The 461,373-nt window shown below is 33.3% G+C and carries 410 protein-coding genes (2 of these 410 only partly in view); 219 read left to right on the forward strand and 191 right to left on the reverse strand.

Annotation, left to right across the window (positions count from 1 at the left end; genetic code table 11):
- Positions 1-525: the 3' portion of a serine O-acetyltransferase EpsC gene (gene epsC, locus OLM51_RS15315; RefSeq protein ID WP_264551468.1), read on the forward strand. The gene continues 267 nt to the left of window position 1, outside the view; 525 of the gene's 792 nt are visible here — the last part of the coding sequence; the start codon falls outside the window, past its left edge; its stop codon occupies positions 523-525.
- A 1-nt stretch (position 526) separates the two neighbouring features.
- Complete coding sequence (gene cysM / locus OLM51_RS15320) at positions 527-1,414, forward strand: cysteine synthase CysM (protein WP_264551469.1); 888 nt, start codon at positions 527-529, stop codon at positions 1,412-1,414.
- Between the two features lie 96 nt (positions 1,415-1,510).
- Here cysM and OLM51_RS15325 read toward each other — a convergent pair whose 3' ends face one another.
- The gene (locus tag OLM51_RS15325) at positions 1,511-2,560 is read right to left on the reverse strand and encodes a sensor histidine kinase (RefSeq protein WP_264551470.1); all 1,050 of its coding nucleotides are present in this window, start codon (positions 2,558-2,560) and stop codon (positions 1,511-1,513) included.
- A 161-nt stretch (positions 2,561-2,721) separates the two neighbouring features.
- On the opposite strand from OLM51_RS15325, the gene rlmD reads away from it, so the two are divergent.
- From rlmD to OLM51_RS15340, 3 genes are read left to right on the forward strand one after another with little or no spacing between them, the layout of a single operon-like run.
- Positions 2,722-4,134: a 23S rRNA (uracil(1939)-C(5))-methyltransferase RlmD gene (gene rlmD, locus OLM51_RS15330; protein ID WP_264551471.1), complete on the forward strand. Its 1,413-nt coding sequence runs from the start codon at positions 2,722-2,724 to the stop codon at positions 4,132-4,134.
- 9 nt (positions 4,135-4,143) lie between these two features.
- Positions 4,144-4,701 carry a DUF6452 family protein gene (locus OLM51_RS15335; protein ID WP_264551472.1) on the forward strand — a complete coding sequence of 186 codons (558 nt, stop codon included), beginning with the start codon at positions 4,144-4,146 and terminating at the stop codon, positions 4,699-4,701.
- Positions 4,673-5,473 (forward strand): DUF6048 family protein, encoded by an 801-nt coding sequence (locus OLM51_RS15340; RefSeq protein WP_264551473.1) that lies wholly within the window; start codon positions 4,673-4,675, stop codon positions 5,471-5,473. Before OLM51_RS15335 ends, OLM51_RS15340 begins: the two co-directional genes overlap by 29 nt.
- A gap of 73 nt (positions 5,474-5,546) precedes the next feature.
- On the opposite strand, the gene OLM51_RS15345 is transcribed toward OLM51_RS15340, so the two are convergent.
- The 3 genes from OLM51_RS15345 to OLM51_RS15355 all read right to left on the reverse strand — a co-directional run bounded on the left by OLM51_RS15345 (position 5,547) and on the right by OLM51_RS15355 (position 7,804).
- Positions 5,547-6,239 (reverse strand): aspartate/glutamate racemase family protein, encoded by a 693-nt coding sequence (locus OLM51_RS15345; RefSeq protein ID WP_264551474.1) that lies wholly within the window; start codon positions 6,237-6,239, stop codon positions 5,547-5,549.
- Between the two features lie 16 nt (positions 6,240-6,255).
- Positions 6,256-6,492 carry a hypothetical protein gene (locus OLM51_RS15350; RefSeq protein WP_264551475.1) on the reverse strand — a complete coding sequence of 79 codons (237 nt, stop codon included), beginning with the start codon at positions 6,490-6,492 and terminating at the stop codon, positions 6,256-6,258.
- A gap of 154 nt (positions 6,493-6,646) precedes the next feature.
- Entirely contained in the window at positions 6,647-7,804 is a 1,158-nt protein-coding gene (locus OLM51_RS15355; protein WP_264551476.1) for a THUMP domain-containing class I SAM-dependent RNA methyltransferase, read from the reverse strand.
- Positions 7,805-7,938: 134 nt separating this feature from the next.
- Here OLM51_RS15355 and OLM51_RS15360 point away from each other — a divergent pair, with 134 nt between their 5' ends.
- A complete protein-coding gene (locus tag OLM51_RS15360) occupies positions 7,939-8,703 on the forward strand; it encodes a class I SAM-dependent methyltransferase (RefSeq protein WP_264551477.1) in 765 nt (254 codons plus the stop codon).
- Between the two features lie 90 nt (positions 8,704-8,793).
- Positions 8,794-9,462: a ZIP family metal transporter gene (locus OLM51_RS15365; RefSeq protein WP_264551478.1), complete on the forward strand. Its 669-nt coding sequence runs from the start codon at positions 8,794-8,796 to the stop codon at positions 9,460-9,462.
- A 409-nt stretch (positions 9,463-9,871) separates the two neighbouring features.
- Here the strand turns inward: OLM51_RS15365 and OLM51_RS15370 are convergent, their stop codons facing one another.
- Both OLM51_RS15370 and OLM51_RS15375 read right to left on the reverse strand, forming a co-directional pair.
- Positions 9,872-12,256, reverse strand: a complete 2,385-nt coding sequence (locus tag OLM51_RS15370) for an outer membrane beta-barrel family protein (RefSeq protein WP_264551479.1) — start codon at positions 12,254-12,256, stop codon at positions 9,872-9,874.
- Between the two features lie 155 nt (positions 12,257-12,411).
- Positions 12,412-13,557, reverse strand: a complete 1,146-nt coding sequence (locus OLM51_RS15375; protein WP_264551480.1) for a helix-turn-helix domain-containing protein — start codon at positions 13,555-13,557, stop codon at positions 12,412-12,414.
- 184 nt (positions 13,558-13,741) lie between these two features.
- On the opposite strand from OLM51_RS15375, the gene murQ reads away from it, so the two are divergent.
- The 7 genes from murQ (at position 13,742) to OLM51_RS15410 (ending at position 19,299) form a co-directional block, all read left to right on the forward strand.
- Positions 13,742-14,554 carry an N-acetylmuramic acid 6-phosphate etherase gene (gene murQ / locus OLM51_RS15380; protein WP_264551481.1) on the forward strand — a complete coding sequence of 271 codons (813 nt, stop codon included), beginning with the start codon at positions 13,742-13,744 and terminating at the stop codon, positions 14,552-14,554.
- 76 nt (positions 14,555-14,630) lie between these two features.
- Entirely contained in the window at positions 14,631-14,852 is a 222-nt protein-coding gene (locus OLM51_RS15385) for a DUF6095 family protein (RefSeq protein WP_264551482.1), read from the forward strand.
- Between the two features lie 84 nt (positions 14,853-14,936).
- Positions 14,937-15,509, forward strand: coding sequence for a pentapeptide repeat-containing protein (locus OLM51_RS15390; protein ID WP_264551483.1), 573 nt, complete (start codon positions 14,937-14,939; stop codon positions 15,507-15,509).
- Between the two features lie 109 nt (positions 15,510-15,618).
- Positions 15,619-16,194, forward strand: a complete 576-nt coding sequence (locus tag OLM51_RS15395; protein ID WP_264551484.1) for a DUF1572 domain-containing protein — start codon at positions 15,619-15,621, stop codon at positions 16,192-16,194.
- Positions 16,195-16,287: 93 nt separating this feature from the next.
- Entirely contained in the window at positions 16,288-16,659 is a 372-nt protein-coding gene (locus OLM51_RS15400) for a DNA topoisomerase IV (RefSeq protein WP_264551485.1), read from the forward strand.
- A gap of 88 nt (positions 16,660-16,747) precedes the next feature.
- Complete coding sequence (locus OLM51_RS15405; protein WP_264551486.1) at positions 16,748-18,667, forward strand: DUF294 nucleotidyltransferase-like domain-containing protein; 1,920 nt, start codon at positions 16,748-16,750, stop codon at positions 18,665-18,667.
- Between the two features lie 2 nt (positions 18,668-18,669).
- On the forward strand, positions 18,670-19,299 hold the full coding sequence (locus OLM51_RS15410) for a PolC-type DNA polymerase III (protein ID WP_264551487.1): 630 nt from the start codon (positions 18,670-18,672) through the stop codon (positions 19,297-19,299).
- A 40-nt stretch (positions 19,300-19,339) separates the two neighbouring features.
- On the opposite strand, the gene OLM51_RS15415 is transcribed toward OLM51_RS15410, so the two are convergent.
- From OLM51_RS15415 to OLM51_RS15560, 30 genes are all read right to left on the reverse strand, one after another.
- Positions 19,340-21,175 carry a type VI secretion system baseplate subunit TssF gene (locus OLM51_RS15415; protein WP_264551488.1) on the reverse strand — a complete coding sequence of 612 codons (1,836 nt, stop codon included), beginning with the start codon at positions 21,173-21,175 and terminating at the stop codon, positions 19,340-19,342.
- Between the two features lie 224 nt (positions 21,176-21,399).
- Positions 21,400-21,741: a hypothetical protein gene (locus OLM51_RS15420; RefSeq protein ID WP_264551489.1), complete on the reverse strand. Its 342-nt coding sequence runs from the start codon at positions 21,739-21,741 to the stop codon at positions 21,400-21,402.
- A 205-nt stretch (positions 21,742-21,946) separates the two neighbouring features.
- The gene (locus OLM51_RS15425; RefSeq protein ID WP_264551490.1) at positions 21,947-22,357 is read right to left on the reverse strand and encodes a hypothetical protein; all 411 of its coding nucleotides are present in this window, start codon (positions 22,355-22,357) and stop codon (positions 21,947-21,949) included.
- A 326-nt stretch (positions 22,358-22,683) separates the two neighbouring features.
- Complete coding sequence (locus OLM51_RS15430) at positions 22,684-22,971, reverse strand: hypothetical protein (protein ID WP_264551491.1); 288 nt, start codon at positions 22,969-22,971, stop codon at positions 22,684-22,686.
- Positions 22,972-23,067: 96 nt separating this feature from the next.
- Complete coding sequence (locus tag OLM51_RS15435; RefSeq protein ID WP_264551492.1) at positions 23,068-24,618, reverse strand: hypothetical protein; 1,551 nt, start codon at positions 24,616-24,618, stop codon at positions 23,068-23,070.
- Positions 24,619-24,709: 91 nt separating this feature from the next.
- Positions 24,710-25,486 (reverse strand): hypothetical protein, encoded by a 777-nt coding sequence (locus tag OLM51_RS15440; protein WP_264551493.1) that lies wholly within the window; start codon positions 25,484-25,486, stop codon positions 24,710-24,712.
- A 445-nt stretch (positions 25,487-25,931) separates the two neighbouring features.
- Positions 25,932-26,363 (reverse strand): hypothetical protein, encoded by a 432-nt coding sequence (locus OLM51_RS15445; RefSeq protein ID WP_264551494.1) that lies wholly within the window; start codon positions 26,361-26,363, stop codon positions 25,932-25,934.
- Positions 26,363-27,790, reverse strand: coding sequence for a hypothetical protein (locus OLM51_RS15450; protein ID WP_264551495.1), 1,428 nt, complete (start codon positions 27,788-27,790; stop codon positions 26,363-26,365). The genes OLM51_RS15445 and OLM51_RS15450 overlap by 1 nt, the downstream gene beginning before the upstream one ends.
- Positions 27,791-27,796: 6 nt before the next feature.
- Positions 27,797-29,605, reverse strand: coding sequence for a type VI secretion system Vgr family protein (locus tag OLM51_RS15455; protein ID WP_264551496.1), 1,809 nt, complete (start codon positions 29,603-29,605; stop codon positions 27,797-27,799).
- Positions 29,606-29,643: 38 nt separating this feature from the next.
- On the reverse strand, positions 29,644-30,039 hold the full coding sequence (tssD, locus tag OLM51_RS15460) for a type VI secretion system tube protein TssD (RefSeq protein WP_264551497.1): 396 nt from the start codon (positions 30,037-30,039) through the stop codon (positions 29,644-29,646).
- Between the two features lie 156 nt (positions 30,040-30,195).
- Positions 30,196-30,582, reverse strand: coding sequence for a type VI secretion system tube protein TssD (tssD, locus tag OLM51_RS15465; protein ID WP_264551498.1), 387 nt, complete (start codon positions 30,580-30,582; stop codon positions 30,196-30,198).
- Positions 30,583-30,762: 180 nt separating this feature from the next.
- Positions 30,763-31,194 (reverse strand): GPW/gp25 family protein, encoded by a 432-nt coding sequence (locus tag OLM51_RS15470; protein ID WP_264551499.1) that lies wholly within the window; start codon positions 31,192-31,194, stop codon positions 30,763-30,765.
- 13 nt (positions 31,195-31,207) lie between these two features.
- Complete coding sequence (locus tag OLM51_RS15475; RefSeq protein ID WP_264551500.1) at positions 31,208-31,921, reverse strand: hypothetical protein; 714 nt, start codon at positions 31,919-31,921, stop codon at positions 31,208-31,210.
- 63 nt (positions 31,922-31,984) lie between these two features.
- The gene (locus tag OLM51_RS15480; RefSeq protein ID WP_264551501.1) at positions 31,985-32,512 is read right to left on the reverse strand and encodes a hypothetical protein; all 528 of its coding nucleotides are present in this window, start codon (positions 32,510-32,512) and stop codon (positions 31,985-31,987) included.
- A gap of 103 nt (positions 32,513-32,615) precedes the next feature.
- Positions 32,616-33,986, reverse strand: coding sequence for a DUF5458 family protein (locus OLM51_RS15485; RefSeq protein ID WP_264551502.1), 1,371 nt, complete (start codon positions 33,984-33,986; stop codon positions 32,616-32,618).
- Positions 33,987-34,007: 21 nt separating this feature from the next.
- Positions 34,008-34,457, reverse strand: a complete 450-nt coding sequence (locus tag OLM51_RS15490) for a hypothetical protein (protein WP_264551503.1) — start codon at positions 34,455-34,457, stop codon at positions 34,008-34,010.
- Positions 34,458-34,510: 53 nt separating this feature from the next.
- Positions 34,511-35,023 (reverse strand): type VI secretion system transmembrane protein TssO, encoded by a 513-nt coding sequence (locus OLM51_RS15495; protein ID WP_264551504.1) that lies wholly within the window; start codon positions 35,021-35,023, stop codon positions 34,511-34,513.
- A 24-nt stretch (positions 35,024-35,047) separates the two neighbouring features.
- The gene (locus OLM51_RS15500; protein WP_264551505.1) at positions 35,048-36,217 is read right to left on the reverse strand and encodes a hypothetical protein; all 1,170 of its coding nucleotides are present in this window, start codon (positions 36,215-36,217) and stop codon (positions 35,048-35,050) included.
- Positions 36,218-36,665: 448 nt separating this feature from the next.
- A complete protein-coding gene (locus tag OLM51_RS15505; protein WP_264551506.1) occupies positions 36,666-37,637 on the reverse strand; it encodes a hypothetical protein in 972 nt (323 codons plus the stop codon).
- A gap of 116 nt (positions 37,638-37,753) precedes the next feature.
- The gene (locus tag OLM51_RS15510) at positions 37,754-38,893 is read right to left on the reverse strand and encodes a hypothetical protein (RefSeq protein WP_264551507.1); all 1,140 of its coding nucleotides are present in this window, start codon (positions 38,891-38,893) and stop codon (positions 37,754-37,756) included.
- 350 nt (positions 38,894-39,243) lie between these two features.
- Entirely contained in the window at positions 39,244-40,329 is a 1,086-nt protein-coding gene (locus OLM51_RS15515) for an SH3 domain-containing protein (protein WP_264551508.1), read from the reverse strand.
- A 16-nt stretch (positions 40,330-40,345) separates the two neighbouring features.
- Positions 40,346-40,930 (reverse strand): hypothetical protein, encoded by a 585-nt coding sequence (locus tag OLM51_RS15520; RefSeq protein WP_264551509.1) that lies wholly within the window; start codon positions 40,928-40,930, stop codon positions 40,346-40,348.
- A gap of 113 nt (positions 40,931-41,043) precedes the next feature.
- Complete coding sequence (locus tag OLM51_RS15525; RefSeq protein WP_264551510.1) at positions 41,044-41,700, reverse strand: hypothetical protein; 657 nt, start codon at positions 41,698-41,700, stop codon at positions 41,044-41,046.
- Between the two features lie 12 nt (positions 41,701-41,712).
- Entirely contained in the window at positions 41,713-42,453 is a 741-nt protein-coding gene (locus OLM51_RS15530) for a hypothetical protein (protein WP_264551511.1), read from the reverse strand.
- A gap of 5 nt (positions 42,454-42,458) precedes the next feature.
- Entirely contained in the window at positions 42,459-45,176 is a 2,718-nt protein-coding gene (locus OLM51_RS15535; protein WP_264551512.1) for a hypothetical protein, read from the reverse strand.
- Positions 45,177-45,187: 11 nt separating this feature from the next.
- Complete coding sequence (locus OLM51_RS15540; RefSeq protein ID WP_264551513.1) at positions 45,188-45,682, reverse strand: DUF4280 domain-containing protein; 495 nt, start codon at positions 45,680-45,682, stop codon at positions 45,188-45,190.
- A gap of 51 nt (positions 45,683-45,733) precedes the next feature.
- The gene (locus OLM51_RS15545; protein ID WP_264551514.1) at positions 45,734-46,807 is read right to left on the reverse strand and encodes a LysM peptidoglycan-binding domain-containing protein; all 1,074 of its coding nucleotides are present in this window, start codon (positions 46,805-46,807) and stop codon (positions 45,734-45,736) included.
- 18 nt (positions 46,808-46,825) lie between these two features.
- A complete protein-coding gene (locus OLM51_RS15550) occupies positions 46,826-47,815 on the reverse strand; it encodes a TssN family type VI secretion system protein (RefSeq protein WP_264551515.1) in 990 nt (329 codons plus the stop codon).
- A gap of 2 nt (positions 47,816-47,817) precedes the next feature.
- Entirely contained in the window at positions 47,818-48,762 is a 945-nt protein-coding gene (locus OLM51_RS15555) for a type VI secretion system baseplate subunit TssG (RefSeq protein ID WP_264551516.1), read from the reverse strand.
- The gene (locus OLM51_RS15560; RefSeq protein ID WP_264551517.1) at positions 48,746-49,387 is read right to left on the reverse strand and encodes a C40 family peptidase; all 642 of its coding nucleotides are present in this window, start codon (positions 49,385-49,387) and stop codon (positions 48,746-48,748) included. The genes OLM51_RS15555 and OLM51_RS15560 overlap by 17 nt, the downstream gene beginning before the upstream one ends.
- Positions 49,388-49,725: 338 nt before the next feature.
- Here OLM51_RS15560 and OLM51_RS15565 point away from each other — a divergent pair, with 338 nt between their 5' ends.
- Positions 49,726-50,778 carry a PKD domain-containing protein gene (locus tag OLM51_RS15565; protein WP_264551518.1) on the forward strand — a complete coding sequence of 351 codons (1,053 nt, stop codon included), beginning with the start codon at positions 49,726-49,728 and terminating at the stop codon, positions 50,776-50,778.
- A gap of 7 nt (positions 50,779-50,785) precedes the next feature.
- Positions 50,786-53,251, forward strand: a complete 2,466-nt coding sequence (locus OLM51_RS15570; RefSeq protein ID WP_264551519.1) for an AAA family ATPase — start codon at positions 50,786-50,788, stop codon at positions 53,249-53,251.
- 61 nt (positions 53,252-53,312) lie between these two features.
- Here OLM51_RS15570 and OLM51_RS15575 read toward each other — a convergent pair whose 3' ends face one another.
- From OLM51_RS15575 to ychF, 12 genes are all read right to left on the reverse strand, one after another.
- Positions 53,313-56,033 (reverse strand): DNA gyrase/topoisomerase IV subunit A, encoded by a 2,721-nt coding sequence (locus tag OLM51_RS15575; RefSeq protein ID WP_264551520.1) that lies wholly within the window; start codon positions 56,031-56,033, stop codon positions 53,313-53,315.
- 22 nt (positions 56,034-56,055) lie between these two features.
- Positions 56,056-56,424 (reverse strand): DUF1016 domain-containing protein, encoded by a 369-nt coding sequence (locus OLM51_RS15580; RefSeq protein ID WP_264551521.1) that lies wholly within the window; start codon positions 56,422-56,424, stop codon positions 56,056-56,058.
- A gap of 30 nt (positions 56,425-56,454) precedes the next feature.
- Positions 56,455-57,123, reverse strand: coding sequence for a DUF1016 N-terminal domain-containing protein (locus OLM51_RS15585; RefSeq protein ID WP_264551522.1), 669 nt, complete (start codon positions 57,121-57,123; stop codon positions 56,455-56,457).
- Positions 57,124-57,150: 27 nt separating this feature from the next.
- Positions 57,151-57,750 (reverse strand): hypothetical protein, encoded by a 600-nt coding sequence (locus tag OLM51_RS15590; RefSeq protein WP_264551523.1) that lies wholly within the window; start codon positions 57,748-57,750, stop codon positions 57,151-57,153.
- A 20-nt stretch (positions 57,751-57,770) separates the two neighbouring features.
- On the reverse strand, positions 57,771-59,639 hold the full coding sequence (locus OLM51_RS15595; protein ID WP_264551524.1) for a DNA topoisomerase IV subunit B: 1,869 nt from the start codon (positions 59,637-59,639) through the stop codon (positions 57,771-57,773).
- 162 nt (positions 59,640-59,801) lie between these two features.
- On the reverse strand, positions 59,802-60,977 hold the full coding sequence (pncB, locus tag OLM51_RS15600; protein ID WP_264551525.1) for a nicotinate phosphoribosyltransferase: 1,176 nt from the start codon (positions 60,975-60,977) through the stop codon (positions 59,802-59,804).
- Positions 60,978-61,062: 85 nt separating this feature from the next.
- Positions 61,063-61,992, reverse strand: a complete 930-nt coding sequence (locus OLM51_RS15605) for a transglutaminase domain-containing protein (RefSeq protein ID WP_264551526.1) — start codon at positions 61,990-61,992, stop codon at positions 61,063-61,065.
- Positions 61,993-62,047: 55 nt separating this feature from the next.
- Entirely contained in the window at positions 62,048-62,572 is a 525-nt protein-coding gene (locus OLM51_RS15610; protein WP_264551527.1) for an NADPH-dependent FMN reductase, read from the reverse strand.
- A gap of 115 nt (positions 62,573-62,687) precedes the next feature.
- Positions 62,688-63,605 (reverse strand): YihY/virulence factor BrkB family protein, encoded by a 918-nt coding sequence (locus tag OLM51_RS15615; protein ID WP_264551528.1) that lies wholly within the window; start codon positions 63,603-63,605, stop codon positions 62,688-62,690.
- Positions 63,606-63,697: 92 nt separating this feature from the next.
- On the reverse strand, positions 63,698-64,372 hold the full coding sequence (locus OLM51_RS15620) for a hypothetical protein (RefSeq protein ID WP_264551529.1): 675 nt from the start codon (positions 64,370-64,372) through the stop codon (positions 63,698-63,700).
- Between the two features lie 6 nt (positions 64,373-64,378).
- Positions 64,379-65,056, reverse strand: a complete 678-nt coding sequence (locus OLM51_RS15625) for a TIGR02117 family protein (RefSeq protein WP_264551530.1) — start codon at positions 65,054-65,056, stop codon at positions 64,379-64,381.
- A gap of 229 nt (positions 65,057-65,285) precedes the next feature.
- Positions 65,286-66,380 (reverse strand): redox-regulated ATPase YchF, encoded by a 1,095-nt coding sequence (gene ychF / locus OLM51_RS15630; RefSeq protein WP_089052424.1) that lies wholly within the window; start codon positions 66,378-66,380, stop codon positions 65,286-65,288.
- 294 nt (positions 66,381-66,674) lie between these two features.
- Between ychF and OLM51_RS15635 the strand changes: the two genes are divergently transcribed.
- The gene (locus tag OLM51_RS15635; protein ID WP_264551531.1) at positions 66,675-69,308 is read left to right on the forward strand and encodes a TonB-dependent receptor; all 2,634 of its coding nucleotides are present in this window, start codon (positions 66,675-66,677) and stop codon (positions 69,306-69,308) included.
- 213 nt (positions 69,309-69,521) lie between these two features.
- Here OLM51_RS15635 and OLM51_RS15640 read toward each other — a convergent pair whose 3' ends face one another.
- Both OLM51_RS15640 and OLM51_RS15645 read right to left on the reverse strand, forming a co-directional pair.
- Complete coding sequence (locus OLM51_RS15640) at positions 69,522-70,685, reverse strand: hypothetical protein (RefSeq protein WP_264551532.1); 1,164 nt, start codon at positions 70,683-70,685, stop codon at positions 69,522-69,524.
- 151 nt (positions 70,686-70,836) lie between these two features.
- Complete coding sequence (locus OLM51_RS15645) at positions 70,837-71,187, reverse strand: 4Fe-4S dicluster domain-containing protein (RefSeq protein ID WP_133524920.1); 351 nt, start codon at positions 71,185-71,187, stop codon at positions 70,837-70,839.
- Between the two features lie 193 nt (positions 71,188-71,380).
- Here OLM51_RS15645 and OLM51_RS15650 point away from each other — a divergent pair, with 193 nt between their 5' ends.
- From OLM51_RS15650 to OLM51_RS15680, 7 genes are all read left to right on the forward strand, one after another.
- Positions 71,381-72,445 carry an acyl-CoA reductase gene (locus OLM51_RS15650; RefSeq protein ID WP_264551533.1) on the forward strand — a complete coding sequence of 355 codons (1,065 nt, stop codon included), beginning with the start codon at positions 71,381-71,383 and terminating at the stop codon, positions 72,443-72,445.
- A 93-nt stretch (positions 72,446-72,538) separates the two neighbouring features.
- The gene (gene serC, locus OLM51_RS15655) at positions 72,539-73,609 is read left to right on the forward strand and encodes a 3-phosphoserine/phosphohydroxythreonine transaminase (protein WP_264551534.1); all 1,071 of its coding nucleotides are present in this window, start codon (positions 72,539-72,541) and stop codon (positions 73,607-73,609) included.
- 169 nt (positions 73,610-73,778) lie between these two features.
- On the forward strand, positions 73,779-74,729 hold the full coding sequence (locus OLM51_RS15660) for a D-2-hydroxyacid dehydrogenase (RefSeq protein ID WP_264551535.1): 951 nt from the start codon (positions 73,779-73,781) through the stop codon (positions 74,727-74,729).
- 94 nt (positions 74,730-74,823) lie between these two features.
- Entirely contained in the window at positions 74,824-75,177 is a 354-nt protein-coding gene (locus OLM51_RS15665) for a hypothetical protein (protein ID WP_264551536.1), read from the forward strand.
- Positions 75,178-75,354: 177 nt separating this feature from the next.
- On the forward strand, positions 75,355-75,915 hold the full coding sequence (locus OLM51_RS15670) for a hypothetical protein (RefSeq protein ID WP_264551537.1): 561 nt from the start codon (positions 75,355-75,357) through the stop codon (positions 75,913-75,915).
- Between the two features lie 198 nt (positions 75,916-76,113).
- A complete protein-coding gene (locus tag OLM51_RS15675; RefSeq protein WP_264551538.1) occupies positions 76,114-76,545 on the forward strand; it encodes a DUF6146 family protein in 432 nt (143 codons plus the stop codon).
- A gap of 32 nt (positions 76,546-76,577) precedes the next feature.
- Entirely contained in the window at positions 76,578-76,880 is a 303-nt protein-coding gene (locus tag OLM51_RS15680) for a DUF6787 family protein (RefSeq protein WP_264551539.1), read from the forward strand.
- Here the strand turns inward: OLM51_RS15680 and OLM51_RS15685 are convergent.
- Together OLM51_RS15685 and OLM51_RS15690 are read right to left on the reverse strand one after the other, a co-directional pair.
- Positions 76,877-77,176, reverse strand: coding sequence for a hypothetical protein (locus tag OLM51_RS15685; protein WP_264551540.1), 300 nt, complete (start codon positions 77,174-77,176; stop codon positions 76,877-76,879). The genes OLM51_RS15680 and OLM51_RS15685 overlap by 4 nt on opposite strands.
- An 84-nt stretch (positions 77,177-77,260) precedes the next feature.
- Positions 77,261-77,989 (reverse strand): phosphodiester glycosidase family protein, encoded by a 729-nt coding sequence (locus OLM51_RS15690; RefSeq protein WP_264551541.1) that lies wholly within the window; start codon positions 77,987-77,989, stop codon positions 77,261-77,263.
- Positions 77,990-78,107: 118 nt separating this feature from the next.
- On the opposite strand from OLM51_RS15690, the gene OLM51_RS15695 reads away from it, so the two are divergent.
- Positions 78,108-78,806, forward strand: coding sequence for an ABC transporter ATP-binding protein (locus OLM51_RS15695; RefSeq protein ID WP_264551542.1), 699 nt, complete (start codon positions 78,108-78,110; stop codon positions 78,804-78,806).
- Positions 78,787-79,551, forward strand: a complete 765-nt coding sequence (locus OLM51_RS15700; RefSeq protein ID WP_264551543.1) for a TIGR02757 family protein — start codon at positions 78,787-78,789, stop codon at positions 79,549-79,551. The genes OLM51_RS15695 and OLM51_RS15700 overlap by 20 nt, the downstream gene beginning before the upstream one ends.
- 16 nt (positions 79,552-79,567) lie before the next feature.
- Here the strand turns inward: OLM51_RS15700 and OLM51_RS15705 are convergent, their stop codons facing one another.
- Positions 79,568-80,185 (reverse strand): hypothetical protein, encoded by a 618-nt coding sequence (locus OLM51_RS15705; RefSeq protein WP_264551544.1) that lies wholly within the window; start codon positions 80,183-80,185, stop codon positions 79,568-79,570.
- A 227-nt stretch (positions 80,186-80,412) separates the two neighbouring features.
- Here OLM51_RS15705 and OLM51_RS15710 point away from each other — a divergent pair, with 227 nt between their 5' ends.
- A complete protein-coding gene (locus OLM51_RS15710) occupies positions 80,413-81,765 on the forward strand; it encodes a DEAD/DEAH box helicase (RefSeq protein ID WP_264551545.1) in 1,353 nt (450 codons plus the stop codon).
- A 71-nt stretch (positions 81,766-81,836) separates the two neighbouring features.
- Here the strand turns inward: OLM51_RS15710 and OLM51_RS15715 are convergent, their stop codons facing one another.
- Positions 81,837-82,322 (reverse strand): hypothetical protein, encoded by a 486-nt coding sequence (locus OLM51_RS15715; protein ID WP_264551546.1) that lies wholly within the window; start codon positions 82,320-82,322, stop codon positions 81,837-81,839.
- Positions 82,323-82,324: 2 nt separating this feature from the next.
- The gene (locus OLM51_RS15720; RefSeq protein ID WP_264551547.1) at positions 82,325-83,437 is read right to left on the reverse strand and encodes a lactonase family protein; all 1,113 of its coding nucleotides are present in this window, start codon (positions 83,435-83,437) and stop codon (positions 82,325-82,327) included.
- A 304-nt stretch (positions 83,438-83,741) separates the two neighbouring features.
- On the opposite strand from OLM51_RS15720, the gene OLM51_RS15725 reads away from it, so the two are divergent.
- The 7 genes from OLM51_RS15725 to OLM51_RS15755 all read left to right on the forward strand — a co-directional run bounded on the left by OLM51_RS15725 (position 83,742) and on the right by OLM51_RS15755 (position 89,550).
- Complete coding sequence (locus OLM51_RS15725) at positions 83,742-85,670, forward strand: vWA domain-containing protein (RefSeq protein ID WP_264551548.1); 1,929 nt, start codon at positions 83,742-83,744, stop codon at positions 85,668-85,670.
- Positions 85,671-85,737: 67 nt separating this feature from the next.
- The gene (locus OLM51_RS15730; protein ID WP_264551549.1) at positions 85,738-86,988 is read left to right on the forward strand and encodes a dihydroorotase; all 1,251 of its coding nucleotides are present in this window, start codon (positions 85,738-85,740) and stop codon (positions 86,986-86,988) included.
- 4 nt (positions 86,989-86,992) lie between these two features.
- Positions 86,993-87,319, forward strand: a complete 327-nt coding sequence (locus tag OLM51_RS15735) for a hypothetical protein (RefSeq protein ID WP_264551550.1) — start codon at positions 86,993-86,995, stop codon at positions 87,317-87,319.
- Positions 87,320-87,452: 133 nt separating this feature from the next.
- A complete protein-coding gene (locus OLM51_RS15740) occupies positions 87,453-88,097 on the forward strand; it encodes an alpha/beta hydrolase (RefSeq protein ID WP_264551551.1) in 645 nt (214 codons plus the stop codon).
- A 158-nt stretch (positions 88,098-88,255) separates the two neighbouring features.
- The gene (locus OLM51_RS15745; RefSeq protein WP_264551552.1) at positions 88,256-88,594 is read left to right on the forward strand and encodes a type II toxin-antitoxin system RelE/ParE family toxin; all 339 of its coding nucleotides are present in this window, start codon (positions 88,256-88,258) and stop codon (positions 88,592-88,594) included.
- A gap of 15 nt (positions 88,595-88,609) precedes the next feature.
- Positions 88,610-88,924, forward strand: coding sequence for a helix-turn-helix domain-containing protein (locus OLM51_RS15750; protein ID WP_264551553.1), 315 nt, complete (start codon positions 88,610-88,612; stop codon positions 88,922-88,924).
- Between the two features lie 56 nt (positions 88,925-88,980).
- A complete protein-coding gene (locus OLM51_RS15755) occupies positions 88,981-89,550 on the forward strand; it encodes a cysteine hydrolase family protein (protein ID WP_264551554.1) in 570 nt (189 codons plus the stop codon).
- Positions 89,551-89,697: 147 nt separating this feature from the next.
- Here OLM51_RS15755 and OLM51_RS15760 read toward each other — a convergent pair whose 3' ends face one another.
- Genes OLM51_RS15760 through OLM51_RS15770 form a run of 3 tightly spaced genes read right to left on the reverse strand, consistent with a single transcriptional unit; the run spans position 89,698 to position 91,449 of the window.
- The gene (locus tag OLM51_RS15760) at positions 89,698-90,120 is read right to left on the reverse strand and encodes a hypothetical protein (RefSeq protein ID WP_264551555.1); all 423 of its coding nucleotides are present in this window, start codon (positions 90,118-90,120) and stop codon (positions 89,698-89,700) included.
- A 48-nt stretch (positions 90,121-90,168) separates the two neighbouring features.
- A complete protein-coding gene (locus OLM51_RS15765; RefSeq protein ID WP_213255478.1) occupies positions 90,169-90,672 on the reverse strand; it encodes a hypothetical protein in 504 nt (167 codons plus the stop codon).
- Between the two features lie 12 nt (positions 90,673-90,684).
- On the reverse strand, positions 90,685-91,449 hold the full coding sequence (locus OLM51_RS15770) for an MBL fold metallo-hydrolase (RefSeq protein WP_264551556.1): 765 nt from the start codon (positions 91,447-91,449) through the stop codon (positions 90,685-90,687).
- 90 nt (positions 91,450-91,539) lie between these two features.
- On the opposite strand from OLM51_RS15770, the gene OLM51_RS15775 reads away from it, so the two are divergent.
- Positions 91,540-93,000 (forward strand): TonB-dependent receptor, encoded by a 1,461-nt coding sequence (locus tag OLM51_RS15775; protein ID WP_264551557.1) that lies wholly within the window; start codon positions 91,540-91,542, stop codon positions 92,998-93,000.
- Between the two features lie 269 nt (positions 93,001-93,269).
- Here OLM51_RS15775 and bcp read toward each other — a convergent pair whose 3' ends face one another.
- Positions 93,270-93,722, reverse strand: a complete 453-nt coding sequence (gene bcp, locus OLM51_RS15780; protein WP_264551558.1) for a thioredoxin-dependent thiol peroxidase — start codon at positions 93,720-93,722, stop codon at positions 93,270-93,272.
- Between the two features lie 319 nt (positions 93,723-94,041).
- On the opposite strand from bcp, the gene OLM51_RS15785 reads away from it, so the two are divergent.
- On the forward strand, positions 94,042-94,722 hold the full coding sequence (locus tag OLM51_RS15785; protein WP_264551559.1) for an endonuclease III domain-containing protein: 681 nt from the start codon (positions 94,042-94,044) through the stop codon (positions 94,720-94,722).
- A 46-nt stretch (positions 94,723-94,768) separates the two neighbouring features.
- Here OLM51_RS15785 and OLM51_RS15790 read toward each other — a convergent pair whose 3' ends face one another.
- The 9 genes from OLM51_RS15790 to OLM51_RS15830 all read right to left on the reverse strand — a co-directional run bounded on the left by OLM51_RS15790 (position 94,769) and on the right by OLM51_RS15830 (position 109,097).
- Positions 94,769-95,830, reverse strand: a complete 1,062-nt coding sequence (locus OLM51_RS15790) for a tetratricopeptide repeat protein (protein ID WP_264551560.1) — start codon at positions 95,828-95,830, stop codon at positions 94,769-94,771.
- 500 nt (positions 95,831-96,330) lie between these two features.
- The gene (locus tag OLM51_RS15795; protein WP_264551561.1) at positions 96,331-96,474 is read right to left on the reverse strand and encodes a hypothetical protein; all 144 of its coding nucleotides are present in this window, start codon (positions 96,472-96,474) and stop codon (positions 96,331-96,333) included.
- A 50-nt stretch (positions 96,475-96,524) separates the two neighbouring features.
- Positions 96,525-97,109 (reverse strand): RNA polymerase sigma factor, encoded by a 585-nt coding sequence (locus OLM51_RS15800; protein ID WP_264551562.1) that lies wholly within the window; start codon positions 97,107-97,109, stop codon positions 96,525-96,527.
- Between the two features lie 295 nt (positions 97,110-97,404).
- Positions 97,405-98,163, reverse strand: coding sequence for a glycoside hydrolase family 16 protein (locus tag OLM51_RS15805; RefSeq protein WP_264551563.1), 759 nt, complete (start codon positions 98,161-98,163; stop codon positions 97,405-97,407).
- Positions 98,164-98,247: 84 nt separating this feature from the next.
- Positions 98,248-99,903, reverse strand: a complete 1,656-nt coding sequence (locus tag OLM51_RS15810; RefSeq protein WP_264551564.1) for a glycoside hydrolase family 16 protein — start codon at positions 99,901-99,903, stop codon at positions 98,248-98,250.
- An 11-nt stretch (positions 99,904-99,914) separates the two neighbouring features.
- The gene (locus OLM51_RS15815; protein WP_264551565.1) at positions 99,915-101,465 is read right to left on the reverse strand and encodes a hypothetical protein; all 1,551 of its coding nucleotides are present in this window, start codon (positions 101,463-101,465) and stop codon (positions 99,915-99,917) included.
- Positions 101,466-101,477: 12 nt separating this feature from the next.
- On the reverse strand, positions 101,478-102,977 hold the full coding sequence (locus OLM51_RS15820) for a RagB/SusD family nutrient uptake outer membrane protein (RefSeq protein WP_264551566.1): 1,500 nt from the start codon (positions 102,975-102,977) through the stop codon (positions 101,478-101,480).
- Between the two features lie 11 nt (positions 102,978-102,988).
- A complete protein-coding gene (locus tag OLM51_RS15825; RefSeq protein ID WP_264551567.1) occupies positions 102,989-106,054 on the reverse strand; it encodes a SusC/RagA family TonB-linked outer membrane protein in 3,066 nt (1,021 codons plus the stop codon).
- 241 nt (positions 106,055-106,295) lie between these two features.
- Entirely contained in the window at positions 106,296-109,097 is a 2,802-nt protein-coding gene (locus OLM51_RS15830) for a triple tyrosine motif-containing protein (RefSeq protein WP_319799958.1), read from the reverse strand.
- A gap of 499 nt (positions 109,098-109,596) precedes the next feature.
- Here OLM51_RS15830 and uvrA point away from each other — a divergent pair, with 499 nt between their 5' ends.
- Complete coding sequence (gene uvrA, locus OLM51_RS15835) at positions 109,597-112,392, forward strand: excinuclease ABC subunit UvrA (protein ID WP_264551568.1); 2,796 nt, start codon at positions 109,597-109,599, stop codon at positions 112,390-112,392.
- A 110-nt stretch (positions 112,393-112,502) separates the two neighbouring features.
- On the opposite strand, the gene OLM51_RS15840 is transcribed toward uvrA, so the two are convergent.
- The 8 genes from OLM51_RS15840 to OLM51_RS15875 all read right to left on the reverse strand — a co-directional run bounded on the left by OLM51_RS15840 (position 112,503) and on the right by OLM51_RS15875 (position 121,105).
- A complete protein-coding gene (locus tag OLM51_RS15840) occupies positions 112,503-112,802 on the reverse strand; it encodes a hypothetical protein (RefSeq protein ID WP_264551569.1) in 300 nt (99 codons plus the stop codon).
- Between the two features lie 243 nt (positions 112,803-113,045).
- A complete protein-coding gene (locus OLM51_RS15845; protein WP_264551570.1) occupies positions 113,046-114,689 on the reverse strand; it encodes a mechanosensitive ion channel family protein in 1,644 nt (547 codons plus the stop codon).
- A gap of 96 nt (positions 114,690-114,785) precedes the next feature.
- Complete coding sequence (locus OLM51_RS15850) at positions 114,786-116,255, reverse strand: lipopolysaccharide biosynthesis protein (RefSeq protein WP_264551571.1); 1,470 nt, start codon at positions 116,253-116,255, stop codon at positions 114,786-114,788.
- A gap of 43 nt (positions 116,256-116,298) precedes the next feature.
- Positions 116,299-117,585: a glycosyltransferase family 4 protein gene (locus tag OLM51_RS15855; protein ID WP_264551572.1), complete on the reverse strand. Its 1,287-nt coding sequence runs from the start codon at positions 117,583-117,585 to the stop codon at positions 116,299-116,301.
- Between the two features lie 40 nt (positions 117,586-117,625).
- Positions 117,626-118,099, reverse strand: coding sequence for a nucleotidyltransferase (locus OLM51_RS15860; RefSeq protein ID WP_264551573.1), 474 nt, complete (start codon positions 118,097-118,099; stop codon positions 117,626-117,628).
- Complete coding sequence (locus tag OLM51_RS15865; RefSeq protein ID WP_264551574.1) at positions 118,096-118,263, reverse strand: hypothetical protein; 168 nt, start codon at positions 118,261-118,263, stop codon at positions 118,096-118,098. Before OLM51_RS15865 ends, OLM51_RS15860 begins: the two co-directional genes overlap by 4 nt.
- A 72-nt stretch (positions 118,264-118,335) precedes the next feature.
- A complete protein-coding gene (locus OLM51_RS15870) occupies positions 118,336-120,768 on the reverse strand; it encodes a YfhO family protein (protein WP_264551575.1) in 2,433 nt (810 codons plus the stop codon).
- A 52-nt stretch (positions 120,769-120,820) separates the two neighbouring features.
- A complete protein-coding gene (locus OLM51_RS15875; protein ID WP_264551576.1) occupies positions 120,821-121,105 on the reverse strand; it encodes a DUF4834 family protein in 285 nt (94 codons plus the stop codon).
- Positions 121,106-121,229: 124 nt separating this feature from the next.
- On the opposite strand from OLM51_RS15875, the gene OLM51_RS15880 reads away from it, so the two are divergent.
- Positions 121,230-122,198: a transporter gene (locus OLM51_RS15880; RefSeq protein WP_264551577.1), complete on the forward strand. Its 969-nt coding sequence runs from the start codon at positions 121,230-121,232 to the stop codon at positions 122,196-122,198.
- A 48-nt stretch (positions 122,199-122,246) separates the two neighbouring features.
- A complete protein-coding gene (locus tag OLM51_RS15885) occupies positions 122,247-123,365 on the forward strand; it encodes a GNAT family N-acetyltransferase (protein ID WP_264551578.1) in 1,119 nt (372 codons plus the stop codon).
- 93 nt (positions 123,366-123,458) lie between these two features.
- Here OLM51_RS15885 and OLM51_RS15890 read toward each other — a convergent pair whose 3' ends face one another.
- Both OLM51_RS15890 and OLM51_RS15895 read right to left on the reverse strand, forming a co-directional pair.
- Positions 123,459-123,941, reverse strand: coding sequence for a hypothetical protein (locus OLM51_RS15890; RefSeq protein ID WP_264551579.1), 483 nt, complete (start codon positions 123,939-123,941; stop codon positions 123,459-123,461).
- A 116-nt stretch (positions 123,942-124,057) separates the two neighbouring features.
- Entirely contained in the window at positions 124,058-125,317 is a 1,260-nt protein-coding gene (locus tag OLM51_RS15895) for an aminotransferase class I/II-fold pyridoxal phosphate-dependent enzyme (protein WP_264551580.1), read from the reverse strand.
- Between the two features lie 256 nt (positions 125,318-125,573).
- Here OLM51_RS15895 and nirK point away from each other — a divergent pair, with 256 nt between their 5' ends.
- From nirK to OLM51_RS15910, 3 genes are read left to right on the forward strand one after another with little or no spacing between them, the layout of a single operon-like run.
- Positions 125,574-127,019 (forward strand): copper-containing nitrite reductase, encoded by a 1,446-nt coding sequence (nirK, locus tag OLM51_RS15900; RefSeq protein WP_264551581.1) that lies wholly within the window; start codon positions 125,574-125,576, stop codon positions 127,017-127,019.
- Between the two features lie 16 nt (positions 127,020-127,035).
- Positions 127,036-127,818: a formylglycine-generating enzyme family protein gene (locus tag OLM51_RS15905; protein ID WP_413614524.1), complete on the forward strand. Its 783-nt coding sequence runs from the start codon at positions 127,036-127,038 to the stop codon at positions 127,816-127,818.
- Positions 127,819-127,834: 16 nt separating this feature from the next.
- Positions 127,835-128,431: an SCO family protein gene (locus tag OLM51_RS15910; protein WP_264551582.1), complete on the forward strand. Its 597-nt coding sequence runs from the start codon at positions 127,835-127,837 to the stop codon at positions 128,429-128,431.
- Positions 128,432-128,605: 174 nt separating this feature from the next.
- On the opposite strand, the gene OLM51_RS15915 is transcribed toward OLM51_RS15910, so the two are convergent.
- The 5 genes from OLM51_RS15915 to OLM51_RS15935 all read right to left on the reverse strand — a co-directional run bounded on the left by OLM51_RS15915 (position 128,606) and on the right by OLM51_RS15935 (position 134,110).
- The gene (locus tag OLM51_RS15915) at positions 128,606-129,835 is read right to left on the reverse strand and encodes a hypothetical protein (RefSeq protein ID WP_264551583.1); all 1,230 of its coding nucleotides are present in this window, start codon (positions 129,833-129,835) and stop codon (positions 128,606-128,608) included.
- A 169-nt stretch (positions 129,836-130,004) separates the two neighbouring features.
- Positions 130,005-130,736, reverse strand: a complete 732-nt coding sequence (ric, locus tag OLM51_RS15920) for an iron-sulfur cluster repair di-iron protein (RefSeq protein ID WP_264551584.1) — start codon at positions 130,734-130,736, stop codon at positions 130,005-130,007.
- A gap of 18 nt (positions 130,737-130,754) precedes the next feature.
- Positions 130,755-132,989, reverse strand: coding sequence for a nitric-oxide reductase large subunit (locus OLM51_RS15925; protein ID WP_264551585.1), 2,235 nt, complete (start codon positions 132,987-132,989; stop codon positions 130,755-130,757).
- Positions 132,990-133,088: 99 nt separating this feature from the next.
- Positions 133,089-133,616 (reverse strand): azurin, encoded by a 528-nt coding sequence (gene azu / locus OLM51_RS15930; protein WP_264551586.1) that lies wholly within the window; start codon positions 133,614-133,616, stop codon positions 133,089-133,091.
- Positions 133,617-133,663: 47 nt separating this feature from the next.
- Positions 133,664-134,110, reverse strand: coding sequence for an RrF2 family transcriptional regulator (locus OLM51_RS15935; protein ID WP_264551587.1), 447 nt, complete (start codon positions 134,108-134,110; stop codon positions 133,664-133,666).
- Positions 134,111-134,309: 199 nt separating this feature from the next.
- On the opposite strand from OLM51_RS15935, the gene OLM51_RS15940 reads away from it, so the two are divergent.
- Positions 134,310-135,089: an NYN domain-containing protein gene (locus OLM51_RS15940; protein ID WP_264551588.1), complete on the forward strand. Its 780-nt coding sequence runs from the start codon at positions 134,310-134,312 to the stop codon at positions 135,087-135,089.
- 34 nt (positions 135,090-135,123) lie between these two features.
- Positions 135,124-136,635 (forward strand): FMN-binding glutamate synthase family protein, encoded by a 1,512-nt coding sequence (locus OLM51_RS15945; protein ID WP_264551589.1) that lies wholly within the window; start codon positions 135,124-135,126, stop codon positions 136,633-136,635.
- Between the two features lie 65 nt (positions 136,636-136,700).
- On the opposite strand, the gene OLM51_RS15950 is transcribed toward OLM51_RS15945, so the two are convergent.
- Positions 136,701-137,108: a hypothetical protein gene (locus OLM51_RS15950; RefSeq protein WP_264551590.1), complete on the reverse strand. Its 408-nt coding sequence runs from the start codon at positions 137,106-137,108 to the stop codon at positions 136,701-136,703.
- A gap of 448 nt (positions 137,109-137,556) precedes the next feature.
- On the opposite strand from OLM51_RS15950, the gene OLM51_RS15955 reads away from it, so the two are divergent.
- The 5 genes from OLM51_RS15955 (at position 137,557) to OLM51_RS15975 (ending at position 143,164) form a co-directional block, all read left to right on the forward strand.
- Positions 137,557-137,952: a DUF2809 domain-containing protein gene (locus OLM51_RS15955; RefSeq protein WP_264551591.1), complete on the forward strand. Its 396-nt coding sequence runs from the start codon at positions 137,557-137,559 to the stop codon at positions 137,950-137,952.
- The gene (locus OLM51_RS15960) at positions 137,927-138,505 is read left to right on the forward strand and encodes a non-canonical purine NTP diphosphatase (protein ID WP_264551592.1); all 579 of its coding nucleotides are present in this window, start codon (positions 137,927-137,929) and stop codon (positions 138,503-138,505) included. Before OLM51_RS15955 ends, OLM51_RS15960 begins: the two co-directional genes overlap by 26 nt.
- A 204-nt stretch (positions 138,506-138,709) precedes the next feature.
- Complete coding sequence (locus OLM51_RS15965) at positions 138,710-140,623, forward strand: DEAD/DEAH box helicase (protein ID WP_264551593.1); 1,914 nt, start codon at positions 138,710-138,712, stop codon at positions 140,621-140,623.
- 250 nt (positions 140,624-140,873) lie between these two features.
- Positions 140,874-141,647 (forward strand): carboxypeptidase-like regulatory domain-containing protein, encoded by a 774-nt coding sequence (locus OLM51_RS15970; RefSeq protein WP_264551594.1) that lies wholly within the window; start codon positions 140,874-140,876, stop codon positions 141,645-141,647.
- A gap of 197 nt (positions 141,648-141,844) precedes the next feature.
- Positions 141,845-143,164, forward strand: coding sequence for a TIGR00341 family protein (locus tag OLM51_RS15975; protein ID WP_264551595.1), 1,320 nt, complete (start codon positions 141,845-141,847; stop codon positions 143,162-143,164).
- A 261-nt stretch (positions 143,165-143,425) separates the two neighbouring features.
- Here OLM51_RS15975 and OLM51_RS15980 read toward each other — a convergent pair whose 3' ends face one another.
- Positions 143,426-144,886, reverse strand: coding sequence for an aminoacyl-histidine dipeptidase (locus OLM51_RS15980; RefSeq protein WP_264551596.1), 1,461 nt, complete (start codon positions 144,884-144,886; stop codon positions 143,426-143,428).
- Positions 144,887-145,093: 207 nt separating this feature from the next.
- On the opposite strand from OLM51_RS15980, the gene OLM51_RS15985 reads away from it, so the two are divergent.
- From OLM51_RS15985 to OLM51_RS15995, 3 genes are all read left to right on the forward strand, one after another.
- Positions 145,094-146,155, forward strand: coding sequence for a DUF3810 domain-containing protein (locus OLM51_RS15985; RefSeq protein WP_264551597.1), 1,062 nt, complete (start codon positions 145,094-145,096; stop codon positions 146,153-146,155).
- Positions 146,156-146,322: 167 nt separating this feature from the next.
- Positions 146,323-146,817, forward strand: a complete 495-nt coding sequence (locus tag OLM51_RS15990; RefSeq protein ID WP_068843197.1) for an RNA polymerase sigma factor — start codon at positions 146,323-146,325, stop codon at positions 146,815-146,817.
- An 8-nt stretch (positions 146,818-146,825) separates the two neighbouring features.
- Complete coding sequence (locus OLM51_RS15995; protein ID WP_264551598.1) at positions 146,826-147,458, forward strand: hypothetical protein; 633 nt, start codon at positions 146,826-146,828, stop codon at positions 147,456-147,458.
- 74 nt (positions 147,459-147,532) lie between these two features.
- Here OLM51_RS15995 and OLM51_RS16000 read toward each other — a convergent pair whose 3' ends face one another.
- Positions 147,533-148,363: a lysophospholipid acyltransferase family protein gene (locus OLM51_RS16000; protein WP_264551599.1), complete on the reverse strand. Its 831-nt coding sequence runs from the start codon at positions 148,361-148,363 to the stop codon at positions 147,533-147,535.
- Positions 148,364-148,487: 124 nt separating this feature from the next.
- Positions 148,488-149,138: an NUDIX hydrolase gene (locus OLM51_RS16005; RefSeq protein ID WP_264551600.1), complete on the reverse strand. Its 651-nt coding sequence runs from the start codon at positions 149,136-149,138 to the stop codon at positions 148,488-148,490.
- A 93-nt stretch (positions 149,139-149,231) separates the two neighbouring features.
- Between OLM51_RS16005 and OLM51_RS16010 the strand changes: the two genes are divergently transcribed.
- Positions 149,232-149,666, forward strand: coding sequence for a DUF4268 domain-containing protein (locus tag OLM51_RS16010; protein WP_264551601.1), 435 nt, complete (start codon positions 149,232-149,234; stop codon positions 149,664-149,666).
- Between the two features lie 48 nt (positions 149,667-149,714).
- Here OLM51_RS16010 and OLM51_RS16015 read toward each other — a convergent pair whose 3' ends face one another.
- The 5 genes from OLM51_RS16015 to mnmA are packed head-to-tail and all read right to left on the reverse strand — an operon-like array spanning position 149,715 to position 154,418.
- A complete protein-coding gene (locus OLM51_RS16015) occupies positions 149,715-150,176 on the reverse strand; it encodes a DUF6896 domain-containing protein (RefSeq protein ID WP_264551602.1) in 462 nt (153 codons plus the stop codon).
- A 15-nt stretch (positions 150,177-150,191) separates the two neighbouring features.
- Positions 150,192-150,602: a hypothetical protein gene (locus OLM51_RS16020; RefSeq protein WP_264551603.1), complete on the reverse strand. Its 411-nt coding sequence runs from the start codon at positions 150,600-150,602 to the stop codon at positions 150,192-150,194.
- A 20-nt stretch (positions 150,603-150,622) separates the two neighbouring features.
- Entirely contained in the window at positions 150,623-151,567 is a 945-nt protein-coding gene (locus OLM51_RS16025; protein WP_264551604.1) for an NAD(P)H-dependent flavin oxidoreductase, read from the reverse strand.
- Positions 151,568-151,579: 12 nt separating this feature from the next.
- Positions 151,580-153,187 (reverse strand): S8 family serine peptidase, encoded by a 1,608-nt coding sequence (locus OLM51_RS16030; protein ID WP_264551605.1) that lies wholly within the window; start codon positions 153,185-153,187, stop codon positions 151,580-151,582.
- 43 nt (positions 153,188-153,230) lie between these two features.
- A complete protein-coding gene (mnmA, locus tag OLM51_RS16035; RefSeq protein WP_264551606.1) occupies positions 153,231-154,418 on the reverse strand; it encodes a tRNA 2-thiouridine(34) synthase MnmA in 1,188 nt (395 codons plus the stop codon).
- A 141-nt stretch (positions 154,419-154,559) separates the two neighbouring features.
- Here mnmA and OLM51_RS16040 point away from each other — a divergent pair, with 141 nt between their 5' ends.
- The gene (locus tag OLM51_RS16040; RefSeq protein ID WP_264551607.1) at positions 154,560-156,437 is read left to right on the forward strand and encodes a PEP/pyruvate-binding domain-containing protein; all 1,878 of its coding nucleotides are present in this window, start codon (positions 154,560-154,562) and stop codon (positions 156,435-156,437) included.
- Here OLM51_RS16040 and OLM51_RS16045 read toward each other — a convergent pair whose 3' ends face one another.
- The 10 genes from OLM51_RS16045 to OLM51_RS16090 all read right to left on the reverse strand — a co-directional run bounded on the left by OLM51_RS16045 (position 156,438) and on the right by OLM51_RS16090 (position 168,535).
- Positions 156,438-156,995, reverse strand: coding sequence for a DUF4956 domain-containing protein (locus tag OLM51_RS16045; RefSeq protein WP_264551608.1), 558 nt, complete (start codon positions 156,993-156,995; stop codon positions 156,438-156,440). It lies immediately after the preceding gene.
- Positions 156,996-157,162: 167 nt separating this feature from the next.
- Positions 157,163-157,879 carry a toxin-antitoxin system YwqK family antitoxin gene (locus OLM51_RS16050; protein ID WP_264554299.1) on the reverse strand — a complete coding sequence of 239 codons (717 nt, stop codon included), beginning with the start codon at positions 157,877-157,879 and terminating at the stop codon, positions 157,163-157,165.
- Between the two features lie 92 nt (positions 157,880-157,971).
- Complete coding sequence (gene yidC, locus OLM51_RS16055) at positions 157,972-159,888, reverse strand: membrane protein insertase YidC (RefSeq protein ID WP_264551609.1); 1,917 nt, start codon at positions 159,886-159,888, stop codon at positions 157,972-157,974.
- 82 nt (positions 159,889-159,970) lie between these two features.
- Entirely contained in the window at positions 159,971-161,584 is a 1,614-nt protein-coding gene (locus OLM51_RS16060; protein ID WP_264551610.1) for a CTP synthase, read from the reverse strand.
- A 194-nt stretch (positions 161,585-161,778) separates the two neighbouring features.
- Positions 161,779-162,105, reverse strand: coding sequence for a hypothetical protein (locus tag OLM51_RS16065; protein ID WP_264551611.1), 327 nt, complete (start codon positions 162,103-162,105; stop codon positions 161,779-161,781).
- Positions 162,106-162,595: 490 nt separating this feature from the next.
- Positions 162,596-162,829, reverse strand: coding sequence for a DUF3820 family protein (locus OLM51_RS16070; protein ID WP_264551612.1), 234 nt, complete (start codon positions 162,827-162,829; stop codon positions 162,596-162,598).
- A 222-nt stretch (positions 162,830-163,051) separates the two neighbouring features.
- Positions 163,052-164,980 carry a glucosamine-6-phosphate deaminase gene (gene nagB / locus OLM51_RS16075; RefSeq protein WP_264551613.1) on the reverse strand — a complete coding sequence of 643 codons (1,929 nt, stop codon included), beginning with the start codon at positions 164,978-164,980 and terminating at the stop codon, positions 163,052-163,054.
- Between the two features lie 30 nt (positions 164,981-165,010).
- Positions 165,011-166,384 (reverse strand): sugar MFS transporter, encoded by a 1,374-nt coding sequence (locus OLM51_RS16080; protein WP_264551614.1) that lies wholly within the window; start codon positions 166,382-166,384, stop codon positions 165,011-165,013.
- Between the two features lie 173 nt (positions 166,385-166,557).
- Positions 166,558-167,433: a sugar phosphate nucleotidyltransferase gene (locus OLM51_RS16085; protein WP_264551615.1), complete on the reverse strand. Its 876-nt coding sequence runs from the start codon at positions 167,431-167,433 to the stop codon at positions 166,558-166,560.
- Positions 167,434-167,443: 10 nt separating this feature from the next.
- Positions 167,444-168,535 (reverse strand): mevalonate kinase, encoded by a 1,092-nt coding sequence (locus tag OLM51_RS16090; protein ID WP_413614525.1) that lies wholly within the window; start codon positions 168,533-168,535, stop codon positions 167,444-167,446.
- 233 nt (positions 168,536-168,768) lie between these two features.
- On the opposite strand from OLM51_RS16090, the gene OLM51_RS16095 reads away from it, so the two are divergent.
- The gene (locus tag OLM51_RS16095) at positions 168,769-169,809 is read left to right on the forward strand and encodes a LacI family DNA-binding transcriptional regulator (protein WP_264551617.1); all 1,041 of its coding nucleotides are present in this window, start codon (positions 168,769-168,771) and stop codon (positions 169,807-169,809) included.
- Positions 169,810-170,109: 300 nt separating this feature from the next.
- Here the strand turns inward: OLM51_RS16095 and OLM51_RS16100 are convergent, their stop codons facing one another.
- On the reverse strand, positions 170,110-170,748 hold the full coding sequence (locus OLM51_RS16100) for a sugar-binding protein (protein ID WP_264551618.1): 639 nt from the start codon (positions 170,746-170,748) through the stop codon (positions 170,110-170,112).
- A 538-nt stretch (positions 170,749-171,286) separates the two neighbouring features.
- On the opposite strand from OLM51_RS16100, the gene OLM51_RS16105 reads away from it, so the two are divergent.
- From OLM51_RS16105 to OLM51_RS16165, 13 genes are all read left to right on the forward strand, one after another.
- Positions 171,287-171,433, forward strand: a complete 147-nt coding sequence (locus OLM51_RS16105; protein WP_264551619.1) for a hypothetical protein — start codon at positions 171,287-171,289, stop codon at positions 171,431-171,433.
- Between the two features lie 25 nt (positions 171,434-171,458).
- Positions 171,459-174,557: a SusC/RagA family TonB-linked outer membrane protein gene (locus tag OLM51_RS16110; RefSeq protein WP_264551620.1), complete on the forward strand. Its 3,099-nt coding sequence runs from the start codon at positions 171,459-171,461 to the stop codon at positions 174,555-174,557.
- 30 nt (positions 174,558-174,587) lie between these two features.
- Positions 174,588-176,099: a RagB/SusD family nutrient uptake outer membrane protein gene (locus tag OLM51_RS16115; protein WP_264551621.1), complete on the forward strand. Its 1,512-nt coding sequence runs from the start codon at positions 174,588-174,590 to the stop codon at positions 176,097-176,099.
- A 97-nt stretch (positions 176,100-176,196) separates the two neighbouring features.
- Complete coding sequence (locus OLM51_RS16120) at positions 176,197-177,606, forward strand: aryl-sulfate sulfotransferase (RefSeq protein WP_264551622.1); 1,410 nt, start codon at positions 176,197-176,199, stop codon at positions 177,604-177,606.
- A 109-nt stretch (positions 177,607-177,715) separates the two neighbouring features.
- Positions 177,716-178,711 (forward strand): c-type cytochrome, encoded by a 996-nt coding sequence (locus tag OLM51_RS16125; RefSeq protein ID WP_264551623.1) that lies wholly within the window; start codon positions 177,716-177,718, stop codon positions 178,709-178,711.
- A 40-nt stretch (positions 178,712-178,751) separates the two neighbouring features.
- Positions 178,752-181,757: a glycoside hydrolase domain-containing protein gene (locus OLM51_RS16130; RefSeq protein WP_264551624.1), complete on the forward strand. Its 3,006-nt coding sequence runs from the start codon at positions 178,752-178,754 to the stop codon at positions 181,755-181,757.
- 145 nt (positions 181,758-181,902) lie between these two features.
- A complete protein-coding gene (locus OLM51_RS16135; RefSeq protein WP_264551625.1) occupies positions 181,903-184,998 on the forward strand; it encodes a DUF5107 domain-containing protein in 3,096 nt (1,031 codons plus the stop codon).
- 71 nt (positions 184,999-185,069) lie between these two features.
- Complete coding sequence (locus tag OLM51_RS16140; protein ID WP_264551626.1) at positions 185,070-187,250, forward strand: M1 family metallopeptidase; 2,181 nt, start codon at positions 185,070-185,072, stop codon at positions 187,248-187,250.
- Positions 187,251-187,729: 479 nt separating this feature from the next.
- A complete protein-coding gene (locus OLM51_RS16145) occupies positions 187,730-189,028 on the forward strand; it encodes a DUF3472 domain-containing protein (RefSeq protein WP_264551627.1) in 1,299 nt (432 codons plus the stop codon).
- Between the two features lie 154 nt (positions 189,029-189,182).
- Positions 189,183-190,421: a purple acid phosphatase family protein gene (locus tag OLM51_RS16150; RefSeq protein ID WP_264551628.1), complete on the forward strand. Its 1,239-nt coding sequence runs from the start codon at positions 189,183-189,185 to the stop codon at positions 190,419-190,421.
- 450 nt (positions 190,422-190,871) lie between these two features.
- A complete protein-coding gene (locus tag OLM51_RS16155) occupies positions 190,872-193,952 on the forward strand; it encodes a SusC/RagA family TonB-linked outer membrane protein (protein WP_264551629.1) in 3,081 nt (1,026 codons plus the stop codon).
- 9 nt (positions 193,953-193,961) lie between these two features.
- Entirely contained in the window at positions 193,962-195,659 is a 1,698-nt protein-coding gene (locus OLM51_RS16160) for a RagB/SusD family nutrient uptake outer membrane protein (protein ID WP_264551630.1), read from the forward strand.
- Positions 195,660-196,052: 393 nt separating this feature from the next.
- Positions 196,053-197,390 (forward strand): Gfo/Idh/MocA family protein, encoded by a 1,338-nt coding sequence (locus OLM51_RS16165; RefSeq protein ID WP_264554300.1) that lies wholly within the window; start codon positions 196,053-196,055, stop codon positions 197,388-197,390.
- A gap of 318 nt (positions 197,391-197,708) precedes the next feature.
- Here OLM51_RS16165 and OLM51_RS16170 read toward each other — a convergent pair whose 3' ends face one another.
- From OLM51_RS16170 to guaA, 4 genes are all read right to left on the reverse strand, one after another.
- Positions 197,709-198,110: an OsmC family protein gene (locus tag OLM51_RS16170; protein WP_264551631.1), complete on the reverse strand. Its 402-nt coding sequence runs from the start codon at positions 198,108-198,110 to the stop codon at positions 197,709-197,711.
- The gene (locus OLM51_RS16175) at positions 198,110-200,209 is read right to left on the reverse strand and encodes a LysM peptidoglycan-binding domain-containing protein (RefSeq protein WP_264551632.1); all 2,100 of its coding nucleotides are present in this window, start codon (positions 200,207-200,209) and stop codon (positions 198,110-198,112) included. Before OLM51_RS16175 ends, OLM51_RS16170 begins: the two co-directional genes overlap by 1 nt.
- 96 nt (positions 200,210-200,305) lie before the next feature.
- Positions 200,306-202,222, reverse strand: a complete 1,917-nt coding sequence (locus OLM51_RS16180) for a LysM peptidoglycan-binding domain-containing protein (protein ID WP_264551633.1) — start codon at positions 202,220-202,222, stop codon at positions 200,306-200,308.
- A gap of 61 nt (positions 202,223-202,283) precedes the next feature.
- Complete coding sequence (gene guaA / locus OLM51_RS16185) at positions 202,284-203,813, reverse strand: glutamine-hydrolyzing GMP synthase (protein WP_264551634.1); 1,530 nt, start codon at positions 203,811-203,813, stop codon at positions 202,284-202,286.
- Positions 203,814-204,034: 221 nt separating this feature from the next.
- On the opposite strand from guaA, the gene OLM51_RS16190 reads away from it, so the two are divergent.
- Complete coding sequence (locus OLM51_RS16190; protein ID WP_264551635.1) at positions 204,035-204,562, forward strand: hypothetical protein; 528 nt, start codon at positions 204,035-204,037, stop codon at positions 204,560-204,562.
- A gap of 98 nt (positions 204,563-204,660) precedes the next feature.
- On the opposite strand, the gene OLM51_RS16195 is transcribed toward OLM51_RS16190, so the two are convergent.
- On the reverse strand, positions 204,661-205,374 hold the full coding sequence (locus OLM51_RS16195; RefSeq protein WP_264551636.1) for a hypothetical protein: 714 nt from the start codon (positions 205,372-205,374) through the stop codon (positions 204,661-204,663).
- Positions 205,375-205,680: 306 nt separating this feature from the next.
- Here OLM51_RS16195 and OLM51_RS16200 point away from each other — a divergent pair, with 306 nt between their 5' ends.
- The 15 genes from OLM51_RS16200 to OLM51_RS16270 all read left to right on the forward strand — a co-directional run bounded on the left by OLM51_RS16200 (position 205,681) and on the right by OLM51_RS16270 (position 218,907).
- The gene (locus tag OLM51_RS16200) at positions 205,681-206,598 is read left to right on the forward strand and encodes a J domain-containing protein (RefSeq protein ID WP_264551637.1); all 918 of its coding nucleotides are present in this window, start codon (positions 205,681-205,683) and stop codon (positions 206,596-206,598) included.
- Positions 206,591-206,896 (forward strand): chaperone modulator CbpM, encoded by a 306-nt coding sequence (locus tag OLM51_RS16205; protein ID WP_264551638.1) that lies wholly within the window; start codon positions 206,591-206,593, stop codon positions 206,894-206,896. Before OLM51_RS16200 ends, OLM51_RS16205 begins: the two co-directional genes overlap by 8 nt.
- A gap of 155 nt (positions 206,897-207,051) precedes the next feature.
- A complete protein-coding gene (locus tag OLM51_RS16210) occupies positions 207,052-207,435 on the forward strand; it encodes a RidA family protein (RefSeq protein ID WP_264551639.1) in 384 nt (127 codons plus the stop codon).
- Between the two features lie 152 nt (positions 207,436-207,587).
- The gene (locus OLM51_RS16215) at positions 207,588-208,844 is read left to right on the forward strand and encodes a voltage-gated chloride channel family protein (protein WP_264551640.1); all 1,257 of its coding nucleotides are present in this window, start codon (positions 207,588-207,590) and stop codon (positions 208,842-208,844) included.
- A gap of 115 nt (positions 208,845-208,959) precedes the next feature.
- Positions 208,960-209,964 carry a DHH family phosphoesterase gene (locus OLM51_RS16220; protein ID WP_264551641.1) on the forward strand — a complete coding sequence of 335 codons (1,005 nt, stop codon included), beginning with the start codon at positions 208,960-208,962 and terminating at the stop codon, positions 209,962-209,964.
- A 6-nt stretch (positions 209,965-209,970) separates the two neighbouring features.
- A complete protein-coding gene (gldI, locus tag OLM51_RS16225; protein WP_264551642.1) occupies positions 209,971-210,660 on the forward strand; it encodes a gliding motility-associated peptidyl-prolyl isomerase GldI in 690 nt (229 codons plus the stop codon).
- Between the two features lie 15 nt (positions 210,661-210,675).
- On the forward strand, positions 210,676-211,752 hold the full coding sequence (locus OLM51_RS16230) for a peptidylprolyl isomerase (RefSeq protein ID WP_264551643.1): 1,077 nt from the start codon (positions 210,676-210,678) through the stop codon (positions 211,750-211,752).
- A 33-nt stretch (positions 211,753-211,785) separates the two neighbouring features.
- On the forward strand, positions 211,786-212,919 hold the full coding sequence (locus OLM51_RS16235; RefSeq protein ID WP_264551644.1) for a peptidylprolyl isomerase: 1,134 nt from the start codon (positions 211,786-211,788) through the stop codon (positions 212,917-212,919).
- Between the two features lie 225 nt (positions 212,920-213,144).
- Positions 213,145-214,044 (forward strand): EamA family transporter, encoded by a 900-nt coding sequence (locus tag OLM51_RS16240; protein WP_264551645.1) that lies wholly within the window; start codon positions 213,145-213,147, stop codon positions 214,042-214,044.
- 87 nt (positions 214,045-214,131) lie between these two features.
- Complete coding sequence (locus OLM51_RS16245; protein ID WP_264551646.1) at positions 214,132-214,488, forward strand: DoxX family protein; 357 nt, start codon at positions 214,132-214,134, stop codon at positions 214,486-214,488.
- Positions 214,489-214,521: 33 nt separating this feature from the next.
- Positions 214,522-215,229, forward strand: a complete 708-nt coding sequence (gene aqpZ / locus OLM51_RS16250; RefSeq protein WP_264551647.1) for an aquaporin Z — start codon at positions 214,522-214,524, stop codon at positions 215,227-215,229.
- A 50-nt stretch (positions 215,230-215,279) separates the two neighbouring features.
- Positions 215,280-215,522, forward strand: coding sequence for a GlsB/YeaQ/YmgE family stress response membrane protein (locus OLM51_RS16255; RefSeq protein WP_264551648.1), 243 nt, complete (start codon positions 215,280-215,282; stop codon positions 215,520-215,522).
- Between the two features lie 200 nt (positions 215,523-215,722).
- On the forward strand, positions 215,723-216,550 hold the full coding sequence (locus OLM51_RS16260) for a sterol desaturase family protein (protein WP_264551649.1): 828 nt from the start codon (positions 215,723-215,725) through the stop codon (positions 216,548-216,550).
- A gap of 120 nt (positions 216,551-216,670) precedes the next feature.
- Complete coding sequence (locus OLM51_RS16265; protein ID WP_213259456.1) at positions 216,671-216,949, forward strand: DUF2805 domain-containing protein; 279 nt, start codon at positions 216,671-216,673, stop codon at positions 216,947-216,949.
- Positions 216,950-217,047: 98 nt separating this feature from the next.
- Complete coding sequence (locus tag OLM51_RS16270; RefSeq protein WP_264551650.1) at positions 217,048-218,907, forward strand: peptidase M61; 1,860 nt, start codon at positions 217,048-217,050, stop codon at positions 218,905-218,907.
- 106 nt (positions 218,908-219,013) lie between these two features.
- Here OLM51_RS16270 and OLM51_RS16275 read toward each other — a convergent pair whose 3' ends face one another.
- Positions 219,014-219,457: a hypothetical protein gene (locus OLM51_RS16275; protein WP_264551651.1), complete on the reverse strand. Its 444-nt coding sequence runs from the start codon at positions 219,455-219,457 to the stop codon at positions 219,014-219,016.
- A 216-nt stretch (positions 219,458-219,673) separates the two neighbouring features.
- On the reverse strand, positions 219,674-222,013 hold the full coding sequence (locus OLM51_RS16280) for a GH92 family glycosyl hydrolase (protein ID WP_413614526.1): 2,340 nt from the start codon (positions 222,011-222,013) through the stop codon (positions 219,674-219,676).
- 121 nt (positions 222,014-222,134) lie between these two features.
- On the opposite strand from OLM51_RS16280, the gene OLM51_RS16285 reads away from it, so the two are divergent.
- Positions 222,135-222,758, forward strand: coding sequence for a M949_RS01915 family surface polysaccharide biosynthesis protein (locus OLM51_RS16285; RefSeq protein ID WP_264551652.1), 624 nt, complete (start codon positions 222,135-222,137; stop codon positions 222,756-222,758).
- A gap of 247 nt (positions 222,759-223,005) precedes the next feature.
- Here the strand turns inward: OLM51_RS16285 and OLM51_RS16290 are convergent, their stop codons facing one another.
- The 11 genes from OLM51_RS16290 to OLM51_RS16340 all read right to left on the reverse strand — a co-directional run bounded on the left by OLM51_RS16290 (position 223,006) and on the right by OLM51_RS16340 (position 234,022).
- A complete protein-coding gene (locus OLM51_RS16290; RefSeq protein WP_264551653.1) occupies positions 223,006-223,611 on the reverse strand; it encodes a GNAT family N-acetyltransferase in 606 nt (201 codons plus the stop codon).
- Between the two features lie 3 nt (positions 223,612-223,614).
- Entirely contained in the window at positions 223,615-224,193 is a 579-nt protein-coding gene (locus OLM51_RS16295) for a hypothetical protein (protein WP_264551654.1), read from the reverse strand.
- A gap of 30 nt (positions 224,194-224,223) precedes the next feature.
- Positions 224,224-224,580, reverse strand: a complete 357-nt coding sequence (locus tag OLM51_RS16300; RefSeq protein ID WP_264551655.1) for a hypothetical protein — start codon at positions 224,578-224,580, stop codon at positions 224,224-224,226.
- Positions 224,581-224,679: 99 nt separating this feature from the next.
- A complete protein-coding gene (locus OLM51_RS16305; RefSeq protein ID WP_264551656.1) occupies positions 224,680-225,858 on the reverse strand; it encodes an AIR synthase related protein in 1,179 nt (392 codons plus the stop codon).
- Between the two features lie 155 nt (positions 225,859-226,013).
- On the reverse strand, positions 226,014-227,492 hold the full coding sequence (locus OLM51_RS16310; RefSeq protein WP_264551657.1) for a carboxypeptidase regulatory-like domain-containing protein: 1,479 nt from the start codon (positions 227,490-227,492) through the stop codon (positions 226,014-226,016).
- A gap of 71 nt (positions 227,493-227,563) precedes the next feature.
- Entirely contained in the window at positions 227,564-228,937 is a 1,374-nt protein-coding gene (locus tag OLM51_RS16315; protein WP_264551658.1) for a CsgG/HfaB family protein, read from the reverse strand.
- 58 nt (positions 228,938-228,995) lie between these two features.
- Positions 228,996-229,463 (reverse strand): curli assembly protein CsgF, encoded by a 468-nt coding sequence (locus OLM51_RS16320; protein WP_264551659.1) that lies wholly within the window; start codon positions 229,461-229,463, stop codon positions 228,996-228,998.
- 66 nt (positions 229,464-229,529) lie between these two features.
- Entirely contained in the window at positions 229,530-230,264 is a 735-nt protein-coding gene (locus OLM51_RS16325; protein WP_264551660.1) for a CsgE family curli-type amyloid fiber assembly protein, read from the reverse strand.
- Between the two features lie 4 nt (positions 230,265-230,268).
- Positions 230,269-230,748: a hypothetical protein gene (locus OLM51_RS16330; protein WP_264551661.1), complete on the reverse strand. Its 480-nt coding sequence runs from the start codon at positions 230,746-230,748 to the stop codon at positions 230,269-230,271.
- A gap of 66 nt (positions 230,749-230,814) precedes the next feature.
- Positions 230,815-231,438, reverse strand: a complete 624-nt coding sequence (locus tag OLM51_RS16335; RefSeq protein ID WP_264551662.1) for a hypothetical protein — start codon at positions 231,436-231,438, stop codon at positions 230,815-230,817.
- A gap of 394 nt (positions 231,439-231,832) precedes the next feature.
- Positions 231,833-234,022, reverse strand: a complete 2,190-nt coding sequence (locus OLM51_RS16340) for a glutamine synthetase III (RefSeq protein WP_264551663.1) — start codon at positions 234,020-234,022, stop codon at positions 231,833-231,835.
- Positions 234,023-234,450: 428 nt separating this feature from the next.
- Here OLM51_RS16340 and OLM51_RS16345 point away from each other — a divergent pair, with 428 nt between their 5' ends.
- From OLM51_RS16345 to OLM51_RS16355, 3 genes are all read left to right on the forward strand, one after another.
- On the forward strand, positions 234,451-235,467 hold the full coding sequence (locus tag OLM51_RS16345) for a glutamine synthetase beta-grasp domain-containing protein (RefSeq protein WP_264551664.1): 1,017 nt from the start codon (positions 234,451-234,453) through the stop codon (positions 235,465-235,467).
- 261 nt (positions 235,468-235,728) lie between these two features.
- On the forward strand, positions 235,729-236,703 hold the full coding sequence (locus OLM51_RS16350; RefSeq protein WP_264551665.1) for a TerC family protein: 975 nt from the start codon (positions 235,729-235,731) through the stop codon (positions 236,701-236,703).
- Positions 236,704-236,869: 166 nt separating this feature from the next.
- Positions 236,870-237,850, forward strand: a complete 981-nt coding sequence (locus OLM51_RS16355; RefSeq protein WP_264551666.1) for a hypothetical protein — start codon at positions 236,870-236,872, stop codon at positions 237,848-237,850.
- Positions 237,851-237,906: 56 nt separating this feature from the next.
- Here the strand turns inward: OLM51_RS16355 and OLM51_RS16360 are convergent, their stop codons facing one another.
- The 3 genes from OLM51_RS16360 to OLM51_RS16370 all read right to left on the reverse strand — a co-directional run bounded on the left by OLM51_RS16360 (position 237,907) and on the right by OLM51_RS16370 (position 241,086).
- Positions 237,907-238,446, reverse strand: coding sequence for a hypothetical protein (locus tag OLM51_RS16360; RefSeq protein ID WP_264551667.1), 540 nt, complete (start codon positions 238,444-238,446; stop codon positions 237,907-237,909).
- Positions 238,447-238,530: 84 nt separating this feature from the next.
- Positions 238,531-239,400 (reverse strand): alpha/beta hydrolase, encoded by an 870-nt coding sequence (locus OLM51_RS16365; protein ID WP_264551668.1) that lies wholly within the window; start codon positions 239,398-239,400, stop codon positions 238,531-238,533.
- 813 nt (positions 239,401-240,213) lie between these two features.
- Entirely contained in the window at positions 240,214-241,086 is an 873-nt protein-coding gene (locus tag OLM51_RS16370; protein ID WP_264551669.1) for an AraC family transcriptional regulator, read from the reverse strand.
- A 447-nt stretch (positions 241,087-241,533) separates the two neighbouring features.
- Between OLM51_RS16370 and OLM51_RS16375 the strand changes: the two genes are divergently transcribed.
- The 4 genes from OLM51_RS16375 to OLM51_RS16390 all read left to right on the forward strand — a co-directional run bounded on the left by OLM51_RS16375 (position 241,534) and on the right by OLM51_RS16390 (position 244,231).
- Positions 241,534-241,899 carry a DUF3244 domain-containing protein gene (locus OLM51_RS16375; RefSeq protein WP_264551670.1) on the forward strand — a complete coding sequence of 122 codons (366 nt, stop codon included), beginning with the start codon at positions 241,534-241,536 and terminating at the stop codon, positions 241,897-241,899.
- A 416-nt stretch (positions 241,900-242,315) separates the two neighbouring features.
- Complete coding sequence (locus OLM51_RS16380) at positions 242,316-242,720, forward strand: secretion protein (RefSeq protein WP_264551671.1); 405 nt, start codon at positions 242,316-242,318, stop codon at positions 242,718-242,720.
- Positions 242,721-243,072: 352 nt separating this feature from the next.
- Positions 243,073-243,483 carry a T9SS type A sorting domain-containing protein gene (locus OLM51_RS16385; RefSeq protein WP_264551672.1) on the forward strand — a complete coding sequence of 137 codons (411 nt, stop codon included), beginning with the start codon at positions 243,073-243,075 and terminating at the stop codon, positions 243,481-243,483.
- A 370-nt stretch (positions 243,484-243,853) separates the two neighbouring features.
- Positions 243,854-244,231 carry a secretion protein gene (locus OLM51_RS16390; protein WP_264551673.1) on the forward strand — a complete coding sequence of 126 codons (378 nt, stop codon included), beginning with the start codon at positions 243,854-243,856 and terminating at the stop codon, positions 244,229-244,231.
- A gap of 63 nt (positions 244,232-244,294) precedes the next feature.
- On the opposite strand, the gene OLM51_RS16395 is transcribed toward OLM51_RS16390, so the two are convergent.
- Entirely contained in the window at positions 244,295-244,741 is a 447-nt protein-coding gene (locus OLM51_RS16395; protein ID WP_264551674.1) for a hypothetical protein, read from the reverse strand.
- A gap of 332 nt (positions 244,742-245,073) precedes the next feature.
- Here OLM51_RS16395 and OLM51_RS16400 point away from each other — a divergent pair, with 332 nt between their 5' ends.
- Both OLM51_RS16400 and OLM51_RS16405 read left to right on the forward strand, forming a co-directional pair.
- On the forward strand, positions 245,074-245,460 hold the full coding sequence (locus OLM51_RS16400; protein WP_264551675.1) for a flagellar motor protein MotB: 387 nt from the start codon (positions 245,074-245,076) through the stop codon (positions 245,458-245,460).
- A 159-nt stretch (positions 245,461-245,619) separates the two neighbouring features.
- On the forward strand, positions 245,620-246,111 hold the full coding sequence (locus tag OLM51_RS16405; protein ID WP_264551676.1) for a GNAT family N-acetyltransferase: 492 nt from the start codon (positions 245,620-245,622) through the stop codon (positions 246,109-246,111).
- Positions 246,112-246,584: 473 nt separating this feature from the next.
- Here OLM51_RS16405 and OLM51_RS16410 read toward each other — a convergent pair whose 3' ends face one another.
- The 3 genes from OLM51_RS16410 to OLM51_RS16420 form a co-directional block, all read right to left on the reverse strand.
- Positions 246,585-247,421 (reverse strand): polyprenyl synthetase family protein, encoded by an 837-nt coding sequence (locus OLM51_RS16410; protein WP_319799959.1) that lies wholly within the window; start codon positions 247,419-247,421, stop codon positions 246,585-246,587.
- 356 nt (positions 247,422-247,777) lie between these two features.
- Positions 247,778-249,352, reverse strand: coding sequence for a T9SS type A sorting domain-containing protein (locus tag OLM51_RS16415; protein WP_264551677.1), 1,575 nt, complete (start codon positions 249,350-249,352; stop codon positions 247,778-247,780).
- Positions 249,353-249,457: 105 nt separating this feature from the next.
- Positions 249,458-249,865, reverse strand: coding sequence for a helix-turn-helix domain-containing protein (locus tag OLM51_RS16420; RefSeq protein WP_264551678.1), 408 nt, complete (start codon positions 249,863-249,865; stop codon positions 249,458-249,460).
- A gap of 192 nt (positions 249,866-250,057) precedes the next feature.
- Here OLM51_RS16420 and OLM51_RS16425 point away from each other — a divergent pair, with 192 nt between their 5' ends.
- Positions 250,058-250,372 (forward strand): hypothetical protein, encoded by a 315-nt coding sequence (locus OLM51_RS16425; RefSeq protein WP_264551679.1) that lies wholly within the window; start codon positions 250,058-250,060, stop codon positions 250,370-250,372.
- A 790-nt stretch (positions 250,373-251,162) separates the two neighbouring features.
- Here the strand turns inward: OLM51_RS16425 and OLM51_RS16430 are convergent.
- Positions 251,163-254,603: a methylmalonyl-CoA mutase family protein gene (locus tag OLM51_RS16430; RefSeq protein WP_264551680.1), complete on the reverse strand. Its 3,441-nt coding sequence runs from the start codon at positions 254,601-254,603 to the stop codon at positions 251,163-251,165.
- A gap of 298 nt (positions 254,604-254,901) precedes the next feature.
- On the opposite strand from OLM51_RS16430, the gene OLM51_RS16435 reads away from it, so the two are divergent.
- The 8 genes from OLM51_RS16435 to purU all read left to right on the forward strand — a co-directional run bounded on the left by OLM51_RS16435 (position 254,902) and on the right by purU (position 261,219).
- Positions 254,902-256,467 carry a L,D-transpeptidase family protein gene (locus tag OLM51_RS16435; protein WP_264551681.1) on the forward strand — a complete coding sequence of 522 codons (1,566 nt, stop codon included), beginning with the start codon at positions 254,902-254,904 and terminating at the stop codon, positions 256,465-256,467.
- Between the two features lie 187 nt (positions 256,468-256,654).
- Positions 256,655-257,023, forward strand: coding sequence for a hypothetical protein (locus OLM51_RS16440; RefSeq protein WP_264551682.1), 369 nt, complete (start codon positions 256,655-256,657; stop codon positions 257,021-257,023).
- Between the two features lie 110 nt (positions 257,024-257,133).
- Positions 257,134-258,000 (forward strand): hypothetical protein, encoded by an 867-nt coding sequence (locus OLM51_RS16445; protein WP_264551683.1) that lies wholly within the window; start codon positions 257,134-257,136, stop codon positions 257,998-258,000.
- Positions 258,001-258,137: 137 nt separating this feature from the next.
- Positions 258,138-258,560, forward strand: coding sequence for a cytochrome c oxidase assembly factor 1 family protein (locus OLM51_RS16450; protein WP_264551684.1), 423 nt, complete (start codon positions 258,138-258,140; stop codon positions 258,558-258,560).
- A 32-nt stretch (positions 258,561-258,592) separates the two neighbouring features.
- Positions 258,593-259,156, forward strand: coding sequence for a hypothetical protein (locus tag OLM51_RS16455; protein WP_264551685.1), 564 nt, complete (start codon positions 258,593-258,595; stop codon positions 259,154-259,156).
- A 52-nt stretch (positions 259,157-259,208) separates the two neighbouring features.
- Positions 259,209-259,415, forward strand: coding sequence for a hypothetical protein (locus tag OLM51_RS16460; RefSeq protein WP_264551686.1), 207 nt, complete (start codon positions 259,209-259,211; stop codon positions 259,413-259,415).
- Between the two features lie 128 nt (positions 259,416-259,543).
- Entirely contained in the window at positions 259,544-260,263 is a 720-nt protein-coding gene (locus tag OLM51_RS16465; RefSeq protein ID WP_264551687.1) for a DUF4197 domain-containing protein, read from the forward strand.
- 101 nt (positions 260,264-260,364) lie between these two features.
- The gene (purU, locus tag OLM51_RS16470) at positions 260,365-261,219 is read left to right on the forward strand and encodes a formyltetrahydrofolate deformylase (protein WP_264551688.1); all 855 of its coding nucleotides are present in this window, start codon (positions 260,365-260,367) and stop codon (positions 261,217-261,219) included.
- A gap of 319 nt (positions 261,220-261,538) precedes the next feature.
- Here purU and katG read toward each other — a convergent pair whose 3' ends face one another.
- From katG to pyrF, 3 genes are all read right to left on the reverse strand, one after another.
- Positions 261,539-263,746 carry a catalase/peroxidase HPI gene (gene katG / locus OLM51_RS16475; protein WP_264551689.1) on the reverse strand — a complete coding sequence of 736 codons (2,208 nt, stop codon included), beginning with the start codon at positions 263,744-263,746 and terminating at the stop codon, positions 261,539-261,541.
- A 1,135-nt stretch (positions 263,747-264,881) separates the two neighbouring features.
- Complete coding sequence (locus tag OLM51_RS16480; RefSeq protein WP_264551690.1) at positions 264,882-265,682, reverse strand: ABC transporter substrate-binding protein; 801 nt, start codon at positions 265,680-265,682, stop codon at positions 264,882-264,884.
- 198 nt (positions 265,683-265,880) lie between these two features.
- On the reverse strand, positions 265,881-266,708 hold the full coding sequence (gene pyrF / locus OLM51_RS16485; protein WP_264551691.1) for an orotidine-5'-phosphate decarboxylase: 828 nt from the start codon (positions 266,706-266,708) through the stop codon (positions 265,881-265,883).
- A 256-nt stretch (positions 266,709-266,964) separates the two neighbouring features.
- On the opposite strand from pyrF, the gene OLM51_RS16490 reads away from it, so the two are divergent.
- From OLM51_RS16490 to OLM51_RS16535, 10 genes are all read left to right on the forward strand, one after another.
- Entirely contained in the window at positions 266,965-267,438 is a 474-nt protein-coding gene (locus tag OLM51_RS16490) for a Dps family protein (RefSeq protein WP_264551692.1), read from the forward strand.
- 444 nt (positions 267,439-267,882) lie between these two features.
- Positions 267,883-268,434, forward strand: a complete 552-nt coding sequence (locus tag OLM51_RS16495; RefSeq protein WP_264551693.1) for a helix-turn-helix domain-containing protein — start codon at positions 267,883-267,885, stop codon at positions 268,432-268,434.
- 20 nt (positions 268,435-268,454) lie between these two features.
- Positions 268,455-268,904 (forward strand): response regulator, encoded by a 450-nt coding sequence (locus tag OLM51_RS16500; RefSeq protein WP_264551694.1) that lies wholly within the window; start codon positions 268,455-268,457, stop codon positions 268,902-268,904.
- A 14-nt stretch (positions 268,905-268,918) separates the two neighbouring features.
- The gene (locus OLM51_RS16505; protein ID WP_264551695.1) at positions 268,919-270,703 is read left to right on the forward strand and encodes a CHASE3 domain-containing protein; all 1,785 of its coding nucleotides are present in this window, start codon (positions 268,919-268,921) and stop codon (positions 270,701-270,703) included.
- Positions 270,704-270,902: 199 nt separating this feature from the next.
- Complete coding sequence (locus OLM51_RS16510; protein WP_264551696.1) at positions 270,903-271,484, forward strand: DUF4142 domain-containing protein; 582 nt, start codon at positions 270,903-270,905, stop codon at positions 271,482-271,484.
- A 36-nt stretch (positions 271,485-271,520) separates the two neighbouring features.
- Positions 271,521-272,165 carry a porin family protein gene (locus OLM51_RS16515; RefSeq protein ID WP_264551697.1) on the forward strand — a complete coding sequence of 215 codons (645 nt, stop codon included), beginning with the start codon at positions 271,521-271,523 and terminating at the stop codon, positions 272,163-272,165.
- Between the two features lie 35 nt (positions 272,166-272,200).
- A complete protein-coding gene (locus tag OLM51_RS16520; protein WP_264551698.1) occupies positions 272,201-272,353 on the forward strand; it encodes a lmo0937 family membrane protein in 153 nt (50 codons plus the stop codon).
- A gap of 51 nt (positions 272,354-272,404) precedes the next feature.
- Positions 272,405-272,689, forward strand: coding sequence for a YtxH domain-containing protein (locus tag OLM51_RS16525; protein ID WP_264551699.1), 285 nt, complete (start codon positions 272,405-272,407; stop codon positions 272,687-272,689).
- 38 nt (positions 272,690-272,727) lie between these two features.
- Positions 272,728-273,087, forward strand: a complete 360-nt coding sequence (locus OLM51_RS16530) for a hypothetical protein (protein WP_264551700.1) — start codon at positions 272,728-272,730, stop codon at positions 273,085-273,087.
- 34 nt (positions 273,088-273,121) lie between these two features.
- Complete coding sequence (locus OLM51_RS16535; protein ID WP_264551701.1) at positions 273,122-273,487, forward strand: hypothetical protein; 366 nt, start codon at positions 273,122-273,124, stop codon at positions 273,485-273,487.
- Positions 273,488-273,915: 428 nt separating this feature from the next.
- Here OLM51_RS16535 and prfA read toward each other — a convergent pair whose 3' ends face one another.
- Positions 273,916-274,992 (reverse strand): peptide chain release factor 1, encoded by a 1,077-nt coding sequence (gene prfA, locus OLM51_RS16540; protein ID WP_264551702.1) that lies wholly within the window; start codon positions 274,990-274,992, stop codon positions 273,916-273,918.
- A gap of 435 nt (positions 274,993-275,427) precedes the next feature.
- Here prfA and OLM51_RS16545 point away from each other — a divergent pair, with 435 nt between their 5' ends.
- From OLM51_RS16545 to OLM51_RS16575, 7 genes are all read left to right on the forward strand, one after another.
- Positions 275,428-276,087 (forward strand): DUF4145 domain-containing protein, encoded by a 660-nt coding sequence (locus OLM51_RS16545; protein ID WP_264551703.1) that lies wholly within the window; start codon positions 275,428-275,430, stop codon positions 276,085-276,087.
- Between the two features lie 58 nt (positions 276,088-276,145).
- Positions 276,146-276,712: a DUF4145 domain-containing protein gene (locus tag OLM51_RS16550; RefSeq protein ID WP_264551704.1), complete on the forward strand. Its 567-nt coding sequence runs from the start codon at positions 276,146-276,148 to the stop codon at positions 276,710-276,712.
- Between the two features lie 10 nt (positions 276,713-276,722).
- Entirely contained in the window at positions 276,723-277,736 is a 1,014-nt protein-coding gene (locus tag OLM51_RS16555) for a CBASS cGAMP-activated phospholipase (RefSeq protein ID WP_264551705.1), read from the forward strand.
- A gap of 175 nt (positions 277,737-277,911) precedes the next feature.
- Entirely contained in the window at positions 277,912-278,571 is a 660-nt protein-coding gene (locus OLM51_RS16560) for a hypothetical protein (RefSeq protein WP_264551706.1), read from the forward strand.
- 92 nt (positions 278,572-278,663) lie between these two features.
- A complete protein-coding gene (locus OLM51_RS16565; protein ID WP_264551707.1) occupies positions 278,664-279,167 on the forward strand; it encodes a hypothetical protein in 504 nt (167 codons plus the stop codon).
- A 200-nt stretch (positions 279,168-279,367) separates the two neighbouring features.
- Positions 279,368-279,838 (forward strand): hypothetical protein, encoded by a 471-nt coding sequence (locus OLM51_RS16570; protein WP_264551708.1) that lies wholly within the window; start codon positions 279,368-279,370, stop codon positions 279,836-279,838.
- 198 nt (positions 279,839-280,036) lie between these two features.
- Complete coding sequence (locus OLM51_RS16575; RefSeq protein WP_264551709.1) at positions 280,037-280,837, forward strand: hypothetical protein; 801 nt, start codon at positions 280,037-280,039, stop codon at positions 280,835-280,837.
- 736 nt (positions 280,838-281,573) lie between these two features.
- Here the strand turns inward: OLM51_RS16575 and OLM51_RS16580 are convergent.
- Positions 281,574-281,909 (reverse strand): hypothetical protein, encoded by a 336-nt coding sequence (locus tag OLM51_RS16580; protein WP_264551710.1) that lies wholly within the window; start codon positions 281,907-281,909, stop codon positions 281,574-281,576.
- Positions 281,910-282,021: 112 nt separating this feature from the next.
- Here OLM51_RS16580 and OLM51_RS16585 point away from each other — a divergent pair, with 112 nt between their 5' ends.
- The 7 genes from OLM51_RS16585 (at position 282,022) to OLM51_RS16615 (ending at position 285,390) form a co-directional block, all read left to right on the forward strand.
- On the forward strand, positions 282,022-282,258 hold the full coding sequence (locus OLM51_RS16585) for a helix-turn-helix domain-containing protein (protein ID WP_111283324.1): 237 nt from the start codon (positions 282,022-282,024) through the stop codon (positions 282,256-282,258).
- Positions 282,258-282,587, forward strand: coding sequence for a hypothetical protein (locus tag OLM51_RS16590; protein ID WP_264551711.1), 330 nt, complete (start codon positions 282,258-282,260; stop codon positions 282,585-282,587). The genes OLM51_RS16585 and OLM51_RS16590 overlap by 1 nt, the downstream gene beginning before the upstream one ends.
- A 109-nt stretch (positions 282,588-282,696) precedes the next feature.
- A complete protein-coding gene (locus OLM51_RS16595) occupies positions 282,697-283,077 on the forward strand; it encodes a hypothetical protein (RefSeq protein WP_264551712.1) in 381 nt (126 codons plus the stop codon).
- 324 nt (positions 283,078-283,401) lie between these two features.
- Positions 283,402-284,226 (forward strand): DoxX family membrane protein, encoded by an 825-nt coding sequence (locus OLM51_RS16600; protein ID WP_264551713.1) that lies wholly within the window; start codon positions 283,402-283,404, stop codon positions 284,224-284,226.
- 37 nt (positions 284,227-284,263) lie between these two features.
- A complete protein-coding gene (locus tag OLM51_RS16605) occupies positions 284,264-284,608 on the forward strand; it encodes a hypothetical protein (RefSeq protein WP_264551714.1) in 345 nt (114 codons plus the stop codon).
- A 30-nt stretch (positions 284,609-284,638) separates the two neighbouring features.
- The gene (locus tag OLM51_RS16610) at positions 284,639-285,133 is read left to right on the forward strand and encodes an SRPBCC family protein (protein WP_264551715.1); all 495 of its coding nucleotides are present in this window, start codon (positions 284,639-284,641) and stop codon (positions 285,131-285,133) included.
- 17 nt (positions 285,134-285,150) lie between these two features.
- Positions 285,151-285,390 (forward strand): hypothetical protein, encoded by a 240-nt coding sequence (locus OLM51_RS16615; RefSeq protein ID WP_264551716.1) that lies wholly within the window; start codon positions 285,151-285,153, stop codon positions 285,388-285,390.
- 134 nt (positions 285,391-285,524) lie between these two features.
- Here OLM51_RS16615 and OLM51_RS16620 read toward each other — a convergent pair whose 3' ends face one another.
- Positions 285,525-286,316: a DUF5995 family protein gene (locus tag OLM51_RS16620; protein ID WP_264551717.1), complete on the reverse strand. Its 792-nt coding sequence runs from the start codon at positions 286,314-286,316 to the stop codon at positions 285,525-285,527.
- A 224-nt stretch (positions 286,317-286,540) separates the two neighbouring features.
- Here OLM51_RS16620 and OLM51_RS16625 point away from each other — a divergent pair, with 224 nt between their 5' ends.
- Together OLM51_RS16625 and OLM51_RS16630 are read left to right on the forward strand one after the other, a co-directional pair.
- A complete protein-coding gene (locus OLM51_RS16625; RefSeq protein WP_264551718.1) occupies positions 286,541-288,847 on the forward strand; it encodes a type IA DNA topoisomerase in 2,307 nt (768 codons plus the stop codon).
- A gap of 273 nt (positions 288,848-289,120) precedes the next feature.
- Positions 289,121-289,597: a DUF6265 family protein gene (locus OLM51_RS16630; protein ID WP_264551719.1), complete on the forward strand. Its 477-nt coding sequence runs from the start codon at positions 289,121-289,123 to the stop codon at positions 289,595-289,597.
- Positions 289,598-290,135: 538 nt separating this feature from the next.
- Here the strand turns inward: OLM51_RS16630 and OLM51_RS16635 are convergent.
- The gene (locus OLM51_RS16635; RefSeq protein WP_264551720.1) at positions 290,136-291,296 is read right to left on the reverse strand and encodes an MFS transporter; all 1,161 of its coding nucleotides are present in this window, start codon (positions 291,294-291,296) and stop codon (positions 290,136-290,138) included.
- 274 nt (positions 291,297-291,570) lie between these two features.
- Here OLM51_RS16635 and OLM51_RS16640 point away from each other — a divergent pair, with 274 nt between their 5' ends.
- The 4 genes from OLM51_RS16640 to OLM51_RS16655 all read left to right on the forward strand — a co-directional run bounded on the left by OLM51_RS16640 (position 291,571) and on the right by OLM51_RS16655 (position 297,156).
- Entirely contained in the window at positions 291,571-292,296 is a 726-nt protein-coding gene (locus tag OLM51_RS16640; protein WP_264551721.1) for a DUF4198 domain-containing protein, read from the forward strand.
- Between the two features lie 264 nt (positions 292,297-292,560).
- Entirely contained in the window at positions 292,561-294,855 is a 2,295-nt protein-coding gene (locus tag OLM51_RS16645; RefSeq protein WP_264551722.1) for a TonB-dependent siderophore receptor, read from the forward strand.
- Positions 294,856-295,050: 195 nt separating this feature from the next.
- Positions 295,051-296,364 (forward strand): APC family permease, encoded by a 1,314-nt coding sequence (locus OLM51_RS16650; protein WP_264551723.1) that lies wholly within the window; start codon positions 295,051-295,053, stop codon positions 296,362-296,364.
- Between the two features lie 348 nt (positions 296,365-296,712).
- Positions 296,713-297,156, forward strand: coding sequence for a GyrI-like domain-containing protein (locus OLM51_RS16655; RefSeq protein ID WP_264551724.1), 444 nt, complete (start codon positions 296,713-296,715; stop codon positions 297,154-297,156).
- Between the two features lie 62 nt (positions 297,157-297,218).
- Here the strand turns inward: OLM51_RS16655 and OLM51_RS16660 are convergent, their stop codons facing one another.
- Positions 297,219-299,855: a valine--tRNA ligase gene (locus OLM51_RS16660; RefSeq protein WP_264551725.1), complete on the reverse strand. Its 2,637-nt coding sequence runs from the start codon at positions 299,853-299,855 to the stop codon at positions 297,219-297,221.
- A gap of 276 nt (positions 299,856-300,131) precedes the next feature.
- Between OLM51_RS16660 and OLM51_RS16665 the strand changes: the two genes are divergently transcribed.
- On the forward strand, positions 300,132-300,512 hold the full coding sequence (locus OLM51_RS16665) for a DUF1573 domain-containing protein (RefSeq protein ID WP_264551726.1): 381 nt from the start codon (positions 300,132-300,134) through the stop codon (positions 300,510-300,512).
- Between the two features lie 93 nt (positions 300,513-300,605).
- Here the strand turns inward: OLM51_RS16665 and OLM51_RS16670 are convergent, their stop codons facing one another.
- The 5 genes from OLM51_RS16670 to OLM51_RS16690 all read right to left on the reverse strand — a co-directional run bounded on the left by OLM51_RS16670 (position 300,606) and on the right by OLM51_RS16690 (position 308,358).
- Positions 300,606-301,091: a hypothetical protein gene (locus tag OLM51_RS16670; protein WP_264551727.1), complete on the reverse strand. Its 486-nt coding sequence runs from the start codon at positions 301,089-301,091 to the stop codon at positions 300,606-300,608.
- Positions 301,092-301,177: 86 nt separating this feature from the next.
- Complete coding sequence (locus tag OLM51_RS16675) at positions 301,178-303,307, reverse strand: OmpA family protein (protein ID WP_264551728.1); 2,130 nt, start codon at positions 303,305-303,307, stop codon at positions 301,178-301,180.
- A 10-nt stretch (positions 303,308-303,317) separates the two neighbouring features.
- A complete protein-coding gene (locus OLM51_RS16680; RefSeq protein WP_264551729.1) occupies positions 303,318-304,247 on the reverse strand; it encodes a type IX secretion system membrane protein PorP/SprF in 930 nt (309 codons plus the stop codon).
- Positions 304,248-304,279: 32 nt separating this feature from the next.
- Positions 304,280-306,895: a gliding motility-associated C-terminal domain-containing protein gene (locus OLM51_RS16685; protein WP_264551730.1), complete on the reverse strand. Its 2,616-nt coding sequence runs from the start codon at positions 306,893-306,895 to the stop codon at positions 304,280-304,282.
- 143 nt (positions 306,896-307,038) lie between these two features.
- Positions 307,039-308,358 (reverse strand): PDZ domain-containing protein, encoded by a 1,320-nt coding sequence (locus OLM51_RS16690; protein ID WP_264551731.1) that lies wholly within the window; start codon positions 308,356-308,358, stop codon positions 307,039-307,041.
- A gap of 123 nt (positions 308,359-308,481) precedes the next feature.
- On the opposite strand from OLM51_RS16690, the gene OLM51_RS16695 reads away from it, so the two are divergent.
- The 9 genes from OLM51_RS16695 (at position 308,482) to lgt (ending at position 316,615) form a co-directional block, all read left to right on the forward strand.
- Positions 308,482-309,678 carry a pyridoxal phosphate-dependent aminotransferase gene (locus OLM51_RS16695; RefSeq protein ID WP_264551732.1) on the forward strand — a complete coding sequence of 399 codons (1,197 nt, stop codon included), beginning with the start codon at positions 308,482-308,484 and terminating at the stop codon, positions 309,676-309,678.
- Between the two features lie 230 nt (positions 309,679-309,908).
- Positions 309,909-310,592 carry a hypothetical protein gene (locus OLM51_RS16700; protein WP_264551733.1) on the forward strand — a complete coding sequence of 228 codons (684 nt, stop codon included), beginning with the start codon at positions 309,909-309,911 and terminating at the stop codon, positions 310,590-310,592.
- 19 nt (positions 310,593-310,611) lie between these two features.
- Positions 310,612-312,024 (forward strand): hypothetical protein, encoded by a 1,413-nt coding sequence (locus OLM51_RS16705; RefSeq protein WP_264551734.1) that lies wholly within the window; start codon positions 310,612-310,614, stop codon positions 312,022-312,024.
- Between the two features lie 18 nt (positions 312,025-312,042).
- On the forward strand, positions 312,043-312,465 hold the full coding sequence (locus OLM51_RS16710) for a hypothetical protein (protein WP_264551735.1): 423 nt from the start codon (positions 312,043-312,045) through the stop codon (positions 312,463-312,465).
- Between the two features lie 203 nt (positions 312,466-312,668).
- Positions 312,669-313,340: a GTP cyclohydrolase I FolE gene (folE, locus tag OLM51_RS16715; protein WP_264551736.1), complete on the forward strand. Its 672-nt coding sequence runs from the start codon at positions 312,669-312,671 to the stop codon at positions 313,338-313,340.
- Between the two features lie 95 nt (positions 313,341-313,435).
- Positions 313,436-313,801, forward strand: a complete 366-nt coding sequence (locus OLM51_RS16720) for a four helix bundle protein (RefSeq protein ID WP_264551737.1) — start codon at positions 313,436-313,438, stop codon at positions 313,799-313,801.
- A 72-nt stretch (positions 313,802-313,873) separates the two neighbouring features.
- Positions 313,874-315,352, forward strand: a complete 1,479-nt coding sequence (cysS, locus tag OLM51_RS16725; RefSeq protein WP_264551738.1) for a cysteine--tRNA ligase — start codon at positions 313,874-313,876, stop codon at positions 315,350-315,352.
- Between the two features lie 20 nt (positions 315,353-315,372).
- Positions 315,373-315,612, forward strand: a complete 240-nt coding sequence (gene yidD, locus OLM51_RS16730) for a membrane protein insertion efficiency factor YidD (protein WP_264551739.1) — start codon at positions 315,373-315,375, stop codon at positions 315,610-315,612.
- Positions 315,613-315,679: 67 nt separating this feature from the next.
- The gene (lgt, locus tag OLM51_RS16735) at positions 315,680-316,615 is read left to right on the forward strand and encodes a prolipoprotein diacylglyceryl transferase (protein ID WP_264551740.1); all 936 of its coding nucleotides are present in this window, start codon (positions 315,680-315,682) and stop codon (positions 316,613-316,615) included.
- 50 nt (positions 316,616-316,665) lie between these two features.
- On the opposite strand, the gene OLM51_RS16740 is transcribed toward lgt, so the two are convergent.
- The 12 genes from OLM51_RS16740 to OLM51_RS16795 all read right to left on the reverse strand — a co-directional run bounded on the left by OLM51_RS16740 (position 316,666) and on the right by OLM51_RS16795 (position 338,324).
- The gene (locus tag OLM51_RS16740; protein WP_264551741.1) at positions 316,666-317,280 is read right to left on the reverse strand and encodes an acyloxyacyl hydrolase; all 615 of its coding nucleotides are present in this window, start codon (positions 317,278-317,280) and stop codon (positions 316,666-316,668) included.
- Positions 317,281-317,357: 77 nt separating this feature from the next.
- Positions 317,358-320,330, reverse strand: coding sequence for a protein translocase subunit SecDF (gene secDF, locus OLM51_RS16745; protein WP_264551742.1), 2,973 nt, complete (start codon positions 320,328-320,330; stop codon positions 317,358-317,360).
- A gap of 227 nt (positions 320,331-320,557) precedes the next feature.
- Positions 320,558-321,493, reverse strand: a complete 936-nt coding sequence (gene mdh, locus OLM51_RS16750) for a malate dehydrogenase (protein WP_264551743.1) — start codon at positions 321,491-321,493, stop codon at positions 320,558-320,560.
- Positions 321,494-321,602: 109 nt separating this feature from the next.
- Positions 321,603-323,543: a DNA topoisomerase (ATP-hydrolyzing) subunit B gene (gyrB, locus tag OLM51_RS16755; protein ID WP_264551744.1), complete on the reverse strand. Its 1,941-nt coding sequence runs from the start codon at positions 323,541-323,543 to the stop codon at positions 321,603-321,605.
- Between the two features lie 355 nt (positions 323,544-323,898).
- A complete protein-coding gene (locus OLM51_RS16760; RefSeq protein ID WP_264551745.1) occupies positions 323,899-326,637 on the reverse strand; it encodes a M16 family metallopeptidase in 2,739 nt (912 codons plus the stop codon).
- 225 nt (positions 326,638-326,862) lie between these two features.
- Entirely contained in the window at positions 326,863-328,479 is a 1,617-nt protein-coding gene (asnB, locus tag OLM51_RS16765) for an asparagine synthase B (RefSeq protein WP_264551746.1), read from the reverse strand.
- Between the two features lie 311 nt (positions 328,480-328,790).
- On the reverse strand, positions 328,791-330,467 hold the full coding sequence (asnB, locus tag OLM51_RS16770) for an asparagine synthase B (protein WP_264551747.1): 1,677 nt from the start codon (positions 330,465-330,467) through the stop codon (positions 328,791-328,793).
- Positions 330,468-331,198: 731 nt separating this feature from the next.
- Positions 331,199-331,648, reverse strand: coding sequence for a hypothetical protein (locus OLM51_RS16775; protein ID WP_264551748.1), 450 nt, complete (start codon positions 331,646-331,648; stop codon positions 331,199-331,201).
- A gap of 64 nt (positions 331,649-331,712) precedes the next feature.
- Positions 331,713-332,243, reverse strand: a complete 531-nt coding sequence (locus OLM51_RS16780) for a GNAT family N-acetyltransferase (RefSeq protein WP_264551749.1) — start codon at positions 332,241-332,243, stop codon at positions 331,713-331,715.
- 135 nt (positions 332,244-332,378) lie between these two features.
- On the reverse strand, positions 332,379-334,130 hold the full coding sequence (locus OLM51_RS16785) for a TonB-dependent receptor (RefSeq protein ID WP_264551750.1): 1,752 nt from the start codon (positions 334,128-334,130) through the stop codon (positions 332,379-332,381).
- A gap of 184 nt (positions 334,131-334,314) precedes the next feature.
- Entirely contained in the window at positions 334,315-335,178 is an 864-nt protein-coding gene (locus OLM51_RS16790) for a PhzF family phenazine biosynthesis protein (protein ID WP_264551751.1), read from the reverse strand.
- 128 nt (positions 335,179-335,306) lie between these two features.
- Positions 335,307-338,324 (reverse strand): tetratricopeptide repeat protein, encoded by a 3,018-nt coding sequence (locus OLM51_RS16795; RefSeq protein ID WP_264551752.1) that lies wholly within the window; start codon positions 338,322-338,324, stop codon positions 335,307-335,309.
- Between the two features lie 343 nt (positions 338,325-338,667).
- Between OLM51_RS16795 and OLM51_RS16800 the strand changes: the two genes are divergently transcribed.
- Both OLM51_RS16800 and OLM51_RS16805 read left to right on the forward strand, forming a co-directional pair.
- Complete coding sequence (locus OLM51_RS16800) at positions 338,668-339,351, forward strand: cell division ATP-binding protein FtsE (RefSeq protein WP_264551753.1); 684 nt, start codon at positions 338,668-338,670, stop codon at positions 339,349-339,351.
- Positions 339,351-340,241: a glycosyltransferase family 2 protein gene (locus OLM51_RS16805; protein ID WP_264551754.1), complete on the forward strand. Its 891-nt coding sequence runs from the start codon at positions 339,351-339,353 to the stop codon at positions 340,239-340,241. The genes OLM51_RS16800 and OLM51_RS16805 overlap by 1 nt, the downstream gene beginning before the upstream one ends.
- Positions 340,242-340,279: 38 nt before the next feature.
- Here OLM51_RS16805 and OLM51_RS16810 read toward each other — a convergent pair whose 3' ends face one another.
- From OLM51_RS16810 to OLM51_RS16820, 3 genes are read right to left on the reverse strand one after another with little or no spacing between them, the layout of a single operon-like run.
- A complete protein-coding gene (locus OLM51_RS16810) occupies positions 340,280-341,371 on the reverse strand; it encodes a glycosyltransferase family 4 protein (protein ID WP_264551755.1) in 1,092 nt (363 codons plus the stop codon).
- Positions 341,368-341,772 (reverse strand): sugar 3,4-ketoisomerase, encoded by a 405-nt coding sequence (locus OLM51_RS16815; RefSeq protein ID WP_264551756.1) that lies wholly within the window; start codon positions 341,770-341,772, stop codon positions 341,368-341,370. Before OLM51_RS16815 ends, OLM51_RS16810 begins: the two co-directional genes overlap by 4 nt.
- A gap of 4 nt (positions 341,773-341,776) precedes the next feature.
- On the reverse strand, positions 341,777-342,874 hold the full coding sequence (locus OLM51_RS16820) for a glycosyltransferase (RefSeq protein WP_264551757.1): 1,098 nt from the start codon (positions 342,872-342,874) through the stop codon (positions 341,777-341,779).
- Between the two features lie 309 nt (positions 342,875-343,183).
- On the opposite strand from OLM51_RS16820, the gene OLM51_RS16825 reads away from it, so the two are divergent.
- A complete protein-coding gene (locus OLM51_RS16825) occupies positions 343,184-344,083 on the forward strand; it encodes a glycosyltransferase (RefSeq protein WP_264551758.1) in 900 nt (299 codons plus the stop codon).
- Between the two features lie 42 nt (positions 344,084-344,125).
- Here the strand turns inward: OLM51_RS16825 and OLM51_RS16830 are convergent, their stop codons facing one another.
- The 7 genes from OLM51_RS16830 to OLM51_RS16860 all read right to left on the reverse strand — a co-directional run bounded on the left by OLM51_RS16830 (position 344,126) and on the right by OLM51_RS16860 (position 350,869).
- The gene (locus OLM51_RS16830; RefSeq protein ID WP_264551759.1) at positions 344,126-344,872 is read right to left on the reverse strand and encodes an acyltransferase; all 747 of its coding nucleotides are present in this window, start codon (positions 344,870-344,872) and stop codon (positions 344,126-344,128) included.
- Positions 344,859-346,358, reverse strand: coding sequence for an oligosaccharide flippase family protein (locus tag OLM51_RS16835; RefSeq protein WP_264551760.1), 1,500 nt, complete (start codon positions 346,356-346,358; stop codon positions 344,859-344,861). Before OLM51_RS16835 ends, OLM51_RS16830 begins: the two co-directional genes overlap by 14 nt.
- A 3-nt stretch (positions 346,359-346,361) precedes the next feature.
- Positions 346,362-347,519, reverse strand: coding sequence for a DegT/DnrJ/EryC1/StrS family aminotransferase (locus OLM51_RS16840; RefSeq protein ID WP_264551761.1), 1,158 nt, complete (start codon positions 347,517-347,519; stop codon positions 346,362-346,364).
- On the reverse strand, positions 347,516-348,466 hold the full coding sequence (locus tag OLM51_RS16845) for a GNAT family N-acetyltransferase (protein WP_264551762.1): 951 nt from the start codon (positions 348,464-348,466) through the stop codon (positions 347,516-347,518). The genes OLM51_RS16840 and OLM51_RS16845 overlap by 4 nt, the downstream gene beginning before the upstream one ends.
- 10 nt (positions 348,467-348,476) lie before the next feature.
- Positions 348,477-349,079: a trimeric intracellular cation channel family protein gene (locus OLM51_RS16850; protein WP_264551763.1), complete on the reverse strand. Its 603-nt coding sequence runs from the start codon at positions 349,077-349,079 to the stop codon at positions 348,477-348,479.
- Positions 349,080-349,146: 67 nt separating this feature from the next.
- Positions 349,147-350,010 (reverse strand): hypothetical protein, encoded by an 864-nt coding sequence (locus OLM51_RS16855; protein WP_264551764.1) that lies wholly within the window; start codon positions 350,008-350,010, stop codon positions 349,147-349,149.
- A 115-nt stretch (positions 350,011-350,125) separates the two neighbouring features.
- A complete protein-coding gene (locus OLM51_RS16860; RefSeq protein ID WP_264551765.1) occupies positions 350,126-350,869 on the reverse strand; it encodes an RDD family protein in 744 nt (247 codons plus the stop codon).
- 20 nt (positions 350,870-350,889) lie between these two features.
- Between OLM51_RS16860 and OLM51_RS16865 the strand changes: the two genes are divergently transcribed.
- From OLM51_RS16865 to OLM51_RS16950, 18 genes are all read left to right on the forward strand, one after another.
- The gene (locus OLM51_RS16865; RefSeq protein ID WP_264551766.1) at positions 350,890-351,855 is read left to right on the forward strand and encodes a stage II sporulation protein M; all 966 of its coding nucleotides are present in this window, start codon (positions 350,890-350,892) and stop codon (positions 351,853-351,855) included.
- A 27-nt stretch (positions 351,856-351,882) separates the two neighbouring features.
- A complete protein-coding gene (locus OLM51_RS16870; RefSeq protein WP_264551767.1) occupies positions 351,883-352,656 on the forward strand; it encodes a DUF4129 domain-containing protein in 774 nt (257 codons plus the stop codon).
- A complete protein-coding gene (locus OLM51_RS16875; protein ID WP_264551768.1) occupies positions 352,649-353,854 on the forward strand; it encodes a DUF4350 domain-containing protein in 1,206 nt (401 codons plus the stop codon). The genes OLM51_RS16870 and OLM51_RS16875 overlap by 8 nt, the downstream gene beginning before the upstream one ends.
- Positions 353,855-353,931: 77 nt before the next feature.
- A complete protein-coding gene (locus OLM51_RS16880; protein WP_264551769.1) occupies positions 353,932-354,945 on the forward strand; it encodes an AAA family ATPase in 1,014 nt (337 codons plus the stop codon).
- A gap of 156 nt (positions 354,946-355,101) precedes the next feature.
- Complete coding sequence (locus OLM51_RS16885; RefSeq protein ID WP_264551770.1) at positions 355,102-356,433, forward strand: DUF58 domain-containing protein; 1,332 nt, start codon at positions 355,102-355,104, stop codon at positions 356,431-356,433.
- A 56-nt stretch (positions 356,434-356,489) separates the two neighbouring features.
- Positions 356,490-357,854: a S41 family peptidase gene (locus OLM51_RS16890; protein ID WP_264551771.1), complete on the forward strand. Its 1,365-nt coding sequence runs from the start codon at positions 356,490-356,492 to the stop codon at positions 357,852-357,854.
- 75 nt (positions 357,855-357,929) lie between these two features.
- Positions 357,930-359,015 (forward strand): phosphoglyceromutase, encoded by a 1,086-nt coding sequence (locus tag OLM51_RS16895; protein WP_264551772.1) that lies wholly within the window; start codon positions 357,930-357,932, stop codon positions 359,013-359,015.
- Positions 359,016-359,376: 361 nt separating this feature from the next.
- Positions 359,377-360,168, forward strand: coding sequence for a TrmH family RNA methyltransferase (locus OLM51_RS16900; RefSeq protein ID WP_264551773.1), 792 nt, complete (start codon positions 359,377-359,379; stop codon positions 360,166-360,168).
- Positions 360,169-360,184: 16 nt separating this feature from the next.
- Entirely contained in the window at positions 360,185-361,720 is a 1,536-nt protein-coding gene (locus OLM51_RS16905) for a serine hydrolase (RefSeq protein WP_264551774.1), read from the forward strand.
- Positions 361,721-361,979: 259 nt separating this feature from the next.
- The gene (locus OLM51_RS16910) at positions 361,980-364,199 is read left to right on the forward strand and encodes a RelA/SpoT family protein (protein WP_264551775.1); all 2,220 of its coding nucleotides are present in this window, start codon (positions 361,980-361,982) and stop codon (positions 364,197-364,199) included.
- Positions 364,200-364,279: 80 nt separating this feature from the next.
- Positions 364,280-364,822 carry a hypothetical protein gene (locus OLM51_RS16915; RefSeq protein WP_264551776.1) on the forward strand — a complete coding sequence of 181 codons (543 nt, stop codon included), beginning with the start codon at positions 364,280-364,282 and terminating at the stop codon, positions 364,820-364,822.
- Positions 364,823-365,006: 184 nt separating this feature from the next.
- Positions 365,007-365,465, forward strand: a complete 459-nt coding sequence (locus tag OLM51_RS16920; protein WP_026981862.1) for a Fur family transcriptional regulator — start codon at positions 365,007-365,009, stop codon at positions 365,463-365,465.
- Positions 365,466-365,556: 91 nt separating this feature from the next.
- Positions 365,557-366,828 (forward strand): adenylosuccinate synthase, encoded by a 1,272-nt coding sequence (locus OLM51_RS16925; RefSeq protein WP_213259332.1) that lies wholly within the window; start codon positions 365,557-365,559, stop codon positions 366,826-366,828.
- A 52-nt stretch (positions 366,829-366,880) separates the two neighbouring features.
- Complete coding sequence (locus tag OLM51_RS16930; RefSeq protein WP_264551777.1) at positions 366,881-367,465, forward strand: NUDIX domain-containing protein; 585 nt, start codon at positions 366,881-366,883, stop codon at positions 367,463-367,465.
- Between the two features lie 55 nt (positions 367,466-367,520).
- A complete protein-coding gene (locus OLM51_RS16935) occupies positions 367,521-368,315 on the forward strand; it encodes a hypothetical protein (protein WP_264551778.1) in 795 nt (264 codons plus the stop codon).
- Between the two features lie 152 nt (positions 368,316-368,467).
- On the forward strand, positions 368,468-369,352 hold the full coding sequence (locus OLM51_RS16940) for a L,D-transpeptidase (protein ID WP_264551779.1): 885 nt from the start codon (positions 368,468-368,470) through the stop codon (positions 369,350-369,352).
- Between the two features lie 264 nt (positions 369,353-369,616).
- Positions 369,617-370,207 carry a TetR/AcrR family transcriptional regulator gene (locus OLM51_RS16945; protein WP_264551780.1) on the forward strand — a complete coding sequence of 197 codons (591 nt, stop codon included), beginning with the start codon at positions 369,617-369,619 and terminating at the stop codon, positions 370,205-370,207.
- Positions 370,208-370,272: 65 nt separating this feature from the next.
- Entirely contained in the window at positions 370,273-371,415 is a 1,143-nt protein-coding gene (locus OLM51_RS16950) for an FAD-dependent oxidoreductase (protein WP_264551781.1), read from the forward strand.
- A 453-nt stretch (positions 371,416-371,868) separates the two neighbouring features.
- Here OLM51_RS16950 and guaB read toward each other — a convergent pair whose 3' ends face one another.
- The 4 genes from guaB to OLM51_RS16970 all read right to left on the reverse strand — a co-directional run bounded on the left by guaB (position 371,869) and on the right by OLM51_RS16970 (position 376,476).
- Positions 371,869-373,341 carry an IMP dehydrogenase gene (gene guaB, locus OLM51_RS16955; protein WP_264551782.1) on the reverse strand — a complete coding sequence of 491 codons (1,473 nt, stop codon included), beginning with the start codon at positions 373,339-373,341 and terminating at the stop codon, positions 371,869-371,871.
- 242 nt (positions 373,342-373,583) lie between these two features.
- Positions 373,584-374,987: a DUF5723 family protein gene (locus OLM51_RS16960; protein ID WP_264551783.1), complete on the reverse strand. Its 1,404-nt coding sequence runs from the start codon at positions 374,985-374,987 to the stop codon at positions 373,584-373,586.
- On the reverse strand, positions 374,984-375,532 hold the full coding sequence (locus tag OLM51_RS16965; protein ID WP_264551784.1) for a hypothetical protein: 549 nt from the start codon (positions 375,530-375,532) through the stop codon (positions 374,984-374,986). Before OLM51_RS16965 ends, OLM51_RS16960 begins: the two co-directional genes overlap by 4 nt.
- Positions 375,533-375,609: 77 nt before the next feature.
- A complete protein-coding gene (locus OLM51_RS16970) occupies positions 375,610-376,476 on the reverse strand; it encodes a hydroxymethylglutaryl-CoA lyase (protein WP_264551785.1) in 867 nt (288 codons plus the stop codon).
- Between the two features lie 310 nt (positions 376,477-376,786).
- Between OLM51_RS16970 and OLM51_RS16975 the strand changes: the two genes are divergently transcribed.
- Positions 376,787-377,401, forward strand: coding sequence for a SatD family protein (locus tag OLM51_RS16975; RefSeq protein ID WP_264551786.1), 615 nt, complete (start codon positions 376,787-376,789; stop codon positions 377,399-377,401).
- A complete protein-coding gene (locus OLM51_RS16980) occupies positions 377,398-378,114 on the forward strand; it encodes a DUF3307 domain-containing protein (RefSeq protein WP_264551787.1) in 717 nt (238 codons plus the stop codon). Before OLM51_RS16975 ends, OLM51_RS16980 begins: the two co-directional genes overlap by 4 nt.
- Here the strand turns inward: OLM51_RS16980 and OLM51_RS16985 are convergent.
- Entirely contained in the window at positions 378,100-379,134 is a 1,035-nt protein-coding gene (locus OLM51_RS16985) for a quinone-dependent dihydroorotate dehydrogenase (protein ID WP_264551788.1), read from the reverse strand. The genes OLM51_RS16980 and OLM51_RS16985 overlap by 15 nt on opposite strands.
- A 362-nt stretch (positions 379,135-379,496) precedes the next feature.
- On the opposite strand from OLM51_RS16985, the gene OLM51_RS16990 reads away from it, so the two are divergent.
- The 6 genes from OLM51_RS16990 (at position 379,497) to OLM51_RS17015 (ending at position 387,719) form a co-directional block, all read left to right on the forward strand.
- Positions 379,497-381,938: an arylsulfatase gene (locus OLM51_RS16990; protein ID WP_264551789.1), complete on the forward strand. Its 2,442-nt coding sequence runs from the start codon at positions 379,497-379,499 to the stop codon at positions 381,936-381,938.
- 222 nt (positions 381,939-382,160) lie between these two features.
- Positions 382,161-383,399, forward strand: coding sequence for an OprO/OprP family phosphate-selective porin (locus OLM51_RS16995; protein ID WP_264551790.1), 1,239 nt, complete (start codon positions 382,161-382,163; stop codon positions 383,397-383,399).
- 87 nt (positions 383,400-383,486) lie between these two features.
- Entirely contained in the window at positions 383,487-384,491 is a 1,005-nt protein-coding gene (locus tag OLM51_RS17000) for a DUF3300 domain-containing protein (RefSeq protein WP_264551791.1), read from the forward strand.
- Positions 384,492-384,595: 104 nt separating this feature from the next.
- Positions 384,596-385,735, forward strand: a complete 1,140-nt coding sequence (locus tag OLM51_RS17005) for a formylglycine-generating enzyme family protein (RefSeq protein ID WP_264551792.1) — start codon at positions 384,596-384,598, stop codon at positions 385,733-385,735.
- A 118-nt stretch (positions 385,736-385,853) separates the two neighbouring features.
- Positions 385,854-387,131, forward strand: a complete 1,278-nt coding sequence (pepT, locus tag OLM51_RS17010) for a peptidase T (RefSeq protein ID WP_264551793.1) — start codon at positions 385,854-385,856, stop codon at positions 387,129-387,131.
- Positions 387,132-387,158: 27 nt separating this feature from the next.
- Positions 387,159-387,719, forward strand: coding sequence for a YdeI/OmpD-associated family protein (locus OLM51_RS17015; protein ID WP_413614539.1), 561 nt, complete (start codon positions 387,159-387,161; stop codon positions 387,717-387,719).
- Between the two features lie 72 nt (positions 387,720-387,791).
- Here OLM51_RS17015 and OLM51_RS17020 read toward each other — a convergent pair whose 3' ends face one another.
- The 4 genes from OLM51_RS17020 to OLM51_RS17035 form a co-directional block, all read right to left on the reverse strand.
- Positions 387,792-387,950, reverse strand: coding sequence for a hypothetical protein (locus tag OLM51_RS17020; RefSeq protein WP_264551795.1), 159 nt, complete (start codon positions 387,948-387,950; stop codon positions 387,792-387,794).
- Positions 387,951-388,102: 152 nt separating this feature from the next.
- On the reverse strand, positions 388,103-388,378 hold the full coding sequence (yajC, locus tag OLM51_RS17025) for a preprotein translocase subunit YajC (RefSeq protein ID WP_264551796.1): 276 nt from the start codon (positions 388,376-388,378) through the stop codon (positions 388,103-388,105).
- Positions 388,379-388,429: 51 nt separating this feature from the next.
- Complete coding sequence (nusB, locus tag OLM51_RS17030) at positions 388,430-389,341, reverse strand: transcription antitermination factor NusB (RefSeq protein ID WP_264551797.1); 912 nt, start codon at positions 389,339-389,341, stop codon at positions 388,430-388,432.
- Between the two features lie 195 nt (positions 389,342-389,536).
- Positions 389,537-390,643: an amino acid dehydrogenase gene (locus OLM51_RS17035; protein WP_319799960.1), complete on the reverse strand. Its 1,107-nt coding sequence runs from the start codon at positions 390,641-390,643 to the stop codon at positions 389,537-389,539.
- A gap of 203 nt (positions 390,644-390,846) precedes the next feature.
- On the opposite strand from OLM51_RS17035, the gene OLM51_RS17040 reads away from it, so the two are divergent.
- The 3 genes from OLM51_RS17040 (at position 390,847) to OLM51_RS17050 (ending at position 393,730) form a co-directional block, all read left to right on the forward strand.
- Positions 390,847-392,625 (forward strand): ABC transporter ATP-binding protein, encoded by a 1,779-nt coding sequence (locus OLM51_RS17040; RefSeq protein ID WP_264551798.1) that lies wholly within the window; start codon positions 390,847-390,849, stop codon positions 392,623-392,625.
- 69 nt (positions 392,626-392,694) lie between these two features.
- Positions 392,695-393,063 carry a PUR family DNA/RNA-binding protein gene (locus tag OLM51_RS17045; protein ID WP_213259522.1) on the forward strand — a complete coding sequence of 123 codons (369 nt, stop codon included), beginning with the start codon at positions 392,695-392,697 and terminating at the stop codon, positions 393,061-393,063.
- A 124-nt stretch (positions 393,064-393,187) separates the two neighbouring features.
- Positions 393,188-393,730: an RBBP9/YdeN family alpha/beta hydrolase gene (locus OLM51_RS17050; protein ID WP_264551799.1), complete on the forward strand. Its 543-nt coding sequence runs from the start codon at positions 393,188-393,190 to the stop codon at positions 393,728-393,730.
- A gap of 84 nt (positions 393,731-393,814) precedes the next feature.
- Here OLM51_RS17050 and OLM51_RS17055 read toward each other — a convergent pair whose 3' ends face one another.
- Positions 393,815-394,150: a tRNA-binding protein gene (locus OLM51_RS17055; protein ID WP_264551800.1), complete on the reverse strand. Its 336-nt coding sequence runs from the start codon at positions 394,148-394,150 to the stop codon at positions 393,815-393,817.
- Positions 394,151-394,284: 134 nt separating this feature from the next.
- Between OLM51_RS17055 and OLM51_RS17060 the strand changes: the two genes are divergently transcribed.
- From OLM51_RS17060 to OLM51_RS17070, 3 genes are all read left to right on the forward strand, one after another.
- The gene (locus OLM51_RS17060) at positions 394,285-395,178 is read left to right on the forward strand and encodes an alpha/beta fold hydrolase (protein WP_264551801.1); all 894 of its coding nucleotides are present in this window, start codon (positions 394,285-394,287) and stop codon (positions 395,176-395,178) included.
- Positions 395,179-395,413: 235 nt separating this feature from the next.
- On the forward strand, positions 395,414-395,968 hold the full coding sequence (locus OLM51_RS17065) for a thioredoxin family protein (protein ID WP_264551802.1): 555 nt from the start codon (positions 395,414-395,416) through the stop codon (positions 395,966-395,968).
- A gap of 396 nt (positions 395,969-396,364) precedes the next feature.
- Positions 396,365-396,760, forward strand: a complete 396-nt coding sequence (locus OLM51_RS17070; RefSeq protein ID WP_264551803.1) for a GreA/GreB family elongation factor — start codon at positions 396,365-396,367, stop codon at positions 396,758-396,760.
- A gap of 114 nt (positions 396,761-396,874) precedes the next feature.
- Here the strand turns inward: OLM51_RS17070 and OLM51_RS17075 are convergent, their stop codons facing one another.
- The 9 genes from OLM51_RS17075 to OLM51_RS17115 form a co-directional block, all read right to left on the reverse strand.
- Positions 396,875-397,192: a cytochrome c gene (locus OLM51_RS17075; protein WP_264551804.1), complete on the reverse strand. Its 318-nt coding sequence runs from the start codon at positions 397,190-397,192 to the stop codon at positions 396,875-396,877.
- Positions 397,193-397,291: 99 nt separating this feature from the next.
- The gene (locus OLM51_RS17080; RefSeq protein ID WP_264551805.1) at positions 397,292-398,224 is read right to left on the reverse strand and encodes a peptidylprolyl isomerase; all 933 of its coding nucleotides are present in this window, start codon (positions 398,222-398,224) and stop codon (positions 397,292-397,294) included.
- A 67-nt stretch (positions 398,225-398,291) separates the two neighbouring features.
- Positions 398,292-399,434, reverse strand: coding sequence for an MFS transporter (locus tag OLM51_RS17085; protein ID WP_264551806.1), 1,143 nt, complete (start codon positions 399,432-399,434; stop codon positions 398,292-398,294).
- A gap of 180 nt (positions 399,435-399,614) precedes the next feature.
- The gene (locus OLM51_RS17090; protein ID WP_264551807.1) at positions 399,615-399,956 is read right to left on the reverse strand and encodes a cupin domain-containing protein; all 342 of its coding nucleotides are present in this window, start codon (positions 399,954-399,956) and stop codon (positions 399,615-399,617) included.
- 60 nt (positions 399,957-400,016) lie between these two features.
- Positions 400,017-400,610 carry a DUF7010 family protein gene (locus OLM51_RS17095; protein WP_264551808.1) on the reverse strand — a complete coding sequence of 198 codons (594 nt, stop codon included), beginning with the start codon at positions 400,608-400,610 and terminating at the stop codon, positions 400,017-400,019.
- Positions 400,611-400,626: 16 nt separating this feature from the next.
- Positions 400,627-401,526 (reverse strand): Zn-dependent protease, encoded by a 900-nt coding sequence (locus OLM51_RS17100; protein WP_264551809.1) that lies wholly within the window; start codon positions 401,524-401,526, stop codon positions 400,627-400,629.
- Between the two features lie 14 nt (positions 401,527-401,540).
- Complete coding sequence (locus tag OLM51_RS17105) at positions 401,541-402,413, reverse strand: sugar phosphate isomerase/epimerase family protein (protein ID WP_264551810.1); 873 nt, start codon at positions 402,411-402,413, stop codon at positions 401,541-401,543.
- Between the two features lie 30 nt (positions 402,414-402,443).
- On the reverse strand, positions 402,444-402,980 hold the full coding sequence (locus tag OLM51_RS17110) for an NADPH-dependent FMN reductase (RefSeq protein WP_264551811.1): 537 nt from the start codon (positions 402,978-402,980) through the stop codon (positions 402,444-402,446).
- A 95-nt stretch (positions 402,981-403,075) separates the two neighbouring features.
- Positions 403,076-403,438 carry a hypothetical protein gene (locus OLM51_RS17115; protein WP_264551812.1) on the reverse strand — a complete coding sequence of 121 codons (363 nt, stop codon included), beginning with the start codon at positions 403,436-403,438 and terminating at the stop codon, positions 403,076-403,078.
- Between the two features lie 273 nt (positions 403,439-403,711).
- Here OLM51_RS17115 and trmD point away from each other — a divergent pair, with 273 nt between their 5' ends.
- The 4 genes from trmD to rplS all read left to right on the forward strand — a co-directional run bounded on the left by trmD (position 403,712) and on the right by rplS (position 407,092).
- Positions 403,712-404,392, forward strand: a complete 681-nt coding sequence (trmD, locus tag OLM51_RS17120) for a tRNA (guanosine(37)-N1)-methyltransferase TrmD (protein WP_264551813.1) — start codon at positions 403,712-403,714, stop codon at positions 404,390-404,392.
- 78 nt (positions 404,393-404,470) lie between these two features.
- On the forward strand, positions 404,471-405,310 hold the full coding sequence (locus OLM51_RS17125) for an AraC family transcriptional regulator (RefSeq protein WP_264551814.1): 840 nt from the start codon (positions 404,471-404,473) through the stop codon (positions 405,308-405,310).
- Between the two features lie 71 nt (positions 405,311-405,381).
- Entirely contained in the window at positions 405,382-406,536 is a 1,155-nt protein-coding gene (locus OLM51_RS17130; RefSeq protein ID WP_413614527.1) for an agmatine deiminase family protein, read from the forward strand.
- Positions 406,537-406,741: 205 nt separating this feature from the next.
- Positions 406,742-407,092, forward strand: a complete 351-nt coding sequence (rplS, locus tag OLM51_RS17135; protein WP_026981821.1) for a 50S ribosomal protein L19 — start codon at positions 406,742-406,744, stop codon at positions 407,090-407,092.
- 416 nt (positions 407,093-407,508) lie between these two features.
- Here rplS and OLM51_RS17140 read toward each other — a convergent pair whose 3' ends face one another.
- Positions 407,509-407,919, reverse strand: coding sequence for a helix-turn-helix domain-containing protein (locus OLM51_RS17140; protein WP_264551815.1), 411 nt, complete (start codon positions 407,917-407,919; stop codon positions 407,509-407,511).
- A 403-nt stretch (positions 407,920-408,322) separates the two neighbouring features.
- Between OLM51_RS17140 and OLM51_RS17145 the strand changes: the two genes are divergently transcribed.
- The 14 genes from OLM51_RS17145 to OLM51_RS17210 all read left to right on the forward strand — a co-directional run bounded on the left by OLM51_RS17145 (position 408,323) and on the right by OLM51_RS17210 (position 426,784).
- Positions 408,323-410,542, forward strand: a complete 2,220-nt coding sequence (locus OLM51_RS17145) for an NADP-dependent isocitrate dehydrogenase (RefSeq protein WP_264551816.1) — start codon at positions 408,323-408,325, stop codon at positions 410,540-410,542.
- 133 nt (positions 410,543-410,675) lie between these two features.
- Positions 410,676-413,057 carry a TonB-dependent receptor gene (locus OLM51_RS17150; protein WP_264551817.1) on the forward strand — a complete coding sequence of 794 codons (2,382 nt, stop codon included), beginning with the start codon at positions 410,676-410,678 and terminating at the stop codon, positions 413,055-413,057.
- A gap of 34 nt (positions 413,058-413,091) precedes the next feature.
- Positions 413,092-413,913, forward strand: a complete 822-nt coding sequence (locus OLM51_RS17155; protein ID WP_264551818.1) for a DUF4249 domain-containing protein — start codon at positions 413,092-413,094, stop codon at positions 413,911-413,913.
- A gap of 187 nt (positions 413,914-414,100) precedes the next feature.
- Complete coding sequence (locus OLM51_RS17160; protein ID WP_264551819.1) at positions 414,101-416,518, forward strand: TonB-dependent receptor; 2,418 nt, start codon at positions 414,101-414,103, stop codon at positions 416,516-416,518.
- 38 nt (positions 416,519-416,556) lie between these two features.
- On the forward strand, positions 416,557-417,378 hold the full coding sequence (locus OLM51_RS17165) for a DUF4249 domain-containing protein (protein WP_264551820.1): 822 nt from the start codon (positions 416,557-416,559) through the stop codon (positions 417,376-417,378).
- 10 nt (positions 417,379-417,388) lie between these two features.
- Positions 417,389-417,871: a GyrI-like domain-containing protein gene (locus OLM51_RS17170; protein ID WP_264551821.1), complete on the forward strand. Its 483-nt coding sequence runs from the start codon at positions 417,389-417,391 to the stop codon at positions 417,869-417,871.
- Between the two features lies 1 nt (position 417,872).
- Positions 417,873-418,319: a DinB family protein gene (locus tag OLM51_RS17175; protein ID WP_264554304.1), complete on the forward strand. Its 447-nt coding sequence runs from the start codon at positions 417,873-417,875 to the stop codon at positions 418,317-418,319.
- Positions 418,320-418,401: 82 nt separating this feature from the next.
- Positions 418,402-419,064 (forward strand): thiamine diphosphokinase, encoded by a 663-nt coding sequence (locus OLM51_RS17180; RefSeq protein WP_264551822.1) that lies wholly within the window; start codon positions 418,402-418,404, stop codon positions 419,062-419,064.
- A 63-nt stretch (positions 419,065-419,127) separates the two neighbouring features.
- Positions 419,128-420,084, forward strand: coding sequence for a leucine-rich repeat domain-containing protein (locus tag OLM51_RS17185; protein ID WP_264551823.1), 957 nt, complete (start codon positions 419,128-419,130; stop codon positions 420,082-420,084).
- An 85-nt stretch (positions 420,085-420,169) separates the two neighbouring features.
- On the forward strand, positions 420,170-421,120 hold the full coding sequence (gene rlmF, locus OLM51_RS17190) for a 23S rRNA (adenine(1618)-N(6))-methyltransferase RlmF (RefSeq protein WP_264551824.1): 951 nt from the start codon (positions 420,170-420,172) through the stop codon (positions 421,118-421,120).
- An 80-nt stretch (positions 421,121-421,200) separates the two neighbouring features.
- The gene (locus tag OLM51_RS17195) at positions 421,201-421,431 is read left to right on the forward strand and encodes a uroporphyrinogen decarboxylase (protein ID WP_264551825.1); all 231 of its coding nucleotides are present in this window, start codon (positions 421,201-421,203) and stop codon (positions 421,429-421,431) included.
- Between the two features lie 84 nt (positions 421,432-421,515).
- Positions 421,516-422,457 (forward strand): alpha/beta fold hydrolase, encoded by a 942-nt coding sequence (locus OLM51_RS17200; RefSeq protein WP_264551826.1) that lies wholly within the window; start codon positions 421,516-421,518, stop codon positions 422,455-422,457.
- 47 nt (positions 422,458-422,504) lie between these two features.
- Positions 422,505-424,496 (forward strand): excinuclease ABC subunit UvrB, encoded by a 1,992-nt coding sequence (gene uvrB, locus OLM51_RS17205; protein WP_264551827.1) that lies wholly within the window; start codon positions 422,505-422,507, stop codon positions 424,494-424,496.
- Between the two features lie 104 nt (positions 424,497-424,600).
- Entirely contained in the window at positions 424,601-426,784 is a 2,184-nt protein-coding gene (locus tag OLM51_RS17210; protein WP_264551828.1) for a prolyl oligopeptidase family serine peptidase, read from the forward strand.
- A 14-nt stretch (positions 426,785-426,798) separates the two neighbouring features.
- On the opposite strand, the gene OLM51_RS17215 is transcribed toward OLM51_RS17210, so the two are convergent.
- Positions 426,799-427,200, reverse strand: a complete 402-nt coding sequence (locus OLM51_RS17215) for a TerB family tellurite resistance protein (protein ID WP_264551829.1) — start codon at positions 427,198-427,200, stop codon at positions 426,799-426,801.
- Between the two features lie 58 nt (positions 427,201-427,258).
- On the opposite strand from OLM51_RS17215, the gene OLM51_RS17220 reads away from it, so the two are divergent.
- From OLM51_RS17220 to OLM51_RS17230, 3 genes are read left to right on the forward strand one after another with little or no spacing between them, the layout of a single operon-like run.
- Complete coding sequence (locus OLM51_RS17220; RefSeq protein ID WP_264551830.1) at positions 427,259-428,059, forward strand: alpha/beta hydrolase; 801 nt, start codon at positions 427,259-427,261, stop codon at positions 428,057-428,059.
- A gap of 24 nt (positions 428,060-428,083) precedes the next feature.
- A complete protein-coding gene (locus tag OLM51_RS17225) occupies positions 428,084-429,094 on the forward strand; it encodes a dipeptide epimerase (protein ID WP_264551831.1) in 1,011 nt (336 codons plus the stop codon).
- Position 429,095: 1 nt separating this feature from the next.
- Entirely contained in the window at positions 429,096-430,118 is a 1,023-nt protein-coding gene (locus OLM51_RS17230; RefSeq protein ID WP_264551832.1) for an aminotransferase class I/II-fold pyridoxal phosphate-dependent enzyme, read from the forward strand.
- Positions 430,119-430,208: 90 nt separating this feature from the next.
- Here OLM51_RS17230 and OLM51_RS17235 read toward each other — a convergent pair whose 3' ends face one another.
- Positions 430,209-431,654, reverse strand: a complete 1,446-nt coding sequence (locus OLM51_RS17235; RefSeq protein WP_264551833.1) for a SusD/RagB family nutrient-binding outer membrane lipoprotein — start codon at positions 431,652-431,654, stop codon at positions 430,209-430,211.
- Positions 431,655-431,664: 10 nt separating this feature from the next.
- Complete coding sequence (locus tag OLM51_RS17240) at positions 431,665-434,847, reverse strand: SusC/RagA family TonB-linked outer membrane protein (protein ID WP_264551834.1); 3,183 nt, start codon at positions 434,845-434,847, stop codon at positions 431,665-431,667.
- 290 nt (positions 434,848-435,137) lie between these two features.
- Between OLM51_RS17240 and OLM51_RS17245 the strand changes: the two genes are divergently transcribed.
- Positions 435,138-435,602: a DUF1456 family protein gene (locus tag OLM51_RS17245; protein WP_264551835.1), complete on the forward strand. Its 465-nt coding sequence runs from the start codon at positions 435,138-435,140 to the stop codon at positions 435,600-435,602.
- A 128-nt stretch (positions 435,603-435,730) separates the two neighbouring features.
- Here OLM51_RS17245 and OLM51_RS17250 read toward each other — a convergent pair whose 3' ends face one another.
- Both OLM51_RS17250 and OLM51_RS17255 read right to left on the reverse strand, forming a co-directional pair.
- Positions 435,731-436,438: a LytR/AlgR family response regulator transcription factor gene (locus tag OLM51_RS17250; RefSeq protein ID WP_264551836.1), complete on the reverse strand. Its 708-nt coding sequence runs from the start codon at positions 436,436-436,438 to the stop codon at positions 435,731-435,733.
- Positions 436,439-436,441: 3 nt separating this feature from the next.
- Positions 436,442-437,482 carry a sensor histidine kinase gene (locus OLM51_RS17255; RefSeq protein ID WP_264551837.1) on the reverse strand — a complete coding sequence of 347 codons (1,041 nt, stop codon included), beginning with the start codon at positions 437,480-437,482 and terminating at the stop codon, positions 436,442-436,444.
- A gap of 221 nt (positions 437,483-437,703) precedes the next feature.
- On the opposite strand from OLM51_RS17255, the gene OLM51_RS17260 reads away from it, so the two are divergent.
- Both OLM51_RS17260 and OLM51_RS17265 read left to right on the forward strand, forming a co-directional pair.
- A complete protein-coding gene (locus OLM51_RS17260) occupies positions 437,704-438,501 on the forward strand; it encodes a DUF5694 domain-containing protein (protein ID WP_264551838.1) in 798 nt (265 codons plus the stop codon).
- A gap of 86 nt (positions 438,502-438,587) precedes the next feature.
- A complete protein-coding gene (locus tag OLM51_RS17265) occupies positions 438,588-439,385 on the forward strand; it encodes a DUF5694 domain-containing protein (RefSeq protein ID WP_264551839.1) in 798 nt (265 codons plus the stop codon).
- A gap of 380 nt (positions 439,386-439,765) precedes the next feature.
- On the opposite strand, the gene sucC is transcribed toward OLM51_RS17265, so the two are convergent.
- Entirely contained in the window at positions 439,766-440,959 is a 1,194-nt protein-coding gene (gene sucC, locus OLM51_RS17270; protein ID WP_264551840.1) for an ADP-forming succinate--CoA ligase subunit beta, read from the reverse strand.
- A gap of 415 nt (positions 440,960-441,374) precedes the next feature.
- Here sucC and gltB point away from each other — a divergent pair, with 415 nt between their 5' ends.
- The 6 genes from gltB to OLM51_RS17300 all read left to right on the forward strand — a co-directional run bounded on the left by gltB (position 441,375) and on the right by OLM51_RS17300 (position 452,780).
- Complete coding sequence (gene gltB / locus OLM51_RS17275) at positions 441,375-445,892, forward strand: glutamate synthase large subunit (RefSeq protein ID WP_264551841.1); 4,518 nt, start codon at positions 441,375-441,377, stop codon at positions 445,890-445,892.
- Between the two features lie 150 nt (positions 445,893-446,042).
- Positions 446,043-447,497 carry a glutamate synthase subunit beta gene (locus OLM51_RS17280; protein WP_264551842.1) on the forward strand — a complete coding sequence of 485 codons (1,455 nt, stop codon included), beginning with the start codon at positions 446,043-446,045 and terminating at the stop codon, positions 447,495-447,497.
- A 692-nt stretch (positions 447,498-448,189) separates the two neighbouring features.
- The gene (lysA, locus tag OLM51_RS17285) at positions 448,190-449,413 is read left to right on the forward strand and encodes a diaminopimelate decarboxylase (RefSeq protein ID WP_089054623.1); all 1,224 of its coding nucleotides are present in this window, start codon (positions 448,190-448,192) and stop codon (positions 449,411-449,413) included.
- 293 nt (positions 449,414-449,706) lie between these two features.
- Positions 449,707-450,729 (forward strand): aldo/keto reductase, encoded by a 1,023-nt coding sequence (locus OLM51_RS17290; RefSeq protein WP_264551843.1) that lies wholly within the window; start codon positions 449,707-449,709, stop codon positions 450,727-450,729.
- A 500-nt stretch (positions 450,730-451,229) separates the two neighbouring features.
- Positions 451,230-451,634 carry a helix-turn-helix domain-containing protein gene (locus OLM51_RS17295; RefSeq protein ID WP_264551844.1) on the forward strand — a complete coding sequence of 135 codons (405 nt, stop codon included), beginning with the start codon at positions 451,230-451,232 and terminating at the stop codon, positions 451,632-451,634.
- A gap of 243 nt (positions 451,635-451,877) precedes the next feature.
- The gene (locus tag OLM51_RS17300; RefSeq protein ID WP_264551845.1) at positions 451,878-452,780 is read left to right on the forward strand and encodes a helix-turn-helix domain-containing protein; all 903 of its coding nucleotides are present in this window, start codon (positions 451,878-451,880) and stop codon (positions 452,778-452,780) included.
- A 220-nt stretch (positions 452,781-453,000) separates the two neighbouring features.
- On the opposite strand, the gene OLM51_RS17305 is transcribed toward OLM51_RS17300, so the two are convergent.
- Positions 453,001-454,209 carry an MFS transporter gene (locus OLM51_RS17305; RefSeq protein WP_264551846.1) on the reverse strand — a complete coding sequence of 403 codons (1,209 nt, stop codon included), beginning with the start codon at positions 454,207-454,209 and terminating at the stop codon, positions 453,001-453,003.
- A 100-nt stretch (positions 454,210-454,309) separates the two neighbouring features.
- On the opposite strand from OLM51_RS17305, the gene OLM51_RS17310 reads away from it, so the two are divergent.
- The 11 genes from OLM51_RS17310 to OLM51_RS17360 all read left to right on the forward strand — a co-directional run.
- A complete protein-coding gene (locus OLM51_RS17310; RefSeq protein WP_264551847.1) occupies positions 454,310-455,128 on the forward strand; it encodes an AraC family transcriptional regulator in 819 nt (272 codons plus the stop codon).
- Between the two features lie 117 nt (positions 455,129-455,245).
- Entirely contained in the window at positions 455,246-455,725 is a 480-nt protein-coding gene (locus OLM51_RS17315) for a hypothetical protein (RefSeq protein WP_264551848.1), read from the forward strand.
- Positions 455,726-455,813: 88 nt separating this feature from the next.
- A complete protein-coding gene (locus tag OLM51_RS17320) occupies positions 455,814-456,182 on the forward strand; it encodes a hypothetical protein (protein ID WP_264551849.1) in 369 nt (122 codons plus the stop codon).
- Positions 456,183-456,303: 121 nt separating this feature from the next.
- Complete coding sequence (locus tag OLM51_RS17325; RefSeq protein ID WP_264551850.1) at positions 456,304-457,134, forward strand: hypothetical protein; 831 nt, start codon at positions 456,304-456,306, stop codon at positions 457,132-457,134.
- Between the two features lie 146 nt (positions 457,135-457,280).
- Positions 457,281-458,357 (forward strand): hypothetical protein, encoded by a 1,077-nt coding sequence (locus tag OLM51_RS17330; RefSeq protein ID WP_264551851.1) that lies wholly within the window; start codon positions 457,281-457,283, stop codon positions 458,355-458,357.
- Positions 458,358-458,553: 196 nt separating this feature from the next.
- Entirely contained in the window at positions 458,554-459,003 is a 450-nt protein-coding gene (locus OLM51_RS17335) for a hypothetical protein (protein WP_264551852.1), read from the forward strand.
- A gap of 61 nt (positions 459,004-459,064) precedes the next feature.
- Positions 459,065-459,427 (forward strand): hypothetical protein, encoded by a 363-nt coding sequence (locus tag OLM51_RS17340; RefSeq protein ID WP_264551853.1) that lies wholly within the window; start codon positions 459,065-459,067, stop codon positions 459,425-459,427.
- 55 nt (positions 459,428-459,482) lie between these two features.
- Positions 459,483-459,968, forward strand: a complete 486-nt coding sequence (locus OLM51_RS17345; protein WP_264551854.1) for a hypothetical protein — start codon at positions 459,483-459,485, stop codon at positions 459,966-459,968.
- A 76-nt stretch (positions 459,969-460,044) separates the two neighbouring features.
- Positions 460,045-460,602, forward strand: a complete 558-nt coding sequence (locus tag OLM51_RS17350) for a hypothetical protein (protein ID WP_264551855.1) — start codon at positions 460,045-460,047, stop codon at positions 460,600-460,602.
- Positions 460,603-460,641: 39 nt separating this feature from the next.
- On the forward strand, positions 460,642-461,109 hold the full coding sequence (locus OLM51_RS17355) for a DUF1572 domain-containing protein (RefSeq protein ID WP_264551856.1): 468 nt from the start codon (positions 460,642-460,644) through the stop codon (positions 461,107-461,109).
- A 66-nt stretch (positions 461,110-461,175) separates the two neighbouring features.
- Positions 461,176-461,373, forward strand: partial view of a hypothetical protein gene (locus tag OLM51_RS17360; protein WP_264551857.1) — the 5' portion only. 786 nt of this gene lie beyond the right edge of the window; the window shows 198 of its 984 coding nt (coding positions 1-198); it begins with the start codon at positions 461,176-461,178; its stop codon lies off the right edge, out of view.

Raw genomic sequence — 461,373 nt, forward strand, 5'->3', positions numbered from 1 at the left:
AATCAGGACGCCGAATATATTCTGGAGAATGATCCGGCATCAAACAGCATTGATGAAGTTTATCTGGGATATCCGGGATTTTACGCCATTGCTATTTACAGATTAAGCCATGAATTGTATCAATTGGATTTACTGTTATTTTCAAGATTAATGAGCGAATATGCACACAGAATTACAGGAACCGATATTCATGCCGGAGCCAAAATTGCTTCACCATTTTTTATCGATCACGCGACCGGAATTGTGATTGGAGAAACTACTGTAATCGAAAAGCATGTCAAAATTTATCAGGGAGTTACCCTGGGCGCATTGAGCGTGAGTAAAGACATGAAAAACGCAAAACGTCATCCTACTGTAGAAAAAAATGTTTGTATTTATGCCAATGCAACTATTTTAGGAGGCGAAACTACTATTGGAAAAAACAGTATTGTTGGAGGAAATGCCTGGATTACCAAATCTATTCCTGCCGATTCTATCGTTTTAAATACCACTACAACTGAAGTTAAAATAAAAGAAAAAAAATAAAATGGGTCCACAGAAATTGTTAAACCTAATTGGAAATACTCCATTAATGGAAACGGTCAATTTGGTTAAAAATAAAAATGTAAAGCTTTTACTAAAACTTGAAGGAAATAATCCGGGCGGAAGTGTAAAAGACAGAGCAGCATATAATATGATTGCTTCTGCACTGGAAAGAGGCGAAATTAAAAAAGGCGATAAATTAATCGAAGCTACGAGTGGTAACACCGGAATTGCCCTGGCAATGATTGCCCAATTGTTTCAGATCGAGATCGAACTGGTATTACCGGAAGATTCTACAAAAGAAAGAACACAAACCATGCGCGCATATGGCGCTACAGTGATTTTAACACCTGCTAGCGAAGGAATTATTGGTTCAAGGGACTATGCCGATAAAAAAGTGGCAGAAGGCGGTTATTTGATGCTAAATCAGTTTGCAAATGATGACAACTGGAAAGCGCATTACAAAACAACCGGTCCGGAAATCTGGAATGATACAGACGGAACTGTAACGCATTTCGTTTCGGCAATGGGAACTACCGGAACCATTATTGGAACTTCTACTTATTTAAAAGAAAAAAATCCTGCCATTCAAATCGTTGGTGCACAGCCAAGCGATGGCTCTCAGATACCGGGAATCCGTAAATGGCCTCAGGAATATTTACCAAAAATATTTGATGCTTCAAAAGTAGACACCGTTATTGATGTCAGCGAAGAAGAAGCACGTGCAATGACCAAAAGATTAGCACTTGAAGAAGGTGTTTTTGCAGGAATGAGCAGCGGTGGCTCTGTAGCTGTTGCATTAAAAATCGCTGAACAGTTAGAATCAGGAGTGGTTGTAGCCGTTATTTGTGATCGTGGAGACCGTTATTTATCTTCGGATTTATTTGATTAAAAAAGATACTAAGACTCTAAGGTTCTTAGGTACTAAGATTGTAAATTTAAAAAACTCAGTACCTCAGAACCTTAGTTCCTTGGAACCTAAAAAAAGCTATAGTTCAAATTCAATTGTAAACTCAGCGCCTTTATTCTTGCCTTGGCTGGTTGCACTAAGAGTACCTTTATTTTTTTCGATTATTTTTTTGCACAAATACAATCCAATTCCGGTAGATAACTCATTTGCCGTTCCTAATCGGCTCATTTTGGTGAATTTTTTAAACAATTCCTCTATTTGATCTTTATCAAAACCAATTCCTTTATCGGTAACTTTAACTATTAAACCCGAATTATCTTTATAGATTCGAACTTCAATTTCACTATCAAAATAAGAGAATTTAATTGCATTGCTTATTAAATTTACTAAAACCTGAATAAACAAGCCTTCATCAATTTTAAGTTTAGCTTCGTCTGTTTCTAAACTCAAATTCATGGTAATATTTTTATCAATCAGTCTCTGTTCTACCTGTTCGTTAATAAACGGAAGAATATCCGCAAAAACAATCGTTTTTGCTTCCTGATTAACCTTAACAACCTGATCTTGCTCTTTTAATAATTTTATAAAATTCTCGATGTATCGGAATTGAAGATTAGTCGACTCACAAATAAGCTCGGCCAAATGACTTACAGAAGCAGAAGGGTTTTCGCTTAAAATCAATTTTGCTAAACCTTGCGGATTTCCGGCAAAGTTTTTTAAATCGTGTGAAAGCATGTAAATCAAATCCTGTTTTTCGTTTATAAAGCTTTCAGATTCATAAATAGATTCCTGAATATTGCTCATCAATAAACCCGCTTCATCCTCGTAATCTGTTGGCAAAATTGATAATTTTCTTTTATTTCTGTAATCATCCAGTGCTTTTGAAGCTATAGAAATGGGTTTTATCAATCGATTTAATACCAAAAGTGTTACCGCAGTCGCCAATACGGTCATTATTAAAGAGAAAATCAAAATAGAGGTAGACGAAACAATATGATCTGAATAAAGTACGAAAAATAAGATTCCAATTAAAGGGATATGAATTCCGATAAAGGCAACAAACAAAAATTTGAAGGCATAACTTCTTTTAAGAAAACTTATCTGAGAGAGATTATGATACAACTTCATAGACAAACAACAATACTTATAGGTTAAAAATGGGACATTTGGGGTTGAATGTCAAAAACAAAGTTAGCTTTTAAACTGGATTAAACTAGCAAATTCAATATTTTGATAAAATATTTTAAAAATTAAATTTATAAAAGTTTACAAACCCTTATTTTTGCCCTATGGGAAGAAAAAATACAGACAAAGTTGTCTTTCATCAGATTCAGGTTCTTGACGCTGGAGCAAAAGGAGTATCAGTAGCGAAAGCTCCTGACGGAAAAGTAATCTTTATTCCGAATGTGGTACCGGGTGATGTAGTGGACGTACAAACTTTCAAAAAAAGAAAAGCCTATTATGAAGGCAAAGCCGTAAAATTTCATGAATTATCAGAACATCGCATCGAACCAATCTGCGAGCATTTTGGAGTTTGTGGAGGTTGCAAATGGCAAAATATGAAATACAGTCAACAGCTGTATTATAAGCAAAACGAAGTAAAAAATCATTTACAGCGTATAGGAAAAGTTGAACTTCCTGAATTTGAAACTATTTTAGGTTCAGAAAAACAATTTTTCTATAGAAATAAAATGGAATTTTCGTTTTCAAACAGTCGTTGGTTAACTGAAAAAGAAATTGGAAGTACTGAAGATTTAGGAAACAGAAATGCATTAGGATTTCATATCCCGAAAATGTGGGACAAAATTCTTGACATTCAAAAATGTCATCTGCAGGAAGATCCTTCAAATGCAATCAGAAACGAAATCAGAGCGTTTGCCAATGAGCATAACTTAGCTTTCTTTAATCCTAGAGAACATTCTGGTTTATTGCGTACCGTTATGATTCGTACTGTTTCTACCGGAGAGATTATGGTTTTAATTCAGTTTTTTGAAGAGGATAAAGAAAATCGCGAATTACTTTTAGATCATTTATACGAGAAGTTTCCACAAATTACCTCATTACAATATGTAGTAAACGGAAAGCCTAATGATACTATCTACGATCAAAATGTAATATTGTATAAAGGAAGAGATTATATTCTGGAAGAAATGGAAGGTTTGAAATTTAGCATCAATGCTAAATCTTTTTACCAAACCAACTCAGATCAGGCTTATGAACTTTACAAAATAACCCGCGATTTTGCCGGACTTACCGGTAACGAAACGGTTTATGATTTATATACAGGAACAGGAACAATTGCACAGTTTGTTTCTAAAAAAGCTAAAAAAGTAATTGGCGTAGAAAGCGTACCGGAAGCAATTTTGGATGCAAAAGCAAATGCTGAACGCAATAATATTACCAATTGCGAGTTTTTTGTTGGGGATATGAAAGTTGTTTTTAACGAAGCTTTTATTGCACAACACGGAAAACCGGACGTAATTATTACAGATCCGCCAAGAGACGGGATGCATGCTGCAGTAATTGATCAAATCCTTAAAATTGCTCCACAAAAAGTAGTTTATGTAAGTTGTAATTCGGCAACACAAGCACGTGATTTAGCTTTAATGGATGAAAAATACAAAGTTACCCGTGTTCGTCCGGTTGATATGTTCCCGCAAACACATCACGTTGAAAATGTTGTACTTTTAGAATTAAGATAATATTTATAAATGAAAAAAATAATTTCTCTTTTATTGGTTTTCGTTTTTGGCTTGTCTAGCTGTGAAAAAGATGATATTTGCGATCCAAGTACACCAACCACACCTCGATTAGTTATTGCATTTTATGATGCTAATAATCCGTCAGCGCTTAAAAATGTTACCAATTTGAAAGTAATTGGAAAAGATCAGCCCGAAGGAATTATTTTTAATCAAAGTGGAACTGAAATAACAAAGTATCTGGCAAACGGTAATACGATATCTATTCCTTTAAGAACAAATGAAGATTTCAGTACGTTTACTTTTATTTTAGATTCTCAAAACGAGAACCCTGCAGCCAAAAACACTGATGAAGTAAGATTTAATTACACTCGTCAGAATGTATATGTTTCCAGAGCATGTGGATTTAAAACGATTTTCGCACTTAATCCACCTTCAGACGGCCCACCTCTTTCTACTCCTTTTATTCAGTTTGATACCGATTCAAACGGATTATGGATGAAGCAAATTTTTGTAAAAAAATATAACATTGAAACTGAAAATGAAACACACCTTGAAGTATATTTCTAGTATTTGCTTATTGTTTTCAATGTTTTTGGGTTCTGCTCAGGAAACCTCTACTACAGCAACAAAAGAAATTGTTCCGGTAAAACCGAAAACTGAAACGGCTAAACCAGAAATTCAGCAAGCAAAGCCCGACAGCATAAAAACTGATCGTTACGGTCTGCGTGTTGGAGTCGATTTATATAAACTGACCCGTGGATTATATGATAAAGATTATAAGGGAATTGAGATTGTTGGAGACTGGCGTTTAACAAAAAAGTACTATTTGGCTGCCGAACTTGGTTTTGAAGATAAAACTACAGACGACGACAGATTAAATTCTACCGCAACCGGAACTTACATTAAAGGAGGTTTTGATTATAATTTATATCAAAACTGGCTTGACATGGAAAACTTAATTACACTTGGATTAAGAGGAGGTTTTAGTACATTTAGTCAGCAATTAAACAGTTACAAAATTTACAATCCAAACCCATATTGGGGAGAGCAGCCACCTATTGCTGACGGACACAAATATAATGGTCTTACTGCAGGATGGATTGAAGTTGCAATGGGTTTAAAAGCAAAAGTCTTTAATAATGTATTTGTTGGTTTTGGCGTACAGCTAAAAATGCTTGTTGCCAACTCAAAACCAGATGGCTTTGATAATCTTTACATTCCCGGATTTAACAGAACATATGACGGAAGTTTTGGAATAGGTTTCAATTATACTGTTTCTTACTTTATTCCTATTTACAAGAAGAAAACAGTTATTCCGGTAACACCAGCTAAAAAGTAATATTTCTTAAAAAATAAAAAAGCCATAAATTCAAAAATTTAATGAATTTGTGGCTTTTTTATTTTCTTCTAATTTATGACAATTGAAACTCAATTGCAGCATTGGCATGAATCATTGTAGTATCAAAAATAGGAACCGGTACATCATTTTCTTTAATGATTAACGGAATTTCTGTACAACCCAAAATAATTCCTTCAGCACCGTCTTTAATCAGTTGATTCGAAATTTCAAGATACCTTTTTTTGCTTTCAGCAGTTACAATTCCTCTGCCTAATTCTTCAAAAACAGTATAATGAATAAAGTCTTTATCTTCCTGTTTTTCCGGAATTATAACTTCTATTCCTTTTGCAATAAGCTTATCCTTAAAAAAATCAAGTTCCATTGTAAACTTGGTTCCCAAAAGAGCCACTTTTTTAAGCTTTTGTTTCTGAATTTCAACTGCAGTTACACTTGCAATATGAATAATAGGCAAATCAATTGCTTCCTGTAATCTGTCTGCAATTAAATGCATTGTGTTGGCACATAAAATAATCGCTTCTGCCCCGCCCGATTTTAAGAACTGACAGCCTTTAAAAAGCATTTCAAAAGTAGCATCCCAGTCGTTGGCATCGTTATTTCTTTTAATATCAGCATAATTAAACGAATAAACCAAACATTCTGAGAAGTTAAGCCCTCCCATTTTTTTATTTATTCCTTCATTTATAAGTTTGTAATAATCTGCTGTTGAAACCCAGCTAATACCGCCAATAAGCCCAATTTTCTTCATATTACTGATTTTAAAATTATCCGATTTCTCTAATTCCTTTTATAAATATCCATTTCATAAAAAGCTTTTCTCCATCTTTTGTTTTCACTGCCTGAAATTTAGGTGCAATTAAAGTCGCCACAATAAATGCAGTCATCGGAATCCAAAGACCCGTTAATTGTGTATAACTCGCAACTAAATAACGACCCAAAATAAACAGAATCGCAAAACATCCTAGTTGATATAAAAAAGCTCTTATTTGTAGTTTTGTCATTTTTTTAAAAGTTGCTAAGGTTCTGAGATGCTAAGCTGCTAAGTTTTTTTTCCTGACAACTTAAAACACTCAAAACCTTATTATTATTTTTAATTATAAAATCTTTTTTTTTTTGCTAAATCTTAGTCCCTTAGAACCTTAGCAACTAAGAACCTTAAGACTGAAATTTCGTTCTCTTACTTCCTTCGTACATTTCATATTTAACCAGACGAGCTTCAAGGCTTCCGTTAAAAAGTTTAATTTTTCTTGAAGGTTTAAGTCCGACAAACTTTAGAGCCTCCAGATTTGCCGTAATAAACCACGCATTTGTTCCCGGATAATTTTTCTTTAAAGTATCGCCTATATTTTTATAGAATTCCTCCATATGAATATCTAAACGTTCATCATAAGGTGGATTAAAAGTAATGTGTAGTTTTCCTTCTACTTCTTTTTCAGTATCAAAAAAGTTATCTTCAGAAACCGTTACGTAATCTTCCAGATTCGCATTTCTAATATTGTCTTTGGCTTTGCTTACCGCACTAGGCGCTTTATCAAAACCTTTTATAGTATAATGAAACTCTTTAGTTTTTTTCATCAGACTGTTTACAATCTGATCAAATAAATCATTATCCCAGTCTTTCCACTTTTCAAAAGCAAATTCTTTTCTATTGATGTTTGCTGGAATATTGCAGGCAATCATCGCAGCTTCGGCAAGAAAAGTTCCCGAACCACACATTGGATCCAAAAAGTGACTTTGTCCTTCCCATCCTGACAATAATAAAATTCCTGCTGCTAAAACTTCGTTGATTGGTGCAATATTAGTTGCCGTTCTGTAACCACGCTGATGCAATGAATTTCCGGAAGTATCTAAAGCTACCGAAACCTGATCTTTGTCAATATGCACGTTGATTCGTAAATCCGGATATTGTTTATCAATACTTGGTCTTTGTCCTGTTCTTTCTCTAAACTGATCTACAATGGCATCTTTACATTTTTGAGAAACAAATTCTGAGTGATTGAAATACGTCGAATGCACTGTCGCATCAATTACAAACGTTTGATTGGCATTTAGTAATTTTGACCAGTTAACGCCCGAAATTCCTTTATATAATGCCTGCTCATTATTGGCTCTAAATGAATAAATAGGTTTTAAAACTTTAAGCGCTGTACGCAACGATAAATTGGCTTTATACATAAAACCTTTATCGCCCTTAAAGCTTACCATTCTTACTCCTTTTTCGACATCCTGAGCACCAAGGGCACGCAATTCATTCTCTAATATTTCTTCAAAGCCAAAAAAACATTTGGCAATCATTCTAAAATTTTCTTCCATCTTTATTTTTGTATTAAAAACAACTCCAATCGCAGATGTATACTAACGTTTATCCAGGTATCGTCGCGAAATAGTTATTTTTCGGCAAAAATACACTAAATTTGCGGTACTTTGAATTAATTGAAATAGAATAAATGTCTGAAGCACAAAACTCATCAACACCAAATCAGGACCGAAATACAGAAAACTGGTTTACTTCATGGTTTGATACTCCGTATTATCACATTCTTTATAAAGATAGAAATTATCGTGAAGCTCAGATTTTTATGGATAATCTAACGCATTATCTTAACCTGCCCGAAAAAGCAAAAGTACTTGACCTTGCCTGCGGAAAAGGACGCCATTCTATTTATCTTAATCAATTAGGTTTTGATGTTCTGGGCGCAGATTTATCTGAAAACAGCATTGCCGAAGCCAGCAAAAACAGCAACGAAACCCTGCATTTTAAAGTACACGACATGCGCGAACCTTTTGAAGAAAAGTTCGATGCAATCTTTAATTTATTTACCAGTTTTGGCTATTTCGAAAGCGATGACGACAATTTAACGACTTTAAAAGCTATTAAAGAAAGTTTATCTGAATACGGATTTGCTGTAATTGATTTTATGAATGTAAATCAGGTCATTGAAACTTTGGTTCCTGAAGAAGTAAAAACCGTTGAGGGAATCGATTTTCACATCAAAAGATACGTAGAAGACGGGCATATTTTCAAAGAAATTGATTTTGAAGATCAGGGCAGAAAATATCATTTTACCGAAAAAGTAAAAGCTTTAACTTTGAAAGACTTTCAGGATCTAATGGATGAAGCCGGTATTTATCTGCTGGATATTTTTGGAGATTACAAACTCAAAAAATTTCATAAAACCGAAAGCGAAAGATTAATCATGATTTTTAAATAAATTGGTAAATCGTTTAATTGTTGAACCGTTTAATCGCTAAACAAAAAAACAATTAACCGATTAAACAAATCAACGATTAAACAATAAAAAATGAACTATTTACTACCTTTATTTTCTGTACTTTTAGGATATAGTGTGGCTTTGTTTATTAAACCCAATAACAAAACCAATTTAAAATTATTACTGGCATTTAGCGGTTCATTTTTGTTATCATTAACCGTAATGCATCTTTTACCGGAAGTTTACGAATCACATAACCACAATATTGGTGTATTTATAATGGTCGGGATTTTATTCCAGATCGTGCTTGAGTTTTTCTCCAAAGGAGCAGAACACGGACACGTACACGGACATGCAAAAATGTCTCAAATTCCTTGGCTCTTATTTATTAGTTTGTGCATTCATGCCTTTTTAGAAGGTTTCCCTGTAAGTCATCATCATGGTCTGGCGATCGGAATTGCAATTCATCATTTGCCAATTGCTGTCATTTTAACGACATTTTTCATCAATGCCGATTTAAATAAAAAAGCTATATTTCTCTTTATGCTGGTTTTCGCAATCATGACGCCACTAGGCACAATTGCATCAGAATATCTTGTTTTTCTAAATGAGTATTACACCGAAATAACAGCCATTGTAATTGGAATTTTATTCCACATTTCCTCTACTATTATATTTGAAAGTAGCGAAGGACATAAATTCAACGTTGCCAAAGTTTCTATGATCGTACTCGGAATTTTATTGGCATTCTTTTTATAATACTTTAATTAGATAATGTGCCAATTGGCCAATGAGATAATTTTTAAAATACTTTGCGCTTAAATTGGATGCAATTTATCCAGAGTAGATCGACAAAAAACAGCTTCAAAATAACAAACTGGACAGGTTTTAAAAACCTGTCCGGTTAATCATAACTAAGTAACAACTTTTTCCGATTTTAATTTAAATTAGATGATGTGCCAATTGGCCAATGAGATAATTTTTAAAATACTTTGCGCTTAAATTGGATGCAATTTATCCAGAGTAGATCGAAAAAAAATAACTTCAAAATAACAAACCGGACAGGTTTTAAAAACCTGTCCGGTTCATCATAACGTAAGTAACAACTTTTTCCGATTTCAATTTAAATTATCCCATTATCTAATTGACACATTATCTAATTATCTAATTAAAAACCCGCTCTCTTTTTCTCATCCTGATTTCCAAACGCTCTTTCTTTTATATTGATTTTTTTGTTTCCGAAATTGTAAACCACAGATAAACGTACAAATCTATTGCTTTCATTATTACTATAAACCTGCTTCACACCATTCACAACCGAAGTAAAACCTTTTAAATAAGAAGTATTAAAAATATCGTTTGCCAAAAATGCGATTTGCATTGTTTTATTAAACAAATCCTGTTTAAAACCAATATCAAAACTTGAAGCATATCCTACTTTATACAAACCACTTTCATAAGGCGTAGAATACGAAAAATCAATCTGAAGTTTTGTGATTTTTCCTAAAACAAAAGTGTTATTTGTCGAAAAATCAATCTCTAAACTATTTGATGGAGTTGCGTTTATATCTTTTATGAATTCGGTTTTTGATCCTAAAAAATATAGCGAATTTTCACTTGACCACCAATCTGCAAAACTTGCCGAATATGTTTCTCCAAGACTATAATTTAAACTTTTAAAATAATTTTCACGTGTGACAATCTGTGTATTGGTTTCCGGATCTGAGGTAAATAAAACACCATAACCGTTTGTAATTGCATTTACAGAAACACTCGTTCTTAAAATTTCTTTATATGAATGCGAAAATTCAAAATTATCACTAAATGAAGGCTGTAAAAACGGATTCCCTTCTGAATAACTATTACTGCTTATATAAATTCGAAACGGATTCAGTAAATCAAAACGCGGTCTGTTGATTCTTTTTCCGTAATTTAAACTAAAAGTATTATTGTCGTTTTTCTTGTAAGATGCAAAAACTGTTGGAAACAACTTCAAATAATCATTAACCGTTTCCTGATTTAAAGTTTCAGAAAAACCACTTGTCTGTGTATTTTCTAATCTTAATCCAACTTGAAGATTCCATTTTTCATTGATTTTTTTATCTCCATTAATATAAAATGCCTGATTATTTTCGGTGTATTCAAATCGGTTTGATTGCAAAGAATCTAATTCCGGAGTTCCTGTAATCGTGTTGTAGTAAAGTACGTCACTTATACTGTTTGTGAAACTTACTTTTGCACCATATGATAAATTCAGCGCTTGAAGCGGATGCTCCATATCAGCCTTAAAACTCCAATTATCAATATTCTGATTCGAAATATTCCTCCCTGATTGATTCACATCTACAAAACTCCCGTCTGCCAAATAATCATTTGCAATAAACACACGATCAAACTTTGAATCGTAATTGAAGTAATCAACATCAAATGATAATTTTCTGTTTAAAGGATCAAGTTTTGTAATCAAATGTGCATTATAAATCTGATTGCCCGATTCTCTGTCTGCATAACTATCGTTAAGTGTATAATTTTCTAATTGATTTTGCGAATTGTATCTGTCAATTCTAATATCTGACTTAAAATCGGGATTTTTTCTATCATTTACAAATTGAAAACCAATTGTTGTCTTTTCTGAAAAATCATAATCTAAGGATACTTTTCCTGACACATTTTCATCTTTAAGTTTTGTTGAAGCAGTTAAGTTTGAAAGCCCTTCTACAAAATATACATTAGAAACTTCATCTATACTTTTATATCCTGTTTTTCCGTTGACACTTGCAGAAAAACGGAACTTATTTTTATTGTAAAAGAAATTATCTCTTAAAGTAAAAATTCCATATTTATTTTGATCGTACGACACTGTAGCAGTATTTTTCCAAGAATCACGAGCGCCTTTTTTCATGATAATATTTATTAATCCGCCAGTTCCTTCAGCTTCATATTTTGCTGGAGGATTACTAATAATTTCAATATTTTTAATATCTCCTGCTGATATTGATTTCAAAAAATTATTCAATTCTTCGCCCGTTAACTCAATCATCCTTCCATCTATCATTACTCTCGATGTTCCCTTTCCTAAAATATTGATGGCATTATTTTGTACCACAACACCCGGGGCGGTATTTATGGCGCTCAAAGCATCGCCAGCAACATTTGTCACATTATTTTCCAGATTATAAACCAAACGATCTGTCTTTTGCTCGATTGTTTTCTTTTTAGATTCAATAACAACTTCTACTAAATGTGTTTCACTTTCTTTCAAAATAATAATTCCCAAATCAGTATCTTTTTCTATTGAGATTTCTTTTTCGAAATCAGTAAATCCCAAAAGACTTATCCCAATTTTATAATTTCCTTTTTTAAGATTAATTTCAAAAGTACCGTCTTGCTTGCTTGTTGCTCCGTCAATTATTTTTCCTTCTGAATTTGAGATTGAAACATCTGCCCATTCTAATATCTCTTTTTCACTTGTTATTTTTCCTTTTAATTGAAAGGATTGTGCTAAACAAAATAATGGCAATACTAAAAAGATAAGGAGGTTTACTTTTTTCATGATTTCTAATTTTAAAACTTGTTTCGATTAATTTGAAGCAAAGTTGCCTTAGAAAATCCATCTGTGCGACCGACAAAAAAAGTCGAACCAATTTCTGTTGAGGAAATCGGTTCGACTTTATTGAGTTTAAAGTACGACTTTTTACAAACCTTTAACTATGAAGCATTTCGATAAGCTGTAGGCGTTAAATTAGTATACTTTTTAAAAGAAGTATTAAACGAAGATTTCGAATTAAAACCAACTTCGTACAAAATTTCCAGAACGGTAAGATCACTTTTTGACTGATCTTTTAAAATATGCATGGCTTTTTGAATTCGATATTCATTCACAAAATCAAAAAAATGCTGATCCATTTTATGATTAATCAAGACTGATAAATCCCGAACCGGAATATCAATTTGATTGGCCAATTCCTGAATCGTAAGCGACGGATCCAAAAAAGGTTCTTTCTGTACCATATAATTTTTTAATACTGAAATTTGAGAAAGAACAGCTTCATCCTGATCATTTACTGTTTCGGCAATATCATTATTTTCTTTTGGAAGAAAGTCTTTCGCTAAAGTCAATCTGGAATTAATTCCTCTAAAAAGTTCCGGATGATTTAATGCTTTCATTACAAACCAGCATATTACGCTTAAAGCCATAATTACCATTAAAACATTTCCCCAAAGATAAGTATCTCTGGAAGCAGTATAACGCAACAAATTCTTTGAAGCTGTAATAGAATGCATTACCACAAAAACACAATTCATTTGAAAAAGCCATTTATAGGTAGAAGTACTGGGATTAGTGTAATTTTCAAGATAGATTTTCTTGTACTTTCTTAAAATCAAAAATATACTGACAATATAAAACCAATATTGACATTCGATTAAAATCTGAAAAAAATACACTTCAGTCATTTTACTGAAGTTTTCTAAAAATTGTTGTTTCTCAATACCTGATTTTAAATAAAATCTAGGCATTAAAACTAAATTCATTACTACAAAAGGGATTGTATATCGTAAATGTTTCCATTTTAGTTGAAAATCAGAATAGCAAACTGCTAAAACATACAGATAAATCAAAGGCATTTCTAACAAACAAAATGTACTTCTCAAAATCTCCAAATCTATGTATTCATCTGGAAATGAAAGATCAAGAAGTCCGCTAAAATCAATTGCTGAAAAAATTATAAAACAAGCAAATAATCGATTAGCTAATTTATTCTCGGTTTTTACGGTAAGTAAAAAAAGTGCCAGCAATAACGAAATAAAAACAGCAATCCGAGCAACACCATCTAAAAAAACTAATTTATCCATTGATCTTTTTAATATTTTAACAAATATAATATTTTAGTTGATTTTTTTTTAAGGTTTTAAAAGATGTCAGAGCAAATGTAAATCAGGAATAAAACATTTAAAATCTTTAGCGCTTTGCTTACTAATTTTTCCAGATTTGAACCAAAAAAAGTTTAATTTTGAACCATAATTATTTTGGAAAAAAATGACCTTTACAAAAACAACAGAACAATCTTCAAAGTACGAACATTTAGAGCAAATGTCAGTTCATGAATTGCTTACTAATATTAATGAGGAAGACATAACTGTGCCGCATGCTGTTAAAAAAGCAATACCACAAATTGAAACTTTAGTAGCACAAATTGTTGCAAGTTTAAAATTAGGCGGACGTCTTTTTTATATTGGAGCAGGAACATCAGGACGTTTAGGCGTTGTCGACGCTTCTGAATGCCCTCCTACTTTTGGAGTTCCTTTTGATTTGGTAAACGGAATTATTGCCGGTGGCGACACCGCAATTCGTCGTGCGGTTGAAAATGCCGAAGACAATGCAACGCAAGCCTGGATTGATCTGCAAATGCATAACATTGCCCAAAATGATGTTGTAATTGGTATTGCTGCCTCAGGAACCACTCCTTATGTTATTGGAGGTCTGGAAACCTGTAATCAAAATAATATTGTTACGGGATGTATTACAAACAATGCCGGAAGTCCGCTTGCTTTAACAGCTAAATTTCCGATTGAAGTAGTTGTTGGCCCGGAGTTTATTACCGGAAGCTCCAGAATGAAAGCCGGAACTGCCCAAAAGCTGGTTCTTAATATGCTCTCGACTGCAGCCATGATCCAACTTGGAAAAGTAAAAGGAAACAAAATGGTCGATATGCAGTTAAGCAATGTAAAACTGGTTGATCGTGGTGTAAAAATGGTTATGGAGCAAATTCAGGTTTCATATGAAGAAGCCTCTGAACTATTAAAAAAATACGGCAGCGTTAGAAATGCTGTTGACAATTATAAAAAATAAAAAGGTTATCTACGCTCGCTTTCTCATTTCGAAATAAAATCTGAAACAAAAGAAACCTGAAACTTGAAACAAAAAAATGGCAACAAATAAACAACTACTAGGAAAAGGAATTAAGTATTTAACCGGTGCTCTGCCTTTAATGTTTCTTGGCCCCTCTTTGATTTATAATGCTTTTATGAATCAGCATACCAATTGGCATTACTTGGTTTTAGGAATCGGAATTGTGGCGTGTTTGAGTTCTATGGTTTTGATTTTTATTGGATTGAAGATTATCATGAAAGGTATATTTAATGACTAATTTATGCGCTTAAACAAACCTAACTAGTTTTAAAAACCTGTTATTAGGTTTAGAAATTTTAATCTCTTTATCCAAAAAACATTCATGGAAGAAATAATTCACATTCAGAAAACATTCGAGAAGGTTATTTACATCGATAAAAAAATAAACAATCGGGAGTTTGAGGATTGTGTTTTTAAAAACTGTGATTTCTCGAATAGTAATTTTGGCTACAATACTTTTTTAGACTGCGAATTTATTGACTGCAATCTTTCCATGACAAGTCTGGCTGGAACGAGTTTAAAAAATGTAACTTTTAGAAACTGCAAACTTCTGGGAATTGCCTTCAACGAGTGTGATGATTTTTTATTTCAGGTTCATTTTGAAGAATGCACTTTGGATTATGCCATTTTCTCTAATAAAAAAATGTCTAAAACAAAATTCATCAATTCATCTATAAGAGAAGTAACTTTTATTGGAACTAATTTAACGGGGTCTGCTTTTGACAATTGCAATCTTGAAGGAGCTATTTTTAATGAAACACAACTCGCAAGTGTCAATTTTAGAACGGCTTATAATTATAAAATTGATCCCGAATTTAATCCGATGCGAAAAGCCCAATTTTCAAACGATGGAATTGTGGGACTTTTAGACAAATATGATATTAAAATTGTATAAAAATATGCCACAAATTACACGAATTTCCACAAATTAAAATTTTACTTATTTTGTGTTGAAATTTAAAATTGGCGAAAATTCGTGTAATTCGTGGCAAAAAAAAATAGTCATGGATGCAAATGAATCTTACTTGGAAAGCGTAAAAAAGCAATTTTTATATTATAAAATGCTGGGCGAAAAAGCGATTGAGCAATTAGAACCTCAACAGCTTTTTGTTGCTGTAAATGAAGATACCAATAGCATTGCCACAATTGTAAAACACATTTCCGGAAACATGCTCTCGCGCTGGACTGATTTTTTAACTTCAGATGGGGAAAAAGAATGGCGAAACCGTGATGGCGAGTTTGAAAATGATTTACAATCAAAAGAAGAAGTTCTGGAACTCTGGAACAAAGGCTGGAATTGTTTTGAAAATGCCTTAGGAAATCTGCAACCAGAACAGCTTTCAGACATTATTTATATACGCAATGAAGGTCATACCGTTATTGAGGCAATAAATCGTCAATTGGCTCATTATCCTTATCATATTGGGCAGATTGTTTTTTATGCCAAACAATTAAAAAATAGTTCCTGGGAAAGTTTATCCATTCCGAAGAATAAATCCGGAAATTACAACGCTGAAAAATTTGCCAAAGAAAAAGAAATCAAGAACTTTACCGATGATGAATTAAAAAGATTGAAATGATAAAAGCCATAAGCTTTAAGCTATATGCAATAAGCAAAACTGCTTATTACCCAAAGCTTAAAGCCTATTGCTTAAAGCTTAAAGCATAAAAAAATGAAAAAAATACTATTCCTATTTCCAGTACTGGCTTTGGTTTCTTGTTATAATGCCGAACATAATTGCAAAGATTTTAAAAACGGAAAATTCAAATTTGAATTTGAGGTAAACGGTGTTAAAAAAACAACTTTCTTTGAGCGTAAAGACAGTATAGAAATTGAAACTTTTGAAGGAAAAACAGATACCTCAACAATACGATGGGTGAGCGACTGTGAATACATTCTTCAAAAAAAACATCCAAAAAACATGGCTGAGGAAAAAGCAATCAGCATGAAAATTTTAACCACTGCAAAAGATTCTTATACATTTGAATTTGGAATGGTAGGTTCTGAAGAAAAACAGCGTGGTAAGGTTTTCAAAACGGAGTAAAAATAAATTCTGCCACAAAGGCGCAAAGCCGCAAAGTTTTATTTCTTAGTGTCTTTGCGCCTTTGTAGCAAAAAGAGAATCTAACCTCATGAAAAATACCATTTCGCAAAGAGTTGCCGACTTTTTAAAGAACTATCCGCCTTTTAGTTTTTTACATCAAAAGGATTTAGAGAAACTGTCTGAGCAAATTTCTATAGTTTACAAAGAAAAAGATGCTGTAATTTTTGCCGAAAATGACAAAACTCATGATTCTTTTTATGTGGTTCATAAAGGTGCCGTTGCTTTAAAAAAAAGCACAAAAAATACGGTTTTGGATATGTGCGACGAGGGAGATATTTTTGGTCTTCGTCCGCTTTTGGCGCAGGAAAATTATATTATGGAAGCTGTGGCGCATGAAGAAAGCATTTTGTACGCCATTCCAATTGCAGTTTTTAAACCTTACGCCCTTGAGAATAGAACTGTTGGTAATTTCCTGATCGAAAGTTATGCTTCAAACACCCGAAATCCATATTCAGATGTTCACAAAGGCAAATTATATGGCGATGATCTGCTAAATGAAAATCTTCATTCCGGCAATCACTCATTTGATTTAGCACCTATAAAATATTCAAAGAAAATTGTGACCTGCAGCCCGTCAACGACTGTGAAGGATATTGCAAAACTTATGAATAAAAAGAAAGTTGGTGCGATTTTGATTGTAGATGAAATGCTGCCAATTGGTATTCTAACAGACAAAGATCTTCGAAATAAAATTGTAACAGGAGATTATCCTATCACAACTACAGCCGAAACGATAATGACAAAACCGGTTATTACGTATCCCAAAAAAATGACGGTAACAGAAGCTCAAATGGCCATGATGAAAAGTAATATCAGCCATTTGTGTCTGACTAAAGACGGAACTGTAAATACGAAAGCAGTCGGGATTTTATCTAAACATGATGTTATGGTAGCGCTTGGGAATAATCCTGCGGTTTTGATAAAAGCTTTGGAGCGTACTAAAAAAATCAAGGAAATAAAGCCTATACGAAATCGAATTACGCAATTGCTTCAAGGTTATCTGGATCAGAACATTCCGATGACTTTAATTACCAAAATCATTACAGAACTTAACGAAGCATGTACAAAACGGGTTATCGAGATTTGTATTGAAAAAATGAGCAGTCCGCCACCGGTAAAATTTGCCTGGCTGGCACTTGGAAGTCAGGGTCGAGGCGAACAAATGCTTCATACTGATCAGGATAACGCGCTTGTTTATGAGAATGTTTCGGATGTTTTTAAAGATGAAACCCGAATCTATTTCTTAAAATTTGCCGAACTGGTTAATAAAGGTCTTTTTGAAATTGGCTATGAATACTGTCCTGCCGAAATGATGGCTTCTAACCCAAAGTGGGGTATGAGTCTTGAAGAATGGAAAAATAAGGTACATCACTGGATTACCAATCCAGGCAAAAATGAGGTTTTATTATCGTTTATCTTCTTTGATTATAGTTCCACTTATGGCGATACCGAAATTGTGAACCAATTATCTGATTATATTTTTGAAACTATAAAAGCAAATCCAATTTTTTATATGCATTTGGTGAGCGGTGCATTACAAAGCCCCTCTCCTACAGGTTTCTTTAGACAATTTCTGGTTGAACAAGACGGAGCCAACAAAGATCATTTTGATATTAAACGAAGAGCTCTTATGCCTTTGACAGATGCTGCCCGTGTCCTGATTTTATCACATTCGGTGAAATCAATTAGTAATACGGCAGAGCGTTTTGAAAAATTAGCCGAATTAGAACCTAACAATAGCGAACTGTATTTATCGTGTTCCTACTCGTTTAAAGCTTTATTAAAATTCAGAACCAAACAAGGGCTTTTGCATCATGATTCAGGACAATTTATCGCTTTGGAATCTTTATCAAAAATGGAAAAGATTAAACTGAAACGTACTTTTAAAACGATTAAAGAGCTTCAGGAACTTATTTCAGTTCGGTTTAATATTTCAAATTTAGTATAACGATGAGTTTATTTAATTTTTGGAAAAAAGAAAAAAATCTCTTTGACGAAAGTATTACAATCGAAGAGACCCGTTTTGTAGTTTTAGATACCGAAACAACAGGTTTTGATTACGATAATGACCGTATTTTATGCATTGGCGCATTGGTTCTTCAAAATGGAGTTATTTCGATTCAAAACAGCTTTGAAGTTTATTTAGAACAGGATCATTATGATAAATCGACCGCACAAATTCATGGAATACTAAGAGCGTTTGTTGTTCAGCGCCCAACTGAATTAGAAGCTTTACAGCAATTTCTCGATTTTTTAGGTGATGCTGTTATCATTGCGCATCACACCATTTTTGATGTGACGATGCTTAATAAAGCGCTGGAAAGAAATGGTCTTCCGCAACTAGTTAACAAAACATTGGACACTGCCTATTTGTATAAAAAAACACTAATCAAATCGCATTTGTTTGAGCGAAAAGATCATTATACCTTAGATGACCTGGCAGACAAATTTGACATTTCCAAAAAAGATCGTCATACTGCTCTTGGTGATGCTTATATAACGGCTATTGCGTTTCTTAAAATTGTAAAAAGATTAAAAGAGAAAAAAGCCATTAATCTAAATCAGCTTTTTAGTTTATAAAATAAAATGCCGGAAAAAGTATCTTTCCGGCATTTTTTATTTAGTCAACAAATATTCGATATGGAAACACATTTGAAGATCTGTTTTTTAACTGCTTCATAAAACTATCACATAAATAATCCCATTCAGCATCTGACAAGTGTTCTCTTTCTTCGGGATTTGTTTTGATATAAATATCAACTGTGCGGCTAAAACCTGCTTTTACTGACATCTCTTTTCGCGTTCCTTTTTCGATTCTTATATCTGTAACACAGCTTTTAAAATGATTAAAACCAAATGCCTTTATATCTGCAAAAGTCACAATTCGGCCCCTGGTTAATAAAGCATTACGATAAGCCAGAATACGATCTTTATTGTTTTGCTTGTTCATTCCGCCCACTGTATTGGTCACTAAGACCGCTCCTTTGCTTACAAAAATCAGGTCATCTTTTGTTTCCAAAACGGTTCCAGCTTTTATATCATTACCTTCTTCTGCACAAGTCGACCAGTAGTGTATCGAAAAAGATTTTCCGACAGACTCATCAATCTTTGGTTTAATCATTAAATAAGGATCGTTATTTTTAGAAAAACTACTTTCCTTGGCTTGTTGTTCTACCGAAGCCAAAAGCTGATTGATTTCAACCAAAGAACTATTCATAAAATCTTTCCCTAATCCGGCAAAAGAGGAACTTTCGTCTTTTAATAAATCCAGTACATTCTGAAGTAATTCTGATGCGCTTCTGGAATCGAATCTGGAAACTCCTCCCGTTCGTAAAACCGCATTTCCTTCTTCTAAAACACCATCTTTAAATTCCTTAATTTCATACTTATTATTAAAACCGTCTACCACTGTATCTACATCCAGATACAAATTATTATCGGTTTCAAGTGCTACATAAGACAAAAAATTACCCAGTGTTTTATTTATCGTATGTCTCTTTTTATTGATTACAGGAAAACAATTTGTTGTAAAGGAAACATTATCTAATATTTGAGGAATTAATGATTCCGGAAAAACCATTTTTACCCAGATAATTGGATTATCATTGTTTTTTGTTACCCCTTCAAAACATTTATATTCCGGATTATACTCTTCAATCTTCTTTTGCTTTAATGTCCCTTTCAGGGTATAAAAATTATCAAAATAAAATTCATTTACCTCTCGCATTATCTCACTCAAATGCGTGTAATTGCGATTGATGATACTTTCAATATCAATATTATTTACCGGAACATTGTAACCTTCTTCTACCGCAATTTGCGCATCATCCTGAAAGCATTTCATTTGCTTTAAATAGTAATGAAACATTTCTTTCTGATGGGTGTTTTTAATATCGATATACAACATTAAATCTTCTATCTCGAGATCTTTAGGGTTTTTAACTTCGATTCCTAAGAATACGACTCCCGAAGGCAACGAATGCTTATAATCACGAACTGCGTCTTTATAAAAAAGATTCGAAATTTCAAATAAATTACGCTCATAAGCCACATACTTTACCTCAGCAGTAGATAATTTTACTTCTAATGTTGGCGAAAGTGCAATCTCTTTTGTTATAGGTGCCAAAGGATTGTAAATGTTATGAATTCTTCGGCTTACTGACATTTGATTTTGCAGTGAAACCTTCAAATTGTTATCAATTGGCGGTGCATGTAAAATCGCTCTTGCCGGCTTTGCTCCGGCAGTAACCTCAGGAAACATAATTTCTAAAACTCTCTCGACCACGCGCGTTTTAGAATCTTCCAGTTCATGTGCTACTTTCTCTAATTCGTAAGACAAGGCATTAAGCATCATTGACACCACAGGATCAAACGATGTTTCCATCTCAACATCTGAAAAGCCCCACGATCTAGCCGCTCTTTTTAAAACCCTGTCTTTTATTCGATCTTGTCTCATTGTCTTATTTTAATCTCTTTTTTTAGTTAACTTACAATTTTAATAAGCAGCTTTTCTGTAATATTTATTACTTAGTTTTCTTTATAGTCCCTATGTATCTTAAAAATAATTCTGTTTAAACCTCCATACATAAGATTTCTTATTCAATTAATTTTTCTTCCTATCTTTTCTTAAATGTGCATGTTCATATCACCATTTTCAAAATCATTATAAACATTAGCTGTTTATTTTTTTACAGATTCAATTCTTCCTGTTTCGGAATCAATTTTTGCTAAATATTCTAAATGAGGGTTTTCAACCCCTCTTTTATCAAAAATAGTCGCATAACCAATATGATACGATTTTCCCTGAATATAGACCACTTTATTATAATGCTTAAAAAATTCGCTATTAATTTTTAATTTCATTAATTTTTCGAAATTGTCATCATAAAGCTTATTAGCCATATCGAGTTTTATTGAAAATTTTGCTTCAATGTCTTTAAAACTTGAATCATTGCGATAATGCTTTTTATTATTACAACCTATTAACAAAAACAATCCAATTAAAATTATTGTTTTTTTCATATCCATTACTACTTGTTCTCAAATTCTTTTTTTCCTATACAAAAAACTTAAAATTCATTTAATTTTTGAAACGTCTTTTACGACGAACGTTTGTATAACAATATTTTTTTCTTAACGGGATGATATGTCTCATACTTAAAGTAATTCCAACATAGCTAACTTTTTTAATTCTATTTTGACCTGGGAGGAAAAATTATTTTTATGATTATTCTTTTTCATTTCCTTCTATTTTCCTGCTTATAAAATTTTGATGTTGTTTTATTGAATACAATGAAAACACTGAAATTGTTACCCCAAAATATAATACAGCTAAAAGAAATACTATAACAATTTTTGATTTATCCAAAATTTTATATTTTACTCCCAAAAAAAGTTGCAAAAAAAATGCAAATGGAAATACGATTATTAAGAAAAAAAAGAATCCATATAAAAGAGTTATTAAAAATGCAGAAATACCTTCCAAATTTAGAGGAAAATCTACATTATTAAAGTACTTATGACTACTTTCATAAAAACCGTAAACTATTGCTAAAAAAATAAAAAATAAAAAAACAAGAATCTCTATTTTAATTATTCGAACGAGATTTACTTTCAAGAAAAGATTAAATTTATTCATAATTAATTTTGCTTAGCCGAAATATATCCAAAGTATATATCGCAAGACAAATTCTATTTTCTAATTCCATAAAATAAAAGACTATAAAAATCCAGAGCAACGCATAATAGAAAACTAACCTCTTATTATATATTCATACTATTTTTAATCTCTACAATTGTATTTTTATTTATTTCTTCAATACTTTTTTTATAAACTTATCTAGTTCTTTCGACTCATAAAATTCAAAACAGTTACAAAAAAATCTCACAACTTTACTTCATCTGTCTGTATAACAATTGTTTTAAGATTCGAAAAAGGCAAAACAAGCTCTATACTTATCTAAATTATTTATATTTATTAATCCACATTATTACATAAATGACAAGTAAAAATATAATTGTAATAATAGCCAGCAAAATAGGAACTAACCATATACTCAACTTAATATCTGCTTTATAATATAAAAAATAAGCAGAAATTAACACCCCTATATTACAAAGAGCCAAAATATTCAATTCAATAAAATCAGCTGGGAATTGCCCGCTTCCATACTTATGAATATAATACAAATGCCCAAAGCTTATTAATTGAATTACTGTTATTATTATTGGAAAAATCATTAATCTATTCATTTTTTAATCTATTTATAGTATAATAAAAGTACACTTTTTACATTTAGGTCCACTCTGATTTTTGCATACATCCTACTTTTTTACTTTTAGGAACTATTACTTTTTTACTTCCTTTTTATATGCATCTAATGTACCTCCAGCTTTTACTTCTCCTCGATTTGGAGCTAAAACATATATCGTATTACGCAAATACTCTTCTAAAAGAGGAAGAAAAACTTCTGGTTTAAGGTTAGTATAGCTTTTTGATTGCTTATAAGCACTTAATATCCATGTTGAAGCTACTAATGCATCCTGAACACCTTTTGCCTGGTCATCTTTATCCGGTGTACCATGTTTGTCAGCATCTTGATCTTCATATCCTTGAAACTGAATTATTCTATTATTACTATCTCTTTGAACATGAGATAATGAATATGAATCCTGAATCATATGGAGTATTTTACCTATATGAAACAATCCATCATCTCCCTTATCAAAAAATCCATCGCTTACTTTTGTCTCTAATCCTTTTTTAAACCAGGCTTTAGCTTGTATAACAATTAAATCTACAATTTGTTGATTTGTGTGATTTCCTGTTGGAGCCATAGAATGCCAATATTGTTTTGTACCATGATGAGACTCATATGCTTTTGTTCCTTTTGTATGCTCATTGTCCCAGGTTTTATAATAACATGTTTCTATTGAATTTTCATCTTCACAAGGAACATCTGGCCATGCACAACCTTCATCTAATCTAGAATCATAAGGTATCCCTGCTGCGATCGCTGCTCTTTTAGTAATTGATTCATGGATAGCTCCTGCTCCACGTATTTTAAAAAATTCAACTTCTATTTTTTTGCCTGATTTTAACGTTACTACCCCATGATCATCTTCTTTTGATGCTACAAATAATAACTCTTTTGCTTTTTCTTCAATATTTGGTTTTGCATATAATACCTTAGGTGAAAACTCTCTTATACTTCCGTCTTCAGATTGAATTTTTACTTTTGCAAACTCAAAATCTTTTAACATTAATTGATTAAATTTAATGAAATCAGCAGTAAATAATACCCCTTCATCCTTTGGATCATCACCTCCAATATTATCATACGTATTTCTTAATAAATCATCAATATAATGGCCAGTTTCTTCCATTATAACTCTGAATAACAGCCATGCTTTATAAGGATCTTTTTCAGAATCTAGTATTAGTTTTTGATTCAGACTAATAACTCCATCGTGGTAATATCCTCCTTGAGAAATTGATAATGTATCATTAATTTCAAATTTAGGACGGATCAATGTATTACTCATTAAATCTTTCATTAACTTTTTCGCTGCAGTATGTTTGATATCTTGTCCAAAAATTAGTCTGATACCTGCAATAAAAGGCTTAGAGCTCTTAAATGTTAAAATATTTGATACATCAAGATAAGGAACTTTTAAATCCTGATTATTATGCATATAAAGTTCAGAAGATATACTTACAACCTTTTCTTTAGTTTTTAGAGGTGGAGCATCTTTAGGCTCTCCATAAACAATCCCGGCATCACTTGTTAAACTAACCGATTTACCGGAATTAAATACAATATTACCTTCAGAATACATATTATAATCTCCTACAGTAGTTTTTGTTATAGTACCTCCAACTATTCTTACTCTACTCATTTTTATTCAGTCTAAATGGTTCAGTTAATAAATTTGGTCCACCGTTATAAGTTTAACGATTCAGACAACATTTTTTAGCTCACATACATATTTATGGCCTGGTTTCTTCTGCATATGTTCTGCTGATTATTTTACCAGAGTTAGCATCTATATTTAATTCAATAAGACCAAAAGGATAAATATCTTTAACAACATTCCAGCTTTTTTCATCCTCCGACAGTTTTAAAAAAACATTTTCAACATCAGGTCTGCTATCTGGATCAAGAATAAAATACTTTTTTAAAGCTTTACTGACAATATCCGGAGTAACCTCATCCTCTTTTTTATTTAGTTGAAATATCTCTATAAAGTGTTTACGTTCCTCTTTAGTAAAACTTACAAAAAGTGGCTCTCTTTTTAGTATTTCAAGCAAATTAGAAGGCTTGACTCTGATTTTATCATATTTTACCGATTCATCAACAGTTTTAATTAACTGACCTGTTTCATCATAATATTTTGATATTCCAAATTTTATCTGGTCACTATTTATTGACTGTCCTAAAAAAACTTCCCTTTCTTGTTTCAAAATACCGTTTTCGTAATATTCTTTATCAATGTAGGAAAGCGCAGGAACAGGAGGGATGGTTTTCTTTGCATAATATTTTTGCTTGTCTAATCCCTTTCCCCAGGAATAGTCAATAACCGTTCCGTCTGGCAAAGTATCTTTTGTTGAAGGCAATTTTTTTTCTTCCCCTAATTTCAAAACTTTTGGATAATTCTTAAACCTTTCAATATCAAATCTATCTGTTGTCTTAATCTTTTCTTTCAGCTGGCAGGAAACTAATAAACCTAAAAAAAGAAACAGCAGGTATTTTTTATTTGTTGCCATATAGTTTTCTTTTATACGTTGCTGTATCTCCTTCAATCTTATATTTAACGGGCTGATTAACTAAAGTGACACTACTTAATTGTGGTGATCTCCTATTTTATATCTATAAAATCCTTTTTTAATCCCTATAATGAGCTGAAAGGTGGCGTATATATTTCTTAATATAGTAAACATATCAGCCCTTAATTGATTAAGTACCTCCTTTTTGTTTTTTTGTTACTTTTTCATTACTTCTAAATATTCCACCAATATTTTTTCTGAAGAAAATTCATACTCCTCTTTATGTTTAGCATTTTTTGCTTCATCAAAAGTTTTATAAAATAATCCCTGCTGGCGCTAGTGTTCCGCTCGTGCGCTTGAGACTTAATTTATTCAGTTACATAAACTTTGTGTTCACGAGCGGGACGCTCGCGCCAGCAGGGGCTAATTTTAAAAGTATAATTTTCTATTTAACAGGAAACGAATAATTATAATGCCTTGATTTTAAACTATCTACTGCTTCTTTACTATAATATGAAAAAACTTCAATATTGAGACTATCGATACATTCTTTGCTTTTCAATTTTTTATTAATTGTTTTATTAATTGAATTTATATATATATCTAATATTTTTTTTGACTGCGTTATTGAATCTTCTGATATACGAATAGTCATCTCTTGCTTTGCCTTGCATTTTTCAAAGTCAATTTCTGGAATTTCATAAAATATCACTTCAATTTTATCATTTTCTAAATCTTTTTTTAATTCTTTCAGCTCTTCAGCAACTTCTTTAGTCTTCATTCGTTGTGAGCCAACAGAAATAACTAAGCCATATACAAAATAAATTGCGACACTTACTGTTATTACAGAAATTATAATTATAAGTATTTTTCTCATTATTTTATTTCAATTAAGGGAGGACAATTCGTAATAATATAATCATCATTAACTCTATAAAACTTGGTTCCATTTGATGTTTTTGATTGGTCTTTACCAGAATAGAACTTACCTTTATGCTCACCTATTATATCAAAAGTTTGAACTTCTTTCAAATCAGCAACTTTTTTAAATACGTTACTTCCATTAGTCCAGCCATGCACACCAGTCCAGCCAGCATCCTGATAATGAACAATTCCCATTTTCTTAACTCCTTTTACTTTATATTCATTTACAACCCAATCTACAACAGCGTAATAACTCCCCCAACGTTTAAATTTTGGCAGTTTAACAGCGGCGCCTACAGGATTATAAACGGAACTAAAAAACATATACAATAACTGGTAACTCGGTATTACAGGATTAATCTCAAATTCATCTCCTTCATCAGGAGATAATAAAATATGTTCCCCTACTTTACATCCATTTTTGTTAAGATAATCCGCAATTCCAGAAGCATAAGCTCCTCCTTCACTATGAGACACCAAATAAACTGCTTCATTCCCTAACCCTTGTGTAATTTCTTTGAAATTATCTTCCGCGAATTTTTCGCCATTCTTGAATCTATCTTGCCCACTTTGATCAAATGCATGATCTGAAGATCCATCATAATACAATATATATCCTTTCTCTTCTAATGTTGAAGTCTTAATAGAAATATTATTGACATTAAATTTTGATTCGATATTGAGATAATCTCTCATTTTATTTTCAATACCATTTACCCAATAAGGTTTTTTAGGCTCGATTGGTCCAAAATTGGTCCCAAACGGGGTTCTTTTTGCTGTTTTCCAATGTCCATTAACAAAAATAATTTTAGGCATCCCTTTGAGTTTTAAATACTCTTTTGGGTGCAAAGGAAAATCTTTATTCTCTTTTTTATAACTGCACGCAAAAAATAACTCTAAAGAACCATCAGCTTCATTTTTTAATTGTGAATCAATGTTTTTTAAATGAATCGTGACTATTATTTTATTACTTGTTACTTTTTGGTGTAAAACTTCTTTCCCGCCTCGATTCAATTCAATTTTATCATTTTCTCCATCTTCTTCCAAGGGCTTTACTCGTCTATCATCATCATATAAAGTCATAGAAACAATATCACCATCGGGTATATTTTTTGTCTCCAGATGAAATTTTACAATATCCCCTAATAAAGCTTCAGCAATTAACTCATTATTTTCATTTGTCCACCAACCTTTTATAAAGAATAATGATATTAACTTTTTTTTAGGGGCTTCTTTCGGATCTCCGTACTTAATTCCTGTGTCACTTGTTTCAGTTACTGCCTGACCAGAATTAAATACAATATTACCGTCAGAATACATATTATGATCACCTCCGGTAGTTTTTGTTATTGTACCTCCAACTAATCTTATCCTACTCATAATATTTTAGTGTGATTTAGATTTTTCGGCACTGTTAACCTGTATTTCTTTTTTAGAGTGTTTATTTATTCCTCCTTCACTACTTGTATCAATTCCTTTAACAGCGATTTCCTGTCTCTCTTTTGTTGTATGCGATTCCAGATTTCCTTCAATATTTTCCATGAAGTTTCCTGTAACATTCAGCATACTATCACCTCCGACAGTAACATTATGCATCATTCCAATTGTGGTCGATTTATCAACTCCTGCACTCTCACTAATATTCATTCCTGCACTTGAACTAATGTTTTGAGAGGCATTCATAATAATATCTGTTGCTGTCATCGTTATGACTTTTGGTGCTGTAATATTGATGTTTCCGCCAACTGTATCTAAATGTATTTCATTACCAATTTTATCTGTAATAATAATACTTTCATCTTCAGTGAATTTAATAATGTGACCGCTTCGGGTATGAATGGCTTTTATATTATTCTGGCTGTCTGCATAATTGCTTTTATCCTGCCCATTATACTGTGCTCCAATTACGTACGGACTCTGAATGTTGTTTCCTTCAAAACCAATGAATACTTCTTCGCCTATTTCGGGAATAAAATAAAATCCTTTTCCTGCTCCTGAATGTGGCTGAATCAGACGTATCCACTCGCTTACAATATTACTGTTACTTCCGTAAAGCTGTACTTTTACACGTCCAATTCCATCAGGATCATTATTATCTACTACGTGCGCCGGTTGGTTTTCGGCGTTTGCAAATACGTGAACATTGGTATAATGAGGTGCGCTAACATCTGCAGGGATTGCTTTAAATTCGCAGGAATAATTTCCATGTACCTGAGAATGATGTATTACTTCGATCGCGATTAGCTCGTGTTCTACTGTTTGGTTTACTATTGTAAAAACTTGACCAAGTCCAATTGGGAAATAGGAAATCCCGCTATAATAAACACTATTGGCATCATTCCCGGAAGTTTGAAGCTTAATCATCTCTTCAATATCTTCCTGATTTTGAGCATTTACAGTATAAGCACCATTGGACAACTCTGCATTTGCAACTGTTCCCTGATTGTAACCTACAATAGATGAAAAACTATCTTTGCTTCCTGTAGAAGTTTTTGCTGCTGCATTTTGAACATTGGCATTGCTATTATAATCATACCCCACTAAAGAAATTTTATGAGAGACCATATTAGCCTGTATTTTAAAACTATGAAGTGAAGCTCCGTTAATTAGTTTTGTCTGGCTGTTTTTTGTCTGTCCAAACTGCATGCGCATTCCGTCAAAATAAAACCATTGTCCATAACGGGTTGCTACTCTTTTTAGAAACTGAAAACTGGTTTCATTGTATTGCACAAGATTACTAAATTCCTTAAGATAAGTTGATTTAATAGAATCTCTCTGATAAAATTCTCCAGGGCCTTCGGCAAAAATCCCCAGTACGATATCATCCATACTACGGTCTTTAAAGGCTCTTGCTTTTTTCATATCATCAATCACAATACTGTGACTTACACCAGATACGTGCAAACCAACCGGGCTTCCGTGAAGATCAACAGAGGAAAGTTCTGTTATAATCCCTTTGCTCATAAGTCGGATTCCGGTAAGACTTTTAAAGGTAAAAATCACTTCATCTCCAAGATAACTTCTTAAAGCTTTAGCCTGATCAGCGGGTTTAATTACTGCTTTACCCGTATATTGCCATGTGAATGAAAAATGATGATGATCGGCCATTTTTTGAGATAGCTTTAAATCATAATAAACAATGTTTTGGGTAAAACTCCCTATAGTTATATGTACTTGTTCTGAAAAATGTGCCATAATAATACGTTCGTGTTTTTAATTAGCTTTTAAACAATTTAATCTAAAGCAATCCAATTATTTGAGAATTTAGCATCGCCAAAAGTCAATTCTTTTGCTACTAATTCCATCGTAATTTTCATGGGTACCTCGGTAGTACTTGTAAATTGCTCATCGTAACCAACACAAAAAGCTTTAGTAAACGAAAGTTCTTTCATTTTACTCAAAGCGTCTCTTCTGTAAAAAACAATTTTCCCGTCTTTAGTCAGATCTCCGTTTAGCATCCAGGCCAAAAAATGACTGTTCTGACTTGCTTCGATAATCAACTTTATAATACCGCCTTTGGCATTACCAGTAGGTTTACTTGTTGTGTCGATTTCCTGTTTAAAACCAATATTAAATTCAAGAACATTATATTCTTCGCCGTCTATATGTAATTTAGATAAAAAACTCATTTTGTAGATTTATTAGATGATTAAAATTAAGGGAGTATTTGAAAATCAAATTCCTTCGATAGGAAAGATTCCGTTATTTCGATAGAAATAAAAAAAGGAAGTCCAATAATTGGACTTCCTTTAATAACTTAATTAAGATTGATAAAGTCCAAAGGATTATACCCAAGCATTATCAAATTCTCCTCCACCCATCGAAATTTTACGAGCAGAAATCATAAAAGTTTCTGTTAACGGATTATCACTGTTGTGATCAAAGTTTTCTTTGTACTTAACCATGTAAGCTTCCGTAAACTTTAGCTCTTTTAAAGTAGCATTTGAGTCACGTTTGATGAATTTAACCGAACCGTCTTTTCTTTCGAAATTGTTCGTCATCCATTCAAACAACTCAGTACTTCCAGTTGATTCAACTTCAATCATGATTCTTCCTCCACGTGTTACCGTAGATGGACGCCCTGAAGCATCTGTCTCCTGAGCCAAATCATAACTTACGTTTAATACTTTGTAATCTTTTCCTGCTACTGATAATGATGTTAAAAACGACATAATGAAAAATTTTTAGTTATTAATTTATTTATTTATACTGTAAATATATAAATAAATTCTTATTATAAAATATATTTTAATCAAATTTTATTTACAATGTGCAAATTATTCAATATCAACAAATTAACTCTTTGATTTTAACACTTTAGCGAGTTTTTTAAGTAATATTTTACAAAAAACCTATTTATATGACAATGGCCCAACGAAAAAATATCCTCTAAAATCAAAATCCCGGTTAGTACTTTTAATTGTAGCTTCAATTATTATATCTACCTTTTTTTTAGCCCGGCTCACATCATCAACAAAATACATTGTTTCAGATAATTCAACTTTTAGTTCCCTTACTTTTATTCGCTTCTCATGAAGTTTCAACGATTGCTTCATGGTTTTCGAAATGATTTCTTTAAGTGTATTTTCATTCATTAACAAATCAAAATCGATCTCCCAGATTTTAGAACCAAACGTTTCATCAAACTTGCATTCTCCAAAAGTGGTTGTGGCCAGCAAAATAATCTGTTGTGCAATAGAATGCTCTATAGACGTTTTTTCTAACTCTTTTTTCTGAATCACACTGCTAAAATCTATTGGCAGTTTGTAAAACGCTCCTTTCATATTTCTTTATTTATTAGATATAAATTAACTTGTCAATATGACCTTTTTTATCTGTTTTCATTTCTTTTGAAACCTGCTTACGCTTAATAAGCTGCAGTTTTACAGAAGGTGTTAGTTTTAGAAACTTTTCTCTATATAATATATCACCAATAAATCGCTGTCCTTTTTGCTCATCCACGATTACAAAATAGCTGGTTCCTTTTTCTACTTTTAACGTATTGATATCACCGGCAAAAATTTGAATACTCTGTCCGTCTTTTTGAAAAGTATAAGTTAGTTCCTCACTAGTTAATTTCCTGTATCGCGAAATATCATATGTTTCTATTTCTTCTTTTAAAGGTTCAAAAGGGATATTCTCAAAAAGAAAGTTTTTAGGAGCTAAAAATTTCAATCCAAAAAAGCTCCACAATCCTTTTTTCGTTGTTTGTTGTTTGTAGAAAAAAGTATCACGGGTAACTTTATATATTTCTTTCTCGTTTGTTTTATCATCTGTTACAATCATTTGATATGCCGGCACTTCTATTTCAGCTGGTAATTCAGCACCTTTAAAATGCGTCCTTAAAAATACCGATCCAACTTCCTGCTCAGAGATTGTAATGGTAATATTGTACTTTTTTAAGGCCGAATCTGTTCTGACAATTACTTTGCCTTCGCCGCTTCCTGCATAAAAGACAGAACCGTCGTTATCTGTAAGTCCTAATGAAAGGTTTAATTCGGGAAATGGCATATTTTGATTTTTTACTAAATTATACTTTGAGTATTTTTAGTTTCGTTAAACTAAAAACTTATCCTATTTTTTCTTCCTTACTTTATATGATTTTAAACAATGGAGGTAAAATCGTATATTTCGGTTATCAGCCTCAGTCGGACTAAATTCGTAGTCTTTTTTGAGCGTGAAAAATTTTATGGTATTGATCGTATGAGACATTAGTTTTTTGATGTCTTTTCTCGAAAGTTCCAGAGCGGCAGTTCCATCACAATTTACCTTAAAGGTATTTTTCAGGATATACATTTCTCCATTTTTAAAATAGAGTTCCAGCGGCTGGTCCTGTTTTACACAAACATTATCAGTAAAAATTTTAAAATATAGGTAGATACTGCTTTTTCGTTTTCCGAGCTGAAACACAGCATACTCATAATCTTCATTATAAACACGCAGTAAAATTGGTGTCGCACTTGCAAATAACTTTCCCGAAAGCAATAAATCATTTTGCGTAATAGGGCAACTTAAAGTATCAATTTGATTTACTTCTTGCGCTTTAATCGAATTTGAAATTGAAAACAAACCGACTAAAAGTAAAATTTTAAGTACGTTCATGAATTTGAATTATTTGGTTTGATCATTCAAAAGATCAATGTTTGGTTAAAAAAGGGAAACACATCTTTTACCATGTGTTCCCTTTTTTGATTTTATTCTACAATTATTTTTGCTCGTAATCTGTATCCCATTCTGTTCCGTCATCTCCTTTGTGTCCATCCATTTTAATAAGGAAGTTTTTAGCCGGGAAATAAGGCTTCATATGAATGTCCATATAAATTCTGTCTTTTTGAATTGGATCCTGCTCAAATCTGCGGATTTCAAAATTCTCAATTAATTTATCTGGTCCAGTGATGCCATCCAGGAAAGCAACAATCTGATTCATAATCTCTTTACGCGTTTTTGCTGTAAAGTTTTCGAAAGCACGACGATTAAGGAAATCCATTAATACTTTGGTCACATAATCAAAAACACGAACTACTGAATAGGTCTGTAATCCTAAATTGTCTCCGCTAAACAATGTTTTTGCAGAGAAAGCCATTACTTTTCCGTATTCATTAACCATAGGAACCAATCCTAAGTTTTCAAGATTTGCAATTTCGCTTTTCTTAAGATCAAATTTCACACCATCAACCTCATTGATTCCACCAAACTTTTTACCGGCAGTAACCTGAGACATTAACGTTTTGTATATTTTTCCTGCAAGTGCTGCAGACGGAGCGATATGTAAATCTTCGTTTTCTCCAATCTGATCAAATCTTCCACGACCTACTAACCAGTTACAAGTCATGATTACATTTGAACGATAAACATCTCCTCCTGTTAAAGAAGCTGCATCAAACATTTCCATTACATCATCCGGTTCGTCTAAGTGTTCGAAATCTGTAACTAACATTACTTTGTTCTCATGCGCAATTTTTGCCCATTTCTCGATTACTTTATTTGATCCTAAATATCCTGGAATAACCAAAATACCATAGTTGTTTTTAAGATCTAAACGATCATAATTATCTACTAATTCTGAATGAATTGCATCTATAAAGCGTGTATTATCAAGATCTTTTAATTGCTCTAAATCAGCATTTACGATCGTAATGTTTTTAACTTTATCTGTTTCTGTGTTTTTAAAGAATAAAGCAATTGTTCTGTAAGCTGCTTCGATCTCTCTTGTATCTTCAACAGCTTTTGCAAGATTCTTTTTTAATAATGCTTCAGACTCTTTGCATTTATCTTCACTTTGTGCAACCATGTCGGTTATTGCCTCATTGCTGCTCAAAACAGAAGCCCAAAGTTCTAAAGTTTTTAAAAGTGTTTCTCTTTCTTTTGCTTTGTTTACTTCTCCAAGGAAAATTTTTCTTCTTGCTTTTCTGTCCGGATTAAGGTTTTGTGCACCTTCGATTGACATTTCTAATAAATCAAACCCACCGTATTTAGCCAGTTTTTCAACATTTTTCTCAATCGATGTTCCTTTTACTTTGCGCTCTAATACAGCTGTATCAAGGTCATTACTTTTATATGCTTCTTTATTTGACATCTTTAAAAATTTTTAAGATTTTTATTTATTTTCTTTTAATTCTGTAATTAATGCTCCCAGACTTTCTAACAAAGCTTGTTTTGCCTCGCCATCTTCTAAAGCTGCTTTTAAAATCTTATTTGATTTTAACTGACGTATAATTTTCTGATACTGATCTTTTTCTGTTTCAAGATCTGATAAAAAATTACTTTGAGTCGTAATTCCTTTTACACCAAAATCGCCTAAATTTTTAAAGTTTAAAGCTTCAACTTTTGTAGCACCATCTGCTGTTTCAAAGTTTACTTTTACTTCTGGTTTAAAATGCTCGAATGCTTTTTCGATACTTGTAATTCCTTCTACTAATTCAGGTTTTACAGGTGCATCAACTGTTAATTTTTGAGCAACTAGTGTTCTGTTTTGAGGGATTGCAGTGATTGCCTCATCTGCATCTATTTTTACTTCATTACCTCCAATTCCATAATTTGATAACATAATTCTAAATTTTTAAATGATTAGTTTATTGATTTCTATACTCTTATTTCTTCTTATTGATTTTGATAAATCTGACGGCAGACATCTAAATCTCTGCTTACTTTTTCTAATTCTTCTTTATAGGTTTTGGCCGATTGGTTTAAACTGTCTATTAAATGTGAATTATGAGTAAGACTTCTAATTTGCTTTTTGTAATCAATGATATTCTTGTATGCCAGAATAACATTATTGTACAGCTTTTTGTTTTCAGTAGTATCTTTTGGTACTTTTTGATAGATATTGGCAATCATGACATTTGCCAGACGCTGCTGAAAATCATTGTCTACTTTTGGTGAATTAATAGAATCAATAGTCATTCTGATACTATCAATTTTAACCGAAAAGTTGGTTTGATAATCATATTCCCTTTTCATCATTTCATTTTCTGCTTTCAGCATTTTATTTTCTGCCACCGGCATATAGAAATTAAAAGAAACTGCAATTAACATTACTGTAAAGGTTAGAATAAAGGCAACTAAAAAGGCAATAAAAGCTTTCTGACGCTCTTGTTTGTTTAATACTTCCATAATTTATTATTACTATTTTATTTTTTAATCTTTAATAAAGAAACCGTGTCGTTTCGGGTTATGAACAATATCTTTTTTATCTGTTTCGGCAACAAACAACTCAATATTTTCTTTCTTCTTACCAATGTAATCCAGTTTGCTCAGTGTCTCAAACAACTTCTCTATTCTGGTAAGTGTACTCATGGTAAGTGAAGCTGTTTTATCGATATGTACGTGATCATAACCTGCATTGATAAGTGTTGTAAACATAATTTCAAGATCTCCTTGCGAGATATCACACCATTCTGCAAAATAATTCAGCATCTCTTCTTTTCCGGCTCCGGATTTTGAATCGATAAAATTCTTCATCACTCTGGCAAATGAAACTACGGTACTCAACATTGAAGCCGGATGCTCATGTACTGAGAACCATCTAAACTGTGTTAAACAACCTCCTAAGAAATATCCTGTATTATCTGCCAGCTGCATTACGGTTTGCGCCAGAATTCCGCTTTGTTGTGCACGGTTAATTTTTTGAGAAATCTGTACAACATAAATTTCAATCTGACCAAACGAACGCGCAATTTGTGCCTGCATGTCTACTAACTTTGGATGACAGGCCACCGTTACGGATGGCGGAATATAATCTTCATCAAGAATTGTGGTATCTCCGATGATAACTTTACCAATAGCAAGATAAAAACCACCATATCCAATTCCGGAACGGAATTCTTCGGCTTTAATTAAATGAAGCTTGTATTCAGGCTGTGTGTACGGATATCTTGGCGGCACTTCGTCCGGATCTGGCTCACCAAAAGGAATTCTCTTTTTTGAATTAACCGATATACAAGCCAGTAAAACCAATTGTTCGCCATCTTTTATTTCATAAGTATCTTCCGGGTATGGAACCTGAAGGTCTAATGTATCGGTATTGCTTTTACTGATCTCGATTCGCGATCCGTTTGGTGTAATGGCGTGACATTCTTCTACACGCACACGAAGCAGTTTGTGATTATCTATCCCTAAAGTGATTTTTGTGGCCTCTTTGTTCTGGTTTCCAGAATCCAGTAGTCCATAACTTATAGGCGTGGTATGAATGCCTATTGCATCGTTTACCAACTCAGAAACGTTATCCTGAATAGATAAAAAATGGTTCTTGTTTATCTTCATCCCATCAATCCAGTTTACGGGAAAATGACTTAATTTTTCTATCATAATGCTTTATTTTATATTTTGAAATGAGAATCTTTCGTTTCTCTCTTTTTAGTATTGATTCGTTTTTTGGTTAATTCAGTTATATGCTTTTGTCAATTATAACAAGCTTTTTCGGGTTAAATAGCAACAATTGCGCGCACTGAGCCTAATTTGAAACTTTCCTCTTATTTATATTTTAGTTTTAAACAAAATGTTTTTCAGCTATCACTTAATTTTCATGTTTGATATTTAGAACCAAGTATTTAAAAATATATCCATGTCCAATTAAGTTATTAAAGCTAATTTCAGCAACTGTCGCGAGTATCTCACTCGTGAACATAATCCTAATTATACCATTACTTAAAAAAAATATAAATATTTGATAATTCTCTACAAATTAACCTTAACTACATGCACACGAACGAGACGCTCGCGGGGTGTATTTGAATTTGAAAGCTTAATAAATATTCTACATAAAGTTTTCTTTTTGATTTGAGTCTTTATAACTCTCTAATTCTTTTTTAAACTGTTTGATTTGTAAAGAATCTAAAATTCTATGCTTATCAAAAAAAGTTGCTCTTCTTTCAATTTCTCTATTGTAATAGCTGCAAAAATCTTTGTTGTTGGTATTTCCAAAACTATCAAAATATATGCACATATCTCTTAAAAATTCTTCTGTCTTCTCTTTAACATCTGGATCAATATTTAAGCTAGAACTCAAAATAGAACAATAACTTGGAGATAATGAAACATTTTCGTCTTCATCTAATTTTTCATTTAGAATTAGTGATTTGTGAATATCTTTTAAATTTTTTTTAGATATTATTAATTCCTCGTCGACTTCTTCGGCTTTTACAAATTCAATAATTTTATTATATATATTTCCTGTAAATTCAACTCCAATTTGTTTAATAACTTCTCCTTTCGCTAGAAAAGGAATCTCGACGCTTGAAAATTTTTCAAGTTCTTTCATTGGCTTATTGTAATCAATTTCATTATTCAAGTTTGTAGTCAATAAAACTATACACTTACCTGTTTCTCCAACCTCTGATTTATATTTTTTGCATTCAAACTTGCCATTACTAAAAATACCCTGTACAGGTAGTAAATTTGTAATCTGAATATTCGTTAGTGATGCTGTAGTAACAAACACGTTTTTTTGATTAAATATTCTTCCCTGCAAATCATAAGTTTTGCCTTCAAATTGATAGCAGAAATCTAAGTTATCACAATCCAAAAAATTTGAATTTTGATCGTATTGTAAGCTAAAAACTGGCGAATCAATTTTATCATTAAAAAATAAGGATCTTATTTCTGTAGTTTGCCCTACTTGATAAACTAAATGTTGGTTAGATTTAAAACTTTTTAATTGCGCTTGTAACTTGACATTTATTGTCAACAGCAAGGCAATTATTTTCCATTTTATACTTATTGTCTGCATACTATTTTGTCCTTGAAAAGTTTTTTTTTCTAAAATTTAGAATATTTTATGATTTGCATAAAAAGTTTTATGCGAAAACAGGAATATTACTATTGTTTAATCGAAAGACTTGTTTTCTATTTTTTTTCTTCAATAAAAATTGAATTTGCATATGCATTTTTTGTTCCATCTGTTAGGTTTTTAGGAATGCCATTTATCCATAATTTTGCTACAGTTCTATCTACATCATTTATCTCATATCCTACAATGTAAATATTATTTTTATGCACAAAAACTGAATTAGCATAGGTGTTTTTTTTACCATTTGTTATATATTCAGCTTTACCATTTATCCATAATTTTACCGTCTCAACCCCATTGATGATTTCACTGCCAACAATATATGTTTTATTTTCGTATACATATATTGCCTTTGCAAACGAGCTGTTTGAACCATTTGAAAGGTTTTGTGCTTTTCCGTTTATCCATAATTTTGCAATATATTTATTGTTTTCTTTTTCATATTCATATCCTACTACATAAACAATATCTTTCTCTACACATAAAGAGAGTGCATAAGAACCATTTATTTCATCGGTAAGATTTTGTGGCTTCCCATTTTTCCAAATTTTTGCCCCATATTTATTAGTCATTATTTTTTCATCCCCACAAATGTAGACATCGCCTTTGTCAACAAAAATTGAATAAGCGTCTACCCACTTTTCTCCATTAATTACGTCTTTGGGAATCCCATTTTTCCAAACTTTTATAATATAATTAGTTTTATTAAACTGAGCACCCAAAATATAAATATTATTATTCTCTACAAACAAAGATCTGGCATGAGCAAATGTTTTTCCATCTGTTAACTTTTGTATTTTACCGTTTTTCCAAAGAGCTGCAATATTTTCTTTGTCAGATGCAACATATCCGACAACATAAACATCTTTGTTGTTTACAATCACAGAGTTTGCGTCTGAATATCGCTCGCTACTTTCTAAGTTAATGTCTTTTCCATTTTTCCACAATTTTGCAACGTGCCTCATCCCTACTTCATCAGCCATTTCTTCGATCGAATGTTCAAATTTACTGTCATTATATTCATATCCTGTCACATATATATTGACATCCTTTAAACTTCTATTTTCTTCAACAATAGATTTATTTGTTTTGCAATCCGTAAATAAGGCTATAATAGAAATGGTAATAATTATTTGATTTAGATATTTTATACAGCTAGACTTCATATTTTTAATATTAATTGATGTAAATTTCATTTATCAGTAGTGTCATCTTGAATTTTTCTTCTATCTAAATTTACTTGTTCTTTATTTTTATAAACTGATAGCGTAGAGTTACAATTTGTTACTATTCCAATTATCAAGATCATCTTGTTTTTATCATTGTTTTCTTTTCGCTTTTACTTTGTTCAATTTTCCTTAAGGAAGGAAATTGTTTACACAATGATATAATCAAACAAACTTTACATACTGTAAATATTATATATTTTTTCATTTAATCCCTCAGCTAACAAAAGCATGACACTTTTGCTAGCCGGGGCTTTTCTTTTCAATATGTCAAGGAGCTTAATCTATTATTTTTTTTAATTCAAAGTTTCGAACTTATTTTAATTAGATACAATTCTACTCTTATGAACATACCCCTTTTTACCTTCATTAGTAAGTATTAAATACCAATCTCCATCAGTATTATCCAAAACATTAATTTTCTCTCCGGTTTTTATTTTTTGTAGTACCTCAGATGCCGAGTTTTTTTCCTTTCTTAGGTTAGTATAACCATCAACATCTTTTATTTTATTCAAATCATAACTTTTATTCAGCAATACCGATATTTCTTTAATTTTTGAATGAGTAGGGTCATAGTATTCATCTAAATCTATTTTCCCATGTAATGACTCTACATATTTATTTTTTTGTTTTGCAGTCTCTAAATCTTTAAGTGAAACTATATATAATGAATTGTCAATTATTATTTTAACGGCATTATAATCCTCTTGAGAAATAGCCAACTTCATCAAAGCAAAAATTTTACTAGATTCTATTTTATATTTTTTAATAAAATAAGCCAACCAACTGCTATTAATATATTTTTCATTATTTGTAAATACCTCATTGTTTATAAGTAAATTCAAATGATCAATGTCAAAATCTTGAGATGTTGGCTGTTGATTTTCAAATAAATCTAATTTTTGTTTGAATTCTTTTATATTAGGTTTATCGTCTTTTAAATCATTAGGAGTAAAATCAATGTTACTCCCTTCATTAAATAATTCTGAAAATAATTCTTCTTTAGTTTTTATATTATTTTTTTTAGACTTACTCTTTTTTCTCCATTCTTCTATTGCTATCCTATCACCCGATAGTATGTCATCAATATATATTTTATTGCAGTCTCTCTTATTTATATAAAAAATATTATATGTCTCCCAATGCAATTTTCCATTATATCCAGTTTTTATTTGATAGTAATCTTCACCTTTTATTTTTTCATCATCAATCATATAGGAAACTCCTTTTTTATGTTGAGAAAGGGAATCAATGAATTTTTGATATTCTTTAACTTCAGTCAATTCGGAAATAATTTTAACCGCTACATCTTTGTTAATACAAATAGTTTTCTCTTTTTGCTGTCCATTACAACTACTCAAAAATATTATACTTACTACTACATATATGTATCTAAGAAATTTCATTATTATTTTAGTTTATTTAAAAGTTCAATATCATTTTTATTAAAGGAATTCCCTTTTTTAAAAAAACTAAATAATCATCATAAACAATTACTAACGACTTATCAATTACTAATAATTCATCCCAAGGGATTTCACAAGCCTTTTCAGGATATAATGATTGATAAACTGTAATCTCATTTCCAAGCTTTAAACCATTCTCTAAGAATATTGATTCATATAATTTAGCAGTTTTACTACTTTCATAATATTTTATTGGCGTCTTATTACTTTTATAATATTCAAATGAACATAAACTCTCAATTTTTACACTTTTATCATCAATTTCAATTTTTAAATTTTTAAATTTATTTATTACTGCCTCTTTTGTTTCTTTTTGAGTTTCAGAAATTGAATTTTCAGAGATTTTGTAAAAAGTCCAGGCATTAGTATTTATATCATTGCTATTAGAAACTTCTTCTTTATTATCCTCAACCGTTTTGTTGGAAGAATCTTTTGTGAGTTCAATACTTGGATAATCAACTAAATCTTTATCTGCATTTACATTCTTCTTGCAGTTAGCAAACAATAAAGTCAAAATTGCAAAACTTAATATTTTTTTCATTATTCTTTCTATTTTTAAATTCCCTCGACTAACAAAAGCACGAAACTTTTGCTAGTCGGGGCTTTTCTTTTCAATATGTCAAGGAGCTTATTTTAACTAATTGTATCAAATATCTAATAATATAACTTGTATTTTCCCATTTGTACATCTTGTAGTTCATCTAGATAATACAAAGAATCTGTTTCAATTTTTCCATTCTCCATAATCTTGTTTCTTTCGTACAAAATATAATTAACGGATTTATCAACAGAGCTAGAAAAATATTTTATTTGCCAAACTTTTCTATTTTTTAAATCAAGATAAGATAAACATGTATAATTACTGGGTTCATTTTCTAGATGGCTAACATTTCTATAAAACTCAATTGAATCTATTTTTTTATCATTTATAAATGAATACAATACAATTCTATATTTTGTTTTATCAATAATTGATTGTTTTTCCAATTTAAGTTTTGCATTTCCATTAGAAAAAATTTGAGGAATTTTATTATTTCTGAAATCTAAATAATTATTTAGATAAACATCATTTTGTTTCTTTAATGTTAAATATCCTGTATTATCCGTCAAATTATTAAAGTAATTTTTCACCGCCAAAGTTGAATCTCCTAAAAAAACATTTTCCCCAGATATATAAAATCTCCGCAAATTTTGATTTACTCCTACTTTCTTGGTCTTACTTTTTGTTTCTTTTACAGAAACAGTATTTTTATTCTCCTCTTTGCAGGAAGAAAAAATAATAATTATAAAAAAAACAATTACATTTTTCATATTGATAAATATTTAATAACAAAAATCAAACATGACAAGCTTACAAGAATCATTTTTCCATTTAATCCATTTTGTAACATCTTTGTACTCCTCTACGTAGTCACAACTAGTTTTGGAAACAGATTTAATCTGCATCGAATCATTCTTAATTTTCAAAACTTTATAATAATACATCTGCTCATCTTTTGTGCAATTATCTATTTTGGGAGTAAGATGAATAAATCCAGCCTTTATATACTCTTCCCATGAGCTATACTTATACTTATTATTTTTCTTCTCCATCAATTTTCTTTCACCGTTTATATAGATAATTAAAAAGTCCTTATCGTTTTCAGGTTGTTCCGCATCGAAACTAAATATTCTATGTTCAATATCTGGAATTACTTCTCGTGCAATAACTTTTTTAGTAATTTTTATTTCATAAGGTTCCAACTCATTATTACTTAATAATATACTACCAAATACACTTTTATCTTCATTAAGAATATCAACATTCTTATTTAGTGATAACTGAACTACACCAGTACCTCTCAACGTATTCTCAGTATAAAAACTAATTCCATTATATTCAGTAATAAGAGTCTCTATTGGATCTGATGAACAATCATCATTTAACTCAACAGGTTCTTCGATTACCGTATCTTTAGCAACAATACTCTCATTTTTTATTGTGGTTGTTATCTTTTCTTCTTTATGCTTTGTACATGCGGAAAGTAAAATAAAACATATCAGAATTATATAAATACTTTTCATAATCGTTATTCTTTTGTCTCTTTAAAATTTGGATTATATCCTTCTCTTCTAATGTGTAAATGGTGGTGGTGGTCAGCTAAATGAGTTGAATTTTTAAGTATAAAATTTTGATTTTTAATTTTGATGTTAAAACTATAGAACTGAGAATAACCAAATTTTATAAGAGCATCAATAAATTTTTCTTGCCTCTCCACATCCAAAGAATTAGGATCTGTATTAATATATAGATTATTACCTGTCTTATCTTTTCTTAAATATCTAAAGTCAAAAGAGACTCCATTTACATGGGTTACACTTGGTGCTCCAGTCCCATCTAAAGAAGTAGAGCCATTAAAATTAAAATCTGAATAACCACATTCAGCTAAAGCGCCCAGCATAGATGCAAAAGCACGTGGATTTAAATATTCCCTGTCTGTGTTATCACCAACATCAATTAATACATCACCTTCACTATGATATATTGGTAAATTTACTTTTACTAATTCAACTTGTCCATTACCTTTTTGATAATATCGTGTTTTTCCTCCTGCAGTCCTTTTCTCCCAACCTTTTCCTCCGTCTACTTTTGAACCAACAATCCAATTTTTAGCAGTTACAAAATCTACAATACATATTTCATGTTCTTTATCCTTTTTATCATGATAAACATATTTGTATTTCTTTTCAAAACCAGATTCAATTTGTTTTGGAGTATTTCGCTCTATTTTACCACTAGAATATATATTATATGTAATAACATCTTTTGCCATTATTGGTTTAGAGTCATCCTTGTGATAAAGATTATATTTAAAGAAAGCCGTTTTGAGTGTATTATACATACTTTTTCTCTTTTCCCATCCATTAGGCATATTTCCTTTATCTTTATTTCTCCCATTAAGTAAAACAGATATCAATTCTAAATATTTATCACCAAAAACAGCTAAATCGTTAAGTGATTTTCCTGCCGTTTCTCTTCCCCATCTTTTCACTGCTCCAGAATTTCTATCTGGAGGCATTTTTTTATTAATACTCCATATCCATGCACCACTATCAATACAATAATTTGCATTATTAGCAACTATTTCCGGTTTTTTAACAATATCTGAATTTCCTATATAATCTGCATAATCTTTATAAGGTCCAGCTCCATTGTATAATTTTTCTCCGTCTTTTTTAACACCTGTAAGTTGTAATAGTCCTCGACCTTTATATATACTTTTACTAGAATCATGTTGACCTTCCATTTCTTCAGACAAAGCAAAAGTTCCTGTTTCTTCACAGACTTGAGCAAGAAAATGTATTTTTTGAATACATGAATAGATACTATATTTTTTAAATGCATTATTTAATGAGTTTGTCAAGGTAGAAAAAGATTTATCGCTAATATTGCAATCTATATGTTTTTTACCTAAAGTAGCTCCTTCCCAGATAGTTTCTGATCCTTTTAAAAGTTTAACTAACTTTTTAACGTCATTTTCTTCAAAATCTTTACCACAATAACATTCTCCTTTACCTTTAGCACTACTTACGCTACCTTCCCCAACCTTCGCAGTCTTATTAGTAACTTCTACAGGATCTTGTTTAAACACTTTTGCATCAACCTCAACTGTTGTACTTTTCTTGGTCAAACTGGTCTGTAACACTTCTACAACTGCAATCAATTCCTGTTCAGCACCTTCGCCAATGTCTCCCCCCAGGCTTCTTGGTATTTTATCCAGAAATACGTCTATAGCCATTATGTTACCGGTAATCTTAAATTTTCGATCAATCAGTACATCGTGACTAACATAATCTTTATCATACAACTTAAGATTAATTTCTCTCCCGATCAATCCAACAGAATCTATCCAGACTTTGATTTGTTTCTCCTTATAAACTCCTGAAATTGCTTTACCCGCGGCATCTGTAATATGCACATTGGTCAGGGCTGCTTTAGCTTTTGCAGAAGACGGCGGAGTAGTTGTTTTTGGTTTAACCGGTTCCGGCACAGCAGCTTTTGGTTTAACTGGCTGTTGTACAGGAACTTTTTTCTTCAAAGGCGCTACCGGAGCTTCCAGATCATTTACATCAACATTTTTACTGGCTAATTTATCTTTATTAAAATCTGTTGTAACGTAATATTCATGTATTTTCCCCTCCTCTTTACTCTTGTTTGCTATTTTAGCAAAACTTGGTCTTAGTAAAAAATCGACGTCTGCTTTACCATTTTTTACAATTGCTGGTAAAGTTTGTATTATATTTTTTTCATTTGCTTTATCATGTCCTCCGCCATTTACATCGTCTTCCCAAAGGGTAACATACACTTTGTGTTTTTCCATATGAAGACAGTGAACTCTTGCTTTTAGAGTCTGGCCGTATGAAAGGGGTTTAGCTGGTTTTTGCGCATTTTTATCCAGTAATTCTATACTTTCAATTTTTGGTTTTTCGGCAGGATGTGTTTTTATGTTAAGACGTGCAACTTCATCTCCTCTTCTTACCAGCATACGAATCCCTTTGCGTTCTAAACTTTTTTGCTGAAAGGTATAGGAGACTCTTTTTCCCGTTTTATCGTTTTCTTTTGTTTTACGCCATCTACCATTTTCTAGTATGTATATTTCCCATTTCACCGGTAGTTCAAAAGGGCTATTGGTTGCAGAAGCAGTATTTTGAAATGGTAATGCACTCGGTAAAAAACTATTTACCGAGTAGAATTCTTCCTTACCAACAATAGGTTCAGGATTTCCAATTATTTTAAAATCTGACATACTACTTTATTTTATTTACAAATAGAATCACTCTCTTCTAAACTTTCCTTAAACTCAGTTGTATTCACCAACGGATTAATTTGGTTATTTACCTGTGGTTTGGCTCTCTTGGCATTTTGCTTTCCCGCTTCTGCTTTTTGTCCGTGCTTTTCAACTTCTATGCAATCCGGGCCTCCTACAGGACAAGTTGCCTTACTGTCTTCTAATAATATTTTGCCTTTGTTTGATAATGTAACTTTATCATACATGGCACTCCATTTTGTAATTGTGGCTTTACAAGGCAAATAATCTCCACTTCCGTTTGGCTGCATTTTGCATTTTCCAAAAGTATTTTTCTCCAGAGTCTGTCCGATGTCTTTATCACTGGCAATAAGTTTTTTCTCTGCATCTTTATCATTAGCATAATGCTTTTGCTGCGATTTTACTTTTAATATATCTGTTTTCGGTTCTACACTAAACTTACATTTTAGTGTGGCTCCCTGAACTACTATATGTTTCTCACTCATTGCCTTACCCTTTATGAATATTACATTCTCTTTACTACTCTGTTTTTATCTTTAAATTTGAGTTTCCTCTTTTTTAAAAGACTCAATTTGTATAATCACTTTTATTATTTCATCATACTCGATATTGCATTCTAAGTTTATCTTTTCGATACAATAGCTATGTTCATCAAGCAAATACAAAGCTTTAAATTTTCCTTTCCAGGGTTCAAATCCAAAACTGGCCTCACTTCCGGAATCTACATAGTCTCCTTGCTGCTCTACTCTTACCAGATTTGATTCATCTAAAACCGGATCAATTTTCTGTTCTACTTCAAACTTAGATTCCTCATCTTTCTCTAATGGAAAAAAAACTTCATTTTGAAATGTATACCTCGATGTATAACCTACATGAATTCCGTTAAAAAAGGTTCTTAAAAAATAATCCGAAGCAAGTGATTTTAATAATGTTTCGGCACTTTCTAAAGCATACTCTGTATGTTCAATATAGTTGTCTGTGACTTCTCCTTCATAATAATCTAAAATTGCATTCTTTGTATCCTTCCAACGCCTTTCGATCTCATCATAATTGTAGATATCGACCCATTTACCAGATTCATCAACTACAATTTTTAACGGATATATAACTTCTGCCGTTTTTGCTGCCAGTTCATCCATAACGGTATCTGGTATAGCATTATTGATATAAATAACTCCTCTGTTTATCTCAAACAAATGAAAATTATTTTTATCAGAGGCTAGCCATTTTACGCTCACTTCCGTTTCGAGTGTATCTACTTCATCACCAACTACAGTAGTATATTGAACTTTGTACTCTTTATTAATCTTTTCTGCAATAAAAGGCAACTTATAGATACTTGCCAAACTTACTTTTTGCAGTTTCTTTTCTATTTCCTCTTTTGGCGCATCAATAGGTTTTTCCGGAGCCAGAATCAAAAATTCCAGATAACCTTTAAAATCAGCTTCAATCAGATCAGGAATTTCACAATACATATTATGATACCATCTAAGTTCATCAGCCTCAATGCCAAGATCTCTTGCTACACTAGCAAGTGTATCTCCTTTCTTGATTTTATAGGTACGGAATTTATCGTACGATGACTTTTCAGATTTATCTATATAATACATTGTATATCCTAAAAAAAATTAAACCACTAACTCTTTCTCTTTCACTTTTTCCTTCTCTTTATTCTCAGTCTTAGGCTCGTACATGAAACCGGGATCTTTCTGATCTCCTTTTTTATTTACTTTGATTTCTGCTACTTTTTGTCTTTTACAAATAATAACCGAATTCTCTGTGATACCATTCATACCCAAAGTATATTTTGCATCTACATATTTTGCAGTTTCATACCATTTTGGCTGTAAAAAGAAAACCCAATTGCAATTTCCGCCATTGTCTGTCAAATCTATTTTGCTATCAGCATTATGCTCATTATATCCTGAAACGGTATGATAAAACAATGCTCCAAAATCGATTCTCACCGGACCTTTAGATCTAATTGAGGTATATTTTGTGTCGCTTTCTTTTTTCTGAATTAATAATGTTATCAATAATAAATCCTTCATTTGAACGTTTTCAATCTCAGGAAAAGGGTCTTTTCTTTCCGGTATTCTCCAGGTAACATATTCCTTAGGCGGAATCTGCATCATATAATTAAAAACCGCATAAACTCCTGTTGGCACGATAAATACCAGAAAATGAGAACACATTAAAAAAGTTAAAGCAATACCGTTTAATGCCGTATAAATAATTACAAATAATACACTTGAATAAAGTGTTATTAAGAAAGAAAACAATAATTCTATCCCAACAGTAGCTTTTAGATTAAACTCATTAAAATACCATCGATACAGGTAAACATTCAGGATTCCAAAGAGCAGTGATGCAATTTGATAAAATAGAAATTCGTCTGATAACTCTGTAAATAATTTATTGTATCCCAAAAATGCAACGAGTGCATATATCAATACAAAGGAGAAAATATAGATGTAAAATTTTCTCTTATACTGTACTGCAAATTCTTTTACTTTATCGCTAAAAACCATGGTCAGTATAAAACTAACCGCAACAATTACGACTAAAAATACAATAAGCCTAACATCAACAAGGGCTAATAAATGCTTTTTTACCATTACTAAATTCGTGTTGTATACCCTAACACAGGTTGTTTACTAAAATTAAACTCTTCCGTTTCTTTATTTATCAATAAAACTGTCTTTACTTCTACTTCCATCGGAAAAAAATGTTCACAAAAACAATCTATAAATATTTCGATCTCTCCGTTTTTAAGATATTGCTGATACGGTTTATTGGAGATTGGCCCTATTTCTATGGTTAAATTCATAGAATAATCCATATAATCTTTCCCCGTAATAAAATCAACTCCTAATCTGTTTTCACCTAACTTAATTTGCTCTCCTTCGTCACTATACTCTTTTGAACTTGTTGTTTTATAGGTCACCTTTTCCTCTATAATACTTGAAAGGCATTGACAGGCAAGCTCAATATCTCCAACAATCTGGTATGCATAAGGCAAAAGCTGAATAAATTTTGACACTAAAATTTCCGGATAAATAGGCAATAATCCCCAGAAATCATAGAAAAAATCCAATGGCTTACTTCCGTTCAGCTTATATAAAAAGTTTCTTTCAACGCTTTCTATCTTTGTTCGATAATGAAAAATCTCGTTTTCAAAAGGAGTAAAAAAAACACGGGCTTCTGCTTCCTGCTTTTTCTGGTGTTTATGCTCCTTTATCATCTGATTTACAGATTTATCGGTGTTATTCTCTGTCAGACTATGAACAAAGCCCTCAGGAAGAGCATCGTAAATACTGTCTCTTGACAACCTTATATTCAGATATTCCTGCTTATCATAATTATCATCCTGAATCCCTGCTCCTAAAATATCTGTTCGATATGCACGTGAGAACTGACCATGGTTCGAAATCGAAATTTCGTCCTGCACAACCAGCTTACTCTCCAGAAGCTCATTACTCACAACTTCGGCTCTGATGTCGTATGGAATATTTTCTATTTCATACGCCAGTACTTCAAGACTTTTTTTACTTTTTCTTTCCATCTTCGTTGATTCGTCCTGCGCCTATATATCGTAACTGAAAATATTCATCATTGAAATTATAAATTGCCAACCCTTTATCTGTACAAGCCAGAATTCGGTCATTATGCAGATATAAGCCAACATCTGATATCGGATGATCCTTATCGTATCTAAAAAAAACAAGATCTCCTTCTGCCAGAAAGCTTCGTCCGGTAAAAATCTGGATAGATTTTGACTTCCACATTCCTGCCGGATCTTTTGGAAGTGTGACTTTATAAACATCACTATATAGAGACTGCAAAAAATAAGAGCAGTCAATTCCTTTTTTAGAAAAGCTTTTCTCTTTGTATGGCGTATTAAGCCATGGATCTATATAGGAGTATAATTTGTAGTTGGTAATTTTATTTGGCATAACAGCCAGAATAATGGAGTATTTTTCTTTTAGAGCCAGTACTTCGTCACTTAAATTCTCAGAATTATCATTGACTACTGTTTTGTTTTTTAAACCTGTCTCTTTCATTTTCGATTGCTTTTTTAGTACTTCTAAAGAATAATCGTATTTAAAAGGAATTTGAGAAATATATTTTTGGGCATAGCATTGCGTAAACAAATGCATCATCAAAATCATTAAAACAATCTGCCTCATAAAAATATTATTTATTATTTTTTTTAATTATTAAAAATTTCAGCATTACTCACCAGCTTCATTTTTAAATCTAAGCAACATTAAAAAACGAATTTGCAATTCATTTTTATTATTTTAAGTTGAGAATTTTCTCATTTTTAAGCGTAACTCATTCATTATGAATTTACTTACGTTTTTGGATCTTATATGTACAAACCTAATAAAATATTTTGTAAGAATACAAATATTTTTTGTAAAATTTATATTATAAATAGCAAGGTTGTTAAAATAATTAAAACTACATTTGTTTCGTTTTTTGCTAAAATTATCTTACATATAAAAATGTTAAAAATTTAAAAATGAATCAAAAGAATATCGATATCAGGGTTGTGTTTTTTTTCTCAGTCCTTTTATTAATTGGAATAATCGTATTTATTGTGCAGTTTTTCAACCATGTAGACTGCGACGACGCTAAATTTTACATCTTTTCAGAGCATTCGCAATCTGAGGAATCCATTGAATTTTATGACAAAACACCAAACGCAAAATCATGGAATTGGGACTTTGGAGACATGTCAGAAAACGATGTCAGAAAACACACTTTTCATATCTATAAAAAACCGGGCAAATACTTTGTTACTTTAACCATAAATGGCAATTGCTCGCACACAAAAGAGATCACAATAAAAGATAAATATGCCGCCGATAAAGCAGGTACTCCGCGCATCATTGTCCCCAAAACTATAACCGTTGGACAGCCGGCTTATTTTAAATCAATATCTGAAGATGCAAAAACCTGGGAGTGGGCATTTGGAGAAAATAAGGGTATAGATGAGACCTCTTCTAATCCGGTTTATAACTTTATAACACCCGGGGAAAAAACAATTACACTGGTCATAAATGGCGATTTTAGCCGTGTTGCCAAAAAAGTTATTTATGTTCATCCAAGAGTTATAAAAAAGACCAATCCGCTGGATGTAAACTCTTATGAGTTTGAGAAAAAAGCAGAAGCTTTTGCACTTCCGCGCGGTTCATTAAAAAAAGATCCACTGGAAGAAATGCTGCAATACGTTCCTGTTGCACCAAAAACAAAGACAACAAAAGACAGTGTAGCTGCAATTACAAAAGCACCTAAAATGTCTGAGGATCAATTTGAAATCCTGTTCCAAAAAGTAGCAGAAGGCAATAAAGTAAAAGATGATTTTTCAGATTTTCTATGCGATGATCTGGATATTCCAGTTGTAAAAAATGACAAAGATTTGATTACTTTTTCGCAATTATGTGCTTCTGTAAAAGGAAAAAAAATAAAAATTGAATCTATTCGTCTAAACAAAGACAAACAAACCAATTGCATTAAAGGACTAAATATCAATTACAAAGTAAAAAAATACCTTATATGGTCTAAAGACTAAATTTTGTATGGAAGAAGAAAAAAACGTTTTCAGCACTGAACTGTTAAGTGCTCTTGAAATTGCCAAAAAAATTGCTAAAGCCAATTTAAACAAATATTATTCCGCTGCTCATTTACTAAAAGCCATTTTAAACAGGGATTTATCGCTTTTAAAACGCCTTGAGGCAATGGGAAAAGATGTTTACTATCTTGATGAATGGGCAGAAGTTCGAATAGAAGAAGAACCTAAAAGCACCCAAATTATTGATGCTGAACCTAGTGATATTATTGACGAAGTTATAAAAGAAGCTGAATCAGTACGAATTGCACTAAACGAAGATGAAATAAGTCTTTATGCTATTATAGTCGCTATTAGTTCTCCTGGCGTTGGTTTTAATTTTGACCAAATGAAGTCCTATCCTATTTCCAGAAATGAATTACTGGAAGATCAGGTTGTAATTCCTCTGAATGACAATAACGCTAAACAAGAGGTCAAAAAAGGCTTTCTGAGTAAATATTGTATTCATAAAAATCTTGAAAAGAATAAAAAAAGAATACTTGCAGTTGGTCGCGAAGCCGAATTAAATACGATTAAAGAGATTCTTTGCCGGTTTTCTAAACCAAATGTATTACTGATTGGTGATCGTGGTATTGGAAAATCAATCCTGATAGATACTCTCGTGCAAAACGTAATAACCAATCAGGTTCCGGATGCCTTAAACAAAGTGCAGCTTTTTGAGCTGGATTTATCCACATTAATTGCAGGCGCATCTTATAAAGGTGAAATCGAAGACCGTTTAAAAAACTGTATTCAGGAACTCAAACAATATCCAAAAGCAATTCTGATTATTGAAGAAATTCACACCTTATTAGACAAAAATGGCGGAGATTCGGGAGTATCAAATGTGCTTAAAGGTGAACTTGCAAAAGGTTTAAATATAATTGCAACTTCAACAATTGATGAGTTTTCTAAAAGAATTGAAAAGGAACAAGGTCTTTCGGGGATGTTTGAAATTGTAAAACTGGAAGAATCAAACGATGAGACTTTATTCCGAATGATTCGTGAATCGATAAAATCTTATCAGGAACACCATAAAATACAAATTGATGATGAAACGATCTCTGAATCTATCAGACTTTCCAGAAGATATTTAAAAGAAAAAAGTCTTCCGGAATCAGCGATAAACCTGATTGATCATACGATGTCAGTTTTAAAAACATCAGGAGAAACTTTCTTAAAAGAAAAGCAAGCTATTATTGACAAACTTACTCTTTTGAAAAAGAATGATGCAAACCTGACCGAAGAGCAACTAATTAAAGAATGCAACTGGTTCCTTACTGATCTAATAAACAAAACAACCTTTTTAATAATTGCTAATGAAGAAGATGAGAATAACCATTTTGAAACTTCTGAATCAATTATCAGACATATTGAGGGTTTAATTGTTACACTTGAAGAAAAGGCTTTAGATAAACGTTTACATATTGAACCAATTGATTTATCCCTTATTATAGCTAAAAAAACAGGTATTCCAGTCGGAAAATTAAAAGAGGAAGAAAAGCAAAAACTTAATACAATTGACGAAGTTCTTAACCGAAGAGTTATTGGCCAGGATCATTGTATTGCGACTGTTGCCGGATCTATTCTGGAATCAAGATCAGGATTAAGTAAAGCGGGACAGCCTATTGCATCTTTCTTTTTTCTCGGACCAACAGGAACAGGAAAAACGGAATTAGCCAAAAGCTTAGCTGAATTTCTTTTTCAGGACGAAAATGCAATCATACGATTTGACATGTCTGAGTTTAAAGAGGAGCATTCGGCTGCATTACTTTATGGAGCTCCTCCGGGATACGTGGGTTATGAAGAAGGTGGATTATTGGTGAATAAAATCAGGCAGAAACCCTACTCTATTGTATTATTTGACGAAATCGAAAAAGCACATCCTTCTGTTTTTGACGTTTTTCTCCAAATTATGGATGAAGGAAAGCTACACGACCGTTTAGGAAAAGAAGGTGATTTCTCTAACGCCATTATACTTTTTACCTCAAATATTGGTGCAGATCATATTGTTGATACCTTTAATAGTGGCCTTATTCCAACTTCTGGTTCATTGATGGAGATTATGGGTAACTATTTCCGACCTGAATTTTTAGGCCGTTTAACCGAAATTGTACCTTTTGCACCAATCAGTAAAGAAAATGCACTTAAAATATTCGAAATCCACCTTAAAAAAGAGTTCATGGATTTATTGAAAAATATTAACATTAAAGTTGAAATTCCAATGGAAGCGAAACTTCATCTGGCTGAAAATGGCTATAATGCAAAATATGGTGCAAGACCCATTAAAAGTATTATCAGAAGTCATTTAAGAAGACCTTTGGCTAAGAAAATAATTGCCGGTGAAGTTAAAGATGGTGATACAATTAAGGTTATTATTGAAAACAATGAAGTAAAATGGATTACTCAGGAAATAACTTCAATTGTTGAAAATTAATTTCAAACAATTTTATGTAAAAAAAAAACGCTAAGATCGCTCTTAGCGTTTTTCATTTATTTTAGTCTAGAACCAAACCTATCTGACCATCGTCGTCTAATTCTGTTTCAACAGGATCATCATCGGATATCTCTGGTCTTTCCGGAACTTCTTCAACTGGCTCTTCATACGGAAGCGGTTCTAACAAATTAACTTGTTTTAGTTTATCTGCCGTTAATTGATTTCCTAAAGCTTTAAAACCTTTTACAGCTATAAAATCCTCAACATCTATATGCAGATCTTCTTTTTGAACTCCTTTTACTTTTGCAAAAACCAACTGTGCCAACGGACGATAATCTGTTGATACAATCTCTAATTGTGAGTTTGGATGGTCTGTAATAAAACTTTCTTCTTTTCCTTCATTTTCAACAAGGAAACGTTTTAAGAAATAGCGCTCTTTTTCTCCATCATAATAAATGGCCGAAATTGGTTTCTTAGGTTTCCATTTTTCCAAAACGATCATATCTTCTTCAAAGTGAGTCGATAATTCCGGAATTATGACTTTTAATTTGCCTGTCTGGCTTATTACTAAGATTTTATCACTTGGTTTAAATTCACCTAATAATTCACCTCTCGCATCAACATTTAAACGTTTTACAGTATCATCAAACCAAACTTTTCTCGGCAGTAAAGTAGAAATTCCTTTTTCCTTTAATTCGATTTTCTTGATCGGATATTTCGTTACTAAATTTCCTTTTGATCCACGTCCTTTAATGGCCAGTTTAGCAAAATCAATATCAAATTTCAGTTTTTTAATTGTTCCTATCTGACGCAATAATATGGTTACTACCTCTGCTTCTCCATTTGGATTATGAGAAAAATAAACCACCTGTGAACCGTTTGTTCCGTTTGTCAAATCATAAGCTTTGTCACGAGTTACTCCGGTAACATTAAAACGTTTAATATACGAAGGACCTGATTTTCCATCACGATACATCATGTTGTAAATCGTACGTTTATCGCTCTTATCGAATACTGCAACGTGTATAATATCTTTTCCAATAAACGTTTTGGCATCAACTTTTGTGATCATCAATGTTCCGTCTCGTAAGAACACAATAACATCATCAATATCAGAACAGTCGCCTACGTATTCGTCTTTCTTTAAACTCGTTCCAACGAAGCCTTCATCACGGTTGACATATAGTTTTGTGTTACGTAAAACTACTTTTGTCGCTTCAACGTTATCAAAAACACGAAGTTCAGTCTGGCGCTCACGGCCTTTTCCGTATTTCTCTTTTAATTTGGTGAAATAAGCAATGGCAAAATCTGTTAAATGTTCCAGATTATGCTCTACCTCTTTCATTTCTTCTTCTAACCTCGAAATCAATTCATCCGCTTTATCAGAGTCAAAACGCGTAATACGAATCATCGGAATCTGAGTCAATCGCTGTAAATCTTCGTCTGTAATTTCTCTAACAAATGATTTTTTGAAAGGCTCAAATCGGTCGTATAAATATTTGTAAAGTGATTCTCTGTCTCCGTATAATTTGAAGTCAATATACATTTCTTCACGAATGAAGATCTTTTCTAAAGTAGAGAAATGCCACTTATTTTTTAATTCTTCAAGCTGAATTTCTAATTCCTGACGAAGTAAATCAACGGTTCTGTGGGTTGATATTTTCAACATTTCAGAAACCCCTATAAACAACGGTTTATTATCTTCGATAACGCAACCTAAAGGTGCCACAGATGTTTCGCAGGCTGTAAAAGCAAATAATGCATCGATTGTTTTATCTGGAGAAACACCTGGAAAAAGATGAATTAAAATTTCAACATCGGCAGCAGTATTGTCTTCAATTTTTTTGATTTTGATTTTGCCTTTATCATTGGCTTTCAAAATACTATCAATTAAACTCGAAGTATTGGTCGAAAACGGAATCTGCGTAATCACCAATGTATTTTTGTCTAATTGCGAAATTTTAGCACGCACACGCACACGTCCACCACGAAGTCCGTCATTATAATTTGACACATCGGCAATACCTTGTGTCATGAAATCAGGATATAATGTAAATGCTTTTCCTTTTAAAATTTTAATCGAAGCATCAATTAGCTCATTAAAGTTATGAGGAAGAACTTTCGTCGAAAGCCCAACCGCAATACCTTCCGCTCCCTGCGCTAAAAGTAATGGGAATTTTACCGGAAGATTGTTTGGTTCTGCACGACGACCATCATACGAAACACCCCAATCGGTAATTTTTGGAGAATATAAAACCTCCAAAGCAAATTTGGATAAACGTGCTTCAATATAACGCGAAGCTGCTGCTCCGTCACCCGTTAAAATATTACCCCAGTTTCCCTGGCAGTCAATCAATAAATCTTTTTGACCAATTTGTACCATCGCATCACCAATACTCGCATCTCCGTGTGGGTGATACTGCATGGTGTGACCAACAACATTGGCAACTTTGTTATAACGACCATCATCCAGCTCTTTTAAAGAGTGCATAATACGACGCTGAACAGGTTTGAATCCGTCCTCGATAGCAGGAACTGCACGCTCCAGAATTACATACGAAGCATAATCCAAAAACCAGTCTTTGTACATTCCCGTTACTTTGGTAATAACGTCTTCTCCTTCTTCTTCCTGATTTTCGTAAAAATGCGCTCCTTCGAAATTCTTCGCGTCTACGCTTATAATATCATCATCATCTCCATCCTGATTATCATCCATCAGGTTTTCATCTTGATTATTCTCGTCGTCGTTTGGAATTATGTTATCGTCTTCTTCGTCTTTCATTTAATTATATCTAATTATAATTCTATTTGTTTTCGAGTAGTTCTTTTAAAGCTTCAACACTTGGTAGAACGGTCTTATATTTACTGGCAAATATTTGCTCATTGTTTTCTGGTAAAGTATATTTTACTACAGCTTCACTTTTAGTCTGGCAAAGTACAATTCCGATAGTTTTATTTTCATCTTCCAATCGCATTTCTCTATCGTAATAATTGACATACATTTGCATCTGACCTAAATCCTGATGTTTTAAATCACCAATTTTCAAATCGATAAGAACAAAACATCTTAATATTCTATTATAAAAAACCAAATCAATTCTAAAATGTTTATCATCAAAAGTAATTCTTTCCTGTCTTGCAACAAAAGTAAAACCATGACCTAATTCTAACAAAAAATGTTCTAGTTTACTAATGATTTCTTCTTATAACTGCGATTCAGAATATTGGTGTAATTCTGGCAGTCCTAAAAATTCAAGTATATAAGGATCTTTGATAATATCTTTTGGCTTCTCGATAATCTGACCTTGCTCTGAAAGTTTTAAAATTCCTTCTTTATCTCTGCTTAAAGCCAATCTTGTGTAAAGTGCCGTATCGTATTGACGTTTTAATTCACGAACACTCCAATTGTGTTTTTCAGATTCGATTTTATAAAAACGTCTTTCCTTTTCATCTTCAATTCGCATTAAAAAGACATAATGGGTAAATGTCAATTTAAAAAATGAAGCCAAAGTTTGATAATCTACTTTATTAAATTCCGCAGTCACTGACTGCGTTTTTTTAATTTGTAAAATCCGAGTCAGTGACTCGGAAATTGAGAAAGTCAAATAAAACTTTCTCATATTACTTAAATTATCAACTGAAAAACCTTTACCAAACTCTTTTGTCAACTGTTGAGAAAGACTTTGTAAGAGTTGTTTACCATATTCAGCTCTGTCTTTTCCATTTTGTTCTTCTTCAACAATAATCCTTCCTATTTCAAAATAGGTAATTGTCATTGTTGAATTTACGGTACGTAAAACCTGTTGTCGGGCATTTTGCAATAACTCGGCAACTTGCTGAAAAATAACTTTATTTTGAAGACCGTCTGACATTTACTATTCTAAAATATTAGAACTTTATTAAATTTTTATTTTTTTAGTTGTTTTCAAACTATCCAAAAACAATCTTTCTTTTTCTTCCTTTTCTTCTGTATCAACAAAATATTTGATACCTGCTTTTTTAAAAAAATCTTTTACATCATCTTTACAATAATCCCAATTTTCCTTAATATTATTAGAAGATTCAGAAGTTCCGCATTCAAAGCAAAGCTCAATATGTCCTATAATTCTATTTCTATTATTGTAAAAGAGAATTAAATTTCTTGGCATATAACAACTTGAATAAGGAGCAACATCACCTTCAACTTTACAATGATTTTTAATCAATTCAAATATTTTTTTTATTTGAGTTTCTTTCAATAATGCAACCTTTTCATTGATCATTGAACTATCAAAATCAATCTTATTGTTTCGAATAATTTCTTCCCTATGTCTTAATGTATCCCAAGCTAATCTATCTGGATAAGAAAATAATTCAACCTTTTTAATCGCTTCCAATTTAAATTCAAAAGCATCAGAATAATCTAATTCTTTTTCGTCTTTAATTTCATCTTCAAAACCTTTATTTTTATTACATGAAATTAAGCTTGAAATAATTATTAAAACTAAAAGTTTCTTCATCAAATTAAAATTAAAAAATTCTAAGCTTCCTCAAGCTCATCAATCTCAACCTTCAAATTCTTGATAATAAACTCTTGTCTGTCCGGTGTATTTTTACCCATGTAGAAAGACAACAACTGCTCAATCGAAGTATGTTTGTCCATCATAACCGGATCAAGGCGGATGGTGTCTCCAATAAAGTTTTTAAACTCGTCTGGCGAAATCTCTCCCAAACCTTTAAATCGGGTAATCTCTGGTTTTGGCTTTAGTTTCTCGATCGCGTCTTTCCTTTCTTCTTCAGAATAACAGTAAATCGTTTCTTTCTTGTTTCGAACCCTGAAAAGGGGAGTTTGCAAAATGTACAAATGCCCTTCTTTGATTAATTCGGGAAAAAACTGCAAAAAGAAAGTAATTAAAAGCAAACGAATGTGCATTCCGTCGACATCGGCATCTGTTGCGATCACGATGTTGTTGTAACGCAATTTTTCTAGTCCGTCTTCGATATCCAATGCTGCTTGCAGTAAATTGAATTCTTCGTTTTCATACACAATTTTTTTCGTCATTCCGTATGAATTCAAAGGCTTACCACGTAAACTGAAAACCGCTTGAGTATTCACGTCACGCGACTTTGTAATCGACCCGGAAGCCGAATCTCCCTCGGTAATAAAAAGCGTACTTTCTAAGTTTCTTGGGTTTTTGGTATCTGGAAGATGCGCTCGGCAATCTCTTAATTTTTTATTATGAAGATTCGCTTTTTTAGCACGATCTGTTGCCAGTTTTCTAATTCCTGATAATTCCTTACGCTCACGTTCAGCCTGCAAAATTTTACGCAATAAAGCTTCCGCAGTTGTTGGATTTTTATGCAGGTAATTATCTAACTTGGTTTTGATAAAATCGTTAACGAAAGTACGAACAGAAACTGCTGGTGTTCCGTCATCGGAACCCATATCTGTAGAACCTAATTTTGTTTTGGTCTGAGACTCAAAAACCGGCTCCATTACTTTAATACTAATCGCACTCACAATCGATTTACGAACATCTGATGCTTCGAAATTCTTATTATAAAACTCACGAATCGTTTTTACAACAGCTTCACGATAGGCTGCTAAGTGCGTTCCTCCCTGTGTTGTGTTCTGACCGTTGACAAAAGAGTGATATTCTTCACTATATTGCGTTTTACTGTGCGTAAGCGCAACCTCGATATCATGCTCTTTTAAGTGGATAATTGGGTATTCTAAATCATCTTCGCTAATTGTTTCTTCTAATAAATCACGAAGTCCGTTTTCTGAATAATATTTTTCTCCATTGAAAATAATAGTCAAACCATTGTTTAAGTAACAATAGTTTTTAACCATTTTAATTACATATTCTAAACGGAATTTATAGTTTTTGAAAATCGTTTCGTCCGGTGTAAAGGTTACTTTTGTTCCTTTACGCTTTGTAGTATCAACTATATCCTCTTCTGAAACTAAATTTCCTGCAGAAAACTCCGCTGCTTTTTGTTTATCATCACGAACAGATTCTACTCTGAAATAATTGGAAAGTGCATTAACTGCTTTTGTTCCGACACCATTCAAACCAACTGATTTCTGGAAAGCTTTAGAATCGTACTTTCCACCTGTATTCATTTTTGAAACTACATCGACTACTTTCCCTAACGGAATTCCACGTCCGTAATCACGAACAGAAACCGTTTTATCCTTGATAGTCACTTCAATAGTTTTTCCGGAGCCCATTACGAACTCGTCAATACAGTTATCTAAAACCTCTTTTAATAGAATGTAAATACCATCATCCGGCGAAGAACCGTCCCCTAATTTTCCGATATACATTCCCGGACGCATACGGATATGTTCTTTCCAATCGAGTGATCGGATATTATCTTCGGTATATTGATTTTGCTCTAGCATAAGGTGAATTGGATTTTTGGCTAATGTACCATTTATCGGCAAAAAATGAAAGCGTATTTTTTCTTTTGTTATGAATAATAACAACTTTTAAATCTATTTAAATTGATTTTAAAAAATACAACCCTTAAAAATATAAAAAACAAGTGATGAAACAAAAAAATCCTATTTGATTCCGAGCACTTCTTTTGCCAGGGCAATCATTTCGGGAGTTCCCGTATTTTTGTTTTTTTCGTCAGAAAGTTTTACAACCCCTTCCCAATGTCTGTTTTCAAGTTTAACTTCGGTTAGTTTTATAACCATATTCATGGATGGCAAACCTACATCATTGGTAAAATTGGTTCCTATACCAAACGACATCTTGATTTTGTCTTTACAAAAATCTGTTATACTTTTTACTTTATCATAATTTAGAGAATCTGAGAAAACAATAACTTTTGATCGCGGATCAATTCCCATTTTAGTATAATGTGAAATAACTTTTTGTGCAAATTCAATTGGATCTCCACTATCATGACGAATTCCATCAAAAAGTTTAGAATATTTTTTATCAAATTGGCTAAAGAAAATTTCAGTAGTATAAGTATCTGTCAAGGCAATTCCTAAATCACCTCCATAAACTTGTGTCCAGTGCTCAAGACTCATAAAATTAGCCATCTTAAAACCGTATTGCGCCGCATGAAACATAAACCATTCATGTGCATGAGTTCCTAAAGGACGAATATTATTAACCATTGCAAAATGTACATTACTGGTTCCTATAAAACTTTCTGAACCAAACTTCCGAAGCGTATCATTTACCAAAACATGCACATCATAAGAGTGACGACGTCGTGTACCAAATTCTAAAATCGAAACTCCAAGCTTGTTATAATTATCAATTTTGTTCTTGGTAAGCTCTTCTACGGCTTCGTCATTTAGACGAATTAAATGATTGGATTTATAAAAAAGCTCCGAAATCAATGCCATCAAAGGTACTTCCCATAAAATAGTACGATACCAATAACCTTCTACAGTAACTTTTATATCCGATCCTTCCTGGCTAATTTGAACTTCAGAAGGATCATAAATATAACCATGCAAAAAGTCGAAATACGTAGGATCTAAATAAGGGCAATAATGAGATAAATACAGTTTTTCTTCTTTAGTCAATCGCAAATCAGCCATTGCGTCAACCGATTTTCGAAGTAAATCTGCAAATCCAGGCGGAAAAACATGTTTTCCCCTATTTATAAAACCATAACGAACTCTTGCCTTTGGGAAAAGTTTTATTACAGTATGCTGCATTGTAAATTTATAGAAATCATTATCTAAAATAGACTTCAAAAAAGTGGTTTCCATAGCAATTAAATTCAGATCATTCCTTGCTAAGATACGGCAATTTGGCAAAACAGGAAAATTCTATCCGAAGACATTTTTGATTAATTTATTTCGAAACAATTTTAAAAGAAACTACACTATTTGTATTAACAAAAATAGTAATATACTCCCCCAGATTACCATCATTAAGAATCTGAAATTCTAAACCATCGCGTTTCTCTTTTGAATTCTGAATAATAACTGGCTTATTCTTTTTATTCAAATAAAAAATCTGATCTGATTTTGAAATGTTTTTAATTTCAAAAGTTATTTTATCTCCTTTTTTTGACCTGATTGTTCCAGTATTAGGAGTTTTTATTTTATAATCTTCTTCTATGGTTTTATTGTAAATCAAAGGTCCATTGAGATAATCCTCTTTACTTAATTGTTCACCAAGAAAGGTTCCTGAATCAGGAAAATGTTTAGCAAAAAAATAATCTGGGTTCGTATCAAAATAAATGGATGTAAAATCATTGACCATTTTCCCTTTATTACTGTCATAATATCCCTGTCCCCAGGTTACATCTATCAGGCACCATTTCTTATCAATCAAAACCATATTCCAGGCGTGATTCGAAGATGTTATTTTTCTTCCAATGTCTGCTAATCTGGTTTTAGAATCTCCACGAATTACTTCTGCTTTTAACCCTACCAGAGAAGCCAAATGCTGATATAATGCAGTAAAACCCTCACAAACAGCTTTCTGAGATTTAAATGCTTTTTGAAGCATTTTATCATTTAATTCTTTTATTTTTCGTTGTTTTTCAGCTTCAGTAGAATAACTAAAGCCCTGCACTTTTGGCGGATTCAAAAAGGCATTAAAATCATACTTCATATTAAAAGCCATCCAGCTGTAAATCGCTCGTGCTTTGTCATAATCCGAATTAAAATCTTTTTCAATTTGCTCTGCTAGTTTTTCGGTTGTAGCAAAGCTTTTTGGATATTTTGCAACGATTTTATCAACTTCACTAATTTTCTGTGCAAATGTATTGTTCAAAAAAATACTGTTGATCAAAAGAAATATAAAGGCAATCTTTTTTAATGGCATTGATTTAGAAACTTGATTGGATAATGTTTTTCAGTTCTTTATCTAACTCCATATTTGAAATTTTATTTTCCTCCAAATCAAAATTACTATTGAATGACGGAAGCGAGAATGATCCTTTTATTTCAGCACCATAACGTGGGAAAAGATTCTGTGCAATTCCCAAAACCGAAGCTCCTCCTCTTCCACCAGGTGAAGTTGCTAATAGTAACATTGGTTTATGCTGAAAAATATCTTTTTCGATACGAGAACTCCAGTCAAAAACATTTTTGAAAGCAACAGAATAATTCCCATTATTTTCAGCCATTGAAACCACTAAAATATCAGCTTCTTTCAATTTGCTTAAGAATGCATGTGCCATTTTATGCTGCCCAACTTCTTTTTCAAGATCAACACTAAATAACGGCATTGCGTAATCATTCAAATCTAAAACTTCAACATTGGCATTTTCAAACAAACTTGCAGCATAAGTCGCCAAATGCTTATTGATTGACTGTGTACTGTTACTTCCTCCAAAAGCTATAATTTTCATATCGTGGTATTTTATATTTTTGAAACCATATAAGTTATATAAGTAAGTTTAACTTCTTAAATTGAAGACAAAGAATTTTAAATGAATTTATATAACTTACATGGTTTATTTATTTTTAAGTGCTTTCAATTTCAAAAATTTCTTTTTGTATTTCTACCGAGTAGTCATTTGGAGAAATACTCCCACCGAAAGCTTTCGCGTAAACTTTTGTAAATTCAGCTCCAAAGTACAAAATAATAGCCGAATAATACACCCAGACTAATATTATAATTACTGAACCTGCTGCGCCATAAACACTTGCAATAGTTGAATTTCCTAAATAAAGCCCAATAGCAAATTTACCTATCATAAACAAAATTGCCGTGCAGGAAGCACCAATAAAAGCATCCTTCCATTTGATAACTCCGTCTGGTAAAGTTCGGAATATAATTGCAAAAAGCAATGTTATACTGGCTAAAACAATAACTAAATTTATGATATAAAAAAGATAAACAGTTGTGTCTGGTAAATAGAGTTTTAAACGTGCATTTAAAACATCGAGCGTCGCATTTAGCATTAAACTTACCAACATCAAAAACCCAACGGTAACTATCATTGAAAATGACATAATTCTGTTTTGAATGAACTTTTTTAAGCCTTTATTTGGCTTTGCGCGTAATCCCCAAATATAATTGATAGAACTCTGAATTTCTGCAAAAACTCCCGAAGCACCAATTAACAACATAACAACACCAAAAACTGTAACAAAAACATTGCTATCTGATAATTGAACATTTTTGATTGCCTCCTGAATCTGTACTGCTGCATTGTTTCCTACTAGTCTGTTGATTTGTCCATATAACTGACCTGTAACTGCCTCTTCCCCAAAAAAGACACCACAAATAGTAATGATAATAATCAATAAAGGAGGCAACGCAAAAATGGTATAATAAGACAACGCCGCACTTAATTTTATGGCATTATCATCATTGAATTCTAAAAATGTTGTTTTTAGCAAATACCATGATTTTGAAAAGATATTTTGATTTTTCATTTACTGATTTTTTGATATTCTCTCAAATTTAAGCAATTATGAAAAATTCTAAATTCTTGCTTTCTACCAGAATCTTATATCTTTCCCATGTCTTATTTCGATACTTTTTGATATTTTTGATCGTAACCGAGATTTTTAATTTTCAGAATGCTTTTAAATTCACTTCTTGCAGATTTAATTAAATACGAAGTTGAGTCCAGCATTTTTCCTTTTACTTTAGTGACAGAATCAAGCTTTTTTAAATCTTCGTTTTCATAAAGAGTCTTAAACTTAATTATATTTTTTTCAATTGAAAGAAACTGAACTGTCCAGAAAATTGAATCTTTTCGGCTTAAGACTAATTGTCCATCAATGCGTTTCGCTTTTTGATTGAGTGAAAATCTGAACAATGTATCAATCAACTTTTGAGACAATTCGATTGAATCTCCTTTTACATTTATATCGTATTTATCTTTTGTATCTTTAGTAACTAATTTTCCACCTACTATATCATACTCAGCTTTTAAGGAATCCATTTTTAGTTTATGAACTTTAAATTTAAAAAACTGCTCTTTTAAAATTCTGTCTTCTTCAATTCTAATAAAAGACGAATCATTATTTACATACAATCCTCTGAACTTATTAGGAATACGGTCCAACTCAGAATCATTATCAGGCTGTGGATTCTCAAAATAGAAAGCTAGACAACCTTCACAAGCAGGCATATCAGCTTTTTTGCATGAACTTATGAGAATCAATAAAACAAATATCAAAAGTGTGTTTTTCATTTTCTCTTATTTATAATGACAAAAAATCCCTTTATCATAAACAGTCCATAAACTTGCTTTTTGATTTGCCGCTTTTAAGGCACTATTGGCCCAGGTATTGCAGGTATAAAAAAGGCTATAACTTCCTTTTGCTTCGTAAAACGCATCTTTTTTTCCGTAACTGTGACCTTCAATCCATTGTGGTTGGGCTGGGTCGCTGAAACTACCCGAAATATAAATCACCAGTTTTTGATAGTTTTCTTTTGAAACTAATATACGCTTGCAATCCTCACCCTCTTTTAATTGTTTAAAAAATGTAGTGTGCATGGCTGATGAACTAACTCCAAAAGCAGCTTTAAGAGCCGTACTTGCCTTTAAATCTGACCATTCCGGTGTGTCAAGATAAAATCCTTTATCTCCCCAGCCAAAAGCAACGTAATTCATTAAGGAATCTTTAGATTGTGTCTGACTGAACTGAATCTCATTTCGCCAGTCTTTGATTTCATTTTTTATTGGAACAACTACATCTGTATGAACACCGTTTGACAGAATGTAAATTGGAATTCCGTTTTGTTCTTCAACCTGAGCCACATCTGAGTTGACTGTAATTTTAGAAATCAGATAAACTGATACTACATACAAAAGAAGAAAACTGAAGATTCCGAAAAGCGCCCAGCCTAGAAATCTGAAAGATTTTTTTAACATTTTTAATTGGTTTATTAGATTAGTAATTGGTTAATTTTTCTATAACCAATTTTTGAGCCAAAATTTTTATTTTCTAAAAATGGTACATGGGTTTTTCGGATTCCCTTTCGCGAAAGCGCAGATTTAAACGGATTCTATTCTCATTTAAAAACATAAAAAAAACTGCTGAATCTCTCCAGCAGTTTTTTAGTCTATTCTCTATGTTCTTTACTCTTTCTTCTAAAAAAGACTAAACGTTAAAACGGAAGTGCATTACATCACCATCTTTTACAACATATTCTTTTCCTTCAACTTTAAATTTTCCAGCTTCTTTTGCTTTTGCTTCAGAACCATATTGAACGTAATCTTCATATGAAATAACCTCTGCACGGATGAATCCTTTTTCGAAATCTGTATGGATAACTCCGGCAGCTTGTGGCGCAGTTGCTCCAATATTAATTGTCCAGGCACGAACTTCTTTTACACCAGCAGTAAAATAAGTTTGTTGCTTAAGCAATTTGTAAGCTGCACGAATTAAAACTGATGCACCCGGCTCTGTTAATCCCATATCTTCAAGGAAAACCTGACGCTCTTCGTAGCTTTCTAACTCTGTAATATCTGCCTCTGCTCCTACTGAAAGAATAATCACTTCAGCTTCTTCATCTTTTACTAATTCACGAACCTGATCTACATATTTGTTTCCGTTTACAGCTGAACTTTCGTCAACATTACAAACATATAAAACTGGTTTTGCTGTAATTAATTGGAAAGCTTCCATTAAAACTTCTTCATCATTATTTTGAGGAATGATAGTTCTTGCCGATTTTGCCTGTAAAAGAGCTTCTCTAATTCTGTTTAACAAAGCTTCTTCTGTCTGAGCTTCTTTATTTCCTGTTTTTGCAGCACGTTTTACTTTTTCTAAACGTTTTTCGATTGTTTCTAAATCTTTTAACTGCAATTCGATATCGATCGTTTCTTTATCACGAATTGGATTTACATTTCCGTCAACGTGCACAATATTATCATTGTCAAAACAGCGTAATACGTGAATGATTGCGTTACACTCTCTAATATTCCCTAAAAACTGGTTTCCAAGACCTTCACCTTTACTTGCTCCTTTTACCAAACCTGCAATATCTACGATATCTACAGTTGCCATTTGTACGCGCTCTGGTTTTACCAATTCTTCCAATTTATTGATTCTTGGATCCGGAACGTTTACAACACCAATATTAGGTTCGATTGTACAAAACGGAAAGTTGGCACTTTGCGCTTTTGCATTAGATAAACAATTAAATAATGTTGATTTTCCAACATTTGGTAATCCTACAATTCCTGCTTTCATCTGTTGTTTCTATTTATTTTAGCCGACCTTGTTTATTTAGGTCTAAACATTAAACATTGTAGTTTAATGAATTATGATTTACGTGTTTCTTTTCATTTTCTGCCAAAATAATATTTTTTGGCCTTAAAATTTTGCAAATATAAGATTTAATAGCTCGTAAGCGAAGTAAAAATGTGCATTAAAATAATTTTAAAGCATAAGTTGAAAATTTTTAAACATTATATTAAATTTTTGTTAAAAAATATTACTTTTATAAAACTAATCAACAAAAAACAAACCAAAAAACCAATAACCATGAAAAAGCTTGCTTTATTTTTATTTCTGCTGAATTCAGCATTTCTTTTTGCACAAAAAGAAGTTTCGGGTGTCGTCAAAGACAAGACCGGCGCACCACTTCCTGGTGTGAATATTGTCGAAAAAGGGACTTCAAATGGCGTATCTACCGATTTTGAAGGTAGCTTTAGAATAAAAGTAAAAGAAGGTGCGACTTTGGTTTTTAGCTATGTAGGATTTTCGACCATTGAAAAAACAGCTTCTGGCGACAAACTAGATGTTGTTCTGGGCGAAAGTGATGGCCAGATTCTGAATGATGTTGTGGTTGTAGGTTCCAGAAGCGCAAAGAGAACCGTTGTAAACTCAGCAGTTCCAATCGATGTTATTAATGTAAAAGATGTTACAACACAAAGTGGTAAAATTGAAATTAATCAGTTACTACAATACGTTGCTCCTTCTTTTAACGCCAACAAACAATCGGGTTCTGATGGTGCTGACCACGTTGATCCGGCTTCTTTAAGAGGTATGGGACCTGACCAGACTTTGGTTTTGATTAACGGGAAAAGAAGACATCAATCGTCTTTAATCAATTTGTTTGGTACTCGCGGACGTGGAAATACGGGAACAGATTTGAATGCTATTCCGGCGGCTTCTATTAAAAGAATCGAAATTCTGCGTGATGGTGCTGCAGCACAATACGGTTCTGATGCGATTGCGGGAGTTATTAATATTGTGACTAATGACAATGTAAATGAACTTACAGGTTCTGTGACTTACGGATTTTCTAATACGCATGCAAAAGGTGACTTTCTTCCAGGGACTCCAAATACCAAAGGCTACAGATTAGACCAAAACGGAAATGGAAATTCATACGGAAAAAATCAGGATTTTGATGGAGGTTCTGTAAAAGTGGCTGCCAATTACGGTATTGCTTTAGGAACTAAAGGTGGTTATGCCAACTTTACAGGAGAATTTATAAGCAAAAACAAAACATTAAGACCTGCTTATGACTTTAGAAAAGGTTTTGGTGATGCCGAAATGCAGGGCGTTAATTTATTTGCCAATTTTGCTGTTCCAATTGCTGATAAAACAGAATTTTATGCTTTTGGAGGCAGTAATTTTAGAGATACAGATGCTTATGCTTTTACAAGAAATGATGGTGAAAGAGTTGTAGAATCAGTTTATCCGGGTGGTTATACACCAAGAATCACATCAAAAATCAATGACAACTCGGTTGCTGCGGGAATTAGAACAGAATCCGGAGGTGGCTGGAAATTTGATTTGAGTAATACTTTTGGAATGAACAAATTTCAATACGATATAAAAGGTACAATCAATGCTTCTCTTGAAGAAAAATCTCCTCATGAGTTTGATGCCGGAGGCCATAGCTTACTTCAAAACACTACCAATTTTGATATTTCTAAAAACTACGATAGTATCCTTGAAGGTTTTAATATCGCTTTTGGAACAGAATTTAGAGTGGAACAATTTAAAATTTTCGCAGGAGAAGAAGGCTCTTATGCTACTTACGATGTTAATGGAAAGGCTATAACAGATCCAACAACACAAAGCCCTCCGATTGACCCAATTTCGGGCGAACCAAGACCTGGAGGATCACAAGGTTTTCCTGGATACAGCCCGTTAAATACAGTAAACAAAAACAGAACAAACTTTTCTCTTTATACTGATGCGGAGTTAGATGTAACAAAAGCGTTAATGGTGAGCGGTGCCGTTCGTTTTGAAAATTACAGCGATTTTGGAAGTACTTTTAATGGAAAATTAGCCTCAAGGTTAAAAATTACAGATCATATTAATGCCAGAGGGTCTATTAGTACAGGTTTCCGTGCACCATCATTGGCTCAAATTTATTACAACCTGCACTTTACAAATTTTAATGCACAAGGAGCTCAGGAAGTTTTACTGGCACCAAACGATAGCCCGGTTACACAAGCATTTGGCATTCAAAAACTAAACGAAGAGAAAGCGGTAAACGGTTCTTTGGGATTAACTGCAAATTATGGCGATTTTACAGCAACGATTGATGGTTACTATATTAAAGTTAAAGACCGTATCGTATTAACAGGATATTTTGATGCAAGCAGTTTAAACCTTGGTGTTGATTCGGCTCAGTTTTTTGCTAACGGAGTTGACACGAGTACTCACGGTTTAGATTTAGTTTTCTCCTGGAAAAAAGCATTTGACTTCGGAAATTTTGGTGCAACACTGGTTGGTAACATTAATGACATGAAAATCGACAAAGTAAAGAGCGGCGATTTAGATGAGGCAACTTTTTTCGGAAAACGCGAAAAAGCCTTTTTATTAGCATCTGCTCCAGACAGTAAATTTGGTTTAAACCTTACTTATTCAAAAAGTAAATTTGACGCAGGTTTAGCTTTTACACGCTTCAGCAAAGTAGTTTTGGTTGATTATGCAGATGAAGATGATGTTTACAACCCTAGACTAGTAACCGATCTAACTTTAGGCTATCAATTTACTAAAAGCCTGAAATTAAGCATAGGAAGTAACAACTTATTCAATGTATATCCTTCTAAACAAGACGAACAAGGAAACACAGAGGCTGGTGGTTACTGGGATGCTGTACAAATGGGTTTCAGCGGAGCTTACTACTATGCAAGACTTGGATTTAATTTCTAATATTTCCATATCCATAATAAAAAGAAACATAAGAAACTTTGCTGTTAGAGCTTCGACTCCGCTCAGCCTGACAATATTATTTATAGTTTATGCAAAACACAAAATCCTGAACGAATAGTTCAGGATTTTTTTATATAAATAAAAACAAAACACAATTAACAGTTTACTCTTTACTCTTCACTCTTCACTCTTCACTCTTCACTCTTCACTTCCTCACATTTTAAACTCCAAAGAACTCACAATTGCCTTTTCCTCTTCAGTTGCAGTAAATCCAGATATATCCCAATAATTGGTCAGGATTTTATTCTTTTTATTAAAAAGTGATTTCTCTTTAAAAACATCACTTTCATTATAAGTAAAATTTTGTCTGTTGAAATTAGTCGTTGTAAAACTATTGCGAACCTGAATTTTCTTTATTTCATCCTTTAAAATAAGATTATAAGCTATTTCTTCATTTGAATTCAGTAAATAATAATTTTCTCCCTCTATCCTGAAACTCAGCTTAACGTATGATCTTGTTATGTTCTTGGCATTTATCGCAGTATTTTCAACAATTTTATCCAGATCCTTTGGTGCAATATCTACTGTCAATTCTACAATTAATTTCTTTATTGGATCGTAAACAATCTCAAAATTATCTATTGCGTCTTTTGCACTTTCAAGAGGTGTTACAGACATGATATAATAATTTTTATTGTTTGGATGTCCTTTTATTGTAAAGAGATAATCTTTCTTGGCTTTTACATTTAAAATGGGGTCAAAACACTTTAAATTTGAATAATTCTCCATGATATTATTCAGATTATATCCTTTTAAATCCGAACTGACATCTTTTTCTAATAAACCATAAGACCTGTTTTGTTCAACCAATATAGTAGTTCTTGATTTTTTCTGATTCACAGCAAACTGAAAATTCACCAGCCCGTCATTATAATAAGAGTATTTATTATCTAGCATAAAAAACTCTCGTACAAATACTTTTAACCGATAAGATGTTGCCAGTTTTTTTCTGGAATTGAAAACAATTTTCTGAAGTGTTTTTTGTGGGGATTCTTTAGAAACTACAATTTCATCTAACTTATTATTACCTGCAAGGTAAACAACAAATTTTTGATCTCCGTCTAAAGATGTCCAGCGAAACATCTGCGTTTCATAATCCGTTTTAGAAACCTCGACATTAGAACCACCTAAAAGCATAAAAGTAACTTTTCCCTCTTTATTACTTAATAAAATCTGCTTCGTTTTCATTATTACAACCGTAGCATTTTCTATTGGTAATTGCGTTTCTATATCTCTTACAATTATAGAATACTCCGTTTTCTGAGCAAAAACAATACTACTTGATAATACGAAAAATAAAAGTATCAGTCTCCTCATAGGCTATTTTATTAAATATTCTCATCAAATTAACAAAATAAATCATTATGTACCAGTGCAATATAAAAAAAATATACTTTAATAAGCAAAAAAAAATCCTAAGTTCAACACTCAGGATTTTTTAATATCTAAAATTTAAATCTTAGAAATATTATTCGCCATGCAAGAATGCTTGTCTGTTCAACAAGGTTTCTTCATCTTCTACATGGTTATCATCTGGTACACAACAATCAACAGGACATACAGCAGCACATTGAGGTTCATCATGAAAACCTTTACACTCTGTACATTTTCCCGGAACAATGTAATAGATCTCATCAGAAATTGGAGTTTGAGCGTCTTCAGCATCAACTTCAGTTCCGTCAGGTAAAATTACTTTTCCAGAAAGACTTGTTCCGTCTTTATATCTCCAATCATCTGCTCCTTCATATATTGCTGTATTTGGGCATTCTGGTTCGCAGGCCCCACAATTAATGCATTCGTCAGTTATAATAATTGCCATCTTTTTTAGTCTTAAAGTTTAAAAGTCATAAAGTCATAAAGTCATAAAGTCTGTCATAAAGTTTGAAAGTATTAAAGTAAAAGTATTAAAGTCTTTTCAACTTTGGACTTTCGACTTTGGACTTTTGTCTTTCGACTTATTTATCCTTATTTTTGTGCAAAATTACAATCAAAACAATTCATAAACAAACATTATGACATTAGAAACAAAAAAAAGTGTTTTTGTTGAATTAGGGAAATTTTTAAGTCAATTTTCTGAAGAAGGATCCGTTAAAAAATCTAACGTATTAAATAACGAAATCTTCTTTGATAAATTTGAAGAACTTATTCATTTATCACAATCTCATAATGGCTGGTATACACCAGAACAGGTTTATTTTGCCATAGCATCATGGGCCGAAGCTTTAACGGAAGAGAACCTTACAAAATGGATTTCTGAATATACTTTTGATAACGCTTCAGCAGAAAAAACTGTTGCTTTAATTTTGGCCGGTAATATTCCGCTTGTTGGTTTCCATGATTTTTTAGCTGTTTTGATCAGTGGCAATAAAGCCTTAATCAAGACTTCGTCAAATGATCAGCATTTGTTGCCTTTTCTGGCGAAGTATTTAATTGCTGCTGATGAGAGCCTAAAAGATAAAATCACTTTTGTCGAAGGTAAATTAGAAAACTTTGATACTGTAATTGCTACCGGAAGCAATAATACGGCACGTTACTTTGAATATTATTTTAAAGACAAACCTTCCATCATTAGAAAAAATAGAAATTCTGTTGCAGTTTTAAGCGGTAAAGAATCAAAAGAAGATTTAGAAGCTTTAGGAGAAGACATTTTCCGTTACTTTGGATTAGGATGCCGAAATGTTTCTAAACTTTTTGTTCCAAAAGGTTATTCATTTGATGCTTTTTTTGAAGCAATGTTTAAATATCAGGATGTTATTCATTACGAAAAATATGCTAACAATTATGATTACAACAAAGCAGTATTTTTAATGAGCAACTTCAAATTACTAGATAATGGTTTCCTAACGATAAAAGAAGATCCGAGTTACGCATCTCCTATTTCGAGTGTTTTTTATGAATTTTACGAAAACATCGATGATTTACAAACTCGTCTTGAAGCTGATTCTGAGCAAATTCAATGCATTGTAAGCAATGACTTAATCAAAAACAGCATATCATTCGGACAAACTCAAAATCCTCGCTTGTGGGATTATGCAGATAACGTTGATACTATAACGTTTTTGTTAACAACAAATTAAAAATATGTTCAATTATTTCGAATAATTTATCGCTTTTTCGGCTCCTATTGTCGAAATTTGCGTCTTTAAAATTTTCGACTATTAACAAAAACCATGAAAAAACACAACTACAGCGCAGGACCAAGTATTTTACCTCAGGAAGTTTTTGAGAAGGCATCAAAAGCAATTTTAAATTTTAATGATTCAGGATTATCTATCCTTGAAATTTCGCACCGAAGTAAAGATTTCGTTGCCGTTATGGATGAAGCTCGCTCCCTTGCTTTAGAATTATTAGGACTTCAGGGAAAAGGATACCAAGCCTTATTTTTACAAGGTGGTGCAAGTACAGCATTCTTAATGGCTCCTTACAACCTAATGAAAGAAAACGGAAAAGCAGCATACTTAGATTCAGGAACGTGGGCAGCCGCAGCAATCAAAGAAGCTAAACTTTTTGGTGAAACTGTAATCGTAGGATCTTCGAAAGAAGAAAATTATAACCATATTCCAAAAGGATACGAAATACCAAGTGATGCTGATTATTTTCACTGTACTAGTAACAATACCATTTTTGGAACTCAAATGAACGAATTCCCGGCAACTAACATTCCAGTTGTTTGCGATATGAGTTCTGATATCTTTTCACGCGAATTAGATTACTCTAAATTTGATTTAATCTATGCCGGAGCTCAAAAAAACATGGGACCAGCAGGAACAACTCTTGTTGTGGTTAAAGAAGAAATTTTGGAGAAAAACGGAAGAACAATCCCTAGTATGTTAGATTATGCTAAACATATCAAGGCAGAAAGTATGTACAACACTCCTCCTGTTTTTGCTGTTTATGTATCTTTATTGACTTTACAATGGATTAAAGAAAAAGGCGGAATTGCTGCTGTTGAAAAATTAAACAATGCTAAAGCAGCATTACTTTATGCTGAAATCGACAGAAATCCATTATTTAAAGGTGCTGCAGCTGTAGAAGATCGTTCTAAAATGAATGTTACTTTCTTATTAAACAACCCGGATCATGCAGAAACTTTTGACGCTTTATGGAAAGCTGCAAATATCTCAGGATTACCAGGACACCGTTCTGTGGGCGGATACAGAGCTTCTATTTATAACGCTATGCCTATCGAGAGTGTTCAGGTATTAGTGGATGTAATGAAGGCACTTGAATCTAAAGTTTAATCATTTTTTTTGGTTAATCGTTAATTTGTTTAACTGTTTAATCGTAAAAGATTTCCTTTAGAAAATACCCAAAAAGAAAAACTATAATAGTTGGTTCATCGATAAAACAATTAAACGTATAAACGATTAAACAGTTAGACCGATTAACCAAATAAACAAAATATACACAATGAAAGTATTAGCAAATGACGGAATTTCTAAAAGTGGAATTCTTGCCTTAGAAAAAGGCGGATTTGAAGTTATAACTACAAAAGTAGCTCAGGAACAAGTAGCTAATTTTGTTAACGAAAATAACATAAGCGTAGTTTTAGTTCGTAGTGCAACTAAAGTTCGTAAAGACATTATCGACGCTTGTCCTGGTATTAAAATCATTGGTCGTGGTGGTGTTGGTATGGATAATATCGATGTTGATTATGCTAAAAGCAAAGGAATTCATGTAATCAATACTCCGGCTTCATCTTCAGAATCTGTTGCAGAATTAGTATTTGGACACTTATTTTCTGGTGTTCGTTTCTTACATGATTCAAACAGAAATATGCCTCTTGAAGGAGATTCAAACTTTGATGGTCTGAAAAAAGCGTATGCAAACGGAACAGAATTAAGAGGTAAAACTCTTGGAATTGTTGGTATCGGACGTATTGGACAAGCTACTGCAAAAATGGCGCTTGGTTTAGGTATGAAAGTTATTGCTGCTGATAGTTTTATTCCACAAGTAGATGTAAAAGTGGAGTTTTTTGACGGTCAGTCTATCACAACAACAATTGTTTCTCAGTCATTAGAATCATTGTTTAAAGAAGCTGATTTTATTACATTACACGTTCCTGCTCAGGATGGTTACATCATTGGAGAAAAAGAACTTGCTATCATGAAAGATGGTGTTGGAATCGTAAACTGCGCTCGTGGCGGTGTTATCGATGAAGTTGCTTTAGTAAAAGCTTTAGACTCAGGAAAAGTTGCTTTTGCTGGTTTAGATGTTTTCGAGAGCGAGCCAAAACCAGAAATGGCCATCTTAATGCACTCTAAAATTTCATTAACTCCACACATTGGAGCGGCGACTGGAGAAGCGCAAGACAGAATTGGAACAGAATTAGCTTCACAAATTATTACTTTGTTGAGCTAAGAAAAATAGATTAAATTTAATTAAAGGGATTTACTACGTACCTGTAGTAAATCCCTTTCTTTTTTTATATTTTCGCGAATACTTAAAGTATACTATGAATACAGACAAAAAAAGCTCTAAATACAAATGGATCATTCCTCTGATTCTATTGACAATTGCAATTCCTTTGTTCTGTACTTCGATCTTTGCTAATCTATTTTCTCTTATTATAGAAAAAGAATATTTTATCCCTGATCAATCTTCTATTTTTACTTTTAGTGAAACGGTTGGCAATGAGGGCTCAAGTGATGTGTGGAGATATGGAGAAGATTACAGTAACTATTATTTCAATTTGAGCACATTTGATAATGCTGTTTTGTTTTTTCCTAAAAAGAACATTCATAATTGTCCCGGATTTAATCCTGAAGATGTTACAACCTGGTGCAAAGTAAAAATGCCAAAATACTAAAACCTTAACATTGGCTTTAATTTAAGGTCATATAAATAAGGTTTTAGATAATTTCTTGAATTTGTCGAGCCGAGTAATTAAAAAATAGATTAACTTTATGGGTGTTTATTATAATTTTTGTAGTAAATACCTTTCCTTTTTCATTAATTTTGTTGTATAATTTAAAACTCTAAAATCATGTTTGAACAATTAACTCAATTAGTACAGCAATACGGAGGTGATGCTGTTGTAAACAACACTGCTATACCAAATGAACACAATGAAGCGGTTATCAACGAAACAAGTTCTTCGATATTTTCAGGATTGCAAAAAATCGCTTCAGAAGGCGGCGCAGAACAATTAGCAGGTTTGTTTAACGGATCCTCACCAATAGACAGTTCAAATCCTGTTGTACAACAAATTACACAACAACTAAGTGGAAGCCTGGGCGAGAAATTTGGTTTAAGTGGCGCTGCATCATCAGGTGTTGCTGCAAGCATGATTCCGCAAGTTTTAAATTCTTTAGTAAACAAAGCAAAAGATCCAAACGATGGTAGTTTTCAAATCTCTGATATCATTAGTTCAATAGCAGGAAACAGCGGACAAGCTTCAAACATAATGGACACGATCTCTAAATACGGAATGCAATTTGGCTTAGACCAAAATAATGACGGTAAAGTAGATCTTTCAGATGCTGCCGCCCTGACAAAAAGCGGTGGAATAGGTGGTTTACTTGGTAAATTGTTTGGAAAATCTTAAAAGCTCCTAAGCTTCTGAGGTACTGAGAGGCTAAGATATTATTTTAAAAAGCTGTTTGATTACAAACAGCTTTTTCATTTTTAAACCAAATCTTAGCAACTTAGAAGCTTAGTCCCTCAGAACCTTTTCCAACAAACTGTTAAATAGAAAACCCCTTTGCTTAATTATTCGTAAATTTATAATATAAAAGTAAATTTTATGAAAAAGTGTATTTCCATATTAGTCCTTTTACTTACGATAATTGCATGTTCTACAGCTTCAAAAAATGTTGCCAGTACAGATACTGTAAAAAAAACAGCAAATGATACCGTTAGAATCGCCAATGATTCTTTAGAATATGAAGTAATAATAATTGATAATGGCTTTAGCAATTGGCTGCAAACGAGAGCTTATCCCAGAAATTATCATTCTCTTTCGTATTTAGAAAACAAAAACCGTTTCTACGTAACAGAATGGAATATTCGTGTATCACAGCCACAACGTTACAATCCAAACTTATACGAAATGTCTATAGATTACAGACCAGAGATTCATTATGGATACGAAGTAAATTATCTTATTTACAATTATATGATTTATTTTCAAAATACTTACAAACAAAAGCTTTGGGGTTATGTTCCGTCCAGATAATGTTACTATATTTGTAATCATTACAAATAGCAATGAATAGATTAAAGAAACGTTGGGGAATTACCTCAAATTTACAAGCCATTATTATACTTATCGTTTTTGCCATCACCGGATCGGCATCTGCGTGGTTGTCTAAACCTTTTTGTGTTTGGATTGGTATTACCAAAGAAGATTTTGGTGGCTGGTTTACTTTAATTCGCTTAATAATAATCTTCCCTATTTATCAGGTTTTACTGGTTGCAATTGGTGCCATTTTTGGACAATTTCGCTTCTTTTGGAATTTCGAAAAGAAAATGCTGAAAAATATGGGGCTAGGTTTTTTATTTAAAGATTAAATTTTTCCTTCTTCTTCTTTTTGAAAATAATATGTGTAAATCCACGTGAGCGTAAATGACGGAATTACATCTGTAAAAGGAATAATTTCTTCTAAGAAAGTCAAAACACTGGCTACTTTACCCACCCTTCCCTTATACATTCTTGTCATTATAAAAGCGGCAATTGGAGCCCAGATAACATCTGAAAATTCACCAATCAATGGAATACTGAACGAAATCATACCTATTCCGTCCAAAAGTAAGCCTATCAATAATTTTGACATTCTATTATCTTCTACAACCTTTAAGTCCTGCATTTTAAGTCGTTTTTGAGTTAATTAAAATTAAAAATAATTCATGAGAAGTATTTTATTTCAATCTTAAATTTAATTTCAAAATTTCTATTTTAATTTGTTTTTTCTTGTTACTGCAAATAACGCACCAAAATCTCCATCTGTCTGAATCCAATTTTGAGACGGAAGATACGCACGCGATACAAACCCATCAAGATAGAGTGCATTTTTACATCCTAAACTTTTAAAATAATTAGCAAAATCATAGAAATTAACATCTTTCTTAGACAACACAAAAACCACCTCACCATTGGGCAAAATACCTACTCCATTCCTAATATTTAGATTTTTTGAGCCTTCTTTAAAACTTGAATGAATTTCATCATCAATCACCAACATTGGTCCGGATTGTGTAGCAAATATTATTTCTTTATTATTTCTAAACTTTTCTGTGATGCAAATTGCTGCTGCTTTTTTAGTCGTAATAAAAAATACACCATTAGGTTTTAAATAAAAATTTCCTTCTGCATTTGCAGTATCTAAAGAAACTAATTGTTTCTGATTTTCAATATATAGCCCCTGAGGAGAATGATCTGCTTTGTACATTCCAGCATTCATCGCAAAATCTAATGTAAGATTCTTTTTTGCAGTCCAAAGTTTGAGATTCTCTATACTGCCAAAACGCTTACCTTTTTCGTCTTTCCAAAATAATTGCAAATTCTGCCTTTTAACATCGACCTTATAAGTCAGAAATAGATCTTCCGAATATTCTTTGGTACTTACCAAAACTATAGAAAGCCCCGCTATGAATATGAATAGAAATAATTTTAATTTCATTTTTCAATATTGTTTCATTACAAGGTAAAGATAAACGCAAATTACTTCATAAAATTCTGTTACAACCCATTTTTATATCGCTAGATTCTTTGTTTCTTTGTAGAAATGGTTTCTAAAAATGATACACGCAAAAAATATACATAAATTCTACGATCAGCTTGAAGTTTTAAAAGGAGTTGATTTACATATTAAAAAAGGAGAAATAGTTTCTATTGTGGGTGCATCGGGAGCCGGAAAAACCACTTTGTTACATATTTTAGGCACATTGGATAAACCTTCAAAATTAAACTCAGAGACATCTTTGACTATTAATGGCGAAAATATCTTAGGTTTAAACGATAAAGCTTTATCAAAATTCAGAAACCTGAATTTAGGATTTATTTTTCAGTTTCATCAGCTTTTACCTGAGTTTACAGCTCTTGAGAATGTTTGTATTCCTGCTTATATTGCCGGTAAAAAACCAGCCGAAACAGAAGCTGAAGCTAAAAAACTATTAACTTTCCTGGGATTATCTCATCGCATAGATCACAAACCAAACGAACTTTCTGGTGGAGAACAACAGCGTGTTGCCGTGGCCCGCGCCCTAATCAATAAACCTGATGTAATTTTTGCAGATGAACCTTCAGGAAACTTAGACACTCACTCTGCAGAAAACCTGCATCAGTTATTTTTTCAGCTTAGAGATGAGTTTGGACAAACATTTGTCATTGTAACCCACAACGAAGAATTGGCCAATATGGCTGACCGAAAATTAGTTATGGTTGATGGTTTAATTAGTAATTTAGAAACGGTTATACATGACTCAAATAGAACTTAAAGAATTTCTGGACGAAAAAGTCATTCAATATAACAATCAGGATTTTATAGAAAGTGATCCGGTACAAATTCCGCATTTATTTTCGCAGAAAGAAGATATCGAAATTGCCGGCTTTTTAAGCGCTACGATTGCCTGGGGAAATCGCAAAATGATCATCAAAAATTCACATCAAATGATGGAATTGATGGGTAATACACCGTATGATTTTGTGATGTCACACTCTGAAGATGATTTGGCTCATCTTGAAACTTTTGTTCACAGAACATTCAACGGAAAAGATCTTGGCGGATTTATAAAAGGTTTACAGCACATTTACAAAAACCATAACGGACTAGAAGCTGTGTTTGCCAAAAATCAGGAAAAAGACAGTCTGCAGAAAAGCATCAGCGAATTCAAAAAAATATTTTTCGAAATTGATCATTTACCACGAACTCAAAAACATATTTCAGATCCTTTAAATAACTCTGCTGCCAAAAGAATCAACATGTATTTGCGATGGATGGTTCGTCAGGACACCAAAGGAGTCGATTTAGGAATCTGGAAAAGTATTTCACCTTCGGCATTATCTTGTCCTCTGGATGTTCATTCCGGGAATGTAGCACGCAAACTTGGCATTCTTTCGCGAAAGCAAAATGACGCTAAAGCTTTATTGGAATTAGACACCAAATTAAGAGAAATGAACGCTCAGGATCCTGTAAAATACGATTTTGCACTTTTTGGATTAGGAGTTTTTGAAGGGTTTTAAATTTTTAAACAGCTAATTATTTCAATTGTTCCAGATGCAAATAGTCCCACTCGGAAAAAATATTTTTCCCTGAATCAGCTTCCCATCCCTCTGATCTATAAAATTCATTTATTAAATCGTAATCAATTAATAGAAATTCTTCTCCCAATTTTGAGTTTTTAAGCAATTCTATGCTTGAACCAGAAACACCAAAATTGTCTGCCACGTAGTTGGATTTTATAGTTCGCAAATTGTTTTCAATAACAACTTCATCACGGTACTCTTCAATATAAGACAATTCCAATTGCCCATTTTTAAATTTAGCTAATCGACCTTCATCACTAGTAGATTGGTAGTAGGTTAACAAAATCTCAGTATTCAGATTTTTAGAAATCTGTTTTAAAATTTCATCAAAAAAGTATAAACCAAACTGAAAATCAAACTCAATTTCGACCCAGTCTTTGCTTAGATTTTTGGATACTACTATGGTTAGATTGTCACCATCAAAAGAATTTTCTTCGTGCGGTACATTATAAAACCATGGTTTTCTGGTATCAAACCATATTTCTCTGCCAATAGGCAAATATTTCTTTAACTCTGTTACTACAATTTGAATATCATTACATTTAATATTGGTCTGCGAATATGTTGACATCTTACTTTAATCTGTTAGCAGTTTTTTTTCTTACTTTTTTCAAAAATATTAAAAATTTTAGCCATATAATTTTTATACATCAGATACTTTTAAACATAATTAAACACGAATAAAACACTTTTTAAAACTGAAAATCAAACAATTATACAAACAAAACTTTAGATGATTCGAAAAATCTTGCGCTCTAACCATGAATTTACCGTACATTTGCACAAAATTTAATGCAAATGAGCACTTTCGAAAAATTCAATCTTCCAAAATCTTTACAAAAAGCAGTCGACGAATTAGGTTTTGTTACTCCTACTCCTATTCAGGAAAAATCCTTTTCAGTGATTATGTCTGGACGAGATATGATGGGAATTGCGCAAACCGGTACCGGAAAAACATTTGCTTACCTACTGCCTCTTTTAAAATTATACAAATTTACAAATACCAATACGCCAAAAATTGTAGTACTTGTTCCAACCCGTGAATTGGTAGTTCAGGTTGTTGAAGAAGTAGAAAAACTAACAAAATTCATGTCGGTTAAAACACTTGGTATTTATGGTGGCGTAAACATCAATACACAAAAAAAAGCTGTTTATGAAGGCGTTGATATTTTAGTTGGAACTCCGGGACGAACAATGGATTTGGCACTTGATGCCGTAGTTCGTTTTGATGATACTCAGAAACTAGTTATTGATGAGTTTGATGAAATGCTTAATCTTGGTTTCCGCACACAATTGACCGCTCTTTTGGCAATGATGAAAACCAAACGTCAAAATATTTTATTCTCAGCAACAATGACAGATGAAGTTGATGCTGTATTGAATGACTTTTTTGATTTCCCGGAAGAAGTTACACTTGCCGCTTCTGGAACTCCGCTAGAAAAAATCACACAGATCACGTATAATGTTCCGAACTTTAATACTAAAGTAAATCTTCTGAAACATTTATTACAAACCGACGAAAGCATGAGTCGTGTTTTGGTTTTTGTTAATAATAAAAAGATTTCTGATATGCTGTATACCAGAATCGAAGAAGATTTTGAAGGTCAGTTTGGAGTAATTCACTCTAACAAATCTCAGAATTACCGTTTGAGCACGATGGCAGAATTTCAGGAAGGAAATCTTCGCGGATTAATCACAACTGATATTATGGCGAGAGGTTTGGATATTTCTGATATTACACACGTTATCAACTTCGAACTTCCGGAAGAACCTGAATTGTATATGCACAGAATTGGTCGTACCGGTCGTGCTGATGCTACAGGAACGGCAATTAGTTTTGTTACGCCAAGAGAAGAGGAATTTAAAATTGAAACGGAACTTTTAATGAATCAGGAACTTGAAATTACTGATTTCCCTGAAGAAGTTGAAGTTTCATTAAAACTAATTGAACCTGAAAAAGACAGACAGCCAATTAAGTTCTTGATGAAAAAAGTAAAACTTGAAGGTGATGGTGCATTTCATGAAAAATCTAAAAAGAACAAGAAAGTCAACTTAGGAGGCCCTTCTAAAACAAAAAAGAAAACTCATGGTTCTGTCAATCGAAATATGCTAAAAACGAGAGACAAGAAGAGAAAAGATAAGGATAAGTAAAAAAATTAAATTACAAAACTTAAAAATTCCAAATTCCAAAATGTTACTGCATTTGGAATTTGGATTTTTTTTTATAATCTATGAATCAAAACGCCTATAATTATTAATGTCAAAATACTTGACCATAAATTGATTCTTTTATATTTATATATATTTAAATATTGTTTGACCGTATTTTTATTTAAAAAGACTATTATAGAAATTATAATCAGAACTACTATTACAATGCCTATCGCTTTACTGATACTAATATGATCATACACCCAATAATTATACATTTCATTACTTAACAAATAGTATAACGACAAAAAAAGAAATGTTTGAGAAAAAATCCATCCTGAAAAATTTTTAAACAAAAGGCCAAATCCTCCAATTAGCAATAAAAAATATCGAAAAGCATCAAACATAAAAACTCTTCTCGTTGCAAATAAATAGTCTAGCTCCCAAAAACTTTTCCAGTGTGCTATTAAAACATATAAATCGCTAAAAATAAAAAAAGAAGCTATTACTATTAAAAATACCCCTACGATTTTAACAATCACATTTGATTTATCCATAATTAAATTTTCGTAAATACCAACCCAACCGGCGAACACAATTCAATTCGTTTTCCAGTATCCGTAAGCTTTCCGGAAGTTTTGTCTCTTTTAAAAATAACGATATCATTAGTATATTGATGCCCTACTAGAAGGTAATTTCCTGTTGGATCAATTACAAAATCTCTTGGGCCTTTTCCTAAAGTACTTTGTTGTTCTACCAATTCTAAACTTCCGTTTTTCAAAATTTTATAAACCGAAATTGCATTGGCGTCTACACGGTCAGTTAAATATAAAAATTGTCCGTCAGGCGAAATTTTTATTGCTGCAGCACCAGTTCCACCAGTAAATCCTTTTGGAAGAATGCTTGTTTCTCCAACTATTTTTAGATTTCCAGTTTTATCATAACTTAAAGTTGTCAACGAGCCATCCAGTTCCTGAACTAAGTAAACAAATTTACCATCTTTACTAAAAGTCAGATGTCTTGGACCGCTTCCTGGTTTAACATCCACACTTCCTTTTAAAGTCAGGATTTCATTTTTAGAACTCGGATTGTATTTATAAATAAAGACTTTATCAAGACCTAAATCATTTGACAAAACAAACTTTTTATCCGGAGAAAAAACAACCATATGTACATGTGCTTTTTCCTGACGCGCCGCATTAGGCCCTTTTCCTTCATGCTGAATCAATTGTTGCACTTCAGAAATACTTCCGTCAGTCTTCTTTTTATAAACCACTATATTTCCACCGGAATAATTGGCAACGATAACATTTTTAACATCATTAATTAAATGACAAGGATCTGCTCCCAAAGCATCATTTTTATTCAAAAAAGTAAGCTTTCCGCTTGCAGAATCGTATCCAAAAGCACTTACAGTACTTTGTGAGCCGTTTTCATTTACAGCATAAATAAATTTATTATCCCCGGAAACCGACAAATAGCTTGGACTTATTACATTTTCAGAAGAGTTTTTCATTTTAAATTCTCCCGTTGACGCATCAAATTCATAAACATAAATTCCATTGCTTTGACAGGTATTAGTATAGGTACCAACTAATAAATTAAATTTAGTTTGAGATTGTAAATTTGTGATTGCAAAAGCTGCAAAAAGCAGCATATATAATCTTTTCATAGTTTCTTTTAATTTTTTTACAACTGCTAAAATACGTATTAATATCTTTTTGAAAGCCCATCTTTATTACAAAAGAAATCACAAAAGTTATATTTTTCATACTTTTTTTAACTCTGCAACTTATATAAGCTCATTTAAAGTTTTTCTATTCGTATTTCTTCACAGGCATTAACTTAGTTTACTTTCTTATAAAGATTTACTTATAATCTCTTACCTGAACTTATATGGTTTAAATAATTTAATTTGTATTTTTGACCAATATCTTCGCGAAAAATAAAACGTAGTGAAGTAAATCGAAGCCAGAATGCATTTTAAACATCCCGAAATTCTATACTTTCTGTTTTTGTTGATTGTTCCAATTTTGGTTCATTTATTTCAATTACGACGTTTTAAAACTTCCTACTTTACTAATGTTCGCTTCTTAAAAGAACTTGCTGTTCAGACTCGTAAAAGTTCTAAAATCAAAAAACGTTTACTACTGGCAACCCGACTATTATTGCTGATCTGTGCAATTTTAGCATTTGCACAACCTTTTTTTGAAGCAAAAGACAGTAAAAATGCATCCAACGAAATGTATATCATACTGGACAATTCATTTAGTATGCAGGCAAAAGGCAAAAAAGGGGAATTATTAAAACGTGCCGTTCAGGAATTACTGGAAAACACTCCCGAAAATGCCCAGTTTTCATTATTAACAAACACAGAAAATTACTGGAACACCGATATTAAATCTTCTAAAAGTTCCCTTCAAAACCTAAAATACAGCGCAACTCCATTTGAGCTTTCATCCATTTTAGCAAAAGTAAAAGCACACAAATCTGCTCATAAAAAAGACATTGTAATTATAACAGACGTGGTTGGTCTGACTGAAAAAGATATCAAAAATATTGATGGAGAAGAAAAACCCTATTTTATAATTCCTGAAGCCGAACAAAAAAATAATGTTTCAATTGATAGTGTTTATATCAATCAGACTTTAGAGAATTTTTATGAAATAAGTGTTAGTTTATCAGCTTATGGAGAAGATTTCAAACCAGTTTCGACTGCTTTATACAATCAGAATAAATTAATTGCCAAAACGATTATTAATTTTGATGCAAAGAAAAAGAAAATCAACTTTACGATTCCAAAAGAAGCTTTTCATGGCTATGTTTCTATTGAAGACAATGGTTTAACTTATGACAATAAATTATTTTTCAGCATTTCTAAAGCAAAAAAAACAAACGTAATCAGTATTGGAGAACCCGAGAAAAGCAATTTCTTATCCAGAATCTATACTTCGGCAGAGTTTAATTACAATAATTATTCTATCGGTTCTTTAGATTATAACAGTCTGGAAAAACAAAACACAATAATTCTAAATGAATTAGTTGAGATTCCTCAGGCATTGCAAACTACTCTGAAAGCTTTTGTCTCAAAAGGCGGAAATCTGGTAGTAATTCCTTCTGAGAAAACTGTTGTTACTAACTTAAATACCTTTTTAGGAAATCTTGGGAAGATCCAGTTCAATAATCTAAAAACAGAAAGTAAACTCATCACTAAAATCAACTTTGATCATCCTTTATTCTCAGGCGTTTTTGAAAATAAAATAACCAATTTTCAATACCCAAAAACCAATTCTTCTTTTGATATATCAAGTCCTTATCCGGCCGTTTTGTCTTATGAAGATCAAAGCGCTTTTGTAACTGCCGTTCAGAGTCAGGTTTCGGGAATTGTTGTATTTTCTGCTCCGATAAATGCTGTAAATTCAAACTTTCAGCAATCCCCATTAATCGTTCCTTTATTTTATAAAATAGCACAGAACAATCAAAAAACAGGAGTAAACGCTTTAACAATTGGCAATAATCAGCCTTATTTTGTTGATGCTTTATTAACAAAAGATGCAATTTTGGAAGTAAGAGGAAATGAAGATTCGTTCATTCCGATTCAGCAGGTACTAAACAATAAGGTAAAACTAACATTCAATGATTTCCCTGAAACTGCAGGCAATTACAGTATTTTTGACAAAAAAGAATGGATAGAAAATTTAAGCTTTAATTACAAAAGAACCGAAAGCGATTTAAGTCAGGTAAATACTAATGTAGTTTCTGATTTTAAAACTGCCGATACCATTTCGACTATTTTTAACACCTTACAAACTGAGCGAACAGACAGTCAGATTTGGAAATGGTTTGTTATCTTTGCACTGTTATTTTTAGCATTAGAAATGGCAATTATAAAATTTGTGAAATAATTTTAACGATAATCTAAAGCGTTTTACTTTTTACAAAAATCATTTTACGACAAAAAAATCTCTACATATGAAAATAATCATCAAAAGCGCCAAAATTATCGACTCCAAAAGTCCGTTTCATAACCAGACCGTTGATCTTTTAATTGCAGATGGTTTAATAGAAAAAATAGGCGTTTCGCTACCAAACGATGATGCAGAAATTGTAAGATTTGATAATCTTCATATTTCTCAGGGCTGGTTTGACAGTAGTGTTTCTCTAGGAGAACCAGGTTACGAAGACCGGGAAACCATTGCAAATGGACTAAACGTTGCGGCAAAAAGCGGTTTTACCGCAATTGCTCTTCAGCCAAACTCCTTCCCTGTTATAGACAATCAGGCTCAGGTAAATTTTGTAAAAAACAAAGCAAATGGTTTTGCTACAGAAATTTCCCCAATTGGAGCATTGACAAAAGCCAGCGAAGGAAAAGATATGGCAGAATTATTCGACATGAAAAATGCCGGAGCAGTAGCCTTTGGAGATTATAACAGAAGTATTGATAATGCCAATTTGCTAAAAATTGCCTTGCAATATGTACAGGATTTTGACGGTTTAGTAATTACCTATTCGCAGGATCCAAACATCAAAGGAAACGGAGTTGCTAATGAAGGAATTGTTTCTACAAGATTAGGTTTAAAAGGTATACCAAATTTAGCGGAAGAACTTCAAATTTCAAGAAACTTGTTTTTATTAGAATATACCGGAGGAAAACTTCATATCCCAACAATTTCTACAGCAAAATCTGTTCAGTTAATCAGAAAAGCTAAAGCAAAAGGATTAAACGTAACTACAAGTGCTTCTGTACATCATCTGGTTTTAACAGATGAAAAACTAGACGGCTTTGATACTCGTTTTAAAGTAACACCGCCATTACGCACAGAAGTTGACAGACAGGCTCTACTAAACGGAATTGCCGATGGAACTATTGACATGATTACCTCAGACCATAATCCGATTGATATTGAATTCAAAAAAATGGAATTTGATACCGCTAAAAATGGAACTATTGGGTTAGAAAGTGCTTTTGGAGCTTTGTTAACAGTTTTACCACTAGAAACTGTAGTTACTAAGCTTACTTCTGGTAAAACGGTTTTTGGCCTGGAAAGCAACACAATCGAAGAAGGTGCTAAAGCAAACTTTACATTCTTTACTCCTGAAGGGAAATCGACTTTTACAAAAGAAAACATTCTTTCAAAATCTAAAAATTCTGCTTTTTTAGGAACTGAAATAAAAGGTTCAGTGTACGGAATTTTAAATCAAAATCAACTTGTTACAAAATAATAAAATGAATAATACAATCGAAGAGGGCAAATCAATCGCCATTACCAGCTACATCCTAATTATTGGTGTTTTGATTGCTATGAGCATGAATTCTGAAAACAAAAACAGTTTTGCTTCTTTCCATATCCGTCAGGCTTTAGGTTTGTCTTTAACTTTTATTTCTTTCGGAGCCATTATAAGTAATTTCGACAGTTTCTTTATCACTTTCCCAATGTGGATCTGTATCTCTATTTTATGGGTTTACGGAATTTTTAGTGCCATTCAGGGACAAACAAGACCTTTACCTTTGGTAGGAGAGCTTTTTCAAAAATGGTTTAAAAGCATTGGTTAATTAAAATCCCAATCCCGAAGCTTCGGGATAAATTCCAAATTCCAAATTCCAAACTTAAAAACTCTGATAAAGCTGAAAACTGAGACTGAGACTCTCATTTCACAATTCACAACTTACAATTCACAATTAAAAAATGAATCTATCTTTAGAATATAAAATACAAGAACCAAAAGTTATTTTAGACAAAAATCCGTTGTTGCTTTTATTACACGGATACGGAAGCAATGAAGCTGACTTATTCTCTTTTGCTACTGAACTTCCTGATAATTATTATATAATTTCTGCCAGAGCACCTTATGATTTACAATACGGAGCTTATGCCTGGTACGCGATTAACTTTGACGCTGACCAAAACAAATTTTCAGATAATGAGCAAGCAAAAACTTCCCGTGATGCAATTGCTGATTTTATTGATGAATTAGTTGCTAAATACCCAATCGATGCTAATAATGTAACGTTAATTGGTTTTAGCCAGGGATCTATTTTAAGTTATTCTGTTGCCCTTTCTTATCCTGAAAAAGTACAGCGAGTAGTAGCAATGAGCGGTTACTTTAATGACGAAATCATTAAGGAAGGCTTTGTAAATAATGACTTTAAAAACTTAAAAATATTTGCTTCGCACGGAACTGTCGATCAGGTTATTCCAATTGAATGGGCAAGAAAAACTCCGGCAATTTTAGAAAAATTAAGCATTCCGGCTACTTACAAAGAATATCCTGTAGGTCACGGTGTTGCACCACAAAATTTCTTTGATTTTAAGAATTGGTTGGCTTTGTAAAAAAAAAGAAAAATATTACAATTTTTAATCTTTTTCTTTTTTTATATTGTATTTTAGTTCGATAACCTAAAATTGGTTTATTAGAACGATTAAAATAATTTAAATACCCAAAAGTTTCCTTACAAAGAAACTTTTGGGTATTTTTGTAATATGAAAGAATGGATAAAATTTTTGATATTTTATTTTTAGAAGAAGCCTTTATTTTTCTAAAAGAATTAAAGCCGAAACATTCCGCAAAAATAATTTATAACATTAGAAAATCACAAACCAAAAATGATCCTGAACTTTTTAAAAAATTAACTGATGAGATTTGGGAATTTCGAACTTTATATCAGGGAAATCAATATCGGTTATTAGCATTTTGGGATAAAACAAATTCAAAAAACACGCTTGTTGTTTCAACTCATGGATTTATAAAAAAACAAAGTAAAGTTCCTCAAAATGAAATTTTAAGAGCAAACAAAATCAGATTCAATTATTTTAAAGAAAAAGATTAAAACAACTTTACACAAATGAAAACATATACTTTAGATCAAGTAACTGATGAAATTGTCGGTAAAATTGGAACTCCAAACAGAAATCAATTTGAATATGATTTACAAATGGATTTAATTGGAAATGCAATCAAACAAACTCGAAAAGAACGTAATTTAACTCAGGAAGAACTAGGAAAACTTATTGGTGTTCAAAAAGCACAAATATCTAAACTTGAAAAAAATGCTGGAAATGTAACACTAGAAACAATAATAAAAGTTTTTACAGCTCTAAAAGCCACCGTTAAATTTCAAATAGAACTAACAGACTTAAGAATAAGCTTAAACAAATAAACTTAATTCTATTTTAAACTTAAAATTCATAACAATTCTATAAAAACTACTAAAAAATGAGCAATAGAAAACTTGATAATCCCGCATTAACATTAATTGATATTCAAAAAGGTTTTGATGATATTGCTTATTGGGGCGGAGACCGAAATAATGTAAATGCAGAAGAAAAAGCAGGTGAACTTCTCGAAATTTGGAGAGCTAAAAAACTGCCGCTTTTTCACGTACAGCATTGCTCTTCTAATCCGAATTCAATTTTAAACGAGACAAATCCGGGAAATGAATTTCAGGATATTGTAAAACCAATTGAAGGCGAAACAATAATCAAAAAGAATGTAAACAGTGCTTTTATCGGAACAAATTTAAAAGAGTTACTGGATAAAGCAAAAATTAATACACTTGTAATAGTTGGCTTAACCACAGATCATTGTGTTTCTACCACTACAAGAATGGCTGGAAACTTTGGCTACACTACTTACCTGGTTTCTGATGCAACGGCAACTTTCAATAAAAAAGGCATAAACGACGAAGAATTCTCAGCAGAAATAATCCATCAGACTGCTTTAGCAAGTTTAAACGAAGAATTTGCTCAGGTTGTTACTTCTGATTTTATTAAGACGATAATTTAGTAGTTAGTCCTTAATAATTAGTCCTTAGCACTTAATTCTTAGTGTTTAGCGCTTGGTAATTAGTACTTAATATTAAAAAGTGAGATGTAATTTGGTTTAACCATTTTACATCTCACTTTTTACATTTACCTATTTATATTTCAAGTGTTACTGTCCCGTATAAAGAATTTTACCTGCTTTTTTCAAAACATAACCTTTCCATGGAATTAGCTGGTAATCATCTTTTGTCCAGGAATCTCCTTCAGATTTTCTTTCTAAAATAATGGATCCTTTTTGTGTATCCAGAAATAATTCTGCTTTATTTCCTTCAAAAATTACATACGCAACTGTAGTATATGTTTTTCCATCTTCTGCATGGTTCAGCCTTATACCTTCAAAAACTCTTATGCATTCTTTTTTCAGAACAGACCATGTATAACCGGCAGAACCTTTACAACCGTGAGCATCAGAATCTGCTCCAACAATTTTTTCTTTTTGTGGTTCTTTTGCAGGTGTTTTTTCCTGTGATACTTTTTTTGCGCAAGAAAATGCAGCAGTTACGATAATTGCAAACAAAAACAACTTTTTCATAATCTTCTAGTTTTAAAATTAAGCAAAAAAAAATAGGATTAAAAAATCCTATTTTTGATATAACCAAGTTTGATTTACTTCAAATGTAATACTTTCATCCATATCAACAAAGTATTTTAATAAGACTTCTCCCCATAATTCGCCATTGCTATAATCTGCAATGATCCATCTGTGGTTTAAAATTTTCACTTTATTAATAACAAATTTCTTTCCGTCGATCATATCCTGTCCTGTATAAGGATTTCCTTTTGGATTTGAATTCAGATCTAATAATTTTTCTGTTACGGCCGGAATAAGTTTTTCATACAAAATTACTTTTCCGCCAGATGCACTATTATCAAAATAATTTTGTGCATTTTCATTATGCTCCAAAGAAAAATAATCGGCTTCTGCCAGTTTTCCTGAAACCAGATTAATACTGTCTCTTAGTTTCTTGGTTGTTTTCTCATATCTTTCTTCCCCAAATTTTACTTCGCGGCTATAAAACATATAGGTAAAAACATTCATTAATATCGCAAGGATAAAAAGATAAAGCATTAAGGATTTTTTCATTTTGGGGTATAATTAAATTGTAATTTCTAAATTGTCATAAGCCAGAAAAACATTCTCCGGAAGTTGCTTTTGCACTTCTTCATGAAAGCCTAAAACATGGCTAATGTGCGTTAAATAAGCTTTCTCAGGTTTTACAAGATTAATAAAATCAAGCGCTTCCTGCAAGTTAAAGTGAGTATCATGTGGCTCAACACGCAGTGCATTTACCACCAGGACTTTTAAATTTTTAAGTTTTTCGATCTCAACTTGTTCAATTGTTTTTACATCTGTCAGATAAGCAAAATCATCAATGCGATAACCAAAAACCTGCAAATCGCCATGCATCACATTTATTGGAATTGCTGTTTTATCACCTACTGTAATAGGATGATTGTTTACGACTTCGATCGTTTTAACGCTTGGTGCTCCGGGATATTTGTTTACCGTTTCAAAAACATAATCAAAACGTCGTCTGAGATTGGCAATAACGCGCTCATGTGCATAAACAGGAATTTCGCCTTGTCTAAAGTTAAACGGACGAATATCATCCAGGCCTGCAGTATGATCTGCATGTTCATGAGTAAACAGTATTGCATCAAGTTTGCGGCAGCCGCAGGAAAGCATTTGCTGTCTGAAATCCGGCCCGCAATCTATAACATACGAATGTTCATCCCATGTAATCCAGATGGATACACGAAGCCTTTTATCCTTAGCATCAGTGCTTTTACAAACGGGATGATCGACCCCGATAATCGGGATACCTTGAGAAGTACCAGTACCTAAAAAATAGACCTTCAATTGAACTTAATTTTTTTACAAAAATAGGATTATTTCTCTTTCATTAGAACCCTAATTTACTAACTTTGTAACAAATCTATTTAAAATAAAATGGGTACAGAAATAAAACTCAAAGGTGACAAGGTCATCGAACAAATTCCTTCCATAAAAGACAAAGCTTTACGCATTAATTTAAACGAGAATATCTACGGAACATTTGCTGAAATTGGCGCTGGACAAGAGACAGTTAGACATTTTTTCAGATCCGGGGGTTCATCGGGAACAATTGCAAAAGCAATGTCTGCGTACGATAAAGATTTTAGTGATGCGGTGTATGGAACAGAAAAAGATGGGAGATATGTTACCGAAGAGCGATTAAAAAAAATGCTGACTCTCGAAGGTCAAATTATTGAAGAAAGATTAAGCCGAGAGAAACATCCTACGAAACTTTTTTTTAGTTATGCAAACACCGTTGCAACTATAGATTTTGCCAAACAATTTAAAGGCCACGGCTGGGTCGGAATCAGATACCAAATTGAACCGGACGAAGCTTACAACGAAATTATCCTTCACATTCGTTTTAAAGAAACTGACGCGAGATTACAACAGGAAACACTTGGAATTCTGGGAGTAAATTTAATTTACGGCGCGTTCTACAAATACAATGACCCTAAACGCTTACTGCGTTATTTATACGACCACTTAGACAAAGATCAATTAGAGATCGATACCATTAACTTCTCGGGACCACGTTTTGCTGATGTTGATAATCGTTTGATGAGTTTACAGCTGGTTAAAAACGGAATGACCGATGCGGTAATGTTTAATCCTGATGGAAAAAATGTTTTACCGGCAGCGGTTTTATACAAAAAGAACCTTCTTGCTTTTAGAGGAAGTTTTCGTCCGGTTACCAATGTAAATCTTGACATGTATGAGAAATCATTAAAGATGTTTCTGGAAGAAAACAAGGTCGAAAAAGACAATACACTGGTTGTTTTTGAGATTACACTTTCAAACTTACGTTCTGATGGTGAAATCGATGAGCGTGATTTTATGGACAGAGCTGAATTACTTTGTTCATTAGGTCAAACAGTTATGATTTCAAACTTTCAGGAATATTACAAAGTTGTTGAATATTTCTCTAATTATACCAAAGCCCGAATGGGATTGGCAATGGGTGTAAACAACTTAGTTGATATATTTGATGAGAAATACTATCGCCACTTAAGTGGAGGTATTCTTGAAGCTTTTGGAAAACTATTTTACCGTGACATGAAAGTATTCTTATACCCTATGTTAGGTGAAAATGGAGAAATTATAACTTCAGATAATCTGAAAGTTCATCCTAGAATGAAAGAATTGTATAAATTCTTTAAATTCAATGGAAAAGTGGTAGACATTAAAGATTACAATCCAGACATATTAAATGTATTCTCCCGCGAAGTATTAAAAATGATTGGTCAGGGAAAAACCGGCTGGGAACCAATGCTTCCATCCGGAGTAGCAGAAATCATAAAAGAACACCATTTGTTTGGATATCATCCTAAGAAAGAATTAGAACAAAATTCATAAAAAAAGTCCCTTTCGGGACTTTTTTTTTGTTTCAGGTTTTTCTTTGTTTCAAGTTTCATGTTCTAAACTGATCAAAGTTAACCGCAAAGCACGCTAAGTTTTTTTGATCTGCGGAGTTTTATAAAAACGCAAAGTTCGCAAAGTTATGTATTGATAAAGCTTTGCGAACTTTGCGCATTATAAATGCAAACTATAACAAGCTTAGCGTGCTTTGCGGTTAAATTTCACATTCAACAAAAACCTGAAACCTGAAACTTGAAACAAAAACTCTATTTCAAAATCTGCGTAGTATGTTCTTTTGTTTTTACTTTTTCGATTACCTCATCGATAATTCCTTTCTCGTCAATTACAAAAGTTGTTCTATGGATTCCGTCATATTCTCTTCCCATAAATTTCTTTGGTCCCCAAACTCCGAAAGCATTGATTACCGACTTATCTTCATCTGCCAATAACGGAAAAGGTAATTCATATTTCTCCTTAAACTTTACCTGTGCTTTTTGACGGTCGGCGCTTACTCCAAGAAGTTCGTAATTATTAGCCTGAAAACGGTGAAAATTATCTCTTAAATCACAAGCTTCTGCCGTGCAACCTGGCGTACTTGCTTTTGGATAAAAGAAAACTACTAATTTTTTTCCTGCGTAATCTGCTAGTTTATGCGTTTTTCCTTCCTGATCTACTCCTGAAAAATTTGGCGCTTTATCTCCTTTTTGTAATGTTGTCATATTTTTTTATTTTAGATTGTAGATTGTTGATTTTAGAATAAAGAGTACAGAATAAAGAATAAAGAGTAAAGATAACTTTTAACTCATAACTCATAACTCATAACTCATAATTCATAACTCATAATTATTTTCATGCCCCAGATTGAAGTGAAAACCCCGGAATTATGACAGTTTACATTTTTTGTATTTAAAAAGCGACCGGAGGAAGCTCTTTTAAATACTTAAAAATGTTACTGGCATAATGAGGAGTTGTAACGGAAAGCTGGATTAGGCACATCATTAAAATTATTACTATTTTTACGGGATTAAAAATACGGAAATGAATAAAGAAGCTCGAGTACAATTTGTTATAAATACGTTAAAAGAACTCTACCCTACTATACCAGTCCCTCTTGACCATAAAGATCCTTACACTTTATTAATTGCTGTTTTGCTTTCGGCACAATGTACAGATGTACGTGTCAACCAAATCACACCTTTATTATTTGCAAAAGCGGATAATCCGTATGATATGGTTAAAATGTCTGTGGAAGAAATTAAAGAAATTATACGTCCGTGTGGATTATCTCCAATGAAATCAAAAGGAATTCATGGTCTATCTGAGATTTTAATTGAAAAACATAACGGAGAAGTTCCGCAGAGTTTTGAAGCACTCGAAGAATTGCCTGCAGTTGGACATAAAACCGCAAGTGTTGTAATGTCGCAAGCCTTTGGCGTTCCTGCTTTTCCGGTTGATACTCATATTCACAGATTAATGTACCGATGGAATCTTTCGAATGGAAAAAATGTTGTACAGACAGAAAAAGATGCCAAACGATTGTTTCCGAAAGAAATATGGAATGATTTACATTTACAGATTATCTGGTACGGCCGTGAGTATTCGCCAGCGCGTGGCTGGAGTCTGGAAAAAGATATTATTACCAGAACAGTGGGTAAAAAATCAATTATTGATGAAATGAAAGCTCTGGAAGCTGCAAAAATAAAGGCACAAAGATTGTAAACCTCTGTGCCTTTGCTTCTTTATCACTTTGTACCTTTTAGTTAATCTACATACTAGCTTTTAAAGCATTGTATTCAGGTGTCATATCCAGAGATCTGTACACACCTAAAAGTGTTTTGGTTACATCTTCATTTTTAGGCTCAATAGTAAGCGCTTTCTTCAAATACGGAATGGCACTTCGGCTCAATTCATCTTTTTTGGCACTCAGCTTATCATACTCCTGCATTTCTTTTGGAGTAGTTCCTAAAGTAGATATCTGATCGGCTAGTTCCTTTTTTAATTGTAGTTTTAAATAGGCAAGATTAATATAGGCGTCAATATAATTTGGATTTAACTCTAAAACGTAATTATAAGTAGCTTCTGCTTTTGCAAATTCTTTTCTTTCCAGATAAGCATAGGCCAGGTTATTATTTACATCAATCTTTTTTGAAGGAACAGATTCTGTTCTTGGTTTTTCGTAAAGACCTTCCTGAATAGCTGATTCCCTGGCTTTTGGGGAAATAAAAGCATCTTCTTCTTTTGTTTTCTTATTAGTTGCGTAATAAATAACTCCTTTTCCGGAATAGTTTTTCTTCTTTAATTCTTCATAATACTTCACTGCAGAGGCATAATCTCTGGCATTTATTGATGAAGAAGCAGCATTTAATAAGTTTAAAGTATCTTTTTTATCAAACAAGTATACATTATAACTTTTATCAGCACTTTCTTTGAATCTTCCTGCTTTAAAATCATCCATTGCACCATTTACAAGTTTAGACTTTAAGTCTTTTAATGCCATACTTGCTTTTACAGTGTATTTGAATTTACCAGATTCATTTTCATATAAAAACACATCCTGATAGGATTCTGAAGCCAATGTAAAATTATTGGCTGCATCTACATTTTTACCGGCTAAATCTTTTAGCACATTTCCTTTTAAGAAGTAAAAATCAGATTTATCTTCATCGGGCGCATTAAGGATTAAATATTCTGTTTTCTTTAATACAGCCAATGCTTCTGCAGAACTGCCTTTTTCAAAAAGAGTCTGGGCTTCTTTTATTTGTGCTTTTTGGGCAAAAACACCAACATTTATCAATAGTATTGATAAAAACATAAATTTTATTTTCATTGTAGTTTAAGTTTGATGGTTAAGATAGATTTTGGATTCTTCTTTGCACAATTTAGGATCTGATCTCGATCAACATAATTACGCTTTTAATACCCTTATTTTGTGGGGCATAAAAATTATCAAACTAAAAATTAAATAGTGTAGTTTTTTCTCATATTAAATATTTTTAGGGGTTATGGTTTTCTCTATTTACAAAAAATATATTTTTTAACAGTATTTTCACTATAAATACCTCAATTGTTCTAAATTTTATACGAACAATATATTTTTTTATCTAAAATAGAATTAAAAACTGAATACACAATAAAATACTAATATTTTTTTATCATAAGATTAACATTTAGATAAAGTGACTTATTAATGTACTATTACACAGGATTATTATTTTTTTGAAGCACAAAAAAAACTCACTATCTGTATTTAAATACAAATAGTGAGCTTTCAACCAAAACGACCATTTGGTTTTCTTTTGAAACATCCGGCCAAAAGAAGCGGGCTGTCTAATTAGCTATTATTTCAAAACTTTTATCCTCAACTTTCACAATTGTTAGGGCTTGTGAATAATTTAATAAAAAAGAAACTACTTCTTTTTTAGGTTTCAAGTTTTTTGAAGCTAATGCTTTCTTAGAGTAAATTTTTGCCATTTATAAATTAAGTTTATACTTAGTATAACGGCTTAATACTCAAAATAGTATTAGTTGGTTAAAATAATTTGATGTTTATCAATTATTTTTCTCAAATTCATAAGTGCATAACGCATTCTTCCCAGTGCTGTATTGATACTAACATCTGTAAGTTCAGAGATTTCCTTGAAGCTCATATCCTGATACATACGCATTAATAACACTTCTTTTTGATCATCAGGAAGCTCTTCTATCAGCTTTTTTAAGTCAACTTCTACCTGATCAGCGATCATTTTACTTTCGATTGTAAGGGAATCATCAGACATTATAGAGAATATAGAAAACTCTTCTGTTTCTCTATACATTGGCATTTTTTTGGTTTTGCGAAAATGATCTACAATTAAATTATGAGAAATACGCATTACCCAAGGCAAAAACTTGCCTTCTTCATTATATGAATTACTTTTAAGAGTTTTTATTACTTTAATAAAAGTGTCTTGAAAAATATCGTTTGAAATATCTCTATCAGCAATCTTAGAATATATAAAACCATATATCTTAGATTCATGCCTTTTTATTAATGTTGAAAGTGCAACTTCATTGCCATCAACATAATTTTTTACTAATAGAGCGTCTGGAATATGCAGATCAGCCATAATACTACTTTTTTAGTTTTTATAATTTGGAGTAATTTTCTAAAAAGTAATTTTATTGTATAGGCGTCTCTTTTTTAAGTATGTTAATATTGTGACCAAATTTAACAAATTATTATTTTAAAAAGCAAATTAAATGAGGAATAATTAATAACAAAAACTTAATAATAATACATTTTACTTAAATTTAATTGACAAACGGTGTTAAAACAGTAAAACTCTTAAATTTTATTCAGATAAAAAAAAGACATAAATAACTTACAATTAAATACTTACGCCTTTTTTTTAGGTCTATTTTTTATTGATATACTTTTACATAATCTATATAATATTTTTGCGGTAATATCGTATCATCTACTTCAGGGCCACCAAAATTACCTCCAATTGCCAAATTTACAATGATATAAAAGGGTTTATTAAAAGGCCAGGTATCGTCATTTTTAACTACAGGATTGAATGTATATACTAAAGTTTTATCTACAAAAAAATCAATTTTATCTTTATCCCATTCAATCGCATAAACGTGATATCCTTCTTCAATGTTTGAGAAAGCTGTTCTTTTTGTATTGATCGTATTTCCATGACTGTCTTGTGTATGCAAAGTGGTATAGACCATATGAGGATCTCTTCCTATATATTCTAGAATATCTATTTCTCCCGTTTTTGGCCATTTAACCTCATCAATATTGGCACCTAACATCCAGAATGCAGGCCATAAACCATGTCCTACAGGCAATTTTGCTCTGGCTTCGATACGTCCGTAAAGAAATTCCTTTTTTCCTTTGGTTGTAATTTTGGTCGAGGTGTATTTAGATCCTTCTTTTCGCGCCTCTATAACCAAATTACCATCTTTAAATTCATGATTTGTTTTGGTATAAACTTGTCTTTCATTATTACCAAAACCGCAAAGTGCCGGACAGCCATCACCAACTTCAAAATTCCAGTCTTTTTCGTTTAGCTCTTTTTTATTAAAATTTTCTTCCCAGATTAGTTTCCGTTTTGTTTCCTGGGCATAAGAAAAACTGCTAATTATTAGCATTATAAGCACCTTTTTCATAGTTCCTTTTTAAATATTACAAAAATTGAGAAGGCCAGCCTCAACTGACCTTCTCCTTTCATTCTTACTACTTAATTAACAATCTTATTGATAAACTTTTACGTAATCAATCTCCATAGAAGACTGGGTAAAAGTCGGATCAATAACTCCTCCGAAATTACCTCCCATGGCTACATTCAATATCAGAAAGAAGTCTTTATTGAAAGGTAAAGTTGCATCATTAGGAACTGAATGAATTAACTCGTCATCTACATAAATTTTTACCGATTCAGGACTCCATATCGTTTTGTATATATGAAATTGCGTTGAAACGTTTGCAATAGTTTTAGAACCTGTATTGGCTTCTCCGCCCGAATGTCCCGGATAATGTAATGTACCATGAATAAGATCCTGTTGATTCCCAACATGTTCCATGATATCAATTTCTCCACAAGCCGGCCATGCATTTGTTGCATAATTAGCGCCAAGCATCCAGATTGCAGGCCATGTTCCTCCACCGGTTGGCAGTTTGGCACGAACCTCAACTTTTCCGTACGTAAAAGCAAACTTCCCTTCTGATTTAAGTCGTGCCGAAGAATAATCCGATCCTCCTGAAGCTTCCTTTTTTGACGTGATTTTCAGAGAACCTCCCTGTACAATTACATTTGTGGCAGAGTTGGTATAGTTTTGCTTTTCATTGTTGCCAAAACCGCCGTTCCCAAGATCATAACCCCATTTAGCCGGATCCGGAGCTCCATCTGTATTAAATTCATCAGACCATACTAAATTGGTATAATCTGCAGGTGGATTTTGGGTTGGTTTTTTAGTGGTAAAAATATGGTACCATGCTAAAGACGAATTACCTCCCATTACCGCTCTTACTACCATTCTGTTTGCTGTAATTGACAGAATTTCATAAGAACTTTGTCCTATATAATATCCCATAAATCCACCATCAGAGAAGTTCATCATTGTTCCCCTTGTTTGTGTTGCATGATTTGGATTTTGCATTACAACAGATTCTGAAGGACTTAATGAAACCGATTTTTTTCCTGAAGTATCATATGCCAGACAAGCATCAGAACCTGAGCTTCCTCCTGCCACACCTTCAAAAGCGGCATTAAAGAATGTTGCTCCGCCATTGTCTAACTGAAATTTCAATTGGTCTCCTTCAAGAGAGAATGTCAATACGTTTTCGTATAAACAGCTGCTTGTTGGTGAAGCTGCTTTTTCGAATGGAGCAGCGGTATAATAATTTCCGTAATAATTTTTGGTTGCATCGCCATCATTTTGACCAACACCTAAATGTCCAGCTTCTGATGCTGACCAATACCATTTTTTAGAAGTACCATCTGTTAAGAATTGTACTGCTTCGTCATCACTAAAATCACTTTTAACCGTCACATTTGTAGTCGTCGTACTTGTTACTCCTCCTCTTCCTGATGCAATTACGGTTACAGTATAGGTATTAACTCCTGTTTTGGTAAATCGTTTTGTAAGCGTTCCATTTGGTGCATTATCAGATGTTCCGTCACTATAAACATATTTATATGATATTGCGTGGTCTGCTTTTGCAGTAAACTTCACAGTTCCGGATCCGTCTCCGTTTGGATCGGTAGCTGTTTTACCAACAACCTCAGCAGTAACCTGAAGATTGGCGGGAGAATCTATTGATCCGAAAGTAAAATCGTCTTTCTGACAACCCGTCATCAGGAGAATCGTAAATAAGTATACTATTTTTATGATTATTTTTTTGCTCATGATTTCTTGTTTTAATTGGATTGTTTTATGTCATCAAAATAATAGGTTTTCCCTGTGCCGTTAACTCCAAAGTCAAAGAACACCACGACACGCTGAAATTTATTTGCTGTTGTAGCGCCATCAAAGTCAAAAGTCAGTTCTTCCCATCCATTTGCAACTGTTGTTGTCGCATCAACTTCTTTATTGATTGAACTCTCTGCCAGGTTTTCAAATTTCATTTTTACAATAATTCCAGCCTGCGGTGACCATACTTTCATTTTTATCTTTTTAAAAGAAGAAAAATTAAGCGGTTCCGCCAATTCAATAAATGATCCTGCCCAAACTTCAGCCCCGCTTCCTTTCGTTAAAGCTCCTACTTTTCCAGAAGTATTAATTCCTGTTTTGTCCGGATTTGATGCTAAAACTGAGTTTGCACCTCCAAAATTGGTAAATGTATAGGTCAATGTTGAAGACTCGAAAATCAATGGCATTTTTACCGTTTCAACTCCCGAAGTCAATTGTATATCATCAAAATAATAGTCTGCTCCTGTTCCATTATTTCCAAAATCAAAAAAGACTACTACTCTTTGATATTTGTTGGCATTATCAACTGCAGAGAAATCAAAAATTAACTCTTCCCAGCCATTGTCAATTGTATTGGTCACATCAACTTCTGCATTAATATCAGGATTAGTTAAGTTTTCTAATTTCATTTTAACTACAATTCCTGCTTTAGGTGACCAGGTTTTAATTTTTATCTTTTTCAAGGTCGAAAAATCAATCGGCTCTCCTAATTCTAAAAATGAACCAGCCCAAACTTCAGCACCTGCATTTTTAGTCAATTTAGCCACTTTCCCGCTTGGGTTTTCTTCATTTATAGTCGGATTATTAGCTACAGCTGTATTGGCTCCTCCAAAGTTTGTAAAAGCATAATTAAGTGTAGAAGATTCAAAATCTACTGGTAATAAAACCGGATTTGATATGGTAACGGTCTCTTCATAAGTTGCACTGGCAATACCTCCGCTCAAAGCCACTACTTTTACTTTGTATTCTCCAACATTTGCATACGTATGAGCGATGGTTTCTCCTTCCATAAAACTCACTGGTGTTTCATTTGGAGTTTCTCCAAAATAGACCTGAAAGAAAGTTTCTAAATTTGCTTTTGCCGAAACTGAAACGGATAAATTATCTCCAAGAACATGAGCCAAAGCAACTTGTAAATCGGTTGGAGCTAAAAATGAAACGGTTACCTGCTGATCAACTTCAGTAGTTTTTCCGCTCACACCCATTGCAATAATTTTGGATTTATAAACTCCTTCTTTATAGGTATGAGTCACTGTACCTCCCGCCGGAATAAAATCTGAATCTGCACTACCGTCACCAAATTTTATTTTGTACTGTGTAACGCCGTCACCTGTTGGTATAAAAGTTACTTTTCCAGTGTTATCCTGTGTAACTGTTGTAAGTGCCGAAATATTGGCTGGTGCTGCTACGCTGTCCAAATCAACATCGAGATTATCGTTTGAGCAAGCTATAAGCATTGTCAAAACGAAAATATTTATAATTAAATATATTTTTTTCATAACGTGTATTTTTTAATATCCGGGATTTTGTTGCCAGTTTCCGTTTGCAAACTGAATTTCTTCAATTGGAAGTGGAAATAATTCATTCTTATTAGCTGTAAAGCCAGGAATTTTCCCAACAGCTTTTCCAGTTCTTACTAAATCAAAGAAACGGTGTCCTTCTCCAAAAAGCTCTACTCTTCTTTCTGCATAAATAAAATCTGTTAAAGCCGCTCCCGAAGCCGAAATATCATGATCATTGTCTCCAAAAGCCCGTCTTCTTACCTCATTTAAATATGTTTTTGCTTTTGCATCGTCGATTCCGCCTCTATTGTAAGCTTCGGCCGCCATTAACAAAACATCGGCATAACGAATTGCTCTGTAATTGTTTGGATTCGTTAAATTCAAATCTCCTGCTGCATTTGCACTTCTTTTTCTGGGAAGATATTTTCTGTTGAAATACCCTGTATCTTCATTTCCTTTTCCAAAACTAACTCCTTTACCTCCATCATAAGAAGCATTTGCAGCAGCCCAGGCAGCAATATCCAATATCGCAACGTCTTTACGTTTATCGCCAGCCTCAAAAGCATCTGCACTCTCTTTTGTTGGAATATTAAAACTAAATCCTGAAGAAAAAAGTGGCCCTGAATAATTCCTAACACCGCTAAAACCAACAGCTACATTACCTTCACTACATTGTAAGCAGCCAAACCCTGCTCCTTCTACATCTGTGTACTGAACTTCAAAAACAGATTCACTTCCGTTTTCTCCATCCATTTCAAAAATGGAGTTGTAATCTGCAACCAAACTGTATTTTCCTGAACTAATTACACCGTCAAGAGCAGTTGCAGCCTGAGTAAACTTATTTTCATACAAATAAGCCTTTCCCAGTAATGCTAAGGCTGCACCTTTTGTAGCACGTCCTTTTTGAGATGCAATTGGAGATAAATTAGCAGCTGCAAAAGTTAAATCAGCTTCGATAGAAGCAAAAACTTCCTCTCTTGAGGAGCGCGGCACTGTCTTTTCATCTCCAATTTTAAACCTGGCATCTCCTTTCATAGGTATACCACCAAACCATTTTACTAACTCAAACTGGTAGTATGCTCTAAGAAATCTTGCCTCGGCTATAACTTGTGTTTTTTGAGGAAAATCTGTTTTATCCTTAAATTCCAGAATATAATTGGCTCTTTGGACTCCCGCAAACATCCAGTTCCAAACATCTCTTAAATTACTGTTTACCGGCGTATGAATCATGTCGTCTATTTGCTGAAAACCAATTACATCTGTTGGGCTTTCGCCTCCGCATAAGGTGTTGTCTGAAGCAATTTCACCCAATAAAACATTTACATAAGAAGACTGAAGCAAGTCGTAAGCTGCAACTAATGCCTGATCGTAATCTTCTTTTGAATTAAAATAGTTTTCAGAATCTATAGAATATTCTGGTTTAGGGTCTACAAACTCATCCGAACATGAAATGCATAGTGTCGAAAACAGAGTTAGCATTATAACGGTTGTATATAAATATTTTTTCATTTTAACTGAAATTAAAAATTAAGGTTAAGTCCCATTAAATAGGTTCTCGGAATTGGATAAAAGCCGTAATCGATACCTGAACCTATTGGAGATTGAGAAACATTATCACGGTTTTGCGGACCAAATGAAGCACCAGGATCAAAACCTTTATACTTTGTAAAAGTGTACAAATTATTTACTCCCACATATAGTCTTAATTTTGTTATTCCTGCTCTTTGAGAAACATTTGGGTTAACAGTATATCCTAACTGAACATTCTGGATTCTTACATAAGAAGCATCTTCTACAAAATAATCAGAAAAAACATTGTTTGCTGTTGCACCCGTTGTTACTCTTGGTGTAGAATTGGTTGATCCCTCACCTGTCCATCTGTCTAAAACATAATTTAAACGATTGGCATCAGAAAGTGTTCTCTCGTAATTACGAACCATATCATTGCCTACAGAAGCAAATGTATAGGCTGCAAAATCAAGGTTTTTGTAATTTAACTGAATATTAAAACCCATTGTAGCATCTGCAATTGGGTCACCAATGTCGGTTTTATCTTTGGTATCGATTACGCCATCGCCATTAACATCAACGTAACGAATGTCACCGGGAGCTGCATTGGCCCCTAAAGCAAGCTGAGATGGATGTGCATCAACTTCTGCCTGATTCTGGAAGATTCCGTCGCTTTTATATCCGTAAAAATAACCCATTGGCTTTCCAATTTCCATACGGGACGGTGCAGGTTGTCCAACGCCAAATGCACCTCCTTCTATAAATCCTGTACCGTTATTTACTTCCTGAACTTCATTTTTTAAGAAAGTAACATTATAACCAATACTCATATTAAAAGAGTCTGAGAATTTTTCTTTGTAATCTATTGCGAATTCAAAGCCCGAATTTTTAACAGATCCCGCATTTAAGGTTGGTGCGCTTGCACCCGGAGCTCCTGTACCATTAATTCCTGAAACCGGAATATTGGGTACTAATAAATCTTTTCTAACGTCACTGAAGTAATCTGCCACGATATATACTTTATCGTTTAAGATTTTCATATCCAGACCAACATCAAATTTCTTTGCTTGTTCCCATTTTAAATCAGGATTAGGAACTTGTCCTGTAGCACTCCCGTTTACCAGCGTACCATCAAAAACGTAGGTTGCTTCACCATTTAAAAGTCCTAAATAACCATAGTTTGGAATCTGGTCATTTCCTAACGTTCCGTAACTAGCTCTAAGTTTTAAGAAATTAATTGCTTTTGGAGTTCCAAAGAAATCTTCTTTTGAAATAATCCATCCACCTGTAATAGATGAAAAATATCCAATCTTATTTCCTGGCCCGAATTTGGTAGACGAATCACGACGGGTCATTCCCGAAACCAAATATTTCTCTTTATAGTCATACTGAAGTCTTGCATAATAAGACAGTCTTCTCTGATCATAATTATAAGAAGTATTCGTAAGCGTTTCTGAAATTCCTTTTGTTAAAGCGATATCTGCAAATTCCCAGGAATTATTCGGTACATCAAAACCAGTAGCAGTAAGTCCGTTACCCCATTGTTTGTAGATTGTTGTTCCAATTGTTCCGGTTATATTATGGGCATCGGCAATTTTTGTTGTGTAGGTGCCAAAAAGGTCAAATGAATAATCATTGTCGTTTACAGCTCCCTGAGTAACAGAACTTCTTTGCACATCAAAAACTTTTCCGCCATAACTTATTTGTTGTGCAAATGTTTTGGACTCGCTGTTGGATGTATTAAAACCAATGGCACTTGTTAAGGTAAAACCTTTGAAAATTTTATAATCTAATCCAAAATTTCCGTTGATTTTTTTATAATTATAATCATTGTAGGTATTGGCGATTTGTGCCAGCGGATTAATAATTTCGTTTCCTAATCCCGTCGTGTTTGGTACCAGAGAATAAGTACCATCTTCATTATAAGGATTTAAAGTTGCTGGAACATTTAAGGCATTAAACAAAACTGATCCTAAACCATTCTCATTTAATGTTTTTCTGGTGAAATAGGTATAAATAACATTTGTTCTTAATTTAATTTTAGAGCTAAGTTCAGCTCCCAAACTTAATCTTGCGGTGTTTCTCAAATAACCTGATTTGTCGCCTCCAACAATTCCTTCCTGATCTAAATGCGATCCGCTGACAGCATAGGTAATTTTATCTGACCCTCCGGAAATAGTTAAATCATTATTAATTATTGGTGCTCCTTTCTGAAAAACTTCATCCTGCCAGTTTGTGCCTTTCCCTAATCCGCTAACGTTTGGATAAGGAAGTGGTTTTCCGCCGTTGGCATAACTTTCATTCAATAAAAGTGCATATTCTGTAGCATTTAAAGTAGGTAGTTTTCTGGAAGTCTCCTGAAATCCTGCATAACTATTAAAAGAAACTTTGGTTTTAGAATTCTTTTTACCAGTTTTAGTTGTCACTAAAATAATTCCATTTGCAGCAATTGTTCCGTAAATAGCAGCTTGTGCATCTTTCAAAACGGTAATGGATTCAATATCATTCGGATTTAGTATACTTAAATCACCAACATAACCATCAATAATGGCAGTTGGAGAGTTTTGTCCGTTTGTAGCGATACCACGAATACGAATATCCAACGCAGCGCCAGGTGCTCCCGATTGTGTGGTTACATTGACACCCGAAACTGTACCTTGTAAAGCCTGTTCAATTCTTGCTGGTTTCAAGATGTCCAGTGTTTTACTATCAACTACAGATACTGCTCCGGTAATCTCTCTTTTTTTCTGAGTACCGTAACCAATTACAACAACCTCCTCAAGAGATTTGGCATCATCAGCCATTTTTACAGCCATTTTTGTTCCCGAAACAGCAATTTCCTGCGTTCTGTAACCTATATAACTGAAAACAATTAAAGCTCCTTTTGGAACTCCGGATAACTTAAAAGATCCATCGAAGTCTGTGGTTGTACTTTGCGATGAACTTTTAACCTTTACATTTACGCCAGGCAGTGATAATCCTGACCCGTCTACTACCGTACCATTTACATCTAAAGATTGCGCAAACGCAAAAGATGTACACAGTGACAGTACAATTAGTAATAATTTAGATTTCATAATTAGTTAGTTTTTATTGAAAGATAAATTTATTTGTTCCCATTAGGAATCCAATAAATTTAACCTCAACAAAAAACATACATCACAAAAAAAATGTTACTAAAATCAATTTATCATAAAAAATATCGCGTTTTAACTAATAATTAAGAATGTTAATTATTTTAACATTTAAGCAACGAAATCTTAACAAAGTCTAAATGTTGTGGTAATGTATAGGTATTTTAAAACAATTCTTTCCCGACTATACAGCTAAGATATACTCCACTAATCCCATTTCGTGCTGTAAATCCATTTTTTTGCGTAATCGGTATCTTTTTATTTCTACACTTCTTACTGAAATATTAAATAAAGGAGCAATCTCTTTTGAAGAAAGATTCAGTCGAAGATAAGCGCATAATCGAAGATCATTTGGTGTTAAAGCCGGATGCATTTGTTTAATGCGTTTTAGAAAATCTTTATCAGCATTATCAAACGCTTCTTTAAAAACATTCCACGAATCTTCTTCCGTAATGTTTTTATTAATTGTACTGATAACAGACTTTATGTTAGAGCTGTCATTTTGTGCCGTTTTTTTCAAATCGTCTTTTATAAAAGCCAGCAATTCATTTTTACTATTTAAACTCATTGTCGAAACTGCCAGTTCACGGTTTTTATTATCCACATCCTGCGAGAGCTGTTCGTTACGCAATTTCATTAGCTGTTGTTCGTTTTCCAGCTCCTGTATTTCCAGTAAAAGATTATTTTCTTCAATCAGTTTCTCTTTTTGTTTCTGATAATAGTTTGTGTACGCTTTATTTATAAAATAAGCCATTACAAGTATTAAAAGAAAATAGATAAAAAAGGCCAGATTAGTGAGATACCAGGGTTTTAAAACCGTAAAAGTATAAACAGCCGTTTTTTCCAATATGGTATTGGCGTATTTTGCCCGAACTTTAAAAGTATATCTTCCCGGAGCCAGATTTTTAAAATTTACTGTGGCTTTTGTACTCCACTCGCTCCATTCGTTTTGAAATCCTTCTAAGAGATATTGATATTCTGAATTGATATATTTATTATACTCGGGAACGCTGTAACAAAAGGTCACATTATTTTCGTTTGAATGAAAATCTCCCTCACTTTCAAGATCAACATTTTTCAACGTTTCATTTTGTTTGTTTATAGCAATATCAGTGATAAAAACATTATAATTCTTAAAACTTAAATCATCGATATTTAAGGCATAATAACCATCTGTTGTGCCAATCAGGTAGATTGATTTTGAAATTTGAGTAATATTCTCATATCCCAGCATGGAGTTGGTCAAAGAAGAAGGAATGGGGATTATGTTTTGTTTTAACTGATTGCTTAGTTTACTTGCAGAAAAGTAATGGATATAGTTTCGGGAAAAAAGCCAGATTTTATTCGAGTTATCTACAATTAATTTACCAGAAGTATATTCGTCTTTTTCAAAAATCGAGCTTAAAAGGCTGTCTTTTTCAAATTGCCTTGTTTTTGGATTAAGCCTGAAGATTCCACCTTTATAGGCATAATAAATAGTTCCGTTAAACTTTGTTAAACTGGCACGTTTTCCTTTTAATGGCGATTTATAGGTATAGAATCCGTCTGTTTTTAATAAAGACTGATCCAGTTTTAATCTAAAAATGCCTTTGTATTCATGACTAACATAAATATCTAAATTACCGGACACTTCAAAATAACGGGAGGAGTAATCAAACCCCTGAATTTTATTTCTGAATACCCACTGATTATTTAATTTTTCTAAAACAGAAATTCCATAATAATTTCCTTGCAACAATTGATTTTTATTGCCCGGAACGGTTTCAAATTTCCAGGTTCCGGAAGCAGAAAAAATATTCCTTGCTGAATCATTTGTCACTACAAAAGTCCCGGAATCATGTCCGCAAAAAAGCGTATTATCATATACAAATAATGACCAGACCTGTCCTTTTGTTCCGTTTATAAATTTGAAATCTGAGTTACTTTGAATGGGTTTATAAAACAATCCCTGATTTGTTCCGATATATAATAATCCGTTAAAAGTAGCCGATGCGTATACCGTTCCCAAAACTCCCGTATCATCTGTAAAACTATGTACCGGCGACTGGATATTAATGCAATTTATTCCGTTATCAAGACCTGTCCATAAATTCTGGTCATTGTCTTCAAAAAGAGACAAAGCAGTATTATTGCTCAATCCTTTGCTCTGCGTAAGATGGTATTTTAGTTTCCCATTATCTGATAAGACAAAAATACCGTTAGAAACAGTTCCTAAAGCAAAACTACCATCTTTAAGACGCTGACTGCTGTATACAAAACTCGATTTTAATTCGGCATCAACATCTGTAACAACACGGGTCAAAGTACTTCCAATCAGTTTATAAATACCATCTAATTGAGTCTGAATTAGTAATCCATCATCAGTTGTGAAGACATTTGCGATAGTGTTTTTTTTCAGAATAGGGTTATCAGAAACTAATTTTGCTTTTCCGCTTTCAATCTCAAAAAGCCCTTCTTTTATCGTCTGAAAATAAATGGCATTTTTTGGAGCAAACGATTTTACAACACCGTTTTTTGGGGCAATAATTTTAAATTTTCCGGTCTTGGTATCATAAATATAAATTCGATTAAGAGACTGAAACAAGATCCATTGATCATATTTCAGGATATTCCAGAACTGTTCATCGTCTAAAATCTTATTTTTGATGGTATCGCTTAGCGAAGTATATTTTAGTTTACCATCAGCTTTTCTGGTCCAGTAACCAAAATTCATATAAGTGCCGGTGTAAATTTTGTTTCCAATCACTTTTACAGACCGGATTACAGTCTCGTTTGGTGCCGAATACAATTGCCAGGTAGTTCCGTTATATTCCAAAAGACCGTCATTATTCGCAAAATACAAGAAATTCCTGTCGTCCTGTGAAATCATCCAGCTTTGATTCCCGGCACCATAAACACTTGCCGTATATTTAACAATGGGTGGTAGTTCTTGCGAGAACAACACGAAATTTATCAAAAGTAGTAAAGCAGAAAATTTAGTTTTCAAATTTATCTTGGGATTAATTCGTTATTAAAACACTTCTAAAATAGCTTATTTTATATTGAAACAATAATTTTTAATAAAATAAAGATTTTACACCATAGCCCGTGGTTTTAACCACAAGAAACAGATTGTGATGATATATCTTGCGTTCCAGGGGTTGAAACTGCTGGTTATATTCTCCAATAAATTCTCAAACATATTCAAATATAGCCCGTGGTTTCAACCACAGGAAACTGATTGTGATGACCTACCTTGCGCTCCAGCGGTTGAAACCGCTGGCTATGTTCCCAAATAAATCCTAAACATATCAAATATAGCCCGTGGTTTCAACCACGGGAAACAGATTACCATAATATACCTCGAGCTCCAGCGGTTAAAACCGCTCGCAATATTATTGCATTTTAATTAAAATCAAACATGGTAAATCTGTTAAGATTTGGAACAATCTCCTTAACTAAACTCAATTCAAAATTGATTACTTTTGTAAAAATTGACTTTTTTTATGCAAATTGATCTTTCTACACTCGACCCGAAGCAAAATATTATCATTAAAGGCGCGCAGGTACATAATTTAAAAAATGTAGATGTTGCTATTCCACGAAACAAACTTGTTGTAATCACAGGGCTTTCAGGATCAGGAAAGTCGAGTCTGGCATTTGATACTTTGTATGCCGAGGGACAACGTCGTTATGTGGAGAGTTTATCTTCATATGCACGTCAGTTTTTAGGACGTTTAGATAAACCCAAAGTAGAATATATTAAAGGTATTGCTCCGGCAATTGCCATTGAGCAAAAGGTAAATACTACCAATGCGCGTTCGACTGTCGGGACATCTACTGAAATTTACGATTACGTTAAACTTCTATATGCCAGAATTGGCCGCACTTATTCTCCAATTTCAGGACAAGAAGTCAAAAAAAACACGGTTACTGATGTTATTTCTGATGTTAAAAACTTAGAGATAGACAGTAAATGGCTTTTACTCGCCCCTATTCATTTAGAAGAAGGACGTCAGCTTGAAGATAAGTTAAAAGTACTTTTACAGCAAGGTTTTGCTCGTATTTTAGTAGATAATGAAATGGTCCGTCTGGATGATTTCACTTCTTCAGAAATTCATTCGTTAGACAATAAAGATATTTTATTAATTATTGACCGTATTGTCGTTAAAGAGGAAGAAGAATTCTACAATCGTCTTGCCGATGCTGTACAAACGGCCTTTTTTGAAGGAAAAGGAATTTGTTTTCTGCAAGAATTAGGCTCAGATAAAAGATTCTCTTATTCTAATAATTTTGAACTTGACGGCATTACTTTTTTAGAGCCCAATGTACATTTATTCAGCTTTAACAATCCATACGGCGCCTGTCCGGTTTGTGAAGGCTACGGAAACATCATTGGTATCGATGCTGACTTAGTGGTTCCAAATACTTCTCTGTCTGTTTTTGAAAGTGCCATTTATCCATGGCGTGGTGATAGCATGAGCTGGTACAAGGACGAATTGGTAAAACATGCTTACAAATTCGATTTTCCAATTCATAAACCTTACTTCCAGTTAACAGAAGAACAAAAAGATTTAATCTGGAAAGGAAATCAATATTTTCAGGGTTTAAATGATTTCTTTAAAGAATTGGAAGAAAAAAATTACAAAATACAAAACCGCGTAATGTTATCCCGTTATCGCGGAAAAACTAAATGTCATGCATGTCGTGGAAAACGCTTACGCGAAGAAGCTTCTTATGTAAAAATTAATGGTAAAACGGTATCAGAATTAGTTGATTTACCGATTAGACATTTGGTTACTTTTTTCAAAAACATCGAATTAAATGTTTACGAAGCACAGATAGCCAAACGTTTGATGGTCGAAATCAACAATCGTTTATCGTTCCTGACAGAAGTTGGTCTGGACTACCTTACTTTAAACCGAAATTCCTCTACCCTTTCCGGAGGAGAATCACAACGTATTAATCTTGCTACGTCTCTGGGAAGCAGTTTAGTAGGTTCTATGTATATTTTGGATGAACCAAGTATTGGTCTTCATCCTAAAGATTCTGAGCGATTGATAAAGGTTTTGCTTTCGCTTCGTGATTTAGGAAATACAGTAATTGTAGTCGAACATGATGAAGATATCATGAAAGCGGCTGATATGATTATTGATATTGGTCCCGAGGCAGGAACTTTTGGAGGAAAACTAGTAGCTCAGGGTACTTATGCAGAGATTTTAAAATCGGATTCGCTTACTTCAAAATACCTGAACGGAGCGCTGGAAATATCGGTTCCGAAAAAGAGACGAAAATTCAAAAATCATATTGATATTGTTGGTGCCCGCGAAAATAACTTAAAGAATATTAATGTTACTTTTCCTTTGGATGTTTTAACGGTTGTAACCGGAGTTTCCGGAAGCGGAAAAAGTACTCTGATTAAAAAGATTTTATTTCCTGCTATGCAGAAAAAACTGGAAAATGCTGCCGAAAAAGCGGGACAGTTTACAGAATTAAAAGGTTCTTTCTCTCAGATAAAACATATTGAATACGTAGATCAAAACCCGATTGGAAGAAGTTCAAGATCAAATCCGGTAACTTACATTAAAGCCTATGATGATATTCGTGATTTGTATGCTAAAGAAAAATTATCCAAAATAAGAGGTTATCAGGCTAAGCATTTTTCTTTTAATGTTGATGGAGGCCGTTGCGAAACTTGTAAAGGAGAAGGCTCGATAAACGTTGAAATGGTCTTTATGGCCGACGTTTCTTTACCATGTGAAACTTGTGGAGGAAAACGATTTAAAAAAGAAATCTTAGAAATCAATTTTGACGATAAAAACATCAACGATATTCTAACCATGACTATTGATGATGCGATTGCTTTTTTTGAAAAAAATAAACAAACAAAAATTACACAGAAACTACAGCCTTTACAAGATGTAGGTTTAGGATATGTACAATTAGGGCAATCTTCTTCTACTCTTTCAGGAGGTGAAGCACAACGTATCAAATTAGCCTCCTTTTTAGTAAAAGGGGCAACAAAAGACAAAGCCTTATTTGTTTTTGATGAACCAACAACCGGCTTGCATTTTCATGACATCAAAAAATTGCTGGCTTCATTTGATGCTTTAATCGAAAAAGGACATTCTATAATCGTAATTGAACACAATCTGGATTTGATAAAATGTGCCGACTGGATTATCGATTTAGGTCCTGAAGGTGGTGAAAATGGCGGGCATTTGTTAGCCGTTGGAACTCCGGAAGATGTTGTTAAAGTAAAAGAATCTGTAACGGGAGTTTATTTGAAGGACAAAATTTAAAAAAAATCCAAATCTTAAATTCCAAATTCCAACTTGACTAAACTTAATTGTTTCAAAAAGTATTTTCTAAAAAATTGGAATTTGGAATTTAAGATTTGGATTTTAATTTTTTAAGCTACTAAACATTTTTCTTCAAAAGGAAAGCCATCTTCATCAATGGCAACTAATATCTTTTTTTGCTTTGAGGCTTCGAAAGTAAGATAAAGCCATGCAAATGACCACAATCCTAAAGTCAGGCAAAAAATAGTAAAATTCAAACCATGGTTTACTACTTTTCCGCCTTTAGAAAGGACAGCAAAAAGTAATTCATCATTTCGCTCTTCCAGTATAAATCCTTTATGAATTTTGTTTGATATCATATTAGAGAACACTTGCAAGCTTTGTTCCTGACTAAGTTGATTGTTTTTCATAATCTTCAATTAAAAAATATTAATCTTACTATTACTACAATTACTTAATGCTTTTCATAATTATAAAAAGCATTTCAATCTTAATAAAACACCAAAATCTCAGTTTTTATTGCGTTATACATGAACATTTTTATCATATTTCGCAAACTATTATTAAATTCTTAGCTAAATTTAGTTTTTACAAAATTAAACTCAAAATAACCTCTGTTAAAATTTCAAAGCTACTCTCAAAATATCAACAACTTAACTTTTATTCTTAACATTAAATGAAGGTGTTTCATAATCTTTATCTAAATAATCAGACGGAATCGTTGTCGTGTTTCCGTCGCGCAAGGCATTGTAATGTGGCGACATAATTTCGATTCCGGCTTCATTAAAAGAGTCCTGAATGTTTTGATGCAGTGAAGAGTAAATTCTGGGCTGCTTTGTTGGTTCTTTTGTATAGACATTTATCTGATAGGAAACATAAAAATCATCTAAGCTGGTTTGTAACACAAAAGGCTCAGGCGTTTTTTCTGTTAACTCTGTTTTTGATGCGGCAATAATCAGCGCTTTGTGAATAGCTGTCCAGGGAACATCATAGCCAATAGTTACTGTTGTATGAATTAGCAAACCATTTGTGGAATGTTTGGTATTAGCAGAAAAATTTGTTGAAGTGCTGGATAAAACTGTTGCGTTAGGAATGGTGATATCCTCAAACTTTGGAGTTCTTATTCTTGTAACCAAAGCTGTTTTTTCAATTACTTCCCCGCTTACATCACCAATCTTGATAAAATCACCAATTTTAAACGGACGCATATAGGTAATAACCAATCCTGCAACCATATTTGCTATGGCATTTGAAGATCCTAATGAAAATAAAATCCCCACAAACACAGAAACGCCTTTAAAAATATCAGAATCAGATCCTGGCAGATAAGGAAATATAATCACGAGCATGAAGGCGAACATCAAAAATCGAATAATATTGAATGTTGGCATCGCCCAGTCGCTATAAAAGCCATCTATTTTTATATTTTCCTTTTTAATTTCATCAAAAAAGAACTTGATTATTTTTATGCTATATCTAAAAATAATAATGATAACAAAAATGGTAACCAGACTTGGTAAAAATCCAACAAAACCCATTACAGCCAATTTTGCCGGAGTAAGTATCCAACGCAATAAAGTTGTGGTATAAACCTCTGTTGCCGGAAAAATGCTAAATAATACCGGCAATGAAAGATAAACGATAAAAATAAGCACAATAACTTTTATGAACCCAAACAGTTTCATACTCAAAAACTGCTGTTTCTGTGCCGTTAGTATATTTATATTATTATAGGCAATTCCTTTAAAGTATTTATCACTCTTTTTTAAAATTCGAAGTTTTACCCAATTGAAGATTTTGTTTACAACAAACAACATCAATCCGATTAAAAAAATCAACAATGCAGTATATCCAAGTCTTTTAGGAAGTTGGGAATAGTTTTCATTCTGATAAATAACAGCTCGTTTTATCAAAGCAGCATTTCGTTTTGCTACAAAAGCTTTTGTTTGATTTTCGACTTTGGCATCATTCTCTAAAATAGACATGAGGATAAAATCACCTTTATAAGTAATGTCCTCAGAAATATCAGAAGAAACAACTTCGAGCGAATCAGGATCAAAAAAAGAATCCTCGTATAGTTTCTTAATTTTTTCGCTGATCGCATTGGCTCTGTTTTCAGCAGAAAAAGAGCCTACATTGTTGTAAACATAAAAAAGTGTGTCTTTGAAAGGACTTACAGGATAACCTTTTAATTTTGCCTTAACAGCTACTGCATGTACAGTATCTTTTTGAGCAAAAGTTAATGAAGAAACAAAAAAGAAAAAGAAGGCTAAAATACAAATGATTTTACTTTTCATAAACTATTAGAAACAAATTGGTTATCCTTTCTAACAAATATAAAAACAAAAATGATACAAATTTAACTTTGCACTTTAATACTCAAAAAAATCGTATTAAATTTTAATTCCTACTTTTTTCAAAAGAGTATCAATTACTTTATTGATGTCTGGGGAAATATTAAACTTATAATTTAGATACACATATAAAATCGTCACCAAAATCGATTTTAAAGCGATACTAATTAATTGGAAGAATGGAAATTCCCAAAAATAAAACACCAGAAACAGAACAAATGTTAATAAGGCAGAATAGACTGTTTCTTTTGTAAAAGGATACAAGTGAAGCTTCTTTACCACAAAAAGTAATTTAGCCAAACTGTATAAAGTAATTGATAGTAATGTTGCAAATGCAGAACCGAAAATTCCAAAAATAGGAATAAAAATCATGTTTAAGACTATCGTCAAAACCACCAGCATTAATCCTAAATACAAGACCATTCTGTAATATTTTGTATTGAAAATAATGGCGTTATTGTTTCCTAAAATCAAATCAAAATACTTAGAAAGCCCAATCATAAATACTACCGCAATTCCTCCGCTGTATTCTTTTGGAACCAATTGATACAATTGATTGATATTTACGAAAATACACAGCATTACAAATCCGCCGACCATCTGAAGATTAATTGACGTTTTTTTATAGAGCTGATTTAATTCATCAAATTTATTTTCGTGCATTAATTTTGCTGTAATTGGATATACAATCTGATGCATAGCACGACTTGGAACTGAAATTACCAAAGCAATATAAGTTGCAACGGAATAGAATGCAATGTTATCAATAATCATATATTGATTCAATATCATTTTATCTCCATCTAAAAGTAAATTAGCTACACTCCCTGACAAAATAATATAAAATGTATAAACCAGTATATCTTTAGTATTTTTTGGCTTAGTAAACTGAAAAACTGGTTTCTTAACACTAAATGCGTAAAACATAGTAACTAAAAATGCCAATAAATACAGCACTGCAGTTGCATATACAAATCCCTCAACAGTAAGTATATTATAATAAACCGCTATCAATAAAAACAGAGAAAACAATCTTAGACCGATTTCTTTAATAAAGTTACCAAAAACAGAGTGCATATGAACACGAGCCCAGGCATAAAAAATTTCGAAATAAGCCATAGTCAAAGCTATAAATGGTATAAGCCAAATATAACTTTTGACAATTGCATTCTTTTTGGATAAAAAGAACAAAATTTGATCATAGAAACAAAGTCCAATTATTAACAGAGGAATTATTAATAGAATGGGAAACAAAACCGTAAAAGATAAAAATCGGGATTTTTCTTCATCGGTTTTATATTGAGAATAAAATTTTACCAATGTATTTTGCATTCCAATAGCAAACAACGGCATTATAACATTTGCACTGGAAGTTATATAGTTAGTCAATCCATAAAAAGTTGCCCCCAGAAAAATTGGATATAAATAAAGTGTATTAATGGCTCCGATGCCAAAACCAATGTATGTAATTACAGTGTTTTTAAAAGATTGATTTAAGACAATACCCATTTTTGGATTTCTGAATTTAGATTTTAGATTTTGCCACGTTTGATTATTTGTTAATCAATTGTGCTAATTGTTTGGTAAGATTTTTTCTTGAATATTGTTGTAAACCAACACCATTGGCTTGTAATTTTCCTTCCAAAAACTGATTATAAAAGTCCAAAATTACACTTTTTAATTTCGCTTTTTCAGAATAATCAAAAAATACTCCTGTATTGGTTTCTTTTATAATATCTGCAAAATCAGAACCCTGAGGACCAATAGCAATTATTGGACGATTTGAAACCATATATTCAAACAATTTTCCCGGAATTATACTTTTAGTATCTTCAGAATTAATTTCGATTAAAAGTAAAACCTGAGATTTTTTCTGATGCGCTATTGCTTCTTTGTGAGAAACATATCCCAAAAGATTCAAATAATCATTCAGTTTAAATTCTGTTACAGAGTCAAGTACTTCCTGGCTTACTGCACCAATTAATTTAATTTCAAGATGTGATTTAAAATCCGGAATTTCGTTTGATAATTCAACCAGACATTCCCATAAAAACTTAGGGTTTCGGTCTGATAAAAACGAACCAATATGTGCCAGTGTAAATTTAGTATCTAAGGTTTGCTTTTCTACATTTTCAATATCGTAACCGTTTGTAATTACTTCAATTGGTTTATTGGTAATAGCCTGAAATTCTGCTTTTGTAGTTTTACTGGTTACAATAACAGTATCTGCAGAATTAAGTACTTTATGTTCTAATTGTTTGTGTTTTTTATCTGCATAACCAGACAGACGTAATGCTTTATGATATCCAATAGTAGTCCATGGATCACGAAAATCGGCAAACCATTTTACATTTAGTTTTTCTTTTAATTCTAATCCGATTAAATGCAAACTATGCGGAGGTCCGGACGTAACAATCGTATCAATATTATTTTCTCTGATATATTTTTCGAGATAAGAAACGGATGGTTTTACCCAAAAAACACGTGCATCCGGAATAAAAAGATTTCCACGAACCCAAAGAAAGGTTTTATCTAAAAATGTTTGTTTCTTTTTATGTGGAAAAATTCCGGAGCTAATTTTCTTGGTTTTATTTTTAGAAAACATAGAAGCCAATTGGTATGGCTCCCATATTTTATTTTTAAGAACAATTACTTTATCAGATATCTCACTTACCAAACCTTCATCTACAATTGGATAAGTCGGATTTTCCGGAACATAAACAATAGGCTGAATATCAAAATCAGGAAGGTATTTTACAAATTTTAACCAGCGTTGTACTCCTGGTCCTCCTGCTGGTGGGAAGTAATAAGTTATTATTAAAAGTTTTTTTTGTTCCAATTTATTATTTAATTTCTTAAAAAAAATCTGTTTAAATAGATTAAGTATTTTCTTTATTCTCGTTGTTCACCTTCTCTAATTCTTCAATATCCAGAATATCTTTTGGTCTATTGGCTGCTTTTTTTGCAATAATCAAACTTTCATAATCAATAAAATAAACTGGAGTTTCCCCTATTTTTACGATTGTCGCATCTTCCAATAATGATGAAAAAGATTTATTTTCTAAACCTTTTACTGCTGTCATTATATCCAATCTTAATCCGAAACTTAATGTAAAATCAGTCCAGCCTGGAATAAATTGCATGGTTTCAATTGTTTCAAAGTCACCTAAATTTATTGATCTTAGAGCTTTTCTTAAATTTACTCTATTTTCAAATGTATCTTCCAGATAAATATCTATATCTCCAGTATTCCTATTATAACCATAAATATTTACTGCAAACCCGCCAATAGTTATGTATTTAACTTTGTTTTCGAAAAAACTATTCCAAATGGCAATTATTTGCTCATTCATCGTTTTTTAGATTGAATTATTTTTGCTGTTTTTATAGTATATGAAACTTCTATAATAGCCATTAATCTCTCTAATCTTTCTAAATAAGAAAGTGATTTAATTTCCGCAATTCTTTTAGCTTCCAATTCCTTTGGACTACCAAAATTTAATAAAATATCTTTCATTGTTTAGCTTTTAAAACAGGTTAAACAAAGATACAAAATCATCTAACAGTAAATTATTCTAAAAAAAGGCTTTTATTTTTCAATTTTTGTTCTCTTTCTCTCAAAATAAATTCCACCTATTAAAAGCAGTAACATTATAATTGAACTTATTAAAGTTATTGTTCCACCGGTTTTAATTACCTGAGGCTCAAATTTAAATTCAATAGTATGTTTTCCACCCGGAACTTCCATTGCTCTTAACACATAATCAACAGGGAAATGATCTGTCAACTGTCCGTCGATATAAGCATTCCAGCCATTTTTATAGTACATCTCAGAAAATACAGCTAAACCATCTTTTCCGTTATTTGATTGGTATTTAATATAATTTGGCTTGTATTCAACTACTTTAATCGTTCCGGTAGTGTCCCATTGTTTTTTCATTCGGGCACTTTTAAATTTACCTTCATGCTCACGAACATTAAAAACGGCCACTTTTTTAGTATCAATATGATCTAATGCTTTCATTACATCATCTGGCTTATTAACCAATTTTACAGAACTTACAAACCAAGCATTTCCGTTTACTTCAGGATTTATAGTCGGAATTTCATTTCCTTCTTTATCTGTTTGTATTACGTACTTAACATTTAACATATTGAGCACTTCCAGATTACCTTTACTAATTTGATAATCATACAACTGTTGCATTCTTCTAGGTCTTACAGCACTGTAACCTCCAATGGTTTTATGAAAATAAGACGATCTTCCCTGCAATTGTCCCTGCGGATCAAATACACGGTAAACCGAAGTATCTTTTAAAATCTGAGCATCTGTTGGTGTTTCCTGAAATGGTGCAGCAATCTGAACCGGGCTTACAAAATCTTTTGCTGAAACGTATTTTTTATCTACAAAGAATAAATCAAAAATCATTAAAACAGCCACAATAATTAAAGCAGTTGTCTGAGAGAATTTGTTTTTGATAAACAGCCATAGAACTCCAAAAGTCACTACGATAAAAAATCCGGAACGAAGTAAATCTGCAGAGTATAAAGACATTCTGTCTTCTTTTAATGCATCGACAAAACCTGGTCCATAACTTTCTAAATAAGCTTTATCGTTCATTCCTGTAAAGTGGAAGAAGCCTTTTGCAAAAACTAAAATCAATAAAACTCCAAGTCCAAAAACTCCTGTTTGTATCAACGCTTTTTGTTGTAATTTAGGCTCATCTTTAGCTTTAAAAAACGATTGTAATCCCATAACTGCAAGTACAGGGAAACATAATTCTAATATCACCTGAATAGAAGATACGGCTCTAAACTTATCGTACATAGGAACATATTCAATAAAGAAATCTGTTAGCAACGAAAAGTTTTTACCCCATGAAAGCATTAAAGTAAATAATGCTCCTGAAAGAAATACATATTTAATTTTTCTTTCATCGATAAACAAGGCCAAGACTGCCAAAAAGAAAACCACAACCCCAATATATGCCGGTGCAGAAACAATTGGCTGATCTCCCCAATACGTTGGCATACCAGAAACAAAATCTTCTGCCTGAGTTGACGGAACTCCTTGTTCTACCATAAAAGCATACATACGACTGTCTGTACCTACATTTTCATGGCTTGATCCTCCAAAAATTCTCGGAGCTATTAAATTTAAACTTTCTGCTATTCCATAACTATATTCTGTAATGTAGTCTGTTGTCATGGCTGCGGTTGTCAGATTTTTTGATCCGTCGGGATTAAACGTTAACTCGCTTTTATCGCGGATACTGTATTTAGCATATTCGCTCGTTGCCAATAAATTACCCGCATTAGCACCAAGAGCAAGAATTCCTGCTACTGCCAAAACTCCAATAGAAGTTAAAAGTGGTTTATATTCTTTTTCTTTTATAAAATTGAAAGCAAAATAACCGGAAAGAATCAATAAGAAAATCAATAAATAATAGGTCATTTGAAAGTGGTTTGCATTAATTTCTAATGCAACTGCAAACATGGTGAGCAAACCTCCCCAAATATACTTTTTCTGAAAAACCAGTATAAAACCTGCAATAACCAATGGCATATAAGCAATCGCATGTGCTTTTGCATTATGTCCAACACCCAGAATAATAATCAAATAGGTAGAAAAACCAAAGGCAATTGCACCAATAAATGCTTTTAAAGGATCTGTCTTTAAAACCAGTAACAATCCATAAAAACCTAAGAAGTATAGAAATAAATAGTCAGCAGGACGCGGTAAGAAACGTAGAACATCATCAATTTTACCAATAAAATCGTTTGGATAATTTGCCCCTAACTGGTAGGTTGGCATACCACCAAAAGCAGAATTGGTCCAATATGGTTCTGTTTTTTCAGCTGCGCGGAAGTCATTTTGCTCCTTTGCCATTCCCGTATATTGTGCAATATCGGACTGAAAGATTTGTTTTCCTTGCAGAACAGGATAAAAATAAATTAATGATACGAGAATAAAGCCCAAAACTACAAGGGCATGCGGATAAAACTTATTTACTATTTTCAATTTAGGCTGGTTTGGGTTAAATGATGAATCCTATTAATTTTAGGACACAAACTTAATCTATTTCTTCGTAATCAACATACTCACCAACTTTTTTGGTTTCACGAGGATTTTTTTCATTGGCCGTATTAATAATTATTTCATCATTATTTCTACGCGTATTTTGCCATGAATTATCCTGGCTGTATTGTTGTTGTCTCGAAAAATTCTCTCCTGCCTTTTCAACTGCTTTTTTAACCAGTACCGGTAAAAAAATTCTAGCCAAAAATTTAAAAATATAATAAAAAGCTATAACCCACATAATGGTTTTTAGCAAACCTGAAAATGACGCTTCTTGCATAACTGTATAATTTTTGCCAAAATTAATAAATCCGTTGTTTAAAATTAAATTAACAATCTTAAATAAATAATAAAATATCTTACATTTGAAATGCGTTATAGCTTTTTAATAAAAAAATACATTTATGTTGAAAATTAAAAACTTACTCTTTACCACTCTATTTTTTATTCCACAACTTTTCTTTGCACAATACACCGATGTGATTAATTCTAACCGTCCAGGCGAAACCATGTCTGCTTATGCCGTTGGAAAATCTGTAATTCAGGCCGAATTTGGCGTTTATGGCATCAAAGAAAAACATGATTTATTAGATTATGACGCCAGCGGTTTCGGAACCGATTTAACCCTGAGATATGGTGCTTTTCTTGAAAAATTGGAGTTTATAGTAGATCTTCAATATCAAATGGAGAATTATGATACTCCATATACCAGCTATAAAAAAAACAATTTCAGACAGACCGTTTTAGGAGCTAAATATCTTATTTACGATCCTTATAAAAACTATAAGAAAGAAGCTAACATTTATAGCTATAAAGCCAACCGTAATTTTCAATGGCGCGAATTTATTCCTGCTGTTTCTGTCTTTGCAGGAGCAAATTTTGTTGGAGCTGATAATCCGTATTATTTTTCTCCAGACGGAGCAATTTCTCCTAAGATTTCGTTGATTACCCAAAACTTGTTCGGAGGCGGATCCTGGGTTTTTGTAACCAACATTATTGCTGATTATATTGGTACTGATTACCCAAGTTACGGATATATATTAACTTTGACGCACGGATTTAACGACCATTGGTCTGGTTTTATTGAAAATCAGGGCTACAAAAGTGATTTTTACAGCGATGCAATTGTTCGTGGAGGTGCTGCTTACCTGCTTTCACCAAATATGCAGGTGGATGCTTCTATAAGTACTAACTTTAAAAATACGCCATCTATTTTATATGGCGGAGTTGGTATCTCATGGCGCTATGATGGCTGGTATAAGGAAAAACAAATTGAAGCTAAAAACAGAGACAGATCAAAAAAGAATCCTGAAAACGAAAAAGAAATTGACTATCAGGAAAAAGAAAGAAAGCGTAAAGCTAAATACGAATAAAATTTAAATTAAACACCTCTAAATAAGAGACACTTATAATATCACTGAATGATTACAATTAAAGAAGCTAAAACAAAAAAAGAACTAACCGACTATATCAAGTTTCCGTTTTCACTATATAAAGACAACCCATATTGGGTACCGCCTATTATTGCTGATGAACTGGAATCTTTTGATAAAACAAAAAACCCTGCTTTTGATAACGCCGAAGCCTATTTTTATATAGCATACAAAGGCAATCAGATCGTTGGAAGAATTACCGCAATAATCAATTGGGCAGAAGTAAATAATCAACATAAAAGAAAAGTTCGTTTTGGCTGGTTTGATGTAATTGATGATATTGAAGTAACAAAAGCATTACTCGAAAAAGTATACGAATTAGGCCGAAAACACAATCTGGAGCATGCAGAAGGCCCAATGGGATTTTCTAATTTAGACAAAGTTGGAGTACTTACAGAAGGTTATGATCAAATGGGAACTATGATTACCTGGTACAATAACCCTTATTACGTAACACATTTTGAACAATTAGGCTTTCAGGTTGAAAAACAATATATCGAAAGTGTTTTTCCTTTTTCAAATGTTAAACCAGAATTTTTCCTTAAAGCACAGGAATTAATCAAAAAAAGATACGGTTTAAAGTCCCTTACTTTTACTAAAACAAAAGACATTATGCCTCATGTAGACAAAATGTTTGATTTGTTTAATGAATCATATGAAAAACTGGCTTCTTTTGTGGCCATTTCTGATGTTCAGAAAGAATACTTCAAAAAGAAATATATTAGCTTTATTAATCCGGAATACATCAAATTTGTAGTGGATAAAGACGATAAACTAGTCGCTTTTAGCATTGTGATGCCGAGTTTTTCTGAAGCATTACAAAAAGCAAAAGGAAAATTATTTCCGTTTGGATTTATTCATTTACTGAGAGCAAGAAAAAAGAGTAAAGATGTCGTTTTTTACTTAATCGGAGTTCATCCGGAATATCAAAATAAAGGGGTTACAGCTATTATTTTTGATGAATATTATAAAACTTTTTCAGAGAAAGGAATTCAAACCTGCATTAGAACTCCTGAATTATTAGAAAACAATGCGATTCATTTACTTTGGAAAAATTTTGATCCCAAAATTCACTGTCAGAGAAAGACTTATTTGAAATATTTGTAAAAATGTAAAATATTTTGCACTGCAATTTTAAAAACATAAAAAAATCCATTCGTCCCTAAACGAATGGATTTTTCATTAAAATAAAAACGCTGTTTACTCTACTTTGCAATCTACTTTGGTTAAAGTATTTTTCTGGTCAAATTTTAACTTTGTCTTATCTTTAAAAGTAACTTTATCGTTTGCAGCTGCCACATCTCCGTAGCCTTCAATAAAAGCACCATCTTTTTGCAAAAAAGCAACTTCCCTTACAGAAGAAACTCCTTCAGATACAAAAGTATAATCAGCTATAAGCGTATCGCCTTTCATATTCCCAATCAAAGTACCTTCATTTTTATCTTTTCCGACCAAATTATAGCTTAATTTTCCATTTACCTCCTGATGAGAATTTACATTAAAACTCATCGCGATAACACTCCCGTTTAATTTCCACTCATAACATTGATCGCCTGCCGGCTCAACGATTTCAGCTTCTTTTGGAGCTTTTGGTTCAATTTGTACAGGTTCGGTGTCAGTTGCTTTTTTGCACGAAATAAGAACTGTCAAAATAAGGGTTGTTATAATTACTGCTTTTTTCATAATGCTTTATTTTGTTGATTATAATATAAAGTTACCTTAAATAAAAAAAATCCATTCGCATAACGAATGGATTTTTTTACATAATTCCCACTAAAGGAATCTATTTTTATACTTCATTACGAAACGTCAACTGTTGTACGTTCTGCAATTTCTTTATAAGTTCCGTTAACTAATTTCTCACGAATTGCTTCGAAAGCTGTTAATGTTTCATCAATATCAGCTAAAGTATGAGAAGCTGTTGGAATCATTCTCAACAAGATAATTCCTTTTGGAATAACAGGATAAACAACAATAGAAAGGAAAATACCGTAGTTTTCTCTTAAATCATTTACCATTACCATTGCTTCAGGAATACTTCCTTCTAAGTAAACCGGAGTGATACAAGTATTTGTATCTCCGATATTAAATCCTTTTTCTTTAAGACCGTTTTGCAATGCATTTACGTTTTCCCAAAGTTTATCTTTAATAGCCGAAGATTTACGTAATAACTCTAAACGCTTCAAAGAACCAACAGTTTGAATCATTGGTAATGCTTTAGCAAACATTTGAGAACGTAGGTTATACTTTAAATAATCAATAACTGTTTTATCAGCCGCTACAAAAGCTCCAATATTAGCCATAGATTTTGCAAAAGTAGAGAAGTAAACATCAATATCTGCCTGAACTCCCTGCTCTTCACCTGCTCCGGCACCAGTTTTACCTAATGTTCCAAAACCATGTGCATCATCAACCAATAAACGGAAATTGTATTTTTGCTTTAATGCAACAATTTCTTTTAATTTTCCTTGTTGTCCGCGCATTCCAAAAACACCTTCGGTAATAAATAAAATACCTCCACCAGTTTCTTCTGCCATTTTAGTAGCACGCTGCAGATTTTTCTCCATACTTTCCAAATCATTGTGTTTGTATGTGAAACGTTTACCCATGTGTAAACGAACACCATCAATGATACAAGCATGTGAATCTACATCATAAACAATAATGTCATTTTTAGTAACCAGAGCGTCAATAATAGACACCATTCCCTGGTAACCAAAATTCAATAAATAAGCAGATTCTTTCATTACGAACTCAGCTAATTCATTTTCTAATTGTTCGTGGTACGTAGTGTGTCCAGACATCATACGAGCTCCCATTGGATAAGCTGCACCAAACTGAATTGCTGCATCTGTATCTGCCTGACGAACTTCCGGATGATTTGCTAAACCTAAATAATCATTTAAACTCCAGTTTAAAATATTTTTTCCGTGAAAAGTCATTCGAGGACCCAACTCTCCTTCTAACTTTGGGAAAACATAATAACCTTCTGCCTGAGAAGCCCATTTTCCTAAAGGTCCTTTATTGTCCTGAATTCTTTCGAATAAATCTTTTACCATAATATAGTGTAGTAATTTTTTTAACTTAAATCAGCGAGCAAAAATAATCATTATTAATTTAAAATGAAGACCCTCATTTATTTTTATTAAAAATAAATCATGTTAAAATTATTAACAAGATTAAACTTAAAATTATTCTTTTACAATTCTAATTTAATGATATATTTATCTCTAAACCATGATTTTTATCATAATAAAAGATAAAATTGTCTTTTATTTTTGGTCCATATTTAAACAAAAGCAAAACCACAATATTATGACAAGGAAACACACAATTATGAGCAGGATGAGTATTCTTATATGTTCACTTTTTATGCTATTATTATTAGGTAGCTGCAAAAAAAATGAAGCCGCAAATTATGCAGACATCATGACTGAAGGAGAAATGGAGGCAGAACTTACCGCACCTCCACATGTACCTAAACCAGTTGGAAACAGAACAGCCATGAAATTGAAATTAAACATGGAAATCAAAGAACAGGAAGGTACAATGACCGATGGTGTAAAATATACTTATTGGACGTTTGGAGGTTCTGTTCCGGGAAGTTTTATCAGAACCCGTGTGGGTGATGAAGTAGAATTTCATTTAAAAAACCATCCAGATAACAAATTACCACATAACATAGATTTACATGCCGTAACCGGGCCTGGTGGGGGAGCAACCTCATCACTTGTAGCTCCCGGACACGAAAAAGTATTCAGCTTTAAAGTAATTAATCCGGGATTGTACGTATATCACTGTGCTACAGCTCCAGTTGGAATGCACATTGCAAATGGTATGTACGGTTTGATTTTGGTTGAACCAGAAGGCGGACTTCCTCCTGTAGATAAAGAATACTATGTTATGCAGGGAGATTTTTATACTCAGGGTGAATATGGAGCAAAAGGGCTTCAGGCATTTGACATGAACAAAGCTGTAAAAGAAACACCTGATTATGTCGTATTTAATGGTAAAGTTGGAGCTTTAACTAACGGAAATGAATTAACTGCAAAAGTAGGTGAAACGGTTCGTTTATATGTTGGAAACGGCGGACCAAATTTGGTTTCTTCTTTCCACGTTATCGGAGAAATATTTGACAGTGTACATATTGAAGGCGGAAGCACAATTAATAAAAATGTACAAACTACTTTAATTCCTGCCGGTGGAGCTGCCATTGTTGATTTTAAAGTAGAAACACCCGGAACCTTTATCCTTGTTGATCACTCTATTTTCAGAGCATTTAATAAAGGTGCGCTGGGAATGTTGAAAGTAGAAGGAAAAGAAAATAAAAACATTTACTCCGGAACCATCCAGGAAGGTATTTATTTACCTGAAGGAGGAACGATCCAGAAAATGCCTGGAGAATCTGTTGCTAAGGTTGCTATTCCAAAACGTACGGTTGAAGAAAAAGTAAAAATTGGTAAGGAAATTTTCGGAACAACTTGTTTCGCTTGTCACCAATCTGAAGGGCAAGGGATACCGGCTACTTTCCCTCCTCTAGCAAAATCAGACTATCTGAATGCAGATTCAAAACGTGCTATTAAAACTATCCTGCATGGTTTAACCGGAGAGGTCACGGTAAACGGTAAAAAATACAATAACGTAATGCCTGCTCAAAATTTATCTGATGATGAAATTGCTAACGTACTGACTTACATTTACAGCAGTTGGGGAAATAATAAAACCGAAATTACACCAGAAATGGTAAAAGCGCTAAGATAACAGCAAAACTAACAGTATGAAAAAATACGTTTTCATTCTTACAACTATCTTTTTCTTTATGCTTACTGTTGCTACAAATGCGCAGAAAGCAGGAATGGTTCTCATAAAAGAGGGATCTTTTGTCCCTCTTTATGGGGCCACTTCCAAAAAACCTGTCGTTGTAAAATCTTTTTACATAGACATTTATCCGGTAACAAATCGTGAGTTTTTGGAATTTGTCAAAAAAAATCCTTCTTATAGTAAATCAAAAATTAAAGGAATTTTTGCAGATAAAAGTTATTTATCCTATTGGAAAAATGATTCTGATTTTGGAAATGCAAATCCAAATTCACCTGTGACAAGTATTTCATGGTTTGCAGCAAAAAAATACTGCGAATGTGAAGGAAAACGCCTGGCAACAATGGATGAATGGGAATATGTAGCAATGGCTGATGAAAAGAAAATTGATGCCAGAACCAAAAAAGAATTCAACCAGTATATTTTATCATGGTACGAGAAATCGAAAACTTATGAAAATGAAATTGGAAAAACCTTCAAAAATTATTGGGGAGTTTATGACATGCATGGTTTAGTATGGGAATGGACATCTGACTTTAACAGTATTTTTTTATCCGGAGAATCCCGAAAGGACAAAAGCAGTGATAAAAACCTTTTCTGTGGGAGTGCATCAGTAAATGCATCCGATTTAATGGATTATGCTGCCTTTATGCGCTACGCCTTCAGAGGAAGTTTAAAAGCGCAGTATTCTACCCGAAATCTTGGTTTTAGATGTGCCAGTACAACAAAACCTAAAATCTAATTTAAATTAGTTTACAATGAAAACAACAATAATCGCTTTTCTGCTTCTATTCTCGCTTTACAGCTGTAAAGAAAGGGATAAAAAAGGAGTCACAACAGAAACAAAAAAAGAAATCAGTGATTTATCGATTTATAATTTGCCATCAAAATGGACAACACAAAATGGCAATGATATCGAATTAAAATCGCTTAGAGGAAATGTTTTAGTAATGGTTATGATTTATACAAGCTGCAAAGCCGCCTGCCCAAGACTGGTAGCAGATATGCGCGACATTGAATCTAAACTGGATAAAAAGACAAAACAACATGTAAAACTTATTTTGGTTAGTATAGATCCAAAAACGGATACGCCTGAAAGGCTGAAAACTTTTGCAATCGCCAATCAAATGAATCAGGATCCGTGGATTTTTCTCCGTTCATCAGAAGAAAATACTCGTGAGTTTGCAGCAGTTTTGGCTGTTAATTACAAACAAATTTCTCCAATAGATTTTTCTCACTCTAATATCATAAGTGTTTTTAATCCGGAAGGAGAATTGATCTTTCAACAGGAAGGTTTAGGGGTAAACAATGAAAAAACAATTGAAACAATAAATTTGGAAGCAGCAAAAATATAGATATTTAAATAGGTTAATTAGTAAGGAACAAGAGTAGAATTCTAAACAGAAATCGACTCTTGTTTTTTATTTAAAACCTGACTTCTATTATTAAATCGACGATTTAGAAAAAAGTTTGACCTCCTGCAAGGTTTCAAAAACCTTGTAGGTGTCTACATATTTAAAAATTAATACCTACAAGGTTTTTGAAACCTTGCAGGAAAGAAAATTTATTACAGATATCATCATTAAAACCAATCCCAAAACCAAAAAAACACTCAATATCAAAATACTCTGAAAATACCCCGGAATACTTCCTTCTCCAAAAAAGAAAGACAAGCCTTGAAGAAACAATAAAACTTCTGTAGCAATATAGCCTAAAATAAAGCACTTCACTCCTATTCTTAATGTGGAAGAATTTACAGAAAGCATTTCATTCTGAAGCAGAATTCCAAATAAAAACCCGGTTATGATTCCTAAAGTCGTTAAATGAATAAATCCGATTACAAAATTTCTAATTTGATGCGAGACGATAGCCAGATTGGGAAAAATAGTCAATAATTGAATTCCTACTTTCAAGAACAAAGAACATAAAGCCAAACCGTATACTATTTTAGTCGTTTTATCTAAAGCATCTTTAAAATATTTAATTTGAGGTTTCAACATTTTATAGAAATAAATAAAAGCTCCCAATTGAATCAAAACTCCCAAAACATTGATATAACTTAAAAAATCATTTTCTACAAACCAGCGTATTGGAAAAGTGACTGTCAGCAGTGTGGAAATAATAATCAAATAGTAAAATTTCTTAAACTTCACCTCATCAATTTTAGCTTGAAATTGCTTTAAAAACAAAGCCAAAATCGCCAATATAAACCAGCCATTAAACTGAAAATGAAGAAAAAACTGAATCGCAATCTGATAAAAAGCACTTTGTTTTCCTAATGTACTTACCGCAGGTCCCAGACACCAAACTCCAAAAGTTGATAAAATCATAAACAAAACTGAAACCAATAAAAGTCTTTGTGATGGAGATTTATCTCTGGAACAGTCTTTCCAAACCAAACGGCAAAAAACATAACTCAGTAAAATATGCAGGGTTGAAAACACAATCGAAAACAAAGCATATCCCTGAATTGGAAAAGCAATCATCATTCCGATTACCGAAAACTCTGTCAGCCAGAATAAACGATTGTAAATTGGTTTCTGACTTTTTTCTTTTGGAATAAAAAAATGAACAACCAAAACGTAAACGATCAAATAAACCCAACCCAGCATAGCAACATGTGAATGTGCATGAAGAAGAAAGCTATAGTTTAGGAAATCTATTGGGAGCAGATACATCAACCGCATTAACAATCCGAAAACACAGGCAATCAGAAAATTAAAGAAACAGCAGAGTATCCAAGTTTTTTGAGAATTCATATTGCAACTTTTAAAACCTATAAAATTATTAAACCATATAAGTAATATAAGAAATTATAAGTCTGTTTTAAATGAACTTATATTACTTATATGGTTTAAAATAAAAACACCGATAATTATCATTTTAGAAGATTATTACCGATGTTTTTCGAACTATTAAAATTAACCTTTATTCAACTTCAACAAAGTCTTTTTCTAAAATCACAGCCTTTGGAAACAAGATATTATTTTCTAAATGAATGTGTTTGTGTAAATCTTCTTCAAATTCTTTTAGCATTGCAAAAGTTACTCTGTAAGTTGTACACGCATCTGCAGGCGGAGTATAATTATTGGTCAGTGCTGCAATTTCTCTGAAGCGTTCACCTTCGTTATCGTGTTCGTGCATCATCATTGCAATTGGATTTGAAACGGTTCCAAATGATGGCTGAGATAAAATTCCGTCAGATTCTTTCGTTTTCACCATTCTTTTTACAAATGGAAATAAAACCAATTCTTCTTTTTTCATGTGTTGTGACAATTCACCGGCACATCCTATAAACAATTCATTTATTTTAAATAATTCCGGATGATTTGCTCCGTGCACTTTGCACAATTTATCTAAAAACGGAAGCAATACATTTGTTTTTTCCTGTACATAACGGTGATGTGTTTTCTCAATATAATCTGCCAGTAAATCTAAAGGCCATGAATTAAAATCAATACTTCCTCCATTTTCTGATTGCACAATCTGAAGAACATTTTCTAATAAAGCATCTGCATCAATATTTTGTTTTTCGCATACTTCTGTTACAGTTCTGTTTCCTTTGCAGCAAAAATCTATTCTATATTTTGAAAAAACTGCAGCTGTTCTAAAATCCTCAGCTACAAATGATCCTATTGTTTTGTTTTTTAAATTTTCCATGATAATCAATTTATTTTCTTATTTCTTATTTTTTAATGTCAGTTCAAATACAAACCAGGCCATCGTTATAAATCCTATTCCAAAGATTGAATCTCCAATAGCGCGAAGCCATTTTAAAGTAATCATTGCTGGTTGCTGCATTAATTCTGATGAACGAGCATACCACATACCATGGCTAATACTTTCTACTGCCTGCCAGACTCCAATTGGAAGCAAACTCAGAATTGCCATCAGAAATAAACCAATATTCAAAGACCAAAAAGTAATTTTAAGCAGTTTGGTATTCCAGGTTACATTTCGGTATAAACTTCTCAATACAAATAATACTAACCCGATTCCAAGCATTCCGTACACTCCAAATAAAGCTGTATGTCCGTGTAATGGCGTGGTATTCAAACCTTGTACATAATACAATGCTATCGGCGGATTGATAATGAATCCGAATATTCCGGCGCCAAGGAAATTCCAAAAGGCTACAGAAATCATAAAATAAATCGGCCATTTGTAATCTGCAATCCATTGTGTTGATTTTGAGAGTTTATAGTTTTGATAGGCTTCAAATCCTATTAATGTCAACGGAACCACTTCTAAAGCACTAAATGTAGCTCCCAAAGCCATAATTGCCGTAGGTGTTCCTGAGAAATACAAGTGATGAAATGTTCCTAAAATACCTCCGGACATAAAAATTATGGTAGCAAACAGCACATTTAAAGTTGCCGTTTTAGTTTTCAATAATCCTAATCGAACAAATAAAAACGCAATCACAACCGTTGCAAATACTTCGAAGAATCCTTCGACCCAAAGGTGAACCACCCACCATCTCCAATATTCAGCAATAGCTAAGTTGGTTTGTCTTCCCCACATTAATCCAGCTCCGTAAAACATGGCAATTGCAGTACAGGAAACCAAGAACAAAATGATTAAGTTTTTCTCTTCTGTTTTTTTTCTTAAAACCGGAAGCAATGGACGAATCATTAATGCCAACCATAAAAACAAGCCCACTAAAAGGAAAATTTGCCAGAAACGTCCCAAATCAACATATTCGTAACCCTGATGACCAAACCAGAAGTTTTGAACCAAATTCAGTTTTTGCATTACACCAAACCATTGCCCGGCCATTGAACCTAAAACAATAATCAAAAGAGCAATAAACAAGAAATTGATACCAAAACATTGAAATTTAGGATCTTTACCTGAAACTGCCGGAGCAATATATAACCCGGTTGCCAGCCAGGCCGTTGCAATCCAGAAAATTGCCAATTGTGTATGCCAGGTTCTTGTTACAGCGTATGGTAAAATCTGATCAATTGGAATTCCGTACAAACCATTTCCTTCGACTCCGTAATGGGCTGTAATGATTCCGAAAACCATTTGCAGAACCATCAGCAAACTTACAATCCAGAAATATTTGGTTACCAATCCCATAGATTTCGTTTTTCCCTGCTTGATAATCGGATCTTCTTTTGGAAGTGGAAATTCTTCTTCCTCGCCCGATTTTGCATGATAGAAAACTAAGATTCCAACACTTAAAATCAATAGAATAATACTCACTCCCGACCATGCCAAAAGTTCTGTTGTCGCTTTATTTCCTACCAGTTCATCAGATGGCCAGTTGTGTGTGTATGAAATATCACTATCAGGACGATTTGTAACCGTTGCCCAGGTTGCCCAAAAGAAAAACGCATTCATTTTGTGCATTTTTTCTACATCTTTTATAGCATTTTTCGGAATCGCATAATCTCCTCTTAGTTTATCGAACTTTGGATCATTGGTAAAAAGACCTTTGTAATATTCGCTTAAACTTTCAATAGCAGCTACACGATTATCAGAAATAGTAAGAACGCCTGTATCTGAATTATAACGATTCGTTCTCACATCTTTCTGAAGACGAATTTTCAGAGCCGATTGTTTTTCTGCATCTAATTCATCATACTTTTTATTAAAATCTTTTTGAGCATAAATATCCAGTATAAAAACTGCTTCTCTATGCAGCCAGTCTGCAGTCCAGTCTGGGGCCACATAGGCGCCGTGTCCCCAGATTGATCCTACTTCCTGGCCTCCTATACTCTGCCAGATATTTTGTCCGTCTTTAATTTCTGCTTCAGAAAAAATAACTTTTCCTGAATCTGAAACAACTTCTTTTGGTACAGGTGGTGCCTGCTGATAAATTTCATATCCGTAGTAACCTAATACTGCAAATGATATCGTCATTACTAAAGCAAAGACGATCCATAATTTTTTTTCTCTTTTCATTTCTCTTGGGGGAAAATTAATTAATAAAAGACAAAACTATCTTTTATTTGTTTTTAAAAAAACTCCAAACCCATTTACAGCATTTGGAGTCTTTATTATTTACTCTACAACTAATACGCCTTTCATCATGGCAACGTGACCAGGGAAAGAACAAATAAAGGGATATGATCCTTTTTTATCAATTGTAAATTCGATTGTATCTTCTTCTCCTCCACCAATTAATTTAGTATGAGCAATAACTGAAGCTTTTTCAGATTCCGGGATATAATCAGTTGCTTTTGCATCATTAGCTTTCAAAGCAAAAGCTGCCTGGTCTGTTCCTTCTTGTAAAATCACTAAATTATGTCCCATTGCTTCTTTTGGGATCTTACCAACATGTTTTAAAGTCAGTTTTATTGGTTTTCCTGCAACAGCTTTCAATTCATTTGTGCTAAACTGCATTTGGTCGTTTCCTTCAATAACTAAAACATTTTCTTCAGCTGCTGGCGTTACTGGCGCTGCTTCCCCTTCAGTAGATGGTTCAGTCGTTTCCGTTTGATCAGCAGGAACTGTTTCTTTTTTTCCGCAAGAAGTTACTGCTAAAAATCCCATTAGGATCATTATCGAAATTTTGGTTTTTGTATTCATTATAAAGATATTTATTAAATATTAATCGTTTTATATTAAAATATTGTTTAATCTAAGTTTAATGTTTTTAGAAAAAAATCTCCATTTTTAACCCCAGAAGCAAGTTGTTCCAAGGTTGTTTTTGTGAGCATTTCATGAAGAAGACCTCTAATTTTTTTAAATTCGAAGTGAACCGGGCAAGGGTGATCTTCTGAGCATTCTTTTAGTCCGATACCACATCCGCTGTATATTTTATCACCGTCGATCGCATCTACAATCTGAATTAGTTTAATTGATTTTAATGCTTCGGCCGAAACTTCAAAACCTCCACCAACTCCTTTAGCCGAATGAATAATTCCATTCTTAGTTAGAATTTGCATAATCTTGGCAGTAAAAGGCTCCGGAGAATCAATTTCTTTCGCCACATCTTTTATCCCAACCCTGATTCCTTTTGAAGATTTGGTAGCAATAAATATTGAAGCTCTAATTCCGTACTCACACGCTTTTGAAAACATATCCTGTTTATTAATTCCATACAAAGATAAATTGTTTTTTAATTAAAGACAAATTTATCTTTAATTAATTTTACAGGAAAGAATCTTATTTATAATGAAAATAATTAATGTTAATAAAAACACTAATTATACCATCAATTCTTATAAAAACCAATTTTAAGTTTAACTTTGAGTTACTTAATTTTCTAATATTGAAATAATGCCTTTAAGTAACTCAAAAGATTTAAAATTGGCTGTTCTTATAGACGCAGACAATGTACCTTACAGCAATGTTAAAGGTATGATGGAAGAAATAGCCAAATTAGGAACTCCAACCACAAAACGTATTTATGCAGACTGGACAAAACCAAATGCAAACGGATGGAAAGGAGTTTTATTAGAACATGCCATTACTCCTATTCAGCAATACAGTTATACGGTTGGAAAAAATTCTTCAGATTCTGCTCTGATTATTGATGCAATGGATTTGCTGTATTCCGGAAAATTAGATGGTTTTTGTATTGTATCGAGTGATAGTGATTTTACCCGTCTTGCCATTAGACTTCGTGAATCTGGTATGAAAGTAATTGGTATTGGAGAAAAGAAAACTCCAAATTCTTTTATTGTTGCCTGTGACCGATTTATATATATTGAGGTACTGGATGGCGCAACCCAGAAGAAAAAGCCAAAAGCAGCCACTACCGATACCAAAAAACCAGTTGAAAAACCAGCTGAAAAAGCACTTCACAAAGTTGACAAACAAACTATTGAACTGATCGAAACTACAATTGAAGATCTTGAAGATGATGATGGCTGGGCATTTTTGGGAGATGTCGGAAATTTAATCGTTAAGAAAAAACCTGAATTTGACCCTAGAAATTATGGTTTTTCTAAACTTACACCAATGCTGAAATCGCTAACAGATTTTCTTGAAATTGACGAAAGAGAATCTGACAAAAAAGGAATCAAACACGTATATGTGCGTTTAAGATTCAATTAATTATCTTATTTATTACCCATTAAATTTTAAAAACATGAGAAAAAAATTCTTTATTTACGGATTCTTATTGTTTCTAATTGTTGCTGCAATTTACTATTATACCGGACGCGGCTTTTTGTTAGTCATTATACTTCCGATTTTATTAATTGTCGGAGTTTATAATGCTTCTCAGAAAAAGCATGCTATTTTAAGAAACTTTCCTGTTCTGGGCTATTTTAGATATTTGTTTGAAATGATTGCACCGGAAATTCAACAGTATTTTATTGAAAGATCTACAGACGGAAAACCTTTCTCCAGAAACCAACGTTCATTGGTTTATCAAAGAGCTAAAAATATCGATTCGAGTACCCCATTCGGGACACAACAAGTTTTAAATCATGATAATTATGAAGGTATAAAACATTCGATTTTCCCTGCAAAAGTTAATGAGGAATTACCTCGTGTATTGGTTGGAGGAAAAGATTGTAAACAACCTTACTCAGCATCTTTATTTAATGTTTCGGCAATGAGTTTTGGTTCACTAAGTGAAAATGCAGTACGCGCCATAAACATAGGTGCTCAAAAAGGAAATTTTTACCAAAACACAGGAGAAGGCGGTTTAACTGAATTTCATCTTGCAGGCGGTGGAGATATTACCTGGCAAATTGGTACAGGCTATTTTGGCTGTCGTGATGCCGAAGGAAATTTTAGTCCTGAAAATTTTGCAGAAAAAGCAAATCTTCCCAATGTAAAAATGATCGAAATTAAACTTTCGCAAGGTGCAAAACCAGGTCATGGAGGTGTGCTTCCAGCTGCTAAAAACACAGAACAAATTGCAAAAATAAGAGGAGTGCAACCGCATACTATGATTCTTTCGCCTCCTGGTCACCATGCATTTTCAGACAATAAAGGCCTTGTTCACTTCATCAAACAATTACGTGATTTATCTAACGGAAAACCAATCGGATTTAAATTGTGTATCGGAAACACACATGAGTTTGAACAGCTTTGTCATGAAATGATTTCTGAAGATATTTTCCCTGATTTTATTACAGTTGATGGTGCAGAAGGCGGAACAGGCGCTGCTCCATTAGAATTTGCTGACGGAGTTGGAATGCCTTTTGAACCGGCATTAATTTTCGTTAATAAAACTTTGGTACGTTTAGGAATACGCGATAAAATGCGCATTATTGGAAGCGGAAAGGTTATATCCGGTTATTCTATTCTGCATGCAATCGCATTGGGTGCAGACATGTGTAACAGTGCCAGAGGTTTTATGTTTTCTTTAGGCTGTATTCAGGCGCTTCGTTGTCATAATAACGAATGCCCAACCGGAGTCGCTACTCAAAACAAAATGCTTATGAAAGGTTTAGTCGTTACAGATAAATCGGATCGTGTGTATCATTTTCATAAAAATACCCTGCACTCTGCTAATGAACTTCTGGCCGCTGCAGGCAAAAAAAGTTTTAGTGACGTAGATATTAATATATTTATGCGTGGCGATGAATTTGCTAATTTATCAGATAAATACTTCCCGGATATCCTGACAAATGTGACCAAACATTAAAAAAACAAAAAACCGCTTTGCGAATCTGCAAAGCGGTTTTTTTATGTTTAGAAATATACAACTAATTATTGATTCAATACTTCTGCTAAAGTTTCCTTATTTATAACTTGCTTTACAAAAACAGTATTGTCATTCGCCAGAAAATAAGTATCAAACTGAACTCCTTCCTCTACTAGATCCTGAGGAATCTGATTTTTCTTTAGCATTTCTTTTAACAGCTTTGCAAAAGAAATATCAGCTGCCATTTTGTTTGGCTTATTCTGTTCTAAATTGGTTTCAAATCGCAATTCAATTTTATTATCATTTATATACCCTCTTGCAGTAGTAAGTGTAACGTTATCAGCTTTAAAAGTTTTAGAAGTGGCATTGTAAGCCGTTACAAACTCTTGCAGTTTCTGTTTGGTATTTTTACAGCTTGCAAGCATCAATACTACAACAACTACAAATGCAATTTGGGTCATTTTCTTTATCATAACGTTTTTATTTTAGTTTCAGAAATCTTAAAAGTGCTTCAAGATAATAATAATCTGCATAATTTACCAAATTGATAAATTTATAAATTAAGCAGTCGGATTTTAATATTTGTATTTTGCGATTCGCAAAAAAGCACCTTTAATACCCTACCGTGCGGACACAAGCATACAAAACAACACAAATTACACTAATTGTCACTAATTTGTTTGTGGAATTAATTTCACAAACAAGGCTAACCTATTAAAATTTGTGCAAATTCGTGCAATTCGTGTTCAAAATTGATTTACAATATTTATGTCTTCCCGGTAGCTTTAATACCTCTCTTTTTGACTTTCTATTTGTCAAAGTGGAACAAAACCTATATGGAACTTTGACAAAGGAATCTACTAAAACTAAGATCTAAAATAAAAGATAAATTGTAATTTTGTTCTAAACTAAAAAATAAACTTGAACAAAATCCGAATACAATATTTCATTTTTTTTCTAACCATTATTCTTCTGGGAATTCTTTCAAGAAAAATTTCAGTCATACCTTTATGTATTGGTGATTTTCTGTATGCCGTTATGGTTTATTTATTGATTCGTATATTCTTAACAAACCAAAAAGCCACTCATATAATAGCACTTGCGCTAATGCTGTGTTATGGTATTGAGTTTTTTCAGCTTTATCAGGCTGAATGGATTATCCAATTAAGACAAACTCTTTTTGGAAGATATGTTTTAGGTCAGGAATTTTTATGGGCAGATATTCTTGTGTATACTATTGGAATTATATTTACATATTTAATCGAAAAAATCATTTTAAAATACCATACTTATGAAACTCGTTTTCGCTTCAAATAACAAAAATAAAATCAAAGAAATTCAAAGTATTCTAGACGGATCAATTCAATTATTGAGCCTGGAAGAAATTGGCTGTCACGAAGAAATTCCTGAAACAGCGGATACTATTGAAGGTAACGCCATTTTAAAAGCCAATTATGTAACCGAAAAATATGGTTACGACTGTTTTGCTGATGATACTGGTTTAGAAGTAAATGCTTTAAATGGAGAACCGGGAGTTTATTCTGCAAGATATGCTGGCGAACAAAAAAATGCCGATGATAATATGAACAAGCTTCTAAGTGCTTTATCAGACAAACAAGATCGTAATGCGCAGTTCAAGACTGTTATTGCTTTAAATTTAAATGGAGAACAATATCTTTTTACCGGAATTGCAAAAGGAGAAATCATTTTACACAAAACTGGCAGCAATGGTTTTGGCTATGATCCGATTTTTCAGCCTGAAAATTATACCGAGACTTTTGCTCAATTATCCTCAGAAATTAAAAACAAAATTAGTCATCGTGCACTTGCCACCAAGCAACTAATTGATTTTCTGAACTCAACAAAATAATTGTTCAAAATACAACATTTTAATCTGCAAAATTTATATTTCACGACGTATTTTTTTTATAAATTTTGGATTTTCTTATAAAAATGATTTTACGTTAAACATAACTTTTTGATAATCAAATCATAACAAATACATAATTCTTAAAATAGCATTAGTTTATCTGAATAATTAACAGTAATTTTGCACCCTATTTTAAAAACACATATGAATAAATTTGAACAATTAGGATTGAATGAATCGTTACTGAAGGCGATTTTAGATCTAGGATTTGAAAATCCGTCAGAGGTACAGGAAAAGGCGATTCCCCTATTATTGGAAAAAGACACGGATATGGTTGCGTTGGCTCAGACAGGGACAGGGAAAACGGCAGCTTTCGGTTTTCCGCTAATTCAAAAGATTGATGCTGACAACAGAAATACACAAGCATTAGTTTTATCGCCAACACGCGAGCTTTGTTTACAGATTACTAACGAACTTAAAAACTACTCAAAATACGAGAAAGGTATTAATGTGGTAGCAGTTTACGGCGGGGCTAGTATTACAGAGCAGGCAAGAGAAATAAAGAGAGGAGCACAAATTATTGTGGCTACTCCGGGAAGAATGCAAGACATGATTAACAGAGGTCTGGTAAACATTAAAAATATAGATTACTGTATTCTTGATGAGGCTGACGAAATGTTAAACATGGGATTTTATGAGGATATCGTATCTATTTTATCAGATACTCCAGACGAAAAAAGCACATGGTTGTTCTCTGCAACAATGCCGCAGGAGGTTGCCAGAATTGCAAAACAATTCATGAGCGAACCAGTTGAAATTACTGTTGGAACTAAAAACTCTGGTTCATCTACAGTTTCTCACGAATTTTATTTAGTAAATGCTCGTGATCGTTACGAAGCTCTAAAACGTTTGGCAGATGCTAACCCGGATATTTTCTCTGTGGTTTTCTGTCGTACAAAAAGAGACACTCAGGCTATTGCCGAGAAATTAATTGAAGACGGATACAGCGCAGCTGCATTGCACGGAGATTTATCTCAGGCACAGCGTGACGGTGTAATGAAATCTTTCCGTGGAAGACAAATTCAGATGCTTGTTGCTACTGACGTTGCTGCACGTGGTATTGATGTTGACAACGTAACACACGTTGTAAACTACCAATTACCTGATGAAATCGAAACTTACAACCACCGTTCTGGTCGTACAGGTAGAGCTGGAAAATTAGGTACTTCTATTGTTATTGTTACAAAAAGCGAGTTACGTAAAATTTCTTCTATCGAGAGAATCATTAAACAAAAATTCGAAGAAAAAACAATTCCATCTGGAATTGAAATCTGCGAAATTCAATTATTGCACTTAGCAAACAAAATTAAAGATACTGAGGTTGATCACGAAATTGACAACTACTTACCAGCAATTAACAATGTTCTTGAAGGTTTATCTAAAGAAGAATTGATTAAGAAAATGGTATCAGTAGAATTTAACCGTTTTATTGCTTACTATAAAAAGAATAGAGATATCTCTACTCAATCTTCTGGAGAAAGACGTGAAAGAAATGACTCTGAGCCAAGAGAATTCAACAATAACGGAGCAGTTCGTTACTTTGTAAATATCGGTTCAAGAGATAACTTCGACTGGATGTCTCTTAAAGATTACTTAAAAGAAACTTTAGATTTAGGTCGTGATGATGTATTCAAAGTTGATGTAAAAGAAGGTTTCTCTTTCTTTAATACTGATCCTGAGCATACTGATAAAGTAATGGATATTTTAAACAACGTTCAATTAGAAGGACGTCGTATTAATGTTGAAATTTCTAAAAATGACGGTGGCGGAAGACGTGATCACAATAACCGTGGTGGCGGAAGAAGCTCTGGACCAAGAAGAGAAGGAAACTTTGCTCCAAGACGTGAAGGTTCTGGAGGTGGCGGATTCAGAAGAAACGAAGGTGGTTCAGACAGAGCTCCAAGACGTGAAGGTTCTGGAGGAGGTTTTAGAAGCGACAGAAACTCTGCTCCAAGAGAGGGAGGTTTCAGAAGAAACGAAGGTGGTTCGGACAGAGCTCCAAGACGTTCTGAAAGCTTTGGCGATTCGTCAAGACCAAGAAGACCGAGAAGAGATTAATGATTTAATATCTTAAAATACAAAATCCCAAATTCCAGACATAATTGGAATTTGGGATTTTTTTATTACGAATCTTATACACTACAAATGAGTTTTGCAATTCAAAACAATGTAATTCAATCTTCCTAATCTCTTTTTATTTAAATACGAAAAGTAACACTACTACCTTTGTTAATTTTCTTATAATTATATTTGAATACTACGAAATATTTAATCTCGATTTATTACTTTTAGTGCTTTAAATCCAGATATGAAATATTTCGCAGTTTTCTTTTTTATTCTATTATCGAGTGTTGGTTTCTCACAAGAGACAGAAACAACCGGTCCACAAAGAGTTTCTGGTTACATATATAATGATAATACTAAACAGGTTCTTCCTAATGTAAATATCATTAATAAAAATAAGGTACTAGGCGCTATGTCTGATGCCAAAGGATATTTTGAAATCAATGTACAGGCAAATGACACACTTCTTTTCTCTATTCTTGGTTTTCAATCCTTACGCGTTAGAGTAACCAATGACTGGATAAAAAACAAAGTCACAAAAATTCAGCTTACAGAAAAAGCAATTGCTCTTGAAGAAGTAGTTATTGCACCATTTAGCCTAACCGGTTACCTGGAAGTCGATTCAAAATTAATTCCAACTAAAGAAAACTTCCGTTATAGTATTTCTGGTCTTACTCAGGGCTATGAAGCTGGGGAATATTCTCCAAATGCTTTCGGAAAAGTATTAGGTTCTATTTTTAATCCAGCCGATATGCTTTATAATTTCTTTGGAAAAAGCGGCAAAGAACTCAAGAAACTAAAGGACATGAAAAAAGATGATACCATTAGAAATCTTCTTGAAACAAAATACGATCGCGAAACACTTGCCGTACTTTTAGGAATAACCAAAGAGGAAATCCCCGAAATTTTACAACGCTGTAATTATTCCGATTCTTTTATTCAGACTGCAAATGATTTACAGATTCTGGATGCTATCAGTGGTTGTTATGAACAATATAAAGTATTAAAACGAAATTAAAATTTCATTTTTATATTAAATATACAAATCCTCAATTTAAAAAATTGGGGATTTTTTTTGTTTCATAAAATCTCTATCGCTTTTATTTTAGATGTTCTTTACCCAATAAAGATAGGTTTTAGCATTTTTTTTGATTAAATTAGATTTCCCATTTTTATAAAAAAGCCGGCTTTCAGCCATAATTCCTTAAAACATTTATGACAGATCCAACTCAAAAAGTCTTAAACTTTATTGACCTTCATAAAGGTGAAGAAAATAAAAAATCAGTAATCGAAAATATAACAAGCGCTGTATCATTTAAAGGTTCAAATATTTGGATTTTGGCCTGCGCGATCATTATTGCTTCTGTAGGCTTAAATGTTAATTCGACAGCAGTAATTATTGGAGCAATGTTAATTTCGCCATTAATGGGACCAATTGTTGGCGCTGGTTTTGGTTTAGGAATGTACGATTTTGAGCTTTTAAAAAAATCCATAAAAAACTTGTTCATTGCTACAATCGTCAGCCTTACTACTTCGACCATATACTTTTATTTAAGCCCTTTTAAAGAAGCGCAATCTGAATTATTAGCCAGAACATCTCCAAACATTTACGACGTTTTAATCGCTTTTTTTGGAGGCTTAGTCGGGGTAATTGCCGTAACCCGTGTAGAAAAAGGAAACCCAATTCCCGGTGTAGCTATTGCAACCGCTTTGATGCCGCCGCTTTGTACAGCTGGTTATGGCTTAGCACTTGGGAATTACATCTATTTTTTTGGCGCTTTGTATCTTTATATGATTAACTGTGTATTTATTTGCATTGCCACTTTTGCAATTGTAAAATATTTAAACTATCCCATTACGAAGCAATTAAATCTACAACATCAAAAACGCGTCAAGTATATTGTTACCATTCTAATATTACTTTTAATTGTGCCAAGTATTTATTTTGCCTATCAATTATATATTCAAAAAAATTATAATTCGAGGACAGAAGTTTTTATTCAAAAAGAATTTTTAGACAAGGATTACCCTATCATCTATAAAAAAATTAAATACAATACTGATCCAAAAAAAATTGAGCTAGCCTTTTTAGCTAAAAAATTTGACGACACTGAAATCACTAATCTTAATAAAAAACTGGAAGATTACGATTTACCAAATACAACGTTAATTATCAGACAAGATACGGTCAATTTAAGAAAGGACATTATGAACCAGATCAATAATAATCAAAGTGTAGTAGATCAAAAAGATATCTTAATTAATAATTTACGAAATCAATTAGAACAGTATCAATTTAATAACGTCCAAATAAGTAATGAGGCCAAAATACTTTTCCCAACAATTACTTCACTTACAATTGGAAATTACACAACAGAAACCAATGCCAACAAATCAAAAATCATCCCTTTAATTTTATTTCAAAGCAAAAAAGGAATTGATTTAGAAACAGAAAAAAAATTAAAAATGTGGCTAAAAGAAAGGCTTGAAAGAGATTCGATAGAAGTATATCATCAAAACGCTAAAATAAAATAGACTGCTTTTACCTACAAACCTAAATTAGGAGCTATATTTACTTGAAAATAAATCAAATAACTAAACTTAAAACATCATGTCAAAAAGTCAAGACGCCAAAAAAACGGTAAAAAAAGAACCGCTAAAAACGGCTAAGGAGAAGAAAGAGGAAAAAAGAGAAAAGAAAAACAATCCCAGGAGAGATTAAATCTTAATATTCAATTACAGTCGCAATTTTCAGTATCAAAAGAAACTGAAAATTGCGACTGAAAACTGATTGCTTTATTTAACCGGAATACTAGAAAGAATTTCTAATACAAATTTCCAATATTTCTGAGCAGATGAAATACTTGCTCTTTCGTCTGGAGAATGCGCACCATGAATAGTTGGTCCAAAAGAAATCATATCCATATCCGGATAGTTTGTTCCTAAAATACCACATTCTAAACCAGCGTGACAAGCCACTACTTTTGGCTTCTCACCATTTTGTTTTTCGTAAATTCCAACCAAAGTATCTAATATCTCAGAATTAACATTTGGAGTCCATCCTGGGTAAGAACCTGAAAGTTCAACTTCGCATCCTACTAATTCAAAAGCAGAACGCAGTGCATTTGCTAAATCAAATTTTGAAGTTTCAACAGAAGAACGTGTCAAACATCCAATAGATATTTCACCATCTTTTATAATAACTCTGGCAATATTATTTGAAGTTTCAACCAAATCAGCCATATCAGCACTCATTCTGTAAACACCATTATGAGCAGCATAAATTGCTCTGATAATTCCTTCCTGAACACCCAAATCCATTACTTTTTCAGGTAAATCGCATTTTACGATTTCAATAGAAAGGTTTGGCTCTGTTGTTTTATATTCAGCTTTAATATCGTTGATGATTTCCTGCATATCAAAAATATATGCTTCATCAAACATTTCAGAAATAATCACTTTTGCAACACTTTCTCTCGGAATTGCGTTACGTAAACTTCCTCCATTAATTTCAACAACTTGTAAACCAAAGTTTTCAAAAGCATCAAATAATAAACGGTTCATGATTTTGTTGGCATTCCCTAAACCTTTATGAATATCCATTCCTGAATGACCACCATTTAAACCTTTTACGGTAATAATATGACCAACTGAACCTTCCGGAACTTCTTCTTCATTATATGTTCTTGTAGCTGTTACATCTATTCCTCCTGCACAACCAATATCAATTTCATCATCTTCTTCAGTATCCAGATTCAACAAAATCTGACCTTGCAAAATTCCACCTTTAAGATTTAATGCTCCAGTCATTCCTGTTTCTTCATCAATTGTAAACAAAGCCTCAATTGCAGGATGCGGAATATCTTTACTTTCCAGAATAGCCATGATAGTTGCTACTCCCAAACCATTGTCTGCTCCCAGTGTTGTACCACGAGCGCGAACCCAGTCACCATCAACATACATATCAATTCCCTGTGTATCAAAATCAAAAACCGTATCAGCATTTTTTTGGTGCACCATATCAAGATGTCCCTGCATTACGATAGCTTTACGATTTTCCATTCCCGGAGTAGCCGGTTTTCTGATGATTACATTTCTGATTTCATCTTCAAAAGTTTCTAAACCTAAACTGTTTCCAAAGTTTTTCATAAACTCGATTACACGATCTTCTTTCTTAGACGGACGTGGAACTGCGTTTAAATCTGCAAATTTATTCCAAAGTGCTTTTGGCTCCAGATTTCTTATTTCCTGACTCATTATATTTTGTTTGATGTTTAACAATTAAGAGTCCCAAAGTTACAAAGTTTAATTGCTTTTTTTGCCACGAATTGTACTAATTAGCACAAATTAAAACGACTCTAAAATTGAACAAATCAATAATTAGCGAAAATTCGTCGAATTCGCAGCAAACTTTTTTTAATCATTCAATAATGTATTTATATTTACGTATCTAAAAATTACGCTGTGAAATCAAAATACGTTTTACCTTTATTTTTTTTAATTCAAATCATTTTTTACAAAACCCTTCCCTTTTTTCCAGATTTTGTAGAAGGCTTTTACAGCAACAATTTATTTGTCAGGATTTCGCATTTTTCCAGAAATCTTTTAGGAAAAATTCCGTTTTCTGTTGGCGATTGCATTTATGCCATTTTAATTCTTTCTATAATTAGCTGGTTTTGGAGCATTAGAAAAACATGGAAAACAGACTGGAAAGATCATCTTTTAAAAATGTTAGGTAAAATATCTGTTTTTTACTTTTTCTTTCACCTGCTTTGGGCTTTTAATTATTATCGTGAACCTCTTTTCGAAAAAATGGAAATCAAAAGAGAATATACCGATGCTGATTTTCTCGCATTTACCAAAAGATTAATTGTAAAAACCAACGATATCCAGTATCAAATTACAAAAAATGACAGTGCAAAAATTGTATTTCCGTATTCTCAAAAAGAATCTTTTAAAATGATTTTAAACGGATACGATAATTTAGCAAAAGAACATCCCTATTTTAAATATGAAATCTTAAGCGTAAAAAAATCATTATTCAGCACTCCATTGACCTATATGGGTTTTGGTGGATACCTAAATCCTTTTACGAACGAAGCTCAGATTAACGATTTATTACCCATGTACACTTTTCCGTTGACAACAGCTCATGAAATGGCGCATCAAATTGGTTTTGCCAGCGAAAACGAATGTAATTTTATAGGTGTTTTAGCTTCGCTCAAAAATGACAATTTATATTATCAATACGCAGGATACAGTTTTACATTAAATTATTGCCTTGCTATCTGGAAATACAAAAATGAGAAGATCTTTCAGGAACTAAAAAAACAGGTAAACATTGGAGTCCTGAAAAACTTTAAAGAAAGTCAGGACTTTTACAAAAAATACGATACCTTTCTTGATGAAGGTTTTTATTTCCTGTGGGATAATTTTTTAAAAACAAACAATCAAAAAGACGGAATGGAAAGTTATAGCAAATTCATCGATTTGACGATTAATTACTACAAAACAAGACAACTATAAAGTTTGCCACTCCCGATAGCTATCGGGATGCACAAATTAGCACGGATTTAAAAAAGCAAACTTTTAATCTTTCTATTTTGAGAAGTAATTCGGAAAATTTGTGAAATTCGCGGCAAAAAACAAAACATCAACTGTAACAAAAATGATTTCGTAACTACTAATATAATATGAGTGAAAATCTAGAACAGTCATTTGTTGCGCAATTGCAGGCAAATCAGAATATAATCCACAAGATTTGTAGATTATATACTGCCGGCGAAGATGCTCACAAAGACTTGTTTCAGGAAATCACCATTCAGCTCTGGAAAGCGTATCCAAAATTTAGAGGCGACAGTAAATTTTCGACCTGGACGTATCGTGTTGCTCTAAACACTGCAATTACCTTATACCGAAAAACCAAACGAACCGTATCGACAGTAGAATATGAAAGTCATCAGCATTTTGTAAAAGATGTCGATTACAATTATGAAGAGGAAGAGCAGATCAAATTGATGTATAAAGCCGTCTATCAGCTCAATGACATCGAAAAAGCATTAGTTTTTATGTATTTAGAAGACAAAGATTATCAAGAAATAGCCGAAACCTTAGGAATCAGCGAAGTGAATGCGCGCGTGAAAATGAACAGAATTAAAGGGAAACTTAAAAAAATACTAAATCCTTAAAAATTATTATGAAAGAACTGGATTTATTAAAAAAAGACTGGAAAAAGAACTCGGATTCTTTTGAACAAATTTCTGAGAAAGAAATCTACAAAATGATTCACAAAAAATCGTCTTCTATTGTGAAGTGGATTTTAATTATCAGTATTCTGGAAGTACTTTTTTGGACCATATCAAATTATTTTTCCAATATTGATGATATCCTTAAAAAGATCAATCATCCGGAAATAATACTTTATATGGAAATTATAATGTATTTTAACTACGCTGTAATTTTAGTTTTTATTTATTATTTCTATAAAAACTACAAAACAATATCTACAACTGTCTCTACTAAACTGCTAATGAAGAGCATTTTAAAAACCAGAAAAACGGTTCAATATTATGTTTGGTATAACTTAGGAATGATTGTGGTTTCGTCTATTCTAAGTTTCTTTATAGGCTATGTCTACAATCCGGATATGGCGCTTATACGCGAAAAGTTAGCCATGAATGGCAAAGCAATGTTGTTTTCTATTGGTGCTCTAATACTACTTACCCTGGTTTTCTTTGGATTGTTCTGGTGTATTTACAGATTGCTTTATGGAACTTTATTGCGTAGATTATATGCTAATTATAAGGAGCTGAAGAAAATTGATTTCTAGAAAAGGTGCTAAGATTCTGAGTTGCTAAGGTTCTAAGTCTAAAAAAACTGAAATCTTTATCTAATTTTTAAATCTTAATATTCATTTTCTGTCGACTTGTAGCTCCATCGTCTCATTTCATTAAGTTCTTCCTCTACCTTAATTTCTTCAGCAGGAATTACTTTTAAAAATGATGGATGTTGTTCGATTGCAAATTCTACTTTTTCTACGATTTCGTCGATGGTATCGTTTTCATAATCAATATCAAGAGGTTCTTTGATGATGAAAGATTGCAGAATTCCTTTTTTCTTCATACGCAATCCTTTCTTATCAAAAGAACGACGGAAACCATCTATTACAATAGGAATTACAACTGGTTTATGTTGTTTAATAATATGTGCCGTTCCTTTACGAACAGGTTTAAAAGATTTTGTTGTTCCCTGAGGAAATGTAATTACCCATCCATCCTGAAGAGCAATTCTAATATTTTCAGTATCATTAGGGTTTACATCACGTTTCTCGGTAACATCAACTCCTTTTGCACGCCAGGTTCTTTCAACTGTTATAGCGCCTACATAGGCTAAAATTCTTGGCAATAAACCCGCCTGCATGGTCTCTTTGGCAGCAACATAATAAATATTCATTTTGGGTTGCCACAAATAACCAATATTCTTAATAGTATCCTGACGTCCGCTTAAACTTGCGTTAAACACATGAAACATAGCCACAACATCTGCAAAATAAGTCTGGTGATTTGAAATAAACAATACATTAGTATCCGGCAATGTTTTAATAATTTCAGATCCCTCGATCTGTAATTCATTAAATCCCCTGTATCTGCGGTGCGTCATAGCTCCCAAGATTCGGATTAACCATTTCTTGATAAATAATATATGTCCAAAAGGATTTCGTTTAAACAATCCCATAGCTGTTTATTGTATTTTTTGTTAAGTCGCAAACATACAAAAATTATTCTTTTAGCAATACTATAAAGCAATTTCGGAAATAAATCGTTATAATAATGAATACCAAATTGTTAAATATTTGTTTTTAGAAATATTCGTCAATTGTTACTTTCAGAACATCTCTCAATTCACTTAATATCATAGCGGTCGCTCCCCAAACAATATGATTTTGAATATTAAATGCGGGAACCTGAGCATTGGCTGCATAAGAAGTTGACAACGTGGCTTCGATGATTATTTCATCATCCAAAAATACAGATAAAGGCAATTCTATAATACCGGCAACTTCTCTAATATCAGGATAAAATGACAGTTCTTCTTTTGCAATTCCTAAAAAAGGGTGCACCAAAAAATTACTTGGCGGAATATACATTGGGGTAAAATGCTTAATAATTTTGATTTTTTCAGGAGCAACACCTATTTCCTCATGCGTTTCTCTTAAAGCAGTTTCTTCAAAATTAGCATCTGTGTTCTCATATTTCCCGCCCGGAAATGCAATTTGCGAAGAATGAACTCCGTTGTAAGCATTCCTGACAATTAAAACCAAATGTGTTTTTCCCTTTTTAGGATATAACAACATCATCACTGCAGCTATACGGGGATTTTTTGATCCTAAATCAAGATTTTTAAGTTCTTGAATTCTTTCCTTAGGTGCCATTTTTATGTGAGCGAACGTCGCCGGCAATTCAACTGGAATTAAATTAGGAACATATTGCAAAAAATCTTGAAAATCCATAAGCAAAGTTTATTTTTGTACTTTCAAATAAAATATAAATATACTCTAGAAAACGCGGTTCTACAAGTTTTCTAAAAACCAAAGTCATAAAAAATGTACAGTAAAGAAGAATCACAAAGAATAAAAAGAGAATTTTGGGTAGCATTTGCCGAAAAATATCCCAGAAAATGGGTTCTCTATGACACTAAAATTAAAGATTTCTCTTTTAAATTTTTTGTTGACAATAAAAAAGTACAGGTTTTAATTGATATTGAACATCGAAGCGATGAAAAACGAACTGCTTATTTTGAAAAAATTGAAGCTTTAAAAAATATTCTGGAAGAAGAATTCATTAAGGATTTGGTCTTCGAGAAAAACTATACTTTAGAAAGCGGCAAAACAATAAGCAGAATTTGGGTTGAAAAACAAGGCGTTGGCTTTAGCAACCGAAACAACTGGGATACCATTTTTGATTTTTTCAACGAAAAAATGCACGCACTGGAAATGTTCTATCTGGAGTATGATGAGTTTATTAAGGATATTGAATAATCAGGAAGATGACAAGATACTAAGGCTCTATCCCGATAGCAATCGGGACTAAGTTTTTTTTCTGAATTCGACACCATAAACACAAATCATTATTTTTTGTTTTTCAAGCTCTTCAAGAAAGGATAAAACATCCCGAAATGGATTTTCAAAATATCTTGTTAAGTGGCAAAAATCTTTTGTTGTTTTAAGGAACTCGTAAAAAAAATAAGGATCAATATTTCCGACACTTTCCCTATTCCCTAACGAAACCTCAAGAGTTTGTCCTGTTGTCAAATTTTTAAACATGCAATGTTCACCATGAACATCAAAAGACCAGTTATCACTAAGGGTTTCGCTGCCATTTAACACATCAGCATTTTCAATTTCATAATAATGTCCGGCTATTATTTTGTCTTTCTCCGGCTGATCAGTCTCATTTACAAGTTTATCAATTAATTCCTCAGCAATAGTTTTAAAAGTATCCATTGCTGTTAGTAATTGATTTACTTCATTAGCTTCAAGCTTCAACATATAAATACAATCAGCCTAGACGCTAAAAATATTATACAAAATAATATGATCGTCGTAATTGATATAAAGCTGTTTGCGATAATCTTGTTTTTTACGGGTAATAATTGAAAGCTTACATTCTTTTCCATCATTATCTTTACACATAAAAGAATATACAATATCAGTATCATTCTCTTCTCTTTCAATATAATCAAGGATACTAAAGAGTTGAATTTCCTGCGAATACACAACAATTCTATGCTTATTAGTATCCAAAACTATCGAAAGATTTACTAAATCAAGATTGGACCACTCGCCCCATTTTCCTTTTTGATTTTTCTCTAAAACACTAAAACCCGAAGTCTTAAAGTTGTATGACTGACTTTGTGCTTGCTGAAAACCAAATACCAGAAAAAGTAATGGTATAAAAATGCGTATAAAATTCATAATGTATTTCTTGCAGATAATTAAAACTCAAATGTAGCTTTTTCTTCGCTGGCAACTTTAAAATCAGCTATCATTTGTTGAATAATTTGCTCAACAGGCAAAACCTCGTGTATTAATCCGGCTATTTGCCCAATTTCAAGTTCACCTTCTTCCAGATCACCTTCAAACATTCCTTTCTTGGCTCTGGCTCTTCCTAAAAGCTGTGCTAAATCTTCTTTTGACGGGCATTTTTCATACAGTTCCTGAACATCATTATAAAATTTATTTTTAACCAGACGAACCGGAGCTAATTCTTTCAATGTCAAATGTGTCCCGCCTTCTTTAACATTAACTATCGTTTGCTTAAAATTATTGTGTGCTGAAGATTCTATAGAAGCTGCAAAACGGCTACCCACCTGCACTCCATCAGCACCCAAAACCATTGCAGCAAGCATTCCTCTTCCAGTTGCGATTCCGCCTGCAGCAATCAAAGGAATTTGTATTTTCTCCCTAACCATCGGAATCAAGGTTAACGTAGTCGTTTCTTCACGTCCATTGTGTCCGCCTGCCTCAAAACCTTCAGCGACAACAGCATCTACTCCCGCTTCCTGAGCTTTTAATGCAAACGTACTACTACTCACTACATGCACTACTATAATTCCTTTTTCTTTTAGAAATGAAGTCCATGTTTTAGGGTTTCCAGCCGATGTAAAAACAATCTTTACACCTTCTTCAACTACAATATTCATGATTTCTTCAATGTTTGGATATAACATCGGAATGTTTACTCCAAAAGGCTTATCTGTTGCTTTCTTGCATTTCTGGATATGTTCTCTTAAAACCTCCGGATACATTGATCCTGCACCTATAAGACCTAAACCACCGGAATTACTAACGGCAGAAGCTAATTTGTAACCACTGTTCCAAATCATTCCGCCTTGAATTATTGGATATTTTATATTGAAAAGCTGCGTAATTTTATTCATTAAAACTGACTGTTATTGTTTGATGATCTTTCCTGTTTTATGTACACTTTCGCTGTCAAAAGTATAAAAATAAAGACCACTATTTAACGCTTCTACAGAAAGAAACGGATTTTGATTTGTAATTTGTTTTTCGATTATTTTTTGTCCTAAAACAGTATAAACAGAAACCGAAGCTGTATACTCCTGATCTGAAAATGAGAAGGCAACCACTGCTTTTGCCGGATTAGGAAATACTGAAAAAACAGAAGAAGCGTCAAAGTTTTCGACTCCCAAAGCAGCTCCAAAATTTGGAATTCCGTAGCCGTAATTGTTATTTGGATTGGAGAATTTATCCGCAGAAGCTAAAATCATTTGCTTAATTTCTTTGTTTGTCTTTGTTGGAAAAGCTTGCCATAAACATGCTACCATTCCTGCCATAATAGGACATGAAAAGGATGTTCCGTTTGCTGTACCAATATTTCCGGAAGGATCTGAGACCACTGCTGCAACACCTTGTGCCATTACATCGGGCTTGATGCGATTATCAAAACTTGGCCCAATAGAACTCGAATCTGATCTTACTTTTGTTGAATTTACAGATCCTACTGCAATTACAGAAACAGCATCGGCCGGTGCGCCAACATGAGGTTCGGCGGTCCTTCCCTCATTTCCTGCAGAAGCCAAAACAATCATTCCTTTACTAAATGCGATTTCGGCACCTCGCGAAACAAAAGTGGTCGTTCCGTTCATATCGCTATACGTATGATTATATCTTGCAAGATCACGATCGCCAAAATACCCTAAAGAAGAAGTAATAATGTCTACTCCTAAAGAATCAGCTTTTTCGGCTGCTTCAACCCAAAGAGATTCTTCTACTGGATTTTCTTCAGCATCAATTTCTGTGATAAAAAGATAGTAAGATGCATTTGGAGCTGTTCCTACCAAGGCATTCTCTGTATAACCTCCCATCGTTGATAATACCGACGTTCCGTGACTTCCTCCTGCATAAAAATTGGCATTTCTTTTGGTAAAGTCATAACCTCCTAAAATTCGGTTATTATTTCTAAGATTTGCAAATGGTTGTGCCGTATTTACTCCTGGAAAACCTGCATCAAGAACTGCAATCGTTTTTCCTTCTCCGGTAAAATTCTGTTGATGTAAAACTTGTCCGTTTAACATTTGAATCTGATTGGCAGAATTACCATAAGAATAATCAATGGCTGTTTGAAGTTCCCTATGAGTCTGAGTCGTTTTATTCTCAGCCACTTTTTTTCCGGCAACATTTAAACTTTTATCTGCAAAATCAACTTTTTGTACAAATGATAATAATTTTAAAGCATCTATATCTGTCTTCGTTCCACGAATATGAAGTGCATTCAACCATTTGGATCGTGCCATAATGGTTATTCCTGCACTACCTTTAATCTGGCTTACAAATGAACTTTCTAAAGGAACATCCGTAATATCCAAAGCAATATTCTGACTCGTTCTTCGATCTAAAGATTTCTGAGACAAGCCTGCCAATGGGTTATTGTAAAAAGACTGCGCATTAGGTTTTGCATTAAAGTAAACCCACGCTTCTTCCTGCGAAAAAACTGTAAACGAAAGAAGTAATAAAAGAAATGTAAAATTGAATCTCATATTATACTTTTTTAACGGAATCTCTTCCTAAGAAAGTATAAAGCTAAGAAATTACTCCCGAACCAACTAATTCATTATCTAAATACCATGCAACAAACTGACCTTCAGTAATAGCAGATTGCGGTTCATCAAAGCGAACATACATACCATCTTCAAATTGATGCAAAGTTGCTTTTTGTAAAGGCTGACGATAACGAATTCTTGCCATCACTTCCATCGATTCTCCCACTTTTAAAGTAAGATCTGTACGAACCCAGTGTACTTCAGAATTTCCAACAAACAAAGCTTTTTTAAACAAACCTGGATGATTGCTGGTTAAACCGGTATAAATTGTATTAGTATCTACATCGGTTGCGATTACAAACAAAGGATCTGTTGTTCCACCGACATTTAAACCTTTTCTTTGTCCGTTTGTAAAATAATGAGCCCCCTGATGTTTACCAAGAACTTTCCCCATTGTTGGGAGATATGCTACTTTTTTAGATTCAGCTCTTAATTGCTCTTCTAAAGATAAACCAGCTGTTTCTTCAACAGTATAAATTGGATCATTTTTATCAATCTGAACAATTTTACCTTCTTTTGGCTGCAATTTTTGTTGCAAAAATTCAGGTAAACGAACTTTCCCAATAAAACATAATCCCTGAGAATCTTTTTTATCAGCAGTAACCAATTCCATTTCAGCCGCAATTTCGCGTACTTCAGGTTTAGTCAAAGCTCCAATCGGGAACAATGCTTTTGACAATTGCTCTTGTGATAACTGACATAAAAAATAGGATTGATCTTTGTTGATATCATTACCGGCAATTAATTGGTAAACCGGTTTTCCATCCACTTCAATTTCGTTTTTCTGGCAATAATGTCCCGTTGCTACATAATCTGCACCAAGACTTAGCGCAATTTTCATGAAAACATCAAATTTGATTTCGCGATTACAAAGTACGTCAGGATTTGGAGTTCTCCCTTTTTCATATTCGTTGAACATATAATCAACGATTTTTTCTTTGTATTCTTCGCTTAAATCAACAGTTTGAAACGGTATTCCGAGTTTTTCAGCTACTAATAAAGCATCATTACTATCCTCTAACCACGGACATTCATTAGAAATAGTAACCGAATCATCATGCCAGTTTTTCATAAAAAGGCCAATAACTTCGTATCCTTGTTTTTGCAATAAATAAGCTGCAACACTCGAATCTACTCCACCAGAAAGTCCAACAACTACTCGTTTCATTCTAAAATGTTTAATTTTTTAAGGTTGCAAAGGTACGCCAAATAATAGATAATTATACTTCTTTTGATTAGTTTATATAATCTCACTGTAAACAAAACCTATCGTTTTTTTTAATTACTTTTAATCATCAATAAAAATGTCATGCAAAAACTTGTTTACAGCTTTGTTTTTCTCCTTTTGGCAACCTCTTTGAGTGCACAAAGATTCAGTGCTACTTTACCCAATTACGAAGCTTACAAAGCTTTTAAGGGTAAACCATTGTCTGATAAATTTTCGAATATAGAATCTGTAAAAGTAATCTACGATTTGAGGAAGCAAAAAATGTATTATTTCAATAGCACACTGATTCCGTTGCATTATGATTTCGTAGTCAATTATTTAAACTACACACAGGATTTAGAAGTCTTTAATAATGAAAACTACAGTGATACTGAAAAAGACAGAGCTTTTTTACTGGGAAATCTTAACCATATTAAAGGAACCGAAAAATGGATTTTCGAACTTGCTGCATCCGATCATATGCCACTTTTTCTTATCGAGCGTTTCTTCAACTTAGTTAAGAATTCAACTTTTATTGGAGAGAATTTAAAATTCTATTTAAATAATCCGGAAAAAATGGAATGGTTTCAAGAGCAGAAATTTAAGATTCCTTGTGTAAAATCAGACTATATTTTTAATGAGATTACCTATCAGGAAGTGGTTGGCGGAACTAATATTGGAATTTTAAAACAATACAAAATCAAAGATTTAGACAAAATAAAACCAAGTCCTGACGAAATTGTAATTTTAGACGGAACACCTGATATTCTGCCAAATGCAAGAGGAATTATTGTAAATGAACTTCAGACTCCATTAAGCCATTTAGTCCTTCTGGGAAAAAACAGAAAAATCCCCATAATGGCATACACAAATGTTTTTAAGGATGGTAACATCCAAAGATTACTATCTAAAAAAGTGGAGTTGAAAATTGAAATTGATACTTTTTATATCAAGGAAACAAACAAAAAAATAGTTCAGAAAACAAATTCAAAAAAGAAACAGTTAGTAATCGATACTACTGTAACCGATTTAGTTAATCTGAATACCATTCCAAAAAAAGGAGTAAATTCTATTGGTTCAAAGGCTCAGAATATGGCTTACTTAATTGCCATTTCAAAAGAACAATCCTTCAAAACACCAGAAGATGCACATGCAATTCCGTTTTACTTTTATATAAAGCACATTCAAAAAAAGTCCATTTCTCCTCTAGTTAAGGAACTTTTAGCTTATCCTCATAAAGACTCAACAGTTTGGATTAACAAGCAATTGAAAAAAATAAGAGATGCTATAAAGAAAGAAAATGTTGATCCCGAATTAATCGCTAAACTCAACGAAACTTTTAAAAATGCAAAATTTAAGAACTTCAGATTCAGATCTTCTACAAACGCCGAAGATTTGGATGATTTTAATGGTGCGGGCTTATACGACTCGAAAACCGGAATTTTAGGCGACAGTATCAAAACTTTCGAAAAAGCCATTAAACAGGTTTGGGCAAGCGTATGGAACGAAGCTTCCTATAACGAAAGAGAACTTTTTGGAATTAACCAGAAAAACATCGCAATGGGAGTTTTAGTTCATCGTTCTTTTCCGGATGAGCTGGCCAATGGTGTGATTATTACTAAAAATATTTTCAGAGAGAATTTTCCGGGAATTACAGTTAACATTCAAAAAGGAGAAAACTCGGTTGTAAAGCCGGAAAAAGGCGAAATCTGCGAACAATTTGTTGCTTATCATTTTAATGACGGAAAAGATGAAACCGATTTTGATATTGATTATACATCAAACTCCAATCTAAACAATAACGAACCTCTATTGAGCCGAAAGGAAATGAGTGACTTATATACTATAAGTAAAAAGATTGAAACTAAAATGTACCGTTATTGGCGTAAAAATCAATTTCATCCCGTGGATATCGAATTTAAAATCGTTGGAGAAAAAAGAGAATTATACATTAAGCAGGTTCGGCCTTTTAATGACTGATTAATAAAAAATCAACAAATCAATTTCGTTGTTTGCTGTATTAATCAGGACAATTCTAAAATCAAAATCTTCAATCTTAATTTTTTCATGAATTGATTTTCTGATTAGTTCCTGATTTAAAGAAAAATTATCATCAAGCGGAATTTTTAAATCTACAGAATTAAGATATTTTGATGCTTTTTTATTAACGATAATCGAGGCAACAATATAAAACCCAATAATGATAGCTTGAAAAAACAATAAAATTTCAATTTTTTCAAACGGATACATAATATCTAAAATAGATAATGTAATTGTTGCAAAAAGAAAGATTATGGCATTTACTGTAAAAGACTGAGTTCTGAATCGTAGTATCGAAAAAATGGCAAATAATCCAAATCCAATTCCAACGCCTATTTCAATTTTTGTAAAAAGATAACAAAGCGAAAAAGTACAAAGCCCAACAATTACCATCAATGGATTTATAGTAGCATTATCTTTTCTGTTGGAGAAAAAATACAAAACCAAAATCGAAAAAAACAACAATAAAAATCGCCCTGCTAATTCGTTTAAATCCATTTAATTAAAATTTTAATAAATCAAATGTAAAAAATAGTTTGCCACGAATTCCACGAATTTTCTCTAATTTTTCATCCTGCATTTAAAAAGACAATATTAATTAGTGAAAATTCGTGAAATTCGTGGCTAAAAAAAATAGTCCGCTTAGCGGACTATATACTTATTTTTTAATTCATTTTAGGTTTCGAATCTGCCTGGTAATTGCTTTTAGGGTCGCTCATATTTACTTCTTTGGTTAATTTTCCTTTTAAGTAAAACTGCCACATTCCCACTTTTTTACCATTTAAGAACTTCCCTTTTGAAGCCATAACACCATCAGAGTCATAAAAAATTGCTTCTCCGTTATATTGATTGTCTTTATAAGTACTTTGCTCTAAAAGAAAAGCATTCTGACCATATTTTTTATAAGTACCATCTTTCAGACCATTTTTATAGGTCATTTCTTCGGCTATTTTTGCATCCGGATAAAAAACTGATTTTATACCTTCCAGTTTTCCATTTTTATAATTCTCAAGCGACATAACAACTTTAGAAGCTTTATGATAGTACTTCCATTCGCCTTCACGTGCTTTTCCAATTTCTTTACCTTCGCTTACTTTGTTCTTATTCTGATCAAAAAAAGTGGTATAGGAGCTTCCATCATTTGCTGTAAAATCTCTTGTAGCCAAGACATCTCCTTTTTTTGTATCATCAAAAAATTTAAAGACACCTGTCTCTTTTCCATGACTAAAAGTTCCCTCATATCTCGGACGTTTAGAAACTTCGTAGGTTCCTTTCCAAACTCCATCTTTCTTGCCATTGGCATCCACTTTATTAAAATCCTGTGCCGACACAAAAAGTGTAGTAAAAAAAAGTAATCCTGTTATTATTCTGTTATAAACCATATTACATTCAATTTTAAACATAAACGAAAATGCTTTTGATAAAGTATTTTAAAAATAAAAAAATCCCGATAAATCGAGATTTTTTTATTGTATTATTTCTTTTTATTCTGAGCTTTTGCAGCTTCTTGTTGTTCCATTACATCTTGCAGACGTTGTTGGAATTTACTTGGCTTTTTAGGCTCTTTTAATTTATTCTCTTGTATTTGAGCGTGAATTTTATCACTGTCAACAATGTAGTTTTTAATTACAAACATAATTCCGATTGTAATTAAGTTTGAGATAAAGTTATACAAACTCAAACCTGCACCGTAACTGTTGAAGAAAATTAACATCATTAATGGCGAAACATAAATCATGATTTTCATCATTTTGGCCATATCCGGCATTCCTTCTTGTTGAGGAGCAGCCATTTGCTGATCTCCAGAAGTCATTTTCATATAAAAGAAAATAGCGATTGCAGCCAAAATTGGGAACAAACTAATATGATCTCCATACAACGGAATATTAAATGGTAATTTTACAACAGCATCAAAAGATGATAAATCGTCTGCCCAAAGAAACCCTTTTTGTCTTAATTCAAAAGCTGCAGGGAAAAACTGGAATGATGCATACATAAACGGCAACTGAATCAATGCCGGAATACATCCTGCCATTGGGTTTACTCCTGCTTTATTATACAGTTTCATTGTTTCCTGTTGTTTCTTCATTGGGTCTTTTTTGTATTTTTCTCCCAATTCTGTAATATCCGGACGTAAAACTTTCATTTTAGCCTGAGACAGGAATGATTTATAGGTAATTGGCGACATCGCCAATTTGATAATAATGGTAAAAATGATAATTGCAATTCCTAATGAAAAACCAATTGTAGAACTTAAGAATCCAAACAATGGAATGAAGATCCATTTATTGATCCATCCAAAAATCCCCCATCCAAGTGGAATAATTTTTTCGAAATTTTTATCATAAGCCTTTAAAGTCTTATAATCTGCTGGACCAAAATAGAAATTCATTTTGTAATCAACTTCCCCATTTGAAAATGCTAAAGGCAGATTTGCACCAAATTGTTTTGTAAAAACAGTATCAATTTTTTCATCTTTAACTAAATTATCTGATTGTAATTTAGAAGTTTCAAATGGCTTGTTTGTTGATAAAATCGAAGCGAAAAAATGTTGTTTAAACGCAACATAACTTACTTTCTCAGGATTATCTTCTTTTACCCCTTGTCCAGTTGAACTTAACGAGCTATATTTCTCATCACCATACTCATACTCCACCTGAGCATAACGATTCTCATAAGAAACGCTTTTCTCATTTCTATACGTTTTTAAATCCCATTGCAAATTTAATGGCTTAGAAGAATTTAAAACTTTATTTAAACCTTGAGAACGTACATCAAAACCAACTAAATATTCGTTTGGTTTCAATACATACTTATATTCTAAGAATTCATTTGCTCCGGCTTTCAAACGCATTGTCAAGATCTGGTCTTCACCTACTTTTGTATACGTTGGCTCAAAAAACAAATCTTTAGAGTTTAAAGTTCTGTTGTCTGTTGTCTGCAACTGAATATTTAAATTAGAATTATTATCTTTAATTAATTCTACTAATTCTTTTGAATCTTTAGAGAATCTTTTGAATTCTTTCAGAGTAGCTTCAACTATATAACCACCTTTATTAGCAATTTTAAGTTTAATCTTTTCGTTTTCAATAGTTGTAAAAGATTCTTTTGCAGAAGGAAGCGTAGCAGAATAAGCAAAACCACCTAAAGTTTTTTGCAAATTAGCCAATTGAACTGTATCACCAACTGTTGTAGCAACCGGCGCTGCAGCTGCAGTTTTAGTTTTATCAGCTTTAGCCTGAGCTTCTTGTTTTGCTACTAATTCTTTCTTGGCTTTTTCAGCGGCAATTTCCTTATCAGAAGGCTGATTTTGATACATAATCCAAATCAAAATTCCAAATATCAATACAAAACCAATGATTGAATTTAAGTCAAATTTTTTTTCTTCCATTATTTAATTAAAAAAGTTATTCATTAAAGGCAATTAGTAACCAGTTGAACTCAAATGTTACATCCTTTTAGAATATTAATTATTATTTTTTATGCGCATTTACTGCAGCAGCCACAAAGTTTACAAAAATTGGATGTGGATTTGCTACTGTACTTTTATATTCCGGGTGGTATTGTACTCCAATAAAAAATGGGTGATTCTCCAATTCTACGATTTCTACCAATCCTGTATCAGGGTTTACTCCAGAAGCTTTTAAACCAGCTTTCTGTAATTCATCTGCATATTTATTATTGTATTCATAACGGTGACGGTGACGCTCTGAAATTGTAGTTTCACCATAAATTTTGTGTGCCAGCGTATTTGGTTTAATATCACATTTCCATGCTCCAAGACGCATTGTTCCACCTTTATCCGTAATTGTTTTCTGCTCTTCCATTAAATTCACAACCGGATGAGGCGTTTTATCGTTCATCTCTGTTGAATTCGCTTCAGCATATCCTAAAATATTACGGGAATACTCAATAACAGACATTTGCATTCCTAAACAAATTCCAAAGAATGGAATATTATTTTCACGTACATAACGAACTGCCTCAATTTTTCCTTCAATACCTCTTTCACCAAATCCGGGAGCAACTAAAACTCCGTCTAAAGAGCCTAATTTCTCCTCAACATTGTCAGCATTAATATGCTCTGAGTGAATAGAAATTACATTTACTTTGGTTTCATTTGCAGCACCTGCGTGGATGAACGCCTCTAAAATAGATTTGTAACAATCCTGCATTTCTACATATTTACCAACTAAACCAATATTTACAGTATGTTTTGGATTTTTTAATCTTTTTAAGAAAGTATTCCAGTTTTTAAGATCCGGAGATGCTTTTTTAGGCAAATCTAATTTCTTTAAAGCTACAACATCTAATCCTTCTTCAAGCATTAAATTTGGAACTTCATATATCGTAGAAGCATCAATAGACTGAATAACTGCTTCTTTCTTAACATTACAGAATAAAGCTAATTTTTGGCGTAATTCCTGAGACAATTCGTGCTCAGTTCTGCAAACCAAAATATCTGCTTTAATACCACTTTCCATTAAAGTTTTTACAGAGTGTTGTGTTGGTTTTGTTTTCAACTCACCTGCAGCAGCCAAATAAGGAACTAATGTTAAATGAATAACAATTCCGTTATTTTCTCCCAATTCCCAAACTAACTGACGAACAGACTCTATATAAGGTAAAGATTCAATATCACCAACAGTACCGCCAATTTCAGTAATAACAATATCGTAATCGCCAGATTTACCCAGCAATTGCATTCTGTCTTTGATTTCGTTTGTAATATGAGGAACAACCTGAACTGTTTTTCCTAAAAATTCTCCTCTTCTTTCTTTTTCAATAACCGAAAGATAAACTCTTCCTGTAGTAACGTTATTTGCCTGTGAAGTAGGAACATTTAAGAAACGCTCATAGTGACCTAAATCTAAGTCGGTTTCAGCACCATCATCTGTTACGTAGCATTCTCCATGCTCATACGGATTCAATGTTCCCGGATCCACATTGATATACGGATCGAATTTTTGAATAGTTGTACGGTATCCTCTTCCTTGTAACAATTTTGCCAAAGATGCCGCGATAATTCCTTTTCCTAATGAAGAGGTCACACCTCCTGTAACAAAAATATATTTTGTTTGATTCATTCTGTAGTTGTTTGTATTGTAGTTGTGTAAAAAACTTGGCAAAAGTACAAATTTAATTAGATAATTTATCAATTAGAGAATGAGATAATTTGCAAATTTTTAATTAGATCGATTACTTGGTTTTGTTATCGATAATTTTAACTTTTTATTAGAGATTTTTTTGAGGATTCTTATATTAATTTTAAAAATCTCTTTTATCTTCCTAAATGCATATTAGATAAAGCAAATATAAAGTAGTGCCCATAAACAATAACAACAGCAGTAAGTCCTAATATTAAACCTATCTTAGAAATTAAAACAGGACTGTTTTTCTTTTTTGCTATATTCATGCCTATTACGCCAAGAAATGCACTAAAAGCCCCAAGAAAAAAAGCTGCCCCACCAAAAAATATCGCAACAAAAAGATCTGTATTAAAAGTATAAAAGTAAATTATTGCTGAAGCTCCTGCTAAAATTGACACAAGTAAAGCTATAATACCAATTACAAAACCAGATTTTGAACTATTAATATCCTTTTGCATGTTTTATTTCTGTTTTTAGTCGCAAATGTAAAAATATACCTGTAATATATAAAAGCTTTTTTTTAGCTATTAAATTGATGTTTTTTTTGATCATAGATACTGTTCTAATTTCATTCGGACAACAAATTAATTCAGGATAATGTTGTTTCAATTGCAAACAGCTTTATACCTGTGACATTAAATTATACTTAAGATAGCTTTCCGAGACTTGAAGTTAAAAGATGGAACGGTAAAAGTCCTGGCAATCTGAATGATTCTCATTATTAAAAGAAAGAACAAATGAGAAAGAAATTACGTATATCCAAAACAAAAAGACTAAAGAGGCAAGTTTTGGCATAAAAAAAAATATTACAATTTAAAATACTGGCTTGTACACATTTAATAATTCAGTCTTGAATTTAGTGGTACCACTTTATTTAAAATTATAATATTTTTTTGTTTATCAAACTTAAATAAAAACAACTAAACCACCAAAGATTTTTCTTACTATTTAAACAGGTTTTGGATATTGCTTTTTAATGTTTCTAATCAATTCCTCCAATCCGTTTAGCTTTAACTCGTAAATAAGCTGCAATTGCTGCCCTAATTCTCCTTTTGGAAAGCCTTTATTATGATACCAAACCACATAATATTCGGGTAGATCGATTAAAAAACGTCCTTCGTATTTCCCGAAAGGCATTTTGGTATGAGCTAATTTTATGAGCAGTTTTTTGTCTTGTTCCATTTTTTTAAGAAGAAAGAAGCTAGAAGAAAGAAAATAGATTGTTCAGCTTATTTTAGTTGCGTGCAAAACTATCATTTATTTTTTCTTTTGCCACAGATTAAAAGGATTTAAAAGATTTTCGCCACGAATTCACGAATTGATTTAAATATAATTCGTGAATTCGTGGCGAATATTTAAAGAGCTAAAAAACTTACAATCTTAGTCCCTTAGAATCTCAGCATCTTAGTAATGCCATCTCACAAAAGCTTCCATTGCAGCATAAGTCGCTAAACCTAACTGGTGGTATAAAGCTGCTGTCTCACCATTTCTGTCTTCAGCTCTTTGCCAGAACTCTCTTGCATCGGTTCCCTGGAAAACAACTCCGTCTTTTTGCGACTGATGTTTGAAAATTCCGTGACGTTTTGCTAAAACCTGATCAGGGCTCATTGGCACTGCCATTTCAACTTCGTCAATTCCCCATTCCTGCCAAGCTCCACGATATAACCATAACCAACAATCGTTCATGAATTCTTTTGGTTTTAAAACTTTAACCGCTTCAAAAATAGCATCCAGACAAACTTTATGGGTTCCGTGCGGATCTGCTAAATCTCCTGCTGCATAAATTTGGTGTGGTTTAATTTTTTCAATTAAATCAACCGTTAATTGAATATCTTCTGGTCCGATCGGTTTTTTCTCGATTGTTCCGGTTTCATAGAAAGGCAATTCCATAAAATGAATCTGTGAATCTGGCAAACCAACAAAATGACTGGTTGCTCTCGCCTCACCTTTTCTGATTAAACCTTTAATATAACGTACTTCAGGAATATCAATTTCACTATTCTTTTTATTTTCTAAAAATGTTTGTGCTTTTTGGTAAATATTATCTGCTTCTTCACTTTTGATTCCGAACTTTTCGTTGTAATCAATTACGAATCTTGCAAAACGCAATGCCTCATCATCTGCAACTGCAATATTTCCAGAAGTTTGGTAGGCCACATGCACTTCATGCCCCTGCTCCTGCAAACGCATAAAAGTTCCTCCCATACTAATAATATCATCATCTGGGTGCGGACTGAAAATCAATACACGTTTTTTGGCTGGTTCCGCTCTTTCAGGACGGTTTGCATCGTCTGAATTTGGTTTTCCACCTGGCCAGCCTGTAATTGTATTTTGTAATTTATTAAAAATCTTGATATTGATATCATACGCCGGACCAGAATCTGCCAATAAATCACTCATTCCGTTCTCGATATAATCAGCATCAGTAAGCATTAAGATTGGTTTTTTAAGATCTAATGCCAATCCTAAAACTGCTTTACGGATCAGTTTGTCTGTCCACACAATTTTTTCAACCAGCCAAGGCTTATTGATTCTTGTAAGTTTTGAAGAAGCTTCTTTATCTAAAATAAAAACTGCATTGTTGTGCTCTTGCAAAAATGAAGCTGGAACTCTGTTCGTAACTTCATCCTCAACTGATTTTTTTACAATATTTGCTTTTCCTTCTCCCCAAGCTAATAAGATTACTCTTTTTGCTTCCATGATTTTTTTTACTCCAAGCGTAATTGCTGTTCTTGGTGTATTATTTAATCCGAAGAAATCTTTACTTGCTGCAACTCTTGTAATGTGATCTAAAGCGACTAAACGTGTTTTAGAGTTCTGAAGTGAACCGGACTCGTTGAAACCAATATGTCCGTTTCCTCCAATTCCAAGAATTTGAAGATCAATCCCGCCTAAAGCTTCGATTTTAGCTTCATATTCGTGACAGTAATCTGCAATTTGCTCTTTTGTCAAAAGTCCGTCCGGAACATGAGCGTTTTCAGGTAAAATATCGACATGATCAAACAAAAGCTCTTTCATGAAACGAACATAACTGTTGATTGAATTTGGCTCCATAGGATAATACTCATCCAGATTGAAGCTAATTACGTTTTTAAAACTCAGACCTTCCTCTTTATGAAGACGAACTAATTCAGCATACAATCCTTTTGGAGAAGAACCCGTTGCAAGTCCTAAAATACAAGGAAGATTTTCCTTTTGCTTAGATTGAATTAATGCTGCAATTTCCTGAGCTACTGCTTTTGAAGCCTCAGAAGAATTTTCAAAAACAACTGTATTGATGTTTTCGAATCGTTTTTCGAACCCTGTTGCTTTGTCGATTTTACTTTTTAACATGATATAGTTTATTTTTAATTTCTCAGTAAACTACCATCTTCTGTATTTATGCCCTTTTACTGCGTAAAAAAGAATCATTAAATAAGATGGTAAAAGCATTAAATATGCCAGCTGATTTCCGCTTTTTGAAATTCCCTGTGTACCAGCTGCTATATTTGATGTATTGATAGTTTCGGTAATTAAACCGTATAATAAAGGAAAAATAGCACCACCGATAATTCCCATAATTAAAATTGCGCTTCCAATTTTAGTATAGCCACCTAAGTCTTCTAATGCCATTGGCCAGATTGCCGGCCAGCAAAGTGCATTTGCCAAACCTAATAATGCTACTAAAAGAATTACAATAGGCAAATTTGGAATTCCCGGCAACTGAATCATTGCTTTTGGGGAAATCATAACGATTGCCAAAACTAAAATTATACCCAAAATACCAGATCCCTTTAAGGCCGTAACCTGCGAAAGGTATTTTGGAATTAATGTTATTCCTAATATATATCCAACAACCATTGCCGACATGGTAAAGGAGGTTAATTTTAAATAAAAATTTCCTTCTTCTCCATAGACCCCTAATTGCTTTCCGAAGCCTCCAATAGAATCTCCGGCCAAAACTTCGGCAGCCAGATACAACATTAAAGTGATTACACCTAAAACTAGTTGCGGACGTCTTAATGCATTTCTAACTTGCTTGAAAATACTTAAATGTGCTACATTTCCATCTTCATCTAAATCAATTTCCGGGAGTGGAGACAATTTTACCAAAAAGGCTAAAACCATAATTATCAAGCCCATATAAAGATAAGGCCTTTGTAATTGCAATGCAAGAGAATTTAAAGCATTTGATTTTGCAACTGAATCCAGCATTGCAATTTTGTCTGCTGTAAAATCCTGCATATTAGACAAAACCAACGCGGTTAAGATAATGGGCGCTACAAATCCTGCCAGCTTATTAGCAATTCCTAATACGCTAATTCGGGCTGCAGCACTTTCTCTGGGACCAATTACAACTACATAAGGATTTGAAGCAGTTTGCAGAATTGCCAAACCTGTTCCCATCACAAAAAGCGCTATTAAGAACAATAAAAAAGTACGGCTTTCTGCTGCAGGATAAAAAATAAAGGCGCCGCATGCAATAATTAGTAATCCTAATGAAATTCCGTTTTTATACCCTACCTTTTCAATAATCCACGAAGATGGCACTGCCATCACAAAATAGGCAATATAAAAAGCAAAAGTTACAAAATAAGCTTGCGAAGAAGTCAACTCGCAGGCAAGTTCAAAAAACGGAATAAGCGGTCCGTTTAACCAGGTCACAAATCCGAGAATAAAAAACAAAGCAGTCAGAATAACCATCGGAATAATGGCGCTCCTTTTATTTATTTGTATGGCACTTTCAATGTTTGACATAATACTTTTGGTTAATTTGTTAATAGATTTTTTTCTTTAAATCTAAATGGAATCAACACTTTATAAATTGCTTTGCGTTTTTTATGCAAATATCTGCATATTTTTTGCATTGACAAAAGTAGCGTATTAAATAGTACCAATCTCTAATTTAGATATAAATTTTTTGTTAATTTTTAATTCTCCCAGTTTAACACCGGATAATGCTTTTGTAAATAGGCTTTAACTTCAGAAATATCTTCTTTTGCAGTCAGGTCAGGAACATGCTCTGAAAACGGAATTCCTAAAGTTGTATTAGGATGTTCTTTTACCGAATTTAAAAGAACTGTCGGCAATTCTTTTTCATCTCTTTCAGGATGTACAGGACAGTTTTTAAGATGCGGATATAATGTTTTACCCGTAAATTTAAAGGCATTCATACTTACTCTGATTCTTCCATCAACATCTTTATAATGTTCTAAATCCTCAGCTGTTGGTTTTTCTAAAATATCTAAAAGCTGATTATTTTCATCTAATTTGGCAATCGCAAAACGCGAAATTCGCTCTAAAGGAAATTCCATTGCGTCACGATCATAACTAATAAAAGCGTTTGGACTTGTCGTTTCTCTCAGCGCCAATAAAGCTGCAGCAGAATATAAATTATCACTGTTACAAACTGAATATTCCTGCTCATTAAGCTCCGGAAACTGCTCTACGGCCTGAAACAAAGCATCTGCGGTTCCAAATGGCTTTACTCTTCCCTCTGGAATATATTGCACAGCAAATGAAATATTAAGACCATGAAAATCATTATTCCTATTTTGGCTTCCGTAGAATTCTTTAAACAACTCTCCTTGCTCTCCAATAATGATATAAATGTTTTTGTAACCTGCTTTTTTAGCGTTTAATAATAAATAATCCAATAATGGTCTCCCGCTCGACCCTACCCCGATAAGACCTTTGCTTCTTTCGTTTGCCTGCGCGATTTCTTCCGGAGATAAATTATCTAAAACTGCTTCTTTTTTCATGCGGGATGATGCTCCACCAGCAAGAATAACTAAATTATTATGCATACCTATTTCTCTAAATTTCAATATTTTCTATAATCCTAACACCAGGATCTACACTCACAGCATAAGCTTCCTGAGCGCCGGCCTCCAAAATAGCTTCGATAACCTGCTCCTCTTTTTTAGGATCTGCTATTACAACAATACTTCCTCCGCCTCCTGAACCAACAATTTTTGCACCATATGCTCCTGCACGTAATGCTGCATTTACCATATCGTCGATTCGCGGAACCGTAATTTTCAATAAATCTCTAAGAACAGCGTGATGCTCATTCATCAATTCACCTATTTTTTTAAGATCTAAAACTGGTTTTTCGAACTCTTTTAATGCCTCTTTTGTATAATGATAGTTTTTTAGAGCTGCTTCAAAAAACGGAATCAAACGATCCGGAAGGCAATTTTTATAACGATCAACATCCTCAATTTCAGAAGCATTTAAGTCAAAGTCAGGATAACTTTGTTTAACAAGATCGATCGCCATTAAGGCATTTCCTTTTAGTTCACCAATTAACCCTATCGTCTCTTTTGGAACTCCGGAAACCCCTGTGATCAAGCCTTTTAACTCTGTTCCTACGGAACGATATGAAAAAGGATCTTTGGTATTGATATACACAATATTCCCTACGCCTATACTAAAATGATCCATCATTCCGCCTGGTTCTCCGTGTTCCAGAACTTCAGAGGCATATCCAATCTTTGCAATAAATTCGCAAGTCACTTCATCATCTACTCCAAAAGCAGCAATTAAAAAGCGAATCCACGCCATTAATAAAGCCGAAGAACTTGATGTTCCAGAATTGATTGGAATATCTCCTGTAATGACGATATCATAACCTACATCTGGAATACAGCCATGCCTGCGCAAGACACGTAAGGAGGATGCAAAATAATCACGTGGTTCTAGTTTTTCAAAAATGGCATTAATATCGATTACACGAATTTCATTAATATCAATCATATTAATAACAAATGTGCTGGTCTTATTTTGCACTGCAGACAACCGTATATTTCGATTTATAGCACAGGCTATAACGGGCAATCCTAAATAGTCCTGATGATCTCCAAAGAGACACGTGCGGCCCGGGGCTAATGAAGTAATTTTTTTCACTTAAAAGTAGTACATTAAATCACTGTAAAACAAATAATTACAATGATTTTTGGTTATAAATTTATTTTATCTTTTCGGTTTTGATTTTACGAAACTATAGATTATATTTTGATAAAACAAGAAAAAAACAAAAAATGTGCTCGAACACACTTAAATAATGTTCTCGAGCACACAATGCTGCTTCAGTAAAGTTTTTTTACAATAATTAAATCAAAGTTTCTATATTTGCTTATATGGATAAAAAGTACACGATAAAGGATATTGCAAAAATGGCCGGAGTTTCTAAGGGAACTGTCGATCGGGTTTTGCACAACAGAGGAAAGGTTTCTCCTACGGCGCTTGAAAAAATCAATGAGGTTTTGAATGTGATAGATTACGAACCCAACTTAATTGCCAGAAACTTAAAAAGCACCAAAGTTTATCGCATTTGTGTTTTACTTCCGGATCCTGAAATTGACCCGTACTGGCTTCCGTGCGTGAACGGAATTCAGGATGCTATTGCCGAGTTTAAAGCCTACAGCGTTATTATTGAAACGCACTATTTTAATCCGGAAAGCAAAAAATCTTTTCTGAAAACCCACGAAACGATTATCGAAAAGTCACCTGATGCGGTTTTACTGGCTCCGTTATTTCATAAGGAAACTATTGAAATCATCAAGCAATATGATGAATTGGGTATTATGGTAAATACTTTTAATAACCAGGTAGAATCTTCATCCATTAAGAGCTTTGTTGGACAGGATTTATATAAAAGCGGTCGTGTCGCTGCCAGTTTGATGAAACTTATTCTGCCTAAAGGTCAACTTGCTATTATTCATATTGATGAAAGCCTTAAAAACGCTGTTCACATGCAGGAGAAGGAAAAAGGATTCAGAAATTACTTTGAAGAAACAAAACTTTCAGATTTTACTTTAACAACTTTAAAATTAAAAAATTCAAATATAGAAACGAAGTTTTCTGCCTTCCTGGAAGAGAATCCGGATTTAAGCGGAATTTTTATTACTACATCAAAAGCATATCAGATTGCAACAATCTTATCTTCTTTCAAAAACAAAAAGATCGCATTGATTGGATATGATTTAATTGAGAAAAATGTCAATTTCCTAAATGACGGACTATTGCATTTTTTAATTCATCAAAATCAAAAAAGACAGGCTTATTTGGGTGTCAGTACTTTAGTCGATCACTTTTTGTTTAGAAAAGAAATTCCAGATACTATATTATTGCCAATCGATATTATTAATGTCGAAAATGCTTCTTTCTACGTTTCATAAGGAGTCGTAAAAAATCGCACACCAATTTTACGGATTAAACAGGTTTGTGCAGGTTTCTTTTTAAACTATCTGATAAAACTTCCTGCTAAAAGTAAAAACAGCGCACAGATTATACGGATTCAACTGGTTTACACTGGTTTCCTTTAAACTTTGCGACGATACTATATGGTAAAAAATGACACACAGACTTTGCAGCTATACGCTGCATTTTTTTTGCAAATGCAAAAAAAAAAAAAAAAACATCCTTCACTTAGAAACCTTAGTATCTAAGAACCTCAGTACCTTAGAACCTTAAAAAACCTATTTCATCAAAATAAATTTCCCAAAAGAAGATGCCGTATGAAAATTTGGAGTTTCGGTATCTGGATCAACCCAGCTTATCCAGGTTGGCTCATAATTTTGATTCTCCTTTTTAGAAAACTTAGCCCTGTAAACCCCAGTTTCGATAGTATTGTTTTGAATTAAATTTAATCTGTTTAAAGACGCAATACTTATTCTGCCCACAACAGTAAAAGAAACTTTATCTACTGATGCTATCAATTTCAAATCCTCTTTAGGCCAATCCCAGTTAAAATCAAAATTCTTATCAGGACGCGCTTTAAAATCCATTACTCTGGTCGAAGTATCCATTTCCAGACAATAATAAGGATCTAAAGTTTTATTTGCTCTAAAAAAGAGTTCTACCCTATCAGAATTCCCTATGCTATCAATACTGTCATCTTTTTGATCAATATATATATCCGTGTCAAAAACGCGGAAATTAAAATAGAGATTTTCAAGATCCCAAAGTGCCCTAAATTCAATTTTAGATATGGGATCATTTTTCCAGGGCGAAGAAAAATCAGTTAAACAATTTGCATTTTCCCAAAGGGAAGAATTCAAAATTTCGACATCATCTGTACTATTTTTATCTATTAAAATTACCTGATATTCTTTCATTATATTGACTCTTAATTTTTGTTAATTTTTGATTTTTAATCAAACTCAAAATAGCTTAAGATTTAACCTCTTCTGCTACTATTTTTTCTGCTCGCCAAGGTAGTCTAAATTTTAAGAATAAAAACCTTCTTAATTAAGAAATAAAAAAAGGTCAAATTACTTATAATTAAAAAATAAACCCATAAGAAAACCCTGTTTAATTTCTATTATTTAGGTTTTGTGATTGCGAAATTCACAAGAAATTAATTAAACCTTATTCATTCTTCAATCAAATAGCAATTTCATATAAAAACCCTCCAAATATAGAGGCGCTTTTATTTCTGAAATATTTTATAAAAATCACATCATTTTAAGTCAAAAAAAACGTTTCGTACAATTTTATGTGCTCGAGAACATTAATTTTGTGTGTTCGAGCACATTTTTTGTGTTTTTTCTTGTTTTATAAAAATATAATCAATAGTTTCGTCCTGTATTAATCTTAAAACTAAGTTAATTCTATAAAATTTTAGCCGATTTTGACTCTTCAAAAACAGATAAAATGGAACGAAATAACCCAACTTTTGGATTAAAAAAGGAAAGCGGATTTTCAAAAAAAATAATTCAAATACACGTCATTAAAAAAACAAAAATGAGTTCCGGAATTAAAAAAGAAATCCAAAACCTACAAACGGCAAAAAACAATTAAACATTAACCAAAACCAATTTTAAGTATGAAATTATTAACCCAAAAAAAGCCAAGAGATTTTCGGATTAACAATTTATCCGGAAAAGAATTCAAACTAACACTTTTATCGTTATTAGTTTTTACATTTCAGGCTCCGGCGGCTTCATCAATAAATGCGTCAGCCAAAAACAAAACTTCATTGTTTTTTGAAAAAACAATAAAAGGTACTGTTACAGATCAGAATGGTTTACCACTTCCGGGTGTAAATGTTGTAGTTAAAGGAACAAACAAAGGAGTTCAGACCGATGTTGACGGAAGTTTTGCCATTACCGTAGCAGATAATGTGACTAAACTGGTGATTACCTACATTGGCATGGAAGATCAGGAGGTTACTATAGGAACTTCTCCTCTGAAAATTGTCATGAAAGAAGCAGGACAAAAACTGGAAGAGATCGTTATTGGATACGGAAAAGCTAAGAAAAAGGATCTTACCGGTTCTGTAGCCTCTGTTGGAAAAGACAACTTAAATTTAGGTGGTACAGTTGCCAATGTTGGTCAGGCACTTCAAGGACGTGCATCTGGGGTTCAGGTACAACAAAACAGTTATGCGCCAGGGACTACTCCTACAATAGTTGTTAGAGGTGGAAACTCTATTACGACTTCAAACGCTCCCCTTTATGTGGTAGACGGTTTTATTACAAGTACGGGTGCCTCTATCAGTCCAAATGATATCGAAAGTATTCAAATTCTTAAAGATGCCGCTTCTACAGCAATTTATGGTTCGCGAGGTGGAAACGGAGTTATCATGATTACGACCAAAAAAGGAGCCTCAGGCAAAATGCAGATTGAAGGAGAAATTTCAGATGGTTTTCAAAATATTATTCAGGAACCTTCATTGATAAACGGGCAACAATATGCTTCTATTCAAAATGCTATTGCGGCTGAAAATGGAAGACCACCGGTTTTTTCTTCAGATTTTCCAATTGCAAATACCAACTGGTTTAAGGCAGCAACACGTCCCGGAGAAGTACTAAACAGAACATTAACTTTTAGCGGAAGCGATAAAACCTCTAAATTTTTCTTATCCGGAAATTATTTAAAACAAACCGGAGCAATAGAAAATACAGACTTTACAAGATATACTGTACGTATTGGAGCTGAGAAAAAATTCACAGAAAAAGTAACTGTTGGAGCAAACGTATACGGAGCTGCAAGTGAAGGACATAATAGTGATTTTGGTGATAATATTTTATCTCCAATGTTTTCTATCCAGACAGCTCCTCCATCAATTCCTATTTACAATGAAGATGGTACTTATTATAAATTCCAAGGAAAAGATAATGCTTTGGCTCTTTTGCTGGAACCAACTGACCATACCATCAACAGATTGGTAAATGGAAACATGTTTATGGATTATGAAATTATTAAAGGCCTGACCTATCATTTTGGAGCAGGTGCAGAATGGCAGGAAAATATTCAGGGCAAATATACGCCACGAACTCTTGTTGCAGGAGCAGCTTTGAATGGTACGGGATCTGAGGAAAACAAAACTTATTTTAGATGGAGTACTGAACAATATTTAACGTATAAGTTCAATATAAAAGAACATCACTCTTTTACAGCAATGGTGGGAACATCAAACCAAAAAGATACTTACGAAAGAATGAAAGCTTCTGGTTCTGGTTTTGCTAATGATATATTGACTTACTACAATCTTGAAAGTGCTTCTGTTTATCTAAAACCTGAAACTCAAAAGCAAGAGACAAAACTTACTTCATATTTCGGAAGGTTAGGTTATGCTTTTGATGACAAATATCTGGCTTCATTTACAATTAGACGTGACGGTTCTTCTCGTTTTGGTCCAAATAACAAATACGGTACATTCCCGTCCGGAGCTGTAGCCTGGAGAATCTCAAAAGAGGCTTTTATGCAAAATTTAGAAACTATTTCTGATTTAAAATTAAGAGTTAGTTACGGTATTACAGGAAACGACGGAATTGCAGATTATGCATACATGTCTACTTTACAGCCTTGGAATACTACAATTTCAGATGGTTCTTTTGAAAGTGGTACTGAGCCAAAAAATCTAGCAAATCCTGATCTTAAATGGGAACAACAAGCTCAAACCAATATTGGTTTAGACATGGGATTCTTTAACGACAGACTTACAGCTACAATCGATGTCTATAAAAAAAGAACAACAGATGCTCTTTTGAATGTGCCAGTTGGAGGATGGTGGGGATTCCCAACCCAGACACTTAACTCAGGTACAATTGACAATAAAGGTATTGAGCTTGGTATAAGCAGTGAAAACTTTAAAAATGATAAATTCTACTGGAGAACATCTTTAAACCTTGCTTATAACAAACAAGAAGTTATTTCACTGGCAGACAATGTAAAAATAATCAGTTATAACACTTCTAACCCTAGTGGTACAGTTTCCGGACGTGAGTTTACAAGACTTGAGCCAGGAAAAGAAATGGGATTATTATATGGATTTAAATATGCCGGCGTAGTTAAGACAGGAGAAGTATATGCACCACAACCTTTATCTAAGCCAGGAGATCCTAAATATGAAGATTTAGACGGTGACGGACAAATTACAGCTAAGGACAGAACGTATTTGGGAAATTCAACTCCACATTATATTGTTGGTTTTAATAATGATTTTAGATTTGGAAATTTTGATGTGAACGTATTCTTTCAGGGAGCCCTTGACTACTCTGTTTACAACATGACCAGAATGGTTGGAGAATCTACAACCAGCACAGACGTATTGGATCGTTGGGTGGCAGGAACAAATGAAAATACTGATATCCCAAGAGATGGTTACTACAAAAGTTCATACGGAAGTTATGTAAACTCAAGATTTGTAGAAGACGCTTCATACTTACGTCTTAAAAATTTATCAATTGGATACTCAATCCCGGAAAGTCTTTTAAAACCAACCAAATTTATTGATAGCATTAGACTGTATGCAATTGGTCAAAACTTACTGACTATTACAAAATATTCTGGAAACGATCCTGAAGTAAATGGACATACTAATAATGCTACGGCACAAAATCTTGGAGGAGGAATTGATTTTAACTCATTCCCTGCTTCACGAACATTTATACTAGGAATAAAAATAGCAATTCATTAATAGCTTTTCAGTAACATTAAATTTATCAAAATGAAAAAATATACAATATTATTGCTTTTAGTTGCTGCAGGTCTTCAATATTCGTGCAATGAGGATCTGGACCCTACAGTATATAGCAGTTTAACAAATACAAACGGATATCAAACCAAGTCAGATGCTATAGCAGCAATTAACTCGATCTATGGCCGATTAAAAGGACCTTCTGTAGGTGATAACTTTTCATACTGGGCAACCCGACATTTTGCTTTAACAGATATTGCAACAGATTTAGGGCATTGTCAATATGGAGGAGATCCGGGACAATTATCTTTAGGCACCTGGAACTCTGCAAATGGTTTATTACTTGAAGACTGGAATGCGATGTATAAATTGGTATCAAACGCAAACAATGCCATTTATTATATCACTAAAATGTCTGCAATTTCAGATGTTGAAAAAGCGCAATTCATTTCTGAAGCTAAATTTTTGAGAGCATCCGCTTATATGGATTTAACCGACTCATGGGGACCGGTTATCTTAATTACCGATCAAAACCTGGCAAATCCAAATTATTTGGAGCAAACCGCTCCAACATCTGTTGAAGACATCGATAAATTTCTTATCAAAGAACTTACAGAAGCTGCTGCTGTTTTACCTGTAAACTACAAAGGCGACAATATTTACGGAACTAATGATGTAGCACGCGCCACAAAAGGTGCAGCACTTACTTTATTAGCAAAACTTTATCTTCGTAGTCATGACTGGCAAAAAGTAGTCACTACGACTCAGCAAGTAATGGATTTAGGTGAATACCACCTTTTTCCTTCTTATTTAGGTTTGTTTAAAGAAAGTAACAAATGGTGTAGCGAAAACATCTTTTCTTCTCTTAGTGATGCTAATACAAATGGAACTGAATTGTTGAATCACTTTGGGCCAATTGATCACCCTGTTGTTCAAAACAGATGGCAGTATTATACTGTAAACTGGGATTTCTACAACACTTTTGGAGATGAAGACGAAAGAAAACAATGTTTCTTCCCGGAATTTGAAGGTACAGACGGGTTACTTCACAAACAAGCTCCATCATTGGGTGCTCAACCGCCTAAAGGAGAATTTTATATGCCAGACGTTTCTACCAGAAAATATGCTGACGATGAAACCACTACTTATTATGACGGACATAGTGTAAACATTTTGCGTTATGCTGATGTATTATTAAGCAGAGCCGAAGCCATAAACGAAATTAGTGGCCCAACACAGGAAGCTATAGACCTTATTAATCAGGTAAAAGGAAGATCGCATGCTAAATTATTGGCTTTATCAGATTATAACCAAACTACTTTAAGAGATGCTATTTTACAAGAAAGAGGCTGGGAACTTTTCTATGAAGGAAAACGTCGTGCCGATTTAATCAGAATGAACAAATATGATGTGCTTGTAAATGCCTATCACCTAAGAGTTGGTGAAGCAGCATTGGTAAAAATGCCACAAAATAAATATTATACTTATCCACAAAGTCAGGTCGATCTTAATCCTAAGTTAAGCAACGCCGACAGACAATAAGAATACCCTATCAGAAACAGACAGTTAAAATGTCTGTCTGTTTCTGATTTTTTAAACAAATTGAGTACTTTTCTGTTTCACAAAGAAATCCTTTAAGATGATCAAAAAAATAGTATTAAAATGGCATTTTATTTTGGTTTTACTTGCTTTTGCAAGTTGTTCCAAAAATCAGGGCGGTATTACAAATATCAATATTGGGACTCATAGCAACAACGAACTGAAGATTCAGATCGATGTTACTACGAAGGACAATGCGCAGGTATTTGCCGAATATTGGTCTGACAAAAAAGGAATAAAAAATAAAATAACCTCCCCTATTTCAAAAATTGGCCTTAAACATTCTTTGGTTCTTTGTAATATAACTCCCGAGACCAATTATAGCTATCAGCTTATTACGGTTCAGGATGGAGAAAAAATTCCGAGTAAGATTTATACTTTTAAATCCAGAAAACTTCCGGAATGGCTTCAAAAACAATTCAAAGCCAATTGTCCGAAACCAGAACTATTACCACAAAATTTCAAAAGAGGATTCATGCTTTTAGCCAAAAGAGAAACTCCGGGAACTGCATATATTGTAGATTACCAGGGAAATTTAAGATGGTACCATACCCTTGAAGGAACTGGTTTTAAAGTAACTCATTTTACAAAAGAGCAAACAATTCTCTCCATTTTAGGTACAAATGACGAACCAACAAGTTACGGAAGCGAAATCTTAGAAATCAACCTGCAAGGTGATACTTTAACACACATCAAAAAAGGACAAGCTGATTTAAAACAAGCTATTCACCATGAAATCATAAAAAAATCAGCCAATGAAATTGTCACCATAACTGTTGATCAAAAAATAATGGATTTAACTTCTATTGGAGGAAAAAAACAAGATACGATCAACGGAGACGGAATTCTAATTTTAGATAAAAAAGGAAAACAACTATGGAAATGGAGTGTTTTTGATGATTTAGATCCCTTAAAAGATAAAAATATATTAAAAACCAAGAAAGACTGGACACACGCTAACAGTTTAAATTACGACACAGATGGTAATTTCTTAATTTCTTTCTACAATAACGGTCAAATCTGGAAGGTAAATTCTAAAACAGGAAAAGTAATCTGGAAATTAGGAAAAGGCGGAACAATGAAAATGGCTCCCGACACCAATTTCTCTCAGGCGCATGCCGCACACATTGATCAGGAAGGTAGTTTATTATTTTTTGATAATGGTGTAGAGAAAAAACAATCATCTGTTTTTGCTTTAAAAATTGACGAGAAAGGCAATTCAGTTAAACTGGATTTTCAAATAAAATTACCAAAGGACATTTATAATGACAGAATGGGAAGTGCCTATATGATTGACAAAGATGCGTTCTTAGTTTGCTGTTCTAAAAGACATATAACGGTTTTAACAAATAAAAAAGGAGTTCTTTTATGGGCTCTGGAATCTGAAATTCCGCCATACAGAACAATCTTTATTCCCGAAGAAAAACTGAAGCCTTTTCTTCAAAATTAGAAAGCGATGCTCCTGCAAGGTTTTTAAAACCTTATAGATCTAATTATAATACGAATACCTACAAGGTTTTAAAAACCTTGCAGGAAGAACAAGATTAAAAATAGTAAACATGAAAAAAATAATTCTTATTGGCCTATTTTCAGCATTGCCAATTGTTGTTTTTAATTCCTGCACCAAATCAAATTCTCAAACTTTGGCAGCAAAAATTGTCGAACAGGAAGATGAAGGTTACATTACCGTTGATACCTCAAAAATTCCTGATGATCAATTTGGAGAATCAGTTCGTTACGGAAGAGAATTAATGATGAAAACAGCCTATTATATTGGCCCGGATGGTAAAAACGGGAAATATTTAGGTAATAAAATGAATTGTACCAACTGCCATCAGGATGCGGGCACAAAACCTCATGCCTTTAATTTATTATCTTCACATGATAATTATCCGCAATACAGAGGCCGTGAAAATAAAGTACTTACACTTGCTGAACGTGTAAACAACTGTATTATGAGACCACATTCCGGAAAACCACTTCCGCTTGACAGTAAAGAAATGGTTGCTTTTTTATCTTACTTTAAATGGATCAGCAAATTTGTTCCTAAAGATGGTGATTTTAAGGGAGCAAAAAATTTAGAAATTGAATTCTCAGATGTGGCTGCAAGCCCCGAAAGAGGAAAAGCATTATTTGTTGAAAATTGTGCCCGTTGTCACGGAAACAATGGCGAAGGACAATACAATGCTGATAAATCAGGATATATATACCCACCACTTTGGGGCGAATATGGATATCAGCCCGGGTCAAGTATGCACCGCGTTATTAAGCAAGCGCAATGGCTAAAAAGCAATATGCCATACGACAAAGTAACTCCGGGAAAACCTTATCTTACAGACAAAGAAGCTTTTGATATTGCCGCATTTGTAAATGATGACAAAATACATTCAAGACCTAATCCAAAAACGTTTGATTATCCAAATAAAATGGGCAAACCAATCGATTATTCTCACGGTCCTTTTAGTGATAATTTTTCTGAAGAACAGCATAAATATGGCCCTTACAAACCCATTATTGCGTATTGGAAAAAACAAGGATGGAAAGCCGTTTACTAAAATCAAAATACAAGACTATTTAACCTGAATATAAAATAAAATGAAACTAAACCTTAATAACAAGCCCCTTTTAAGCAGGATATTGCTAATCTGTGTTTTTACAATCAGCATTCCATTAACTGCCCAAATAAAATATACAGACGGAAACGACAGCTGGAATCCTAACCAATTAGGAAATCATCGCGTTGTAGTCGCTTTTTCCGGCACAGGAAATGTAGCAAAAGCTACAATTGAATGGCGAAGAAGAGATGAAAATCCGGAGCTTAAAAAAATTATTGTTCAGGACGCAGCCGGAAAGGATATTCAAAATGTAAATACTGCCAATATCAATAAAGAAAGCGGAACAGTTTACTTTGAACCCGTTTCAGGAAAAGGAACTTATTATGTTTACTATATGCCTTATGTTGACGAAGGTACGTCAAATTACCCTAAAGGAATTTACGCTAAACCAGACCAGAAAACTGATGCACAATGGGCTGCTAAAATCAAATCTAATTTAGCCGATAATTGTACTGTTACAGAAATTCAGAGTATAAATGCTTTCAACAGTTTTTATCCTATGGAAGTAATTGCAACAGCAGCTGAAACTAAAGCTATAATTGCAAAAAACAGTGGAAATACCTTTTTAGTTTTTCCGGAAGACCGCCTACATTCGATCAGAATGAAATCTGATTTACCCCAAAGATGGATTCAAAAAGGCATTCAGAATAGTTTTTCTGATACTGCAATGAAAGGAGAATATTTAGCTTTTCAATTAGGCGTTTATGCACTTGAAGATCTAAAAAATGTAAAAGTGACTTTTTCTAATTTAATCAGTAGTAACGGAGCATTAATTGAAGCAAAAAACATCAGCTGCATTAATACAGACGGAGTTAAATATGACGGAACTCCTTTTGCCGCAAATGTTTCTGTTTCTAAAGGAAAAATACAAGCGATGTGGTGTGGTATTGATGTGCCTCAAACTGCCGCAGCAGGAACCTATACCGGAAAAGCTACTGTTGTTGCTGACGGAAAACCAAGAGAAATTACATTAGAAATAAAAGTATCTAATGAAGTAACTAAAAATGGTGGAATCGACAGTCCGGAAAAAATGACACGTTTAAAATGGTTAAACTCAACTTTAGCTCAGGAAAATACTGTTATTGCTCCTTACATTCCGTTAAACGTAAAGGGTTCTGAAATTTCTTTATTAGGAAGAAAACTAACATTGGCCTCAAACGGATTTCCGGCACAAATACAAACTTTCTTCACGCCTGAGATGACTACTTTGGGTACTAAAGCAAATGATATTCTAACTGCTCCAATAGCATTTCATTTTGTTGATGCAGCAGGAAAAGAAGTAACAGACTGGAAAAATACAGGAATTAATTTCACTAAAAAAGAAGCAGGAACAGTGGCATGGCAAAATACATCTATATCAAAATCAGTTCAGATGGATGTAAATGCAGCTATCGAGTTTGATGGTTTTGTACACTATATTGTTAAAGTTACAGCACTTGAAGATGTTTCTTTTAATGATATTAACTTCCAGTTGCCAATGCAGCCATCAGCTTCAAAATATATGATGGGATTAGGTCAAAAAGGAGGCGATCGTCCTGCAACTTTTGACTGGAAATGGGATGTAGCACATAAAAGTCAGGATGGAGCATGGATAGGAAATGTAAATTCAGGTTTGCAATTTTCTTTAAGAGACGAAAAATACAGCCGTCCGTTAAATACCAATTTCTATTTACAAAAACCTTTATTGTTACCAACTTCATGGGGTAATGAAAATAAAGGCGGAATTACCATTACACCAAACCAAAAGTCAGTTTTGGTAAATGCGTATAGCGGTGCAAGAACAATGAAAAAAGACGATGTGTTGTATTATAACTTCAATTTATTAATTACACCATTCCACACCATCAATACCGATTTTCAATGGGATACGAAGTTTTACCACAAATACAGCCCAATCGATACAATTGCAAAAACCGGAGCAACGGTAATCAATATTCACCACGCCAATGCAATTAATCCTTATATCAATTATCCTTTTATCGAATATAAAAAGATGAAAACCTATATCGATGAAGCACATGAAAAAGGATTAAAAGTAAAAATATACAATACCGTTAGAGAGGTTTCTAACAAAGCTTATGAAACTTTTGCTCTAAAAAGCTTAGGGCATGAAATCTATTCGCCAGGAAAAGGAGGCGGATTCTCATGGTTACAGGAACACGTTGGAGACGATTATATCGCGGCATGGTTTGTACCTGAAATTAAAGATGCTGCAATCGTAAACAGTGGTATGAACCGTTGGCATAACTACTACGTAGAAGGAATGAACTGGTTAACACAAAACGTTGGCATTGACGGTATTTATCTTGATGATGTTGCTTTTGACAGAATCACCATGAAACGTATCAAACGTGTACTTACACAAGATGGTCATCCGGGAATTATTGATTTACACAGTGCAAACCAATACAACAAAAGTGATGGTTTTAACAATAGTGCCAACTTATACATGGAGCACTTTCCTTACATCAATAAATTATGGTTTGGAGAATATTTTGATTACCAAAAAAATCAGCCTGACTTTTTCTTAACTGAAGTAAGTGGAATTCCTTTCGGATTAATGGGCGAAATGCTTCAGGATGGAGGAAATCCCTGGAGAGGAATGGTTTACGGAATGACCAACAGATTACCTTGGAGTGACAATGCAGATCCGAGACAAATCTGGAAATTATGGGATTCTTTCGGAATCAAAGGCTCTGAAATGATTGGATACTGGAGCGAAAATTGTCCGGTAAAAACAACAAATGACAAAGTATTGGCAACCGTTTACAAAAAGAACGGAACAGCTTTAATTTCTATTGCAAGCTGGGCTGATTCTGATACAAAAGTAAAACTGAACATTGACTGGAAAAAACTAGGAATCAACCCTGCAAAAGCGACGATTACAGCTCCTGAAGTACTTAATTTTCAGCCTGCACAAACATTCAATGCAAAAGATGAAATTCCGGTATCAAAAGGAAAAGGCTGGCTATTGATTGTGAAGTAATCGGTAGCTAAACAACATAACTAAAAATTTTAATGCCACAGATTTCACTGATTAACACAGATTATTTTTACTCCTATATAGTTTAAAAAATCGTTCTAATCCCTGAAATCTGTGGCAAAAAATAACCAAAATAAAGCGCTCCATCATGAAACTTAAACCTTTCTTATCAGTACTACTTCTTGGAAGCCTCTTTGTCACTGCACAAAACAAAACAACCGTAAAAGAATACAAAAAAGTTTTTACAACCTATCCGTTTTCTGATCCTGATCCGATTCCAAAACCCAATACCAAATTTTATCCTTACTTCCGTTTCGACGGATTTACAGATAAACCGGTTCAAAAGGAATGGAAAGTAATCGAGATTGAAAACGATTATATCAAACTGATGATTCTGCCGGAAATTGGCGGAAAAGTATGGTCTGCGACTGAAAAATCAACTGGAAAAGACTTTGTTTACAATAATCATGTAATCAAATTTAGAGATATTGCCATGCGCGGTCCCTGGACCAGTGGTGGTGTTGAGGGTAATTACGGAATTATTGGGCATACACCAAATTGTGCTACACCAGTTGATTATAAAATTATAACCAGAGAAGACGGAAGCATTAGTTGTGTTATTGGCGTTTTAGATCTTCTAACCCGAACTTCGTGGAAACTAGACATCAATTTACCAAAAGACAAAGCCTATTTTACCACAAACTCATTTTGGTCTAATTCAACCGAATTAGATCAGCCATATTATACCTGGATGAATACCGGAATAAAAGCAGCCGGAAATTTACAATTTATCTATCCAGGACAATCCTATATTGGACATAACGGAGAACATAATGCCTGGCCAATTGATAAAGAGAATGGCAAAGATTTATCTTTCTATAAAAACAACGATTTTGGAGGTTACAAATCCTATCATGTTTTCGGAAAATATGATGATTTCTTTGGAGGATACTGGCATGACGAAGATTTCGGGATGGGAAGATATGGAAACCACGATGACAAGCCCGGTAAAAAAATATGGATCTGGGGATTGTCTCAGCAAGGAATGATTTGGGAAAAATTATTAACAGACACCGACGGGCAATATGTAGAAGTACAAAGCGGAAGATTATTCAATCAGGCGAGTGAAGGCAGTAACTTAACCCCTTTTAAACAGCGCTCATTTGCTCCCAATCAAACCGATATCTGGACAGAATACTGGTTTCCGGTAAAACAGACCAAAGGTTTTGTAAAAGCTAATAATTATGGCTCCGTAAATATAAAAAACGAAAATGGCTGGTTAAAAATTTATTTCTCACCGCTTCAAAAGACAAATGAAAAAATTGAAGTTTTTGATAACGATAAAAAAATCTATTCAAAAGATATCGCTGTAAATACATTACAAGTATTCAAAGATTCCATTCAGGTCGCTGTTAATGAAAACAAGTTAAGATTGACCATTGGCGGAAACAAACTGGTTTGGAATTCAGCTCCCGAAGACGGAAATATTAACCGCCCGGTAGAAATACCACAAAACTTTGATCACAATTCAGTTTACGGATTATATCTGCAGGGAAAAAACTACATCAGTTTTAAAGATTACAAACAGGCAGAAGAAAAATTAAATGCCTGTCTGAAAAAAGATTCAAACTTCGCTCCTGCTCTATCTGCTTTGGCCTCTTTACAAATTAGAAAATTTGAATATAAAGAAGCTGTTGCCTCAGCAAGGAAAGCGCTGGCAATCGATACATACGATTCGGCTGCAAACTATTATTATGCTTTGGCTAATTTTCATTTAGGAAATACTACCGATGCAAAAGATGGTTTTGATATTGCCGCTGCCGGAGTTGAGTTTAGAAGTGCTGCTTATACCTCATTAAGCAAAATATATTTAGCCGAAAATGATTTAGCAAAAGCAGCAGAATATGGCGAAAAAAGTCTGCTAAACAATCAATATAATTTAGAAGGTTTACAATTGCTTGCCGTAATATACCGCCTGCAAAATAATACCACCAAAGCACATGAAGCATTAGCAAAAATAAATACTATTGATCCTTTAAATCATTTTGCTGATTTCGAAAAATTCCTTTGGGAAAAATCAGAAGCATCAAAAGGTAACTTCACTTCGATGATCCGAAATGAAATGCCGGAACAAACCTACCTTGAATTAGGTATCTGGTATCAGCAATTAGGATTAAACGATGATGCAAAAAAAGTCTTCTCGATAGCAGAACCAAGTGCCGAAATTATTTATTGGAATGCCTATTTAGAAAACAAAACGGTCGACATAAGCAAAATCAAACCGGGAACCAGTTTTCCTTTTAGAACTGAAACTGCAGAAATCCTGAAAAAGCTAATTAAAACCAACGATCAGCACCAGTTAAAATATCATCTGGCATTGATTGAGTGGAATCATAATGATATTTCAGAAGCTAAAGAATTGTTCCAACAATGCGGAACAAAACCAAATGATCCGGCTTTTTATGCTGCAAAAGCTTCTTTGTTTAAAGACGAGCCTGCTTTAGTAACAGCTAGTTTACAGCAAGCGATAAAACTTGATCCTCAAGGTTGGAGATATCAAAAATTACTGGCAGAACATTATATTGCCCAAAAACAATTTGATAAAGCACTTGCTACAACAGAATCGTTTTACAAAACGCATAAAGAGAATTATCTGATGGGGATGTTGTATGCCAAATCCTTATTACTGAATAAAAAATATGCAACAGCTGATGCATTCTTGACTAAGCTGGAAATTCTTCCTTTTGAAGGTGCAACAGCCGGTAGACAATTGTATCATGAAGCCAAATTAATGCAGGCTCTGGCAGAAATGAAAAACAAACAATACAAAAAAGCATTACAATTTATTGCCGATGCCAAATTGTGGCCGCAAAATCTGGGCGTTGGAAAACCATATGATGAAGATATTGACGAAAGACTGGAAAATTGGATGGATTATCAATGTTATACCAGTCTTGGTAATACAGAAACAGCAAATAAATCATTACAGAAAATAATCGCTTTCAATCCAAAAGTAGACAATACAGTAATGAATTTTTTACCGGCAAATCAATTGATCTCTGCATGGGCAATCGAAAAAACGTCTTCTGCAAATGAAGCTGAAAAGTGGTTACAAAATCAGGCCCGTTTATATCCGGCAAATAAAATTATCCAATGGTGTTTGCAGGTTTATAAAAATAAACAATCCGATAGTTTGACAGCAGATGAAAAAGATGGCGAAGTTCGAATTATCGAAAAACTTTAAAAAATGTATTAAAAGTACATTACAATTAGCTGTACTTTTAAACCATAAAACAATCATTTAAAATCAAAAAAATGAATAACCTTTTCTTAAAATGTACTCTTTTTGGACTTGCCCTATTGGCGGGTCAAAATACAGAGGCACAAAACGCAGACAAGAGCAAAGATGAATTGTCTGTTTATCGAGTTACTGCTCAAAAAGTTCACGATTTAGTTCACACCAAACTTGACGTATCCTTTGATTATGGCAAAAGATACCTGTATGGGAAAGCATGGCTGACTTTAAAACCACATTTCTATGAAACCGATTCACTTACGCTAGACGCAAAAGGAATGGATTTTAAAGAAATTGCAATTATTGAAGGAAACAAAAAAACACCTTTAAAATATACGTATGACAATGAGCAGCTTTTTATTGGCTTAAACAAAAAATACAAAAGCACGGAGAAATTCACTATTTACATTGGTTACACCGCAAAACCAGATGAATTAAAAGCAAAAGGAAGCGCTGCAATAACAGATGCAAAAGGATTGTATTTTATAAATCCGGATGGAAAAGATGACAAACCAATCCAGATCTGGACACAAGGAGAAACGGAATCTTCATCGGCCTGGTTTCCAACAATCGACAAACCAAATCAGAAAACAACTTCTGAAATTGCGATGACTGTTGATGCAAAATATGTAACCTTATCTAACGGTAAACTGGCTTCACAAAAAGTCAATTCAAACGGAACCCGCACGGATACCTGGAAAATGGAATTACCACATTCTCCTTATTTGTTTATGATGGCGGTTGGTGATTTTAAAATAACCAAAGACACTTACAATGGTAAAGAAGTAAGCTATTATCTGGAACCAAAATATGCGCCTTACGCCAAACAAATATTTGGTAAAACTCCGGATATGATGAACTTTTACAGCAAAATGCTGGGTGTTGAATATCCTTGGGCAAAATACGCACAAATCGTTGCCCGAGATTATGTTTCTGGTGCAATGGAAAATACTTCTGCAACATTGCATGGTGAATATGTACAAAAAACAGCCAGAGAATTGCTGGATGACAATCAGGAAAGTACGGTTGCACACGAGCTTTTTCACCAATGGTTTGGAGATTATGTAACGGCTGAATCCTGGTCTAATTTAACAATGAATGAATCCTTTGCCACTTTTGGCGAGGTATTATGGCACGGTCACGATGCCGGACAAGATGCTGAAGACCGCTCTCGTTATGAAAAACTACAAAACTGTTTACGTTCTTCTAAAGAAGGAGTAAGTCCGCCTTTAGCTCGTTTTCATTACAAAAACAGAGACGATATGTTTGATAATATCAGTTACTCAAAAGGTTCTATCATATTATACGCGATAAAAAATCAAATGGGCGATGCAGCATTTTTCAAATCTTTAAATCATTATTTAACAACCAATGCCTTTAAAGCCGGAGAAACACATCAATTGCGTTTGTCTATGGAAGAAGTGACTGGAAAAGACTGGAGTCCATACTTTAATCAATGGTATTATCAGGGAGGAAATCCAATACTAAATATAGAATACGGATATGCAAACGGAAAAGCTACAATCGCAGTAAAACAAGTTCAGGAAAGTTCCGTACAAACTTTTAGTTTACCCTTAAAAGTTGATTTTTATGTAAACGGTGCTAAAATCAGAAAAGATATTCTAATCGATCAAAGAGAACAAAATTTCAGTTTTGATGTTCCGGCTCAACCTACTTTTATAGATCTGGATCCTGATAAAATTTTGGTAGGTCAGGTGATTGACAACAAAAAAGTAGCCGATTATTTATTTCAGTACAAAAATGCTCCATCTTACTATAACAGAATCGAAGCTATCAAGTTTGCTGTAAAAGATAAAAGCCATGACGCGCAATTAATTTTACTGGCTGGTCTGCAAGATCAACAAGATGATTTGAGAGTGCTAAGTATAAAAGGAATTGATTTAAGCGATGCCCAAATAAAAGATGCTGCTCTAAAAACCCTGCTTAACATTGCTAAAACCGACAAAAATACCTCCAGCAGAGTAGCAGCAATTATAAAACTAGCTTCATCCGGAGATGCTTCTTATAAAGAATTAATGCAGGAAAGCATTAAAAATCAATCTTATAATGTAATTGCAGCCGGAATAACAGGATTAAAAAAATTCTCTGCTGATGAAGCTGACAAAGCTTTATCAACATTAGATGAAGACACTCAAAAACATGTAACTCCGTTGATAAAAAGATTTAGTGGTCAAAAATAATTAGTAAAGTTCTTCAGAATTGTTTTGTTTTTGAAACCTCTCTAATCTGGTTAATTAGAGAGGTTATTTTTAATCCGTACGATAAAACTCAAAAAAAAATAACACGTAGAAACATGCAATTCTTTGGTTCATTAGAGAATGCAAAAAGAAACACATTTCTTTCACATAGCTAAACTATGTGCATTTAAACTAGTGAAACGCCTTTTTTAAGATTACAAGAAACTATGCTTCTGTGCGCTAAAAAATAATTACTCACAATGGGCTACCGTGTGGACACAAATATTATAAATCAATTTTGAACACCAATTGCACGAATTTGCACAAATTTTAATAGGTTAACCTTGTTTGTGAAATTAATTTCACAAACAAATTAGTGGCAATTAGTGCAATTCGTGTTATTCGTGTTATTTTTTATACTTATGTCCATACGGTAACACAAAGGGTGTTTTTTAAATTAATAAAACCAAAATATCAGCATAATGAAAAATCTGTTCTATCTGTTCTTTGCTTTTCTTTTAGTCTCCTTTTCAAACAAAAAGGATTCTAATCCGAATACTAAAACAACTGTTTCAATTCCTCTTGCCGGAAATGCTTTTAGCTCCAAACATGTTGAAGGAAGCAATACGATTACAGACAATGGAATAGAAAACTGGACCAATACTGCCGAATTTTTTACCGTATATTTCAGAGTTTCAAAACCAGGTACTTTTCAGATTACTGTAGAAGAATCTGTTGAAGTTTCTGGAAAATCAGAATTAGAGTTCTCCATTCAGAATGAATCAAAAAAAATACTCTTTACCACTTCCAAAAAAGCAGTTGTTGTTGGAAACTGGACAATTAATCACGAAGGTTATGTTGCCCTAAAAATAAAAGGAATCAGCAAAACCGGAGATCGCTTTCCTTCTATCAGTCGTCTGACCGTTTCAGGTACAGATTATGATGGTAAAATAGCTTATGTCCCAAATAATGAAGGAAACTTTTATCATTGGGGACGACGCGGACCATCTGTACATTTAAACTACCAGGTTCCTGAAAACACCAATGCCGAATGGTATTACAATGAAGTTACTGTTCCTAAAAACGAAGATAAAATTGGTTCTTACTTTATGGCAAATGGCTTTGGAGAAGGCTATTTTGGAATTCAGGTAAACTCTGCAACAGAAAGAAGAATTTTGTTTTCAGTATGGAGTCCGTTTACTACCGATGATCCTGACAGCATTCCGGATGATCAAAAAATAAAAATGCTCAAAAAAGGCGAAAATGTTCACTCTGGAGAATTTGGAAACGAAGGTTCAGGCGGACAAAGCTATATGAAATACAATTGGAAAGCAGGAATAACCTATAAATTCCTTTTACACGGAACGCCGCAAAAAAACAACTCCACAAACTATACTGCTTATTTTTACGCACCCGAATTAAAAAAATGGCTTTTGATAGCTAGTTTTAACAGACCACAAACCAATACTTATCTAAAAAGATTTCATTCATTTTTAGAAAATTTTGTTCCGGAACAGGGCAATTTATCTCGCAAAGTTTTATTTAACAATCAATGGATTTGCGACGAAAAAGGCAATTGGACAGAAATTAACTCTGCACGTTTCACCACAGACAATACCGGAGCAAAAGAATACAGAATGGATTTTGCGGGCGGACTTGAGAAGAACTCTTTCTATTTAAAAGACGGAGGATTTTTCAACGATTATACAACCCCAAAAACAATATTCACAAGACCTTTAAACCATAAAAAACCAGATATCAACTTCGATACTTTACCTTAATTCTCGCGCTATTGATTAAAAAAAACCATTAACATTCTTGTGAAAATTATTTTCCTAAATGTATCATGTGTTTTTTTTGCTTACCCCTAATCTTCTTCAATATTGCGTTAAAATATAAGACAGTCAAAAATCATTTATTTTAAAACTCTAATATATGAAAGAACAAAAAAATTCCCGACGACAATTTATATCCAAAAGTATTGTTGGCCTCTCCGGATCTATTCTTGCTAGCGGACTTCCGTTATCATCCTTTGCAGAAAATAAGATCACAGCAGTTGACGAGGCCGATTCTTCCCATGATTTTTTAACTAAACCCTATTTACAGGCTCCTTCCAGTGATAGTATTACAATTATGTGGATCACAAAACAACTTAGTCTGAATTGGGTTGAATATGGGGAAACGGAAAAACTGGGTACCAAAGCTCAACAATGTTCACATGGTATGATGAATACAAATTCTAAAATTAATAAAGTAACACTAACAAATCTTAAACCCGGCACCAGGTATTATTATAAGGTTTTCTCTAAACAAATTTTAGATTTTCAACCTTACAAAATTACTTTTGGAGACATTATTAATAGTGAAATAAATCATTTTGAAACATTTCCTGAAAAAGCAACTAACATTAGCTGGCTTGTTTTAAATGATATTCACGATAGACCTGAATCCTTTTCGCAACTAATCGATTTAAACCAAAATAAACCATTTGACTTTGTCTTTTTAAATGGTGATATGTTTAATTATCAAACTGACGAAAATCAGATTATCGAGAACTTACTTACTCCATGCAATATATTCTCAAGTAAAAAGCCGTTCATGTTTGTAAGAGGAAACCATGAAACCAGAGGAAAATTTTCCAGAAATTTACTTGATTATTATCATAATTATGACAATAAAGAATATTATACATTTCAGACAGGACCTGTGTATGCAATTGTTTTAGATACTGGAGAAGATAAAAAAGATTCACATCCGGTTTATGGAGGTACTGTCAATTATGATTCTTATAGAGAAGAACAAGCTGCCTGGCTTGAAAAACAAATGAATACCAAGGCTTTTAAAAAAGCTTCTTTTCGCGTTGTAATGATGCACATTCCTCATTATCATTCTGATGAAGAACACGGAACTACCGAATGCCGAAGATTATTTGGCCCTTTATTTGAAAAACATAAAATTGATTTATTTGTAGCAGGACATACACATGAGTATGGAATGTTTGAGCCAAATACAGACCATTCTTATCATTTTGTGATAGGTGGCGGACCAGAAACCGGTATTAGAACTTTAATACGTATTGAGGCTAACTCCAAGATTTTAAAGTTACAAATGCTAAATGATTCAGGTAAAGAGATCGGTGTATTTACACTTAATTCTAAAAGAAAAAATCTTTAAAATTATCTCTTTTTCACTGCATATAATTACGCTTTTACCTCAGAAATACAACCAAAAACAAAGCATCGTTACTTCTAAAAATAGTACGTGTACCTTCAGAAAAAATGGGTCAATGAAGTTTTAATTTTCTTCTGATCTTTCTTCACTATACAGAAATTGTTTTTATAACCACTACAAAAAACTTTTTCTCTTCTAAAAAAAAATAATTTTCCGGTAGAACTCCCCTTTTTCTTCAAATACCAATGTGCTCGAGAACATTACATGTGTTCTCGAGCACATTAAATTTGTTTTGTAATAAATTTATTACTATTTTCACCAAAAATACACTTATAAAGTAAGATTAGTTTTACTTTAAAGCTATTCCTTAATGCAATTTGGCCAATTGTAAAACATAAAAAAAAAATCATAAAACAAAATTGTCATGCTATTTAATCAAAATCTAACATAACTATGAGAAAAAAAATCAAAAAGGAATTGAGAAGCCTGTGCCGAAAAGGCATTTTTGAAAAGTGTTTAAAAGTAACCGTCATTTCTTTACTGTCTTTAAATTTTCAATTTACCGTAGCAGCTGTAAAAGAAATGAAGTTTGATGTAAGTAAGTTTACATTATTCCAGAAAATGGTGAAAGGAAAAGTTGTAGATGAATCCGGAGCACCACTGCCCGGAGTAAATATTATTATAAAGGGTACAAAAAATGGCGTTCAGACAGACATGGATGGTAATTTTACTATTGAGGTTCCAAGTGCCAATACCATACTTGTTTTTACATTTATTGGAATGCAGGATCAGGAAGCTGTCGCAGAAAATGGCAACATAAAAATTGTTATGAAAGAAGCCGGCCAGCAAATGGACGAAGTTGTTGTAGTAGGATACAGCAAAGTAAAAAAAGAAAGTTTAACCGGATCGCTGCAAACTTTGGACAATAAAAAAATTACAGATGTAACTACACCTAATGTTGAAAATATGCTGGCAGGAAAAGCTACTGGCGTATTTGTAAATACAGGCGGCGGACAGCCAGGAGCAGCAGCTAAAGTAATTATTAGAGGCAGAACAACTGTCAATGGAAGTACAGACCCTTTATGGGTAATTGATGGAGTTATTGTGGGGAATACTTCGGCAAATGTAAATCCAGCTGATATTGAAACCTTGACTGTTCTTAAAGATGCAGCTTCTACGGCTGTATATGGTTCACAAGGAGCAAATGGTGTGATTGTAGTTACTACTAAGAGTGGGAAAAATGGAAAATCTACCATTAATTTTTCTGCTAAAACTGCTATGACCACAATAAACAATGGAAATTTCAAAATTATGAATGGCGCTGAATTATATGATTTATATGACTCATTTGCTAACAAAGAAACTTTTCAAAATGTTTGGTGGTGGAAACCTGAATTAAGAAACAAAAACTTTAATTGGTGGGATAATGGAACTCAAACAGGTATTGCAGAAGATTACAACTTATCATTCAGCGGCGGCAGTGAAACTTTTAAGAGTTATATTTCTGTAGGTCTTTACAACGAAACAGGGGCTATAAAAGGGTACGACTACAAAAAATACAACGGCCTTATGAAGTTTGAGTACAAACCAAGCAGTTGGTTCACCTTAAGACCTCAGGTAAATTTAACCAGAGAATCTACTTTAGACAAACAACACGATGTTTACGCTTTGTATGCAAATATGCCTTGGGACAGTCCTTATTTGCCAGATGGATCTTTGGTAGGAAATGCTCCAAACCCAACTTGGGTAAACACAACCGGATCAAACTACTTATATGATTTACAATGGAATTATGGTGAATCTGAGAGCTATACTGTTCGTACAAATCTTGATTTTGATGTTAAATTGACAAGTTGGCTGACTTTTTCATCTGTAAACAATTACATTTTTGGTAATTCAAATTCCAATTATTATACAGATCCAAGATCAGCAAATGGAATCGCTGTAAAAGGCAGAATCGAAGATAACTTTGATACTTATAATAGAATCTATACCAATCAATTAGTAAAATTCAATAAAACATTCAAGAAACACTCTTTTAATGCTGTTGCAGGTTATGAGTGGAATGAGTACAATAAAAAATTCAGCCAGGCAATTGCTACCGGAATTCCTCCGGGAATTGTAGCTCCTGATGCAGCAGCAGTTCCTGAAAAAGTAGCTGGTGGAAGATCGCAATGGGCGGTACAATCTTTACTATCAAACGTAAATTACTCTTATGATAATCGTTATTTAGCACAAGTATCTTTCCGTCGTGACGGAGCATCAAACTTTGGTAAAAATGCACAGTATGGTAATTTTTACTCTGTAAGTGCAGGTTGGAACATTCATAATGAATCATTCTTTCATGCAGATTATATCAATAACTTAAAACTAAGAGCCAGTTACGGTTCTGTAGGTAACAGACCTAATAGTTTATATCCTCATCTTCCTTTATATTCTTTCTCGAAAAGTAGTTATAACGAAAGCCCGGGAGCGTTAATCTCACAATTGGCAAATCCGGATTTAAGCTGGGAAAAAACTTTTACAGGTGGTGTTGGTGTAGATGTAAGCTTCTTTAAACGAGTAAACATTACTTTAGATTATTACAATAAAAACACTTCCGGATTATTATATCAGGTACCACTTCCGGGTGTAATTGGAATTAACAGCATTTGGAGAAACGTAGGTGCAGTAAACAATAGAGGTTTTGAAGCTTCGGTAAATGTAGACATCATCAAAAATGACAACTTTAACTGGTCTGTCGATGCCAATATTGGAACTAATAAAAATAAGGTAACTAAACTTTATGGTGATAAACAACAAATTATTGTTGGAGACGGTAGCGGTGTTGCGGGTTCAGCAAGAAAACTTTTAACTCCGGGAAAAGATGTTGATAGCTGGTACTTAACAGAGTGGGCTGGCGTTAATCCTGAAAACGGAAAACCACAATGGTTTACTACAAATGCTGCTGGTGAACGTGTAAAAACGAGCGATTATAGTGATGCCTCTAAAAGCCAAAAAGTAATAGGATCTTACACTCCTGACTTTTTTGGAGGATTCTCTACCAATTTACACTATAAGAAATTTGATTTTTCTGCTATTTTTAGTTATTCCGTTGGAGGTGAAATTTACAATTATGCACGTGCAGAATTTGACTCAGATGGTGCTTACAACGATAGAAACCAAATGAAACTTCTAAATGGATGGAGCCGTTGGGAAAAACCTGGTGATATTGCAACGCATCCACAGGCTCTTTATGATAACCCTAGTCAATCAAACAAAGCATCTTCACGTTTCTTAGAAACCGGTACTTACTTAAAAATGAGAAGCATCACTTTTGGATACAACATGCCAATTGAGCGTCTTCATATTGCAAATTTAAGATTATACATCGCTGGAGAGAACTTGTTTACTATTAGTCATTATTCTGGTGTTGATCCTGAACTGCCTCCTACTTATAATTCAGCAAACCAGCAATATACTATAACAGGTGTTGCAACACAAGTATATCCTTCAACACGTAAAATTGTATTAGGACTTAACTTAACTCTATAAAACAGAATCATGAAAAAGATATTTATATTATGTATGGTAATTAGTTTCCTGTCCTCATGTGACTTAGACAGAGAACCATTTGGATCCTACACAAAAGACAAAATTGAAGAAGATAAAGTAGCTGCCGTGGAAGTTTTATTAAATGGCTGTTATGCACAATTAAAAGGCTGGTCTGACACTATGCACAGAATTGGAGAATATCCTGGTGACAACATCATGATTAGAGGAACATCTACTGATTCATTTTATTCTTTTATTTCATATCAGCATATTCCGGACAATGACAGACTATCTATTTTCTGGAACAACAGTTACAAAATAATCTCACAATCAAGTGACTTAATGAAGATTATGACCGAAGGAGAAAGTCCTGCCGTTGACCAGCAATTAGGTGAAGCTTACTATTTAAGAGGTATGGCTTATTTTTATTTATGTCGTGCTTACGGAAGACCTTACGCACAATCACCAGAAACTAATTTAGGTGTGCCAATCGTAAATGGTGTTCCTGCAGATTTAATTAATCTTACTTTACCGGACAGATCAACCGTAAAAGATACTTATGCACAAGCGATTAGCGACTTGAAAAAAGCAGAATCTTTAATGACTGTTGACAGATCTGCAGCATATGCAACTAAAGAAGCTGCTCAGGCAATGCTTTCAAGAGTTTATCTGTATATGAGTGGTACATACGAAAACCCAAATCAGGATTATGCAACACTATCTATCGAATACGCAAATAAAGTAATCAATAGCGGAAAGTATAAATTATTGAGCCGCGAAGGTTTTATGAAATCCAATATTTATGCACCGGATTCTGATGAACAAACTGAAACCATTTTTGCCGTTAAACGTGTCGCTTCAGAATTCTCAGGTGATGATCATTATCGTGGTATTGGCGGTATGTATGCTAATATTCAAGGTCAGGGATGGGGCGAAATGTATGCTAGTGCAAAATACCTTGATTTACTAAGAAAATCAGGTTTAAAGAAAGATGCTCGTTGGGCTTTTATTGATCCGCAGTACGATACAAACGACGCAGGAACGAAAACTCCGGCATTCCGTTTTATTTACGACATTAAAAATGCCGGCGGGACACAAACTGGTTACAACTACATGCAGCAGCCGCTTAAAACAAATTCTAATGGTTCGCTTTATATCACAATTGGCACTACAGATTACAACTTAACCGTAGTAAATGCAGTCGAAAATCAATATTCAATTGTGTACGAAGGAAAAACTTACACAGGAGAAAAAGATTATATGATGTTATTAAATCGTGTATACCCAATGTATTATATCACCAAATGTTCTTTACAAAATAATGATTCTCACCTGTACTCTCCTCCTATTTCAAAATTAGATGAGTTATATTTAAATATAGCAGAAGCCTATGTCAAAAAAGGCGATTACAACAGTGCTTTAACGAACTTAAATCTCATTCGCGAAAGATCAATTGTTGGAGGAGGTTATACATCATTAGACAATACAAATGCTGCACAACGTGTAGACGAAGAGCGTCAATTAGAATTAGCTTTTGAAGCACATCGCAGTTATGATGTTTATAGAAACGGACAAACTATGACACGTCACTATCCGGGACCGCATTTACCAATGGTCGACTGGCCGGCTTCAAGTCCAAGAGTAGTACAATACATTCCTCAGTCTGAAATCAATGCATATCCGGGAACTCTAACCCAAAACCCATAGTTCATTCTTTTCAAATCTCTCTAATTTACAGATTAGAGAGATTTTATAATATAATATTTTAAGTATGGGCCATCCTATAATTTGTGCAAATGCTATAGCTTATAAAGGTACTGCACGATGCATTCTTTATAGTCAAATCTATTTAGTTAATTATCAATCTCTAAATTATATTTTTAAACAATTTTTCTCTTTTTAATTGCTATTATGACTTAAATTTTATTACATTTACAAAGTGTGCTCGAGAACACAAATTAAAACACTTTAAATATCTTAAAAAAGAACAACGAATTTAATGCACTTATAATGTGCAAAAAATACGTCATCAAAAAAATCTAATCAAACAAACTAATTATGAAAACTCGTAATTTAAAATTCATTTTGGCCGTTTGCATTATGTTGTGGGGAACATTTGCTACGGCTCAAATGATAAAAACAAAAACTCCATCACGTGCTAAAGGTCAAACCGATGTATTACGTTTGGCTGCACCAGCGATTCCAAATGTTCGTGTTGCTTTCATCGGACTTGGTATGCGCGGTCCCGGAGCTGTTGAACGTATGACACATATTCCTGGTGTTGAGATTGTGGCACTATGCGACATGACACAGGAAAATACATCTAAAGCAAATGAAATTTTAACCAAAGCCGGACTTCCTAAAGCACAGGAATTTTATGGTGATGAAAATGCATGGAGAAAAGTAACAGCATTACCAAACGTAGATTTAGTTTATGTCGCTACAGATTGGTTGCATCATGCCGTAATTGGCGTTCAGGCCATGAAAAACGGTAAACACGTTGCAATTGAAGTTCCGGGAGCTTTGACAATGAAAGAAATCTGGGAGCTAATTGATACTTCCGAAAAAACAAGAAAACATTGTATGCAGCTTGAAAATTGTGTTTATGATTTCTTTGAACTAACTACTTTAAACATGGCACAACAAGGTTTATTTGGTGAAATCTTACATGCTGAAGGATCATACATTCATGGTTTACAGCCTTTTTGGGGAGAATACTGGAATAACTGGAGAATGGATTACAACATCAAACATCGTGGAGATATCTATGCAACACATGGCATGGGACCAGCTTGTCAGGCTCTAAACATTCACCGTGGAGACAAAATGAATTTCCTGGTTTCTATGGATACAAAAGCGGTTGGAAATCCTGCTTACATTAAAGAAAAATCTGGACAGGAAATTAAAGACTTTAGAAATGGAGATCATACCATGACGATGATTCGTACTGAAAACGGAAAAACAATCCAGATTCAGCATGACGTTACTTCTCCTCGTCCTTACAGCAGAATGTATCAATTGAGCGGTACAAAAGGTTTTGCAAACAAATATCCGTTAGAAGGTTACGCTTTAGACGGTAAAGAATTGGGCGATGATGTAAAACCAAATCACGAAAAATTAAGCGCGCACTCTTTTGTTCCTGAAGAGGTTAAAAAAGCTTTAATGGAAAAATACAAACACCCGATAGTAAAAAATATAGAAGAACAAGCTAAAAAAGTAGGTGGTCACGGCGGAATGGATTTCGTAATGGATTATCGTTTAATTCATTGCCTGCAAAAAGGGCTTCCGCTGGATATGGATGTTTACGACTTAGCAGAATGGTCTTGTCTTGGTCCGTTAACAGAAATTTCTCTTGATAATGGTTCTGCTCCAGTTGAAATTCCGGATTTCACTCGTGGCGGATGGAAGAAATTACAAAAATTAGAATTCGCAGAATAAATTTTATTGGTTAGTTTAGTAGAGCAAGAGGGCGCAATTTTAAAGCGCTCTTTTGTTTATTTTACACAATATAAAATATAATGGTTACTTAACTTTAACACATACAAACATAGCTTTGGTATACTTAAAAAGGCGTTTCACTAATTTAAATACACATAGTTTCTCTATGAGAAAGAAACGTATTTCACTTTACTTTCTTTTTTAGCCCTGTTTATCTATGTTTCTATTTGTTAAACAAATTTTCCATGAAGTATAATTATAAAACAAAAAACCATTCACGCATGTGAATGGTTTTTTGTTTATTATAAGTTCTAAAAATTACTTCCAGTTAAAAGTAATTCTTTTTTCAATTTCTGAACTTAAGCTTAAGAAAACCGGGCAAGTCATTCCCGCACGCTCCAGTATAGTCCTGCTTTTTTCATCGGCAACACCCTGCATATCAAATACAATTTCGATTGCTCCGATTCTTCTTGGTTCTGCATTCATAATTTTAGTTACTTCCGCAGTAGAGCCAACAAAGTCTACATTTAAATCACGGGCTTTAATTCCCATAATAGTCATCATACAGCTTGCTAATGCATTTGCCACAGTGTCTGTTGGCGAAAATGCTTCTCCTTTTCCGTTATTATCAACCGGTGCATCAGAAATGATTTCACTTCCTGATTGTACGTGAATTGATTTTGTTCTTAAATCGCCTAAATAGGTTACTTTTGATGTCATTAATTTGCTACTTTTAAAGTTAAGTCAGTATCGTAATATAAAATGTAAACACCTTTGTTTGCGTGTCCTCCATCTTCTTTTTTATAATATTGAAATTTATTATCCACTTGTTCCGTCGTCATTAAATCTGCCGTTTCCTGATATGTTTTTCCTTGCATCAAACGCATCATCGTATCAAAAGTTACATCAAAACCTTTGGTTGCATAAGCATTTGGATTTACTTTATTCTTCAATCGGTACGATTTTTCAAAGATCTGAACTCCGGCATCATCGCTTTCACGAGTTACTGATGGATACATTAATTTTAATTTTGTCAAATTATCAAAACTAATTTCATCGGTATCCAGTGTACTATTTGGTTCTAAAATCACCAATTGCACCTGACAGGTTTTTTGTGCATCCAATAAAGCTTTTATCGTTGTTTTTACCATTGCCGTATTTCCGGTTTCCATTACTACATAGTTCATTCTGTTTGGCAGCAATAAACTTTTCAGATTAGCTACATCCAAACCTCCCGTTTCTGTCAAAGCTGCAAAAACAACTCCTTTTTGGTTTTGTTTGATATAATTAACTACCGATTCTTTTTTCTTATCAACTACAGCAACTATATTTCCGTTTTTAGCACGCATATAATCAAAAACCGCATTACGAATAACATCATTTGATGGAATTGCCTGATACAAATTATCAATTGGGTTTGCTGCATCTTTAGACAATGGAGAAATTACAGGAACATTATATATACGAAGTGAGTTTGCAGTCGCCTCAGCATTATTTTGATAAAATGGCCCAATTACAGCATTTGCATTTTGAAGTTTATTCTGCGCGATTAAACTCGAAACATTTGATGTCGTTTTAGTTTCTCCTGAATCATAAATAGAAACATCTATTGGCAATTTTAGCGTTTTGGCAGAATCAATTGCCATCATAGCTCCAGAATAAAAATCAAGAGTCATGTTTAAAAATTTATCGCTTTTAATTCTCGTAGCGGTACTTGTTGTATCACTTTGCATTTTTGCCAAATTAAAAGGCAACAATAAAACTACTTTCTGACGACCTGTTTGCCCCCTCTTTTTGGTCAATTCAACTATTTCAGGATCTGCCGAAACAGATTCAGATTTTACTTTATCGACAATTTTAATCCCACTTGGGACATCTGCAGCTTTTTCAATTGGTTTCTCCATCTCTTTTTCTGTCGGTTGTGCCTGTACAATAATTGGAGCCGGCGCTAAATATCCTGTCGGAACTTTCAAAACCATTCCTTCTTTAACTCCTTCTGAAAGAGACGGATTTAATGCTGTCAATTCTTCCTGAGTCAAATGAAAAGTTCTTCCTAAACTATAAAATGTTTCTTTTGGTTTTACCTGATACTCCATATAAGTGGTTGCTTTTTTAGGAGTTTCTGCAGCTTTTTTAGTTTCTGTTGGTTTCACCGTATTTACTGCCGGAGCTGCTGTTTCGGTTTTAGGAGCTATTCCTTTTATTGTCAGTCTGTAACCTACAGGTAAACTTTCAACAATCTCAGGATTACGTTTTTCTAATTCTGCAACTGAAATGTTATATTGTTTTGCAATACCAAATTTGGTTTCCTTTGCTGCCACATCATGATAAACATATTTTTCCTGTGCTGCACTTTTAGCTGGCTTTGAACTTGCAGCAGCTGCTTTTGGAGCAGAACCTTTTGCAGGAATCACTAATTTTTGTCCAATTTGTACTCCGTCTTTTTCCAAAAAAGGATTTGCCGCTTTTAAAGCCGCGTCCGAAATACCATATTTTTTCTCGATACTGTAAAAAGTCTCTTTTGGCTGAACGTCATGAATAATTTCTTTTGAATTACCTTCCGATTTAGCCACAGCTGTTTCCGTTTTTGCCACAGATTTATTTCCTTTTGTCGGAATCAGCAAAACTGTATTTGGTTTTACTCCGCTTCTGGCATCCGGATTCAGCGAATAAATATCATAAGGTGTCACTTTAAATTTTACAGCAATCTCGTTAATTGTTTCCCCGCCTGAAACCGTATATTTTACCACTTTCTCTTGCGAAAAAGCAGAACAGGTAACAAAAAAAACGAAAAACAGTAATGTTGAATAATATTTCATAATAAGGCTTAAAACAATTTAATTTTTAATTTCTAACAAGGTACTAAATTCTACTCAAAGCAAGATTCGCGCCATATGTTAATTAGATGCAAATTATTATCTGAGATCAATTTCAACTTTAGCAATAACAATCTTTTTATATAACTCATCTTCCTCTTTTTTCTTGCATTTATACAGAACTTCTTCCATATTTTGGAACTTATCTGAGTAAACATAATACGAAAGACTATTAATATTGAAAAAGAAACTAGCGTTAAAATCACCAGAATCAATAAGTTTCATAATACACTTATCGCGCAATGTTGCGTCTGTAAATATACCTAAAACTAAGTAATACCCATTTGAAACTTCTTTAAGATTATCAAAAACTTCAACCTGTACCGTTTTATCCTTTTTAAGAGGGTTTTGCTCCAATTCGCGTTTCATTTCTTCCAATGAAACTGTTTTTGAAGCCTCGGCAGCATTTGTTTTGCTTTGTTTTTTAATCGCTTCATCCTGATACTTTTTCAGTTTAACCAAAGCCAGTTTATCATCAAATTTTCTGGCTTCCATACTATAATAAGAAGCTTTGCTGATATGTCTTTTAACTTCGATTTTTTTCTGAATATCTAATGAATCAATTTTAGCAATTAATAACTGATTTTGTGCATCACCTTGCTCCTGCTCGATTTTATAACGTTTAATTTCTTCTAAAGAAAGGCGTTGTTGTATAGAAGCAACATTGTTATTTTTTTCGCTTTCGCGGATTTTCTTCTTGTACTCCTGATTTTCTTCAACGGCAATTTTTTCTACTTTATTCATCAAACCGGCGTAGGCTTTTCGGTTTTCTGCCAGTTCCTTTTTTAATTGAGAAGATAATTCACTTGTTTTTCCAATACTTTCAGACGATTGTTTTTCCAGACGTTTAGATTCATCAACATTCAAAATATCCATACGTTTTAGTTCCACCAAATCATTATTCATCGTATTTACCAACGAGTCCAATTTGGCCATCAAAATATCCTGTACATTTTTATTGGCTTCTAAAACCAAACGTAATTTTTCAACCGAATTCTCTTTAGAGCCATTCATATCATTCAGATTGACTTTCAGGTCATTGATTTTAATGATCTTCTGATTCATTTCTTTCTGAATCACCAATCTGTCTTTTAAATCTTCAAGCTCAACTGTTTTCGCTTTTGTTTTCTCAACTACAACTTGTTTTTCTGCCAAAGCCATCATTAATTCTTCGCTTTCGTTGGCAGGTTTAATTTCCTTTGTATTAATGGCTAATTTATTTCCAACCACCAGACCATTTACAATTTCAGGATTTTGAGATTCTAATTGCTCAATTGAGATTCCAAACTTTTTAGCAATCGAAAACTTTGTTTCCTTTGGCTCTACGACATGAAAAACAGTTTCCTGATTGATAATACGAACTCTTCCGTCCAGGGTTTTTCTCTTATTTGGTATAACAATCGTTTGTCCTATTTGCAATCCGTTTTGCAACAAGTCTTTATTTAAGTTTTCTAAGTCCTGAACCGAGACATTATATTGTCTGGCAATACTGAATAAAGATTCTTTTGCAATAACCAAATGCGTTACTTTTGAAGAAGTAGCATTTTCTGTTTTAGAAGGATTTGAAGTATTTTGCGGAATAACAAGTTCCTGCCCGATTTGGAGTCCGTTTGCAAGAATGTCTTTGTTTGCTTCCTGAATTGTTTCTACAGAAACATTGTATTGTTTAGATAAACCGTAAAGCGTTTCTTTTGCACCAACAATATGGGTAATTTGTTGCTCTTGTTTTTGCTTTTCTACAGCGTGAACCGGAATCTTAATTATTTGATTGTCTTTGATTCCACTTTGCGATTCAGGGTTGAATTTGTAAATCTCATCAATCGAAACCTTATACTTTTGGGCTATAAAATAAGCGGTTTCTCCCTTTTGAATTTTGTGTTCAATAAATGAATCTTGCGCAATTATTCTGTTAAAAGACAAAATAAAGACAAGAAAAAATGTTAAAAATTCTCTCATAAATAGTAGGTTTAAAAAATTAAGGCATTACAAATGTAACGCCTTAATTTGAAAAATCTTACTATTCCCACTCAATTGTTGCAGGTGGTTTTGAACTAATATCGTAAACCACACGATTTACGCCTTTTACTTTATTTATAATGTCATTAGACACTTTCATTAAGAAATCATAAGGTAAATGAACCCAGTCAGCAGTCATACCATCTGTAGATTCTACCGCTCTAAGCGCTACTACTTTTTCGTATGTACGCTCATCGCCCATTACTCCAACACTGTTTACAGGAAGCAAAATTGCTCCGGCCTGCCAAACTTTGTCGTATAATCCCCAAGATTTTAATCCTTCGATAAATACAGAATCAACATCTTGTAAAATTTGTACTTTCTCTGGTGTAATATCTCCTAAAATTCTGATTGATAATCCTGGTCCCGGGAAAGGGTGTCTTCCTAATAATTCAGGATCTATTCCTAATGTAGCTCCAACTCGTCGCACTTCATCTTTAAAAAGCATTCTAAGTGGCTCTACAATTTTTAATTTCATATAATCTGGCAATCCACCAACATTATGGTGTGATTTAATTGTAGCCGACGGTCCTTTTACAGAAACCGATTCGATTACGTCAGGATAAATTGTTCCTTGCGCTAACCATTTTACGTCTTCAATTAAATGTGATTCATCATCAAAAACTTCAATAAATACACGTCCAATGGTTTTACGTTTGGTTTCAGGATCACTGATTCCTGCAAGTTCAGAAAGAAAACGATCTCCGGCATCAACACCTTTCACGTTTAATCCCATTCCTTTATATTGATCCAATACGTTTTGGAATTCGTTTTTACGAAGTAAACCGTTATTTACGAAAATACAGTACAGATTTTTACCAATAGCCTGGTTTAATAAAACAGCTGCTACAGTAGAATCTACTCCTCCTGATAATCCTAAAACTACTTTATCATTCCCAAGTTTCTCTTTTAATTCTGCCACCATTTCTTCTACGAAAGCATTTGGTGTAAAATTTTGAGGAACTTCGGCAATTTTCACTAAAAAGTTCTCCAGCATTTTTGATCCGTCAGTAGAGTGAAAAACTTCCGGGTGGTACTGAATTGCATAAGTTGTTTCACCTTCAATTTTATATGCAGCATATTCTACATCGTGTGTGCTCGCTAATTTTACAGCATTTGTTGGAAGTGCTTTGATACTATCGCTATGGCTCATCCAAACCTGGCTGTTTTCTGAAACTCCGTCAAAGAAAGTTTCATTTTCTTTAATAAAAGATAAATTAGCTCTACCATATTCTCTGGTATTTGAAGCTGCTACTTCTCCACCGCTAAAGTGAGCTAAGTATTGCGCTCCATAACAAACTGCCAACATTGGAAGTTTACCACGAATTTGAGATAAATCAGGATGTGGAGCGTCTTCTGCACGAACAGAAAATGGGCTTCCTCCCAGAATTACTGCTTTATAAGGTGATAAATCACTTGGAAAGTGATTGTAAGGGAAAATTTCGCAGAATATATTTAATTCGCGAACTCTACGCGCAATAAGCTGAGTATATTGCGATCCGAAATCTAAAATAAGTACGTTGTGTTGCATGCGCAAAAGTACTTTTTATATTCGAAATTGAAAAATTGATTTTTGATTTTTTTTTACTGAAAGGTTCTAAGGTGCTAAGACGCTAAGATTCTGAGCCTTTTTTAAACCTCAAAAAATAAAAAACTTAGCTCCTTAGAATCTTAGCAACTTAGTATCTTCGCAAAAAAATCCAAAAACCCGATTATTTCGTATTTATCGAAAAACCCTATTTAAATTTAACTATGAAATCAAAATTAATTGCCCTTTCTCTCTTTTTATCTTTATTTTTAAGCTCCTGCAATGCTGTTGATGATTTATTGACGTTCAATATTTCAAATGAAACTTCGATCAAAATCAAAAGTACTTCTCCAATCAATTTGCCCTCTGAGATTGTCACTCCGGAAGTAACCACAAATTCATCAGCTCAATTTGAAAACAACAAAACCAAAGCCAGTCTTGTAAAAGATGTTAAATTAAGATCACTTCAATTAGCCATTACAGAGCCTTCAGACAAAACTTTTACGTTTTTAAAATCAATTCATTTATACATTTCCACTACAGATTCTGATGAAATAGAATTAGCTTATCAGGACAATATTAATGCATCAACAAATACAATTGATTTAATCTGTACGGATAAAAAACTAGATCAATACATTAAAGCTGATAGTTACAAAATAAGAACTAAAGTAACTTTAAAAGAAACATTAACAAAAGATGTGACAATAAAAGCAGATATGAAGTTTAAGGTTACTGCAGATCCTTTTTAATTTTCAGAAAAAAGGCTCAAAGCAACAAAGGTTCAGAGATTAACGAAGCGTAAAAACTTTGTCTCTCTGAACCTTTATTGCTTTGAATCTTTATAAAGCTATTCTTTCGTAACAATAATCGATGCTTTAAAACCAGCCGCCAAATTATCCCAATAATCATTGGTGATCAATTGGCCCTTGTCATCGTAAACCTGTATTTCGGCAGTATTTCCTCCTAACGAACCAATATTTAAGGCCTCAAAATCTAATTTATTGAATCCGTCAACAAGGTTTATTTTTACATCTTTAAAATTAGAATCCAGAAATATCTGATCCCTGATTACGTAATCATTATTGGACACTTTTACCAAATCGCCATCGATTGCACCAAAATCACGAAATTTCACGATAAAATATTGTGACTTGGTTTTGAAATCTCCTAATGAAATATTTTTCTTTACAAGTGTTCCTCTTCCTTCTCTTAAACCGGCATCTTTTAAGGCTTTGTCTAAATCTTTTTCCATTTTTGCCACATAGCGGTCACCTGGGTTTGCAAATTCTGTTTCGGTTGACATCGTGAATTTACTTTTCTCTTCGCCAATCTGGAATCTTGATTTTGGAGTTATACTCGTATTATCGTAAACATTTGGTGTTTTTATACCTGGAATATCCAAATTATCAGCCTGCGGGTCTTTTACCTGCGGAATAGGTGTCTTCTTAGGTTTCGCACTAAACTTTGGAGCAGGAATACTCTTGTATTTAGTACTAAATTCAGTTTGGGCTGATACCGTTACAGCAGTAAAAAATAATATGAAAAATAAAATGTGCTTCATTGAAAAAGTTTTATCGAAATCGGCTTTTATAATTTTTATAAAATAAATAGTATAGCAAAGCAAAAATAGCATAATTTACTTAGTCACTTTAACTTTAAGGTTTTTATAACAATAAATTAGGCAAATTTTTGGATACAAAAAACCTGCCAAAAATTTAAGCACCACATTAAAACCAAATAGTATTGTACGAATATTCTAAAGTTATTTTTCATTTTTTTTATTATAAAACAACAGCTTTACTTTGACAGTAAGTAACTTATTCTTAAATTCAGTGTTTTAATTTACGTTTATAAAAAAATTGATAAAATGGATTATATCGACTACTATAAAACATTGGACATTACAAAAAGCGCTACTGAAGCTGAAATCAAAAAAGCGTATCGAAAACTTGCCCGAAAGTACCATCCGGATTTAAACCCAAATGATAAAGAGGCAGAACAAAAATTCAAGGAAATAAACGAAGCAAATGAGGTTTTGAGTAATCCGGAGAATCGCAAAAAATACGATAAATACGGAAAAGACTGGAAACATGCCGATGAATTTGAAAAAGCAGGTTACGATCCAAATCAGCAACAATACTCAAGACAACAGCAAGGCGGTCAAAATTATTCTGATTTTTCAGGTAGTGATTTTGGTGGTGGTGATTTTTCGGATTTCTTCAATTCTATGTACGGTTCCGGGCGAAGCAGCCGAAGCCAGTCTAAATACAGAGGGCAGGATTTTAATGCCGAATTACAATTAGATTTAGCATCTGCATATACCACACATAAACAAAGCTTAACGGTAAACGGTAAGAATATCCGAATTACCATTCCGGCCGGAGTCGAAAACGGACAAATAATAAAAATCCCCGGACATGGAGGACCTGGAGCGAATGGTGGCCCAAATGGCGATTTATATATCACTTTCACCATTGCTAATAGTTCAGACTTTAAACGAGAAGGAAATAATTTATATGCCGATGTCGAACTGGATTTATACACAGCCGTTCTGGGCGGAGAGATTTTTGTCAATACTTTTGATGGAAAGGTAAAAATAAAAGTACCCGCAGAAACCCAAACTGGAACAAAAGTTAAACTGAAAGGAAAAGGCTTTCCGGTTTATAAAAAGGAAAATCAATTTGGTGATTTGTACATTACCTACAACCTAAAAATCCCAACTAAATTATCCCAAAAAGAAAAAGAATTATTTCAAGAATTAGCTAAAATAAGAAATCATGAGTAGCAAAAACTTAATCCTGATAAAACAGTTTTGTCTGTATCACGAAATTGAAAATACATTTATAACAGAATTGAATAATTACGGTTTGATTGAAATTATTTCGCAAGAAGAAGAACAGTATTTTCATCCGAAACAATTGCCTGCTGTAGAAAAAATGATTCGTCTTCATTATGACCTGAAAATTAACATGGAAGGAATTGATGCTATCGCTCATTTATTGAATAAAATCGAAGCTTTGCAACAAGATTTAACTTCAACCCAAAATAAGCTTCGTCTTTTTGAGCAACATTTTACAGAATAAAACCGATGCTCAAAATATCACAAAAAAGAACAATTTGCATGTTGATTTTAAGCAAATTCAACTGATTTTGCCAAGCATATTTCATAAATTGCGGTGTTATTAACTAACCTGAATTTGTTTTAAAAAAAACCAAACAAATTCAAAAAACATAAAAAATGAAAAGAGAAAACATCTTGACAGGATCACCGTGGGAAGACAAAATGGGATATTGCCGTGCAGTAAGAATTGGCAATATCATCGAAGTTTCAGGCACAGTGGCAATTGTTGATGGCGAAAAAGTAAAAGCTGACGATGCTTATGCGCAGACCTATAATATAATTGAACGTGTTGAAAAAGTTTTAGAAGACTTAAACGTTGGAATTAAAGACGTAATCAGAACCCGTATTTTTACAACTAACGTAAATACTTTTGAAGATGTTGCCAGAGCACATTCTGCTTTTTTTAGAGATGTAAAACCAACTACAGGTTTTTATGAAATCAGTAAATTAGTTGCACCGGAATATTTGGTTGAAATTGAGTTTACAGCTGTAGTACAGTAATACTTTTTTTTGCCGCGAATTACACTAATTTCCACTAATTATTTTTTAGCCACTCCCGATAGTTATCGGGATAATGGATTAAAAATGTTTTTTTCCTTTTAATTCGTGAAAATTCGTGAAATTCGTGGCTAGAAAAACATCACAAAAAATTAATGGCTTTCCAATTCCCAAAACAAATCCTGCTTTCCGTTCCTAAATGGATTATTATTTGTGCTTTAATTGGCCTGTTTTCAGGATCTGCATCTGCATTTTTTTTAGTTGCTCTAGAATGGGTTACACAATTTAGAATTCACCATAACTGGATTATCTGGCTTTTGCCTATTGGCGGATTTTTAGTTGGCTTAAGTTATTATTACTGGGGACAATCTGTTGTTAAAGGAAATAACCTGTTGCTTGAAGAATACGAAAATCCACAAAAAGTAATCCCTTTCAAAATGGCCCCTTTGGTTCTTTTAGGAACCCTCCTTACCCATTTATTCGGGGGCTCTGCCGGACGAGAAGGAACTGCGGTACAAATGGGAGGCGCAATTGCTGATCAATTCACTAAAATTTTTAAATTAGACCATTCAGAACGTAAAATTTTAATTATTCTCGGAATCAGTGCCGGTTTTGCTTCTGTTTTTGGAACACCTTTGGCAGGTGCTATTTTTGCTTTAGAAGTTTTATATTTTAGTAAAATCAATTTCAAAAGTATCGTTCTTTCTTTTGTAGTGGCTTATGCAGCTTATTTCACCGTAGAATTTTGGGAAATAAAACATACCCACTACAGTATTCCAGTTGTTTCAGAAATTAATTTCAGTACTTTATTTTACACCATAATTATTGGTTTATTATCTGGTTTTGCTGCTTTATTATTTGCCAGAAGTACTCATTTTTGGAGCTCCTTATTCACTAAAAACATTAAATATCCGCCGCTGCGTCCCGCTATTGGCGGAGTTGTTTTAGCGATCGCAATTGCAGGTTTTGGATTCACCAAATTCTCAGGACTTGGAGTTCCTGTGATTGTAGATTCCTTTTCTAGTCCAAACGAATGGTATGATTTTTTACTTAAAATTCTTTTTACCGGATTTACTTTAGGTGCCGGTTTCAAAGGAGGAGAAGTTACTCCCTTATTTTTTGTAGGTGCCACTTTAGGAAGTACACTTTCTTTAATTATTCCAATGCCAATTGCGCTTTTGGCCGGCTTAGGATTCGTTGCGGTATTCTCCGGAGCCACACACACTCCTATCGCCTGCACCATTATGGGAATGGAATTATTTGGCATTCAGCCCGGAATTTTCATTGCTCTTGCCTGTACAATTGCTTATTTTTCATCAGGTTCTGTTGGGATCTATAAATCACAGATTGTCAAGGGAGCAAAGTATAAATTGTATCAGCGATTTAAGAAAGAAGAATTAGAACATCTGTAATTAAAATGCCAAAACTTAAATTCCAAAATTCATAACTCATAACTCCTAACTTAAAAGTGTGTTAATCTGCAAAATGATTTCAACATTACATTAAAAAAATGTAAATTCGCACACTATGAAAATACAAGATATACAGGCAATACAATTGTTGCTTGCTACCCCAAAGAAGATTGCAATAATTCCGCACAGAGGCCCAGATGGCGATGCCATGGGCTCTACCTTAGGTTTATACCATTTTTTATTAAAAAATAATCATCAGCCAACGGTGATTGCACCAAATGATTTTCCAGATTTCTTAGCCTGGCTTCCAGGTTCTGAAACGGTAAAAATATTTGAAAAAGACACTGAAAACTGTACAAAAATATTAGAAGAAGCTGAGTTAATTTTTACACTTGACTTTAATGCCCTGCATCGTACAGGCGAAATGGAACATACTTTAGCAAAGCTAACTGCTCCGTTTATCATGATTGATCATCACCAAAAACCTGATGATTATGCGGCCTATACGTATTCTGATACTTCTTACGGGTCAACTTGTGAAATGGTTTATAACTTTATCAATTTTTTAAACAAAAAAGAAGATATTGATAAAACAATCGCAACTTGCATTTATACAGGAATCCTAACTGATTCAGGTTCATTCCGTTTCCCGGGAACCACGGGCAACACGCACCGTATTATTGCTGAATTGATTGATTTAGGAGTTGAGAATACTCAAATTCCTGTTCTGTTATTTGACAACAGTTCATACAGCCGTCTTCAATTGTTAGGCCGTGCTTTGCAGAATATGAAAGTTCTGGATGAGCATAAAACATCTTACACTTCGCTTACACAAGCCGAATTGGATTCTTTCGATTATATAAAAGGTGATACTGAAGGAATTGTAAATTACGGTTTAAGTATAAAAGGTATTGTTTTTACTGCTATTTTTATCGAAAATAAAGACGAGAAAATCATCAAAATATCTTTCCGTTCACAAGGCGGATTTGATGTAAATCAATTTGCAAGAGATCATTTTAATGGTGGAGGACACAGCAATGCTGCCGGTGGAAAATCGGACTTATCTATGGAAGAAACATTAAATAAATTTGAAGATTTAGTAACTAAACTAAAAATATAACCAACTATGAATTACTTAAAACTGGGTATTTGCAGTTTTCTTTTTGCTGTTTTATTGGTGAGTTGCAAGCATCATGAAGAAGCCAGAAGACCGCTTTCGAGAACTTCAGGAACTTTCATGAAAAAATCGGCTGACCGAAATAAGAAATTAGTAGCCAATGAAGAAAGTGTCATCAAAAAAATCATAAAAAATAACCCTAAGGTAAAATATTATGCCACCAGAAAAGGATATTGGTTTTCTTATGATGAGCGAAATTTAAATGAAACTCAAACACCACGAAAAGGAGATATTGCTTATTTCAACTTAGAAATAAAAGATATCAATGGTAAAGTTATTTACTCAGAAACGGAACTTGGGCCTCAAACCTATGCTGTAGACAAGCAGGATATTATGATGGGTCTGAGAGACGGAATCAAATTAATGCATAAAAATGAAACGGTTACCTTTTTGTTTCCGTCACATATCGCTTATGGCTATCATGGTGACAATAACAAAATTGGAACCAACCAATCTTTAATTTGTACGGTAACGCTACGAAATTTTGTTCCGGATCCTACTGCTCCAAAAACAGCTGTACCTGCAGGTCAAACTGCAACAGCTCAGACTCCGGCAGGACAAACACCAAAACCGGCAACACCTAAACCAGCTGCTGTAAAACCTTCTGCTCAACCGAAAAAAGATACAATAAACCCTTAAAAAAACATTTTAAAAATGAAAAAGAGTATTTTATTATTACTATTAGCCGTGACCTCATTTTATTCCTGTAAAGACGAACACAGCAATTTACCTGATGGTTTATACGCCGATATAGAAACAAACAAAGGACATGTTATCGTTGAATTAGATTATAAAAAAGCACCTATTACGGTAGCCAATTTTGTAACCCTTGCAGAAGGTAAAAACGAGTTTGTAACAAAAGAATATCTTAAAGGCAAACCATTCTATAATGGGCTGAAATTTCACAGAGTTATTGAAGATTTTATGATCCAGACAGGAGACCCTGAAGGAACTGGTTCTGGTGATACAGGATATAAATTTAAAGATGAAATCACAGACTTAAGATTTGACAAAGCTGGTGTTCTGGCAATGGCAAACAATGGTCCGGGCACCAACAGCAGCCAGTTTTTTATCACGCACGTTGAAACGCCATGGTTAGACGGAAAACATACTATTTTTGGTCATGTGGTTGAAAAAGGACAAGAGGTTGTAAATAAAGTAAAACAAGGTGACACAATTGTTTCTGTAACAATCATCAGAAATGGTGAAGCTGCTAAAAAGTTTGATGCTGTAAAAGTTTTTCATGATTATTTCTCAGATATTGAAAAGGAAAAAAGTAAATATGCAGGAGCTCAAAAAGAAAAAGTAGCTTACTATGCGGCTTTGAAAGCAAAAGCAACCAAAACAAATTCTGGACTAGAATATGTAATTACTGAAAAAGGTTCAGGTAAAAAACCAGCTATCGGAACACAGGTATACATTCACTATGCAGGATTCCTTGAAGACGGAACATTGTTTGATGCAAGCATTGAAGATGTAGCAAAAGCATTCGGAAAATATGATCCGGCAAGAGCAGAACAACACGGTTATCAGCCAATTCCATTTCAGGCAGGAAAAAAAGACGGTTTGATTCCCGGATTTATCGAAGGAATTGAGCAACTTTCATTTGGAGACAAAGCAGTTCTTTTTATTCCATCTCATCTGGCTTACGGAGCAACTGGCGCAGGGGGAGTAATTCCGCCAAATGCAAATATCATTTTCGAGATTCAATTATTAGAAAAGCCACAATAGTACATACTAACATAAACTTAAATTCTAAACAAAATGAAGTTTAAATTTTTATTTTTATTTTGCCTTGCTGTTGCAAACCTACAGGCACAAACAACAAAAAAGCCTGCAACAAAACCAAAGGCAGCAGCAACAACAAAAGCAGTTGTAAAAGCAAATCCAAATGAGGGTATTTTTGCTACTATTGCAACTACAAAAGGAGACATTGTTCTTTCTTTAGAATATGTAAAAGCTCCTGTTACAGTTGCCAACTTTATTTTATTGGCAGAAGGAAAAAACCCAAATCTAAAAGTAGAGAAACTAAAAGGGAAACCATTTTATGATGGGTTAAAATTTCACAGAGTTATAAATGATTTTATGATTCAAGGTGGAGATCCTGACGGAAATGGCTCGGGTGGTCCTGGTTATTCTTTTAAAGATGAATTTACAGAAGAACTAAAATTTGATAAAGGCGGAATACTGGCAATGGCAAATTCGGGGCCAGCTACAAACGGAAGTCAATTTTTTATTACACATAAAGAAACTCCATGGTTAAACGGAAAACACACCATTTTTGGTCATGTAGTATCTGGAATGGACAATGTAAATAAAATTGTTCAGGATGATATCATGACAAAAATTACAATTACCCGTAAAGGTGCAGCTGCTAAAAAATTCGACGCTTTGAAAGTGATTGCTGATGATGCTAAAAAAGGAGAAGCAAAAAAACTGGAAGCTCAAAAAGTAGTAACCCAAAAAGCAGCTTATTTTGCAGCAAGTAAAGCAAAAGCAACCACAACTGCTTCTGGTTTAAAATATGTAATTACACAAAAAGGAACTGGTGTTAAAGACGCTGAAGGATCTCCTATTTATTTTCACTATGCAGGTTATTTTGAAGACGGAACTCTTTTTGACAGCAGTATGGCCAGTGTAGCAAAAGCTTACGGTAAATATGATGCCAGCAGAGATGCACAAGGCGGATACAAAGCTTTTCCTTTTACAGTAGGCAAAAAAGACGGAATGATTCCCGGCTTTATTGAAGCATTAGATATGATGACTGACGGAGAGAAAGCAACTTTTATTTTGCCATCAAATTTAGCTTACGGTGAAAAAGGTGCCGGAGGTGTAATTCCACCAAATGCTACTTTGATTTTTGAAATTGAAACCTATAAAAATCAGCCGAACAAATAATTCATACTGATTCTTTTAAATAAAAAACGAAGCCATCAATTAGCAATTTTTGATGGCTTTATTTTTTTTAATAACAGATGCTGGTTTTCTATTAAATTCTCAAAACACAAAACAATTCTGCCCCCTCAAACGATAGTAACAATAACGTTTGCGTTGATTTTATGCTAAATCCTGAACAAAATACCTTACCTTTGCCGGCCTTAATTTTTAAAACAGGAATTTCAAATGTCACAAAACAATGTATTAAAAGGAGTCTTTTTAGTTGCTTTAGGAGCTACAACTTTCGGAATGTTAGCCACTTTTGTAAAAATGGCCTATTCTGAAGGATTTACTACAGCCGAAGTAACAACATCCCAATTTGTTTTAGGAATAATTGGAATTTTACTTATCAATACCTTTCAAAAAATAAAAAATAAAGATAAAGTTGTAAAAAAAGCAACTTCAAAAAATATCTTTCAATTAATGCTTGCCGGAACTTCTTTAGGAATGACTAGTTTGTTTTACTATCTGGCTGTAAAATATATTCCGGTTTCGATTGGAATTGTTTTATTAATGCAAACCGTTTGGATGGGAGTTTTGCTGGAAATGATTTTAGAAAAAAAACTACCTTCAAAACAAAAAGTGATTGCAGTATTTATTGTTCTTATCGGAACTGCTTTAGCTACAAATATTATCCATGCTGATTTTCATCTGGATTGGAGAGGAATTATGTGGGGCATTTGTGCTGCTGCTTCTTTTACAACTACTATGTTTACAGCAAATCGCGTTGCTACCGAAATCTCATCGGCACAACGAAGTTTATACATGCTTTTAGGTGGTGCAGTAATTGTATTTTCTTTTGCATTGGCTACTCAAACAGAAACTTTTAATCTGGAAATCTTCCTTAAATGGGGAATTATTTTGTCTTTGTTTGGAACAATCATCCCTCCTATGCTTATGAATGCTGGTTTCCCGTTAACCGGAATTGGCCTTGGAAGCATCGTTTCTGCTCTTGAACTTCCAGTTTCTGTTACTATGGCATTTGTACTTTTAAATGAAAAAGTGATCTTATTACAATGGGTTGGGATTGCTTTGATCATTCTTGCCATCATTATAATGAACATAAATTTTAAGACTAAAAAATAATCCTTTTTGCAAAGTGCTAAAAAAAAAGCTCTTGTAATGCAATAATTGTTAATTTTTTTATAAATTCGTGATAAACAACAAGATATCATGAATATACCCTGGCATTTATATTTAATGGCTTTTTTATATATCCTTGCCGGTATCAATCATTTCAGAAAACCCGGAATGTATTTTAAAATCATTCCGCCACAATTTAAGAATCCCAAATTAATAAATAACTTAAGCGGAGGTGCCGAAATAATATTGGGTGCGCTCCTGTTTCTTCCTGTTGCAAAAAGTTTTGCAGCATGGGGAATTATTGCTCTGTTGATTGCTGTATTCCCAGCCAACATTTACATGTTTCAAAATAAAAAAGCGAGTTTTGGTTTACCAAATTGGATTTTATTTGTACGTTTGCCCTTACAATTTGTTTTGATTTTTTGGGCATATCAATATACCTGTTAACAATCAAATCTATTAATCTAAAATTATTTAATTATGAAAAAATTATTTGCAGAGTTTTTTGGAACTTATTGGTTAGTTTTTGGAGGTTGTGGAAGCGCCCTTTTTGCAGCTGGAATTCCTGATCTCGGAATTGGGTTTGCAGGTGTTGCTTTAGCATTTGGTTTAACTGTTTTAACAATGGCTTATGCTGTAGGACATATATCAGGAGGGCATTTTAATCCTGCGGTTTCTTTTGGCTTATGGGCTGGCGGAAGATTTTCAGCAAAAGATCTTGTACCTTATATTGTTGCTCAATGCGTTGGTGCTATTGCTGCTGCGGGTACATTGTATACGATTGCATCAGGCAAAGCCGGATTTGTAATTGACAATACAAAAGCGGGGGCTTTTGCATCAAATGGTTTTGGAGCTTTTTCTCCAGATGGATATTCATTACAATCTGCTTTTATTGCTGAATTTGTATTGACATTATTCTTTCTTTTGGTAATCTTGGGAGCTACAGACAAATTTGCAAATGGCAGATTTGCCGGTATCGCTATTGGTTTAGCTTTAACTTTAATTCACTTAATCAGTATTCCAATTACAAATACTTCTGTTAACCCTGCGAGATCACTTTCTCAGGCCATTTTTGTTGGCGGTGAACCATTATCACAGGTTTGGTTATTTTGGGTTGCTCCAATTCTGGGAGCTATAGTCGCCGGGTTTATATATAAAAACCTATTGCAAAATCATGCTGAGGCTTAATTGCACAGTAACTCAAACCAATCATTATTATTAACACTAAAATTTAATATATGGAATTTTTATATTTTTTACTTATAGGAGCAGTTTCAGGATGGCTAGCCGGTCAAGTTTGGAAAGGTGCTGGTTTTGGATTAATTGGCAATATCATTGTTGGAATCATTGGTGGATTTGTCGGTGGATGGATCGCCGGAAAATTGGGTATTGGCGGCGGCGGACTTCTTTGGCAAATTCTAATTGCCGCTGGAGGTGCCTGGGTTTTACTATTCATTATTAGCCTGATCAAAAAAGCATAAATACAGTAAAGTAATAATTTACTCATTAGAATATACAAAGAGAAAAAAGAAGTCTAAATGACCTTTTTTCTCTTTTTTTTACCACACAACAGAACAAAACAGATTTCTTCAACAAAATACTCCTTTAGCAATAAATTCCCTAAAAAAAACATTGTTATTTCATCAATTTTATTACATTTGAGCAAATACATTGCTTAATTATGAATGAAATTATTAATTATTTCAGTACAATTCCGTCTACACATCGAAGTTTGATTTTGATCGGAGGAATTACCCTTTTTTGGCTAATTGAAAATACGTTTCCGCTTTTTCAGATGCAGTATCGTAAATGGCATCATGCAGGTATTAATATTTTCTTTACTATTACGACTATAATAGTCAATTTTATTCTGGCATTTATCTTAATTAAAACTGCAGCCTGGACTACTGATAACAATTTTGGGATACTACAATGGCTTCCTGAATTACCTATCTGGCTTTATACCCTAATTGGATTACTTTTATTAGATTTAATTGGAGCTTATCTCGCACATTTTGTACAACATAAAATAAAATTTTTATGGCGTTTTCATCTTATTCATCATACCGATACCTGGATTGACACCACTACTGCAAACCGACATCATCCGGGCGAAAGTGTTATTCGTTTTCTATTTACAACCTTGGGCGTTTTAATTGTGGGAAGTCCAATGTGGATGGTCTTTCTGTATCAGTCCTTATCTGTAATAGGCTCACAATTTAATCATGCTAATATTTCGCTTCCTGCTAAACTGGATGTATGGCTAAGTTATTTTATTGTCTCTCCCAATATGCATAAAGTGCATCATCATTATATGCTGCCTTATACCGACAGTAATTACGGAAACATTTTTTCGGTATGGGATCGTTTATTTGGCACTTTTACAACCTTACCAAAAGATGAACTGATATATGGGGTTGATACTCATATGAAGCCCGAAGAAAACAATAAATTGCAAAATTTATTGCAAATTCCGTTTCAAAAATCGGGATCGAAAAAAAACAGTTAAAATCAGTAAAAAAAATATCCCTGAGCGAACCAACTAATTATTTTTTTTATTAATATTGATATATAAAATGAAAATCAATCTATTAATCATTAACCTCTATTTTGAATTAATTTTCACGAGATGAAAAAGAGTAACCGCAAAGAATTGAATTGGGAACAAACTGAAAAACTTGTTTCGTTAGCTTTAGAAGAAAAAAATCCATTTGAGATCATTAAGAAAGAGTTTGGATTGGCAGAAAAAGAAGTACTGGAAATTTTGAAGAAGAAAATGCCTCTTGAAAAATTTGAAATGTGGAAAAAGAAGGCTCTTGCAAATAAACCAAAACCAAAACCCGTTAAAATTGATGATTTTGATGAAGATCTGGATGGTAAATATTACATTAAGAACAAATTTGACTAAAATAAAGCTCCTGAAATTCAGGAGTTTTTTTTTATTTTTAACTAATTGTAACAATTTCATATTTATTTAGTCCTATACACATAACTAAACTTACGTACATGAAAAAAATAATTTACACCTTAGCTCTGGCTGTAACACTTTGGAGCTGTAAAACAGGGAGTACTGGCGGCTCTGCAAAAAATAACATTGTAGATGTTAACATCAATCTTGTTGATGTAAAAGACGATAAAGTTTTGGTAACGGTTACTCCGCCTGCTATTAAAACTGACGAAGTTATTTATAGTATTCCTAAAACAGTTCCGGGAACATATTCTACAGATAATTACGGTAAATATTCTGATGATTTTAAAGCTTTTGATGCGAAAGGAAATGCGTTAACTGTAAAAAGAATTGATGACAATTCGTGGTCAATTTCTAATGCAAAAACGCTAAAAAAGATTACTTATTTAACCGGAGATACTTTTGACACCGAGAAAGGAACTGGTTTTGGTAATGATGATGTATTTTCTCCGGCAGGTACTAATATTAATGCAGGAGTAAACTTCATGGTTAATACGCATGGTTTTGTAGGTTATTTTCAAGACAAACTAGATGTTCCGTATAAAGTTACAATTACACATCCTGAAGCACTGTGGGGAGCAACATCAATGACAGATGAAGATGCAAGTAAAACAAGTGATGTTTTTACAACTCCTCGTTATGCTGTTTTGGTTGAAAATCCGATTATGTATTCTAAACCGGATTATACTACATTTAACGTTAACGGAATGGATATTCTGATCGCCGTTTATTCTCCAACAGGAAAATTTACAGCAGAAAGTATTACACCCGAAATGAAAACGATGATGACCGCTCAGAAAAACTTTTTAGGGCCTGTAAACTCAACTAAAAAATATTCTGTTTTACTATACTTATCAAGTATGGCAAAAGATGATGCGCATGGTTTTGGAGCCTTAGAACATCCTACTGCAACAACGGTTGTTTTACCAGAATCAATGCCAAAAGAAAAATTAGTCGAATCAATGAAAGATGTTGTTTCACATGAATTCTTTCATATTGTAACACCACTAACGATTCATTCAAAAGAAATTCAGTATTTTGATTACAATGCACCAAAAATGTCTGAGCATTTATGGATGTACGAAGGGGTAACAGAATATTTTGCTAATCTTTTCCAAATCAATCAGGGATTAATTAATGAAGGAGAGTTTTACACTCGAATCGCTGATAAAATAGAGCAGGCAAAAAGCTTAGACGATACTATGTCATTTACTAAAATGAGTGCAAATGTACTAGTACAACCCTATAAAGATCAATACTTAAATGTATATCAAAAAGGGGCACTAATTGGTATGTGTATTGACATCATCATTAGAGAAAAAAGTAATGGAGAAAGAGGAATTCTGGATTTAATGCATAAATTATCTAATGAATATGGTATTGAAAAACCATTTAATGATAACGAACTTTTCGCAAAAATAACGTCATTGACTTATCCTGAAGTTGGAGAATTCTTAGAGAAATATGTAGCAGGAACTACTCCTATTCCTTACGATTTTTATTTAGCTAAAGTTGGTGTAACAAAAGCAACACAAAAAACACCAGGTCCAGTATTCTTAAAAGGACAAACTCCTTATATTACAGTTGACAAACAAACTAAAGAAATTGCAGTTCGTTCTGACATCGAGCCAAATGAATTTTTCAAAAACTTAAACATAAAAGGTGGAGATAAAATTCTTGCGATCAATAACAAACCTTATTCTTTAGAGAACATCTATGATTTAATTACTGAAAGTGAAAACTGGAAAGAAAACGATCCTATCACAGTAAAAATCAAACGTGGTGGTAAAGAAGAAACTATAAAAGGAACTGTAAAATTACCATATGAAGAATCTGAAACTTTTAAAGCTACAGATGTTACAAAAGAAAAACTTAAAAATGCATGGTTAAAAGGGTAATTTCTTTTAACTCAAAAAACAAAAAAACCGACAAGTAATTGTCGGTTTTTTTGTTTTTAGTCTTATTCCTCATTTCGACGAAGGAGAAATCACAATATTGTGATTATTATTTCTTAGCCGGAAATTTCCAGTCAAATTCGTCTTTGTCGTTTATAATTGCACCAATTTCAAACTTCACAACCTCATCAAATTCTGTTTGAAGGATAAACCAGTTATCTTCATTAAAATAATTTTCAAAAGTATCAAACGTTTCCTGATTGTATTTTGTAATTCCTTTAGTCGCTAAATCTTTCTTTACATCAGCAATTTTTCTTCCGATTAGTTTATACCCGAAAACTTCTAAATCGTTGCTTGAAGCGACTAAATAACCCAATTTCAGGTCTTCTTCCTGATAAAATGTCAATCTGATTTTGTAGGCATTATATACAAAAATCACATTGTCATCTTCGTCTTTATAATTTTTATCAGGTTTTCCTAAAGCAGCCGTTACATCATTCTGCTTCATTCCGAAAAGCAATTTATCAATTCCTGATTTTAGATTTATTTTCATATTTACTTGTCTTTATTTGAAGTGCAAATTTCGTGAAGTTTTTTGTTGTTCCGCCACGAATTACACAAATTTTCTCGAATTTTAATATTATTCTCTTGTCAGGCTGAGCGAAGTCGAAGCCCTTTTCGCTACAAAAGCCCTTCGACTTCGCTCAGGGTGATGCCGTAATAAATAAAACAGCGTAAATCCGTTTTATCCGTACAATCTGCGACCTATCTAATTTTGATATTGCTTTTTATTCGGTTTATTACTCATATAGAAAGTAATTTTACCACCATTAATAACATCCGCATGTTTTAAAAACGGCTTATCCAATTGTTTTCCATTCAATAAAACTTTGCTCACAAACACATTTTTATCTGATTGATTTACCGTTTCGACTTCGAAAGTTTTACCATTTTCTAAATTGAAAACAGCATTTTTCACTAACGGACTTCCCAAAGCATATTCATCAGAACCTGGTGCAACAGGATAAAATCCTAAACTGCTAAAAATATACCAGGCGCTCATTTGTCCGAAATCGTCATTTCCGCCTAAACCATCAGCGCCGTTTCGATACATTTTTTTCAGAATCATTCTGATTTTGTCTTGTGCTTTCCAAGGCGAATTTGTCCAGTCGTACAAATAAACAACATGATGCGAAGGTTCGTTTCCGTGCACATAATTCCCTATGATTCCTTCTCTGGTAATATCTTCTGTATTTTCAAAATATTTGTCCGGCAAATGCATGCTGAATAGCGAATCCAGACGAACATTAAATTGGTCATTTCCGCCCATCATTTTAATCATTTCTGCGGGATCTTGCGGAACGTACAAACTATAATTCCACGAATTTCCTTCAATAAAACCTTGTCCATGTGTATCTAAAGGATCAAATTCTTTTTTGAAAGTTCCGTCGTTTAATTTAGGACGCATAAATCCCGTTTTCTCGTCGTAAACGTTTTTATAATTTTTAGATCTTTTGATGAATTCATTATAAATATCCGTCTTTCCTAGTTTCTTCGCAGCCTGCGCAATTGCCCAATCGTCATAAGCATATTCTAATGTTTTAGAAACCGATGAACTGTTTTTATCCTCAGGAACATAACCCATTTTCATATAATATTCCAATCCGTCATAATAAGGAACTTTTGCAGTGTTAACACAAGCCTGAAGTGCTTTTTCTTTATCAAAATTCCCGTTTCCTTTTACAATTGCATCAGCAACAACAGATACGGAATGATAGCCAATCATACACCAGTTTTCATTGGCATAATGCGACCAGATTGGCAGCATTTTATGAACACTTTGGTCTGAATGTGCCAACATTGAACTTATCATATCTGAATTTCTTGTTGGCTGAACCAGATTAAAAAGCGGATGTAAAGCTCGGTAAGTATCCCACAAAGAATAACTGGTATAATTTTTAAAGTTATCGGCTTTATGAACATTCATATCCAAACCTTTGTAATTTCCGTCTAAATCCATGTATTCTGTTGGACCTAAAAAGGCGTGATACATTGCGGTATAGAAATTAACCAAATCTTCTTTTTGAATGGTTTCAATCTGGATTTTGTTCAGTTCCTTGTTCCAAATTTCCTGACTTTGTTTTTTAACACGTTCAAAATCCCAATCCGGGATTTCTTTTTTCATATTTTCAAGTGCTCCAGCAGAACTTACTGGTGACAAAGCCATTTTAATTTTGATTTTTTCTCCTTCGTCTGTATCAAAATCAAAGAATAATTTAAGGTTTTGACCTGCCATTTCGGGGAAATTCTTGGTTTGATCAAATCTTCCCCAAAAACCTCTGTAAACACTTTTTTCCTGCGCTGCCTGTCCGTAACTTTTGATTGGTTTGCTAAAAGACATGGCAAAATAAACGGTTCTGGTTCTCGCCCAGCCATTCGTCTGGCGATATCCTGTAATTAAAGTATCGTTTTCTACTCGAACAAATGTCCAAACATTCTTTTTATCATAATTGTAAATTCCTGAGGTTAAATCGAGAATAATATGTGCTTCGTCAGATTTTGGAAATGTATATTGGTGCATTCCTACGCGCGTTGTTGCGGTAAGTTCAGCTTTGATTTTATGATCTTCCAGAAGTACGCTGTAATATGCAGGTTCTGCTTTTTCGGTTGAATGTGAAAATGCTGACCGATAACCTGACAATGGTTTTGAAGCAACGCCCGAATTTAATTGTAGTTTCCCCGTTGTTGGCATAATTAGAAAATCGCCTAAATCAGAATGTCCTGTTCCGCTAAAATGGGTGTGACTGAAACCTACAATCGTTTTGTCTTCGTATTGATATCCAGCACAATATTTATAGACTTCTCCGTTATATTTTCCGTTTAAACTATAAGCAATTGTATCTGTTTCAGGACTTAATTGTACACTCCCAAACGGAACTGTTGCGCCCGGATATGTATGTCCCATTTTGGCGGTTCCAATCATTGGATCGACATATTGAATCAAATTTTTAAGGTTATTTTCCTTTTTCTGCGCATTTGTATTTGCCGTAAAAGCAAGCATTAAAATTCCAAATGCAATAATAAAAGCAGGTTTTTGTACAATATTCATCAGGTCTTTTTTGGGTAATTGTTTGGTTTAGAAAATTACGATAAAATATAGTTTTAAAAAATTTAAATTTTAAACTAAATAGCATTTGAATATCTTTGGTTTTCTAAACATAACTGCCGAAATGAAAAAAATAACTCTATTCCTGTTTCTTCTAAATTCTATATTTGCTTTTTCTCAAAAAATTGAAAGTTATCCATTAGATAAAGAACAAATAACTCAAAGAGAGCTTAATGAAATTTCTGATTTCCCTATTTATAAAGCTTTTGAATACAGCGATAAAGGCGGCGTTACTAATTTGGTTTTAACCGAAAATCAAAAAAATATTTCTAAAAAAGATACTTTAAACACCAAAATTCAGGCAATTTGTGTGATGAATGATCACGGCGGCTTTTTAGAGAAATGGAGAATTAATGATTTACTGGAAGATTCTATTCCGAAGGAAACTACGATTTGGTTTTGGACAAAATACTGTAGTACAAAAGATCTTGATGGCGATGGTTACATTGATCCGGTAATTGTTTACGGAACCAAAACTGAATATAATGAGATTAGACGTGTAAAAATTATTACAGTTTACAACAACAAGAAATATGTTATTCGTGCTGTAGAATGTGATCTAGATTATTGCAGAAGTTTTAAAAAAGATTCCAACTGGAATAAGCTTCCGCAGAAAATAAAAACTTATGTGGATCAATTAGTAATCAAAATTAGAAAGGAACAAGGTTTATTGTTGGTGAATGGATGAAATAAATTCCAATTTTAAAAATTCCAAATTCCAATTGTTGGATTCCATATCTTAAACTTCATTTCAAAATATTCCTGCACGCGCTTTTCTTTGTCTAAGCTGGATTAAAATCCAGCCCTACAATATTGACCGAGCCTAATGGCTCTTTTTTAAAGTTCCGTAGAACGGTTCATGTTATGCTATGTTTTTGTCTAAACTGGATAAAATCCAGCCCTACAATATTGGTCGAGCCTAACGGCTCTTATTCCTAAAGCTTGCTTTTTAAATTCTCTTTTACCTCATCAAACCATTCATTTCTTAGAATACTTAAAATAATTGAATCACGGCGAACTTCACTATTTGCTGTTGGCATATGATTGCGTAAAACTCCTTCGACTTTGCATCCGATGCTTTTCATGGCAGCAACACTGCGCTGGTTGTTATTATCGGCGCGGAATTCTACACGTTCCATTCCGAGGGTTTCAAAAGCAAATTGGAGTAATAAAAATTTACAATGTTTGTTTAATCCGGTTCCTCTAAATGCCGAACCGTACCAAGTGTAGCCTAATTGCAGGGTTTTGTATTCAAGCTGGATGTCGTAAAAACGTGTTGAGCCAGCATATTTTTGAGATTTTTTATCGAATACTATAAAGGGAAATTCTCTTTTATCATCTCGGGCTTTTATTGCTGATTGGATGTATTTTATCAAATTTTCTCTCCCATCAGCACCAACTAATGAATACTTCCAGGTTTCTGGCTCGTTGATGGAAATTTCTAATAAATTATCGACGTCTGATTCTTGTAAGGGGCGTAATAAAACTAATTCGTCTTCTAAAATTATTTGGTCTGAAAAACTTAAATTTGATTTTGTCATTGCTTATATCTTCTGAGATTCTTCATGAATTTTATATTCTGAAATTTTGATAAATTCCAACTTATTGCTTCTTTTTAAATTTTTAATCTGCCATAGAGCGGCAATCAAAACACCAATTCCTCCTCCTGCATAACTAAAACTATGCATTTCTGAAACAGCAATAAAATTTTTCACATTATTAACTTGAAGAGGAAAACAACAAGTTGATTCTAAATTTGATAATCCAAGAAATCCATAACATAAACCTATCAAACCTACTAAAATTGTTATGCTTAGCATGATTAAAATTGCATTGCTAATCCCTTTAAGCATTGCCTTTGAGCTAGAATAAAATAATCGTATAAAAGCAAATACCAAACCAGAAACTAGTCCAATCCACCAAGTCGACCATGCTCCAATTATTGAGACTGTCAATCTTGGAGTGTTTCTGCCATATTCTACAAAACCAAATCTTTCGAATAGTACTTTTGTAAAAAATTCATTTGATAATGTAAAAGTGAATTGATTATGCAAAACTCCAAAAAGTATCGCAATAACAACGCTTAAAAAAATACAGCAAATAAAGATCAGTGCTTTTTTCATCTCACTTTTTACGAATAAACAATAACAAAACTATTCACTCATTTCATCGTAACGTTCCGGAACTTGCGGATCGTACAACGGACATTTGAATTCTTCCATTACAGAAACCAATTGATTCATGGTTTTTCCTTCTGTCCCGTAACAGTCAATTTTTACACTTTGTGGAGTTGTGATAACCTGAAAAGCACCTTTTCCTTCTTTATTTTTCCAGCTGTTTTCGTCTACTCTTTCCCATTTTGAGAATACCGAATTAATTCGGTTTAGAATTACATCAACAGGAAGAATAGCCAATCCTACGACTTCTTCTTTTTCAATAAGGGCATCGCAAACTTCCTGATTGTTCAGGTAAATTTCTTCTAAATATCTCCAAAAAAGTAATTCGTACATAATCAAAAGTATTTTAAACCATATAAGTGATATAAGTTCATATTAAAAGTACTTAAAAAACACTAAACTGAACTTATATCACTTATATGGTTATTTTTTTTAATAGTTGAAGGTTCCGTATTCGCTGGTAATTGTAAGCTTCTTAGCTTCTGAAGCTTCTACTCTACCTACGATTTGTGCCTCAACATTGAATGATTTTGAAATTTCAATAATATCCTGAGCAATACTTTCAGGAACATAAATTTCCATACGGTGACCACAGTTAAATACCTGATACATTTCTTTCCAGTCTGTTTTTGATTGTTCCTGAATTAACTTGAACAATGGCGGAACCGGAAATAAATTGTCTTTTATAATGTGTAGATTCTGAACGAAATGTAAAATCTTAGTTTGTGCGCCTCCACTGCAGTGCACCATTCCGTGAATATCTTCCGGTGTATATTGATCTAAAATTTTCTTGATAATCGGAGCGTAAGTTCTTGTTGGAGAAAGTACCAATTGTCCTGCATTGATTGGACTATTTTCTACTTCATCTGTTAAGTTAACCTGTCCTGAATAAATTAATTCTTCTGGTACTAATGCATCATAACTTTCAGGATATTTTTTAGCAAGATATTTTCCGAAAACATCATGACGTGCCGATGTTAATCCGTTACTACCCATTCCGCCATTATATCCTTTTTCGTAAGTTGCCTGACCAAAAGAAGCCAAACCAACAATTACGTCACCGGCTTTGATATTTGCATTATCCACAACGTCACTACGTTTCATACGTGCTGTTACTGTTGAGTCTACAATTATAGTACGAACAACATCTCCAACATCTGCAGTTTCTCCTCCAGTTGAGTGAATAGTTACTCCAAAAGATTTTAACTCGTTGATTAATTCTTCTGTTCCATTGATAATTGCAGAAATTACCTCAGCAGGAATTAAATTTTTATTTCTTCCAATTGTAGAAGAAAGTAAAATATTATCTGTTGCGCCAACACATAATAAATCATCTATATTCATGATTAAAGCATCTTGTGCGATTCCTTTCCAAACTGAAATATCTCCGGTTTCTTTCCAATACATATAAGCCAAAGATGATTTTGTACCCGCCCCGTCTGCATGCATAATAAGGCAGTGATCGTTGTCCTGAGTTAAATAATCAGGAACAATTTTACAGAATGCCTGCGGAAATAAACCTTTGTCTATATTTTTAATAGCGTTATGTACGTCTTCTTTTGATGCCGAAACACCTCTTTGTGCATATCTTTTGCTAGAATCTGAACTCATGAAAATTAGTTTGTGTTGATGTGGTGCAAAGATAATCCCTTTTTTTAATTCTTTGACTTATTCGAATATTTGATTCACAAAAAAATTCGATAACATTTTGGATGCTATCGAATTTTTTGAACTAAATTGTCTTTAAAAACTTTATCTTTTTAAAATTATTTCCAATCTGGCATTGATGCATTCTGGAATAATGTTGTCCTTGTTGAGTTATCACCCACATTGGCGGTCTGAATATTTTTGGCAGACAAACCATCATTGGATGTGTTGACAAATATTACCTGAGCTTCATTTGGTGAGAACTTGACATCTAAATCATTGAATCCGTTATCTTTTTGACTCTGTAATTCTGCCGCTGTATTGGTTGCCACGGTGTAAATGAATATTCTCGAATCCATTCTTCTGTAATCTGCGTTTTCAAATCCTGAAACATCATAGGTATATACAATTTTACTGTTATCAAGTGAAATATTAATACCGCTTGCCGCGCCTGTTACTCCGGAAAGTACCTGATACAAGAAATCTCCGGCCGCACTTATTACATAGATCTCGACATTATATCCATTGACATCGTTTACTTTTAACACCATCTGACTTCCGTCCTGACTCCAGTCGCATTCTGAGATAAACTTACCGCTTGGCGTTTTATACAACTGAATTAAGCCTGAACCATCAGCATTTATACGATAGAGTTTATCAAAATTAGGATAGATAATTTGCGCTCCGTTGGCACTCCAACAGTAATTAACGTGATCCATATTAAATCCGGCGATTGGTACAAAATTGGTTATTTTTCTAATATCTGTTCCGTCAGGATTCATACTGAAAATTTGATTTACAGAACCATCTGTACTGATATAAGCAATTCTGTTAATGCTTAAGTTTTTTCTGGGTCTGTAACTATTTACCTCAGCAGATGTCATTTGCAATTCGTTTCCTGCTTCATCGGCGGTAAAAATAACGTTATTGTTTTTTATTTTCTTAACGTACAAATACCTTGGATTTGGAAATGCCAGTGTTGAAAACGAATTGGTCACACTATTTGTTGGTTTATTTATACCATCGCTAACAGAAACCTGCCAATAATACTTGGTGCTGTAATTTAAACCTGAGATCGCCAATGTCGTTGTTTTGAGATCGGCATACGTTTTAACTTCATCTGTTGTGCCATTTTTTACAGTAACGGTATAAGTTAAAGGATCTGATTCCTGATCGGTCGCTGTCCAGGTTAAATTTAATGCTAAAGCTTGTCCTGTAGCATTATTTAAAGGTGCTGTTAATACCGGAATAGTTGGCGGTTTATTGTTTGCTGTTGAGACTTCTAACTCAAAAATAATCTGAGATGGCAGATCTTTTTCAACTGTTGCAGGTTGAAATCTGGCAATAAAACCATCTTTCTGAGCCTGAAAAGAATATTTTCCTACTGGTACTTTTTCGATTAAAAAATACCCGTCTTTATCTGAGAATACAGTACTGGAGGTAGGGCTCGACGAGATACGGGCATTTTCTATGGGCTCGTATGTTCGGGCATCAACTACTCTTCCTTTTACTGTTCCTGTTCCTGTTTCATCTACCTGCTCTTCACTACATGAAATTAAAAAAAGAAGGCACATCAAAATTTTTAATCCTATTTTCATTTGAGACATATTTTATATTGAATTTAATCCTCTGATTATTTTGAAAAACTGACGTTTTATTGACAGCCTCTTTATTTCTTTTTGTACTTATAGCCTTTAGGAAAATAATAGGTCATTCCTAATCCAAATCTCCAGTAAAAGTCATCCCTGACCCCTGCAATATTATAATCTATATTATCGGTAAAATTTACATTGTATTCGCCATACAATTTAACGCCAAACTGACTCGTGACGAGATATTCCAGACCTCCTCCAAACTGGACTTTACTGTGTACATTTTCAAATTTGGAATTAAATCCTACACCTGTCCCTCCAAAAATATAGGGCGTAAAAGTATCCTGTGGCAAAATCAAAAATTCGAGGTTCATATCTAAAGTGGTATACCCAAAATCATCTTGTCCTTTATTTCCGAGTTTAAAAACATTTGTTGAACCGCTAAGAGCAAATCCTGGTGTAAAAAAGAACTTGGCAGCTCCTCTGGCCATTGGCTCAGCAATTGGGCTTTTGTAATCACCCTGCATATAAGTTGCACCTCCAGTCAGTTCAATTCCAAAACGGGCTCGTCTTTCGCTTAAGTTTCTGTTATAAAGTTGTGCTAAATCTGCTTCACTTTTCTCTTTATCATATTCTGCGACATAAGCATCAACTTGATTTTGAGGGGCATTTACTTCCCAGAGTTTATCTTTGATTCCGTCTACGATAAGTCCTTCAACAGCTTTCTCAATTGCTTCTGTTACAGCCAACTGAATAGGCTCATTTCTTGTAAACCCGGTTTCAACTTCCAGAAGTCTGTTTAGATTTACATATCGGAATAAACTAGCGTCTACACTTTGCGACAGAATCGTTTTGGACACATATACAGTATTTAGAATTTTTCCGTTTGAAGTCGAAACTAATCTTAAATACACTGTTACTCTGTCTTGTCTGTAACGTGTAGAACCTCCGGCTCCAAAATATCTGGCTCCAAAACCTCCCGTAATAATATTGGTATCATAAGAAATAATTCCCCCTTCTAGTAAAACTCCGGCGAACAAAAGCGGAGTCAAAACCGTTTCGTTTGGTTCTGTTTTAGAGGCATATTCCTGACGTGTAGATCGAATGATATTTCGCTCGTTTAGTAAGTTTCCTAAATTTTCACGTTCAATGGGTACGAACCATTTGGAATCTTCTAAGGCTTTAATTAAAATTGAAGTTGCGCCTTGTGTTACAGCGGTACTAAATGTACTTCCCAATTCAGTAGCTTTATATTGCCCTGTCTGGTCTTTAAATTTGTACACACCAACCACAATTTGCTCTTTGGGTTTTGGCATTTCTACTAGTGCAGTCGTCGCAGGAGTATTTTCTCCAAATACTGCTTTCTGAACCCCAACTGGTTGATTGAAATAAGCTCCACATCCTGAGAAGAGGCAAGTTATTAGAAATAGAAAAAGGGGACTTTTATTCATAATTATTTATTTACAGTAAAACATGAACCTTACATTTTTAAATAGACAATCTAAAGATTTATTGTCCCGGAAGAATTACTTGTGTTTGCTCACCAGTCTCTATATCCAAAATATCAACCACTAATCCTAAATTAGAATTATAAATATCAACTGATAATGTTCCAAAAACATACGTTCCCGGAGACAATGTTCCTCCGCCGGTTCCAGTTCCTGTACCGGTTCCAGTTCCCGTACCTGATCCGGTTCCTGTACCTGAACCAAACTGATCATTAAATAACGAATTAGAAAGTCGGTTTAGCAACTGATTGTTCAAGTTACTTTTGAAACGTTCTAAATCTGTTGGTTGTTTAAAACCATTGTTGGTATCTTCTTTATAATCATTTTGTGCCTGTGCAGAACTAAGCAGCCAGGGATAATTAAAAGTGTCACCTCCAAAATTTGGATTGGCAGGTTTATACGCAAGATCTTGCGCTGTTGAAACTGCCGTAAAGCCAAATAAGCATACGAGTAAAGCTATAGTTTTCATATCTAAATTATTTTAATTCCTACGTTAAAGAGCAAACTTACTTACTGAAAAAATCATTTCTCAATATCAATATTGAGTGAGTATTTTATTCTGTTTTTCCAGATCTTTAAAATATTTAAAGGCTTTTGAAGCTGCAGAATCTGCCATATACTTCAAAAAATCTTCATCCGGACGAGAAATAAACTCCTCAACTATATCGCTGTCTACCAGAATTGTAATTTTGGTCGTTCTGCCAAAAGTCAATTCTTCCTGAACTGTAACAATTTTTGTGGTATGTATTTTTAGTTTTGAATATTGCGCATAGAACATGTCGTAATAATCATTTCCTAATTTTGTTTTGGTATCGTTAGCTACAATACCTACCATTTCGATTCCATCAACAGGAACAGATTTTCCTGTATCTTTTTCGATATCTTCTCCAAAAACAACTCTGTCTTTACCAATTATAGCATTGGCTTCGTCATAAATCAGTAATAATATGATAATCTCATCTTCTTTTGTAAAGTTGACTTGTGTTTTAGAAAGTTCAACTTTTTGAATAGGTTCTAATGTTACCCTTCCGTCCTGAGCATTATTTGATTTATTTGAATTGGTTTTGTTTTTCTTGAATACAGTTAATTTGTACGATATATTTTTAAACTCTGATTTTAAATTCTCAACAGTTCCGGTAATGGCCAGTAAATTTTCAATCTCTTTTACTTCAATTTTTGCTTTTACTTCTTTGTAAACTGCCTGTGAAAATGCAGCTTCAGAAAAAAAAATAGCTAAAACAACAATCAGTATGTTTAAATATCTTTTCATGATACTAGCGATTGAATACGTAAATTGTCCCCGAGTTTCCTGTTTGATTAATTATTAAATCTTTTGATATTGAATTTGAACCGGAACTAATGACCGATAAATTATTGCCGTCCTGATTAATTGACATTGAAGCGACTCCTCTGGTATACATCGAATAATCACTTATATAATTGTTGTTGCCTGTTTGCGTGTAGGATTCATTAATTTCCTCAGCTTTTTTGTAGATATCCATGTAATTATTATTACCGGTTTGCTGAGCAGTTACATAAGCGTTGTTGCTTATTATGGTTAAATTGGCTTGATTGTAGTTTCCAATTTGAGTTACAGTAACAATATTTCTACTTTTAAGATATTGATTTACTGTTTGATTTTGATTGTTTATTTCATTCATTTTTAAAACATAGTCACTCATATTCATCTCAATTGACTGAGAGAATATAACTCCGCTGATTAGACAGGAAATAAAAGTGGCTAAAAGTTTCATAATCTTTAATGATAAAAAAAAGGAAGAACTTAATATATTAGGCTCTTCCTTTTCTTGGTTTATTTTTTAGTTAGATTGGATCACAAGACTTCCGTTAAGGAATCCAGTTTGTGTAACTGTACTGATGTGATCATTTCCAAATTGTGCAGTAGCGGCAAAGTTACCAGCTCCATATTGCTCAATGCTGGAATTGTTATCCCAACCTGCCTGGAAAGTAATTGCATTGTTGAACAATCCATATTGTTCAGTATTTGCAATATTATCATCTCCTAACTGAATGGTAGTTGAGTTATTAGCCCAGCCTAATTGGAAAGTATTAGAATAATTTCCATTACCTAATTGAAATACATCAGAGTCATTATCTATCCCGAATTGAGTTACATAAGCTTGATTTCCAATCCAGAATCCTTGAAAGATGTTTGAATTATTGCTATCTCCTACTTGTGTTACAACTGCAAGATTTCCTGCTCCTAATTGAAGGATTTGAGATTCATTGTCTTCTCCATATTGCCCAACAATAGCAACATTTAAAATACCGATCTGATCAACGTCTGAATGGTTTTCTTCTCCAACCTGAACAACCAAAGCTCCATTTAACAGGCCTAATTGGTCAACATCACTTACATTGCCTTGAGCAAAGGCTACTCCTGCAAACAGCATCGCGGAGATGCTTAAAATTACTTTTTTCATAATAAATATATTTAATTGGTTATTAATACAAATTATTATGTAGGCTGTGCAATTTGGGAGAAAAAATTTGGGTCTTTAGAACGTGAAAAAGAAAAATAAAAACTTGCTTTTTTTCTTATTTCATACCCAAAATTAGAAAACTTCCAGAAAATCGAATCAGGTATAAATACGTATTTTACAAGATCTTAATGTCTTTTCGATGAAGTGTAAAACTATCTCGACCAACTACTGCATTTGTTTTTTTTGTTAGTAAGAAAAAGGCGACTTATTACAATTACTTTACATTAATCGCCAATCTGATGCTAAAAATGAATCTGCACAACAATTATTTTAACATAATCACAAAAAAAGCCTGTCTTTTTGAGACAGGCTTTAACAAATTATTTTCTTATGGTTATTTCGTAAACAATAATTCTCTGTATTTGGTCAATGTCCAACTTTCGTCGTCTACTAATAATTCTAATTTGTCACAGTGATTTCTAATGTCTTCAAAATAAGGTTTTACTTTGTTACAATATGCTTCAGCCATTTTTAGAGCATCGGTTAACTGATTTGCTTTCTTTCTTTCTTCAGTCATTGCCAATACTTTAGAATTTATTCCTTCGATATGACCAGAAATCTCTTTAATTAAAACGATTTGCTCTTTGGCAATAGTTTCGAATTCTTTTCCGAAAATTTCTTTTAATCCTTTAACGTTTTCAATCAAAGTATTTTGGTAACGAATTGCTGTTGGAATTACGTGGTTTCTTGCGATATCTCCTAAAACTCTTCCTTCAATCTGAATTTTCTTAGTGTATTCTTCTAATTCTATTTCATAACGAGCTTCGGCTTCAACATGATTTAAAATTCCCATTTCACTAAACAAATCCAAAGCTTGTTTTGACACTTTGGCCTTAATAGCTTCCGGAGTGGTTTTAAAATTACTTAAACCTCTTTTCTTTGCTTCTTTTTCCCAGGCTTCACTATATCCGTCACCTTCAAAAAGTATTTTCTTAGATTGCTTGATATATTCTCTTAAAACATTAAAAATCGCGTCGTCTTTTTTCATGTCTTTTGACTCGATCAAAGAATCAACTTCAATTTTAAAATCTTTTAATTGTTTTGCCACAATTGCATTTAAAGTTGTCATTGCATTTGAACAGTTTGCAGTTGAACCCACTGCTCTAAACTCAAATTTATTTCCTGTAAAGGCAAACGGCGAAGTTCTGTTTCTGTCTGTGTTATCTAAAAGTACATCCGGAATTTTACCAACAACATTTAGTTTTAGGTCTGTTTTTTCTTCAGGAGATAATTTTCCTGTTGTAACGCTTTCTAATTCTGATAAAACTTTCGTTAACTGTGCTCCAATAAAAACCGAGATAATTGCCGGCGGCGCTTCATTTGCTCCTAACCTGTGATCGTTGCTTGCTGTTGCGATAGAAGCTCTAAGCAAAGTTTCGTAATCGTTAACCGCTTTTATTGTATTGATAAAGAAAGTCAAAAACTGTAAGTTGCTCATTGGTGTTTTACTAGGACTCAATAAGTTAACTCCGGTATCTGTAGCCAAAGACCAGTTATTATGTTTTCCTGAACCGTTTACTCCTTTAAATGGTTTTTCATGAAATAATACTTTAAAATCATGACGTTCTGCAACTCTCTGCATTACATCCATTAATAAAGAGTTATGGTCCACAGCCAAGTTTGTCTCTTCAAAAATAGGTGCCAGCTCAAACTGATTTGGTGCAACTTCATTATGACGTGTTTTTACAGGAATTCCCAAAAGCATACATTCCTGTTCTAAATCTCTCATATAAGTAAGAGCACGAGTCGGGATAGATCCAAAATAATGATCGTCTAGTTGTTGTCCTTTAGCAGAAGTATGTCCTAATAAAGTTCTTCCCGTCATCATTAAATCCGGACGTGAATTTGCCAAAGCTTTATCTATAAGGAAATATTCCTGCTCCCATCCTAAAGTTGCAGTTACTTTTTTTACATTTTTATCAAAGTACTTACAAACTTCTGTCGCCGCTTCATCAATTGCAGATAATGCTCTTAATAAAGGTATTTTATTATCTAATGCTTCACCGGTATAAGCAATGAATACAGTTGGAATACATAATGTTGTTCCGTAAATAAATGCCGGTGATGTTGGATCCCAGGCAGTATAACCTCTGGCTTCAAAAGTGTTTCTGATTCCTCCATTCGGAAAACTTGATGCATCTGGTTCTTGTTGTACCAATTGCGCTCCACCGAATTTCTCTACCGGATCGCTTCCATCATAAGACGTTTCGAAAAAAGCATCATGTTTTTCTGCAGTTGTTCCTGTAAGTGGCTGAAACCAGTGCGTGTAATGTGTAACACCTTTGGCTAGAGCCCATTCTTTCATTCCCATGGCAATATAATCTGCCAGTTTTCTTTCTATTTTAGTTCCATGCTGAATGGCATCTCTTACTCCTTTTAATGCATCTGAAGTTAAATACTGCTTCATCGCTTTTTCGTTAAACACATTCGATCCGAAAATATTTGATTTTCGGTCAATTTCTTCAAAATGTACCGGTTTTCTGTTAGAAGCTTGTTGCAAAGCCTGGAAACGTAATGTTGACATGGTATGTATATTTTAAATTCGTACTAATTTTAAATAGAAAAATGAGCAACAAATATAGACAATAAAAAAGCCTGTTCTGAATATAAATTACAGAAATTTAGTCAGTGATTTTTCAACATAAAGCGCTTTTTTCAAAGAATAATGAATTCAAAGTAAAGAAATATAACAAAACTGTGCGGTAATATTGATTAAATAAACATTTTTTCATAATTCCTTAACTCAGAAACTCAAAAAAGGCCCCTAATTATTACGAATTTATTTTTTTATGGCGAATAAAATTGCTTTTTTTAAAATATACCCCTCTCAAAATTGCGCTTCTCAAAAAAATTATACTTCACCAAACAAAATAGCCCCCTAATTTTTAGGACTAAAAAAATAAATCTATATTTGACCCAACGAAAAAAACAAAAAAATTAATTTATATTATTATGGCTAAAATTAAGTTAGAGTACATTTGGTTAGATGGATATGAACCAACTCAAAATCTTAGAAGTAAAACTAAAGTTGAAGAGCACGAAAATTTCAAAGGAACATTAGAAGAGCTTGGAAACTGGTCATTTGATGGTTCATCTACTAAACAAGCTGAAGGTGGTTCTTCTGACTGTCTTTTAGTTCCTGTTGCAATTTATCCGGATCCAACTCGTATCAATGGATGGTTGGTAATGTCTGAAGTTATGTATGCTGACGGAACTCCACACCCTTCTAATGGTAGAGCTACAATTGATGATGATAATGATGATTTTTGGTTTGGTTTCGAACAAGAGTATTTTATCATGGATACTAAAACTCAACTTCCACTTGGTTTCCCAGTTGGAGGATACCCTGCTCCACAAGGGATGTACTACTGTTCTGTAGGTGGAAAAAATACACACGGAAGAAAATTAGTTGAAGAGCATGCTGATTTATGTATCGCTGCAGGAATCAACTTTGAAGGAATCAACCAGGAGGTTGCTTGCGGACAATGGGAATTCCAATTATTTGCTAAAGGTGCTAAAAAAGCCGGAGACGAAATCTGGGTTGCTCGTTACCTATTAGATCGTTTGACTGAAAAATATGGTTACTATATTGAATATCACCCAAAACCTCTGGGAGATACAGACTGGAATGGTTCTGGTATGCATGCTAACTTCTCTAACGAAGTATTAAGAACATGTGGAGATCAGGCAACTTACGAAAGAATTTGTGAAGCTTTCCGTCCTGTTACTGCTGAGCATATCGCGGTTTACGGAGCTTACAATGACCAACGTTTAACTGGTAAGCACGAAACTGCTTCTATTCACGATTTCTCTTATGGAGTTTCAGACAGAGGATGTTCTATCAGAATTCCTTTGATGACTGTTCAAAAAGGATGGAAAGGATGGTTGGAAGACAGAAGACCAGCTTCAAACGGAGATCCATACAAAATTGCTGCAAGAATTATCAAAACTGTTAACTCAGCATTGTAATTTAAAGCTTAAAGTATATTCTAAAAGTGCTGACATAATGTTGGCACTTTTTTTATTTATGGGTCGAGAGCTTTTCGAATTCGCTCAATGTGACAGTCGCTTTACTTAGCAAAAAACACAATATCAATCCGAACGGATTAGGAATCTTTTTACATTTTACATCCAACAAAATTTACTTAATTTTAAAAATAAGTTTCTTATAATTAATTTTTAAGTTAAACTTCAAAACTTATCTTTGTAGATCATTTTAAACAAAACATTATGATAGTCTGGATTCTCTTTTTACTTGCTGTAGTTTTTATTCTCGCTTTAGACTTAGGCGTCTTTAACAAAACACCACACATCATTAGTACCAAAGAAGCCAGCAAATGGACCTTGATTTGGGTTACTCTGTCTTTTCTATTCTCCGGAGTTATTTATTGGCTATATACCACAGATTATATCGAAAACCCTGACGGTCTTAAACCTGCAGTAGCTTCTATGAAGTTTATTACAGGATATTTAATTGAATTATCCTTAAGTGTCGACAACATATTTGTAATCGCTATTATTTTTGCTTCATTCAAAATTCCGCAAAAATACCAGCACCGCGTTTTATTCTGGGGAATTTTAGGAGCCATTGTTTTCCGTGGTTTAATGATTTTCTTTGGTGTAATGTTAATCAATAAATTTACCTGGACCACTTATGTATTTGGTGCATTCTTAATTTTTACTGCTCTAAAAATGTTATTCTCTGGTGAAGACGAGGATTTTCATCCCAAAGATTCTTTCGTTTATAAAGCATTAGGAAAAATTATTCCAATTACATCAGAAACAGATGGAGAGAAATTTTTCATTAGCACAAAGACTGCAAAAAAAGCTGCTACTCCACTATTTGTTGCTTTGATTGTAATTGAAGTTATGGACGTTCTTTTTGCTGTAGACAGTGTTCCGGCAATTCTTGCTATTACCTCAGATCCGTTTTTAGTATTTAGTTCTAATATTTTTGCTATTCTGGGATTACGTTCTATGTATTTCTTCCTGGCAAATATGCTGGCTAAATTCAGTTATTTAGAATATAGTTTAGTTGCTATTTTAGCTTTTGTGGGATTAAAAATGCTGCTGCACGACTGGATCCATGTACCGGAGTGGGCTTCTTTAGGATTCATCGCTTTATCACTTTTAGTTGGTATTCTGGTTTCTCTTAAATTTGGACAAGAGAAAGTACTAACTGATTCTGATTCTCACGAGAAATAATCATTTCGAAATATATAAACATAAAAAAGGAAATCTCACGGTTTCCTTTTTTTTACATTTAACCCACAAAAGAAAGCTTAATCTTACAATTTAACATTAAAAAATAAGAATATACATTTATTTTAAATACATTTATCTCATTATAAACCATTTAAAAGCCTTTATTATGAGAAAAATTTCATCTTTTTTAATATTAATCTTTATCATCACGAGCTGCGATAATAAAGAAGAATTGACTTCAAATAATCAAACTCTTAATAATCCAACGCAAACTTACATCATCAATGGCGACATTAAATATGAGTCTGAAATTACTGATGGTTCAAAACCCAAAAAACCCATTTTAGTATATCACATTCCAAAAATAACAAACGATAGCGAAAAATTGACTGGTAAAACTTCAGAGCAATCTGTTATTTTAAATTTTATGGGCGGAATATCTGAAACGACAAATAGCGGCTGCACAATTGATGTTTATTCAGAATATTTAGAAAACCACTACACAACCGATAAAGGCGTTTATGGTCACAATCCCTTTCCTCTTTACCCTCGTACGAATGAATATTTAATTAGAGGCTATGGAAAACCACATCAAAACTTTTATTACAATGCTTTAGTTATGAATGCAAGTAATAAAGGCATTAAACGTACAGTATCCAGAAATAACATACCCGTAAATGATAATTCATCTAAAATTTCAGCCATATCCATTGAATACCCATTTAAAGCAAATATTACTTATGAAATTTCACTCAAAACATTTTTCAATGATAATAGAAAAATGATTGATAACATTCAAAGTAATGGTTTCCCAATATTAAGTGCTTCATTGGAAGATACAGGCATTTTATTTGGAGGCATAACTTCATGCGAAAACGATCTAAAATACAGTGCTACCAATCAGAATTATATGAGATCATATACACTAGAAGACAATATGGCAAAGGAGAGGATTATTACTTATAAATTTTCCCCTACAGAAGTTAAAAATGCTCTTTCAATTATGCTATTACCTACACGTGGAGAACGTGGTACAGATCAAAAAATCCCAACCAGTGATTATACAATGGTATTACTAACAGTAACAATAATTGAAAAACCATTTGATCCTTCTATCAATGTTATCCGAAATGGCGGTCGTCGATAAAAAAAAAGGAAATCCTAAGATTTCCTTTTTTATGTTTATTGATTATTAAATCAATTTTATTTCAGAATTTTTACATTACTGTCGTCTATGTTGTATTTCTTGATAACTTCATTGTAATCTGAATAATCAGGTTTATTAACAGATTTTCCTGTTGTTGAAGAAAAAGCACCTGGAACAATTACAATTCTAAAAGTTTGATTTTTTATAAACTCAGGAGTTAAATTTAAGTCATAACTACCACCTGCATAAATTGTAAAATCTGTTTTACTAAAATCAAAATCATAATCAAAATCACCTTTTGACGTGTACACTGTTCTAGGAATTTGCTGCCAAATTGGAGTTGTAGGATTAATAGTTCCTATCAATCTATAAATCAACACCACATCAGAATCAAAAATATTTGGAGTTAACTTTCTATAAATATTAAAACCATCTGTGGCATTATAATCAAAATTTACGTTTTGAAGTTCAAAAACTTCAGCTATTACTGCATCTTGTCCCGGAGGCCCTGGAACTCCCGGAGGTCCTTCTGGTCCTTCACAACTAGAAAATGCGATTAATCCAACAACCGCAAAAAGGGTAAGTATCTTTTTCATAATATTTGTTTTTAAGATTTATAAAGGTAATCCAAAAACCAAACCAAAAATTCTGTTAAACTGGTTTTTGATTAAATTTTCTAGTTATTTTTTTGCAACAATCTGATTTTTAAGCAATATTTTATTAAAAAATAACACATGATATGGCAGTGAATTTTCCCAGTAATCCCATGTATGAGCGCCAGGGCGTTCTGTATAATCGTGTTCAACCTTATTGTATACTAATCTACGATGTAATTCTCTGTTTGGTTCTATTAAAAAATCGTCAACACCGCAATCCATAATCAACGGCAATTTGTTTGCTTTTATTCTATCAAGCATGTTGATTACAGCATATTGCTCGTACATTTCAGAACTTCCGCTTTTGTCTCCAAAAACAGGTTGCATTAATTTTACCACTTGTGCCGAATTATCACGATTGAGCATTACACTCATATCTACTGCTCCACTCATACTTCCTGCCGCACAAAACAAATCAGGATGTTTGGCAGATAAATACAATGCACCATGTCCCCCCATAGAAAGTCCGGTTATAACTCTCCCAGTTTTATTATTGATTGTTCGGTATGTTTTATCAACTTTTTCAACTACTTCCTTGGTGATAAAAGTCTCAAACTGACTTTCTTTATTTACCGGACTGTCCAGATAAAAACTAAAAGTCTCTCCTTCCGGCATTACAATAATTAAATTATACTGATCTGATAAGGTCTGAACTAATTTTTTGTTGGGTGTGTTTTTTAGCCAGTCACTAAAATGTCCATAAGCACCATGCAATAAATACATGACCGGAAATTTAGATTTGCTTTTAGCATAAGAATTAGGCAAAACGACCGCGGCTTTATAGGTTTTACCCATAGCGGTACTGGCAACTTGTAACGTATCTACTTTTGCAGCATATGTCCAAGTGGACATGCAAATCAAAAAAGCAGAAATAAGCATTTTTAGTTTTTTCATTTTATTTTTTTTCTGATTAGGGAATGTAAATATAACTTTTTCAAAATAAAATATATGAAAAATCCGACCAGCTTTTTCTAATCGGAATTGTTTTTCAGATTGAACTGATTGTTATTGTTGCGGCACATTTTCCGCCACGAATTCACGAATTTTATTAGCCGAAATCGTGAATTCGTGGCGAAAAAAAATCCTTATAATCAGTGTAATCTGTGGCCTGTTTTTTTTGCCACTGATTAAAAGGATTGAATAGATTATTATTACTGCATAAATTGTTTGACACGAATTACACCAATTAGCACGAATTAAAATTAGTGGAAATTCGTGTAATTCGTGGCGAAAAAACAGGCCACTGATTAAATGGATTATTACTGCTTCGCAAAATGGTTGCCACCAATTACACCAATTAACACGAATTAAAATTAGTGGAGATTCGTATAATTCGTGGCGAAAAAAAATCCTTATAATCAGTGTAATCTGTGGCCTGTTTTTTTTGCCACTGATTAAAAGAATTGAATGGATATTATTACTGCATAAATTGTTTGACACGAATTACACCAATTAATACGAATTAAAATTAGTGGAGATTCGTGTAATTTGTGGCGGAAAAACAGGCCACTGATTAAAAGGATTTAATAGATTAATTATTGTTGTGTAAATTGGTTGCCACGAATTACACCAATTTGCACGAATTAAAATTAGTGGAAATTCGTGTAATTCGTGGCGAAAAAAAATCCGTGTAATCCGTGTAATCTGTGGCAAAAAAAATATATCTAACCTACGTACATCAACAACAATCAGGAGCTACAAACAATATTAGCTGATAATAATTTTATGTTCCAGACGATATTGCGAAGCGCTTTTCCCAGTATATTGTTTAAAGGATTTACTAAAGTGACTGAAGTTATTAAAACCGCTTTCGTAGCAAACTTCATTAATACTTATTTGTTTTTCGGCCAAAAGTTTTGACGCGTGCACCAAACGATATTCATTTACAAACTCAGTAAAGGTTTTGTTTGAAATTTTCTTAAAATAACGGCAAAAAGACGGTGTAGTCATACTAACCAGACTCGACACTTCGTCTATAGCAATAGACTCCTGAAAATGATCTTTAACAAAATTAAAAACCACATTCATACGATCGCTATCCTGCGTTTGTAATTCCAAAGAAAATCCATCGGCATTTAAAACCGTGTATTCCTCAGAAGAATCTAATTCGTCTAAAATACTCAAGAGTGTCAGCAAACGTTCAAACGGAAGCTGATGTTCCATCATTTCGATTTTTTTGCCAATATGTTTTTTAGTTTCCCCATTAAAAGCAATTCCGGCTTTAGACTGACTAAGAATACGCTGCACCTTTCTCATTTCTGGAGCAACAAAAAAATCATTGCCCAAAAATTCCGGTTTAATATGAATAACAGTTTCACCTTTATTCCCTGTTTGTTCGTTTGTAAAACCACAATGCGGCAAATTGGAACCTATTAAAATCAAATCTCCATTGGTATAATAAGAAACGTGACTTCCTATTTGCCTCTTACCCGCGCCTCCGTTTATATAAACCAACTCAATTTCTGGATGATAATGCCATAAATGGGCTTTACTATTGGTTTTTTCGGCATGTTTGGTGTAGGTAAAAGAACTTCCGTATGAGTTTGATATCACTTCAAGAGCTGGGGCAATTGTCTTCATGTTAATATCTTTAAAAAATAATAGCAAATTTAACAAAATCGCCTAAAATAATTCAAATTTTAACCTATAACGGTTTCGTAAATGAGAATTTTGCATAAAAAGCATCGTATACCTTTTTTAAATTATATCCAAAATGGACATTTTTTTAACAACTCATTTTTTTACCCCTGTTTTTTTTTGCATATCGTATTTTTAATAGTCCAATTATGCAAATATGTTATTTGTGTAAGAAAAATAGATTTTTTAACAAATTCAATTCTATACAAAACTTTAAAAAATAACAACCAAATTAACAAAAACACCTAAAATAATTTAAATTTTAACCTATAACGGTTTCGCAAATGAGAATACAGCATATAAATAAGAAAACTGAGTTGTACAAAAAAAGGAGTTATCAAAGTAATTTAGCATCAGAAAAATGAACTAAAAATTTAAACATACAGCATTATGAAAAAGATTTTAAAATTAAGTTTAGTATGTGCGGTGCTTTTATCAGGTTTAAGTACTTATGCAATAGATGGAGATAACTCTTTTAATTTTCACGTTTTAAAAACAAACGGAAAACAAATAACATTTGCAATGAATCAGGTACAAAAAGCAAGTATTAGTATTGTAGATAAGGATGGTAATTTAATTTATACTGAGAATGCTTCTGGTAAGGACGGTATCCTTAGAACTTTTAGCTTAGAAGAATTTCCACAAGGAACTTACTTCTTAGAAATTGAAGACAACTTTAAAAAAGCAAGACACGAAATTACGGTTTCTGGTCAAACGACAAATTTGTCAACAAGAGCGATCTCTACTATTAAATAAACAAATTGTTGCAATAAAATATAAGTGTACTCAAACACTATAAAAGTTTATACTCTCATACAGTATAAAAATGAGGTTAAATAGTTAGTAAAGTAAAAAACGTAAGTTTTAAAAACAGCTCTTTGTGGTTATTGGGCTGTTTTTTTTGTGCTTTACTTTTATACAAACTTAGCAGATAAAATCGACCTTCATTTTCAAACAATTCCCCTCTTCAATGTAAACTTAAAAACAATAAAACTTTAAATAAAAAACACTGAATTAACAAAATAGATAAATATAATTCAAATTTTAACCTACAACGGTTTCGTAAATGAGAATACAGCATCGAAATCAGAAAATAGAGTTGTGCATTTACCTATTTATCATAACTAATTTAGCATCAGAGAATTAGAACTATTAATTTAAAAACTAATGCTATGAAAAAGATTTTAAAATTAAGTTTAGTATGTGCAGTGCTTTTATCAGGTTTAAGTACTTATGCAATTGGTGATAATGGAGATTTTAATCTTCATGTAATTAAAAGTAACGGGAAGCTAATTACGTTTGCAATTAACAAAGTAACAAAAGCCAGCCTGGCAATTTACGACAAAGATGGTACTCTAATTTATTCTGAAAGCGCTTCAGGAAAAGATGGGATTTTGAGAACTTTCAGTCTGGAAGAATTTCCTGCGGGAACGTATTATCTGGAAGCTGAAGATAATGTAAAAAAAGTGAGACACGAAATTACAATTACCGATGAGCAAACCACTTTATCATCAAAAGCAATTTCGTCTGTCTATAAAACTGAATTCGCAAAAAATAAAAGTGTAGCATCGCGCTAAAAGTTATACTGAAAAATAAAATTTATTATTTTAAGAAACAGCTCTTTTATAGTATTGAGCTGTTTTTTTTTTGCCCTTTACTTTTTGATAAACCCAGCTTTACAAAACCTTATAAATCAATTAGAAAAATTAGAAAAAAGTTACTAAATCGTAAAATTAAGCACTTTTAAAAACGTTGAAAAATAATAATCAAATTAACTAAAACGCTTAAAATAATTCAAATTTTAACCTATAACGCTTTCGTAAATGAGAATACAGCATATAAATAGGCAAATACAGTTGTTAAAATAACACACAAACCAGAGTAATTTAGCCTCAGAGAATTAAACTAATAATTTAAAAACTAACAGTTATGAAAAAGATTTTAAAATTGAGTTTAGTATGCGCAGTACTTTTTACAGGAATCAGCAGTTACGCGATTGATGGAAAAATTGATGACTTAAATCTTCATGTATTGAAAGGAAACGGAAAACTGATTACGTTCGCGCTTAATCAGACCAAAAAAGCCAGCCTTTCTATTTATGATAAGCAGGGAAATTTAATTTACTCTGAAAATGCTTCAGGTAAAGACGGAATATTAAGATCTTTTAGTTTAGAGGAATTTCCGGAAGGAATTTATTTCCTGGAAATTGAAGACAGTACAAAAAAAGTAAGATATGAAATTACTATAAATGACGAAACTTCTGTTTTATCATCAAAAGCAGTTTCATCAGTTTATAAAGCAGGATTTTCTGCTAAAAATACTAGTGTAGCAGTACGCTAAAAAAGTTATACTTTTCATAAGAGTATAAGGTTAGATAGTTAGTAAAGTAAAAACGTGATTGTTTTAAAAACAGCTCTTTGTGGTTATTGAGCTGTTTTTTTTTGCTTTATACTGAACAAAAAAAGATGCAAAAAAGATTTTCACAAAACTATTCTTAATAAATACATCTGACTGATTTTTATTGCATTAAAAAAACAATAAAAAATAAATCCGTAAGCCCCGTATTTACGTACATAACGTAAACAAAATACCGAAATAGTTTTAATTCAGCATTTTAACACTCTAAAAAAGTGACTTTTTTGCATAAAATTAATTTTGTATTTGTAGTTTTGAAACGTTCCACATTTAGTAATAAACATTTAAAAAAAACATGACAAAATTTACCAAGACCGGGTTAGTTGCTGCCTTTTTTTTAGCGACATTATTTACCTATGCCATTGATGGAAAAGGGGATTATATTTTAAATATAAAAACCGGAAACGGAAAAGTTGAAAGCTTCGCAGTAGACAATTCTTCTTTTTCAATCTACGATCAAAATCACAATTTACTTTATGCGGGAGATTCTGCAGCAAACAAACTAGAAATTTCAAAAACAATAAGTCTGGAGGATTTACCTGCCGGAACTTACGTTTTGGAGGTTAAAGCAAATGAAAAAATTGCGAAACACGAAATTAAAGTTGCTGCCAAAAAAGTAAAGACAGTAAAGCTTGACGAAAGTGTAAACCAAAGTCCTTCTTTCCGTCGCTAACCTCCTTTTTTGCCCCCAAAAAAAAAGATTAAAAAGCAGCTCGTTCCAGGAGCTGCTTTTTTTTTAATTGATTTCTTCTCTTAAAACAGTACCCATTTTTACCATTTGCCAAAAGAGATCTGTTTCTGATGGAATTATAATCTTTTGAGATTCCCTGTAAACAGATGAATGCATAAAAGCATTTATATAATCCAGAAAATCAAGCAGTCTGAAACTTTGTCTGTATTCTGACCGTATTTCCTGGCTGTTTGCAAAGCAAACGTTTCCACTCTCTTTCTCGTCCAGAAATACCAAACCGGAAGACTTTGCAAACAGGTTTACAATTTCGATATTTATTGAAGTTATTATATCGTTTGATCTATCAAAAAATGTATTTAGAGTAAAACCAGTTTCTGTAGTATTTTGAGAAATTTTCAAAACAAGATTTTCCAATTCGGCTCGGGAAGAATCTACTCTGTCATACTGTAGATGCAAATCTTTTATCCAATTGAGATAATATTCCGTTGTCATAATCAAATAATATTATAAATCCGTTGGATGTAATTACTAAATATAAAGTTAGAGTATATATTTCATATAAATAAAAAATCGTCTTTATTAAACCGTTTTGGAGGTTACTGAAAAATCTAAAACATAATGTAAGTTATTTTTGATATTTGACTTAAAAAATCGATAAAATCAAGAAAATCATCGTTTAATTACACGCTATATTATTGATTTAGATATATTTGCAAAATAAAATTTACTACACGCCTCAAAAATACCTACAAAATTATTTCAGAGATCAATTACCCTTAATAACAAAAAAACTAATAAAAACCATTCTTCTAAACTCAATATTTATGCAGAAACTATTTGTTTTTTTAGTCATATTGATCGGTTTTTCGTTTCGTGTTACGGCGCAAAGCGAAAAAGTTTTTACAACAGATAAAGTAAGCGACAAATACGCTTATGTTGATGTAACAAAAATCTACGAAAGAGTTGCTGCAAAAGGCTATAAATCGATAGACTTATTTCAGAAATTAGGAAACTCCTTTTACTCTGAAGATAAACTGGAAAAAGCTGCAACATGGTATGGCGAACTCTTTGCCATGACATCAGATTTAGAACCTGTATATTATTACCGCTATGCAGAATCTTTACGATTTATTTGCCAAAACGAAAAAGCAGATGCCATTATCGAAAAACTAAAACGCAAGTCTAAAGTTACCACGAAGAAAAAAGTTTAAAGCAAAACCAGAATATAACTAAAAAAGCATCCGTTACAGCGGATGCTTTTTTGTATAAGTAAATCACACAGAGAATAACTCGTTGAGGGTAATTACTAAATATTTAATTTTAGCATAAATTCTAATTCAGTCAGAAATTATTTTCAATATATTTGAAATATGAATCAAGACACAAAAGATATATCGATCAGGCGAGCTGTAAATGCAGATTTACCTAAACTTGCTGATTTTCTGCAATTTTTAGTAAAGGCAGAAAGACCCTTTGATGTAACATTAAAAGAGGGAAAGATTTTTTATTATGATATACAGGAACTTATTCTAGACCCCAAGACAGAAGTTTTGGTTATAGACTTTAACAATCAAATTATTGGTTGTGGATATGCTCAAATCAGACAAGCTAAGCCATATCAGAAACATGAATTTTTCGGGTATCTTGGTTTTATGTTTGTAGATCCGGATTTTAGAGGAAGAGGTCTTAATACGTTATTAATTAACGATCTTAAGAAATGGGTTTTATCTCAGGGAATAACCGAGGCTAGATTAGACGTATATCATGACAACGAAGCAGCAGTCAACGCCTATAAAAAAGCAGGATTTAAACCAATATTGACCACTATGCGTTGTGACATAAGCCAAATGGATGATAATTAAAGAAAAAAGCTTTAAATCTTTTTTATATTTTTATTCTTCTGCTGATTTTGTTGGCGTAAACAAATGGATTTTGATCACGAAATTTCTTGACATGATGGATTAAAATCCATCTCTACAATATTCTTCGTTCCTTTGGAACTCTTTATAGAATTTTATAAAAAACAACCACAATATTGTCATTTCTGACGAAAGAAGAAATCTTCGTATACTGAGCGCGCACTGTTGCGGAGCTACTTGCGAAGAGACAAACTTTATGGAGTTTTTAAGTGACATTAATAATTTGTCAGCAGCTGAAATTTGGTATACAACGAAAAATTTGATCGTAAACAAAACCACTAAACTCTTCTTCCCATTAAACTCTCTGCAAAAGTTCTCAATAGTGCTTTCTTATTTTCGTTTATATTAATCTTTTCTAAAATTTTAGAAGCCTCAAAAGTATATTTCTCAATAGATTCCTGAGTTGCTGCCGGAACTCAGGATTTCTGAAACAATTCTGTTATAATTTTTATTTTTTTTACATTATCAACAAGACGAGTGGCATACAATTCTGTAATTAGTTCTTTATCGTTTGGGGTTACAAGTTCAAGAGCTTTAAAATATAGATAAGTTTTTTTATTCGAAATAATATCACCGCCTAATCTTCTCCCAAAGGTTGCAGTATCTCCAAAAAGATCCAAATAGTCATCTTGCAACTGAAATGCTAAACCTACATTAAGTCCAAAATCATAAATTAAATCGCAGTTTTCCTGAGAAGTTTGAGCAATAATGGCGCCCATTTTCATCGATGTCGCTATGAGTGCTCCGGTTTTATACTCGATCATTTTTAGATATTCAGAAACCGTAACATCGTGACGGGTTTCAAAATCAACATCCCATGTCTGCCCTTCGCAAACTTCAAGGCCCATTTTATTAACTGCTTGAGTCAAGGCCTTGGCAATACACGGTTCATAGTCTTGCAGATATTGATAGGTTTGAATTATCATAGCATCTCCGGTAAGAATAGCAATGTTAGTATTCCACTTTTTATGTATGGTTGGTTTTCCTCTTCTAATAGGATCTTCATCGATAATATCATCGTGAACTAGTGACGAATTATGAAAAGTCTCTATGGCCAAAGCCGCAGGTAATGCCAATTTATAGTCGGCACCAAAAATTTCTGTAGTAAGTAAAGTAAGAACAGGTCGTATTCTTTTTCCTCCCAATAACATCATATAGACTATGGGGTCATAAAGATTTTTAGGTTCCTTATCTATAATTTGATTCTCTAAATAACTAATAAAAAAATCTGTGTATTGACCTATCGAATACATAAAATCTCAACTATAAATTTATAAGTTACTAAAATACAGATTTTTACAATGTTATTGTTGTGAAATTTTATAAATCAATTTTATGCTTTAAATCGCTTCGCTCTACAAAATGTTTGCAATTGCTGTGCAAAGTCTCCCGACTATATTCTTCGTTCCTTCGGAACTCTTTATAGAACTTCATCAACAATAACCACAATATTGTCGTTTCGACGAAAGGAGAAATCTTCGCAAGTAGCTCCGCAACAGTGCGTGCTTAGCATACGAAGATTTCTCCTTTCGTCGAAATAACAAACTTTATAAAATTTTATTGTTTGACTGGCGCGAGCGGGACACTCGTGTAAACTTTTTATTTAAACCTATTTTTTTATAATTTTCTTCGAAATTAAAGTTCCATTAACTTTTGCTTTCAATATATATGATCCCTGATTCAATCTGGAAATATCGATTTTGTTATTATTTAAATCCAATCCAGAAGTGCTAACCGATCTGCCATTTAAATCAAAAATCTGAAAACTTTCAACCTGAGTATCATTTTCAGTCTTTATATTGATAAAATCGCTTGAAGGATTGGGATAAAATACCAACGGTGATTTATTTTCTGTTAATGGAATACTTAAGTTATTAGCATACTTCCATAGTTTATCATCTTTTGCATAATATAGAATATCATTAAAAGAAACAATACTTAATACATTATCTAACGCACTGATCTGCTGGAGTGAGTTTAATTTTAAATCAAAAACAAACCCTTTTGTAAAATTATCTTCAACTACTGATGCTATATAATATTCGTTATCATTAATTTTAAAAAAAGTAGAAGCATCTATCATATCTATAAAAATAAAAGGCTTTTTTATACCGTTTGATAATTCTCCAAAATTTGTAACTGCATTATTTGCAAGGTTTAATGATACTAAAGATGCCCCTCCAGTTTCATTTGCTGAAGAAAAAAGCAGCGAATTACCCGTTTTAGTAAAATTAGAAGGAGAAAAATAATGATCACTCGTTTTGCTGTATATTTCGGCTACGCTGTTATTAGCTGAATCAAATTTCCATATCGACAATTTGTTCAAATCGGCAGAAAAAAACATAAAATACAAATTATTGTTTGCTTCGATAACACTACTATGATGCGCCAGATATTGTTGGGCTTTCCAAACGTCGCCTACCACTTTTGTGTTTTCGAGCGTTCCATCAGTTTCATGCAGATAATTTCTGCTCACAAAATACAATTTATTATTATGCTCTATATATTGTGTTAATCCAGATGTGCCTGTAGGATAAGATCCATTTCCATCTATTTCGGCTGTTATCGGAAAAGTACCTTCCAAAGTTCCATTACTCCTCCAAACTCTGGAATTGTTTGTGCCATAAGGCTGAAATGTAAAGATAAAGGTATTATTGCATTTGCCTTGAAAAGATGGCGCATTCCAGATTGACATATTATCTTTAACCAATACTGTTGCTCCTGTTGTTGCATCTGTTTTCCAAACCTGCAATTTATATTCTTCCTGAATTAAAAAATAAATCGAATTGCCAACAGCAGTAAGACTTGAAGTTCTTCCGTTAATAAAACTTGTTATTTTTACAGTACCAGCCTCTGTTCCATCTGTTTTCCAAATCTCTCCAAGAGAACTTTCGTCTTTTGCAATAAAATAAAAAATATTATTAATTGCTGTACCACCTACCAATGCCCCTGTTACAGAAGATTCTAAACCTGAGTATATATCTTTTATCAATTTTGTGCCAGAAGTAGTTCCGTCACTTTCCCATATTTCGCGGCCAGAATCAGCTTCACTGGCTTCAAATATCAGCTTATCGTTGATTTTTTTAAAACTCCATGGGTAGCTCGTAAAATCATATATTTTTTGCTGAGCATTGGTTTCAATAAAAATACAAAGCACAAAAAATAAAAGTAGTTTTGTTTTCATTCGGTTTGTTTAGTTAGTTTTCTTATTAAAAGTAAATATATAAGTATAAAATATATAAACAAAAAAACCTCTCATTTCTGAGAGGCTTTTGTTATGTAAAGTTTGCTATTTTTCTTTTAGTAACTTTTCTAAATATTCTATTTTGTCTTTTTCTGATTGAAGCAAACGTTCGTAAAGCTTTTTATTTTCTTCTACCGTTTCCATTAATTTATCTAATGGATTGAAAGTGCAATTATTAAGTCCGAAATAATTATTAGGACTTTCATTAAAAGTATTGAAATAATTAATTGCCGCTTCGTCTGAAAAATTCTTAATCGCTTCAACCGTTACACCAAGTGCTTTTGCAACCTCGACAAGTTTTTCGTCATCAATGGTTTCGCTATTTTCCATAGCCGATATTGTTTGCTGGCTTATTCCCAAAGCCTGTGCCAAAGCTTCCTGTTTCATATCTCGAAGTTCACGAATACGGCTTATTTTTCGCCCTATATGATTTGGTTTTGTTAGTGTGCTCATAATTCAAAGATAATAATTAAGTGTGAAAACTTCCACGGGTAACAAACTTATTTAGTACAGTACGATACCCGCAAAACTGGTTTGGTAAAATACAATGTATCTCTTACTTCGCCAAATCAAACAAAAGTACAATTTTTCTTATAATTATTTTATAAAAGTCAAATTGTAAAACAATTAAAAAACATGAATCTTATGGAAACTCACGAAAAAGAAACTTTACAAAAACTGCAAAAATTAACCGCTCAGTATTTTACAACACTAGAGCCAAACAACGAAGCCAATTCTTATACCGCACAATTTAAAGTTGTAAATTATTTAGAACTCGGCTGCCTCATTACCGATTTACTCAAATTATGCATTCTCGCACTTGATAATGACATGCATAACTTTTCTAAAAAAGATAAAAGTGCCACTATTAATGTTTCGTTGATTTTGGAAACGATTTTGCATTTGTTTCCTATGGATGAAATGGAGTTTTTGGGGTTTGTTAGCGAGGTTGTTGAATGATTTCTATTTGCAAAGGCAAAGGTGAAAGTTCTAATACTAAAAAATCTCGCAATCCCGATAGTTATCGGGAGCTAAGTCGCAAAGTTTTTACACAATCTTGTCATTTCGACCGAAGGGAGAAATCTTCGCAAGTAGCTCCGCAAAGATTGGCGATTTTCTTTGTCGAGCTTCGGGTGTGATTTCTCCCTTCGATCGAAATGACAAAATAATGCGATTTTCTTTTTTGTTGTTTCAAAATGGTATAAACATAGCCCGTGGTTTCAACCACGGGAACGTAATATTATCTTGCTCGTATTGTATACCCGTGGTTGAAACCACGGGCTATATTTGACAATTGGATTTTTGTTTGTCAATTGGCCTGAGTGTCTTACTCGCGCATTTTTTTGAGTTCACAAGCAAAATTTTCGCACTAGTGGAAACTACTTTTTTTATGGAATTTACTAAGAGGTTTAGATTCTTAAAGTCTGCATAAAAAAAAGTCTGAAAGGCTAACAGCTTCAAAATAGGGCAACGTCCTATTATATAAAACCCACTGCAAATCGAAGCCCTGAAAGGGCGATAGCCATTCTTGTTATCTAATTGCTTACGCCCTTTCAGGGCTTTCTTATTACCCATATTACAGACATTGGGCTTTGCCCAATGCTAAAAATACTTTTAGGCCTTTGGCCTTGTTGGAGGGTTCTTAAATTGAAAAATATATTATATGTTTCCAATAAAAAAACCTCTCATTTCTGAGAGGCTTTCTATATTAAACAAACGTCCGATAATTTCGGACTTTACAAATGTATTTTTACATATTCCTTCTATACTGCCCACCAACTTCAAACAACGCCGAAGTAATCTGACCTAAAGAACAAACCTTTGTAGCTTCCATTAAATGGTCGAATAAGTTTTCGTTTTTAATCGCAGCTTCCTGTAATTTGCTTAAATGCTCGTTTACTTTTGCTTCATGAAATTGATGCAGGTTATCCAGCATCGTAATCTGGTATTGTTTTTCTTCTTCGGTAGCACGAATAACTTCTGCCGGAATTACCGTTGGAGATCCTTTTGAACTCAGGAACGTATTTACACCTACAATTGGAAAATCGCCGTTGTGTTTTAAAGTTTCGTAATACAAACTTTCTTCCTGAATTTTAGAGCGTTGGTACATCGTTTCCATTGCACCTAGAACTCCGCCTCTTTCTGTAATTCTGTCGAATTCCTGAAGAACTGCAGCTTCAACTAAATCGGTTAATTCTTCGATGATGAATGAACCTTGAATTGGGTTTTCGTTTTTGGCTAAACCTAATTCTTTATTTATAATCAACTGAATCGCCATGGCACGACGCACAGATTCTTCTGTTGGCGTTGTAATCGCTTCGTCGTAAGCATTGGTGTGCAATGAATTACAGTTGTCATAAATCGCATACAAAGCCTGTAAAGTCGTTCTAATATCATTAAAATCGATTTCCTGGGCGTGCAACGAACGTCCGGAAGTCTGAATATGATATTTCAGCATTTGGGCTCTTTCGTTGGCTCCGTATTTGTTTTTCAAGGCCTTTGCCCAAATTTTACGTGCCACACGACCAATTACTGAATATTCCGGATCTACTCCGTTGGAGAAAAAGAACGATAAATTTGGTCCAAAATCGTTAATGTTCATACCACGGCTCAAATAATATTCCACGTAAGTGAAACCATTAGAAAGCGTAAATGCCAATTGCGTAATTGGGTTTGCTCCCGCCTCGGCAATATGATATCCTGAAATCGAAACGGAATAGAAATTACGAACGTTTTTGGTAATAAAATATTCCTGAACGTCGCCCATTAATCGCAGGGCAAATTCGGTAGAGAAAATACAGGTATTCTGAGCCTGATCTTCTTTTAAAATATCGGCCTGAACCGTTCCACGAACCTGCGATAATGTTTTTACTTTAATGTCATTATAAACATCCAAAGGTAAAACCTGATCTCCGGTAACGCCCAAAAGCATTAATCCTAAACCATTGTTCCCATCTGGCAAATCGCCTTGGTATTTTGGTCTTTCGATTCCTTTTTCTTTATATATTTTGTTGATTTTAGTCTCAACTTCTTTTTCTAAATCATTGGCTTTGATGTACAATTCGCATTGCTGATCGATTGCGGCATTCATAAAGAAACCTAACAACATTGGCGCAGGTCCATTAATCGTCATACTTACAGATGTTAAAGCATGAACTAAATCGAAACCTGAATACAATTTTTTAGCATCATCAAGACAGCAGATTGAAACTCCCGCATTTCCAATTTTTCCGTAAATATCCGGACGTAAATCTGGATCGTTTCCGTATAAAGTTACACTGTCAAAAGCCGTAGAAAGACGTTTTGCAGGCATTCCCGCGCTTACATAATGAAAACGTTTATTGGTTCTTTCTGGTCCGCCCTCGCCCGCAAACATTCTTGACGGATCTTCGCCTTCGCGTTTAAACGGATATAATCCCGAAGCAAAAGGAAATTCACCAGGAACATTTTCCTGTAAATTCCAACGCAAAATATCGCCCCAACCTTCATATTTAGGTAAAGCAATTTTCGGGATTTGTAAATGCGATAAACTTTCAGAATGCGTTGCAATCTTGATTTCTTTATCACGAACTTTAAACGAGTAAACTGGATTTTTGTATTTGGCTACTTTTTCATCCCAATTCAGGATAATTTCCCAATTGTACGGATCCAAGTCCATTTTTACTTTATCAAACTGATTTAGTAAAAGATTCAGGAAGATTCTGTTTTCATCGTGTGATTCGACTGCACTTGGCAAAACGGTCGAATCGTCGATTCCGGCTTTTGTAATCTGAGGAACTTTTCCGGAAACGGATTCTATGGTTTTAAAAATCCCGTATAGTTTCTGAGCTACTTTTTGTTGTGAAATAGCTGTTTCATCATAAGATCTGTTATTCTCTGCAATTTCAGATAAATAACGTGTTCTGTGTGGCGGAATCACAAAGATTTTCTCGCTCATTTCTTTTGTGATTTCAAAAGTCGATTTCAAATCTGAAGCCGTTTTTTCTACCACTTTATCCATAATCGCTTTGTAAAGCGTGTTCATTCCCGGATCATTAAACTGTGAAGCAATAGTTCCGAAAACCGGCATTTCATCAGGATTTTTATCCCAAAGATTATGGTTTCTTTGATATTGTTTTTTTACATCACGCAAAGCGTCAAGCGCACCTCTTTTATCAAATTTGTTCAACGCTACTAAATCGGCAAAATCAAGCATGTCGATTTTCTCCAATTGTGTTGCAGCTCCAAACTCTGGCGTCATTACATATAAGGATACATCAGAATGATCCATAATCTCGGTATCAGACTGACCAATTCCTGAAGTTTCCAAAATAATCAAATCATATTTTGCAGCTTTCAAAACCTGAATTGCTTCGGCTACATATTTAGATAAAGCCAAATTCGACTGACGTGTTGCCAGCGAACGCATATAAACACGAGGATTATTAATAGCATTCATACGGATTCTGTCTCCTAAAAGTGCTCCTCCTGTTTTTCTCTTAGAAGGATCGACAGAAATCAATCCGATTGTTTTTTCTGGAAAATCAATTAGAAAGCGACGAACCAATTCGTCTACCAAAGAAGATTTTCCTGCTCCACCCGTTCCTGTAATTCCCAAAACAGGAATTTTAGATGTAGTGTTGTTTTCATGAATTTTATCAAAAACAGGTTTTGCAATTTCAGGGAAATTTTCTGCCGCCGAAATCAAACGTGCAATTGCTGTTGGAACTTTATTTTCGATATGATCTACTTCTCCGTTCAATTTATCCCCAATAGGAAAATCAGCACGCTGCACCAAATCATTAATCATTCCCTGAAGCCCTAATGAGCGACCATCATCCGGAGAATAAATTCTTGTAATACCATATTCATGCAATTCTGAAATTTCGCTTGGCAGAATTACTCCGCCTCCTCCACCAAAAATTTTGATATGCCCCGCTCCTTTTTCGCGTAGCAAATCATACATATATTTAAAGTATTCATTGTGCCCTCCCTGGTAAGAAGTCATTGCAATAGCATTGGCATCTTCCTGAATGGCAGTATTCACCACTTCCTCAACACTGCGGTCATGTCCAAGGTGAATTACCTCAACTCCGGTTGACTGAATAATACGACGCATGATATTAATTGCAGCATCATGTCCGTCAAAAAGCGAAGCAGCTGTGACAATTCTTACTTTATTTTTAGGAATATATGGTATTTGTTGTTCCATTTTATGAATATGATAATTTTAAGGGAGCAATTTACAAATTATTTTAATATTTGATGATTAGAATAGCGTTATGTTAACAAAAAAAAGAAATGTTTTTTTAGCAGCACCAAATAACAAATTTTAAAACAAATTGAGATCAGTTAAGAAAAGCTTAAAGACATGGCAATTTCGCAACATTTAAACAAAATCAGAAAACATGTTTTGTAGTTTCTGATTGTAATTTAGCCATGTAGAAAAACCCCAAATTTTTACCAAAACGCTCAAATCTAAAAGTAGTAACGTAAAAATTGAAATGAAAATGAAAACTCTATATTCCCTAAGTATAATTCTGGTTCTTAGCTTTACTATGGTTTCTTTTGAGAAGAACGAAAGCAATAAAAAAACTAAAACTACAGAAAACATCTTTGTTAATTTTAATGATCCCCAAACAAAAGTTAACAGTACGATTTTAAATGACTTTTTTAGAAGATATGCTGATTTAAAGAAATACAAATCTGATGTCATGTCATTGTACAAAAGCAGATCGTTTGGAACAATCTGGTATGATGAAGACCAGATTAATGAATTTGCAACTGTTCTATATGAAAAAGCAAAAAAAACAGATAATCTGGTTGTTCCTTACCAAAAAGAAATAGACCAGCTTTTTGATTCATCAGAAGCCAAACTTTCCAAAACTGATGCTGATATGCTTCTGAGTTCTTTATATGTTGTATACACTAAAAAAAGTAATTCAGATTCTAAAAAACTATCTTATGATATGTTGCTGAAAGATTTTTTGAATTACAGCACTATTGAAGAAGCAACTGCAACCACTGGAAAAGATGATAAAACGCTTTTTGATCAATACTACAAATTGCAAGGTGTTTTAAAACAATATAAAAAACTGGACAGATCTAATAAATGGAAACCAATTGTTGCAGAAACTCCTTATAAAGATTTGCGTCCGGATGCGGTTTCAAATACCATTGCTCAGGTAAGAACGCGTTTGTATTTATTAGGAGATTTAAAACATGATTCAAAAAGCGATGTCTACGATCGTGAACTGATGGATGCTGTTATGAAATATAAAGTTCGAAACGGTTTCAAACCCAACTATATTCTTGCTGAAGAACATATTAAAGAAATGAATATTCCGCTTTCTGATAAAGTAAAAACACTGACACTTAATATGGAAAGATGCCGTTCTATTTCGTCTTTAATTGTAAACAGCGATGAGTATGTTTTGGTTAATGTCCCTTCATATGAATTGTATTATGTAAAAAACGGAAAAGTGGTATTAACATCAAGTGTATTTGTTGGATCACCTCTTACTAAAACCACCATTTTTAATGCAGAAATCGACAGAATTGTTTTCAGCCCTTACTGGACCGTACCACAAAGTATTGTAGAAAATGAGTTAAAATTAAAAATAGCTGCCGATCCCAATTATCTTGCCGATCATAATATGGAAATGGTAAATGGCCAGGTAAGACAAAAACCGGGTCCTGAAAACTCTCTTGGGCTTGTGAAATTTGTGTTTCCAAATCCTGATGATATCTATATGCACGATACCCCATCTAAAACCTTATTTGATTTTGAAAAAAGAACTTTCAGCCATGGTTGTGTAAATGTAAAAATGGCCAAAGAATTAGCTGTTGCCATGCTACAAGATTATCCGGAATGGACAACCGAAAAAATTGATAAAGCGATGGCCGGGAAAACCGAAAACAGTTTTAAACTGTCTAAAAAAGTCCCAATCTATATTACTTATTTCACCTCGTGGGTAAATGATAATGGCGAAATTGGTTTTTATCAGGATATTTACGAAAAAGACAATGAGCCTGCTAACTTACAACTTCCTCAGGAAACTATAGTGGCAAACTAATTTAAAACAATGAATTAATCTAATCGGAAGCTTATTTATTAAGCTTCCGATTCTTTTTTGGCTCAATCCTAAAAAAAAGCTTAAAATGCTAATTTTAAATCTTTTAGGGATCGTTTAAATATAAAAACTACCTGAAATTTGCACTATATTTAATACCGCTATTTTATAACCTAAAAATAAAATAAAAATGAAAACAAACAATATTGAAGGACTTACAGTATTTGAAATTAATGTATTAATTCAACAAGGCGGAAAATTTGTAAAATTTCCTTATTTGTCAGGTTTGGTAAAAAAAATCAAAAGTTCAAACATTTATTTTGTTCGTCCAGAGGAACATTCATTCAAATACCGTTTGAAGCATTTTTTTATAAACTTAAAACTAAGTATGAATGCTTTTCCTAATAATCCAATCTACATTATTAAATCTCTCTTATTCTTCCTTAAAGGAGGAAAAGATTATACGTATAACGTATTAGAATACTTAAACAGAACAAATTTCAATTATAATTCTGATTTGTACGACTTATATGATCTTAACAGTTTAGAAGAAGTTTAATTATATTGTCTTAAGCTGTTAGTTTTATACCTTTTCAAGACTGAGATTATAGTTACTTAAAAAGAAATTTGCCGAAATTTTTAAGCAAATATTCTAATTAAAAACTCATAATGAAAATACCTATTTTTCTTGTTGCTACTATAGCAATTATTTTTACTGCTTGTAATAACAAAAAAAATGATTTAACTGTAAATGAAGATGGGATCATCAAACCTAAAGTCCCAAAAGCTGAAGGATTTAGACGAATATTATTTATAGGGAACAGTCATACCGAATACTTTGTTAGCGCACCTACTTTGTTTCAGGAATTATGTAATGCAAACAATCAATCTATGTATGTTCAGCAACTAGTAACTATGGGGGTTTCGCTTGATAAAGTTTATGACACTAATAAAACAGAAGCTAATCAAAGTTTTTCCAACAGAGATAAAGACGGAAATTATTATGATTATGTTGTACTTCAGGAATCAACTCCAATTGCATTAACTAATCTTGAAAAATACAGATCCAATTTAAAAATGATCGTCGAAAAGATTCATAAAAATAGTCCCGATGTGGCAGTATATATTTATGAAGGGATGCCTCCTGTAGCCTATACAGATCCAAAATATGATGAATATTATACAGAAATGCGCAGAAATTCACTTTTAGCAATGGTGTTTATTAAAAATGCAGGCTTGTTAAGAGTTGGTGATGCTGTCAATGACGCATATGAAGGCAAAAACGGCTATAAATATCTGGTAGACAACAAGGACAACCTACGTTACGGAGGTAATACATTTCATTTTTTAAACGATGGCGGTTTCTTGCAAGCCACGTTATTATATGCAACTATCTTCGACAAAAAACCAATCATTCCTAAAAAACTTATGTTAACCACCGGAACTGGAGATGATGATTGCATGCGAAAACAAGAGGTTATTAAAGCAATCAGTAATCCTGACGCTTTATTGGAAATTGCTTTTAATAACAAATAGAACTTAAATCATTTTAAAACTTAAAATCTCTTTATAAAATTTTATAAAGAGATTTTTTATTTAATATAAAAACACTTTAAAATCAATACAATTAATTCTTACTTTAGCTTCAATAAACTAACCAAAAAACCAATTTTATGGAAGATTCAAATGAGTTAATACAAAGAAAAAGCTGGTGGGACAGAAACTGGAAATGGTTTGTTCCAACTGGTTGTTTAAGCATTATTGTACTCATCGGATTATTTATAGCCGGAGTTTTCTTTGGAGTTACCTCAATGATGACAGAATCTGATGTTTATAAAGATTCTATGATAGCTGTTAAAAACAATAAAATCATCATCGAAAAATTAGGAAACCCGGTAGAAACCGACGGAATGATTTCGGGAAGCATCAGCACGAGTAATAATGCAGGAAACTGCAATCTGCAAGTTCCGCTGAAAGGTCCAAAAGGAAAAGGAACTTTGTTTATAATTGCTAATAAACAAGGAAAATGGAAGTACGAACAACTATCTGTTTACATTGAAAAAACTCAGGAAGAAATAGATTTGCTACAAAAGTAATGCTGATAAAATCGATTATATAAAATACTATAATGAAATTATTTATTCTTTCCTGTTTTGTGTTTTTTCAAAGTCTGTTTCTTTCTGCACAAAGTCATAATAATTATAATGTGTTTACAAACAGAATTGCATCGTTTTCAAAACCTGCTACAATCTTATACAAAAACGTTGATGCAAAAGGAAATGGTTTTATCGAATTTACAAATTCCAAAAAACAAGTGCTACGTTTTCGATTATTTAACCATAATGTAAAGCCCGGACTTTGCAGCATCGCTTTTGAACTGTATTATTACGAGAAAAACGATCTGAAAAGAATTGAATCGCTTGATATTAACGGAAATTTAATTGGTTGTAATATAAAACTAAACGGAGAAGCTGCTACAGAATATGTAATTGAAAAACCGGACTTATACCTTAAAAAAAAGAAATTAATTGATGCTGCTGAAGGAAACATCGATATGAAAGATGACAGCAACGAAAAAATCATCAGAGTAAAATTATTCGATCAAAATAACATTTTAATAAAAGAAAAAAAAGCCACGTATATATCCAGCAAAACCTACTGGGACTATACTATTAGAATGTCGTGGCCTTAATAAAAAGTCAAACAATTTAAATTGTATTAGAATCAATTATCAAAATTAAAAAATGGCCAAAGAACCTTTTGCAGCAAAATTAACCTCTATATGGATTGGTGGTTTTTTCTTTTGGTTTGTAAATGGTTTTAAAACAAAACTATCAGAACAATTTACAACCGAACTGGAAAAAAAGAATTTATGGGCAGGCTATTTTATTCAGCTTCTATTTGTCGGAATATTAGTTTATATACTTACCAAAAACGAGATCAGTATATAATGATCTCGTTTTTTATTGGCTAGGAGTGTTGATGTTTATTATCAAACAAAATCTTTCCTGACTTAAAATAAAATTGTGGCGTTGTTTTTGAATAAGTAGTATTTTTGAAACTTAAATAAAACCCCCAAATGAAAAAGATTTTACTATTAGCCCTTATGTTTTCGCTTTCTTGTTGTGCAGAGATGCAACAAACATTAAATCAGTTACCACAAATCGCATCTCAGATTCCCGGAGTAGGCGGTGTTGATATTTCGGCCGGATTAAAAGAGGCACTGAATAAAGGAATTACGCAACAAGTAAGTAAATTAACTGCTGTTGACGGTTTTTACAAAAATGAAGCTGTAAAAATTTTAATGCCTGCAGAATTACAAAAAGTAGATGCCACTTTAAGAAAAGTAGGTTTGAGTTCGCTTGCAGATGAAGGCGTTAAAATGCTAAATCGTGCTGCCGAAGATGCCGTAAAAGAAGCAACTCCAATATTTGTATCAGCAGTAAAAAATATGTCGTTTACTGATGCTAAAAATATATTATTAGGAAATGACAGTGCAGCAACAAGCTATTTGCAAACCAGCACTACAACAGCTTTGTACGGAAAATTTAATCCAGTGATTAAAAATTCGTTTGCGAAAGTTGGTGCAGATGTGGTTTGGACAAAAATTATTAATAAATACAACACAATCCCGTTAGTAAAAAAGGTAAACCCTGATTTGACTGATTATACAACCAATCAGGCTTTAACAGGTGTTTTTAAAATGATTGCTGTTGAAGAAAAAGATATTCGTAACAACATCAGCGCAAGAACAACTCCTTTATTGAAAAGTGTTTTTGCAATGCAGGACGGAAAATAATTTTTTTTCCAAGGCTCAAAGGTGCAGAGTTACAAAGGCACAAAGAAACCTTTGTAACCTTGAACCTTTGTAATTTTGTCACTAACCAAAAAACAACCAAAATGCAAAAAATTACCATCTTAATTCACTGTAAGGATCAAAAAGGAATTATTGCCGCAGTGACTACTTTTATTGCAAAAGTAGAAGGAAATATTACTTACATTGATCAGCATGTTGATGTGGAGCAAAATGTATTTTTTATGCGATTGGAATGTGAACTAACCAATCCGAAAACTACAATTGATGGATTAAAAGCTGATTTTGATCAAACCATTGCAACTGATTTTGGTATGTCCTGGAATTTATACAATCAGGAACAAAAACCAAAAATGGCTTTGTTTGTCTCAAAATATGATCATTGCTTATTTGATATTTTAGGTCGCTACAGTGCCGGTGAACTAAATATTGAAATTCCGGTTATAATAAGTAATCATAATGATTTAAGAGGTGTTGCAGAACGTTTTAATATTCCGTATCACTGTGTTCCTTTCACAAAAGATAATAAAGAAGAAGGCGAAGCCAAACAAATTGAGTTGCTAAAAAGATATGACATCAATTTTATTGTTCTGGCGCGCTATATGCAAATCATTACACCCAATTTGATTAGTCTTTACCAGAATAAAATTATTAATATCCATCATTCGTTTTTACCGGCTTTTCCGGGCGCAAAACCTTATCATTCGGCTTTTAAACGCGGAGTAAAAATTATTGGTGCAACAAGCCATTATGTTACCGAAGAATTAGACGAAGGACCAATTATCGAACAGGATATTACGAGGGTTTCACACATTCATTCAATTGAAGATTTTATTATGAAAGGACGCGATTTAGAACGTATTGTTTTAGCCAGAGCTATTAAATTGCATGCTGAACGTAAAACAATGGTTTACAGCAATAAAACGGTTGTGTTTTCATAATGTTTTTTTAACTGCGAGTTTTTTACCGCAAAGTGCGCGAAGATTTACGCAAAGACCGCTAAGTTTTTTTGCTTGTGAATTCTGTTGACTTTTCGAAGATCGCAAAGGCTGTTGTCTATATTTTTTTGCCCGCAGATTTAACGGATTGAACAGGTTTTCGCTGATTTTCTTTGAACCTTTGTAACTCTGTACCTTTGAACCTTTGAACCTAAAAAAATAAACAAACCCGACAGGTATTTAAAATCTGTCGGGTTTTATTTTTATATAAAGTAAAAAAGCTTTGAACCTTTGTTACTCTGCACCTTTGAACCTTTTAAAACTATTTAAGTAAATCGAATCGGTCCAGATTCATTACTTTGGTCCATGCTGCAACGAAATCTTTTACAAACTTTTCTTTAGCATCATTACTTCCGTAAACCTCTGCTATAGCACGAAGTTCAGAATTAGAACCAAAGATAAGATCTGCACGGGTTGCTGTCCATTTTACTTCTCCGGTTGTACGATTACGTCCTTCAAAAGTTTCTCCGGTTTCGTTAATCGCTTTCCAGGTAGTACCTAAATCTAATAAGTTAACAAAGAAATCATTAGTTAATGTTTCTGCATTTGCAGTAAGCACACCATGTTTAGAACCGTCGTAATTGGCATTCAATACTCTTAAACCTCCAACCAAGACTGTCATTTCAGGTACGGTAAGATTTAATAATTGTGCCTTGTCTACCAAAAGTTCTTCTGTTATTGCGCTCGTTTTGGCACTTTTATAGTTTCTAAATCCATCTGCTTTTGGCTCTAATGCTTCAAACGAATGTACATCTGTTTGTTCTAAAGTTGCATCTCCTCTTCCTTGTGTAAAAGGAGCTTCTATATTTAATCCTGCTTTTGATGCCGCTTTCTCGATCGCTGCTGATCCTCCTAAAACAATTAAATCTGCTATAGAAACTGTTTTCCCAGAATTGGCAAATTCATTTTGTATAGCTTCTAAAGTTTTTAATACTTCTTTTAATTGATTTGAAGAATTGACTTCCCAGCTAATTTGGGGTTCAAAACGAATACGAGCGCCATTAGCTCCTCCGCGTTTATCAGAACCACGGAATGTAGAAGCTGACGCCCAGGCAGCATGTACTAATTGTGGGATCGAAAGACCGCTTGAAAGGATTTTCTCTTTCAAAACAGCAATATCGCTATTACTTAATTCACTTTTACCTGCAGGAATCGGATCTTGCCAGATCAACACTTCGCTTGGAACTTCAGGCCCTAAATAACGGGTAATTGGCCCCATATCCCTGTGAGTCAGTTTGTACCATGCTCTGGCAAAAGCGTCAGCAAATTTGTCAAAATTTTGCATATAGTCTCTCGAAATTGGCTCATAGATAGGATCCATTTTCATTGCCATATCCGCCGTTGTCATCATAGGAGCATGTCTTTTTGTTGGATCATGTGCATCTTCTACGATTGTTGCAGCACTTTCATCGGTTGGTGTCCATTGATGTGCTCCTGCAGGGCTTTTAGTCAATTTCCAATCATATTTAAATAATGTCTGAAAATAGCCATTATCCCAAGTTGTTGGATTTGGTTTCCACGCGCCTTCAAGACCACTTGTAATAGCGTCTCCACCTACTCCGGTACCAAAACTACTTTTCCATCCTAACCCCATTTGCTCAATGCTTGCACCTTCCGGCTCTGCTCCTACCAAGGCTGCGTCACCGGCTCCATGCGCCTTTCCAAAAGTATGTCCACCTGCTGTTAAAGCTACGGTTTCTTCATCATTCATTGCCATACGGGCAAAAGTCTCTCTGATATCTCTACCTGAACCTAGCGGATCCGGATTTCCGTCTGGACCTTCCGGGTTAACATATATTAATCCCATTTGCACGGCAGCAAGAGGGTTCTCTAAGTCTCTATCGCCAGAATACCTGCTATTAGCTTTGTCGCTAGTAGCTAACCATTCTTTTTCATTACCCCAATTAATATCTTGCTCAGGTTCCCAAATATCTTCTCTACCTCCTGCAAATCCAAAAGTTTTGAATCCCATAGATTCTAAAGCGCAGTTACCTGTTAAGATCATCAAATCGGCCCACGAAATTTTGTTTCCATATTTTTGCTTAATTGGCCAAAGTAAAAAACGTGCTTTATCTAAATTACCATTATCCGGCCAGCTGTTTAGAGGTGCAAAACGTTGACTGCCTGAACTCGCGCCTCCACGACCGTCAGATATACGATAAGTTCCTGCACTGTGCCACGCCATACGAATAAACAAAGGACCATAATGACCATAATCAGCCGGCCACCAATCCTGAGAGTTTTTCATTAAATCAAAAAGATCTTTTTTGACTTCTTTTAGGTCTAAAGTCTTAAACGCAGCAGCATAATTAAAACCTTTTTCCATAGGATCTGACAAGCTAGACTGTTGACGCAATATGTTTAAGTTTAAACGATTTGGCCACCAATCTTTATTAGATGTTCCTGTACCAGCAGTTTCTTTCATTTGTCCGTTGTGATAAGGACATTTACTTTCGTTTGAATCACTCATTGTCTTTTGTTTTTTTATTATTAAAGATACCTGTTCTCTATCAAATGCTAATTTTTTAAGAAATCACATATTACTGATATTTAACACTTTATCAAATATACAAACTTATCTTTAGCATATTCATAAACAAAATTGATTGTTATTATATTTTAATAACTAAAAATTATTTAACGTTACAGAAAGCTCAGAAAGACGATTTGATAAATCTTAACTTATGGTCAACAAAGTAATAACAAAACCTTAACAGCAATACTTCCATATATATCGGACATTTGTAATGTAATAAACTGGTTATTTATTATTTTGGTTTTGGTTAGTTAAATGATGCCGGCGTCTTCGAGATGCCGGCATTCTTTTTTGGGTTAAATTCCAATAAAAAAATTCCAAATCCCAATTATTAGAATGTAATAAAAATTGGAATTTGAAATTCTTTTTTGGTATTAATTTGGTTTCAGGTTTCAAGTTTTCTTTGTTTCAGGTTGCTTTACTTTGAACATAATTTTACTGCAAAGAGCACTACGTTTTTTACTTAAAAAAATTATACAAAACACAATTCTCATAGTTATTGGGAGCAAAACTGAATGTTTAAAAATCAGCCACAGATTATACAGATTAGCACAGATTAAAAAAAAATCCATCTAATTCTAATAATCTGTGGCTAAAAAACTTTACGGGCTTTGCATATCCCGATAACTCTCTTTGTATTTAAAGCTTCAAACCTATTTCTAAAATTTAGACATTAACTTTTGTTCAACAAAGTAATAACAAGACCTTAACAGCAATACTTCCATATATATCGGATCTTTGCAATGTAATAAACTGGTTATTTATTATTTTGGTTTTGGTTAGTTAAATGATGCCGGCGTCTTCGAGATGCCGGCATTCTTTTTTTGTACTAGTTTTGTTTTTTTGTTTCAGGTTTCAGGTTTCAAGTTTCAAGTTATTGGATTGTGTGTTTTACCGCAAAGTTCGCAAGGTTTTTTTATATGCTAGGTTTTGTACAAAACGCAAAGTTCGCAAAGCTTTGTGGATAAAAACTTTGCGAACTTTGCGTATCCCGATAGCTATCGGGATTGCGCTCTTTGCGGTTAAACTAAACTCAAAGTAAAGAAACCTGAAACCTGAAACAAAAAAACTAGTTTTTCAACCTTTCATGAAGCAATTTAAAATAAGGAAAAGCTTTTAATAAACGGCTGCCGTGCCAGGAGAACATTTCGCCGTCTACAAATACGGTTTTGGCGTGATGGGTAAATCTTCCTATTTCGAAGGCGTCTTCTTCTTTAAAAGGATACGGTTCAGAAGAAAGAAAAACAATATCCGGATCGCCTTCCAAACGCATTTTTTTAAGTTCGATTTCAGGATAACGGCCTTTATCTTCGTAAATATTTTTAAAATGATTGAGTTTTAATAACTCATTTATATAGGTATCATTTCCTGCAACCATATAGGGATTTTTCCAAATAAAGTAGGCTGCTTTTTTTACCTCAGAATCCTGAATATATTTTTTGAAATCACTTAAAGCAAAAGTCAATTTATCATTCCACTTTTGTGCTTCGGTTCTACAGTTGAATAATTGTCCGAAATCTGAAATCATCTGAAAATTATCTTCAATAGAAACAATATTCGTCACCCAAACCGGGCAGATTTCACTTAACTGTTCAACAATTTCTGCTGTGTTTTCTTCTTTATTGCAAATAATAATATCAGGCTCTAATAACTTGATTTTTTCGAAGTGGATTTTCTTTGTTCCGCCGACAATCTTTTTGGTAGATTTTAAATGATATGGATGAACACAGAATTTTGTGATTCCGATGATTTTTTCTTCTAAACCTAAATCATAAAGCAATTCTGTTTGAGAGGGAACTAACGAAATAATACGCTTTGGAGCAGCTTCAAAAGAATGCAAAGTACCCAATTGGTCTCTAATTTGTTTCATGTTTTCTTTGTTTCAGGTTTCAGGTTTGTTGGAGTGTGTGTTTAACCGTAAAGTTCGCAATCCCGATAGCTATCGGGATACGCAAAGTTGTATACACAAAGCTTTGCGAACTTTGTATTTTGTACAAAACCTTGTATGTAAAAAAACCTTTGCGAACTTTGCGGTAAAATTATGTTCAAAGTAAAGCAACCTGAAACTTTAAACTTGAAACTTAGAATCAATAATTTCTGCCATTTCTTTCTGAACTGACAAAGCTTCTTCTCTTGCTTTTTCAGCAAAATCAGTTCCTTTTGAGGCATATATAATTGCTCTGGCAGAGTTTACCAACAAGCCAACTTTATCATTCATTCCGTATTTACATACTTCAGACAAGCTTCCGCCCTGAGCACCAATTCCGGGAACAAGTAAGAAACTATCCGGAACAATTTTTCTGATATCAGCAAAATATTCTGCTTTTGTCGCGCCTACTACATACATTAAATTTTCACTGTTTTTCCACGTTTTAGAAGTTTCCAAAACTTGTTTATAAAGCTCTTTTCCGTTTGTAGTTAACGTCTGAAAATCGAATGCTCCTTCATTTGAAGTTAAAGCCAACATTATGGTATGTTTATTTTCGAAAGCAAGAAAAGGCTCAACCGAATCTTTCCCCATATAAGGAGCAACCGTAACACTATCAAAATTCAAATCTTCAAAGAAAGCTTTTGCATACATACTTGAAGTATTTCCGATATCTCCACGTTTTGCATCGGCAATTGTAAACATTTCAGGATAATTTTCGTTGATGTAATTAATTGTCTTTTGCAAAGACATCCATCCTTTTATACCATAAGCTTCAAAAAATGCCGTATTTGGTTTGTACCCAACCGTTAAATCATGCGTTGCATCAATTATGGCTTTATTGAACTCAAAAATAGGATCTTCGGTTTCTAATAAATGAGCCGGAATCTTAGTTAGATCAGGATCTAAGCCCACGCATAAAAATGATTTTTTTTGAAGAATTTGTTCGTGTAGTTGTTGTGTTGTCATATTGTATTTTAATAGTGCGGCAAAATTACGAATAATATTAGTTTTTGTTTCAAGTTTTTAGGTTTCAAGTTTCAGGTTCTGCAAAATTAGGTTCAGGTTTCAGGCTTTTCATCATCTAATTGCCACATTATCTCATTGTCAAATTCTCTAATTACCTCATCAACATTGAATTCCTATAACAACTTCTCAAAATTATGTAAGATCAAACGAGCCGCTCTTTTCTAATTTTGAAAAGAACCCAAAAAATCATGCAGTTATGAGCCCAAACATTGGAATTTCGACTTCAAATTTAAAAAAGAGTACAAGTATATTAGCCACGATTTTATCAAACGAAATGACACTTTATGTGAAAACCAGAAAATTTCACTGGAACATTTCAGGCAACAGTTTTATGGAATTGCATAAGTTGTTTGAAGAACAATATCGTATTCTGGAAGCACAAATTGATGAAGTTGCAGAAAGAATAAGTCAGCTTGGCGAAAAAACGATTGGAACAATGAAGGAATTTATCGAAAATTCTACTCTTAAGGAATCTCCAAAAGAATATGCTTCACAAAAACATATGCTCGAGGAATTACTGGAAAACCACGAACAACTGATCATGGAGTTTAGAAACTATATTCCGGTTTTTGAGAATGAAACAAACGATGCCGGTTCTGCCGATTTTGTAACAGGTTTGCTACAGGAACATGAAAAAATGGCCTGGGTATTAAGACGCTATCAAGTTTAAAAAAAGAAAAAATGTGAATTATGAAAATTTAAACAGAATTAATGTAACGCCTTTTAGATATAGAATTCATAACTTTACTATACAATAAATCTACAAACAGAACAATTATGAATACCACCAAAATAAAAGGAAATGGAATGAGTTAAGAGGAAATAAAAATACGCAATACTGACAGATGATGATTTAATGTTTGCTAAGGGAAAAGAATACAGAATGCAAAGAAAACTTTAGCAAAAACCGGGTAAAACCAAAGAAGAATTGCATTAAATCCTTTCAGATTTTGTGAAACCTTACAGCTCAGTCCGAAATACCGTCTAGTAACAAAATATTAGACGGTATTTTTTTGAAAATTTTATATTCTTTTTTACTTTTTCAATATTTCTGATCCGGGTTCAGGACAAGAACCAAAAATAAATTAAGTATCTTTAACAAAATTTCTATAAAATGAAACTATTTATAAAGTTTGATATCAATACCATATGTTCACTTTTCTTAAAACACAATCTTGATCAGCATAATGTAAATTTTACTAGTCTGGGATTTGGCGAAATTGAGATTAATGATAATCTTGATGCAGATGCAATAGAAGTTTTAAAAAGTAAATTAAGCCCTTGTGGTTTTGAGATTGTTGAAAATCAAAAAAGTGTTTTAGTACAAAAAATAAAGGATGCAATTATAGAACTTGTTTTTATGGAAGACAATAATAACTATAAAAGCTCCGTTTTTCTGGCTGAAAAACTAAATCACAGTTACGGTTATTTATCCAATGTTTTTTCTGAAGTAACCTATTCTTCTATTGAAAATTTCATCATTTTACAGAAAATTGAAAGAGCCAAACAATTGATTATCATTAATGAAATGAGTTTGACTGAGATTGCTTTTTTACTCAATTATTCGAGTGTAGCCCATTTGAGCACACAATTTAAAAATACGACCGGAATTACGCCCTCAGCTTTTCAGAGAATCATAAAGAAGAGACGAGAAAATTTAAAATAAAAAACAAATACCATACTAAAATGCAAAAAAACGCATTATATATTTTATTAGCAGATGATGACGAAGATGATCGTCTTTTTTTTAAAGATGCATTTGAAGAAATCAAAATACAGACTAATGTAGATTTTGTTCATGACGGAATGCAATTAATGGATCACTTAAATGATCCGGAGAATGAACTTCCTGATATTTTATTTCTGGATTTAAATATGCCCAAAAAAACAGGTAAAGAATGTCTGATCGAAATAAAAAAAACAGATCGCCTGAAAGATATTATTATCGCCATCTACTCTACTTCTTCATCTGAGGAAGATATTGAAGATACTTTTATTCAGGGTGCTAATATTTACATCAAAAAACCAAGTGATTTTAATACACTCAAAAAATTAATTAATGAAGTTGCAACTGTCAACTGGCACTATCATACCTCCGGGTTAAATCGTGATAATTTTCTGCTGCGACTCAAATAACAATTGCCTAAATAATGAAGTGGATACCAAATTTTAATTCTTCAAACTCATTGAGAGTTATTTTTGTAATCGCAGTTTTCATTCTGTTGTTTCTTTCTTCTATCGCTTACAAACATAACCAGAGCCTGAACGAATCAAGCAAACTGGTTATGCATACTTACGAAATTAATCTTCAGTTAGAAAGATTAATGTCGGCGATTAAAGATGCCGAGACTGGTCAGCGCGGGTATATTATCACGCGAAATGCCCGATTTCTCACTCCATATCTATATTCGCGTGACAAAGTTAATTCATCCTTTATTACCTTAAAAAAACTCACCGCCGATAATCCGGTTCAGCAAAAAAACCTCGAAAGACTTTTTAAACTGATTATTCAGCGATTTGTTTCTTTTGAAAATTGCCTTAAATACAGCGATCCAAAAACGTATGACAAGAGAAAACTCGACAATTATATGTTTGGCGGACGAATTCTTATGGAGAACATTCGCTTTCAGGTCGATAAGATGAATGACATTGAAAAGAAATATCTTGACAAGAGACAAAAAATCTACGATCAGGAAATTTCATTAAGTCCGGTTTTTTCCATTTCGTTATTTCTTACAGCTTTGCTTTTTATTTTATTAGCGTACAGACAAATCAGCAAAGATTTTGAACGCCTTAAAATCTTCAATAAAAAACTTTTAATTTCCAGCGGTCTTATAGCAGAGTCCGAAGCTATTGGTAAATTTAGTACCTGGCAATGGGATCTGGATTCAGGAAAAATAGATTATTCAGACAATCAATTTAGATTATTGGGTGTTGAACCCAATTCGTTTGTTCCGGTAAAGGAAAGTTTTCTGGACTTTGTACATCCGGACGATAAACAAGCCGTTGCCGATTCTATGCAGGGCATTCTGGAGAAAAAGAAGCTGCCTTTTATTTATTATAAAATCTTACGTCCTGATCACGAAATAAGATATTTTAAATCAACCGGAAAATTATTGACGGACCAGCAAGGAAGCAAAATCTTATTGGGAATCAATTTTGATATTACCGACGAACATTTACTAAATATCGAATTACAGGAACGCAATAGAGAATTAGAAAAAAGCAATAAAGAGCTGGCTTCCTTTAATCATGTTGCGAGTCACGATTTGCAAGAACCTTTGCGAAAAATTCAAACTTTTATTTCGAGAGTTTCAGAAGCCGATAAAGCAGTTGTTTCTAACAGCACACGAGAATATCTGGCCAAGATTGAAGTTTCGGCAAAAAGAATGCGTGTATTAATTGATGATTTGCTTTTATTTTCGAGAACAAACACCACCAAAAAAGAGTTTATAAAATCAAACCTGAATGAATTACTGCAAAATGCAGAATCGGATCTAACAGAAATTATAAATGAAAAGAAAGCTGTAATTACAGCTACAAAATTGCCTAAACTTTCTGTTATTCCATATCAGATTGAGCAGCTTTTCATCAACCTGATTGGAAATTCTTTAAAATACAGCCGACCAGATAGCATTCCCGAAATTAAGATTGAAAGCGAGAAAATACTTTCGGCAGACTATCCGGATTTATTAGACCAATCTATAAAGAAGTTTCATAAAATTACTTTTACAGATAACGGAATGGGATTTGACCCTCAGTTTAAAGAAACCATTTTTGTTCTCTTCCAGCGTCTGCATTCAAAAACAGATTATCCCGGAACCGGAATTGGACTTGCCATTTGCAAAAAAATTGTCGAAAACCACAGAGGATATATCTTAGCTGACAGCGTTCTTAATGAAGGTTCAGAGTTTACCGTTTTTCTTCCGGAATAAATTATTCTAAAAACAACATAAACAGCATTTACTCAGAGAAAAATTAATCTCGGGTAAATGCTTTTTTTATCCCCAAAAGCCACTTAAAACACCGTATAATAATCGATTATGGGAATTATATAAAGATTCATTTTTATGCTGTAAAGCAAAAAATGTAAATCGGTGGCATCTTTGTAATGTAATACTTTATGAAGTAATAATGAAAGCAATACCCATCGCAAAAGCAGCATTTTTTAAAATCATTTTCTTATTGATTATTTTATTTTTTACTGCATGCGGAAAGAAAGAACATCAAAAAGGAAGCCTGATCGAAAAAGAAGCTTTTAGTCAGAATAGAAAGCAGCAAAACGACAAGGATCAACTTGAAGCCTCTTTTTTTATTGCAACAGCAAATGTGAGTAATGCTATTATTTCTAAAAGTCAAATTGCACAAAAACGTTCAGAAAGTAAGATACAGGATTTAAGCAAAAAGATTGAAAATCATCAAAGTCAATTATTGCAGACCATATCAGAAATGGCCAATAAAAAGCTCATTATTATAACTGATATAAATGCGATTCATAAAAAAGATTTATATGAATTGACCGATACAAATGACACCACTTTTGCCAAAACATACCTTAGCTCAATTGCAGAGTCATTATCGGAACAAATAAAATTGTTCGAAAAAATTTCGGCAGAAACAAATGATGAAAAGATTCTGAAACTGGTGCTTCAGTATTTGCCCGAACAATATCAGCTTTTAAGGGAAACCGAACGAATACAAACAGAATTTTATTAAAAGCCTATATATCTATTATTAACTAAATTTTTTATTATGAAAATGCAAACCAATTTTTTATGCGCCTTTACCCTATTTTTATCAGCTTCATTTGGAATGCTGCACGCACAAAATGACGAAAATGTAACCACCGAGTTTGGTGTAAAAGGAGGACTGAACATGTCTAATTTATACCAAAATAATGCTGACGACGAAAATGTTCTGTACGGTTTTAATGCCGGTGTTTATGCCACATTGCCCATCTCAGATTTTATTGCCTTTCAGCCCGAGATTTTGTTTACTACAAAAGGTGCCAAATTAGAATACGACAACGCCTTTGTAAGCGGTTCAGGGAAATTTAAACTCAATTATATCGAAGTTCCTTTGTTAGTGAGAGTCAATATTACCAAAAACTTTAATGTTCAGGCCGGTGGATACGCATCGTATCTGGTAAGTTCTAAAGTTTCGGGCGACGGAGATTTTAACTTTGACGAAAACATTGACACAGACGATTTAAACAAATTTGATGCTGGTTTAGCAGCTGGTATTGGAGTAGATTTTAACCCAATAAGTATTGGTTTACGTTACAATTACGGATTAACTACCGTTGGAAAAGAAAGAACTGTTGCCGGAACATCGTATACATTTCCGGATGCAAAAAACAGCAATTTGTCTTTATACTTATCGTATAAACTAAACTAGAAAATCAATTAATTAACCCCTTAAAATAAAAAACCATGTCAAATTTATTATATACAATCGCAGTTATACTAGTTATTCTTTGGGCTCTTGGGTTCTTTGTAGGCAACTTCGGAAGCATTATTCACATTCTATTAGTGATTGCCATTATTGCTGTATTGCTTAGACTTATTAAAGGCAGGGAAATCTAAAAAACAAATCAACATTAAATAATTATATTAATCTATTAAAAATCAAATATTATGAAAACGAGTAACACCTTTTTAGGAATTGTTGGAGCTGCAGCTGCAGGAGCATTATTAGGAGTATTATTTGCACCGGACAAAGGTTCTGAAACCAGAAAAAAAATTAAAGATAAATCGAAAGATTACGGAGACAACATGAAAACGAAGTTTGACGGAATTGTAAACACAATCAAATCAAACGGAAAAGAAATGATGGACGAAGGTAAATCTAAATTTAATCAGGTTAAAGAAGATTTCAACTCAATTAAAGACGAAGCAAAAACCGTAAAATCAAACTACTAAAATAGAGTGCGATTTTTAAACCCTAAATACCCAATATCATGGAAACAAATGCAACAACAAACGAGAATCTAAATCTTTACGAAAAAGCAGAAAACTATACTAAAACAAGTTTAGAATTACTTAAACTCAAAACAGTATCTTCTGTTGCCGATGTTGTATCAACATTAACCTCAAAGATAGCAGTTGGCGTTGTTGTTGCATTTTTTACTCTTTTCCTGAATATTGGCATAAGTTTATGGGTTGGTAAAGAACTTGGAGAATATTATTATGGCTTTTTTATCATGGCACTGTTTTATTTAATAGTGGCCATCGTGATTCACAAAACGCATCACAAACTCATTAAAACTCCAATTGGCAGTACCATTATTTCAAGTATTCTAAAAGAAACTAAAAACTGATTTAAACCATTAATAACTTAAAAAGACTATCACGATGGAGCCTATTTATACGATTGATCAATTAAATCAGAGAATACAACTATTAGAAAATCGTCAGGATACCGAATGGTGTGCTATAAAAGACGAAATCGACGATATCAAAGAGAATCTAAAACCTATTAACCTGATTAGAAATACGGTCGAAGAAATCAACGAAACAGTTGGTTTTAAAAGCCATATCGCACAATCGGCAATCAGTATTGGAATTGGCTATCTGGCTAAACGATTTATAGTCGGAAAAGGCGATTCTGTTTTCAAAGGAATTTTAGGCTCTATTGTTCAGCTTGTGGTGACCAATCTGGTAGCAAAACCACAACACGAGTCTCAAGATGAAACTGCTACAAATACATCGTCATCATAAGAACCATCCTAAGAGTAATTTGTCTAACTTAAATTTTATATCATGGAAAAGTTAAGCCATATCGTAATAAAAAACAGTGTATACATGTACTCTAATCTCTATAAATGTTTTGAATACACAAGAGTATTTCTAGGTATCTAATTTGTTTATACGTTTCTTTATTTTCAACTAAACGATTAAACGGTTAATACGTTACTATATTTTTTTTTAAAGGAGCTAAGGTTCTAAGCTACTAAGTTACTAAGGTTCTAAGCTTATAATCGAAAAAGAGATTGTCTCACTGGTGTGAGACAATCTCTTTTTTATTTGGTATCTAGCCCTTTAGTTTTAGCAATAAAAAAACCGAACAAATGTTCGGTTTTTTCACATTTCTAAGAAAACCTTAGAAACTTAGTATCTTAGAACCTCAGCATCTAAGAAGTTTACGATTAGTAAACTTCCGAAGCTTCTTTCAATTTCTCCATATTATTTACCAATTGTAACTCGGCAACAATTTTCTGGATATCACCATTCATGATGTTTCCTAGATCGTAAAGTGTTAAACCAACTCTGTGATCTGTTACACGACCCTGAGCGTAGTTGTATGTACGAATCTTAGCCGAACGGTCACCAGAACTTACCTGAGAAGTACGTTTTGTAGCATCTTCAGCTTCTTTCTTAGCCAATTCCATTTCGTACAAACGAGAACGTAAAACCGTTAACGCCTTATCTTTATTTTTATGCTGCGATTTCTGATCCTGACATTGCGCTACCAATCCTGTTGGAATGTGCGTTAAACGTACAGCAGATTTCGTTGTATTTACCGATTGTCCTCCAGGTCCAGACGAACAGAAGAAATCTACACGAACATCGTTCATATCGATCTGTACATCAAACTCTTCTGCTTCTGGCAAAACCATAACTGTAGCAGCCGATGTATGCACACGACCTTGCGTTTCTGTTTGCGGTACACGTTGTACACGGTGTACACCTGCTTCAAATTTCAAAGTTCCATATACATCTTCTCCCGAAACCTCAAAGATAACCTCTTTGAAACCTCCAGAAGTTCCTTCGTTCATATCTACAACAGAAGTTCTCCAACCCATGCTTTCGCAATATTTGGTATACATTCTAAATAAGTCACCTGCAAAAATACTCGCTTCATCTCCACCCGTTCCCGCGCGAATCTCCACCATTACGTTTTTAGCATCTTCAGGATCTTTAGGAATCAACATAAATTTGATTTCCTCCTCTAGTTGAGGCAAGCGTTCTTTTGCTTCGTCAAGCTGCATTTTGGCCATTTCGGTCATATCTGCATCGCTTCCGTCAGCAATAATTTCGTTTGCTTCGTCAATATTTGCTAAAACAAGAATGTATTCTTCTCTCTTTTCAACCAGTGCTTTAATACTTTTGTATTCCTGGTTAAGCTGCACATAACGTTTTTGATCAGCAATAACATCCGGCTGAATAATCAAATCCGAAATCTCATCAAAACGCTGCTTTACATATTGAAGTCTATCTAACATTTTCTAATTCCTTTTATTGGACTGCAAAATTACAAAATTTTTGTGGAAAATTCTAGTGGTTATTTTTTGGGAATTTTGAGGATGAAATTTAGTGAAATTAGGATGGTTTTTAGGAGCTGTTTCCTGCTATTCGCTACAATCTTTTGTGCCTCCCGATAGCTATCGGGGCGGACACAAAAGGATTTTCACTTCTATCAGGGCTAGGACAATCGTTTTTAGAATTTCGTTTACGGTTTTCCGTAATGCATTTAAATTTTAAGACCTTATTTTTAACAAAACAAAAATCAGGTGTTTTTACTTATAAATTAGTTTGAATTAAAAACGATGTTTGTTTTTCTAATTTTTAATTTCTCTTTAAAACGATTATTCAAACAAAACTCATTTAAATAAAATTAAAATCATGACAATTTGTATAAATCCAAAAAAAAATATTAAATGAAACACATAGCGCCTGCATTAAATTCAAAGTCATTTCATTGTCCTCATTGTGGTGTACTAGCTGAACAAACTTGGTCAACTAGAGGTCTAAATGCAAGTTACGTCCAAGCATTAGCAAATGGATCTAGTCAAAATAGTTTCTATGAATTAAAAAATACCTTAACTGCAAAATGTAAACATTGTAATCGATTTTCTTTGTGGCATGAAGAAAAAATGGTTTTTCCTTTAACTGGAAATGTTGAAATGGCTAATTCAGATTTACCCGATGACATTAAAAATGATTATAATGAAGCTAAAAACATTGTAAACATTTCTCCTCGGGGTGCTGCTGCTTTGCTAAGACTTGCTGTCCAAAAATTATGTATACATCTAGGTGAAAAAGGCACAAATATAAATGATGATATAAAGAGTTTAGTAAAAAAAGGATTGCCACAAACGATGCAACAGGCTTTAGATAGCGTTAGGGTTATAGGTAATAATGCCGTTCATCCTGGAAAAATTGACTTGAATGATGATATTCAAATTGCATATGCTTTATTTGGATTTATAAATATTATTTGTGAAATACTAATTAGTCAACCAAAAAAAGTTAAAGATTTTTACGAAACTTACATTCCTGAAAATCTTAGAGTTGAAATTGAAAAACGTGATACATAATTTTAAAAAAAAGTAAGGTGTTATAAATCATTATTATTGATCACAAATCAAATAAAATATGGCAAATATAGCTTGGACAAATTTATTAAACTTACAATCAAAATCATATACTTGTGGACATTGTGCAAATCCTATAGCTGCTCAAACTGGGTTTACAGGTAAAGAATCAAACACTACATCTGCATATATTTACATATGTCATTTTTGCAAAATGCCAACTTTTTTTTATCAAGACATTCAAATACCTGGAGCTCAATTTGGTCATCCAGTTAAACATATTCCGGATGCTAATGTTGAAAAATTATACGAAGAAGCGAGGTCGTGTTTTTCTTACAATGCATTTACTTCATCTGTAATGTGCTGTCGCAAATTGCTCATGAATATCGCTGTAAGTGAAGGTGCCAAAGAAGGAGATTTTTTTGTAAATTATGTTGATTACTTAGAGCAAAACAATTTTATTCCTCCAAAAGGGAAAGCTTGGGTAGAAGCAATTAGAAAAATTGGTAATGAGGCAAATCATAGTATAGAGTTTAAAAGTCAGGAGGAAGCAAGATTAATTCTCACTTTTGTTGAAATGCTTTTGAAATTTATATACGAAATGCCAGGAATGTTAGGAAATCCATAATTCAAAAAATATGAAACAAAAAAAGACATTTAAAGTTTTGAGTATTGATGGAGGCGGAATTAAAGGACTTTATTCAGCTACAATTTTAAATAAAATCGAGAAAGATCTTATAAAGAAAACGAACGATAAAACTGTGCGAATAGTTGACTATTTTGATCTAATTTGCGGAACCTCTACTGGAGGATTAATTGCTTTAGCATTGTCATTAGGCATTTCAACTGATGAAATTTGTAAATTTTACACTAATCATGGTCCGAAAATATTTAGATGGTCAAAAGGAGTTTTTCCAATGCTAAAACAAACCTTATTTTGGGGAAAATTTAATGATAAGAAACTAAAAAAAGCACTAGTCGAAATTCTTAAAGAAAAAAAAATAGGAGATAGCAGATGTTTACTCTGTATTCCAACTTTTGACGTAACACATGGTACGTATGAAATTTTCAAATATGATCATAAAGAAGGTCATTTAAGCAGAGATAATGATTTGCTCATGACTGATGTCGCTCTAGCAACTTCAGCTGCACCGACTTATTTCCCTGTTGCTCAATTGGAAAAACATGATAATAGGCAATATATTGATGGTGGCATTTGGGCAAATAATCCTTCCCTAATTGGTTATACTGAAGCAAAAAAGTATTTTATCGGTGATGGAAAATATAACAACATACAATTATTATCGTTATCAAGCTTAAACATAGGCAATAAATTAAAACCTTTCGCTCGTAAAAGAAGATCATTTATTGGTTGGCGCTCCCGTTTGTTTGATTTAACCTTAGTTGCTCAAAGTGAATTTGTAGACCTTTTTCTTAGTTCTTTACATTCAGAAAGAGCAGACTTAGACTATTATAGGATTAATAGTGCTAAAGTAGAATCTTCACATGTTAAACACATCGAATTAGATAGGGCAAAAAAAAATTCTATAGCTTTAATGAAACAATTTGGCAATGATATGTATCATAACATAAAGCATGATATTAAGCCATTTTTCCAAACAAGAAAAACATATATTACCAAAAATAGATAAATATCAATTTGTCGATTTATATATCTGAAAAATAAACAAAAATAATATGCTATAAACCTATCGCTGTACGAAGTCTCCGCTCTTCAAAGTCTTCCCTTTATCGCGATCGCTGTGCGAAGTTTCCCGACTTCACTTACGGCTTCCCGTAAGGAAATTGAACTTAAAAAGATTATGTTTGAAAAAAAAACATTTAACCCTAAACAAGCAAATAACTAAAACCTCTGAAATGCATAAAATTTGGAAATTAAAAGACTCAAAATCCAATAATCAGATAGTAGTAATAAAGGACAACATCATCTATAAAGGAAATCTAAAAGAAAATGAACTGAATCGTGTCAATTCAGAAACTCAAGATTTTGCGTTTTTAAAAGATTTATTTAGTATTCCATATGCTTACATCAAGCAAATTGAAAATCAAAACGAAAAAAACTATATTAAAATATTCTTCGGAAGGGATTCTGAAGAAATAATTTATATAGATAGTGAAAATATTAAAAATGAAGTTTTTGATTTTATAAAAATCGATAACCCAAATTTTAAATATAGTTCTGAAACTCCAAATTCTATAAGCTATGCAAAAGCACAGCTTTTTGCATTATTATCTATTTCAGCTATTTTTATCTGGTCACTATATTTAGCCATCCAGATTGAAAGCGGTGTACGATATGAACTCGTTGGCGGTGGAAATCCGGGTATTACAGGAATTGTACTTGCAATCGCAAATTTTGGCACAATCAAAATAATAACAGGATATATAATCCTCTTGTCGATCACTATATTTGCCCTGATAAGACGGTTAAAATCAAGAAGTGAAATTAAACTTCTCAAAAGGTAAACAAGCCTTTAAAGTCAGCCCCACGCTGGCGCGAGCGTCCGCTCGTGAACGCAATCTAAATAAAACCAAAGTATTGTATATCTCTTTTTTCTATGAAAAATATCTTTTACCTCATAATTTTTGCAACTTTTAGTAGCTGTAATTTATTTAACAATTACACTCCACAGGATTTAACAAAAAAACCTGAACTAAAAGAACTAATTGGAGAATGGAAGCTTGATTTAGCAAGTTACAATGCAATGATGCACTATGGTTATAAGTGTAATGAGGTTAAATTAACATTATATGAAAATGGAAGTTTTGAAGTCGTGAATTTTCCCAATGTAATGAATAAGGTAACTAAAGAACAATACGCAGATTGCCAATCAATTGATGGAACATGGAGTTTAGAAAAAAGGTTTTCTAAAGAGAAATGGGGCGTACTTTTAAAATTTGACAAATATCAAATTTACGGAGAAAACAACTTGATTATTTTCGAAGTATTAATGGAAAATAAAAAACTAATTTTAAGAAACTCTTTTTTAGATTACAAAGATTTAGATTCAGAGGAAAGATTACAATTTTTTAAGATAGAACATCATGATTCTTCGAAATAATTTCTTCTTCTGGTGGTGCAAATACCCCCGCTCTCCGAAGTGTGCCCATTATCGCGATCGCTGTGCGAAGTCTCCCGACTTCGCACCCATTCCAATGATCTACAAAGAGACGTAAATAATATTTGGAATAAAATATAACAACGGGCGTGAATCTCAGGAAACTTTGCACAGTACAAAGAGATGACACAAACTAATTAAAAATGGATTTAGAAAAATTAAAAAAAAATGTTGGAATAATTTCTGCAATTATATTGTTATCTTCTTTTATGTTTTTTATATTTTTAATTGTTGAAGGACAAATTATTAATAAAGATATTAGATTGAATGGTAAATCATCTATTGGGCGATTTGTTTCGCGCGAAAAAATAAAAAACGGTTATAAAAATTATTTTATCTACGACATAAATGGTGTGAAATTTAAAGGTATTGCAGGCTGGAATGGCTCTGAGGATTTAGATTCAAATATTGGAAAATTTTATAGAATTCGTTATTCTAAAAAATTTAAAGGTAGTTTTGATGCTGACTTTAATCAGGAAGTTACTGATACAACTGATATTATGAATGCTGGATTTACTTTAAATCGAATTCTAGGAAATGATACTATAAAACCAAAAGAACGCTCATTTAAAGAAGAAGTGTTTATAATTATTGGCATTACATCTAATCACTAATTAACCCGTTAGCGCGGATTTGCAATCCCTGCCCGCAACGGTAAAACGCTTTACAAATCATCAAACAAAAGCTACAAAAATCATGTAGCTTTTGTTATATTTACAGAGAGAACAAACCAATCTTTGCAGGCACAGATTGCAAATTTGCGCTAACGGATGGCAAGGCAGAGAACCTATTGAATTTGCAGAATTAGATTATTGGCAGGAAAAGTAAAAGAAACTAACAAATTAAACATGCACGCATTAAATAAAAACAAGAAATCACTAAAAACAAAAATATTTTCAATTTTACTCTTTCACATTGTCCTCAACTTTGCATATTCACAAAAGGATTATACCAATTTTGAAAATTTGAATAAAAAAATAAATGTCAAAGATTTTTTTCTTGTAAATTTTGTAGATAAAGATTCTACCAAATATTTATTACCAGGTGAGAACAATATTTACAAAACGATAAATGCGAAAGAAACATTTTCCAAATATTATGAAACGAGATATGTTTCTATGAAAAACATATCTGTAAGCGAGTTAAATAATCAAATTAATTATACCGATGATGCAGAAAAAATAATTGGAAAAGTATTTTCTCTCAACAGATACACGGAAGATGATACCTCTTATTTCTATAAAAATTTAAGATTTAGTCATTTTCAAATGATGTCAGATACTAATAACTTATTATTAGCTGTTATTTGCTATAATTCAGAAGAAAAAGAAACTAGTTATGAAAAATTATTATCAGAACTTAAACTAAAATTTCATTTTAGTGTAAAAGAAGATGATAGAAAAATAAGTACCCTTTTTCAATTAAAAAACTATTTACTAATAATAAACAAAATAAAAACGTCTTATAATAGTGAAAGTTCACCAATGATGCAAACATTAGATATGAAAACACCTCGCGTTATTGAAAAAACAATAGATCTTGAAGTAATAATGCAGTTCGACACGCTAAATAATGACCAACAAAAATGGATTAATGATTTACAAGAATATTAAAAAAACTGCGATCCGATAGCGCAACATAACTCAATAAAATTAAATGAAACTACTTTCTATTTTCTTTTTTATTTTTCTTTTCAACTTTTCGTATTCACAAACTCTGCTGGCGCGAGCGCCCCGCTCGTGAACGCAATTTAAATCAATTTTAAAAAACTATACGGGCACGAGCTGGACGCTCGCGCTAACAGAAAAAAAATAGACTAAAAAACTAGCTACTTAAAAAAATGAATAAAATTGTATTTAGATTTTGGATAATTAATTTTCTGATAAGCATTTCATTATTTTTTATTTATAGAATTGTGATTTCAGAAACAACGGTAATTGCTGGAAATTTCTTTGTACAATTTTTACAGATTTTAGATTTCATAATAAATCTAGGTTTTTCTGCTGCATATTTTATTGCGATGATTATCTCTTCGTTTGCAATTTTTCTAAATTTAATAGCAAAAATCAGGAATAATTTCTATTGGTCACTTTTAGCCTTTTTAGGAATACCAACATTTTGTGTCCTTTTTATCGTTATTAATCTATTGATCGATACTTACTTACACAATTTAACTATTTTGACAAGGCTTGCCATTTTTTCAATAATTTATCTATTTCTTACTACAATAGAATTTTTATTATTCAGAAAAAGAATCAACAAACTAAAAACTGAATAAACAAAATTATCCTGCTCTGCAAAGAGCCCATAATTTAATCCTGAAAGCTTTCGGGATTGCGCTTCTTCTTTTTATAGCAATGCCTCCTGTTGAAATTTACACAAATCATCCAACAACTCCATTTCATCTTCTGGCAATAACTGCAAGGCAATTTCAAGCAAAGTCATAACATTGACCTTATTGTTTTTTGTAAAACCCGACAAACTTTGCGCGTCAGGATTAAGCAAAATAATACTTGCTTTTAGCAAATCTGAAACCATTAGATTTAATTCGTTATAAGAAGATACTTTTAGCGGTATTGTAAACGAGTTGGTTTCTTTTGGCTCTGGCTTTAGTTTGGTAAAATATCTTCCTTTATTTATTAATTCTAACAATTCTTCGGCTCTTTCTTTATTTTGCGTTTCCATTTTTATATAAGATTTAATTTACAATTTTAAGCAAATATATAAAAAATCAGTAACATACAACCCCTTATTTACATTCACTTAAAAACAATCGATTACTTGTAATTTCATTTCTATGAAAAGAGAAAGAAAAAGTGAAATTCCAGAGGTTGTAAAAGACTTAGGAATCAAGATTAAAGATATAATTGAAGAAAAGAAATTCAAGCGACGAGAGGTTGCTCATGATGCAGAAATGGATGTTGAAAGTCTAAGAAAATATATAAAAGGCTCGCAAGAAATGAAAGTAAGCACTTTGTTTAAAATTGCACAAGCTTTAAAAATTCATCCAAGTGAATTAATTAAGGATTTGTAATGAAAAAGAAATTCTTATTTACAACAATCATTATTCTTTTGGGAATATGTTTTTCCTTAAATTCTTGCAAAGAAAAAGATAAAAACGAAATTAAAATTACAGAAAGCCAGGCTTTAAAAATTGCCAAACGGTACGGCATTTCAGGAGATAATGTAGAGATATTTTTTAAAACCTATAACTACTCAAAAACCAGTTTAGGATATCAAAAAGGAAAAAGAAAATTGTATTACTGGGATGTTTCTAAAAAATGCAATCATTGTCCATTTATACAAATTGATGCGGTCACAGGGAATGTATTTTCTGAGGGTAAATACAATTACGTATATTAAAATATGAAAAATAACATTTAAAATAAAACCCGATAGCCCCCGCTAGCACGAGCGTCTCGCTCGTGCACGCAATCTTCACAAATTGAATACACTCATGAATAATGTACTAATGAAAATAGAAATTAATAAAAAGTATCTGTCAAGTTTAATCGCAAATACTGATCTTCATGCAGGTGGTTTGTTTTTTTGTATAATCTACCAAAATCAACTGGAGTTCTTTAAGAATGGTAAAGTTGAGCTAACAAAAAAGGTCGTTGATGCCTTTCGTCCTATGGATGAGCACGATATTGAACATTTACAAAATTATAAGATTGTTGGAGACTACTCATTTAATGATAGAGGATATTTGGTTTGTAAGTTTGAAGATTTGTTTTGGACATTTACCGGATTGTCTACCGAAAAAGATAGTTCAATTATTCCCTTTAACATTTATGATAGCCGCTTACTAAATAGATGGGGAGAAGTTTATAAACTTGAAGAAATTATTTAGTGACAACCCTGAGCTGGCGCGAGCGTCCCGCTCGTGAACGCAATCTACTTAGGAAGTTTATTTTCTCATTCTATTTCCTTCTAGTTTTGTCATTTCGAGGAACGAGACCCGAGCGTTAGCGAATTGGCGAAGCAAATCGCACTAGAAACTCCGCAAAGAATACTTGCCAATCTTTGTAGACATACGAGTGTGATTTCTCCTTACGTCGAAATGACAAAACTGTGCAGATAGGTAAAAACCAACCCTCATTAAATCAGTATTTTAGTAAGAAATTTATATATTTGGTCGTACCAAAAACAAATTTACTATCTAAAACCACTATTAATGAAAGGACTTATTAAACTCGGCCGTTTATTTTACGGTATTGGCATAATTACTTTGGGAGTGCATCAGCTTATTATCAAAGATTTTCGATCTGAAATTTTATCTCCTTTTCCCGCTTGGGCGCATCAATATCCTGTTTTTTCTATCCTTACCAGCATAGTTTTAATATTGGCAGGAATTATTATTTCGGGAATCATTACAATTAAATTTATCGATACCAAAAAAGTCTGTCTTTATTTGGGTTTTGCTTTTCTTGCCGCTTTTATTGTTTCTCATTTGCCCTTTATTTTCATTTTTAATACCGATAAAACTGCCGCCACGCAAATTTGGATCAATGCTATTGAGGAAATAACTTATAGCGGTGGAGCATTTGTATTGGCTGGTTCTTTTACAGAACAAGAGTCTAACAAAGATCAAAACAAATTCGACGCATTTCTTGAAAAACTTATTCCGGTTGGGCGAATTTTTTATTCGCTTTTAATGCTTTTGTTTGGATTAAGTCATTTTCTTTTTGCCGAGTTTGTGTCTACAATGGTTCCAAAATGGCTGCCAGGAACTATGTTTTGGACTTATTTTGTAGGTGTTGCGCTTATTTGTTCAGGCATTTCGATTATTTTCAAGCTTTGGATAAAACCAATTTCGCTTCTTCTTGCTTTAATGCTTTTACTTTTTGTACTTTTCTTCCATATTCAAGATGCTATTGCAAATCCGACTGTGGGTGGCGGAAATGAAATTGTACGTGCCATTATTGCTTTACTCTTCTGTGGTATTGCATTGGTAATTGCATTAACGAACGATTCTAAAAAAGAGCTTGCAATTAGCTGAACTTATATCCAAATAAATTTATCCAACCAAAAACACGATGCATAAATTCAACTTCAACAATAAAAGATTTGCACTTATTCAAAATTCGGAAAACGGACAAGTAAATACAGAAACCATTTTTAATTATAAACAGGACGACAATCTTGTTACTGCCGATTATTTTGGCGGAACCATAAAATATGGAAAAATTATTGCTGAATTAACCGATGATAAATTAAACATGCTTTATCAATGCTTAACAACGGATAACGAATTGAAAGCTGGAAAAGCATTGGCGCAAATTAAGTTAACAGAAAATGGAAAAATAAAATTGGCTTTGGATTGGGAATGGCTTAATAATGGAAACGAAAAAGGAAAATCGGAATATATAGAAATTGAATAAACAAATTCGTTAAACAATAAAAGTTAAACCATGGAAAACTTTGACTGGACTTCTTTTACAAAAAAAATAGCTGTTAAGTCTAAACTCAGCGACATTTACAATGCATGGACAATTGCGAATGAACTGGAGAAATGGTTTCTCGAAAAAGTGTCTTTTTTTGATGCGAATATGGAACCCATCAGCAAAGACCAAAGTGTTTCAGAAGGCAATACTTATGAATGGCTTTGGTATTTGTATAATGACGCCATGAAAGGGAAAATTATGGCTGCCAACGGAAAAGACCAACTACAATTTACTTTTGAAGGAAACTGTCTGGTAGATATAAAATTGAGTGAAGAAAATGACTATACGATAGTAGAGCTTCATCAGTTTAATATTCCAACAGATGATAATTCGAAACAATACATCAGACTGGGCTGCTCAAACGGCTGGCATTTTTATCTGACGAATCTTAAATCGGTTTACGAGGGCGGACTGGATTTGCGTAATAAAGATGAGAATTTGAATCCTATGATTAATAATTAAGACAAATACATTTTAAAGTGGATTTTGAACAAATAATAGCGGGACGAATTATTTTGGAGTTTTTGGGAGCTTTGGTACGATTTCTTTATTTCAATTCAGGAGCTCTTCTAAACGATAATGATTTTAGAACATTTTCGAGTTTCTGGTCACCAAGCGGAAGTAATCAAAAAAAAGATGATAACAGTAATCGAAATCATATGATTGGAGTTCTTTTTTTAGGAGGTTTCATCATGTTGATGCTTATTTTTAATACTTAATTCAAAAGCATTCAATTAAATTTTTACAATTTCAAAACATAGATTTTATGTCTCAATAATTCCAGTCAATACGCACCACATTTGTGCCCGTAAATAAATTTTACTATTATGTATTACTTACTTTTTTGGCGAAATTACACCGCAACACACTGCCTATTTTTTTCTTCGATTATCTTTAAATCAATTATTTTTTGAGCAACAGTTCCCTTTTCAAATAATCGAATGAATTTGAAAACGGCACTAACAAAATACCCCGGATTTGAAACCAGACGGGCAATTTCTGTTATTCTTTTGTCTCTTAGTTGCGTATAGGCTTCTCTTTGATTTTCGGGAACCAGTACAAATTCATTGGCAAATTTCCATGCTCCCTCCCTTGCGGTTTCCATACTAAAATCAATAAAGAAATTATCTATTTTGCCTGTCAATTTTAGAATCATCGTGAGCGTTGGCCAAATTTTGATTAAGCATTTTTCTACACTTCCTACCAGACTGCTCAATATGGCATTTATCTTGTCGAAATCTGCTTTTAAGTCTCCAATATTTTCTGCTGTACTGACCTGAGCGGCTGCTATCCCAAGATCCAGATTGATGTGTGCATTTATTCCAAGTAGCAAATGCTGCACTACTATTGGCCAGAATTTTTCTGCTTGCTGAAAAGAAAATGCCCAGCTTTCGGATGGTTTTTCCTTGGCTTTATATTGATAATAAGCTTTGATATATCGATTGGCAAAAATAACATCGAGTTTTTCCATTCGTTCCCCATTTTGAAAAGAACCATCCAGGATTCCTTCTTTTATTCTTACCGTAACTTCACGATACAACATAGCAAACAAACCCAGGGCGCTTTGTTCCAGTTTTGATGTCTCGATAATTTCATCCAATATCTGAATTACCTCGTTTATTGTAGTAGCTTCTTTTATCTTCATTGTAATTGGTTTTGGCTAAGCGAATATACTTATTTTGAAGTAATTATCTTATTTTTTCTTATACTTCGAATCTTAAAAAGAAACACTTTTATCACAATGCCAAATACTACAAAAAACTCCCAATCCTAATCTTTCTAAATAAAATAAAAAAACTTAGTGTCGTGCAACCTTAGCAACTTTCTCATAAAATCCTTAATTTCGCCTACTAAATAAGAAGGAGAAAAATGAAGGTCTGTATTGCCGAAAAACCAAGTGTAGCACGAGAAATCGCATCCGTTTTGGGTGCCAATACCAAGCACGATGGGTATTATGAAGGCAATGGTTATGCTGTGACCTATACTTTTGGGCATTTATGCACCTTAAAAGAACCCAACGATTACCGTCCGCACTGGAAAAGCTGGGATTTGAATAATCTGCCTATGCTTCCTGAAAAGTTCGAAACCAAAGTGGTTCAGAATTCGGGAATCCAGAAACAGTTTAAAATCATTAAAAGTCTTTTTGACAAAGCCGAAGTGGTCATCAACTGCGGGGATGCCGGACAAGAAGGAGAACTGATTCAGCGTTGGGTAATGAACGAAGCGCATTACAAAGGCGAAGTGCAGCGTTTATGGATTTCGTCCCTGACTACAGAAGCCATCAAAGAAGGTTTTGAAAACTTAAAACCCTCTGAAAACTACGATAATTTATTTTATGCCGGATTTTCCAGAGCTATTGGCGACTGGTTATTGGGTATGAATGCTACACGTTTATATACGGTAAAACATGGCGGTTACAAGCAGGTTTTGTCTATTGGCCGTGTGCAAACACCAACCCTGGCAATGGTTGTAGATCGTTTTAGAGAGATCGAAAACTTTAAACCTCAACCCTATTGGGAATTACAGACTTTGTACCGGGAAACGCTTTTTAGTTATGAAGAAGGCCGCTTCCTGAAAAAAGAAGACGGAGAAATTCTGGCCGAAAAAGTAAAAGAAAGTGATTTCGAAATTGTTTCGGTCGATAAAAAAAACGGAAACGAATATGCTCCAAAGCTTTTTGACTTAACTGGTTTACAGGTTTATTGCAATCAAAAATTTGGATTTTCGGCAGAAGAAACGCTTAAAATCGCCCAGACTTTATACGAACAAAAAGTAATCACGTATCCCAGAGTTGATACGACTTTTTTACCTAACGATATTTATCCTAAAGTAACCGGAATTCTGCAAAAATTAACCACTTATGCCGAATTAACTCAGCCCATTTTACAGAAAAAAATAAAAAAATCGCCAAAGGTTTTCAACGACAAAAAAGTTACAGATCACCACGCGATTATTCCAACCGGAGTTCAAAACAATCTGGCCTACAATCAGCAGCAGGTTTACGACATTATTACAAAACGTTTTATTGCAGTATTTTATGACGATTGTCTGGTTGCCAATACAACCGTGATTGGAAAAGCAGCGGATGTAACGTTTAAAGCCACGGGAAAAGAAATCCTGAAGAAAGGTTTTCGCATTGTGTTTGAAGATCCAAACGCCAAAGAAAAAGAAGCCGATTTATTGCCGAGTTTTGTTGTGGGCGAAAAAGGGCCGCATGAACCTTCGTTTCTTCAAAAAGAAACCAAACCACCCAATCAGTTTACAGAAGCTACTTTGCTGCGTGCTATGGAGACCGCAGGAAAACAGGTTGACGATGAAGATTTACGCGAACTTATGAAAGAGAACGGAATCGGGCGTCCGTCAACGCGTGCAAATATTATCGAAACGCTTTTTAAACGTCAGTATATTGTTCGAAACAAAAAGCAGGTTTTACCCACCACAACAGGAATTCAGCTTATTGATACGATTCAGAACGAATTGGTAAAATCAGCTGAACTTACAGGAAGCTGGGAAAAACAACTAAAAGATATCGAGAAAGGAACTTTTACTGCTGCAGCTTTCATCAGAAACATGAAACGCATGGTTGAAGCTTTGGTTTTTGAAGTTAGAAGCGAAACTAAACACGCCAATATTTCGCATGCCGCAACGATACAGAAACCTGTTGTAAAAGCAGAAAAAAAGAAAGCCGCAGGAATTTTGGCAGAGACTTGTCCGAAATGTCAAAAAGGAAATCTGATCAAAGGTAAAACAGCTTTTGGATGCAGTGAATACAAATCGGGCTGTGATTTTGTATTACCGAATGTTTTCCAGGAGAAAAAAATCACGGAAAGTCAATATTTAAGATTGGTTCAAAAAGGCTCAACGGTAAATATAAAAGGCTTTAAAACCGAAGCCGGAACGGTTGAAGGTTTAATTCGTTTTGAAGAAAATTACAAGCTTAAACTGGAGCCTAAGAAAACTGAAACGAAGAAAGCAAAGCAACAAGAAGCATCAGATTCTTTAATGTGTCCGAAATGCAAAAAAGGAACTATTCTAAAAGGAAAAACCGCTTATGGCTGCGCTGAATATAAATCGGGTTGTGATTTTAAAGTCACATTTGATGACGTCAGAACCAAACTAAAAGATCAAAAACCAACGAAGGAATTGGTTTACTCTATTTTGAAGGAAAGCGTTTAAGTTTTTTTGCCACGAATTGCACTAATTTGCGCTAATTTTTTCTCGCAGATTTAGCAGATCTAACAGATTTTTATAATGCAGATTACAAAATAAATCTGCCGAATCTGCTAAATCTGCGTGAGACAAAATCTTCTTAATGCTTTAATTTTACTTCGAAATAATTATTCATTGAATTTGCGACAAACTAATCGTTTAGCATATCAATAAAAATTCGTGAATTCGTGGCAACCATTTTTTTCATACTTTAGTAGCACAAAATCAAAACCTCATATTATGTTTCAGAAAATTACTCTCATCGCCCTTACTATAGCTTTTGTTTCCTGTCAGAAAAAAGAAACTGTCGAAAAAGACAAAATCAAAAAAGCAGACTGGCTTATCGGAAACTGGGAAAACACTTCTCCAGATGGTGTTTTAACTGAAAACTGGCAAAAACTAAACGATAGTACTTTTAGCGCTGCATCTTATTTTATAAAAGGAAAGGACACTTTACATTTTGAAAGTATTGTTCTGGCACAATTAGGGGAAACACTAACATACAAAGCAACCGTAAAAGGGCAAAATGAAGACAAACCGGTTTCGTTTCCATCTACTTTAGAATCAGATAAACAATTGGTTTTTGAAAATCCGAAACACGATTATCCTCAAAAAATTACCTATACAAAAGGTCCAAATAATACTTTAACGGCGGAGATTTCAGGGAATTTGAATGGAAAACCAAGTTCGGAGAAGTTTGTAATGACGAAGAAATAAACTAATAAATGGTTCGTTCCTACGGAACTTCGAAATCTGTCACAAATTGATTTCAACGGATTAAAATCCGTTGCTACAATATGATCCATTCCTTCGGAATTTAAAAAGGAACTATCGGTTTGATCAATTTTATAAGGCTGGATTTTTATACGTTTTTTTACGAAATCTCCAGAATATCAAAAGAACCATTAGTTCGAATAATTTTATAGAGCCCGATTTTAATTGGGTTATTGTAAAATTATACGCAATAGTAAAGAACCGTAGGTTCGAATAATTCTATAGGGCCGGATTTTAATCCGGTTAATGTAAAATTACACACAACAATAAAGAACCGTAGGTTCGATCGATTTTGTAATTAGAATTAATTTTGTAAATATTAAATTACTTGTCCATGAACATAATTAAAGAACATGTTCAAAATGTATCATTCGTACGGAATTATTAACCTTTGCCTATTAGTGCCTTCAAGGCAAAAAACGAATCAAAAAAAACCTTAGAACCTCAGCACCTCAACATCTTAGCAACTTAAAAAAAAAACTCACTCATTCTCCCCGATCTTATTGACCATAAAAATCATCAGTACACCTAAAAGCGCCATAATCAAAAACGCCCATTTCATACTCAGATATTCAGAGATAAAACCCACCATTGGCGGAACCAATAAAAATCCCAAATAACCAATTGTAGATATAGAAGTTAGTGCAGATCCGCTGCTCATATTTGATGATCTTCCGGCAATACTAAACACTAACGGAACCACACAGGAAACCCCAAATCCGATTAAAACGTAACCAAAAATAGTAGGATAAACATACGGTAACAAGAAACAAATACCAAAACCTACCGTAATCAAAATTCCGCTATAGAGCAGGATTTTTTTAGTTCCAAATTTCATTACGCCATAATCTCCAAATATACGTCCTAGAGTTACTGCTGTTGCAAAAAACACAAATGCAGCACTCGTCATCTTTGGGGAAGCTTTTAGTATGTTTTCAAAGTAAATACCACTCCAATCGTACATCGTGTTTTCGCAAGCCATAGAGACAAAGCAAATCAGGGCAAACTTAACCAGATTTTTTTCCGGCATCGAGAAAAACTTCTTTTTAACCGGCACAGGCTCATTATGAATGCTCATTGGATAAAAACAAGCTGTTAGCGCCAGCATAAAAACACTTACACCCAGTAAATGTTGTGATGGCGCAATATGTTGTGTAACCATAACGTAACCCAAACCTGCTCCAGCAAAAACAGCAATACTCCAAACTGCATGAAAACGTGTTATAATAGATTTTGGGTATAATTTCTGAACCTCCAGAGATTGTGCATTGATAGATAAATTAAAAATATTACGCGATGCACCAAAAAACAAAAGTATCACCACCAACTGCCATACAAAAGCTGCCAAACCCGGCAAAGACAAAGCAATATTAAACATTACCGCCCCCAATAACATGATATAACGGCTGCTGTATTTGTTTAATAACTTTCCTGTAAAAGGCATAGTTAACATTAAACCAATTGGAAATGCAAATAATACCGCTCCAAACTCGGCTTCAGATAAATGTAATTGCGCCTGTATGTGTGGAATTCGGGAAACCCAGGAAGAATACCCAAAACCGGAAAGAAAAAAGAAAACGGTATTGGCGATACGATATCCTTTGGGTGTATGCTGAAACTTTTTTAAGAAGGGTAAAATCATGAAGTCATTTTTCTGAATTGCAAAATTAGGGCTTTTTTTAGTGGAAGAATCCCGCTTTATCCTTTTTTCACAAAAACTTGGTTTTCTCTTTAATTTAAGACAAAATCAGTCTTTTTATTAGTGTTTAAAAAAAGTAAATCAATCCAAAATAGATCTGCCGAAATAATATTTGTTAAAGAAAATACTATTTTGCACTTTCTTTGTTTTTAATTATTCTAAATAAAAGTTATGTTTGTATAAAATATCATCTAATAATTTTAAATTCTAATATATTATGAAATCAAAAACTTTTAAGTTAATAACATTTGCTTTTTTGATGCTTTTTACTGCGCCACAAATCTTTGCCCACGCGCTTTGGATTGATACAAAAGCAACCGGAACAAAAGGAAAAGCACAGGAAATTTCAGTTTATTTTGGAGAGTTTTCTGAAAATGACATTACAAAAGCCGACAAATGGTTTTCTGATTTAAAAGATTTTTCATTGGTTGTAATTTCTCCTTCAAAGAAAGAGACCAAACTTACTGCAAAAGCTTTAGACAATAAATATCAGGCCTTTTTTACACCGGATGAAGACGGAGTTTATACTATTGTAATGCATCATACTGTACGTGATGTTTATGGCACAATGAAATTAGATTACAATTCGAGTGCTACTGTAGTTGTCGGGAATAAAACGGCAGGGAATTATGCTACTGCAAATAAAAATCAAATTGGTTTGTTTTCTGAAAATGCTGATGTAGCAAAAAAGAATGAAAAAATATCCGGATTTGCACTCTATGAAGGAGCATCTGCTAAAAAGACCAAAATTAAAGTCATTGCCCCAAATGGATGGGAAAAAGAATTATGGACAAACGATAAAGGAGAATTTTCTTTTACTCCAATCTGGTCAGGAAATTATATGGTTGAATATGCTCATACAGATAAATCTGCAGGAGAACACAATGGCAAAAAATACGATGAAATCTGGAAAATGGCCACTTACCAAATTACAGTAAAATAAAAATTCTTATTTAAAAAAAAGCGTAGTCTTTATAAAACCTTGCCTTAAAACAAGGTTTTTTTATATCAAAAATAAAGCACTTTGAATATTATCTTTATTTAGAATGAATATAAAACTCAAAGAACAAACACAAATTCTTAAGCAAATCTTAAGACAAAATTAATTAAATTTTAAGTGAGAAAATACCTTTATAAATTTTGTTAAACCCTTTGTGAGCACTTATATTTGCAAAAAACTTATTTTTATTAAATCTAAATAAATAACATGAGAAATAGTTTACTACTTGCTTTGTCTTTTATAAGCTTTGCAACTTATAGTCAAGACTATACAAGTGCTGACAATACCACAACTCTTAATGACACGGTAAAAAATAAAAAAGGAGAAATCCTAAACGAAGTAATTGTTACTAAGACTAAAGAGCCTAAACCAGTAACCGCAGTGCGCTCAGGTTTAAAACCAATGGATAACCCTCAATCTATTCAGGTTATTGGTTCAGAAGTTATCGAGCAACAACAGGCTATTAGATTAAGTGAAGTATTAAAAAATGCTAATGGTGTCTATGTGGGTTCTGCGCGTGGTGGTGCTCAGGAATCATTTTTCTCAAGAGGATATGATATGTCTGCCAACAATATGTTTAAAAATGGGTTCCGCTATAATTCAGGCTCTATTCCCGATGTTTCAGGTTTAGACAAAGTAGAGTTTCTTAAAGGAAGTTCCGCTTTATTGTTTGGAAACGTAGCTCCGGGAGGTATTTTAAATTTGGTAACAAAAACTCCATCTTTTACGAGCGGTGGTGAGATCTCAATGCAAATGGGAAGCTATGCTTATTACAAACCTGCATTTGATTTTTATGGCCCTCTTTCTAAATCTATTGCATTTAGAATTAATGGTTCTTATGAGAATTCAGAAAGCTTCAGAGATGTTGTAAAAAACGAACGTTTATATGTAAACCCATCTTTACTTTTCATCGTTAACCCAAGAACACAAATTACAGTTCAGGGAGATTACTTAACTGCAGACTGGACACCTGATTTTGGAACAGGGATCATCGGAAAAGAAATTTTAGATTTACCTCGTAATGCTTTTTTTGGATCGCTTTGGTCAAACGGTACTACTAAATCTTCAAGTGCATCGGTATTATTAAATCACGATTTTAATAAAAACTGGAAACTTAATTTCAATAGTTCTTATCAAACATACAATAGAACACAAAAATCTACTGCTCAACTATCAGGTTTAGATGACACCAAAATATATCCAACTCCAGGTTACTGGAACAGAGGATTAACCCAAGGGAAGAACTTAGAGCAAATTTTAGGAGATCAATTAAGCTTACAAGGAAACTTTAATACCGGATCTGTAAAACATCAAATTTTCACAGGTGTAGATTGGGAAAACTCATTTGCAACTGCTTATACATATGCTTTTAGCGAAGAAAAAGTAAAAGTAAACGGTAAGTATGATCCTAGTCTTTATGACACGATTTATCTTTATGATTTTGATCCTTCAACACAAAGAAATGATATTCCAAATGCAAGAGCAACACAAATAGGAAAAACTGAAACCAATCGTTTTGGAGTTTATTTTCAGGACTTAATTTCAGTTACAGATAAATTTAAAGTACTTGCCGGAATTCGTTGGTCATGGCAAGAAGCTGAAGTAACAACTTATAAAGAAACTTCTACTGGAGCAGGAAATCCTGAAAAGGCAGTACCAACTGTTACACCAAAGCGTTTAGACAATGCGTTTTCTCCTAAAGTTGGATTAGTATATCAGCCTTTAAAAGACATGTCATTATTTGCTAGTTATTCTAGTTCATTTACACCAAATACAGGAACAACAATTGACTTGCAACCATTGGAAGCTTCTATTATTGATCAATACGAGGCCGGAATCAAAAAAGATTTCTGGAATGGTGCTTTAAGTACAAATGTAACAGTTTACCAAATTACAAATAGCAATTTAGCGCAAACTGCAGAATTTCTGGCAGATGGGACCACTTTAAATACAGATACAACCAAAAAGACTTTGGGTGGTGGAACAAAAAGTAAAGGAGTTGAAATTGATATTACTGCAAAACCTGTTGAAGGATTAAGCATCATTGGAGGTTACAGCTACAACGATATGCGTTACACTAATACATCTGGGACTAACGGAAGTTTTGTTGAAGGAGACCGTGTAGCGAGAACACCAGTAAATACAGCTAATTTAAGTTTCTTCTATACTTTACCTTCAGGAGTTTTAAAAGGACTTTCTTTTGGAGCAATCGGAAACTATATTGGAGATCGTTTAGGCGGATGGAATGATGATTACTTATGGACAGAAAACAAACCTACAACTAATCCAAAAACGTATACTGTAACTATCAGAGATCGTGATATTCCGTTAGAAGGTTATGTAACAATTGATGCCTCTGTTGGATATACGTGGAGAAAATTCTCTATTCTTTGTAAATTATCAAACATTACAAACGAATTAAACTATACAGTTCACGAAAATTATAGTGTGAACCCAATCGCGCCACGTCAGGTTATGACAAGTTTGCGATATAAATTCTAAACTTTTGAATTAGTTTATAATCCATCAAAGCTTTTCTTTATTTTCATTTCAAAAATTCAAAAAAGCTTTGATTGTTAAATTTCAATCCAAAACCTCATTTTATCTAAAATGAGGTTTTTTCTTTTACAAAAAAATCTATCTCATTTATAATTACTTTTGAGGGAGTAATTCATTTTCAAAAACTAAAAATAAACCATGTCAAATTCTGCCAAAAACCAATTAACGAAAAGTCTGGGCTTCAGTTTTAATATTGCTGTCTTAATTGGAGGAACAATTGGAGTCGGAATATTAAGAACACCAGGAACTATTGCAGAAATGCTCCATAATTACTGGCTTATTATTGCGTCATGGCTTTTTGGTGGTTTGTATGTTTTGCTGGGTGCCAATTCCTACTCAGAATTAGCTACAATGTTACCTAAAGCGGGAGGATCTTACAATTATATCAAAAGAGCTTTAGGAGATTATGCAGGATTTTTATCTGGTTGGTATGATTATATTGTCAATGCCATTCCGCCTGCATTTTACTGCATCGTAATTAGTGAATATACTATTATTTTATTTCCTGATCTTTCCCCTTATTCGACTGTAATATCAATTTCTTTATTAGCAGCATTTGTATTACTGCATTTAAGCGGCGTAAAAAACGGAAGTATTATTCAGCAAATTACCAGCTTCTTAAAAGTGATTTGTTTCGTGGCATTGGTAGTGGCCTGCTTTATGTATTCTGGTGCCGATGTACCAAAAATTAAAACGGATAGTTCTGTCTTTCAAATCGGGATTATATTTGGATTCTTTAAATCTTTACAACTTATTATCGGAACTTATAATGGATGGAACGGCGTTTGCTTTTTTGCTGAAGAAAATGAAGATCCTGGTAAAAACATTCCGAAATCCTTGTACAGTGGTGTTTTATTGGTTATCGCTATTTATGTTTTGGTAAATGCAGCCTTTTTTCACGTGTTGCCAATTGAGACAATAGCAAAATCAAATCTTGCTGCTGCAGATGTTGCAAAAATTCTCTTTGGAGAAAATGGAGCTAAAATCGTAACCGTGATTTCTATTTTCTCTTTAATTAGTATCCTGAATGCTTTTATGATGATTCCGCCAAGAATTCTTTACGGATTAAGTCGTGACGGATTTTTTATCGAAAAAGGAACTACTGTAAATAAAGGCGGAACACCAATTGTTGCGCTTTTGATTTCATCGCTTTTTAGTCTGTTTTTGATTTGTATTGGTTCTTTTGAAGTCTTGTTTTCATTCGCTGCTTTTATCTCAATCATTGTTTGGGGACTTGCCTATTATTCTCTTTTAAAACTAAGAACCAAAGAACCGGATTTACCCAGACCTTATCGCTCTTTTTGGTATCCCTGGACCACAATATTTGCCATAATTGCTTCTATCGCATTGTTAATGGGGTTTATATACAGCGATCCTAAAAGTTTTATAATCATTGCAGGAATTACAATGATTTCTTATCCCTTGTTTTTGACTTTAAGAAAAAGAAAGTAAACTACTCATTTTAAATAGTCTCGAATTTTATTTTAAAACCTTTCGCAGTAAAATAATTTGTGATCCCGATAGCTATCGGGAGTGGCGGAAAAAAATCTTAACTCAGAATTTTCTCCTGACACACTGTTGTCACTTTATGTGATTTAATTTGTCTTATAAAACAAAAAAAATGAGCAAACTAGATTTAACAAAAACGGATAAAACATATTACAACGCAAAAGCTAACCCGGAAATACTTTATATCGAAAAAACGAATTATATATCAATTACAGGTACGGGAAATCCTTCGGGAAAGATTTTTCAGAAAACATTCAGGCTTTGTATACCACGGCTTATGTGATTAAATTTATGCTTAAAGCACTAAATAATGATTTTGTGGTTCCAAAACTGGAAGCTTTATGGAGTTTTGATAATGAAAAATATGCATCTGTTTCGATGGATGAAGCTCCATTAAAGATACCCCGAAACGAGTGGAATTACAGAATCATGATTAGAATGCCGGATTTTGTAACTAAAGAGCAAACTAAGGGAGCCATAGATATTGCTGTCAACAAAAAACAAAATGAATTAGCCCAAAAAATTGAATTCTACGAAATGACAGAAGGCAAAGTCATTCAGATTCTTCATATTGGACCTTTTGATAATGAACCGCAAACACTGAAAAAAATTCTGAAGTTTAGTACTGAAAATAATTTACAGCAAAACGGATTGCACCATGAAATTTATTTATCAGACTTTCGAAAAACAGCTCCCGATAAATTAAAAACTATACTGAGAGAGCCTGTAAAATAAAAACCCGACAGATTTTAAAAACCTGTCGGGTTTGATTTATAAATTAAACGAGAAACTGATTCTTATTTCAAACCAGCTAAACTTTGCTCGATTGTAGCAATTTTTGCTAAAGCATCTGCTTGTTTTTGTTTTTCTATGTTCAAGACTTTTTCCGGAGCTCCGTTTACGAATTTCTCGTTTGATAGTTTTGCTTCAACAGATTTCAGGAATCCTTTTGTGTAATTTAATTCTTCTGTCAGTTTTTTAATTTCAGCTTCTACATCAATATTTCCTCCAGAAACAGGAATAAAATATTCATTAGATTTTACGCGGAAAGATAAAGCGCCATCAACCTTTTCAGCAACATATTCGAATGCAGAAATATTCCCTAATTTGGTTATAACCGAATCAAAATAAGTAGAGAATTTTTCGCTGTTTATTGCTTTTAATTCAATACTGTCTTTCATTGCGATATTCTTTTCTTTACGAATTGTTCTAATTCCTGAAATTACTTCAAGGGAATTTTCAAAATCAGCAATTAATTTTGCATCAAAAGGTTTTAATTCCGGCCAGGTTGAAACAATTAGAGCCTCTTCTGGTGTTCTATCTCCAATTAAGTGCCAAATTTCCTCCGTTAAGAAAGGCATAAATGGATGAAGTAATTTTAGATTGCTTTCCAGCATTTCGATCGCTTTTGCGAAAGTTATACTGTCAATTGGCTGCTGATACGCCGGTTTGATCATTTCTAAAAACAAAGAACAGAAATCATCCCAAACCAATTTATAAATTGCCATAAGTGAATCTGAAATTCTGTACTTCTCAAAATTATCTTCAATATCAACTAAAGTTTGCTGCAACTTAGCTTCGTACCATTCAATCGCTACTTTTGAAGATTCCGGCTGTGGAATAGTTTCAGAAACTTCCCAACCTTTGATTAACTTCAAAGCATTCCAGATTTTGTTTGAGAATGCTTTTCCCTGATTACATAATTCCTCATCAAACATAATATCGTTTCCTGCAGAAGCGCTCAGAAGCAATCCTACACGAACACCATCTGCACCAAAAGCATCAATTAAGTCTAAAGGATCAGGAGAATTTCCTAATGATTTAGACATTTTACGACGTTGTTTATCACGAACTAAACCTGTTAAATATACATTTGTAAATGGTTTTTCGCCTGCATATTCATAACCTGCAATGATCATTCTGGCAACCCAGAAAAATAAAATATCCGGACCAGTTACCAAGTCATTTGTTGGATAATAATACTTGTAATCTGCACTTTCAGGATCCATAATTCCACCAAAAACTGACATCGGCCATAACCAGGATGAAAACCAAGTATCTAATGCATCAACATCTTGCTTAAGGTTGTCGGTTGTTAATTGTTGGTTGTTGGTTCTTTCTTTAGCTAAAGCTAATGCATCTTCAATATTTTCTGCAACTACAAAATCTTCTTTTCCGTCTCCATAATAGTAAGCCGGAATTTGTTGTCCCCACCATAACTGACGGGAAATATTCCAGTCGCGAATATTGTTTAACCAATGCGCATAAGTGTTTTCAAAACGCTTTGGGTGCAATTTAATATCTCCTGTTTCTAAAACTGATTTAATTGCCGGTTTAACAAGATCTTCCATTTTCAGGAACCATTGATCTGATAATCTTGGCTCGATTACCGCTTTGGTTCTTTCAGAAGTTCCTACTTTATTTAAATGGATTTCAGTTTTAGCCAAAGCTCCAATTTCTTCTAATTCTTTTGCAATTTCAGTACGAACTACAAAACGATCTTTTCCCTGATAATGCAATCCGAAGCTGTTTAATGTAGCATCTTCATTAAAAATATCAACGATTTCAAGATTGTGTTTTTCTCCTAACGTTTTATCGTTCATATCGTGCGCAGGCGTTACTTTCAAACATCCTGTTCCGAATTCTACATCTACATATTCATCTTCGATAATCGGAATTACACGACCACAAATAGGAACGATAGCTTTTTTACCTTTTAAATGAGTAAAACGTTCGTCGTTTGGATTGATACAAATTGCCGTGTCTCCAAAAATAGTTTCCGGACGTGTTGTGGCAATGGTCAAAAATTCCTCGGTTCCTTCAATTTTATATTTTAAGAAAAATAATTTTCCTTGTTGTTCTTCGTAAATAACTTCTTCATCAGACAAAGTTGTTTTTGCTTCAGGATCCCAGTTTACCATTCGGTAACCTCTGTAAATCAATCCTTTATTGTATAAATCAACAAACGATTTAATTACAGATGCAGACATATCAGGATCCATAGTAAATTTGGTACGTTCCCAATCGCATGAAGCACCTAATTTCTTCAGTTGCTCCAAGATTGTTCCACCATATTTATCTGTCCATTCCCAGGCATGTTTTAGGAATTCTTCGCGAGTTAAGTCATTTTTATTGATTCCCTCAGCTTTTAATTTTGCTACAACTTTTGCTTCTGTAGCAATAGAGGCATGATCCGTTCCCGGAACCCAGCAAGCGTTGAATCCTTTAAGACGCGCTCTACGAATTAAAACATCCTGAATGGTGTTATTCAGCATATGCCCCATATGAAGGACTCCAGTGACGTTTGGCGGCGGAATTACAATAGTATACGGCGTTCTATGATCTGGTTCTGAATGAAAATAATTATTTTTCATCCAGTAATCATACCATTTATTCTCAATCGTCTTAGCGTCAAATTGTGCTGGAATTGTCATTTAAATAGGTTGTTTAATCGTTGAATTTGTTTAACTGTTTAATCGTCATGTAATTTACCCTTTTAATTGTTTTTCTGTCTAATAACATTCTTTATAAAATCAATCAAAACGATTAAACAAATAAACCATTAAACAGTTAAACAAAAAATTGGTTCAATTTTTGTAATTATAACTGACAGCAAAAGTAAATAATTAAAGACAGTATAAAAAGCGAATTAATAATTTGTGTGTTAATTAAAAGAATGTATATTTACTTACAATTTAAAATAATTTCAAATGAAAAATGTTGCCTCTTTTCTTGCAATCGTATTGTTTAGTGCAATAGGTTATGCTCAAAATGGTCCAAAAATTGAATTTGCAGCCCCAGACAATACTATTGATTATGGAAAAATTTCGAAAAGTGATAATGGGGTCCGCTCCTTTGAGTTTACAAATACCGGAGACGCTCCTCTATTAATTACAGGTGCAGAATCTACAGCAAGTTCTATTGTTGTCACTAAACCAGGTGCAGCAATTGAGCCGGGTAAAAAAGGAAAAATCGATGTGAAATATAATATGGTCGCAGGACCTATTCGTAAAACAATTACTGTAGAAACAAACGCAGTAAATTATCCTGACGGAAGAGTCGCTCTTAAAATTAAGGGTGAAGTTCAATAAGAATTAAAAACCTAAAATAACAAAAGCCGTTTCTACATTTAGAAACGGCTTTTTATTTTTACTAAGAAACATCTTGCTTCTCAAATCTTTCTCCTATTTCTTCTCAGCACATTCAACTGAATCAAATTTATATTTTACACGTTCAAAATCAATTGGCTTATCTTTTACTAAATAAGTGACTCCCATTGTCGTTTGCATGGTTCCGTTACCCAAAATAAGCTGATTATTTCGTTTTAGAAATGCCATCGGATTTTTGAATTTTTTGCTTTTGCTGGTTTCATCAACAAAAGTGTAGTCTGCAAATAACGTATCACCATGAAATTCACCAGCAATTTCACCAGTTCTCACTGTTGTTGGCGCCACTTTCATAATCATATTTCCGCTTAGCTTACCATTTTTTAAGGTATTCACTGTCAAATCTATAGTATCCTTTTCATAAATTGCTTTAAAACACTGTACACTTACTATTTTTTCTCCTTCAGCTTTTGCAGCTTCAGCTTCTTTCTGCTTTTCATCATTTTTACAACTTTGGAATCCGATACAGGTCAAAAGCAAGCAAGATAAGGCTAGATTTTTCATAATTATTTTTATTTCGTTGTTATATTATAAAATTAGATAAAAAAGTTTTCCTGCAAAAATGTAATTCAAAATTTCAGGTTAATCCTCTATAATTTTTTGATCACAAATTCAGATCTTCTGTTCAATTCATGTTCTTCCTCAGTACAAGAAGTATCTGTTTTACATTTTACAATTGGCATTGATTCTCCGTAACCTTTTGCCGTTATACGTTTTGCATTAATTCCCGACTGAATTATAAATTCTCTTGTTGAGTCTGCCCTTTTTTGAGATAAATCAGCATTAAATTGCGCGTTTCCTCTAGTATCCGTATGCGACCCAACTTCGATAACCATATCCGGATATTTATTCATCAAAGCTACTACCCTGCCCAAAACTACTTTCGATTCTTTACGAATGTACCACATATTATAATCAAAGTAAATTGGATCTGTCTTGATAATTAAACGTCCCTTATCTTTTACAACATCTTTTTCCTGAGCAATAATCTGATTTTCTTTGTCTTTTTTCTTCACCTCGGCAGCAGCAATTTCATCGGCTTTGGCTTTTTTAGCTGCTTCATTTAAGGCAATAATTGCCAATGCCTCTTTTTTCTTCTTTTCTTCTTCTAAAATAAGTTCCTGCTTTCTTTTATTCTCAGCAAGCTGTTTTTCTTCTAGTTTTATTGCTTCTAAAGATTTTAGTGCCAATGAACCATCGTTACTCACATTTCTGGTTGTCCCGCTAGTAACACTTTTTGATTCGTTGGTATATTTTTCTTTAAAAGCAACCACTATATATGAGCTCTCACAGTCAACAGTAAAACTAAATTTTCCGTCTGCCGCAGTGGTTATAGTATTTAATGTTTTTTTATCAGCATTCTGCAGCATTACTGTAGCATTCTCCAGAGCTAGATTTGTGTTGATATCTGTAATTGTACCGGCAATAAACTGTCTACAATCTTCTACGATTAACTCCTTAATTTCTTTAAATTGATAAATATCGTCTCCCCCTTTTCCGCCTTCTCTGTTTGAGGCAAAATATCCCTCTTTTGTATTTGAATCAACATTAAATGAAAAATCATCTGCATTTGAATTTAAAGGTAAACCAACATTTACAGGTTCTGAATATTCATTTCCTTTAATTTCTGAAACAAAAACATCCAGAGATCCATACCCCAAATGTCCATCTGAAGAAAAATAAAGTTTATCGTCATTTGCAACGAAAGGAAACTGCTCTCTTTTATCCGTATTAATTACCGAACCTAAATTTCGTGGGGTATCAAACGCACCTTTATTGATATTTACAGCGTAAATATCAAAAGAGCCTAGAGATCCCGGCATATCTGAAGCAAAATATAATACTTTTTCGTCGGGACTTAAAGCCGGATGTTCTGTTGAATAATCAGCACTATTAAATGGAAGCGAGGTAATATTAGTCCATTTCCCTTCGATCAATTCTGCTTTAAAAATCTGAAGATTTGAAATTTTCTTGTCATTTATTTTTCTTCTTCCGTTTTTGGAATTGTTACGGGTAAAATAAACTGTTTTACCATCTTTTGTAAAAACAGCATTGGCTTCGTGCATACTTGTTTTTAATTCCTCTGCAAAATAGTTAATGGTAGCATCTGCCTTGTTTATATCCTGAATTGGCACTGAAACCAGGTTTAAATAGGTTTCATTATCCCATTTAAATTTTTTATCAAACATCCCTGGTTTTAGTTTAACTCCGGCAAAAACAAGATTACCTTTAAACGGTATAGCTCCAAACTCTGAATTAGGGGTATTAATTGTCAGATTTTTAATTTCAAAACGATTGCCAATCGCCGAAACATTTTCGAGTTCTTTTAATTTATTTTGAAAATAAACCGAGTCTTTACTACTGGTCGATGTGGCATAATATTGTTTTAAAACATTGTTTGCATCTAAATAACTATTTGTTGCTTTTAAGGTCTGAGCATATTTAAAATAATAATCACGATCTAAATCTTTATTATAATTTTGGAGCAGAAGCCTGTAATAACGTTGGGCCTTTACGGGATTATTGGTGTAATAATACGAATCGGCAAGGTTTTTTATCACTTCCTGTGAAGGTTTTTCTTCTGCTAATTTTTCATATAAAACAATTGCTTCTGCATAATATGTTTTATCAAAGAAACGCTTGGCCCTGGCCACGTCTTTATCCTGTGCATTTACAAACTGTATTGAAAATACGAATACAATAACGAGTAGTTTTTTCATATTTTTCATTTTAAAAGAATCTTGGTGATTTATCAAATCCTTTTCCTAATAAATCTAAATCAAAAAGAAGCAATATTTCATGCGTACCGGAATTAAACTGACCTAAATTGGAAAGTGTATAATCGTAAGCATAACCTACTCTTAAAGAGGGTGTCACATTAAAATTAAATAAAGCACTTACAGAATCATCTATTCTATAGGCAGCACCAAATTCAAACTTTTCATTGTATAAAACATTTGCTGTTAAGTCTATAGAAACCGGAGCAGCTTTTACGAATCTGGTCATAAATGCCGGTTTTAATTTTAACATGTCATTAATTTGAAAAACATATCCTCCGGTAAAAAACATATGAATTTCTTCAGATCCAAATGCATTTACACCCGATTTTTCTTCGATGTATTTTGATTTCAATAAATTAGGCGCAGAAAAACCTACATATAAATTATCTCTAAAATAATACGCGCCTACTCCAATATTCGGTTTTGTTGCATTTATATTTTCTGAAAAAGCAAAATCGGTAGCGGGATCACTAAAACGAAATCCGTTAAAATTCGTTTGCATAGATGAAAATCCGGCTTTAAGCCCCAGGGAAAGTTTATTTTTTCCGCCTAAGTCTAACACATAAGCAAAATCAGCATATACATTATTCTCTTTTTTAACACCATCTCCAATATCATCAGAAATAAAGGACAAACCAACTTCGACTTTTTCTGATAAAGCAGTATGTCCGAAAAATGTAAAAGTTTTTGGTGCTCCTACCGAACCAACCCACTGTGTTCTGTACAATCCTCCAAAATTCATCATAGCAGGAGTTCCTGTTGCATATGCAGGATTTACAACGCTCATATTATACATATAATGGGTATACTCCGGATCTTGCTGTGCCGATACAGTTGTTATATAAGAGAGAAAAGTTATAAAATATATTATTTTTTTCATTTGAATAGTTTTAAAATGGTGCAAAAAAGGAATTATCGATTTAAATAAAGACGCCCTTGTTTAGGAGGCTTGTTGTCTTTATTAAAATTGAGAATATAAAAATATACTCCATTTGGCGCTATTCCGTGGGCAAATCCTTCTGTTTCCCAGTTTGTTCCATCCCAGCTCGCTTTATCTTTATAACCTTTATACATTCGGTTTCCGTATCTGTTGAAAATTTCAATTCCATAATCCGGATATAAAAACTCAATGTCCGGAATTACGAAAGTGTCATTTACACCATCTCCGTTAGGAGAAAAACCATCCGGCACAAAGAAATCATTTGGTACATTATCACAGGCCGTTAAGGAAACGATGACTTTTGTACCCTCATACGAAAGACAGTCTTCTGAATCAAATGCATAATATTCTCCTTTATCTTTTAGAGCAGTTGTTGGAGGCAGTAAATTACCATTGACAGGGGCATCGTACCAAACTACAGTAAGTGGCACATTTGTTTTATTGGATAAATCTGAAAGTGTAGGACTATTTAATCCACAAAAATCAGCTGCTTCGTTCAATATTGGCGCAGGTGTATCGTTTATAGTTACTGTGATAGCGGTGGCATTAGATGTACATCCGGATACAGTCTGTCTAACATAATAATTTTCACTTTTCAAAAGGTAATTATTATCCAGCGGAGTTGTTGATGCATCAGAAATATACCATTTATATTGAGCTCCGTTAGGTAATAAGTTTGCGATAGTAGCTTTATCTGATTTACAAAAAGGCTGATTATCTGCTGCAGGCGCATCAGGAATCGGATTTAATAAAAAAGCATCTGAAGGGCCGCTAACATCAATAGAACAGCCGGTTATATTATTTTTTACATTTCTGACTGTAGCCGTTGTAGATCCGGTATTGATAAGCAACTCTGCCGGAATGATAAAATTAGCATTCCCATTTGTACTGGTTAAAACAACCGTTTGCACCGTTGCAGTATTTCTTCCGGAAAGTGTATATGATAATGTCACATCGGTTAAAGTTCCTAAGCCGGTAACCACAGCTGCAACGGGAGATCCAAAACAAACATCGGCAATTTGTATCCTTAAATTGGCAGTATTTGGCAAAGGATTTATTATTATTTTACCTTTTAAATCGGCACTATTTACGCATCGCGATATTACATGTGTAATTGCCGTAATATCTATTACTGATGTTCCGCTTTTAGAATTTAAAATCTCCGGAATAGTAAAAACTCCTTTACCATTTTCAAAAATAATTCTGGCAACCTGAGAATCTGCTGTGTTAGCTCCGGACAAACTATAAATGATATCATAAGTTCCGTCTGCAAGTTTTAAAGCATTAGAAATTTCAACCAGTCCTTCTTCATTTTGACAAGTTTTTGCATCTGTAATTTTTGCGCCTTCTAAATTTGGAATCGGATAAATGATCAAATCATCCTGCAAATTATCTATTATATTGGTGCAGGCTTTCGTACTATTTTCACCAATAATACTTAATATGGTAACTGTAAAACTTCCTACCTGCTGAAAATAATCTGATTTTATTGGAAACAGCAGAACTCCATTTGTAAAATTTGCCGTTACTACCTCAGTTGCTGCTTTTGGTCCTGAAACACTAAACGTTACATTATAGGTTCCGCTAGGAATAGCTGCATTTCCTCTTGTAAGTCTGGCAGAATATTTAGCCGTTGGAATTTCTGTTTCACAAATATCTGAAGTTATCTGCAGTACCGCACCGGTAAAATCGAGCTTCCTTTCCAGTCTGATTCTTATTGTTGACTGTGCCGTTGAGCAAATTGGCCTATCCGGTAAAACAGTATAAACAAAGTAAAAATCGCCTTCTCCAAATTTATCATAGATCTTTTTCAGGTCTACAAAATGATCCGAACCGGAAGTTAACTCTCCCGTATTTTTAAGATCACGCCACGTTCCGCCACTATCTTCACCTGTTAAAGAGTTATTTAAATCATAATTTGTATAACCAGCCAAACCATCAGTACCACATAAAAAAAGGTTAACAGGGGTTCCTGATTGTGGCGCTCTAAAAACAGTCAGGATTACTGTTGATGATACTGCCGGGCAAGATCCCTCTGCTCCTATTGTATAAGTATACTGGTAAGTGCCCTGTAAATTTTTAACATTGACAACAGAAGCAACATTTTGGTTGGTAGTATCATTATGCCATTGTCCATTTGATTGAGGCCCCAAAAACTCACCGCTAAAGGCCTGAAAAAGATTGAATTCCTCTACTGAACTACATACTGATACACTAGGAGAAGGAACTCCCGTATATCCGCCTACAGTAACTGCTATAGTAGCTGTATTATCTGTACAGCCTGGTATATTAGAAACTGTATATGTGTAATGGTAAGTGCCACTTGCTCTAATGAGATGCACATTTAAAATACCTGTATTTTCATTTAAACCGGCTGAATCATCATCATCTGTCCAGACTCCTCCGGCAACTGGAGATCCAGCTAACTTCGAGAACAAATTTATCGTCTGATTGGCTGGATTTGAAACATCACACACAGAAAAAGCATTATCATCTCCTGCACATTGTGAGTAAATTGTATTTGGAATTAAGAATAAAACAATAAAAAACAGAATGCTATGCAAGAAATTAATGTAATTTTTGACCATGAAATATTATTTTTAAACTTAAATATAATGAATAGCACTGTTAAAAGAAAAATTAACATCTAGTTTTTTGGAATTTTCATTCAAAATTAAAAATAATACTGATAATAAAGATTTTAATTAAAAAATCTTACACATTTTTAATTTTACAGTTCATCTTCAAGCTTAAATCTAAATTTTAAAATCAAACTATTTCGTTCAACTTCGAGTGTAATCCAGGTATCATTTTCGGACTTTAAAAGATTGTTTATTTGCTGAAGAGTGTACTTATACGGAATGGCATTATTTATACTCACAATAATATCACCTTGTTTGAGTCCACATTTTTCTGCTGCAGAATTTTTACGAATATTTACGATTTCATAAACGGGTTTCAAGGAAAACTTATATCTGAAATTGTCATCTTTCTTATTGTCAAGTTCCCTGGCTGTTGTGGCAACTTGCACTGTTTCTAAATGAACTGTTTCCTGAACCCACTGCAAACCATTATGTTGTATTGTAATACCACTTTTATTGTATGTAAAAGGCTCCGAGAATTTACTGTTCTTTTTTAAATAAAGTTTTTGCTCTGTATAATCTAAGACCAGAGTAAATCTTTTTAAGATCTCACCTCCTACAGAACCAATTCGGCCGGGAACCATTTTTACATTTCTAACAGATGTTGAGTCCGGAAACGAAACTATCGGATTTTTAAAATCAAATTCATCAATTGAAAATTTTGCAATTTTTGCCCGATGCCCTTCGATATCACCACTAAAACCTTTGCCTAAAAAGTCCGGAAAATTCTTTTTAGGCAATTTTATCTTTTTATTTTCAAAAATCCAAAACGCATCGCTGTTACCAATATCAATCAGCAATTTTGCATCAACAGCCGCACTGTCAACAATAGCTGTTGCATTTATATATGGCTTTGATCTTTCAATAGTAATCGGTACAGCTCTAAATTTCCGATTAAGTGTCTCCTTAATTGATTTATTATCCTGATAAATAGAGATCTTTTTCTTGAGATAATTTATTTCTACCAAATTATGTTTGAAAAACTTATATCCAATTATGCCATTTACTGGAATTCCGATATGTGAAGACAAATTGAATCCCTGATCTAAAATAATATACAATAAATGATTTTCAGATTTTAATCCATGGGTCTCTAATACATTGTTTGTAGACTTAAGTCCTTCAATTTCTTGCTCACTTCCAAGTCCGCGTAATTTTATCTTTTCAACATTTTTAAAACTTACTTCCTGCTTCTCTTCCATACTAAACAAAATCGTTTCTTCGACTCCTGAGTCCAGCAAGAAATTTAATTCAACCCCATTTACATTAATTGGAATAAAAATGAGGTTATTAATCAATTTAAACGGAATTGTAACCTTATTACTATGGCTTGCGATCATAAAATCATCTTGCGCATAATTAGAAAAAGATGTTAAAAGTCCAAAAAACAGTATGAAATATTTTTTCATTGATAAATTTTTAATATAAAATTAGTAAAAATATTCATATTTGTTACATTTTCATAACACCTGATAATGTATACGTTAAATTGGAAAAAAAAATGCAAATTTGCACTTCAATAATTTAATCTCATGCCAACAATTTCAAGCAAAGGCAGAAACATGCCCGAATCACCGATACGCAAGCTTGCTCCTTACGCAGATTTAGCAAAGCAAAAAGGACACAAAGTGTATCACTTAAACATTGGTCAACCGGATATCAAGACACCCGAAGTGGCCATCGAGGCGGTAAAAAATATTGATTTAACGATTATAGAATACAGTCCATCTGCAGGATATGAAAGTTATAGACAAAAATTAGCAAAATTTTACCAGCGCCAAAATGTAAACGTTAACTCAGAAGACATCATTATTACAACTGGTGGTTCTGAAGCCTTATTGTTTGCACTGGCCACAATCACAGATCCGGGAGACGAAATCATCATTCCGGAACCTTTTTATGCTAATTATCATGCATTTGCTTCTTCTACAAGCGCAACAGTAGTTCCGGTAATTTCGACTATCGAAACAGCTTTTGCTTTGCCTAGTATTGAGGAAGTTGAAAAACTAATCACACCAAAGACAAAAGCAATTTTAATCTGCAATCCTGGTAATCCGACTGGTTATTTATACTCAGAGTCTGAGATTAAGCAATTAGCAGGTCTAATCAAAAAATACGATTTATATTTAATCGCTGATGAAGTTTATCGCGAGTTTTTATATGACGGAGATGATGTACATTATTCTGTGATGAATCTTGAAGATGTACAACAAAATGTCATCATGGTCGATTCAGTTTCAAAACGTTACAGTATGTGTGGCGCAAGAATTGGCTGTTTGGTTACTAAAAATAAAGACGTACTGGCAACTGTAATGAAATTTGCTCAGGCACGTTTAAGTCCGCCAACAATCGAACAGATCGCTTGTGAAGCTGCAATAGATACACCACAGAGTTACTTTGATGAAGTAATTTCAGAATATAAAGAACGTCGCGACACTCTAATTTCAGAATTAAATAAAATTGAAGGCGTAATCGTAACTAAACCAAAAGGTGCTTTTTATTGCATTGCTCAATTACCAATTGACAATTCAGAAGATTTTGCACAATGGCTATTAGAAAGCTACGATCTTAACGGAGAAACAGTTATGGTTGCTCCTGCTGCAGGTTTTTATTCTACACCAGAAATGGGTTTAAATCAGGTAAGAATAGCTTATGTCTTAAATAAAAAAGATTTAATTACTGCTGTAAATATATTAAAAGAAGCTCTTTTAGTTTATAATAAACGATAAGAAAAGCACTTTAATTTATTCATAAAAAAACTGCTTTAGCATGGTGCTAAAGCAGTTTTTTTTTATTATTCACATATATTTAAAAGTTAAATCCTATAAAAAAATTATTAAACATGACATTTTTGTAATATTTTAGCTATAAATAAATTGATATGATGTTTAAATTGTTAATATTCTATTTCACTTCTCTATCCTTTTTACACATTTCAGGTAACAAGTATAAATACAATATGGACAAAAATAAATACCTAAACATTATTTCTGTTACGCAAACTAACAATGAAAACATAGAGTGCTACAGATTAGAGATTAATCGAGCTTTTTTATTACTAAAAAAACAAAAACAAATTATTGATTTAGAATTGAATAAAAACAAAAGAGTAGAAATTCTTTCCATTGCTTTTCCTGAAATTATAAGATACAACTCTTTTTCTGATTATATAGAAACTTCATCTAATAGAATTTTATACATAAATAAAGGAAAAAAAATTTCTGATTTTTCTACAGGATACTTTCAAATGAAACCTTCTTTTGTAGAAGATTTAGAAAATTATATCTCTCATAATGAAAGTTTACAACAACATAATTCGATTCTCATTCAGAAGAAAACTGAAAAAGAAGTCCGAAAAGAAAGAATAAATCGGTTAGAAAATTTTCAATGGCAATTAAGATATCTTAAAGTGTTTTGGCACATACTTGAGCACAAATACAAGCATGTTAAATTTAAAAATGAAAACGAAAAAATTAGATTTTATGCTACAGCATATAATTACGGATTCACTAAACCCGAAAAAGAAATAACAAAGTATGAGTCTATAAAAATTTTTCCTTATGGAGAAAGAACTAACACAGAAAAATTTGCTTTCGCTGATTTTTCAATTGACTTTATAAATACTTACTCGTCATTTTTTTAACCAATGAACCAGAATAATTATGAGAAATCCTAAATTAATTTTAATCAACTTGCTATTACTATTATTTGCAGCCAATTCCTGTCAAGTAGAAGAATTCAGCCCTAGTCCGACAGAAATAAATTCTGTCGAAAGTTCAAAGAAAATAAATCGTGCTTTTCTAACTCACAAACTGAGTAATCAAAAGATGAAACTAATTTGGAAATCAGCCATAACATTTGAAAATGTAGATGCTGTAGAAGTTAATTTTACTTTAGACAAAAAATATTATAAACCGTTATCAAAAAACAATAAAATATCTGGACGACAAAGATTATTACTTACTTTTGATAAAAAAGGCTTGATAACAGAAACTATTATAGAATACAGACCATCCGATAATTTTACTGGTGATATTAAAGAGATCAATAGTAGTAATTTTAAAAATAATTTTGAGGGTGAAGTTTCTTTTAAAAACCCACTTGATGATCATGCCTTAATTTGGGTTATCACTAATGGCTCCATTATCCAAAAACTAATAGAGAAAAAACAAAAAATAAAAAACAATACTAAAAAATCAGCTGGTTATGAATCATGTCAATGGAATACAGTGAATTATTGGCTTTGTGTAGGCTCTGGTACAGAAGAATCTTGTTTTTATACCAGTCAAGACTTATATCAATGCTTCTGGATAGAAGACACTCCTAATCCAGATCCTTATGATTGTTCCACACAAAACTGGCCTTGGTGTAGTGAGGGTGGTGGTAGTGGTGGTGGTGGTGGTGGTGAAAATCCTCCCTCTCCAGGCCCACTCTCTTCTGATCCATGTACTGTTTCCGCCACAACTTCAAACACTTTTCAAAACAGCAACTTTCCATCAGCTAAATCCAGCATACTAAATGCAGGAGGAGGAATAGAGCATAGCATTACTTTTGGTAAAGATACGAATAACCAAATTACGCAAGCGCCAATGAGAAACGGAGGAGGCTATGCTGTAGCAACAAATACAACCTGGCCCGGTGCATTTGCTGCCATGCACAATCATATTGAAAATTCTCCAATATCTAGTGGGGATATATATGCAAGTATTGAATTAAATGTAACAAATAGTAATTTCAGAACCTCTTTCATTGTTTTGCCCGACGGATCAGTATATGCTATTGTTGTTAATAATTTAGAACTAGCTAAAATTTTCCTTGCTGCTTATCCAGCAGATGTAAAACCTGGCTATAACCCTGAATTTCCTGATTATCTCTTTAATCAAATGCAGGATTTAGTAACAAACATGGGGTCAAGCGTTGATGGACGTACTAGAGCAATGGCTTATATTCTAACTAAGTATGCTTCTGGTTTAACTATAATGAAACAAGATAATAATCAAAACTTTGTTCCTTATAAAACAGAGATGACTATCCCGAATGGCGAAAGAATTTATACTCCAAAATTTTGTAACTAATTAAAAATAATATAAACTATGAAAACCTCTATTAAAATTTTAGCAATATTATTATTTCTAATAAACTATAGCTGTCAAGCACAACAAATGGTTCAGACCACAAAAGATGTTTATAAACTTAAAGAAAACGAACAACAGTTTATAAATAAACCTCTGAAAAATTTACTTAAAGAAATAAAACCAGAAATAAAAACAGCTAATGGAATTAATGACAATCCATTCTTTTTTTCTTTTAGGTTTAGAACTTTAGAACAACAAAAGAAAGATGAAGGGAGCTATGAAGATAGTGTTGCTTTGTATGTTTACGTAAAAGAAGCTTTCGATTGGAAATGGGAAGATCGTCCAAAAGGAAAGGAAATGATTTGGACAAAGAAAGATGCTCAAAAATATCAAAATCTTATTGTTGTTAGAATAAAAGTAATTAATCTGCCAAAAGAGTAAAATCTTAGAATTTAAAAAACACTAAATACAATAACCGGATATGTTATTGTATTTAGTGTTTTTAAAAAATAGCAATTCGGTTTTAATTTAAATTATATCCAAAAAGGAGTAATTAAATAATAAAAAGCATAGAAAAGGTTTCCTATTTATTAATTATCTTTACCGCCTTAAAAAGATATACCACATTATAATAGTAGTTCTTAATGATAAATAACGAAGATTTTTTAGACGAAATAGGTGACAGTCATTTCAGCAGTAATGCAAAAAACCCTTTAAGAGAGGATGCATTTGACTTAACTGATGAAGAAAAAATAGAAAAAATTAAAAAAGATGTCGAAAACATTCTGCAAACTCTTGGAATGGATTTGACAGATGACAGCATAAAAGGCACTCCAAACCGAGTGGCTAAAATGTTTGTAAAAGAAATTTTTGGCGGTTTAAACCCTTCAAAACAACCAAAAGCTTCTACTTTTGACAATAATTACAAATACGGTGAAATGTTAGTAGAAAAAAACATTACCGTTTATTCTACCTGCGAACACCATTTACTGCCAATTATTGGTCGTGCTCACGTAGCTTATATTTCAAGCGGAAGAGTTATCGGTTTATCTAAAATGAACCGTATCGTAGAATATTATGCAAAAAGACCTCAGGTTCAGGAGCGTTTAACTATGCAGATTGTTCAGGAATTACAAAAAGCTTTAGGTACAGAAGATGTTGCCTGCGTTATTGACGCTAAACACCTTTGTGTAAACTCAAGAGGAATTAAAGATATCGAAAGCAGTACGGTAACCTCTGAATTTGGCGGAAAATTCAAAGATGTTCAAACTAAAAGAGAATTTTTAGATTACATAAAACTAGATACACAGTTTTAGTTTAATCGGTAAATCGTTAATTTGTTTAATCGCTTCATTGCAAGTCTTAATTTTCAATTAAACGATTAAACAAATTGACAATTAAACCAAAAAACATGTATACTTTCTCATTTGAAAAACTAGAGGTTTGCCAAAATACAAGAATATTTATTTTGGATATTTACAAATTAACTAGTAAATTTCCATCAAATGAAGTGTTCGGAATAACTTCTCAAATTAAAAGGAGTTCCACCTCAATTGCTACAAATATTGCAGAAGGAACTTCGAGAAATACGAATAAAGATAAAGCTCATTTTTTGACAATCTCATATTCATCAGCAATGGAAACTTTGAATCATTTAATTATTTCAAAAGATTTAAATTACTTATCCGATGTTGATTATACAGAGTGTCGTGAAAAAATTGAAAAAATTTGCAATCAGATAAATAGTTTAAAAAAATACTATCTTTCAAAAGAATAAAAACGCAAATAATTAAACAAATTACCAATTAAACGGTTAAACAAATACAACGATTAAACAGCAAAAATCAATATGCCTTTATATACATCTCAACATCTAAAAATATACAATTCACTTTCAGGTGAAAAAGAAAATTTCAACCCTATTCATGAAGGAAATGTTGGAATGTATGTTTGTGGACCTACAGTTTACAGCAATGTACACTTAGGAAATGTGAGAACATTTATGTCTTTCGACGTTATATTCAGGTATTTTTTACATCTGGATTACAAAGTTCGTTACGTGCGTAATATTACCGATGTAGGACATATTGTAGATGACGTTGATGAAGGTGAAGATAAAATTGCAAAAAAAGCACGCTTAGAACAACTTGAACCTATGGAAGTTGTGCAACGCTATACAGTAGATTTTCATGACATTTTAAAGTCATTTAACTTTTTACCGCCAAGCATTGAGCCAACTGCTACAGGACATATTATAGAACAAATCGAAATCATCAAAAAAATTATCGATACAGGAATTGGCTATGTTGCCAACGGATCGGTTTATTTTGATGTTGTAAAATATAACGAAACCAACAATTACGGAGTTTTAAGTGGCCGAAACATAGAAGATATGTTAGCTAACACCCGTGATCTTGATGGTCAGTCAGACAAAAAAAACCCACAGGATTTTGCACTTTGGAAAAAAGCAGAGCCAGAACATATCATGAGATGGCCTTCACCATGGAGTGATGGTTTTCCGGGCTGGCATCTTGAATGTACTGCAATGAGCACAAAGTATTTGGGTAACCACTTTGATATTCATGGTGGCGGAATGGATTTAAAATTCCCACATCACGAATGCGAAATTGCACAAAACGAAGCTTGCACAGGTCAGTCTCCAGTAAATTACTGGATGCACGCCAATATGCTTACCTTAAATGGTAAAAAAATGGCAAAATCTACCGGAAATAACATACTTCCGGGAGAGATTCTAAGCGGAAACAACAATATTTTGAGTAAAGCCTTTTCAGCATCTGTAACACGTTTTTTCATGTTACAGGCACATTACAAAAGCATTTTAGATTTTTCTGATGATGCAATCGTTGCTGCAGAAAAAGGATATAAAAGATTAATGGAAGCTGTTGAAGCTTTACCAGCTATTTCAGCAAGTACAACAAGCTCTATAGATATCGCATCCTGGAAACAATTGTCATACGACGCCATGAACGACGATTTTAATACCCCAATTTTAATCGCACAATTGTTCGAAGCCGTTCGTTATATCAATTTATTAAAAGAAGGAAAAGAAACCATTACAGCCGAAGATTTAAAAACCTTTACAGCTGCAATAAATGCTTTTGTTTTTGACGTTTTAGGTCTAAGCGACGAAAAGGCAGCTGACAGTAATAATGACAAACTAGAAGGAGTTGTTAATATGCTTATTGGAATGAGAAATCAAGCCAGAGCTGATAAAAACTTTGCCCTTTCTGATCAGATTCGAGACCAGTTGATTGCTTTAGGCATTCAACTAAAAGACGGAAAAGAAGGAACAAGTTTCTCTATCTAGAATAAAAAAACTAATAAACCATGAAAGCCATAACTCCATTTGTTTTATTAGTACGCTTTTATCAAAATGCAATTTCACCCTTTACTCCTGCATCATGCAGATTTGAGCCAACATGCTCAACCTATATGATTCAGGCACTGCAAATTCATGGCTTATTTTATGGCGGCTATTTAGGAATGAAACGCATTTTAAGCTGTCATCCCTGGGGAAGAACCGGCTATGATCCTGTGCCTGAAAAGAAATGTTCACACAAACATTAACTTTTTATAAAGAGGATCTCTACTTTTAATATTTATTTTTGCAACCAATAAAAAAATACAATACTACATGACACACGCCTTAAACTTGGTCTGGAACCCTTCAGAAGGAATCAATTTAGGATTTTTTATGATTCGTTATTATAGCTTAATGTTCGTAATAGCTTTTGGTTTAGGATGGTTTCTAATGAAAAAGATATTCGAACGCGAAAATGAATCAATTGATAAACTGGATTCTTTATTTGTATGGACCGTTTTGGCTACTTTAGCAGGAGCACGTTTAGGACATGTTTTCTTTTATGATTGGGAATATTTCAGAAATCATTTACTTGAAATCATTTTACCTTTTAGATTTGAACCAAAATTTGAGTTTACAGGGTATCAGGGACTGGCAAGTCATGGAGCTGCAATCGCAATTATAGTAGCCATGTATTACTATAGCAAAATGATCTTAAAACGTCCATTATTATGGATTTTAGATCGTGTTGTTATTCCAGTTGCAAGTGGCGCAATCTTTGTTCGTTTAGGAAATTTTTTCAATTCAGAAATAATCGGTCATGATACAACTTCTGCATTTGGAATTCGTTTTTTACACGATCAGTTCAGCAAGTCTGAAGCTGTAAACGCAACTCAAATTGCAGATCCAAAAGAAGCTTATAATGCCATTGCAACTGATCCGAAATTTGCTGATTTATTAGCTCAGGTTCCGGCAAAACATCCAACACAATTGTATGAAGCAATTTGTTATGTTTTTGTATTTGCTGTTTTATATTTCTTATACTGGAAAACCAATGCAAGACTTAAATCCGGTTATTTATTTGGACTGTTTTTAGTACTGTTATTTGTTGTACGTTTTATAGTTGAATTTGTAAAAGAGAGCCAGGGTGGCTTTGAAAGCGAATTAGGAGGCTATTTCTCAACCGGACAATGGTTAAGCATACCTTTTATTATAATTGGAGCTTTTTTCATCTTCAGAGCGCAAAGAAACCCTTTAGCTGCTTCTTAAAAGAAAGCAAACAAAATATAAAGCCCAATATTCTAAATATTGGGCTTTTTTTATAATTGATATGAAATACCAAATTCTATATTTTTAGTATTATAACCTGAATTTACACTCGTCAATCCGGCATTTGAAACATGTCTTATTAAAGGGCGCACATCAAATTGAATCTTTTTTACTTTTACAGAAAGCCCAAGAGCCAAAACATCAGCAAAAGCAAAACCATCAGACATTCGTTCTGTTTCTGTATCTGTAATCATTGGTCCTATACTTCCAAGAAAATAAAGAGAATACGTTTTATTAAGAGGCTTTCTAATCAGAAATCCGACATTTAAGACATACTCACGAATATCTTTCAATTTAGTATACTCCGCTCTTTTCTCTTCAAAATTTGGCTCATCTGGTTTAACAAAATAAAAATTTAATAATTGATGTTTAGCAAAATTAATCTCTGGCTGAAATAAAACTTCATACTGAAAATACTTTGTTTGCTTCAAAACATAATAGAGTTGCATTTTGTAAAAATGATTTTCAAAAGTATAGTCCTTATTATTAAATTCACTTCCAAAGCCATAACCTACCCCAAGTCTGAAACTTTCATTCTTTTGCTGCGCTTTTATTTGTAATGCAGCTAAAAACACAACAGTAAAGAAAAATACTTTTTTTGTCATAATTAAATTTTGATTTTTAAATATAAAAAAAAGATCCAGTTTTCACTGGATCTTTTTTTATTTAAGTAAGCTTAAAATTAAGCTTTGTTGTGTTTGTCTTCGATTGTATGTTTTTCATCACTTGAAATCGTATCAACCAATACTGGTGTAGCGATAAATAATGAAGAATAAGTACCTACAACGATACCAATTAACATTGCAAAGATAAATCCTCTGATTGATTCTCCACCAAAGATAAACATTGTTAATAATACAATGATCATCATTAATGACGTATTCAATGTTCTTGATAATGTAGTATTAATAGAAGCATTTACGATATCTTCAAAACTTCCTTTACGGTTTCCGATGATAAACTCTCTCACCCTGTCAAATACAATTACAGTATCATTCATAGAGTAACCGATAACCGTAAGAATTGCAGCGATAAAGTGCTGATCCATTTCCATGTGGAATGGCATGAATTTATAACATAAAGAGTAGATTCCTAATACGAAGATTACGTCATGCGCAACAGCTGCAATCGCACCTAATGAATATTGCCATTTACGGAAAGAGATCATTAAGTATAAGAAAATAACTGCCATCGCACCAAGAACTGCCCAGTATGAGTTAGTTTTGATATCTTCAGAGATAGAAGCTCCAACTTTAGAAGATTGTAAAACTCCAATTTTCTTACCGTCAAATGTGTTAGTGAATTTATCATAAGTAACATTAGGGAAATACTTCTCTAAAGCTTTGTATAATTTTTGATTCACTTCTTCATCAATTGCAACACCGTCTTCTTTAATTTTGTATTTAGTTGTGATTTTCAACTGATCATCATCACCTAAAACTTTAGCTTCAACCGGAGTTCCAAAAGCAGCTGATAATTCATCAGAAACAACTGTTGCATCAACTGGTTTTTCAAATTTAACCTGGAATGTTCTTCCTCCAACAAAATCAACACCTTCATCTAATCCGTTAACGAAGAAAATAGAAACTAAACTTACTACAACTACAATAGAAGAGAAGATATAAGTGAACTTTTTGATTTTAATGAAATCAAAGTGGAAGTTAGTAAACCAGTTTTTAGTAATATTAGTAGAGAAAGTTAAATCAGCTTTTCCAACAATATTTCTGTCAATAAAAATTCTTGCAATAAAGATTGATGTAAACAATGAAGTTACGATACCAATAAGTAATGTTAATGCAAAACCTTTAATAGGACCTGTTCCAAAAATAAACAAGATAGCTCCAGTTAAAACGTGAGTAACGTTAGCGTCAATGATAGAACGCATTGCACCATGCCATCCGTAAGAAGCTTGTACTGCTTCTGAAAGAGATTTACCTTCACGCAATTCCTCTTTTGCTCTTTCATAGATAATAATGTTAGCATCTACCGCTGTACCTAATGTTAAAACGATACCTGCAATACCTGGTAATGTTAATACAAAACCAAAACTTGCCATAATTCCGAATAAGAAAAGTAAGTTTAATAATAATGCAAGGTTAGCATACCAACCCGCTTTACCATAATAGAATACCATCCAAACACAAACTAATAAGAAACCTAATACCGAAGAAATTGTACCTGCGTCAATAGCTGCCTGACCTAAAGATGGTCCAACAACAGTTGATTGAATAATATCTGCAGAAGCCGGTAATTTACCTGCATTTAATACGTTTGCTAAATCTTTTGTTTCAGCCACATCAAAAGAACCTGTAATTTCAGATCTTCCTCCAGCGATTGGTCCGCTAGTAACACCAGGAGCAGAATAAACGATATCATCCAAAACAATAGCAATATATCCTTTTTGAGAGAATGCTCTTCCTGTTAACTCTTCCCAAACTTTAGCTCCCTGGCTGTTCATTTGCATAGAAACAGCTGGTTTACCTAATTGGTCAAAAGTATCTTTTGCATCAGTAACAACACCTCCGCTCATAGCAGGAACATTGTCTCTGTTACCTTTTAAAGCATATAATTCTACTGCTTCAACTTCTTTTCCTTTAGCATCTTTTAAAGTAGTTGGTTTACTCCAAACAAATTTTGCATTGTGTTGGTCAGATCCCAATAAAATTCTAATATCAGCTCTTTTGAAATATGCATTTACAGTTGCTGTATCTTTAGGAGCAAAATAACCTAAAACGGGTCCACCACCCTGACCAATCATTTTGTCAAATAATGGATTGTTTCCTTTTTTAGTATCAACAGAATCTTTTGCATCAGTTAATAATGCATTCAATGAATCTTTAGCAACAGTTTTAGTTTCTGTTTTTTTGATTTCAGTTTTCTTTAAAGCCTCATTAGAAGCTACTAAGAAATTACCAATTTCTTCTATTTTGAAAGTTTCCCAAAACTCTAATTGAGCTTTACCTCCCAATAATTTTTTAATTCTGTCTACATCTTTAGCACCTGGAAGCTCTACTAAGATTCTTCCTGTTTCTCCTAATTTTTGAATATTAGGCTGTGTTACTCCAAATTTGTCAATACGCTCTCTTAATACTTTATAAGCACTTTCAACAGACTCATCAACTTTTTTCTTAATTACTTTTTGAACTTGTGCATCAGACATTTGAAAATCAATTCCACCTTCTCCTTGTAAACCTCTGTTTGCAAAGATATCTGGCGAAGCTAATTTTACTGTTCCGTTTGAGTTAGCCTCAAAAGCTTCAAAAAACTTATTTAAATAGGTTTTATTTCCTTCTAAGTTTGCAGTTGCATCAGCTAATGATTTATTAAATACCGGGTTCTTAGAATTGTTTGCTAATCCTTTTAAAACATCTTTAATAGAAATTTGAAGAATTACGTTAATTCCTCCTTCTAAGTCAAGACCTTTATTTAGTTGTTTGTTTTTTACTTCATTGTAAGTAAAATCTGTAAAACCAAGATTAAACACTTTTTCTTTACCAATAGAATCTAAATATTTTAGCTCTTTATCAGGATTGTCTCCTGCAAAAGCTTTAGCCTCACTTTTGACATTATTTGCCACAAAAGTGAAGGATAGTTGGTAAATACTTACCAATGCAAATAGAATTGCGAAAAATTTAATAAGTCCTTTATTCTGCATTATTACTAAAAATTAATTATTTTTTATTGTTTGTTTTTGCTTTAAATTCCCATAAAATAAGCCCTGACATGAGTTTTTAAAACTAAAAAATCGAGATCACGAATTACAACATTTTTTTTAAACCGAGCAAATATATAATTCTCGAAAAGATTAACCAATTTATTTATTAATTAATCTCAAAAAAAAGACTGCAAAAGTGCAGCCTTTTTCTTTTTTTACGAAAATCGTTATACTAAAATCGATTTTAGAGCATCGTTCATTCCTCGAACTGCATCTGCACTTTTAGCAAATAACGCCTTTTCCTGATCGTTTAACTGAATATCCAAAATTTCTTCTACTCCGTTTTTACCTATTATACAAGGTACACCTATACATATATCATTTTGACCATATTCTCCTTCTACAAATACAGAACATGCGATCATTTTCTTTTGATCATTCAAAATACTATCCACTAAATAAGCTACAGAAGCTCCTGGAGCATACCAGGCTGAAGTTCCAAGCAAACCTGTAAGAGTTGCTCCCCCTACCATTGTGTCTGCAGCTACTTTTTGCAATACTTCTTCTGAAAGGAACTCACTTACCGGAATTCCGTTATAAGATGCCAAACGAGTTAACGGGATCATAGTAGTATCTCCATGACCACCAATAACCATAGCCGAAACATCATTTGCCGGTTTATCTAAAGCTAAAGAAAGATAAGTTCTGAAACGAGAACTATCTAAAGCTCCACCCATACCTATAATTCTGTTTTTTGGCAATCCTGTTGCTTTTAAAGCTAAGTAAGTCATAGTATCCATTGGATTAGAAACTACAACAATTATAGTATCCGGAGAATGTTTCAATACATTTTCAGCAACTGTTTTTACAATTCCTGCATTTATACCTATTAATTCTTCACGTGTCATTCCTGGTTTTCTTGGAATTCCTGATGTAATAACTACTACATCACTTCCGGCAGTTTTAGAATAATCATTGGTTACACCAGATACTTTGGTATTAAAACCTGTATTTGTTGCACATTGCATAATATCCAACGCTTTACCTTCGGCAAAACCTTCTTTAATATCCAACAACACTACTTCGCTTGCAATTCCTCTATAAGAAATAACGTCTGCGCAGGTAGCTCCAACATTTCCTGCTCCTACAATGGTAACTTTCATATTTTATACTTTATCGGTTATTAATTAATTTGTTTATGTTATAAATTAACAATTCGTTTAATCGTTTAAGTAAATTTAAACAATTAAACGAATTGAAAGTTACATTTTATTAGGCATCGATATTTGCGTAAACCGCATTTTTCTCGATAAATTCTCTACGTGGTGGTACTTCGTCTCCCATTAACATAGAGAAAACTCTATCAGCTTCTGCCAAACTATCGATTGTTACCTGACGTAAAGTTCTAAAGTTAGGATCCATTGTAGTTTCCCACAATTGTTCTGCGTTCATCTCTCCAAGACCTTTATAACGCTGAATATTAGCACTTCCGCCCATTCTTTCATTCGCCTGATCACGTTGAACGTCATTCCATGCATATTCTTTCTTCTGTCCTTTTTTAACCATGTACAACGGTGGCGCTGCAATGTATACGTGACCTTCTTCGATTAATTCTTTCATGAAACGGAAGAAGAACGTTAATATTAAGGTAGAAATGTGACTACCATCGACATCGGCATCACACATGATGATTACCTTATGATATCTTAGTTTTTCAAGGTTCAGTGCTTTACTGTCTTCTGCTGTACCAACGGTAACTCCTAAAGCAGTAAAAATATTACGAATCTCTTCGTTTTCAAATACTTTATGGTGCATTGCTTTTTCAACATTCAAAATCTTACCACGTAATGGTAAAATTGCCTGAAAGTTACGATCACGACCTTGTTTTGCTGTTCCACCAGCCGAATCTCCCTCGACTAAGTAAACCTCACATCTTGCCGGATCCTGCTCAGAACAATCTGAAAGTTTCCCTGGCAATCCACCACCACCCATAACGGTTTTACGCTGAACCATCTCACGTGCTTTTTTTGCAGCGTGACGGGCCTGAGCAGCTAAAATTACTTTTTGGATAATGATACGGGCATCATTTGGATTTTCTTCCAAATAATTTTCCAGCATTTCTCCAACTGCCTGAGAAACCGGAGAAACTACCTCTCTGTTTCCAAGTTTTGTTTTTGTCTGACCTTCAAACTGAGGTTCTGCAACTTTTACCGAAATAATAGCTGTAAGACCTTCACGGAAGTCATCTCCCGCAATTTCGAATTTCAGTTTATCCAACATTCCGGATGCATCGGCATATTTTTTAAGGGTTCTTGTTAAACCACTTCTAAAACCTTGTAAATGCGTACCTCCTTCGTGTGTATTAATATTGTTTACGTAAGAGAAAATATTCTCTGTATAACTTGTATTATAAATTAAGGCAACCTCAACCGGAATTTCACCTTTTTCGTGATCCATGCTGATTACATGCGATACGATTGGCTCGCGATTACCATCTAAATAACGGATATATTCTTTTAATCCTTCTGTAGAATGAAAAACTTCACTTCTGAAAGCACCTTTATCATCAACTTCTCTTTTATCTGTAAAAGTAATTGTGATTCCTTTATTTAAGAAAGAAAGCTCACGCATACGTGCTGATAAAGTATCATAAGAGAACTCTGTAGTTTGCGTAAAGATTGTATTATCAGGATAAAAAGTCTGACGTGTACCTCTTTTATCTGTTTCTCCAATTTGTTTTACCGGATACAATGATTTTCCTCTTTCGTATTCCTGCTCGTAGATTTTACCTTCTCTAAATACAGTCGATTTCATATGAACCGAAAGTGCATTTACAACAGAAACCCCAACCCCGTGCAGACCTCCGGAAACTTTATAAGAATCTTTATCAAATTTACCTCCGGCACCAATTTTAGTCATTACAACTTCTAATGCAGAAACTCCTTCTTTTTTATGTAAATCAACTGGAATACCACGACCGTTATCTTCAACTGTAACCGAACCATCTTCGTTAATTGCAACACCAATGGTATCACAATGTCCTCCCATCGCCTCATCAATAGAGTTATCAACAACCTCGTAAACCAGATGGTGTAGTCCTCGAACCCCTACATCACCAATATACATCGATGGACGCATTCTTACGTGTTCCATCCCCTCTAATGCCTGAATACTATCTGCTGAATAATTGTTCTTCTTGATTTCTTCGCTCATATAATTTATTCTAAAAAAATGTAATTATTGTCTAACACGCAAATATATAAAAACGCAGACTATATATGTCTTAAAATCCTGTTTAAAGCACTTAAGTTATTAACACAATTGTCTGAAAAACCAAAAAATAAACCTAAAAGAAGGGTTAAATTCCAATTTTCTTAAATTCCAAATTCTAAAAATAAGAATGCGGTAAAAAAAACGGATTGATTTTATAAATTCCAAAGTTCAAAAACTCTATTTTTAAGTTGCAAAAAAAAACCGAAATAACATTATCAAATGCATTTCGGTTTCTATAAATTCAAAACTCCTAAAATTGGATTTTGGAATTTAAAATTGGGAATTTAATTTTTCATTATAGTTTCTTATTAAAATCACCTGCATAAATCGAAGTCATCTTATCTAAGCTTAAATACTTTCTCAAAGCAGTATTAACCTCTTCAATTTTTAATGATTTAACTTTACTTTCAAGATCGTCATAATCTTCTAAAGGAACATTATATTGCAGATAAGTATTTACTAAATCCATCAAAGTGCCATCGCTTCCTAATCTGGTTTTTCGCTCATTTTGCCAGCTTACCAAATTTGATTTTAATTCCTCAGCCGTAAATCCGTCTTTTAAAGCTTTTGAAATTTCTTCTTTAACGGCCAACTCAACAGCATTTTTCTTAGTAGGATTTAGTAACGCATAATATTCCCAAAAAGCAACATCATTTGTAATCGGCACATCTATAAAAGATCCAGCTCCATAACTTATTCCTTCTTTCTCTCTTAATCGCATTGGAATTCGCGCACTTAAAAAACCACCACTACCCAAAATTTCATTGGCCATCAAAAATGCAGGATAATCAGGACTGTTACGATCCATTTTAAAGTTTATTTTTCCAAGTGCTATTGCATTCTCTTTGTCCGGAGTAATATAATCTTTATCTAGTTTTTTGGTTTCAGAAAAAGAAGGTTTAGCTAATTCATATTTTGATTTTGAATTCCATTTTCCAAAAGTATTTTCCAAAATCTGAGCTGTTGTTTTAGCATCCAGATCCCCAACTACACTTCCTACTCCGTTATTACCTCCTAAGATATTTTTATAAAAATCAACAATTTCTGACTGTTTTATCTTTTTAAAAGCAGCTATTTGCTCTGAAACTGTAGGCGTGTAAAAAATGCTTTCTCTGCTATAATTTCCGGTCTGTCTTGCAATTTCGGTAACTGCAACTGTTTGCGGATCATTAAGACTTGACTCAAGATAAGTATTATATTCTGTAATTGTTTTATTCAGTTCATTTTCAGGGAAAGTAGAATTAACCAAAAGATCGCCTAAAATCTCCATTACTTCTTTAAAACTATCTTTGTAAGTTGCAATATTAACAGAAAGGGTTTGTCTTGAAAAATTAAAATTTATACTGGATTTTAATTGATCTAATCGATCCTGAATTTGCTCTTTTGTTTTTGTTGTAGTTCCTGTCGTTAGTAATTGAGCCAGGATTCCGCCTGTATCAACTTTTCCTTGCAAATCTTTCTCATTGCTTACAGGAAATTTAAAATTAGCCTGAACTTTTCCTCCTTTGATTTCTTTTTTAATTAATCCGTATTTTACACCATTACTTAACTTTCCTTCTGTTAAGTTTTGTTTTAAGTTTTTAATAGAAGCCTCAAAAGGAGCCGCTTCTTTTTCTAAAGCTTTTCCTTTATAATCTTTAGTGATGGCCGATATTTGTTCATCGGTATATTCTACAGATTTCACCCTTACTTCTTCTTTTGAAGGAATAAATATCCCCACTGTCCTGTTGTTGCTTCTAAAATATTTCTCGGCGACTCTCTGAATATCTTCTTTAGTCAATTTTTCTACAGTATCGCGATATAAATAACCCAGTCTAAAATCACCGGATCCAATCACTTCTGTAAGACTGATCGCAAATGAAATTGTATTGTTTTTTATATCTTCAATTTGCTTGATGATTTTTGCTTTAGCTCTCTCAACATCCTGATCTGTATATTTTGTCGTGCTAATTTTGTCTAGTTCGGCTCTAACAATATCTTCAGTTGCTCTAATGTCTTTATCATTTGGTACCGCAACTCCAAAATACATAAAACTTGCATCACGTACAGTTGGCTGCCAATAATATATACTGGATACTTTTTGAGTTTCTACTAAAGATTTATACAAATATCCTGAAGGATCTGCTGTTAAAATTTCGGCCAAAGCATCAATTGCAGGATAATCTTTATCAGCATATGGAGCAGTATGATAAAGAGCTCCTACATTTTTACTATCTCCTGCTCTTTTAAGTTCTACAAATTTCTCTCCATCCTGTGCAGGTTCAATGGTATAAGTTTTATCTAAAACTCTTTTAGGTTTTGGAATTGCAGCAAAATATTGTCCCACATATTGCAAAGCCTTTTTCTCATCAAACTTACCGGCAATGATCAAAGTAGAATTATCCGGCTGATAATATTTTTCGTAAAACACACGTAGTCTGTTTGCTTTAACACGCTCAATATCTTCTTTGCTTCCAATTGTACTATTTCCGTAATTATGCCATAAATAAGCTGTCGAAATAATTCTTTCCTGCAAAACACCATCTGGGTTATTTTCGCCTATTTCAAATTCATTTCTTACTACAGAAAATTCTTTATCAAGATCAGTTTGCAGAATGGTTGCATTAATCATTCGATCTGCTTCCATTTCAAGGCTCCACTTTAAATTCTCGTCGCTAGACGGAAATACTTCATAATAATTAGTACGATCATACCAGGTCGTTCCGTTTGCATTTCCACCTTTATCTGAAAGCATTTTTTTTATGTCTCCTAAATTTTTGGTGCTTTTAAAAAGCATGTGCTCCAATAAATGAGCCATCCCTTTTTCTCCATATCCTTCATTTCTGGAACCAACATTATAAATAATATTAACTACCATATTGCTTTGTGAAGCATCCGGAATTAAAAGAACTTTTAATCCATTGTTTAAAGAATACTCTTTAATTCCTTCAACATTTGTAATGTATTTGGGTATTTCAGGTTTTTTTTGGGCATAAACTGAACTCAACGTCGCCAGAGAGCAGTACAAAATTCCACTCAGTAAAAGGTTTCTCATAAATTATGTTATTTAGTTATTCTTGGTAACCAAATATAGTATTTTTCTTAAACACAATAATCTCTTATTAACTTACTTTTAGTAGTTTAAACTAAGCCTGCTTATTTTTCATTTTTTATACTTGAAAATAATCTTCCGGTTAAATAAATTGTACAAATAAAAAAATCCGATACAAACATCATCAATGTTTGCATCGGATCTTATATCAAATTAAAATAATATTACTTAAACCGTTATCCCGGATTTTGATTGCTCAGCCCCTGCTTTTACGTGTGCAGCATTTGCTCTTCCGCTTGGATCTTGATTATCCTGCCATTTCGGAATCCATTTACGCACCGTTTGAGCAGCACTAACTTGCGGATAAAATTTATGAAAAATTGATCTGAACAAGTATGCTTCTTTTGTTGTAGGTGAATTATACGGAAATTCTACAGCTGCTCCGGCCATTTGCTCATCTGAAACCTGAGAGGAACAATATTCTATTAATTCATCGATCCAGTTATAACCAACTCCGTCTGAAAATTGCTCCTTTTGACGCCATAAAATCTCTGATGGTAAATATGGATCCTCAGGTGTATCAAACGCTTTTCTTAAAATATACTTTTCGATTCCGTCATAATTCTTTGGCTGTTTTTCTTCGGTTTTAATTCGAATTGCAACATCCAGGAAATCTTTATCTAAAAACGGAATCCTTGCTTCCAGTCCATGTGCCATTGTTGTTTTATCAACACGCAATAAATCGGCAGTAAATAATTTCTGAACTCTTTCTATGGTTTCATCCTGAAATTCTTCTGCAGACGGAGCATTTCTGAAATACAAATGTCCTCCAAAAATTTCATCGGCCCCTTCTCCTGAAAGCACTACTTTTATTCCGGTTTCAGCGATAGCTTTAGACAATAAATACATAGGAACACCAGATCTTACCGAGATAATATCGTAAGTTTCGATATGATAAATTACTTTTTCTAAAACCTGAACGCCTTCTTCTACAGAAAAATGGATTTCATGATGCTCTGTTCCTAAAAATGCTGCTGCTTTTCTCGCTGCAATATTATCCGGAGCATTTGCATCTAAACCAATAGAAAATGAATGCAGTTTTTCTCCATTTCCTTTTAAGAGCCTTGAAGTAATAGACGACACCAAAGAGGTATCTAAACCTCCTGATAATACGACTCCTAAAGGTACATTACTTACCAATCGTTTACGTGTAGCTTCGATTAAGGTTTCACGTATTAGTTTTAAATCAAGACTTTCGACTGCTTTTTTATGATCTTCGTATTCAGGCTGATAATATTTAACAAAACCTGTTTTGGCTGTATAATAATGTCCCGGAGGAAAGGTTGAAAAAGATTTACACTGGTCTGCAATTGCTTTCATTTCTGAAGAAAAATAAATTCTCCCTCTTTCATCCAATCCGTAGTACAAAGGTTTTACACCAATCGGGTCTCTTCCCGCGATGTAATCATCTCCGTTAATAACTACAAATGCAAAAGCACCATCAAGCATATTGCAAAACTTATAACCAAATTCTTCATATAAATGAACAATAACTTCAGAATCTGATTTAGTTCTAAATGAATGTTCTTTTAAGACCGTGTTTTTTAACTCCTCATAGTTATAAATTTCACCATCATGAATCATCCAGGCTTTGCTTGTTCCCTGAATTGGTTGTTTTCCCGATTGCAAATCTATAACAGATAAGCCTTCGTGACAAATTACACTTCCGTTTTCCATAATATGTAAATCACTCTCGTCAGGCCCGCGATAGGCCATTCTTTTAGAAAGTTCTTTTACAAGTTGTGGGTCTTTACCTTTACCAATAACGGCCAATAATCCAGACATACTATTCTATTTTTATTAAATATTTTAAACGCTTCCCTCATGAAACGACTAAATGAAAAATTAACTCTAAATTTAATTTTCAAAGCAAAACTAAAGATAATTTTCTGCTTTTTTCTGATACACCCCTTAAAATATAGGCGATTTAACTTTTTTGCATCAGTAAGTGTCAAATATAAAAAAGAAAGTACAATGTTTCTTCAAAACCCAATTCAATCCACTAATATTTAACATTTTAACTCATACAGACAAGAAAAAAACGTTCTCTAAAAGAGAACGTCTTTTTTAATATAAACTAATTCTAAAAATACTTATTAAGCTTTTTCATAAGCATCATCATGTACACTTGCTACAGCTCTTCCAGATGGATCATTCATGTTTTTGAAAGCCTCATCCCACTCCAATGCAATTTTAGTACTACAAGCAACACTTGCTTCCTGAGGAACACACAGAGCTGCTGCATCACTTGGGAAATGTTCTGTAAAAATCGAACGATAATAATACTCTTCTTTTGAAGTTGGTGTTTGTAATGGGAATTTATATTTTGCATTTGCCAATTGCTCATCCGAAACTTCTCTTGCAACTACTTCTTTCAAAGTATCAATCCAGCTATATCCTACTCCATCAGAAAATTGTTCTTTTTGTCTCCATGCTACACTCTCAGGAAGCATATCTTCAAAAGCTTTACGAACTACCCATTTTTCCATTGGATGTTCTTTGTTGATCATTTTATCTTGTGGGTTGATACGCATGGCAACATCCATAAATTCTTTATCTAAGAAGGGCACACGTCCTTCGATTCCCCAGGCTGCCAAACTTTTGTTTGCACGTAAACAGTCATACATATGAAGTTTCCCTAATTTACGAACGTTTTCTTCGTGGAATTCTCTTGCATTTGGTGCTTTGTGGAAATATAAGTATCCACCAAATAACTCATCTGCACCTTCTCCTGAAAGAACCATTTTGATTCCCATTGATTTAATAACTCTTGCCATTAACCACATTGGAGTTGAAGCTCTTACTGTAGTTACATCATAGGTTTCAAGGTTATAAATTACATCTTTAACAGCGTCTAAACCTTCCTGAATTGTAAATTTAATTTCGTGGTGAATAGTTCCGATATGATCTGCCACTTTTCTTGCTGCAGCTAAATCCGGAGAACCCTCTAATCCAACAGAGAATGAATGTAATTGCGGATACCAGGCATCTGTAGTATCATCAGATTCAATACGTTTCTGTGCGAATTTCTTAGCTACTGCCGAAGTAATAGAAGAATCTAAACCTCCCGAAAGTAAAACTCCGTAAGGAACATCACTCATTAATTGTCTGTGAACAGCCGCTTCAAGTGCCTGTTTAATTTCAGGAATACTTGTTTCGTTATCTTTTACTGCATCATATTCTGTCCAGTCTCTTTTGTACCATTGTACAAATTCTCCGTCTTTGCTTGATAAATAATGTCCTGGAGGGAATAATTCAATTTTTGTACAATATCCTTCTAAAGCTTTTAATTCTGAAGCAACATAAAAAGTGCCGTGTTGATCCCAACCAATGTACAATGGAATAATTCCCATATGGTCACGAGCAACAAAATACTCATCTTTATCTACATCATAAATTGCAAATCCGAAGATTCCGTTCATTTCATCAATGAAGTGTGGTCCTTTTTCTTTATAAAGTGCCAAAATTACTTCGCAATCGCTTTCAGTCTGAAAGTTGTATTTCCCTTCAAATTGTTTACGCAATTCTCTGTGGTTGTAAATTTCACCATTTGCTGCCAAAACTAATTTTTTGTCTTCTGTAAATAATGGTTGTTTTCCAGAAGCCGGATCTACAATCGCCAAACGCTCATGAGAAAGGATTGCTTTATCATTGCTAAATATCCCGCTCCAGTCTGGTCCGCGATGACGAATGATTTTTGACATTTCTAACACTTGAGGTCTTAAAGCTTCTGCTTTTTGCTTTAAATCAAAGGCACATACAATTCCACACATAGTTTAATATTTTTATTTTTAATAAATTTTAATTTTACAAGGCAAAGATGTAATATTAGTTACGATTGAAAAACACAAAACCTTATTTCAGTTATAATTTAAAATCAAAATATTATTTTTACATATAAAATGTAAAATTTTAACATCAAAAAAAGACTTAAACTTGAAAATTTTAATTTTGACTATAAAACTGGTTTAAAATTGAAACTTTAATTCAGTTTTTTGAATTAATTTTTGAGTTTTTCCATTACAAATGAAAGATTCATAAAGAAGAGACAGAAAGCTGCCCTGAAATTATTGTTTACACAATCATCTTAGGCAAAAGTTTATCAATTTCAACAAAGAAAACCCGAGCGATAGCGAATAGACGAAGTAAATCCTCGCAAATAACTCTACAACACTACTAAAACATAGCTCGTGATTTCAACCACGGCAGAAGTATTTATATATTGCGTCTCATAGTTGAAACCACGAGCTATGTTCAATAAAAGATAAAGATTGACAATATAACATTGCGGAGTTACTTTCGAAGATTTCTCGCTCCTCAAAATAACATGATTATAATCCCGTGGTTAAAACCACAGGTTATGTTCTATAAAAGATAAAAATTGACAATATAATACATTGTGGAGTTACTTTCGAAGATTCCTCGTTTCTCAAAATGACAAGATTATAGAGAATTCTTTGTAGTTAATTTAACTTTATCAAAGTTGTTTTTAGACTAATTTAGATTACTCAACACTTTGAATCGTATAATGCGTCTTATTTATCTCAAACTGAAATCCAGTTTTATTTCCCATTAAATGATTTCCCAAAGGAGATTGTGGAGAAAGTGCAATAACATTTATACCGTCAATCGCTATTTTTGGAAGTGCAACACTAACATACAAATAGATTCCATTTGCTTTTACCAGACTTCCTAAAACTATATTTTCACTAATTTTAAGCGGATCTATTTTATCTAAAACTGCTTTTTGACCAATTGCTTCTTTTAGTTTGTTGGTTAACTTCTCCTGCTCGATATGCATCATCGATAAAGCCGTTTCATGCTTATCACCGGCTGAACCTTTTGCATCGTTTTTAGAATCTTCGGTTAGATTTGAAATCATGTCTCTGAATACATCAATTCGATCCTGAACCATTTGTGTATAGTGGGAATATATTTTTTCTTTAAAAGTCATTTTTTTGAAAGGTACTAAGATTCTGAGATACAAAGATGCTAAGGTTTTTTCTTTATTTAAACTTTTATTCGAAAAAAGCTTTTGGGTAAACTACTTCTCCACTTACACCTTTTAAACCATCCTCGGTTAATGCAATCACCATACAGTTTTCGGCGGGAACATCAAAAGGCATATTGATATGGTATTTTTCACAAACTTCATAACCAAACCTTGGATAATAATCCTGATGTCCGAGCAAAATAACCGATTTATAACCTAATTTTTTAGCCACATCATGACCGTACAAAATTAGTTTTGAACCAATACCTTTTCCCTGAAATTCTGGCAATACAGAAACCGGAGCTAATGCTAAGGACTGAAACGATTGGGATTGATTTTTAATTTCAAGTTTTGTAAATAAAATGTGCCCTGTAATTTTACCGTCAACCTCAGCAATTATAGAAAGTTCAGGAATAAAAGCCTCAGAATCTCTTAATCTCTCAACCAAGAACTGTTCTCTATGATCGCTGTATTCTTCTTTTTCAAAAGCTTTTTCTATCAATTGAAAAACGCACTCGTAATCCTTTTTACTTTCTTGTCTTAGTTTAATTTCCATAATGAAATAAATTTAAAGAAAAATAGTCGCGAATTCAAGAATTTACTCCAAAAAATTCATGAACTCACGACTAAAAAAAAGGCACATTTTAGATCTTATTTTTGTACCCTTGTATTTGTTTAAGACTAAGTCTTATTAAAAGTCAAATTTGTAATTTCCTCCAGCTAAGACCTGAAATCCCTGAACAGGATAATTCAACCATCTTTCATAAGCCTGATTTCCGATATTATTCAACTTCAGGAAAAAGGTCAATCGTTCGTTATACTTATAGCCTACATGTGCATTGGCATCAAAGTAACTTTTTAAAGTTGTTATAACCGGATCTGTACCTAAATTCAAATTGGTCTGCATATCTTTTCGCTCTCCCACAAAAAATACATTTAAACCTGCATACCATTGCTTAGTAATACTAACGTCAAGATTAGAACTTAATTTCATTGAAGGTAAATTCCATGCTTCCAAACCGTCTGTTTTATAACTATTAAAAGTCCCATTAATTCCAAAAGAAACATTTTGAGAGAAATCTGCTTTTAATTCTCCATAAAAACGAAATGTTCTGACATCGTCATAAATTACACCAAAAGAGTTTCCGAAAGCATAATTTTGATTATCAAAATCTTCTGTATAATCATTGCTTTTAAACAAAGCTTTATCTTTTTCATTCAGATAAGAACCTGTCAAATTATAATTAATATTATTTGCTAATTTTCCTTTTAATCCTGCAAAAACAGTATACTGATTACTGGTTGGTCGCATATTTAAAGTTGGAGATAAAAATGGATTTTCAGTTACAAAATCAGCATATGAATTTTGATTTAAGCTTCCGTTTACTCCGGTATAAAAAATCATTAAATCACCAACCAATTTATATGATGCATTCACTTTTGGATAAACATAAAATTTGTTTCCGCTGTTTTCAGAATCTAAAGCATAATACAATCCAGCTCCCAACTCAAGCGTCCACTCATTTTCATTAATCACAAAACTTGGCTCTATTCCAAAATTAGTCAGACTGTATTTTAAAGGTTCAACATTATCATAGGCATAATTATGTTCAAAAGAACCGCTTACATGATCTACAATAATATTGGTATTTATAGTCTGATCCATCACATCTACTTTGAATGTTGGCTTTACATAAAAACGATTCTCTGACGAAGAAAAACTGTCTGAAAAATGTGTAAACCTCGTTGAAATCTTGCTAAAAATCCCTTCGTTAAATTCTACATTTCCACCTAGTGATATTGTATTGTAAGAGTGATTCGGATTAATGCCTCTTATTAAATCCTCCTGCGTTGCCGGCGGTAAAGTCATACCGAAATCAGCTGGAAGACCATACCAGTTATAAACCTGATTCTGATATCCTAAATCAACACCCCAGGACACATCACGATTGATTACTCCATAACCAACATTTAAAGCCGTATCATAAAACTCATCATTTAAGTTAACATCTTTAATTCCGCCTTGCGAAGAGTGATGACGAAACATTCCGGCCACATAATCATTATTCCCTAAATCCTGCGTTACAAACAATTCAGCATTTAAAGTCCCATAATTTCCAACTCCTAAAGTGGCATAATTATTAAATAACCGTTCTTTTTTAGATTTCTCAACTCCTTCGGCTTTTCCTTTTGATGGCGTAAAGGTTGAAGCAACCGGAACCGACAAAATACTATATTTAATCGTTTCTTTGGGTTGGTTTCCTGTATCATCAAGCGATGGAGTTTCTTTCACTTTAAACGCATCAGATATTGTTGGCGAGTATGGTTTTACTACGTTTACCGTTTCTGTTCCGATATTTTCATTTTTCTTTTGCGAAAATGAAACCTGAACAACAAACAACAGCAGTAAAATGATAATTTTATTATGGCTATTTAATCTCATATTTCTTCTTTTTAAGAGTATAGAGAAAAGAGTATAGAAAATAGACTTATGCCATTTCTTAATTCTTAAGCTCCAACTCTTTGTTCTGTTCTATATTCTAAAATCTATATTCTTTATTCTTTTTTCTATTTTCTATTTTCCGAAAATCTTGGCTCTATATTCTCTTGCTTCTATTCTCTATAATCTAAGCTTCCCACTCTCCTTTAGCAACAAACTGAGCGTTACCCCCAATTTCAATATCATATTTATCATCCGTTAGTTTTCCTTTGAAATAAATTTCAGATGGACGATTTATATAATCTCCCTGATGATTTGTTAATTCTAATTCAGGCTTATGATATTTTAGTAAAAAAGCTTGTAAACATGTACTGGCACTTCCTGTTGCAGCATCTTCTACCAATTGATTATGTTCGACACATAACATTCTGCTAAACAATTTTGAGCCTTCTAAATAATAAAAATACAAGCCTCTATGATCTGTTTTACAATGCTGCTTCAGCCAGTTATCTGTTTTATCTTTATCTAAAATCAAATTCTCTAAAGCTCTTTTACTGCTTAAGCCCACCATTACAAAAGCACTTCCGGTGGTTACTTCCTGAATTGGAAACTGATTTTCGAAATCGCTTATTTTTAAATTACTGAATAATGTGAAATCTTCTTTTGAAAAAACATCCCAAAACTTTGGCTGTGCTGCTTTTAGCCAAATCAATCCTTCTGATTTATGAATCGCAATTGGCCCAATGGGAACTTCCAGTTTAATTTCACTTGGTGAATTATCAAGAATCTTATTCATCAAAACCCATGAAGTACCAATTATCGGATGCCCCGCAAACTGCATTTCATGTGCCGGAGTAAATATTCTAATCTCGGCTTTATTATTCTCTTTATCCAGTTTAGTCACAAAAGTGCTTTCCGCAAAATTGATTTCACGTGCAATCTTTTGCATTTCGTCTGAACTTAATTTTTCTGCATCCATAAAAACCGCCAATTGATTTCCGGTGTATTTTTTATCTGCAAAAACATCAACTATATAAAAAGGTAAACTCATTTCTTTCTTTTTTTTCTTTTAGAAAATAGAAGCAAGAACAAAGAAGAAAGACTTTTAATCTTGCATCTTGTCTCTTTCTTCTTTTCTATTCTCTTTATTCTATTCTCTTTATTCTATTCTCTTTATTCTTATTTATTAATCGACGAATTCGTTTTTGATTCTTCTACTTTAATTGCACTCAACTCTCTTTTTGCTTCTTCAACCACATCCGGATAATCTGTGAAATTGTTGATTACGTTATCTAAAATGTAAGTTGCCTGATAGCTATCTTTTAAACCGTAAAAGTTTTTCGCCATTAACACCAAACCTTTTGCACCATAATACTTATAAGCAGAATAGTTCTTGGCCAATTTCTGAACAGTAGTATTTGAAGCGTCAAATTTTCCTTCTTTAGTTTTAAAATAAGCATCATAATACAAGGCTTCTGCTGCTAATTCTCCTTTAGAAGTTGTCAGAAGTTTTGCATAAGCTGATTTCGCTTTGTCTTCATTTCCTGTTTGCATTGCTGCTCGTGCAACAATAATTTGCGCATCGGCTTTTACACCTGCGTCAGCTTTTGGATTTTCTAAAACTTTCTCGGCAGAAAGCACAGAATTGTCATAATCCTTTTTGTCATAATAACATTTCATCAAATTAGCCTGCGCAAAGTTTTTATTCTGAGGATAATCAGCTCCGTTTTCTAAACGCACTAAAACCGGAATAGCTTTATCACAATCTTTTGCTTTTAAGTAAATCTGAGCCAATCTGTTTAATGCCTGTTCTGTAAACTCACTTCTTGGCTGATCAATTACATATTGATAATTTGGCACCGATTTAGTTTCAGAACCTTCGGCATATGTTAATTGTGCTAAATAAAAATTAGCCTCCAGCGCGTGTAAACCAGTTGGGAATTTACTCACATAGCCTGAGAATCCTGTAATTGCTGCTTTGTTATTACTTTGACTATATTGCTTAAATGCTGCGTCGTAAGTATCATTATCTAATTCTGCATCTGTAACCGATACAAAATCCAAAGTTCTAACCCATGTTGCGTATTCATCTACTTTGCCTGAATCAACATAAATTAATCTTGCTGTTGAAACTGCTTCCAGCGCTTCTGGTGTTTTTGGAAACTCGGCAGCAACTTTTTTGAATTTTGACAAAGCCAGTTCATCTCGATCAGAGTTGTAATAGATCAAACCTTGTTTTAAAATCGATTTTGAAGTAAATGAGCCGTTTTTATATTCTGAAATCAACTGATCATACGTTTTAATCGCCAAATCATTTTTCTTGTCGGCTACATATGTATTTCCTAATTCAAACAAAGCATCATCACGATACTCTGATTTTTTATACATTTTAAGGAAATTATTCAGCTCATTGATTTTCTGATCATTTTTTGACATAAAACCATACGAAAGTGCTTTCTGAAACTGTGCATAATCTGCATCAACTCCTTTCGCATCAATTGCTTTCCCATAAGCTTCCATTGCCTGCGAATATTTGGAAGTCACAAAACGGGAATCTCCTAAACGTAAATAAGAATCGTTTAAACGTGTTTTATCTGATGGCGCATTCTCAATTTGAGCCTGAAATGAATTTGCAGCCTGATCATAATCTTTCAGTTTGAAATACGTATAACCAATATTATAATTGATGTTTTTATATTCTTCCGTCGATTTTGCAGCAGCCTGACCCGCAAACTGTTTATAAGTCAGTAATGCATTCTGAAAATCATCGGCAAGATATTCTGTTTCTGCTTTCCAGAATGTTGCACGTGCTGTAAACTCAGGTGTTTTTTGTTCGCTGATAGCACTTTTGAACATCTTTCCTGCTTCAGCATAATTAGATTCATTATACAATTCTAATCCTCTGTAAAATAAAACTTTCTGATAAGCTGCTTTATTTTCTGCAGTTCTGTTCTTCTCTAATAAAGTTAAAGCTTCTTTATAATTTTTTGTAGAAATATAAGAGTCCACTAATAGTTTTTCAACTTCAGATTTGCTTGCATTATTTGGATATTTTTTCAGGAAATCAAGCAAAATTCCCGGAACAGTCTGATAAGCATTTCCAATATCATAACTCAATTTGGCATAATTCAAAGCTGCATCTTCCTGAATTTGAGCATTAAACTCCATTTCAGAAGCATTTTTAAATGCATTCAGTGCTTCTTGTTTTTTTCCTGTGTTCAAATAACTTAAACCTAAATGGTAATAAGCATTCTGAGCTACGAAATCTTTTCCTTCAATAATTTTATTGAACTGAGAAATGGCTTTTTCATAATCCTTTTGCTCGTAATACGCATAACCTAACTGGTAAAAATCCGTATTATTCCATTTTCCCTTTTTACCGGCATATTTCTCTAAAAACGGAATTGCTTTATCATATTGTTTTAAATTGAAATAACTTTCACCGATGATTTTATTCAATTCAGATTTTTCCAATTCGTTTGATTTTGCCATTGCTTTTTGACCTAAATCAATTGCTTTTTGGAAATTCCCCAATTTGAAATTCATGTCGGCCTGATAATACGAAAGCTTCTCTTTGTATTTTTCTTCGCCAGAAACTTCATCAAAATATTTTGTAGCTTCCTTATAATCATCTCCTTCATAAGCCATAAATCCTAAATAATATTTGGCCTGAGAACCAAATTCAGGAGAATTTACCACTTTATTAAAATACGTTGTCGCTTCTTTTTTCTTTTTGGCATTGAAATAACTATATCCTTTCTGGAAATTAAATTTATCCGAATCAGATTTGCTCATGTAGCTTTCATCTACTTTATCAAACCATTGCAAAGCTTTTGGATAATTTCCCTGCTCAAAGAAATATTGGGCAACCTCAATGTATGCCTGGTTTTGTTTTGTGCTTGTTGGATAGTCTTCTACAAATTTTTCCATTAGCGCATCGGCATTTGCCTGATTTGTTCTAATGGCACAATTGGCAATATAATAAGCACAGTCTGACTTTACTTCTTCAGTTGGTGCAGTATTATTTTTTATATATTCAAAAATATGTTGCGCCGATGCATATTGTTTGTCATTATACAAAGCCAGAGCTTTATCAAAATCCTTTAATTCGTAAGTATATATAGCTGATTTTTGTGCCGAAACTGTGGTCGAAATAAGAACTGTTGGGAATAAAAAGAACCAGAGGAGTTTATGCATTTTCATTATAATTTAGTATTCAAATGTATCATTTTATACCGTGTATAACGAAACGTTTCTGGCATTTATTATGAACAAATCGCTTTATAGTTGTTATTAAACAGCTTATTAAGCATCAAAATATTGATTCTCAAACATTCAAAATGACGCGTTTTAAACTGTATAAGTCATGTAAGTTATTATAAGTAAGAAGCTTTGCCGGAACACTACTAAAATGAACTTATATCTCTTGTATGGTTTAATTTTGCAATACATTTTTGAGCAATTTTATTCAGAAATCATTAAAATTTATTTTGAATCCAAGCGTTATCTTATTACTTTTACCATTCAAATCAATTTTACTATGTCAGAAACCGTACTATCTCTTAAAGAAGTCACTATATATCAAGAAGGAAGAAAAATTATATCTCATATTAATTTAGATGTTGAACATGGTGAGTTTATTTACATCATTGGAAAAACAGGTTCCGGAAAAAGTAGTTTCTTAAAAACTTTATATGCAGATTTACCTTTAATTGAAGGTGAAGGTCACATTGTTGAATTTGATTTGGCGACTTTAAAAGAGAGCGATATCCCGTATTTGAGACGTAAAATTGGAATCGTATTTCAGGATTTCAAATTACTTCCGGACCGTTCTGTAAAAGACAATATGCTTTTTGTACTAAAAGCAACAGGCTGGGTTGAAAAAGGGGCTATGGAGCACAAAATCGACGAAGTTTTGAATAAAGTCGGAATGAAAGATTTCTTAAACAAAATGCCTCACCAACTTTCGGGAGGAGAACAGCAACGTGTTGCAATTGCAAGAGCCTTACTTAACGATCCTGAATTTATCTTAGCCGATGAACCAACAGGAAACCTTGATCCGCAAACTAGTTCAGAGGTTTTAGAAGTATTAAAAAACATCAATGCTAATGGTAAAACCGTTATCATGGCAACGCACGATTATGCTTTATTGATGAAATTTCCATCTAAAACATTGAAATGCGAGGATGAAAGAATCTTCGAAGTGGTGCAAAGAAGCGTGTAATGCTTTCCATTTTAATTCCGGTTTACAATTATAATGCTTTACCTCTCGTTAACGAACTTGTAAAGCAATGTAATACTTGTGGAATTAACTTTGAAATTCTTTGTCAGGACGATGCTTCAAATTCTGGCGAAAACGCTCAAAATCAAATTATAAATTCTTTTTCTAATTGTGCCTTTTTTATAAATGACAGCAATTTAGGAAGAGGAAAAAACATCAATTCGTTAGCTCAAAAAGCAAAATACGATTGGTTTTTAATTTTGGACTGCGATACTTTTCCTGCTCAGAATAGTTTTATTCAAAACTATATTGCCGCGATTTCAGAATCTAAAAGCATTTATTTTGGAGGAATTGTTTATGAAGACAAAAAGCCTGAACAAGAACAACTTTTGCGCTGGATTTACGGGCAGAAAAGAGAAACTTCGGCTGTTCTGACTTCTAATTTATTAATCAAAAAAGATGTTTTTTTACAACATCAATTTGATGAATCGGTTACGAAATATGGTTATGAAGATTTACTTTTCTTTTCTGTTTTAAAAAAGAATGATTTCAAAATAACCCGAATAGAAAATCCTACTTTTCATCTAAATCTAGAAACTTCTCAAGTCTTTTTAAATAAAACAAAAACCGCAATAGAAAATTTATTTTTTCTTTATCAATCAGGCAAAATTTCTACAGATGACAGCAAAATAGTCAAAGCTTTTGAAGTTCTTAAAAAAGTAAAATTGATTCGCTTTTCGAATTTTATTTTCAAAAAAAATCAAGATAAAATCGAACGGAATTTACTTTCAGAAAAACCATCTTTATTTCTTTTTGACCTTTATAAATTGGGCTATTTTAATTTTTTGAATTCCTGCAAGGTTTCCAAAACCTTGTCGGTATCTAGGATGTAATTTAGACCTACAAGGTTTTGGAAACCTTGCAAGAGAGCTTAGAGTTGTAATCCTTCAAAAAACTGTTTCCACTGCTCCATTATTTTTTCAATCGAAAAGTTTTCAGAAGTTTCTTTTGCTCTGCTCCCCAATTTTAATCTTATTTCTTCATTTTCGATCAAAAAAGAAAGCTTTTCAATATACAGATCAAAATCATTCTCCGGAATCAAAAAGCCGTTTTTATCATTTGTGATAATTGTTCCGGGACCAATTGGACAATCATATGCGATGCAAGGCAATCCAAAAGCCATGGCTTCCAACAAAACCATCGGGAATCCTTCTGATCTGGAAGTCATTGCATATATTGAAGCTTCCTGATATTTTTCTTCTATACTTTTTACAAAACTAAAAATATTCACATTTGATTTTAATCCTAAATCAAACACTATATTTCGTAAAGAATCAGCTTCATCTGTATAAATATCTAAAATCCAGTCCGAATGTTTTTCAACTGCTTTTTCCCATATTAACAACAATCGGTCTAAACCTTTTTCATAAGAATTCCGCGCAACCGCAATGATCTTTTTATTTTTTAAAGTTGAAGGATTTTCGGTCTTAATCCAGGACGGATTTGAAATTACAACTCCATTATTCACATTCCATTCTTCAAGACTTGCAGACGAAAGCGCAACCATTTTTGTAAATCGTCGGGATCCAAGAGTTTTAAACTGATATTTTATCCTTTGAATTGATTTTGAAAAAAAATCTTTCTTTTGTTGCTGTTCTTCGATAAATTTTGAACCGTGACATTCAAATACCACCGGTATTTTTGTTTTAATTATAAACGGAAAAATAAACGCTTTTAAACCATTATCCGCAACCAGAACAATATCAGGCTGAATCTCTTTAATCTTTTGATTTATCAGATTTTGATATGCTTTCAAGAACTGAAAAGCATTTCCTTCTAAAATAATATGATGAAATACCACCTGAGAATTAAAATCATAAAATGGCAAATCATCATCTTCATTTTGAGATAGGATATGCACTTCATAATTAAACTTTTCAATAAAATAATTTGCTTTTAAAGACAAAACACGTGCAACACCGCCGGCATTTTTTATTTTGGGAACAATATAAAGAAGCCTCATTTTTTCGAATTCAAAAAAGTTTCATAATCCCGAATATAATCGGATTCTTCAAAAATATCAGATGCCAAAACGAGACAAATTGCACCCGAAGAAAAGTTTTCTAATTCTCTCCAGATCCCCTTTGGTAAATGAAGCCCAAGATTGGGTTTATTTAGTAAATAACTTTTTTTATCGTTACCGTCGTTTACTGTTACCTCAAAACTTCCGCTTAAAGCGATCAGAACTTCGTGTTGTTCTATATGCGAATGTCCACCACGAAATGCACTGCTTGGAACATCAAAAAGATAATAAACCCTTTTGAAATCAAATGGTAAAATCCCATTTTGAATAAAAGCCAAATTGCCGCTTAAATCTTCTACAACCGGAATTTTAAGTAATTCTATATCTTGAATTGTTGTCATATTTTTAGTCTGCCTGTAGCAAATTTAGCCATTGATTTCCAATTTTTTCTAATAAAAATGGTTCAGTGCTTTTCAATGTATTTTGTTTGCATTTTTGATATAAAACTTCGTCTGAGGCGAATAAATTCATCACTTCTGTCAGCTTCTTCCAGTTTTGATTCTCGACTAAAATACCGTTTTCAAAAGACTGAATCAGATCTCTGGGACCAAAATCACAATCAAATGACACAACTGGTGTTTCACACGCCAAAGCTTCTAAAATAACATTTGAAAAACCTTCATTTTTACTACTTAAAACTAAAAATTTAGCCTTACTAAGATATTTAAATGGATTGTTTTGATAACCTGTCAGATGAACAAAATTCTGAATTTTATGTTCTACAATTGTCTTTTTTAATTTTAATTCATCGCCATTACCTGCAATAACCAAATGAATTTGTTTGCGTGGCAAATCAGATTTTGCATAACTTGAAATTAATTTATCAAACTGTTTTATTTCATTTTCATATTGCCCGATTGCAATTATAAATTCGAAATCAAAATCAATTTTATCCTCGCATTTTTCCTTTATTTCATCAAAATATAAAGGATTATGAATTGCAACTACATTATTTAATTGATGTTTATTTTCAATAAACCTTTTCATTTCGTCTGTAGTAGCAACATTTGCGTAACAATGATTATACATCAAACGTGTCAGCCAGGAGTTATTTGGCATGTAGTGATCGATTAGAAAGCTATGAACCGTAAAAATAGTTCTGGCATTATAAATAAATCGAGCCAAAATAAGTTCCTGAATAATTTTTGTCCTGAAACGAAAATCGATTATAAAATCAAATTGATTTTCATTTAAATACCTTCTTAAAGCTTTTAAGCGCCTGATCTTGTTGAAAATTCCGTTACTCTTATTTTTCAATAATCCCAAATTGACCAATTTTCCAGAGTAAGGAAAACTAACTTCATTGAGAACAATAATTATATCAACTTCAAATCCTTGTTTTTCAAAAAAAAGGGACAAATTTGCCATTACTTTGTCACTTCCGCCTCCGCTCAGACGGTAACCAATTAAAGCAATTTTCTTTTTTTTGTGGGACAATATCATTTACCTTTTCTTATTTTCGTATCAAATATATCTTTTTAACACATAGAAACATAGTTTAAAATGTGTAAAAAGCGTATTCAATGTCAACGAGATTATTTTTATAAGTCTTTTTTTAGCAACGAAAATTGCTCGCAAAGACGCGAAGGCGCAAAGTTTTTATTAATAAAACTTAAATAAGAAAAAACTCTGCGACTCTGCGACTTTGCGAGATTAAAAAATAAAGATTAGAAAAAAATCTTGCTCCTTAGTTTCTAACATTTAAGCAACCATTTCATTATTTTAAAATCAATTAAACTCTCAAAAAACAATATGCAGAATAAATCATTAGTGACCATTATTTGCTTGTGTTACAATCATGAAAAATTTGTGATAGAGAGTTTAATGTCGGCTATTAATCAGGATTATCCATTTATTGAATTGATACTAGTTGATGATTTGAGTACAGACAATTCCAGAGAAGTCATTAAAAAATGGCTGATTAATTATCCTCACATTCAATTTATTGAAAATGAAACTAATCTAGGTAATACTAAATCATTTAATAAAGCATTAAAACTGGCAAAAGGTGATTTTATAATTGATCTGGCATGTGATGATATTTTAATGCCAAATTGTGTTTCGCTGCAAATAAATACTTTTCAGGAAAGTGATTTTAAAAATCTTGCTGTTGTTTACGGAAATACTGAATTAATCACAGAAAATGGCGAATTTGATTCTTATTTTTTTCCTGTAAATGACTCTAAAAAAACCATTGAAAAACGAAAAACAGGAGATATTTACCTTAGTGTTATTTCTGGAGGAAACAGTATATGCTCTGTATCTTCTATGGTCAAAAAATCGGTTTTTGATGATTTGAAAGGTTATGATGAGAATCTGGCTTATGAAGATTTAGATTTTTGGATTAGAGCATCTCGCCTTTATGATTTTGATTTTATTGATGAAATTTTAATTCAAAAAAGAATTTCAACAGCGTCTTTGGGAACACATTTTTATCTTAAAAAAGATCCAAGAGCCCAAAAGATAAACTACTCCACTTATTTAATTATCAAAAAAACAATCAGGCTTAATAAAACAAAAGAAGAACATAAGGCTATTTTAAAACGAATGCATTTTGATATGATTCTGGCTTATAAAACTTCTGATTTTAAATTGTTATCTAGATACATTTTACTCGAGGTAAAACAAAGAATACGAATACTTTTTTCATAAAAAAGGATTCAATACATCACTTTTTCTGACCCAAGAAAAGCATTAAATGGCTAAATAAGCATCTAATGCTTCTTTCTCTCCCTCCCAATCTCTTGATATATTTTTACGGATTAGTTGTGCGGGAATACCACCGATCAAAATATTATTTCCCCAGGAAGTATAATCTTTGTTACAGAAACAGTTGGTTGCGATGGTACAATAATCAGGTGTTACGGTGTTCTTCATTATAGAAATTCTACTGCCGCTATAATTAAAATTCCCAATAAAAACTGGTCCGGTTTTCTTCTGTTTTTCACCAGTATTGGTATCGATCATATCATGAAAATTGGTATCAATAATCTGAGTTTCGGCACCAAGACGAACATAATTTCCCAGAACCACTTTTTCTATACAAATCAATTTTGCATTAGATCCCATTGATGACATATTGCCAAATTCGCAATATCCGTTTTCACCAATAAAAACAAAATAGTCTTTCCCAAACTGGGCATGCCCCTTAAAGACCATTTTTCCCATGATATTAATTTCGGCAATCCCTTTGTGACGGGTGTTTATTTCATAAGGCTGACCAAAACCAATCATGCCTCTTGTAATTTTTCCTTCTACTTTTATTTCACCCTGAATTGATGTGAATTTTACTTTATTATAAAAGAAAACAGGAAGTTTTTTAGCAGTTTCAAAAGGGAGTTTTTTGAAATTAAAATACAAAGTTTTGGTCCAGTTTACCGAATTGTAAAACTTGAGTTTGTGATAAAATGTACGGCATTTTCTGTAACTACTTCGAATCATTGGTATTTCTTTTTCGTTGAACAAATGACGTAAATATTTCGTTTAAATTCATTTTTTTATTCATTTGATGCCAACTAAAGCCAAATGAAAACAAAATTATAATACTTAGTAAGCCATATTTTAAAACCGGGATTTCAATATATCGAATCAAAAATGCTGCACTGCAAACCAAAAAACAAACTAAATAAATGCTGTAAAAATCATTTTCAAAATAAAAATTATAGCGGTTCCTGGTTATGATTTTCAATCCAATAAAATGAAATAAAAAATAAAGACAAAAACTAAATCCTAAACCTTCTAAGCCATAAAAATAATAGCCCGAAATATTCATTATCAAAGACAATGTATTAAAACCAATTGCTGTTTTTACAAATATTTTTGAATCTCCTTTGGCTATTAAAATAAATCCCATTGACCAGGAGACGGCACGAAACAACATCCCGATTATTCCTGCGCTGATCATGGGTAAAATTGCGTTGAATTTTACCGTATAAATCAGTTTTACAATAATTGGACTTAAGGCCAAAAACGAAGTAATAATTGGTGTAATGATTAAAACTGAAATAAAAGCCTGCTGCTGTACACTGGATCTCACTTTTTCATTATCAGAATTAACAGAAGCCAGTTTAGGAAAATAATCTGTGCTCATTACGGTAAAAATAATTCCCACATAAGAATTCAGTAATGTAAAACCTGCATTATAGAATCCTACTTGTTCCAGACCTCCCGTTTTTCCAACATAAATCTGAACTAAATAAGTCGATAAAAGTGTCAAAACACTGCTAATAGTAAGCATAAAACCTAATTTTACAATCAGTTTTCCTTCTATTATTAATGAGGTATTTAATATTTTCTCTTTCTCCGTTTTAATTTTATTCGAATAATAAAGTGAAAAAATTAAAGCAGAAAATGATGTAATTATTATGGTTGGAAGAATCGCATCTATTTTTAAAAAATAGTAAAGCGGAACCGAAAAAAGAAGTCCAAACAGATTGCCGTACAAATTGGCTTTCGCTAAAAACCGAAAAGACCGCAAACCCTGCAAAATGGCCAATTGTCCTGAACTTAATTGTTTAAATAACATGGTAATCGAAAGAACAGCAAAAGCATAGGTCTGACTGGAATCGCCAAAAGTTATTATACTTAGGGCTTTAGAGAATACAAAAGTCAAAATCATTCCCAAAATCCCCGTAAAAAGAACCATTTTTTTTACGATTTGAATTGTTTTTGAAACCGTTTTTAAATCTTCATTTTGATATTTTTCAGAGATATTTTTTACCGAACTGGTTTCTATTCCTAAACCCGAAATACTGCTTAAAACACCTAAAGTCGAATTCAGCAAAGCCATAATTCCCATTCCTGCAGGTCCAATAAAAACAGCTACTAATTTGGTTCTGATAATTGAAATCAGGATTGAGAAAAACTGAACGCCGCCAAAAAGCGAAGTAGTTTTTAAAATCTGCCGATATGATTTTGTATCAGACACTAACTAGTACTTATTTAAAATTTCGATAATAAAATCTACTTCGGTTTCTGTTAAAACCGGACTCATTGGCAAACTTAAAACTTCGTTATGAATTTTCTCTGTTATAGGAAATGACAAGTTATTCCATTCTCCAAAAGCCTTTTGTTTATGTGGCGGAACTGGATAATGAATAACGGTCTGAATAGTATTCCGAGCTAAATAATCTTGTAAATCATCCCGATTTTCGGTTCTGATAACAAATAAATGAAAAACATGATTATGAGATAAATCCCAAAATGGCAGTATTATTTTATCGTTTTTAATTGCAGTTAAATATCTTTTTGCAATTGTTCTGCGCTTTTCATTATCTGCATTTAAACTGGGCAATTTTAAATTTAAAAAAGCAGCTTGTAACTCATCCAGTCTTGAATTTACGCCAATATAATCATTATAATATTTCTTTTCTGAGCCATAATTCCGAAGTGAATAAAGCACTTTTGCCAGCTCCTCATCGTTTGTTGTAATGGCTCCGCCATCGCCCAGACAGCCCAGATTTTTTCCCGGATAAAAACTGTATGCAATTGCTGATTTTAGATTGTAGGTTTTAGATTTTATCCTTTCTTCTAATTGGAATTTGGAATTTACCCCAAGGTTTCGGGATTGGAATTTAAAATTTCCTTTTGCACCATGCGCTTGCGCACAATCTTCAACTACAACTAAATTATATTTTTCTGCAATTGAATTTATTTTATCCATTTCAGCTAATTGTCCGTAGAGATGAACTGCTAAAATAGCTTTTGTTTTTGAAGTGATTTTCTGCTGAATTAAATCCGGATTTATATTGTAGGTTTCCAGCTTTGGCTCAACCAGAACCGGAACTAAATCGGCTTGTAAAATCGCCAGAATACTTGCAATATAAGTGTTGGCAGGTACAATGACCTCATCGCCTTTTTTTAGTTTTCCGAGCTCAATATATGCTTTAAAAATTAAAACCAAAGCATCAAATCCGTTTCCAACTCCAATACAATACTTCGTCTGGCAATATTCGGCAAAAGCCTTTTCAAAAGTTTGCAATTCTTTTCCTAAAATATACCAGCCGTTTTCTAAAACTTCTTTCAGTTTTTCCCGAAAAGCAGTTTCATACGGTTCGTTTATTTTTTTCAGATCCAGAAACGGTATCATTTTAAAGCAATTTTGTAGAAATCCTGATTGTAAACAGAACAGCCCAATTCTTCTTTTTGTTGCAAAAGTCCGGTATGATATCCGCTTTTATTTTCTTCATTTACAATTCCCATATCAAAAAAATGCTTTCCTTTTCTTTTGTATTTATGAATCAGATTAATAAATAAAAAATCAAGTGCTCTTACTTCTTCTCCTTTTTCAGAAGTAGCTCCGTATTGCGACTTTACAACGTTTTGCGTTTCAAAGATGGTAATTCCGGCGATAATCTGATCATTTTGATAAACAGAATATTGTCTTATTTTATCGGGAAACTTTTGCTTTAAAAGTGTCATTTCTTCTTTGGTATGAACTGGTTTCGCATTAAATTTCTCTAACAATCTGGGCTCCAGAACCGATTCCCAAAAAGGCTCAAAATCTTCTTCTTCAACGATATCTAAATCAAGATTTTCGATTCTTCTGAAATGTTTCATTTTGCTTTTTGAAATCTTCAATGGCAATTTTAAGTTGATCGCCAGATTCATTTCTTTTCTTTCAGGCTGTGCTTCTCTTTTAAATAAAAAAAAGTCCATTTCTTTATTTCCCGCTGGAAAATAAAACCCCGGAATGGGTTTATAGTAGAAGTTTTCTATACCATTTTCTTTGAGAAAAAACAGGATTTCATCGAGAATAGATTCGACTTTCTCTGCTCTTAATTTTGGCAAATAAACCAGTCCCCCATAAGTAAGTCCCTGATGCGAATAGATCGAATTTCCAGTTTTATTGGCAGGAAGAATTGCCCGTAATTTTTCTTCTTCAAAAACTAAAAGAGAATAATCCTCAAAGCGATCGCTATGGTATTCCATAAAATCACGATGAAATAAAAATGTCGCATTCTTTGCCTGATGGACAAAATTATTCCATAATTCGTAATCGCTTGTATCGTATTTTTTTACTGAAAATTTAGCCACTTTAAAAATTTTATTTATGATCAAAAGCCGGCAGATACCATTTGAATTTTACGGCTAATAAACGTACTGTAATTATGACAACAGAGGTTAAAAGATAAAGAATATCATTTTCTAAATTTAGCTTTTTTAAACCAAAAAACACAATTCCGCCAAAAATACAAATCGTTGCGTAGATTTCTCTTCTAAAAATAGTTGGAATTTCATTGCATAAAATATCACGAAGCACTCCTCCAAAACAAGCTGTCATGGTTCCCAGTGCTATACATATCACAGGGTGTAAACCTGTTATAATTCCTTTCTCAAGTCCGATTAATGTAAAAACACCAAGTCCGATTGTATCAAACAAAAACAAAGAAGTCCTAAGCTTGTCCAGCCTTTTTCTAAAAAGAATCGTCAGGAAAAAACCTAAAATAATTACGTAAACATATTTTAAATCCTGCATCCAGACTACCGGAGTTCGACCAATAAGGACATCGCGCAATGTTCCTCCTCCAACGGCTGTCACAAACGCAATTATAAAAACCCCGAAAGGATCTAATTTTTTGTGCATTGCTGTTAAAGCTCCTGACATGGCAAATGCCATTGTTCCGATTATATCAAGTAAATCAAACATTTTATTTCATTAAAAGGGCAAAAAAAAGAGGTAAAAAAACTTAAATTAATTACCTCTTTTATACTAATTATTTTTTTACGTAAATGGGGCTTCTTTTTAATAAATAGGCAATTGACTCCATCCAACTGTCTTTTACTGCTAAAAATGGTTTACGGGTTTGTGAGTAAATTTTTGTGCCATTTTTATACATATCAAAGTAAACTGTGTAATAATAATAAACCGTTGTATTTGCTGTTGTAGTCGAAATATCATTGGTTTTTACTTTTTTGTTATTATCACTTATTTTTGCATTCCCGCTGTTGTAAGTTGTTGCAGTTGTACCGGAATTCATTGTATAAGACACTTTTGCTGCCACAATATTATCTACTCCTAATATTCTTTGCAAATCTTCAATAGGTGTTTCATCTATCGTATTATGATCAATTCCTGCTTTATGCAATAAACTATTGGTTGTTCTTAGATCCTGAACTGTAAGAGGAAAAATGTTCGCAGATTTATCTAATAATTTATTATAAAGATCATTTTGGGCAAATTTAGCCATATCTTCAGAACTTTCCTGATTATCAGAATTCATATAAGGAACTGGTAATACTGCAATCGTATTGGGCTTGAATGTTGCAGAAGCAGCTTCTTGTCCAGAATTATTTTGAGGTGCATTATTCTGTGATGCATTATTTGGAGTCGAAACATCAAATGTTTGTGAACGCCCGCTTCCAAAATCAATTCGGGCAATTTGTGAAACATCAAGGGCAATTAACAAAGTCTCTCCCGGTAAAGAATATTCAACTTCTTTATCAGATATTTTAGCAATGGTACAATCGATGATCTGATAATCTCTTTTTATAATTTTATCTAATTTTTTCCCCTGGGCTAAAATATTAACCGAAACGAGTAACATAATTACAATGGCAAATACGTTTTTAATTTTCATAAGTTCTTAAATTTCAGTAATTTGTTTTTAAAAATTCGTGGATTTTGATTTCCGACTAAGATACAAAACCAATTTATTTTCTCACAAAATAAAGCAGAAAAACAACAAATTTTCTTTACATATTCTGAGTATAATAATTGTAGTCTTTCAAAATCACTCTTATAAAATCGCTATTATTTCCGGACTGGTTTTTAATCCCGGTAACACTTTCAATTTTAGCAACTAATTTGTAGATGATTTCATGGTCATTTTTAGCATCTGCTTTTTTGAAAGTTTCTTTGATAATTCGCATATCATTGTCAGATAATTTAATGACCAATGGATACGTTGGAACGTACGAATTTCCTATATCTTCCAGAATAGTATGACTTATATTAATTTTGTTTTTTAAGGTAATTACTGCAGTTCCGGCAGCTATATCTCCAAGACGTTGTCCTTTTTTACTTGACACAACGGTAATAAGAGCGACCAGACCATACAAAGATGAAAAATCAATTATTCTGAAAAACCAGCGAATTAAATAATCCCCAAATCCGGCTTGATACCCATCAATTTTAACCACTTTTATTTTTACCAGTTTTTTTCCAAACGACTGTCCTTCAAAAATACTTTCCAATGTAATTGAATAGATTATTGCAGGAAAATAAAGCATTAACAAAACAGAACCTCTGGACCATGAATCTAAACCGTCCATTAATTTATCCAGATGAAGCCAGTAAAAAAACAGCATTGAAACCACAAAAATATAGGATCCTTTAATCAGCAAATCAATAAAATAAGCCCCCAATCGTTCCCCCACAGAGGCCGCTATGAAATTTATTTTGACATTTTGTGTTGTATTAATAGATAATTCTGACATATTTTATATTTTAGCCTACAATGAGAGAAGTCGCCTTCATAAAACAGAATAAAGAAAAATGGCTGGAATTTGAGCTAGCTATTTTTGGCAAAGCTAAAAAAAATCCTGACGAGTTAGCTAATTTATACATTCAAATGATGAATGATTTGTCGTATGCACAAACGTATTATCCAAAAAGTAAAACAGTAATTTACTTAAACCACCTTGCATCTCAGATCTATCAGAAAATTTATAAAACCAAAAGAACTGAAAAAAACACCGTTCTGGAATTTTTCTTAACCGATGTTCCATTGCTTGTATATGAATACAGACGTTATTTAATGTATTCTTTTATTTTGTTTGCAGTAACGGTCTCAATAGGAGTGGTTTCAGCAAAATACGACCCTACTTTTGTTCGCTTAATCCTTGGTAATGATTATGTCAACATGACTTTAGAAAACATTAAAAAAGGAGACCCAATGGCCGTATATGGTTCAGGCAGTAACTGGGGAAGTTTTATTGGTATTACAATGAATAATCTTTATGTAGGTGCAAAATGTTACTTCTTTGGAATTTTTGCCGGAATTGGAACTTTTTTTATCTTCCTGAACAATTGCATCATGCTCGGCTCTTTTCAGTATTTCTTTTTTGAACAGGGTGTTTTCTGGAAAAGCGTGAGAGGTATCTGGATTCATGGTTCTATGGAAATATTTGCCATTGTAATCGAAACAACAGCAGGATTTATTTTGGGAACTTCTATGTTATTTCCAAAAACTTTTTCAAGACTAAATTCGTTTAAAATTGGTTTTAAGAACAGTTTCAAAATTTTCCTTAGTACATTTCCGTTTACAATAAGTGCCGGATTTCTGGAAGGTTTTATTACCCGTTACTCAATTGATATGCCTAATTGGTTAAGCAGCTTTATCATCTTATTTACATTGGCAATAATTTCATTTTATTATTTGGTATATCCGTTTATTGTACACAAAAAAACACAACAATTATAAGCCTAACTGAATTAATCGGAAACCATAATGAATAGAATTTTCTTTATTTTATTTTTTCTCCTTTTCTGCAGTACTTCTCATGCACAGGATTCTTTGACGATCGAAGAGCCAGCAAAAATCAGCTCTGTAAAATATACTGAAAAAGACATTCAAATTGACACCACTACTGTTGAAGCAAAAACTTTTGCTAAAGGTTTCAAAAAAAAATACACTGATTCTGATTTTGTTTACGAAACAAAGCCACTGGAAAAAACACTTTGGGATAGTTTTAAAGAATGGCTCGCCAGCATCTTTAGAAGAATGTTTACATTTAGTAACCCTGAAGCCTCTCTTAATTTTGTAGCACTATTAATGAAGATAATTGCCGTTTTGGTCATTATTGTCGTTATTTATCTCATTGTAAAAGCACTAATCAATAAAGAAGGCCGATGGATATTTGGAAAAAATTCTCAAAAAAGAACCATTATATATTCAGACGCAGAGAAAAACATTCATCTTTTAGATTTCCAAAAATTAATAAAAGAGAGCATTCAGTCCGGACAAAAAAGAGCTGCTGTCAGGTATTATTATTTATGGCTGCTCAAAGTCATGGCGCAAAATCGTTACATAGAATGGGATATCGAAAAAACCAATTCAGATTATTTGTACGAGCTTCAAAGTCCCGTTCATAAAGAAGAGTTTACCTATTTGTCTTATTTATACAATTATATTTGGTATGGTGAATTTGAAATTGATGAAAGTACTTTTATAAAAACCGAAAACCGATTTAAAACAGCCATAAAAACCTTTAGCAATGAATAAATCCATCAAAATTTATGTGGCTATTCTGGTTTTTGTTTTAGCCTTAATTCTAATTGCAGACCGGGACAAACCTAAACCTATAGACTGGCGCCCGACTTTTTCTGTTCAGGACAAAATTCCTTATGGTCTGTTTATTTTTGATAAAGAGATCAATACTCTTATGAAAGGGTCTAAGATTGAAAAAATCTCGACCATAACACCATATGAATATTTAGATTCTCAATATGATGAAGATTCTCTGGTTTCTGCTTACAAAATAAAAGGAACTTTTATTAATATAGCAGAACAGGAAGATATTGATGATGAGTCTGTAAAAGAACTATTTTACTTTGTTTCGCATGGTAATAATGTTTTTTTGAGTATGAGAAATTTTCCTCAAATTTTAATGGATAGTTTAAAACTGGAAGTGCAAACTAATTTTAAAAATTTAAACAGTACTTCGATCTGGATGGCGAACAAAAAGTTCAGCTCAAAAAAATACTTTTTTAAGCAATCTTTAGAGGATTATTTCACCAAAATAGATACTTCAAAAACAACTGTTTTAGGCTATCAGACCTCTGTTAAAAATGAAAAACACATCAATTTTATAAAAGTTCCATACAAAAACGGTTACTTTTATTTGCACACTCAGCCTGCAGCCTTTACCAACTATCATTTATTAAAAGGGAATCATTATCAATATGCCGAAAATGTTTTGTCCTATATTCCAAAAGGAGATATTTTCTGGTACATAAAAGGGCAAAACGGTGAATCCATTTCCAACTCACCTTTGCGTTATATTTTTAGTCAGCCAGGATTAAAATGGGCCTACTATTTTTGCATTATTGCCATTCTGATTTTTATTATTTTTAATATTAAGCGCAAACAAAGAATAGTGCCAATCATTAAACCGTTACCTAATTTAACGGTCGATTTTACCAAAACAATTGGAAACTTATATTATCAGGAAGGAGATCACACCAACATTATCGATAAAAAGATTATTTATTTCTTAGAGAAAATGAGAAATGAGTATTTAATGGATACAACAAAACTTGATGATGAATTTATCAAAAAGCTCCATTATAAAACAGGTAAAAACATAACTGATATACAGGAACTCGTATTTTTAATTAATGAACACCGGAAAAGTTATCACGGAAGTCTTGAAGAAGATTTAATCCGAATTAATAATGCAATAGAAAAAATTTTACATTAGGCAAAAGTTTTACTGCTTCCAATTAATTTACGGAATGGTAAAAAACACATAATCAACAAAAGAAAACAAACCAAAATATGGACGATTTTAATACCCCAGCAACAGAAATCACAAATGAAAATGTGAATTTTGAAACCAGAATAAATCTAACGCCTTTATTGGATCACATCAATATCATTAAAAAAGAATTGGAAACTGTGATTGTTGGGCAGCATAAAATGATCGATCAGCTTTTGGTGGCCATTTTATCCAACGGACATGTTTTACTTGAAGGAGTTCCCGGAGTTGCCAAAACAATTACGGCAAAGTTACTTTCAAAAACGCTGAATATTGGCTTTAGCCGAATTCAGTTTACTCCGGATTTAATGCCTTCTGATGTTTTAGGAACTTCAATCTTTAATTTAAAGAGTTCTGAATTTGAATTCAAAAAAGGGCCTATTTTCTCTAATCTGATTTTAATTGATGAGATTAACCGTGCACCTGCCAAAACACAGGCCGCATTATTTGAGGTTATGGAAGAGCGTCAGATTACTATTGATGGCACAACTTATCAGCTTGATACTCCATTTTTAGTACTTGCTACTCAAAACCCAATCGAACAGGAAGGAACGTATCGTTTGCCAGAGGCGCAATTGGACCGTTTTTTATTCAAAATCACGATCGATTATCCAAAATTAGACGAAGAAATACTAATTATTCAAAGAGAACATTTGCTCCAGAATCATGGCAAATTGGAAGCTATTAAAACGGTACTTTCTTCGGCTGAAATAAAAGAATATCAGGCTTTAGTGAGACAAATTAGAGTAGAACAGAATCTACTGGAATATATTGCACGTATTGTTGTCAATACCCGAGAAAATGCCTTTTTGTATCTTGGTGCATCGCCTCGTGCTTCTATTGCCATATTGAATGCTGCTAAAGGTTTTGCCGCTATTCGTGGACGTGATTTTGTTACTCCCGAAGATATTAAAGAAGCTACGATTCCTGTTTTACAACATCGTGTTATTGTTGCTCCGGAAAGAGAGATGGAAGGAATTTCGAGTTCTGAAATTATCAGACAAATTATTGAAACGGTAGAAATACCAAGATAATTGTGAATTGTTAATGTGAAATTTGAGTCGATAACCATCAGTGATGTCACCCTGAGCGAAGTCGAAGGATACAACATAAAGGCTTCGACTTCGCTCAGCCTGAAAATGTTAGCTAAACTTGAAACATGAAGCCTAAAACATGAAATTAAATAAAAAATGAAATTCATAAAAAGTCTATATCTCAATAACTTCTTTTTCTATTTGCTTTTGGGCATTATAGCCTTATTTGTCTGTGCTTTTATTTTTCCTAATATCTACAATGCCGTTTGGTTTGGAGTTTTAACGCTTATTACATTTTTAGGTCTCGATATTTTGCTTTTATATATCACAAAAAACGGATTTGAAGCAGAGAGAATTACACCTGAAAAATTATCAAACGGAGATTTAAATCCGATTACCCTCTATCTGAAAAATCAATATACATTTCCGGTTTCCATTAAAATTATTGACGAAATTCCGTTTCAGTTTCAGGTTCGCGATTTCAAGATTATAAAAAAATTAAAAGCGTCATCTCAAAAAGAAATCAGTTATGAACTTCGTCCTACAGAACGTGGCGAATACAATTTTGGATCTTTAAATATTTATGTTTCATCGCCGTTAAGACTAATTTCCAGAAGGTTCTCTTTTGACAAAAACAAAATGGTGCCTGCCTACCCTTCGTACATTCAATTAAGAAAATACGATTTACTGGCTTTTTCGAATAATTTATTCCAATACGGAATCAAGAAAATTCGTCGAATTGGCCATACAATGGAATTTGAACAAATTAAGGAATATGTTCAGGGTGATGATTTGCGCACTTTAAACTGGAAAGCGACTGCAAAGAAAAATGCTTTGATGGTCAACCAGTTTCAGGACGAAAAATCACAATCTGTTTATATGGCGATTGATAAAGGCCGTGTTATGCAAATGCCTTTTGACGGTTTAAGCTTACTGGATTACGCTATAAACTCGACTCTTGTTTTGTCGAATGTTATCTTGAAAAAACAAGATAAAGCCGGCCTTTTTTCTTTTTCTAAAAAAGTAGAAAACAGAGTTTTTGCCGAAAAAAGAGGCTCGCAGATGCAAAAAATCCTCGAAACCTTATACAATATCAAGACTGACTTTTTTGAAAGTGATTATAGCCGATTGTATGTAGATATTAAGAAAAATATCAATCAAAGAAGTTTGATTATTTTGTATACCAATTTTGAAACTATGGATGGCCTAAACAGACAATTACCTTATTTAAAAGGAATTGCAAGGAGTCATTTATTGGTTGTTGTTTTCTTTCAGAATACTGAATTAAATACGATCATAAACAAAAAAACAAGCACCATACAAGAAGTTTACGATAAAGTAATTGCAGAAAAATTCATTTTCGAAAAACGCCTTATTGTAAACGAACTTAAAAAATACGGAATACATTCGGTACTTACACAACCCGAAAATTTGACTCTCGACGCTATCAATAAATATTTAGAGATAAAAGCCAGAGGGATTTTGTAGATGAATCGCTTTTCAAATCATCTAAACTACTCTAACCATATAAAACAAACCATATAATGAAACAAACTTTTGTATTATTATCACTTTTTTTTACAATTACTGTTTTGGCACAAACTCCAAATACATTATCCCCTAGTGATAAAGTTTACGGACTTTCAAAGTTCTGGCAAGAAGTAAATTACAATTTTGTCTATTTGAATAAAGTTGATCGGACGATGTGGGATAATAGATACAAAGAACTTATTTCTATTGTTCAGAATACAAAAAACGATTACGAGTATTACCTCGAACTTCAAAAGTTTTGTGCTTTATTAAAAGATGGACATACAAATGTTTATTTTCCCGATAACATTATACAAATGACCAATATGTTTGGGGACTATAGACTTTTTGTTAAAAATATTGAAGGAAAGGCAATAATAACGAGAATAAATTTGAGCAAAAAAGAAGAAGTTCCTGTTGGAAGCGAAATCATAGAAGTCAATGGAAAACTTGTTCAAAAATTTATTGATGAAAATGTTGCTCCTTACATTTCTTCTTCAACTGATTATGTTTTACAAGACTGGAGTATCTCAAGTTTGTTAAAAGGTTTGGACGGAGACACTTTTAAAATCAAAATAAAAAAGCCGAATAAAAAAATCATAGAACTGACTTTAACTCATAAAAAAACAGAAGAAAAAGAAGTTTTTCCGCCTTTTGAAGTAGACAGACAGCTTTTAGACTTTAAATGGATGAATAACGAAACTGCCTATGTTTCTTTAAATTCTTTCTCTAATAAAAAGATTGACAGCTTGTTTACAGCAAAACTTCCTGAATTGTATAAAGCAAAATCGTTAATCATTGATTTACGCTATAATGGCGGAGGAAGTACAAGCATTGGAATGGCAATATTGCAATATTTAACCAATGACACTCTTCTTTACGGATCAAAGACGAAAAGCAGATTGCACATTCCAGCCTTCAAAGCGTGGGGAAAATCTGTGACTGCAAAGGATACTGTAAATAACTTATGGAAGAAAAAAGCCTATTTATCTTACCGTGATAATTTCTTTTATGATTTTGATTATGAAGCCGACACCATAAAACTAAAGGCAAAAAGAATAGTTGTTCCCACTGTAATTTTGCTTGGTCACAATACAGCATCAGCGGCAGAAGATTTTCTAATTTATGCCGATACTCAAAAACATATGATTAAGATGGGGCAAAATTCATTTGCTAGTACAGGACAGCCTTTTCTATTTGATTTACCCGGAGGAGGATCGGCAAGAATTTGCACAAAAAAAGATACATATCCAGATGGAAGAGAATTTGTAGGTTATGGTATAAAACCAGATATAGAAGTTATTCCAACTTTAAGCGACTACTTAAAAAATAGAGATGCAACTCTCGAAGAAGCTGTAAAATATTTAAAAAAGAAATAACATCGTAAGTTAGTTTTTAACCTGATCTCTAGTTATCATTGTTACGAAATCTACTTACTCTAAATAAGATACAAAATGAGAAAAATATTTTTAATTCCGATTGCTTTAATAAGCTTTTTAACCACTGCTCAAAAAACAGAAAACATTATCATCATAACCACAGATGGTTTTAGATGGCAGGAAGTTTTTAAGGGAATTGATCCTGCAATTGCCAATGATAAAAAATTCAATCAGGGAGACAGTACCTATATTTACAAAAATTATGGAAGCCCTGACATTACAGCATCACGTAAAAAATTAATGCCTTTTTTTTGGTCAGAAATTGTTTCGAAAGGGCAAATTTACGGCAACCGCGATCTGGGAAACAAAGTTGATGTTGCAAACCCATATTGGTTTAGTTATCCGGGGTATAGTGAGATTATGACCGGAAATGTCGATCTTAAGGTCAATTCAAACAGTTATAAAGCCAATCCTAATGTAAATGTTTTAGAATTTCTAAATCAGCAATCCAAGTTAAAAGGAAAAGTGGCCGCTTTTGGTGCGTGGGATGCGTTTGACAGAATTTTAAATGAAGAAAGAAGTGGTTTCCCTGTGATTTCGGCATTTGATAATGTTGGAGGAAATAAACCAACTGCGAGTCAAAAACTATTAAATGAGATGCGTAACAACTCGTACAAACCATTTCATATGGATGAATGTCTGGATGTTTTTACCCATTATCAGGCGATGGACGAACTAAAAACTAAAAAGCCAAAAGTACTTTATGTTGCTTACGGAGAGACAGACGAATGGGCGCATCATGGCCATTATCGTTCCTATCTTGATGCCGCAAATCAGGTAGATAAATGGATTGAAGAAATCTGGAATTTTGTTCAAAATGATCCCCAATACAAAAACAAAACAACTTTACTAATTACGGTAGATCATGGTCGTGGAGATAAAATAAAATCGCAATGGACAGATCATGGTTCTGATATTGCCGGAGCTTCGCAAATATGGTTTGCCACAATGGGTCCGGAAATAGCAGCAAAAGGTGAAATTAAAACTGATTCTCAGCTTTATCAAAAACAATTTGCGCAAACCCTTGCTAAAATTATGGGATATACTTTTACTGCCGAACATCCGGTTGCCAATGAAATCCCTGAAGTTTTACAAAAATAAAAGTTTTATTAGCCATGAATTCACTAAGTTATATTCCCCAATGGGTTAAATTCGTGAATTCGTGGCTAACTTTTTTATTCAAAACAAGAAACTACATCCCTTTGATAATTATAAAAAGGTTTTGGATTTTATAAATCAACTGAATCATTTTCAAAACAAACCATCAATTTTAACTGGTGAGAATCAACGTAATTTTCCACTTATCAAAATAGATTTTTCAAAAAAAATCTTTCAGGAATTAACAAAAACAGAAGCAGAGAAATTATGGAGATAAAATCCAAAACCGACAAGGTTTTAAAAACCTTGCAGGAAGAAAAAAACTCTGTACCTTTGAGCCTTTGCAACTTTGAGCCTTAAAAAAATGAAACAAATTACTTCAGTTCAAAATCCGTTTATAAAATCTCTTGTTTTACTACAGGAAAAAGCAAAAGCCCGCAAACAAACCGGAACATTTTTAATCGAAGGTTTACGTGAAATTTCGATTGCAATAAAAGGCGGATATGAAATTGAAACTGTTTTATTTTTGCCTGAATTAATCAATGAAAATCAAATTGATCAATTAGTTTCTTCTTCGGTTCAATTAATCGAAATCAATAAAGAAGTTTATCAAAAACTCGCTTACAGAGATACCACTGAAGGTATATTGGCTGTAGCCAAAACTAAATCACTGAAATTATCGGATCTGAAATTATCTGAAAACCCCTTAATTTTGGTTGCAGAAGCTCCTGAAAAACCAGGAAATATTGGCGCACTTTTACGAACTGCAGATGCAGCAAATTTAGACGCAGTTTTAATTGCAAATCCAAAAAGTGATTTATACAATCCAAACATTGTGCGTTCGAGTGTTGGATGTTTGTTTACCAACCAGATAGCAACCGGAAGCACGGCGGAAATCATTGCTTTTCTTCAGGAAAACAAAATTGATTTTTACTGCGCGACTTTACAAAATTCAACTTCCTACCATACTCAAAATTTCACGACTCCAACCGCTTTAGTTGTCGGGACAGAAGCAACAGGTTTAACACAAGAGTGGCGAGATGCAGCGACACAAAATATTATAATTCCAATGCAAGGCGAAATAGACAGTATGAATGTCTCTGTTGCAGCTGCAATTTTAATTTTTGAAGCAAAACGTCAAAGAGAATTTAAATAATCTAAAACCATAAGTTATGAATTACAAAATTTCATTTTTAGCCTTATTATTTAGTTTTACAGTTTCTGCACAAATTACAAATCAGGAAGTAGATGAATTGGTAAACCGAACGATAAAAGCATTTGATGTTCCAGGAATTTCAGTTGCTATTGTAAAAGATGGAAAAGTAGTTCTGGCAAAAGGATATGGTGTAAAATCTATAACAACCCAACAAAAAGTAGATGCTAATACTCTTTTTGGAATCGCTTCAAACAGCAAGGCATTTACCAGTGCTGCATTGGCAATGTTAGTTGACGAAGGCAAAATAAAATGGGATGATAAAGTGATTAAATATCTTCCGGATTTTAAAATGTATGATGATTATGTAACGAATGAATTCACCATTCGTGATTTATTAACACACAGAAGCGGCCTTGGACTTGGCGCCGGAGATTTAATGATCTGGCCTGACGGAAGTGACTTCACTGCAAAAGATATCGTCCATAACTTACGTTATTTAAAACCCGTTTCAAGTTTTAGAACAAAATACGATTATGATAATTTAATGTACATTATTGCAGGCGAAATTGTACACGTAGTAAGTGGTCAAACCTGGGCAGATTTTGTAGAAAATCGTATTATGAAGCCTTTAGAGATGAATGAAAGTGTCGCTTCTATAAAACGATTAAAAGATACTTCGAACGTTATTACACCGCACGTTCCAATTGACGGAAAACTAAAAACAATAAAAAGATACGAAAACCAGCTTTTTGATGGCGCTGCCGGAATTTATTCAAGTGTAAATGATTTGAGTAAATGGGCCATTTTGCAAATCAACAATGGTAAATATGGTGATAAACAATTGTTTTCTGAAAAAGAACACAACGAAATGTGGCAATTGCAAACTATTATTCCGGCCAAAACAAGACCGCCTTACAATACTCATTTTTCAGGTTATGGCTTAGGCTGGTTTTTAAGCGATGTAAAAGGCTACAAACAAGTTTCTCACACAGGAGGATTAGAAGGAAATGTAACGCAGACTACTTTGATTCCGGAGTTAGGGTTAGGAATTATTGTTTTAACCAATCAACAATCCGGAGCAGCTTTTAGTGCTATTACAAATACAATTAAAGACAGCTATTTAGGCATAAAATCAGAAGATTATGTAACTATTTATAGCAGCAAAATGAAGGAAAGCGAAGATTCTGCTGATAAAGTTACCGCCGAAGTCTGGGCAACAGTTGCAAAAAACAAAAAAGACAAACTGAAAACTGATTTCTCAAAAATCATTGGAACTTACAAAGACAATTGGTTTGGTGAAATTACCATCACAGAAAAAAAAGGAAAATTATATTTTGCATCTAAACGCTCTCCGCAATTAGCCGGTGAAGTATTCTTCTATAAAGACGGTAATTATGTTGTAAAATGGAACAATGCCTTTTTCCATGCCGATGCTCATTTATTATTTAAATATGATGGAAACGGAAAAGCAATTAACTTAAAAATGCTTCCAATTTCTGATCTGACTGACTTTAGTTATGATTTTCAGGATCTCGATTTTTCTAAAGAATAATTTTAGATTTTAGATTTTAGATTTTAGATTTTAGATTTTAGATTTTAGATTTTCCAAAAATAGCTTCGCTCTTTTTGGAATTTGGGATTTAAAAATTGGAACTTATTTCTAAATTATTCTTTTTTCTATGTCAGGCTGAGCGAAGTCGAAGCCCAATTCTTATATGAAAAAATCTAAAATCTAAAATCTGAAATCAACAATCCATTCCCTTGCGTATGTTCAAACTAATTCTTATTTTTAGTACTTGAACTATGCCGTTATGACAGAAATTGATATTGAAAAAGAAAATAAAGCTATTGCGCAGGAATACAAAGAATTACTACGAATTAGTTATCAGACTTTAAGCCCCGCAGACAAAAAATTAATTCGGAAAGCTTTTGATGTTGCCGTAGATGCCCATAAAGAGCAAAGACGCAAATCAGGAGAAGCCTATATCTTTCATCCTATTGCAGTTGCAAAAATTGTTGCCTCAGAAATTGGTTTGGGTGCGACCTCAATTGCTGCGGCTTTATTGCATGATGTTGTTGAAGACACTCCAATGACTGTCGACGAGATTGAACGTTTATTCAATCCAAAAGTAGCTCAGCTGGTAGAGGGCTTAACGAAAATTTCATTAGTTCAAAAAGATTTAAATGCTTCAATGCAGGCGGAGAATTTCCGTAAAATGATCCTTACTCTTAATGATGATGTTCGGGTTATCCTGATCAAACTGGCAGATCGTTTGCATAATATGCAAACTATGGATTCAATGGCGGAATATAAACAAACCAAAATTGCCTCAGAAACACTTTATATTTATGCTCCTCTCGCCCATCGCTTAGGACTTTACAATATTAAAACCAAACTGGAAGATTTAGGCTTAAAATATACTGAGCCCAATGTTTACAACGACATTGTAAGCAAAATCAGAGAGACCAAAGAAGAGCAGGATGCTTACATCAAAGATATTTCGGATGTTTTGAAGAAATCTTTAGACAGTGAAGATATTGACTACATCATAAAAGGACGTCCAAAATCAATTTATTCAATTCGTCGAAAAATGCGTGCCCAAAATGTAAGCTTCGATGAAGTTTACGACAAGTTTGCCCTTCGAATTGTATATAAATCAGATCCTCATGATGAAAAATTCATTGCGTGGAAAATTTATTCGATCGTAACCGATCACTACAGACCGAGCCCAAGCCGATTACGTGACTGGATTTCATCTCCCAAATCTACCGGATACGAAGCCCTTCACATTACCGTAATGGGACCAAAAGGACGTTGGGTCGAAGTTCAGGTTCGAAGCGAACGTATGGATGAAATCGCCGAAAAAGGATATGCAGCGCATTACAAATACAAAAACGGTGCAACCGAAGAAAGCGGCCTTGATGTTTGGCTAAATTTACTTCGCGAAGCATTAGAAAATCAGGAAACCAATGCGGTTGATTTTGTCGAAGATTTTAAAATGAATTTATATTCTAAGGAAATTTTCGTCTTTACGCCAAAAGGAGAAATTAAGTCACTTCCAAAAGGGGCAACTTCATTAGATTTCGCCTTTAGTATTCACTCCGAAATTGGAATAAAAACCAGAGGAACACGAGTAAACGGACGTTTAGTACCTTTAAATCATGAACTCAAAAGTGGTGATCAGGTAGAAGTTATAACTTCTGCAAATCAAAAACCAACTGTAAACTGGCTGGAATATGTAACGACCTCAAGAGCAAAAAATAAAATAAAAAATGTTCTTAACGAGAATACCAAAAAAATTGCCGAAGAAGGAAAAGAACTCCTTACACGAAAGTTAAAACACTTAAAAATTACGTTTAACGAACAAGTAACAAACGAGTTAGTTAACTTTTTTAAATTAAAAACAAGTTTAGATTTATTTTACAGAGTTGGAATTGGTGCCATCGAAAATCAGCAATTAAAAGATTATGCGGCACAAAAAAGCAATTCGTTTATTAATTTCTTTAAAAATAAAATCAAAAGAAATAAAGATACTGCTGATGAAGATATTCACAAGCCAATTATCAGCAGCAATTACGACATGCTGGTTTTTGGTACTGAACATGATAAATTAGACTATAAACTTTCGCAATGCTGTAATCCAATTCCCGGAGATGATGTTTTTGGATTTGTAACCATAAACGAAGGAATCAAAGTGCATAAAAAAGATTGTCCAAACGCCATAGGCATGCAGTCTAATTATGCTTATAGAATCATGAGCGCCAAATGGATTGACTCTTCTCAGGAAGAATTCAAAGCCATTATCAACATTACCGGAATGGACGTTTTAGGTCTTACGAATCAATTAACACGTGTTATTTCGAATAATATGAGCGTTAATATTCAAAGTATATCTTTGAGTACTGATGCCGGTATATTTCATGGTCAGATCGCGGTAATTGTAAAAAATAATACAATTTTGAAAAAAATGATCAATGCCATTAAAAAAATTGATGGTGTTGACAAAGTTACCCGAGAATACAGAACGTAATCAAATCGAAAGTTTAAAGTAATAAAGTCAAAAGGAAAGCATCATTGTGATTATTTTACTTAAACTATAATATATTTTTTATGGAAAATGAAAACTTAGAAATTCCTGCAATCCAATTTGATAAAAATGGAGAACTTATCATTGTTGCTTCAGCATCTTCATCTAAAGATGATTTTGATTTTTTTCAGGGAAAATCTACTATTCGAAATAAAAAACTAAAAAAAAGATTTGCAAATTGTACCGAATGGATTGAGTTTCCTTCTACTCAGGAGATGTACAAAATTTTAAACGGTATTGGCAATATTGACAATTTCCTCGCTTCTTTTGATGGAGAACCATTTGAGGGAATGACAGTCAGATTGTTCAATCCGGCAACAAAACTCTGGAGTATTTATTGGGCCGATTCAAATTCAGGCACATTAGACAAACCCGTAACAGGTTCCTTTGAAAACAAAGTAGGACATTTTTTCTCTAAAGATATTTTTGAAGAGAAAGAGGTGTTACAAGTATTCAGATGGGATGCCAGAGACGAAAATAATCCAGTCTGGAGTCAGGCAATGTCTGATGATAAAGGAAAAACCTGGGAATGGAACTGGTTTATGTACATGTCTAAAACGAAATAAAACTTTGTTAGATTTATCATAAATAAAAATAATTATGTTAATTAAGTTCATGCATTTTATTTAAAATATATCGTTGTAAAAGCCTGTGTTTGATGCAATGTTAGAATTCAAATTCAGATTAGAACGTTAAACTTTAAACCCGAAACTTTTATTCATTAAAAATAAAAATTTATCTTTGCCGGATATGACACTCATTTCAACTGACAACACTAAAAATCAAGAAATTGTAAAAAATGTTTTTACAATGTATCTTGAGCAAAAAGGGCATCGCAAAACTCCTGAGCGTTATGCTATACTTCAGGAAATTTACGATAGCGAAGAACATTTTGATATTGAAAACTTGTATATCAAAATGAAAAACAAAAACTATCGCGTGAGCAGGGCTACGCTTTACAACACGATTGAGTTATTGTTAGACTGCGCTTTGGTTAGAAAACATCAATTTGGACAAAATCAGGCTTATTACGAAAAATCGTATTTCGACAAACAGCACGATCATATTATCATGACCGATTCTGGCGAAGTAATTGAATTTTGCGATCCAAGAATTCAGACCATCAAAAAAACAATCGAAGAAATATTTGATATTGAGATTACCAATCACTCTTTATATTTCTACGGAAACAAGAAACAAAAACAATAATCCCGAAAGGAATTATTCAAAAATAAAAAAGAAAATTAACTACATTAATCAGTAGGGCAACTCAGATTGCCTCAACGCAAATTAAAACAGAATGACCGTAGATTTATTACTAGGATTACAATGGGGAGATGAAGGTAAAGGAAAAATTGTTGACGTTCTTACCTCAAATTATGATATTATCGCACGTTTTCAGGGAGGACCAAATGCAGGACATACACTAGAATTTGACGGAATTAAACACGTACTTAGAACAATCCCTTCTGGAATTTTTCATAAAGATTCAATAAATATCATCGGAAATGGAGTTGTAATTGATCCTGTAGTTTTTCAAAAAGAAATTGAAGGTCTGGAGAAATTCAACCTTGATATCAAAAAGAAATTAATCATTTCAAGAAAAGCACATTTAATTTTACCAACACACCGTTTGCTTGACGCAGCTTCTGAAGCTTCTAAAGGAAAAGCTAAGATTGGTTCTACTCTAAAAGGAATTGGACCAACTTACATGGACAAAACCGGAAGAAATGGTTTAAGAGTTGGTGATATTGAATTAGAAGACTTTAAAGAGCGTTACAGAGCATTGGCAGACAAGCACGAGGCAATGATTGCTTTTTATGATGTTGCGATTCAATACAACTTAGCTGAATTAGAAAAAGAATTTTTCGAAGCTATTGAAGAATTAAAAAAATTAGACTTTATTGATAGTGAAGAATACATTCACCAAGCTCAGAAAGCTGGTAAATCTATTCTTTGCGAAGGTGCTCAGGGATCTTTATTAGATGTTGACTTTGGAACTTATCCTTTTGTAACTTCATCTAACACAACTGCTGCCGGAGCTTGTACGGGTTTAGGAATTGCTCCTAACAAAATCAAAGAAGTTTACGGAATCTTTAAAGCTTACGTAACACGTGTTGGTAGCGGACCTTTCCCTACTGAACTTTTTGACGAAGTTGGTGCTACAATGGCAAAAGTGGGTAACGAATTTGGTTCTGTAACAGGAAGACAAAGACGTTGCGGATGGTTAGACTTAGTAGCCTTAAAATATGCTGTTCAGGTTAACGGAGTTACTCAGTTAATGATGATGAAAGGTGATGTTCTTTCTGGTTTCGAAACTTTAAAAGTTTGTACAGAATACAACTATAAAGGACAAAACATTGCGCACTTCCCTTATAACATTGAACCTGAAAATGTTACTCCGGTTTACAAAGAGTTTAAAGGATGGAAAGCAGACTTAACAGGATTGACAACTTATGACGAATTGCCAATTGAGCTAAAAGAATATATTGAGTTTATTGAAAAAGAAATCGAAGTGCCAATCAAAATTGTATCGGTTGGACCAGACAGAAAACAAACAATAACAAAATAATACACTTTAAACGCTCTGATAATCAGAGCGTTTTTTTTGAAACAATATTTACATGAGAAAAAATCCCGAAATAGAAATAACCGAAACTAAGTTATTATCAGACAATTGGTATGTATTAAACAAGGTAACTTTTAATTATACAAAAGAAAATCAAAAAACAGAATCACATATTCGCGAAGTCTATGATCGCGGAAATGGTGCTGGTATTCTACTTTACAATTCTTCTAAAAAAACAGTAATACTAACCAGACAATTTCGTTTACCAACTTATCTTAACGGAAACAAAACCGGAATGATGATTGAGGTTTGCGCAGGGCTTTTGGATAAGGATAATGCCGAACAGGCGATCATTCGCGAAACGGAAGAAGAAACAGGTTATCGCTTAAGTAAAGTTCAAAAAGTAATTGAAACTTATATGTCTCCGGGATCTGTAACAGAAATCCTGTATTTGTTTGTTGGAGAATATGATGAAAACATGAAAGTAAGTTCAGGTGGCGGTTTGGACGCAGAACAGGAAAATATTGAAGTTTTAGAATATACTTTTGATGAAGCTTACGCTATGATCGAGTCCGGAGAAATAACTGATGCTAAAACAATTTTATTGTTGCAGCATGCTAAAATAAAAGGTTTGATATAGCAAAAAACTTATTTTTTATTAATCTCTACACATTTACTGTTCTAATTTTAAAAATATGACACATCAGCAAATTCTGGATAAACTTGCCGCAAAGCACCTTACAAAATCAATTGATGACGATTTAGCAACATTAACTTTTTATGCAATGTGCTATGAAAAAGACCTGGAAAAACAGCTTTCATACATTTTACCTAAATTATTAAATCGCTGGAACTGTGTTTTAAATGCCAGTAAAATTTCTAATAATTACAAACAAAAAACAACTATTGCTCTGTCTGTTCTTCTACATAAATATGGTTTTAAAGACGATATAATAAACAAGAGGGCTATTGATGCAATAGATTTTTTAAACAAAGAAGTTGTTTTAAGCGATGATTTCTTTAGAAAATCAGAAGAAATAAAACTTTTTATCTTATCATCACCAACACCCTTAAAACGAAAACCTTCTGTTCCAGAAAGCGTTACTTTTTACAGAAAAGGTGATGTAATCTCAATTCAATTGGAAAATTATTTTTATGCTGCATATATTCATTCCATTTCTGGCGTTAATGAGAGCCCAATTTTAGAATTTTATGATGGTGTTTTTGATAAAATTCCAACTTGGGAAGAATTAGAAAATTTATCCGCCAAAGGTCAATTATATAATAGTGGAATTGAAAGAATTTCTAAATTTTCAGTTTACGGATTAAAACACGAACCCGACACTGCTAATCAAATTCAACTAATAAAGGCTTGTGTAGATACGCCTCCAGCAAATCACCATTTAGAAGAATCTGTAGGACTGCATAGTATTATTGATTTATTTAAAATGCAAAACGACATAACAAATTTATTTAACCCAGACAGATAAACACTTCATATTCTGTTTAATAAAAATAAAAAAAATCATTTTATTTAGATAAATATCATAGCTGTAAATGTAAATCCCGAAACCAAATCAAAAAATTATGTAAGCTTTTGACCATAATGATTTATAACTTTATTTTCATAAAATTATGATCCATGAAAAAGTTATATTACTCCGCAAATGCCCTGTTTATATTAATGTTAGCTTTATTAGCTTCTTGTAAAAAAAGCGAAACTGTACCTCTATCTGAGAATAAAAAAGATAGAAAAGCAATTGAATATAAGAAACCAGCTTCGGCTATTTCTTATCAAATTCAAAACACAAAAGAATGGCTAAAAATCAATGAAGCCGATAGTAGTAAAATGAATCTTGTTTATGCCGTAAACAGAACCGATAAAGCTAATTTCAAAAAACTGGATTCTGTTGTGATTCCAACAGATTTTAGCGGAGATTTAGTTTACTATATGCCATTTCCGCTTCATGTTTCTGCATTAGAAGGTGTGTCAAAAATTATCATTTTCTCCTATCCTACTCAAACTTTTGGCGCTTATGAAAACGGTGAACTGGTTCATACAGGCCCAACAAATATGGGAAGAAAAAAAGATCCTACTCCAACAGGATTATTCTTTACTAATTGGAAAGCTGAAAAAACAACCAGTACTTTTAATGACGAATGGGATTTAAAATGGAATTTCAATATAGAAAATAAACTTGGAGTTGGTTTTCATCAATATGAATTACCAGGTTATCCGGCTTCACATTCCTGCTTAAGACTTCAGGAAAAAGATGCCAAATATCTATACAAATTTGCAGATGAATGGATTTTAAAAGACGAAGAAAATGTAAAAGTCAAAGGAACTCCGGTCGTAGTTTTTGGAAGTTATAATTTTGACGGCCCGAAACCATGGCTACAATTAGCATCTAATCCAAAAGTGTTGAATATTTCAGAAAGCGAAATTGAAAATCAGATAAAACCATTTTTAAAAGAAATTCTAGAAAATCAAAAGCTAAGAGAAACTGAGCCAAATACAACTATGTAAAAACTTGCATCATCATATAAAATCCGCCGAGACATTTAACTAATGTTTCAGCGGATTTTTTTTAAAAAACTTTAGAATACTCGGTTAAAGCCTTTTATCTTATCTTCTGTAAACCTACAGCTAAAGCTGGTGGTAACTTAAACACATAATTTCGATCCTGCAAAACCTTTGCCCCTATGAGCCTCTGAACCTTTGCATCTTAAAAATATAAATAAGCGAACATTCACTTATTATTTATATCTTTGTACCATAATTCAGAAAATTATGAGAACAAGAGATATTAATAAAGAAGGAATTGTAAAGCAAAAAGCAATAGAAATGCTGGTTTCACAAGGAGTGGAAGGTTTTGGAATGAATCGCCTGGCGAAAGAATGCGGTGTTTCTGTAGCTACACTTTATATTTATTATTCTGATAAAGAAGATTTGATTAAGAAAATCGGAACTGAAATAGGCCAAAATTTCTTTGACGAAATGCTAGATGGGTTTTCATCAGAAATGTCTTTTGTTGATGGATTACGTAAACAATGGGAAAATCGTTCAAAATTTGTCATTGAGCATCCTCTTGAAACTACGTGTTTTGAACTTTTAAAACATTCAACTTATGGAGATGCAATTCTTGCTGAAATCACTTCTGAATTTAGAGCCGAAATGACAAAATTCATCACAAAATCAATCGAAAAAAAGGAACTACTTCCTATGACATTTGAGATTTTCTGGAGCATTGCTTATGGTTCTCTCTATTCTCTTTTAGAGCTTCACAGAGAAGGAAAATCGATGTCAGGCAAACCATTTGTTTTTACAGATCAAATTAGAGAAGAAGCTTTTAATTTGATCCTGAAGGCACTTATACCCTAGCAACAATTACAATATCAATTACAATATCAATTACAATATCAATTACAATATCAAAATACAACAGAATGAAAACTTCACTTATAGAGAATAAAAAAATTGCTATTATTGGCGGTGGTCCAGTGGGACTTACAACTGCTCGAATTTTACAAATTAATGGTGCAGATGTAAAAGTTTATGAAAGAGACCTCAATGCCCAAGCCAGAACTTCTGGAGGAACACTTGACATACATTCAGGTTCAGGGCAATATGCGATTCAGAAAGCCGGACTAATGGAAGAATTTTATAAATATGCGCGTCCGACTGGTGAGAAAATGGCCGATATGCACGGAAATATCAATGCCGATGAAATGCCGGACGAAACAAATGCTTATTCAAGACCTGAAATTGACCGCAACGATCTACGCAAAATTATGCTGGAAAATCTTCATGAAAATACCGTTGTCTGGGATAGTCAATTAACAAATATTGAAAAAGACGAAAATCAATACATTTTAAAATTCAAAAACGGTACAACAGCAAAAGCCGATTTTGTAATTGTAGCCAACGGCGGAAGATCAAATGCCCGAAAATTTGTAAGCGATCAAGAACCTCAACTTTCCGGAACGTATATAATTCAGGGAGAAATTACAAATCCAGATCAGGATTATCCAGAATTCAAACCTAAATATGGCAACGGAAATGTAATGGCTATGGGTGAGCAGAAAATGTTTTATACCCATACTATGAGCGATGGCTCTGTACATTTTGGTGTTTCTTTTAAAGCTGATGAAAATTGGATTTTAAACAACGGAATCAATTTTGAAGATGACAAAGCTGTGATTTCTTTTTTAAACGAAACTTTTAAAAACTGGAGCAATGATTACAAAAAATTCTTTGCCGTTTCTACTGAATTCTCAGGTTTGCCATTGCGATTATTCTCTTTGGAAGAATCATGGAAAGAACATTCAAATATTACACTTGTAGGCGATGCAGCACATTTAATGCCTCCATTTGCAGGAGAAGGCGTAAATATGGGATTATTTGATGCTTTTCATTTAACCGAAAATCTAACGAACGGAAAATTTGAAACTATTGACGAAGCCATTCAAGATTATGAGAAAAAAATGTTTGGCTATGCTTTGGAAGCACAACGCATGACAAAAAAAATGGAAGATTTATTACATTCTGATATTTCGGCAGAAGATATTTTGAATAGTCGTGGTGCTTAATTTTTTTTCACCATATAAGTAATGTAAGCTCATTTTATTGAGACTATTTTTTTACATCAACTTTGTCATTTCGAGGTACGAGAAACCCCGCTCCTAAAGTCGCCAATCTGCATCGAATTACGTGCGTGATTTCTCGTACCTCGAAATGACAAGATTACAAATATTAGATAACGTAAACCTTTGTCAAAGTTTTAAACTTTGACAAAAGTATATACAGTTCAATTTGACAGAGCAAGAAAGCCAAAAGTAAACGAAATGTTTTTATGAAAATGTCTCCCATAGCCCCGATAGAAGTGGAAATCCTTTTACTTTTTTCTTTAAAAAGTAAAAGATTGAAACGGATAGCGGGATTAGCTCCTAAAAATAATATAGAAATCATAACATCAAAAATTAAACGAAAAAAGGCGTAAGAACTAAATCTTACGCCTTTTACTTTTATATAAAAACTAAAAATTATCTGGAATAATTTGGAGCTTCTTTTGTAATAGTTACGTTATGTGGGTGACTTTCTGTAATTCCGCTTGACGTAATTCTAACAAAACGTCCTGTTTCTTGTAAAGTCGGAATATCTTTTGAACCACAGTATCCCATTCCGGCGCGAAGACCTCCAATAAACTGAAGCATACTTTCGTTTAATTCTCCTTTATAAGGAACACGTCCAACAATTCCTTCCGGAACTAATTTTTTAACATCGTCTTCAACATCCTGGAAATAACGATCTTTAGAACCCGTTTGCATTGCTTCAACAGAACCCATTCCACGATATGATTTGAATTTTCTACCTTCAAAAATAATAGTTTCACCTGGAGATTCTTTTGTTCCTGCTAACAATGAACCTAACATTACACAGTCAGCACCTGCAGCGATTGCTTTAGGAATATCTCCTGTATAACGAATTCCACCATCTGCAATAACTGGAACTCCAGTTCCTTTAATAGCTGCAGCAACTTCTAAAACTGCTGAGAATTGAGGAAAACCAACACCTGCAACGATACGTGTAGTACAGATAGAACCAGGTCCGATTCCAACTTTTACACCATCAGCACCATTTTCTACCAAATATTTAGCAGCTTCCGGAGTTGCAATATTTCCAACAATTACATCTATTTGAGGGAATTTAGATTTTACTTCTTTTAAGGTATTTACCACACCTTCTGTATGTCCGTGTGCTGTATCGATAATAATTGCATCTACACCAGCGTTTACCAAAGCTTCAGCTCTTTGAACTGCATCTCCAGTAACTCCAATTGCAGCTGCAACTCTCAAACGTCCAAAAGAATCTTTGTTTGCAATTGGCTTTTGAGTCAGTTTTGTAATATCTCTGAAAGTAATTAAACCTACTAATTCGTTTTTATCGTTTACAACTGGTAATTTTTCGATTTTATGACCTTGCAAAACTACTTCTGCCTGCTGTAAAGAAGTTCCTTCCGAAACAGTAACTAGATTTTGACTTGTCATGACCTCAGCGATTGGTCTTGCACCATTCTTTTCGAAACGTAAATCACGATTGGTAACAATTCCTTTTAAGATTCTATTTTCGTCAACGATTGGAATACCACCAATTCCAAATTCTTTCATTGCATTTTTTGCATCTGCAATAGTTGAAGTCATTGGTAATGTTACCGGGTCGATAATCATTCCTGCTTCTGCACGTTTTACTTTTCGAACTTTTCCTGCTTGTTGCTCGATAGTCATATTTTTATGCAAAACACCAATTCCGCCTTCCTGCGCCATAGCAATTGCCATTGCACTTTCGGTAACAGTATCCATAGCAGCAGATACGATTGGAACGTTTAGCGTTATATTTCTTGAAAATTTTGATTTAATGCTTACTTCGCGGGGAAGCACATTCGAGTAGTTAGGTACTAATAATACATCGTCGTAAGTTAAACCTTCGCCGATAATCTTGGAGTTGTGTGCTATCATGTTGCAATTTCTAGTTGAATTGCGTGCAAATATAGTGAATAAATCGCTAACTTGATCACTAACTTATTCATAAATTTAACTTTACAGGAAAAATCCTATATAAAAATTCCAATTTTAATTCCCAGTCTTTGGGTCTTAATTCCAGATCCAGCAAAGCAGTTATTCTTTTTTATTTTAAAAATTATCGAAATTTAAATCTCAATTCCGTCACCTGGAATTTGGAATTTTAAGGGTTGAAATTTCTAATCTTCCTTATCCTGAAAGACAAAATTTATCCCGAGCTGAAATGCAGTACTATTAGCTTTAGAAACATCATTGTATTCTAAAACATTATTTACTAAAGCATATATATTGACTATACCAATAGTTCCTGAAAGCCCCAACCCGATATTTTTATTTGAAAATGTGTCGAATGTATAAGTTGCTTTTACATCTAATTTCTCAAATATTTTTCTTTGATAAAAGAGGGTCAATGCTGCAATAGCCTCTCTGGGCGCTGACATGGCAAAAAACTGAACTCCTGCTGCATTTTTATATTTTTCAACACTTTGTGGCAGCTTACAGTTACATTCTTCATATGCGCGGGATTTCCCAAATGAGTATTGTAAGGAAGAATAAATTTTTGTGGGACGCCAGGTGGTATATTTATTATATAATGTATCTCTGGGAATTGCTTTCTCAAATTCATCAAATATATTTTCAGGATCGTCTGTGCCCATAAAATCCGGATTTGCACCATTATAATGATACGTTCCTTTATAAGTCAGTGTTTCAATATCTTTAGACTGATGTACAAACCCTAAATCAATGATGCTAGCTGTAAGCTGAAGATTTTCTTTTATATTATACGTAACTCCGGCATCTAACCCAAAACCTAAGCTTCCGTTAAAAAAAGTGTTATGAGCAATATCTTCTGCAATATTTCCTTCGTATTCATCTTTTGTAAAACGAGAAATTCCAGATGTTTTAAGTTCTAAATTGGAGGAAATAACCTGATCATAAAGATTAGGTGTCCCATCCATTTGACCTGTATATATGTAACCCGAATTATGAGTCGAAACTGCATTTGCACCGCTCGAATAAATTTTTGCTCTTCCTCCAAGTACCCATTTTTCATTCATTTTTTTATGAAAACCCACATGAAAAACAGAAAGAACCTCTGCCTTAAGATTTAAATCAGCGAGACTAAACGCTTTTCCAATATAATTTTGATTCCCATCCAAAGCTAATAAAGCCACATCTTTTGGCATATACATAAAAAAATCAAACTCCTGATACACGCCAAAAGAAACATACGAGCGACTATCTTTGCCTCCTACTCTAAATCCACCAGAAAATATTTCCAATTGCTGGTTGGTAATAACCTTATCGTTTTTTGAAGATTTGTTGATTACATTTCTAACTTTATCATTAAAATCTACTCCATTATCTGCAAACAAATCGTAGGCCGAAAAACTACTTGATCCTACATTAGCCGAAACTCCGGATAATATTGGTAAACCAAAATAAAATTTATAAGAAACATCTGCCCCCGGGTTCACGAGAGAAGATTGAGGGATCGAGGTAAAATTATACAAGACTTCTTTGTTTTGCGAAAAACAAGAAAGCACCATCAACAGAAATAAAATTAGATATCCTTTTTTCATTCTATTTCCATATAAACGGTTGCGCTTGATTTTAAGTTTAATTTCCCAGGACTCTGTTCTGTTAGGGGTGGTCCGGCAGTAATTAGAACAACAAATCCAATTTTTACGGTTTGTTTTAAAAGATCCAGTCTTTGATTTTCAAAAACTTCGGTAGGATATTTTGTTGTATTAGGAGTCCCTTTGTAGGCAGGAACCCTATAGGAAAGTGTTTCAACAATTTCGTTGTTGGCATTTATTAGTAACAGGTTTACGACAAAAGCCCTTTCAATTGTATTGTCTATTTGTACATCAAAGGCAGCTTTCTTTAAATGCTCATTAAAAAACTTGTCTTTAAAAACATCAAAATCCCGAATGTCAAATGCAATTTGATTTCCGCCGTCATTTACCAATTCTTTAGCCGCAACATCAAAATAGGCAAGGTTTGCTACAAATACAGGTTTAAGCTTTAAATCTTTTACCTGATCAAAATCCAAATTACTCGAACATGAAAAGAACAAGCTCGCCAGAATTAAAACTTTAGAAATATTTCTAATAAAACTCTTCATCACTAATAGTTTTAATGGTCAGTAATAACGTTGCTTTAAACCTTTTACTTTAAATAAATAGTAAATATACTACTTTTTCAATGAAACTTTCCAAACAATTTTGAAGCTTCATTGTAAGCGCTTTCAAAACTCAAAGAATTAAGTCCTGTTATTTTTTTATTGGCAGTAAAATAAGAAACAAGCTTTTCTGTAGGCATATTACCCGTTAATTTATCTGTTGCCATTGGGCAGCCTCCAAAACCTTGTATGGCACCATCAAAACGAACACAGCCCGCTTTTGCTGCTGCATCAATTTTTTCGAACCAAGTGTCGGGTGTTGTATGCAAATGAGCTCCAAATTCTATCTGAGGATATTTTGGAATCAGATTAGAATAAAGATAAGTAATCACATCTGGTGTTGAAGTGCCAACTGTATCTGAAAGCGATAAAATTTTAACTCCCATTCCGGCAAGTTTCTCGGTCCACTCTCCTACTATTTCAACATTCCACGGATCCCCATATGGGTTTCCAAAACCCATTGAAAGATACGTTACAACCTCTTTGTTTTTTTGATCTGCAATTTCAAGTATTTCCTGAAGTGTAATCAATGATTCGGCTATTGTTTTATGCGTGTTTCTCATCTGAAAATTCTCAGAAATCGAAAATGGAAAACCTAAATACTGAATAGCTTCGTGTTCAGAAGCAGATACTGCACCTTGTGTATTGGCGATAATTGCCAAAAGTTTACTATTGGTTTGTGATAAATCGAGTTCTGCCAGAACCTCAGCCGTATCCTGCATTTGCGGAATTGCTTTGGGAGACACAAAACTTCCAAAATCTATCGTATCAAACCCTACCCGAAGCAGCGCCTGAATATAAGTAACCTTATTTTTTGTCGGAATAAAATCCTTAATACCTTGCATGGCATCACGTGGACATTCGATAATCTTGATCTCTTTATTCAAAACTTATTCATTTGTAAAGGCTAAGTTAGTTTCTTTTTTAAAGAAATAAAAATTAACTCTTTCCTGAATTTATATTTTAAACCATTTAAGTTGTATAACTTCATTTAAAACGTTCTGATTACTATTTTAGGTTATCAACTTAGAATTATCAACTAAAGGTTTTAATAGCAGATACTATTAAGTAAATAGCAATATTTTTAAATATTACACAAAAACGTAATAAATCAAAATATTACATAAAAAAGTAATAATAATTTTTATTACTTATATTTGTAATAGAAAGTTTATTATTTTTTAATTATATTTGATTATGACTAGTGTAATTACAGGTGATATAATTGGTTCAAGACAGCAAAAATCTAAACATTGGCTAGAGGATTTAAAAAAGATTTTAAATTCTTTTGGCCAAACGCCTTCTCAATGGGAGGTTTACAGAGGTGATGAATTTCAGGTTGAGATTAAAAACCCTGAGGATGCTTTACTGGCAGCCATTTTAATCAAAGCACATTTACGAACCATAAAATCTGATGCCCGTATGAGTATCGGTTTTGGAGACAAGACACATACAGCCGACCGAATATCAGAAAGTAATGGCTCTGCTTTTATTAACTCTGGCGAACTATTTGAAACATTAAAAAAGCAAAAAGTCACTTTAGCAATACGAACCGCAGATCAGGCTATAGATGAAAAAATGAATTTAATGCTACAGCTGGCATTAACATTTATGGACAATTGGTTAGTACAATCGGCCGAGTTTGTTGCTGCCGCAATAGAAAATCCAACTTTATCGCAAGAAGAGCTGGGACAGAAATTAGGTATTAATCAGGCAGCCGTGAGCCGAAGACAAAAACGCGCTCAATTTGATTTGGTACTGAATTTAGATCGATATTTTAGAACACAAATAAAACAGCTTACAGCCTCATGATTTTATTTATCAAACTACTTTTAGCACATTTACTGGGAGATTTTATCTGGCAGCCTAATTCCTGGGTAGCCCATAAAGAAATTAAAAAACATAAAAGTAAATACTTTTACATTCACATTTTACTTCATGGAATTTTAGCTGCAATTGTAGCCGGAGAAATCAGCTTTATACCCTATGCCGTTTTAATTGCAGTAACTCACGGTATCATAGATTTAATAAAACTAAATTTTCAGAAAGAAAATACGAAACGCACCTGGTTTGTTATCGATCAGCTTGCACATGTTTTAGTCTTAGTGGCAGTTGTACTGCTTTATCAAAATAAAAACATCGCCTATTTTTGGCTGGAGAATGATTTTTGGGTTCTGATAACGGGAGTTCTATTATTAACTAAACCTACTTCTATTTTTATCAAAACGATTATTTCAATCTGGAGTCCGGAGAACGAAAACAATCATAAAGACGATTCTCTTGCCCATGCAGGAAAGTACATAGGCATACTAGAACGTTTATTTGTAATTTGCTTTATCCTAACCGGACATTTTGAAGCAATAGGCTTTTTACTGGCCGCTAAATCAATTTTCAGATTTGGAGATTTAAAAGAAGCCAAAGACCGAAAATTGACCGAATATGTAATGATCGGAACCCTAATTAGTTTTGGAATCGCAATTATTGTTGGACTAATTGTTCAGGCATTACTCCTACAACTGTCCTAAAACTTTTTTATTAATTGCTTTTATCAATGCCGGACCTTCATAAATAAAACCAGTATACAATTGCACTAAACTTGCTCCTGCATTTAGTTTTTCGATAGCATCGTCAGCAGAATGAATTCCTCCTACTCCAATAATTGGGAATGCTTTATTGCTTTTTTCTGAAAGAAAACGAATTACTTCTGTAGAACGTTTTGTTAATGGTTTTCCAGATAATCCACCAGTTTCAGATTGATTGGCAGATTGCAGACCATCTCTTGAAATTGTAGTATTTGTAGCAATTACACCCGCGATTTGAGTCGTTTTTACAATATCAATAATATCCAACAATTGTTCATCTGTTAAGTCCGGAGCAATTTTTAAAAGAATTGGTTTTACTTTTTGAGTGCTTGTTTTTTGCTTTTCAACATTTCTGTCCTGCAATGTCTGCAGTAAAGCCGTTAAAGGCTCTTTATCCTGAAGTGCTCTTAAATTTGGTGTATTTGGCGAACTTACATTCACTACAAAATAATCGACATGATCAAACAAAGCATCAAAACAAATGATATAATCATCAACCGCATTTTCGTTTGGTGTAACTTTATTTTTTCCGATGTTTCCTCCAATTAAAACTCCTGAATTCTTTTTCAAACGTTCTACGGCTTCAATAACACCGCCGTTATTAAATCCCATTCGGTTAATGATAGCCTGGTCTTCTTTTAAACGAAATAAACGCTTTTTAGGATTTCCTTCCTGACCAACCGGAGTAACGGTTCCTATTTCAATAAAACCAAAACCAAAATCTCCAAGTTCTTTATATAGCTTGGCATCTTTATCAAATCCTGCTGCAAGACCAACCGGATTTTTAAATTTAATTCCGAAAACTTCTCTTTCTAATCGAGAATCTTTTACTTCGTAAATGGCTCTTATAATTGATGAAACCCCAGGAATTTTTGAAATGAATTTTACAAATGAAAAAGTAAAGTAATGTACTTCTTCTGGATCAAACCAAAAAAGTATCGGACGGATAATCAATTTATACATAAGAATATTGTTGTGTTGTTTTCGGGTGCAAATTTAAATATTATAGTTTAAAAAGGTGCTTTTTTTCTAAAAACAAATAATTTCAACTTTGCTTAATTTTTCAAAAGCTATCCAAAAGCTATTATAAAATCAAAGTATCGTTTTTTGGCTTAAACTTTCAAAAGAAGCCCTTTTGATGTTGCAAATTATAATATGAAACCAATTTGAACCTTTTCATAGCACTATCTAGCTTTTTTATCTCCTAATTTTGAGTAGTTTAAGAAAATCGTATTATCTATTTTTCGCTAGTTGCATTATCATTTTACGGATTATTTTTCGAGAAATTCAAAAAGTGTTTTTCAATTAATTAACATCTTAAAACCATGAAAATCAAAAACATTCTGATACTTAAGACCTGTATCCTATTATTTCTTTTATGTCTTATCCCGGGCATAAATCAAAAAGTATCAGCTCAGGCTGATCCCCAACAAGTAACCAAGGAAACTTTCCATGGCAAGATATCACTGGATGTTCGGGACTCAAAAGAGGACTGGACACCTTATTCTCCAAAAAAAGCACCAGATGGAGCGCCAAATATTTTATTTATTCTATATGATGATACAGGACTTGCTGCCTGGTCACCATTTGGAGGAGCCATCAATATGCCTACTTTACAAAAATTAGCAGATAACGGTATCACATACTCACAATGGCATACAACTGCCTTATGTTCTCCAACAAGATCAACATTACTAACAGGAAGAAATCACCATTTAAATGGTATGGCAGCCATTACAGAAGCAGCAGCAGGTTTTCCAGGAGGCAGCGGAAGACTACCAAAACAAGCTGCAACTATAGGCCAAGTACTTCAAGACAGTGGCTGGAGTACTTTCTGGATAGGAAAAGATCACAACGTTCCTGAACAGGACGTAGCTTCAGGTGGAGACCGAAGCACCTGGCCTTTGCAAATGGGATTTGATCGTTACTACGGCTTTCTTGGTGGAGAAACCAATCAATGGTATCCAGATTTAGTTGAGGATAATCATTTTGTTGAACCACCTGCAACTCCAGAAGAAGGATATCATTTGTCAAAAGACTTAGCAGACCACGCTTTAGAATTTTTAAAAGACCAAAAAGCAACGAACCCTTCTAAACCTTGGTACATGTGGTATTGTCCAGGTGCCAACCATGCTCCGCATCAAGCACCTGAAGAATATATAGCAAAATACAAAGGTAAATTTGACGAAGGCTATGATGCCTATCGCAAATGGGCATTGCCACGCATGATCGCTAAAGGTATAATTCCAAAAGGAACTACTTATGCCAATTTCAACCCTCTTCCTCCTGGCATTTCAAATCCTGGTGATGAAGTTTTAGACTGGAATAAATTAAGTGCAGACGAAAAGAAACTTTTTTCCAGACTAGCTGAAGTCTATGCTGGTTTTTCTGAATATACTGATGCTCAGGTAGGACGTATAATTGATTATTTACAACAAACCGGACAATTAGAAAATACGGTTGTAATTTATGCTGCTGATAATGGAGCTTCAGGTGAAGGTTCACCAACAGGTTCAGTAAATGAAAATAAATTCTTCAATGGCTATCCTGACGAATTAAAAGAGAACTTAAAATATATTGACAAACTAGGAAGCCCGGACACTTACGAACACTATCCAACGGGCTGGGCTGCTGCGTTTTCTACCCCTTTTAAAATGTTCAAAAGATACAGCGAATATGCAGGAGGAACTTGTGATCCATTAGTGATTTCCTGGCCAAAAGGAATAAAGGCCAAAGGAGTGGTACGAGATCAGTTCCATCATTCAACAGATATCGTTCCAACTATTCTTGATATTTGCGGCCTTGAAATGCCAAAAGTCTATCGTGGAGTTCCGCAATACCCACTTTCAGGAGTTTCTATGCGTTATACTTTTGACGCCGCACCTGATACAAAAACAAAAAAACATATTCAGTATTTTGCAATGTTAGGAAGTCGCGCTTTATGGAAAGACGGTTGGAAAGCTGTTGCATTGCATGCACCGTTAACAGGAAAAGGAAATTTTGATAAAGACGAATGGGAATTGTATAATACTGATATTGATAGAGCAGAAATAAATAATTTAGCTAAGAAATATCCGGACAAATTAAAAGAATTAATTAAAGACTGGAATGATGAAGCAGCTAAAAACCTTGTTTTACCATTAGATGACCGTACAGCGGTGGAACAATTAGGTATCGAAAGACCATCTGCCGAAGCTCCTCGCGATCTTTACAAATATTACCCTGGAACATCACCAGTACCTGAAGGTGTTGCTGTAAACGTTCGTGGACGTTCGTATAAAATTTTAGCTGATGTTGACATAAAAGACGCCAACGCTTCAGGAGTACTTTTTGCTCATGGTTCACGTTTTGGAGGTCACACACTATTTGTTAAAGACAAAAAATTAAATTACGTATACAATTTCTTAGGAATTGCTCCAGAACAGAAATTTACTTCAAATATCACCATTACTCCCGGAAAACACGTTTTCGGAATGGAATTTATCCGTGAAAAAGCGGGGCCAAACGGTGAATCTCTTGGTACAATGAAACTTTATATCGATGGAAAAGAAGTTGCTTCAGGACCGATGCGAACACAATCAGGAAAATTTACACTTGCCGGAGATGGACTCTGTGTCGGGTTTGACAGTGGAGATTCTGTTAGTAAAGAATATAAAACTCCTGGAACTTTCAAAGGAGGCGAAATCATTGGCGTAGGTGTAAGTGTTGGAAAAATAGAATATTCTGATTTAAATAATGAAGCCAAAAGAGCAATGGGAAGGGATTGATTAACATTATAAAAAGAGGTATTTAATTTGAACAGTAAAATGGGCAATAAATACCTCTTTTATTTATAAATCAGTTTCTAGTGCTTAATAATAATCAAGCGCTTTGTATAAATAAACTTATCCCTTTAATATTTCTTCTGAGCTAAAGTTTTAATTGTAAACACATTGCTCTAGAAAACGCAGAAAAGCTTCAGAGGAAAATAAATATTTTAAAAACCAATTATGTACCTATATAAAACAAATAAAACTGTTTCGATTTCAAAAATTCTTTTGACATCCTTAATGCTTTTAATTGGTTTAAATGGAATGGCGCAGCTCGAAAAGGGAAAAGAAAAGGACACCACTAAACTAATCAATGTAAGCTACGGAAAAAAAGGAATTGAACTAAGAACAAGAGACGACAAATTTCTTTTTCAGTTGCAAAGCAGATTTCAATTCCGATTTTCTACACCCAACGACACAGATCCTTTAACTTATGATGATTATAGTCAGGATGCAAAAACAACTTTTAAAATTAATAGAGCCAGGTTAAAAGTTGGCGGGCATGCTTTTCATCCCTGGCTCAACTATTATTGGGAGTATGAACTAAGTCAGTCTAATTTATTAGATTTTAGGTTGATGGTTGAAAAATGGGAATGGCTCAGTTTTAAAGCTGGCCAATGGAAGGTCGAATACACAAGGGAACGCTTTATAAGCAGTGGTGAGCAGCAAACTGTTGACCGGTCTTTAATCAACCGTCCTTTTACTGCAGACAGGCAAATGGGAGTTGAAGTTTACGGACATCTTAAAGGCGCCGGAATTGCCGATTTTAATTACTGGGCCGCGGCACTTACCGGAACAGGACGAGGAAACACAGCAAATGATGACGGAAATCTAATGTATTTTGGCCGTGCGCAATGGAATTTTCTAGGCAGATTTCTAGACTTTGAAGGAAGTGATTTAGAATTCCACGAAAAACCAACTCCAATTATTGCTATTTCTGGTTTAACAAACCGAAGCCCATATACCCGATTTTCACAATCAGGAGGCGGATCTTTAGAAGGCTATGAAAATGGCGCTCCGGGACAATATCGAGTAAATCAATGGAATATAGAAAGTGCTTTTATGTACCGCGGTTTTTCCTGGCAAAGCGAATTGCATACAAAAAAGATCATTGATAAATTAAACTTTGATGATACTACTACATTAAAAGGATATTATGTTCAGGCGGGTTATTTCTTTAATAATGCTTTTGAATGGTGGCCAAAAAAATTAGAAATGGCCGCCAGACATGCTGCATATCGTCCAGATGATTCAATTAAACAAAACATGCAGGATGAAACTACAATTGCTTTTAACTGGTTTTTTAATGGACACAAGAATAAACTAACTTCAGAAGTCACCTATTTTAGTTTTCAGGACAAAACATTGCCATTAGAGCAAGGGTGGCGTTTTAGATTACAATGGGACATCTCACTATAAGCATCAGGATAACTTAATTTGAAATATAGTTAAATTTTACAGGAGAAATCATTTTTTTAATAACTTTATAAAACTAAAACCTTGAAAATGAAAAATGTAACCACACCAATACGAAAAACAGTATGCTGGCTTTTTATCGGGTCACTTTTTATGATTTCAATTGACAGTTTTGCACAGCGCGGACGTGGCGGTTTTCATGGAGCTGGCGGTGGTGGCGGACAAAATAGGGCAGCTAGACCAGCCAGAGAAGCAAGACCTATGAACCAGTCAAGACCAGCTGCTCAATCAAGACCGGCAGTTCAGTCAAGACCAAACGCAAACAATGTATCCCGCCCAGGTGCAAACAATGGAGGTACCAGAATTAACAGAGGAACTGCCAATTCAAATATCCGTAATAATAACGGTAATGGCAGAAATTCAAACAGTGGAAACAGAATTAATAATTCCGGTAATAGAAATACCAACATAAGCGGTAATACAGTTAATAGAAACAGAAATAACGTTAATATTAACGTTAACAATAGTGTACATGTTCGCAACAACAGAAATACCGTAGTTAGACCTGGCTATAGACCATATGCTCGTCCTCCATATGTTTATGGCGGTTACAGATACAATTGTTACCATCCTTACTATCCACGTCCTTATAGACCATTTTATTGGGGACCGGTTTGGCATCCTTGGGGATTTTTCGTAGCTACTCTGGCAACGACAGCGATCATTGTTAGTGTTGAAAACCAAAAATATCATTATGATCAGGGCGTTTGGTACTCCTCAACAAGCGGAGGTTATACAGCAGTTCCTGCACCTGTTGGCGGTACTGTGAATAATATTCCAAGCGGAGCAGAAACTGTCAACACAGGAACCGTTAATAATTACTATTATGGAGGAACTTATTACGAAAAAGACGGAAGCAAGTACACCGTAGTTGCACCTACTGCCGGAACAATAGTTGATAAACTACCTGAAGGTGGTGAGGAAGTTACTATTGGTGAAGTAAAATATGTAAAATTTGGTGAAACTTATTATCAGCCTGTACAAGTTGATGGCAAAGATAAATATGAAGTAGTTTCAGTAGAAAAAGAAAGTTAAAACAAAATAGTCTATAAATTCTATAAAATAAATAGACTATTCTAATGTTATTTTTATAATTTTATCAGCCTAATAACAACCACTATACATTAAAAATTATTCTAATGAAAAATAAAACCTACTGGATATTTGCACTACTGACCATTTCGATCATTTCTATTGCTTACGGATACACTAAATTAGCAATTCCAAAGCAAGAAAAAACAGCAGCAATGGATTGCGCAGAAACTCCAAGTACTACAGAAGAATCTGCATTTAAACCAACTATAGAAAACAAAAACAAACCAGCCGGAAAAGCACCTAAAGGCATGGTTTGGATTCCTGGTGGCGAATTCTCAATGGGATCAAATGTTGAAGACGAAAGCCTGTGCAGTATAAAAGGTGTTACAAAAGATGCCGCTCCTATCCATCGTGTTTATGTTGATGGATATTATATGGACGAAACTGAGGTAACAAATGAAGAATATGAAAAATTTGTAAAAGCAACCGGATATATTACTGTTGCCGAACAAAAACCTACAAAAGAAGAATTCCCTACAGCTAATGAAGAAGACTTAGTAACCGGTTCGGTTATCTTTACTCCTACCTCATCTGCAGTTAATTTAAACAACTTCCTTCAATGGTGGCGCTATGAACCAAATACCGACTGGAGACATCCGGAAGGCCCACAAAGCAGCATTAAAGGAAAAGAAAAATACCCAGTCGTACATATTGCTTACGAAGACGCTACAGCTTACGCAAAATGGGCAGGAAAAAGACTTCCTACCGAAGCTGAATGGGAATTTGCTGCCAGAGGCGGAAAAACAGGAAATCTGTACTCATGGGGAAATTCGTTAAAACCTAACGGAAAATTTCAGGCAAATATTTATCAGGGGCATTTTCCAATAAAAGATGGTGATACCGGCGAAGATGGATTTAAAGGAATAGCACCAACTGGACAGTATAAACCAAATGCTTACGGCTTGTATGACATGGCTGGAAATGTTTGGGAATGGGTAAACGACTGGTATAGTGTGGACTATTTTAAGACTCTTGCAGAAAATGGTCAGGTTGCCAAAAACCCACAGGGACCAAATGCTTACAACGATCCAAACGATCCAAGCCAGATAAAAAGAGTACATCGTGGAGGTTCATTTTTATGCACGGATCAATATTGTACACGCTACATGGTTGGGACCAGAGGAAAGGGCGAAATCAGATCTGCTGCTAACCATCTTGGTTTTAGATGCGTCAAAAGCAAATAAACATAATAACAAAAAGAGATCTGTAAAACTTACAGATCTCTTTTTTTTGTTTAAACAGTGGATAAGTTTTAAAATCATACCACTGAAAAATTTCTATATTTGCTAAAAAACTAAAAAAATGCAACATATAATAGATCGTTTTATCAGTTATGTAACAATTGATACCGAATCAGATCCAAATTCACAAACAACTCCAAGTACAGAAAAACAATGGAATCTTGCCAATAAACTAGTTGAAGAGCTAAAAGCAATTGGATTACAAGAAGTAACTATCGACGACAAAGCCTATATTATGGCTACTCTGCCAAGCAATGTTGATCACGAAGTTCCTACAATTGGTTTTGTTTCTCATTTTGATACTTCGCCAGATTTTAGCGGGGCAAATGTTAAACCTCAAATTATTGAGAACTACGATGGAAAAGATATTGTACTGAATGCAGAGAAAAACATCATTCTATCTCCGGACTATTTCAAAGATTTACTTCAATATAAAGGGCAAACCATCATTACGACCGACGGAACTACTTTATTAGGTGCTGATGACAAAGCCGGAATTACAGAAATTGTTTCGGCAATGGAATATCTGGTTCAGCATCCTGAAATCAAACACGGAAAAATCAGAATAGGTTTTACACCAGACGAAGAAATTGGTCGTGGAGCTCATCATTTTGATGTTGAAAAATTTGGTGCGCAATGGGCTTATACCATGGATGGAAGTCAGATTGGCGAATTAGAATATGAAAACTTTAATGCTGCCGGAGCAAAAATTACTTTTAAAGGAAAAAGCGTTCACCCTGGTTATGCCAAAGGAAAAATGATCAATTCAATGCTTTTGGCAAATGAATTTATAAATGAACTTCCAAAAGGCGAAACTCCACAGGAAACCAAAGGTTACGAAGGATTCTTTCACGTACATCACATAAAAGGAAATATTGAAGAAACAGTTTTGGAATTGATTATCCGTGATCATAACAAAAAGAAATTCGAAAAACGAAAAGAGCTGATTCTTAAAATTGCGAATAAATTCAATAAAAAATTCGCTAAGAAATTTGGTGAAGATATTGTAATTGCTCAGGTTAAAGACCAATATTACAATATGAAAGAAAAGGTTCTTCCGGTAAAACATATTGTTGATATTGCAGAAAAAGCAATGAGAGAATTGAACATCAAACCAATAATCAAACCTATTCGTGGTGGTACTGACGGATCTCAACTATCATTTATGGGATTGCCTTGCCCAAATATCTTTGCAGGAGGCCATAACTTTCACGGAAAATATGAATACGTTCCTGCTGAAAGTATACAGAAAGCAACAGACGTAATTGTAAAAATTGCTGAACTAACGGCAACTCCGGGAATTTTTGATGCACCAGAAAAGCCTAAAAAGAAAAAATAATTGGAACCTAAATCCGAAAATACAGGCATGTGGAAATATGGCGGACAGTGGGAAGAAGAATTACTTCTACTGAAAGCTATTATTGACAAAACCGAACTAACTGAAACCACAAAATGGGGCGGTCCTGTTTATGTTTATAACAAGAAAAATGTTGTCGGGATTGGAGGATTTAAGGATTATTTTGCATTGTGGTTTTTTAATGGCGTTTTCTTAAAAGATGAAAAAAAGAAACTAATCAATGCTCAGGAAGAAATTACTAAATCTTTGAGGCAATGGCGTTTTACATCAAAAGATGATGTGAATGAAAAAGAAGTTTTAGAATACATTCGCGAAGCAATTGAAAACGAAAAAGAGGGAAAAGTCATTAAACCTTCAAAAAAAGAACCGATTATATCTGAACTTCTGGAAAAAGAAATGGCTCAAAATCCAGCTTTGGCAACAGCTTTTGCGAAGTTTTCTCCTTATAAACAATATGAGTTTTTAGAATATATAGAAACCGCCAAACAGGAAAAAACAAAGATTTCCAGAATCGAAAAAGTAATTCCGATGATTCTGGCAAATGTGGGATTGAATGATAAATATCGATAATTAAAATTCAATTTTTTTAAAAATTCCAAATTCCAATTGTTGGTGTCGCTCTGAGCGAAGTCGAAGAATCAATCAATACAAACCTTTGTCAAAGCTTAAAACTTTGACAAAGGTTTTTTTATAAAAAAATCCAGCATCATGCCAAACATAGCCCGTGGTTTCAACCACAAGGATATAGATTGTGGCTATGATTGTCTTCCCGTGGTTGAAACCACGGGCTATGTTTTTCATACAATAAATTTAAAATCTTTGTAGAGCTGCTTACGAAGATTTCTCCCTTTGGTCGAAATGACAAATAGCACAAAAAAAATCCCAAACTCCTATTTGGAATTTGGGATTTTCCCGATAGCTATCGGGATTGAAATTTATTTTTAGAATAAAAATTATGCTTTTTTATTCAAAGCTGCGCTCATTTCCATTGAAATAGCAGAACGCTCTAATTTTAATTTTCCAGACATTGTTTCGATTATCACTGTAGTTTCTGCAAGCTCTGCAATTTTACCGTGAATACCACTTTTTGTAATTATTTTGTCACCTACTTTTAGGCTGCTTTCAAATTCTTTTTCGTTTTTTGCTCTTTTTTGCTGTGGTCTAATCATAAAGAAATAAAGCACAACGAACATTAATAAATATGGAGCAAATTTCATTAAATCTTGCATAATTTTTGTTTTTGATTTTTAATTAATATTATTTATTGGAATTTTTCCTAATTACATAAGGCCTCGTCCAACTTTAATCATCTTTTTATTGGCTTCAAGTTCTTTAACCAAATTATCTAAAATTCCGTTGATAAAAATACTACTTTTTGGTGTAGAATACTCTTTTGCAATTTCTAAATATTCGTTAAGAGTTACTTTTACTGGAATTGATGGGAATTTCAAGAACTCACAAATTGCCATTTTAAGGATAATGGTATCAATTTCTGCAATACGCTCACTATCCCAGTTTGGTGTTTTATCATCATATTCTTTTGCTAAAACAGCTTCATTCAGAACAGTACGTCTGAACAAGTCTTTTGCAAAATCCTTATCCTCAACATCCTTGTATAATTTCGGAACTCTGAAAGTATCCGGGTCTTCTGTTTTAACCGCTTTCAATTGCTTGATAATATGTGTATTTACAACCGGAATATCATCAACCCAAGTCAATTTATCGTCTTCTAAATACTCGTATAATTTTTCATTAGGAACAATTACATTTTCAAACAAATCAATTACAAATTGTCTGTCTTCTTCAAAAGTATTGATGTTATTGCTCATGTACTTTTTGTACAAATCGCTTGCTTTAATATCATTTAAAAGCAAAATGATATAATCATCATTTAAAGACCAGTTGTTGATTTTACGATTCTCTAAAGCGATACTAAGAGAATTGCTTTCAGCAAGAAGCTGAAACATTTTGTTTTTGATGAATTTTTCGTTCGGATTACGTTCTGCTGCAGTTGCAAGGTGTTTTTTACTTGATAAATGCAGGAATACAGATTCTTTTTTGCAAATTTCAATCAATGAAGAAAGCATTATAAGGTATAAGTCCTGAATGTTATCTATGCTGTAAAAAAGAAATTTCTCTTCTTTTTCCATATTATCAGAACCGCTTTGATGCATTGCATAAATGGATTGCATTACTTTAACGCGTATGTGTCTTCTATTTACCACCTTGTAAGAACTTTTAAAAATTAGTCTGCAAAAATAAGTATTTCAATGCTTATAATAAAATTAAATCGACAAAAAAAGTCTCAGTTTTCGGTCATAGCTCTAAGATATATCAAAAAACTGTGACCGACGCTGAGACTTCTTCAACAATAAATTCTAATTTTATTATTTTTTGCTGTTTTCTATTTTTCTTGCATCAATACGATTTTGAGCAATTGTAAGAGCAGCTTTGTGAGTTGTAATTCCGTTTTTCACAGCATAATCGATAATTTCTAAAGTAGTATTATAGATATTTTCGGTTTTACTCATGATTTCAGCTTTACCATAATGTGCCAATTCAGCATAAACATTGATAATTCCACCAGCATTGATTAGGAAATCCGGAGCATATAAAATTCCTCTTTCCTGTAATCTTGCACCGTGAACATTCTCATCTGCCAACTGATTGTTTGCAGCACCAGCAATAACTTTAGCTTTAATTTTATCTACTGTATTGTCATTTAGAATTGCTCCCATTGCACATGGAGCATAAATATCAACATCTGCAGAATACAAATCTTCACCTGTATAGATAGTTGCGTTGTATTTTGAAGCTACCTGATATAATTTTTCTTCATTGATATCAGTAATTGTTACCTGTGCACCTTCTTTAGTTAAATATTCAACCAAAGCTTCACCCACATGTCCAATTCCCTGAACCAAAACTTTTTTACCATCTAAAACATCAGAACCAAACTGGCTTTTTGCAGCCGCTTTCATTCCTAAATAAACACCGTAAGCAGTTATTGGAGAAGGATTTCCAGAACCACCTCTTTCTTCAGAGATACCAGTAACATAAGGCGTTACGTCTCTAACAGTATCCATGTCTTTTGTCTCCATTCCAACATCTTCAGCAGTAATATACCTTCCGCTTAAAGAGTGAACAAATTCACCAAACTTACGCATTAACTCAGGCGTTTTCTGTGTTTTAGCATCACCAATAATAACTGCTTTTCCTCCACCAATATTAAGTCCGGTAATGGCAGATTTAAAAGTCATACCTCTTGAAAGACGCAAAACATCGTTTAATGCTTCCCATTCAGTATTGTAATTCCACATTCTAGTTCCTCCTAAAGCTGGCCCCATAACCGAATTATGAATACCAATAATTGCTTTTAAACCTGTATCTTTGTCATTGCAAAATACAATTTGTTCGTGATCGTCAAAAGATAATTGACCAAAAACAGGATCCATTTTTTGAAGTTCCTTTCCAGTTGCGAAAGTTGCATCCATAGCGCTAGTATTAATTAGTTAAAATTATGAATTTGTCAAAAAGACATCTCAAACATAATTAAAAAATACACATGTGCTAATTTTTTATCTTTAAAATAACAATATAACAATCGATTTGTTCGGATTAAATTACACAATTCATTACTTTTAATTGAACGTAATTTATAAAACCAAATCATTTCGACATTGAATTTCTTAAAAAAATGAAAGAATTAAGCTATTTGAACAAATATTTCATCAAATATAAATATAGTTTCTCCTTTGGAATTTTAATCACCATAATCGCACAAATTTTCTTTTTATTCACTCCAAAGCTTGTTAGTCACTCTTTTAATGTGATTGAACGCTTTTTAAAATTATCAGATGCAGATCAAAAATCGGCTATAATCATCAATTATTACAAACAGGATTTGATACATAACGTACTGTTAATCATTGGAAGTGCGATTGTAGCAGGGTTTTTAACCTTTTTAATGCGCCAGACTTTAATTGTAATGTCGAGACATATTGAATTTGATTTAAAAAATGAAGTTTTTAGTCAATATGAAAAGCTGTCTCAAAATTTTTACAAACAAAACCGTACCGGAGATTTAATGAATCGTATTAGCGAAGACGTTTCTAAAGTTCGTATGTACGTAGGTCCGGCCGTAATGTATACGATTAATACTTTTATTCGTTTTGCAATTGTTATTATATATATGTACAATGTTTCGCCTTTACTAACATTGTACACACTTCTTCCCTTACCACTACTTTCTTACTGTATTTTTAAATTAAGTTCAGAAATCAATAAACGCAGCACAACTTTTCAGCAATATCTGTCTAAAGTATCCAGTTTTACTCAGGAAATTTTTTCAGGAATCCGAGTAATTAAAGCTAATTCTCTAGAAGATCAGCATCAAAATAATATGATTACCCTTGCCGACGAAAGCAAGCGCAAAAGCTTAGATTTAGCAAAGGTACAATCCCTTTTTGGGCCTTTAATGATTGCTCTTATCGGAATCAGTAATTTGGTTGTAATATACTTTGGAGGTATAATGTACATCAACGGAACAATTGCTAATATCGGAACAATTGCAGAATTTATTCTTTATGTAAATATGCTGACCTGGCCTGTAGCATCTTTAGGATGGGTTTCATCTATGGTTCAGGAAGCCGAAGCATCTCAAAAGCGTTTAAATGAATTTTTGAAAATTGAGCCGGAAATCAAAAACAATAATCCTAATCCTTCAGATATTCAGGGTTCAATCGCTTTCGAAAATGTAAGCTATACTTATGAAGACACTAATATTGAGGCATTAAAAAACATTACTTTCTCGGTTAAAAATGGCGAAACACTGGCCATCTTAGGTAAAACAGGTTCAGGCAAATCAACTATTTTATCTTTAATTTCCCGTTTGTATGATGTAACCGAGGGAAGGATTACGATTGACCAAAAAGAAATCAGTACTTTAAATTTGAATGATTTAAGAAACAATATTGGAATTGTACCTCAGGATGCGTTTTTATTCTCTGATACTATAAAAAACAACATCAAATTTGGTAATCAGGATGCTACAGACGAAGAAGTCATTGAAGCTGCCAAAAATGCCGTTGTACATGATAATATCGTTGCATTCAACAAGCAATATGATACGATTCTTGGTGAAAGAGGTATCACACTATCCGGTGGCCAGAAACAGAGAGTCTCTATAGCCCGCGCTATAATCAAAAAACCGGCTATTTTACTTTTTGATGATTGCTTGTCTGCTGTTGATACTGAAACCGAAGAAACGATCTTAAATAACTTATTTGAAATATGTAAGGATAAAACTACGATAATTGTAAGCCATCGTGTTTCATCGGCTAAAAATGCCGATAAAATTATTATTTTAGAGGATGGTAAAATTATTCAACAAGGCTCTCATAATCAATTAATAAATCAGGAAGGATATTATGCATCGTTATATTTAAAACAACTTTCGGAAAAAGAATTACTTTAATTGTTGTGTAATAGATAATTTTTTATGATTTTTGAGTACTATTAATTCCAAAAAATGATAGAACGTATTATGAGAGAAAATGACATGTTAGAAAAAGAAGAGATTTTTTCTAAAGTATTACGAGCAGGAAGAAGAACTTATTTCTTTGATGTAAGAGCTACAAAAGCTGACGATTACTATATCACAATTACCGAAAGTAAAAAATTTACTGAGGAAGATGGTTCTTTTCATTTTAAAAAACACAAAATTTACTTATACAAAGAAGATTTTAGTGCTTTTGCCGAAATACTGGAAGAAATGACTTCATACGTTTTGAACCACAAAGGCGAAGAGGTAATTTCTGAAAGACATCAAAAAGATTTTAAAAAAGAATACGGTTCTGAGAAACCTGAAGGACAAAGATCCAGCTTTACTGATATTGATTTTGACGATATTTAGTCCTAAATAACTTTTTAAAAAGTACGAGTCCAATTTGTTTTACATTTTGGACTTTTTTTATATATTTAAATTCTATTAATTTTATAGAACTTTATAATAACCTTTTAAATAAAAATCCACGGCAATGGACACTCAACTATTAATTTTACCCGGATTAGGAAATTCAGGAGATAAACACTGGCAAACCTTTTGGCATGAAAAATTCAAAAATTCAATTCGATTAGTTCAGGACAACTGGGATGAACCTGTTAAAGAAGAGTGGATTAATCGTTTAAGCGAAGAGATTTCAAAACTTGAAAACCCAACAATTTTAGTTGCACACAGTCTGGCAGTTTCTTTAGTTTTGCACTGGGCTGAAACTAATTATAATCCAAATATTATTGGTGCATTATTAGTAGCTCCTGCCGATGTAGATTCACCTCAACATACTCCCGAAATTATTCGAAATTTTTCACCAATGCCCCTTTATAAATTACCTTTTCCATCAATTGTAGTGGCCAGTGAAAATGATCCTTATGCTTCTTTCGAAAGAAAACAATATTTTGCTGAAAAATGGGGAAGTGATTTTGTAAACGTAGGTCAGCAGGGACACATTAATTCAGATTCTGATTTGAAGTATTGGGAAGAGGGACAAATAATCCTGCAGAAACTAATTGAAAATATATAAAAGAGATTAGTTCGTCAGCTTTTTACTATTCAGTCATTCAGCAAAAAATAACTGAGCAGTAAAAAGCTGAACACTGAATATTAATTATCCTATTCTAAGCCCATTTGGTATTTTAAAATCGGGAGCGAGCAATATCACATCTCCCTCCTCGCCTACAGCGCCAAGAACAAGACATTCACTCATAAACTTTCCAATTTGTTTTTTGGGAAAATTCACGACTGCAACAATTTGTCTGTTAACTAAATCTTCTTTTGTATATCGCTTTGTAATTTGTGCCGATGATTTTCGAATACCAATTTCAGCTCCAAAATCAATCGTTAATTGAAACGCAGGTTTTCTTGCCTCAGGGAAATCATTCACTTCAATGATTGTTCCAACACGCATATCTGTTCTTTCAAATTCATTCCAGGTTAAATCCATTATACTTTTTATATAGTTTATTTACAAACCTATTAATTTTGTAATTAATAACATTAATTCTATAACCGCTTTTTACGTTCTGCATTTAATTTTACTATTCATTTTTTGAAACTAACTGTAAAAAAATATACCTAATGGAAAATAGTGTAATAAATGATAACCCATCTCTTAGAGATTCTGATTTTAATATCCTTGAGCACAATACGGATAAATATATCGAAACAGCCCAAAATGTAAAACTTTATATAAAAGATTACGGAGAAGGAAAACCGGTAATCCTGATTCATGGATGGCCGCTTTCAAACGAAATGTGGGAATACCAAATTGAGTTTCTTGTACAGAACAATTTCAGGGTAATTGCTTATGATCGTCGTGGTTTTGGCAAATCATCACAACCCTGGAATGGCTATGATTACGATACTTTGACAGATGATTTAAGTGCAATTATAGAACAGCTTCAACTAGACAATGTAACTTTAGTAGGCTTCTCAATGGGTGGCGGTGAAGTTGTTCGTTACTTTAGCAGACATCAGGGAAAAGGCGTTGTCAAAGCAGTCTTAATTTCATCCATTATTCCATTTTTATTAAAAACTGACGATAATCCTGAAGGACGTCCAAAAGAAAAAACTGAAATTACGGCAGCTTCCATTAAAGAAGACAGAATTGGCTTTTTGGATAATTTTGGTAAAATATTTTTTGGCATAAACATCGTTAACAAACCTTTGAGCACGCCTTTATTAGAATATTATCGAAATTTATGTTCTGTAGCTTCGCCAAGAGCAACATTGCAATGTGCAGAATCATTAAACACTACCGATTTTAGAGATGAGTTACACACCATTCAGGTTCCAACCTTAATAATTCATGGAACCGACGATAAAAATGTTCCAATTGAGGTGAGTTCAGAAAAAACAGCGAAAGCCATAAAAAACAACACTTTCATTGTTTATGAAGGCGCACCACACGGGCTTTTTTATACTGAAAAAGATAAATTAAACAAAGATTTGCTTGAATTTTTGAATTCTTAAAATAAGTTTAACCACAGATTAAAAGAATTAAAAGGATTTCTTTTGACTGCTAAAAGAAATAATCTGCAGAATCTGCGTGAGCTTTTTTTAACGCATTTATAAATCTTTTCAATCTGTGTCCTGAGCGATAGCGAACAGGCGAAGCAAATCTGTGGCTAAAAAAAGAATTCTTTCTTGTAATCTTTTATTTGCAGAAATTTAAAGCTATTTTTGATCCAATTAATTATCTGTAAAAATGGCACGAACTCCTTCAAATATGATTCCGCTTGGAACAATTGCTCCCGAATTTTATTTAAAAGATACGAATTCGAATAATACATATTCGTTTGAAGATTTAAAAGGTTCAAAAGGAACACTTGTTATTTTTATGTGCAATCACTGTCCTTTTGTACTTCATGTTATTACAGAAATCGTGATGATTGCAAATGATTATCGTGTTCAGGGACTTGGTATCGTTGCGATTTCCAGCAACGATGTTGAGAAATATCCTGAAGATTCACCGGAAATGATGACCGAATTTGCATTTAAAAACAAAATAGATTTCCCTTATTTGTTTGATGAAACGCAAGAAATTGCAAAAGCTTATGAGGCAGCCTGCACACCGGATTTCTTTTTATTTGATAATCAGGACAGATTATTTTACAGAGGGCAACTAGACGATTCAAGGCCGGGAAACGGAATTCCGTTAAGCGGAAATGACTTAAGAAGTGCCATCGATGCTTTAATTTACAACCGAACTTTAAGCGAAATCCAGAAGCCAAGTATTGGCTGTAATATTAAATGGAAATAAAGTTTGTAAGCAATCAGAAAAGTTTTACTATCTTTGCAAATCAAATTAAAATTACTCATTGTGAGCACTATAACAATATTTACAGTTTCTTTATTGCTGTTTTCTTTTACAAGAAAGCCGCTTTGTGCTGTATTTATCTCACATAGTAAGGCCTTTATTAATTAGGCCTCCGTCTATTTCATTTCTTCTTTCAGGCGGAGGATTTACATCAATTTAAACATTCTTTTATTTGACAAAAATCAATTTGGTCAGATATTTTTTTGTTTTTCCCATTTAAAAGCATTTAAAAAAACTGCCTTCATTTGAAGCCTGAAACAGTTTGCAATGCTAAATACAAAAGAAGAAAATTCATTCAAATAAATACCTTATAAACAAATACAATAAATTCAAATAGATATGAATCCAACACCCACTTTCTGTAAATCAGATTATCAATTTCTAAGAGAATTGATTTTAAAAAGTAAAAATTCTACAAATACTAAAGAAGCAAACCAGCTTTCGCAGGAATTAGATCGCGCTGTAATCAGTAAAGAAAGCGAGCTTGACCATTCTGTTATCAGAATCAATTCTGTGGTAACTATTGAAGATGTCAAGGCGCAGAAGCAAATGAAAATTCAAATTGTTTTACCATCGTCTGCAGATTTAAAACAATCTAAAATTTCAATTTTAGCACCTTTAAGTGTTGCGATTATTGGTTTTAAAGAAAATGATGAAGTTGATTGGGAATTACCTGCCGGCATCAAGACTTTAAAAATAATAGCAGTAGACAATTCGGCTGTACATCATTCTTAACTTTTTTAAACACCTCATATTGTGAAGGTGTTTTTTTATATCTGTCTGAAAACAAAAAAACTATTCAATAAAAATTACTGAATAGTTTCGTTATCTTCTTCAAAACGCCAATTATTACAATTGCGAATGAATATAATTCGTTATTGAAGCCATACTAGGATCATCCAACTTCGCTTTTTTCTGCATACGAACTAAAATTGGCTGCCACTCTTCTTTTGTAAATTTTGCAGGCTCATACAGTTTATGACATCTTGCACAACTGTTTTCGTATAAGTTTTTACCTTCTGCCAATTCCGGCGTTAATTCTGTTGCCTTTGTAGTTTCTATCACGGCAGGTGTAGCCGGCGTTAACGGAGCAGCAGGCACTTTTTTAGTACCACACGATACCAAAAGTAATGTTGCTACAGCGAGAGTTAAAATTTTTGTTTTCATTATCCTGGATAGTTTTATTTTAAGTAAATATAAAAAAATCCCATACGCCGTGGCATATGGGATTATTATTTAAAACAATACTAAATTGCTTGTATATTCTTATTTAACGTCCATTAATTCAACGTCAAAAATCAAAGTTGCGTTTGGTGGAATAACTCCTCCTGCACCTGATGGTCCATATCCTAAATCAGAAGGAATTACAAAACGAGCTTTGTCTCCAACTTGCAATAAAGCGATACCTTCATCCCATCCTTCGATAACTTGTCCTTGACCTAATCTAAATTCGATTGGTTTTTTTCTTGGGTAAGAAGAATCAAAAACTTTTCCGTTTTCTAAAGAACCTTCGTAATGAACAGAAACTGTTTTTCCTGCTTCAGCTCTTTTTCCATCTCCTTTTTGGATCATTTTATAACGTAAACCACTTTCAGTTTTATCAAAACCAGCTGCCAATTGCTCCATTTTTGCTTCAGATTCTGCTTTTAAAGCTGCATCTCTTTTAAGACGAGCACCTTTTAAAGCGATAAAAGCTTCAATAGCGTTAAATTTTTCAGCTTCTTCTCCAACTCTGATGATCTCTACAGATTCAAGACCGTCACCTTGAGCAACAGCATCAACTACATCCTGACCTTCGATTACGTGACCAAAAACAGTATGTTTTCCGTCTAACCAAGAAGTTGGAACGTGAGTAATGTAAAATTGAGAACCATTACTTGCAGGTCCTGAATTAGCCATTGCTAAAACTCCCGGACGATCGTGTTTTAAACTTGGGTGAAATTCATCATCAAATTTATATCCAGGATCTCCAGTTCCAGTTCCTTTTGGACAACCACCTTGAATCATAAAATCTGGAATTACTCTGTGAAAAGTTAATCCGTCATAAAATTTATTTCCCTGCGGTTTTACTTTATTTTCCATATTTCCTTCTGCAAGAGCTACAAAGTTTCCTACAGTTCCAGGAGTTAAATCATGTGTCAATTTTACTAAAATCGAACCTTTGCTAGTGTTAAATTTAGCGTATATTCCGTTTTCCATTGTTCTTATTTTTTATTTGAATGCAAATTTACAAATTAATTTTTTATCAATTTATGCTTTCTATTTTTTAGTCCCGACGTTTCGAAGTTGATTTATAAGTAAGTCCGTAAACTGTTAATGCCAATAGGGATAAAACCATACAACCAATAGCAACTGCGTGCCATCCGCCCAGATTCCACAGAAACAATCCGTATGCAGATCCGGCTGCTGTTCCTAAAAAACTGAACGACATAAATACGGTATTTAATCTGTTTCTGGCTTCAGGTAATAACGAATAAACTCTTGTTTGGTTTGAAATGTGAACGCCCTGAATTCCAATATCAATAAATACAATTCCGATTGCAATTCCGATTACACTTTCTACTGAAAAATAAAAAACCAAAAAACTTATCAATATCAATAAACAACCATAACCAACAGCAATTCTTGAATTTCCTTTATCTCCAATTTTACCAACCAATGGCGCCGCTAAAGCTCCGGAAGCACCTACAATTCCGAATAAACCAATTGTTGCGCTGTTAAAATGAAATGGTTCACCTGAAAGCAATAAAACCATTGTTGTCCAGAAAGCTCCAAACTGAGCGAAACTGAAAACATTGATGGCTGTAGCTTCACGCAAAACTGGTTGTGTTTTTATAAGAGTAAACAAAGATTGAATCAATTGACCATAAGTTCCCTGAAACTGAGGTTTGTTTACCGGGAATTTACCCTGAATTACAAAAAAGATCAGAAGACAAATTCCGGCTGCGATATAAAACATGGATCTCCAGCCTAACATCTGACCAATAAAACCGCTTAAAGTTCTGGAAAGTAAGATACCAACCAATAAACCACTCATAATGGTTCCAATTACCTTTCCGCGCTGCTCCTGCGTACTAAGCGAAGCCGCCAAAGGCAAAATAAGCTGTGGCACAATTGATGTGATTCCTATTAACAAAGAAGCTATTTGCAGAATCAAAAAACTTTTTGCCGTTGCTGCAATTAACAATGCAATAACCGAGGCAAAAGTGGTCATTAAAATTTGTTTCTTTCGTTCAATTTTATCACCAAGCGGCACCATAAAAAACAAACCAATCGCATAACCTGCCTGAGTTAAATAGGTTATCTTTCCGGCGCTGGCTTCTGGAATTTTAAATTCGTTGGCAATTAAAACAATCAAAGGCTGGCAGTAATAAAGATTTGCAACTATAAGACCAGTGCAAACTGCCATAAAGAGTACATTAGTTTTAGATAAATTCATTTTGCAAAAATACCATCAATATTTAATCTGAACTTATAATTAAAGTTATTTTTTTTATAAAATCTGCGTTATCTGTATACTAAAAATTGACGCCGATTAAACGGATTCGCTATTGCGAAAACGCGGATACTCACTGATTTTCTTTATCGCTTATTTCAAAAAATCTTCTCTTGCCGGGCTAAAAACATCTGTAAGCATTCCGCTCTCTAAACATACAACCCCATGAACTGCATGAGGCGGAATATAGAAACTATCTCCTTCTTTTAAAGTCTGAGTAATACCACTAATTGTAACGTCAAATTTGCCGCTTGCTATATAAGTCACCTGTGAATGATAATGATCGTGCAAAACTCCAATTCCGCCCTTTTCAAAATGTACATTAACCAACATTACCCTGTCATCAAAAGCCAGAATTTTTCGTTTAATTCCTTCTCCTACAACTTCCCACTCTATTTCATCGCCTTTTATAAACTCTTTACTTGTTGCCTGCATCTTTTTTTTAATTTAATTCTTAATCTAATAAACACCAAAAGTCACTTTCCTTTTTAAATTTTAGTTTCCTTTATTTGTTATGGCTTTTTGTCCGCTTATGACCATTTTTATACCATAACTAATAGTTGAAATCGCACAACATATACTTACAATTGCATTGGCTATATTTACAGTTGTAACTTTTTGAATTATCATATAAAGCCCTATAATTGCCACTGCCGAAGTCCAGATTCCCATATAATAATCGAACTTTCTTTTGAATATTTTTCCTAACGGAAAAAAGTGCAATCCAACAATTAATGCAAAAAACGGAATAAACAATTCGTTATGATTTATGTTTACTAAAATATTTTTTGCCAAAAAGATTCCTAACCCTTCCAAGCCAAAAATTAACAAAAATCTTTTATCCTTTTTCTCTTCTTCCTGAGTTTTAATTTCAACATCAGAATCCGGAAGTGCTTTATGAAATTTAGAAAAACGAACATAGAAAAACACAAACCCTAAAATGACAAAACCAATAAACAATCCGACAATTCTGTTATCTCTATTTTCCAAATAATACTCCGCAATCAATGTCCATATTGCTGTGTTTATAATCATAAAAAACAATCCTCCGATTGCTTTTTCAAGGTCTTTTTTTGTATCTAATTTCATTTTTTGTTTTTTTTTATTATTGGGTACTCAACATATCTTTTTTCATTAATTGTAATTCATCTGTCAAATTATTGTGTTTAAAAAAATCAGCAAGTTCATTAAGTCTTTTTGCATTATCATATTTGAATCCTGAATTTAGCTTTCTCTGGCAAAGAGAACATAATCGGATAGAATGTGTATCTGTTTCAGGCATGCTATTTGTCCCATTCATAACACAATTAGCTTCAATACAATGATGAAGACCAAACATATGGCCAATTTCATGTGAACATATTTTAAGTAATCTTGACAAACTTAAATCAGGATTTGTTTCATCCTTCATTCTATACATTGAACTTACAGCAATTTTATCTCTGTAAGATGCCAACCCAAAAACATAATTCCATTCTGGTTTTGGATACAAATCTTTTTCAGTCAATGCCATTAAGACGATTCCTTTTTTAGGTTTTTCTTTCTTTAAAACATCATTTAAAACAAACCCCGCCAGAAATTGTTCCTGACCTACATCGCCAATTCGTCTGGCATGATTTGGAATTATATCATTTGAAATTTGATTTAAAACTTTAGTTTCTAACTGAAAAAATATTTCTAAATACTGACGAACCAATTCAATTTGTTTTTTTTGAACTGAATTAAAACTACCAATCGGCTGCAAATAAACAATGTTATTCTCTTTTGTTGGAACCACATGTTTTGATTCCATAAATTGTTCAAAACTCTGTCCCTTTTCTTTGTGAGAATATAACCAATCTCCAAAAACTGGCTTTCCTAATTTGATATCATTAGCCTTAATATCTATAAAATAGGGAGCTGGATTTGTAAACTCTTTCAGCGTTTCTTTTTGATTCTGATTTTCTTGCTTATTTGATTGGCAGGAATAAAAAATCACAACTGCCAGAAACAAAAGTTTTCTCATAAAATATATCCCATTTAGATTATCTTTTTTGAAATAAATTCACAGCTCGTTTTTATAGAATCAAATACACCTCCTGCAAAATTATTCTCCTGCTCTACAAAAAAATAGTTCATTCCTGCAAGTTTGGCTTCTTTAAAAATAGTTACAAAATCTATAGGGCCCGAACCAATTTCTGTATTTAAATCATGATTTACTTTATCCATGTCTTTTACATGCCACATTTTAAAACGTTCTGGATTATCTTTAAACAATTTGACCGGATCATTTCCGGAATGAACTACCCAGTATAAATCTAATTCAAAATAAACTAAATCTTTATCTGTTTCGTTTAGCAAAATTTCATAGCCAGTAACTCCATTATGATTTTCAAATTCAAATGCATGATTATGATACGCTAGTTTTAAGCCTGCATCATTGCACATTTTTCCAGCCTCATTTAATCGTAAAGCAATCTTCTTATAGTCATTGATTTCTTTTCTGTAAAGTTCATCAACCCACGGAATCGTTAGAAACTCGCTTTTTAGAATCTTCGCGGCTTCAATTGCAGCTACAAGTTCTGTAGTATTTCCGTCTATTAAAAAACTTCCTAAATTATAATGACCACTTACTGCCTTTAAATCATTTTTATCCAAAATCTTCTTTAGGTCTTTTGGTGACAAACCCCAAAACTGATCTTTAATCGAAAATCCGTAAGTTTCAACATTTGTATAACCAGACAAAGCTACTTTTTCTAAAGTCGTTTTAACATTTGCAGGAAGCTGATCACGTAACGTATACAATTGTAAACCTATTTCTTTTTTAATCCTATTAAAAGCAAATGATGGAGAAGCCAGAACTGCAGTAGCAGCCAAACTTGTATTGATGATAAAATTTCTTCGTGTAATCATTTTACGTAGCCAATTGAGAATGTAAATCTACTATAAAAATTGATTCTCAAAGTTATTTACAAAGTTTTGAAGAGCAATCGCTGTTTCTTCATTTGTAATTTTGCCCTCATCATTAATTTTACCACGAACACCCTGAATTAAAAGCTGAGTAGCATCATTAAAATTAGCTTCGAGAGTTTTCATTACTAATATTAATTGCTCATGTCCCATTTCTCCTGATGCAGATGCTGTAATTAATCCTGTTTTTTTATTTGAAAAAAGAGTGGTAGAAACACACCATTCTAATGCATTTTTTAAACTACCGGGCAGACTAAAAACATATTCGGGTGTACAAATTAAAATTCCGTCCGCCTCCGCTATTTTATTTCTGAATGAAACCACTTCTTCGGGCGGATTTTCCGTATCTAAATCGGGATTAAAATGCGGAATGTTTGTTAAACCCTCAAATATATCTACTTCAAATTGAGGTTTTAGGTGTTCTGAAATATATTTGAGAAATTTAAAGCTGCTGGAATTTTTTCTGGTGCTGCCAGATATAGCAAGTATTTTTATTTTTACAGAAGACATTATATCGTTTTAAAACTATTTCTAAATTATACCTTAAAAATACTATTTATTTACAAACGAATTAAAATGTTTTTGGAGCACATTAACCAACCAAATTACTTTACTGTCAATAATTTCATGTCTGCTAATTTTTGAGAATCGATAGATTGGGGAGCAAAATTTTGCTTTTCGTTTCTAAAAGAAGCAATCTTGCCTGTTTTATCGACATAGATATAAGTGTAATTCCAATAATTGGAACCGGCCATTCTGGAATCTTTATCCCCCTCCCGGCTAGCATAAACCTGATCAGCATAAACCAATATTTCTCCGTTTGCAGCATTGTCAAATGTTCTTATTGGTGTACCCCAGCTTTTTATAAGATGTTGTTTGGTCATCCCGATCCATTTATCGGCAGTATTTTTTGAACCTGAGCAGGCACATAATACGATTACAGCAGTGCATAAGATAAAATTTTTCATAAAAATTGACTTGATTTGAGACTAAAATTATTGTAAGTAAAAAACTATGTAATGCTACTGAAAATTAAACATAATAGTTTACACAAAAACTTTTTCATGTTATCTAATTATTATTTATACATACTGAAAAACAATAAATTAAATCAATTAAGCTTACATTTTTTTAACATTAGAACTTCATAAAAATGTAAAACACACTTTTGAATTCCTGTTTTTAAATTTCTCAAATATTTACTTTGTATCTTTGCCGTTCAAAACTTTTGAAAAGAAAAAATGCGAATTGACATTATAACGATTTTACCAGAGTTATTAAGAAGCCCCTTTGAAGCTTCGATTATGAAACGTGCCATTGACAAAGGTTTAGTCGAAGTACATTTTCATAATTTGCGTGACTATACGACCAACAAACAAAAAAGTGTAGACGATTATCCGTTTGGCGGAGGCGCCGGAATGGTCATGACCGTTCAGCCAATTGACGACTGTATCACACATTTAAAAAGTCAGCGTGAATATGATGAAATCATTTATATGTCACCTGATGGAGAAACGCTAAATCAGAAAATGGCTAACACCATGTCGATGTATGAAAATATCATGATTTTATGCGGACATTATAAAGGTGTAGATCAACGTGTTCGTGATCATTTTATTACAAAAGAAATTTCGATAGGAGACTATGTTTTGTCTGGTGGAGAATTGGGTGCTTTGGTTCTATCTGATGCCTTGATTCGTTTAATTCCGGGAGTTTTGAGCGATGAAACTTCAGCCTTAACAGATAGTTTTCAGGATAATTTACTTTCAGGGCCTATATATACAAGACCTGCAGATTATAAAGGATGGAAAGTTCCTGAAGTTTTAACCAGCGGACATTTTGCAAAAATTGACAAATGGCGTGAAGATATGGCCTACGAGCATACCAAAAACAGAAGACCTGATTTGTTGGAAGAAAAATAAAAGTCCCGAATAGTCGTTTTAACAATTAGTGCAAATTATATGTATTGCTGATAACACAATATTTTGTAAAAGTACTTTTTGAAAAATAAAGCAATGAATGACTTTAATCTGAAACGTATTTATAATACAAGGAATCATATTGAGACACATTATAATAAAGTGATCTCTATAGATTCTCTTGAAGCTATTTCGAGTTACTCTTACCGAAATTTACAACGCGTTTTTTATTCCCTATTTAAAGAAACAATTGGTGCTTATCAAACCCGGCTGAAAATAGAAAACGGATATAAAAAACTCTTATATTCTAATGATCAGATTTCTGATATTGCCCTCGAAGTCGGATTTGCTGATGTTCAGTCTTTTTCTAAAACATTCAAAAAACATTTTAACTGTTCTCCTTCATTTGCAAGAAATCAAAAAGAGATTTTATTAAACGATATTCATCCACAGCAAAATATCTCTTGCAATTTAGAATCAAAAATCATTTTTATTCCGGAGATTACCGTTTATTATTCGAGTTGTAAAACCTCTTACATTAATCCGGAAATCGAAGATCTTTGGGGTGCTTTATTAAAGGACGAGTATCCTGAACCTATTACAGATTTCTTCGGCATAATAACGGATGATATTCTGATTACTGAAAAATCTAAATGCACTTATGATGCCTGCATTGTTACCGAAGGCAGTATAAAAAATCTTCCGACGAAAAAGATTTTTGGAGGCAAATATGCTAATTTCTTCCACAAGGGAAGTTACGAAACCTTAGAAGATACGTATCAGCAGATCTTTGGCGGTTGGTTTCTGAACAACGATATTGAATTTTCTCATTTGCCTGTAATTGAACAATACATCACACATGAAGCAAACTGCAGCAGTAAATCTGATTATGTAACCGCGATTTTTATTCCTGTAACTTAATTTGTCCTTTTTGGACAACTTCTCAATTATAGTTTAGAAATACATTTGCCCTGTCAAAATACCGGTATCAAATGGCACTAACGTTTAATTTTATAACTACTAAGATGGAAAGACTTTTTATAACACTATTATTATTCCCGATATTCACTTCATGTCAGCAAGAGGAACTAATAACAAAACCGGATGAATCTTTAAAAACAGATATTATGTATACGATGCCCGAAGAATCGGCTCCGCATGAAGGAACGTGGCTGCAATGGCCGCATCAATATCAATACGGGATTGATTACAGAGATGATCTGGATGCTACCTGGGTAGCCATGACTAAATCGTTAAGCGGAAGTGAAAAAGTACATATTGTTGCTTACGATACTACCGAAAAGAACAGAATTACAGCCTTATTAAATACAGCAGGAGTTTCTCTATCGGCTATTGAATTTAAAATATACAAAACCGATGATGTTTGGGTAAGAGATAATGGTCCTATTTATGTAAAAGACAAAAACAATCAATTGGTTATTCAGGATTGGGGTTTTAACGGTTGGGGAAAAAAGGCCGCTTTTGGAAATTGCAACACTGTACCTGCACAAATTGCAGCAGATCAAAAAACAACCGTTGTTGATTTAAATTCTGTTATGATTAATGAGGGCGGGGCAGTTGAAATCGACGGAAACGGAACTTTACTGGCTACTAAAAGTGCCATACTAAATTCAAATCGAAATCCGGGAATGACACAAGTTCAGGCCGAAGCCAATTTTAAAAAATATCTGGGTGTAACAAATTTTATCTGGCTGGATGGCAAAGCGGGAAGAGAAATTACTGATATGCATATTGACGGTTTTGCCCGTTTTGGTAACGGAAACACAATCGTTACTATGAACGAAGACGATTTATTGTACTGGGAAGTGCCACAAAAAGATATCAATACATTATACAATTCTAAAGATAAAAATGGCAAAGCGTATACTTTTCTAAAATTACCATTGTCTAAAAATAATGTAGTAACAACATATGGCAAAAAACTGGGTTACAAAGGTTCTTATGTAAACTATTATATTGCAAATACTGTTGTACTCGTTCCTAATTATAATGATCCAAACGATACAGTAGCCAATCAATTGATTCAAAGTTTATATCCAGGCAAAAAAGTAATTGGTATTGATGTTCGTAATTTATATGCAAACGGCGGAATGATTCATTGCGTTACGCAACAGCAACCAAAATAGAAAAATAAATTCCAAATTTTTAAAATTCCAAATTCCAAGTGATCAAATAGTTACAGAATTGGAATTTGGAATTTATTCTCATCGGAATTTGATTTTAATTTATTGCAATTTAATTTATTTTAATTACATTTGCACCCGAATTAGACTAACCTCTGGCGAGATCCGTGAATGTTGCTCTATATAAAAACCATAATTATAAGATATCATGGCAGATTTAATGAAATTCGTTCAAAACGAATTAGTTGCTAAAAAAGATTTCCCTGTTTTTGGAGCTGGAGATACTATCACAGTATTCTACGAAATTAAAGAGGGTGAAAAAACAAGAACTCAGTTTTTTAAAGGAGTTGTTATTCAAAGAAGAGGTTCTGGTAACACAGAAACTTTTACTATTCGTAAAATGTCAGGTGCTATTGGAGTTGAGCGTATCTTCCCAGTAAACTTACCAGCTTTACAGAAAATTGAAATCAACAAAAAAGGAGCTGTACGTAGAGCTAGAATTTTCTACTTCAGAGAACTTACTGGTAAAAAAGCTAAGATTAAAGATAAAAGAAGATAATCATTTATCTCTTTGTTATAAAAAAGCTCGTTTCATTTATTTGAAACGAGCTTTTTTTATACTTGTTTTTTAAAATTTTTAGGAGCTAAACCCGACAGGTTTTTAAAACCTGTCGGGTTTCTGAGATTGTAGACATACACTATTTCAACGGATTAAAATCCGTTGCTACAAAATGCATCGTTCCTCCGGAACTTTATCTAAAGAGCTTTCGGCTCGATTTATTTTGTAGGGATGGATTTTAATCCATCTATCAAAAAGTTTGCGTGAGGGATAGAAGTGGAAAGCCCACAGCCTGACGAAGGAAGTGCGAGGACTTGCAGCGAATAGCCCGGCTCGCCTTTTTCGGCGAACACGCCCAAAATAAAAAAACCGACACTCATAAAGTATCGGTTTATGTTTTAATAAAAATTGGTTTTCTATTTTTTTAATAGTTTTTCCAAATATTCGATTTTATCTTTTTCAGCTTGTAGTAAACGTTCGTAAAGCTTTTCTTTTTCCTGATAAGCTTCAATCAATTTATCTAATGGATTGAAAGTACAATGATTTGCATTGAATGCACCATTTGTAAAACTGTTATCATAAAAACTATTAAAATAATTAATCATATTTTCTTCTGAAAAATTTTTAATTGCTTCAACAGTTACTCCAAGCGCTTTTGCAACTTCTGCCAATTTTTCATCATCTATTGTTTCGCTGTTTTCAATAGCCGATATAGCTTGTTGATTTGTTCCTAAAGCCTGCGCCAAAGCTTCTTGCTTCATATCACGAAGTTCACGAATACGGCTAATTTTTCGCCCTATATGATTTGGTTTTGTAAGTGTGCTCATAATTCAAAGATAATGATTAAGCGTAATACTAAACAACAAGTAAAAAACATATTAAACAATGTATCTCACATTTTGTTCTATGTCTTTTGCATTTTAGCCAAAAATACAACTTTTCATACAAAAAGAAACAAAACCAAAATGATTTTATACAACTGTAGTATTTTCGTTTTCCTAAATGTTCTGCTTTTACTTATGTTTCATCAAAACCGTAATTTTTTAATATCAAAATCACCAATTTGACAATTTAAAGAGTCCGAAATAACAATCTCATAATTCCTGTTTTTCTGATTAAAACTACACCGTTTTCGGACTGTTTTTATTATATTTGCTCCGCTCATTTTGAGCCGACAATATCATACCAATCGTTATTCCCTAACGATACGATTATAAAAAAAAAAAAAAAATGACACAGAATTCAAAAATTTTTTACACCTTAACTGATGAGGCGCCGTTATTAGCGACTTATTCTTTGTTACCAATTGTACAGGCATTTACAGCAACTGCTGGTATTGGTATTGAAACTAGAGACATTTCGTTAGCAGGAAGAATTTTATCTAATTTTCCTGAGTCTTTAACAGATGCTCAAAAAACGATAGACGCTTTAGCTGAATTGGGTCAGTTAGCAACTCAGCCAGAAGCTAACATCATCAAATTACCAAACGTTTCTGCATCTGTACCACAATTGAAAGCTGCTATTGCTGAATTACAATCTCACGGATACAATATTCCTAATTATCCTGAAGATCCTCAGAATGATGCTGAAAAGGAAATTAAGGCAAAATATGCTAAAGTTTTAGGTTCTGCTGTAAATCCGGTTTTACGTGAAGGAAACTCTGATCGTAGAGCTCCAAGAGCGGTTAAAAACTTTGCAAAAGCAAATCCACACTCTATGGGGGCTTGGTCTGCTGATTCAAAAACAAAAGTAGCTTCTATGCCAAACGGTGATTTCTACGGAAGTGAAAAATCACTAACTGTTGCAGAAGCAAATGATGTAAAAATCGAATTCGTTGCTAAAGATGGTACAACAACCGTTCTTAAAGCAAGTACTCCACTTAAAGCTGGTGAAATCATCGACAGCTCTGTTTTAAGTGTAAAAAAATTAAAAGCTTTTGCTGCTGATGCAATTGCTGAAGCAAAAAAAGAAGGTGTATTACTTTCTGTGCACTTAAAAGCTACAATGATGAAGGTTTCAGATCCAATTATCTTTGGCGCTATCGTTGAAGTATATTTTGCTGATCTTTTCAAAAAATACGAAGCTTTATTTAATGAAATAAACATTGATACCAGAAATGGTTTAGGAGATATTTACGCTAAAATTGCCGGAAGACCTGAACAAGCAGAAGTTGAAGCTGCTATCGATCAGGCAATCGCTAACGGACCAGCTTTGGCAATGGTAAATTCTGATAAAGGAATTACAAACTTACATGTTCCATCTGATGTAATCGTAGATGCTTCTATGCCGGCTATGATTCGTACTTCTGGACAGATGTACAATAAAGAAGGAAAACAAGAAGATACAATTGCAGTTATCCCGGACCGTTCTTACGCTGGAGTTTATACTGCAACAATTGACTTCTGTAAAAAACACGGTGCTTTTGACCCTAAAACAATGGGAAGTGTTCCTAACGTAGGTTTAATGGCTCAAAAAGCAGAAGAATACGGATCTCACGACAAGACTTTCCAAATGCAGGCAGAAGGAGTTGTACGCGTTGTAGATACAAAAGGAAATGTATTAATGGAACAAAGCGTTGAAGCAAATGACATTTTCAGAATGTGTCAGGCAAAAGACGCTCCAATTCAGGACTGGGTTAAATTGGCTGTAAACAGAGCTCGTTTATCTCATACTCCAGCCGTTTTCTGGTTAGACGAAAACAGAGCACATGATAGAGAATTGATCTTAAAAGTTCAAAAATACCTTAAAGACTACGATACTACCAACTTAGATATTCGTATTTTAAACCCGGTTGCTGCTACAGAATTTACTTTAGACAGAATCATCAAAGGTTTAGACACTATCTCTGTAACAGGAAACGTTTTACGTGACTATTTAACTGACTTATTCCCAATTCTTGAATTAGGAACTTCTGCTAAAATGTTATCTATCGTTCCTTTAATGAATGGTGGTGGATTGTTTGAAACTGGTGCCGGAGGTTCTGCTCCTAAACACGTTGAGCAATTTACAGAAGAAGGCTATTTACGTTGGGATTCATTAGGAGAATTTTTGGCACTTGGCGCTTCATTAGAGCATTTAGGACAAACTTTAGACAATTCTAAAGCGATTGTTTTATCTGAGACTCTAGACCAGGCAAATGACAAATTCTTAGCAAATGATAAATCTCCAGCTCGTAAAGTTGGTCAGATTGATAACCGTGGATCTCACTTCTATTTGGCATTCTACTGGGCTCAGGCTTTGGCTGCTCAAAACAAAGATGCTGAATTGAAAGCTATCTTTACTCCAATCGCTGCTGAATTTGAAGCTAACGAAGCTAAAATCGATGCTGAATTAATTGCTGCACAAGGAAAACCTCAAACATTGGGTGGATATTACCAACCAACTCCAGAGTTAGTAAGTAAAGCAATGCGTCCGAGCGAAACATTCAATGCTATTATTGCTAAAATCTAATAATAACATTATATTTATACTATTAAAGGCAGCCTAATCAGCTGCCTTTTTTTTGATCTTAACTAATCTTTAACAATAGTTCCGTAATAATATTTAGTAAGAATTACTATCTATGTATATCAAAACCAGAACAATGATTACAAAAAAAATCAGTTTCCTTCTACTTATTATATTGACTACGTTCGCCTCCTTTTCTCAGGAAAAATTTACGCTAAGCGGTACTATAAAAGACTCCAAAAACAACGAAACCTTAATTGGTGTAAATATTTATCTTCCGTCCTTAAAAATTGGAACCACAACAAACGAATACGGATTCTATTCCCTTACAATTCCTAAAGGAGAACATCAAATTGAAATTACCTATGTTGGATACCAAACTCTTCAGCAAACTATCATTTTAAATCAAAACACTAAGAATAACTTTTCGCTAAACGAAGGCGGTGAAGAACTTCAGGAAGTTGTTATTACCGATAATAAAGGAAAAATCAATATCAAATCTCCTGAAATGAGTACCAATAAACTCTCTATTGCAACCATCAAAAAAATGCCGGTCGTTTTAGGTGAAGTTGACGTTCTCAAATCAATCCTTTTGCTTCCCGGAGTTACCAATGCAGGAGAAGGCGCTTCGGGCTTTAATGTTCGTGGTGGCGGAGCAGATCAAAATTTAATCCTGCTGGACGAAGCTACCATATTTAATTCATCACACGTTTTTGGGTTCTTCTCTGTTTTTAATCCTGATGCTATTAAAGATTTAAAACTATACAAAGGAGGAATTCCTGCCCGTTATGGCGGAAGAGCCTCGTCTGTTCTGGATATCTACCAAAAAGACGGCAGCAGTAAAGATTTTCATATGAATGGCGGAATTGGATTGATCTCGAGCCGAATCCTTGCAGAAGGGCCATTGGTAAAAGACAAAGGATCTTTCCTGATTGGCGGAAGAGCTTCTTATGCTCATTTATTTTTAAAATTATCAGAAGATCAAAAAGATAATTCAGCGTATTTCTATGATTTAAACACCAAACTTAGTTATAAACTAAACGATAATAACAGCTTATATTTATCAGGGTATTTTGGTCGAGATGTTTTTAGTCTGAATAAAAGCTTTTCTAATACTTACGGAAATTCAACTTTAAATCTTCGTTGGAATCATTTATACTCCAGTAAATTATTCTCAAACCTTTCTCTAATTTACAGCGATTATTACTATGGTCTAGATCTGGATTTTGTAGGTTTCAAATGGGATTCCGGAATTAAAAACTACAACTTAAAATACGATTTCAAACATTATATTTCAGACAAATTCAAACTTAATTACGGTCTAAGCGGTATCTATTACGACTTTAACCCGGGAACTATCAAACCAACCGGAGACGATTCCGGAATTAACCCCGATCAATTAGATAAAAAATATGCTTTTGAACCTTCTGTTTATCTGGATGCCGAAAATCAGCTTTCTAAAAAAATAACCGTTTCATACGGATTGCGATACAGCCTTTTTTATCGTTTAGGAGCTTCTACTATTAATTATTACGAAAACAATAATCCTGTAATTTTTAATACCGATTTACAGATCTATGAAAAAGCAACACCAACTTCTACCCAGTATTTTGGTAAAAACAAAGTGATTCAGGACTATAATAATTTAGAGCCCCGTTTTGCTGTTTCATACCAGTTAAATGATGATCAGTCTGTTAAAGCTAGTTACAACAGAATGGCACAATACCTTCAATTGATTTCGAATACCTCATCTCCTACTCCGCTTGATGTCTGGATGCCTAGTGACAATTATATAAAACCTCAAATTGCAGATCAGGTTGCATTAGGGTACTTTAGAAATATAAAAAACGGAGCTTATTCACTCGAAGTAGAAACCTACTATAAGGAAATCAAAAACAGATTAGATTATATAGACGGTGCCGATTTAATTGCAAATGATGCCATAGAACAAGTTATTCTAAACGGACACATGAGAGCCTACGGTTTAGAAATCATGTTTAAGAAAAACGAAGGCAAATTTAATGGATGGATTTCATATACTTTATCAAAATCAGAGCAACAAACACCGGGAAGAACTCCGGAAGAAACCGGAATCAATAATGGACAATGGTACAGTTCTGCTTACGACAAAACTCATAATCTGGCGATTACCTCTGCTTATAATTTAAACGAAAAATGGTCATTTGGTGCTAACTTTGCCTTACAATCCGGGCAGCCTGTTACGTACCCGAACGGACAATATGAGTATTTAGGAATTACGGTTCCGAGTTATGGCTTAAGAAATGTGAATCGTCTGCCTGCTTATCATCACTTAGATGTTTCGGCCACTTTGACACCAAGAAAAAATAAAGACCGAAACTGGAAAGGCGAATGGGTTTTTAGTATTTACAACTTGTACAATCGTCATAATGCGGCTTCGATCAATTTCCGCCAAAATGTTGATACTGGCTCAAATGAAGCTGTACAAACCTCAATTTTCGGAATTGTGCCGGCTGTTAGTTATAATTTTAAATTTTAAAACCATTTTCTTTCAAAGAAATAAAAGATATAGTATGAAAAAAGCAGCCTTATTAATTGTGTTTTTTATATCCATTTTCTTCACCAGTTGTGAAGAAGTAGTTGATGTTGATCTGGATACAGCGCCACCAAAACTAGTCATCGAAGCAGCAATAAACTGGCAAAAAGGAACAACAGGAAGTGACCAAATAATAAAATTAACTACTACAACCGGTTATTTTGAAAATACAATTCCAACTGTTTCCGGTGCAATTGTTTATATAGAAAATAGCAAAAACGAAAGATTCAATTTTATAGAAGTTAAAAAAACCGGCAGATATACTTGTATTAATTTCGCACCGGTAATTGATGAACAATATACGCTGACCGTAGTTAGCAGAGGAAGTAGATATATCGCAACTGAAACTTTAAAATCGGTAGCGCCAATTACACGAATAGAACAAAATAATGAAGGTGGATTTACTGGAAAAGACATTGAAATAAAAGCATTCTACACTGATCCTGCCAACGAAGATAACTTCTATTTGTTTAAATATACATATCCTAACAAAGTTACATCGAGCTATTATGTATCTGAAGACAAATTCTACCAGGGAAATGAAATTTTTAGCAGTTCAGATGATGAAGATTTAAAACCAGGCGGTGAAATTGAAATCACACATTACGGCATTTCAAAACAATATTACAATTACATGAATATTTTGGTCAGTATTGCCGGCAGTAATGTTGGAGGTCCTTTTCAGTCACCTCCTGCAACCGTAAAAGGAAATATTGTCAATGTAACTAATAAAGAGAATTATCCGTTAGGCTATTTTTCATTAAGTGAAATTGATTCCCAAAAATATCTTATTAAATAAAAAAAAATGTAAATTGTTAATTCGTATTACAAAAAACAAGGGGTAAGCTAAAAAGCTTGCCTTTTTTTATACTTTTTAAACAAAGTCCTCATTTTTGGCAAATCGTATTATCTATTTGCTTTTTGAATAACAAAATGTAGTATTTTTCTTTAATTTTGTAAGTAACACATACCTCAAATCTTACAAAATGATTACCAAAAAAAAGGCTTTAATTATTGTAATTCTTATTACTTTTTTATCATTTGGCCAAAAAAAAATTACCCTGAGTGGTACTATATCAGATTTCGCAACAAAAGAAACATTAACAGGGGTCGGTATTTCTATTCCCGCCCTCAGAATAAATGCTTTAACTTATGTTAATGGCTTTTATTCGATAGAAATTCCAAAAGGAGAATATCAGGTTGAAATCAATTATGCAAATTATCAGCCATTAGAAAAAACCATTTCCGTAACGGCAAATACAAAGCTCAATTTTTTACTAAAAAGAATAGAGCAACCTGAACCAGAGCAACTTCAGGAAATAATTATTACCGCAAATCCGGCAAAAGCCAATACGCGTTCGCCTGAAATGAGTGTCAATAAACTTACAGTCTCAACCATAAAAAAAATGCCTGTTGTAATGGGTGAAGTCGATGTATTGAAATCCATTTTATTGCTTCCCGGTGTTACAAATGCAGGCGAAGGAGCATCCGGTTTTAACGTTCGTGGCGGCGGAGCAGATCAAAATCTGATTTTGCTTGACGAAGCTATAATTTTTAATTCATCGCACGTATTTGGTTTTTTCTCTGTATTTAATGCCGATGTGCTAAAGGATTTAAAATTATACAAAGGTGGAGTTCCTGCACGATTTGGCGGCAGGGCATCTTCTGTATTAGAAGTTCAGCAAAAAGATGGTAATAACCAGAATATAAACATAGACGGAGGAATAGGATTAATTGCAAGCCGCCTTTTGGTTGAAGGCCCAATTGTAAAAAGCAAAGGATCGTTCCTCATTGGCGGAAGAAGTTCTTATGCCCATTTGTTTTTAAAACTTTCTGAGGAAGACAAAAACAAAACTGCTTATTTCTATGATCTAAATGCCAAAGTAACCTACAAACTCGATGAAAATGATCACTTATACATTTCAGGCTATTATGGCCGCGATCTGTTTAGTATAAACGAAAGTTTTACCAATAGTTATGGTAATACAACAGCCAATTTTCGCTGGAGCCATAGATTTTCAGACCACTTATCTTCAAACTTATCTCTGGTATACAGCAATTATTTTTACGGTCTTGATCTGGATTTAGTGGGTTTTAAATGGATCACAGGAATCCAGAATTATAGCCTTAAATATGATTTTAAAAATTATGTTTCGGATAATTATAAACTGAATTATGGTTTAAGTGGAATTTACTATCTATTCAATCCAGGAACGCTAAGACCTCTAAATGCCGAATCTCCAATTAATGCTGATCAATTAGACAAAAAATACGCATTTGAACCCGCCTTATACCTTGATGCAGAAACTAAACTTAGTGAAAAATTTACCTTTTCGTACGGATTGCGCTATAGTATGTTTTATCGTTTAGGTGCATCGACTGTGAATCTATATAATGACAATAATCCGCTGCTCTATAATTCGGCACTGCAAATTTATCAAAAGGCAACTCCCATAGCAACAGAGTACTATGCTAAGAATAAATTGATTTATAGTTATGATAATTTTGAACCTCGTTTTTCTTTAGGATATCAATTAAACGAAAACCAGGCCCTAAAAGTAAGTTATAACAGAATGGTGCAATACTTACAGCTAATATCAAATACATCATCCCCTTCTCCGCTTGATATCTGGATGCCCAGCGACCAATACATAAAACCGCAGCTTGCAGATCAGATTGCTTTGGGATATTTTAAAAACTTCAATAACGGAGCTTATTCGCTGGAAGTAGAAACGTATTTAAAAAAAATCAGAAACAGGCTTGATTATATTGATGGAGCAAATTTACTGGCAAACAATGCCATTGAACAAGTTATCCTGAATGGAAAAATGCGTTCTTACGGACTTGAAATTTTGTTTAAAAAAAATCTGGGAAAACTTAACGGATGGGTATCTTACACCTTATCAAAATCACAACAACAAACCCCTGGCAGAACACCACAGGAAACAGGAATTAATAACGGACAATGGTACAGCTCAGTCTATGATAAACTTCATGATTTGTCAATTACCTCAAGTTATAATCTAAATAAAAAATGGTCATTCGGGATGAATTTTGCGCTACAATCCGGACAACCGGTTACATACCCAAATGCACAATATGATTACTTAGGAATAAAAATACCAAGTTATGGTTTGCGTAACGAGAACAGATTACCGGCTTACCATCACCTGGATATTTCGGCAACATTAGTTCCTAAACAAAGCAGGGAAAGAAGCTGGAAAGGCGAATGGGTTTTTAGTATTTATAATTTGTACAACCGCCATAATGCAGCCTCTATAAATTTCAGACAAAATGTAGACACAGGATATAACGAAGCCGTAAAAACCTATATGTTCGGGATTGTTCCTTCTGTAAGTTACAATTTTAAATTCCCTTCAAAAAAACCAAACAGTACTTTATAAAAGTTCCATCATTCTATTCTTAATACAATTCATTTATTATGAAAAAATTCCGTATATTATTTTTAGTTTTATCGGCTTTTTCTTTTGCAAGCTGTGAAGAAGTCGTTGATGTTAATTTAAAAACAGCTCAGCCACAATTGGTTATTTCGGCCGCCATTCAATGGGAAAAAGGTACGGAAGGAAACCGGCAAGTAATAAAACTCTCCACCACATCAAACTACTTTGACAATGAAATTCCGGCTGTTTCCGGCGCTACAATTTATGTAACAAACAGTGACCAGGAAATATTCAATTTTATTGAAGATTCTGATACAGGAGAATACATTTGTACTAATTTTAAACCTGTACTTAACGAAACCTATACTCTGGTAATCAACAATGCAGGCAATACTTATACCGCAACCGAAACCTTAAAATCAGTGGCTCCCATTACCAAAATTGTACAAAACAACAATGGTAGTATTACTAAGGATAAAATTGAAGTAAAAGCCTATTTTATTGATCCTCCCGATCAAAAAAATTATTATTTTTATAGTTACCAATATTCTAATAGGCCTACCGGAAATCATTCTGCAGAAGAAGATCGTTTTTTTCAGGGCAATGAATTTTTCAGCGTTTCTTATAACGACGAATTAAAAGAAGGCGATCAGGTTGAAATTCAACATAGCGGAATTTCCGAAGATTATTATAATTATCTTTGTATCATAATAAGTCTGGCTGGTGAAAGTGGACGTTTGCCATTTCAATCTCCTCCTGCACCGGTAAGAGGAAACATTCTGAATATAACAAACAGCAACGATCATCCGTTAGGTTTTTTTTCGCTAAGTGAAACCGATTCCCGAAAATATACAATTCAATAAACATGCTCAAATGGAAGCTCACATAAAAATCTTAACCGAGAAAAAATTAATCGGGAAACACATTTTAATGTCATTTATGGAAAATAAAACCTTTCAGTTATGGAGTAATTTTATGCCCAGACGAAAGGAAATCGAAAATACGATAGACCATATTTTATATTCCTTGGAAGTATTTTCTGCAAATCATTTTGACAATTTTGACCCAAATGATAATTTTCAAAAATGGGCTGCAGTTGAAGTTAAAAACTTTGACGAGATACCACCGGAGATGGAAACTTTAATAATCCCTACCGGAATATATGCTGTTTTCCTTCACAAAGGATCACAAGCGGAAGCGCATACCACTTATCACAATATTTTTACACAATGGCTGCCTAATTCTGACTATACGGTAGACGACAGACCGCATTTTGCCGTAATGGATGAAAGATATAAAAAAGACGATCCAACCTCTGAAGAAGAAATATGGATTCCGATAAAAAGTAAAAATTAATATCATGATCGAAACACTAAAATCACTTTACAATAGAGATCTGAACAAACTGAAGGTAGAAATTGAATCATACCAAAATGAAAAATCACTTTGGATTATCGATAAAAATATATCCAATTCGGCAGGAAATCTTTGTCTTCATTTAATTGGAAACCTCAACACTTATGTTGGTGCAGAATTAGGAAAAACAGGTTACGTTAGAGATCGTCCTTTAGAATTTTCATTAAAAGACATTTCAAAATCAGAATTAATTTCCAAAATTGAAAACACAATTCTTGTTGTAAACAATGTTCTTGATACTCTAACCGAAGAAGATTTAAAAGTTATTTATCCTCAAATCGTTTTTGAAAAAGAAATGACAACCGGATTCTTTCTGGTTCATCTCTCAACACATTTAGCCTACCATTTAGGCCAGATTAATTATCACCGCAGATTACTGGACTTCTGATCCACTATCAAAAAATCTAAATTCTAAATTCAGAAATCTAAAATTGTAAACGTACCTTTGCTCCACATTCAATAAAATTCATATGTCATCACACCATATAGTTCGCGACGATCAGGAACCCGCTTTAATAATTGCAAATGGCGCGGCCTGTGATCCCGAATTATTAGGACAATTGCTTGAGTGGTCTCCACTGGTTATCGTTCTGGATTCAGCCATGGAAAGAGTTGTTGAATTAGGCATTAAGGTAGATGTCCTTTTAGGAGATTTTGATCGTGGTTTCGACCCTGAAATTTATAAAACGTCACAATATCCTATCGAAATTGTGCACACACCGGATCAGGATAAAACAGATCTTGAAAAAGCTCTGGATTACTTAATAAAAAGAAAAATCCCTGCTGTAAATGTAATCTGGGCAACCGGAAGACGTGCAGATCACACGATCACAAATCTTACGAATATTGTTCGTTACCGTGATTTAATAAAAATCGTAATTCTCGACGATCATTCCAAAATCTTTTTGCTGCCAACGAAATTTGAAAAATGGTATACCGCAAAAACTCCAATTTCCCTGATTCCAATTGGCGTTGTAAATGGTATTTATTCAATCAATTTAGAATATCCGCTTCAAAATGATACTTTAACAATGGGCTACAGAACCGGAAGCAGTAATTCTGTCAAAGAAGACGGGCTTGTAACTATTACACATCAAAACGGTGATCTGCTTTTGATGGAATGTTTTGATTAATATTATCTTAAACAAAGTCTTTTTTTTGTAGCAAAAAAGATTATTTAATATTTTTACTAAATATTGGCAATTGAAAAAGAACACATATTCAATCTTGACATAGTAGATATTATACAGCAATATATTAAGTCAAAACTAATGAAACATCATTTTGGAGATTTTTTGGATAGAACAGGGGATTATTGGACAACAATTCCAAATAGAGAAAGATTTGCGTTTATTGCAGATTTTGAAATCGCAAACAAAGACGAAGTAAAAATTCTGACTATAAACAAATCCCAAGACAAAATTTATTGGGAACAAATTTTTGACTGTCCAAATCTTGAAGAATTAACACTTCATGATCCAACCAAAGAACAGGTTCAAGCAATCCGTAAGTTAACAAACATTAAAAGATTAAGAATAACTTTTTTCAGAACCCCTGACATTGAATTTATCAGGGACTTTATCAATTTAGAAGAACTAATTCTTGAATATGTTTCTGGATTTTCAGATTTAACGCCATTAAAGAAATTAAAAAAACTAAAATCCGTTCACTTTGAAAATTTAAGAAGAGTAACTGACTTTAGTGGATTATCTGAAATGGAAAGCTTAAGATATATCTATATAAGTGGAACTTTAGATTGGAATCAACCAATTGAAAATCTCGACTTTTTAAGCGAGGTTCCTAATTTGGAAATTCTTTGTATGGGCTTTGGAGTTAAAATAGTAAATACAACATACCCTATTTTCAAATCATTAGTTAAGAACAAAAAAATTAAGAAATTAAGATTAGGTAGAGCTTTTTGTAGCTTAGAAGACTACGCGTTCGTTGAAGTATTATTTGGAAAAGAAAATATTGTTTATTTTGACAATAGTCCTGTTGAACTTTTCTTTAAAAATGAGCAAAGAATTGAATTTTTAGGAAAAGGAATGCGAAGTATATCTTCAGAAAATTCAAATGAAAAATGTGAAGAAATTACTCAAAAATATGAAAAAATGAAAATAAAAGCGACAGAGTATTTATTAAGCTACTCTTAATGATAAGCTTTTATAATTGATTTGAGCAATAGAATAAAATCTTTTCCAAAAAAGGAATACCTATCTTTGCACTCAAATTCACAAAATGGAAACAAACAATAATTCTGAAAAAAGCATTTTACACCCTAGAAATCTTCATCGCTCACGTTATGATTTTGAGAAACTGATTTCAAATTGCCCGGAATTAAAAGCATATGTTTCTATAAACAAACACCAAATTGAAACCATTGATTTCAGTAATCCGCTTGCTGTAAAAACGTTGAACAAAGCTTTACTGCAAACTTATTACGATATTCAAAACTGGGATATTCCTAAAAATTATCTTTGCCCGCCAATTCCCGGCCGTGCAGATTATATACACTACCTAGCAGATTTATTAGCCGAAACCAACAATGGAGTAATCCCCGAAGGAAATGCTGTTTTAGGACTAGATATCGGAACAGGAGCAAATTTAATCTATCCGATATTAGGGTATTCCATTTACAACTGGAGTTTTGTTGCCACAGATATTGAAAAAAAAGCAATTGAAAATTGCAGTAAAATCATTAAAGCAAATCCAAAATTAATCGATGCCATCAGTTTACAACAACAAACTGAGTCGCGATTTATTTTCAAAAACATTATTATCCCCGAAGATCGTTTCACTTTTACGATGTGTAATCCTCCCTTTCACGCATCGGCAGAAGAGGCAAATAAAAGTACCTCCAGAAAAGTTTCCAATCTAAATCCAAAGGAAAAAAGAAACACAAATCCCGTTTTAAACTTCGGTGGACAAAATGCCGAATTATGGTGCAACGGTGGCGAAATTGGTTTTGTAACCCAAATGATTTACGAAAGCGCCAAATATGCTACGCAATGTTTATGGTTTACAACTTTGGTTTCAAAAAGAGAAAACCTTTCTTCGATTTATAAAACGCTGAAAAAAATCAATGCAGTTTCTGTTAAAACAATTGACATGGCGCAAGGACAAAAAAACAGCCGTATTGTAGCCTGGACATTTTTGAATGAAGCGGAACAAAAAAAATGGTCTATTTAAAACACTGATTTACAATATCAAATCTTGATTTTATAATTTGCTTTTGCTATATTTAGTCTAAATATTTTAATATCAAGACTATGGCAGAGTATATTGGTTACCTCGCATCCGTTTTTATTGTTGGAGGTTTTTTACTGAAAGATCTCAGAACAATTCGGTTTATTAATATGTTTGGCTGCATTTGCTTTGTGATTTATGGCATCTTCCTGAAAGATTTCAGAGATTTTAATCAATGGCTATTACCTGTAATTATTCCTAATGCAATTTTAGCTTTTGTACAGATTTATCACCTTACGGTAAAAAAAGCTTAAAGATTACAATTATGATATTTTGAGAAAAAATTCTGAAACTTATTCAGTAACATATTATTGTACCTTTAAAGTAAATTGAACTTTATGAGTACATCCAAAATATTCGTCAGATTATTCCTTATTCTTTTACTGGTAAGTTGCGCTTCTAAAAAAACAAAATTTGAAGATTACGTTTTTGAAACTAAAAGCGACAAACAAAATTACATTGCGGCTTACAACGAAGCTTTAAAACTTTGGGATATTCCATATGCCGAAGAAAATGTAAAAACAAGTTTTGGAACTGCACACGTTATAATTGCGGGTCCAAAAAATGGCAAAGACTTAGTTTTACTTCACGGAATGGATGCCAGCTCTACAATGTGGTATCCAAATATTAAAGCTTTAGCCAAAAACCATCGTATCTATGCTATCGATTTTTTGATGGAACCAGGAAAATCAAACTTAACAGCCAAACCACTTTCAAAAGAAGAGATTGTAATATGGTACAATGAAATCTTTGCACATTATAAATTAAAACAATTTGATATTGTTGCCGCTTCCCGTGGAGGCTGGATTGCAACTTTATTAGCCACTCAAAAAACAAATTCTATCGACAAAATGGTTTTATTAAGTCCGGCACAAACCTTTAAATTTATCGATAAAGTAAGAAAAACAAGTGCCGCATTAATGCTAAAATTATTTCCTAGTGAAAAGAAATTTGAGAAAACATTAGAAACCTTCTCTGCACATCCCGAAAAGATAAGTCCCGTTTACAAAAAACAGTTTTATCTGGCCAATAAATACGCAAAATCAAACTCAAGCATGCTTAAAATGACACCTTTTTCAGATGATGAATTACGATCGGTTTCAAATCCGGTTTTGGTTTTAATTGGTGATCACGATGTCATTAATTCGAACGAAAGTTTAGAGCGTGCAGAAAAATATACACCAAACTGTAAAACTATTACCGTAACAGATGCTGGTCATTTTTTAAGTATTGATCAGTCAAAATTTACAACCGATGCTATTATTAATTTTCTCGAATAGCCCACAAACTTTGTATCTTTACAAAACTAATTTTTCATCAGTAAAAAATGAATTTTCAAGTAGCTTCAGATTATAGTCCCAAAGGAGATCAGCCACAAGCCATTCAAAAACTAGCACAAGGTGTTGTTGATGGCGAAAAATATCAAACTTTATTAGGCGTTACAGGATCCGGTAAAACATTTACTGTAGCAAATGTAATTCAGGAAGTACAACGTCCAACGCTTGTTTTGGCACACAATAAAACATTGGCAGCGCAGCTGTATTCAGAATTCAAACAATTTTTCCCTAATAATGCAGTAGAATATTTCGTTTCTTATTACGACTATTACCAGCCTGAAGCTTTTATGCCTGTAACAGGTGTTTTTATCGAGAAAGATTTATCTATCAATGAAGAGCTTGAAAAGATGCGTTTAAGCACCACTTCTTCTTTGCTTTCAGGAAGACGTGACGTTTTGGTTGTAGCTTCGGTTTCCTGTTTGTATGGTATTGGAAATCCAGTTGAATTTCAAAAAAATGTAATCGAAATACATCGTGATCAGGTTATTTCAAGAACAAAATTATTACATAGTCTGGTGCAGAGTTTATATGCCAGAACAGAAGCTGACTTTAATCCCGGAACTTTCAGAATAAAAGGCGACACAGTCGAAGTATACCCAAGTTATGCTGATGATGCCTATCGAATTCACTTTTTTGGAGATGAAATAGAAGAAATAGAATCCTTTGATGCTACAACTTCTCAGGTAATAGAAAAATTTAAAAGACTAACCATTTATCCTGCCAATATGTTTGTGACTTCACCAGAAGTTTTACAAGGAGCAATCTGGGAAATTCAGCAGGATTTAGTGAAACAAGTTGATTATTTTAAAGAAATAGGCAAACATCTGGAAGCCAAACGTCTGGAAGAAAGAACCAATTTTGATTTAGAAATGATTCGCGAATTGGGTTATTGCTCCGGAATCGAAAATTACTCCCGTTATCTTGACGGAAGAGAAGCCGGAACAAGACCTTTCTGTTTATTAGATTACTTCCCGAATGATTATTTAATGGTTGTAGACGAAAGTCACGTTACGGTTTCGCAGGTTCATGCTATGTATGGAGGTGACCGCAGCCGTAAAGAAAATCTGGTGGAATATGGTTTTAGATTACCAGCTGCAATGGACAACAGACCTCTTAAATTTGAGGAGTTTGAAGCCATGCAAAATCAGGTAATTTATGTATCGGCAACACCAGCCGATTATGAATTGCAAAAATCTGACGGAATATATGTTGAGCAGGTTATTCGTCCAACAGGATTGTTAGATCCCGTTATCGAAGTCAGACCGAGCTTAAATCAAATTGACGATCTGATTGAGGAAATTCAGCTGCGTTGTGAACTGGATGAAAGAGTTTTAGTAACAACTTTAACTAAAAGAATGGCCGAAGAACTGGCCAAATACCTGACTAAAGTTAATATTCGTTGTCGTTATATTCACTCTGACGTAGATACCTTAGAACGTATCGAAATCATGCAGGATTTAAGAAAAGGTATTTTTGATGTTCTAATTGGTGTAAACTTACTCCGCGAAGGTCTGGATTTACCAGAAGTTTCACTTGTAGCTATTTTAGATGCTGATAAAGAAGGGTTCTTAAGAAATCACAGATCTTTAACACAAACTATTGGTCGTGCCGCAAGAAATTTAAATGGTAAAGCGATTTTGTATGCTGATAAAATTACGGCCAGTATGCAACGAACAATCGACGAAACCGAATATCGAAGAACAAAACAGATTAATTTCAACACGGCAAATAATATAACTCCACAAGCTCTAAACAAAAAAATCGACAGCGCGTTTACAAAAAATCCTTTGGTAGAATACGAATTAGGTCACACTTTGACTGCGGCAGCTGAACCGGAACCAACGTATCTGTCTAAAACAGAATTAGAAAAAATGATTCGCGAAAAACGTAAATCTATGGAGAAAGCCGCTAAAGAATTAGACTTTCTACAGGCAGCCAAATTACGTGATGATATCAAAAAACTTCAGGAGCAATTACCTTAAAATAAAAATATAACAAACTAACTATCAATTGTTTAAAATAATTACATAAATTTACATATCCATAATCTACTAGTATTCAGTCTTACTTCAAAACTAGATAAATTATGAACACTAGATTTACTTTGACTATTGTTTCTCTTTTGAGTGCAGTAGCACATGATTTTGGGCAAATCAAACCGCAGCCCGCTACAGAAAAAATTGTTACAGATGAATATTTTGGCGAAAAGATAGAAGATCCTTATCGGTATCTTGAAAATCTAACTGATCCAAATGTAGTTACCTGGATGAAATCAAATACTGATTACGCCCAGGCAAAACTAAATGAAGTCCCTGAACGTCAAAATCTAATCAAAAAACTCAAAGAGTTTGATGCCAGAAAAGAAAGTACTATTACATTTCTGCGAATTACTGAGAATAATAATTATTTCTATCTGAAACGAAATGCCAACGAAGAAAATGGCAAATTGTACCACAGAGTTGGCTACAAAGGGGCCGAAAAATTACTTTTTGATCCTGACACCTACAAAAAATCTGCAAAAGTAAATTACAATATCAGTTCTATAACTCCCAATGAAAAAGGAGATAAAGTAGCTATAGAAATAGCACCAAGCGGTTCTGAAAGTGCTGAATTATTAATTGTAAATATTAATGGAAAAGTATATCCGGAAATTTATGATAAATGCTGGTTCAGTAGTCCTTCATGGTTACCAGATGGAAATTCTTTTACCTACGGAAGATTAAATTCTGCTGATGTTACCGACCCAAACAGACTCTTACATTCTAAGGTTTATTATCATAAATTAGGAGAAGACCCCAAAAAAGACATCGAATACTTTTCGGACATTACCAATCCGGAACTTAAAATTAATGCAGAAGAATTCCCTTTAAATTATTATGATAAAAATTCAAATAAAAACTACGGACTAGTTCTTACTGTCGACAATAGAATGAAACTGTACACCACCGATTTAGCAGCAAATTTAAAACCTGCAAAATGGACCACTTTAGTAGATAAATCAGACGAGGTAACAAACTTTAATGTAGATAAAGAATCTATTTATTATTTAACTTATAAAAATGCTTCCAACTACAAAATCATCAAAGTTCCAGTTTCAAATCCTGATATTAAAAATGCAGTAACGGTTATTGATGAACCAAAAAATGGAAACATTACCGACTTTAGACTTACCAAAGATGGACTGTATTATTCACTCACAGAAAATGGCGTAGAGGCCAAAGTCTACTATCTGGCCAAAGGAAAAAAAGATCCGGTTGAATTAAAATTACCATTTCAGGCTGGCTCAGCTACTTTTTTGACTGTTAGCGAAGATAAAAGCGAAATATGGATCACTATTTCAGGCTGGACCTCTCCTACTAAACGTTACTTATACAACCCAACTTCAAATACATTCACTTACCAACCCTTAACAAAAGCTATTGAATATCCTGAATTTAAAGATATAGTCTCTAAAGAAGTTATGATTCCATCCTATGATGGTGTTATGGTTCCTGTTTCTATCATATACAATAAAAACATCAAACTAAATGGAGATAATCCCGTTCTTATGATGGGATATGGCGCATACGGAATTTCTATGGAACCACGTTTTAGCACCGGTTTTACATTGCCATATTGCACTTATGGGGGTATTTATGTTATTACCCACGTTAGAGGTGGCGGTGAGTTGGGAGAAGCCTGGCACAAAGCAGGTTTTAAGACCACCAAACCTAATACCTGGAAAGATCTTATTGCAACTGCAGAATATCTCATTAAAGAAAAATATACATCTCCAAAAAGACTGGCAATCTGGAGCGCAAGTGCCGGAGGCATATTAATTGGAAGAGCTATTACAGAACGACCAGATTTATTTGCAGCTGCTATTCCTGAGGTGGGTTCATTCAATACAATTCGTTCTGAAGTTTCGCCTAATGGCCCGGGAAATGTTCCTGAATTTGGAACTGTAAAAGATCCGACAGAATTTAAAGCCTTATTGGAGATGGATTCCTATCATCATATTAAAAAAGGAACCGCATATCCTGCAACCTTAATCACAGCAGGTATAAATGATCCGCGTGTTATTGCATGGGAACCGTCAAAATTTGCTGCTTCGCTTCAAAATGCAAATACTTCTGACAAACCTATTCTTTTCTATACTGATTTTGAATCTGGTCACGGAATGGGTGACAGCGCAACAAAAGCAATCGAAAAATCAAGCAATCTGATTAGCTTTGCTTATGCTAATACCGGGCATCCAAAATTTCAAACTCCCAAAAAACTAAAACCTTAATAAAACAATACCGCTTAATTGTGCTGTTCCTGAAAAACTTTCAATAATACTTTTGGGTCAATTATTGCATTTGGTGCTTTTTTCATCAAATCCAAAACTCTTTTTACCGCACTTGGATTCAGTCCCATTCCAAGTGCGATTTGCTGAATTGCTGTCGCTTCTCTTTTGTGCAGAATACCATCACAATGCATAATCAGAGCCAGTCTGTAAAATTGCTGAATGCGCTGAAACTCTGATCTAATGACTTGAATAGGATGCTCCTGATGAAATAAATCCTGAAATTCCTCGTCATTGATATTCAATTCCTCAGCTACAATTCTTAGAAAATCAAGCTCACGTTTGTGCAAATGCCCATCTATTGTGGCAAACGTAATCATTTCTAAAAGTAAACTTCTTTTTTCGGCTTCTGTATTCATCAATTTATTATTTTTAGCTAAATTATTGCTTTTAAATATAAAATACAAAACACGGATGATGAAGAGAATTTTCTTAACCATTTTATTATTATTCGTATTTGTCGGAAATGCTCAGCAAAGCACAGTTTCAAAAAACGTGTCTACTTTTACTATTGAATCACCTCAGCTAAAAACAACCAAAAAAATATGGCTGTATTTACCTGAAGGTTATTCGGCCTCAGTCAAAAAAAGATACAGTGTAATTTACATGCAGGATGCTCAAAACTTATTTGATGCTAAAACTTCTTTTGTAGGGGAATGGAATGTAGATGAAAAACTGGACAGCTTAAAAGCTCCCGTAATTGTCGTTGGAATCGAACATGGAAATGATAAACGAATAGATGAATTAACACCCTACAAAAATGAAAAATACGGAGGGGGAAAAGCAGATGATTATGTTGATTTTATTGTAAACACATTAAAACCTTATATAGACAAAAACTTCAGAACTAAACCAAAAGCTAAAAACACAACAATAATGGGAAGTTCATTAGGTGGCTTGGTTTCTTATTACGCTGCTGTAAAATATCCGCAGGTATTTGGAAATGCGGGTGTATTCTCTCCTTCATTTTGGTTTTCAAATGACATTTATACCTTCACAGAGCAATCACCAAAAATCAAAAGCCGATTTTACTTTTTATGCGGCGATAAAGAGGATGAGAATATGGTTGGAGATTTAACTAAAATGGAACGCTTATTGGATACAAAACGTTGTTATTGTCTGCATCTTACTAAAACAAAAATTATAAAAGGTGGTGAACATAATGAAAAATTATGGCGAGATGGCTTTGTAAAAGCTGTTTTGTGGCTAGGCTTTTAATATTAAAAAACAACAATCCTTATTATGAAATTAATTTTAAGAGAATACAATTTAAAACTAAAACACACTTTTACGATTTCAAGAGAATCGATTGATTTCCAGCCTTCATTAATAGTAGAGCTACAAAGTGATGGCTTTTCCGGTTTTGGAGAAGCAACTTCAAATCCATATTACAAAACTACGGTTTCGATGATGATGGCAGATTTAGAAAAAATCAGAGCCATTATTGAAGCATCAGGAACAGAAACTCCGGATGTTTTTTGGGCAAAAATTCATCCTTATTTAAAAGATGATATGTTTGCCTTATGTGCATTAGATTTAGCTTATAATGATTTGTATGCTCGAAAAAAAGGTAAAAAACTCCTCGAACTGTGGAATTATACCCCAGAAAAAAATCCGATGACCGATTACACAATCGGAATTGCTTCAATCGAGAAAATGGTCGAAAAAATGCAGGAACTTCCGTGGCCTATTTACAAAATTAAATTAGGTACCAAAGAAGATATTGCAATTGTAAAAGAACTTAGAAAACATACCAACGCTGTTTTTAGAATTGATGCCAACTGTGGCTGGGGCGTTGAAGAAACAATAAACAATGCAATCGAGTTAAAGAAACTTGGAGTTGAATTTCTGGAACAACCAATGAAAGCTGATAACTGGGAAGGCCACAAAGAAGTTTTTAAACATTCTGTACTCCCTGTAATTGCAGATGAAAGTTGTATTATAGAAGAAGATGTCGCAAAATGCTTCAATCATTTTCATGGTGTAAATGTCAAATTAGTAAAATGCGGCGGACTTACTCCCGGAAAACGCATGATCGAAGAAGCTAAAAAACTAGGTTTAAAAACAATGGTAGGCTGTATGACCGAATCTACTGTTGGAATTTCTGCCATTGCTCATCTATTACCTCAACTAGATTATGTAGACATGGACGGTGCTTTGTTACTGGCAGAAGATATTGCAACCGGCGTAACTATAAAAGATGGTGTTGTAAGCTATTCTGATCTTAACGGGACAGGGGTTACACTTCTATAAAATGATAGTCGAAGAATTTCCAGATCGAATCATTGAAATTAACCAGAAACAATATTTGTATTTTGGCGGAACTGCCTATTTAGGTCTTCCCACGCATAAAGAATTTCAGAATTTAGTTATTCAGAATATTCAAAAATGGGGAACGACTTATGGCAGCTCGCGAACAGCAAATATTAAGCTAAGTGCCTATGTTCATGGCGAAAGCTTTTTAGCTTCTCACATAGGTTCTGAAGCCGCTCTTACAGTTTCTTCGGGAATGCTGGCCGGAAAATTGGTTTTGGAAAAACTAAAAAAGCAAACTGATTGTTTTTTTCATCTAAATGATACACACTCGGCAATTAAAACTGAAGGTAGTTTACCCATTTTTGTAAATGACAAATTAAACGATCGCTTATCCGATTCCAAAAGGGAAAAAATAACAATCCTGACGGATGGTGTTCCATCATTTCAAACAAAACCAGCTGATTTATCCTTCTTAAAACAAATTTCCGGCATCAAAGAAATCACATTAGTTATTGACGAATCTCATTCTTTTGGAATTACAGGACAAAATGGTTGTGGGATTTATTCTTCAATTCTATATCCTATTAAAAGGAAAATAATGGTTTCATCTTTAGGAAAAGCATTTGGATTAACTGGCGGCGTTATTGCAGGCGATTTTGAATTTATTAGCGAAATAAAAGAGTTAGAAACTTTTACAAGCGCAGCCGGAATGAATCCGGCTTTTGTACAGACGCTTTCAGATGCAGCGGAGATCTACACTATACAACACAAGAAACTCATAGACAATTTAGAATATCTCGATTCTATTTTAATCAAAAACAATAATCTCAAATTTGATAAAAACTATCCTTTGATTTATCTTTTATCAAATGAACTGGTAGAAAAATTAAACCAGGAAAAAATCATTATTGCCAGTTTTAAGTATACTAAAGATGCTGAACCATTAAATCGAATTGTAATTACTGCCAATCATCTTAAAGAGGATTTAGATAAAATAATTACCATTTTGAATAGGTATTGATTTTGCAATAACTTCAAATAAAAAGAGGAAATTTCCAGTATTGAAATTTCCTCTTTTTTTTTATGAAACAGTCTTTATTATAGTACTACATTAATTGGCCCACCAAACTTTTGTTTCCATTCTATCAGCTCCCTGAACAGCTATTGCTGCATCATAATTAACAGAATTTAGTGTTTTTACATTAGCTCCGTAAGCTTGTCTTTGAGGGATTGTGGTAGAACCAATAGCACCGGCAGGTAATGTTAATGCTACTGCATTAGAACCAAATCTTCTCCATTCGTTCCATCCCTCATATCCCTGCATATATAAGGCAATATGTTTTTGATAAGCAATCGATTTTATGTCTGCATAAGGAAATTGAAGCACATAGGCGTCTGCAGCAACAGCTGAAACTCCCCATTGTGCCATCGAAGCTTTTATACCTTCGGTATAAAAAGTTGCTGCACTGCCCGAAATCCAGCCTAAAGAAGCTGCTTCAGCTTTAGCAAAATTAACCTGAGCATACGTATAGAAAAAAGCAGGAGCCGTTTTGTTTTTAATAATTGTATTGGTTATGAAAGAATAATTTACAATGTTAAGATTCCCAACAGACGAAGTCAGACCTCCTTGATATATTCCACCATTTGCTGCTTTTTCAGCAAATTTTTCCAATCTCGGATCCTGTGGTGCAGTATTAGTACCTGAACCAATTAACATGTTTACAAAAGGTTCACTGATCAAATAATCTGTTCTGGTTTCAAAACGATCCTCCCACGGATTATCATAAGCCTCATCGGTAATATACGGAAATGTTAAGTTCTGTAAATTTGAAGTAATCGTTCCTGCATCCATTGCTTCAGCAAATTTTGTTGCCGCATATCCGCCGGCAGCAGGAAATCTATTAGACAAACGTAAAGCCATCGTCATTTTTAACGTATTGGCAAAACGTTTCCATTCTGACATTTGTGTTGTTTTTACAGTAAAGATCACATCCCCTTTTGGACCAGCTCCGGCATCTATCAAAGCAACAGCATAATCAATATCTTTAAACAAACCATCATAGATCGCTTCCTGAGTATCAAACTTTGGGAACTGGCTTGATCCAACCTCTAATGCCTGAGAATAAGGCGCCATACCCCAACGATCTGTAATATGCTGAAAAACATAAGCCCTCAAAATCATTGCAACCGCAATCTGATTATTATTAGACCCATTTCCTAAAGCAGAAGCTGCTGTAGATGCATCTTTGTTAAGATTTATAACGGTTTGCAAATTGTTCAAAATCGATACATAAGCTGTAGTATATTCAAAATTGACCACATCATAAACGGTTTCTTTAGGATATTGTCCATTACTTATGTACTGCACATAACAAAGCGGTTCTGTCGCACTTAGCAGCGAAGACATTGATCTTTCTGCTCCAGTTAATAATGAAGCTGTATTAGCCACATTGGGATTATTTGGATTTAAATTTGTATCTCCAAAATCAGCATTGTCGCATGAAACTGAAAATAATGCAGCTGTCAATGCCATAATCGATGTTATAATTTTTTTCATTTTTAAATCATTATAAAGTTAAAACAACATTTAAACCAAGAGATCTGGCATTTGGCAATTGAGCCGTTTCTATAAATGGTGTGGTGGTAGTATTGTACGATTGCAGTTCTGAAGGATCTATATTGCGATTTGCCGCATAAATCAGCCAAAGATTATTAGCATAAACAGCAACATTAATTTTCTGAAAAGGTGTTTTTTGCAACGTATTCCTGTCCAAAGTATACCCCAGTCTAAGTGTTCTCAATTTCACATATGAAGCATCTTCCAAGAAAGGTTCGGTAATGGCTCTCATATTTGCCCAATATGTCTTGGTATTTACACGATAAGCAACATCATTGCCTGTAACTGCATCTACACCTTCTACTAAAAGTCCTCCAGAATTTGGAGCAGCCGTAGAGTTTAAGATTGTTGTTGTAGGTGAACTTACTCCTGCCAAATTTACAACAGGATCCCTTTTAGGATTTCCCAAATCATTATTACCAACGGTTTCAATACCTAAACCTGTTCTGTTAATAAGCGAATTAGAAACGGAATAATATTTACCTCCCTGCTGGAAATCAAAACCTAAACTCAGATCAAAATTTTTAAATTTAACAGATGTGGTTAAACCTCCTGTATAATTTGGCAGAACATTACCTAAATACACCCCTAATTCTCTCACATAAGCCCCCGATGAGTTAAGTTTCGCTTTTCCATTGGCATCTCTCTCAATTCTGCTTCCATAAATCGCACCCCATTTTTCTCCCACTTGTTCTACTAATTGAACATTTCCCATATTTGAATTTCCGGATTGAATAATATTTCTGGTAATTCCGGGTGCTATGGCAACAACTTGTCTGTCTAATGTGGCAAAATTTGCCCCAATATTCCATTCAAAACTGGATGTTTTAATAGGTGTTCCTGACAAAGCTATTTCAATTCCCTTATAAGTCTGCTTTCCTCCGTTTTGAAGCATTCCTGTTGTTCCTGTTGAAGCATCAAGACTTACGAGAGAAGGTAATTCGTTATCTAATCTGTCAAAATAAGAAACATCCAGCGAAAGTCTGTTGCTAAAGAATTTTAAATCCAGTCCATACTCTTTTTCCTGACGATTACCTCCTTTTAATCTGGGATTACTAGGCACTGATTGTGTAGACGACGTTGGATAAGTTCCATACGCAACACCCGTTACATAAATAGGACTAGTTTGATAAATTGCAGGAAACTGAGGAGCCATTGCAAATCCAGCTCTTATTTTTCCGAATGACAGAATTTTATTTTCAGGAATGAATTTAGAAAAAACAAAACTTCCTGAAAGACCGTAAGTAGTCAATTTATTATCATTAATATCTGCGGTTGAAGCATAATCATTACGATACGATCCATCAATATATAAAAAATCATCATAACCTGCAGATGCTGTTAAAAAAGCGGCTCGATTTTCTGATCTATATCTTTTATTATCAATAAATGGAGTTCCTACAGAAGTACTAATACTATAAAATCCCTCAGATACCAAACCTCCAACAGTATTACTCTGCATGTATGTCCTGTTGTAAAATTGATACTCAAATCCCAAGGTTCCGTTTATATCAAATTTGTTTATTTTCTTTTTATAATTTAAAATTCCTGATATCTCATCTTTATTAGTAACCTGAAGACTTTCCGCATAAGCAGGAATCGCTGCTCCTCCCCAGGCATTGGTAATATCATAATAATCAGATCCGATATAACTTTTTCTAAGCTCGGCAGTTGCAATAAAATCTTTAATAATTTCATAAGATCCGCCAATTTTGCCATTGAAAGATTTATAATCTTCCTCATTTGGCTGCTCATATTGATAAAAGAAAGGAGAATTCCATCCCACTGATTTTCCATTAGTCGGACTCATTCTATTCCAGGTCTCAATTTTACCGTTCATTCGATAATTGCGTAAATCATCCATATTTAATTGTCGCTGAAACCATTGTCGCAAGCTCGCTGCGACAGGAAGAATTAAATTGTTACGATTATATCCGGTAGTTTGTCTGTCCTGAAACAAGACTGTAGAGAACATTTTGAATTTTTTACTCAAATTAACCTCTGCAGTAAGATTAATATCATATTGTGTTCTCGCTGTATTTGGTACAATACCTTCTTTGTCTGTTTTTGTCAATCCAAAATTCACAGAAAAATCTTCTCCTCCTTTACTTACTGACAGACTTGATCTTTTAGTTACTCCGGTATTATAAAAACTTTTAACATTATTTGGATTTGGAGAATAGGTGGTTAATTGTCCAAATTCCGGCGTTCCTTCTTCCCAACTGTTCCAGGCACGAACCATTTGTCCCTGCATTCTGGGGCCCCAGCTCTCATCTGCAGTATAATCAATAATTTCCTGACCATCAAAAGCGGCAAAAGATACCGGATCGGTAGCGGGATTGTAAGTATATTTCGAAAAAGTCTGCGAATAGCCGCCACCATATTCATTTTGAAATTCAGGAAATAGATAAGCATTTTCTAAAGAGGTACTTAAATTAAACACTACAGAAACTGCACCTTTTTTCCCTTTTTTAGTTGTAATTACAATAGCGCCGTTTCTGCCTTCCGGTCCGTAAAGCGCTGTTGCCGAAAGTCCTTTTAAAGAGTTAATACTTTCAATACTCTCCGGGTTTATATCGCTTATTGAGGCTACTTTTATATTATCTACCACATACAAAACCCCGGTATTTCCTCGAAGTCTAAGTTCAGACGCTCTAAAGTCTCCACTAGGAGAACCCTGAAACTGTACCCCGGCAATTTTACCCGCCAGGGCATTATTTATATCTGCTTCTCTAACGGTAACAACATCTGCGACTTTTACTTTCTGAGTAGAATAGCCCAATGATTTTTGATCCCGTTTCAATCCTAATGCTGTAACCACAACTCCATCAAGCTCCTTTGCTGCCGAATTCATTTTGACATTAATTATCTCTCCTGCTACAGTAACTTTTGAAGTTTTATATCCCATAAAGGAAAAAACAAGAATTCCTCCCTTCTTACAGGTTATTTTATAATCTCCATCAAATCCAGACGAAGTACCATTTGTCTCACCTTCTTGTTGAATATTAACGCCCGGCATTGGCATTCCTTGTTCATCCGTTACAATTCCTTTGACTTTTATTTCTTGTGCAAACAAAATAGTTTTCACAAAAAAGAACGTAACAAAAGAAAAAATAATTTGTCTCTGTTTCATAAAACTTAGTAAAAAAATAGTTAGTAAATCCGTTTCATTTTAACGCAATTTAACACTTTATACTTACAAAAAGCTATTTCAAATAGTTAAATTGTAAAAAAAATCCTATTTTAATATATCTGTATGAAATGTTTATATTTTTAATTAAAAATGGTATTGCTTTTCCTTTTTTCTACTTTAATTATTCAACTCTTCCATTTATCGTTTTATAAAGAATGCAATTGCATAAAAAAATAAGGCTAACTAAAATTTAAAGGATATAGTAATGTACCTTTGTAAAAAATTAAATAATGACAAACAACGATATACTTAAGAAACTTCGCGTGGCTTTGATGCTCCGTGACGACCAAATAGTTGAAATTTTAGAATTGGTAGATTTTAGAATTACCAAGTCAGAATTGGGTGCTTTTTTCAGAGCCGAAGATCATCCTAATTACATGGAATGTGGCGATCAGGTTTTACGTAACTTCCTGAACGGATTGGTGATTCATCTGAGAGGAACTAAAGAAAATCCTAAAAACCCAACAGATGTTTTAGCGAAACATAAAGCAGAGATTCCGAAGAAAGAAACTTCTAAAGACAGACCGGAATTCAAAGCTGCTCCAAAAGATTCTGAAAAATATAGAGGTGATCAAAGCTCATCAAAGTCAGGTTCATCAACAGGAAAACCTAAAAAGAAAGCATTCCCAAAAGGAAATGGAAAACCATCTGTTGTAGAAAAAGTGGTTTTCAAAAACGGTAAGAATAAGAAATAGTTTTTACCGTAATTCCAATAATTTATCTGGAGCTAATATTTTTTAGCCACAGATTAAAATGATTATAATGATTTTTAAAAATCTGTGTTAATCTTTTTAATCTGTGGCTATATTTTTTGCGCTAAAATTTAAATCTTATTTTCTTCTATTTTATCAAAAAAAGCATCTTTAAAAGTAGCACCAATTGGCAATTCTTTTCCATTTAGAAAAACAGAAAAATTATCAGTCGATTCAATATGCTGTAAAGAAATTACATGTGATTTATGAATCTGAATAAAATCATTTTCAGGAAGTGATTCTATAATATTTTTTAATGATGAATGTGTAATAATCTGCTGTTTTGCAGTATGAATACAAACGTAATTCTGAAGACTTTCTACGTACAAAATATCGTTTAGAAAAATCTTCTGAAATTTATTTTTCCCATCTGTTTTGATGAATAGAAAATCAGGTGCGTTATTCTGATTTGACACAATCGTTTTTGATTCCGTATTCAACTTTGAAACCGCCTGATAGAAACGTTCAAATGAAATTGGTTTTAATAAATAATCAACCGCATTCAATTCAAAACCTTCTAAGGCAAAATCAGGATAAGCCGTTGTAAAAATTACTTTTATATCTTTTGAAATAATTCTCGAAATCTGCAAACCTGTTAATTGCGGCATCTGAATATCAAGAAAAATAACATCAACTGACTGTGTATTTAAAAATTCTAAAGCCTTTAATGAATCATTAAAAACGCCAGCTTTTTCAAGAAAATGAACTTTACCAATATAATTCTCCAGAATACGGGTTGCCGGTGGTTCATCATCAACAATAATGCATTTAAAAGCCATAAATTATTTTTTTAGCGGTATTTTTAAGTAGGTTTTAAAGGTATTATTTTCTTCCGTTTTTTCAAGTACAAATTTACCTTTATACATATATTCTAATCGTTTGGTCAGGTTATCAAAACCAATTCCGGTTGAAGAATAATTCTCGCCTTCAACAGTATAATTAAAAGTTGAAATTTCTAAAAAGTCTTCTTTTATTTTAATCAAAATAACTGCTTTTTCCTGCTCGCTGTTAAACTTTCCGTGTTTAAAAACGTTCTCTACAAAATGAATTAAGGCTGACGAGAGAATTTTTTCATTTGAATAATTTCCTTCAACTGAAAAGTCTAAATATAACTGATCTTCAAATCGTTTTTTCTGTAAATGAATGTAATTCTGAATAAACTGAATTTCTTTTGAAAGTACTGCCTCATCTTTATCTGTTTCTGTAATCACATAACGAAGTAAATCTGAAAGTACCAAAACATCTGAAGCCATTTCATCCTCTTTTAAAACCAACTGACTGTAAAAAGAATTCAGCGTATTAAACAAAAAATGCGGACTTACCTGCGCTTTCAACATTTGAAACTCTGCTTTTTTATTCTCCAGAAGCAATTCCTGATTTTGATGTTGCGTAGTATGAAACTGCCAAAACAAAAAAGTCAATGCACTTAAAAGTACAGCTGGCAATCCGAAGAAAAAATTGTCTTTTATATAATAGGTTATTTCTCTGGCTTCTTCATAGTAGTTGTGCATTCCGGTAATATTAAACATAACAACTTCTTGCAAAAAATAGCGAACAGCCGCAAAAAGCAATAGCGAAACTGGAATTGTCAGAATATAAAAAACTAATTTCTTCCTGTTTAAAAACCATTCACAGAAGTAATAAAAATTGAGAATGTAAATGCAAAATATTGCCAACAGATGAGTTGGCGTAATTCCATAACATATTGCTTTGATTACAATTTCTATTTTTTCATCATTAAGACCAATATCCCAGAAAATGTAGGTTAGAAATAATAAAAGGAAAAAGACAATGTGATAATAAAAAGGGATTTTTGATTTCATAGTTTTATGATAATTAGCTCAAAAATACAATTAAGACTTTAATCAAAAATGACATTTATTTAAAACATGCTTTTTTAGGGATGAACTATCAAAAACTTTACATGAAATTATTACTCTGCAAATTTCATGTGTTTATAAAATGAAATCCTATGTTCATCAAAAACAAAAAACAGAAGTCAAAAGACGGAATACATTTGTCATGAATTTAAAAACAAAACGTCATGCACAAAATCATTTTATTTCTTACAATTATTACATTAAACTTAACTTCTGCTCAAACTAAGAAAAAACAAATTTTATTAATTGGAACTTTTCATTACGCAAATCCAGGCCATGATATTGCCAAGATAAAAACTTTTGATGTAATGTCTGAGAAAAGCCAAAAAGAGCTCGAAATAATGAGTGACAAAATCAAGAAATTTGGTCCTGATAAAATTTTTGTAGAATGGAAATTTGCCAAACAAGCTGAATTAGACAAGTATTACAATAAAAACACCGACAGTTTACTCAAAAAAGATTTAAATGAAATTACTCAATTAGCATTACGTACTGCTAAAAAACTGAATCACAAAAAAATGTATGGAATTGACTATCGTACCCGTTTTCCTTATGATAGTTTAATGATGTCAATGGAAAAAGCAAATCAGAAAGATTTAATGAAAAAAACTACTGAGTCAACAGAAAGGTTTGTAAAAGATAATAACGAAAGAATGGCTAAAAGTTCTTTAACGGATCTTATGCTTTACTACAATGAAAAAGCCTCTAATGAAGATAACATTCAATGGTATTTGGAAGTAGCAAACAGGGCTGGACATCCAGACGATTTTACTGGTACTTCTTTAGTGTCAAATTGGTACAAAAGAAACTTATACATGTATTCTTTGGTTCAAAAATTAACCGAAAGCACCGATAATAAAATTATGGTTTTACTTGGAGCTGGACACGCTGCAATGCTAAGAGAATTTCTAGCACATGATCCAGAATTTGAAATCGTAGAATTGGCTACAGTTTTGAAATAGTAGTTTTCTAACAACATCATTAAACTTTGCGTAGACGCACTACAGTGCGCCTCTACGGTATACATTATCCATAAAAACAAAAAATCATGCAAAAAATCATTCTATTATTAGCTCTTATTACATTTAACATGACATCTGCTCAAACTAAGAAAAAACAGATTTTATTGGTTGGAACGTTTCATTACGCCAATCCTGGTCTTGACGTTGCTAAACTAAACAGTTTTGATATCTTGTCTGAGAAGAGCCAAAAAGAACTCGAAATAATGAGTGACAAAATCAAAAAATTTGGTCCAGATAAAATATTTGTAGAATGGGAATTTAATGAACAAGCCGATTTAGATAAGTTTTACAATAAAAACACCGACAGTCTTTTTAAAACTAATAAAAACGAAATAACACAACTGGCACTTCGCACGGCTAAAAAACTGAATCATAAAAAATTATACGGAATGAATCTCTATACTCCTTTTCCATATGACAGTTTAATGATGTCAATGGAAAAAGCAAACCAACAGGATTTATTGAAAAGAAATAATGAGTGGAAAAAAAGGAATGAAAAAGACCATAATGAAAGAATAGCAAAAAGCTCATTACAAGAACTCATGCTACATTACAATAAAAAAGAAACCGAAAATAAAAACATCCAATGGTATTTGGAAGTAGCAAATAGAGCGGGAAATCCAGATGATTTTACAGGACCGTCTTTAGTTTCAAATTGGTACAAAAGAAACTTATATATGTATTCTTTAATTCAAAAATTAACTGAAAGCACAGATAATAAAATAATGGTTTTAGTAGGCGCCGGTCATGCCGCATTGATCAGAGAATTTATAACACATGATCCAACATTTGAGATTGTAGAATTGGCAACTGTTTTGAAATAAAGACAATTTAACCGCAAAGAGCGCAAAGAATTTAATCTAACATTGTCCCTATAAACGCAAAGTTCGCAAAGCTATAATGATAAAGCTTTGCGAACTTCTCGTTTAAAAATACTTTAACCAATTACTCAATCTACGCATTGCCAACGGTTTCAACCGTTGGAGCGCAATATAATCACAACCTGCGTCCCCAATCCCCGTGGTTGAAACCACGGGCTATAGTTGAAATTAGGAAAATTATATGGATAACGCTTTGCGAACTTTGCGTTTGTATTTACAATCCTTGGCAAAAAACCTTGCGTACTTTGCGGTTAAAATAATTCCAAAAAAAAATCCCTCCAATGATTGGAGGGATTTTCTATATAAATTGATTTCTTATTTAATTAAGAAAGTGCAGCTTTAACTTGGTCAGCAGCTTCTTGGAATTGAGTAGCTGATAAGATTGGCATACCAGAGTTGTCAATTAATTCTTTTGCAATTTCAGCATTTGTTCCTTGCAAACGAACGATGATTGGCACATTGATAGCGTCTCCCATGTTTTTGTAAGCATCAACAACACCTTGAGCAACACGGTCACAACGAACGATTCCTCCGAAGATGTTAATTAAAATAGCTTTTACGTTTGGATCTTTCAAGATAATTCTGAAAGCTGTCTCAACACGTTTTGCATCAGCAGTTCCACCAACGTCAAGGAAGTTAGCAGGTTCAAAACCAGCATATTTAATTAAATCCATAGTTGCCATTGCAAGACCAGCTCCGTTTACCATACATCCTACAGTACCGTCAAGATCTACATAGTTTAGACCAACTTCTTTCGCTTCAACTTCGATTGGATTCTCCTCACGGATATCTCTCATTTCAGCATATTTAGGTTGTCTGTATAAAGCGTTATCGTCGATGTTAACTTTAGCATCAACAGCCATAATTTTATTATCAGATGTTTTTAAAACCGGGTTGATTTCAAACATAGAAGCATCAGAACCAATGTAAGCATTGTATAATGCATCGATGAATTTCACCATTTCTTTAAAAGCATTTCCAGAAAGACCTAAATTGAAAGCAATTCTTCTAGCCTGGAAACCTTGTAATCCTACATTAGGATCAACTTCTTCAGTAAAGATTAAGTGTGGAGTATGCTCAGCAACTTCTTCGATATCCATTCCACCTTCAGTAGAATACATAATCATGTTGCGTCCTGTACCTCTATTCAATAAAACAGAAACATAAAACTCAGAAGTTTCGCTTTCACCTGGATAATAAACATCCTCAGCTACTAAAACTTTGTTTACTTTTTTACCCTCAGCAGAAGTTTGAGGTGTAATCAATTGCATTCCGATGATTTGTTCTGCTAACTCTTCAACTTGTTGTAAGTTCTTAGCCAACTTAACTCCACCACCTTTTCCACGACCACCTGCGTGAATCTGTGCTTTTATTACATGCCATCCTGTACCAGTTTCGGCAGTTAATTGTTTTGCAGCAGCTACAGCTTCAACCGCATTATTAGCTACAATTCCGCGTTGAATGCGTACTCCGTAACTTGCTAAAATTTCTTTTCCTTGATATTCGTGTATGTTCATAATATAGAATTTGTCTGGTTCTGAATTTAGTTCAGAATAAAAGTGCGACAAAAGTAGCAAAATTCAACTTAATAGTAAAATCTTTTTCCAATTAAAAATGAGTCAAATTAATATTAACTGTGAATTCATTTTCAAAGAAAATAAATCGTTAAGCAATCACTGTTTAATTGTTAACTAAAAAACACTATATCGTTTGAGATTTAACAAAAATACCAACGAATTCAACACCTAAACAACGATTTTTCCTAATATATTTTAAAACATATTGTCATTTTATCATTTCGCCATGCCTTAAATAACGATTTTATTAATTAAGAAGTCTTTTTCTAATATTACAGCAAAAATGTAAGTCAAATTACGATTTCAATACATTATATTTAACGAAATCTTTATTTTTGTAGAAAAAATATCAAGAATGAGAGTTAAAGAACAAGGGCTTTATTTGCCTGAATTTGAACACGACAATTGTGGTGCAGGATTTATTTGTAATTTGAATGGTATTAAGTCAAATGATATTATTCACAAAGCATTAGACATCTTAATTAAATTAGAACATCGTGGTGCCGTTAGTTCTGATGGAAGAACTGGTGACGGAGCCGGAATTTTATTCGACATTCCTCATGATTTTTTTAAGAAAGTATGTGACTTTGAAATCCCTGAAACGCGCGAGTATGCAGTAGGAATGGTTTTTTTACCAAAAAGCAAAAACCAGGTTTCTTTTTGTATTAATGCCTTTGAAGCAACTATTAAAGATCAGAATTTAAAGATCTTAGGTTGGAGAGATGTGCCAGTTGACGTTGAAAATTTAGGACAAATTGCCGCAGAAAAAGAACCAACAGTTAAACAAGTTTTTGTTTCTAAAAACGGACAGGATTTAACTGAACAAGAATTTAATGCAAAACTTTTTGCAGCTAGAAAAATTGCTGAACATGCCGTAAGAGGGTCCAAAACTTCAGAAAGCCACATGTTTTATTTTACTAGTTTATCGACCACTACTATAATATATAAAGGTCTATTGATGCCGGAAGACATCAGCCGTTATTATATAGATTTGAAAGATCCAGACCTGGTGACGCGTTTAGCACTTGTACACCAGCGTTTCTCTACCAATACATTCCCATCCTGGGACTTAGCTCAACCGTTTAGATACATGTGTCATAATGGTGAGATCAACACACTTCGTGGAAACGTAAGCCGTATGCGTGCTCGTGAAGAGCTTATGCAGAGTAAAGTTTTTGGCGATGATATCAAAAAATTATTCCCAATTATCTTAGAAGGAAAATCAGATTCTGCTTCTATGGATATGGTGGTTGAACTTTTATTAATGACAGGTCGTTCACTTCCAGAGGCAATGATGATGGTTGTTCCTGAAGCTTGGGAAAAACACCAGACAATGTCTCCTGAGAAAAAAGCTTTTTACGAGTTTAATGCTTGTATTATGGAGCCTTGGGATGGTCCAGCTTCTATTCCGTTTACAGATGGAAACGTAATTGGTGCTTTATTAGACAGAAACGGACTTCGTCCTTCTCGTTATACATTAACACACAGCGGTTTCGTAATCATGTCATCAGAAATTGGTGTACTAGACATCGATCCGGAAGATGTAATTCAGCACGGTCGTTTAGAGCCGGGAAAAATGTTCCTGGTTGACATGAACGAAGGTCGTATTATTGAAGACGAAGAAGTTAAGAAAGCGATTGTTACAAAACGTCCTTATCAACAATGGATTGATGAAAACTTATTGCCATTAGCAAAAGTTCCCTACACTAACAACCCTACTCCTGTTGAAAAATTAGATTTCCAAACCAGACAACGTTTATTTGGTTATACAATCGAAGATTTAAAAACAATCATCAACCCGATGGGAGGACAAGGAGCTGAAGCAATCAGTTCTATGGGTAACGATACGCCTTTGGCAGTATTGTCAGATCAGCCACAATTGTTGTACAACTACTTCAAACAATTATTTGCTCAGGTAACTAACCCTCCTTTGGATGGTATTCGCGAGGAAATCATTACTGATATCAGTTTAGCAATTGGTGGAGATTTCAATATTTTTGAAATTGAATCTAAACAATGCAAAAAACTAAAAATCCAAAATCCGGTTATTTCTAATGAGGATTTGGATAAAATCAGAAATATTGATCACGCAGATTTCAAATCGGCTACTATTTCTACGTTATACAAAATAGAAAAAGGAGTTAATGGTTTAGAAAGAGCACTTGAAAAATGTGTTCAGGCAACTTTCAAAGCTGTAAATGAAGGATGTAATGTTATCATTCTTTCAGATAGAGGCGTAAGCGAGCAATTGGCTCCAATTCCAATGTTATTGGCTTGTTCTTACATTCACCATTCATTAAACATTTTACAGGTTCGTTCTAAATTCGGAATCATCATCGAATCTGCAGAACCTCGTGAGCCTCATCATTTTGCTTTATTGTTCGGATACGGTGCAAGTGCAATCAATCCTTACATGGTAAACGAAATCATTTACGATCAGGTAGAACAAGGTTTCATTACAGGAGTAAAAGCAGATTATGCTGTTGTAAACTACAACAAAGCGATTGCAAAAGGAATCGTTAAAATCATGAACAAAATTGGTATCTCTACATTACATTCATACAGAGCTGCTCAGATTTTCGAGATTTTAGGTTTAAACAAAACATTCACATCTAAATACTTCCCTTACACTCCATCAAGAATTGAAGGTATTGGTTTAATGGAAGTAGAGAAAGAAGTTAAGAAACGTTTCCAAAAAGCTTTCCCAAATTCAAAAGTTGCTAGTTTGCTTTCTCTTGAAATTGGAGGTATTTACAGATGGAGGCGTGGCGGTGAAAAACACATGTTTAACCCAACCACTATTTCTAAATTACAACAAGCGGTTCGCTTAAACAGCCCTGAAAGTTATAAAGAATACTCAAATGCCGTTAACGAGCAAAGCTCAAACTTAATGACGATTAGAGGTTTATTTGAATTCAACAATTTAGATCCAATTTCTATTGACGAAGTAGAACCTTGGACAGAAATTGTAAAGAAATTCAAAACGGGTGCAATGTCTTACGGATCTATTTCTAGAGAAGCACACGAGAATTTAGCGATTGCAATGAACAGAATTGGCGGAAAAAGTAACTCTGGAGAAGGTGGGGAAGATCCAAAACGTTTCCAGAAAGAAATTAACGGAGATTCCAGAAACTCTGCAATTAAACAAGTTGCTTCAGGACGTTTTGGTGTTTCGATCAACTATTTGACAAATGCTAAAGAAATCCAGATTAAAATGGCTCAGGGAGCAAAACCTGGTGAAGGCGGACAATTACCTGGAGAGAAAGTAGTGCCTTGGATTGCTGAAACCAGAAACTCTACGCCTTATGTAGGTTTAATTTCACCTCCTCCTCACCACGATATTTACTCCATTGAGGATTTATCTCAGTTGATTTACGATTTGAAAAATGCCAATCGTGAAGCACGTGTAAACGTAAAATTAGTTTCTGAAGTTGGAGTTGGAACCATCGCTGCCGGTGTTGCCAAAGCAAAAGCTGACGTTATCTTAATTTCTGGTTACGACGGAGGAACGGGAGCTGCACCATTAACATCTTTACAACACACAGGTATTCCGTGGGAACTTGGTTTAGCCGAAGCTCAGCAGACTTTGATCTTAAACGATTTAAGAAGTCGTGTAGTTTTAGAATGTGACGGACAGTTAAAAACAGGACGCGACGTGGCGATAGCAGCTTTATTAGGAGCTGAAGAATTCGGTTTTGCAACTGCACCGCTTGTAGCTTCGGGATGTATCATGATGAGAGCTTGTCATTTAAATACTTGTCCGGTTGGTATTGCAACTCAGGATCCTGAATTGAGAAAAAATTTCAAAGGAACTCCAGAGCACGTCATCAACTTCATGTATTTTATTGCTGAAGAATTAAGAGAAATCATGGCGCAATTAGGTTTCAGAACTTTAAAAGAAATGGTGGGTCAGTCACAAAAATTAAATGTGAACAAAGCGATCAAACATTACAAAGCAAATGGTTTAGATTTATCACCAATTCTATACAAACCGGAAAAAGCGAAAACACAGCCAAATCACAATACAACACAACAAGACCACCAACTTGAAAATGTATTGGATTTTGATATCATCAAAGAAGCGATTCCGTCTATTTATAGAAAAGAAAAAACAAGAGTAACCTTTAAAATTAAAAATACAGACCGTTCTGTAGGTGCTATTTTGAGTAACGAAATCTCAAAAATTTATGGCGCGCAAGGATTACCTGATGACACTATTTTAGTTGATTTTGAAGGTTCTGCCGGACAAAGTTTTGGTGCTTTTGCAACAAACGGGTTGTCGTTTAAAATTCACGGAAACTGTAATGATTATTTAGGAAAAGGTCTTTCCGGAGGAAAACTAATTGTAAAAGTACCTCCTACTGCAACTTTCAAACCTGAAGACAATATCATTATCGGGAACGTTGCCCTTTACGGAGCTATTACCGGAGAGGCTTATATTAATGGAATGGCCGGAGAGCGTTTTTGTGTGAGAAATTCCGGAGCAACAGCAGTTGTTGAAGGAATTGGAGATCACGGTTGCGAGTACATGACCGGTGGTACAGTAGTAGTTTTAGGAAAAACAGGAAGAAACTTCGCAGCTGGTATGAGCGGTGGTGTTGCTTATGTTTACGATCCGAAAAACAGATTCGATTCAACGGTATGCAACATGGAAATGGTTGCCTTCGATCCTTTGGAAGAAGAAGATGTTACTAAACTAAGACGATTGATCAAAAATCACTCATTGTACACCAGCAGTCCATTAGCAAAAAGAATTTTAGCAGACTGGGAAAACCAACAACAGCACTTCGTAAAAGTAATGCCAACTGATTACAAAAAAGCATTACAAAGAATTGCAGAAGAGAAAAAAATAGAAGAATTAATAGCTGGATAAAAATCAATTTCAAAAAATAAAATTCCAAATTCCAATGGCAATATCAGTGGCAATGTCTTCCTGAGCGAAGTCGAAGGATTGGAATTTGGACTCGAGCGATAGCGAACAGGCGAAGCAATTTAAAGAAATTGGAATTTAATTTAAAATGTCATGGGTAAAATAGGCGGATTTAAAGAATATAACAGAGCCGACGAAAGTAATTTAGCAGTAGCAGAACGTGTTTCAAACTACAACGAATTTACTATTCCGTTAGCAAAAGATAAAATAAAAGAACAAGGTTCAAGATGTATGGATTGTGGTATTCCATTTTGCCACAGCAGTTGTCCATTAGGAAATTTAATTCCTGACTTCAACGACATGGTGCATCAGGAAGAATGGCAGAGTGCATTAGAGATTTTGCAATCGACTAATAACTTTCCAGAATTTACAGGACGCTTATGCCCTGCTCCATGTGAGAAATCATGTGTATTAGGCATCATCAAAGATCCTGTTGCGATAGAAAACATCGAGAAAAACATCGTTGAAAGAGGTTTTGCAGAAGGATGGATCAAACCACAAACTCCTAAAAAGAGAACCGGAAAAACTGTTGCTGTTATTGGTTCAGGTCCTGCGGGACTTGCAGCTGCTCAACAATTAAACAGAGCTGGTCACACGGTTACTGTTTTTGAAAGAGACAATGCAATTGGAGGTTTATTACGTTACGGGATTCCAAATTTCAAATTAGAAAAAGGAATTATCGACAGACGTGTAGCAATTCTTGAAGCAGAAGGAATCACTTTCAAAACTGATGTAAATGTTGGTGTAAACTTTAGCGTAGCCGAATTAAATGCATTCGATTCTATCGTTTTATGCGGAGGAGCAACAGAAAGAAGAAGCCTTCCAACTAAAGGAATCGAAAGCAAAGGTGTTGTTCAAGCAATGGATTTCTTAACACAGCAAACTAAAGTTTTATACGGAGAATCAATTCCAGATCAGGTTAAAGCAACTGGTAAAGATGTAATCGTTATTGGTGGTGGAGATACTGGTTCTGACTGTATTGGAACTTCAAACAGACACGGAGCTAAATCGGTAACTAACTTTGAGATTTTACCTAAACCTCCGGTTGGAAGAAGCGAGTCAACTCCTTGGCCTTTCTGGCCGCTGCAGTTAAAAACATCTTCTTCTCACGAAGAAGGTTGCGACAGAAACTGGTTAATCAATACTAAAGAATTCATTTCTAACGATAAAGGTGAATTAACCGGATTAAAAACGGTTGAAGTGCAATGGAAAATGACTCCGGGTCAACGTCCTGAATTAATAGAAAAAGAAGGTTCTGAGAAAATCTGGCCTTGCGATTTAGCTTTATTAGCTTTAGGATTTACAGGTCCGGAGAAAACTCTAAGCGAACAATTAGGCATCGAAACTGATTTTAGAAGCAATTACAAAGCAACTAATTATCAAACAAACGTTCCTCACATTTTCACTGCAGGTGATATGCGAAGAGGACAATCATTAATCGTGTGGGCTATTTCAGAAGGTCGCGAAGCAGCAAGAGAGGTAGATTTGTTCCTTATGGGATCTACAAACTTGCCTACTAAAGGAAAAGGAGATCTTCCGAGCCTATAATTTTTCTAAGGTTCTGAGGTAGTAAGATGCTAAGGTTCTAAGATACTGAGTTTCTCTCTTAGAATTTTATTTACTCTTATTCCAATAAACAACATAACTACTAACAAACCCTTGAATTTATATTCAGGGGTTTTGTTTTGTTTTTTAGCCACAGATTATCATGATTAAAAGGATTTTTTTTCTGCCACAACTCGAGCGATAGCGAACAGGCGAAGCAATTACACAAATTTTCACTAATTTTTATTTTTTGGGCCAATTTCTATTTCAAACATAGCCCGTGGTTTCAACCACGGGAAACGTTACGGATTGGGCGTAATCATATATTACGTCCCCGTGGTTGAAACCACGGGCTATATTTTTAGCATTATGCGAAAAATCTAAAATTAAAAATTCGTGAAAATTTGTGTAATTCGTGGCAAAAAAAAACAATCTATACTAATTATCCCGGCAGCTATCGGGGGCGATAAAAAAATTTCAGAAGCATTTAAGAATTAGTATTATTAGCTAAATTAGTAGCTAAAAACTTACTATCTTTGCTTCTCAAAAACTTAGCAAGTCATTATTATTTATAAAAATCCAAAATAAGCAACTTTTTGTTTAAAATTAAACAATTTGTTATAATTTGTTATTTTTCGGCAATTTATTTGCTGATACACAAAAGAGTAATAACTTTGCCCAAAATAATTTGAAAAATGCAAGCAAAAGATTTACTGCAGTTAGCAGACCAATTTGGAAGTCCATTGTATGTTTACGATGCCGAAAAAATCCAATCTCAGTATAACAGGTTAACTAAAGCTTTCTCTAAGGTAGAAAACTTAAGAGTTAATTACGCCATGAAGGCATTGTCAAACGTTGCGATTCTTCAGTTATTAAAGAACATGGGGTCCGGCTTAGACACTGTATCAATTCAAGAAGTTCAACTAGGACTTCATGCTGGCTATGAACCTGAAAAAATATTTTTTACACCGAACGGAGTTTCTTTGGAGGAAATCGAAGAAGTTGCTGCAATGGGTGTACAAATCAATATCGATAACTTATCTATTCTGGAGCAATTCGGAACAAAACATCCACATATTCCAGTATGTATTCGTATCAATCCACACGTAATGGCAGGCGGAAACGCTAACATTTCTGTTGGACATATCGATAGTAAATTCGGAATTTCTGTTCACCAGATTCCGCATATCTTGCGAATTGTCGAAAACACAAAAATGCACATTGTGGGTATTCACATGCACACAGGATCAGATATTTTAGATATCGAAGTATTCTTGTATGCTGCTGAAATCTTGTTCGATACCGCTAAACATTTCAAAGAATTACAATTCTTAGATTTCGGAAGCGGATTCAAAGTACCTTACAAAAAAGACGATATCGAAACAGACATCGAAGAATTAGGTAAAAAATTATCTAAAAGATTCAATGCTTTCTGTACAGAATACGGCAGAGATTTAACGTTGATTTTTGAACCAGGAAAATTCCTAGTGAGCGAAGCAGGTCATTTCTTAGTAAAGGTAAACGTAGTAAAACAAACAACCTCAACAGTTTTTGCTGGAGTTGACAGTGGTTTCAATCACTTAATTCGTCCAATGTTATACGGATCTTCACACCATATCGAAAACATTTCTAACCCGAAAGGAAAAGAGCGTTTTTACTCTGTTGTAGGATACATTTGTGAAACTGATACTTTTGCAAACAACCGCAGAATTCAGGAAATTACTGAAGGTGATATTTTATCTTTCAGAAATGCAGGAGCATATTGTTTCTCAATGTCTTCAAACTACAACTCAAGATACAAACCAGCTGAAGTTTTATGGATGAACGGACAAGGAATCTTGATTCGCCAAGCTGAAACATTTGAAGATTTACTTAAAAATCAAATTCCGTTGCCACAAGAAATTGCAGCAACAGTTTAAAATAAAAAAAAAGAGAATATTTATTTAATCCCGTTTCTTAATTGAGGCGGGATTTTTTTTTACTCCAGCAAAAAATTATAAAATATATTGAATTTTTCTAAAAAAAATAATTCAGAAAGACTACAAAAAGCGTTTTCAATAATTGTTTCATTTAATGCAAATTCAATCTGTTTTTTTCATAATTTCGTTCTTAAATCGTCAGAAAAAACACAAATAAAAAATCACAACTAATTACAATACAAAACCTTAACACCATTACTTTTTATAAATTCATAATCTTAAAAAATTTAAATATGAAGTATAAACAATTAGGAAATTCCGGTTTAATTGTATCTGAACTTTGCCTTGGAACAATGACTTTTGGCCAAGGAGAACATTTTGGATTTCAGTCTACAATAGATGAAAAAAAAGCAGCTGAACTAGTAAATAATGCTATTGATAATGGTATTAACTTTTTTGATACCGCAGACGGCTACGGAAACGGACAAAGTGAAATTATTCTTGGTAAGGTTTTAAATAAAAACCGTAAAGATAATCTAATCGCGACCAAGGTATCTTTTAGAACAGGAGAACAGGCTTTTAATGCCGGAGTAAATGCTAAACATATTATCGAGCAATGTCACAATAGTTTAAGAAATTTGCAAACAGACTACATAGACGTTCTATTACTCCATAATGATGATCCTATTACACCAATTGACGAAACATTAAAAGCGCTGGAAAACTTAGTTCAACAAGGTAAAGTTCGTTATGTTGGATTCTCTAATTATCAGGCCTGGAAAGCTAGTGCAATGACACAACGACAAAAAGATCTACATTACAGCCCTTTTGTAGCATCGCAAATGCATTATTCAATTTTAAACAGAGAGGTCGAACGTGAAATAATACCTATGAGTTCACATTTTGGAATAGGAATGATGGTTTGGTCGCCCTTAAGCAGTGGTTTTTTGACAGGAAAATATACAAGAGACAATCCAAATCCTCAAGACAGCAGACTAAACAACTTTGACCTTGGACTTTTTGACAGAGAACTTGGATATACTGTTATTGACAAATTATCCGAAATCGCAAAACGTCACAACACTACTCTTACTGCAATTTCTCTAAGCTGGCTATTAACCAAAAAAGTCGTTTCGTCTGTTATTATTGGCGTTAGTAAAACCGAACAGCTAAAAGAAAATCTAGCATGTCAGGAAATTCAACTGAGCCAAGATGAAATCAATGAAATTGACGAGTTAACAAAATTAGAACCCAAATATCCTGCAACATTTATTAATCTTCAAGATTCTATTTTATTGAATGCAAAAACAAAATAAGTACCTTTTTATTGTAGATTATGAAGTACTAAATCCTCTTATTAGCAGGATAATAATCATTTAAATCCCGTTTCTTAATTGAAGTGGGATTTTTTTATTTTAGATTTCTATGCGCTTGTCAGGCTGAGCGAAGTCGAAGCCCGCACAAAGTAAATCGCCAATATAAAACACGGATGACACGGATTCGCTTCACGAAAACACGGGTTAAAACAGATTTTTCTCTCCCAATACACTAAACAGTTTGCCATTTCTGACCTAAGTGAGAAATAACAAACTTCACGAAAAATTCCCTTTACGCAACAGACCCGACAGGTTTTAAAAACCTGTCGGGTTTATGAAACTCTAATAATTCGAGATTTTAAGTATCTCCCGCCAAAAAAAGCGGATCGTACCGATAGCCATCGGGATTACTGAGCTGGATAAAATTTTTGAAATCAAAAAATAAATTTCATAAGAAAAACCGTATTTTTGTTTCAATATTTTTTAAATACCTTTGAAATATGAGCACAACAGCAAAACCAAAACATATCGGTAGAAACATCAGCCGAATTAGGGAACTTCGAGGTATGAAGCAGGAAATACTTGCAGAAGCTATTGGAACAAGTCAGAAAGCTATTTCTGTAATTGAATCAAATGAAACTATTGATCCCGAAAAACTTGCTCAAATTGCAAAAGCATTAGGAGTTTCAGTAGAAACTATTGAAAGTTTTTCAGAAGAAAATGTGTTTAATTTCTTTAATAACTTTTACGATAACAGCGCAAATAATGGAGCTCAAGGAAGTGGAGATACTAACAATTCTTGTACTTTCAATCCCCTTGATAAAGTTGTAGAACTTTACGAACGTTTGGTTCAGGCAGAAAAAGACAAAAACGAGTATTTAGAAAAATTATTAAAAGGGAAATAATTACTCCAAAATATAAATTATACAAAGCACAACTATCTTATGATTTTGTGCTTTTTTTATAAAAGAAAAACAATCGGTCTAAAAGCATAAAATGGAATTTAACTTTAGCAAAAGGCCAAAAACTACCACAGGTTGTCAATAACAACTATAAGTAGCGTAATAACAACTATTGGTAGCTGACTTTATTTGCAAACAGGCAATGAGGCAATATAGCTTTGCAGTATCAAATAAACAAAAACAATTATGATGCTAAATTCAAAATCAGTAGGTAATAAAATTTCCACGGCCAGAAAGAAAAACAACCTTTCACAAGCAGACCTTGCGCAACAAGTTTCAATTAGTTCTCAAGCAGTTGGCAAATGGGAAAGAGGCGAATCTATGCCTGACATTGCAACATTAAACCGAATTGCCGAAATTCTGGGTGTAGACTTAAACTATTTTTCCGAAACATTCAAATCTAATGTTTCAGAAAGCCAGTTTGAAACCACCAAAAAGGAATCTGTAGAAATTCCAACAACAAAACTTAAGACTAGTTTAGGTTTAAATTGGAATATGTCATCAGGAAACTGGGTAAATGCAGACTTTTCCGGACTAAATAATCTTAAAGATAAATTCAGCACTTCAAATATGAAGAACTGTAAATTTATTGGTTCTGACTTGTCGAACTTAACACTTAAATCCAACAATATTTTAGGCTGCGATTTTTCTAATTCGGATTTGAGAAATAGTAAAATCCAGACTTCAAACTTAGACAACAATCAGTTTATTGAATGTTTACTCATAGACACCGAATTTTCATCCAGCGAAATTAAAAACTGTAATTTTTCAAAGGCGAATTTTTCAGGAGTTGAATTAAAAACATCTGAACTTAAAAAGTGTATCCTAGAAAACGCTGTGTGGAATCTGTCAACATTTAAATTATCACATATTTCTGATGTCGTTTTTAATGGCACAATAGACGAATGTTCTTTTGAAAACTGCTCTTTCACAAAAGTTACTTTTAAGAACGCAACAATTATAAATACTTTTTTTAAAGGCAAAAGGCTAAAAGGTATTCAATTTGTTGACTGTCACGTTGATCGAATAACCTATGAATTTCTTAAAAACGGAAAAGCTGATTTAACTGGACTAACTTTATTAGCATAGTACCAAGACAACTGAGAAAATAACAACGTAAAAACTTTATGGATACAAGCGAAACGTTTGTGCTAGCAAGCAAAAAAGAACACAACTTTTTATAAATTGCCTCCAGTTTTAACTGGAGGAATATGTAAAAATTAAAAAAGGCTTTAGCCAAATTATTTACAATTTGGCTAAAGCCTTAAACTCCTTTTTCATTTTCTTATCCAGCTAAAGCTGGACGCAATTAAATCTTCTTTTTCCCTTCAATATTCGGTAAAAATCCTGTAATAATCCCAATCAAAGGCAGAAACGCACAAATTTTAAAAACATATTCTATACTCGTTGCGTCGGCAATTTTCCCTAGAACTGCCGAGCCTAATCCTCCCATTCCAAAGGCGAATCCGAAGAAAAGACCGGCTACTAAACCCACTTTTCCCGGTAATAATTCGGTTGCGTAAACCAGAATCGCAGAGAAAGCCGAAGAAAGAATCAATCCGATAATTACAGATAAAGTTCCTACCCAAAATAAATCTACATAAGGTAACATCAAAGTAAACGGTGCAACTCCCAAAATAGAAACCCAGATTACATATTTTCTTCCAAATCGGTCTCCAATTGGGCCTCCAATTAAAGTTCCGGCTGCCACAGCGCCCGAAAACAGAAACAAATATATTTGCGACTGCTGAATCGTGATATGGAATTTATCAATTAAAAAGAACGTATAATAACTCGTAATACTGCTCATATAAAAGTATTTAGAAAAAATTAGTACCAATAAAATGATCAACGAAGCAATAACTCTATTTTTAGATAAATGATGTGTTTCGATTTTATGTGTTGCTTTATTTGCATTTCTTTCAGACAAATGTGCAGTGTACCAAAGCGCAATTTTGTACAAAGTAAAAATTCCGACTAAAGCGATAATACAAAACCAGGCAACATAACTTTGTCCATGCGGAATTATAATAAAAGCTGCTAACAAAGGCCCAATTGCACTTCCCGCATTTCCTCCCAATTGAAAAATAGACTGAGCCAGCCCTCTTTTACCTCCCGAGGCCAGATGTGCTACTCTGGAAGATTCAGGATGAAAAATAGAAGATCCAATCCCAATTAAACTTACTGATAGCAATAGAAAAGTGAAACTAGAAGCAATAGAAACCAAAAATAATCCGGTCATGGTGAAACACATTCCTATAATAAGGGAATAAGGTTTAGAATTTTTATCGGTATACATTCCCACAAACGGCTGCAGAATTGAAGCTACAATTTGATAGGTAAAAGTGATAATCCCGATTTGAGTAAAACTCAATCCGAAGTTTTCTTTAATAAGTGGGTAAATTGATGGAACTATAGCTTGTAAAAGGTCATTAATTAAATGCGAAAAACTGATTATAAAAAGTATTGAATACGTTGTTTTATTAATTACTTCTGGTTGTACTTTAACGGCTTCCATGAGTTGTTTTTAGATTAATGGTAATTTTAAAAATAACAGCTGTATTATTTTTTTACAAAATTGAAACAAATAACAATGTCAAAATTGCTATATTTGGACAATGAATAATCAGATTCGGACATATCGAATGGCACAGGATTATGGATACCAGGTCGATCCATCAATACCTGTTATAGGTTATACCGAAATGGTAAACAATGAAATGTGCATCTCGCATTCGCATCCCAGAGCACAGCTTATTTATGCTACTCGCGGTGTAATGCATGTAGTGGTAGGTAATCATATTTGGGTTGTAAATCCGTTGCAGGGGCTGTGGCTTCCGGGTGGTGTAGAACATGAAGTTACTTTTCAGAAAGATGTTAATTATTACAGCGTTTTTATCGATCCGTCTGCAACTAAAGGCTTACCAACAAACAGCTTTTCTTTTGATATTCCGATGTTCTTAAAACAGCTGGTTTTCAAAATTATTTCTTTTGGCACATCTGGAAATCTCACGTCTTCGCAACGAAGAATTATTGCAGTTTTTCTGGATGAACTGGCGCTGATTGTACCAAGTGCCACTTTTTTACCAACAACAAATAATGAAAGACTGCAAAAAGTGGTCGAACTTTTATTAAATGATGTGGCAAGTAAACACACTATTGATCATTATGCAGAGCTTTCTTTTATGAGCAGCAGAACATTATCCCGTTTATTTATTAAGGAACTGGGAATGAACTTTAGTGATTGGCGTACTCGTCTAAAACTGATCGAAGCTATTAAACGATTGGGCGAAAAGCAGTCCATAAAAGAAATTGCCTTAGACTTGGGTTATGAAACGGCCAGTGCTTTTATTTTTATGTTCAAAAAACATTTGGGAAAAACGCCTTCTAATTATATTTTAGAAGATGAAAATGATACAGATAAAATATCAGCGTAATTTTTACTTTTCAATACCAAATGCAATAAACTTTAATAAGTTATTTTAGCTCAACAAACAAAACACAAAAATACTCAAGTAGAACTGGAACGCATGCCTCAATGCAGAAAAAAAGCTATGAAAACACTTTGCTTACTATTAATATTTCTAGGATTAGCAATAATTGGAATTGAAGCTATAAATGATTTTGAAAAAACTAAAACATTTTATGCTACACTAGATCCTCAAAAATATTATTATAAAGATATTCTATATGTAAATAACAAAATCTCCCCTTCTGCTGTTGGTAGCAATAAAACTTCCTGGATATTTTCCGGGGTATGTAAATCGGATAAGTTAAAAACAGGAATTTCTATACCAAAAAATATTGTTGAGGAAAGAGCCTATTTTGGTCAAAACAAAATTTCAATCTGGAGAATCAAAATTGCCAAAAACGTAGTTCTTTACAGAAGACAAAATAATATTATTAATAATGCTTTCTCTTATGAAATGCGTGATTATTGGATTGGCTCACTTTTTATTTTAATGATTACACCAGCCTTAATTTGCTATATTATACTAAAAAAGAAAACGAATAAAAACATATCAAAAGTATAGTTCTTTTAGAATTCCTATGGAGATAAAAATGGGACTGTTACTGCGATGCTATTAATTTGCAAATTGTCTTTTTTTGTTTCAAAATTAAATGATCAAAACAATTGCAATATTTCTCCTGTTTGTATCAAGTATAACAATGAATGCTCAAAATTCAGATCTTTTAAAAGGAAAATGGATTTTTAAAAAGGCGTTAAATAAAGAAGTGGACGAACTTGGCAAACAAACTTTGAATTCACACATTATTAACAAAATGACTTTTGAATTTAAAAATAACGCTGAATTTATTGCATTCATGATGGGACAAAATATGACTGAAAAATGGACGTTGTCTAAAAATTCAAAAGTGATAACTCTAAACACAACAGACGGGAAATTTGAACTTTCTATTCTAAAATTAGCCCAAAAAGAGATGTTATTAAGATTAGGATTGGGCGAGTTTTTAATGCAAAAAAACTAGCATCTGATTAGATACGATTTCAATTTGTACTAAAAAATGATTCAATTGCCAAAGCCCAAAAACAATTAATTATCTTCGTCTTAGAAAAATAATTACATCCAAAAAAACACCTTTAAACCAAATGAAAAAAATAGTAGCAATAACAATTTTGTTCTGTTTTGTTGCAGTTGCAAAAGCTCAAAATTCAACTGACTCTTTTAAAGAATCGTATTTAGGTTATGAAATTGAATATAAGAAAAACACAAAACTAAAAGATTTTGAATATAAGGCTTTGCTGGATAGTGCTAACATAAAAAAATATACATTATTTTTTATCAAACTGCCTGCAGACGGTAGTTTCAAAAATAATTACGCCATTTTAGTATCGAATGATAACATAAGAAAATCAGCTTATTTCTATCCTTCTGAAACAAACAAAACATCCAATTTGGACACAATTTCTTTACTTGCAAAAAAACTAATAGCCATAAATTTTAACCCAGAAAAAGATGTTATTGAAGCTGATAAAAACATCAATTCTACAATACTTCAACAAGCTCAAAAAAGAATTTCAAATCTTGTTGCCAAAAACTATAAGGAATTTGCATTATCAATTCATCCTAATAAATTAAATAGTAAATCATATACAGAATTTGGAAAAGAATTAGAAGCTACTTTTAATCAAAGCGGAATAAACTTAAAATATTTAAAAGGAGTTCCTACTATTGTTTCTAAAATTGTGGATCATAATGGGCAACTTGAATGTTTGATGAAATGGCAACTGGATATTAAAGCAGATAATCGAAATGATCAATTAAACTGGAACATTTTAGCAACATCAATTGATAATGGCAGTAATTGGTTTTTTACTCAATTTGGAAACAAACAAGATTTAGAAACCATGGCAAATGATAATTTTATAAAACTAAATCAAATAATTATCTCAAAACTGACCTTAAACAATTATAACTAAACAAATAAAAAAGGAATATTAAGATCAGACCTTTACAATCATATTATTAAAACTGAAAATGTATATTTCGATACTAATTCACATACTCAAACGCATACGAAATAGAGTATTATTTAAAAATAATCTGTACAAATCTTATAAATTCTATGTCTGACATTACTACATTTGAAAACCTTGATCATGCGATACAAAAGCCTGGCGGCAAACCTGTTCTTCTGGAAGCATTGTGGGACGGAGACACCACTGGATGGCATTTATGTTTATTTACGTCTGTAAAATCAGGTGTCTTCAATAAAAGTATTAGTCGCCATTTTATAGGACGCGTATTTTTAAATGGAAAAAATAGAGACGAAGCTCTTTTAGCAAAAGAACTGGGAGAAAAAGCGGCAAAAAAATATGATTTAGAATTTTACTTTCCCTCACCAAACGAGCCAGATGATGATTGCCCTCAATGGACAGAGAGACATTTAGCCATAAACTGTCAAGGTTGCGACAAACTAATTATCCCAACTACCAGTCCTTATTTACCAAAACATATTTGTTACAACTGTCATCTTTTACAAGAACAAAACAAAAAGTTAATCAATAATGAGCCAATACAAGATGGTATTATTTTGTATTTATCAAACTCTGACAGAACTGAAAAAATAGGCTTTTACGGAGGTTACGAGTATTTATTCCTTTCAAAATTCAACATCCCTAATTTATTTGAATCAGATGAAAATGAATTTATAAAGGTTTTAATTCTAAAGAACGAAGAACTTCTGAAATTAAAAGATAATATAGAAAAAGCACTGGACTCAAAGTTAGGAGAGTATATTGCTCCCGAAATAAATGAAAATGAGCAACGCTTTTCTAAATCAATTTATGAAGTCGAATACAACGACGTAAAATATACTTTAGAATCCAGAAGAAATAAAGATCATTCTTATATTCTAGAAGGCATAACTGCTCTTAAACATCTAACCAGAGCATTGGCTGAAAACTATAATTTAAATATTTGTTTTTCTCACGGATTCAAATATCAACAGGATTCTATTTTAAGATACATAAACTATGTAAAAGGTGGAATCACGAATATTAATGAAATAAAAGAACATTACAAAAAGCTTTTGTCAATAGAAGATATTTTAAAAACAATTGAGGAGTTAAGTGCCTATGAATGTTTGACTTTTAATGGTTTTAATATAAGTATAACTCCTTTAGGGCAAAATATTGTCTAGATATGCAGATTACCAGCGCTCCTAAATATTTTCTTGAAAAACTGAATTTCTTTACAATAACACTAAGCAAATCAAAAAGAATATTGCAACACGTACGAAGTCCGAAGACTTTAAACCGCGCTGCATCACAACAAACATAGCCAGATAAACTCAAATAAAAAACCTATTTTAGCTTAAAAAATCAAACCCAAAATCAATGAAAATTACGATTCCCCTATCGACACTATTTCTATTACTTACTACTAATTTATTCAGCCAAACCATCGCTGACTTAAAACTAAAACCAAAAGAAATTCCCAAAAGCTATACTTTGCGCGATGGTAATTATTGTATTACCAATCAGGCCTGCACTTTTTATACCGATATTGAAACCTACAGTAATATTGTTGGAACGGTAAAAAGTAAAAGCATCCAAAGCTTTAAAAGTCCAACAGACAGTGGTTCTATCATGTATTTTGAATTTGAAAACAGATTTAAAGGCGATCGATTTCTGCAAGGATTACTATGGGGAAAAGATGGTCAGCCTACAGATGCACATCCGGAAGAATATCTTGCAAAAGGAAAATTCCTGATCATCTGGAGTTTTCATCCCGACAGTGATATCAAAGAAAAATCAGAAGCTAAAATAGAAGCTCTTTTACAATAAAAAAACCTAATCACAGCTTCATTTTAAATTAGTAATTTTGATCGCTAAAAAAATATAAAAAATGAAACCTCAAATACGAATCCTGCTTTACTCTATTCTTTTCTTTTTATACCTTACTTCAACGCATTTATTGCTTTCGTTGGGCGAAATATTAAAGACTGATCCTTATATCACTCTGGGTTGTGGTTTTGTGGTTTTAAATCTTATTTATGCCTTTTTTGCTTTAAAATGGACACCATTATTAAATGTAATCTACGCTATTGCAATTGCAGTTTTGGCACTATTTCTGGCTTTAAAATTTACAAATTTGCATTTGCTTTTAAAATACGATCCTTATCAGGTTAAAACCGCCATATTTGCCAATGCTGTTTTTTCTATCATTTTTTGGGAGATTATATATCAGGTAAAAATTAGAAGAAAATAAAAAAATATTTAATCGACTCCACGGAATAACTTAATCGGACAAACTAAATCTCAAAATGAATCAAACCGAAGCTCAAATAACTGATGCAGAACTCAATATTATAAAAAGAAAAATTCGTAAAACTAATATTTTCTTATTTTTATTTTGGGCATTTGTTATTTTCTGGGGTTGGGGGCTTTGCGATTTAAATACCCTGTTTTCTTTTTTTAATATTATTGTTGCCGTATTTGTCATTCTGACTGTAATAATGTGCATCATGAGTTACAAAAGACTAAAACTGACAAAAAATGATTTTGCAGAGCGAATTAAGATTGTCACCGAATTTAAAGTCATTGATAAGCATTGCACCTCGACAAAAAGCTATCGCTATACACTTGAATTTGACTCAAAAGATATCCCTAATTACGAGGTCAAAAAAAGCCACTATGATCTTATAAACATAGATGATTCCATTTCGATTGAGTACTCAAAAGCTGCTTTTTGGATCCTTAAAATTGAGCATAACGGCATTGATATAGAAAATAAGCAAATGATTCAATAAGCAATAAAGTTTTAGATTTTCGTACGTATTTTTTTATATTAGCATCTTGAATTTTTCCAAGCCAAAATCAATTTACATGAAAACTAAAATTTTAATCCTATTATCATTAATTACTGTTTCTTGCAAAAAAGAGGTAAAAACAGAAAACGAAACCGCTCCGGTTGTTCCAAAAAAAACGGAGAAAGTTTCGATTAATGAGACATCCGAAAATCTAAAATCGGATACTATAGTAATTTCGACCAAACACAAAACAAACAAAATTTTATGTGATCTTGACGGAGACCAATTAGACGAAACGGTAGAAATTGTAAGAAGTACTAAAAACAAAAAAAGCGGTCTGAAAATTACGTACGGAAACGGAAAAAAGACCGATTATTTTGGTTTTGGAAATACTGTTCTGGCACAAGGTTTTGACGAAATTGACTGGGTTGGTGTATTTGAAAAAGCACCAAAAAACGAAATTTACTGGAACAACGTCAGCGATGAAGGCGAAATTATGGGCGATGACGAAATAAAAGAAGAAGACAAAATAAAATTACCAAACGACGGAATCTTTATTCATGCCGAAGAAAGCTGTGGCGGAGGAATTATTTACCTAAAAAACGGTGAATATGAGTGGATTCAGCAGGAATAAGCAAAATACATTCACTTTTAACTTTTAACAATTCTGAATATGAAAAATACGTTAGAAATTGCCAATCGTTTTAAAGAAGTAATCCTGAACGGAACGTGGATTGCAAATACCAATTACAAAGATCAACTCGAAAATCTGGATTGGAAAATTGCAGTTTCGCCACTGCAAAATTTAAATACAATTGCTCTTCTGGCACAACATATTCATTATTATATAAAAGGAATAAATACCGTTTTTAAAGGCGGACCGCTTGATATAAAAGACAAATTCAGCTTTGACTTTCCTCCTATCGAATCGCAACAACAATGGGAAACTTTTCTGACTGAATTCTGGAAAGACACAGAAGAATTTGCTTTCTTAATCGAACAAATGTCCAGCGAAAAGCTCGACGAAGGTTTTGTTGATGAAAAATACGGCTCGTACAAAAGAAATATCGAAGCCATGATTGAACACAGTTATTACCATTTAGGGCAAATTGTACTAATCAAAAAATTACTGACGAACTAAAAGCATATCTTTTTAAAAATTGTAAAGCTTCAAAACACTGAAGTTTATACCTGATAAAAATCCTTAATGAGAAAATTAATTTTACTTCTGCCCTTTTTACTATTATTTTTTAGCTGCAAGAAAGACAAGCAATTACCTAAAAAAGAAAACAATATTGTTGCAGACACAACAAATACAGTTGACACTGAAAATGACAGTATAGCACTCTTAGATCTAACCAGAAAGCTTTATAAATGGGAAGAAGAAAAAAGCACAGGAGAAGAT

The sequence above is a fragment of the Flavobacterium sp. N2038 genome (assembly GCF_025947185.1).
In the GTDB taxonomy this organism is placed as follows: domain Bacteria; phylum Bacteroidota; class Bacteroidia; order Flavobacteriales; family Flavobacteriaceae; genus Flavobacterium.

Bases quoted from the DNA above. Each gene is read 5' to 3' on its own strand.
- OLM51_RS15610 (WP_264551527.1), bottom strand. From the start codon at position 62,572: ATGAAAATTATAGCTTTTGGAGGAAGTAACAGTACACAGTCAATCAAT.
- OLM51_RS16650 (WP_264551723.1), top strand. From the start codon at position 295,051: ATGTCAAATTCTGCCAAAAACCAATTAACGAAAAGTCTGGGCTTCAGT.
- gyrB (WP_264551744.1), bottom strand. From the start codon at position 323,543: ATGAGCGAAGAAATCAAGAAGAACAATTATTCAGCAGATAGTATTCAG.
- OLM51_RS15990 (WP_068843197.1), top strand. From the start codon at position 146,323: ATGAGTGAAAATCTAGAACAGTCATTTGTTGCGCAATTGCAGGCAAAT.
- OLM51_RS16305 (WP_264551656.1), bottom strand. From the start codon at position 225,858: ATGAGTTCAGATTCTAGCAAAAGATATGCACAAAGAGGTGTTTCGGCA.
- OLM51_RS16620 (WP_264551717.1), bottom strand. From the start codon at position 286,316: ATGAAGATAAAAGAAGCTACTACAATAAACGAGGTAATTCAGATATTG.
- OLM51_RS15975 (WP_264551595.1), top strand. From the start codon at position 141,845: ATGACAGATCCAACTCAAAAAGTCTTAAACTTTATTGACCTTCATAAA.
- OLM51_RS15615 (WP_264551528.1), bottom strand. From the start codon at position 63,605: ATGAAAAATCAAAATATCTTTTCAAAATCATGGTATTTGCTAAAAACA.
- OLM51_RS16235 (WP_264551644.1), top strand. From the start codon at position 211,786: ATGAAGTTTAAATTTTTATTTTTATTTTGCCTTGCTGTTGCAAACCTA.
- OLM51_RS15935 (WP_264551587.1), bottom strand. From the start codon at position 134,110: ATGTTTTCAAAAGCGTGTGAGTACGGAATTAGAGCTTCAATATTTATT.
- OLM51_RS16630 (WP_264551719.1), top strand. From the start codon at position 289,121: ATGTTTCAGAAAATTACTCTCATCGCCCTTACTATAGCTTTTGTTTCC.
- OLM51_RS16435 (WP_264551681.1), top strand. From the start codon at position 254,902: ATGAAAACTCTATATTCCCTAAGTATAATTCTGGTTCTTAGCTTTACT.
- OLM51_RS15625 (WP_264551530.1), bottom strand. From the start codon at position 65,056: ATGTTAAAAAAATCTTTCAGATTTCTAGGCTGGGCGCTTTTCGGAATC.
- OLM51_RS16030 (WP_264551605.1), bottom strand. From the start codon at position 153,187: ATGAGATTCAATTTTACATTTCTTTTATTACTTCTTTCGTTTACAGTT.
- OLM51_RS15360 (WP_264551477.1), top strand. From the start codon at position 7,939: ATGTCTGAAGCACAAAACTCATCAACACCAAATCAGGACCGAAATACA.
- OLM51_RS15765 (WP_213255478.1), bottom strand. From the start codon at position 90,672: ATGAAAAAATCCTTAATGCTTTATCTTTTTATCCTTGCGATATTAATG.
- OLM51_RS16310 (WP_264551657.1), bottom strand. From the start codon at position 227,492: ATGAAAATAGGATTAAAAATTTTGATGTGCCTTCTTTTTTTAATTTCA.
- OLM51_RS16805 (WP_264551754.1), top strand. From the start codon at position 339,351: ATGCTTTCCATTTTAATTCCGGTTTACAATTATAATGCTTTACCTCTC.
- OLM51_RS15575 (WP_264551520.1), bottom strand. From the start codon at position 56,033: ATGAAAGACGAAGAAGACGATAACATAATTCCAAACGACGACGAGAAT.
- OLM51_RS15690 (WP_264551541.1), bottom strand. From the start codon at position 77,989: ATGAAATTAAAATTATTTCTATTCATATTCATAGCGGGGCTTTCTATA.
- OLM51_RS16825 (WP_264551758.1), top strand. From the start codon at position 343,184: ATGCAGAATAAATCATTAGTGACCATTATTTGCTTGTGTTACAATCAT.
- OLM51_RS17035 (WP_319799960.1), bottom strand. From the start codon at position 390,643: ATGGATGCAACTTTCGCAACTGGAAAGGAACTTCAAAAAATGGATCCT.
- OLM51_RS16695 (WP_264551732.1), top strand. From the start codon at position 308,482: ATGCCAACAATTTCAAGCAAAGGCAGAAACATGCCCGAATCACCGATA.
- OLM51_RS16115 (WP_264551621.1), top strand. From the start codon at position 174,588: ATGAAAAAATATACAATATTATTGCTTTTAGTTGCTGCAGGTCTTCAA.
- OLM51_RS15510 (WP_264551507.1), bottom strand. From the start codon at position 38,893: ATGAAATTTACATCAATTAATATTAAAAATATGAAGTCTAGCTGTATA.
- OLM51_RS16200 (WP_264551637.1), top strand. From the start codon at position 205,681: ATGGATTATATCGACTACTATAAAACATTGGACATTACAAAAAGCGCT.
- OLM51_RS16160 (WP_264551630.1), top strand. From the start codon at position 193,962: ATGAAAAAGATATTTATATTATGTATGGTAATTAGTTTCCTGTCCTCA.
- OLM51_RS15470 (WP_264551499.1), bottom strand. From the start codon at position 31,194: ATGAAAGGAGCGTTTTACAAACTGCCAATAGATTTTAGCAGTGTGATT.
- OLM51_RS15440 (WP_264551493.1), bottom strand. From the start codon at position 25,486: ATGGCAACAAATAAAAAATACCTGCTGTTTCTTTTTTTAGGTTTATTA.
- OLM51_RS16005 (WP_264551600.1), bottom strand. From the start codon at position 149,138: ATGGATTTTCAAGATTTTTTGCAATATGTTCCTAATTTAATTCCAGTT.
- OLM51_RS16335 (WP_264551662.1), bottom strand. From the start codon at position 231,438: ATGAAAAAAGTAATTTTAAGCATCTCCGCGATGCTGTTTGCAGGAGTA.
- OLM51_RS15825 (WP_264551567.1), bottom strand. From the start codon at position 106,054: ATGAAATCTAAATTATTACTAATTGTACTGTCACTGTGTACATCTTTT.
- OLM51_RS16600 (WP_264551713.1), top strand. From the start codon at position 283,402: ATGAAAGGACTTATTAAACTCGGCCGTTTATTTTACGGTATTGGCATA.
- OLM51_RS16110 (WP_264551620.1), top strand. From the start codon at position 171,459: ATGAAATTATTAACCCAAAAAAAGCCAAGAGATTTTCGGATTAACAAT.
- OLM51_RS16420 (WP_264551678.1), bottom strand. From the start codon at position 249,865: ATGAGCACACTAACAAAACCAAATCATATAGGGCGAAAAATAAGCCGT.
- OLM51_RS17240 (WP_264551834.1), bottom strand. From the start codon at position 434,847: ATGAAACAGAGACAAATTATTTTTTCTTTTGTTACGTTCTTTTTTGTG.
- OLM51_RS16150 (WP_264551628.1), top strand. From the start codon at position 189,183: ATGAAAGAACAAAAAAATTCCCGACGACAATTTATATCCAAAAGTATT.
- OLM51_RS16345 (WP_264551664.1), top strand. From the start codon at position 234,451: ATGGCTAAAATTAAGTTAGAGTACATTTGGTTAGATGGATATGAACCA.
- OLM51_RS16340 (WP_264551663.1), bottom strand. From the start codon at position 234,022: ATGTCAACATTACGTTTCCAGGCTTTGCAACAAGCTTCTAACAGAAAA.
- OLM51_RS16325 (WP_264551660.1), bottom strand. From the start codon at position 230,264: ATGAAAAGATATTTAAACATACTGATTGTTGTTTTAGCTATTTTTTTT.
- OLM51_RS15640 (WP_264551532.1), bottom strand. From the start codon at position 70,685: ATGAGGAGACTGATACTTTTATTTTTCGTATTATCAAGTAGTATTGTT.
- OLM51_RS16130 (WP_264551624.1), top strand. From the start codon at position 178,752: ATGAAACTAAACCTTAATAACAAGCCCCTTTTAAGCAGGATATTGCTA.
- OLM51_RS15805 (WP_264551563.1), bottom strand. From the start codon at position 98,163: ATGAAAAAGGTGCTTATAATGCTAATAATTAGCAGTTTTTCTTATGCC.
- OLM51_RS16220 (WP_264551641.1), top strand. From the start codon at position 208,960: ATGAAAATACAAGATATACAGGCAATACAATTGTTGCTTGCTACCCCA.
- OLM51_RS17095 (WP_264551808.1), bottom strand. From the start codon at position 400,610: ATGAAATTAGATACAAAAAAAGACCTTGAAAAAGCAATCGGAGGATTG.
- OLM51_RS17315 (WP_264551848.1), top strand. From the start codon at position 455,246: ATGAAAACACTTTGCTTACTATTAATATTTCTAGGATTAGCAATAATT.
- OLM51_RS16105 (WP_264551619.1), top strand. From the start codon at position 171,287: ATGGAACGAAATAACCCAACTTTTGGATTAAAAAAGGAAAGCGGATTT.
- OLM51_RS17140 (WP_264551815.1), bottom strand. From the start codon at position 407,919: ATGAGCACACTTACAAAACCAAATCATATAGGGCGAAAAATTAGCCGT.
- OLM51_RS15730 (WP_264551549.1), top strand. From the start codon at position 85,738: ATGAAAATAATCATCAAAAGCGCCAAAATTATCGACTCCAAAAGTCCG.
- uvrA (WP_264551568.1), top strand. From the start codon at position 109,597: ATGCAAATTGATCTTTCTACACTCGACCCGAAGCAAAATATTATCATT.
- OLM51_RS17245 (WP_264551835.1), top strand. From the start codon at position 435,138: ATGACAAACAACGATATACTTAAGAAACTTCGCGTGGCTTTGATGCTC.
- OLM51_RS15425 (WP_264551490.1), bottom strand. From the start codon at position 22,357: ATGAATAAATTTAATCTTTTCTTGAAAGTAAATCTCGTTCGAATAATT.
- OLM51_RS15480 (WP_264551501.1), bottom strand. From the start codon at position 32,512: ATGAACGTACTTAAAATTTTACTTTTAGTCGGTTTGTTTTCAATTTCA.
- lysA (WP_089054623.1), top strand. From the start codon at position 448,190: ATGCAAGCAAAAGATTTACTGCAGTTAGCAGACCAATTTGGAAGTCCA.
- OLM51_RS16500 (WP_264551694.1), top strand. From the start codon at position 268,455: ATGCAAAAAAACGCATTATATATTTTATTAGCAGATGATGACGAAGAT.
- OLM51_RS16760 (WP_264551745.1), bottom strand. From the start codon at position 326,637: ATGAGAAACCTTTTACTGAGTGGAATTTTGTACTGCTCTCTGGCGACG.
- OLM51_RS17170 (WP_264551821.1), top strand. From the start codon at position 417,389: ATGGAAGCTCACATAAAAATCTTAACCGAGAAAAAATTAATCGGGAAA.
- OLM51_RS16930 (WP_264551777.1), top strand. From the start codon at position 366,881: ATGAGAAAAAATCCCGAAATAGAAATAACCGAAACTAAGTTATTATCA.
- OLM51_RS15815 (WP_264551565.1), bottom strand. From the start codon at position 101,465: ATGAAAAAAATATATTTAATTATAAATATTTTCGTTTTGACAATGCTT.
- OLM51_RS16580 (WP_264551710.1), bottom strand. From the start codon at position 281,909: ATGGAAACGCAAAATAAAGAAAGAGCCGAAGAATTGTTAGAATTAATA.
- OLM51_RS15840 (WP_264551569.1), bottom strand. From the start codon at position 112,802: ATGAAAAACAATCAACTTAGTCAGGAACAAAGCTTGCAAGTGTTCTCT.
- OLM51_RS16080 (WP_264551614.1), bottom strand. From the start codon at position 166,384: ATGTCAAACATTGAAAGTGCCATACAAATAAATAAAAGGAGCGCCATT.
- OLM51_RS17265 (WP_264551839.1), top strand. From the start codon at position 438,588: ATGCAAAAAATCATTCTATTATTAGCTCTTATTACATTTAACATGACA.
- tssD (WP_264551497.1), bottom strand. From the start codon at position 30,039: ATGAGTTTTTTATCTAAATTACATATAGACGGCGAAGAATATAATGTT.
- OLM51_RS15445 (WP_264551494.1), bottom strand. From the start codon at position 26,363: ATGAGAAAAATACTTATAATTATAATTTCTGTAATAACAGTAAGTGTC.
- OLM51_RS16450 (WP_264551684.1), top strand. From the start codon at position 258,138: ATGGAAGATTCAAATGAGTTAATACAAAGAAAAAGCTGGTGGGACAGA.
- OLM51_RS15715 (WP_264551546.1), bottom strand. From the start codon at position 82,322: ATGGATAAATCAAATGTGATTGTTAAAATCGTAGGGGTATTTTTAATA.
- OLM51_RS16960 (WP_264551783.1), bottom strand. From the start codon at position 374,987: ATGAAAAAAGGATATCTAATTTTATTTCTGTTGATGGTGCTTTCTTGT.
- cysM (WP_264551469.1), top strand. From the start codon at position 527: ATGGGTCCACAGAAATTGTTAAACCTAATTGGAAATACTCCATTAATG.
- OLM51_RS16995 (WP_264551790.1), top strand. From the start codon at position 382,161: ATGTACCTATATAAAACAAATAAAACTGTTTCGATTTCAAAAATTCTT.
- OLM51_RS16905 (WP_264551774.1), top strand. From the start codon at position 360,185: ATGAATTACAAAATTTCATTTTTAGCCTTATTATTTAGTTTTACAGTT.
- OLM51_RS15495 (WP_264551504.1), bottom strand. From the start codon at position 35,023: ATGGAAGTATTAAACAAACAAGAGCGTCAGAAAGCTTTTATTGCCTTT.
- OLM51_RS17225 (WP_264551831.1), top strand. From the start codon at position 428,084: ATGAAATTAATTTTAAGAGAATACAATTTAAAACTAAAACACACTTTT.
- OLM51_RS16455 (WP_264551685.1), top strand. From the start codon at position 258,593: ATGAAATTATTTATTCTTTCCTGTTTTGTGTTTTTTCAAAGTCTGTTT.
- OLM51_RS16320 (WP_264551659.1), bottom strand. From the start codon at position 229,463: ATGAAAACTATAGCTTTACTCGTATGCTTATTTGGCTTTACGGCAGTT.
- OLM51_RS15455 (WP_264551496.1), bottom strand. From the start codon at position 29,605: ATGGCACATTTTTCAGAACAAGTACATATAACTATAGGGAGTTTTACC.
- OLM51_RS16215 (WP_264551640.1), top strand. From the start codon at position 207,588: ATGGCTTTCCAATTCCCAAAACAAATCCTGCTTTCCGTTCCTAAATGG.
- OLM51_RS16965 (WP_264551784.1), bottom strand. From the start codon at position 375,532: ATGAAGAGTTTTATTAGAAATATTTCTAAAGTTTTAATTCTGGCGAGC.
- OLM51_RS16590 (WP_264551711.1), top strand. From the start codon at position 282,258: ATGAAAAAGAAATTCTTATTTACAACAATCATTATTCTTTTGGGAATA.
- OLM51_RS17335 (WP_264551852.1), top strand. From the start codon at position 458,554: ATGAAAATTACGATTCCCCTATCGACACTATTTCTATTACTTACTACT.
- OLM51_RS16395 (WP_264551674.1), bottom strand. From the start codon at position 244,741: ATGACAACGGAATATTATCTCAATTGGATAAAAGATTTGCATCTACAG.
- OLM51_RS16550 (WP_264551704.1), top strand. From the start codon at position 276,146: ATGGCAAATATAGCTTGGACAAATTTATTAAACTTACAATCAAAATCA.
- OLM51_RS16460 (WP_264551686.1), top strand. From the start codon at position 259,209: ATGGCCAAAGAACCTTTTGCAGCAAAATTAACCTCTATATGGATTGGT.
- OLM51_RS15910 (WP_264551582.1), top strand. From the start codon at position 127,835: ATGAAAACAACAATAATCGCTTTTCTGCTTCTATTCTCGCTTTACAGC.
- OLM51_RS17015 (WP_413614539.1), top strand. From the start codon at position 387,159: ATGTGGAAATATGGCGGACAGTGGGAAGAAGAATTACTTCTACTGAAA.
- OLM51_RS16710 (WP_264551735.1), top strand. From the start codon at position 312,043: ATGAAAACCTCTATTAAAATTTTAGCAATATTATTATTTCTAATAAAC.
- OLM51_RS16795 (WP_264551752.1), bottom strand. From the start codon at position 338,324: ATGCATAAACTCCTCTGGTTCTTTTTATTCCCAACAGTTCTTATTTCG.
- OLM51_RS16490 (WP_264551692.1), top strand. From the start codon at position 266,965: ATGAGCCCAAACATTGGAATTTCGACTTCAAATTTAAAAAAGAGTACA.
- OLM51_RS16610 (WP_264551715.1), top strand. From the start codon at position 284,639: ATGGAAAACTTTGACTGGACTTCTTTTACAAAAAAAATAGCTGTTAAG.
- OLM51_RS16270 (WP_264551650.1), top strand. From the start codon at position 217,048: ATGAAAAAAATAATTTACACCTTAGCTCTGGCTGTAACACTTTGGAGC.
- OLM51_RS16665 (WP_264551726.1), top strand. From the start codon at position 300,132: ATGAAAAATGTTGCCTCTTTTCTTGCAATCGTATTGTTTAGTGCAATA.
- OLM51_RS16515 (WP_264551697.1), top strand. From the start codon at position 271,521: ATGAAAATGCAAACCAATTTTTTATGCGCCTTTACCCTATTTTTATCA.
- OLM51_RS15865 (WP_264551574.1), bottom strand. From the start codon at position 118,263: ATGAAAGATATTTTATTAAATTTTGGTAGTCCAAAGGAATTGGAAGCT.
- OLM51_RS15595 (WP_264551524.1), bottom strand. From the start codon at position 59,639: ATGCTAGAGCAAAATCAATATACCGAAGATAATATCCGATCACTCGAT.
- OLM51_RS15995 (WP_264551598.1), top strand. From the start codon at position 146,826: ATGAAAGAACTGGATTTATTAAAAAAAGACTGGAAAAAGAACTCGGAT.
- OLM51_RS16790 (WP_264551751.1), bottom strand. From the start codon at position 335,178: ATGAGTTTACCTTTTTATATAGTTGATGTTTTTGCAGATAAAAAATAC.
- OLM51_RS16375 (WP_264551670.1), top strand. From the start codon at position 241,534: ATGAAAAAGATTTTAAAATTAAGTTTAGTATGTGCGGTGCTTTTATCA.
- guaA (WP_264551634.1), bottom strand. From the start codon at position 203,813: ATGCAACACAACGTACTTATTTTAGATTTCGGATCGCAATATACTCAG.
- prfA (WP_264551702.1), bottom strand. From the start codon at position 274,992: ATGTTAGATAGACTTCAATATGTAAAGCAGCGTTTTGATGAGATTTCG.
- OLM51_RS16885 (WP_264551770.1), top strand. From the start codon at position 355,102: ATGAAATTCATAAAAAGTCTATATCTCAATAACTTCTTTTTCTATTTG.
- OLM51_RS16355 (WP_264551666.1), top strand. From the start codon at position 236,870: ATGAGAAAAATTTCATCTTTTTTAATATTAATCTTTATCATCACGAGC.
- OLM51_RS16265 (WP_213259456.1), top strand. From the start codon at position 216,671: ATGAAAAAGAGTAACCGCAAAGAATTGAATTGGGAACAAACTGAAAAA.
- OLM51_RS16405 (WP_264551676.1), top strand. From the start codon at position 245,620: ATGAATCAAGACACAAAAGATATATCGATCAGGCGAGCTGTAAATGCA.
- OLM51_RS16315 (WP_264551658.1), bottom strand. From the start codon at position 228,937: ATGAATAAAAGTCCCCTTTTTCTATTTCTAATAACTTGCCTCTTCTCA.
- OLM51_RS16430 (WP_264551680.1), bottom strand. From the start codon at position 254,603: ATGGAACAACAAATACCATATATTCCTAAAAATAAAGTAAGAATTGTC.
- OLM51_RS15650 (WP_264551533.1), top strand. From the start codon at position 71,381: ATGACATTAGAAACAAAAAAAAGTGTTTTTGTTGAATTAGGGAAATTT.
- gldI (WP_264551642.1), top strand. From the start codon at position 209,971: ATGAATTACTTAAAACTGGGTATTTGCAGTTTTCTTTTTGCTGTTTTA.
- nirK (WP_264551581.1), top strand. From the start codon at position 125,574: ATGACAAGGAAACACACAATTATGAGCAGGATGAGTATTCTTATATGT.
- OLM51_RS15740 (WP_264551551.1), top strand. From the start codon at position 87,453: ATGAATCTATCTTTAGAATATAAAATACAAGAACCAAAAGTTATTTTA.
- nagB (WP_264551613.1), bottom strand. From the start codon at position 164,980: ATGTTAAAAAGTAAAATCGACAAAGCAACAGGGTTCGAAAAACGATTC.
- OLM51_RS16510 (WP_264551696.1), top strand. From the start codon at position 270,903: ATGAAAGCAATACCCATCGCAAAAGCAGCATTTTTTAAAATCATTTTC.
- OLM51_RS15645 (WP_133524920.1), bottom strand. From the start codon at position 71,187: ATGGCAATTATTATAACTGACGAATGCATTAATTGTGGGGCCTGCGAA.
- OLM51_RS15565 (WP_264551518.1), top strand. From the start codon at position 49,726: ATGAATCAAAAGAATATCGATATCAGGGTTGTGTTTTTTTTCTCAGTC.
- OLM51_RS16155 (WP_264551629.1), top strand. From the start codon at position 190,872: ATGAGAAAAAAAATCAAAAAGGAATTGAGAAGCCTGTGCCGAAAAGGC.
- OLM51_RS15810 (WP_264551564.1), bottom strand. From the start codon at position 99,903: ATGAGCAAAAAAATAATCATAAAAATAGTATACTTATTTACGATTCTC.
- OLM51_RS15685 (WP_264551540.1), bottom strand. From the start codon at position 77,176: ATGCAGGACTTAAAGGTTGTAGAAGATAATAGAATGTCAAAATTATTG.
- OLM51_RS15680 (WP_264551539.1), top strand. From the start codon at position 76,578: ATGAATAGATTAAAGAAACGTTGGGGAATTACCTCAAATTTACAAGCC.
- OLM51_RS17320 (WP_264551849.1), top strand. From the start codon at position 455,814: ATGATCAAAACAATTGCAATATTTCTCCTGTTTGTATCAAGTATAACA.
- OLM51_RS16640 (WP_264551721.1), top strand. From the start codon at position 291,571: ATGAAATCAAAAACTTTTAAGTTAATAACATTTGCTTTTTTGATGCTT.
- OLM51_RS17105 (WP_264551810.1), bottom strand. From the start codon at position 402,413: ATGATTACACGAAGAAATTTTATCATCAATACAAGTTTGGCTGCTACT.
- OLM51_RS15850 (WP_264551571.1), bottom strand. From the start codon at position 116,255: ATGGGTATTGTCTTAAATCAATCTTTTAAAAACACTGTAATTACATAC.
- OLM51_RS16670 (WP_264551727.1), bottom strand. From the start codon at position 301,091: ATGAAAAATCTAGCCTTATCTTGCTTGCTTTTGACCTGTATCGGATTC.
- OLM51_RS15340 (WP_264551473.1), top strand. From the start codon at position 4,673: ATGAAACACACCTTGAAGTATATTTCTAGTATTTGCTTATTGTTTTCA.
- OLM51_RS17100 (WP_264551809.1), bottom strand. From the start codon at position 401,526: ATGAGAAAACTTTTGTTTCTGGCAGTTGTGATTTTTTATTCCTGCCAA.
- OLM51_RS15890 (WP_264551579.1), bottom strand. From the start codon at position 123,941: ATGAAAAAAGCAGTAATTATAACAACCCTTATTTTGACAGTTCTTATT.
- OLM51_RS17355 (WP_264551856.1), top strand. From the start codon at position 460,642: ATGAAAAATACGTTAGAAATTGCCAATCGTTTTAAAGAAGTAATCCTG.
- OLM51_RS15665 (WP_264551536.1), top strand. From the start codon at position 74,824: ATGAATACAGACAAAAAAAGCTCTAAATACAAATGGATCATTCCTCTG.
- OLM51_RS16660 (WP_264551725.1), bottom strand. From the start codon at position 299,855: ATGACAATTCCAGCACAATTTGACGCTAAGACGATTGAGAATAAATGG.
- OLM51_RS16990 (WP_264551789.1), top strand. From the start codon at position 379,497: ATGAAAATCAAAAACATTCTGATACTTAAGACCTGTATCCTATTATTT.
- OLM51_RS17345 (WP_264551854.1), top strand. From the start codon at position 459,483: ATGAATCAAACCGAAGCTCAAATAACTGATGCAGAACTCAATATTATA.
- OLM51_RS16505 (WP_264551695.1), top strand. From the start codon at position 268,919: ATGAAGTGGATACCAAATTTTAATTCTTCAAACTCATTGAGAGTTATT.
- OLM51_RS16920 (WP_026981862.1), top strand. From the start codon at position 365,007: ATGACACTCATTTCAACTGACAACACTAAAAATCAAGAAATTGTAAAA.
- murQ (WP_264551481.1), top strand. From the start codon at position 13,742: ATGACCTTTACAAAAACAACAGAACAATCTTCAAAGTACGAACATTTA.
- OLM51_RS17350 (WP_264551855.1), top strand. From the start codon at position 460,045: ATGAAAACTAAAATTTTAATCCTATTATCATTAATTACTGTTTCTTGC.
- OLM51_RS15550 (WP_264551515.1), bottom strand. From the start codon at position 47,815: ATGGTAAAAAAGCATTTATTAGCCCTTGTTGATGTTAGGCTTATTGTA.
- OLM51_RS17145 (WP_264551816.1), top strand. From the start codon at position 408,323: ATGACACAGAATTCAAAAATTTTTTACACCTTAACTGATGAGGCGCCG.
- OLM51_RS15325 (WP_264551470.1), bottom strand. From the start codon at position 2,560: ATGAAGTTGTATCATAATCTCTCTCAGATAAGTTTTCTTAAAAGAAGT.
- OLM51_RS15675 (WP_264551538.1), top strand. From the start codon at position 76,114: ATGAAAAAGTGTATTTCCATATTAGTCCTTTTACTTACGATAATTGCA.
- OLM51_RS16815 (WP_264551756.1), bottom strand. From the start codon at position 341,772: ATGACAACAATTCAAGATATAGAATTACTTAAAATTCCGGTTGTAGAA.
- OLM51_RS16940 (WP_264551779.1), top strand. From the start codon at position 368,468: ATGAAAAAGTTATATTACTCCGCAAATGCCCTGTTTATATTAATGTTA.
- OLM51_RS16050 (WP_264554299.1), bottom strand. From the start codon at position 157,879: ATGGTTTATAACAGAATAATAACAGGATTACTTTTTTTTACTACACTT.
- OLM51_RS16040 (WP_264551607.1), top strand. From the start codon at position 154,560: ATGCAAAAACTTGTTTACAGCTTTGTTTTTCTCCTTTTGGCAACCTCT.
- OLM51_RS16675 (WP_264551728.1), bottom strand. From the start codon at position 303,307: ATGAAAAAACTACTCGTTATTGTATTCGTATTTTCAATACAGTTTGTA.
- OLM51_RS16015 (WP_264551602.1), bottom strand. From the start codon at position 150,176: ATGTTGAAGCTTGAAGCTAATGAAGTAAATCAATTACTAACAGCAATG.
- OLM51_RS17295 (WP_264551844.1), top strand. From the start codon at position 451,230: ATGAGCACAACAGCAAAACCAAAACATATCGGTAGAAACATCAGCCGA.
- OLM51_RS15785 (WP_264551559.1), top strand. From the start codon at position 94,042: ATGAATAAAGAAGCTCGAGTACAATTTGTTATAAATACGTTAAAAGAA.
- OLM51_RS16870 (WP_264551767.1), top strand. From the start codon at position 351,883: ATGAATAGAATTTTCTTTATTTTATTTTTTCTCCTTTTCTGCAGTACT.
- OLM51_RS16570 (WP_264551708.1), top strand. From the start codon at position 279,368: ATGGATTTAGAAAAATTAAAAAAAAATGTTGGAATAATTTCTGCAATT.
- OLM51_RS16135 (WP_264551625.1), top strand. From the start codon at position 181,903: ATGAAACTTAAACCTTTCTTATCAGTACTACTTCTTGGAAGCCTCTTT.
- OLM51_RS16100 (WP_264551618.1), bottom strand. From the start codon at position 170,748: ATGAAAGAATATCAGGTAATTTTAATAGATAAAAATAGTACAGATGAT.
- OLM51_RS16685 (WP_264551730.1), bottom strand. From the start codon at position 306,895: ATGGTCAAAAATTACATTAATTTCTTGCATAGCATTCTGTTTTTTATT.
- OLM51_RS16170 (WP_264551631.1), bottom strand. From the start codon at position 198,110: ATGACATCAAAAGTAACCTATTTAGGCGATTTAAGAACAAAATCAATT.
- OLM51_RS17070 (WP_264551803.1), top strand. From the start codon at position 396,365: ATGAATCCAACACCCACTTTCTGTAAATCAGATTATCAATTTCTAAGA.
- OLM51_RS15490 (WP_264551503.1), bottom strand. From the start codon at position 34,457: ATGTTATCAAATTATGGAATTGGAGGTAATGAAGTAAAAATAGATGCA.
- OLM51_RS15945 (WP_264551589.1), top strand. From the start codon at position 135,124: ATGAGAAAAAAATTCTTTATTTACGGATTCTTATTGTTTCTAATTGTT.
- OLM51_RS15430 (WP_264551491.1), bottom strand. From the start codon at position 22,971: ATGAATAGATTAATGATTTTTCCAATAATAATAACAGTAATTCAATTA.
- sucC (WP_264551840.1), bottom strand. From the start codon at position 440,959: ATGAACATACACGAATATCAAGGAAAAGAAATTTTAGCAAGTTACGGA.
- OLM51_RS16985 (WP_264551788.1), bottom strand. From the start codon at position 379,134: ATGTATAAATTGATTATCCGTCCGATACTTTTTTGGTTTGATCCAGAA.
- OLM51_RS15885 (WP_264551578.1), top strand. From the start codon at position 122,247: ATGATTACAATTAAAGAAGCTAAAACAAAAAAAGAACTAACCGACTAT.
- OLM51_RS17280 (WP_264551842.1), top strand. From the start codon at position 446,043: ATGGGTAAAATAGGCGGATTTAAAGAATATAACAGAGCCGACGAAAGT.
- OLM51_RS15435 (WP_264551492.1), bottom strand. From the start codon at position 24,618: ATGAGTAGAGTAAGAATAGTTGGAGGTACTATAACAAAAACTACTGTA.
- mdh (WP_264551743.1), bottom strand. From the start codon at position 321,493: ATGAAAGTTACCATTGTAGGAGCAGGAAATGTTGGAGCTACCTGCGCA.
- OLM51_RS16850 (WP_264551763.1), bottom strand. From the start codon at position 349,079: ATGTTTGATTTACTTGATATAATCGGAACAATGGCATTTGCCATGTCA.
- OLM51_RS15540 (WP_264551513.1), bottom strand. From the start codon at position 45,682: ATGAGTGAGAAACATATAGTAGTTCAGGGAGCCACACTAAAATGTAAG.
- OLM51_RS16350 (WP_264551665.1), top strand. From the start codon at position 235,729: ATGATAGTCTGGATTCTCTTTTTACTTGCTGTAGTTTTTATTCTCGCT.
- OLM51_RS16020 (WP_264551603.1), bottom strand. From the start codon at position 150,602: ATGAATTTTATACGCATTTTTATACCATTACTTTTTCTGGTATTTGGT.
- OLM51_RS15700 (WP_264551543.1), top strand. From the start codon at position 78,787: ATGACTCAAATAGAACTTAAAGAATTTCTGGACGAAAAAGTCATTCAA.
- rlmF (WP_264551824.1), top strand. From the start codon at position 420,170: ATGGAAACAAACAATAATTCTGAAAAAAGCATTTTACACCCTAGAAAT.
- OLM51_RS15915 (WP_264551583.1), bottom strand. From the start codon at position 129,835: ATGAATTCTCAAAAAACTTGGATACTCTGCTGTTTCTTTAATTTTCTG.
- OLM51_RS17230 (WP_264551832.1), top strand. From the start codon at position 429,096: ATGATAGTCGAAGAATTTCCAGATCGAATCATTGAAATTAACCAGAAA.
- OLM51_RS16365 (WP_264551668.1), bottom strand. From the start codon at position 239,400: ATGAAAAAACTAAAAATGCTTATTTCTGCTTTTTTGATTTGCATGTCC.
- OLM51_RS16145 (WP_264551627.1), top strand. From the start codon at position 187,730: ATGAAAAATCTGTTCTATCTGTTCTTTGCTTTTCTTTTAGTCTCCTTT.
- OLM51_RS15505 (WP_264551506.1), bottom strand. From the start codon at position 37,637: ATGCAGACAATAAGTATAAAATGGAAAATAATTGCCTTGCTGTTGACA.
- OLM51_RS16260 (WP_264551649.1), top strand. From the start codon at position 215,723: ATGAATGAAATTATTAATTATTTCAGTACAATTCCGTCTACACATCGA.
- OLM51_RS15370 (WP_264551479.1), bottom strand. From the start codon at position 12,256: ATGAAAAAAGTAAACCTCCTTATCTTTTTAGTATTGCCATTATTTTGT.
- ric (WP_264551584.1), bottom strand. From the start codon at position 130,736: ATGGAAAATTTAAAAAACAAAACAATAGGATCATTTGTAGCTGAGGAT.
- OLM51_RS15950 (WP_264551590.1), bottom strand. From the start codon at position 137,108: ATGATAAAGAAAATGACCCAAATTGCATTTGTAGTTGTTGTAGTATTG.
- folE (WP_264551736.1), top strand. From the start codon at position 312,669: ATGATAAATAACGAAGATTTTTTAGACGAAATAGGTGACAGTCATTTC.
- OLM51_RS15795 (WP_264551561.1), bottom strand. From the start codon at position 96,474: ATGGCAAAAATTTACTCTAAGAAAGCATTAGCTTCAAAAAACTTGAAA.
- nusB (WP_264551797.1), bottom strand. From the start codon at position 389,341: ATGCAATCCATTTATGCAATGCATCAAAGCGGTTCTGATAATATGGAA.
- OLM51_RS16860 (WP_264551765.1), bottom strand. From the start codon at position 350,869: ATGTCAGAATTATCTATTAATACAACACAAAATGTCAAAATAAATTTC.
- OLM51_RS15570 (WP_264551519.1), top strand. From the start codon at position 50,786: ATGGAAGAAGAAAAAAACGTTTTCAGCACTGAACTGTTAAGTGCTCTT.
- OLM51_RS16565 (WP_264551707.1), top strand. From the start codon at position 278,664: ATGAAAAATATCTTTTACCTCATAATTTTTGCAACTTTTAGTAGCTGT.
- OLM51_RS16555 (WP_264551705.1), top strand. From the start codon at position 276,723: ATGAAACAAAAAAAGACATTTAAAGTTTTGAGTATTGATGGAGGCGGA.
- OLM51_RS16800 (WP_264551753.1), top strand. From the start codon at position 338,668: ATGTCAGAAACCGTACTATCTCTTAAAGAAGTCACTATATATCAAGAA.
- OLM51_RS17290 (WP_264551843.1), top strand. From the start codon at position 449,707: ATGAAGTATAAACAATTAGGAAATTCCGGTTTAATTGTATCTGAACTT.
- OLM51_RS17050 (WP_264551799.1), top strand. From the start codon at position 393,188: ATGGACACTCAACTATTAATTTTACCCGGATTAGGAAATTCAGGAGAT.
- OLM51_RS16810 (WP_264551755.1), bottom strand. From the start codon at position 341,371: ATGAGGCTTCTTTATATTGTTCCCAAAATAAAAAATGCCGGCGGTGTT.
- OLM51_RS16380 (WP_264551671.1), top strand. From the start codon at position 242,316: ATGAAAAAGATTTTAAAATTAAGTTTAGTATGTGCAGTGCTTTTATCA.
- OLM51_RS15410 (WP_264551487.1), top strand. From the start codon at position 18,670: ATGAGTTTATTTAATTTTTGGAAAAAAGAAAAAAATCTCTTTGACGAA.
- OLM51_RS17020 (WP_264551795.1), bottom strand. From the start codon at position 387,950: ATGAAAAACATAGCCCGTGGTTTCAACCACGGGAAGACAATCATAGCC.
- OLM51_RS16605 (WP_264551714.1), top strand. From the start codon at position 284,264: ATGCATAAATTCAACTTCAACAATAAAAGATTTGCACTTATTCAAAAT.
- OLM51_RS16915 (WP_264551776.1), top strand. From the start codon at position 364,280: ATGGAAAATGAAAACTTAGAAATTCCTGCAATCCAATTTGATAAAAAT.
- OLM51_RS16000 (WP_264551599.1), bottom strand. From the start codon at position 148,363: ATGGGATTGTTTAAACGAAATCCTTTTGGACATATATTATTTATCAAG.
- OLM51_RS16385 (WP_264551672.1), top strand. From the start codon at position 243,073: ATGAAAAAGATTTTAAAATTGAGTTTAGTATGCGCAGTACTTTTTACA.
- OLM51_RS16855 (WP_264551764.1), bottom strand. From the start codon at position 350,010: ATGAAAATTAAAAACGTATTTGCCATTGTAATTATGTTACTCGTTTCG.
- pepT (WP_264551793.1), top strand. From the start codon at position 385,854: ATGCAACATATAATAGATCGTTTTATCAGTTATGTAACAATTGATACC.
- OLM51_RS17340 (WP_264551853.1), top strand. From the start codon at position 459,065: ATGAAACCTCAAATACGAATCCTGCTTTACTCTATTCTTTTCTTTTTA.
- OLM51_RS15695 (WP_264551542.1), top strand. From the start codon at position 78,108: ATGATACACGCAAAAAATATACATAAATTCTACGATCAGCTTGAAGTT.
- OLM51_RS16890 (WP_264551771.1), top strand. From the start codon at position 356,490: ATGAAACAAACTTTTGTATTATTATCACTTTTTTTTACAATTACTGTT.
- asnB (WP_264551747.1), bottom strand. From the start codon at position 330,467: ATGTGTGGAATTGTATGTGCCTTTGATTTAAAGCAAAAAGCAGAAGCT.
- OLM51_RS16085 (WP_264551615.1), bottom strand. From the start codon at position 167,433: ATGCATAATAATTTAGTTATTCTTGCTGGTGGAGCATCATCCCGCATG.
- OLM51_RS15450 (WP_264551495.1), bottom strand. From the start codon at position 27,790: ATGAGTAGGATAAGATTAGTTGGAGGTACAATAACAAAAACTACCGGA.
- OLM51_RS16140 (WP_264551626.1), top strand. From the start codon at position 185,070: ATGAATAACCTTTTCTTAAAATGTACTCTTTTTGGACTTGCCCTATTG.
- OLM51_RS17215 (WP_264551829.1), bottom strand. From the start codon at position 427,200: ATGAATACAGAAGCCGAAAAAAGAAGTTTACTTTTAGAAATGATTACG.
- OLM51_RS16210 (WP_264551639.1), top strand. From the start codon at position 207,052: ATGAAAAGAGAAAACATCTTGACAGGATCACCGTGGGAAGACAAAATG.
- OLM51_RS16865 (WP_264551766.1), top strand. From the start codon at position 350,890: ATGAGAGAAGTCGCCTTCATAAAACAGAATAAAGAAAAATGGCTGGAA.
- OLM51_RS16240 (WP_264551645.1), top strand. From the start codon at position 213,145: ATGTCACAAAACAATGTATTAAAAGGAGTCTTTTTAGTTGCTTTAGGA.
- OLM51_RS15365 (WP_264551478.1), top strand. From the start codon at position 8,794: ATGAACTATTTACTACCTTTATTTTCTGTACTTTTAGGATATAGTGTG.
- OLM51_RS16700 (WP_264551733.1), top strand. From the start codon at position 309,909: ATGGACAAAAATAAATACCTAAACATTATTTCTGTTACGCAAACTAAC.
- OLM51_RS15620 (WP_264551529.1), bottom strand. From the start codon at position 64,372: ATGAAAAACACACTTTTGATATTTGTTTTATTGATTCTCATAAGTTCA.
- OLM51_RS15720 (WP_264551547.1), bottom strand. From the start codon at position 83,437: ATGAAAAGATTATATATGCTGCTTTTTGCAGCTTTTGCAATCACAAAT.
- OLM51_RS17310 (WP_264551847.1), top strand. From the start codon at position 454,310: ATGAATAATCAGATTCGGACATATCGAATGGCACAGGATTATGGATAC.
- OLM51_RS17255 (WP_264551837.1), bottom strand. From the start codon at position 437,482: ATGAAATCAAAAATCCCTTTTTATTATCACATTGTCTTTTTCCTTTTA.
- OLM51_RS16980 (WP_264551787.1), top strand. From the start codon at position 377,398: ATGATTTTATTTATCAAACTACTTTTAGCACATTTACTGGGAGATTTT.
- OLM51_RS16010 (WP_264551601.1), top strand. From the start codon at position 149,232: ATGTACAGTAAAGAAGAATCACAAAGAATAAAAAGAGAATTTTGGGTA.
- OLM51_RS17040 (WP_264551798.1), top strand. From the start codon at position 390,847: ATGAAAGAATTAAGCTATTTGAACAAATATTTCATCAAATATAAATAT.
- OLM51_RS16480 (WP_264551690.1), bottom strand. From the start codon at position 265,682: ATGAAACAAATTAGAGACCAATTGGGTACTTTGCATTCTTTTGAAGCT.
- uvrB (WP_264551827.1), top strand. From the start codon at position 422,505: ATGAATTTTCAAGTAGCTTCAGATTATAGTCCCAAAGGAGATCAGCCA.
- OLM51_RS16065 (WP_264551611.1), bottom strand. From the start codon at position 162,105: ATGCAAAAGGATATTAATAGTTCAAAATCTGGTTTTGTAATTGGTATT.
- OLM51_RS16390 (WP_264551673.1), top strand. From the start codon at position 243,854: ATGACAAAATTTACCAAGACCGGGTTAGTTGCTGCCTTTTTTTTAGCG.
- OLM51_RS16120 (WP_264551622.1), top strand. From the start codon at position 176,197: ATGATCAAAAAAATAGTATTAAAATGGCATTTTATTTTGGTTTTACTT.
- OLM51_RS15420 (WP_264551489.1), bottom strand. From the start codon at position 21,741: ATGAAAAAAACAATAATTTTAATTGGATTGTTTTTGTTAATAGGTTGT.
- OLM51_RS15745 (WP_264551552.1), top strand. From the start codon at position 88,256: ATGGATAAAATTTTTGATATTTTATTTTTAGAAGAAGCCTTTATTTTT.
- OLM51_RS16950 (WP_264551781.1), top strand. From the start codon at position 370,273: ATGAAAACTTCACTTATAGAGAATAAAAAAATTGCTATTATTGGCGGT.
- OLM51_RS15390 (WP_264551483.1), top strand. From the start codon at position 14,937: ATGGAAGAAATAATTCACATTCAGAAAACATTCGAGAAGGTTATTTAC.
- guaB (WP_264551782.1), bottom strand. From the start codon at position 373,341: ATGATAGCACACAACTCCAAGATTATCGGCGAAGGTTTAACTTACGAC.
- OLM51_RS15335 (WP_264551472.1), top strand. From the start codon at position 4,144: ATGAAAAAAATAATTTCTCTTTTATTGGTTTTCGTTTTTGGCTTGTCT.
- OLM51_RS15485 (WP_264551502.1), bottom strand. From the start codon at position 33,986: ATGTCAAATAAAGAAGCATATAAAAGTAATGACCTTGATACAGCTGTA.
- ychF (WP_089052424.1), bottom strand. From the start codon at position 66,380: ATGAAAGCAGGAATTGTAGGATTACCAAATGTTGGAAAATCAACATTA.
- OLM51_RS15525 (WP_264551510.1), bottom strand. From the start codon at position 41,700: ATGAAAAATGTAATTGTTTTTTTTATAATTATTATTTTTTCTTCCTGC.
- pyrF (WP_264551691.1), bottom strand. From the start codon at position 266,708: ATGACAACACAACAACTACACGAACAAATTCTTCAAAAAAAATCATTT.
- OLM51_RS17300 (WP_264551845.1), top strand. From the start codon at position 451,878: ATGATGCTAAATTCAAAATCAGTAGGTAATAAAATTTCCACGGCCAGA.
- OLM51_RS17090 (WP_264551807.1), bottom strand. From the start codon at position 399,956: ATGCAGGCAACAAGTAAAGAGTTTATAAAAGGCGATGAAATAGAGTGG.
- OLM51_RS15800 (WP_264551562.1), bottom strand. From the start codon at position 97,109: ATGGCTGATCTGCATATTCCAGACGCTCTATTAGTAAAAAATTATGTT.
- OLM51_RS16165 (WP_264554300.1), top strand. From the start codon at position 196,053: ATGTTGTGGGGAACATTTGCTACGGCTCAAATGATAAAAACAAAAACT.
- OLM51_RS15520 (WP_264551509.1), bottom strand. From the start codon at position 40,930: ATGAAAAAAATATTAAGTTTTGCAATTTTGACTTTATTGTTTGCTAAC.
- OLM51_RS17150 (WP_264551817.1), top strand. From the start codon at position 410,676: ATGATTACAAAAAAAATCAGTTTCCTTCTACTTATTATATTGACTACG.
- OLM51_RS16740 (WP_264551741.1), bottom strand. From the start codon at position 317,280: ATGACAAAAAAAGTATTTTTCTTTACTGTTGTGTTTTTAGCTGCATTA.
- OLM51_RS15895 (WP_264551580.1), bottom strand. From the start codon at position 125,317: ATGGTAAAAGATTTATTCGAAAGAATTCAGGACAATAAAGGACCTTTA.
- OLM51_RS15345 (WP_264551474.1), bottom strand. From the start codon at position 6,239: ATGAAGAAAATTGGGCTTATTGGCGGTATTAGCTGGGTTTCAACAGCA.
- OLM51_RS16830 (WP_264551759.1), bottom strand. From the start codon at position 344,872: ATGATTCGAAGTAGTTACAGAAAATGCCGTACATTTTATCACAAACTC.
- OLM51_RS15925 (WP_264551585.1), bottom strand. From the start codon at position 132,989: ATGAAAAGAGAAAAAAAATTATGGATCGTCTTTGCTTTAGTAATGACG.
- OLM51_RS16595 (WP_264551712.1), top strand. From the start codon at position 282,697: ATGAAAATAGAAATTAATAAAAAGTATCTGTCAAGTTTAATCGCAAAT.
- OLM51_RS15940 (WP_264551588.1), top strand. From the start codon at position 134,310: ATGCCTTTAAGTAACTCAAAAGATTTAAAATTGGCTGTTCTTATAGAC.
- OLM51_RS16230 (WP_264551643.1), top strand. From the start codon at position 210,676: ATGAAAAAGAGTATTTTATTATTACTATTAGCCGTGACCTCATTTTAT.
- OLM51_RS17115 (WP_264551812.1), bottom strand. From the start codon at position 403,438: ATGAAAAATTTTATCTTATGCACTGCTGTAATCGTATTATGTGCCTGC.
- OLM51_RS15585 (WP_264551522.1), bottom strand. From the start codon at position 57,123: ATGTCAGACGGTCTTCAAAATAAAGTTATTTTTCAGCAAGTTGCCGAG.
- secDF (WP_264551742.1), bottom strand. From the start codon at position 320,330: ATGCAGAATAAAGGACTTATTAAATTTTTCGCAATTCTATTTGCATTG.
- OLM51_RS16280 (WP_413614526.1), bottom strand. From the start codon at position 222,013: ATGAATATTGTACAAAAACCTGCTTTTATTATTGCATTTGGAATTTTA.
- OLM51_RS16545 (WP_264551703.1), top strand. From the start codon at position 275,428: ATGAAACACATAGCGCCTGCATTAAATTCAAAGTCATTTCATTGTCCT.
- tssD (WP_264551498.1), bottom strand. From the start codon at position 30,582: ATGTCGTTTTTAACATCATTATCAGTAGCAGGAAAAGATTACAAAGTA.
- OLM51_RS16445 (WP_264551683.1), top strand. From the start codon at position 257,134: ATGAAAATACCTATTTTTCTTGTTGCTACTATAGCAATTATTTTTACT.
- OLM51_RS16290 (WP_264551653.1), bottom strand. From the start codon at position 223,611: ATGACAAAATCAAATTTAAGTTTTTCAGACCAAATAATTTTAGAAGAC.
- OLM51_RS17210 (WP_264551828.1), top strand. From the start codon at position 424,601: ATGAACACTAGATTTACTTTGACTATTGTTTCTCTTTTGAGTGCAGTA.
- azu (WP_264551586.1), bottom strand. From the start codon at position 133,616: ATGAATACAAAAACCAAAATTTCGATAATGATCCTAATGGGATTTTTA.
- mnmA (WP_264551606.1), bottom strand. From the start codon at position 154,418: ATGAAACGAGTAGTTGTTGGACTTTCTGGTGGAGTAGATTCGAGTGTT.
- lgt (WP_264551740.1), top strand. From the start codon at position 315,680: ATGACACACGCCTTAAACTTGGTCTGGAACCCTTCAGAAGGAATCAAT.
- OLM51_RS16190 (WP_264551635.1), top strand. From the start codon at position 204,035: ATGAAATCAAAATTAATTGCCCTTTCTCTCTTTTTATCTTTATTTTTA.
- OLM51_RS16780 (WP_264551749.1), bottom strand. From the start codon at position 332,243: ATGGAAATTAAACTAAGACAAGAAAGTAAAAAGGATTACGAGTGCGTT.
- OLM51_RS17260 (WP_264551838.1), top strand. From the start codon at position 437,704: ATGCACAAAATCATTTTATTTCTTACAATTATTACATTAAACTTAACT.
- yidD (WP_264551739.1), top strand. From the start codon at position 315,373: ATGAAAGCCATAACTCCATTTGTTTTATTAGTACGCTTTTATCAAAAT.
- OLM51_RS16180 (WP_264551633.1), bottom strand. From the start codon at position 202,222: ATGAGAGAATTTTTAACATTTTTTCTTGTCTTTATTTTGTCTTTTAAC.
- OLM51_RS16690 (WP_264551731.1), bottom strand. From the start codon at position 308,358: ATGAAAAAATATTTCATACTGTTTTTTGGACTTTTAACATCTTTTTCT.
- OLM51_RS16945 (WP_264551780.1), top strand. From the start codon at position 369,617: ATGAGAACAAGAGATATTAATAAAGAAGGAATTGTAAAGCAAAAAGCA.
- OLM51_RS16975 (WP_264551786.1), top strand. From the start codon at position 376,787: ATGACTAGTGTAATTACAGGTGATATAATTGGTTCAAGACAGCAAAAA.
- OLM51_RS16465 (WP_264551687.1), top strand. From the start codon at position 259,544: ATGAAAAAGATTTTACTATTAGCCCTTATGTTTTCGCTTTCTTGTTGT.
- OLM51_RS15880 (WP_264551577.1), top strand. From the start codon at position 121,230: ATGTTGAAAATTAAAAACTTACTCTTTACCACTCTATTTTTTATTCCA.
- OLM51_RS16775 (WP_264551748.1), bottom strand. From the start codon at position 331,648: ATGACTTTTAAAGAAAAAATATATTCCCACTATACACAAATGGTTCAG.
- OLM51_RS15375 (WP_264551480.1), bottom strand. From the start codon at position 13,557: ATGGATAAATTAGTTTTTTTAGATGGTGTTGCTCGGATTGCTGTTTTT.
- OLM51_RS15530 (WP_264551511.1), bottom strand. From the start codon at position 42,453: ATGAAAAGTATTTATATAATTCTGATATGTTTTATTTTACTTTCCGCA.
- OLM51_RS17180 (WP_264551822.1), top strand. From the start codon at position 418,402: ATGTCATCACACCATATAGTTCGCGACGATCAGGAACCCGCTTTAATA.
- OLM51_RS17085 (WP_264551806.1), bottom strand. From the start codon at position 399,434: ATGGCAGTTTGCACTGGTCTTATAGTTGCAAATCTTTATTACTGCCAG.
- OLM51_RS16935 (WP_264551778.1), top strand. From the start codon at position 367,521: ATGACACATCAGCAAATTCTGGATAAACTTGCCGCAAAGCACCTTACA.
- OLM51_RS16625 (WP_264551718.1), top strand. From the start codon at position 286,541: ATGAAGGTCTGTATTGCCGAAAAACCAAGTGTAGCACGAGAAATCGCA.
- gltB (WP_264551841.1), top strand. From the start codon at position 441,375: ATGAGAGTTAAAGAACAAGGGCTTTATTTGCCTGAATTTGAACACGAC.
- OLM51_RS15590 (WP_264551523.1), bottom strand. From the start codon at position 57,750: ATGAAGAAACTTTTAGTTTTAATAATTATTTCAAGCTTAATTTCATGT.
- OLM51_RS16535 (WP_264551701.1), top strand. From the start codon at position 273,122: ATGGAGCCTATTTATACGATTGATCAATTAAATCAGAGAATACAACTA.
- OLM51_RS16440 (WP_264551682.1), top strand. From the start codon at position 256,655: ATGAAAACAAACAATATTGAAGGACTTACAGTATTTGAAATTAATGTA.
- katG (WP_264551689.1), bottom strand. From the start codon at position 263,746: ATGAGTGATTCAAACGAAAGTAAATGTCCTTATCACAACGGACAAATG.
- OLM51_RS16720 (WP_264551737.1), top strand. From the start codon at position 313,436: ATGTATACTTTCTCATTTGAAAAACTAGAGGTTTGCCAAAATACAAGA.
- OLM51_RS17155 (WP_264551818.1), top strand. From the start codon at position 413,092: ATGAAAAAAGCAGCCTTATTAATTGTGTTTTTTATATCCATTTTCTTC.
- OLM51_RS16895 (WP_264551772.1), top strand. From the start codon at position 357,930: ATGAGAAAAATATTTTTAATTCCGATTGCTTTAATAAGCTTTTTAACC.
- serC (WP_264551534.1), top strand. From the start codon at position 72,539: ATGAAAAAACACAACTACAGCGCAGGACCAAGTATTTTACCTCAGGAA.
- OLM51_RS15555 (WP_264551516.1), bottom strand. From the start codon at position 48,762: ATGGAAAGAAAAAGTAAAAAAAGTCTTGAAGTACTGGCGTATGAAATA.
- OLM51_RS15415 (WP_264551488.1), bottom strand. From the start codon at position 21,175: ATGAGACAAGATCGAATAAAAGACAGGGTTTTAAAAAGAGCGGCTAGA.
- OLM51_RS15755 (WP_264551554.1), top strand. From the start codon at position 88,981: ATGAGCAATAGAAAACTTGATAATCCCGCATTAACATTAATTGATATT.
- OLM51_RS17130 (WP_413614527.1), top strand. From the start codon at position 405,382: ATGGCACTAACGTTTAATTTTATAACTACTAAGATGGAAAGACTTTTT.
- OLM51_RS16495 (WP_264551693.1), top strand. From the start codon at position 267,883: ATGAAACTATTTATAAAGTTTGATATCAATACCATATGTTCACTTTTC.
- trmD (WP_264551813.1), top strand. From the start codon at position 403,712: ATGCGAATTGACATTATAACGATTTTACCAGAGTTATTAAGAAGCCCC.
- OLM51_RS15670 (WP_264551537.1), top strand. From the start codon at position 75,355: ATGTTTGAACAATTAACTCAATTAGTACAGCAATACGGAGGTGATGCT.
- OLM51_RS15845 (WP_264551570.1), bottom strand. From the start codon at position 114,689: ATGAAAAGTAAAATCATTTGTATTTTAGCCTTCTTTTTCTTTTTTGTT.
- OLM51_RS16645 (WP_264551722.1), top strand. From the start codon at position 292,561: ATGAGAAATAGTTTACTACTTGCTTTGTCTTTTATAAGCTTTGCAACT.
- OLM51_RS16045 (WP_264551608.1), bottom strand. From the start codon at position 156,995: ATGGATTTAAACGAATTAGCAGGGCGATTTTTATTGTTGTTTTTTTCG.
- OLM51_RS16360 (WP_264551667.1), bottom strand. From the start codon at position 238,446: ATGAAAAAGATACTTACCCTTTTTGCGGTTGTTGGATTAATCGCATTT.
- OLM51_RS15760 (WP_264551555.1), bottom strand. From the start codon at position 90,120: ATGAAAAAGTTGTTTTTGTTTGCAATTATCGTAACTGCTGCATTTTCT.
- yajC (WP_264551796.1), bottom strand. From the start codon at position 388,378: ATGCAAGATTTAATGAAATTTGCTCCATATTTATTAATGTTCGTTGTG.
- OLM51_RS17005 (WP_264551792.1), top strand. From the start codon at position 384,596: ATGAAAAATAAAACCTACTGGATATTTGCACTACTGACCATTTCGATC.
- OLM51_RS15750 (WP_264551553.1), top strand. From the start codon at position 88,610: ATGAAAACATATACTTTAGATCAAGTAACTGATGAAATTGTCGGTAAA.
- OLM51_RS16255 (WP_264551648.1), top strand. From the start codon at position 215,280: ATGGAATTTTTATATTTTTTACTTATAGGAGCAGTTTCAGGATGGCTA.
- OLM51_RS16785 (WP_264551750.1), bottom strand. From the start codon at position 334,130: ATGAGATTAAATAGCCATAATAAAATTATCATTTTACTGCTGTTGTTT.
- yidC (WP_264551609.1), bottom strand. From the start codon at position 159,888: ATGGAAGAAAAAAAATTTGACTTAAATTCAATCATTGGTTTTGTATTG.
- OLM51_RS16245 (WP_264551646.1), top strand. From the start codon at position 214,132: ATGAATATACCCTGGCATTTATATTTAATGGCTTTTTTATATATCCTT.
- OLM51_RS15635 (WP_264551531.1), top strand. From the start codon at position 66,675: ATGAAAAAGCTTGCTTTATTTTTATTTCTGCTGAATTCAGCATTTCTT.
- OLM51_RS16295 (WP_264551654.1), bottom strand. From the start codon at position 224,193: ATGAAAAAAGCACTGATCTTTATTTGCTGTATTTTTTTAAGCGTTGTT.
- OLM51_RS15560 (WP_264551517.1), bottom strand. From the start codon at position 49,387: ATGAGGCAGATTGTTTTAATGATTTTGATGATGCATTTGTTTACGCAA.
- OLM51_RS15960 (WP_264551592.1), top strand. From the start codon at position 137,927: ATGAAACTCGTTTTCGCTTCAAATAACAAAAATAAAATCAAAGAAATT.
- OLM51_RS16025 (WP_264551604.1), bottom strand. From the start codon at position 151,567: ATGAATAAAATTACGCAGCTTTTCAATATAAAATATCCAATAATTCAA.
- OLM51_RS16370 (WP_264551669.1), bottom strand. From the start codon at position 241,086: ATGAAGACAATTGCCCCAGCTCTTGAAGTGATATCAAACTCATACGGA.
- OLM51_RS17305 (WP_264551846.1), bottom strand. From the start codon at position 454,209: ATGGAAGCCGTTAAAGTACAACCAGAAGTAATTAATAAAACAACGTAT.
- pncB (WP_264551525.1), bottom strand. From the start codon at position 60,977: ATGGAAACCACTTTTTTGAAGTCTATTTTAGATAATGATTTCTATAAA.
- OLM51_RS15790 (WP_264551560.1), bottom strand. From the start codon at position 95,830: ATGAAAATAAAATTTATGTTTTTATCAATACTATTGATAAATGTTGGT.
- OLM51_RS15395 (WP_264551484.1), top strand. From the start codon at position 15,619: ATGGATGCAAATGAATCTTACTTGGAAAGCGTAAAAAAGCAATTTTTA.
- OLM51_RS15735 (WP_264551550.1), top strand. From the start codon at position 86,993: ATGAATAATACAATCGAAGAGGGCAAATCAATCGCCATTACCAGCTAC.
- OLM51_RS15515 (WP_264551508.1), bottom strand. From the start codon at position 40,329: ATGAAATTTCTTAGATACATATATGTAGTAGTAAGTATAATATTTTTG.
- OLM51_RS17080 (WP_264551805.1), bottom strand. From the start codon at position 398,224: ATGGAAAACGGAATATACGCTAAATTTAACACTAGCAAAGGTTCGATT.
- rplS (WP_026981821.1), top strand. From the start codon at position 406,742: ATGGCAGATTTAATGAAATTCGTTCAAAACGAATTAGTTGCTAAAAAA.
- OLM51_RS16300 (WP_264551655.1), bottom strand. From the start codon at position 224,580: ATGTACGAATTACTTTTTTGGAGATATTTAGAAGAAATTTACCTGAAC.
- OLM51_RS17250 (WP_264551836.1), bottom strand. From the start codon at position 436,438: ATGGCTTTTAAATGCATTATTGTTGATGATGAACCACCGGCAACCCGT.
- OLM51_RS17045 (WP_213259522.1), top strand. From the start codon at position 392,695: ATGAGAGAAAATGACATGTTAGAAAAAGAAGAGATTTTTTCTAAAGTA.
- OLM51_RS15860 (WP_264551573.1), bottom strand. From the start codon at position 118,099: ATGAATGAGCAAATAATTGCCATTTGGAATAGTTTTTTCGAAAACAAA.
- cysS (WP_264551738.1), top strand. From the start codon at position 313,874: ATGCCTTTATATACATCTCAACATCTAAAAATATACAATTCACTTTCA.
- OLM51_RS17195 (WP_264551825.1), top strand. From the start codon at position 421,201: ATGGCAGAGTATATTGGTTACCTCGCATCCGTTTTTATTGTTGGAGGT.
- OLM51_RS16900 (WP_264551773.1), top strand. From the start codon at position 359,377: ATGAAACAAATTACTTCAGTTCAAAATCCGTTTATAAAATCTCTTGTT.
- OLM51_RS17075 (WP_264551804.1), bottom strand. From the start codon at position 397,192: ATGAAAACAAAAATTTTAACTCTCGCTGTAGCAACATTACTTTTGGTA.
- OLM51_RS15710 (WP_264551545.1), top strand. From the start codon at position 80,413: ATGAGCACTTTCGAAAAATTCAATCTTCCAAAATCTTTACAAAAAGCA.
- OLM51_RS17220 (WP_264551830.1), top strand. From the start codon at position 427,259: ATGAAGAGAATTTTCTTAACCATTTTATTATTATTCGTATTTGTCGGA.
- OLM51_RS16425 (WP_264551679.1), top strand. From the start codon at position 250,058: ATGGAAACTCACGAAAAAGAAACTTTACAAAAACTGCAAAAATTAACC.
- OLM51_RS16095 (WP_264551617.1), top strand. From the start codon at position 168,769: ATGGATAAAAAGTACACGATAAAGGATATTGCAAAAATGGCCGGAGTT.
- aqpZ (WP_264551647.1), top strand. From the start codon at position 214,522: ATGAAAAAATTATTTGCAGAGTTTTTTGGAACTTATTGGTTAGTTTTT.
- OLM51_RS16285 (WP_264551652.1), top strand. From the start codon at position 222,135: ATGAAAAAAATAACTCTATTCCTGTTTCTTCTAAATTCTATATTTGCT.
- OLM51_RS16925 (WP_213259332.1), top strand. From the start codon at position 365,557: ATGACCGTAGATTTATTACTAGGATTACAATGGGGAGATGAAGGTAAA.
- OLM51_RS17330 (WP_264551851.1), top strand. From the start codon at position 457,281: ATGTCTGACATTACTACATTTGAAAACCTTGATCATGCGATACAAAAG.
- OLM51_RS17325 (WP_264551850.1), top strand. From the start codon at position 456,304: ATGAAAAAAATAGTAGCAATAACAATTTTGTTCTGTTTTGTTGCAGTT.
- OLM51_RS17110 (WP_264551811.1), bottom strand. From the start codon at position 402,980: ATGTCTTCTGTAAAAATAAAAATACTTGCTATATCTGGCAGCACCAGA.
- OLM51_RS15545 (WP_264551514.1), bottom strand. From the start codon at position 46,807: ATGTATTATATAGATAAATCTGAAAAGTCATCGTACGATAAATTCCGT.
- OLM51_RS16400 (WP_264551675.1), top strand. From the start codon at position 245,074: ATGCAGAAACTATTTGTTTTTTTAGTCATATTGATCGGTTTTTCGTTT.
- OLM51_RS15475 (WP_264551500.1), bottom strand. From the start codon at position 31,921: ATGCCATTTCCCGAATTAAACCTTTCATTAGGACTTACAGATAACGAC.
- OLM51_RS15905 (WP_413614524.1), top strand. From the start codon at position 127,036: ATGAAAAAATACGTTTTCATTCTTACAACTATCTTTTTCTTTATGCTT.
- OLM51_RS16070 (WP_264551612.1), bottom strand. From the start codon at position 162,829: ATGGAACAAGACAAAAAACTGCTCATAAAATTAGCTCATACCAAAATG.
- OLM51_RS16525 (WP_264551699.1), top strand. From the start codon at position 272,405: ATGAAAACGAGTAACACCTTTTTAGGAATTGTTGGAGCTGCAGCTGCA.
- bcp (WP_264551558.1), bottom strand. From the start codon at position 93,722: ATGACAACATTACAAAAAGGAGATAAAGCGCCAAATTTTTCAGGAGTA.
- OLM51_RS17165 (WP_264551820.1), top strand. From the start codon at position 416,557: ATGAAAAAATTCCGTATATTATTTTTAGTTTTATCGGCTTTTTCTTTT.
- OLM51_RS16520 (WP_264551698.1), top strand. From the start codon at position 272,201: ATGTCAAATTTATTATATACAATCGCAGTTATACTAGTTATTCTTTGG.
- OLM51_RS16840 (WP_264551761.1), bottom strand. From the start codon at position 347,519: ATGATACCGTTTCTGGATCTGAAAAAAATAAACGAACCGTATGAAACT.
- OLM51_RS15535 (WP_264551512.1), bottom strand. From the start codon at position 45,176: ATGTCAGATTTTAAAATAATTGGAAATCCTGAACCTATTGTTGGTAAG.
- OLM51_RS16910 (WP_264551775.1), top strand. From the start codon at position 361,980: ATGACAGAAATTGATATTGAAAAAGAAAATAAAGCTATTGCGCAGGAA.
- OLM51_RS15350 (WP_264551475.1), bottom strand. From the start codon at position 6,492: ATGACAAAACTACAAATAAGAGCTTTTTTATATCAACTAGGATGTTTT.
- OLM51_RS15980 (WP_264551596.1), bottom strand. From the start codon at position 144,886: ATGAGTCAGGAAATAAGAAATCTGGAGCCAAAAGCACTTTGGAATAAA.
- OLM51_RS17055 (WP_264551800.1), bottom strand. From the start codon at position 394,150: ATGGATTTAACCTGGAATGAATTTGAAAGAACAGATATGCGTGTTGGA.
- OLM51_RS16530 (WP_264551700.1), top strand. From the start codon at position 272,728: ATGGAAACAAATGCAACAACAAACGAGAATCTAAATCTTTACGAAAAA.
- OLM51_RS17060 (WP_264551801.1), top strand. From the start codon at position 394,285: ATGGAAAATAGTGTAATAAATGATAACCCATCTCTTAGAGATTCTGAT.
- OLM51_RS17200 (WP_264551826.1), top strand. From the start codon at position 421,516: ATGAGTACATCCAAAATATTCGTCAGATTATTCCTTATTCTTTTACTG.
- OLM51_RS16680 (WP_264551729.1), bottom strand. From the start codon at position 304,247: ATGAAAAAAATAATATATTTTATAACTTTTCTCTCTTATATAACAACT.
- OLM51_RS16275 (WP_264551651.1), bottom strand. From the start codon at position 219,457: ATGAAAATAAATCTAAAATCAGGAATTGATAAATTGCTTTTCGGAATG.
- OLM51_RS16175 (WP_264551632.1), bottom strand. From the start codon at position 200,209: ATGAAATATTATTCAACATTACTGTTTTTCGTTTTTTTTGTTACCTGT.
- OLM51_RS15775 (WP_264551557.1), top strand. From the start codon at position 91,540: ATGGGTACAGAAATAAAACTCAAAGGTGACAAGGTCATCGAACAAATT.
- OLM51_RS16205 (WP_264551638.1), top strand. From the start codon at position 206,591: ATGAGTAGCAAAAACTTAATCCTGATAAAACAGTTTTGTCTGTATCAC.
- asnB (WP_264551746.1), bottom strand. From the start codon at position 328,479: ATGTCTGGATTATTGGCCGTTATTGGTAAAGGTAAAGACCCACAACTT.
- OLM51_RS16820 (WP_264551757.1), bottom strand. From the start codon at position 342,874: ATGATATTGTCCCACAAAAAAAAGAAAATTGCTTTAATTGGTTACCGT.
- OLM51_RS16060 (WP_264551610.1), bottom strand. From the start codon at position 161,584: ATGAATCAAACAAAATATATTTTTGTTACAGGAGGTGTGACCTCTTCA.
- OLM51_RS17000 (WP_264551791.1), top strand. From the start codon at position 383,487: ATGAAAAATGTAACCACACCAATACGAAAAACAGTATGCTGGCTTTTT.
- OLM51_RS15385 (WP_264551482.1), top strand. From the start codon at position 14,631: ATGGCAACAAATAAACAACTACTAGGAAAAGGAATTAAGTATTTAACC.
- OLM51_RS16705 (WP_264551734.1), top strand. From the start codon at position 310,612: ATGAGAAATCCTAAATTAATTTTAATCAACTTGCTATTACTATTATTT.
- OLM51_RS16410 (WP_319799959.1), bottom strand. From the start codon at position 247,421: ATGTATTCGATAGGTCAATACACAGATTTTTTTATTAGTTATTTAGAG.
- OLM51_RS16415 (WP_264551677.1), bottom strand. From the start codon at position 249,352: ATGAAAACAAAACTACTTTTATTTTTTGTGCTTTGTATTTTTATTGAA.
- OLM51_RS16880 (WP_264551769.1), top strand. From the start codon at position 353,932: ATGGACGATTTTAATACCCCAGCAACAGAAATCACAAATGAAAATGTG.
- OLM51_RS15725 (WP_264551548.1), top strand. From the start codon at position 83,742: ATGCATTTTAAACATCCCGAAATTCTATACTTTCTGTTTTTGTTGATT.
- OLM51_RS16195 (WP_264551636.1), bottom strand. From the start codon at position 205,374: ATGAAGCACATTTTATTTTTCATATTATTTTTTACTGCTGTAACGGTA.
- OLM51_RS15875 (WP_264551576.1), bottom strand. From the start codon at position 121,105: ATGCAAGAAGCGTCATTTTCAGGTTTGCTAAAAACCATTATGTGGGTT.
- rlmD (WP_264551471.1), top strand. From the start codon at position 2,722: ATGGGAAGAAAAAATACAGACAAAGTTGTCTTTCATCAGATTCAGGTT.
- OLM51_RS15660 (WP_264551535.1), top strand. From the start codon at position 73,779: ATGAAAGTATTAGCAAATGACGGAATTTCTAAAAGTGGAATTCTTGCC.
- OLM51_RS15400 (WP_264551485.1), top strand. From the start codon at position 16,288: ATGAAAAAAATACTATTCCTATTTCCAGTACTGGCTTTGGTTTCTTGT.
- OLM51_RS15820 (WP_264551566.1), bottom strand. From the start codon at position 102,977: ATGAAAAAATATTTATATACAACCGTTATAATGCTAACTCTGTTTTCG.
- OLM51_RS15500 (WP_264551505.1), bottom strand. From the start codon at position 36,217: ATGATAGAAAAATTAAGTCATTTTCCCGTAAACTGGATTGATGGGATG.
- OLM51_RS15405 (WP_264551486.1), top strand. From the start codon at position 16,748: ATGAAAAATACCATTTCGCAAAGAGTTGCCGACTTTTTAAAGAACTAT.
- OLM51_RS15970 (WP_264551594.1), top strand. From the start codon at position 140,874: ATGAAATATTTCGCAGTTTTCTTTTTTATTCTATTATCGAGTGTTGGT.
- OLM51_RS16125 (WP_264551623.1), top strand. From the start codon at position 177,716: ATGAAAAAAATAATTCTTATTGGCCTATTTTCAGCATTGCCAATTGTT.
- purU (WP_264551688.1), top strand. From the start codon at position 260,365: ATGCAAAAAATTACCATCTTAATTCACTGTAAGGATCAAAAAGGAATT.
- OLM51_RS16875 (WP_264551768.1), top strand. From the start codon at position 352,649: ATGAATAAATCCATCAAAATTTATGTGGCTATTCTGGTTTTTGTTTTA.
- OLM51_RS15355 (WP_264551476.1), bottom strand. From the start codon at position 7,804: ATGGAAGAAAATTTTAGAATGATTGCCAAATGTTTTTTTGGCTTTGAA.
- OLM51_RS16585 (WP_111283324.1), top strand. From the start codon at position 282,022: ATGAAAAGAGAAAGAAAAAGTGAAATTCCAGAGGTTGTAAAAGACTTA.
- OLM51_RS15965 (WP_264551593.1), top strand. From the start codon at position 138,710: ATGAATAAATTTGAACAATTAGGATTGAATGAATCGTTACTGAAGGCG.
- OLM51_RS16330 (WP_264551661.1), bottom strand. From the start codon at position 230,748: ATGAAACTTTTAGCCACTTTTATTTCCTGTCTAATCAGCGGAGTTATA.
- OLM51_RS16655 (WP_264551724.1), top strand. From the start codon at position 296,713: ATGCTTAAAGCACTAAATAATGATTTTGTGGTTCCAAAACTGGAAGCT.
- OLM51_RS17065 (WP_264551802.1), top strand. From the start codon at position 395,414: ATGGCACGAACTCCTTCAAATATGATTCCGCTTGGAACAATTGCTCCC.
- OLM51_RS17160 (WP_264551819.1), top strand. From the start codon at position 414,101: ATGATTACCAAAAAAAAGGCTTTAATTATTGTAATTCTTATTACTTTT.
- OLM51_RS16635 (WP_264551720.1), bottom strand. From the start codon at position 291,296: ATGATTTTACCCTTCTTAAAAAAGTTTCAGCATACACCCAAAGGATAT.
- OLM51_RS15705 (WP_264551544.1), bottom strand. From the start codon at position 80,185: ATGTCAACATATTCGCAGACCAATATTAAATGTAATGATATTCAAATT.
- OLM51_RS17235 (WP_264551833.1), bottom strand. From the start codon at position 431,654: ATGAAAAAAATTATAACATCGATTATGGCATTGACAGCTGCATTATTT.